Here is a 393,904-nt window from a genome sequence, read left to right on the forward strand (position 1 = left end):
TTTGATCAAATATGCGATTCCTACGGCCACCATTCCCGATCTGCTGATGGCCGTGCTGCGCCACCGCCCGCCGGTGCTGGTGCCCTTGACAACGCTGAGCCTGACGATTTCGATGGTGGGGATGCTACGGGGCATTCCTCAGGCTCAATCCGTGGGAGTGGGGCAACTGTTTTGGCAGAGCCTATGGGGAACCCTATACATGTTCCATTGGTTGCCAGTGGTGAGTACGACCACCTTGCGTATGGCCCTACGGGCAAAACGTCTGCGCTGGGTGAAAACGGTGCACCATGGCACCTAGGGAAAAATCTGCTGCCTAAGGATCTCAGGAGCAACCACTTTAAGCTAGTCTAGGGGCAGATTTTTACGGGTTCTGCCATGTCTCGGAATAGTAACCTGCTTCCCTTGCTCCTCTCCCTTATCTTCACCTGTGGCCTGCTGGGGGTGGGGGCAGTGCTTGTCCTGCGGCTCCTAGGCCATCAAAATCCCCTAGAACAAGTCACTGGCGGGTTGTCCACTTCACCGGCAGAAAAAACACCAGAGAGGTCGGGCGCCAATTTCAGTGATGTCAGGAATGTGCCCAGCGGGACATTTCAGTACGGAGGCAGTACGACGTGGGCGCCAATTCGCCGCGATGTCGATCCTTTAATTCAAGTGGTTTGGCCAAATTTTCGTCTGCGCTACACGGATCCACCAACCGGTACACCGGGGTCGGGCAGTGGTATTCGCATGCTACTGAACAATCAAATTGCCTTTGCCCAATCCTCACGCCCTTTGAATGAACAGGAGCGGCAGCAGGCGCAGAGTCAGGGTATCAAACTCGTTGAATTGCCAGTGGCGATCGATGGGCTCGCGATCGCCGTCAATCCAACCCTCCAGATCCCCGGCTTAACAGTCCAGCAGGTGGTTGATATTTACACCGGTAAACTTAGGAACTGGAGTCAAGTGGGGGGGCCCAATCTGGCCATTACCCCCTTTTCACGACGCTTGGAAGATGGGGGTACCGTGGAATTTTTTGTCCAAGAGGTCTTAGGGGGGCAGCAATTTGGCACTAATGTCGTGATGGTACGAGATACGACGGATGGGCTGCGGCGCTTGGGGGCGACTGCGGGCGGAATTTACTACGCATCGACACCGGAAATTGTTGGTCAGTGCAGTGTGCGACCGTTGCCCTTGGGGCGTCAGCCGAATCAGTACGTTCCTCCTTACCAAGAACCCTACGTTGATTCTTCCCAGTGTCCCCAGCGCCGCAACACCCTGAACTATCGAGCCTTTCAGGACGGCAGCTATCCCATTACCCGTCGCTTATTTGTCATTGCTAAGGATGACAATAGCCCAGATGCCCAAGCGGGTCGTGCCTATGCGGCTCTGCTGTTGACCGACCAAGGACAGGCAATCATTGAAAAAGCGGGGTATGTCCGCCTGCGTTAGGGGAGTGCTCTCTTGAATAAGCCCTTCAATCGCACCTATGAGCGGATGATGGTAGCGATCGCCAGCCTCAACCTGGCGTTGGTGCTCTTTGATCTCACCTATATTCCGCTGCGGGACTTTTGGCTGTTGGGAAAAGTCGGCATCCCCCTAATTCAGCGGGTGATTTATCTACCCCAACCGTTGCCGATTACCCGCCTCTATGACCCCATTAAAGGGATTCAACCCCACCGAGTAACGCAGCAGTACATCACCACCGTCAACCAACTACGGCACACCATTACCACTGAAGGCGTGGATGCCCCAGCAACACAAGCGCTTTTGACGCAGTTGCGGCAGCAGAGTAAAACCATGGTGGACACCAACCCCTTTGCTCTGGCCAATAAGAGCGGCACCCTTGAGCAGATTAAGAATCGCATGCGGCAGCGGGTCTTTGGCAGTCGGGATGCCTCCTCCAAAGAGGCCTTTGAGCGCTTTTGGAGTCCGGAGTACATCAATGAACGGGACTGGCGGAGCAACCTGAATTGGTTTGAGAAGCACATTATTCCCCTAATCGCGACCAACTATTGGCGCGCCTATGGCGAGGATGGGAATTTTCTAAATCGGTTTGGCGTTCTGGATCTTCCTTTTAATCTCCTCTTCTTTGTTGAGTTCTTGGGTCGCACGTTTTGGCTGAGTCGGCAGTATGGCGGTTGTGGCTGGCGAGATGCCATGCTGTGGCGCTGGTACGATGGGCTGCTCTTTTTTCCCTTTTGGTGGTTGGCACCGACGTGGGCATGGCTGCGGGTGATTCCCGTCATGATTCGCCTCGATCAAGCGGGTCTCATCTGCCTGGATACCCTGGAGCGGCAGCTATCTCAAGGCTTGGTGGGGGCGATCGCCACCGACATTTCAGAGGTGGTTGTCCTGCAAGTGCTGACGCAGCTGCAAAAGGCCATTCGCCGCGGTCAGTTTAGCCACTGGCTTCCCCGTGCCTCTAGCTTACAGGTCAATAGCGTCAATAGCAGGGTGAATGACATTGATGAATTGGGGGAACTGGCCGCCTTGGTGGTTCAAGTGATCCTCTACCGTGTTGTGCCTCAACTGCGGCCAGAAGTGGAAGCATTAGTGGCCTACAGTGTGGATCAAGTCCTACGGCAAGCCCCCCCCTATCGCCGATTGCTAGAGAGCCCGACCCTAGCCGCCTTACCCCTGCAGTGGCGCCAATCCCTTGCCAAAGAGATTAGCGATCGCCTCTTTCTGCTGTTGGAGCAGGCCAGCAAAAACCAAGGCAATCCACCCCGTGAAGGCACCTTGCTAGTGAGTCAACTGGCGCAAAAATTTGGCCAAACCCTGAGTGCTGAACTCCAAGAGGAACAGGTGGGCAAGGTGATCCAAGACCTCTTGGTGGTATGGCTAGAGGAACTGAAAATTAACTTTGTGCGCCAGACCCACCTGGAAGGCATTGAAACCGTTCTAGAGGAAACTCGCACCCTTCAGGAACGTTTGGCGCAGAACCGGCTTAAACCCTAGGCTATTCAAGGGGTTGCAGCAGCCACAGGGCAGTGTAGGTCGTGTCCCTGGGCGTGGGCTGAATGAGTAGAAAGTGCAAGCCTTGGCTTTTTTGCAGGCGATCGCGAAACACGTCTCCCGCTTGGGCAATTTCCGAATCCTGAAACGTTAAAAACACCCAGCGATCGCGCAGGCCACTGTGCAGGAGAACGCCACAGGGCTGCCCCGGTACAAACTCTAGACGATAGGGCACCTGCTCTTGGAACCAGCGAGCCAGCTTCAAGGATTTGCGACCCCCATAGAGAATAATTCCCGGAATCAGGGTGTCTGCCGCCAAGCCTAGGGACTCCGGCAGCATCTCCATTTCCAAGGCCAGAATCCGTAAAGGGTACTGCATCAGTTGCTGCAAATCAGGAGGCGCAATCGCTGCAAACTGCCAAGATTCTCCCCAAATATCATCCGGCAAGGGCAGGGGCGGGGGCTGCTCAATAGCCAAGGGATCGTAGGCTTCACCCGTGTAGGTTTTCAGGCTTGGGTATTCCTGAGCGCGTTGACACAGGTAGTGCTTCAGAGCAGCAGTGCGGCGGGTGGGCTCTAGGGGGATGTTGAGCTGTTGGCAGGCTCCTTCCACCAGCCCTAAACTCTGGGGGCGAAAGACCTGTACCCGCTCTGGCAAGGGCTGACCGCAACTGTTGAATTCTGTGGCAACCCAGGCACTGCTCACCAGCGGTTCGGGACAAAAAGTCGTGTAGTAAAAATGGTCTTCAGGATCACAAATCACCAGTTCCCACAGATCAAGACCACTGGGGGTACGCAAAGGCCGACGGTAAAGGTCAACTTGCCAACGGGACATCGACGGAATGGATAGGCAAAAGAGGGGATAGCCTTTCTCTTCAGACTGAATTAGGGGCTATATTTATTCTCCTGCTTTTTCTCTGATTTGTTAGAGCTATTCCAATAAAGAATGAGACATGATCTAGGACAATCATTGCCAATCAGCGCATCAATAGAACCGTTGGACCCTACATCCATCTGCTGTTGCCCTTCCTCAGGGCGTTCTTGGTAACGCACCTATTTTTTCGGGTCATGCCCAGCCAGGCAAGGGCAGCACTCATTGTGGAAATTTGTATGCCAAATTGCTGGACACGGTCGATTAAAGAGTCATCTAAAGGGTCAGCGGGACGCGCAGCAACCTCTGGCTCCAGGGCCTGCCAATCCAGTTTCCATTGACACAGATCTGGCTTGCGATCGCGCCCCCGATGTTTTGCAAACTCAGAGCTGAGATTAGCGTAAGGATCAACTGCTCAAAACAATCGTTATCGCGTTGGTGGGGACTGTCTTGAAGTAATTGATTGCCTTTAGTGTCAAAACACCCCTTGATTTACTGTATTTCGCTACCCCAATTCTGAGGATTGCCATCAGCCCATCGTTGATGTAGTTGATCTACTGTGTCAGTTCCGCAGCCCCTACCGAGGGACCTGAGGTTTGCAACACAGTTGTCTTTCTAGGGGGTGTGAATCTGTGCTAATAGGGCACTCACCTGCTCAGTAGTGAGGGGTCGGGAGAAATAATAGCCTTGGACATAGTCACAGCCAAGTTCCCGCAGTCGCGTCACTTGATAGGGATGCTCCACCCCTTCAGCAACCACTTCCAATGCCAATCCCTTGGCAAGGCTAACAATGGCATCAATCACCAGGGGTCTTTGCTCGGTTTCGGTGATGAGCTTTACAAAGCTGCGATCGACTTTGAGAATGTCGATGGGCAGATGGGTCAAATAGCGCAGAGAAGAATAGCCAGTGCCAAAGTCATCAAGACTCAGCTTGATTCCCTGTGCCTTCAGTTTGCATAATGTCTCCCGCACCTGATCTGGCTGATCAATCCCCACACTTTCGGTCATTTCCAGGTGCAGGCAATGGGGAGGAATCTGGGTCTGTTCCAAAGCAGCCAACACTTGCTCGGGCAAGGCAGGGTGCATCAGTTGCCGATTGGATAAATTCACGTTCACGGACAACTGACACTGGGGAAATTGCTCGTGCCAGTACTGGAGATCACGACAGGCGCGCCAGATGACCCAGTCCCCAATAGGCAGAATCAATCCCGTTTCCTCCGCCAGGGGAATGAAACGATCAGGCAGGAGGAAGCCTTGAGTGGGATGCTGCCAGCGAATCAGAGCTTCAAAGCCGTAGAGGGCATTGTCCCTAAGGCGGTAAATGGGCTGATAAAGGAGGGTAAATTCGTCCCGCTCAATGGCTTGGCGCAGCCCGATTTCTAGGGAGAGGCGATCGCGGGCCATCAAATGCATGTCTTCGCTAAAGACTTGATAGCGATTTCCCCCCGCCAGCTTGGCACGATACATGGCAATATCGGCATTGCGCAAATAGTTTTCTGCCTTCTCAATGTGGGCCGATCGCAGGGCCACGCCAATACTCACCCTGAGCGCGATCGGTTGATCATTCACTACAAAGGGTTTATCCAATTCACTGTGGATGCGATCGCAAACAGCCAAAGCGTCGTTGTTGTCACTAATATCATCCAGCAAAATCACAAACTCATCGCCCCCAATACGAGCCACCGTGTCATCGGCGCGGACAATGCGGGTGAGACGATTGGCCAATTCGATCAAAATCAAGTCCCCAGAACTGTGGCCAAGGCTGTCGTTAATGACCTTAAAGCGATCAATGTCAATAAACAAAATTGCAAGCTTGTAGTCAGGACGCCGCCGACCGTGGCGAGCCGCCTGCTCTATGCGATCAAAGAGAAGTGTGCGATTGGCTAACCCCGTCAGCCAGTCATGGAGGCCATCATGGAGTAACTGTGCCTCCCCAAGACGATGTTCTGTCAAATCGGTCAGAGAACCCGCAACCCGTGTGGCATTGCCATGGACATCCCGCAGCACCAGCCCCCGTGCTAAGACCCAACGATAGGCACCATTGCGATGCTGAATGCGAAACTCTTGGTGGAAATGGGGGGTTTGACCGCGGATATGGAGCATTAAATTCAACTTTACGCGGTCCCCATCTTGGGGGTGAATGCGCTTGAGCCAATCGTCAATGTGGTTGCCAATTTCGTCATCCTGATAGCCGAGAATGCTTTTCCAGCGCGAGGAATAAAACGTCTCATTGGTCGTCAGGTTCCAGTCCCAAATACCGTCATTGATGCTACGGGTCAGCAGTGCATAGCGATCGCTCGTTTCCAGGAGCGCCGCCTGAGTTAACTTCATATCAGTAATGTTGTAGCCGCAGATTAAACCTTCCCCATTGGGAAAGCGCACAAAAGCCCAAATCATCTCTAAAACTTGACCATCGGCACCATGGACAGGTACCTCCTGCCAACCGTTGGGGGGATGAATCATCCAATAACGCATCTGCCGCTGGGTTTCTGGATCAGGAAAGCACTGACTCAAAAAATCCCCTGAGATCAAGTCCCCTGTATCCCAGCCCAACTGGGTCGTCACCTCTTGGTTAAGGGAATGAATGTGTCCCTCATTGTCATAGAAAAGAATGAGTAGAGGTAAACGGGCACAAACATCCCGCAGTAAGTCATAGGGATCAATACCTAGCGGAAAATCAAATCCATGGCCTGTTTGACCATTCACCATTGGCCACCTGAATTGCAAAAATGAAGGTGAGTCATCCTGCTCCATGAAAATATCCTAGCTTAAGTGCTCAACAAGCCAGAAACTGGCTCTCCTAGACCATAAGACTCCTAGGTCCCTTTAAAAATCTTGATGCGCAGACAGAAAAATTTTTATCTTCTGCTGGCTAGCCAGTCATAGATACTGATCCCACGGGGGGTAGCACATATTTTAATCCCAAAATCCAAAAAATTTGCTGGCTAATTGCGTCATATTGCTCAGTGGAGAGTAGGTCTTTTTTCTGGTGCAAAAGAATCAGTCTGCCCAACTGTTCCGTGACTGTAGCTAACTCCTGCGTATCGGGATAGAGACTCTCAAGTACAGCATGGAGATCAGCCTCAGCATTAGCCACTAGCCCTGCTCCTTCATGGATGACGGGCTTAAGAAACGGCTCATACTGCCGCAACAACCGCCGCAGGTAGTAGACACTAGAGATCGACAGTGTAGGAACCATAAGCCACTTCCTCAGATTCAGTAGAAGAGATTCAATGGAAGAAGTTAAAACTGCACACTAATCATTGAGCCATTAAGGATTAAATACCATGGAAAAAGGGACACAGTTGTTATCCAAATTACAATCCGCCCCCATTCACTTCAAGTTTTTACCTCCCAAGATTGCACTCAGAAGGGTAATTTTTGGATTAAGCTTGATAGCTTGCCAATGCCCATAGTTTAGGCAATTTCCCTAATTTGCGTCAATTGAGTTTTGGTATCGATGAATACTTACCCCCCTGTTTTTACAAGATTTAAGTTTTAATTAATTTTTTTATCAGTGATTTAATTCATATTAGTCATCCTGTTGATGCCGCAATCATTCATTGAGTAATCAATCTTGAAGTATTGAGTCCTATCTTTAAATTGAGGATTATTCATTAGTTTCCTCTACGTAAAGCTTGATTTTTGACAATCCATCGAACAAGCCAGGTCAGGCTAGAAGAGCATTCTTGCTTCAGAGATTGTCTATAATATAAATCATCCTAAAACTTGGATTGCTGATTCTTTAGAACTTCGTAATCCTTTTTTAATGGAATAATTAAGAATTATTTAAGATTCTCAGGATTTTTTAATAATTCCTGTCCCGACACAATGACTCCGCCCCAGGGAGATTTTGGTGCAGGAGCTCTTCGACAGCGCAGGAGACTGAGCGATTTATCTTATTTTAATTTTCAATGAGAAAATTTTTTGGCTTTTATGCTGTATCTATCACAAGTGATCTTGTTTTTTTAAGGAATCCTAGTGTACAAAAAAGCCCACGATCACCAGGGGGATAAAGAGACTCAGGGCAACAATGAGCAGTAAATTTTCGGGTTCGACGTTAATGATCGTGGGTTGATTGCGTTTTTTTTGGGGGGTTGGATTGGTCATGGCAGGATACCCAAGGGATACCCTTAGCCTAGCAAACCCTGTCGCAGCCCTGGCAAAGGTTAATGAGTCGAAAGAATCGGCTATGATACTCTACAGGTGCCTGAATCAGTGGGATCCCTATGCAGTGTCCCTATTGCCACCATACAGATAGTCGTGTTCTAGAGTCTCGATCGGCAGAAGGGGGGCAAAGTATTCGGCGGCGGCGCGAGTGTCTAGCCTGCGGTCGTCGTTTCACCACCTATGAGCGGATTGAGTTTGTGCCCATTACGGTCATTAAGCGCAACGGCGATCGCGAGTCCTTTGATCGCTCGAAATTACTGCGGGGGATTATGACCGCCTGTGGTAAAACCAACATTCCCCAACAAAAAATTGAAGCCCTTGTGGATGATATTGAGGCGGATTTGCAGTTGCGATCGCGCCGCGAAGTCACCAGCGCCGAATTGGGGGAAGCGGCCCTACAACGACTGCGCCACCTGAGTGAAGTGGCCTATGTCCGCTTTGCCTCGGTCTATCGCCAATTCCAGGGCATCAGTGATTTTGTTGCTGAACTTGCCCATCTCCAAGAGACCCCTGCCTCCCCAGAGTTGCTGACGATCTCCCAGTCCTAGAGGGACTTCATGGGTAAATCAGCATTAATTGTATCAATGAGTCTTTGCTCTTCGTCATTGATCTGGTCAATGTAGTGGTCAAAAATTTCCGCTAAACGTGGTTCATAGAAACGGTGCAGGCTGTAGTTGGGCGTCGCTGGAAAGCCCCGCCGTTTTTTATGACGTCCACCGGCGCCGGGATCAAAGCGCTGAATGCCGTGGGCGATCGCCCACTCAATGGGTTCGTAGTAGCAGGCACTAAAGTGCAGACAATCAATTTCACGGGCACAGCCCCAATAGCGACCGTAGAGATTGGTTCCCTTGGTAATGCAAAAGGACATGGCAATGGGACGCTGACCGCCGCTGTTGGGATAGGCGGCAAAAAGAACCACTCGATGGCGATAGCGATCGCTCAGGGCTTCAAAAAACTGCCGCGTCAGATACTTGCTGCCCCACCAGCCAAATTTGTCGCAGGTATCAGCATAGAAATCGTGCATCCGTTGCAACAGGCTACGGCTGACCTCATCCCCCTGATGAACCCGAAACGTCAGACCCGCTTGAGCCACAGCCTTGCGTTCTCGCTTGATGTTGCGGCGTTGATTGGCATTGAAGTCCGCTAGGTAGTCGTCGAAGGTCTGATAGTTGCGATTTTGCCAGATGTAACTGTGGTGGAGCCAAGCCCGATAACCGTAGGCCTCGGCAGCGGGTTGCCATTGGGGATCGACGTAGAGAAAGTGGCAACTGGAAAAGCGGTGGCGCTGACAAAGGCGATCAATTTCATGGAGCATCACCTTGGTCATCATGGCCACATCTACTCCCTCTACCATGAGAAAGCGATAGCCCACCGCCGGTGTAAAGGGCGCCATCCCCAGGAGCTTTGGATAATAGCGAATACCCAACCGCGCGGCTAAATCGGCCCACTGGTGATCAAAGACAAATTCCCCTTGACTGTGACCTTTGACATACAGAGGCGCTGCGGCCACCAGTTCCCGCTGACCCTGGCGATCGCGCCAAACTAGCAAATGATGGGGGAGCCAACCTGTTTGGGGCGTTGCACTGCCGGAGGCTTCAATTTGATGCAGCCATTCCCATTCAAAGAAGGGAGTTTCTAGGGGCAAAGCCAGGGCATCCCACTGGTTTTGGGGAACGCTGGCGATCGCATTCACCCACTGAATGGTTAGCTCTGGTGCCAGTGCCGCTGCAAATTCTGCCATGCTTTTCAGGAAAACTGCTTCTCTGTTGTACTATAGCAAGCCCCCTAGAGAAAGAGACTGCCATCGGGCATCAGTGCCTGCTCCAAGCAAGCCTCCAGCAATAGAGCACTACTGAGATCAGCACGCATCAGGTTGGCTTGGCGTAAATTGGCACCCTTGAGATTCGTGCGGGCGAGGTAGGCATCAATCAGGCGAGCTTCCTGCAAATCGGCCCCCGTCAAATCCGTACGCCGCAAATCCGCTTTGTTCAAAACCGCTTCCCGCAAATTGACCCCTTGGGCTTGGGCATCATCGAGCCGCGCCTCTGAGAGAATTGCTCCCCGCAAATCCGCTTGATTGAGAATTGCTCCCCGCAAATCCGCTTGGACAAGCCGTGACTGCCGCAAATTGCTCCCCACCAGATTTGCCTCGCAGAGAGTGGCACGGGTGAGAATTGCCCCTTGAAGATTGGTATTTTCCAAGTTTGCTTGAACAAGTTTGGCGGCATTCAGGTTGGCTTCCTTGAGATTGGCCCCCTGGAGGTTTACCCGTGAGAGATCTGCCCCTGACAAATTCGTTCCTTGGAGATCGACGTGGTGCAGATCCGCCCCCACCAGACTTGCCCCCTCCTGATATTTCTCTTTGCGAAAGTTGGTACTGCGCAAACAGGAGCCCGCCAAAACCGCATGGCTTAGGCTGACCTGTCGCAAATCACTACTAAGGAAGTTACAGTCGCAAAAAGCCGCTAGCGTGAGATCTGCTCCCTGAAAATTGGCGCGATCGAACACGCAACCATGACATTGAGCATCGCGAAAATGACTGTCATTAAAAATCGCTTGGGTAAAATTGCATCCCTCCAACTGTGCACCTGTGAACAGGGCATCGCTAAAGTCGGCACGGCCAAAATGGCAAAACTGAAAATATACCCCCTGTAAACTGGCACCGCGCAGATCGATGCCAATTAAATCGGCGCCCACAACACTAATACCCGCCAAATTGACACCTTGAAAATGGGTTTGGCCCTCGGCATAGCGAGCGAGAAACTCTTCAGCTTGCATTGTCAATCCATCGTAGGGAGCATCACTTCGTTTCTAAAATACCGATCGCTAACATTGCCAGCCACCGTGCTGATGGCCGTAGTGCTCCAGAATCTCCTCATATCGTGCTTGAGTACTGGGGTCAAGGGTGGGGGGCACAGCCACGGCAATGCCTTCAATTTGACTCAATTCGTAGTCAAAGTGGGCACAGGTTTGGGGCAACAGCCGCACAGCAACCCCATCGAGTAACTGCAAGTGGGCAGCTAGCTCACGATAGACGGCTAGGGGCATGCGGGGGTTGTAGTAGACACGTTCACTCATGGGGCTGGGTAGGGGGGGTGGGCAGAGCACAACAGTTGACATCATTCAAGCAAACTTTACCCCACGCCAAAGCCCAGCGCACAAGTGCCACCCGATTCTCTGATTTTGTTTTCATCAGAATATTACTAATGTGGTTATCTACGGTGCGCTTGCTGATGTCTAGTTTGGCAGCAATATCTTGGTTGGTTAGCCCCGCAGCCACAAGCTCCAACACCTGTAGCTCACGCTCCGACAGCAGTGAATATTCCAACCGATCGTCTTGCGGTATAGACATCCCTAAATCCGTATAATTACTTAGAAGCTTAATATTAATTGTAGTTGACGACTTCTCTCCTTGCTGCTCTTTTAGCCCAAAACCACAGAATTCCCTTACACACGCCCGGTCATCAACGGGGTCGGGGCATGGAGCCCCTGTTGCGTGCCCTTTGGGGAACCGCCTTAGAACAAGACCTGAGTGAGTTGCCCGGCCTTGATAATTTGGCTCAACCCACAGGGGTGCTGGCAGAGGCACAGGCGGTAGTGGCAGCGACAGTGGGGAGCGATCGCGCCTGGTTTCTCGTCAATGGTGCCACTGGTGGCCTTTTGGCCGCCCTTTTGGCAACCGTTGGTCCTGGCGATCGCGTTCTCGTCGGTCGCAATGTCCACCGCTCAGTGATTGCGGGGCTGGTGTTAGCGGGGGCAAAGCCTGTTTATTTGGGAGTTGGGGTGGATCCGCAGTGGGGGCTGCCATGGCCAGTCACTCGTGATGTGGTTGCCGCTGGCTTGGCCGCCTATCCCGATACTAAGGCAGTGGTGCTTGTCAGTCCCACCTATGAAGGCCTCTGCTCCCCCTTGCTAGAGATTGCCCAGTGTGTCCATAACCACGGTGTGCCGCTCATTGTTGATGAAGCCCACGGCAGCCATTTTGCCTATCATCCCGCCTTTCCTGTTACCGCTTTGGCCGCAGGCGCGGATGTGGTGGTGCAGTCGTGGCACAAAACCCTCGGAACGTTAACCCAAACGGCAGTGCTGCATCTCAAGGGGGAGCGGGTGTCTGCTGAACGCTTGAGTCAGGCCCTAAACCTTGTGCAAACCAGCAGTCCTAACTACTGGTTGCTGGCAGCCCTTGAGGGAGCAGGCGTTCAGATGGCGCAGCAGGGAGAGCAAATCTACGGGCGACTTCTCCAGTGGGTCAAGACCTTTGAATGGCCTCTGCCGCGATGGCAGCCCCCGGGCATCCCTCAGGATCCGTTGCGATTGACCCTAGGGACTTGGCCGATAGGTCTGACGGGGTTTGCCCTCGATGAGCTTCTGCAACCGCAGATCATTGCTGAGTTTCCCAGTGGGCGATCGCTAACCTTTTGCCTTGGCCTCGGTACCACACAAACAATGCTAGAAACCTTGGCCGATCGCCTGAAAAGTGTTTACACTGAATACTGCCACAATGCCCCGCTGCCGCCCCTGGCCATCCCATCAATCCCCAGTTGCCAAGAACCGGCACTCTCACCACGGGAGGCCTACTTTTGCCCACAGCGATCAATTCCCCTGAGGGCGGCCCTCAATGAGATTAGTGCCGAAACGATCGCCCCCTACCCGCCCGGGATTCCCACTGTCATTGCTGGCGAACGATTCACTGAATCAGTGATTGCAACGTTGCAAACCCTCCAAGAACTAGGGGCAGAGATGGTGGGGGCCAGCGATCCAACGCTGCAAACCCTAAGAATTTGCAAAGTCTAGTCCTCCCAGTCCTCCTCCTCCAGCAAATGGGTCACCAAATGCTGCTCCAAGAGGGGTTGCAGGTGTTGAAACTCGTGGGGAGAAAGCAGTTGAGGCTCCTGACCGGGGACCAGGCGAGCCACATAAAGGGTGGGACTCAGGGGCGTGTAAACACTGTATTCCCGCGCTTCATAAAAGAAGCTACTACCGAGGGGTTGATACTCCTCGATGCCATCATCGGCTTCCACTTCAACCGTGAGAATTTCATCTTCATCTAGGTCCGGCAGTTCGCCCGCTACGGTGAGGGTGAGTGCGGTGCGCTTGAGGGTGAGGTTTTGTTCTTCGAGGATGGCACGGGCTGTATCAAAGACCTGATCAATTTCCTCTTCCTCTAGAGGCACCAAGGTTTCTTCCTCATCGTTTTCAGCCACGACCGCAAAAATTTCTACGGGGTAGTCCACAGGGCGCAGCAGCGCATAGGTTTCCCCTTGCACATTCAGACGAAACTCAACGTAGCAGTCGAGGAAGCGACCCTCATCATCGTAGAGGCGGAGTTGCTCCATTTCCTCTGCGAAGTCTTCCTCTTCCCAAGGCTGCTCATCACTGTTTTGCTGGTTCTGATAGTTTGAGCCCATGCTGCTTCGCTAAAAAGATGCCTATGGCATTGGAGCATACCATGCAGCGGGTCGTCGTGGGTCACTCCCTGTGGCAACCTTAGCTATTTCTTCTCCAAGAAATTAAAATCAAGGGGAATCCAAAGCCGCAAATAGCGCTGCAACCACCTGTGCTGCCTTCTGATCGAGCTTGTGCCAGTCCACTTCCCCGGCAGGATCAAAAAGACTGAGATCAGCTTGCACCTCCCCCACCTGAAAGTCATGGATACCGCTGTAGTCGAGTTCTGGGGTGTACTGCTGAAAACAAATTTGGTAGCAAAGCTCCCACAGATTCACCCGCTGCTGGCGATCGCCCTGACGTAGATGCAGCCAATAGAGAATTTGCGGTTCGGCCTCACCACAGGGAATCTCGACAGTTTCATAGGTGCCCTGCCAAGGGGAAGTTGCTAGCGATCGCCGCAGATGATCAAGGAGTCGAATCAGTGCCGGTTGCATCAGTTGAGCCGCTGCATACCAAGGGTGGTCAGTGGGTTGGGTCATGGCATCAGGCCAAGGGTTTTTTGACATTGTACTCTTCATGGGAGAGGACACTGCGGGGTTCGATGCGATCGCCGGTGTCATAGCAAATAAGGCGATAGTCATAACTCAGGGGAATGCTAATCACCCGCCGATCGTGATTGAGACGCTTCCCCTTAAATTGACGGTAGTCAGCTCCTGCAAGGAGTTGTGCAATCACTTGGCGCGCTTTAAGGACAATCCCCTTGGGCAATCCCCTTAGCTCCACCACATCGCTCGCAAAGGAGGCCTGCCATTCCTGCCGCGCTAGGCGAGCCTGTTCCCGTTGGGCTGCCTCTAGAGCTTTGGCTTCCGCTAACTGGGCGCAGCGATGACACACTTGACCATACCCCTGATGGCCGCAGGGAAATTGTTTCCGACGACGTGGCATAGGGCGTTCTCACAAAAGTAAAACAGGGCAGAGAGTTATAATCCCCACCCTGAGCATCTGTGGATATTGTCCGTCTAAAGGCGTACCCCTGGCAACTTAGCCAAGCAGGGCATTGGCCTTGGCCACCACATTGTCCACAGTGAAGCCAAACTTCTCCATAAGGACGTTGCCGGGAGCGGAGGCCCCAAAGCGTTCGATCGCGACCGTTGCATCGGCATAGCGGCACCAACCAAAACTAGCAGCCGCCTCCACCGCAAGGCGTTTTACCCCCGCCGGCAGCACACTGGCTTTGTACTCAGGGGATTGCTCCTCAAAGAGTTCCCAAGAGGGCATGGATACCACCCGCACCTTCTTGCCATTGGCGGTCAGGGTTTCAGCGGCCTTGACACAGAGGGCGACTTCTGAACCTGTCCCAATCAGGATCAAGTCGGGGGTACCTTCACAATCCACAAGGGTATAGGCACCTTTGGCGACATTTGCCGCAGAGCTACCGGCCAAGTTGGGCACATTTTGGCGGGTCAGGGCCAGTAGGGTGGGTTGTTTGCGCCGTTGGACAGCAACTTGATAGGCCCCCGAGGTTTCATTGCCATCGGCCGGCCGGATCACTAGTAGGTTGGGAATGGCACGCAACGAAGCCAAGGTTTCCACCGGCTGGTGAGTGGGGCCATCTTCCCCAAGGGCAATGGAGTCGTGAGTCATCACATAGATGACACCCGCTTGGGAGAGGGCTGAGAGGCGCAGGGCAGGCCGCAGGTAATCAGCAAAGACCAAGAAGGTGGCGCAGTAGGGAATCAAGCCGGAATTGTGGAGTGCAATGCCATTGCAGATCGCAGCCATGCCGTGTTCGCGCACGCCAAAGCGAATGTTGCGGTTTTGGTACTGACCTTTTTGGAAGTCACCGGAACACTTCAGCTCGGTGAGGTTGGAGTGGGTCAGGTCCGCAGAACCGCCAATGAGTTCTGGCAGGTTAGGGGCGATCGCGTTCAGGCAAATTTCCGAATGTTTGCGGGTAGCCACGGCCTTATCCTCAGGGGTGTAACTGGGAAGATTGGCATCCCAGTTGGCGGGCAATTCACCCCGCAGCAGCCGTTCAAATTCGGCGGCCTCCTCAGGATACTTCTGGCGGTAGGTGGCAAGGGTTTGGTTCCACTGCGCCTCATAGCTGGCACCGCGCTCAATGGCTTTGCGGAAGTGGTTGAGAACCTCCTCGGGGACGACAAAGGGCTCATAGTTCCAGCCAAGGTTTTCACGGGTCAGCTTGACCTCCTCAGGGCCAAGAGGGGCACCGTGCACACCGGCAGTGTTGGCTTTGTTGGGGGAACCGTAGCCAATGGTCGTGGTGACTTTAATGAGTGACGGCTTATCGGTTACGGCTTTAGCAGCTTCAATGGCCTTGGCAATGCCTGCAAGATCCGTATTGCCATCGGCAACGTGCTGCACGTGCCAACCGTAGGCTTCAAAACGCTTGCAGACATCCTCTGTAAAGGCGATGTCGGTGGAGCCGTCAATGGAAATGTGGTTATCGTCGTAGAGGGCAATGAGTTTACCCAACCCCCAGTGACCAGCAAGGGAGCAGGCTTCTCCGGAGACACCCTCCATATTGCAGCCATCCCCAAGGATGACATAGGTGTAGTGATCTACCAGTTTGATATCGGGCTTGTTGAAGCGGGCGGCCAGATGGGCTTCAGCCACCGCTAAGCCAACGGCGTTACAAATCCCTTGACCGAGGGGACCGGTGGTCACCTCTACACCGGGGGTTTCAAAGTTTTCGGGGTGACCAGGGGTGTGCGACCCCCACTGGCGGAACTGTTTAATATCCTCAATGGTAACGCTGTCATAGCCTGTGAGGTAGAGCAGGGCATACTGCAACATACAGCCATGACCCGCCGACAGGACAAAGCGATCGCGATTGAACCACTGCGGATTTTTGGGGTTAAACCGCATGAACTGGTTCCAGAGCACGTAGGCCATGGGAGCCGCCCCCATAGGCAGACCGGGGTGCCCAGAGTTGGCCTTTTGTACCGCATCGATCGCTAGGAAACGGATCGCATTAATACAGAGTTCATCAAGGGATTGAGTAACCGCAGGCATTGCTTTCTCTCTCTAATTTAGGTTTGCAGCAGACAGTTAAAGGTCGGGAGTAAACTTGCGGAAGGCCAACGTGACGTTGTGCCCACCAAAGCCAAAGGAGTTGGACAAAGCCACCGTCACCGGACAGGCCCGGCTCTGATGGGGAACATAGTCCAGATCGCAGGCGGGATCCGGTTGCTCCAAGTTAATTGTAGGGGGGATGCGATCGTGGGCTATGGCCATTACCGTCGCGATCGCCTCGATCCCCCCTGATCCCCCCAGCAGGTGTCCTGTCATGGATTTTGTCGAACTCACGGGAACGCGACGCGCATTTTCTTCGCCAAGGGCACGTTTAATGGCGGCAGTTTCCGTACTGTCGTTGGCGGGGGTACTGGTACCGTGGGCGTTGATATAGCTCACCTGATCCGGAGCAATCTGCGCATCCTTGAGGCAGGCTTCAATGGCACGGGCCGCCCCTTCTCCCCCCGGTGAGGGAGCAGTCATGTGGTAGGCATCACAGGTCAAGCCGTAGCCCACCATTTCCGCATAGATGCGTGCTCCCCGGGCAAGGGCAAACTCCAATTCTTCCAGGATCAAGATGCCTGCCCCTTCCCCAAGGACAAAGCCATCGCGGTTGAGGTCAAAGGGACGGCTGGCATGGTGGGGGTCATCATTGCGGGTGGAAAGGGCACGAGCTGCCGCAAAACCAGCCACCGATAGGGGAGTAATCGCCGCCTCTGTCCCACCACAGATCATCGCCTTGGCGTAACCGTGTTGCACCATGCGGAAGGCATCGCCAATGGCATTGGAACCTGCTGCACAGGCGGTTACCGAACAGGAATTGGGGCCCTTGGCACCGGTGTGAATGGCGGTGAGTCCTGCGGCCATATTGGCAATCATCATTGGGATCATAAAAGGACTACAGCGATCGGGCCCCCTAGTGAGATAGACCTCCTGCTGATCCTCCATCACCTTTAGACCCCCCACACCAGTCCCAATAATGATGCCAATGTCAGTGGCATTGCCCTCGTCAATGGTCAATTGGGCATCCGCAAGGGCTTGCTTACTGGCGGCCACGGCAAATTGAGCAAAGCGATCCATGCGCTTGGCATCTTTGCGATCCATGTAGAGGGTGGGATCAAAGCCACGCACCTCAGCCGCAATGCGGCAGTCATGACGACTGGCATCAAAAGCCGTGATGTAATCAATGCCGTTGCGACCGGCCATTAATCCTTCCCAATACTCCGCAAGGGTGTTGCCGAGGGGGGTAATCGCCCCCATCCCGGTGACAACGACCCGTTTTTGATGCGCCTTTGCCATGGATCTATGCAGCTACCTTATTGTTGATAAAGTCAAGGACATCTTGGACGGTTTTGAGTTTTTCTGCCTCTTCATCGGGAATTTCCACGCCAAACTCTTCCTCAAGGGCCATGATCAACTCCACGGAGTCAAGGGAGTCAGCGTTGAGGTCTTCGGCAAAACTGGCTTCGGGTACAACTTTTTCTGGATCAACACTGAGTTGATCGGCAACAATGGCTTTTACTTTTTCGAGAATTTCAGATTGATTCATAGATGCCTTAACTGGATGGACAACGATTGAGAACAGTCATTCATACGGGCGATCGCCATTCCTCAAATCTAGGATGTTTTGTGCCCAGAATCAACGCGCCCTAATTATAGGGCAGATTGGGGATCCCCTAAGAGACTCCTGCAACTGTGATAAGCTACAGTTTGGATACTTGAGACCAACAACGCCACATCCACCGTTGCCCTCTCTTTACCGAGTTGCCGATGCATTTTACGATTGCTAGTCTACTTGCCAACTTTAGCGAAGATAAATTTGTTGCCCCCAAAGTTCTCGAAAAAAAACTCGGCTGTGACGATCCTGAGAGCCAGCGAGAGCTGGAAATTGCCCTTGATGCCCTAGAACGCATTGGCCTGCTCATCAAAGAACGGGGCAAGTATCGCCGTGCCAGTGATGAGGGGTTGATTGAAGCGCGGTTGCGCTGCTCGAGCAAGGGCTTTTGCTTTGCCATCCAAGATGCCGAGGGTGCAGAAGATATCTTTGTACGTGAGCATCAACTCAGTACTGCCTGGAATGGCGATCGCGTGCTGGTGCGGGTCACCCGTGAAGGCCGCCGCAAGAAATCGCCAGAGGGGGAAGTGAAACTCATCCTTGAGCGGGGCAATCCCTCGGTGATTGCTCGAGTGAAACAGACAGAAGATGGGTTTCGGGCGACGCCCCTCGACGATCGCCTGCTCTTTGAAATTGCCCTTGAGCCCAATGACCTTGTGCCCGACCTATCGACGGTGGTGGATCAACTGGTGCATGTTCACATTCGCCGCTATCCTTTGGGGGGCTACCTGCCCACGGGGGAAATTGGCCAGATCCTAGGGAGTGATGCCCAATCGGCCCCAATCCTTGACTTGATTTGCTGCAAACACAACCTTGTTCGCCAATTTAATCCGGCCCTGCGCACCGCCGCTGCCACCTTGAATGCCCAGTTGGAAACCTTGGACTTCAGCGATCGCCAAGACTTGCGGGAACTGGTCACCATTACCTTAGTTGCCCCTGGCCAAGAGCCCCAAGTGGCCTTTTCCCTCGATGGGCTTGGGCCAGATCTCTGGCAGTTGGGGATTCACATTAGCGATGTGGGGGGATTACTTCCCCGGGATGAACTGCTGGATCGCACAGCTCGCCGTCAGGGCATGAGCCTCGCGACCCCCGAACTTAGTTTGCCCCTATTGCCGCAGGAATTAGAGACGCTGCGCTTGCTGCCGGGGGGCGATCGCGCTGCCATTTCGCTGCTGATTGTGCTCAACACTGCCGGCGAAGTTCAGTCCTACAGGATTTACCGCAGTTGTATCCGCGTCGATGCCTGTGTCACCAGTGAACAAGTGGCGGCTACCCTAGCCCTAGGGGACAGTTCTGGGGATTGGTTGCGGGCTTTAATTCACCTTGCCAATGCCGTGAGTCAGCGGCGCCAGGCACGGGGGAGTATTGAAGTTACCCCAGCGGAGGCCCTGAGGCTTGCCTATGCCGATGAGGGCCTCGCCCCCGCCATTTTCCTACCAAAGGTGACCCCTTGGACCAGCTTGGTTATTCTTGCCAATGAACTCCTGGGCCGTCATTTGGCGAAGTTGGGCGTACCGGCTCTCTATCGCACGCAGCCCGTACCCGAACTCTATGGGGTGCAGGATTTTCTCAAGCTGTGCCAAAATCTGAACTTGCCCTTGAGTCTCGATCATCCCTCCCAGGTGACGCCCCGCGACTATCAGCGGTTTATGGCGCAATTGGCCACCTCGGATCTGGCAGCCCTGTTGCAGGAACTCTTGCTCGATAAACTGAAGCCCGCCAGCGATTCCCCTGTGGTGCTGACCCACTTTGGTTTGGCCACTGCGGAGGGCTATGGTCATTTCTGCTCGCCGCTACAACGCTACACCGATATTGTCAATCAGCGGATTTTACACCTTCTCCTGACAGAAGGGCGCGATCGCCGCGGGCCACGGGCAAAAGAGCGCGTCAATCTTGGCGATTCCAGTTGCTTGGAGCAGGTGAATTGGACCGTTTTCACCACCGACATTCAGCGGGAGGTGGACACTCTCGTTAAGGAATTAGCCCCCCACCTCCAAGAGCGGGAGCGGCAAACCTACACTGCTTGGAAGGATCTAGTGGGGCTGCAACGGGTGCGCCAGGTCCAAGCCTGTATTGGCGAAGTGCGTCCCGGCATTATTACGGGCGTACAGTCCTATGGCTTCTTTGTCGAACTGCTGGATTTTAATGTGGAGGGTCTAGTCCACGTCAGTTCCCTCAAGGATGACTGGTATGAATACCGCGCCCATGCCCAAACGTTGACGGGTCGGCGTAATCGCTTGCGTTACCGCTTGGGCGATCGCGTTGAAGTGCTGATTAAAAATGTGGATTCCTATCGCCAGCAGGTGGACTTAGGGGTCATGAGTGGTGGCTCGCAAGCGACGGAAGAAGACCTCAACGGCAGCAGTGACAGCGGCGAACCCCTCACCCCTCCTGAGGATGACACTGCTGAGACGCTGTAAACCAAGAGTGGATGTTTCGCAGGGGGGGCAGCGGTTGAACATTGTCTATTTTGGCACACCGGAGTTTGCCCTTGCGCCCCTCCAACGGCTGTTGCAAACAGAGACCTATCAGGTACTGGGGGTGGTCACCCAACCCGATCGGCGGCGGGGACGGGGCAACCAATTATCCCCTTCTCCCGTCAAGGCCTTCGCCCTTCGCCACGGGTTACCCATTTGGCAACCCCCACGTCTGCGTCAAGATCCACAGCTGCCTGAGGTCTTGCGATCGCTGGCCGCTGATGTCTTTGTCGTTGTTGCCTACGGTCAAATCCTGCCCCAGTCCATCCTTGACATCCCCCGTTACGGCTGCATCAATATCCATGGCTCACTGCTGCCGAGGTACCGCGGTGCAGCTCCAATTCAGTGGGCACTCTACCACGGCGAAGAGGAAACCGGGGTAACGACGATGCTCATGGATGCCGGTCTGGACACAGGCCCAATGCTCCTGAAGCGAAAGGTCAGGATTCATTTAGAGGATAACGCCACTACCCTCAGCGCCAAGCTGAGCGAGACGGGTGCCGACCTGCTGCTAGACACCTTGCAGCAACTGCCACAGCTTCAAGCCGAACCCCAAAACGACGCTGAGGCCACCTACGCGCCGCTCATTCAAAAAAGCGACTATGCCATTGATTGGGGGCGATCGGCCCTTGCCCTCCACAACCAGGTGCGCGCCTTCTATCCCTATGCCTATACCCAGTGGCAAGGGACAGCCTTGAAAATTTTGCAAACGTGGCCATTGATTCCCGAAGTGGCGGCCAAGTTACCCGAACCCCTACAGTCATATGTCCGTGAGCCTGAAGCCGCCGCCCCCCCCGGTACGGTGCTCGCTCTCATTAAGGGCTGGGGGCCAGTGGTACAGACAGGCAAGGGTCCCCTACTCCTGAGTCAAGTGCAGTTGAGTGGTCGCAAAGCGCAATCGGGGTGGGATTTTGTCAATGGGGTTCGGCTGGCGATCGCCACTCAATTCGCTATTGTGCCCTCAGCTCTGTAACTGAGTTTTAAGCACCGCAGCTTAATGTAACTAAATGTTACGATTTTGCCGTTTTGCCAGCATTTCACCTTGACACCCCTGGGACTAGCTCACTACACTGGCACACATACCTAGGTACGTCTCTAACCCCTATGGAAGATAAGCAAAAGGTTACGTTGTATCTCTCCCCCGATGTGCACCGCCAGCTAAAGATTGCCGCTGTGGTCGAGCAGGAAACAATGTCCACCCTTGCTGAGCGTGCTATTGAATTTCTGCTGGCTCACCCAGAAGTACTGGCGGAATATGCCGAGCAAAAGCACGGCAATGTCCATCGGGTTTATCACTGCCCAGAGTGCGCCAGTGCCCTTGTCCTGCGGGGGGATGAGCTAACGGCCTTGGTCAATCAGCCCACTGTGATTGATGACAACAGCCTCAGTGTTCCTTCCCTCTCCGTCGAGTTGGTGTCTGCCCGCTAGGCCAGTGGCGGGGATGCTGGGTCAGCCTTGATCAGCCTTGAAAAAAGGAGGTGATTGCTGTGCAAGAAGAATTGAGTGTCCTAATCCAAGCGCAATATCCCTTAATCTACCTCCTGACCTCTGAAGAAGAGCGGGCTGAGCAGGCGATCGCCACCATTGCCCAAAGTCAAGTTGGACCCCAGGGGCGCTCTCCCCGCAAACTCTACATCTGGACAGTCACCCATGGCATGGTGGAGTATGGCCATCCCCGCAATAATAGTCACCACAACACTGTCTCACCGGAAGCTGCCATTCAATGGGTCGTTCACCAACGGGAACCGGGCATCTACGTCTTCAAGGATTTGCACCCCTTCATTGATTCGCCCCCGGTGACGCGTTCTTTACGGGACGCGATCGCCAGCTTCAAGAGCAGCCACAAAACCATTATCCTCATGTCCCCTGAAGCGGCGCAGCGAATTCCCGTTGAACTGGAAAAAGAAATCGTTGTTGTTGACTACCCCCTGCCCAGTATTAACGAACTGGATGAGGTTCTCGGGCAGCAGTTAGATCCCCGCGATCGCCGAGTCCTCACCCCCGAAGCACGGGAAAAGCTTGTCAAAGCCACCCTTGGCCTGACGCGGGATGAAGCCGAAAAAGTCTTTCGCAAGGCCAAAGTCACCGCTGGGCGGCTCACCGAAGCCGAAGTGGACATCATCCTCTCCGAGAAAAAGCAACTCATCCGCCGCAACGGCATCCTCGAATACATGGAAGTGGATGAAACCATTGATTCTGTGGGTGGTCTAGAGGAGCTCAAGGTATGGTTGCGCCAACGGGCCAACGCCTTCAGTGAAAAGGCTCGTGAATACGGCTTACCACAACCGAAGGGGATGTTAATTCTGGGTGTCCCCGGCTGTGGGAAGTCCCTCATTGCCAAAACCACCTCCCGCCTTTGGGGCTTGCCGCTGCTGCGCCTTGATATGGGTCGGGTCTACGACGGTTCAATGGTGGGGCGATCGGAAGCAAATTTGCGCAATGCGCTGAAAACCGCTGAATCTATTTCCCCGGCCATTCTCTTTATTGACGAGATGGACAAGGCCTTCGCTGGCGGGGCAGGCTCCTCAGACTCCGATGGCGGTACCTCCAGCCGCATCTTTGCCTCGTTCCTCACTTGGATGCAGGAGAAAAAGTCTCCCGTCTTTGTCTTGGCAACAGCCAACCGCGTTGAACGGCTCCCCGGTGAATTCTTGCGCAAAGGCCGCTTTGATGAAATTTTCTTTGTTGATTTGCCCAATGCCGAGGAGCGCAAGGAAATCTTTCGCATTCACCTCACTAAGCGCCGTCGTGAGATTGATCGCTTTGACCTAGAGCAACTAGCCAACATTTGCGATGGTTTTTCTGGCGCCGAAATTGAGCAGGCCATCATTGCTGCGATGTACGAAGCCTTTGCTCAAGGGCGGGAGTTTACCCAGTTAGACATTATTGCCGCTAGCCGTGCCACTCAACCCCTTTCCAAGACGATGCAAGAGCAGGTCACGGCACTTCGGGATTGGGCACGCCAACGGGCGCGTCCGGCGGCGGCTTCAGTGGCTGAGTACCAGCGACTGGAGTTCTGACAAGCTTCCTTCTGTCTGCCCAGCGCAGATGGGAGAAAGACCCGACCACAGGGGTTTGGTTCGCCATAAATTGTGGTTCATTCAGTCCAATGTTTCTGTCTCAATCTGGAGGAAATCCACATGTCTCACTTCAGCACCCTGCGTACGAAAGTGACCGATGCTGAAATCTTGAAAGCATCCCTGCGGGATCTGGGCATTACGGTGAAAACCAATGCCGATGTGCGTGGCTACAACGGCCAACGCGTTCGCGCTGACATCGTCGCTGTCCTCGATGGCGAGTATGATCTGGGCTGGTCTCGCAATGCTGATGGCACCTTTGATCTAATTGCTGACCTCTGGGGTGTGGCCAAAAAACACAACCAAACCGAGCTGATCAACTCGATCAACCAAAAATATGCCATCAACAAAACCTTGGCTGAGGTGAAGCGTCCTGGCCTTCAGAACGCCAACGTCAAGCTTGTGGTGCATAGCTAATCCTGTTGCCAAGTGCTTTGTACTGTCTAGCGCGCGTTCCCAAGTAATCCGCTGGCTGACTCCCTAGGGGTCGGCCTCTTTTTTATCTCAGGATTCAGACTATGCTATTTTAGCCATGAAGGTCACGATTGCTTGTATTGATTGAGTTCTCGCCAACCCATCCAAGAACACTTTTCTCCAGAGGCTAGGCTAGTGATGGCCAGCGGGGATATTTGTGAGGTGGTTCGTCAGGTGCCGGATGAGGCGATGACGCTCATCTTTACGTCGCCACCCTACAACCTCGGCAAGGCCTACGAAACGCCGGTGGCGATCGAGGACTATCTCCAAAGCCAAAGCGCAGTGATTGCTGAGCTGTATCGAGTGCTGCGACCAGAGGGAAGTCTGTGCTGGCAAGTGGGGAATTTTGTTCAAAGGGGAGAGGTTTATCCCTTGGATATTTTGTTTTATCCCCTCTTCAAGCGATTGGGTTTGAAGCTGCGCAATCGCATCATTTGGAAATTTGGCCATGGTCTCCATGCCACAAAGCGCTTTTCTGGCCGCTATGAAACGATCCTCTGGTTCACCAAGTCAGATGAGTACATCTTTAATTTGGATGCGGTGCGCATTCCAGCCAAATATCCGGGGAAACGTCACTTCAAAGGCCCGAATAAGGGCAAACCCTCGGGTAATCCCTTGGGCAAAAATCCATCGGATGTCTGGGAAGTGGTTGTTCAGGATTGGCAAGAACTGGTGTGGGATATTCCCAATGTCAAGTCCAATCATCCCGAAAAAACGCTGCATCCCTGCCAATTTCCCATTGAGTTGGTGGAGCGGTGCGTTCTTGCCCTCAGCCATGAGGGGGATTGGGTGTTTGACCCCTATATGGGGGTGGGATCATCGCTCTTGGCTGCCCTAATGCACAATCGGCGAGCGATGGGCTGTGAGAAGGAACCCGCTTATGTCAACATTGCTCGCCAACGGATTCAGGCCTATGAAAATGGCACCCTGCCTTACCGTCCCCTTGGCAGACCGGTGTACAGCCCCACCGGACAGGAGAAAATAGTGCAAATTCCTGAAGAGTGGCAACAGTGAATTGGCGATCGCTCGATGAGCTGGTACGCATTCAATCCAAGTGGGTGACCTTGATTGCCGAAAAGTGGCTGACGGACACGGGTGAAACCCTAGAATACTGGCGGGTAGAAAAGGCGGACTCTGTAATTGTCCTGCCACTGCAAGGGGACGATTTAATCTGCCTGCCGCCAACTTTTCGCGTGGGCGTGCAGCGAGCTACGGTGGATTTTCCTGGTGGGCGAGTGCTCCCCAATCAAACCCCTAGGGCAATGGTGCCGCAAATTTTGAGGCGGGAATTGGGGATTACCTCCGATGCGATTCAAGCCATCACCCCCATCTGTGAGCAGCCTTGGCTGGTCAATAGTGCCTTCTCTAATCAAAAAGTGTGGGGCTTCGTGGCTGAACTCGCCCTAGGAGCAAGGGTACCTCAAGCTGGGGGCAAGTTTCGGCTAGGGAGTCCGGACATCTCACGGCTTCTTGGGCAGTTGGAGTGCTTGCAATGTCGTGCTGTTCTCTTAGAATGGCTGTATCAGTGCCGACCGGTCTAGGCGATCGCTCGCTTCAGATGATTTTCCAAGGTTTTAGTGGGCAGGCCACTCTGGAGATGCTGCCACGGTAAGACCGTCTCCTCTGGCCAATTGGCATTAACATAGGCTTCAAAGTCGGGCAACTGTCCCTGCCGTTCCTTAAAAGCACGGCGATAACTGCCTAAGGAGGTGCCATAGTGGCGCACCTGCTCTAAAAGGGGAGCAAGCCGGCGATCGCCCCGCGAAATCAAGGCTTGAATCAACGAGTCATTATAGGATTCAGGGCGAAACTCAATCCCCAATTTGGCCAATTCTTTTTTCAAAAACTTGAGGCGTTTTTCGGCCACCGGTTGTACGCCCCACCACTGAAAGGGGGTGTGGGCTTTGGGAACAAAGGTACTACAGCCAAGGGTGAGCCGCAGTCGCGGCGCTGTTTTTTTCAATTGGCAAAAGAGATCCACTGTGGCTGCCACATCGGCATCGGTTTCTGTGGGCAGTCCCACCATGCCATAAAACTTCAGCCCCTTGAGGCCACCGGCTTGGGCATGGCTCGCAGCAGCCAGGATCTCCTCAGTCTCAAGCTTTTTGTTGATCACTTGCCGCAGGCGCTCAGACCCCGTTTCGATGGCGATCGTTAGGGATTGACTACCCCGTTGACTCAACAGTTGGGCAAGGGATTCGGTCACCGTATTGGTGCGCACCGAAGCTAAACTCACCCGCACATGATCAAATTGCGGCTGACCTAGATGCTCAATCAAGGCAGGAAATTCGGGGTGTTGGGTAATCGAGGCCCCTAAAAGCCCTAGGCGATCAGTAACGGCCAGCCCCCGCTCAATGGCAGGAATCAGCGTTTCTAGGCTCGGTGTGCGAAAAGGCAATGTCAAATAACTGGCCAAGCAAAAGCGGCATAGCTCGGGGCAACTGCGCACCACCTCCACCATGTAGATGTTTTCCCAAGCGGCGAGGGGGGTAACCACCGTGGAGGCCGCAAGGGTATGACCGCGGTGGACTTGTTTAGTGACTGTCGGCGGTACACTGGCCTTGATGGGTTCAATTCTTTGAATTGGACCGGTGGGATGGCTGTAGCTGACGTGGTACAGACTAGGAACATAAATACCAGGCACGTGGGCAAGGGCTTCCAACCGTTGCGATCGCGCAGCAGTGCGCACCTGCGCCATTGTCGTTAGAAAGGGATCTAAGAGAGGTTCGGCGTCCCCCAACAAAATCACATCGAAAAAATCGGCAAAGGGCTCGGGATTTGCCGTCAGCACCGGGCCACCGCCAAAGACCAAGGGATGGCAATCGTGGCGATCGCGCTGCCAAATGGGAATGCCCAACTGCTCCAAGAGGACCAGTAAATTGCCGTAGTCCAACTCCCACGAGAAGGAAAAACCCACCAACTCTGGATCCCGAGGCAGTGGCTCCTGCACATCGGTAAAGAGGCGACTCACCGCCACATCGGCACGGCTGGCCAGTTGTGCCCACACCAGTTGATACCCCAAGCTGGTAATGCCAACGCTGTAGGTATTGGGAAAGCCATAGATAACCCGCAGCGCCTCTGGCCGGGGGCGCGATCGCTCAAAGAGAAGGGTTTCAGCAGCAAAGGGGGAGTTCACCTAGGTTTCCGTTGACTTACGGCGGCTAGTGTTTGCGGTCTGGGTGGCCGTCTTTTTACTGGTTCTTTTGATTGTCGATTTGGGTTTTGGGGCAGTGGCCGTTGCGCTGCGGCGGGTTTTCTTGGGTGCTTTTTCCGCCAACAGGAGCAGGGCTTGCTCAAGGGTCATTGTCTCTGGTGTCACCCCCTCCGGCAGGGAGGCATTTACCTTACCGTGGTTGACATAGGGGCCATAGGGGCCGTCGAAGATCTGTACCAGTTTTCCATCCTCGGGGTGAGTCCCTACCACCGCAAGCACCTGTTTTTTGGCCCGAGCGCGACTCGATTTCGGTGTTGCCAGCAGCTCTAGGGCACGCTCTAGGGTAATCGTATACACATCATCCTCCCCCTTGAGGGAACGATAGTCTTTTTCACCCTCGGGATCGTGGACAATGTAGGGGCCAAAGCGACCTTGATTGGCTTGAATCAGTTTGCCAGTTTCGGGATGCACCCCCAATGTCCGCGGCAGTGATAACAGAGTAATCGCCAAGTCTAGGGTGACTTCATCGGGACTCACTCCCTTGGGTAGGGACGCTCGTTTGGGTTTTGGATTGGCCTCTGTGGCTTCCCCCAACTGCACATAGGGACCAAAGCGCCCCGTCAGCAGAAAAATCGGTTCTCCCGTTTCAGGATGGACCCCCAGCTTGTCAGGACCCTCCAGTTTTTGGCGAATTAATTGCTCCACCTGTTCACGGGTGAGACTACCTGGGGTGGCGTCCTGGGGCAAGGAGGCCTTAATGGGCTCACTACCATTGCCATTTTGATAGACTACAAAGGGACCAAAGCGACCCACCACCACTTCAGCGTTCAGTTCTGGCAAAGCGATCGCCCGTGCTTCAGTTGCCTCAATTGTCCGCTCCCGCTCTTTGACCTGCTGCTCAAGGCCATTTTCACCCAGATAGAAGGATTCAAGGTAAGGCTGCCACTGCACCTCCCCTGTGGAAATATCATCCAGGGTTTGCTCCATCCGCGCCGTAAAGTTAATATCCACCAAGTCGGGGAAGTATTTCTCTAGCAGCGCCGTAACCGCAAAGGCAGTAAACGTAGGTTCAAGGGCATTGCCTCGCCGAATGGCATACTCGCGGTCTTGGATCGTGCTAATGATTGTGGCATAGGTGCTGGGGCGCCCAATACCGGCTTGCTCAAGGGCTTTAACAAGGCTGGCTTCGGTGTAGCGCGGCGGCGGCTGGGTTTCGTGACGCACACTTTCAAGGGCTTGGCAGCGGAGAATATCCCCCACTTGCATCACCGGCAGCATCACCTCTTGGCTTTCGAGGGCGGCATCGGGATCATCGGAACCTTCCACATAGGCACGGAAAAACCCTGGAAAATCAATGCGTTTACCGTGGGCACGGAAGAGGGCATCCCCAGCCGTAATCGACACCGTTAGTAGAGTTACACGGGCATCAGCCATCTGGGAGGCCACCGTACGCTTCCAGATCAGTTCGTAGAGTTCCAGTTCCCGATCCCTAAGGCCGGTTTCTTGGGGGGTGCGAAACTGGCTACCCGCAGGGCGAATCGCTTCGTGGGCTTCTTGGGCCCCCTTGGTTTTGGTGGTGTACTGACGCGGCTGGGGTGACAAAAAGGCTTTGCCATACATGGCTTCCACACAACTGCGGGCGGCAGCGATCGCCTGATCCGACAGATGGACCGAGTCCGTACGCATATAGGTGATGTAGCCCTCTTCGTAGAGCTTTTGGGCAATGCGCATCGTCTCCTGGGCCGAGAGGTGCAGTTTGCGGTTAGCCTCCTGTTGCAGGGTCGAGGTGGTAAAGGGGGGAGCGGGTTTGCGGGTTTGTTGGCGCTCCTCTTGTTCGGTGACCGTCCAGGTTTCCGTTAGCAGGCGATCGCGCAGGGCGTTGGCGGCTGCCTCATCCAAGAGCAAGACAGCATCAGGATTACGTAGCTGTCCTGTAGTGGGATCAAAATCATTGCCTGTGGCCAAGCGCTGACCACCCACACTCACCAAACGCGCTGGAAAGAGGGTTCCCCTTTGATCTAAGGTGGCCTTGAGATCCCAAAATTGCCCCTTACGGAAGGCCAACCGCTCTCGCTCCCGTTGAACCAATAGGCGCACTGCAACCGACTGCACCCGCCCCGCTGACAGATGGGGGGCAATTTTCCGCCACAGCAGGGGGGACAGGGTATAGCCCACCAGGCGATCGAGGATACGCCGCGTTTCTTGAGCACGCACCAATTGTTGATTGACATCGCGGCAATTGTGCAGCGCCTCTTGGATGGCTTCCTCAGTAATTTCATGGAAGACCATCCGCCGCACCGGCACCTTTGGCTCCAACAGTTGCAGCAAGTGCCAACTAATGCTTTCCCCTTCCCGGTCTTCATCGGTCGCGAGCAGGAGTTCATCGGCGGTTTTGAGGGCAGCTTTCAATTCTTTGATAACTTTTTGCTTCTCTTTAGGAACAATGTAGAGGGGTTCAAAGCCAGCAGCGACATTCACCCCTAGGGTTGCCCACTCTTCCCCCCTGAATTCGGGGGGCACATCAGCGGCACTGCGGGGCAGATCACGGACATGCCCCATCGAGGCTTCAACGCGATAGTCCGGCGGCAGAAATTTGCGAATGGTACGGGCTTTTGCTGGGGATTCGACGATGACAAGGGTGGACATAGCGGATGCTGCGGGATGGGTTTTTCGGCACTCTCAAGTTTAGCGATCGATCATCGAATTGTGTTCTCCCACCGTATCATGGGCACCAAGGAGAAACTTCCTTTATTGATAACCCTAACCTAACCAATGGGCGATGGGGAGAGTTTGTTTAGTCAGCATAACGGTTTTTAGGAAGCAGCGATGCCTGAGCGGGGGGCAGCCCCAGAAATGGTGATCCCAACACGCTACCTCAACAAATATTTTGGCGATCGCCAGATCCACTTCACCGTTGCTCGGCAAGAGGTGGTCCCCTGATTGGCCCCAGTGGCTCTAGCAAAACACCTTGCTCAGCGGCTTGAATGGGTGAGAGACGTACCCATCGGGGGAGATTCTCATGCTCAGCCATTACTTGCCACTAGTGCCGACCCGGCAACAACTGCGGGTGATTCGTCGAGATGTCGGCATATCCCCACAGGACGGTGTTGCAAAACATTAATTGAAGCGCCGATCCTTGTGCGTAAACTCCCCCGCTGCCTGGCTATCGAAATGGCTGCAAGTTTATTTATTAGCGAAAGCGGGATGGCTGGATAAACGGGATGCTTACCCAACCTCACTCTCTGGTGGTCAACAACAACGGGTGGCGATCGCCCGCGCCTTGGCCATGCAACCGGAGATTCTTTTTTTTGACCAACCCACCTTCGTCCTTGGTCCGGAACTGGTGGGGGATGTCCTAGCCGTGATGCGACCATTGGCCGCAGAGGCAATGACTATGGCGGTGCTCACCCACGAAGTGCAATTTGCCCGCGAAGCGTCCTGCCGCGTGGTCTTTCTCGCCGATGGTCAAATTATTGAGGAAGGATCGCCCCAGGAACTGTGTTATGGTCTGCAACAGGAGCGAACCCGCCTCTTTTTAGAGCCTGTGCTAGTCAGGCCCTAACCCTTGTAGGCCTTGATGCATTTTTCGACAAGGGGCTGCACGGCATCCACATCCTGCCAGCCAAGAATTTCAGTGACTTTCTTTTGCAGATTCTTGTAGGTGCGGAAGAACTCAGCAATTTCTTCGAGACGGTGGGGAGCAATGTCCTTGAGGGATTTCACCTCAGCATAGCGAGGATCATCAACAGGCACGCAGAGAATTTTTTCGTCGCGATCGCCACTGTCAATCATCTCCAGCATGCCAATGGGACGGGCAGGAATGACACACCCCGGAAATGTTGGCTCATCCATCATCACTAGGCCGTCCAGGGGATCGCCATCATCGGCCAAAGTATTGGGAATAAAGCCATAATCATAAGGGTAGACCACCGCCGAATAGAGGACGCGATCGAGGGCAAAGACCTTCATTTCCTTGTCAAACTCATATTTATTGCGGCTGCCCCCGGCAATTTCCACCAAGACATTGACAACACCTGGCTTGGGTTGGGCAGGAATGCGGCTCAGGTCAATACTCATAGCAGGATGTCCAAAGCAACAAGTCTCCATTTAATCGAGATTGGGACATGGAAGCAAGCACCCAGCCCGAAAGCAGTGACAGCTATAGAGACAGCGTGCTTTTACTAGAAGAATTTACCAGAAGCAGTGGCCACAGACCCCAAAGGTCAAAGAAAAGGAACATAAGGCCATAGCGATGCAGTAGCAGACTGAAGTCTAACTGACTTTTGAGAATACTCATCAGAAGAATACCACACACCATGGGAAAGGCTTGAACAATAGCACAGTAGAGTATGCAGGAGGGGAGTAAATGTGACTTGGAAACCTTAAAGAGGTGAAGTGAAAGTAAAACAGATGCAAGTAGTGTCAAAAGAATAATTCCAGTACTGGCAAATGGGATAGAAGTATTAATTTCACTCAGTTTATTACCAGCAAAAAAAGGGGGAAATTCGTTTGGTAAAACGAGATAAAATGGCATCACAATAGATATTAAGGTCAGTACAGAAAGAGATAAGTAAGTCAAAGCTACTCGTTTCCCAGAAGAGCGCCAAAAAAGAACAAAGAGTAGCGGTAGCAGCGTCAGAAAATTGCTTCGCGAAGCCAAGGTAATGCCTGTGAAAATACTAGTACTAAATTTTGCGATAAACGAATTAGAGGATAGAGCTTTCGTTTGTAAAAAAATCGCTGTTAGAATATAGATACTGTTTGCAATTAGATCACCTCCTGAAATATACTCATATTGAAATGCAGGTGATAAAACTGCTAGGAACATCAACATAAGAATAGCTGAAATATGACTTTTTAGATATACTGACGTTAAAAGAAGAAATATCGCTAGCCAAAATAGATTTTGATAGGCACTGTTTCCCAACAGGATAAACGGTGAAGCGAGTAGAATACTCCCAGGGAGTGGCGTTATCTTTCCTCCGAGGTGAGTCACTGCAAAATAGGGGTACCGTCCCTGTACGAATTCCCAGAAAGCAATGTTTAATGCTTCATCGCGATCGCTGCCACGGCCTAGAACGCCTGACGTTTCTAGGGGGTAGACAAACGCAAAACAGGCAATACCAAAAATAATAATAAAAGCAAGTATGGTTAAATAAAATTTAGAAACAAAAGAAAAAATCTTGGCTCTAAACTTTAGCAGTAATCGCACAACTAAAGTAACAATGAGCATGTAGATTAAAATCCCCATTAAGCTAAAGAATTTTTGAATCAGTGCCATTGATGGCAAGGAAAAAAGCAATATAAAACCAAACCGGTATACCAATTTGGAGTAATTTCCAATCATAAAGCTCAACTCAAGACTAGTTACTTTATAAAGCTGTTAAAACATAAACCTTAAGCTTGATTTTACTTTTCATGAGGTCGCGTCATGGTGCTGCTCCTGCCGCCCACTCTACATAGTCACGAACATCTTCCAGGCAGCAACTTCCCTGGGGATTGTTCACCTCGCACCCACAGCGCCCCGCCTGGATGTGGGCAGTAATGGCAGCGATCGCTAAAGGCTGCTCCTGCTGGCCCAGATGTTGCTGTAGGCGCTGCCGTGTCCAGCCAAAACAGTAACAAACTGGAACCTCTTCACGTGGATTTTTTTGAAATACGGGCACTTTAAGATCGTCAGTTGTAAAGGTGTCTTCCGCTGTTGCAAAATAGACGATCGGGCAATCAGGACTGCTGCAAAATCGATAGGACGCCTGAGAATTGAGCCGCTCTAATGCTTGGGGGATTAAGAGGCTCTTCAAAGTAATCAGCTTGACAGGCTTGCCCTGGCTTTGATCCTGGGGACAGTGCTGGGGAGGGCGATCGCGCGGCATCTCCATAGGAGAATCGCCTTCAGTCGGTTCAGGGTAACCACAGCAATCCATAAATGTTCTTCCTAATAAGGCTGTCAATGGGGCCTAGAAGAATGCCCCATAGATCATTCCTGAAATCGTCGCCATTACGACTACCAGTGACACAAACACTACGGTCTTTTTCGTTCCCATAATCGTGCGAATTACCAACATATTTGGCAATGATAAGGCTGGCCCTGCTAGTAATAGGGCTAACGCAGGCCCCTGCCCCATGCCACTGCCAATTAAGCCTTGCAGAATCGGAACTTCGGTTAGCGTGGCAAAGTACATAAATGCACCCGCAAATGCCGCCACAAAGTTTGATAACAACGAGTTACCGCCCACGGTGCGTGTGACCCATTCTGAGGGGATTAAGGCTTCATGCCCTGGACGACCGAGCAACGCGCCTGCAACAATCACCCCTAACAGCAACAGGGGCAAAATTTGTTTGGCAAAATCCCAGGAGGACTCAAACCATTCCCCGGCTTCACCCTTATGGGTACTGGTCAGCCAGGATAGCCCGATCACACCTGCTCCAAAGGCCACCATTGGCTGATTGGAAAACTGGAACGCCAGAACGGCAGTCACCACCGCGATTAAAATGACCTTGCCTGCATTCAGTTCAAACCAGGCAACGAGAATGGCTGCCAGGGCGATCCCTAATAATCCCGTAATCCACCACTTAAGTGCATAGATTCCCGCCCAGATGCCTACCATTTCAGCGGGTTTGGCCCAGTTTGCAAAGACCAGAATTCCTACCATCACGGCAAAAAATAGGGCATTTTGCCACAGCGGACGGGTAACTTCAGGTTCTGGGAAACTCGCCTGGGCTTCAATTTTTTCCAGTTCTTCTTTCCGGAAAATAAATGCCATCAGCAACCCAATAATCACGCTAAAGGCGATCGCACCCACGGCCCTAGCAACGCCCAACTGCAAGCCCAGAATCCGCGCTGTCATGATAATCGCCAGCACATTAATCGCCGGACCGGAATAGAGAAAGGCGGTGGCAGGTCCCAAGCCTGCGCCCATGCGATAGATGCCGGCAAATAGCGGTAGAACCGTACAGGAACAGACGGCGAGAATCGTCCCGGAGACGGAAGCCACGCCATAGGCCAAAACCTTGTTAGCTTTGGCTCCCAGGTATTTCATCACCGCATCCTGGGAAATGAAAACGGCGATCGCTCCGGCAATAAAGAAAGCCGGAATCAGGCAAAGCAAAACGTGTTCCTGAGCGTACCAACGCACTAGATACAGCGATTCAAAAAAAGCATTTCTCAGCCGTTCTGAGTTTTGAATCAGTTCTACCGGGAGGTAAAAGCACAGGAGAAAACCCGCCACAATCCACAGTAGGGGTTTCCATTCCGATTTCCAAAAGTGCATCAGCGACCCTCCTATCCGAACTATCGGGGAGTTGTAAAGTAAATAAAATTGATTCTTGCTGAATGAGCGATCGCTAAGCCGGTAAAAGTGGCTCAATGTCCTTTGCTTCTAGCACTTTGCCCTGGCTCAGCACCTTGCCATCAACAACCAATGCAGGCGTTTTCATGACACCGCGCTTCACAATTTCCATTGTGTCAGTAATGTGGACCACCTCAGCTTGTAGCTGGCGATTTGCGATCGCTTCCTTGGCATTGGCCTCTAACTGCTGACATTTCTTACAACCTGTTCCCAAAATCTCAACTTTGAGTGTCATGGTTGAGTTCCTCCTGATGAAGTGATGGGTGATGGAATAGCTCTGCCGGCGTTGCCAATGGGTGTTGTTGAAACACCACACACTGTTGCCCTGTCTGGGGTTGTTCTAAACCGCGCTGACATTGATTTAGAAGTGGTGTAAGCTGCGCTCTTAGGGTTTGCAGTTTGCTGATGGTCTCGTCGATGTGCTGAATCTTCTTGAGGAGGCGATCGTACACCTCTTGGCAAGAAAGCCGCTGCCGATCTTGCAACATCAGCAATTCCTTAATGTCATCTAGACTGAGCCCCAGCGCCTTGGCTTGGGTAATGAAAGATAACCGCTCCAGATCGGGTTGCCCGTAGAGACGATAGCCTGCTGGGCTGCGCCTGGGACTGGGCATCAATCCAATCCGCTCATAGAAATAGAGGGTTTGGGGATTGAGTCCCAAACGACGCGCGACTTCACCGACCTGAAACATTGTGCTGGCTCCGTTACGCTCTCGTGTCTCCATGCTACAGCTTATACCTAGGTATAAGGTCAAGGGGTGAGGACAGAGGATAGAGGACTACGAGGACGATCTGGAAGTCTTAACAGGAAAGGCCGGGGAGGTTTTTACCCTCCTCTTTCTCCTTCCACCTCTGCGCTCAATGTTGTTGCTCAAGGTTGCTTCACTGCTTAATATTGGCTTGGGCATTGAGATTGCCCTGGGCATTGCGCCGCTCCATGGCCGGTTTAATCCGCCGTAGGGCCGATGCGGGTAACCGCCGCTCCCATTCAGCCTCCGAGAGGGTGGCCAATTCAGTCAAGGGGGGGGCTATGTGCCACGGGTAGGGCTGGACGTTCACCACAAGCGACTGTATCGCAATGGTTTGTGCAATCGGCAAGATTCTCACAGCGACCGCAGGGCAGCCTGATGTTGCTGACACGAGGTGGCGTCAGTGCTTTAAGCCACTCCTCTAAGCCATTTATTAAAGCAAGTAAAGTCAGGAATTGCCGTGTTCGCCTTTAGCGTCTCCACGATGCCCCTCCCATGCCAATCCTCTAGCAAAAGCCGTGGGCTTAGTGTTCTAGTCTCACCAAACTCCCTAGATTGATCCGTCGGGTCACTTTCCGCTAAGGTTTTGGGAAGTCCCTTGTCAGCTTTGCCCTATGTCTTTCAAGCGGTTGGTGCTTGCCGCCCTCAGTGTCGTGGTGGCTGCCCTAATTACGTTGTCTTTACTGGGTAGCTATTGGGAGCCTCAAACCCAAGGGCAAATCAACCTGTTTCAAACTAATTTGTCGCTGCAAGCCCGCGAATGGCAGGGGCTAGGGGATGCTGACATCCGCGATCGCTTCCTTGGCGATCTGCAAGGGGCGATCAAAGCCTATGAAAGGGTGCTGAAGACCCCCACACCGCAAAACCAACTGCTGCGTCTACACTTGGGAGTGCTCTATGCTGAAGCTGGGCAGGGCGATCGCGCCCTGAAAACATGGCAATTCCTGATCCAAGAGGCTCAAGGGGCAACCCGCAGTACAGCAGAAGTCCTCCTCGGTCTGTGGTCAGAGCCACCGCAACTGCTCCCAGAGGCAGAACCATTGATTAAACAGACTCTCCAAGGCTGGTTTCGCGATCGCGCCCTCGAACGCCTCTATGAACTGCAACAGCGCTCCGATGCCCTGATGGCCTTGGCCAGGGCAGCACAAAACCGCGCCCAAGGGGCCTTCTATCGTCTTGCCCTCCTTGGCACCACTCCGCTGCTAGGCAGTTTGATTGGGATTGTTCTCTGGATTGTCTGGATCTATCAACACCTGCGCCGCCGCCACCAAGGGAATCCTCTCCCCTCCCCCACCCCGGTGATCTGGGGCTGGGAAACCCTCTGGGAAGGCATGGTAATCTGGTTTGCCCTCTTTTTTGCCATTAGCCTGCTGCTGATGCCCTTGGTGCGCGCCCTGATCAGTTGGGGGCTGCCGCTGCGTTCCGCTATGGCTCAAACCCTCTATGCATTGGCCAGCTACAGCCTCATCATGGGAGCAGGCTTGGGCTGGCTCTGGTATTTTCTGCGTCCCTTTGGCAAGCGCCCTTGGCAGTGGTTATGCTGGCAGGGAGGGTTAAGAGGGGCGCTGCGTTGGGGGGTAGGTGGCTATTTTGCGGCGCTTCCCCTAGTGCTGTTGAGTTCATTGGCCAGTCAAGCCCTCCTCAAAAATCAAGGGGGGGGAAACCCGTTGCTGGAGATTATTTTGCAGAGCCGTGACTATCCAACCTTTGCTCTGCTCTATGTCATGGTGGCACTGATGGCACCCTTCTTTGAGGAGATTCTTTTTCGGGGCTTTTTCTTTCGTTCTGTGCAATCCTATCTCCCCCTCGGCTCAGCCATGGGTCTCACTGGCGTGTTGTTTGCGACTGCCCACCTCAACTTAGCCGACCTCTTGCCCCTGACGGTTTTGGGAACAGTGCTCAGCTACATCTACTGGCAATCGCAAAACATTGGTGCGGCAATGATTCTCCACAGTCTCTGGAACAGTGGCTCCTTTTTGGGCTTGCTCCTATTGAGCGGGGGGGCGAAAGCGGGGTTCTAACTGCTGCACCAACCACTGGCGGGGCACTAACCGCCCGGCAAGGGCAAGGAAGCGATTGGCGGGCTGACCGGGAATGACCGTTGCCACATCGGTTTGCAAGGCAGCAAGGGTTTCGGCAACGACCTGTTCCGGCGTATCCTGCTGGGCAATGAGAGCAGGGTTGCGGGTCATATCGGCGCGCTCAAAGAAGTTGGTGGCAGTGGGTCCGGGACAGACGGCCAAGACGCGAATCCCCAAGGGTTTGACTTCTGCCCAGAGGGCTTCGCTAAAGTGGCGGACAAAGGCTTTACTGGCAGCATAGACAGCAAGGTAGGGAAGGGGCTGAAAGGCGGCAATGGAGCTGACATTAATGATGGTTCCTTGACGGCGGGGGCGCATTTCCTGGAGCACGAGATGGGTGAGCTCCACTAAGGCGGTGATATTTACTTGGAGCATGGCCGTCAATTGCTGGCGATCGCGATCGCCAAAGGCCCCATAATCGCCAAAGCCAGCATTATTGACCAGCACATCCACCGCTAATCCCAAGGATTGAATCTGTTCATAGAGGCGGCCGGCTGCACCGGGTTCACTCAGATCTTGGGGAAGACACACCACCGATACCTTTTGGCTGAGGCGCGTCTTCAGTGCCTCTAGGGTGTCGAGGGAACGTCCCGTCAGGATCAAATGGTGCTGGCGATCGGCAAAGGCTTGGGCAAAGGCCTGCCCCAATCCCCCCGTTGCCCCCGTAATCAGTACCGTTGTCATAATTGTTACGAAAGGTAAAGATCGCTATCTTAAGAGTAATACACCTTGCAGGAAGGGACTGGGCAAAATGACCTCGACGCTCTCAGCCACGGCAGCTTTTCCCACCGCAGACTGGACTTGGCGCGGCCATCGCATTCGCTACAGCGTCAATGGCAGTGGTGCCCCAGTAGTCTTGGTTCATGGATTTGGTGCCTCCATTGGTCACTGGCGCAAAAATATCCCCGCCCTTACTGCCGCAGGCTACCGTGTCTATGCCCTTGATTTACTGGGCTTTGGTGCATCGGCAAAGCCAGATTTAGCCTACAGCTTGGATCTGTGGGCAGAGCTACTGGCGGATTTTGGGCAAGCCCATGTTGGGGAACCGGTGGTTTGGGTAGGCAACTCCATTGGGGGTCTGTTGTGTTTGATGATGGCCGCGCGCTATGGCCACACCTGCCGTGGGGTCAGTGTTCTCAACTGTGCCGGCGGACTCAACCACCGTCCCAATGAACTCAACTGGACACAGAGTCTATTTACAGCGATTTTTCGGGCGTTGGTGGCCTCCCCGATCATTGGTCATCTCATTTTCCATCAGATTCGACAGCCAGAGCGCATCCGCAAAACCCTAACCCAAGTCTATGCCAATCCCGAAGCCATTACCGATGAATTGGTGGAGCTGCTGCATCGACCGGCGATGGATGCGGGTGCGAAGGAGGTCTTTGCCCGCGTCATTTCGGCACCCCCTGGACCCAAAATTGTTGATTTGCTGCCCCACATTCAAGTGCCAATTCTAGTGCTGTGGGGGGAAGTGGATCCTTGGACACCAGTGTCGGGAACAAAGCACTTTGAGGCTCACCAGGAACGTTTACCCATTCGCATTGAACGGCTCCCCCATACCGGCCACTGTCCCCATGATGATCGCCCCGAACTTGTCAACCCGATCTTAATTGAGTGGCTGCAACAGTTAACTCAAGGCTAGCTCAGTCACTTCAACAAAGCCCCAAGCGCATTCAGACCGGCTGATAGGTGCGGCAGCAGGAGGCGATCGCCCACCATGGCAGCACACAGCAGCATCATATAGAGGATCGAGAATTTAAAGAGACGGCGGGCGCGTTCCCTTTCCGCTGGGGCTTGGGTCAACTGCCAAGCGCGGTAAATAAACCAACTGCCAAGGGCGATCGCCACCACACCATAGCCCCAACTCACCACACCACAGGGATAAACTAACAGCAGACTGGTGGGCACCAGTGCCAAGGTGTAGAGGAAAATTTGCTGTGCCGTCACGCGATCGCCACCCACCACAGGCAACATGGGCACCTGCACACGGGCATAGTCCTCTTGAATCAACATCGCCAGCGGCCAAAAATGGGGCGGTGTCCAGACAAAGATCATGCCAAAGAGCACCCAGGCCGCCCAACTCAGTTCCCCCGTCACCGCTGCCCAACCCACCAAGGGGGGAATTGCCCCGGCCGCACCGCCAATCACGATATTTTGCGGCGAAGAGCGCTTCAGCCAGTGGGTATAGACCCCCACATAAACCGCAATTCCAGCCATGGCAAGGCAAGCACTCAGGAGATTGGCAAATGCTGCCAAAAGGCTAAAGGCGGTGATTGCCAGCAGTACCGCCAGAAACACCGCTTCCCAAGGGGCCACCCGACCTGCCGGCAACGGCCGATGGCGCGTTCGCTCCATAACCGCATCAATATCACGGTCATAGAGACAGTTGATGGTATTAGCTGCCGCCGCCGCACAGGTACCGCTCCCAAGGGTGATGAGTAGCAATTGGGGAGACACCCGACCTTGGCCGGCCACCTCCATTGCTGCTGCAGTGGTAATCAAAAAGAGCAGGATTAACCGTGGTTTTGTGAGCTGGACATAGTCCACCAATTTTGTCGAGAGATCCCCCGTTGAGGAGGAAAGCCTAGCGAGAAATGTCATGCAGACCTCAAAGATGTTGAAGATTCCTGTTTCAGGGAATGGGGTGAGCGATCGCGCCACGCCAAGGCTGAAATAGCCACCAACACGCCCAAGAGGGTGGCGCCAATCATTTGATGGGCAACGGTGAGTGCCGGCACCTGTAGCTTGAGTTGTAGCGTGCTCCACCCCAAGGCCACTTGCAGCGCCACCAACGGCAGGAGCGAGAAACTTAATTGCCGCAACAGGGGAGTCAAGGCTGGGCTGCGCCAGGCCCCGATGACGACTACCAGAACACTCAAGGTGGCTGGGACAACCCCCATCAGATGACTATGGAGCACCCCACACAGGCGATCGCCATAGAGGCACTGATGAACCGCCCACTGCGAAGACACCAAGCCTCCCAACAAACTCTGGCTATAGATACAGAGCAGGGCGACCGGTCCTGCAATCCGCAACCAACGGGGGCTACCCCCACCGCTAACGGGAGCCAAGCCAACGGTGATGGTCGCCAAAAGGCCAAAAAAGAGTAGTCCTGTGCCCAAGTGAGCCGTGACAATTTCAAAGCGCAGCAATTCCGTCACCGTCAACCCCCCCAAAATCCCCTGCACAATCACAAGGCACAGTGCCGCCGCCGCAGCATAGGGAACCCAAGGCGGCAGGGCTGACCGCCAAGCCACGCTCAAGCCAACAAAGGCGATCGCTAGCAGCCCTAAACTGGTGGCGAGCAGGCGGTGAAACCACTCTAGAAAAATCTGCAAGTTCATTTGCGGCACCAGCGTGCCAAAGCACAAGGGCCAATCGGGACAGGCTAAACCGGCATCCATCACCCGTGTGGCACTGCCCACCGCCATCAAAAAGAGGGTAAAGACCGTCATCAGCAACACAAGGCGAAAAATCCACTGGCGACGGACACTTGGATCACTGCCTAGGGTCAAGGGTGAGACATCAAAGGGACCCAGCACGGATTTTTCCTCGACAGCAACAACTCCTTCATGGTAAAGAAGCTAAGGGGGGGATCACGGCAGCCGTGAAAATCTATAGCTTTTCTTTAAGTTTTCGCTAGAGTATAAATGTTTCTTGCATTTTGTTGCCTAATTTTGCGGAGGGCCTAAAGGGACTGCTCCCCAGGACTGGGTTGTTGTTGCAAGAAGTGGAGAAAATCCAAGAGTTCTTCATCGCTCAATTGCTGGCGCGATCGCTTGCCATAGCGTTGCAGTAAATAGGCACGACCTTGGGCTTCGGTCCATCCCAAACGCTTCATTTCCACGGTGGTTTGGGCAATTTCATCCGCCAGATCCACGGGGTCGCGCTTGCTGGGGGGCTTCTCACTGGCCGGTTTGACGGCGGGGTGGCTGGGGTGAGGATTGGCAGGAGTCGTGGGTTCTAGAATCAGATCAGTATTGCGGGCCTCTGACCAAGGAGCTGCCTCTAGGGCTGCCGGGACACGGGGAATCAGTTCCGCTTCCGTTTGCACAGGGAGGTGAATACCCAAGAGTCGCAGGGCACGCTGGCGGGCACTATCTTCCGCCTGTTCAAGGGTCGGTGCCGCAGCCATCCCTGTCGCCAGAATGGTCTCCCCCACTAGGAGAGTCGTTTTGACAATAAAGAGGCCGTCATGAATTTGCAATAAATCACTGACAATGCTGCCGGTGGGATAGCGGCGGTGAAATTCGCTCATGGGAGTGCCGCACCAAAACGACGCATCGAGTTGATCTTATTCTATCCTTGGCGGGGGGTTGGCCTAGAGGAGATTCAACACTGCCCTGTGAACGCCAGCCGACTGCAGGTAGCCTTGATAGTCGGGAACGGGAGCGCAGAAGGTGTGTTGCCATTGGTGAATCAAGGCCGTGGGGTCAGGGGGCAAGGCTTCCAGTTCAACCCCAGCCATACCCGTATCCGCCATGAGGTAACGGACCTTAGGATCGTAGCTGAGGGCAAAACAGCGACAGCCAACACTGGCGGCCATAATCAGCGCATGGAGACGCATGGCGATCGCTCCCGCCGTTGCCGCCAAAATGCCCTTCATCTCGCGGGGATCCTCACAGGAGATCAGTTGGGTCTGATCAGGCAGGAGGGCCCCATAGAGCTCCTCAGCCAAGGGCAAATCCTGTTGCAGCTGAAAGGGTAATAGCAAAAGCGGCACACCCATCTCTTCCTGCCACCGCCGCAAGGCCATTTTCAGACGCTGCCAGCGATCGCTCGTGAGGTGGCGATGGGGACGCAAACACACCGCAATGGGCGCCTTAGCCTTGGGGGGCAACCCAGGACGCGCCGACATCAGCCATACGGGATCGGCTCCCTGTTGATGGGGAATTCCCCACTGTCGCAGAAGGGCCGCCGACCCGGAATCTCGCACTGTAACGGCCAGACAACGGCGGAGCAGTTTCCGAGTCCACCAGCGATAGAGGGGCGATCGCAGCGGTCCAATTCCCTGGGCCCAAGCAATCGTGCGGCAGCCAAACCGCTGCGCAAGGGTCATCAAGCCAAGGTAATAGAGGGGACTGCGCCAACTCGTCACATCCTGAATCAGACTTCCCCCACCCCAAATAAAGGCCTGGCTCTGTTGCAGAGTACGCAGCACTTTTTGCCACTGCCGGCGATCGCAGGCGGCAACACCATAGCGGTCTGCCGTGGCCCTAGCATTACCGCTAAGAACGACCGGTGCAACGTGGGGGGGCAACTGTTCGAGGAGCGTTGCCAACAGCGCCTCATCGCCGGTATTTCCATAGCCGTAGTAGCCACAGAGAAAGACTTGACTCATACCACAGGCTCCACGAGCGGCACTGCCTGAAGAATCTGTTGCAGCACGTTGATGAAGGAGGAGGTGGGTTGAATGGCCGGCACCAAAGAAACGGAGTGGCGGGGATACCTGACCTGCAGCAGGGCGAGTTGGCTGTGCACCTGATCAAGGGTTTTGCCACCAAAAAGAAAGTAGCCATAAATTTTGCTACTGGTATACCCCTGAGCCATCCGCGCCTCAATGGCATGGTTTAAACTTCCCGTTTGCGTCAGCAGGGCTGGACGCACACCACAGGTCTGACACAGTTCCTCAAACCAAGGGAGGACTTCAGGCCGACGGCTGCCATGGCCCAGGAGAATATGGGCACCTTCATCGGCGATCGCCCGTTTTAACCATGCTTGAAAGAGCGGCTGTCCGCCCAAGAAGGGGAGTAATTGAATGGGAAGCACCGACTCGGCGGCGGCGATCGCCAGCGGTAGATCCACGACCACATGGTTGCCTGGCAATAAAAAGAGGGGTAGGATCACCATCCCCTCAGCCCCCTGAGAGTGTGCCTCCTGACTAAATTGGCAAATCTGCTTAGGCAGTGGTGCCCCTTCAAGGGTTCCCCAGCTGAGGATGCCAAGAGGGGTGAGTTGCTGGCACAGGAATGCCATCGCTTGCTGCGGTTCCGGGGCAGGGCTGCCGTGGCTAATGAGAAAGTAAGCCATCATGGGGGGTAAGGAAGCGCGATCGCCAGTTTTCACTCAAGAGTTCCTGTTGCGGTACCAAAACCTGCTCTCCGGAAGCTAACCACTTCACTTGGACGGTACCATCCGTCGCTTCACTCTCGCCAATGACCAGACACACGGTGGCACCAACGCGATCGGCGCGTTTCACCTGCTTGCCAAAGGCACTACCGCTGAGATCCACGTCTACGGTATACCCTTGATGCCGCAGTTGCTGTGCCAAGATCAGGCCTTGACGTTCAGCAGCTGCGCCGCGGGTCACCATATAGAGGTAGGGCTGATTGCGCGCTGGGAGGGGGCGATCGCGCAAAAGTAAAATCAGCCGCTCCAGTCCCATCGCCCAACCAATTGCCGGGGTTGGTGGGCCACCCAGTTCCTCCACAAGGTGATCGTAGCGACCACCGCCACAGACAGTTCCCTCATTCCCTAAACTCATATCCTGAAATTCAAAGGCGGTGTGGGTGTAGTAATCGAGACCCCGCACAAGGGCAGGGTTAATTTGGTAGGCAATGCCCAGAGCCTGCAGGAGGGATTGGACTTGCTCAAAATGGGCGCGCGATCGCGCACTCAAATAATCCAAAAGCCGCGGCGCTTCCTTGACAATGGCTTGGGTGCGGGGATCTTTGCTATCCAGAATTCTGAGGGGATTGCGGTGGAGGCGTTCTTGGGAATCGGGGTCTAAGTCTGCTTTGTAGGGGGTGAGGTAATCCACCAAGGCTTGGCGATAGGCACTGCGATCCTCGCGATCGCCCACGGAGTTGAGCATCAGGGTTAACTGCTTTAGTCCCAGAGCCTGCAAAATATCTAAGGCCACGGCAATGACTTCAGCATCGGCACGGGGATCAGCACTCCCTAAAACTTCCACCCCCAACTGGTGAAACTGGCGGTAGCGACCGGATTGCGGCCGCTCATAGCGAAACATTGGCCCTAGGTACCACAGACGTTGCACGCCCCCTTGGCTGTGGAGGCCATGCTCAATATAGGCGCGAACCACCCCCGCGGTGCCCTCTGGCCGCAGTGTCAGCGACCGTTGAGCGCGATCGCGAAAGGTGTACATCTCCTTACTGACAATATCAGTGGCTTCACCAATGCCCCGCTCAAACAGAGGGGTTTGCTCAAAAATGGGAGTGCAAATTTCACGGTAGGCAGCGCGATCTAAAATCTGACGGGCAATGGTTTCTAAATACTGCCAATAGACCCGCTCAGCGGGCAAAATATCGCGAGTTCCCCGTGGTGCTTGCAAACCCATGTGTGGTCAATGCGCAAATGAAACAGACGTATTATACCTGCTTATACCTGACTCGCTTCCCCTTCCCAGTCACTTCTCCACCCGCTCTAAAACCTCGCGAATGTGCTTGAGTTCCCCAAGAATGTCCTTGAGGAGATCGTCGGTGGGATTGGGGGGGATTGTTTTTAATTCCCCTTGGAGGGTAGTCATCCCCATCACATCACGGGCAAAGCGAGCCACTTCATTTCACCGCCAGAGGCAGTCTCCCCCAGGGGTTGCAGGGGTTGGCCGGGGTTGGCACTCCAAAGAAAGGTAATCTCGTCACTGCCGCTACTACTGGCTTCTGTGGTTGTCAACTGCACTGTAAAGCGGGCTTGGGGAAGTCCAAGGGGACCAAGGTGGGCCAGGAGGTCTTGCTGGAGGCGTTCTGCTGCCCCTTGCCGCAATTGATGGAGTTGCTCACTTGCTTGCTCAAAAACTTGCCGCCGTTGGGCAACTTCTGCCTCTAGGCACTCTTGGCTAGTAGTAGCATCCTTGAGGGCAGCTAATTCTGCTTGGATGCGATCGCGATAGGCAATGACGCTGGCCAAATCGGGGCCATACTTGCGACAGAGGCGTTGTAATTGGTGAATACGGTGACTTTCCTGCCCCTGTTTCCCCAGTGAGGACATTGAACCCCCCCTGAAAGGTCACCTCTAGCTCCGCAATGAGGGCAAAGTTCTGAATCCGCAGTGTTTGTAGCATTGTGGCTCTACGAGAGCAACAGTTCTAGGGCAATCCTTGAGAAAAGGGCAGTGACCCACTTTGGGGATCGTGCGACTTGATTTTGTACCGCCGATTAGCCTACATAGTAGAAGGTAATATTTTGCAACAATGTGAGGAGCGACCGCGCGGATGATCACGGAGGCAGCGATTCCGGCCACGGTTCCTAAGGAATTTTTAGGTCCCCCGGTGGGCTTTAATCCCACCTTAGTGATGTTTTTTGCCGCATTTGCGATCGCCATTCTATCCACTTGGGGCTACGTTCAAGGTCACTGGCCGGGCGGGCTCTCATTTGTGGCCAATATGTTAGCCTTGCACCTCATGGGCACAGTAATTCACGATGCCTCCCACAATGTTGCCCACCGTCATCCCATCATGAATGCCATCATGGGTCATGGCAGTGCCCTGATGTTGGGCTTCGTTTTCCCTGTCTTTACCCGGGTGCACATGCAGCACCATGCCCATGTCAATGATCCCGAAAACGATCCCGACCATTACGTTTCCAAGGGGGGGCCGCTGTGGTTAATCGCCCCCCGCTTTTTCTACCACGAGATTTTCTTTTTTAAGCGGCGGCTTTGGCGCAAGTACGAACTCCTAGAGTGGTTTCTCAGTCGCCTGACGCTGGTGGGGATTGTGACCTTTGCGGCGCTCAATGGCTATTTAGACTACATTTTGAACTATTGGTTTTTACCGGCTGGGGTTGTGGGTTTGATGCTGGGGCTGTTTTTTGACTATTTTCCCCATCGTCCCCACACCGAGCGCGATCGCTGGCACAATGCGCGGGTCTATCCCAGTCGTCTCCTCAACATCCTTATTTTTGGCCAAAACTACCACCTGATCCATCACCTCTGGCCGAATATCCCTTGGTACAAGGTGCAGCCCGCCTACTACGCCGTCAAACCTCTCCTCGATGCTCACGGCTGCAAACAAACCCTTGGTATATTGGAACCAGGGAATTTCCTGCCCTTTCTCTACGATGCGTTAGTGGGTTTGCATTTTCACCGTCCCCGTTCCTCCTGAGGTGCCTTCCCGCCATGGTGATTAGCGCTGACGGCGATCGCCCCCCTGTGGTGGCGGTTGAGAACCTCCAAAAATCCTACCGCACTGGTTTCTGGCTGCAGACGGTCCTCACCCCCCTCAAGTCCATCTCGCTGCAAGTCCAGCCAGGGGAAACCTTTGGCCTGTTGGGGCCCAATGGAGCGGGCAAGACCACCCTTTTAAAAATTCTCTTGGGGCTGGTGCGACCCAGTGCTGGCTCCGGTACCCTTTTGGGATACCCGTTGGGCGATCGCGCTGTGCGGCAGCGGATTGGCTACCTACCGGAAAATCCCTACTTCTACGACTATTTGACCGCTTGGGAGTTCCTAGAGTTTACGGCAGGACTCTTTGGCCTCAGTGCCGCCACCTGCAAAGAACGCATTCCCCTGCTATTGGAAATGGTCGGCCTCAATCTCAAGGATGCCCGCAAAAAGCAAATGCGCCGCTATTCAAAGGGCATGGTGCAGCGGGTGGGATTGGCACAAGCCCTAATTAACGATCCCGAAGTGGTCTTTTTGGACGAACCCATGTCGGGCCTCGACCCCCTTGGCCGCTACCAAATTCGCGAGATCATTCTTTCCTTAAAACAGCAGGGCAAAACAATTTTCTTCAATAGCCATGTGCTGGCGGATGTGGAAGCCATTTGCGATCGCGTTGGCATTTTGGCACAGGGGGAACTGATTTGTGCAGGTACCGTTGATGAACTCCTCGGCAGCAGTCAAGCCTACCATGTGGTGGGCAAAGGGGGTCATGTGGACGGCCTTCAGGAATGGCTCTATTCCCTAGAAATTCAGGGCGATCGCTGGCAAGGTGTGATCAAAATTCCCCTACAACGCTTCCTCGCTCTCGTTGAAGAAATGGGGGGCAAAATCCTGCAACTGCGCCTGGCTCGCCCCACCCTAGAGGAGTTTTTTGTGGAACAACTGCGCCAAAAAGGAATTCAAGTCACCCATTAAGGAAGTCATCCGTCTAAAGTTCTGGTTGCAAAAGGTGATCATCCATGCTGAACTGGCGCCGCTTTCTCTGGTTGAGCTGCCTAGCCGCTCTTTTAGTGGTTGCCTGTGGTACCTCTTCCTCTTCTGTGGCCACCGATGCCCTCAGCCAGAAAATTGAGCAGTTGCGACAGGCGCCCCTTACCGTTGTCGTTGAGAATGCCCAAGGCCGTCCGATTCCCAATGCCCGCCTCCAACTGGCGCAGCAAAGCCACGCCTTCCCCTTTGGCGTTGCCCTCGATACAGAGATGTTTCGTCCCAGCCCCCCTGCGGCTGCTCCTTGGTACAAGCAGACGGCCCAGGAAAACTTCAACGCTGCGGTCCATGAAAATGCCCTCAAGTGGTACCAGTTGGAGCCAGAACAGGGGCAGCTGGACTTTACCATGGCTGATACGATTCTTAACTGGGTGCAGGCTCAAGGCTGGCCAATGCGGGGGCATACCCTCTTTTGGGAAGTGGAGGAGTTTAATCCCCCTTGGCTAAAAACACTGCCGCCCGCCCAACTGCGAGCAGCGGTTAAAAACCATGCCATGACTGTCTGTCACCACTATCGCGGCCGCATTAACGAGTTTGATGTCAATAATGAAATGCTCCATGGCAACTTTTTCCGCAGTCGCCTTGGTGAGGACATTGTCAAGGAGATGTTTGAATGGTGCCGTGAGGGCAATCCCGAGGCCGTTCTCTATGTCAACGACTACGGCATTATTGAGGGCGATCGCCTAAAGGACTATGTTGAGCAGATTCGCGATCTCTTGGCGCAAGGGGTGCCCATTGGCGGTATTGGTATTCAAGCCCATCTGGAATCTCCCTTGGATGAGGCCAAAATGCAGCGGGCCCTCGATACCCTCGCTCAGTTCAATCTGCCCTTAAAAATTACCGAAGTGAGTGTGAGTTTGGCGGACGAGCAACAGCAGGCCCAGACCCTGCGCCAGATTTACCGCATTGGTTTTGCCCACCCCGCAGTCAAGGAAATTTTGCTTTGGGGCTTTTGGGCGGGGAACCATTGGCGTCCCCAAGCGGGACTCTATCGCCAAGACTTTGCTCCTAAGCCAGCGGCGATCGCCTACCGCAAGCTACTCTTTGAGGACTGGTGGACTAGGGTGAGTGGTCGAACCAATGCCCAAGGCCAATGGCAGGGCCGCGGCTACCTCGGTCGCTATCGCTTAACCGTTGCTGCCCAAGGCCAAACCCAGACCCGCGAGTTTGAACTCTCCCAAGGGGGGACCACTGTAACCGTGCGGCTATGAGCCTAGCCCCGCAGAGCCGCCGTCAAAAGGGAGAGCCAAGCCAAGGGATTGCCGCCAGCGTAAATGTCTATGACCGCCTGAGCCAGTTGAGGGAGGGTGCGATGGCCATAGAACCAAGGGGGTGTCACCGGTAACTGGAAGGGAACACGAACCACGGCTTTTTCGGGATAGTCGAAAAGGAAGCTATTGTGAACAACGCCTACCCCAGAACCAATGGCCGCTGGCCTATGGCCAGGAAAGGCGCCCCAGGGGGTACACCCCAGCCCATAGGCTAAGGAGACCCACGCATTAATGGCAATGGCACCGTAGCGCAGTTGGGCGATCGCCCGCTCCAGCGCCTCTGCATGACTGGCCTCAGTCCGTGGATCAATGATGAGACTACAGCCAAGGGTGCCCCAGAGCCGCTCATTAACAAAGGTCACCGCAGTGGCGAGGTAGGCAGGGACATCATTGACGGGCAGTTGCACCTCTGCCAACAGACCACAAAAAACCTCTTCTTGGAAAATACGAGGATTCGCCGTCGGGGTGAGGCCTTCAATCAGGGTCCAAGGAATTGTCCCTTCCCCAGAGGGACTCAGAACCGTGGCTTGGGGATAGTCCGCCAAAAACGATTCATAGCGGGCGATCGCCCCCGGATAGTAGGCAGGACGCGACGGAATCCCTTGCAGTTGTGCCTTGAGGGCGTTGAGGAATGCCTCTCGCTGGGGCCACCCCGCAGCCGTGACGAGGATTTGCGCCCCAATGCAGTTGAAGCTGGCATTATGGACAAGGGCACTGGCCACTTGGCGGGCTTGATAGGCCAGCTCAGACTCTGTCCACTCCCCAGGAACCATCAGCAAGGGCGTGACATTTCCCAATTCCGCCGTCACCGGTTTGGTTAACTTCGGTTGTTGGCGGGCTTTGCGAAGGGCCTGCTCCGCCGCCGTTTCTCCCCAAACAAGACGATTGTAGGTGTGGTGGGATCCCGTAATGTGAATGTGCTGCGTCAAGGGATGGTGGCAGAGGACTTCCCCCAGGGCAGCATCTCCTTCAACAATCTCCAGGAAACCCGCCTCAATCAGAGGGGCACAAACCTTACGAAAACAATCCGTCAAGGGGGCCAAGAGGGGATTCATCTTCAGGAGTGCTACTCGATTGGCCACCACGAGTTGATAGAGGGCATCCGCCAAGCACAAGGACGTGATATTGCCCGCCCCCAGGACCACAGCGACCCCCGGCGGGGGTGGGTTACGGTAGGCACTGCCTTGAGTTGGGGGGTGATTGGGTTGGAGCCAAACTTCCGCTTTCACCCCAAACCAGAGTAAGCGCTCTTGCCAATTGCGAGGCACAATCTCAGCGATCGCCTGACCGGTGGGGGCGGTTCGCCAGCGGCGTACAGGGGGAGTTGCCTCATGACGCAGGGCGTAGAGATAGTGATCCAGCTTGAGAATCAGTCCCAGGGGGCCGGTTGTCCACTCTTCCCCTGCCCAGAGGCCTTGGGGATCAATCCCCTTAATTTCACAGGCCAGGGTAACCCACTCTGTGGCATGGCGGCGAGCCAGAACCTTAACCGCTTGCAGATAGGGAATCCGCTGCCGCGGCGAGAGTCGCTGCCACTGACTAGCCTGTTGCTGGAGGCGTTCCAGCTCGGGAAGCGGGACGGTTGCAACTGTCATAGAAGTCCGGATCTTCACTCCTAGGGGAACGGTTCTCAGCAGTGCGGGGTGCTGTTTTTCTCAATCCTTCTGTACCAAGAAACTCAATCGCGATCGCCCGCCCGCTGCGCTACATTAAAAAATTATGAACGATGCAGGGGAGGTAAGGTGTGATTCGTCCCGACAGCGAAGTCATTTTAGAAGTTAGAGAGTTAACAGCCAGTGTGGAGGACACCCCCATTCTCAAAGGCCTGAACTTGACCATTCGCGCGGGAGAAATTCATGCCATCATGGGACCCAATGGCTCCGGCAAAAGCACCTTCTCCAAAATTCTCGCGGGTCATCCAGACTACACTGTAACGGGTGGTGAAGTACTCTACAAAGGCAAAAATCTCCTGGACTTGCCCCCTGAAGAGCGTGCCCGCGAAGGCGTCTTTTTGGCCTTTCAATACCCCCTGGAAATTCCGGGGGTGAGCAACCTCGACTTTTTGCGGGTAGCCTACAATGCCAAGCGTAAGCACCAAGGCCTCGAGGAACTGGATGCCTTTGATTTTGATGATTTGGTGCGGCAGAAAATTGAACTGGTGAAGCTAGAGGAAGGCTTCCTGCAGCGGGGGGTGAATGAGGGCTTCTCTGGCGGTGAGAAAAAGCGCAATGAAATTTTGCAAATGGCCCTGCTGGAACCCACCCTTGCCATCCTTGATGAAACGGACTCCGGGCTTGATATTGATGCCCTGCGCATTGTTGCCAACGGTGTCAACCAACTCACTCGCCCCGATAACTGCATTCTGCTCATTACCCACTATCAGCGGCTGCTGGACTACATCGTGCCTGACTACGTCCATGTCATGGAGGGAGGGCGCATTGTCCTCACGGGGCCGAAGGAACTGGCACTAGAACTGGAGGCACGGGGCTATGACTGGGTTCGCGAAGAGGAGGTGGCTGCGTCATGACAATTACAGTCAAGGCCAATTCCGATCAAGCGGATCTGCCCCAGGCCAGTGGTGCCAATGAGCTCAATGACCTATTGAACTTCGCCCCGCCCCTGCACCACCCTGAGCTGGCAGTGCTACGGCAGACGGCCCGCGATCGCCTCCACGAGCAAACCTTGCCGACCCCCCGTGATGAGGATTGGCGCTTTACGGATTTATCGGTTTTACGGACGCGCACCTTTCAGCCGCCCATTGCCCCCCTTAACCCTGAAATTGTTGCTGAGGTGCAACATTTACTGTGCGAACGCAGTTTTCCAACCGTTGCCCAGATTGTCCTGATTGATGGCTATTTTTGCGGGGAACTCTCCCGTGTGGATGCCGCGGGGGTTGAGTTATTGCCCCCCTCCCTGCCGGCGATCGCCCCCCCGGAGGTCTTCAGTGACCTCAATGCCGCAATGCTGGCAGAGCGGTTGTGTCTGCGCCTGTCGGGACATTTCAGGGAGCCAGTGGAGGTTTTCTTTGTCAGTAGCCGGCAGCAGCAGAGCGTGGTCTCACCCCGCCTTACCGTTGAAGTAGCTGCCCACGGTCAAGTTACCCTGATTGAACGTTTTTTGTCCCTCACCGGTGACCAACAGTTCACCAACACTGTGACGGAAATTTCCCTAGGGGCTGCCGCTGGCTTGCACCATGTGCGCATTCAACACCAATCGCCGACAGCAATTCACATTGGCTCTACAGCAGTGTGCCAAGCTCAAGACAGTGCCTACGAGGGGCACGCCATTGATTTGGGGGGATGTTTGAGTCGCCACCATTGGCAGGTGCAGATCCAAGGCAGTGGTAGCCAGACAATCCTGAAGGGACTCGCGATCGCTATGGATGAGCAGATCGTAGACACCCACTCGGCAGTGCTCTTCCATGCTCCCCACAGCAGGAGTGAACAGATTCACAAGTGCATTCTTGGCGATCGCGCCCATGGCATCTTCAATGGCCGAGTGGTCGTGCCCCAGGTGGCGCAACTCACCGATGCAAGCCAGCTCAATCGCACACTACTGCTTTCCGACAAAGCCCGTGTGGATACCAAGCCGCAACTGGAAATTGTTGCTGATAACGTCAAGTGCTCCCACGGTGCCACCGTCAGTCAACTGGCTGCGGAGGACATCTTTTACCTGCGTAGTCGGGGCCTTGATCAGCACCAAGCACGGGATTTATTGGTGAAGGCCTTTGCCCTTGAGCAGCTCAGCGACATTACGCCCGAGCCACTACGGGAGGAAATTGAGGAAGCACTGCTTGCCAAATTAGGCGGATCGCTGCCGTAACATCCGCCAGCCACTCAAAAACATCAGGAGCAGAGCAGCACTGAGTAGCAAAATATAGAAGGGTTTTAGGGCTGCACCTAGATAAGCCCCCTCGTGGATCTGCAACAAAATAGCCACCTTTTCTTTGGGCAACCGCAGCCAATAGCGACTTAAATGATAACTCACTCCTGTAGTGGCACTGACCAGCAGTGGTAGGAAGAGCAACAAGGCACCATATTGATGGATGAGCCTCACCTTCACATTTGCCTTTACAGAGGAGAAGCGACGCTTTAAAAGCCAGGGATTAATTAACCTAAAGCCGCTAGCAACCAATAGAACCACAGTCAGACTCAGCAAGAACATGTAGAGCACACTAAACCATTCCCCCAAAAAGGCACCCGTGTGGATTGCCATCATGGCTTTACCAAAGTCCTTTGATAGATTTAGCCAACTACGACCTAGGCGATAAGCCAACCCCGTACAATTTGTTAACCCTAAAGGTAAAAACAGAGCGATCGCTAGCTGACGATGTAGGCGACGGACATTCATCTTAAAAGTCTCCCTATGGTTCACTCAAAGCAACGCACTGAATTAAATTTCAGCCCATTTCCGCAGCAAGTTAGAGTACACCTTGCACAAGAGATCAAAATCTACCGTCTTTCCCTGCTTTTCAAAAAGGCTGCGGCGAACAGTATCTAACTCAAAAAGAAGTTCCCGCTCTAGGGGATCACGGATTAAACTTTGCACCCAAGCCACTGCAACAAGACGCACACCCTTGCTCACTGTCTCCACCCGATGAAGAAAGATGGAAGGATAAACAATCATTGATCCCGCAGGCAGCTTAAAATACTGCTCTCCTAGGCTAGTATCGAGCACTAAGGCACCCCCTTCATAGGCGAAAGGATCATTTAGAAAAATTGTCAAGGACACATCAGAGCGTCTTAGTTGATCGCCACTTCCCATAAGGGCATTATCTGTATGGGTACCGTAGGCCATCCCTACTTCATAGCGGCTAAACAGAAGTGGGCCAATGATCTTGGGTTGGACATAGGCTTGAAAGAGCTGATTTCTGCTTAAGGCAGAGAGTACAATTTCTGAGGCAACTCGGTACTCCTCCCCCTCCTGCACCAGTTGTTGATTGTCCTTAACCGTTTTGGCATAGATGCCGGCAGTCCATTTGCCGTCCTCAAAGACCCCTGCTTGCAGGAGGGTATTGAGCTGGTTCAGTTCCTCAGTGGTCAGTACTCGATCAATTTGCAGCAGCATAACATGCTTTTCTTTCTTTTCTTTATAGGTGTGCACAGGATAGCAATAGGCGTCTTGAAGGGCAGAGTAACTACCCTGCCCTGCTGTGGCTGTACCTCAACTCAAGTGATGGAGCTTGAGTCACAAAAACAAGGCACCCTATGACTGCCAATATCGATAACGACCCCGTTCACCGCGTTCACCGTATTCACCCCGCTCACCGTATTCACCCCGTTCACCGCGCTCAGCCATCAGGTAAATACTAGAGCCTCTGGTTGAACTGCTGGTAACGGCAGTGGCAGAGGTACCCGGTAGAGATGAAGGCCGATAGGAGGTTCCTCCCTCCTCGCCGCCAGCATTGGAACCTTGGCAACTGGCTAAGGTTGTCACTAGCCCTAGGGAAAGAAACAGACGGACAGCCTGTGAAGAATTCATCGAAGACCACTCCTTAAAAAGTGCAATTCTGTTTTTCTCCCCAACCTTACCAAGAGAAAGTAAAAATCTCGGAAAAGCTTCCCTCCTATACCGCAGGGAGCTTGACGACAAATGTTGTTCCCCTATGCTGCTGACTGTAGACGTTCACAGTCCCCCCATAGTGATTGACCAGTGTCTTAACCACTGCCAAACCCAGTCCTGAGCCTTCGGCGTAATGCAGTCTTGCTTCACTAGATCGCCAAAATCGATCAAAAATACGGGGGAGGTCTTGAGACGCAATTCCAATGCCAGTATCCTGAATTTCAACGACGGCAAAAGCTCCCTGTTTTCTAAGGCAAACAGTTATCGCTCCACGATCGGGGGTGTACTGAAGCGCGTTATCTAAAAGATTGCTAAAAATTTCATAAATTTGTTGAGAATTGCCGCGGATATGGGTAATATTTTGGCATTGATAGCTCAGATCAATCTCTTTTTTTTCAGCGCGATCGCGATGTAGTTCAATCAGTGAATCTAATAACTCATCTAGGTCAAACTCGACCCATTGACTCTGATCAAGTTTTTCATTATCTATGCGGGCTAAGATCAAGAGCTTATTAATCAAAGTACTCATCTGCTGACAAGCCGATGAGATAATTTTAATCTTATTTAAACAGGAAGGATCAAAGTTATTCAAGTAAACTTCTAAGAGTGAAACAGAGGCCTGGATTGCGGTTAGGGGATGGCGCAACTGATGGGAAGCATCGGCAGTAAACTGCTTAATTTGATTCAGTGAAAGAACGACTGGCCTCAGGTTTTGATGAGTTAACCAAGATGCTGCAAAAAGTGTCAGGGTGCTATTAAACAAAATATTTAATAGAAAAATATATTTCAAGTAATTAATCTCTTTTTCTAATTCAGCAGTAGATTCTACTACACAGACATAGCCAATAATTTTACCCTGCTGTCCTGATTGAATCGGAGTTGCATGTACTGGTAAAAGAAAACGGTGATACTGATCTGCCTCGATAATTATTCCAGAGGTAGGAAGATCATTCGGAAAGCTGACTTTATGGAACCTTTTCCCTTCGTATATGATTAAGTTTCTATCTTTATCGTACCACTGAATTCCTTGGGAGAGGTTAATAAGAGGGCTCTCTATAACTTCATAGACAGAACTAAAGTAATACTTTCCCATCAATTGAGAAACAGTTATTGGCTGTAAAACTCCCGATTCATCCATAGGAACATATTTTTTATATTCTGGTTGCTTCTTTAACTCTTGATACTCATGCTCAAGAATAGAAAAAACATTAGCAGACCAAGTTCCTACTTCCCTCAAGTTAGTATTTAGTTGATCATAGCGCTGAGCAACAATTAGGGAGTAAATAGCCAATGAAGAAATGGATAAGATGCCGTTAATCAGTAGAAAGTATATGAGAAATAGGCGATTTCGCAGATGACTAAGTTGCCGATTGAAAGTTTGGATTAAGCCGATAGCCAAAACCATAGACAGTCTCAATCAAATTGGCGGGAGCGCCTACTGCTTTCAACTTATGACGCAGGCTTCTTAAGTGTACTTTAACCGTTTCCTCGCCTGGCATCTCATCCAGTGGCCAAGCATAATCCATAATGGCTGAGCGGCTCAGAATACGGCTGCCATGGCGCAAGAGCACCTCTAAGATGGCATACTCTTTGGGTGTAAGATGCAGCTCTTGATGGTTATAGGTCACTTTAGCCCTATCGGGATCAAGAATGAGGGCACCCCAGTGGAGAATAGGGGCAAAGGGCAGTGGCTTGCGCCTCAATAGGGCACGAACTCGGGCCAATAGCTCAGGGAGATCAAAGGGCTTGACCATGTAATCATCGGCCCCAGCATCAAGGCCCATCACTTTGTCGCTGCTAGTGTCTCGAGCAGTCAGAATCAGAATAGGAAGCGAGTGACCTCTTTGGCGAATTGTTTGGCAAAAGCTGAGACCGTCCATGCCAGGTAAGCCGAGGTCTAAGATAAGGAGGTCAAAAGCGGTGGCTTCTAAATAGTCCAGTCCTGTCTCGGCATCATAGGCAATTTCAACAATATACTGCTGATGTGCTAGAGATTCAGCAACTAAGCCCGCAATTGTCCTATCATCTTCGATAACTAAAACTTTCACTGGTGCCGACTCAATAGCTTTAGCGAGTCTTTTGGGGGGCGATGGATGGCGATCGCCGACGGCAGGTTGCAAGCGATCGCCAGCTCTTGCTAAGGAGAGACAGCTAAGTGGTGTATTCAGCGTTAATTTTCACGTAATCATAGCTGAGATCGCAGCCCCAAGCCACACCCCGACCACTGCCAGAGCCAATACTCACCTCAATCACCACAGGATGGTCAATGGATTGCTGACCACTGGCATCCGTACTGGCAGCGGCTTGCTGAACCAAATAGGCATGGGCAGCAGCGGGATCAAAGGGTAGGGGCTGACCGTGGCGCATCATGGGGATACCCCCCAGGGCAATGGCCAGGTTACTAGCATCAAAGGGTACCCCCGCACGACCTGCCGCCGCAGCAATGCGTCCCCAGTTGGGATCCCGTCCGTAAATTGCCGACTTCACCAGCATTGAACTTGCAATGGTTCTGGCCACTTGACGGGCAGCGGTATCATCGCTGGCACCGCTCACTTGGACTTCAATGAGGCAAGTTGCCCCCTCCCCATCGCGGGCGATCGCCTTCGCTAAATGTACACAAACAGCCGTCAGCATTTCTTCAAGGCGGGTGGCGGCTGCGCCCGGCTCCGCGATCGCAGGAGTACGTGATTGTCCATTAGCCAAAGCAATGACACTGTCATTGGTGCTGGTGTCGCCATCCACAGTAATTTGATTGAAGGAGCGATCGCAGGCGCGCTGTAGCATTTCCTGCCACAGATGGGGGGAGACAGCGGCATCACAAGTAATAAAGGCCAGCATCGTTGCCATCTTCGGGTGAATCATTCCCGACCCCTTGGCCATACCACCAATGCGAATGGTTTGCCCCTCCCACTCGGCTTCAAGAGCAATTTGCTTAGGCACTAAATCTGTTGTCATAATTGCCCGAGCAGCAGCCTCTCCACCACCATCACTCAAGTTTGCCGTTAGCGTTGGCAGCGCTTGGCGCATTTTTTCAAGGGGAATGGGTTGACCAATGACCCCAGTGGAGGCCACCAGCACCATCTCTGGACTGAACCCCAAGGCCGTTGCCACCATATCCGCTTGGGCCAAAACCGCCTGCCAGCCCTGTTCTCCCGTGGCAGCATTGGCCTGACCCGAATTACACAAAATGGCTTGCGCCGTTCCCTTGGTTTGTAATCGCTGCCGACAGTAGCGGACGGGTGCGGCACACATATGGTTCGTCGTAAATACCCCAGCGGCGATCGCGGGCACATCGGAAACAATCAATGCCAAATCCGGTGCGCCTGAAGCTTTGAGTCCTGCCGTTATTCCCGCAGCCCGATACCCCTTGGCCGCAGTCACACCACCTGTAATTTGTTGCCAGTGGCTCATAGTGTCGTCAACAAGAGAATCGTTGCGATTATATCAAGGGTCTTTCCCAAAAGAGCAACTGTTAAGGTTTCTGCAGAAGTTTAGGGAAAGATGACGACTCAAGGAGCGAAGTCCTTGGGTAATCGGCAGGGTCATCGCTGCGGTTGCCAGCACAATGGGGCAATTCGCTAATTAAACGTTGTCGTTGTAATTTGTTGTTGTTATTTGCTCAGGTTCACTGTAGGCTTTAAGGGTTCGATCCACCAATTGAATAAAGCCAATAGGGGGGCATTGATGCCGCGGCACCGAGCAGCAATTTCAAGGTGCGATCGTAAGATTGTCAACAAGGTTAATATCTAGCTCAAGTTCACTGTAACTGAAATGACAACCAGTGGTTAACAGTGCAGGGTTGCCCTCTCACCAAACATTGGCATTCAGTCCAGCAGCAGTTGGGTGATACAGGTTTCGTGGGCTGTCCCCTAGCAGCCATCTTGATCAGGGCCCCGGCACAAGTTCAATAGGGTCATCTTTCGCCCAAAAGCCTAGCTCAAAGTCCTCAACGCTAACTTGCAGCAACTGCCGCGATAGGGTTAATGTGCGGGTCGTCGGGTCCATGATTCACCCTCGCCGTTGCTTAGCCTGTATTGCGCATCCCCGCTGCTATGCCATTGATGGTCAAGAGTGCCCCCCGCAGCAATTCACCCCGACCATAGCGGGAGCGCAAAATTGCCCCAGAGGTGGTTTGGCTATTGTGCTGGCGCAGCCGTTTCAAAAGAGATACTTGCAGGAAGCCCAAAGGAACAATGGTGCGATTGCGCAGTTGCACCGATCGCTGAAGCGCCGGATCCCCATCGAGTAGCCGCTCATGGCCAGTAATCGTGAGGACTAATTCCGTGGTCAGGCGATATTCCTGAGCAATCTGATCGTAGAGGCGGCAGAAGGCTTCACGGTTTTGGGGTTGGCTGAGTTCTTGGACATAGTAGCGGGCAATCTCTAGATCAACCTTGGCAAGGGTCATCTCAACCTTAGAGATCACCATGCGGAAGAAAGGCCACTTATAGTAGAAGTAGCGCAAGAGGGAGAGATGCTCAGCGGGTTTTTCCTCAAGGAATTCCTTCAGGGCAGTACCCACGCCATACCAAGCCGGCAGCAGGAAACGGGTTTGCGTCCAACTAAAGACCCAAGGAATTGCCCGCAGGCTCTCAAGGGTTTTCTTGCCCCCCCGCCGTGTTGGCCGTGAGCTAATTTGCAGTTGGCTAATCTCTTGGATTGGGGTGACTTCGTTAAAGAATTCAATGAATTCTGGCTGCTCATAGATGAGATGGCGATAGCACTGGCGCGATCGCGTAGCCAACTCCTCCATAATCTCGTGCCAAGGCTCAATCTCATCAATACTACTGCGGAGCAAACTAGCTTGGATGACCGCTGTGGCCACTGTTTCGAGGTTAAAGAGCGCGAGTTCCGGCAACGAGTATTTGGAAGCCAGCACCTCCCCCTGCTCAGTAATCTTGATTCGTCCCTTAATCGTTTGTGCTGGCTGTGCCAAAATCGCCGCATAGGCAGGTCCACCACCCCGACCCACTGAACCACCCCGACCGTGGAAAATGCGCAGTTGGAAGCCAAAACTCTCAGCAATTTTCTGCAGCTGTTGTTGTGCCTTATAAATTTCCCAGTTGCTACTGAGGAAGCCCGAATCCTTATTGCTGTCGGAATAGCCCAGCATGACCTCCTGCAGAAAGGGGGTACTGTTGCTTCCAAGATAGCTCCGGCAAAAGGGGAGAGAGAATAGTTGGGTCAGCACCGCTGGGGCGTGCTTGAGATCCTCCACCGTTTCAAACAGGGGAATGGCTTGCAGGGTACTAGCGCCAGTGGCTGGATCAAAAAGGCCTGCCTCCTTAGCAAAGAGGAGTACCTCCAACAGATCGCTGACCTCATGGCTCATGCTGATGATGTAGGTATTGCACAAATCGGTGCCAAATTCCTGCTGGAGTTGCCGCACCATGCGGAATGTTTCAATGATTTCATTGGTGCGATCGCTAAAGGGGAGTTCCCCTGGAATCAAGGGGCGACGGGTCGAGAGTTCACTGAGGAGCCAGCGGGTGCGTTCGGCTTCTGAGAGTTCTGTATAGGGACAGGGGAGAATACCCAAATAGGCGGTAATTTCATTGAGGGCCTCAGCGTGACAGGTACTTTCTTGGCGAATATCCAAGGCTGCTAGATTAAAGCCAAAGACCTCCACCTGGCAAATCAAATCATCCAATTCGCGGCAGGCCAATCCCGTTTCCTTGAGGTTACGCTGAATGAGCAGCAGTTCTGCCAAGAATTCTTCACCGTGGCGGTAAAACTGTCCATTATTTAACTCTTCCGCCTCATTGCGGCGAATGCAATAGGTTTGCAGCGCCCGGTTGCGATCGCGGGTATTTTGCAGCCGTTTGAGCACATAGGCCAGTTTCAGGCGGTAGGGTTCCTGCCGATAGCGCACCGCATACTGCTCATAGATACTCGGGAGTTGCCGTTGATCCTGCTCAAGGGAATCTAGCAAATCCGGCAGCACATCGCACCAGTGCAGGGACAGGCTGAGCAAATTGATTAAGCGCTCAACGGACTTAATATACTCCTCAAGAACTAAGTTGCGTTGATAGCAGGCCGTTTGCCACGTTACTTCTGGTTTGACATAGGGATTGCCATCGCGATCGCCCCCCACCCAAGAGCCAAAGCGGCAGAAACGGTGACGGGGGGGCTGAAGCGCGGGAAAGGTTTCATGTAATGACTGCTCCAGACGGCGATAGAGCTTGGGAATGACAGCAAAAATTACCTCCTTGAAGTAGTGGAGGGTGTATTCCACCTCATCGAGCACCTCCGGCTTAAATTGGTGCAACTCATCGGTGCGCCACCAGAGGCGAATTTCCTCCATCAGTTGTGCCCGTAAAGTTTGGGCGTTCCAATCCGTGAGGTGTGGAGAAGCCCCCTCCAGCACATCCAGTTGCTCGAGTAATCGGGCAACCCGCCGCTGCTTATCACGAATCGTTTGCCGCACAATCTCCGTCGGGTGGGCAGTGAACACCAACTTAATGTCCAGTTGATCCAAAAGCTTTTGAATATGGCGCGGCGGCACATTCAACATCTGCAGCCGAGGAAAGAGCCAAGCAAAGGAACCATACTGCTGAGTAGCGGGAATGGCTTCGTAGAGACTATGCTCTAGGCGTTCACTCGGCCCACTGCGCACATCCGTTGCGTTGGCAGCAGTATGAGGCAGCGGAAAGCCTTCACCACTGACACCGGAAATTGGTTCACTCATGACACTGCGGCGGCGCAATCCCTCTTGGGCAGCGCGTTCACGGTTGTATTGTTGTTCATAGTGCTGCTCAACGATGTTGATAATTTGAAAGTAGAGGTTAAAAGCCCGGGCCGCTCTAATGGCCTCATTGAGTTCGAGGGATTCAATAACCTTCAGCAATTCCCCTTCTGGGGCATGGAGCACATGACCTTCCGGCGAAGAGAGAGCCCCCAAGCGCCGCAATAGATCAACCAATTCTTGACCCGATTCTGCCGCCAAGACATCGACCAAGACCTCTTCCACCAGTCGCAACCGTTCCTGTAGGGTACGGGCTGCCAAACTTTCACTTTCAATTAAGCGATCGCGATTGGTCACATCGAGGACTGATGTCATATTTACCCCAGCCTGCAAAGATAATACTCCTTACTTTACCCAATCCTGAACCAGGGCGGTACAACAATTGATAACAGGCGTATTAAGGATTTGTTAACAGTTCTAAGCTGTTTTGCTGCTCAGAATCAGTTCCAGGTGTTGCAGGCGATCGCGAACGCCATAATTCACCAAAGTAATGCTTTGCAGACGTTCCAACCAGCCGGCAGTGATGCCATTGAGGTATTGAAGTAAGGGCCAACGCTGGCTCAAGGGGGCAAATAGCTGCGGCCAACGGGCATAAACCAGCCCCTGAATCCCTTGTCGCTGTCGCAGCAGGCTCTCTGGCAACCAAGAGACTTTTTTGTTCTGATTCTGGGAAAATACCGATAGGGAAGATGCCAGTATCAGGCGATCGCCCCGCTGCTCGTAGGCGGCGGCCACATCAGAGACCAAGCCTTCACTCGTCTGCGGGTCAAGCATCAATTTCACCCAAGCGGTTACGGGTTCTTTGTTCAAGACCAAGCGATTGACCTCATAGCCATTGGCACGGGCAAGATCATCCAGTTGTTGCAGCACAGTTGCCACCTCTGGGGTATTGGGGCTCTGCCACCACCATTGCCACTGTCCATCGGCTGCGGTCCAAAGGGCCAGGCTAAAGCGATCGCTGGCCAAGGGAAAAATCTGGCTACTCAAGTCCACCGGTATATCCGCCGTTAAGTCCTGCAGCAGTTGGCTGACAATATCATCCCCTTGGGGAGTTTTGCCAAAGCGGTAATCGGCCAAAGCGGCGGTGAGTTGGCCATAGCCCTCTGGCAAGTGGGAACCTGCAACCACCAGTGCCGGCGGCGGTTCTTGGGAACGGAGAAACGCCAGGTCAAGGGGATCAGAGGTTAGTGGGGCATCACTGGTGCGGTGCAGCAGCATTTGCAGCTGGAGCTGGTTGTTTTGTGCCTTCACCGCTAAGAGCAGGCGATCGTAGGTGGGTGCCAGTGCACGACCCTCAGAACTCAGGGATTGGAGGTTAGCATAGTAGAGGGCCGTAGGTTGAGCGTCTAATTGAGGCCGCGCCACTTGATAAAAGGTCAAACCCGCAAGATTGCCATCCCCGGTCACCGCTGCCCCCAAGCTAGCAATCATGGTCTCCACATCCGAAGCAAGGAGCAGCCGATTGCCCAGCCGTGCTGTGACCAAGTCCTTGCCCACCTGAAGGGGGATATTTTGATAGACTTGCGACTCAAAGGGATGCCTCTGCCAGTAGGTCTCCAAAAAAGTCGTTGCTGCTTCTAGGCGCTTCAGGGGCAAAATCCACAACTGACGTGGGGATGAACACGCCTCCGGGCAGGGGAATTGGGCAAACGTCACCCCCTCTCCCACCCAACCATTGATGTCAGACCACGACCAGCCCCAATGAGCAAGTTGGGATGTCCAAAAATGCTCCGCTAAAAAATGTAGGGGATCGCTACTGGGAAGTTGATTGAGCTTGAGGACACTCTGGGCCTGGCGGGGGACAAAGATCAGGTCATCGCTATCGGCAGCAAAAGCCGGCTGGCCACACATTAGAAACAACCAGCAGAGGATAAAGACCAAAAGGGATGACCATAGCGATCGATGGTGCGGTTGCATGAGTGCCCTCAATGTGGCAAGCCCAATTAGCGGTTGGTGACAGTGGCCGCGTCCCGCGAGGTCAAGCGCTCATAGGTAGCCCGCATTTTCAGCCCCGTTAGCACTTGGAATAGACCCGATCCATTATCGGAACCCGGATAGTCACGGTGCTTCAGCAGGAGTTCCGTCACTTCGCCGTAGTGCTTGGTGGAGGTATTACTCAGGTGGCTTTCAATGTAGATGAGTTCATCGAGTTTTTCAAAGCGACCGTCCACTTCTAAGACCGAAACGGGGTGACCATAGTATTCATCAGGTCCGTAGCTGAGGCGGATGCCCGGATAGGAGCAGGTGAGCTTACGACCGCAGGGAATCCAAGTAATCGTTGAGCCTTCATCAAAGAGATAGACTGGCTCAAAGCCGGGGATGCCTTCCCGTTGCAGCATCCGTACCCGCAGGATATTGCCGACTTTTTCCTCTTTGGCCAACTGGCTTGGCAGAATTTGCAAAACCACGTCAGCGTACTGCTTTTGGGGATCGATATAGGCCATAAAGTCAGGGCGACGGGCGTTGATGGAGGCAATGACGTCTTCATAGCTATGGCCCCGCTCAGCCATGTCGCGCTTGATCTTCCAAGCAATTTTTACATCGTCACTGATGTCGAGATAAACACTGAAATCAATGAGCGATCGCACCCGTTCATCATAGAGGGGATGCAGGCCTTCAATCACAATCACGTGGTTGGGATCCACCTTCTCCGGCGGATCAATCGTCCCCGTTTCGTGGTTGTAGATGGGTTTCATGATTGATTCGCCATTTTTGAGAGCCTTGATCTGCTCGTACATCAGATCAAAGTTGTTGGCGCGGGGATCAAGCGCTGTAATCCCCATTTCTTTCCGCTGCTTGCGATCCAGACTGTGATAGTCATCCAAACAAATCACAGTCATAAAGTCTTCGCCAAACAGATCGGCCAGTCGGCGCAAAAACGTTGATTTACCACAGCCGGAGTCTCCAGCAACGCCGATGAGAACCACACGGTCTGGCTTACTGCTCATAGCTGACGATTCCCTTTGCTCGTAGAAGTGGACATCCCCTGATGGGGTGGTTCAGTATTCCCTTACTGATATTACAAGGGTGGTGTCCCTCTAGGATAGTTTTTTGGGCAAAAAGAGGAACCTTGCCATCCCCAGGGGGGGTGGGTGGTTGTTCTAGGGAAGAGTTTGGGATACATTAATAGATTGCGAAAGTTCATCCTAGGGATCATCATGGCCTGCCCCAAAAAGAAAACCTCAAAGTCCAAGCGCAGTATGCGCCGTGCTGCCTGGAAGCGCCAAGCTGCCCTTCAAGCACAACGCGCCCTTTCGATCGGCAAGTCTATTTTGACTGAACGTGCCCAAGGGTTCTACTTCCCTGAAGCCGAAGAAGAGAACGAAGACGAGCAGGAGTAATCATGGCCACCCCTACAGAGCCGAGCCGCACCCCTAAATTGGAAACCCCCAAGTACGGCTTTAATACCTTTGCTGAGCGGATCAATGGCCGTGCTGCCATGGTGGGTCTGGTGGCTCTTTTGCTATGGGAATATTGGACAGGAGAGGGCCTGCTCCACTGGTTGGGTTGGCTCTAGGGGACGCCTTTAGCACTGTGTTGCATGATTCCCTACAACCTCAGTGACCCCCGCCTCTTTGGCATTATGGTTGGGGTGATGTTTTTGATGGTCGTCAGCCGCCTATTGCTAGTGGCTGGCTTTTTTTCGCTGGTGTATGTCGTGGCTTCCTGGACGCCCCTGAGGAAACGACGGGTAAATTTGCGGCCTTACCAGCGAGGACAGTTTTGGCAGGAGTTTGGCTGGTCATTGGTGACAGCGGCTATTTTTGCGCTGGCGGGGGCGATCGCCGCCGTGATGTGGCAGCGGGGCTGGACAGCGGTTTATCTGGAGTTAAATTCCCCTTGGGACTATATGTACTTTCCCGTGAGCATTGGCCTTGTGCTGCTGCTCCACGAAACCTATTACTATTGGCTCCATCGCTGGATGCACCAACCAAAAATTTATCGCCGTGTCCATCGGGTACATCACCATAGCATTGTTGCCTCCCCCTGGACTGCCTTTTCGTTTCATCCCTGGGAGGCCTGCTTACAGGCGATTTTTCTGCCGCTGATTATTGTGCTTGTGCCGCTGCACCCCTACGCCATCGTCATCCAGCTCAGCCTCATGACGCTCTCCAGTGTGATTAACCATCTGAATTTAGAGATTTACCCCCGTGGCTTTGCGGAACATTGGCTGGGGCAGTGGTTGATTGGGGCCACCCACCACAGTTTGCACCACAGTCAATTTCGTTGTAACTATGGCCTCTATTTCACCTTTTGGGATCGCTGGTTGGGAACAGAAAGTCGTGATTACCTGCCTCTGTTTCGCGATCGCACCCAAGGCTGAACTCAGGATGAATTCTGCATAGGCCCATTGGCAAAGGCGTAGGACAGTCTGTCTGGTTCAGTGGCAGTGAGATGGTCAAGGCACTTTCCTTTCCGATGATGGCGGAGCGACAACATCCGCTGATCCAACCGTTACTTACCCTTTCCGATGCAGAATTGATCCAGGCCTTTCAGAATCAGCGCGATCGCGGCTGCTACTTCGTGGCTCTCTATTGCCGCTACGGCCCCCTGGTGTACAGTGTTCTGCAACACCACGGGCGATCGCCCGTACAGGTGGACTATCTTTTTGCCAAGGTGTGGCATGGGCTATTTTTCAGCTTTGACCTTGTGGAATTTACCCCTGAGGGTGTGAAAGTGGGTGACGAGGAAGCGCGTTCCCTGCGCAATTGGATTGTCAACCGCACCGCCACCCTCATTCAAGAAGATCTGCCCGGCATTGAGCACATTACCTATGTCCTTCAGGATGCACCACCGCCCCTTTGGTGCTACTTGGAAGCGAGCCTTGCCTACCTGAGTCCCCTGAGCCGTCTCGTGCTGGTAACAACCCAAACCTTTCACTGGAGCCTTGAGCGCCTGCGCGCTTATCTAGACCTTCAAGGGGAAACCTACAGCCTTGAGGAACTCCACCAGCATTTAGAGGAAGGCCTAGCACGCATCGTGGAGTATCTGCCACCGGATATTCGCCAAATTTACTTAATGCCCAATCGGATGTCGGAGGACTCCCCCGCTGTTCAACCAACCCTTGAAGAACTCTTTCCCAATAGGGTTGAGGAGGTGGGTGCCCATCTTGATAGCCCGCCGGGAGCAAGCGTCGGCGAGGCGACTGAGACGACGGACAGTATTGATAACCTACTGGCAGAGTGGGAGCGGATTCTCTCCGGTTGAGATGATGATTTTCTTAAAGGAATCCCAGAGGGCTTTGGGCTAACCCCAAGACCGTGCCTTGTATGCTAGACTCAATTTATTGAGAAAAATTTCTAACAAAATCTTACTTCTATGGGTCTAGGTGTGGTTAATTTGCCGACATTTTGCCTTGAGGGCACGGTTGAAGAGATCTTTTACAAGAAAGGACGGCCCAAGGTCGTGATTTTGAAAACCCCCACGGGAAGAGTCTGGATCAAGCTGGAAAAGTCGCTACGGCGCGAATTAGCACAAGTTCCCAAGGTGGGCGATCGCCTGCGGCTAGAAGGTACTGTCAAGGAGAAGTACGATGGCTGGGTCAAGCAATACCAGGCAAGCCATTTAGAATTTTTAGCAACGGCTCAAGCCACAGCAGCAAGGGGTTCTCAGCCCTGTAGGGTGCTCATTTGTCAAAAATCCTCTTGCTGTCGCCGGGGCGCTAAGGAACTCTGGCAAGAACTAGAAGCCCAACAGCTCCCCATTACCCTGAAAGCGACAGGCTGTATGGGGGAATGCAAACGGGGACCAGCGGTGGTTATCCTGCCCCAGAAAAAGCGGCTCACCCGTGCCAATGCCCAACAGATTCGCGAGCTAGTTTGCTCGACTGAGGCTTAGGGAATTTAGAACAACGATAATGGAACTGAAGGCCATGCCAGCGGCCGCAAGCCCGGGCGTGAGACTGAGTCCCCACAGGGGTAATCCGACACCGGCTGCAATAGGTAAAGCGACGATATTGTAGGCCACGGCCCACAGAAGATTCTGCTGAATTTTGCGGAAGGTGGCACGGCTGAGGGCTAGGACGGCGAGCACATCCTCCAGATGATTGCGGGTGAGGATAATATCTGCTGCTTCAATGGCCACCTCTGTACCACTGCCAAGACTAATCCCCACCTGAGCTGCTGTCAGAGCGGGGGCATCATTCATGCCATCCCCAACCATTGCCACTGTTTTGCCCTTAGTTTGCCACTCCTCAATGAGGGCCAGCTTTTGCTGTGGTTGCAGATCTGGGTGGATATTGACTGGGAGGAGGCCGAGGGGTTCTAGGAGTTGTTGTGCCGCTTTGGCGGTGTCGCCCGTGAGGACATGAATCTCATAGCCTTGGGCTTGCAGGGCTTGAATGGTGCTCACTGCCTCTGGGCGCAGGCGATCGCGAAAGGTGACCACCGCCATCAACTGGCGATCGCGGGCCAAGGCCACATGGGTTTCTACCGCTAGGGGAGGGGAGTCAATGCCCTGATCACGCAGCCAACTGAGACGTCCCGCTTGATAGTAATGCCCCTCAATCCAACCGCTGATCCCCAGTCCAAGGACAGTTTCCAGCTCAGTCACCGTTGCTAGTTCTGTTGTCTGGTTGGTCGCAGCCCATGCCTTCTGAATCGCTACCGCAAGGGGATGGCGACTCTTGTGCTCTAGGCTGGCCAGTAGGTACAGGACGGTTTCTAAGGAGAGGTCCCCGTACAGGTGAATCTCTGCTACTTCGAGTTCACCCGTCGTCAGTGTGCCCGTCTTGTCAAAGACAATCGTGTCCAACTGTTGACTGTGCTGGAGAACATCGCCGCCGCGAATAATTAAGCCTTTGGCAGCGGCACGACTGATGCCCACAAGAAGGGCGATCGGGGTGGCAAGGCCAAGGGCACAGGGACAGGCAATCACCAACACACTTAAGGCCAGCTTTAGGGGCAATAGGGGCGTGTTATTGGTGATTTCTGGGAAAAAATGGGGGGCGATCGCCCCCCAAAAAAGCGCCGTGCCTGCTGCTAAGAGCAACACGCCATAGCCAAAATAGCCCGCCACCACATCTGCCATTTGCTGCACCGGTGCTTTGCGATTTTGTGCCTGCACCACAAGGTCTAAAATCTGCCCGAGAAAGGAGGCTCGACCACAGCGTTCTACCCGTAGGGTGACCGCCGCACCCACATTGCGACTGCCCGCTAGAACAAATGCCCCTACCCCTTTGGCCACCGGTAGAGACTCCCCCGTGAGCATGGATTCATCCACCAAGGTCTCCCCGGTTACAATCGTGCCATCGGCGGGAAAGGGTTCCCCAGCATCCACCCACAGCCAGTCTCCCACCTGGATACGACTGACGGGAATGGGCCAGCGATCGCTAGCGGTCAAACTCGGTTGCCATAGTGCCTGTTTTGGCTGCAGGGCGAGGAGCGATCGCAAGTCCCGTTGTGCCTGTTGGCGGACTCGTTGCTCCAGCGATCGCCCCAGCAAAATAAACCCAAGGATCATCACTGGTTCATCAAAGAAACACTGCCACCCCAAGGCCGGCCACAGCCACGCCACCGTACTGGTGAGGTAAGCCCCCAAGGCGCCAAGAGCCACCAGCGTATTCATATTTGGGCGCCCTTGGCTCAAGCCAGCTATTCCCTCCCGCAAAATCTCCCACCCCGGTAGGACAAGGGCAATCGTCGCTAGCCCCCAGTGCCAGATCATCGCTTCTAACATGGGCCAGTGTCCCGGCAGCAGATTAATCCCGTGGCCGACACTGGAGAGAATCAGGAGCACAAGGGCGATCGCCAACCTTGGCAAAGAGGTTTCCTCGGCGGTCGTGGGCAGTTCCAAAAGGACATTGGCTTCTGCAAGGGTGGCCTGAAAGCGGCCTTGGTTGAGGCTCTCGACAATGGCGGTGGGGGTTGTTTCATTGGGGGAATAGGTGACGACGGCGGTTCCCGTCACCAGATTCACGGCCGCAGCATTGACGCCCGGCTGCTCTTTTAACTGATTTTCCAGCGATCGCACACAGCCAGCACAACGCAGGCCGCTCACCCGCAGAATTGCTACCTCAGGGGCCTGGGAATCAAGACTTGAACTTAGGGACACGTCGCACCTTCTCCAAAAAGAACGACCTCCAATCTCCTAACTGCGTCCCCACCACCTATTGTGGCACGTTGGTTCTGAGAGTCAGGGAACGGGAGGAGTAAGGTTTTCACTCGCAATGCCAACAATAGTAGGTGCCAAGGAGACCGGCGATCGCTATTTCATGCCAGAAGAATATTTTGCGCGGGCAAAGCAGCAGTTGCAAAGGCATGAGTTGATTGATGGCCGTATCTATACCCATTGTCGCAGACCCATTGTCGCAGGACTCTCGAGCGCAACCGAAGCCACCGATCGTCGCAAATCGCGATAAAAAATTAGCTCTTACCATCGCACCTCAACCCTGTGGATGATGGGCTGGCTAGCTTAGGGGAAATGGTGGTCGACATCTACAAAGAATCTATAAAGATAAAGAAATAACCTGGGGGATTGGCTGCGGCACTGCTACTGCGGGGGGCGATCGCGTCGAATTGAGAAGTCCCATTGAGAAGCATTGATTCAGGGTGCCCATTGAGCAGTTTTACGACCATGCTGACCTATCGGCCGATATGAGCCGCTTTTCCTGCGGACCCTGAGGCTATGGAAAAAGCAAAATTGGGTATTCTTTGAGAGGAGAGTAAATTCAAGGGGTACCAGAGATGTTACCGTTAACGCTGAGTCGCCTCTGGACAATTAGCCGGAATGTTTTCAATGAAACACTGCGGGAGCGGGTTCTTTACGTCACTGCTGTTTTTGCCATTGGCCTAGCCTTAGCGATTGTGATTTTGGGACAGGTGTCAGCAGGAACCCAAGACAAAATTAGCCTTGATGTGGGGATGGCAGGAATTTCCCTCTTTGGCTTGCTGATTGCCGCCTTTGTCGGGGGGGGGTTGCTCAATAAAGAGATAGAAAAACGCACGATTTTGGTGATGTTGGCGAAACCCATCAGCCGTGCCGAATTTATTGTTGGCAAACATTTGGGCTTATCGGCGGTTCTGCTGGTACTGGTGGCACTGATGACGCTGATTCTGTTTATTCTCATGAGCCTGAATCAGTTTGCCTATCCCGCTGGTCCTTTGATGGTGACCTCTTTCTACATTGCGCTGCAACTAGCCCTCTTAACGGCAGCCGCTTTGCTTTTTGGTAGTTTCACCAGTTCATTGATTGCGACGCTCCTAACGGTGGCACTGTACTTTATGGGGCACTTTAGCCAAAACTTGGTTATTCTCAGCCAAAAGATGGAGAGTGACACCGTACGGCAACTGATGCAGTTTCTCTATCTGATTTTTCCCGATTTATCCCGCTTGGATTTTAAGAATACGGCGGTCTATGGAATGTTGCCGTCTGTACCGGAACTGGTGGCCAATGCCTTTTATGGCGTGGTTTATACGGTGGCCCTGCTGGCGATCGCTACCTGGATTTTCTCTCGTCGCAACTTTTAGCAAAAACTCGTAGCCAATTTGTTCAATTGTTCCCTCAATGGGCTATGATAAAGCTCTGGGAACCTTTGCCCGTGTAGCTCAGTGGTAGAGCACACCCTTGGTAAGGGTGAGGTCACGAGTTCAATCCTCGTCACGGGCTTGATTTAAAGCTGTTGCAGCCAATAGCTGATCGCCAACAGGACAGCCAAAAGCACGACCGTCCAGCGCAACAGCCTGGGGTCGACTGCACCGGCAAATTTACCGCCTAGAAGTCCGCCAACAAGGGTGGCGATCGCCATCCCCCAAGCCACCGGCCATACCACCTCCCCAGACAGGGCGAAAAATGCAGCAGCAGCCAGATTAATCCCAAAGGCTAAAATTTGCTTCAAGCCATTGAGGCGCCTCAAGCTTTCCTGGAGAACAAGGCCCAGCACGGCTAGCAAAATCACACTCAAGCCCGCACCAAAATAGCCACCATAGACCGCCGCGATAAATACCAGGGGAATAGCTCCCACTTCAGACCTATCTGGCGCACTGATCCGCCCCAGTAACCAGGCCCGCACCTGCTCCTGAACCCCCAAGAGAACAGCGGCCAAAAGCAGCAAATAGGGAATTAAGGCATTGAACAGTGCCTCGTTGGTGTGCAGCAGTAAGATTGCTCCTGTGATCCCCCCCGCCACTGCAGTGGGAAAGAGCCAACCAAGGCGCCGTTGCTGACCCTTGAGCTCTTGGTATTGGGCCACTGTCGCTCCCAAGTAACCGGGAACCAAGGCAACTGTGCTGGTGAGATTGGCAACCACTGGCGGCAAGCCGATCGCCACCAAAGCTGGAAAACTAATCAGTGTTCCCCCACCGGCAATGGCATTGACAAAGCCCGCCGCCAGACCTGCAACGGTCAGGACTCCGATCTCAGTAATCATACCCCTGGCTGGCTCAAGCCTAGGAAAGGTAGCGTTGGAGGGTCTCGCGGTACTGACTCTTGGGTTTCATACCGACAATCACCTCTAGGAGTTCCTTATTTTTGAAAAGTTGAATGGTAGGGGTACTGGTAACCCCCGCTTGCTCGGCGATCGCGCTATCCTCAGTGATGTCAATTTCAATGAGCTGCACTTTGCCGTCGAATTCCTCCACCAGTCGATCCAAAATGGGCTTGAGCGTATGGCAGGGACCACAGGTGGGGGAGACATATTTCACCAGCAGAAGGCGATCGCTTTCGTGGAAGAGTTTGCGCAAGGCATAGCTGCCCCGATGTTTAATGGCATTGGGATCAAACTCCTGTTGTGGAGAGGCGGTGGGTTTCGCCGTTGCTGCGGGCTGGGTCTCCGTTGCCCTTTGGTGAAACTCCTGAATGAGCCCCCGCGCTGAAAGCCAACGTTCTGCATCAAGGGCTGCCATACAACCACTGCCTGCTGCGGTTACAGCTTGGCGGTATTCATGGTCTTGAACATCCCCAGCAGCAAAGACTCCCTCTACATTTGTTTGTGTCCCATGGCGAGTGACAATATAACCAACGCTATCCAATTCCAGAAAATCCTTGAAGAGTTGGGTATTGGGCGTGTGGCCAATGGCATAGAATAAACCCCGCACCGGCAAGAGGGATTCTTCCCCTGTGGCTTTATTGATAATCCGCAGACCCGTCATTAAGTTGCCATCGCCAAGAATTTCCCGTGCTTCGGTTTGCCAGTGAACTGTAATTTTAGGATTGGCAAACACACGATCCTGCATGGCCTTACTGGCTCGCATTTTGTCACTACGCACCAGGAGATGCACGTGGGAGCCATACTTGGTGAGATAAACAGCTTCCTCTGCCGCACTATCGCCGCCGCCAATCACCGCTAACTCCACATCCTTGAAAATGGGTGTTGCGCCATCACAAATGGCACAGGCGGACACGCCCTTGGTCCAATACTGCTCTTCACCGGGCAAATGGAGTCGTTTGGCTGTGGCACCCGTACAGATAATCACGCTGTGGGCATAGACTTGCCGCTCCGCTGAGCTGATGAGAAAGGGGCGTTGGCTAAAATCCACCTGAATCACATCTTCAGTCACCATTTCCGTGCCCCAGCGCTCCGCTTGCGCCTTCATCCGTGCCATCAGTTGTGGCCCTTGAATGCCTTCGGGAAAGCCGGGAAAGTTTTCCACTTCCGTCGTGGTCATGAGTTGGCCCCCGGGCAGCCCCCCAATTTGATAGCCCTCAAACATCAACGGTTTCAGGTTGGCACGGGCGGCATAGATAGCTGCTGTGTAGCCCGCAGGGCCAGACCCAATAATGACAACGTTTTCAATCCGTGGCGGTGTCATGGCTAAAATAAACTCGAAACGACTATGAGTTATTTGATTTTAGCTTGATTTTCCGTGGCAAACAAGGGGAGCATCTTTGGGGATAATGAAACGGTTAGGCACGCTCCTTGGCTGTGTACATCAAGCGGTTAGAGCTCACGAATTTTAAGTCCTTTGGCGGCACCACTGTGATTCCGCTGCTGCCGGGGTTTACGGTCATTTCAGGTCCCAATGGCTCAGGGAAGTCGAACCTCCTGGATGCGTTGCTCTTTGCCCTCGGCCTTGCCGGGTCCAAAGGGATGCGGGCAGAACGATTGCCAGATTTGGTGAACCATAGCCAAACGCGGCGCGGCCATAGTGTTGTGGAAACGCGAGTCACGGTGACATTTGCACTGGATGCCGAAACGGAATGGCGGGTAACGCGGCGACTGCGGGTCACTAAGCAGGGCAGCTATACCTCAACCTACGCGGTCAATGATCAGCCCTGCACACTGAATGAACTGCACGATCAGTTACAGGCGTTTTGTATCTATCCCCAGGGCTATAACGTGGTCTTGCAAGGGGACGTCACTAGTATGATCTCGATGAATGCCAAAGCACGGCGGGAAATCATTGACGAACTGGCGGGAGTGGCGGATTTTGACCGCAAGATTGCCCAAGCTCGCGAAAAATTAGATACGGTCAAGGAACGCGAAGAACGCTTTCGCATTGTTGAGCGGGAATTGATTCAACAGCGCGATCGCCTGCAACGGGAGCGGCTGCACGCCGAAAAATATCAAGCCCTGCGATTGGAACTGCAGGAGCGAGAGCAATGGCTACTCGTGCGCCAATGGCAGGCCCACGAAGAGCAAAAGGTGCAACTACAAGCACAGATTCAGACCCTACAACAGGAGCAAACCCAGCGCCAAGAGCAACTGCAACAAAAGGCACAGGAGATGGCAGCGGCAGCCGTTACCCTAGAACAGCTCAATCGACAGGTGAAAGCCCTCGGCGAAGAAGAGTATCTCCGTCTCCAAGCAACGTTAGCGGATCTCCATGCCCAGCAGCGTCAATGTCAACGGCAGCAAGCCGCCAACCAACAGCAACAGGAACAGTTGGCAGAACAACTCCAGCAAGGGCAAGCCCAGTACCACCGTCAACAGGCGCAGCACCGGCAACTTGCTGAAGAGTTAGCACAGCAACGGGGCGATCGCACCCCCTTAATGACAGCGGTTGCTAACAGCCAAGCGACCCTCGAGGCCCTACGGCAGCAAGTTCAGGAGTTGAGTACAGCCGCCCAAACTTGGTTTCAGGAACACAGTCAGCGGCGGCAGCGGATTGATGCTTTGATCCACGAACTGGAACCCAGTCGCACTGAATTGTCTCGCCTTCAGGAGCGATCGCAACAATTGCGGCAGCGGCAGGGGGAATTGCACCAAGCGGCCACCGCCTTAGAAGGACAACAATTGGAATTGCAAGACGCGCTAACAACAGCTGCAGCAGCCATCAAACAACAGGAGCAGCAACTGCAAACCTTAGCCCAACAACTGGCGACAGCACAGCAACAATTGAGCCGAACAGAAGAAACCTATCAACGCCTTGAGCGAGAACAGCGCCAAAAGCAGCGGGAGCTCGATCAGTTGGAAGCACGGCAACAGGCGGTTCAGGAAACCCAAGGGGGTTTTGCAGCGCGGCTCATTTTAAGTGCTGATCTCCCCGGCGTATTGGGGCTGGTGGCACAGCTTGGCCAAGTGGAACCCCGCTATCAACTGGCCTTGGAAATTGCGGCTGGCGCACGCTTAGGCAATATTGTTGTGGCGGATGACAGTGTAGCAGCGGCAGCGATCGCCCTCCTCAAGCGAGAACAGGCCGGTAGAGCCACATTTTTGCCCCTGAATAAGATGGCGCGTCCCAAGCCCCTTTCTCCCATTGCCTTGGCGGGTTGTATTGACTATGCGTTAAATCTTGTGACCTTTGAGCCGCAGTATGCCCCCATTTTTGCCTATGTGTTTGGCAGTACGCTGGTGTTTGAGAGCCTTGAGGCGGCGCGAGAATACCTAGGGCAATATCGGATGGTCACGCTCGAGGGAGAGTTGCTGGAACCCTCAGGGGCAATGACTGGGGGCAGCCAGCGTCGCCCCAATACCCTCCGTTTTGCTCAGGGCGTTCCCCCCCAAGAGTCGGCAGAAGTCCAACAGGTGCGCGATCGCCTGGGGGAATTGGAACGCCTGTTAGATCGCCTCCTGCAGGAACGCACTCACCAACAAGGGAGAGTGAATGCGCTGAGCCAAGCCCTGAGTGAAGCCCACCAAAGCCATCGCGATCGCCAGCGGCAATGGGAGCAACTGCAGCAACAACAGCAGCAGCTCAACCGCCAGCAAGCAGAGTTAGAGCGCCAGCAGCAGTACCTCAGCCAAGAGTTAACCGCAGCCGAAACTGAACTCACTCACCTGGAGGCTCGCCTGCCTGAACTAGAAGCAGAACTTGCCGCAGAGCGCCTTGCCCTCAATGCCCTTGAAGCGAGTCCCAGCCATCAGCAGTGGCAGCAGGTTCAGGCACAGCTTCAGGCACAGGAAAAGATCCATGCAAGCCAGGTGGCTGCCCTGCAAGCCGTGGATCAGGCCTTGGGCGATCGCCACCGTCAACTGGAGCAACTGGAACGAGACCTCAAACAAACAGAGCAGGAGATTCAGCGACTGTGCCAAGCCCAACGGGAGATGCGCTGTCAGCAGCAAGCCCTCGATCAAACCCTTGGGGACTTAGCAACGCAAATTGAAAGGACGCAAGCTGCCCTAAGGGAGTTGGACAGCCGCCTTGGCCACCTCAAAGGCGATCGCGATCGCCACGAGTACCAACTGCGGCAGCAGCAAAAGAACTATCAGCAACTGGAATGGCAATACCAAAAAGCCAGCGAAACCCTGACCACTCTGCAAGCACAACTGCAGGAATTGAGTACCATCGAGCCACCTCCCTTGCCGCAGCCATTGCCGGAAGTACCCGCTGAGCTCTCCCTTAGGGACATTCAACAGCAGTGCCAAGCCCTAGAACAACGGCTCCGCGCCATGGAACCAGTCAATATGCTGGCAATTCAGGAGTTTGAGGAGACACAAGCACGGCTCAAGGAGCTACAGGAGAAACTCGCCGTTCTGGCAGCGGAGCGCACGGAGATTTTGCTGCGGATTGAGAACTTCACCACACTGCGTCACCAGTCCTTCCGTGAAGCCTTTGATGCTATCAATGCCAACTTCCAAACGATTTTTGCCACCCTCTCCGATGGCGATGGCTATCTGCAACTCGAAAGTCCTGAAGATCCCTTTGCTGGTGGACTGAATCTGGTGGCGCATCCCAAGGGTAAACCCGTCCAACGCTTGGCCTCAATGTCCGGAGGTGAAAAATCCCTAACGGCTCTCAGTTTTATCTTTGCCCTCCAACGCTATCGCCCTTCCCCGTTTTATGCCTTCGATGAAGTGGATATGTTTCTCGATGGTGCCAATGTCGAGCGCCTGGCCAAAATGATTCAGCAGCAGAGCCAACAGGCGCAGTTTATTGTTGTCAGTCTGCGGCGACCCATGATTGAAGCCGCTCAGCGCACCATTGGTGTCACCCAAGCGCGGGGTCAACATACCCAAGTGATTGGCCTTGATTTAACGGCTTACCCTTGATGCCCGAAAAATAATGCCTAGAATTTTGATAGTTCATCGGCGTGGATCGTAGTGGAACAGTAGGCTCGATTGAGTTGTCAAAATCTCCAAGTGTTGCTGAGGAGTGTCCCTATGAAATACTGGCAAAAACTTGGCCTGAGCTTATTGACAGTGGCCTGTTTGGGAACAATTGCCCCCCGGCCAGCCCAAGCCAATATGTTTACGCAAACGGAAGTGGATCAAAGCCGCTATGTGGTGATGGCTGTGCCCCTGGCCCGCGGTGGCTATCGCCTACTGGTGGTGGAGCAAATCAAGGATACTCGCCCCTGCTGGAGCGAATCGGGCAGTAACCCTGTGGTGATCGATCCGCTGTTGACGACGTTTGACTTTACGGGCATTTGTGGTCGGGCTACGGATAGCAATGGCTACTCGATTCGGGTGGCGCAACAGGATTTAGGGTTGCAGTATAGTCTGCGCATTGAACGGAGGGATGGGGAATTGCTCCTTGTTGGCCGTAGCAATCGCGGTGGTCCGCGGATGGTGATTGGCCGCACCCACGGTATGCAGGAAGGGCAATTTCTCAAATTTCATCTGGAACCCACCTGGCGGCTCACGCGGCGCACCTACGAAGGCCAAGTGCTGGGGCATGTTTATTTCACGAATGACACTTGGGAAACAGCCACAGGCAGCGCTCCTACCCCTGTCAGTCCCGTCGGCACTGAAACCAACCTCCCCCCTGCAACCCCACCGCAAAGCTAGGCTTAGCGCTGCTTCATTGCCCGCTCCATTTCCCGCTTGTCCTGCCGCTGCTTGAGGTCTTGGCGCTTGTCGTGGAGTTTCTTACCACGGGCAAGGCCGAGGGAGACCTTGACCCGACCATTTTTTAGGTAGAGCTTTAGGGGCACAAGGGTCAGCCCCTTTTGTTCAACTTTGCCCACCAGCTTACGGATCTCCTGCTTGTGGAGAAGGAGCTTGCGATCGCGCAAGGGGTCATGGTTATAGGATGGGTTGGTACTTTCGTGGGGCGAAATGTGGACATTCATCAACCACGCTTCACCATTGCGGATGCGGGCAAAACCATCCCGTAAATTGACCTTGCCAGCGCGAATAGACTTCACCTCAGTGCCCAGCAACACAAGACCACATTCATAGGTTTCCAGAATTTCATATTGGAAGCGCGCTTGGCGATTCTCACTCAGGACTTTGATGCTATCACCCATCAAAAACTCCGCAAGGGCATTGCCAATATATCGTAGTTTAGGGGTAGGGGGAGTTTTCATCTTATCACTGCCTTCCCACCCCTTTGCTCCATGGTTGAGAGGCCATGCCCAAGCTGCAGCAGTTAGAGTTTTTGCAAGGCCTACCCTTGATTGCAGTGGTGCGTGCTGCTACTCCTACTGCCGCGATCGCCCGTGCTCAGGTCTATCTGCAAGCCGGTTTTACCTCTTTGGAGGTCACTTGGACCATTCCAGATGCCCCCTCAGTGTTGCAACAACTGCGTCAGGACTATCCCCACTGCACCATCGGCGCAGCTAGCCTGCAAAACCCCCAGATGCTCAAGGAGGCGATCGCGGCGGGGGCCCAATTTTTAGTGACTCCCCATACAGCCATCGAGGTGGTGTCCGTTGCAAAGGATGCCAACTGTCCTCTGATTTTGGGGGCGTTGACACCCACGGAAGTGCTCCATGCTTGGCAATCTGGGGCAACGGCAGTGAAGGTTTTTCCAATCATGGCAGTGGGGGGTGCAAGCTATCTACAGGCCTTGCGACCCTTGTTTGCTGAGATTCCCTTAATCCCCTGTGGGGGCATTGGTTGGGAAGATCTGGTGCCCCTCTGGCGTGCCGGAGCGATCGCCATCGCTATGGGCAGCCAACTGGGTACCGATCTGACGAAACTCAAGCAGCAGGTGGCTCAGGCTCATCAGGCCTATCAGGCGCTGGGGCAGGAGTAAGGGTGCGCACCCGCTCAGCATGGAAGCGTTTGCGTCGCCAGCGTTTGCCCAGGTCCAGACCAATGGTTTTGTGGAAGTCGTCTTGGACTTTTGCCGTTAGGCGGTAGGAGACTTGGCGGACAATTTGAGCTAAGACGCGGTTACCTGTCCCCTGAATCAGACCATGGGGCAGACGGTAGATAAACCGCGGAAAGTACATTTCCACCCGCAAATCCAATTCCCAATTCACCCGAGTGTACTCAAGGATATTCAATGCTAACAGGTCCCTATCGGTTTCAGGCGTCGCTCGCATCGGTACCAAGGCCATTGCCGCTTGAAAATCCACCTTGTAGTTCAAAAACGGCTGCTCGGGCACAGGAATTGTTTCAATGCGATAGACCCCCTGCTCTTGGGGCAGCAGGTGCAGTCCAATTTTAGGTTCCACTTCATAGCCATAGGAACCGTAGCGACCAATGGTGAGAATGTAGCCATGCTTGCCCACAGGCTCTGCTTTCATGGGGTGGGCACAACGATGAAACCAGTCTTGATGGTTGTTGAGGTAGGTTTCATAGCGTAACACTGGTGCATAGATGTCAAGACCCGTGACATTATCTACCCTTGAAACGAAGAGGTCTGGTCGCTCAGTTTGCCACCATCGCAGTTTCTCAATGGGAGTCATGTGGCCCAAAACGCGTTGGGGAATGCGGTGATTGTACGCCCAAAGGTATCGCGTGAGCGTCTCTTGCAAGTCGGCTGCCGAGACAAAGCGTTCAGCGCGCAGAATCTCCGCAATGCGGCCGTTGAAGCGTTCCACCATCCCGTTGGTTTGCGGATGGCGGGGTTGGATGAGCCGATGGGTGATGCGCTTTTCACGACAGAGCTGATCAAACGGATGGTGTCCCGTGGGTTGGCGTTCGCCTGCGGAGGAGAAACGGTCGGTAAACTCCTTGCCGTTATCAGTCAGCACCGTACGCACCACGAAAGGAGCGTTGGCAAGGACATTTGCAAGAAAGCGCGTTGCCGATTCTGCGCTCTTCTCCTCGTGGATTGCCAAATAGACCCAGCGCGTTGCCCGATCAATCGCGACAAAGAGGTAGCGGCGCTGCTCCTCATCCGGCATTTGTGGCAGGTATTTGACGTCGATGTGGATGAACCCAGGTGCGTACGCTTTGAACTGCCGCGTGGTGCTTTTGGGACTGCCTTCGAGGCTTTCGCGTTCCTTTTGCAGTATCCTGAGGTTCGAGACTCCGTGGCGACGCAGGCAGCGATCCAGCGCTGAGCGGCTCAGATTGGGGTTGAGGAACGTCCGGGCAAGAACGAGAAGGTCATCAAGAGGCAGCAAAAGGAGCTTACGCACCTCAACGATCACAAGCTCTTGCGCTTCCGTAAGCGTCGTTTGCAGGCGGTGCGGGCGGGTGCTTTTGTCTTCAACGGTTGCGCGCTTACGCCATTTCGCTACCGTGTGCCGGTGGATCCCGTAACGTCTGGCAAGCTCGCGATGACTGATCGAAGCCGGTGCTTGTTGGATTTCACGGCGAATTCGGGGTGTCGTTCGGGCGTTGGCATGAATACGTGGCATGGTGATACTCCATCGTTGAACGCTTTCCGACCTTGGAACAAGCACTCAAGGAGCCGGTACGCTTCGAAGAGTTTAGCACGACTTCTGGGAATATAATGATGCGGGACCTGACACATAGACTTCCATCCAGCCGTGGAATTGGTTGTGAAAAATAAAAGGGGGTAGGTTTGTCCCGTCTTGGCCGTCTGTCATAGCATTAGATGAGCATTTGGTGATTTTGATCCTGACATACGCGGGGGGCGATCGCGACGGCGGGGAACCTTGGAACTGTCATCTCTGTCCAACGACTCGTTTACATTTCGTTACATTACTCTTCAGTTGATTGAGGCTCCACCGATGCCCCCTGTCACACCTTGGCTGGCCATTGAACACCTAGACAAGCCGTGGATTTTTTGGCCCTTGTTCTTGATGGTGGTCCTCAGCAGCGTTGTTTTGCGCTGGGGAAACGTGCAGCAGCAGTGGGCACGGGCCATTGTTGTTGGCAGTCTAATGGCCTTAATGCTGCATTACCTACTGTGGCGAGCGATCGCCACCCTCAACCTGCGCACTCCCCTAGAGGCTGCCCTTAGTCTACTCCTACTGGGCATTGAAGGGTTTATGATGGCGGGCTATGGCCTGCAACTGTACCTTCTTCTCCACATCAAAAATCGTCGGCCTGAAGCCGACGCCGCTGCCCTTGCGGTCAAAAGTGGCCACTATCAGCCTTGGGTGGATATTTTTATTCCCACCTACAACGAACCGCTGCCGATCCTACGGCGCACAATTGTTGGCTGCCAAGCCCTAGACTACCCCCACAAGCGCATCTATGTCCTTGACGATACCCGTCGGCCGGCGCTGCGGGAACTGGCCTGCGAATTGGGCTGTGAATACCTAAGTCGAGCAGACAATCGCCATGCCAAAGCGGGCAATCTCAACCATGCCCTTGCCCAAACCCAGGGAGAACTCATTGCAGTCTTTGATGCTGATTTTGTTCCCACCCGCAACTTTCTCACCCGCACGGTGGGGTTTTTTCAGGCTCCCGATATTGGGCTGGTGCAAACCTACCAGAGCTTTTACAATCCTGACCCCATTGCCCGCAATCTTGGCCTAGATAGTGCCGTCACGAGTTTATGAGATACTGAGCGTGTGTCTGGACTGTATTATAGGACCGTGCCATGAGGACACCTGACTACCGTCGCCACGATATTTCCGACCGGGTTTGGGAGCGGTTGGAACCGCATCTACCTGGACGCCGAGGGAGCTGGGGGGGTGTGGCGAAAGACAACCGGCAGTTCATCAATGCGGTGTTCTGGATACTGCGCACCGGCGCCCCTTGGCGGGATTTACCCCCGGAGTACGGAGATTGGAAGAACGTGCATCGAAGGTTCTGCCGCTGGCGAGACAAAGGCGTGTGGGAAAAGGTCCTTGAGCAGTTGATCGACGAGCCCGATTACGAATGGTTGATCATCGATGCTACTCATGTCAAAGTCCACCCTCATGCCACAGGGGCCAAAGGCGGCAACCAAGACATGGGCCGTACAAAAGGGGGCTCAATACCAAGATACATCTGGCCGTGGATGCGCATGGTATGCCGCTGCGAATGGTTATCACAGCAGGTACCACTGCGGATTGTCGCCAAGCTGCAACCTTGATCGAAGGAATCGATGCAAAGTACCTGTTGGCGGACAAAGGCTACGACAGTGATGCCCTCATCGCCCAAGCCAAAGAGCATGGGATGCAGCCTGTCATCCCTTCGCGCAGACATCGCAGACAGCGACGTGAATGCGACAAGCAGTTGTATCGGCTTCGTCATCTGGTTGAGAATGCTTTTTTGCATCTCAAGCGTTGGCGAGGTATTGCCACGCGATACGCCAAAAATACGGCTTCTTTCCTTGCTGCTGTGCACATCCGTTGTATCGCCATTTGGGCATCAATCTCGTGACGACAGTATCTAGAGGAGCAGTTGCCCCAAGAGGTGGAAATCTTTTCGCGTCACTATCAAGTGCTGCGGGATGGCATCGAAACGGCACTGTGCTACGGCAGTTCCTTTGTGGTGCGGCGATCGGCTCTAGAGGCCATTGGCGGCTTTGTCACTGCATCCCTGAGTGAGGACTACTACACCGGCATCCAATTGGCAGCAAACGGTTATCGGCTGATTTACTTGAATGAAAGCCTGAGTGCGGGGCTGTGTGCGGAGGATATGGCGGCTCACATTCGTCAACGCCAACGCTGGGCACGGGGGACGCTTCAGGGGTTTTTTATTGCTGCAAATCCGCTGCGGGTAGCCAATCTCACCTGGCTTCAGCGCCTTGCCCACCTAGAGGGTATGACCCAGTGGTTTCACAGTCCCCTGCGTTTGTTCTTGCTCCTGTTGCCCTTAATGGCTGCCTTTTGGGGGATCGTGCCCCTGGAAACAACGCTGCGGCAGTGGCTTTACTATTTTGTGCCCTACTACTGGCTGCTACTCAGTACCTTCCGCTGGCTCAATGGTCAAAGTCGTTCGGCTGTGGTCTCAGATCTCTATGCCGTTGTCCAATGTGTGCCCCTGACATTGACCGTGATTCAGACGCTGTTGCGTCCCTTTGGTCACCGTTTTTGGGTCACACCGAAGGGGAGGGATGGCGATCGCTACCATTTTCAGTGGCATCTAGGGGCACCGCTATTCGTACTTTTTGGGCTCTCGGTTGTTGCGGCTGTATTCAATTGGCAGGCATTACACACCAAGGGACTACTCCTGGCTTGGGTCTGGAACCTTTACAATTTGCTGATTCTTGCCCTTGCCCTCTACAGTCTCATCGAACGCCCCCGCCCCGATCCCTACGATTGGCTCAATGTACAGCAAACCGTTGAACTCCATCTGGGTTGGGATCAAGCCACTGCCCTCTGGGGCACGACGAGTCGCCTTTCTGAAGGGGGAGCTCTCGTTCATCTGCATCAACCCCTCCCCCCCTCCGCAATCGGTGTGCCCCTCACCTGTCGGCTGTTGGAGGCCGGCATTGACCTCAGGGGCCAAATTGTGAGCATGCCCCATCCAACGACGCTCAAGATTGGCTTCGATCCCCTGAGTCCGGCTCAATATCGGCAATTGATCACGTTCCTTTTCTGTGAACCCAACCGCTGGCAATGGCAACAAACCCCCGGTGAATTGCAGACCCTGTGGCTGCTCCTGCGGACGCTCGTGTCTCCTCCCCTGAGGCGCCAGCGGCAGCACCTACACCCTGCCCCTCAGGCTCAGCAACATCAGGGCATTGCACCTGTTGCTATTGCCAAACGAAACTATGGACGAAACAACCATTAGATTTAATAATATAGTTAAATAGTTAAAATAGAGCATGATTCGGAGACCCATCGGCGATCGCCCGCAGAGCTAGCAATGAGCACTCCCGATTCACAACTACCTCCCCTCACGGAAACCACCCTGTGGCAAATTCTCAATGAGGAACTGGATGATGCCACGGTCAATCGGCTGCTGTGGCAGTGCTTGGGCTATCGGTATGACGCCCAAAGCCAAACTTGGCGCAGCGATCGCGTACCTCTAGAATGGCAGCAAGAGTATCCTCAACCCCCAGACTTCATTGGCAGCCGCCCCGCCATTGTCAAGCTCACCCGCTCTATCCCCCCTGCCCACAAACAACTTCTCAAGGAACAGTTGGGCTTTGCGGGTTATGAAATTAAGGAACTCAACCCCCGCCGTACCCGCCGTGCCACGGCTGTCAACTGGCTCCTCAGCTACATGGCCACTCAAGAGGAAGCTCAGGCAAAGTAACCCTCGGCCACCTCGATCGCCACTTGGCGGATAGCACGATAGACGGTGGCTAGTTCCGCATCACTAATGCAGTAGGGGGGCAAGATATATAGGGTATTGCCCAAGGGTCGCAAAAGCACCCCCAGCTCAATAAAGCGGCGGCGCAGTTGGGGCACAAGGTCGCTAAAGTAGGAGGCTTCTGTTTCTAATTCCATGGCCGCGATCGTGCCACAGGTGCGAAATTGTTTGAGATGACTAACATCCGCAAGATACCGTTGTTGACACTGCCAATGGCGCGCCTCTAGGCCTTGGTAAGCTTCAGGGTGCGCAAGCAGCAATTGGAATGAAGCGACACTCACGGCACAGGCCAAGGGATTCCCCGTATAGGAATGACTGTGGAAGAAGGCACGGGCGGGGTCATCGGCATAAAAGGCTTGGTAAATTTCCTCCGTGGTCAATGTAACGGCAATGGGCAAACACCCTCCCGATAGCCCTTTGGACAAACAGAGTAGATCCGGTTGTGTCCCTGCTTTTTCACAGGCAAAGAGGGCGCCGGTGCGGCCAAACCCGGTCATCACCTCGTCATAGACGACTAAAACACCATAGGCTTTGGCCACCTCAGAAACTGCTCGCAAAAACTGGGGACGACACATGCGCATGCCGCCAGCCCCCTGCACCAGGGGCTCAATAAAGAGCGCTGCATAGGCATCGGGATCTGTTTTGAGGGTCGTCTCTAGTTGAGCGATCGCCTGCGCTTCCTTGGTGTCCACCTCTGGGTCCTCTGGATAGGTGGCGGGGTAGGGCAGAATTGTCAAAGGGGGCAGCAGCGGCTGAAAGGGCTGCCACCAAGGGGAACTTTGGCCGACAGTCATTGCCCCAAGGGTATCGCCATGGTACCCCCCGGCAAAGCCAATGAAGCGCGATCGCTGGGGTTGATCGCGCCGCTGCCAATACTGGTAGGCCATCTTCAGGGCAACTTCTACAGCCGTTGAGCCATTGTCAGAAAAAAAGACCCGTTGTAACCCCCCTGGGGTGTGGGCACACAGGAGCTGAGCAAGCTGCTCTGCTGGCTCGTGGGTAAAGCCCGCAAAAATCACGTGCTCAAGGGTTTGTGCCTGACCATAGAGCGCCTTAGCCAGCACCGGATGGCTATGGCCATGGAGCGTCACCCACCAACTGGAAATGGCATCAATGATCTGGCGGCCGTCGCTGAGTTCAAGGCAAGCCCCCTGGGCACGCACCACCTTAAGGGGTGGATCTGCGGTTTTCATTTGTGTAAAGGGTTGCCAAATGGGGGAGTCAGTCATGGTTGCGATGGACATCTAGGCGAGCGGCAAGAGTCGTAAAAATCTCTTCTGGAATGGGACAGCGGAGCGATCGCGCCAAGCGTTTTTTCTGCTTAGCCACCCTAAGACACTCAGCCGTGGGACACAGATAGGCCGATCGCCCCATCCCCCGATCCAACTGCACCTTTTGATCGGGCCAGCAGCGCACAATTCGCCAAAACTCCGAGCGATCGGCCACGCGGCCACAGGACACACAGCGGCGCTGGGGAACACTCATCATCCCTAACTGGCAACCTGTTCTTCGAGAGCAGCCATGGCCAAGCGATCCTCCTCTTCGTAGTTGTACTGAGAACTATCGCGCACCTCAATTTTCCAGCCCGTGAGGCGGGTTGCTAAGCGCACATTTTGACCTTCTTTACCAATGGCTTGGGAGACCTTATCCGGTGCCACAAGGACATGGGCGATGCGGGCTTCGGGGTTGATGAGCCGCACCTCCTCCACCGGTGCCGGACTCAGGGAATTGGCAATATAGGTGGCTGGATCCGGCGACCAGCGGATCACATCAATTTTTTCGCCCCGCAGTTCATTCACCACCGCTTGAATGCGGGATCCCCGTGCCCCAATACAGGCGCCCACAGGATCGACATCCCGTTCTAAGGTATCCACCGCAATTTTGGTACGCGGTCCCACTTTATGATTCGGGGGATTGGCTTCGCGGGCAATGGCAACAATCCGCACCACTTCATCCTCAATTTCTGGCACTTCATTGGCAAAGAGATAGACCACCAAGCCAGCATCGGCACGGGAAACCTCCAATTGGGGGCCGCGTTGGGGGCCTTCTTTGACGCGCTTAAGATAGACCTTGAATGTCGAGTTGGCGCGGTAGTTGTCGTTGGGCAGTTGTTCCCATTTCGGCAGTTCGGCCTCCACTTCCGGTTGGCTAGCATCACTGCGCACAGCCATAATTACCGATTGCCGCTCAAAACGGAGGACGCGGCCCAGGAGTACGGTGCCCTCAAGCTCTTTGAATTCCTCTTGGATGAGGCGACGCTGTTGATCCCGCAATTTTTGTGCCAACACCTGCTTGGTTTGCATCGCAGCCATGCGGCCAAATTCTTGATGGTCGGGGGTGACATCCAGCAGCACCGTATCGCCGACGCGGGCATCCTGCACCACCTCAATCACATCGGCAAGCGCAATCTCGCGATCGGGGTTCTCTACTGTTTCTTTAATGGTTTTGGTGGCCAAAATCCGAAAGCCCTCCTGCTCCGTATCTAGTTCCACTTCAAAGTTGGCAAAGTGATCCTCCTCAAAGTGACTATGATCCGAGCGCAAACTGCGGCGATAGCGTTCGTATCCCTTAAGCAGTGCTTCCTTGAGGGCTTGATGCACTGCGTGCTTGGGCAAATTCCGCTCTTGGCTGATTTCATTGATCATGGCCCGTAGGCCGGGTAAGCGATAGATGGTCATCGTCTGTTACAACCTCGTTCTTGATGAAGATCAACTTCTACTAAGGCTCACTGCTGGGGGTGTACAGTTGGACACTGGCAATGAGGGAGCGCGGAATCGCCAGCGATCGCCCCCGCTGATTGAGATAGACATTCACCTCGTCACGGCGAATCAAGTTGCCTTCCCAAAGGGTTTTACCCCGATGGGGTGCGGTGGTCGTGACCCGTACGGGAAAACCACGAAAGGCATCAAAGTCGCGATCGCTACTCAGGTAATCCGACAGGCCGGGACTCGACACCTCGAGAACGTAGGCAAACTCGAACTCTGGCAGCTCATCCAAAGCCATCTCCAGGGCCCGACTCAGCCGCTCGCAATCCTCTAAGCTGGTGTCGTTCTCAGGATGGCGCACCTCCACCCGCAAAATGGGTGGCGATTGATGGGTCAGCCACTGCACACTCACCAGATCAAGGTGTTCTTGGTCGGCAACCTGCTGGGCAAGGGTTTGCACCAGAGGCAAAAGCATCTGTATCTGCATAGGAAATAAAAAAGGCGGGACATTGCCCACCACACCCAAACAATCTCAAAAAGCGGAGAACCCCTTTCCCTATGGGAAGGAGGCTTAGGAATCGTTCACAATAGAACGTTTCTGGGTGCTGCCAATACACCACTGTTCATAGCAGATAGTATAGCACCTAACAGTGGGCGATCGCCACCCTGGTCAATAGCCCCTCGGTGCGCCTAGCGATCGCTAAAATCGCCATTCGTCAGCTCATCACCGTCGTAGTGCTCTTCCTCTGGCTCCAAATCCTCCAGGACGGGATTCAAGAGCACTGCCATCTCAGCCTCATGGTGGGTGAGCCACTGGCCTTGGGTACGGAACCAGCGGGGCGGGTTAATGTAGCGAGCATAGTACCACGGCGGGGCAGTGGGCTGGGTAATTTCCGCCTGTACTCGAATTTTCTCACCCGGATAGTAGGCATCTTCGGGTTCCACTTCTAACCACACTTTTTGGCCGATGATTTCTTGGGGGAGCATCATAATGGCAATTCCTCGGGGAACCTCTCCTACAGCCCTTTTCTGACAGTAGGACCCTGTCTCTCACAGGCTTTTACCGCGTTGAGGATACCTCATCCTTGCGAAAAGAACTGTACCTTAATTCTATTCAGTTGTAGCCGATCTGGGGAACTGTTGCCCCTATTCGCCATCGCCCACCGCCAAGGAGGGGTAGGGCTGCTGCCGTTTCGGATCCTCGAGCTTCAGGGAAATGAGTCCAGCACAGAGGACAAACACCATTGAAACCCACAGACAGCCGACAATGCCCCAAATTTGATAAATAAAGCCGGAGAGGACAGTTCCTGCTAGTCGTCCCCCAGAGTTGGCCATGTAGTAAAAGCCAACATTCAAGGCCACTTTTTCATCGTCAGTGTAGGCCAGCACCAAGTAGGAGTGGACTGCCGAATTGATGGCAAAAATCAAACCAAAGAGGAGCAACCCACCAATAATGACGGCATTGGCATCCCAGTTGCTCAGCGGTACGGAATTTCCCGGAGCATTCGAGAACAATCTCGACTCCCCGTTGTTGCCAAGGTGCCTCTGCCGGGGTTTTCGCTTCCGAAAAGCTAATGATCTGATCGTTGATGGCGATCGCCCCCTCCTTGGCTTGGATGGTCTGGGGCCAACGGCCATGAACCGAATCAAACTCCAGTAAATGGGCAGCCGCGCTCGTGCCTCCCTTAATCTCGTTGATGTGGCGAAAATCCAGTTCAGGCCAACCCCACGCCGCACGCAAGACCAAGCGCCCAATGCGGCCAAAGCCATTAATGCCGATGCCAACGCCCATCGTTGCTGCTTTAGCGGCACACCCCCACGTTATTTCAAGTCATCTTGGATTGTCAATCGGCAAAAGTGCTTCCCTAAGCGAATGGACCTAAACGTAAGGGCAGGGGGTTTGACTCGGATCCTGCCAACAGGGGAGCAGCGGCGGCTGAGGAATCGGCTGGGCAGGGGTACCAAAGACCATTTCGCAACTGTAGTCCTTAAAGTTCGGCGTCATCGTCAAAGGAATGCCGAGTCGCTGTCGAAAAAATTGCTCGGTGGGTTTTTTGCACAGGTTCATACACAACGCCATACATTGGGATTCAGCCAAGTAGCGGCATTTTTGGATGCGCACACCACTGTGTTGCCATTGGGGGAGTTGATTTGGGGGAATAACCTCGACCCAGTAGCGATCGCTGGCACCCACTAACCAGCCTGTGAGGCGGGTAGCAAACCAGGCATTCCACTCACAGACCCAGCGGCTGGGCCGAAAGAGTTTGCGTATCAATGTACTCATCATTGGTGGGATGAGGCGATCAAAGACCGTGGCCACAATGGCCTGTTGCTGCGCGGGCGATCGCCCCCGTTGCAGTTGTCGGGTGATCTCAATAAAGCCAACATAGTCCCACCGCTGTGGTGCAACCCCAATGGCACTGGCGATCGCTCGGATCAGCCGCGCCAAGCACCACCGCTCTAGCCAGCTCAGGGACTCAGGAGGCATCATCAAGGTGATCAAGCACCTCAAGGGCAGCACGACGAACCACTGCATCCCTTTCCTGTCCCAGTAGCAGATATAGCGCTTCCTGCACCTGGCGACGCTCTGCCCCCTCAGGGAGGCGAGCTAATTGGCGAATGGCCACTAGCCGATGCAGGGGCTGCGGATGGGTCAGATCAGTCAACCACTGGGACACCTGTTGGGTCTGCTGCTGCTGTTGCAGTTGACCGCTGATTGTGCCGAGAAGGGCAATGACACCCATCAGGAGGATGCCAAGGAGGACAAGGGCGACCACCAACCAGGGATCTGCTGTCTGCTGACCGATATGCAACAGGGTATAGGTACCTAAACAGGCCAGCAGACCCGCCACCACCGTAGACGCCAAGGGATGATGTAGCCATTGGTACATCCGTTGGCGAAGGTTTTGCCATAGGGTCAAAAGTCGGCGTTGCCAGCGACTGAGGAGAAAAATCGTACCCACACCACTCAGGGTTGCCAGCAGTAGGGGGCCGTCCGTTTGCCACAGGAGCTGGCCTGCCCCCAGGGCACCAATGAGTAGCAAAAGACGCTCCGACAGTAGATTAAAAACAAAAGATTTCCAGCGCAGCCGTTGCGATCGCCTTTGGCGCAGCGGAGTTGAGCGCCGGTGAGGTCGCGGCAAGGACCATTTCGCCCAAGAGGTAACCATAGGGTGGGTGTACTGCCAATTTGATGCCTTATTCTACCGTAATTCTACCGCCCCTCAGTTGGTCTGAATTGGCTGCTTGAGCCTTTCCAGCGTAGGATCACGACTTCTTCTCGCAGTTGCTCCTTAGTGGCACTGGCAAACCGTGTTCGGAAGAGATCCGTGCGCACAAACTCATAGCCCAGCGCCTGAGCAATGTCAGCCAATAACTGACCCGTAGGAATCATCACCCGCAAGTAGGAGGCTTGATCACCAACCACATAGGCGAGTTGCGCATTGGGGCGCAGCAGCGATCGCAGGGCAGCCAAGTGACGGGCCATGCCACCAAAATAGAGTTTGGTGACTCTGCTGTAGAGTTTCTCAAAGCCAGAGGTCTTACCCAGTTGAATTCTGCGGCGCTCAATTGCATCCGCAATTGCCTGAATTTTAGGGTGATCTTGAATCCAGCGATCGTCATCATCCCCTTTATACACATTGCGAGTGTTAGAACGGATGAGACCCTTCTTAAGGGTTTGTAAATCAGCCTTGGTTTTAATGAAGCCTAAGATCACCGACTCAAGGCGGGTTGTTCTGGTGTAGTCCTTTTCGTTGGGGTAAGGGGGTGAGGTGATCACCGCATCAATCGACTGCGGGGGCAAGACCCTGTCAGGACCTCTTGCATCAGCCAGATAGACCTGGGCAGGGGTATCCTCTTGATCTTGCACCCGCCGCAAGTCCTCCACCATTTCACCAATCTTGGCCAGCCAAGCCCGAATCACTGGCGCATCAACCTTGGCTTTCGCAACACCCACTTCAGGCCCAAAACGTAAATTACTGACGGCAAAAACAAGGGTGTGGGCGATCGCCAGCAACTGATGTCGATAGACCTTTTCTATTCTGTATTTCTCTAAGCAGTCAAGGAGTAACAATACCTTATGTAAGGGCACTGGGCTGATCGACCCCGCAAGGATGAGCTGATTTTGCTCTGGAGATAGTTGGCGTAGCGGTAGGTCAGCAATATCCGCTGCAAAAGGCACTGAGTCCTCTATTCCTTGCTGCCGCAGGATGTCAAGGGCAAGTTCTGCCACCTCCCAGGAGTGACTGTACAGTAAATCAGGATCAACCCTCCAATCGGTCTTTACGGATGTTGCAAAATGGGCGAAGGGATTGGCTTCCATACCCAACGATGGAATGCCTTGGCGCTTCGACTCAACCAACGTTGTCCCTGTGCCACAAAAGGGGTCTAGGATGACACTCCCTTCATTCAAGCCAAAGTCTTCTATGTAACCCCTCACAAGATGGGGTGGATAGGACAGCACAAACCGATACCAGTCATGGAAGGCGCGGTCTTGCTCATCGATCTTGTTGAGATTGCTGTTGTTCCTAGGGATTTTTGTGTGCTTAGAATTTTGAGGCAACTCAACTCCTGTGGCAATTTGCTCATCATGCTCTCAGTATATTTCTCTAAGTCTATGAAAAAATTGACTGCTTTGGCAGGGGGTTATTTCCCTGTGCAAAAAGCGTACAATCTCTAGACCGGTTTGCGGCATTTTTGATCCGATTGAGGCCGTTTAGGGGAGAGGTTGAATCTCAGCGCGAAAGCCATTGACCTCCATAAAAGCCCGCATTTGGGTGGCATTGGCCTCATTTTGGAAACTGCCTACTTGCAGGACACGGCGCTGGCCAAGGGTAATGGGGATAACTTCGGGAACAAGGGATCGCAGGCGTTCTTGATTGGCCACATCCTCCTCCCGTAAATCTAAAACAATCACCCGAAACCGCGTTCTGGGGGCTACCGGCGCTAGGGTTGCTAACTCGGCATCAGACATCTCTGGTGGGGGGGGCAATTGATTCATGGCGCGATCGCTCCCCACAAATCCCATTGGAATCGGCACACGGGGCACCGGCAATCGTTCCAGGGAGCTCTCCAGCGGCGGCGGTGGGGGGGGAATTGGCGCAGTACTCACCTCTGGGGCAGGCACGGGAATGGGGATGACGGTATTCACCTCTGGCGGTGGCACGGGGATAGGAATCGGTTCTGCCGCCCATACGGGCGTCCCCCAACCCATTAGGATCAAACATAGATGACTCAACCACGGCTGGGAGTGAATGCTGAAACGGCTCATCAAAGACTTCATTGCCCTATCAACAATGGCGATGAACGGTGAACAGAACTGTGTTGATTCTTTTCTGTGGGGATCGGACGTGCTATGCAAAATTTAGCTCCCGCCTCTGAGGGGCAACGCCTCCGGCGGATTCTGGATGCCAATCTTGACCGTGCCCGCGAAGGTCTGCGGGTGATTGAGGAATGGTGCCGCTTTGGCCGCGAAGATGCTGCCCTCAGTGCAGAATGTAAAGATTTGCGCCAAACCCTAGGTCGCTACCATACTGAGGAGTTGCGGGCGGCACGGCAGACGGATCAGGATCCGGGGACGGCCCTGAGTCATCCCCAGGAGCGCGATCGCCCGACCCTCAACGCAGTGCTTACCGCCAACTTTGCCCGTGTCCAAGAAGCCCTACGGGTGATTGAGGAGTATGGGAAATTAACGGATACTGAGCTGAGTGAAACCGCTAAAGCCCTACGCTATCGCGTTTACATTCTGGAGCAGGCACTGACCCTCAATCCGCTGCAAGCTCGACTGCGACAACTGCAAGGGGCGAAGCTTTATCTGGTGACCGCCCCCAGCGATCGCCTACTGGAAATTGTTGAAGCTGCCCTAAAGGGGGGATTGCCCCTGGTACAATACCGGGATAAAACCAGCGATGATCATACCCGCCTGACAACGGCTCGCCAGTTGCAAGCCCTCTGCCAACGCTACGGCGCCCTGTTCCTGGTCAACGATCGCGTGGATATTGCCCTTGGCGCCAACGCCGATGGCGTGCACCTCGGACAGATGGATATTCCCATGGAATTGGCGCGCCAAATTCTAGGGCGCGATCGCCTGGTGGGACGGTCTACCACCAATGCGCAAGAACTGGAGCGGGCCATTGCTGAAGGTGCCGATTATGTGGGTGTTGGACCGATTTTTGCTACCCCCACCAAACCTGGTAAAGCGGCTGTGGGTTTTGACTATCTGCAATACGCCCGCAAACATGCCCCGATGCCCCAGTTTGCCATTGGCGGCATTGATCTGAGCAACATTGAGGAGGTCATCAAGGCAGGGGCCACTCAGGTAGCCGTTGTCCGCGCCATTATGGCTGCGGCGGATCCCGAGGCAACCACCCGAGAATTATTACGACGCTTATCTCAAGGGGAACCATCATGACCTCAGCGGCTGAGATTACTGCTGCTGTGCGGCAACTGTACAATACCTATCCTTTTCCCCCGGAACCGCTCCTTGATGAGCCCCCACCGGGGTACAACTGGCGCTGGTCTTGGCCGGCAGCCTATAGCTTTTGCACAGGGCGTTATCCTTCCCAATTGGATGTTGCCATTCTCGATGCCGGCTGTGGCACCGGTGTGGGGACTGAATATCTCGCCCATTTGAATCCGCAGGCAAAGATTACTGCTTTGGATCTCAGTGAGGCTGCTTTGGCGATTGCCTGCGAACGCTGCCGGCGATCGGGCGCCACCAATGTCCAATTTCACCACCTGAGCCTAGAGGAGGTGGCGCAACTGGGGCAAACGTTCCAGATGATTAACTGTGTCGGGGTGCTGCACCACCTGCCGGAGCCGCAGCGGGGGATTCAAGCCCTTGCCGATGTCCTTGCCCCCGGCGGCATTGTTCATATCTTTGTCTATGGTGAATACGGTCGCTGGGAAATTAAGCTGATGCAGCAGGCCATTGCCCTTCTTCAGGGGAGCGATCGCCACAACTATCGCGAGGGAGTGGCCATTGGACGACAACTCTTTGCGGCATTGCCGGAGAACAATCGCCTGAAAAAGCGGGAGCAGGAGCGCTGGAGTCTTGAGAATCAGCGGGATGAATGCTTTGCCGATATGTATGTGCATCCCCAGGAAATTGACTACACGATCGCCAGCCTATTTGAGCTCATTCGTGCCTCAGGCCTAGAATTTATCGGCTTTTCCAACCCCCAAGTTTGGCAGCTCGAGCGGCTATTGGGCAGCCAACCCGAACTGTTGCAACGGGCACAGCAGCTCGACCCCATCCAGCAATATCAACTCATTGAGTGCCTTGACCCAGAGGCCATGACCCACTTTGAATTCTTTTTGGCTAAGCCGCCACTGCCGCGTCACGATTGGGCAGCAGATCGGGAACTCTTGGCAGCAATTCCCTGGCGCCACCCTTGCATTGACGGTTGGCCAGGGGCCTGTGTCTTTAACTGCCACTATGAGGTGATTCATCTCAACCAGGCCGAACAGGAGTTCTTGAACGCCGCTAGCGGTAAGGCAACCGTGGCTGAGTTATTGGCACAACAGCCAGACTTTAACCTTGCGGAGGTGCGCTCTCTCCTTGCGCGGCACTTACTTCTTTTGGGAGTCAAAGAATGACAGATCTACTGGAAACAGTCTCTACCAGTGGTGCGGTCTACGATTGCAGTCATTGGGGGCGGCTGCGCCTCACGGGGGGCGATCGCCTGCAGTTTTTGCACAATCAAAGCTCAAATAACTGCCTGGTTCTGCAAGCCGGTCAAGGGGCTGACACCGTTTTCCTGACCTCGACGGCCCGCACCCTTGATCTTGTCACGCTCCTGGTCCATCAGGAGTGGGTGGATCTACTGGTATCACCGCAGCGCCGCGAGTTTCTCCTCAAGTGGCTTGAGAAGTACATTTTCTTTGGCGATGATGTCCAACTCAGCGATCGCACCCCTGAGAGCTACTGCTATCGAGTTTTTGGGAGCGTTGCTGCAAAGATAACTGCCCAGTTTGGCCTAGACCCCCTGGCCAATCCCTACGATCATGTCACTATCCCCCATGCAGATGCCCCCCTAACCCTTGCTGCCACCAGTGGCTTAGCCATTCCCGGTTTAACCCTTTGGAGCGATCGCCCCCTCAGGGATCTCCTGAGCCCCTATCCCCAACTCAGTGACGCCGACTGGGAGCACCTGCGCATCCGCCAAGGCCGACCCGCTGCCGATGCCGAACTCACCGAAGAGTACAACCCCCTAGAAGCACGGTTAGGGCATACCATTTCCTTTAATAAGGGCTGCTATATCGGCCAAGAGACAATCGCTCGTCTGAACACCTACCAAGGGGTCAAACAACACCTCTGGGGACTGGAATTAACTGCCACAGTGACACCACCCACACCCTTAATCTTAGAGGGTGAAAAAGTGGGTCTTGTTACCAGTTGCACTCCCCTAGGGAAGGGTGCCTTCGGCCTTGGGTATGTGCGCACAAAAGTGGGTGGGCCTGGCTTAACGTTGCACACCCCAGAGGGCGTCATGGCCCAAGTGGTTGAGGTACCCTTCTTAGGAACCGTTGTCTAAAAATACTCTCATTAGAGAATGTTATAATCCAATCGGCTCGTGCAGACATTTACTGACCGAAGGAAGGAAGCCTATGGCCACGGCACAGGTATTAGCGTTCATGCAAAAGACCGCTGAAGACGCCCAACTGCGGGATGAATTAGAAAAACTGCTGGGGGTCGGAGATGGCAACATTAGTGAGGCTGCTGAACTAGATGCCGAGGAGCTGGCGGCGCTGCGGGGGGAAATGGCGCCGAAAGTCGTGGATTTTGCCAGTCAGCATGGGTTTGAATTTTCCACCGCTGAGCTCATTCAGGTGGTTGATTCCTTTGCCCAGCACCAAGCAGGGGAAATGAGTGATGAGGAGTTTTCAGGCATTTTAGGTGTTCCAGTGAACAGGGATCACACTGACCACAAAACTAGAGTAGCCAATCCGCTCCAGCGCCTCGCCCGTTATCTGAGCAAAACCTATCTGGGTATTGGTGCGGATGAGGAGAGCGAATAAGGCTCAACAGCTCTCAGCAAAGCTACGGCCGGCCCGTCGGAACATTCGTCTGTGGTCCCAATGGCTGCTCCCAGGGTTACTGGTAAAGCGATGGCTGCTCATTAGTGCAGTCGGGGTTCTGCTTGCGAGTCTCGGCTTTGCCATTAGCATCAATCTCACCCCTATTTATTACTTCTTGCAATTTCTGGAGCAGTTCCTCCAGAGTGTGGCGCGTTTTGTACCCAGTTACATCAGTGGCCCTTTGCTGCTCCTTGGGGGGTTGGCACTGATTGCTTGGGGGTATGCACGCACCCTGGGTTCCATTACAGAAGTGCTGTTGCCAGAAGACGATAAAGCCCTGGTGGAGCGACTCCTCACCTATCGGCGCCTGGGGCGAGGACCGAAGATTGTTGCCATTGGGGGTGGGACGGGGCTGTCAACCCTCCTGCGGGGACTGAAGCTCTATAGTTCCAATATCACCGCCATTGTGACGATGGCCGATGATGGTGGCTCATCCGGGCGCCTGCGCCGGGAAATCGGGGTGCTGCCACCGGGGGATATTCGCAACTGCTTGGCGGCTTTGGCGGATGAGGAAAAAATTGTTACCGAACTGTTTCAGTACCGCTTTGAGGCGGGCGATGGCTTGGCGGGACATAGTTTTGGCAATTTGTTTCTGACGGCAATGACCAATATCACCGGGGATCTGGAGCGGGCGATCGCCACCAGTTCAGCCGTCCTGGCCATTCGCGGTCAAGTGTTGCCAGCCACCCTAACAGATATGACCCTTTGGGCACGTCTTGCCGATGGTCGCCTGGTTCATGGAGAATCCAACATCACAGCTGCCCGAGGCAAAATTATCGAAATTGGCTGCTCGCCCCCAGCCCCCAAAGCCCTGCCCCGCGCCATTCAAGCCCTCCGTGACGCCGACTACATTATTCTTGGCCCCGGCAGTCTCTACACCAGTATCATTCCCAATCTCTTGGTGCCTGAGATTGCCCAAGCCCTCGCAGAACGCCAGTGCCCCTGTGTGTATGTCTGCAACATTATGACGCAGCCGGGGGAAACCGATGGCTACACCGTTGGTGACCATGTGCGTGCTCTTGACGCCGTTACGGGCGATCGCCTGTTCGATGCCGTGCTGGTGCAAAAATATCCCCCCAGTGCCGCTCACCTTGAACGCTATGGGCAGCAGGGCAGTACCGTTGTGGCCATTGATCGGGAAGAACTCGCTCGCCAAAACTGCCGGCTGATCCTTGCGGATGTCATGGATGAATCCACACCCACCGTGCGCCATCATTCGCAAAAGTTAGCGGCGATTCTGATGCGCTGGTATCAGCGGGTGCGATCGCTCTAGCCTTGTGCCCTGGGAAGGTGATCCCTAATAATAGAACCGTTGCCCTTGGGTCTGTGGCCTGCCATGTCCTTGGAACTGCTGCGATCGCTGGTGTGGATGGATTACCGCCTTGCGGTGCTCTTTACCGTGGTTATTCCCTTGATCTTGCTGCTGTGGTCAACGATTCAAAACGTGCCAGCCATTACCCAACTCCTGATTATCTACTGGCGAGTCTCTAGTCTGTTGGCAATTACCGTGTATCTGATGATGCCACAGTGGCCAGTGGCCTACGTCACAGGATGGATGGCCTTGGTGTTGATTCCCATTAGTCTCTGGTTTTGGGTGGATCTCAATGAAGAAATTAGCGATCGCCAAGATTTGATTGGTCAGGTCTTTAGTAGCTGGCGCTGGGGGGTAACCCTCTACTGTGTTCTTGCCGCCATTGCTCAGGCCTTTTATCTGCGCTGTGGGTTTGTTGCTGGCGCCGTTCAGACTCCCAGCTGCCAAGTCTGGCTCGAGCCCCCTCTGATGTTCAAAGAGATTTTCCATGCCCAAGCCCGCGCTGGTACCCTTGGCTTCTTTGCGGCAGTTGCCCTGATCATCTATATGCTCTATCTCAGCTACTTTGTGTTTGTGCGCTTACCTAAGCAGGGGCGATCGGCCACGGGGCTATAGCCTATGCCGCTGCCACGCATTCTTGAACCCGAGGTCATGGAGACGCCAGAAACCGCCGCTGCCTATGATGCGATGGATTTTACTGCCGTTAATACTGCCTTCTGTGACGATTTAGCCGCAGTCTTACCCAGAGTTGACCAACCTCTCAAGGTTTTGGATGTGGGGACGGGCAACGGCCGAATTCTACAACTGCTGCACCAACGCTACCCCCATTGGCAACTGACAGGGATTGACCTCAGTCCAGCCATGCTGGCGATCGCCCGCCACCACAGTCCACAACTGAACTTTATTGAAGGGGATGCCAAAACTTTGCCCTTTGCCGCCGCCAGCTTTGATGTGGTCATCAGCAATAGCCTTGTCCACCACCTCGCCGATCCTCAACCTGCCCTAGGGGAAATGCTGCGGGTGCTCCGTCCCCAGGGCACCCTATTTATTCGCGATCTCTGTCGTCCGCAAACGCTGGCAGAACTGCGAGCCTTGGTTGAGCAATATGCTGGCCAAGACACCCCTCAACAGCAAAAACTTTTTGCTGACTCCCTCCATGCGGCACTGACCCTAAGGGAAATGCGGCATCTCTTGAGAACATTGCCGCAGTCGCCGCAGCGGTGGCAAGCCATCCTCACCTCCGATCGCCATTGGACGGTCGTGGCGCAGCGCTAATGAACCAACGGCAATACTTTATGGCTTTGTTGCCCAATGCTAAAATTCAGGCTGACGTGACCTGCCTCAAGCAGTATTGTTGCGATCGCTACCAAACCCAAGCAGCACTGCGCTCTCCCCCCCATGTTACCCTCTATCCCCCCTTTTGGTGGCCGGATGCGGCAGTCGCAGATCTGGAGCAAGCCCTAGAAACCTTTTCCTGCCAAGCCGCTCCAGTGGAATTAATCTTCGATGGCTTTGCTGCCTTTGCACCGCGAGTCATTTATATTCACGTGGCACCCACCCCAGCGCTAAAAGACCTCCAAGCACAGCTCATCAAAGCAGTAGTGAAGCCCCTAAAGCTTCCCCCTACGCAACGCCATCCCTTTACCCCCCACATGACGATTGCCTTTCGCGATTTAACCAAGGAGAACTTTCGCCACGCCTGGGCGGAATTTCAGAAGAAACCCTTTGCTGCCCGTTGTTGGGTATCCCACCTCACACTGCTAGTGCACAATGGCCGACGCTGGCAGGTCTATCGTGAATTTTTGTTAAGAAATCTTGCCTCTGATGCCCCTTGAAATCAATTGGCAACAGGCCAATGACTTGATTTTTGCCAACTACAGAATTATGATGCAAGGAACACTTTTCTCTCAAACTTCCTAAAATCAGAAGTAGAGCCCTTGGCCCAAGGTTGGCCCACGCTCAAAACCGTGAAAGCCGATGGGGGAGAGGATTGTTTCTCCTACTATTTTAGAACTATTTTAGAAAAGGGTTGTAAGACAATGGCTTGTCAGACAATATTCGAACCTTGGTAGCGATAAATACTTACTTAGTTTAGTTACTTTCATGCTATGGGACCTGAGGAAAGTGCTGATATGGGGGGGATACTTGTGTTTCCTGTCCTTGGGAACAACAGAGTTGAATTCAGCCCCTTCTATGATCTGAGGAATTTTGCAAAGTCAACGCATCAGCAGTAGCCCATTGCTGAGGACAAGGTTATGAAACTGGAAGATATCTACACCTTTTTCCGACAGCCACCGCCCGTTTACCTAAGTAAGGAAGTTGCCGTGTGTTATGTGCTCTATACCCTTGTGGAAAAAGGGGACTCCTATGGCACAGCACTGATTCAAGCCATTGAAAATGAATATCCCCTCTACCGCCTATCCGATACCGTTCTCTACAGCGCCCTCAAATTCCTAGAAGATGAGGGGATTATTGATGGCTATTGGAAAAAGGTCGAAGGTCGCGGGCGGCCTCGGCGAATGTACCACATTGTTGGCGAAAAGGAACAACAGGCGCGGGAACTTTCGGCGCTTTGGCTGCGCTATTTGCAGGAACATCCCCACCGTCAGGAATCATCTTAGGAGTCGAGCTGGCGCAAGCGATCGCGCACGGCTTGGATATCCTGCCACGTCAACCATTTGGGGCTGCCCGGCTCCCGCGAGTTATTGCGCAATAGATAGGCTGGATGAAAAATGGGCATACACCAGCGTCCCTGCCATTCAATCCACTGGCCACGAATTTTTGTAATTCCACGATGATCTTTCAACAATCCAGACACAGCCGTTGCCCCCGCCAGCAGAATAATGCGGGGATTGACCAAGCGAATCTGCTCTAATAAGTAGGGTATGCAGGCCGCTGCTTCAATGGGTGTTGGGACACGGTTGCCAGGGGGACGGCACTTCACAATGTTGCAGATATAGGCATCCCGCTCGCTGTCGAGATTGACCGAAGCCAGGATTTTATCGAGGAGTTGCCCCGCTTTACCGACAAAGGGGCGGCCACTTTCATCCTCTGCTTGGCCTGGCCCTTCCCCAATAATCATCAGCTTGGCAGCAGGATTACCGCGGCTGACCACCACATGGGTACGGGTGGCCGCTAAACCACAGCGTTGACACTGCTGACAATGTACCGCAAGGGCCTCCAAGTTGCGGTAGGTGCCGGCGGGAATGGGCACCTCAGCCCGTAGCGGAATTTGATCGTAGGTGGCAGGATCCAGGGGCGTCGCTGGTGCAGGTTCAGCTTCTGTGGGGCTGTCAAATAAGCTAAATTGCAACGGCTCACTCATACAAATCGTAACTTCCTGAGAACAATGTTAAAGAAACTTCACAAAAATTAGGAAAAACTTAGGACAAACTAGACCAATTTTATGGCGATCGCTAGAAGCTTAATTTATCTCACAAAAGTATTTTACAAATTAATAACTACGGCGAAACAGGTTTCCCACCGCATTGTATAAGAAATACCTGAAGGGTTTAACAACACGGCTGTTGTTTCCCAGGCCCCTCTGCGGAACAAGCCATCAGCAATCGTTAGGCCTTTCCGGCACGCCAAGAGCGTTGCACGTTTCTTAAAAGACACACCAAGGATCAGCTTGGTCGCTCTCGGGTTGCTTGGCACAGCCTTTAGGGAGTTGCTGATTAGCCTCCCTAAAAATCCTGCCTTATCTCTGTGGGTAGGAATGTCAAGAAGGTCTCACTTCTTTAATAACCTTTAAGGAGAATTGATCCATGCTAGATGCATTTGCCAAAGTTGTTGCTCAGGCCGATGCCCGGGGTGAATTCCTCACCAACGCCCAGTTCGATGCCCTGTCCAACTTGGTGAAAGAAGGCAACAAGCGTCTGGATGCTGTCAACCGCATCACCAGCAATGCCTCCACGATCGTTGCTAACGCTGCTCGTGCCCTCTTTGCAGAGCAACCCCAACTGATCCAACCCGGTGGGAATGCTTACACCAACCGTCGTATGGCTGCCTGCCTGCGCGACATGGAAATTATCTTGCGCTATGTGACCTACGCCATTTTGGCCGGTGACTCCAGCGTGCTCGATGATCGCTGCTTAAATGGTCTGCGGGAAACCTACCAAGCCCTGGGTACCCCCGGCTCCTCTGTGGCTGTGGCCATTCAGAAGATGAAGGATGCCGCGATCGCGATCGCCAATGATCCCAATGGCATCACCCCTGGCGATTGCAGCGCCCTGATGTCCGAAATCGCCGGCTACTTTGATCGTGCCGCTGCCGCTGTTGCCTAAGACACCTTAGACATTCCTTAACTTTGACCGTTCTGAACACGCACATTTTTTAGGGAGATACTTTATCCATGAAAACGCCGATTACTGAAGCTATTGCCGCCGCCGATACCCAAGGTCGTTTCCTGAGCAACACCGAACTGCAAGCGGTGGATGGTCGCTTCAAGCGCGCTGTGGCCAGCATGGAAGCTGCTCGCGCCCTGACCAACAACGCCCAGAGCTTGATTGACGGCGCAGCCCAAGCGGTGTATCAAAAATTCCCCTACACCACGACCATGCAAGGCTCTCAGTATGCCTCGACCCCCGAAGGCAAAGCCAAGTGCGCCCGTGACATCGGCTACTACCTGCGGATGGTGACCTACTGCCTCGTGGCGGGGGGCACCGGTCCGATGGACGAGTACCTGATTGCCGGCTTGTCCGAAATCAACAGCACCTTTGATCTATCGCCAAGCTGGTATATCGAAGCTCTGAAATACATCAAAGCCAACCATGGCTTGACCGGTCAAGCTGCGGTGGAAGCCAACGCCTACATCGACTACGCCATTAACGCCCTCAGCTAATAGGCGTTTCCCTTCGTTGCCCGGTGAGGTAAGCAGATGTTGTCGGCGTTGGGCTGACCCTTTGTTTACAACACCGGGCTTGTTTGTACCCTCGATATTTAGGAGTTTGTACCGTGGCTATTACTGCTGCTGCTTCGCGCTTGGGTACCTCCGCCTTCAGTGATGCTCCGCCGGTGGAGCTGCGTGCCAACTGGAGCGAGGAAGATCTGGAGACTGTCATCCGTGCCGTTTACCGCCAGGTCTTGGGCAATGACTATGTCATGGCATCGGAGCGTTTGGTGAGTGCGGAGTCACTGTTGCGCAATGGCAAAATTACCGTGCGGGAGTTTGTGCGCGCAGTGGCCAAGTCGGAACTATACAAAGAGAAGTTTCTCTACGGCAACTTTCAAACCCGTGTCATTGAACTGAACTATAAACATTTGTTGGGGCGGGCACCCTACGACGAGTCGGAAGTGATCTTCCACTTGGATCTCTACGAAAATGAGGGTTTTGATGCCGACATCGACTCCTACATTGATTCCCCTGAATATACTAATAGCTTTGGGGATTGGGTGGTGCCCTACTATCGCGGGTTTAATACCCAGCCGGGTCAGAAAACCGTCGGCTTTAACCGCATCTTCCGCCTCTATCGCGGCTATGCCAATAGCGATCGCGCCCAAGCGGAAGGCAGCATGTCCCGTTTAGCGCGGGACTTGGCCACCAACCGTGCCAATACGGTGGTGCCACCTTCCAATAGTGATACGGCCTTTGCCTACTACACCCCCAGTGCCGATGTCCCGCCACGGGCTTGCTTAGGTGGTTCCTTTGGTGAAAGTGGCCGCGTCTATCGCATTGAAGTGGCGGGGATTCGCCAGCCGGGCTATCCGGGGGTGCGCCGCAGTAGTACTGCCTTCTTGGTGCCCTATGAGCAACTGTCAGCGAAAATGCAGCAGCTGCAGCGGACGGGGGCTCGCATTATCAGTGTCAATCCTGCCTAGGAATACTTAGCGTCCTTTTGAGATTGGGAGTCAGGTGTCATGTTTGGTCAAACTGCGTCTGGAAGTGCTGCCCTTAGCCCCTCCGGCGCGCGCGTTTTCCGCTACGAGGTTGTGGGTCTGCGTCAAAACGAAGAAACCGACAGAATGGAGTTTCCAATTCGGCGCAGCGGCAGCACCTTTATTACGGTGCCCTATAACCGCATGAATGAGGAAATGCAGCGCATTACCCGCATGGGGGGCAAAATCGTTTCTATTACTCCAGTGGTTGCCTCCTAGGTAGTTGATGTCAGGAGAGGGAATGACGGCGGTCTCTGAACCGGTACAGCTTACGGTTCCCCAAATGCTGGCGCAGCTTCAGGGGACGGATACCAGTCTCCGCTACTATGCGGCGTGGTGGCTGGGGAAGTTTGGCCTAGAAACAGCAACGGCAGCGGAGCGGCAGGCGATTGTCAGCGCTTTGATTGCGGCTTTGGCCGATGAAGCTGATCGCACAGAATTGGGGGGCTACCCCCTACGGCGAAATGCAGCCCGTGCATTGGGTAAGCTCGGCGATCGCCAAGCGGTGCCGGCGTTGATTGAGTGCTTGCGCTGTGAGGATTTTTATGTCCGGGAGGCGGCAGCCATTGCCCTTGGTCAATTGGGAGATCCGCGGGCGATCGCTCCCCTACAATCGCTCCTAGAAGGCGGTGTGGCAATGGCGCGGCTTGTCCCCGGTCGCCCGCATCTGGTGCAACCAGTGGAAGCCGTCATTGAAAGCCTAGGTCACCTTGGCGCCACCGAAGCCATTGCCCTCATTGAGCCCTTCTTAGCCCATGAAATGCCGCGAGTACAATTTGCCGCTGCGCGGGCACTCTTTCAGCTGACGGGGGACGCAGTGTATGGCGATCGCCTCCTAGCTGCCCTCAACAGCGAAGATGTGCAACTGCGGCGGACAGCACTTCTGGATTTGGGAGCGATGGGGTATCTGCCGGCAGCGGAAGCTATTTTGCAGGCGGGTGTGGAGGCCAGCTTCAAGCTCATTGCCCTCCACGGCATCCTAGGACAGCAACTGCGGCAGGCTGCCCCAGCCGAACAGACCCTCTCCCTCTTTCAAGGATTGGATCAACTGCTGTGAGTGATCTCGGTGCCTATATCCATGCCGTTGAGACCGCCAGCTCTGCCTCAGCGTTGCGGGAGGCTGTGATTCAACTGGCCCAGCAAAACAGCACCGCTGCCATTCCAACGCTGATTGCCGTTTTGGGCTACAACAACCCCGCCGCTGCCCAAGCTGCTGTGGAAGGCTTGATTGCTCTTGGGGATGCTGTAGTAGAGCCGCTGTTGGCCCAGTTGGATGGGTATAACTACGGTGCCCGTGCCTATGGGGTGCGGGTTTTGGGGAGTATTGGTCATCCCGCTGCCCTGCAGGTCCTATTGGCTGCTGCGCAGTCGGATTTTGCCCCCAGTGTTCGCCGCGCCGCCACAAAGGCCTTGGGAACGCTCCGCTGGCAGTTAATCCCTGAGGAGACAGTAAGAGAGGCCCAGTTAAAGGAAGCCCTGGCGGTTCTCCAGCGCAACAGTAAAGCAGCGGATTGGGCGGTTCGCTATGCCGTGGGCGTTGCCCTTGATTATCTGCATCAGCAGGCGGCGGCCCGTGGGATTCGGGAAGCTGTGCGTTCACTCCTGAATCATTTGAGCGATCGCGACCCCGATATTGTTGTGCGTTCCCGTTGTCAACTTGCCCTCCAGAGGGACTCTCTGTCCATGCACACCTAAAAGGATTGGAAAGTTATGTCGTTACCCTTGCTGGCTGTGAAGCCTAGAACCCTTGACCAGCGGGTGGTCAGTTATGAAGTCCCCGCCGAGGATGATCCCGTCATCTACCGCCTCACCGATGCCACCGATGCCGCAGCCGTGGATGCCCTGATTTGGGCAGCCTATCGCCAGATTTTTAGCGAGCACTTAATTTTGGCCTCCTACCGTCAGCCCTTCCTAGAATCTCAACTCCGCAATCGGGCCATTTCCGTACGGGATTTTATCCGTGGCTTGGGTAAGTCGGAGGTCTATCGCGAGCAAGTGGCAGCCGTCAACTCCAATTACCGCCTTGTGGATATTTCCTTCAAGCGATTCCTTGGCCGCCCCACCTATGGCCAGCAGGAGCAAATTGCTTGGTCGATTATCCTTGCGACCCGCGGCCTAGAAGGGTTTATTGATGCCCTAGTGGACAGTGACGAGTACCAGCAAAACTTTGGTGCCGATATTGTCCCCTACCAACGGCGGCGGCGCATGGCCCGTCCTTTTAACCTCGTTAATCCCCGCTACAGCGACTACTGGCGCAACAAGGAAATCTCCCTGAGTGGCCGTTCTTACTATCAGGCGCGCTACTACGCCTCAGGGCCCCTCGACAAGCAAATTGTCCGAGGCGCAATTCCAGCTAACTTCCTTTCTATGGCGCGCTCAATTGTGGTGCCCACCCTCGATACTCAACGCCATGTGGCACGGGCAACCTCAAGTTTGGTGAAGGTTCCCAATACTGCCCAAGAACGGGATCTGCCGCCCACCCCTGTCAAACCGGTGCCTGTTGCCTTGCCCTACCGTTATTTGCCCTCTCAACCAAAGGTGTAAGCCATGACGATTCCCTTGCTGAGCTATGCCCCCAGTTCCCAAAATCAGCGGGTAGCGGGCTATGAAGTGCCCAATGAAGAAACCCCTTGGCGCTACTCCCTTGAGGATGCAGTGGATCAGTCGGATATTGATGAACTGATTTGGGCGGCCTATCGCCAAGTATTTAGTGAACACGTGGTCCTCAAGAGTACCCGCCAGCCCCATTTAGAATCACAATTGGCCAATCGCGCCATTTCGGTACGGGATTTTATTCGCGGCTTGGCCAAGTCAGAGACATTCCGCCGCTTGGTGGTGGAGACGAACTCCAACTATCGCTTGGTGGAAATTGCTCTGAAGCGGCTCCTTGGGCGCGCTCCCTACAACAAACAGGAAGAACTGGCGTGGTCTATTCGCATTGCCACCGATGGTTGGCAGAAATTTGTGGATACCCTTGTGGACAGTGATGAATACACACAAAACTTTGGCGATAACACCGTGCCCTATCAGCGTCGTCGCTACAAAGATCGCCCCTTTAATCTGGTTACTCCTCGCTATAGTGACTACTGGCGCGATAAGTTAGAGAACAGTCGCTACAAGTGGGGCGACATCCGCAACTTCCTGGAGATGGCACGATCGGTCAAGGTGACGCCCGTGCAATTCAAGCCGGTCTCCACGGCCAATGTGCAAATCCCCGATACCACGCGGCGCGATCGCCCGACTGTACCGGCCTCGATCAACCCAACGGCGAGCTTTCCGCTGCGCTAGCTATTGTTTCACTCTTTGACTTGGGAGAGATCCATGGACTTACCTCTACTCGCCTACAAGCCCACGACTCAAAACCACCGCGTCGCTAGCTTTGGCATTGCCGATCAAAACGAAGATACCCCCTATATCTATCGTCTTGAGGATGCGGCCTCCTACTCGGAAATCCGTGAGGTGATCTGGGCCTGCTATCGGCAGGTGTTTAGTGAGCATGCCACCTTGGCTTTTAACCGTCAAATCACTTTGGAATCCCAATTAGTGAACCGAGTGATTACAGTGCGGGACTTTATTCGCGGTCTGGCCAAATCAGAGCGCTTCTACAATACGGTGGTGGCCGTAAACGACAACTACCGCTTGGTGGATGTTTGCCTGCGGCGGTTCTTGGGGCGCAGTGCCTACAACGAAGAGGAAAAAATTGCTTGGTCAATTAAAATCGGCACCCTTGGCTTCTATGGCTTTGTCGATGCCCTACTCGACAGTGAGGAATACACCAATGCCTTTGGTGACTTTACGGTGCCCTACCAGCGCAAGCGGATGGAGGGACGTCCCTTTAACCTTGTGACACCGCGCTATGGTTTTGAATATCGCGACAAGGTGGGCACCACCAAGACAGATTGGCGGTTTACGCTGGAGAAATTCTACGATCGCAAGTTCCAGGAGCGGCGGCTACCGGAGGGCGACCCCCGCAAATACCGCGATTTGGCAGCAGCGATCGCGCCCAAAACTCGCTATGCCCAACAGTTGCGTGCCGCTGATATTGACTACCTTGCTAAAGTGCCCCGCCGCCGTTAAAGTGCATTGATCATTTTCCAAATGTCCTCTAGCGGTCTAGCCGTCGGTCGTCCTACTGGCGGCTTTTTCCATGGTTTTCCTTTTGAAAGCCAATCTATGGGTGTCTAGCATGGAGGTCAGTTATCCTTAACGATGGGCCATCACCTTCTCCCGTGGCTGGTAAGTGCCATTGTCACTGCCACCGTTGTGCCCGCCAGTCATCAAGTGACGACTCCACTTACAGTCAGCGTCAGTCCGGATCGCCCCGTTTTAGGAGATACGCTGGCTATTGTGATCAACGCTGCCGAAGAACCTGCGGTCGAAGTCGCGGGCAAAGCCCTGCCGGTGTTCGCCATTGGCCCACAACAATGGCGTGCTTTTGTGGCAACAACACCGCTCCAGAGACCCGGCCAACGTTCCTTAGTGGTTCGGGCAGGCAATCAAACCCGCAATCTGCTCCTTTGGGTGGGCGATCGCGCCTTTCCTGTGCAACGCATTTGGCTACCAGCGGGCAAGGACTCCCCAGGAACAGATTTTGAATTTGATCGCGTGGATGCCTTTAAGGCACTGGTCAGCCCCCAACGCCTCTGGCAAGGTGCCTTTCGCCGCCCCAATAGCGGCCCTATAACCACCCCCTACGGTGTGCGGCGGTATTACAACGGCGTTTTTGCCAAGGACTATTTCCATCGCGGTTTGGACTATGCAGGCCCCAAGGGATCAGCGGTCGTGGCTGCTCAGCGGGGACGGGTTGCTCTTGTGGGGCGAGAATCTCAAGGGTTTTTGATCCATGGCAACACCGTCGGTATTGATCATGGGCAGGGGGTGCTGACGATTTACCTGCACCTTGATCAAATCCGTGTTCAAGAGGGACAAATGGTTGAGGCAGGGGAAGTCATTGGCACTGTTGGCAATACGGGTGCTGCCACAGGCCCCCATCTCCACTGGGGACTCTATGTCAATGGCGAATGCGTCGATCCGCGATCGTGGCTGACTCAGGGGTGGCAGTAGTTGTTAGAGGAACTCAACTCCCTGCCTAGTTTAGGATCAAGAAATGGGGGATAATGCTACTTCAGAGGTAGTCACTGACTACCGTTGCCGCTGATAAGATTTGGGAGTTAGCAACAATGACCATTTTGTTTCAACTGGCCTTGGCTGCCCTCGTCATCCTGTCTTTTGTGATGGTGATTGGTGTGCCCGTGGCCTATGCCTCTCCCCAGGATTGGGATCGCTCAAAGCAGTTAATTTTCCTCGGCTCCGGGCTATGGATTGCCCTAGTGCTGGTGGTGGGCGTTCTCAACTTTTTTGTGGTTTAGTCCCGCCAGCGTTGGCGATAGACTTCATACAAGAGTACCGCCGTGGCGATCGCCACATTGAGGGATTCAACATTTGGCTCCTGAGGAATCCGCAGTGCAGTAAAGCTGGCATCCTGGTAGGCCGGGGGTAATCCTTGGCCTTCATTTCCCATGACCAGCAAAGTGGGTTGACAAAAATCCGCTTGCCAGTAAATCAGTGGCGCAGTCGGTCGTGTAACAACAATTTGCCATCCTTGGGCTTGATAGGTCTTGAGGGTTGCCAAACCATCGGTAACCGTTTGCATGGGTAGGCGAAACCATTGACCGGCACTAGCGCGCAACACTTTTGGATGGGTCATGTCGACGCAATCGGCACTCAGCAATAGACCCTCAACCCCCACTGCGGCAGCGGTGCGAATAATCGTTCCCAAATTGCCCGGATCCTGAAGTGTCACTAAACACAGGCCCAAAGACTGGAGTGGCAAGGTCGGCAGGGGGGTATAGTCGGCAACGGCGACGACGCCATCGGGGGTGGTTGTTGTACAAAGGGCAGCGAGGACCTCTTCGCTAACTTCAACGGCGCGATCGCTCCTGTGGAGAAGCCGCTGCCAAAATGTTGGCGATTGTTTTGCTTGCCAAGCGCTGGTATAGCAAACCACAGATAAGTGATAACCACTTGCCAGGGCCTCTTGGATCAAATGCGTCCCCTCTAAAAGCAAGTGCCCTTGGCGATATTTGCGGTGGTGCAGCTTACGAATGGAGCGCACCAATTGATTCTGGCGACTGGTAATGATCACTGCTGAATCCAGCGCTCAAGAAAACGTTCCAGATAGGGAGCCAAGAGTGCTGTTTGGGCCGCTTGAGCCTGAATTTCTGTGGCCGATTGAATGTAGCGATCGGGAACCAGCTCGTGCTGACAGTGGTGAATCAACTCCCCAAGACTGGCAGGCGTTACTTCTAGGTGAAACTGAAAACCAACAACGCGATCGCCCCACAGGAATCCCTGCTGCGGACAGGCGGCACTTTTGGCAAGGGGAATCGCGCCTGGAGGTAGGCTAAACATATCCCCATGCCAATGGAGCACCGTCAGTTGGGATGGCCAATCCTGAAACCAAGGATGGGCTTGGGCGGCGGCTGTGAGTTCAATGGGAAACCAGCCGATTTCCTTCATGGGGGCTGCGGTAACCGTTGCCCCTAAAACCTCTGCCAACAGTTGAGCACCAAGGCAAATCCCTAAAATGGGTAACCCGTTGGCGATCGCCTGCCGCAAAAAGGCTTTTTCAGCCCCTAACCACCGATAGAGCGCCTCATCGTGTACCCCCATGGGGCCACCCATGACGATCAGAGCATCCACCTCCGTCAATGCGGGTAGCGGCTCGCCCGCATAGAGATGACTGCCTTGCCAATCAAAACCACGGGCAATTGCCCACTGCGCAATATGTGCGGGGGTCTCAAAGGGCACATGTTGGAGGTAGTGGAGCCGCATGCATCCCCTTAAGAAGAACGACCGCCTTCATTGCCAAAGATACGGGATTTATACTCGTTCACCTTTTGACCCAATTCACGGCGACCCGATTCAAAGAGGACATAGCGATAGAGAAACCAACAGGTGTAGCCAAAGCCCACGAGTTCACAGGTCGGTCCCAGTAGGGGAATGGCATCCACCACTTCCAAAATGGCAACTGCTAGTGCCACAAAAGGAACAGTGGCGAGCATGATTAGCAGCGTGCGCAGAGGCTGCCGATACTCACCAACAAAGGTGCTGACCTGATCGGGGAAGACGGTGAGGAGCCAATAGAGTGTTTCGCGAGCCCGTTGCCACTGCTCATCCGTGAGACCGCCCACCTTCGGCGGTGCTGACTGAGGCTCGACTTCCGCTAGGGGTGCTGGGGCTGGCGTTGGTTCAAAAATAGGCTTTTCTGTATGGGTGGTTTCTGTGGTTGGGGATGTCTCAAATTCATTCATGCGCTTAAATTCCTTCAGTACCTCAGCAAGTTTAGGTTAAGTTCGCCGATCAGCGTTGGCCAATAGCTAATAATTGTTTAACATAGGCGGTGCCTTACCGCTAGCATCCCCTGTTCGCAAAAGCGGGCGCTACTGGTTGAGCACCCAAGTATCCTTGCTCCCTCCCCCTTGGGATGAATTCACCACCAATGAGCCGCGCTTCATCGCCACCCGCGTCAGGCCACCGGGATGGACGTAAATTTGCTTGCCGTACAGAATATAAGGGCGTAAGTCCACATGGCAGCCAACAATTTCATCCCCCAGAAGGGTGGGTACGCGCGACAGGGACAGGGTGGGCTGAGCAATGTAGTTGCGGGGATTGGCTTTGATGCGTTCTGCAAATTCTGCCCGCTGTTCAGCCGTGGCTTGACAACCAATGAGCATGCCATAGCCGCCGGACTCGTTGGCAGATTTCACCACGAGGGAATCGAGGTTCTTAAGCACATGATCCAACTGTTGCGGTTCCCAGCACAGGTAGGTGGGTACATTGGGCAGTAGGGGCTCCTCACCGAGGTAATAGCGAATCATTTGCGGCACATAGGCATAAATTACTTTGTCATCGGCCACCCCTGTGCCGAGGGCATTGGCGATCGCGACCCGCCCTTGGCGATAAACCTCCATCAGCCCCCTGACCCCTAGCAGCGAATCCGGACGAAATACCGCCGGATCAATAAAGTCATCATCAATGCGGCGATAGACCACATCCACCCGCTCAAGCCCCTTGGTTGTGCGCATTTGAAGGTAACCATCGGCGACTACCAGATCCCGCCCTTCCACGAGCGTTACCCCCATTTGCTGCGCAAGGAAAGAATGCTCAAAATAAGCGGAGTTGTAGATTCCTGGCGTCAGTACCACCACTGTCGCATCCGGTAGGCCGGGGGACGCAAGGTTCAACAGGGTTTCCAGTAGATGGCTGGGGTACTCGTCCACAGGTTGAATGTGCAGTTCTTTGAAAAGAAGGGGAAACGTGCTTTTCATCACTCGCCAGTTTTCCAGCACATAGGAAATCCCCGAAGGACAGCGTAAGTTATCCTCTAGGACATAGAATGTGCCATCGCGATCGCGCACTAAATCGGTACCCGTAATATGGCACCAAATCCCCCCCGGGGGCTTCAGGTCATGGCAGGGACGCAAATAGCCCTTGGCTGACTCAATCAACTCCCGGGGAATGACCCCATCCTCAATAATTTTTTGATCGCCATAGACATCAGCAATAAATGTATTGAGTGCTACAATTCGCTGCTTTAGACCCCGTTCAAGGGCTTGCCACTCTTGGGCTGGAATGACCCGCGGCAGAATATCAAAGGGCATGATCCGCTCGGTGCCCTCAGCAGCACCATAGACGGTGAAGGTGGCGCCAATATTAAACATGACCTGTTGGGCTGTTTTTTGGCGCTGTTGGAGCTGTCCCGCTGGCAGCGATCGCACCCGTTGTAGGAGGGGTTCAATAAAGGGTCGTGGCTGTTCCTTAGCCAGAAACCACTCGTCGTAAAAGTCTCCCGGATCGTAGCTGTCAAATTCTTGCATTGATATTCCTTTGTAGCCATTTCCCTCAAGGGTCTTGCTCTAGAGGCGTGGGCAAATCAGAAACCGCCACTAGATGAAACCCCATTTGACAACGAAAGTGTTGGCATCCCACGGCAGCGGTACTCCCTAAGGGCGCCCCACAACGGAGCTGCCCCCCCTGCCAGCGGGGTTGACCTTGGCGATCCGCAAACAAGCAGGATGGACACACAGACTGTGACGGCAAAATCTGATTTTGGGTGAGGATCACCAGCATCGGACACCTCCCATGGATTAGAGCCTTCAATAGAGAGTCTTTATAGAACCTTGCCGAAAAAAGACTCCAACCCTAGTCCTTTCATTTTATCGTGTTATCGTGAAAGCCTAGCGGATACGATTGACGGCAACTGCTAACTTTGCTACAAATTGCAGTTCACAGCCCCTTGCTGCAATCGGAAGCAAAGACGGTATGGGGAAGACGGTTTGCTAGGATAGATACTCTAAGACTCAATAGAATGATTGTCGCCCCTTGAGCTGTAATCCATGTTTGACGCCCTTGCCGAACGCCTTGAATCTGCTTGGAAAACCCTACGGGGTCAAGACAAAATTACGGAAAACAATATCCAAGAAGCTCTTAGGGAGGTGCGCCGCGCCCTATTAGAGGCCGATGTCAATCTACAGGTCGCCAAAGACTTTATTGAAAACGTCCGTCAGCGGGCGATCGGTGCCGAGGTCATTGCCGGGGTTCGCCCCGATCAGCAATTTATCAAAATTGTTTACGATGCCCTGGTGGAGGTCATGGGGGAATCCCACAGTCCCCTTGCTCACGTGGAACCACCGCCCACGATCATTCTCATGGCGGGTTTACAGGGAACGGGGAAAACGACCGCCACCGCAAAGTTAGCTCTGCACCTGCGCAAAGAAGGCCGCAGTACGCTCTTGGTGGCTACCGATGTCTATCGTCCCGCCGCCATTGACCAGTTGATGACCCTTGGCAAACAAATTGGTGTGCCCGTGTTTGAAATGGGTACAGAGGTTAGCCCTGTGGAAATTGCTCGCCAAGGGGTGGCCAAAGCCAAGGAACTCGGTGTGGATACCGTGATTATTGACACAGCGGGGCGCCTACAAATTGATGCCGAGATGATGGCAGAACTGGCGGCCATTAAGGAAGGGGTACAACCCCACGAAACCCTCTTGGTGGTGGATGCCATGACCGGGCAAGAGGCAGCCAACCTCACCCGTGCTTTCCATGAGCAGGTGGGGATTACGGGGGCCATTCTCACCAAGCTAGATGGCGATACCCGGGGCGGCGCAGCTCTCTCGGTGCGTCAGGTCTCTGGACAGCCGATTAAGTTTATTGGCGTGGGTGAAAAAGTCGAAGCTCTCCAGCCGTTCTATCCCGATCGCTTGGCTTCCCGCATCTTGGGGATGGGGGATGTCCTCACCCTTGTGGAAAAAGCCCAAGAGGAAGTGGACTTGGCTGACGCCGAAAAAATGTCCCGCAAAATCCTTGAAGCCCAGTTTGACTTTGATGACTTCCTCAAGCAACTGCGCCTGCTAAAAAATATGGGTTCCCTTGCGGGAATTATCAAGCTCATCCCCGGCATGAATAAAATTTCAACGGAGCAACTCCAGCAGGGGGAACAGCAACTCAAACGGGCAGAAGCAATGATTAACTCCATGACCCGCGAAGAGCGCCGCAATCCTGAACTTCTTGCCAGTTCCCCCAGTCGCCGTGAGCGGGTGGCCAAAGGTTCCGGTTATCAAGTGGCCGATGTGACAAAGTTGGTCAGCGATTTCCAACGGATGCGATCGCTGATGCAGCAGATGGGTCAAGGGGGCTTTCCGGGAATGGGTATGCCGGGTATGAACGCCATGGGTCGGCGGGGACATCCTCAGACTGCCAAAAAGCCCAAGAAGCAAAAGAAACGCAAAGGCTTTGGCGTTCTCTAAGGACTGCCCTGGCTACAGGGGGCGATAGACCCGATAGTTAATGTGGGGGAAGATATTGTCAATGGCTTCCACCTTTTCCAGCCAGCCGGCATCAATTTTTTGTGACTTGATGTCATCGTAGAGCTTGTGGAAGCGCATCAGGTGGCTACGGGTGCGGCGAACCGCATAGGGCACCATTGTTCCCGTCCGCATAATAAAGGCCCAGTCTGAGGATTGGGCAAGGAGCAATTCCCGTGCCGCTTGGTTGAGGGCGCGCCAACTCAGCTCATCCCACGGCTCCCCCTTGGCCAGTTCGATCATCCGTTCAGCAGCCTTATGGAGGTGAGGGTAAATCCAAGCATTGGTGTCATTCAGCCAATATTCATGAAAGCCCTTGTACCCCCAACTGGACTGGGAAGGACGGCACACCTGCTGGGTGGGATGGGCGCGCAGATAGTCTGCCAAGTGGGTCATGGCAAAGGTGTCTTGGTCAAACCAGACCTTGCGGAAGAGAAAGTCAAGGAACCAAGGCCCTTCATACCACCAGTGGCCATAGAGTTCAGCATCGTAGGGAGAGACGACAATCGGCGGACGCTGCATCAGGTGGTGGAGGTAGCGAATTTGGTTTTCGCGGTTAAACATGAAATTGGCAGCGTGTTCGGCAGCTTTTTCCCGTGCCCAGTAGGGGTCATAGAGTTGCTTATCCCCTAGACCAAGGCCACGCCCCGTAATTTTGTGGTACTTAATTCCGGTATTTTTGCGTTGGCCATTGGGCATGATATAGGGCTTGATGTATTCGTAGTCCGCTTCCCAACCCAAGTCCTTGTAAAACTCACGGTATTCCGGTGCCCCGGGATAGCCCACTTCCGATGACCACACCTGCTGGGAGGATTCGTGATCACGGCCAAAGGCAGCCACCCCAGTTTCGGTAAAAACGGGCGCATAGGTGCCAAAGCGAGGGCGGGGACGAGCATAGAGAATACCGTGGCCATCGGTAATGAAATAGCGCAAACCCGCATCGGCTAGCATTCGCTCTAGGCCTTCGTAGTAGGCGCACTCTGGCAGCCAGATGCCCTTGGGTGGACGCCCAAAGGTTTGCTCATAGTGCTCACAGGCCACCTGTAGTTGTGCCCACACCGCTTGGGGATACATTTTCATGAGGGGCAGGTAGCCGTGGGTGGCACCACAGGTAATGATTTCCAGGTTATTGGTGTCTTGAAACTGCTTAAAGGCCTTGACGAGGTCGCGATCGTAGTTTTCCCATGTCTGCCGGACGCGGTTGAATTCTTGGGCGTAGTGCTCGGCTAGATAGCGGATATGGCCATTGTAGGTATTGTGCTCTACCTCTAGTTCCGCCAGTTCCTCTAGTTTTGCCAAGTGCTGATCGTAGCGTTCCTGCAACAGCGGATCCCGCAGCATTGAAATTAATGGCGGCGTCATACTCATGGTGATTTTGAAGTCGACGCCGTCACGCTTTAGCCCCTCAAACATTTGGATGAGGGGCACATAGGTTTCGGTAATCGCCTCAAAGAGCCACTCTTCTTCTAAAACGTAGTCACTCTCGGGGTGGCGAACGAAGGGGAGGTGAGCATGCAAAACCAGGGCTAAATAACCAATTGCCATAGGAAGTTTCCCTATTGATGTATTGGGGACAACGGCAGGGGATCAATGAGATCAGTTGAGTTTCCCCCATCTTAGGCGAAATAGCCCAATCTGCAACGGGTCATTTTTATCTTTTCTTCAGATTTATCCTTCGTCTGACATTTTTGCCATGGAGGGTCCGACGTAGGGCCGCCAACCCACGCCGTGGAATTTCGGTTCTGGACAGGGGTGGAGAATCTCAACCAGAATTTCTAGGGAATCCACTAGGCGAGGACCCGGACGGTTGAAATAGGCATTGCCATCTAGAATGTACAATTGACCGGTTTGCAGGGCACGCAATTGCTGCCACTGGGGGTAGGTTTGCAATGCTTGGTCAAGCTCTTGCCGGGTGCGTTCCAGGTCAAAACCACAGGGCATGACAAGGATCACTTCGGGGTCGATCGCCAGCAGGGTTGACCACTCAATGTAGGGGGAATGCTTTCCGGCGGTACCCAGCATATTTTCACCGCCCGCCAGTGCAATTAATTCTGGGATCCAGTTGCCACTGGCCATGGGGGGATCAATCCATTCAATGGCTACCACCTGGCGGCGGGGGCGATCGCTCACCCGGCGTTGACAGGCGCGCATCCTCTCTTTGAGGACAGTCAGCAGGGGGTCTGGAGCAACCCCAAGGGTCAGACCCACCCGTCGGATATCTTCCCAGATATCCTCAAGGCAATGGGGTTGGAGAGAAATTAACTGCGGTGGCGGCTCCAGAAGGTCGGCGATCGCCCGCTGGACATCTGGCAAGGTAACCGCACACACATCGCATTGATCTTGGGTAATAATGTGGGTGGGTTTTAGCGCTTGCAGAGTCGCCAGTTCTAAGTCATAGATGCCCAAGGCCGCTCGCAACAGCTCCTGAACCACTCGATCAATGGCTAAACTCGACTGTTGGGCATTTAACCTAGCCCGGGTACAGACAGGCAATGCCTTGACTTCGGGCGGATAGTCACACTCATGGCTGCGACCCACAAGAAAGGGCAGCAATCCTAGGGCAGCAATTATTTCTGTGGCACTGGGCAGGAGTGAAACAAGGCGCATCTTAGGGCTAATGCCAGGAGCCAGAATTGAACTGGCGACACGAGGATTTTCAGTCCTCTGCTCTACCAACTGAGCTATCCCGGCTTGAAAGTGCTTTATGATTGTAGCAAGCGTCTAGGTGCCATGACAAGTCTCTTAGGGCATCATTTCTGGGAATGCCACCCTACCTCGCCTGAACTGTCTACCCGTCTGCTGGATCGCTGCAACACCCCAGAAGACCCCTGTGCCGAACATCTGTTAGAGCATCCACGCCTTGACATTATTGGTCTGAATCATCTGTGCTGTCCTCTGGGGTGCAAGGACGTGGGTCAACATAGAGGAGTTATTGTGGGGCACTCCTACGAGGCAGGCGGATTCCCCTGGTCAGTACTTGGGAGCAGCACTGGGTGCCCCCTCCGGTAAAAAAGGCTGAAAAGTCCAATGCAATTTCCTCCCTTCCCCACCTGCTGGAGATTTTAGACCGACACGGGGGTTGGTGCCGTGGGGATGCAAAGGCAGATTGGCCAGCGGAGGATTCAGGGAGTGAGCCTCAAGGGCAACTAACCTCATCTGTATTCGGTTTCAGGACAAGCAGCGCCTAGGGAGCGGCGCTGCGACTTGAGGAGGATGCTGCTCAGATTCACAAAAACCATGTGCCTAAACGCTTTGGGTTGATTGTGGCTAAGCCCGAATCTCCTCCCTCAGGACACCCTTGTAGGGGGGCGGCAAGGCAAAGGTTTGAGGGTAGGGGAGGAGGATGACTATCCCGCTCCTTGTTGGTGCCTGCCTCTGGGGCTTGACCACAATTCTCGAGCCGACTAAGCTGCCCTTATAGTGACAGTCCCCTTGTGGAGTCTCCTAATGGGTATTCAAGTTATTGCCACCACTCCCTTCAAGGATCAAAAACCCGGTACCTCTGGCTTACGTAAGCCAGTACCTGTTTTTCAGCAGCCCCACTACCTGGAGAACTTTATTCAAGCAATTTTTGACACCATTGAGGCACCGCAGGGGCAGACCCTTGTCCTTGGGGGTGATGGTCGCTACTTCAATGCCGAAGCTATTCAAGTCATCCTCAAAATGGCGGCAGCCAAGGGCTTTGCACGGGTTAAGGTGGGGCAAAATGGCATTCTTTCAACCCCAGCCGCCTCCTGCGTGATCCGCAAGTATGGGGCAGTGGGGGGCATTATTCTCTCAGCCAGTCACAACCCCGCAGGGCCCCAGGGGGATTTTGGCGTTAAGTTCAACATTGCCAATGGGGGGCCTGCTCCCGAAAAAGTCACTAATGCGATCTATGAGCGCAGCCTTGCCCTCACCCACTACAGCATCTACACCGCACCCGATGTGAATCTGCACACCCTTGGGGAGTTTCCCTTGGGTGAAATGATTGTTGAAGTCATTGATCCTGTGGCGGATTATCAAGCGCTCCTGGAGACCCTTTTTGACTTTGACCGCATTGCCGAGGTGATTCGTACAGGCAAGTTGCGGCTTGTCTTTGATGCGATGCACGCAGTTACAGGACCCTACGCCCAGCAAATTCTGGAAAAGTGCTTGGGAGCACCCCCAGGCACGGTTCAAAATGGTGTGCCCCTACCGGACTTTGGTGGTGGTCATCCCGACCCCAATTTGGTTTATGCCCATGACTTGGTGCAGCAACTGTTTGGTGAGCAGCCGCCGGATTTTGGGGCTGCCTCCGATGGCGATGGCGATCGCAACATGATTTTGGGGGCAAACTGTTTTGTAACCCCCAGTGATAGCCTAGCTATTCTGGCGGCCAACGCCCAACTGGTCCCCGGCTACAGGGATGGATTAGCGGGGATTGCCCGTTCGATGCCCACCAGCCAAGCGGCCGATCGCGTTGCTGCCAAACTTGGCATTGACTGTTACGAAACCCCCACGGGCTGGAAGTTCTTTGGTAACCTCCTCGATGCCGGTAAAGTGACCCTCTGCGGTGAGGAGAGTTTTGGCACTGGCTCCAACCACGTACGCGAAAAAGATGGCCTCTGGGCTGTGCTCTTTTGGTTGAATATCTTGGCCGTCCGCCAAACTCCCGTGGCTGAAATTGTCAAAGACCACTGGCGCACCTATGGCCGCAACTACTATTCGCGCCATGACTATGAGGGCATTGAGGGCGATCGCGCCCACACGCTGATGAGCCAACTAGAGCAAAAACTTCCCAGCTTAGTGGGTCAGACCTTGGGTGCCTACACAGTGGCCACTGCTGATAACTTTAGCTACAGCGATCCAGTGGATCACAGCGTCAGCCAAAACCAAGGCATTCGGCTCATTTTTGAAGATGGCAGCCGCATTGTCTATCGCCTGTCAGGAACAGGAACCCAGGGGGCAACGCTGCGGGTCTATTTGGAGCGCTTTGAACCCCATCCTTCCCAGCAACACCTCGATGCCCAAGTGGCACTCGCCGATTTGATTCAACTGGCCAATGACGTGGCGAATATTCAAAGCTTAACGGGTCGCGATCGCCCCACAGTCATCACCTGATGGCCATGAAAATTCTCCATGTGTCTGATATCCACCTTGGCAGTGGCCTCAGTCATGGCCACATCAACCCTGCCACGGGCTTGAATACGCGCCTTGAGGATTTTATTACTGCTTTGGCCACCTGTATTGACCGTGCTCTCAGGGAACCCGTTGATTTGGTGCTTTTTGGGGGTGATGCCTTTCCGGATGCGACGCCACCCCCCCTCGTCCATGAAGCCTTTGCCAGCCAATTTCGCCGCTTGGCGGATGCCCGCATTCCCACGGTTTTGCTGGTGGGCAACCACGATCAACACGCCCAAGGACAGGGGGGCGCCAGCCTCAGTCTCTATCGCACCCTGGGGGTGCCCGGCTTTATTGTTGGCGATCGCTTGGCCACCCATCGCATTGAAACTCGCCAGGGCAGTGTTCAAGTCATAACCCTCCCTTGGTTAACGCGATCGACACTCCTCACGCGACCGGAAACCAGTGGCCTTTCCCTTGCGGAGGTGCATCAACTGCTCCTAGAGCGGCTCCGCCTTGCCCTTGAGGGGGAAATTCGCCAACTCGATCCTGCCTTACCTACCGTCTTACTTGCCCATGCCATGGTGGACACCGCCCAGTACGGCTCTGAACGCTATTTGAGTGCGGGCAAAGGCTTTACAATTCCCCTGAGTTTCTTGGCACGCCCCTGTTTTGATTACGTTGCCCTTGGTCATGTTCATCGCCATCAAGTCCTATGTCACGATCCACCGGTGGTCTATCCCGGCAGTATTGAGCGGGTGGATTTTGGCGAAGAGGGGGAAGAAAAGGGCTATGTCTTAGTGAACCTCGTTAAAGGGAAAACAGCATTTCAGTTTTGTCCCCTACCCACCCGCCCCTTCCGCACAATTCGTGTCGACTTGACCGCGGTGGAACTCGATCCCCAAGCTGCCCTGTTGGCAGCGATCGCCAGCGTGGACATCACCGAAGCTGTGGTGCGGGTCATCTATCAACTGCGCCCCGATCAAATTCCCCTAATTAACCTCCATGAATTGCAAAAGGCTCTTGAAAGCGCCCATAGCGTCAGCCTCCTGCCCCAACTGGCCAATAGTGAGCCCATTGCCCGCCTGCCAGAAGTTGCCCTCGAACAATGCCTTGACCCCAGCCATGCGCTGCAACTGTATCTAGATCATCGCCCTGATCTTGAACCCCTGCGGCAGGATCTGCTAGCGGCCCTCCAAACCCTTGAGGGCAATCCTGAACAGGAGAGTCAAGACACGCCCCAGAGACCGCGATCGCCCGAACCTGTGATTCAGCAACTGAAATTGCTCTCCTAGGGGACTCCTAGGCTAAAGTCAACCCCTAAGGGCTCCCCTCAGCTTTAGCAACCTTTCCAATGGCTTGGCATCCGACGGCAGAAGAGTACTCGGGAGACGGGGCAAACTTTTTCTTCGAGCTTGTTGACATTTTTTCTCATTTGACTTAGGCTAAGTCTTAGTGTTCTCCTCTCTGAGGAATCGGCAGGCGGGGTCAGTCATTGCGACGACCCCTTTTTTCTTGATGAGGACTGTTGATGCTGAGAAAGCCCCAAAACTCACCGCTCTAGGGGCCGTTAACTATTGCCAAAGATTTGCAAATTCTTGGTAAGGAATATGGCGGCTACCGTACCACAGCACGGTATAGGGAGCCATCAAGTAAGGTTCCTCTTGGGCCTTGAGGACAGCAATTTTTTGGCAAACCCACGGGATGACTGTGGTTGAGATGTAGGGGGTTAGGGGCTGCTGCAATTCATCGAGAGCTGTTAGGCCATAGTAGAAGCCGAGAATATCTTGGGTTTCCTGTGCTTTGAGCACCAGCGATCGCAGGGTCGTGAATACAAGGGGATGCTCAGGGGCAATTCGGTGAAGGGCACGCACGGCCGCCATCAATGTTTCCAGATCGTAGGCCTGCTGCTCAATGATTAACTCAAGGGTATGAACGGCTTGGGGATGATTGGGACTGACAATGCCAAGGGCGCCGGCAAGGGCAATCTGGTGGGACTGCACCGTGGCTAAGCCCAAATACCGCTGTAGCCGATCAACAACCTCCCCCTGACCCACCCCTGCTTGGTGTAAACAGCGGCTGGCAAGGATGACATCCTCAAGGTATGAAGAGTCGTGAAAAATCTCTAGGGCAACCTTGCTACCTTCAACGGCCCAGTGACCTTTGGCAGTGATGAGAACAGCAGCGATCGCCAGTTTTAGGTGGTTAGACTGTTGGGGATAATGGAGCAGCCGCTGTAAAAACTGGTGTAGGTACTCCCCAGTAGTGCTGTTGCAAACGCTGCCCACAAGGTTGGCATCCAGCTCCCTAAGACATTGCTGACACTCCGCTAATAGCGCTTCGCGCACTTGGGGGTTGGTTGTCTGCCGTAAGACTTCCTCTAAAATTTGAAATGCTCTACTGAGGTGGCTAACACTGGGATATTGCTGAGCAATCAAAAAAGCGGCACGGCTGCGGGGGAGCCCCCGCTGCTCAACAACTAGGGATTCAAGGTAAGGCAGTAGCTCTCGACTAGAAACCCGGGGCAAAACTTGGCGAGCCTCCGCCCGCAGGGCAGGAAAGAAAAAGGCCAGCTCCGCTTGCTGAGGAAAGCCGCCGATAGTTTGTTGTAAACCACAGGCCCAATGGCTAATATTGGCAAGGGCGTGGGGGTAGTTTTGCTGGGACATGGGGTGATTGATCCCCTTGGGCAGAGCTGTTACCCAGCGACCGGGATCGTCTTGTAGCACTTGGGGTCTCAGTTGTGCCAGTTTCAGTTGCCAGCGACACCAGTAGAGGAAGTTGGGAAATTCAGAAACTCTTGACGAGGGGCGATCGCCCACAGAGACCGTCGCAGGACTAGTGTCAGATCGCCGCAGATGGTGCCAGTGTAGGCAGCGGGCTTGGGGATGGCGGCAAATTAAGGGCAGCGCTGACGTGCCTGGCAAGTGATCATCACAACGACTCAGTTCGCGCAATTGCGATCGCGCTTGCGCCACAGCAGCATAGAGATCTGCACCGCCCTGAAAGTTCTGTAAAAAGTACTTCAAAAACAACTCAGCGGCAATATTGGGAACCGCTTCCCGCATCACGATCGCGTGGGGCAAACCCAACTGAATTAAAAACTGTCCTAGGGGAATACTGTCGCAGGAATTAAAGATCGCCAGTTGCAGCCCCTGTTTGACTGCGGTTTTAAGGGTCTCATAAAGCCTGTAAATTTCTAATGGTGGCTCTTCATTGTTGATCGTAATGCCCTTCCCCTGACTGTGGCCGGCAAAAAAGAGAATATCCCAAGGCTGAGACCACAGGGAATACAGTTCACTTAATTGGGGCGATCGCAAACAGTGGAGTTCGCCATCGGGTAACGCCCTGAGGGCCTCAAGATCCCCCTCCAGATCGAGGTTGCCACTGGCCCCGAAAATCGCCAGAATCCGCACCCGCTCATGCTGTGCCGCTGGAGACTTCAGGGATTGATACACCATTGGTGAAAACACCACATCCAGATTGCTGTGTTGGCGAATCGGTGTCCAGTCGTGCCATGGATAGCGCCACAGTTGGACAAAGTCTGTCTGCACCGAAATGCGGTGAATCTCGCTTATCGGTGGTGGCAAAATGAAGTTGCCTAGGCCAAAAAATGAAGCCTGCTCCCTGGAAAATGCAGACTGCTCATTGAGCTGTGCCTCGCTGAGAAAATTGATGCGCGTCCTATTCAACCATGTGCCGAGGCTGATCACTAGGTTTTCGTAGGTGTGCCGCACTTCTTTCAGGAGATTGGGTTGCTGAGTACCAATGTTCGTAATTTGGTTACCGCTAGCCCCCAGACGAGTATGCTTCGCATAGCTGTGATAGGCAGAGCGCCACTGCTCATACTGGCGAGGAAGCTGAGGCATTGCTGGAAACTCCACAGGGTACACCCCATAGGCATCGAGTTGGCTCTCTGTCCCCAGCAGTAGGCGCCCCCTGAGGGAATGGTGCTCAAGGCAGCCCCCGGAGATTTCGAGGCAGACGTGTTTCATGACAGCGGCAGCTCAACAGAGCCAATGCAGCTAGACAACAAAAGTTTCCGTGATCTTAGCATCCCGATAGGCGAGTGTAATGCCAAAAGTTTCACCCATTTGTCCCCAAAACTTGTACTGCACCGCTTGATCCTGCTGCCGACTGGTGACTTGGGCAAAGGTATTGCCATTGGCCTCAGTAATCATCAAAACTAAGTCTGGGGGCAACGTTTCACCCACCTTGAGGGCGGTGACACGCACCAGAATATTGGCAGACATCGCATCTCGTGGCAGTACAGCCATCACCAAGGCCAAGGACTGTCCCCCCAGGGCCAGACCCAAGTCCACGGTACGAGTTTTCCAGACCCCTGCTTCTGGGGCAGTGGCATCTTTAGCGTGGAGATATTCCGCTGCCATCCAGCGCAATCCTTCATCGGCAGTGGTGGCAATCAGATTTTTGAGCAGGGCAAGCGCTTGGCAACAATCTTCGGTTTCCAAGGCTTGGCGTAATTGAGCTTGAGCTTGCATGGCTTCTAGGGTGTCATTGGAGCGCAGTGCCCACGCTGGGGATGTCCAGCCCAGTTGCCAACTGAGATAGGGATTGATCAGGGGGACCTCTTCAAGTCGCTCCTGTAGGTCTTGCCACCCTTGACCCAACAGGTTGCCAATCCCCTTGGTTTTGGCGTAAAGCCATAGACTCAGCCGCTGCGGATGACAAGCCAAAAAGAGATCAAGGCGATGGCAGGGTTGGCCAATGATTTGCAGCCATTCTTCTAGGGGCAATACCAAACGGGGCAAGAGAATCTCGCCACTAGCAATTTTCTGAAGCGTGGCTGTGGGAATGGCAGTTGCAGCAGAGGATGGCACAGGAATGGGAGGGCATTCCAGCAAGGCGGTAAGGAGGGGCACATCTTCAATCATGTCCTCGCGATCGAGGCTATAGGTACGGCTCACGGCATCAAGGGCGGCAGGATTCACACTGCTACTCGGTGCATAGCCCCAGAGCCTGATCTGGGCCGTTTCGGTAAAGACTTGCACCCCCAAGATGTAATTAGGTTTCCAAGGGGCAATGTGCAACCATTCCTGAGGAATGCGGCATTCGTCAAGCTCTATAGCCGTATCAGGCACAATCAACACCTTGCCGATCGCTGTTTGCAGCAGCGTGCCGTTCACAAATTCCCAAAAGATCGGTAGTTCGACTATTGGCAGGAAGGGCTCTGCCCCCATGCCCATCTCGGCAAACCAGTGGCGCACGGCTGTATAGGCCATGGCATTGATTTGAACGCTGCTGCGACGATAGGGGCGAGCTGCCGCTGTGATCTGCGCAATCCACTGGCGATCGCCCCCATCTGCTAAATCAATGTGAACGTGTTCAGTGTGCGCCATCGGTGGCGCATCTATGGCAGTGAGAAACGAAAAGGATAGCGATGTCATAATTCCTTACCTACCTTACCTAAGTCCAACAACTCCCAAAAGTTCATACCCTTTGCAAAACCGTCAAGAGGCTCCCCCATAACGACCGTGTTATGCCCTAGCCACCGGACTACACCGCTGACAACCTGCTGCTAACACTTGATAGCCCTCGTTTAACCACAGATTAATAGCCAGCGTGAGCTCCCGGAGGCGTTGAGGATGCGTGGGTTGGTCAAGGGCTGCGAGTACCGCTTTCGCCAAATGACTACGAATCCGCTCCAGTGCGCGAGACACTTTATATTGTTTTTCAAAGCCCAAATCCTGGGCAATTTGTTGTTGGCTGAGTTGCTCGCAATAGTATAGACAAAACACCTGACGACTTGCGTCATCCAGCGTCTCAACCGCATTTTTCAAAATTTCAAATACCCGTTTGAGGGTTTCCTGTTCTTCCTGCTTCAGGATGGCTTCCCAAGGCATATTTTCCCTTCCTTCTAGGATGTCCCAAAACCTTTCCTCAGCGGTATTGACCACCTGTGGTTGGCCATGGGCTCGCAAGGCGGAGATCGCTGTACGCAGCAGGGTGCCAACTTCCCTAGAAGTCACACAGGGGAGATCAGGACGACATTGATGATAGATTTTAACCACCTGCTCCAGAAGTGCCTGATCGGGAGCAGTGGGTTGATCTGCCAACTCTTGCCAGAGATGAACCAGCTGTTGGATGTGAACGATTTTGTCTTCGCTGTATCCTTGATTCTTTAAGGCGGAGGAAAGACGACGGCGACCGGTGTCTCTGAGTAAGCCCCAATCAGATTGCCGGACCCCCACCAGCGCAGCATACACCTGGTCATAGATGCGGCGATAGGCATAGGTGGACAGCCGCGTACCTCGCTGGGGATCAAAGCCCTGCAATAGTCTGAGGGGATCATTACTCAGACAGCAGGCCTGCTGAAAGCAGTCAGTAACCTGATGGCCCCGAACTTTCTCCCGCAGGGCTATGGCTACAAACCAATTCGTTTCTTGGAGATAGCAAAACAGACCCCGTCGCCAGTAGTCGGCATCAGGATGGTTCGGCTGACTCTGTAATTGTTGGAGGAGGAGGTTAGCCGTCCAATCGGGCTCCTCGAGATTGTAGCCCGCTGCTGTGAAGTAGCCCTGTAGTTGGCGATCGCAAGACCAGCGGGGGCGATCGGAATCGTCAAATTGGAGCAAAGCAATCAATTTATCGCAGCGTTGGCGTGTCATCAATGGCTCCCACTCAATATCAAAGCGCAACTGTACGGAGAAACGTGACCGCCTGCTTTATTCACTGGGCATGTTCATTCATCCTCCCGACACAATCCTCCATTCATTTATCCAGTGATGTTTTTGCAAATATGCACTCGGGAGATTTTAGAAAAGATTTTTTGCCAAGCTTGGGGGCACCTAGGCCCTCCTCTATCAACTCCTAGGGTCACAGCAGGAGGATGATCCATATCACAAGTCAAGCGTGTTTTCTGTGGCACACTACGATCAACAAGATTTGCAATAGGCCCATGTTTAACCCACTTACCATTCGGTTTTGGGGCGTGCGCGGCAGTATTCCCTGTCCTGGTTCCCACACGGTTCGCTATGGCGGTAACACTCCCTGCGTGGAAATTCAAGCCAATGGTCAACGGATCATCCTTGATGGCGGTACAGGTTTGCGGGTTCTTGGGGAGCACTTAATGGGTCAACAGCCGGTGACGGCACACTTATTCTTTACCCATACCCACTGGGACCATATTCAGGGGTTTCCCTTCTTTCAACCCGCCTTTGTACCGGGAAATCAGTTCCATATCTACGCAGTGCCGGGGAAAAATGGTCAGGGCATTGAACGACGACTGAATGATCAAATGCTGCACCCCAACTTTCCCGTTCCGTTGCAGATTATGGGGGGAGATTTACGTTTTTATGACTTGGAGGTGGGCGAGCGAGTGCACCTAGGCGATGGGGTGGTGGTGAGTAATGAGGCTCTGAATCATCCGGGCGGGGGGGTGGGCTACCGCGTCAGTTGGCAGGGCATTCATGTGGCCTATATTACAGACACGGAGCATTTGCCGGATCGGTTACATCCGGGGGCGTTTGCTTTGGCGGATCACGCTGATGTGATGATTTACGATGCCACCTATACCGATGAAGAATACTATCATCCGCAGCAGAGCAAGGTGGGGTGGGGACATTCCACATGGCAGGAGGCGGTTAAGCTTGCCCAAGCAGCCCAGGTCAAGCAACTGATTTTGTTTCACCACGATCCCAGCCATGATGATGACTGTTTAGATCGCATTGGCGAGTTGGCACGGGCACAATTTCCCCAGACGCTGCTCGCTCGCGAGGGACTGATTATTTCCGTCTATCCAAATGTGATACACTTCCCGGCAACGCCTCAAGCAAGTTAGCGCCTGTGTTGCCTGTCGTTGTTTTACCGGGATATTTAGCGGCTGCCCCTGACTACTACCCATTGCGGGATTATCTGCGGCAGTTGGGGTTTGTGGTGGAGGTGGTCCCCCTCAGGGTACGCTCGTGGTTTCCCACATTGGGAGGGCGATCGGTGGCGCCAATTCTCGAGGCTCTGGATACCACCATTCAGAGTGTTCTCAATGAAACAGGGGCCTCTGCCGTGCATCTCATTGGTCATTCAGCGGGGGGCTGGATTAGCCGCATTTACCTAGGGGATCAACCCTATGATGGCCAAGTTTGGGCGGGGCACCAATGGGTGCAGACGCTAATTACGTTGGGTACTCCCCATCGGAGTCAGGAGCGTTGGACGCGCCGCAATCTGGACTTTGTTAACACGACGTACCCTGGTGCCTATTACGGCCAAATTCGCTATGTGTGTCTTGCGGGCAAAGCCATCTATGGCACATCACGGGGCTCGTTTGCCAATTGGTTTACGTATCAAAGCTATAAACTCACCTGTGGCGAGGGTGCCTGTTGGGGGGATGGGGTGACACCAGTGGCAGCAGCCCACCTCGAAGGGGCAGAGAATCTGGTCTATGAAGATGTACTCCATGCGCCTCGCAGCCGCTTGCGCGATCGCCCCGATGCCCCTTGGTACGGCTCCCCAGAGATTGTTGCTCATTGGCAGCAGTATCTCAAGGCCAGTTAGACAGCACACCGCTCAAATTGCCAGCGGTAAACGGCCAATCCTTTATTGAGGACACATTTTTCCCGTTCCGTCGCGACGGGCCAAGGACTCTGGGGTAACCAATCTGTACAGGTGGAGCGGAAGGCGCCATGGGCACGAAACTGTTGCACCATTGATTCAGCCACTTCAAAAACATCTGACTGAAGGACAACACGTCCACCAGCGGGCAGGAGTTCAGCAAGAGTGGCCACCAGTTCAGGGGTGACAACGCGGCGTTTATGGTGACGGCGCTTGAACCACGGATCTGGAAACTGGATCGTGACGGTGTGCAGGGGGAGGCCACCGAGAATTTTGCTCAAGTGGACATTGGCATTGCCCCAAAGATAGTGGAGGTTCCGCAGTTGCTGGCGATCGCGCCGCTCATTGGCCGCAACAACTAACGGGTAGCGAATTTCCAGACCCAGAAAATTTTGCTCTGGGTAAAGTGCTGCCATTTCTAGCAAGAATGTCCCCCTTGCACAGCCAATATCCAGATGTAAAGGCTGCGAGGGTTGCTCGTAAATCCTTGACCAATCGGGAACAGGAATGTCTTGCTGGAATTTTTGACTGAGAGGGTTAACGTGTTGTCGCACCCGTACGACCATGGCGCGATCGCTCATCCAAAACTCCCTAATGTACTGCTGCTATAGGGTAGCTTATCTCAAGCCACCGACACCCCTGGTCACTGGGGTGGCTTTCATGCTTGCTGCTCATGAGTCCAGTGAGATCACTGGCGCAGAAATCAATTGTGACGGCGGTCTTCTGGCAGCACCCGCAGGGATCCCCTGCCAGTCGATTGCGCGCCACTCTGTTGATGGTCAAAACCGGAGATTAAAAAAAACTGCCCTCAAACACTGAGGACAGTAAAAACCACCTAGGGCAATGGGATCGTCCAGCGGCGGGGTACGACCCCAAACTTATTGGCGGGCGAGTTACTCCTTCAAGAAACCGCTGTAGGCTTCCATGCCATGCTCGCCGATGTCCAAGCCCTTGATTTCCTCTTCTTCGGAAACACGAATGCCAAGGGTTTGTTTTAAGGCCAGCCAAAAGATACTTGTGAGCAGTACAGTAAAGCCACCGATGGTCAAGATACCGATGATCTGGGCAATCAATTGAGTCACCCCGTAGCCGCTGAACAAGCCTAACTCTTTGTCAAACAAGCCAACGGCTAAGGTACCCCAAGTGCCACAGACTAAGTGGACAGAGGTGGCACCGACAGGGTCATCAATTTTGATGCGGTCAAAGAAGAGAACTGAATAGACGACAATCACGCCGCCAATGGTACCAATAATCACGGCACTCCAGTAGGACACACCTGCACAGCCTGCTGTAATGGACACCAGGCCCGCCAGAATACCGTTGATAATCATGGAGAGGTCAGGTTTACCAATGGCTAGCCAAGCGGTAATTGTTGCCGCAACACCACCCGCTGCTGCTGCCAGGTTTGTTGTCACTGCGATGTAGGGTACAGCTTCATCCGCGGCCAGTTGAGAACCAGGGTTAAAACCAAACCAGCCGATCCACAGGATCAAACAGCCCAGCATGGCAAAGCCCATGTTATGACCGGGCAAGGCTTGGGGAGTACCGTCAGCAGCATACTTACCTATCCGTGGCCCCAGGAAAGCAGCTCCCATCAGAGCTGACCAACCGCCCACTGCGTGCACCACCGTTGAACCAGCAAAATCCTTAAAGGCAACATTTTCACCAAGGAAACCAATGCTGCTGAGGAGACCACCCCCCCAAACCCAGTGACCCGTAATCGGGTAAGAGATACCAGTGAGCAGCAGGCTGAAAATCAAAAAGTCAACAAACTTGATCCGCTCGGCCACTGCCCCAGAAACAATGGTGGCTGCCGTTCCTGCAAAGGCAGCTTGGAACAGAAATGCGACAGAGATGGGTAAACCCTTCGGAAAGGGATTAAGGCCGTAGGTTGCAGGGTCTTCACTACTGAGGAAAAAGCCCCCCCAGCCGATAAAAGCATTACCCTCAGTACCAAACATGAAGGAGTACCCGATCGCCCAGTAGGCAAGGGTGGCCAAGGCAAAAACAATTAAGTTTTTAGCAAGAATGTTGACAGCATTTTTCTGGCGGCAGAAGCCAGTTTCCAACATGCCAAAGCCGGCATTCATGAAAATCACGAGAATTGCTGCCACCAATACCCAAATCGTATTGAGCACGCCTTGAACATCTTCAGGGGTGAGGGGTTTATCCTGGGCCTGAGCAGCCACTCCCCAAACAGCCACAATGATTAAAGCTAGGGGAATGCAGGCGACAAGAGCAGGCGATCGCCAACGGAAATTGGGCTGCCAGTCGAGGTTGAGTAACGGGCGCTTTTGCCGTCTAGCACGTTTCAGTTTTAACTTGGACATCGCTTTCATTCTCAACGGTTATAACGGTTATGGACTAGAGTTGCGCATGAGTTCAGCGGAGGAGAAATCGCAGTTGGGGCACCATTGCGCCAGAACGTCATCTGGCTGCTGTTGGGCTTGAGCTAAGGGAAGCATTGACCCACGGTTAGTTTTTGATTGCACCAGTTCTCAGATTGGAAAATCTGTATCACGTTATACATTTACCTTGATGACCAAAACCGCCTATCCTTAGGAAAGGCAAATCCCACGAAGTTTGCAGCTAACGTTCCTGATAGGTGTGAATGGATACGATCTGGGAGTTGGATTTTTATTCCCGTCCCCTTGTGGATGAAAACAACAAGAAAATCTGGGAGCTGCTGGTTTGCGATCGCCAGCAACAATTTCAGTTCAGCAAAACCTGTGCAGGCGCTGAAGCCAATGCCCGCTGGTTAGCGGCGGCGCTTGAGGAAGCCATGGATCAATGGCGACAGCAACTGGGCCTGGCAGAGGGGGTTCAACCCCAGCGAGTGCGTTTTTTTCGCCGAGCCATGAGCAGCATTATTACGCGGGGGGGAGAAGCCGCAGGATTAGTGATGGTGCCGAGTCGGCGCACGTTTGCCCTCTATGATTGGCTGCGCGATCGTGCCACAAACTTCTATCCAACCCTACCCAACTACCAAGCCGATCTGGCAACGCCACCGCAGTTACCTCCCCCTGCACCTCAGCCTTTACCACCGGCTCTGCAGGGCGATCGCTGGCAATTGAGTGGTCTCCCTCTTGGGGAAATTAAAACCGCTGCTGAATGGGAACTGCCCTTTGGTGAGGTACCACCACTGCCCTTTTTGACCCTCAACGACGATACGCTTCTGCCGGGGTTAATTATCTATTCGCAGCGGGCACTGCCCTTGGCGGGTTGGCTATCGGGGCTAGAGCCCGCCTCTCTCAGTTTTGAGGAGACACCGCAGCCCTTGCTGATTTTGGAAACGGGGGCCAGCGATCGCTGGATTCTCATTAGAGGCCGCAATCCTCAGATTCAGAAGGAACTGGCGGCCTTTAAGGACGCCTGCACCCAAAGCCAAGGGCTGCACTTTATCGCAGTGAAGGAACAACCGACACAGGAGACCCTGCAGGGCTTTTGGTTGCTGCAGCAAACCCCTGAACTTTGACTAGAGGAGCTTCTCGAGGCCATAGATCAAACGTTTGAGTTGCCTGACCTTGCGAATGGCAAGCAGTACCCCCGGCATATAGCACTGGCGATCGCTCGTGTCATGGCGTAGGGTATAAATTTGCCCCGGTGCCCCAAAAATCACCTCCTGATGGGCAATTAATCCCGGCAGGCGAACACTGTGGATGCGAATCTCAGCCGCAGCAAAGGCGCCCCGCGCCCCCCTAAGATGTTCCGATTCCTGCACTTGGGGCGGGTTAAAGGTTTTGCCCAATTCAGCTAAACGCTGTGCGGTTTGCAGGGCAGTACCACTGGGGGCATCGGCTTTTTGATTGTGGTGGAGTTCAATGATCTCGACATGGTCAAAGTATTGGCTGGCGCGGATGGCCGCCTCCTGAAGCAGCACCATGCCAATGGAAAAGTTGGGAGCAATCACAGCTCCCATATCGGCTTTATCGGCAAACTCGGCCAGTTCCTCAATTTGTTCAGGACTCAGACCGGTTGTGCCCACCACCGGATACACCCCGTAGGCGATCGCCATGCGCACATTCTCATACACTGCTTGGGGATGGGTGAAGTCCACCATGACCACGGGTTGTTTTTCTTGGGCAGCCGCCACACACACCTCTTGCAAGCTGCCACTAATGGGAATTTCTAATGTCCCTAGCCCCAAAGCTTCGCCAATATCTTCTCCCACCTGCTTGCGATCAACGGCGGCATAAAGCGCTGTGTCGGGTGCCTGGTGTACAGCCTTAACGACTTCACGCCCCATCTTACCGAGGGCACCAACAACAATCACTGAGATAGGTGTACTCATGCACAACTCCGACACAGACCACAGGCTAGGATAGCGCGATCGCTTAGCGATACAATAACCCAGAGGTGAAGATTTGTCCTGAAAAGCCAATGTTAGTTTTTTCTTTTCCTGAGTTGGTTGAGCGCTGTCAAACTTGGACACCCAAGCGGCCTGGCTATGCCGTTTGTCCCTTGGATCACCATAACCCTGAACTGGCCTCTAGCCTCTACCGTATCGAACCAGGACAAGCCAATTATCCCCACTATCACCATCGGGGCGATGATATTTTCCTGATTGTCTCGGGTGTGGGTGAGCTCATTACCTGCCCCATGACGCCGCCTGCTAACTCGGTGGCTGCAACAGCGCTAAGACGCACTCCCGTAGAAACTGGCTCCTATGTCCATGTGGATGCCCAATGTCTGCATTGGCTGCGGAATTTATCCCCTGATCAGCCCTTGTATTACCTAAACATTGCACCACTGTCCCACGAGAGCGATCGTGTCGATGTAACCATTGAGGGCTGGAACGAAAAAAGTACTTAGGTCGTGGTACTCACGAGTGCTTATTCCTTCCTAAACTTACTGGCTGCTTCCTCAAAGGCTTTGCTCAACTCCCCCCGCGCGCTCTGAAACCCTGCTTTGATGGACTCCCAGGCATCATCTACCGTTGCTTTGAGGGCAGCCAATGGTTGAGTGACGTCATCGCCTCTGGCCTTCAGGGCTTGAATTTTGGCTTCAATATCTGCCTTGATATCTTCACCAGCTTAATCTGTCCTTGCCTTGAGTTGGTCAAGCGATCGAACATACAACTATCCTGCCGTTTTCAAGATAAATACCTATCATTGCCCAAGAATTGCCAGATGAATGACAATCCAAGGAGGTCATATTTCGTAGAATGGGGTCAAGGGAATGGAGAGATTTTGTAAAAGTTGCTTTCATTTCTACACAAAAATAAACTAAAAATCGAAGTAATAATTAAGAAACATATCCAATCATTTTATTGTGTTTAGTGTGTCCAGGGATACAGTCAAAGAACTAAAGAGAAATCTATATTTTTGATTGGAGATTCAGGGGGATAGTCTGTATGAACAGCCCGTTTCTACCCTAGAGGGTTATCAGTGAGCCAGTTTCACACTTCCTGGCTTCATTAACAGCTTTGACTCCCGTATTGAAGTAATGCGAAATAGGGTATACGTGAGCCAGGATTTCAGGAGTGTGGCGTGGGGAAAAGTATTTTAAGTATCTAAGGCAGAGCCCTAGGTCAGCAGCACTTGTATTTTTCAGGGGGGAATCTTTAATCATTTCTGAAATTCTGAGCTTTTTGGGGATTTTTTTTGTTAGCTTGTAGGAGCAAGCGCCTGACTGAATTCTCATCAATAAATCAAATGATCAGTCAATTCACCTGATCTACTCACTCAATTCATTCAGTGGTCATTCAGTCTTTCGAGGTAAAGAAGATGACAATTGAGCCAATCAATTTTATGGCAACAATGGTACGACGAGTCCAGTTGACCGATGAAGACAAATCGCTGTTAGCTGAAGCCGCCCCTTGGGGGAAAGAAATTGCTCCGCAAATGGCGGATACTTTTTATGACTATCTAGGCCGTGATGAAGAAATGAACGCTATCCTCAATGCCACGGAGGGGCGAATCCATCGTCTGCATCAAACCTTTGTCGACTGGTTTTATGAAATGTTCACAGGAATGGATAGTTGGGGCAAAGCCTATGCTGAGCGACGCTGGAAAATTGGTCTTGTCCATGTGCGCATTGGAATTGGCCCGCAGCACGTCGTGCCTGCAATGGCAGTTGTCGTGAATGCCGTACGCCAAAAATTAAGGGAAGCCAACAAATCCGAAGCCCTCAGTGACGCCCTTGGCAAAATTTGCATGATTGATCTTGCCTTTATTGAGCAGGCCTACTTTGAAGTTTCTTCCCAAGCAGTCCTCAAAGAAACCGGTTGGACACAGGCACTGTTTCAGCGTCTGATTGCCACGGGTGCTGCTGCTATGTAGGTCTCCCATCAAGGGGAGCTAAGTGTTCAAAAGTCTGCACGAGTATTTAAAGAATTTAAAGAGGATTCAACCATGCCGATTAACGCTGCAAAACTGGAAGCCACACTGCAACACTTTGTTGCCAATGCCAGTAATGTCCAAGGGGCAGCCCTTGTATCTCCTGATGGTCTGACGCTGGCCGCAACTCTGCCGGGGGGAATGGACGATGAACGGGTGGCTGCAATGTCAGCCGCAATGCTGTCCTTAGGGGAGCGGATTGGCCGAGAACTGAGTCGTGGCCAAGTGGAACGAATTTTGGTTGAGGGAAGCAATGGCTATGGCATTCTCACTAGTTGTACTGAAGATGCAGTCTTTCTGGTGCTAGCGGATGCCTCTGCCAAGTTAGGAATTATCAACCTTGAAATTAAAAATGTGTTGGCCGACCTGCAAAGCCAACTCACCGGTGTGAGTCAGCCCCTAAATGTTTAACCCCTAAAGATTCCCTAAACTCAGGTGCTCACCCATGGAAATTATGCGTATTGTCATCACAGGACCAGTGGGAGCAGGGAAATCTACCTTCATCCGCACCATTAGCGAAATTGAACCAGTGGATACGGACCGCAAGGCAACGGATGAAACTGCTGCTTTCAAAGAAAGGACAACGGTGGCGATGGATTTTGGGCGGCTTCAGTTTGGCCCCAATGTTGCCCTGCATCTGTATGGCACCCCCGGCCAAGAACGCTTTGACTTTATGTGGGATATTCTCATTCGCAAAGCCCATGCTTTCATCCTGCTGGTGAGTTCTCACCGCCCTCAAGATTTTCGAGCAGCACGGCGGATTTTGGCCTTTATGCGCCATCGCACAAAGATTCCCATGCTAGTGGGTCTGAGCCATGCGGATAACCCGAATGCTTGGCCTGCTGAAGAGATCGCGATCGCCCTTGGCTACCTAAGTCCCCACGGTCGCCCACCGATGCTGCCGGTCAACGCCTTGGATCGGTCTTCCGTTGCTGCTGCCATGATGGCACTCATTCAAGCCTATGCCAGTGCCCAGTCCTCGCAATCAAACCACAGGGCACTTACCACTTAGAAAATCACTCATTAGGGGGAATGTATGAAAATTACAGGTTATCTATCGGAATTTTCCTTGGGGGAAATTTTCCGTTTTCTGGAGCAAGGGCAAAAAACAGGCTGCCTCTCGATTAAGCCAGTGGAAATGGCAGGGATGATGCCACTCATCCCCCTGGCGCAGGAGTACTATATTTTCTTTCGCTTAGGTCAGATTGTGGCAGCAACAACAAGCTTAGATCATCAAGGACTGCAACGGCTGATTGAGCAGCGGGGATGGCTCCGCCCCACCACGATCCAACGCCTCCTGCCCTTTTGCTCCCTCACGGGTTCCCTTGGCCTCTGCCTAAAAACACAGGGTGCCCTTGACCCCGAACAGCTTCAATTATTGTTTAAGCAGCAGGTCCTGACACCAATTCCTCACCTCTTTAGTCTCAATGAGGGCTGGTTCAAGTTTGATGCCAACCATCCGCTGCCCTTTCACGAAATGACGGGACTCAGTGCCTCACCGATGGACATTTCCTTAGCGGGTCTACGACTCCTGCGGGATTGGACAGCCTTGATGGACAAGCTGCCCTTGCCCAGTTCAGCGATCGCCAGCACAATTGAGGGTCAGCCCCCCTACCGTCTAAATCGCCATGAGTGGCAAGTGTGGGAGTACGCCAATGGCACAATGACACTTCAGGAAATTAGCGATGCTTTGAGCTTGCCAATTCTGGAGATCCAGAAAATCTGCTTCCGCTTGATGGTGGTGGGCATTGCCGAGGAGATTGCGGGCATTAGTGTCCCTTCTGCTAGTGCTACTGAGCCTGAACCCATTGAAACAGCAGAAATCAGCACCTCCTTTTTGGAGGGACTCTTTACATTCCTAAAAACGAAAACCCAAGCGAACGCTTCCTAGGGAGGCAAAGGGAATGCTACAGCGCTTTGAATGGACGGATCGCCTGAGTACTGGCGTGCCGATGGTTGACATTCAGCACAAGGAGCTAGTGACCGCAATTAATGATCTTGCCGATGCCATTGAACAGGGGCGGGGTGCTTCTCGTATTAAACAGCTCATTGTGTTTATGAAATACTACGCTGAGTGGCACTTTGAGAACGAGGAAAGCTGTGCCAACAAATATCGGTGTCCTCTCGCAGAGGTCAACCATCGTGCCCATCAACAATTCATCCAGCTTTTTGAGGAGCTTCAGCAGCAGTATCGCCACAGTCAAGCGGATGAGTCGGTTGCCGTGATGATCCATGGTAAATTAGCGGATTGGTTGGTCAACCACATCATGAAAATCGATAAGGAGATTGGCCAGCACATTTGTGCCCACCGCTAGTCCAAGAATCAATGGGTAAAAAGCACGTCATTGTCAAACCCAATGCACGGCAGGCTTCTGTCTCTATCACCCCTGCAGGTCAACTTCTGGTTACAGTCCGTGCCCCTGCCAGTGATGGTCAAGCCAATCAGGAACTTATTGCTCTCTTGGCAGCGTATTTTGGGGTACCCAAGTCGCGTATTCAGTTGGTTAAGGGTCACACGAGTCGCCATAAGGTGATTGAACTGCTGGATTAAGGCCATCTAGACTAATAACAACCTGTGATCCAATGGTTGTTTTATGCCGTCTGATGTCACTCCTGCAAAATCCTTTGTTCTCAGGGGTGCCCGCCCCCATTACAGTCCCGATCGCCCCGGACAGGTGGAACACATTTTTCTGGATTTGACGCTGGATTTAGAGGCTCAAACCTGCTGGGGACAGTGCCATATTCACCTGCGCCCGCTGCACTCCCAACTGCGACACTTGCGTCTCAATGCGGTCGGGCAACAGATCAAGGGCGTGACCGTGCAGCACCAAGCGCAACCCTTCCACTACGACGGCGAATTCCTTGAGATTTCCCTCGATGAGAGCCTAGGGATTAGCCCAGAGCAGGTGCTGCTGATTGCCATTGACTATCGCCTTGACAAGCCTCAGCGAGGGTTATACTTTGTCTCCACCCACCCACCCCAAGCCTGGACCCAAGGAGAAGATGAGGACTCCCGCTATTGGTTTCCCTGTTTTGACTATCCCGGTCAACTGGCGACGTCAGAGATCAGAGCCCGAGTGCGCCAGCCCCTCCAGGCCATTTCCAATGGTGAATTGCGTGCCTGTTATAGCGAGGGAGAGTGGCAAGTCTTTCACTGGCACCAGCCCCAAGTTCACCCCACCTACCTGATGACCTTGGCTGTGGGGGATTTTGCCGTTTTTGATGATCAGTGGCAGGGCAAGCCCGTCACCTACTACGTTGCTAAAGATCGGGCGGCCGATGCCCTACGCACCTTGGGCAAAACGCCAAAGATGATTGACTTTTTTAGCCGCATCTATGGCTATCCCTACCCCTACCCAAAATATGCCCAGGTGTGTGTGGCCGATTTTATTTTTGGTGGCATGGAAAACACCTCGACAACGCTGCTCACCGATCGCTGTCTTTTGGATGAGCGGGCGGCGACGGAAGATTTTCGCAGTGAAAGTCTTGTGGCCCATGAGCTGGCACACCAGTGGTTTGGGGATCTGGTGGTGATCAAGCACTGGTCCCATGCCTGGATTAAGGAGGGCATGGCCTCCTATGCCGAGGTGTTGTGGTTTGAAGAGGAATATGGCGCTGATTTTGCCGCCTACTACCGTCTTGGGGAGTTGCGCAGCTACCTCAGTGAGGATAGCGATCGCTACCGCCGCCCGATTGTCACCCACGTCTATCGCGACGCCATTGAACTCTACGATCGCCACCTCTACGAAAAAGGCGCCTGTGTCTATCACATGATCCGCCAAGAACTCGGCGAAGAACTCTTCTGGAAAGCCATTCAAACCTTTGTCCAGACCTACGCCCATCAAACCGTTGAAACGGTGGATCTCCTGCGGGCCATTGAAAGTGCCACCGGACGCAACTTGCTTCCCCTCTTTGACCAATACGTGTTTCGCGGCGGGCATCCCGACTTCCATGTCAGCTATCGCTGGGAGGCTACCGAGCAATTAGCTGTGATTACCGTCAAGCAACAGCAGGTAACCGAAGGCGTTACCCCCCTAGAGCGCAATCTTTTTGACCTGCGGATTCCCATTGGTATCGGTACCGTAGATGAACAGGGCCAGGTTTCAGTGAAGATCATGCCGCTGCGCATTCATGAACCAGAGCACACCTTCTATCTACCGCTGCCAAAGCAACCCAGGTTTGTGAGTTTTGATGCCGGCAACCATACGCTCAAAACCGTTACCCTAGAGTACCCGCTGCCGGAGCTCAAGGCGCAGCTTCAGTACGATCCCGACGTACTTGGACGCATTCAAGCCGCCATTGCCCTTGGCAAGAAAGGCAACCTAGAGGTGGTTCAAACCCTGGCAGAGGCATTCAAAGGCGAACCCTTCTGGGGGGTACGGCGCGAAATTGCCAAAGTCCTAGGCACAATTCAACTGGATCAAAGTTTAGATGCCCTGAAACTGGCGCTTGCGGATCACCATCCCCATGTGCGCGCAGCAGCAGTGGAGGCCATTGCCGGGTTTAAGTCCGCGAAAGCCTACGAACTCCTCAAGCCCATTGCCAAGCATGGCGACCCCAGTTATAGCGTTGAAGCAGCTGCCCTGAAGGGAATTGGTGTCATTGCCGCTGCCAAACCACAACCGAAACCCAAGCCCGAAAAAGTGCTAAAACGGCTGCGCAAAGCCTTGGAAACGCGGCAGGGTTGGAATGAGGTGGTGCGCTGTGGGGCGATCGCCGGCGTGGGCCAACTCAAGGATCTGCCAGAGGCGGTGAATTTGGTTCTCGACTATACTGCGATGGATGTCCCGCAACCCCTGCGTTTGGCAGCCATTCGTACCCTTGGCACCATTGGCGATCGCCACCATCCCCAACTGTCGCAAATTCTGGAACGGCTAGAGCAACTGAGCCACGAGACCTTTTTCTTTACCCAGATGGCCGTTGTCCAAGCCCTGAGTCAAATTGACCATCCACGGGTTTTGGGCCTCCTGCAACAGGTGGGCGATCGCACCACCGATGGCCGCATCAAGCGATTCGTGGATGAAAGCATTGCCAAAGTGCAAAAAGCCATTGGCAGTGATGACCGTCTCAAGACTCTAGAGACCACCCTCAGCGAGTTGCAAAAGGAAAACCAAACCCTGAAAAGCCGCCTTGAAGAATTGGCGGCACGCACTCAGGCGACCAATCAGGAATCAGCCCCCAGTTAGGGCTGTAGCATAGATAGAGCAGCAACTAAAGGAGGTTTGGGTGACCAAAAAACGGGTGCTTTCGGGAGTACAGCCCACAGGTAGCCTGCATTTAGGCAATTACCTCGGCGCCATTCGCAACTGGGTGGCCGGTCAAGCAGAGTATGAAAACTACTTCTGCGTGGTGGATTTACACGCGATTACGGTACCCCACGATCCAGCGGAACTCGCTGCCAATACCTACACAGTGGCTGCTCTGTATTTGGCCTGTGGTATTGATCCTGCCCACGCCACTATTTTTGTGCAATCCCACGTCAGCGCCCATGCCGAACTCACCTGGTTACTCAACTGCATTACCCCCCTCAACTGGCTGGAGGACATGATCCAATTCAAGGAAAAAGCCGTCAAGCAAGGGGAAAATGTGGCAGCAGGACTGCTGGACTATCCTGTGCTCATGGCAGCAGATATTTTGCTCTATGATGCCGATCTCGTGCCCGTGGGCGAAGATCAAAAACAGCACTTGGAGCTGACCCGCGATATTGCTGCCCGTGTGAATTACCTCTTTGCCCGCAATCAGCCGCCAATTTTGAAGCTGCCGGAACCCTTGATTCCTAAGGCAGGGGCACGGGTGATGAGTCTCACCGACGGCACAAAAAAAATGTCGAAGTCCGATCCATCGGAGTTGAGTCGGATTAACCTTTTGGACTCCCCTGATGAGATTCGCAAAAAGATCAAGCGCTGCAAAACAGATCCGATTCGTGGCTTGGCATTTGACGATCCCGATCGCCCCGAAGCCAATAACCTGCTGAGCCTCTATCAAGTGCTCACGGGAAAAACTAAGGAGGCAGTGGCGGCAGAGTGTGCCGATATGGGCTGGGGACAGTTTAAGCCCCTGCTCACGGATGCGGTGATTGCTACCCTTGAACCCATTCAGCAGCGCTACAACGAGATTATGGCAGATCCAAGCTACCTGAAGGATTTGCTCAAAAAAGGCCAAGAGCAGGCAGCGACTGTGGCAAATGCCACGTTAGAGCGGGTGAAACTTGCCTTTGGGTTTACACTCCCATGAGCATAGGCCACAAGCTCAGACAGACTTGGGGGGTATTTTGGCGGCGATCGCGCCTTGTCAATGGCGAGCCCCTCAACTGGGTCAGTCTCACTGTCATTATATTGGTGGATATTTTTATCCTCATTAATGTCTTTAGCGGTCTCAGCGAAATTGGGAATTGGCCCTTAAGTCCCACTGCAGCTCAGCCCTGCTATGAGCCTTGGCAAAGCTATCGTCAGGATAGAGGGAGCGATCGCGCGATTCGTTTTCTCAAGCAGCAGATTACCTTAGAGCCATCGCCCCAGGGCTACCTAGAGCAGCTAGAAGAGAGCACCAAAGGAAAACTGGGGCCCCTCTCATCCATTTGCTTGACCTACGCAAAATATCAGGACGCTGTCAACCGTCCCCCAAATCAGGCCCGACTCAGGCAACAACAGGAAAAACAGGCGCAAATCCAAGCCCTCGAGGCCACCAATGCCCGCATTCGCCAAGAGTATGGCTCAACGCTATTGGAGCAGCTTGCGGGACAACCCCCGGAGCAATCGATCAACTTCGTAGAAGCTGCCAAGGCCAAAGCCACTCTTGAAGCCAACAATCGCCAGATTGCCGCTCTCAAAAATGAGATTGCTGCCCTTGAACAGGCGATTCTCCAGGAACCCAGTAGCCAAGCGTTCCTGAACTTTTTAGAGGACACCACCCAATTTGCCCAGCTTGAGGGCGAGTATCGGCGCTCTCAATTTTGGTACCCCAGCCGGCAATTGCTCCTCCAGGTTCTCTTTTTATTGCCACTGATGGGCATTGCCCTCTGGCTGTATCGCTTTGGCGATCGCCACCACTATGACCTCCTTGCCCTCATGAGCTGGCACCTCCTGGTGATCCTGTTGATTCCCTTGGTGCTGAAGATTCTGGAGTGGTTGCAAATCGGCACCCTCTTTACATGGCTGGCCAATGGGATTGTTGCCCTCTTTGGTGGCCTGCTCTTTTTGGTGAGATATGTCTATATCCTCCTGGTGCCGGCGATTGGGTTGGGTATGATTAAAGTTGCCCAAGTCCTTTTCCTGAACCCGCAGCGACAGGCGGCAGGGCGCATTCAAAAACAACGCTGTGTGCGCTGTGGCAAACGATTGCGGGATTTGGATCAACACTGTCCCCACTGTGGTTATTTGCAGTGGATGCCCTGTCCCAGTTGTGGGCAGCCCACCTACCGCCACTTGCCCTATTGCCGCCACTGTGGTGCCTTGATACCCCCCAAGAGTTAGTCGTCCCTGCAACGGTGGAGCCAGTCGGCACACTGCCGCTATAACCCCTGCAGTATCATATTGGGTCAGCCCTCAGCAGCAAAGGCCTCGGCTTCAATGGGAATCTCTTCAGGGTCATGGCCACTCTTGCGGTAGAGAACCGCCACGATACCGGCGCTGACGCGGATGCCCACGGGCACGCGGGAAGCCAACTCCCCTTGGGCGGCACATCAGGTCTGCACAACATGTCAGTTCTTGGGGCGCAGCGTTTCGCGAAAAATCCGCCAATGGGCAAGGCCATAGGGACGCATCACTGAGCGATCGCGACTCAAACTATAGGAGCCATAGTTATCCTCTTGGCGCTGAGGAATATCGATGGTTGTGCCAGTCTGCAAAATTGTACGCAGCAACTCATAGGCTTCCCGCTCAGCACTGTTTTGTAGCCGAAAAGGGGCAAGATCGCGGTACGGATAATCAACGAGATCAAACAGAGGCTGAATATCCTCGCCAGAACCAGCCATGGGGATCAAATCCCGCTGTGACAGACTGACGGATGGCGAAATCAAAAGGGCGATCGCCAGGGTCAATGTAGATAAAGCAGTGCGACGCGAAAGCTAGCCAGATGATTGTCCCACTAGCCCAACAAGCTAGAACGGGACCGGTTGTTCCCCCAACCGTAGCCTAAGGAGGCATGCGTGACTGGTAACGGTCAGGTATGAAGCCCTCCCGACAATGAAGCCCGAACCGGAAGGTTGGAGCCGAATCCGTGAGGAGGAAGCAACTTCACCAGCGTCAGGTGATAGGGAGCTAGGCTTGAGGGTATGGTGAACGCAAGTGAAGTGACGCTAGAAGCCTCGTTACTCCAAGCAGGCCAAAGATGCTGATAGGCCTGAGCCAAAATGGCAAAGCGGATTGGATTCACTGCTTGCTTTTCAGTGAACGGGGACAGCAACTCCGCCGGGGTATAGTCACCACCTAACCCCTCGTGTCATCTGGTTGGAACGCGGTAAGCCCGTATCTTCGCCTTGAACATTCAAGGCAGGCAAACCGTAAGGAATGCTGATGGGGGTGCGGGTAGAGGAGGTGGGAAAAAGCGAATGCTAGCCTGTAATGGGCTAGATAGGGATTGAGAATGCTGGCAGGACATTCAACATCATCCCACTCGAAAGAGGGCAGACTTCCCGCCGGTCCCCCCTTACGAGAAAGTCTATAGAACCTTCCTAATGGTGACAATGCAAATGGCGGTGATCTTGAGTCACTGGTGCGGTCACCAACCTGCTCAAAAGGTAGAGAGGCTGTAGATGAGTATCGTAAAGGTTGCATGCACAACCGGTTCCTCTTAAATGAGGGGTCCTGGGGGGCTCGAGCCGGATGCGGGGAAACTTGCACGTCCGGTTCCTAGGGGGCTAGGGGGCAGCGATGCCCCCCTGCTACCCGACACCCGAAACCAGGTTCGAATTTGTTTTTTTTAACACAACGATCAGACCCCTACCTTGGGGCAATGCTGCTTCTAAACGAGCAATTTCGATAGCAGTCTAAACGTGTTCTCTATCGCGATTTCGCAGCGATCCCCACCCCTTTTCAAAAGGATGGGATCACAGTCAGAAAACCCCCAAAGCAGCTCCTTGGGAACATGAAGCACCACCGCTGCCCCAGTAGTTTAGAAAAGGTGTGTATAATGAATTTAGAAAAAGCAATAAATAACATTATTTGATAAACTTTTGTAAAGCCTGTTATTTTGAATGTCTTAGGCAATGCTTCACCAATGATTGAGAAACTCCTTGTTTTGTCCGCTGTTGATGACTGCCCTTCAGAATCCCTATCGCCCCTTGAAGTAGTCACAGAAGAGTCTGTGCCAAAATATCCTCAAAAAAAATGCTTATCCCCACTTACCAACCTATTAGTGATCGAAAACATCCCCCAATCGGGTGAAATTTTATATCCACATCTTGCAGAGATTGATTACATTCGCTATCAAGTTCACACCTGTCTGTATTCCCATTTAACCCCCGGTGTCGTTGCTCAGGCTAAACCCAATCTCCTTGTCCTCATTGCCCAGGGGGATGACGTTCTTAAAGCAGTGCAAACCCTCCAGCAACGCTATCCACACTTGCCCCTAATTGTGATTGATCCTAGCGATCGCCCTGATCTAGCTACCCAAGTCCTCCACAGTGGCGCTCAGGATTATTTAACTATTGAAGAACTCACTCCTAACCTGCTGGCGCGCAGCATTCGTCATGCCATCGATCGCCATCAGGTGGAGCAGCAACTGCTGCGGCAAGCCCAATACGATCGGCTACTGGTGCAAATTACTCAGCACATTCACCAATCCCTTGAGCTTTCGACGATTCTCGAAACCACGGTCAAGGATGTGCGAGAACTCCTAGGGTGCGATCGCGTGCTCATTTATCGTTTCCTTGATGATTGGCGCGGCATCATGGATGTTGAAGCGGTCGTTCCTCCTTGGTTGTCGGCTCTTGGGGATGTCGTGGGAGATTCCTGCTTTACGGAACAGTATGTGGAAGCCTACAAGCGAGGTCGCATCCATGTAGTGAACAGCCTAGAGAAAGCCTCAGTTGCCCCCTGCTATCGCGATTTGCTAGCCCACTATCAGGTCAAAGCCAATTTGGTGGTACCCATCGTAGTAGAAGGACGGCTCTGGGGGTTACTCATCTGTCATCAATGTGCCCATCCCCGCAATTGGCAAGACAGTGAAATTGAACTGATTAAGCAAATTTCAACCCAGTTGGCGATCGCCATCCTGCAAGCGGAACTCTATCAAAAAGCTCAAAGGGAAATTCAAGAGCGCAAAGAAGTTGAAGCCCAGCTCCTTTACCAAGCCCGCCACGACCACCTTACCCATTTACCCAATCGCTGGCTCTTTGAGGATCAGGTACGTCTCAGCCTCAACCATGCCGCCGCGCACTCCGACTTTCACTACGCCGTTCTTTGTTTGGATCTGGACCGCTTCAAGACCCTCAATGATAGCCTAGGGCACGCCATTGGCGATTTGTTGTTGCAAGCATTTGCCAAGCGCCTAACTCGTTGTGTCAGTCCTCAAGATGTCGTAGCCCGCTTAGGCAGCGATGAATTTGCCGTGTTGCTCAACGACATTCAGGGCATAGAACAGGCTCAAGCTATTGCCCAAAGACTGCGGGAGCGCCTCAATCACCCCTTTGAAATAGATCACTACACCCTCTACACCACTGTCAGTATTGGCCTAGTGATGGGGGATGCCCACTACAAGAGCACTGAAGAACTGCTGCGGGATGCCGATATGGCCATGTACTACGCCAAAAGCAAAGGGCACAATCGCATTGATATCTTTGACCCCATGATGCTGCAACAGGTGCGCGATCGCCTGCATTTGGAAGTGGAACTGCGGCAAGCCATTGACCAGGGTGACTTTGCCCTATACTACCAGCCGATTATCAATCTCCGTAGCCAATCCCCTAGAGGTTTTGAAGCACTGGTCCGCTGGCAAAAGGAGGATACCCTCATTTCTCCCACAGTGTTTATTCCTGTTGCCGAAGAAACTGGTCTCATTTTTGAACTCTCCCGCTGGGTGCTGCGCAGTGCCTGTGAACAGTTACAACAGTGGCAGAAGCGCTACCCTAAACTGCGCTCCCTTGGCTTTACGGTCAGCATTAATCTATCAGCTAATCAATTTTCTTTGCCTACTCTTGTGGCTGAGATTGAGCAAGCCCTTGAGCACCACCATTTAGCTGGCCAATTTCTAAAGATTGAAATTACTGAGAGTACATTGATGCACCACTTGGACTCGGCCTGCGAAATTCTCACCAAGCTGAAGGCCATGGGGGTGCGTATTAACATTGATGACTTTGGCACTGGCTATTCCTCCCTGAGCTATTTGCGCAATCTTCCCCTCGATGGCATTAAAATTGATCGCTCTTTCATTTCCCAAATGGATCGCAGCCAAGAGGACCTTGAACTGGTGCGCACGATTTTGGTGTTGGCTCGCAATCTCCACCTCGACTGCATTGCCGAAGGCATTGAAAGCACAACTCAACTGCAACTCCTGCGATCGCTGCGCTGTCCCTTTGGGCAAGGCTACCTTTTTGCGCCGCCGCTGACGGCGGACAAAGCCGAGGTGTACCTCCAAAAGCACATCCTCTAAAGTGCTGCCAATCAAACCCCAGCCTACAGATTGGCAACAAATTCACTTGCCATTATTCCCAACACCCCTTAATCAAGTGGGCAAATGATGCCCATAGAGAGGCTTAATTACATTAGCTCAGGTTATAACTTTAATAAAAAACATTGTCTCAGTTTATAGTATAGACCCGTATCTTTTTGATGGGCTGTGATGATAGATTGTTTGCAATCCAAATTTCGGTCTTTCATCACCGCTAATTGGAAAACCTGTCCCAACCTGTCGGTTTGGGGATCCCTTTTTTTGTCAACTATTTACTGTTCTCGATATAGGTCACACTATGTCTCAATTGTCGCGTCGTCGCTTTTTAATGACCGCTACTGCTACCGCTGTGGGGGCGATCGCCCTCAAGGGATGTGCTCCCGCAGAAACTCCCCAAGGACAACAGCAGGGAGGGACAACAACAGGTGGACTAGAAACAGACACAATCAAATTAGGGTTTATTCCCATTGTGGAATCCGCTCCCCTGATTATTGCCAAAGAAAAAGGCTTCTTTGCCAAGCATGGCCTCACCAATGCTGAACTGTCGAAACAGGCCAACTGGGCCAGTGCCCGGGACAATGTGGTGATTGGTTCTGCAGGCGGTGGCATTGATGGCGGTCAGTGGCAGATGCCCATGCCCTACCTGATCAGCGAAGGCATCATCACCCTCAACAATCAAAAATTGCCAATGTACGTTTTGGCACAGTTAAATACCCAAGGGAACGGCATTGCCATTTCCGGTGCCAACAAGGGCAAAGGCTTACACCTAAAAATCGCCGACCCCGATTACATTAAAGGCTTTGCCGCTAAGAATGGCCGCAAGTTCAAAGCCGCTCACACCTTTCCCCACGTCAACCAAGACCTATGGATTCGCTACTGGTTTGCCGCCAATGGCATTGATCCCGATCGCGATATTGAACTCTTAGCCGTTCCCCCCGCTGAAACCGTTGCCGGGATGCGCAATGGCACAATGGATGCCTTTAGTACCGGTGATCCTTGGCCATTCCGCATTGTCAGCGATGATATTGGCTATATGGCCACATTGACCGCCCAGATATGGCCCTACCACCCTGAAGAGTACCTAGCCGTGCGAGCTGACTGGGTCGACAAACACCCCAAAGCCACTAAAGCACTTCTGAAAGCAGTCATGGAAGCTCAGCAGTGGTGCGATGACAAAGCCAACCGCCCGGAACTCATTCAAATTTGTAGTCGCCGCGAGTATTTCAACATTCCCGGCAATATTCTCACTCCCCCCTACGAAGGCACCTACACCATGGGGGATGGTCAACCCAATTTCAACGACTTTAACATCGGACCCCTCTACTGGCGGGATCCCAATGGCAATAGCATTTCCTACCCCTACAAGAGCCATGACCTCTGGTTCCTGACCGAAAACCTGCGCTGGGGCTTCAACGCTGATAAACTCAAGGATTTCGACAACATCAAGCAAATGATTGGTCGCGTCAACCGCAGCGATCTCTGGCAAGAGGCCGCCAAGGAGTTAGGGATACCGGCGGCTGAAATTCCCACCACCGAATCGCGAGGTGTTGAAACCTTCTTTGACGGCATCAAGTTTGATCCTGATAACCCCCAAGCCTATCTGGACAGCCTCAAAATCAAGGTCAAGTCCTAGTCGTTTTGTTGCTACTCAAGGTTGTGTTGCTACTCAAGAGGAGACTTCCATGGCTATTGCATCTGCGCGCCGTAATGGCAATGCCAATCCCCTCATCAAGTTTCTGCGCCAGCAGGGGGCGGATTTTTACCTACCGATTATGGGTGTGATTGGGTTTCTAGTGGTTTGGCAGATTCTCTCTTCAACTAAAATTCTCTCGCTTCCTGGCCCAATTCAGGTGTTTGCTGATGAGCGCAGTCGCTATCTTATCCTCCATCCCTTTTACTACAGGAGCCCACTGGATCAGGGGTTGGCACGGCAGACGCTGATTAGTTTGACCCGTGTTGCCCAAGGCTATGGGCTAGCCGCCGTTGTTGGAATTACGCTGGGGATTTTGGTGGGCACCAGTAAAACACTCAACAAAGCTCTCGACCCCATCTTTCAATTTCTGCGCATGGTGGCTCCCTTGGCGTGGGTCCCCATCTCCCTTGCGGCGTTGCGCCAAAATGAACCCGCCGCAATTTTTGTAATCTTCATTACCTCCATTTGGCCGATTCTCATCAATACTGCTGTGGGCGTGCGGGAAATCCCCCAAGACTATAAAAATGTGTCGCGGGTACTGCGACTTTCCAAGCAAACCTTCTTTTTGAAAATTCTCCTGCCCTCGGCGCTGCCCTATATTTTCACTGGCCTACGGATTGCCATTGGTTTGGCATGGCTGGCGATTATTGCTGCTGAAATTGTGATGTCGGGGGTAGCGGGCATTGGCTTCTTTATTTGGGATGCCTACCAGCAAAACTACGTCACGGAAATTATTGTGGCGGTGGTCTATATCGGTGCCATTGGCCTGATTTTGGATCGCTTGGTGGGCTTCCTGCAAAGCAAAATTGCACCAGCAAATCACTAGGAGGGAATCATGGGCGTTTTTGTGGCCGTGGAACAGGTGGAGAAGGTCTTTGACCTCACCAATGGGGGGCAGTATCTTGCCCTGAAGGGAATTGATCTGACCATTCAAAAGGGGGAGTTTGTCTCCCTAATTGGTCACTCCGGCTGTGGCAAGTCCACGTTACTGAATATGATCGCCGGTTTAGACCTGCCCACTTCAGGGATTGTGACACTGGAAGGACAGCGGGTGCGCCAACCGGGTCCGGATCGCATGGTAGTCTTTCAAAACTACTCGCTGTTGCCGTGGCTTTCGGTACGCGAGAACATTGCCCTAGCAGTGGATGAAGTGCTTGCTCACCTGACTCCGGCGCAACGGCGGCAAATTGTCGAGTCCCATATTGACCTGGTGGGGCTGCGTCCCCATGCCCACAAGTCACCGACAATGCTCTCGGGGGGTCAAAAACAACGGGTGGCGATCGCCCGCGCCCTTGCAATTCAGCCGAAGCTACTGCTGTTGGACGAACCCTTTGGTGCCTTGGATGCCCTGACACGGGGCAATTTGCAGGAACAATTGATGAAGATCTGCGAAGCCCAGCAGGTAACGGCGGTGATGGTGACCCACGATGTCGATGAGGCGGTGCTCCTCTCAGATCGGATTGTCATGCTCACCAATGGTCCCGGCTCCAAAATTGGCGGCATTCTTGAGGTAGATATTCCCCGTCCGCGGCAACGGATGGCCGTTGTCGAACACCCTAGTTACTACAGTCTGCGCAGTGAGATCATCTATTTCCTCAACCAGCAAAAACGGATAAAACAGTTGCAGGCACGTCGCAAACCGGCGATCGCCCGCCATGGTCTCGAAAAAACAAATTTGGAAATTGGCTTTGTGCCCCTGACCGCCTGTGCTCCAATCGCCATTGCCTATGAAAAGGGGTTCTTTGCCCACCATGGCCTTGAGGAAGTGTCCCTTGTACGCGAGAGCAGTTGGCGGGGCATTGTGGATGGAATTGCCGCAGGCTACCTCGATGCCGCTCAGATGCCAGCGGGGATGCCCGTGTGGTTTACCTGTGGTGGGCATGAAGAGCAGCCGCTGCCTGTGGTCAGCGCCCTCACCCTTAGCCGCAATGGCAACGGCATCACCCTGAAAAAGGAATTTGCCGAGCAGGGGGTTCGTACCCTGAGTGACTTTCACCGCTACTTGCTGCAGACGCGCGATCGCCCCCACCGTTTGGGAATGGTGCATCCCTCTTCAATGCACAATCTCCTATTGCGCTATTGGCTAGCAGCAGGGGGCATTCACCCCGATCACGATGTCCACCTGCAAACAATTCCACCGGCGCAAATGGTGGCGGATCTGCGCTCCGGCAGTATTGATGGCTATTGTGTAGGCGATCCTTGGAACCTACGGGCAGCGAAAGAGGGGCTAGGCTTTACCATTGCCAGTGACATAGACATTTGGGCTGGGCATCCAGGGAAAGTACTGGGGGTGCGGGAAGATTGGGCGATGACCTACCCCAATACCCACATTGCCTTGGTCAAGGCCCTCCTGGATGCCTGTCGCTACTGTGCCGATCCTGCCCACAGTGAGGAGATTAAGCAAATCCTGAGCCGCAAAGCCTATGTGGCCACCAACCCCGAGTATTTGGAGCTAGGGCTAAATGAACAAGGTGGGCCAGTGCACCATCTCTTTTTTGGCGATGGTGTCAATCGTCCCAGTCGCACCGAACACCTGTGGATGATGACGCAGATGGCTCGCTGGGGCACGATTCCCTTCCCGCGCAATTGGGTAGAGATTCTGGAACGGGTATGTCGCGTGAGTGTCTTTAGTACAGCCGCTCGCGAGTTGGGACTCTTGGATATTAAATATCGCACCGGGCCTATCCAACTGTTTGATGGCACCACCTTCAATGCCGATGACCCCATTAGCTACCTCAATAGCCTCACCATCAAACATGAGATCTATATGGCCGAGATTCCCCTGAATTTACCTGTGGCACGGGCAGCCTAAGTCCACAATCCACCCTGATGTCAGACCCCCTGGAGTTATTGGAGTTATCCATGATTAGCAACGGCAACCAAACCACGACTACCGCTGTGGCCGTAGGCTCTACGGAATCCTTTTTGCGCCTAGAACAGGTGAGCAAAGTCTATCCCACCCGTAATGGACCGTTCACTGTGCTCACGGATATTACCCTCGACGTTCAGGCGGGGGAGTTTATCTGCGTCATTGGCCACTCTGGCTGCGGCAAAACCACCTTACTCAATATGATCTCGGGCTTTGTGCGTCCCACAACGGGGGAAGTACGCCTCAAGGGTCAGCCAATCAAGGAACCGGGGCCCGATCGCATGGTGGTGTTTCAAAACTATGCCCTCTTGCCGTGGTTAACTGCGGCTGAGAATGTCTATCTGGCAGTGGATGCTGTCTGGCCAGAAAAATCCCGTCCACAAAAAATGGCGATCGTCCGCGAACACTTGGCAATGGTGGGCTTGGCGGAAGCAGCTAACAAATATCCGGCTCAATTGTCAGGAGGAATGAAACAACGGGTGGCGATCGCCCGTGCCCTTGCGATTCGGCCAGAAATCCTCATTCTCGATGAACCCTTCGGTGCCCTCGATGCCATCACCAAAGAGGAACTGCAAGAGGAGTTGTTGAATATTTGGCAAGAACACCGCTGCACCGTGCTAATGATTACTCACGATATTGACGAGGCCCTCTTTTTGGCGGATCGCATCCTGATGATGACCAATGGCCCCGCTGCCAAAATTGGCGAGATCATGACCATTCCCTTTCCACGTCCGCGCGATCGCGAGCGCATCCTTGAAGATCCCACCTACTATCAACTGCGCAACGATGCCCTTGACTTTCTCTATCGTCGTTATCATCTCAACGAAGATGGAGAGTAGCTGGTTCATCCTTTTTTCCACCTACATGGCACAAAATTAACATTTCTGCCCTGGGGCTCGGGCAATCCCTAAGCTGCCACAGCCACACAGGTAACGTCTAACCCCCCAGGAGATAACAACTGCCTTTGACATCCTCCCCCCGCTAAAGCAGGGGGATTCCCAAAATCACTTTTGAGACTTTCTGCTTCTTCGCAGTTGCCCTCCAGACGTATGTCTATCAGGTCTTACACCCGCTCCACAGACTGTAACCGTGTGTCCCACGGCCAAAATGTTTTGAGCGGCATTCACATCCCGGTCATGGTGCGCCCCACACTTAGGACAGTCCCATTCTCGGACGCTCAATGGCAGCCGCTCAACAATGTGACCACACTGTCCACAGCGTTTAGAACTGGGAAACCATTGGTCAATCTTCACCAGTGTCCGACCATACCACTGGGCTTTGTATTCCAATTGCCGTACCAGTTCGCCCCATCCAGCATCACTGATGGATCGGGCAAGCTGACGGTTCTTGACCATGTTTTTCACAGCCAACGACTCGATTATGATCGTTTGGTTTTCACGTATCAATCGAGTCGTCAACTGGTGCAAATGGTCTTTTCTGGAATCAGAGATTTTCTGGTGAATCTTGGCAACTTTCAACCGCGCCTTATCCCAATTGCGAGAGCCTTTTTGTTTGCGACTCAAAGACCGCTGCGCCTTACGGAGTCGTTTGTAGTAGCGGTTAAAGTGCTTGGGGTTGGCAATCTTTTCCCCTGTACTCAGGGTAATGAGGCTGCTCATCCCTACGTCCAAACCAACCGACGGGTCGACGGGCTGCAGTGTCAAATCTCTGGGGTCATCAAACCTCAGACTGATGTACCACTGTCCAGCAGGGTTAAGCCTGATGGTCACGGTGGATGGTTCAACACCATCTGGAAGCCGTCTCGACCAGAGAATATTCGGCGGTTCGTTGCACTTTGCCAAGAATACTTTTCCGTCTTTCCACCTAAAAGCAGACTTGGTGAATTCTGCGCTACCGCCATTGCGTTTCTTTTTGAAGTTGGGATATTTCGCCCGACCTGCAAAGAAGTTACTGAAAGCAGATTGCAGATGTCTCAATGCCTGCTGCAAGGGGACAGAGCTAACCTCATTCAAAAACTGAAGGTCATCTTGCTTCTTCCACTTAGTAAGCAAGGCAGAGGTTTGAACGTAGTCAAGTCTCTCTTTTCGTTCATACCAGGCTTCTGTTCTGGCTGCCAGTGCTCGGTTATAAACCAACCGAACACAGCCCAATGTTCTCCGAAGCAGGGATTCCTGCTCGGTCGTTGGGTAGAAGCGGTAACTGAAAGCCTTTTCCATGCCTATATTATATTTGTTATTTTGTAAGTAGCACAACTATACTTGGCAGTCATAGACTGCCGCTCCTATCCCTCCCCTCCCTAAAGGAAGGGGTCTCTCGGAGGTAAAGATGATGGCCAGCCTATTTGACCAAAACTTTCGCTATACCGATCGCGCCCGCGCCATCTTCGAAGAACTGCAACGCAATCTCCACCCTATCTATAGGGAGCTATTGGAAGAAGGGTTCTCTCCTCGAGAAATTACCGCCCTCGTCACCAGTGCTGCTGCCCAAACCGAAAATGCCGCTATTGCTGAATGGGAAGAGGCAAGGGGGAGCTCCCAAAACAGGACAGAATCACAGACCACGGCCTAGGGGATGAGTTGTCAAGCTCGCATTTTGGAAATTGAGTCCCTAAGTGTCCGCTACGGTGGCATTTATGCTCTGCGAGGGGTGAGTCTGTCTATTGCAGCCGGGGAGTGCATTACCCTTGTGGGTGCCAATGGTGCTGGCAAAACCACCCTCCTGCGTGCCATCTCTAAACTCGTTCCCAGTAAGGGTATCATTCGCTTTGCTGGTCAATCGATTGCAGGGCGATCGCCCCATGAATTAGTGAGGTTGGGCATTGCCCATTGTCCAGAGGGGCGGCAGGTTCTAGCACGCCAAACCGTACGGGACAATCTCCTTCTCGGTGCCTACTGCCGTCGAGATGAAGCGCAGATTGCCCAAGACCTCGAAGAGCAACTCAAGCGGTTTCCCAGACTACGGGAGCGGCAACACCAACTAGCAGGGACCCTCAGTGGGGGTGAACAGCAAATGCTGGCGATCGCCCGTGCCCTGATGAGTCGTCCTCGCTTACTGCTCCTGGATGAACCCAGTTTGGGCTTAGCACCGAATTTAGTGCGGGAAATTTTTGCCATTTTGGCGCAACTGCGGCAACAGGGGATGACCATGCTCCTGGTGGAGCAAAATGCTCACTTGGCCTTGCAGTTGGGCGATCGCGGCTATGTCCTGGAGGCAGGCCAAATGACCCTTAGTGGTCAGGCCTCAGATCTCTTGAATGATCCAAGGGTTCAGCAAGCTTACCTGGGTTAATGCTATGATCAGAGAGCTGGACGTGTGGCTCAGTGGATTAGAGCATCGGATTCCGGTTCCGAGGGTCGGGGGTTCGAATCCCTCCACGTCCGTTAGTGAAGTGTCAGAATCATGACTGAACCCGCTACCCGTTCCGAATTGAGCCAAGTCTTGGATGCCATCCAAGGGATGCAAGGGAATTTGCAGGCAATGGAGGCTGCCCTCCAAGCCATAGACAAAAAGCTGGATATTCACATTGCCACGAGCAACGAGAAATTCCAAAGGCTTGAAGACAAAATTGATGCCGTAGAGGCCAAGCTCGAGCAGCGTATCAACACCATCGAAGCCAAACTACAACAAAGATTAATGCTGTGGAGGCCAAGCTCGAGCAGCGTATCAACACCATCGAAGCCAAACTACAACAACAGATTAATGCTGTGGAGGCCAAGCTCGAGCAGCGTATCAATGCCGTCGAAGTCAAACTGCAACAACAGATTAATGCTGTGGAAGCCAAGCTCGAGCAGCGTATCAATGCTGTCGAAGCCAAACTGGAACAACAGATTAATGCTGTGGAGGCCAAGTTAGGGCAGCGGATTGATACGTTAGAATCTACGTTAGAGGATATTTCTAAACGACAAGCAGGCACGGATGCGCGCTTATGGGGATTCCTAGTGACCCTGTTAGTTGCTACTGTTGGATTACTGACAAAAGTGCTGTTCTTTGATTTACCTCGCCCCTAGATTCCTTAGCTTAAAACCGGACTCATTCTTCTTAACCAGTATGTTTCTCAACCTCAAAGATATTATTTTGCTGTTGCATCCCATCCTGGCCTGCACATTTGTTTTTCCCGTGATTGGCATGACGACGTTCTTTGCCCTGCAAACGCGGCAGCGTCGCCTCAAAAACACCCCCTCAATTCCTGCCACAGTCGGCAGTTTGCACGTGAAATTGGGCAATCTCCTAGCCGCTGGCGTCATTGGTATCACATTGGTGGCCTTGGCCTATTCAGTCGTGTTTGGATTTCAGGGCTTCCTGATGCAGGCGGAGAAGAACACGCTGCAGCCCCTCTCTGTTGTCCTTGTGGCACTAATGTTTATTGTCACTATTGCGGCAACAGTACTCCTGTATCACGCTCAATCGAAGCTATGGCGTGCTGTCTTTGCCACGCTCTCAGGAATGGGGGTGATCATCCTAGCCTTTCAGCCGGGGGTCTTTCGCCGCGATGACGAGTGGTGGGTTTCCCACTTTTACTTTGGTCTGGCGGCGGTGATGCTGATGATTTTTTCTGTGGCCATTGTGAAAGAAATTTACCAAGATCGATCGCTCACGTGGCGACGGATTCACATTGGCTTAAATTCCCTTGCTTTGATTCTCTTTTTATTGCAGGGAATTACAGGTACCCGTGACCTCTTGGAAATTCCCTTGAGTTGGCAAGCCCCCGTGGTCTATCAGTGCAACTTTGATCCGCGATCGCCCCAGTTCAAGACCTGTCCCTAAAAACGAGTCAGGATATATAGCAATGTGAAGAGGATAATCCAGATCACATCCACAAAGTGCCAGTAGATCTCTGCCATAGCCACTCCCGTATGCTTTTGGGCGTTGTAATGCCCAGGGCGGCGCGATCGCCAGATCACCCCCAAAATTAACAAAATGCCAATGAAGACATGGAGACCGTGGAAGCCCGTCATCACATAGAAGCAGTTGGCAAAGACATTCGTGCGCAGACCATAGCCGAGGGTGAGGTACTCATACACTTGCCCCCCAAGGAACACCGCCCCCATCGCCGCCGTGATCCAATACCATTTGCGCATGCCGCGAACATCATCCTTTTTGATGGCAACATCGCCGTAGTGGATAACAAAGCTACTGGAGATGAGAATGAGGGTGTTGATGGTGGGCACAAGAAGTTCCACTTCGGTACCTTCCGGTGGCCATTGCTCATGCATGCCCCGCAGGAGTAAATAGGCCGCAAAGAGGCCACCAAACATCAGGGATTCAGAAATGAGAAAGACCAGCAACCCTAAAACCCGAAAATCAGGGTGCTCATGGGCATGATCAACCGCTATGGCCGTCCCTTGAGACTCAACAGTACCTTGCATAGCTTGCTCCTAAAGTGTCCTACTCTTCACTCTTCCTCGTCATGATCCTCATCAGTGCTTTCCTGGCGCCGCTCAATGCCATAGTCGTAGGGACCCTTGGTAACCACGGGCAGCACTTCCCAGTTTTCAATCAGGGGCGGTGAACTGGTCGTCCACTCTAGGGTGAGACCGCCCCAAGGGTTATCGCCAGCAATTTTGCCCTTATTCCAGCTCCAAATGATGTTAATCAGGAAGGGAATTATCGAGAAGGCCAAGACAAAAGCACCTATCGTACAAATCAGGTTAACTGGCTCAAATTGGGGATCGTACATAGCAACGCGGCGGGGCATCCCCTTTAGCCCCAACTCATGCATGGGTAAAAAGGTCAAGTTCGTGCCAATCAACGTCAGCACAAAGTGGAGAATCCCTAGGCGCTCATCAAGAAGCCGTCCGGTCATTTTGGGGAACCAGTGGTAAATGCCTGCATAGAGACCAAACACCGAACCGCCAAAAAGCACATAGTGGAAGTGTGCCACCACATAGTAGGTATCATGGACGTGAATATCCACGGGGGCAGTCCCCAAGGTCACACCGCTGAGACCACCCAGGACAAACATTGACATTAGGCCAATGGCAAAGAGCATGGCACTGTTGAGACGAATTTTACCGCCCCAGAGGGTGGCCACCCAGCTGAAGATTTTCACCCCCGTCGGCACCGCCACAATCAGGGTTGAAATCGTAAAGAACATCCGCATCCAAGGGGGCGTACCGCTGGTGAACATGTGGTGCACCCAGACAAAGAGACCCACACAGCAGATGGCCAAACTCGAGTAGGCGATCGCCTGATAGCCAAAGATGGGCTTACGGGCATGCACGGGAATTACCTCGGACATAATGCCAAAGATCGGCAAAATCATCAGGTACACCGCTGGATGAGAGTAAAACCAGAAGAGGTGCTGGTAAATCACCACATTGCCACCGGCATCCGGTTTGTAAAACGAGGTGCCAAAGTTAATATCAAACAGCAGCAAAATCAGTCCTGCTGCCAGCACAGGGGTTGAGACTAGAGCCAGCAGAGAGGTCGCTAGCATTGCCCAGCAAAAGAGGGGCAATTGATTCCAGCGCATACTGGGCACTTTCATTTTCCAGATGGTGACAATGAAATTCACCGATCCCAGAATCGAAGAGGTGCCCACAAGGATGATCGCCAGAATCCACATACTCTGGGCAGTGGTGGCTGTCATCGTACTCAAGGGCGGATAGGAGGTCCAGCCCGCTTGGGCACCCCCAAACAGGAAACTGGCTAACAGTAGGGCCCCCGCCGGCGGGTTCAGCCAAAAGGCCAGGGCATTCAAACGGGGGAAGGCCATATCCCGTGCCCCAATCATCAAGGGCACCAAGTAGTTGCCAAAGCCCCCGATCGCCGCCGGCACCACCCACAGGAAAATCATGATCGTGCCGTGGTTGGTGAGAAAGGCGTTGTACAGATTGGGATCGAGGAAGTCGGAATCTGCCGTAGCCAGCTCCGTGCGCATAGCCACCGCCATCAGGCCGCCAATCAGGTAAAAGATAAAGGCGGTAACCAAGTATTGAATGCCAATCACCTTGTGATCAACATTGAAGGTGAAATAGTCGTACCACTTCCATGCCTTAGGATGCTCAGGGAGGGACAAGGGGGTATCTAGGGGCAGTTGTGCTTGCGCCATAACGCTCTCAAAGAATGCAACAGTTAGGAAGACAGCTAAAGCTTTTCGGGAGAAGGGTCGTGGGCGATTGCTTCTACTTGCGCCACCAATTCCGCGGTTACGCCCATCTCATGGATATGGCGATCCCTCAGAGAAGGGATCACTGGTGCCGTTGCTATCCCTTGGTTTTGCCTGCGCCACGTTTCAAAATCCTCTGGGGTATGCACGATCACCTGGGTGCGCATGGCACCGTGGTAGCCACCACACAGCTCCGCACAGACCACAGGGTATGTCCCAACTTTAGTGGCCTTAAAGCGCAGCTCAGTGGGCACACCGGGAATCGCATCCTGCTTCAAGCGGAACTGGGGCACCCAAAAGGAATGGATGACATCCCGCGCCGAGAGATTTAACTGCACATCCTTGCCAACTGGGATATGCAATTCGCCGGAGACAATGCCACTGTCGGGGTAGGTGAAAATCCACGCATACTGCATACCCGCCACATCCACCACTAGGTCTGGGGCTTTGCCTTGAACATCAGGGCTAGCCCCAATGCCAATTTCCGGGGGTTGCGCCGCTGCTAAGAGGGCAGTTGCATCACTGGTGGTTTTCGAGGGGGCTTGGGCAACAACCGCCATCCCTGACTTGGGTGCATGCATCGAGTGCATGGCATGATCCCCCGGATTCAGTCCCCCCATGCGCTGGAAAATATCGACGCTGTAAATACCAAGGAAGATCACAATCAAAGCCGGAATCGCTGTCCAGAAGGCCTCTAGGGGTAGGTTGCCCTCCACGGGTAGTCCATCACCTTCCTCACCGGCACGGCGGCGATAGCGAATCACAAAAAGGATGATGGCACCCTGTACCACCAGAAAGAGGGCGGTACCAATGGTGAGCATAATGTCAAAGAAGTTATCCACCAAGGGAGCTTGCTCAGAGGCCTGCTCCGGCAAGAGGCCATGGTGATGCCCTACCCAAAAACTAATCAGGGTCACCACAACACCAGCGGTCAGTGTCCAAATTGAAGCGGGTATTTGTTCCATGGTGCCAAAGCGTCCAGAAAATCCCACCCTGATCCTAGGCAGATTCCCCAAGGATGTGGGTTAAAAGAACCTAAAGATTTATGTTGATTGATTGATGATGCTTGAGGCAGACTGGGCACAGATTAAGACCTTCCCGATGTCATTGAGGACTAGAAGACTCAAGCAATTGTTTAGCGGAGGATGACGAATGCTCAGTGTCTTTCCCTTAGCTGGGATGTCTTTGGCAAGCCTCCACTACTCGACCCATAGAGTGGATCAAACGCAGGTGTATATGGTGGCTGCGCCGATGGCGGACTATCGGGTGGTCATGACAGAACCGGCAGCCAGTGGCCAAGATACCTATTTAGAAACAACAGCAGCTTTTGCGCGGCGTACAGGCGCTGTGGCAGCCATGAATACCAATTTTTTCCGCTGGCTAAATGCTCAATCCCTGCGTTCTTTTCAGGACTATCAAAAATGGATCATGGGGGAGTCCAATCCTGAGGGCATTAGTTACCGAGCCCTGCGGCAAACCTGCTTGAGCGGTCGAGGTACGATTCCAGCGGGGGTTGCCGGAGCTTACATTGTCAATGGTCGGGTTGTGCGTCCCTATGAGGGGGGCTATTCAGGAATTGTCAATTTTCCTGCCCAAGGAGGCATTGAGTTTTATCGCGGCAGGTTGCCAGAGCAGCCTTTTAATGTGGTCAGTGGCTCGCAGCAGCTTTTAGACGGTGGCAGAAAGCTACCCGTTGATGGTAGCGATCGCACCTCCCCAAAGGCAATTCTTGGCAGACGCGGGAACGAGTATGTCTTTGTTGTCAGCGATGGGCGAGGGAATGGTGGCTCACCAGGGCTTTCTTTTTTGCAACTTCAAGACTTCCTACTGCAGCAGGGAGTAACGGAGGCAACGGCAATGGATGGGGGTGAGTCGGCCACCTTGGTCGTGGAGGGGCAGGTGAAAAATCATCCCCGCGATCGCTATTGTGAACTGGCGCGTTGGCTACCCGCTCCTGCGCTGACGTTGATTAATCTTGAGGAAGAGGCGCAGGAAACAGCGATGGCCATGGGGCGATCCCTCAGACCTGTTGGCGCCAACATTGGCTTAGTACCGCGACATCGTCCCCCAGCCTTCCTTTCCTTTGCGTTTTGGGAGTTCTTGCAGCAACGACTACTTGCCCGACTACGGGCTTGGCGAGACGCCGTCTAATTCCTGAAAACCAAGGCCAGATTTTGTTAAAATCCTAGTGTTCACTTTGACCGGCACACGCAAAGCTATGATTCAGTCTGCATCCTCCCTCCTGTTGACCATTACCCCTTCCCTGAAAGGTTTCTTTATTGGCCTATTGTCCGGCGCCGTGGTTTTGGGTTTAACCTTTGCGGTTCTGATCGCCATTAGTCAGATTGATAAGGTACAGCGTTCTTTATAGTCAGCAGACCTGGTAGTGGGCTTTGCAATCTCCCTAAAATAGGGTCATGGCCATAAAGCCGTGACTCTCGTTCTCTATTTTGCCCCTTTAGTCAATGGGTTAAATGACTTATCTTTCCTTCTCCCCTCTCCTTGGTCAAATTGTTAATGTTGGGCTTGGGCCTGCTGGTCTTTTGGGGATTGGCCTCGCGGTTGCTGGGGCCCTCCTCTATTTCCTGCGCTCGATTCAGCCGGAGTTAGCGCGAGATCATGATATTTTCTTTGCCGCAGTGGCACTCCTATGTGGTGGGATTCTCTTTTTCCAAGGATGGCGCCTCGACCCCATTTTGCTGTTTGGCCAGTTTCTGCTGACGGGCACCGCTGCCTTTTTTGCCTACGAAAGTATTCGTTTGCGGCGAGTGGCCACAGAGCAGGCGCGGCGGAATACCCCCATTGTGGATGAGGAGCGGCCCGTCAGCCGCAGCTACACCTACCGGGCCGAAATAGAGGAGCTGGAGCCCTATGACGATGAGGAGGAAGAGGAGGAGTACCCACCCTTACGGCGAATTCGGGGTAGCCGCGATGTGTCGCGATCGCGCTACGAAGACGAGGAGGTAGAGGATACCCCGCCGGTAGGACGTTTACCCTCGCGGCGCAGTAGCCCGCCTCGTCCTGACCCCCCCAGCCGTTCCAGCGTACGTCGTCCCCCTTCACGGCGTCCTCGACCGACAGCACCACCCTCAGATGAGATTGTGGATGAACCCTATCGTCCACTGACGCCAACGCGCCAGCCCACCCGCCGTCCCCCGCCACCTACCACAGAAACAGCAACAGTGGGCGATCGCCCCACGCGCCGCCGCCCTCCCCGTCCCCGTCCTGAAGTCACGACCGATGGCAGTGAGTATGTGCCCTATCAACCCCTGGATCGTCCTCCCAGTGATGAGCAGGATAACTCCGCCAATTTTGACGATGAATAAACCCTAGGAGCAAAGGCGGTTGACCATGCGTCACTATTTTTTAGTTTCAGTGCTTGGCTTGGCAGCAATTTGTGGGGGTGTTTCAGGACGGACTTGGGCAGCTCCCCCAGGGCCAGTCACTTCGGCGTCCCTGCCGCAATCGGTGCAAGCGGTGGTGAATGGCTTGGATGCCGCCGCCAGTCAAAAGAATTTAGACAGCGTCTTGGCTTTCTATGACCCTGAGTTCAAAACAGGGGATGGTCTCACCCTGGAGATGTTGCGCAAACAACTGCCCACCTTTTGGCAACCCTATCGCGATATCCGCTACCGTACCACAGTCAATCGTTGGCAACAGCAGGGCAGTGACTGGATTCTAGACATCAGTACCACCATTGAAGGCACGGGCGGCACCAGCGATCGCCCCCAAACCCTGCTGGGAACTCTCCAAGCCACCCAAGTTATCCGCAACGGCAAAATTATTCACCAAGACATTACCAACGAGAAAACCACCATCACCGTTGGTGCAACACCGCCCACGGTTCAATTTTCGCTCCCCCAAACAGTGCGTACGGGCGAGGAATTTAGCCTTGATGCCATTGTCCAAGAACCCATTGGCAATGGGATTCTCCTTGGCGCGGCCAGCGATCAGCCCATCAATGCCCAAACCTACGCCAATCCCAGCCCGGTGAAATTGGAGCTTCTCTCTGCCGGCGGCATTTTTAAGGTGGGACGTGCCCCCCAAGAACCCGGTAGCCGTTGGGTCTCTGTGGCCTTAATTCGGGATACGGGCATGGTCTTGATTACACAGCGACTGCGGGTGGAAAAACCATGAGTGAGGCGGAGTCAACCCCTGTAGAGGAACCGGTCGTAGAAAGCACTGAAGGCAGCGAGGCGATTCCAGAGGTTGAGCAAAGTACACCGCTGGTCAGTGGCCTGACGTTAGAACACTGTGGAGGACGCTACCGACTCACGTTGCCTAGCGATTTAGACTGGATTGATCTGTGGCCACAATTGCAACTATACCTTGTCGGTCAAGAACACCTCTGGTCAGAGACCTTACCAGTTGATTGTGCCTGTGGGCAGCGGCTCTTAGATCAGTCACAGCTGCAACAGTTGGCCGAGGCCCTCAGCGAGCATCAGTTGCGACTGGACAGAATTATTACGGGACGCCGCCAGACGGCGATCGCCGCTGCGACCCTTGGCTACAGTGTTCAACAGGAGGAACTGCCCCCCCTACTGGTTAAGGAGGCCGATGGCCCCTCACAAGCCACTGCCAATCCCCTCTATTTGAAAACAACCCTGCGATCAGGAATAGAAATTCACCATGATGCCAGTGTGATCATTGTTGGTGATGTGAATGCCGGTGCCAGCATTATTGCCGCCGGCGATATTATCGTTTGGGGCCGCTTACGGGGCGTTGCCCACGCCGGCGCTAAGGGTAATCTAGGGGCACGGATTATGACCCTCGAAATGGCAGCAACACAGTTACGGATTGCCGATCTATTGGCCCGCACACCGGACCCCCCTCGTCCTCCCTATCCAGAGGTGGCCTACGCCACAGACCAAGGGATTCAGATTGCCCCCGCCTATACTTGGGGGCGAGTCTTCGCCGTATCCGCAGCACCTTGAGCTAATCTATTCTAGTAAGCCAATTCCTAGGGAGTTCAATGGGGCGCACGATTGTCATTACCTCGGGCAAAGGAGGTGTAGGGAAAACAACCGCTAGTGCCAATATTGGTGTTGCTTTGGCCAAATTGGGGCGATCGGTGGTGCTCATTGATGCAGACTTCGGCTTGCGCAACCTCGACCTACTGCTCGGTTTGGAAAATCGGATAGTTTACACCGCCATTGATGTGCTGACGGGGCAGTGTCGCCTAGATCAAGCCCTTGTGCGCGATAAGCGCCTCAATAAATTGGTCTTGCTGCCCGCCGCCCAAAGCCGCAATAAGGATGCCATTACCCCAGAGCAAATGCGACAGTTGGCATCCGCCCTAAGCAAGCACTATGACTACGTGCTCATTGATTGTCCAGCAGGGATTGAGGCGGGATTTCGGAATGCCATTGCCCCCGCCCAGGAAGCCTTGGTGGTGACCACCCCAGAAATCGCCGCCGTACGGGATGCTGATCGCGTGATTGGCCTGCTGGAGGCCTACCGCATTCGCAATAGCCATCTCATTTTGAATCGGTTGCGCCCGGCAATGGTGGCAGCCAACGATATGATGTCCGTTGAAGATGTCCAAGAAATTCTTTCTATTCCCCTGATTGGCATTGTTCCTGAGGATGAGAAGGTGATTGTTTCCACCAATAAGGGGGAACCTTTGGTCTTGGCAGAGTCGCCGTCGCTGGCGGGACAGGCTTTTATGAATATTGCCCGCCGCCTGGAGGGGGAAAAAGTTGAGTTTCTCGATCTCGAGGCGGCAAGCGGGGGATTATTTAGTCGGATTCGACGCTTGTTTGGGGCAAAGGGATGATTAGTGAACTTCTGGAGCGGCTGTTTACCCGCACTCCCCCCAGTCGCACCACCGCTAAAGAGCGCCTGAAGCTGGTGTTGGCCCACGATCGCACGGCGCTGACGCCGGAAATTCTAGACAATCTGCGGCGAGATATTCTAGAGGTTGTCTCGCGGTATGTGGAGCTAGAAACAGAGGGGCTAGCGGTTTCCCTAGAGTCGGATCAGCGGACAACGGCTCTGATTGCCAATTTACCCATTAAACGGCTGAAGCTGTCCCCAGAGGATGCCCCGCTGCCAGAGAATTTCCCACCAGAAAACGAGGCAAAAGAGCGTTGAGTACTGTTGCAGTTGGACTAGCAGCGATCGCCAGTGGCGCGATCGTGGCACAGGCACCTTGGGCAGCTGTTTTAATCGCCCGTTTAGGGTCGGGTTGGCGACGCCCTTCCCCCTTAACCCCTCAGCCTTCTCGCCCAGAAAACTTGGCCAAGGTGTCAATTATTGTACCGACCCTCAATGAGGCGCAGCGATTGCAACCCTGTTTGGCGGGTCTCATGCGCCAGGGCTACGAAGTGCGGGAAATTCTCATTGTCGATAGTCATTCCCAAGATGGCACAGTTGAGATTGTACAGGCGGCGCAACACGGGGATCCCCGTCTGCGAGTGGAGTTTGATCCTCCCCTACCGCCGGGGTGGGTGGGACGGCCCTGGGCGTTGCATACGGGCTTTTGTCGTGCCCATCCTGACAGCGAATGGATTTTGGGGATTGATGCGGATACGCAACCACAGCCCGGCCTTGTGGCCAGTCTTTTGGAAACCGCACAGCGGGAGCAATTAGATCTCATTTCCCTCTCCCCCTGCTTTATCCTCAAGAGGGGGGGTGAATGGTGGCTGCAACCGGCATTGCTGTTAACCTTGATCTATCGCTTTGGTGCAGCTCCGCCTGTGGCAAGGCAACCGGAGCGGCTTTTGGCCAATGGTCAGTGCCTGTTGGTGCGGCGATCCTGCCTTGAAGCGATCGGGGGGTACCAGGTTGCCGCTTCCTCCTTTTGTGATGATGTGACGTTGGTGCGAGCCATAGCAGCTACGGGGGCGCGGGTGGCCTTTCGCGATGGATCAAGGGTACTCAAGGTGCGCATGTATGAAGGAATGGCAGAAACTTGGCGAGAATGGGGGCGATCGCTGGACCTGAAGGATGCCACCCCAGTTGCCCAAGTGTGGGGCGATGCCTATTTCCTCTGGGCAGTCCAGGGATTACCGTTGCCCCTGTTCGTTTTGGGGTTAGTTGCCCTGGCAGTGACGACTCCCACCCTGCCTCTTGAGATGGCGACATTGCTCAATGGCCTACTGGTGCTGATTCGCTGGGGCATGACTCTGGCGATCGCTCCTGTCTATGATTGGCAGACGGGTCAAGGGCGCTGGCTCTTTTGGCTATCACCGCTTGCGGATCCCCTAGCGGCACTGCGGATTACCCTCTCCTCTTGGCAACGCCCCAAGCAGTGGCGAGGACGAACCTACAGTTCGCAAACTTAGAGCTTTTTGTTGATCAGTTAACCGGAGCGATGACATTCACGAGAACATCACTCTTAACTGCTGCCCAAGGGGCACTTGTAACCAGATTTGCGGAAATTGATGGCCGCGTCAAGAAAAATTTAGATCGAGTTCTGGCAGCCTTTCGTCAGCACCGACTGGGGGTACACCACTTCAGTAGCATGACCGGCTATGGCCACGGCGATTTGGGGCGAGAGGTGCTGGATCGGGTGTTTGCCCAGGTGATGGGAGCTGAGGCGGCTTTAGTGCGGGTGCAATTTGTCTCTGGTACCCACGCGATCGCCACCGCCCTCTTTGGGGTGTTACGTCCTGGGGATGAGCTCATTTCCCTTGCCGGTCCTCCCTACGACACCCTAGAAGAGGTGATTGGCCTGCGGGGTCAAGGACAGGGCTCCCTCAAGGATTTTGGTATTCACTATCGCGAGCTTCCTCTGCTGGCCAGTGGTGAGCCGGATTGGGGCGCGATCGCCACCTGTGTTCAACCCCAAACCCGCATGGTGCTCATTCAACGGTCCTGCGGCTACACATGGCGCCCTAGCCTCAGCCTCGAAGACATCGGCAAAATGATTCAGCTGATCAAGAGTCAGAATCCCGATGTGGTCTGTTTTGTGGATAACTGCTACGGTGAATTTGTCGAGACCCAAGAACCGCCCCATGTCGGTGCCGATTTGATTGCTGGCTCGCTGATTAAAAACCCTGGGGGTACCATCGCCACAGCGGGGGGCTATTTAGCAGGACGCGCTGATCTCATTGAGCAGGCCAGTTATCGCCTCACGGCACCGGGAATTGGCCACGAAGGGGGTGCCACGTTTGATCAACATCGCCTGCTCTTTCAAGGGCTCTTCTTAGCACCACAAATGGTCGGTGAAGCCCTTAAGTGTGCCCACCTATTGGCCTATGTCTTTGATGAACTGGGCTATCCAGTCAACCCTGCCCCCCTGTCTCGCCGCCGCGATGTCATTCAAGCTGTCCAATTGGGCAGTCCTGAAAAGCTGATTGCCTTTTGCCGCATCCTACAACGCTACTCTCCCGTGGGTTCCTACTTGGATCCGGTACCGGCACCAATGCCCGGCTACGCCGATGATCTGGTCATGGCTGGTGGTACGTTTATTGATGGCAGCACCTCGGAACTGTCTGCCGATGGCCCTTTGCGTCCGCCCTATATTGTCTTTTGTCAGGGAGGGACCCACCACACCCACATGGCTTTGATTTTAGAAGCCCTCCTAGAGGCTCAAGTTTTTTGAGGCCAGCCGTAGGCTTGGGCAACTGCTTCCCATTGGCACAAAATACTCTGCTCAAAGGCTTCCCGCCAGGTGGGGCAGGTTGCTTGGGTAATCTGGTGTGCCTGTGCCCCCATCCGCTGGCGATAGTGGGTATCGTCTAACAGCGGGGCAATGGCGGCTGCCCAATCTTGGGGGTCGCGACTGTAAACCACTACTCCATCCTCCCCTGAAGCTTGGACATATTTGCGTCCACCATCAAAACCAGAAATAACGACCGGTAATCCCGCTGCCCTTGCTTCCACCACCACATTGGGTCCCGTTTCTGACTCTGAAGGAAAGACGAATAGATCGCTACTGGCATAAATTGCCCCCAGTTTTTCTTGGGGTATCTTGCCGGTGAGGGTGACGCGATCGCCCAAGAGGTCTTTGACCAGGACAGCCTGCGCCCCTTCGCCCACAATCAACACATGGAACACCTTTCCTTGGTTAGCTAATCTTTGAGCTGCCCGCGCTAACAGGAGCACATTTTTACTGGCATCCACCCGACCGACAAAAAGGATGATCGGCCCCTCTGGCAGGTGATACTCCTCCCGTAGCCATTGGGGATTGCGCAATCGCGGATGAAAGCGATCGCGATCAATGCCCCGCTGAAACCACGCCACCCGCTCAGGGGGCAAAAACGTGAGCAGCCAGTCGGCATCCTGCTGCCGCGAGACCAGTACGCGATCGCTGGCACGCATAAAGCCCGCTAGTTTGCGTTTGGCTTGGCAACCAAACCACTGATCCACCTGTAGTTGCTTCAGCCATAGCCACCGCCAAAATTTCTGCCCCCTACTGCGGCCACTCAAACGCCAAATAATTTCCCGGGAATAGGTGCGGGTCAGTAACGGCAAATCCGTGTGAATCGAACTGAGCAGAGGACGACGCTGCTGGCGGCAAAAGCGGCGCACTGTTTGCGCAAAGCTAAAGGTATCTGTAATGTGAAACACCTGATGTTGGGGTAAATAACGGCGCAATGCCCAGTGAAAGGGAGCGACATCGGTCATACCTGCCCCTTGGCGCATGATTTCTAGTGAGTGCGTGCTGAACTGGGGCGGCAACAATTGGTAGCGAACATTGGCCGCCACCTCCAGGGTTTGGTGTTTTGCACCAAGGAAATAGATCGTCAAGTCGATCCGCTCTGGGTAGTGGCTGGCAGCTTCAGCAAAACGTTCCCAGCATTTGACGTGTCCACCGGCATGGGGTTGCCATTCTAAACAAATGAAGACGGCAACAGATAGTGGTTGTGGCACTCTAGGCTTCTCAAGGTTGCATTTTGTTAAAGATTCACTGAATATCACATTATGAGTATCGCATTATCACATTATGAATATCGCATTGTAGAATCATTCACAGTGAGTAATGATGGGCTACCGTAATCGCGCGATCGCTATTCTCTTAGCATTAGTTGGCATCTTTCTTCCGGGACTTCATAAGTTTTATTTGCGCCAACCCCTATGGGGAGGAATTTATCTGATGCTGGGGCTACTCTTTTCGACAGAGCCCCAGGGTTCTCTAGGGAGCATTGCCCGTATTGCCTGTGTCATTGAGGCCGTGTGGTATTTGTTTCAGGGGGCTGATGCCTTTGATGCCACCTTTAACCCCAACATTAGTGCGGTGGTTCCAAAGCTGCCGGCCCCTCCTCTTGAGAAATCAACCTAGTACCGCCAATAGCGACGACCTTGCCAGAAAATCCCCACGGCTGTGCCAATCAGGAACACGTCAGTGACAGGGAAAAATAGGGGCCGCAATCCCAAGGTACTGCCAAAAAAGCTGAAAAACAGACTGCCCACTAGGACACACAGAAATAACGCCCAAAGGGTGCCGCTATAGATAGGGGCTGGGTTAAACCACACCTCTAAGGAGATCACTGCCACCATCCCAAGGCCAATGCTCACACCCAGGCGGAGTAACAGAACCAAGGGAGGTTGAAGCAGGATGATCAGTGCCTCGCGCACCGCTGTAACGGCACCCGCAATATAGTAAAGCCCTGTATCAAGCAGCGCTGCCAGCAAGGCAACCAGAAGACCTGTGGGCACTAGCGATCGCCACGGTAGTGCCTTAAACTGTTGCCAAGGATCGGACACAAGCAAGACTCACATTAAGAATGTTGGCAGGACCTAGGGCATCGGTAGATCGCCGAGGCTCATTTCCAGCTCCATGCGCTGTTCCATCTGGCGCAGAAAATACCCCGTCATCATCGCTGAGGCCAATAACCCCGCCAGGTTATCGCGATCGGTGGCAATTTGGACATTAAAATCCTCGGAGGGAAGGCCGCCCACGAGACCTTGGACGTTTTGGCTGATAATTTGGCGAATTTCTGGACTGACGGAACGGGCAATACGGGTCAAAACTTCTGGCGATTGGCTTTGCAGGTACTTTAGGAGCAGATTGGGCTGCCCATCGTCCGTAGAAGACTGGTAGAAATTAGCGTTTCCGGGATCAAAAACCATAGGCAGTGCTCGTTAGTGATGTTAAGTATATGTTACCAAAACGAAATACTCTCCTAAAGTCAAGGCTCCCATGCTCCCTACTCTAACTGTAGAATAGACCTCAGCAGTTGGTGAGATTGAATACACAAGGATTCTTGCATGACCGCCCTCGATCGGCTTCAGCCTGCCAACCCTCGGGAAGTCAATATCTTTGCCCCCTATATGCGTGCTGAGAAGCGTCCGTTACTTCCCTTGGGCATCGCCCTCTACCGTCTGGGTAGGTTGGAGGGACAACGGGGAATTGAAGGCGGTAACAATGTTGATTTTGTTGCCACATGGACGATCGCCAACTTGCCGGCGGATTTATCCCGCTGTACGGTGACCTTTGATAACTCTCCTGATCTGCAGTACGAAATGTCTATCACCACGTTTGAGCTAGTGGATTATCTCATTGATGTCATTATTAACTATAAAAAATATCGGATTGCTGATTTTTCCAAAGCGTTTTATCGTAAGCTGTTACGGCTTGAGTAAGGCTTGGGTGTTCAGTAGGGTTGGGGTCGCGGCAGGAGTAACTCAACGGTGGGAAAGCATTTATTGATTGGTTCAATTGTTCCCTATAGCGGCAAGTCTGCAACGATTATAGGCTTGGCCAAGCTCTGTCGCGATCGCCATCTGCGCATTGCCTATGGTAAGCCCCTGGGCACATACCAACCCACCACCGATAGCGAAGAAACCGAAGCTGATGTCAGCTTTTTACAGAAAACCCTCAACCTAGAGAATGTGCGGCCCACTTTGCTCACCCTGACCCCAGAAGCCATCAAGGCGCGACTGACGGGCACAGATCAGCAGGATTATCGCCAAGCCCTAGCGGCCTATCACAGCATTAACAGCGAAGACTTGGTGCTTCTCGAAGGGCCAGCAACATTGGCAGAGGGGCGACTGTTTGATTTGGACTTGGCTCAGATGGCAGCGGTGTTGGAGGCACCGATTTTACTGGTGGTGCGCTATGAATCTCCCTTGGTGGTGGAATCGCTCCTTTTGGCCAAGTCGGAATTGGGCGATCGCCTATTGGGGGTGATCATCAACGATATTCCCGAAAGCGAGACCCAACCCTTGCCTGCTATTCGCCAATATCTCGAGGCCCGCCAAATTCCAGTTTTTGGTATGTTGCCCCGCAGTCAGTTGCTGCGCAGTGTCAGTGTCAAAGAATTGGTACGCCAGTTAAATGCCGAAGTTTTGTGTCGTCCCGATCGCTTGGATTTGCTGGTAGAAGAACTCACCATTGGCGCAATGAATGTCAGTGCTGCCCTGAAGTATTTCCGTAAAGCGAACAATATGGCGGTAATTACCGGGGGGGATCGCACCGATATCCAATGGGCAGCCCTGGAGACCTCCACCCACTGTCTGATTCTCACCGGGCATTTGCCGCCTTCCCCTGCTATTCTCGCCCGTGCCGAAGAGTTGGAAATTCCCATTCTCTCTGTGGATCTGGATACGCTGACGGCGGTGGAAATTGTGGATCGCGCCTTTGGTCAAGTCCGTCTCCATGAAATTGCTAAGGTGCAGTGTGTCCAGCAAATGATGCAGGAGCACGTGGATGGCGATCGCCTGTTGCACCAGTTGGGGCTCCTGACGGTTGAGGCTTAGTGTTGGGTGCGCAGGGCAAAAATCAGTACTTGAGTCGGCGTTTTGCCATCAAAGTTGTTATCGCCAATGATATAGAGCGATCGCGCCCCATCAGCCAAGGGGGGGCCAAAACTCATCCCCTCCAAATTGGTCAGGGGAATTCCTAGGGTCTTGAAATCCAAAATCAGACGTTTCTGCACAGGGCGGATGGTGCCCAGATCAACCGGCAGGGTCGCCATGCCAAGGGTATCGGTCGCTCCTGCTAGGGATACTTCAAAGAGTTTGATGCCATGCCCCACTCCCGGACTGTAGGTGCGCTCCAAGCTGAGAAAATGGCCACCATTGTCAAGGGCAAGTAGTTCCACAAGGCCATTAAACACCGCCTCGGAGGGATCCAATGGATAGAGATGCTCCGCCAGCAACACAGGGGCAACATCCCCCCGCAGGTAATGGAGTAGGCGGCAGTAAATCGGGATATTGGGGCGGACATCTTGGGCAAGGGCAGATTCAACACCGACAAAGAGGCGATCGCCCGTCGGGGAAAGCGTCAGCGCCTCAAAGCCAAGATTATTGCGAATCCCTTGCGGACCATTGGGCAGATAGTATTTGGGAATGGGTAGGGCTCTAATGGTTCGTCCAGGGTTGCGCTCAAACTCCTTGATCCAGGGCGCGCTAGCTGTGGCTGTTACCCCTTCACTGCTAATCAGCAGGTGTCCCTCGGGCGTCAGCGCAATTCCCTCAGTGTCGGCGGTGTTGGGAGGAGACACCTCACCATTTGTCTGCTGGAGAAAGGTGACGCCCTTGGGGGTAATGGTTTTGGGAGTGATTTCGAGGGTGTAAAACCGAGGTTGCTGGCGATCGTCACTAATGGCATAGAACTGCTGTTGACGCCAATCGTAAGTCAAACCCGACAGCCCTCCCACCTCAGTATTTTGCCACTGGCTGCCGGCGGCTAATTGGACTTCGCCGCGAAATTCCACCCCCACATTCAGAAACAGGCGCTCCTCCGCTCGCACTTGGGGCAGGGCACAGCCCCACAGTAGGCAAAGGAACAGAATCCCCATTAGCAGGCGTGGCCCATGCATCAGCCTATCTTAGCGGTTGCGATTTGTACCTTGACCGCCCCCCTGTTGATTTGGGCGTTGGGGAGAAGCGGGTTGATTCGCTTGGTTTGGGCGCTGGGCATTATTGCCACCGCTCTGTTGCAGGGCAAACTGAATCGCCTCAGGGGTTTGTACCAGTTGAATTTGACCCGCCACGGGATCGTTGGTGCTTAGCATGGTTGCCACCAAATTATCCAGCATGACAACGCGGATACCCGTATCCTTCACCAGTTCCGGTCGCTGCTGACGGGCTTGATCCACTTCCCGTTGGAGTTGCATTTTATCAAAGTAAAAGGGAATAAACCGCTGCGTGCGGGTCTGGCCGTTTTCGCGCACTTGTGCTTCTACGGCAATGGGGTTGCCTGTTTTGCTATCCGCTAGGAAAAAGAGGGGAGTACCGCCTCTGAACGGTTTGCCCTCCTTGGTCAGAATTTTGCCATCGCGCTCGACCAAATCACCACTTTGTTTGAGCAGATTGACTGCCGCTTCCAGTTGGGGTTTTGAGGGGATAATGTCCACGCCAACAACAGGATTTTTTCGGCTTTCGAGGGCAATTTTCACCGCACCACTGAGGGCAGCCGCAGAAATCCGCGCCACACCACCAATCTCGGGCCGCTGCGTTTTGATGGCATTGAGGGCGCCTTCAGCATCTTTCTGACTAATAAAGAAGGTAAACACTTGGGTTTTCTTATTTTGATCTTGGGGGTTAGGGATTTCAAATGTCAGCGGCTCCCCTTTGTCGTTGGTGATCATAAAAACGGGCACATTGTTGAGAATCTGCAGCACCTGTTCTTCCGGCAAGGCGGTGGCAGTCCCGTAGCGGCCAATAGCGGGGGCGAGCCACAGGCTACTCACTAAACCGGCCAAAACACCCAAGTGTGCCAATCTTTTCATACAGTCTCCTAAATAAATGCTCTATTGCAGTAGGTGAACTTTCCAAATTCAGTCCCTTAGTTGTGGAGAGGGGTAGCGATCGCAATGTGTAGTACCTAACTCACACCGAAACTTATGCACCAAACCAGTGGGTATTTTTACATATGACGTACTCTCTTTGCTTTTCCACCCTAAGCCAATTTGACGCAGTGGACAAGGGGCAAGTTTCTAGGGTCTTCGCCGAACTAGCGCTCAGGGTCTAGGGATTGCAAACGGGTAGCACTTTTGAACCAGCCCTTGCGCCAGAAAAAGAAAAATAAACTGCCCGCGATGTGAGCATGAGGACCCAGCGGGCCGGATAGCCCCAATACCACCCCAATTCCGGCATATTCCAGTGAGAGGCATCGGGATCAACGTTCATGCCATAGATAGCGATAATAAACGTTAGTGGTATGAAAATCATCGAAAATGATCGTCAGAATTTTCATCATTTCGTTCATTTGATTGCCAACGGAGGAAAGATACACCTCCATCAAACTGGCCGCCAGTTCACGGTAGGTTTCCCCCCTATCTGGCATCTGAATTGCATGGTCATAACGGTCCCGCCGATAGATAGGCACTTCCTGCGAGAGGAGGGCGCTGGGATCTCGAATCATGGCATTGATAGCATCCCGTTGCGGCCAAATGGCACGGCGCAGTGCCAGTAATTCGCGGCGCACTTGGTGGACTTCTTCGAGAATGGCGGGACTGGGATGGGTAACAACAGCATCCTCTAGCGCCTCAATACGCTTGCCATAGTCCTCCCGCACCGGATAAAAGCCATCAATAATTGCATCAAGGAGGGCATCGGCCAGATCATCAGGGCCGTAGCGGCGAATAATGCCACGACTTGTCCGAATCCGCTGCCGCACCATCTCAAAACAGGCCCGTTCGGGTTCTTCTTGAACGGTGAGCAAGACCTGTTGCCCCAAGACAAAGCTCACCTGTTCGGTATAAAAGCCCTGTTCATTTTCGTTCATTTTCTTTGGGGGTGACCATGCGGGTCATCAGAAGCATGTAATCGTCATGGTGTTCTACTTTGGGGCACTGCGGAACGTTGACCAATGAAATGGGATACAAGCCCCGTCCTTTTAGGACGGCTTTTTTTGATTTCTCATGTATTCCTTAAGCACCTCTAACAGTGCTCCTCCAACAGATGCCGCAAAATAACTAGGGCTCCAAAGTGATTCTTCATGGGGTTTTGGTAGTGCAGCTTTTCCATATCGACGACTAGATACACCTTTAAGCGCATTTACAATCTGCGAAACAGAAAGTTTAGGAGGGTACTCAATTAGCGCATGGACATGGTCTTCCTCGCCGTTAAATTCAAGAATCTGGAAATCCATCTTCATGGCAACTTCTCGAAACGATTTCTCGATCAGCTCTAATCCCTCAGCGCTAAGGACTGGCCGACGATACTTAGTCACGCATACCAAATGAATCTTTAGGTCCGTAACGCTTTGCCTTCCTTTACGAAGATGACTTGACATTGCCTGCAGACCAACCTATAATCTAGCTACAGACCAATTATAGCACAACCAATGAAAGCTAGATATAGATATCGTTTCTATCCCACAGACCAACAAAGACAACGCCTAGCTCAGTTGTTTGGGTGTGTCCGTGTGGTATGGAACGATGCACTGGAAATCTGCAAGAAATCTGATAAATTGCCAAAAACTAGTGAATTGCAAAAGCTAGTAATTACCCAAGCAAAGAAAACACCAGAGCGGCAATGGTTGTCTGATGTTTCTAATGTCCCGTTACAGCAGTCTGTTGCCGATTTAGGAGTTGCCTATAAAAACTTCTTCGATTCAATTAAAGGTCGGCGAAAAGGCAAAAAGGTCAACCCTCCTAGATTTAAAAAGAAGACAGAAAGACAATCCGCCAGATTTACTACCTGTGGATTTTCAATTAAAGGCGAAGAAGTTTATCTGGCGAAGATTGGTAACATCAGACCAATTTGGTCAAGAAAGCTTCCTTCTAAACCAAGCTCAGTTACGGTGATTAAAGATGCTGCAAATCGATATTTTCTCAGTTTTGTGGTCGAGATCGATCCAGTTGATCAACCTGCAACTAACCCTTCTATCGGCATTGATTTGGGAATTAAAGCGTTTGCTACTTTAAGTACAGGCGAAAAGATTGATGGCCCTGATTATTCGAAGCTAGACAAAAAGATCAGGCGAAAACAACGCAAACTTGCCCGTCAAGTTAAAGGAAGCAAACGACGCGAGAAAACAAGACTGCAAATCGCTAAGCTTCATAGTCGGATTTCAGATATTCGCAGGGATTTCTTGCATAAATTGTCTACCCGCGTGGTTATCGAGAGCCAAGTGATCACGCTGGAAGACTTGAATGTCTCTGGAATGGTGAAGAACCGCAAACTCGCTAGAGCAATTAGCTTGCAAGGTTGGCGAGAATTCAGGGTTTTAGTTGAGGCTAAGTGCAAAAAACTAAACCGTGAGTTCATTGTCATTGATCGATGGGAGCCAACCAGTCAGACTTGCTCAAAATGCGGTTTTAAATGGGGCAAAATCGATCTATCCGTTCGCTCTGTTGTATGCATAAACTGCGGCGCAGAGCATGATAGAGACGAAAATGCCGCAAGAAACATAGAGAAAGTCGGGATAGGGCATTGCCACGACTATAAATGGACGCAGAGGGGGAGTAAGACTACTTCGGTAGCATCACCCAGTGAAGCGTCAAGAATCATCGCACTTTAGGGCGGTGAGTATGTCAACGTTTCCAGCTTGATCAGCTCTCCTGAAAAAGACTGCGGGTGGCTCCCTCCTCTGTTGCTCCGTTACCCTAAAACCTAGGAAAGAATTCTTGAGAAATTGGGCAATGACCAGCACTCCCTTCCGTATTCACGCTCCCTTTGAACCCACGGGGGATCAACCCCAAGCCATTCAAAAACTGGTTGCCGGAGTACAGGCAGGACATCGCTTCCAAACGCTGCTAGGAGCAACGGGTACAGGCAAAACCCACACGATCGCCCGCGTTATCGAGGCCCTTGGCCGCCCCACCCTTGTTTTGGCCCACAACAAAACCTTGGCGGCGCAACTGTGCAATGAACTGCGCTCATTCTTTCCCGAAAATGCCGTTGAGTACTTTATCTCCTACTACGACTACTATCAACCGGAGGCCTACATTCCCGTTACCGATACCTACATCGAAAAAAGTGCCTCTATCAATGAGGAAATTGATATGCTGCGCCACTCCGCCACCCGTTCCCTCTTTGAACGGCGGGATGTGATTGTGGTGGCCTCGATTAGCTGCATCTACGGTTTGGGAATTCCCGCAGAGTACCTAAAAGCCGCGATTCCCCTAGAGGTGGGCAGAGAAACGGAGCTGCGGCAACTGCTGCGGCAGCTCGCCACGATTCAATACACTCGCAACGATGTCGAACTGGGGCGGGGTCGCTTCCGCGTAAGGGGGGATGTGCTTGAGATTGGTCCTGCCTATGAGGATCGCATCATTCGCGTAGAGTTTTTTGGGGATGAAATTGAAGCGATTCGCTATGTCGATCCCCTGACGGGGGAAACCTTGCAAAGTGTGGAGCGCCTGAATATTTATCCGGCGAAGCACTTTGTCACCCCTGCGGAACGCCTGGAAGCGGCCTGCGTGGCCATTGAAGCGGAACTCCAAGCCCAGGTGGCTAACTTGGAAGCCCAAAATAAACTCCTTGAGGCACAACGTCTGAGTCAACGTACCCGCTATGACTTGGAAATGCTGCGGCAGGTGGGCTACTGCAACGGTGTGGAAAACTACTCCCGCCATCTCGCAGGGCGGGCAGCGGGGGAACCGCCAGAGTGTTTAATTGATTATTTTCCTGAGAATTGGCTCTTGGTGGTGGATGAGTCCCATGTAACGGTGCCACAGATTCGCGGCATGTACAATGGCGACCAAGCCCGCAAAAAAGTGCTGATCGATCACGGCTTTCGCTTGCCCAGTGCGGCGGATAATCGCCCCCTGAAGCCGGAGGAATTTTGGCAGAAGGTGCAGCAGTGCATCTTTGTTTCAGCCACGCCTGGGGATTGGGAATTGGCGGTGTCCACACAGGTAGTGGAGCAAATTATCCGTCCCACGGGGGTTGTGGATCCAGAAATTTTTGTCCGCCCCACCCAAGGGCAAGTGGATGATCTGTATGGGGAGATTCGCCTGCGGTGCGATCGCCAAGAGCGGGTGCTGGTGACCACCCTCACGAAGCGGATGGCGGAGGATTTAACTGAGTACTTCCAGGAGCGGGGGGTACGGGTGCGCTATCTGCACTCGGAAATCAACGCCATTGAGCGCATTGAGATTCTCGAAGCCCTACGCCAAGGGGACTTTGATGTCCTGATTGGGGTCAACCTGCTGCGGGAGGGATTAGATTTGCCGGAGGTGTCCCTCGTGGCGATTCTGGATGCGGATAAAGAAGGCTTCCTGCGGGCGGAGCGATCGCTCATTCAAACCATTGGCCGTGCTGCGCGGCACGTACGTGGACAGGCTATTCTCTATGCGGATACCCTCACAGAGAGTATGCAAAAAGCCATCCAAGAAACGGAGCGCCGCCGCGCCATTCAACTGGCCTACAACCAAGCCCATGGCATTATCCCCCAGCCCATTGTCAAGAAAACCAGTAACGCCATCTTGGCCTTTTTGGATGTGTCTCGCCGCCTCAACGCCGAGTCAGTGCCTGTCTTATCTTCCCAAACCCTACAGGACCTGAGCCTAGAGGACATCCCTCCACTGATCCAAGACCTTGAAGCGAAAATGAAGGCAGCTGCTCAAGAATTGGCCTTTGAGGAAGCCGCCCGCTACCGCGATCAAATTAAGCGTTTGCGCGATCGCCTTGTGGGGCACCCCTAAAATTATGAACTTTTGTAATACTTCGCAACAGTCCGTAAACGGGAGCGCAGGCGGGGAAACCCTAGCGTGGTAAGCTAAGTACGATTTTAGATCCGCACCATTTCGGCTGGCGTTCGGGTTGACGCTAGTTTTAGCAATTCTAGGAGTAAAAAAACCTATGCGTGATGCCGTCACCACACTAATTAAAAACTATGACTCCACCGGTCGCTACCTCGATCGCGATGCTGTTGACAGGTTGCGCTCCTACTTTAATTCCGGTGCGGCACGGGTGAAGGCGGCAGCAGTGATCAATGCCAATGCCGCAGCCATCGTTAAGGAAGCGGCTTCTGCCCTCTTCACCGAGCAGCCGGAACTGATTCAACCCGGCGGCAATGCCTACACCACACGCCGCTACGCCACCTGCCTACGGGATATGGACTACTACCTGCGCTATGCCAGCTATGCCATTGTGGCCGGGGATGTGGATGTCCTCAACGAGCGTGTCCTCGAAGGTTTGCGAGAAACCTACAACTCCCTTGGCGTACCCATTGGACCAACGGTGCGCGGCATTCAAATCATGAAAGAGATTGTGCGCGATCGCGTGGCCGCTGCTGGCATTGAAGACACTGGCATTGTCGAGCAGCCCTTTGACTACATGTGCCGCCAACTCAGTGAAGTGAATATCTGAAGATCCTAGGTTGGCCAAGGTAGAAGACTCTGTAACAATAGAGGGCGGTGGCGCCGGCGATCGCCCCTTTCTATTTCCTATGCAGCAGTGATGAAGATCCGCATTGGCAATGGTTATGACATTCACCGGCTGGTTCCGGAGCGGCCCTTGATTTTAGGCGGCATCAGGCTAGAGCACGCCTGTGGACTCTTGGGACACAGCGATGCCGATGTCCTCACCCACGCAATTATGGATGCCCTCTTGGGGGCCCTCAGTCTTGGGGATATTGGTCATTACTTTCCCCCCAGTGATCCGCAGTGGGCAGGAGCAGATAGTCAAGTGCTGCTGGCAAAAGTGGCCGCACTCATCGCCGAGCGGGGCTGGCGGGTGGGCAATATCGATGCTGTCGTGGTGGCGGAGCGTCCAAAGTTGAAACCTTACCTCGATCCGATGCGCGATCGCCTAGCAACCACCCTAGGGATTGATCGCGATCAAATTAGTATTAAAGCCACCACCAATGAAAAACTAGGCCCTGTGGGACGGGAAGAGGGCATTGCTGCCTATGCGGTGGCGCTCCTCCAGTCAGGGATGTAGGATAACCCCTAGGTAACATACAGGCTGTAGTGAAAGTCCGTTTGCTCACACTGGCTTTGCTGAAGATTGGCATGGCGAAAATTTGCCCAGCGACAGGTGGCATGACTGAGGTTGGCCCGGACAAAAAGGGCGTGGGAAAAATACCCCCGCGTCAGCCCCGCAGCGGCTAAGTTGGCGGCATAGAAGTTGCAGCGATAGGCCTGAACCCCCTCAAGGGAAGCCTGCACCAATTGTGCAAACCGCAGCGTTGCTTCATTGAGGCTAGCACCCATCAGCAGGGCAAAGGAAAAGTTGCTAGCTGCCGCACGGGCATGGCTAAGATCCGCTTCGCACCAATTGCTGTGGCGACAATCCGCCTGCTCAAGGGTGGCCCAAGAGAAATCGGCATAGGTAAAACGGGCGTACTGCAAGTTAGCCAGTTGAAAATTGGCCCGCTGGGCAGTGGCGCGATCGCCCACAGTTTTTAAGAACAACGCCCCTCGGCAATCCGCATCATCGAAGTTAGCCGCCGTCAGATCCGCCCCATACAAATTGGCAAAGCGTAAATCCCCCTGGGCAAGGTTCACCTCCCGCAAACAGGCACGGCTGAGATTACAGCCCCGCAGGTCATAGCCCCGCAAATCCATACCCGTAAGATTCATTTCGCTGAAATCTACAGTAAGCTGAGGATAAATTCGCCGCCATTCGTTCCAGAGGTGTTTTCCCCCCCGCAGGCGATCGCTCACTACCGGATTGGAGTGCCCTTTGATCATCATTCTTGCCCTGAGATTCCTCACATTTCGTTATCGTCGCCCGAAATTTGATAGAATTTCGTCTATGTAGCCCTATCGCTGACGAAAGGAGAATGGGTTTGAAACAAGCAACCCTACATCAGCTTAAGGTTTTTGAGGTCACTGCTCGCCACGGAAGTTTTACCCGCGCTGCCGAGGAACTCTTTCTGACGCAGCCCACCGTGTCGATTCAAATGAAGCAGTTGACCCGGGTCGTTGGTATGCCCCTCTTTGAGCAAGTGGGCAAACGGCTCTATCTCACAGAAGCTGGCAAGGAACTGCTGGCCACCTGCCAAGATATCTTTGAACGCCTTGAGCGCTTTGAAATGGCCATTGCCAATCTCAAGGGTCTCAAGCAGGGACACCTGCGGCTGTGTGTCATTACCACGGCCAAATACGTGATTCCGCGGCTGCTGGGACCCTTTTGCCAGCGCTATCCAGGGATTGATGTGGCGTTGACCGTCACCAACCACGAGCAGGTGGTGGAGCGTATCCGAGGCAATATGGACGATCTCTATATCCCCAGTTACCCGCCAGACAATGTGGATGTGGAGTGCCACCGCTTTTTGGATAATCCCTTAGTGGTGGTTGCCCCCAGTCACCATCGCCTCAGTGGCCGCACTAAAATCCCGATCCAAGAGCTGGCGGGAGAACCCTTTATTATGCGGGAGCAGGGATCGGGCACCCGCCAAGCGGTGGAGAAGCTCTTTGCGGAGCACGGTGTGTCAATTAATATCCGCCTTGAACTGGGGAGTAACGAGTCCATTAAGCAGGCGATCGCTGGTGGCTTGGGAATTTCTGTCCTGTCTCACCACTGCTTAGCCCTTGACCGCGAATCCAGCCAGTTGACGATTCTCGATGTCGAACATTTCCCGATTCAGCGGCACTGGCATCTGGTCTATCCCGCTGGCAAACAACTGTCGGTGGTGGCCCAGGCTTTCTTTGACTATGTGCGTACCGAGGGGCGGGAGATGATTGAATCGAGTCTTACCTATCCGGCAGCACCGGCCAAGGAACTCAACCCCGTCTAGCATGGCAACCCTAGAATTTCTGACCTTTCCCGATCCAGCGATCGCGGCAGATCACACCCTCCTGTTGCTCCACGGTTGGGGGGCCAATGCCGCAGACCTGATTTCCCTTGGCCCCTTGCTGGCTCCCCACGCCCAGATCTACGCAGCGGAAGCCCCCTTTCCCCATCCCTATGTGGCTCAAGGGCGGATGTGGTATGACCTGAATCAGCACAATGCCCTCAGTGGCTCATTACTGCTTGATGAGCAAGCCACGGATCTAGCCACCAGTGAAGCGGCACTGCGGGAGTGGATTGCCAGCTTGCCCATTGACCTCAGGCGCACAATTTTAGGGGGATTCTCCCAAGGGGGAGCCCTGACATTGGCGGTGGGCTTAAGGTTGCCCTTGGCGGGGTTATTAGTCTTTAGCGGCTATTTAGTCCGGCCACCAGTAGTGACAGCCACCTCACCACCGGTGCTGATGATCCATGGCACAGCGGATCCTGTGGTGCCCTTTGCCAGTGCCCAAGCCAGTTGGCAGGCTCTGCAAACCGCCGGAGTGAAGGGAGTATTTCATGCCCTACCGATGGCCCATGAAATTAACGGGGAGGCGATCGCCATCGCTCGCCAGTTTATCGAGCAGACCCTGCCTAAAATCAACTCAGATTGAGTAACCCATAGGCAAGCAAAGCGCTACCGATCGGAACAGTCAGATTATCCATCCCTCGCCAAGCAATCAGTTCCAACAGGGTTGCACCCACACCCACGAAAGGGGCAATCCAGAGGGACTCCAAAGCGGCAATGGGCGTGAGGGAAAGCGCTGCGACCAGAGTACTCACCCAAAACATTGTCAGAGTTCCTTCCCAGCTTTTACTGGTTCCCGGCAAGGGATGGCGTCCCCAGTGAATGCCCACAAGGGCGGCCAAGCCATCTCCCCAAGCCATCACTAAAATTCCCAGCACCGCCAGTTCCGGCAGCGTCTTCCAAAAGAGAGCCATTAATATGCCAATACTCACCGCATAAAAAAAGGTGCCCCAGCTTTGTCGCCCCACGCCACTAATACTGGGAAAGATCGATACGCGGTACGACAGCAGTGTGACCATACCAGCGATCGCTGCGGCTATAATTCCCCAACGCGTGGGTACGCCGAGGGCGTAGGCAATCAGGATGACTTGACCTGCACCAATGTGAACCACTTTCCGTGACCATTCCTTGGCGTTGGGAAACCAAGCGTGGATCAGTTCTGCAATTAACAGCACCAAGCCTAGCCAACCTGTGACCCAAATTCCTGCCCAGAACATTGTGATTGCTATCCTCAGTGAACAGTCGCTCCTTCCTTTGTCTGCTGGGTCTGCTGGCCAAAAAACTGGGTCACAATCTCAAGGATGCGATCGCTAGCATGACCATCGCCAAAGGGATTAATGGCTGTTGCCATGCGGTTGTAGGCCACTGGATCCGTCAGCAGTTCAATTGCTGCGGCTGCAATCCTATCCGCAAAGGTACCCACTAGTTTAGCGGTGCCAGCGGTGACCGCTTCCGGCCGTTCAGTGGTTTCCCGCAACACCAGTACGGGTTTGCCGAGGCTAGGGGCCTCCTCTTGTAGGCCACCGGAATCCGTCAGTAGGAGGGTTGATCCCTTAATCGCTGCCACCAGGGCAGGATAGTCCAGTGGCTCCGTAAGAAAAACGCGGGGATGGTGTCCCAAATAGGCTTTGAGGGGTTCACGCACCGTGGGATTGCGGTGTAGGGGCAAGAGTAAGGCAGTATCGGGAAGGGTATTTAAGATCTTCAGGAAGCCATTGGCAATGTCTTCTAGGGGAGCACCCCAGTTTTCCCGACGGTGAACAGTGGCAAGGAGGACACGGTACTGTTGCCAGTCAAGGCCGGGGACAGGGCACACCGGCTGGCGATCGGCCACTTGCAACAGAGCATCAATGACAGTATTGCCCGTCAAGTGAATGGTACCGGTGACCCCGGCGGCCTGAAGATTCTTGACAGCTTGTTCCGTAGGGGCAAAATGCAACTGCGCCAATTGGGAAATGAGACGGCGGTTTGCTTCTTCGGGATAGGGATTATAGAGATCGTTGGTGCGCAAGCCCGCTTCCACATGACCAACAGGAATTTGCTGATAAAAGGCGGCAAGGGTAGCGGCAAAAGCCGTTGTCGTATCCCCCTGGACTAAGACCAGACGGGGCAGGAGTTCTTGGTAGAGTTGCTCAAGACCTTGGAGAGCACGGCAGGTAATTTCGGTAAGGGTTTGCTTTGGCTGCATAATGGCCAAGTCCCGATCTGCCCGCAGGTCAAACAGCGCCATCACTTGATCCACCATCTCGCGGTGCTGTCCAGTGAGGACAATGCAGGGGGCAAACAGGGGCGATCGCTGCAAGACCTGAATCACCGGTGCCAATTTGATTGCCTCCGGGCGCGTACCCAACGTAATGCAGATCGGGATCGGGGAAGCAATCATAGCCGGCTCAATACCAAAAATAGTACTTTTAGTGTACCGAGAAGCGAGCGTCAAACAGTCAAAACAAAAAGTCAAAAAGTGTCTCGTTGCCACTGCTCATGGACAGTTGTCTGTCAGCCTTTTGCCAATAGGGGGAGTCTTGGGTTGCTCCTCCATCACTGCTTCCGTAGGGAGTCTGGTGGGGGTGTGCCATCTTTGTGAGAAGGACGGTATGTTAATAATAGAAGGGAATGCACCGCCATTGCGCTCGCTGAGGTGGCCATGATTGAAATGACTGTTGCTGGGATTGCCCTCGATGCCACTAACCGCCGCACACCAATTGTGTTGCTCAAAGACGGTGCTGGACGGCGAGCACTCCCCATCTGGATTGGTGATCATGAGGCGCGGGCAATTTTAATGGCCTTGGAAAATCAACGGGCACCGCGACCGATGACCCATGATCTGATGGTAAATATTCTCAACGAATGGAATATGACCCTAGAGCGAGTGGTTATCCACTCCCTCGAAGACAACACCTACTATGCGGTGCTGACGCTGCGCCAAGGAGAAACGCGTAAAGACATTGATGCTCGTCCTAGTGATGCCATCGCCTTGGCCCTGCGCTGTCATTGCCCGATTTGGGTAATGGAAGCGGTTGTTGCCGATGCCTCGATTCCCGTGGATCGCGATGCCGACGAGGAAGAACGCCAAGCCTTTCGCCGCTTTTTAGATTCGATTCGACCTGAAGATTTTATTCAGCAGGCACGGGGCATGGAGGAGGATTCCTCCGCAGGCTAGGATGCGTTACCGCCGTTTTGGTCGCACGGGGCTAGACCTCTCGGTGTTTTCCCTGGGAACGATGCGTGCCTTGGGCAGCCCAGAGGTGATGCAGGCGGTCATTGAGGGGGCGATCGCCCACGGCATTAACCACATTGAAACCGCCGCCGCCTACGGCGCCAGTGAAGCCTACATTGGCCGTGCCCTCAAGGCCTTGGGCCAGCCCCCTGTCTATATCACCACCAAACTATTGCCCCAAGGGGATGCGGCTCACGTCCAGCGACAAATTGAGCAATCCCTGGAGCGTCTCCAAGTCCCACGCTTAGACGGTGTCGCCCTCCACGGAGTGAATACCCCTGAGCATCTGGCCTGGCTGAGCAGTGAAGGGATGGCCATGCTGCAGCAATTGCAGGCAAAGGGGGTGATTGGCGCTTTGGGTTTTTCCAGTCATGGATCGTTGTCGGTGATTTTGGAAGCGATCGCCAGCGATCAATTTGACTTTGTGAATCTGCATTACACCTACTTTCAGCAACGCAATGCCCCAGCGATCGCAGCTGCCGCTGAGCGGAATCTCGGCATTTTCATCATTTCCCCAGCCGACAAAGGGGGCAAGCTCTACCAGCCTTCCCAACGGCTCCAGGAGCTCTGTGGGCCTTTTCACCCGCTCCATTGGAGCTACCGCTGGTTGCTGAGCCAGCCTGCCATCACCACCTTGAGCATTGGGCCTGCCACCGTTGCCGAGTTGGCCTTTCCCTTGGCAGTGGCCGATCAGGTCGATCCCCTGAGTCCCGAAGAGCAAGCTGTGGGCGATCGCCTACAAGCCGTCATGCAGGAAACCCTAGGCAGAGATTTGTGTCAACAATGTTATGCCTGTCTGCCCTGTCCGCAGGAGATTCACATCCCCGAAGTGTTGCGGCTCCACAACTTGGCCGTCGCCTACGACATGACGGAATTTGGCAAATATCGCTATGGGATGTTTGGCCGCGCCGGGCATTGGTTTGCGGGACAACCCGCCAACCGCTGTACTGAATGTGGCGACTGTTTGCCCCGCTGTCCCAGTCGGTTGGAGATTCCGCGGCTGTTGCGGGAAACCCATGAGCAGTTGCAAGGCAGCTCGCGATCGCGCCTTTGGCAGACGATTTAGGCCCATAGGATTTAGGCCCATAGGGTGATTAGGCTGCTGCAACCGCCTTTTCCATCACTGCTAATAATTCTCGCCATAGCTGTTGGGTCACAGGTCCCGGACAGGCCGGAAAGATCACCTCATTCACTTGCCGAATCGGCATTAGAAGGCGCACCGAGGAACTGAGAAACCCCTCACTGGCTTCTGCGAGATCCTGGGGGGTGAGAATCACTTCCCGATGGGGAATACCCAAGTCTGCAACGATCTGCAACAGCGTCCCGCGCGTAATTCCGTGGAGCATGCCAACGGTGGTGGGGGGTGTCTCGACCACACCCCCACGAACAATCCAGAAGTTGCTGGTCGTGGCCTCGGTAATCTGTCCTTGGGCATTGAGAAGCAGGGCGTCCTCAAAACCCGCCTGCTGTGCCTCCAATAGGGCCAAGATGTTGTTGAGGTAATTGCCCGTTTTGGCCGCCGGATCAAGGGCAGCAGTGCTGGTGCGTTGCCGCTTAGGAATGGCAAGGCGAATTCCCTGTTCACTCAACGTTGGTTCGGGGGGGATCCCCATCAACACAATCAATAACCGCGGTTGGGTGGTCGGTTCTGGCAATAGGCCAATGCGGCGATCGCCCCCACGGGTCACCACAATCCGAATGTAATATTCTCCGGCTGGGGCAGCCGCTAAGGTGCGTTGCACTTCTTGGGTAATGTACTCATCGGACCAGGGCAGACGCATGTAGAGATAGGCGGCTGAGGCGCGCAATCGTGCTAGGTGCTCTGGCAGGGCAAAGGGAATCCCCCGGTACGTACGAATCACCTCATAAACACTGTCACCGTAGAGAAACCCCCGATCCAAAACAGAAATGGAGGCCTCTGGCGTAATTACCCCATCCAAGTTGCACAGCAGCACCCGCCCTCTCCCCTAGGGTTGGCGTTCCACTTCGGCTTTCATGCGCTCAAGGGTTTGATGCATTTGATCAAACATGGTTTGGGGAGACATGCCAAACTGGCTCAGTTGAGTTTCCAGTTGTTTGATTGTCATCTGCGCCATAAAGTCATCGGACAACTCAAACCGCTTCATAAAAATGCGGTAGCGGTCCATGAGTTCTTCCATTTTCTCGATATAAATTTTCTTACCTTCACGGTCAAATTTGCCGTACTCGGAGCCAAGCTGCATCAACTGCTGGTAGTCCTGAAACAGACGCTGTGCTTCCTGTTGAACAATTTCTGAATCAAAGAATCCCATACGACCCTGCCCGATACAGCAACAACCAAAATGGCAACGCTTGACCCTTGGGTTTGTGATCTAGTTGCATTCTATCAAAGGCACTTTAGGCGAGGGTGAGAGGGAAAACCGATCCTTTGCTCAACGTCTGTGCCCAAGCGATCGCCGCCAGAAAACTCTGTGGATCTGCTACCCCTGTACCCGCGATATCAAAGGCTGTACCGTGATCGGGAGACGTGCGAATAAAAGGCAAGCCAATCGTTGTATTCACCGCTTCCCGAAAGGCAAGCATCTTCACGGGAATCAATCCCTGATCATGGTAAAGAGCGAGGTAGGCATCGTAGGCGGTGGCTGGGGCCGGACGTCCCCACCATGCATCGGCAGCCCCAATCCAAAGAGTATCGGGGGGCACAGGGCCAATCAGTTCAACTTCGGGATACTGCTGCTGGGCTGCTGCGAGCCATGGAATCAGCCAAGTCACTTCCTCTTGGCCTAAGTGTCCCTGCTCACCACTGTGGGGATTCAAGCCAGCAATGGCAATGCGAGGCCGCTCTAGGTGTCGCCGCTCCCTCAGAAACTGGATCAGCAGCGCCAGCTTTTCATTGAGGCCTTCGGGGGTCAGGGCCCTAGGCACCGCTTGCAACGGGATGTGGGTAGTCGCGAGTAAAGTCGTCAGCACCCAGTGAGTCACCGGCGATCGCCCCAAGAACAACATGCCCACATGGGCGGTTCCTGTCAAGTGGGCCAGCACTTCAGTTTGACCGGGAAAGGAATAACCGGCCGCCTGCCAACAGGCCTTAGAAATCGGTGCCGTTACAATTCCTGCCACCTCGCCGGCGATCGCCCGCTGAATGGCGGTTTTGAGGTAGGCAAAGCTGGCAGTCCCACTGGCAACACTGGGACGCCCCGGCACAATCACCTCGTCGAGGGGATGCTCCCAGAGCTGAAGCTGCGCAGGATCAATGGCCACCTGTCCCTGTTGACAGAGGCGAGCATAGGTTTCCTCTAATACTTGGCCTGTACCCGCAATAAAAAACTGCCCTAACAGTTCTGAGGGCAGGTGAGCTAGGGCTTTCAGGAGAATTTCTGGGCCAATACCCGCTGGATCCCCCAGGGTGAGGGCAAGGGACATCCTAGGCTTCTTGAAGAATCGGCGCCGGCGAATCGTCTTCAGTGGCTTCGGGAATGTCTTCCATCCCTTCCTCAGGGGTCTCTCCTGCTGCCTGCTGCTGTTGTTGCAGGAGTTGCTGACGATAGCGCTCTGCCATCTCTTCAGCTTTTTCGTAGACCAACTGGGGATTTTTCACCATATCACCGGGTTCTGGCTCCAGTTGCTTCGTGGAAAGGGAAATCCGACCCCGCTCGGCATCCAGGTCAATAATCATCACCTTGACCTGGTCATTGACATTGAAAACACTGTGGGGGGTATCAATGTGATCGTGGGAAATCTCAGAAATGTGCAGCAGACCACTGACACCACCAATGTCAATGAAGGCACCGTAGGGCTTAATCCCACGTACCGTGCCAACCACCACTTCGCCCACCTCCAGTTTGTTCATTTTGCGCTCGACAAGGGCGCGGCGGTGGCTGAGTACGAGGCGGTTGCGCTCTTCATCCACCTCTAAAAACTTCAGGGGGAGTTCTTCACCCACCAACTCTTCTTTGTTGACACGGGTGCTGATGTGGGAGCCGGGGATAAAGCCCCGCAGCCCTTCAATGCGGACTAGGGCACCCCCACGATTGGTGGCAAAGACCTGGGAGCGAACGGTGGCATCTTCGGCTTGGAGTTGGCGAACGCGCTCCCAAGCCCGCATATACTCAATGCGACGAATTGAGAGGGTGAGCTGCCCTTCCTCGTTTTCATCCGCCAGGATAAAGAACTCGCGGGTTTCGTTCGGTTGCAGCACCTCTTCCGGGCTCTCAATCCGGTTGATAGACATTTCTTGAATCGGGATATAGGCAGCGGTTTTCGCACCGATGTCAATCAGGGCACCTTTTGGTTCGATGCTAAAGACGGTGCCAGCAACAATGTCGCCGGGGTTGAAGTGGTAATCGTACCGGTCTAGTAAGGCTGCAAAATCAGCATGCGTAAAGCCCACGTCTAACGTTTTTTCCTGATTGACCATGCGAGTGTTTTCCTAGCTCCTTTACGAAAATGGGGGTGTATAGTGAGTTATCAAGCGGGCAGAAGTGGGTGCCATACGCAATCATACCAGCGATCGCTCGAACACTTTCTGACTGGATCTACAATATTAGCCTAGAGTTTGCCCGTTGGCTAGGGGAACCGATAAAATTTTGGTCATTGATGAAGATGAATGTTAATTAATGTTAATTTTTGTGTACTACTGAGGAGTGGGCATGGCGCGACTAAACCGCCGACAGGTCAAGCAATTTTGGCAGGAGTTCCGCGAATTTGCCCTAAAGGGGAATGTCATTGATCTGGCGATCGCTGTCGTGGTCGGCGGTGCCTTTAGCCGAATTGTCACTTCCGTGGTTGAAGACTTGATCATGCCCCTGGTCAATCCTCTGATTCCTGGGGGCGACTGGCGCGAACTCACACTCGGGTCAGGGATGAGAATTGGCAAGTTTTTGGGCAGTTTACTTGACTTTGGGGTGATTGCCCTGAGCTTGTTTATTCTCCTGAAGCTGATTTTGCCCTTCTTACCCAACAGACCCCCTGCACCCGAACAACGGCAGTGTCCCTACTGCTTAGAGTCCGTGCCCCTCAAGGCTAGTCGCTGCCGTGCTTGCACGTCTGAATTGCCACCGCTTTAGGGTCTTGGCAATGCAACGCTGGCAACGCTGGTTCTCTGGGCTATTGGTGGGGCTATGGCTAGCTATTCTAACCAGTTGCGCAACAGCGCCCCCTCCCCAAGGCACCCAGATTGAATTCTGGACAATGCAACTGCAACCGAAATTTACGGATTACTTCAATCGCCTGATTGCGGAATTTGAAGCCCAACATCCCAATGTCCACGTCCGCTGGGTGGATATTCCTTGGACGGCCATGCAGACCAAAATTCTCATGGCGGTGTTAGCGGGCACAGCTCCCGATGTAGTCAACCTCAATCCCGACTTTGCGGCCTTGTTGGCAGGACGCAATGCTTGGCTAAATCTCAACGACTATGTACCCCCAGCCGTCCGGGAGCGTTATCTGCCGAATATCTGGCAGGCCACGACGTTAGAGGGCAAGAGCTTTGCCGTGCCGTGGTACCTCACCTCACGGGTAACGATTTATAACAAGGCGATTCTTGCCGCCGCTGGGGTCGATCGCCCCCCCCAAACCTTTGCAGAACTGGCCAGTGTTGCTAAAGCTGTGAAGGAAAAAACAGGCAAATATGCCTTCTTTATCACGATGGTGCCCGAGGACTCTGCCGAACTAATGCAGACCATGGTGCAGATGGGGGTGAGCTTAGTCGATGATCAAGGCCGTGCTGCCTTTAATTCCCCCGCGGGCAAAGCGGTTTTCCAGTATTGGCTGGATCTTTATCGTCAGGGACTCTTGCCGCCACAGGTGCTCACTGAAGGCCATCGCCAAGGCATTGAACTGTATCAATCGGGACAAACGGCTCTATTGATGACCAGTCCGGAATTTTTGAACGCGATCGCCACCAATGCCCCCAGTATTGCAGCCGTTTCAGCCGCCGCTCCCCAGTTGACCGGCGAGACAGGCAAAAAAAATGTAGCTGTGATGAATTTACTGGTGCCCCGCCAGAGTCGCCATCCTGAACTGGCCGTACAATTTGCCCTCTTTGTCACCAATCATGAAAACCAACTCGCCTTTGCCAAGGAAGCGAACGTTCTGCCTTCTACACAAGCCGCCTTGGCGGATGCCTACTTTCGCACCATCGGCGAAAATGCCACCCCTGTGGACATTGCCCGCTGCATCAGCGCTGCTCAAATAAACCAAGCAGAGGTGCTCATTCCCCCCCTGCGGGATATTAAGGAGCTCCAACGACTCCTCTACGAGAATTTGCAGGCCGTTCTCTTAGGACAAAAGACAATTGATCGGGCCCTCAAGGATGCAGAAACTGCATGGAATGGCCGTTTGGGATAAATTTCCCCACGTATCAAATCTCTACCTGTATGCCAAGTTCCACCACCTGTTCAGAGGGCAGACGGAAGTAGCTCGTGGCATCCTCAGCGTTGCGGTATAGCCAAGCAAATACAACCTTTTGCCAGTAGGTCATGCCGCGGGCGTGGGTGGGGATGATTGTCCGACGGCCTAAGAAAAAACTCATGGGTTGGCCGTTGAGGGGGAGATTGAGGGCCTGTTGGCACGTTTCAAGGGCGAGTCGCAGATCCGGGCGATCGCGAAACCCCGAGGTAAGGATGATTTCATAAATACCGACATCTGTGACCCTATAGGTCAATTGTTCTGACAAGGGCACATGGGGTAAATTCGCAGTTGCTAAATGGATAAAGATGGTCTGCTGATGCAAGACATGGTTGTGCTGAAGGTTTTGAATAAAGCTCAGGGGAATCATGTCGGGAAGGGGTGAGAAGAAAACAGCAATCCCCGGCACACGTGCAACCCCTTGACTGAGCAGCTCCTTGAGGGAGAAGCGAGCATTCGCTTGCAGGAGTTGCTGACGCAGCAGAACTTGCCCTTGTCGCCACGTCCCTAAGAGCATATAGACAACCCCACCGAAAGCGAGGGGATACCAGCCACCGTAGGGAATCTTGAGAGCGTTGCCGATTAGGAAAGCAATTTCAATCACTAAAATACTGACCCAAACAAGGCTAATTTGCACAATAGACCACCGCCAGAGGTGCCGTGCCACCAGAATCAAGCAGAGGGTTGTAACCACCATGGTTAAGTTAACCGCCAAACCATAGGCACCTGCGAGTTCCGATGACTTTCTAAAGGTCATGACCAACAGCAGAACCGTGACCAGTAGCAACCAGTTGATCACAGGAATATAAATCTGACCACGGTGATAGTCATCCGTAACATCAATGCGCAGGCGCGGCAGATAGCCCAACTTTATGGCCGCAGCCGTCATTGAAAAAGCGCCTGAAATCACTGCTTGAGACGCAATGACTGTGGCCAATGTACTGAGGATGACTAGGGGCAATACGCTCCACTCAGGTGCCAGTTGGAAAAAGAGATGATGGGTGGCTGTTGGGTGCTTGAGAATGAAAGCACCCTGCCCCAGATAATTCAAGGCAAGGGCGGGAAAGACCAGACGATACCACGCCAAGCGAATTGGCTGAATGCCAAAGTGTCCCATATCGGCATACATGGCCTCGGCACCCGTCAGTGCCAAAATCACCACTCCCAAGAGGAAAAACACTTGGGCAGGCTGGCTGTAAAACAGTTGTACGCCCCACCAAGGATTGAGGGCATTCAGAATCGTGGGCTGTTCGAAGATGTGGATTGTCCCAAGGAGGCCTAGGGTCATAAACCAGAGAAACATGATAGGGCCAAAGACCTGCCCCACTTGGGTGGTACCCCGATGTTGAAACCAAAACAACCCCACTAAAATAACCACCGTTAGCGGAACTGTCCAAGACCCAAGCTGAGGACTGAGTACTTCTAACCCCTCAATTGCAGAGAGGACGCTAATGGCAGGGGTAATCGTGCTATCTCCATAAAACATGGCCGCGCCCACCAGACCGAAAATGATCACCCGGCGCCGCCAGTGGGAGCTGAGGCGAATTCGCGAGAGGACAAGGGCCATCAGGGGAAAAATGCCACCCTCACCATCGTTGTCAGCTCGCAGGGCAAAGGTTGCGTATTTCAGGGTCGGAATGAGGACAAGCCCCCAGAGGATCAAGGACAGAATGCCGTAGATATTGGCAGGGGTAACCGCTAGGACGTGCAAGGGATTAAAGGTTTCCTCAAAGGCATAGAGGGGGCTTGTCCCTAAATCGCCATAGACGACGCCAAGGGCACCTAGCATAAGAAGCCTTGAGGGCGGGTGGCCAGCATTGGCTTTAGTCATGGCTGGATGGCGTGAGTGAGTGACTTAAGCTATCGAAGCGGATATTCGCTTGAGCCATGCGTTTAAGGGCTTCACCTAGGCGATCGCAATCGGCAATGAGACTGATCCGCACGTAGCCTTCACCGCCTTCGCCAAAGGCATTGCCGGGAGTCACAACAATACCCGTTTCCTGAAGCAGCTTGAGGGCAAAATCTGTCGAACTCATGCCCAGGGGGACGGGCACCCAGAGATACATGGTTGCTTGGGTTGGGGTCAGTTGCCAGCCAAGTTCATTCAAGCCTTGAATTAGAAAGTCCCGCCGCTGGCGATAGCGATCGCACACAGAGGCAATGTAGCTATCGGGCAGGCTCAGGGCTACCTCTGCGGCTTTCTGTAACACTGAAAAAACCCCATAGTCCAAGTTGGTTTTCAGGGTACGCAAGCCCTGAATAATGTGGCGGTTGCCCACGACAAACCCAACCCGCCAACCCGCCATGTTATAGGTTTTTGAGAGGGTATGGAACTCAACGCCGATCTCCTTGGCACCGGGGATTTCCAGTAAGCTGGTGGGTTGATAGCCATCAAAGGCCAGTTCGGCGTAACAAAGGTCATGCACTAAAAGGATTTGATATTCGCGGGCAAAGGCAACCACTTCTTCAAAAAAAGAGCGGGGGGCGATCGCCGCCGTGGGGTTGCTGGGATAGTTGAAGTACAAAACCTTGGCTTGGCGGGCAATGTCACTGGGAATCTCACTGAGATCAATGAGCCAACCCTTTTCCCGTTTGAGAATGAGGGGATAGATGTTGGCACCCGCGATCGCCGGCCCCCGAAAATGGGCAGGATAGGCGGGGCTAGGCACAAGAACGACATCCCCCGGATTCACGTAGGCAAGGGCAAGGTGCGTCAGTCCCTCTTTTGAGCCCAACAGGGGTAAAGCTTCACCCTCAGGATCAAGGGAGACATTGTAGCGGCGCTGATACCAACGGGTAATGGCCTGACGGAAAACGGCTGTCCCTTCAAAGGGGGGATAACCATGGTAGCTGGGTTCCTCAAAGGCAGCAATAGCGGCTTCAATCACTGGCCGCGGTGCTGAGCCATCGGGATTACCCATGCCCAAGTCAATGAGGTCAAGTCCCTGCTGCCGGGCTTTCAGCTTCAGTTCATCAAGGCGAGCAAAGACATAGGGCGGCAATGCCCCAAGGCGATCGGCCGGCTGAATCCACTCTAACCCCATCTAGCGAGCACTCCCATCCAAGACTTTGTCCCTGTAGCCGACCACGGTGGACACCATTGCCTCGAGCACCAGATCGGGTGTGACCGGAAAGGGCAGATAGTGAATATCGGAGTTGGGCCCACAGGCAACCGTAGCAGCGTGTTGGAGTTGCGCCAAGCTAGCCTCTTGCAAGCCCAAATCCTCTAAACTCAGGGGCAGACCCACCTGTTCATAAAACTGGCAAAGCTGATGGCGAGCACTCGTGGCCAGTTGACTGCCTTGGACCATCTCTTCCAAACGGAGTTGAACAAGAATACCGTAGGCCACTTTTTCACCGTGGAGTGTGCCCTTACTTTGGGGCAGTTGGGTCAGACCGTTGTGAATAGCATGGGCTGCTACCGTGCGGCATTGGGCCCCCCCCAATCCACCGATGATTCCTGCCATCAGCACACTGGCATCAACCACATTTTCCCAGGCGGGACTGCCCACATTGGCTAAGGCTTCGGCAGACTGCTGTAGGAGAATATCGCGCAATACACGAGCTTGCTGTACAGCAGCGACAATCAGGGTTTCTTGGCGGTGGCCACTACTGACCGACGCCTCATACCACTTGGCCAGGGCATCCCCAATGCCGGCAAGCAGGGTTCGCTTCGGCGCTGTTTGAATCAGGGCGTAGTCCAACAACAGCAGATTCGGACACTGGCGGAGTGCCACATCATAGGCAAAAGCACCGGCCTCTGTATAGATATTGGCGAGGGCGGTCCAAGCGGCACAGGTGGCTGCTGAGGTGGGGATGGTCACCACGGGCAAGTGAAGCTGGTGCCCCAAGAGCTTAGCGGTATCTAGCGCTTTGCCACCGCCAATGCCGATGATGAGATCGCTGCCTTGGGCCTCTTGGCGGAGTTGGGCAAGGGTGGACTCACTGCACTCACCATGGAATGTCCCTACGGTGAAGCTAAGGTCATGGGAGCGGGCGATCGCCTGCCACTCCTGCTCAAGCTGCTGATACCGCTGTGGTGAAACCACTAAAAGGGGATGATGCCCCAATTGCGCAATGGCTTCCCCTGCTTGGGAGAGAATTGACCAACCGCGATAGACGTGGGCAGGGGCGATGCAAAGGGATGAAAAAGCAGCAGTCACAGGTACAAACAAACTGAAGGAAGTTCTCACAGCATAGAGCGGTTTTCGCTCTTACCATAGAGATCTTCCACTATCTTAACTACTTTTCTGCTGACTTTCCGTTTGCACGTACAGAATAATCAAAAACACACTTGGCACCAGCACAAACAGGGCAGTTGCAATCAAGCCGAGTTGGTTGACTTCCATGGTATCTGTCCCACAACGCTGAGTTTTATTTTATCAATGCTGTGTGCCCCTTGGGGCGATCGCCCTCAGCCAAGGCAGTGATGACAGAGGCGGCAATTTTTTGGGCGGTTACGGGGGCCAGTAAAATACCGTTGCGGTAATGACCAGTGGCGAGCCAAGTGTGGTCATCCATTCTTTCGATGATGGGTGCTGGGCGATCGCTCGGACGCGGTCGCACTCCCTGCCACTGTTGCGTTAAGGGAGCTGTTTCCAACACCCGCCAAAGCTCGCTGGCTCGTCTACGGAGTTGATCAAGGGTTTGTGGATTCCCAATTAAAGCGTTGAACTCCACAGTGGCACCCACCCACACCCGCCCCCAAGGCAAAGGAACAAAATGAATCCCGTCAGCGGTCATCACCGGTGTATTCCCATCAACCTGACAGGCAAACTCTAGGGCTTGTCCTAAAACCGGTTCCAGAGTAACAGGGCGATCCAGAGCTTCCGTGAGGGGTGTTGTCCCCAGTCCTGCCGCTAAGATAAGGTATTCGGTCTCCAGTGAAGTTTGATCCAATTCCAGAATCCATCCCCGCGATCGCTGGAGCTGTCGCACCGGGGTTTGATAGAAGAACTGTACCCCCCGTTGACGAGCGGCTTGGCGCAGGGCTTGAGTCAAGGGTTTAGGGGTAACTTGGCGATCGCCCGTTGCCCAAAGGGCCCCGTGAATATGGTGCAGCTCAAGAAGGGGACAGTGATCTTGAACTTCCGCGGGAGAGAGCCACCGCACACCTGAGGGGGTTTGTTCCTGCAACCATGCTTGGGCAGCGATCGCTGCCGCTTCTGTGGTACAAATTTCAACAATCCCTTGACGCTGGTAGGGAATCTTGATCCCAGTTTGCGCCTCCAGTTCTGGAATCAGGGTTTCGTAGCGTGCCAAACTGGCCTGGCGCAGTTGAAAGTTGCGTCCGCGCCGCCGCCGACTGAGATGGACAATGAGAACCCCTAGGGCAGCGCCGGTCGCTTGCCAATCTTCCTCCCTTTGCGCCTCAAGGACAAGAATCGGTGTTGCCGCTGCATCCAGAACACGACTCAGTTCATAGGCGATTGCCGAGCCCACCACTCCGGCGCCGACAATTGTTACCGTTGCATTTGCTGGCAGCACCGTCACAGTGTTGCAACCGTATTCACTAATTCCCAGTTTTCATTTTCGACGATGGCGCGACTCACACGGTCAAACCATTCAAAGCAGTGATTATTTTTCTTGAGGGTCAGTTCCTTGTTCTTGAGCACCAGATCAAACTTGGTGACATCCTTTTGGGTTGTGGTTTTGTCAATCAGGACTTCCACTGTGACCAGTTGGGACATTGAAATAGTATCGAGGGTGCTCTCCCGTGCCACCACGTAATCATCCCCCACATGGGTCACTGTCAAATCGCAGGCCTCTAGGGTTTGCACCAGCTCTTCCTTTAGCCGTGCCCGAGGGAGTGCAATCGTAACAACACGCGCATATCGAGCCATAACCGCCAAGTGGTAAACTAATAATTCGCGAACAATGGTTCTAGTCTAATCATGGGCAAAGGGGGGACTGTCGCTGTTAGGGTGCCTAGGCAATCACAGGCAATAAAACATTACCCCCATTTTAGGGTTCCTTGCAGTGTACCGGCAGCATGCCGCGATTATATCAAACCTTTTTTTGAATTGCTGGATTCATGCATTCTGCTACCCATCCCTACGCCGGTTTATTTATTGTCCTAGAAGGGGGAGAGGGCGCCGGTAAAACCACCCAAATGGGAGCGATCGCCACATGGCTAGAGAACAGTGGTTGGCTGGCAAAATTGCGATCCTGCCATGTTGATCCACCCCTACTCCTTACCCGGGAACCGGGGGGGACCCCCCTTGGCCAAGGTCTACGGCAATTGCTGCTCCATAGTGATTTAGCGATTGATCCCCTAGCGGAGCTGCTCCTCTATGCCGCCGATCGCGCCCAACATGTGGCCATGGGCATTCGTCCGCAACTGCAACGGGGGGGCATTGTCCTGTGCGATCGCTATACGGCTTCTACTGTTGCCTACCAAGGCTATGGGCGAGGCCTGGACTTGCAGATCATTCAGCACATCAACCAGATGGCCACGGGGGGTCTAGGAGCGGATTTAGTTCTCTGGTTAGATCTTCCCGTTGCTGTTGGTCTTGCCCGTACCCAACAGCGGGGCAGAGGGGATCGCCTTGAGCAGAATGCGGTGGCCTTTCATGAGCGGGTTCGCCAGGGATTTCTGGCCTTGGCTCAGCAAGGGAGCGATCGCTGGCAGCGCATTGATGCCGACCAACCCCCAGATCAGGTCACTCAAGCGATTCAAGAGTGCCTAGCCGCTCATCTGCACCGCTGGTTTGAGACCTTGAAGCAGCGCCTGACGGGGGGCGATCGCGACTTGCCATAGCTCTAGTCCTTCCTGAAAAATTTGCTCAATGGGCAGCATCTGGCCCCTGGTGGTCATAAAGCGGTGATCCGGTGTTGCACAAATGGTTGAGCCATCCTCCAACTGATACTCATACACAGGACGGAAGCCCTGAAAATGCCACTGGGCGATGGGCTGCGTATAAAGATGACCTTGGCCATCAAGACTATACACGTGACAGCTCAACCGCTCCTGCACCAAGCGCCGAATGGGAACCGCGCCATATTCCACGGTCATCACCGCCGTCTCACCACTCAGACAGTATTCAGCGAAATCCAGCATCTGCTTAAAAAGTTCTTGGGCGATGGCACTGGGCACACCATTTTTAGCTGCTCCCTCGATGAAGAGGGCTTCGTGTTTTTCCATTTCCTCTTTTTTCTTTTTGCCCATCGCGCGGCGGAGGAGATCCGCTTGACCTAGGGAATAGCCCGCCAAGTCCTGTGCCATTCGCATGATCTGCTCCTGATAACACAGGACGCCGTAGGTTTCGCTTAAAATCGGCTTCAAAAGCTCATGTTGATATTGAATCGGTTCCCGTCCATGCTTGCGGTTAATGAACTTCGGAATCAGCCCAGCATCTAAAGGTCCCGGTCGATAGAGCGCCAGCACCGACGAAATGTCCTCCAGATTCGAGGGCTTCAGTTCACGGACAATTTGGTGCATCCCCGAGGATTCCAGTTGAAAAATTCCCTCCAGTTTACCTTCCGCTAACAGTTGATAGGTTTTGGCATCATCGAGGGGTAAAGCATCAAGGTCAATCCGCTGGCCATGGTTTTTCTCGATCAGCTCTTGGGTTTTCTGGAGCATGGTCAGATTTTTCAGACCCAGAAAGTCCATCTTCAGAAGGCCGAGGGATTCTAAATCCTCCATGAAGTACTGAGTAATCACTGCGCCATCGTTGTTGCGCTGCAGCGGCACCAGTTGATCCAAGGGTTCTGAGGCAATGACGACACCGGCCGCATGGACACCATAGGTTTTGTTGGTGCCCTCAATGCGCATTGCCATATCAATCCAGCGGCGCACCACGGGATCGCTGTCGTACTTTTCCTTAAATTCCGGTGAGGGGGTTTCCTCGGAGATCATGACTGCCAATTTGACGGGTTTGCCCCGCACCACGGGAATCAGTTTTGCCATTTGATCCGCTTGGCTGTAGGGAATATCCAGCACCCGTGCCACATCCTTGAGCACCGCCTTGGAGGTCATACGGTTGAAGGTGATGATCTGGGCGACGCGATCGCTGCCGTATTTTTGAGTCACGTACTGGATGACTTCCTCGCGGCGGTCAATACAAAAGTCCGTATCAATGTCGGGCATGGACTTGCGCTCAGGATTCAAAAAGCGCTCAAAGAGCAAGCCATGGTGAACCGGATCAATGTTAGTAATGCGCAGGGCATAGGCCACAAGGGAACCCGCTGCCGATCCCCGCCCTGGACCCACGGGGATGTTGTGGTCGCGGGCATATTTGATGTAGTCCCAAACCACTAGGAAATAGTTGGAGAACCCCATCTGCTGGAGCATTTTGAGTTCGTATTCCAAACGCTGCCGATAGGTGGCCTCCAACTGCTGGCGATCGCTGAGCTGAAATCGCTCCAACAATCCTTGCCATGCCACTTGCTCTAGGTAGGTATCCGCTGTATGGCCAGGCGGCACTGGAAACTCTGGACTTTGGGGTTCACGAAAGATGTTATAGGCTTCAATCTTGTCGGCCACTTCGAGGGTATTCGCCAAGGCCTCTTGAATGACCTCATCGGGCAAATGATCCCGAAACAGCCGAGCCATTTCAGCGGCGGATTTGAGGTACTCTGTACCGCTATAGCGCAGTCGCTTCTCATCGCTGAGCAGCTTGTTGGTTTGGATACACAGCAGGGCGTCGTGAGCTTCAACGTCATGGCAGGAAATAAAGTGGGAGTCATTGGTGGCAATAATTTTGATCCCCAACTCACGGCCAATGCGCACCAGTTCAACGTTGACCACCCGATCCTCTTGACTGCCGTGGTCTTGGATCTCAAGGTAAAAGTCCTCACCAAAGGTCTGTTGATACCAAGCAGCAACACTGCGTGCCAACTCGGGTTTGCCCTGCAAAATGGCTTGGGGAATTTCACCGCCGAGGCAAGCACTGGTGACAATCAGCCCCTCGCGGTATTGGGCCAACAGTTCTTTGTTGATGCAGGGGCGAGCAAAAATTCCCTTGCCTTGGAACCCCTGAAGATGGGAGATAGTGGTGAGTTTGCAGAGGTTGTGGTAGCCCTGTTTATTTTTGGCCAGCACCACTTGGTGAAAGCGGGGTTTGCGCTCCTGCTTGGTGATGTCGCCATTGATGACGTACATCTCATTGCCAATAATTGGCTTTAGGGGCTTGCCGCGACAGAGCTTTAGCAGTTCTATGGCACCATACATTACCCCGTGGTCCGTGAGGGCGATCGCGGGCATCCCCAATTCCATTGCCCGTGCCACTAGGTCGGGAAGCTGGCTGGCACCATCAAGAAGACTGTAATCACTGTGAATATGCAGACCGACAAAGGACATGGGCAACGGCTATCCACTTAGGACAAAGGCAGGAGACTAGGACAACTCAGGCAAGCTGTTGAGATAGGCCTTGAAATCCGCTTCAGCCTCGCGGAAGCCCTCCTGAGCTACGGTGACACTATCGAGATCTGCCCCCTGATCAATTTTCAGGAAGTCATCGGTTAGGGCCCGGGTCAAGGCCGTGGGGGTGGGTTGATCCTTTGCCAAAAGGTTGCGGTTGAGGGCTCGCATATCCATCAACATTTCACCGAGGGGACCGCGCATAATGTTGCGGGCCTCCTGCCAATCGCCTTTGGCTACGCTGACCTCTAAATCAGCAAAGCGTTCGGCATTTTTCTCAATGTCCCTCAGGTAGTCTTGAATGCGAGTAATTTGCAACTCACTATAGGTGGGTGGGGGTGGAGTGGTGGCACTGGGGCCGCCACAGCCGACTAAAATAAGGGCAACAACGCTTAATAGGATTGAAATTAAGGACTTTCGATTTAGGCGCAGCATAGAACCTCAGCAGTCATAGAGTGTCTTAAAAAACACGGTTCTATTCTGCCATGATCCCGTCGCGATCGCCCGCGGTGCAGCGAAGCGGTTTGCCCCCTGAGGGTATCTCTGTAGGGCAATCCCTGACACTGAGGGGATGCCCCCACACCACGGTTGCCTGATCGTAGATGACCATCCCCGGATTAGCGCCCTTCGGTTTCTGCACATACTTGCGCCGGGTGTAGACCACGGGCACTTGGGCACTGGCTCGCGCCTGACTATGGTAGGCCGCCAAATCCGCCACGTATTGAATATCTTTGTCACTGGGCACATCCCCCGCCTCAAGGCGGAGAATGACATGGCTGCCGGGAATCTCTTGGGTGTGAAACCACCAATCGTAGGGACTGGCAACGCGAAAGGTGAGATCGTCGTTCTGACGGTTGTTGCGCCCCACAAGAACCGTGAAGCCACTGGGTGTTGTATAGCGTAGGTAGGGACTAGGGGTGGTTGGCGGACGATAGTAATCGGGGGCGATCAGGTATCCCTGTTGAATCAGTTCAGCCCGAATCTCCTCAAGGACATCTAAGGATGTGGCCGTAGCCAGGGTGGCCGCCACCTGATCCAAATAGGCCAGTTCCCCTTCAGCAGCCGTAAGCAGTGGGGTAATGTGCTGCTGGGCACGTTTCAGTTTTTGGTGTTGCCGGTATAGCTCCTGAGCCGTTTGGATGGCGCTTTTTTCTGGGGAGAGGGCAATGGTGAGGGGTTCTTGGGTGGTAAAGTCCGTCACGATCAGTTCGGTCATGCCGGGTTGCCACAGGTGGGCATGGGCCATGAGTAAATCTGCGAGGTACCGTTGGCGATCGCCCCCGGCAGCGGCGGCTAATCGTTCTCGAAAGCCCTCAATTTTGGCGATGAGTTTTTGCCGTTGTGCCTCTAGGCTCTGGTGTAACTGTTGCTGAAGTTGCTGTGTTTGCTGCTGCTGCAGTTGGTTTTGGTAATAGGTGGCCAGGATTTCGTGAATGCTAAGGGTTGAGGGGGCCTGCGCGCCAAGGGGGGGAATGACGCGATAGCCCGTTGCTGTGAATTGAGGCCCAAAATGCCCCCTCTCTAAACACTCTAGCCAGTGCTGCCAATGGTCAAACAGCCGCCGCCACTCTTCAGCGCTGAGATCGGTAGTGCAACACTCGGGAGGCAAAGCGGCATCGGCAAGGAGTTGCTGTACCAGCGCAGGACTTAAGCCCCGATAGGCCTTCAGGAGTTGCTGCCGCAGCCGTCCAGGGATTACACTCACCTGTTGTTGCCATTGCTCAAAGGGAATCTCGCCACTGGGCAGGGCTGCCGTCAGGGGGGGTGGGGGTACATAGGGCTGACCGGTGAGAATGGGCCGCAGGCGGGACTGCTGGGGGCTGACTTGGTGGGCGGCGGTAACAATTTCTCCTGCAGCGTTCACCAGGATCACGTTGCTGTACTTACCCATGATCTCGGCATAGAGACGCCACTGCGTTGCTTCCTGCGGCCGGGGTGCAAATTCCAAAACCACAACGCGCTCCCAAGGGTTGATGAGACCAACCCGCACAAGGGCAAGGCGATTGAGTTGGGCATGAAGCTGCTGACTAAAGGTAAAGGTGTCTGGCTGGCGGGGGGGCGGCGGTTCAAGGGCAATGCGTGCCGCTTGGGGATGCCAACTCAGGGTCAGCCAAGCCTGTTTTTTCAGCGTGCGTACAGCCAAGGCAATCGTGTGGCGATCGCGCTGGTAAACCGTTTCAAGCCGTGCTGGGAGCCAATGTTGGAGATCGGCACAAACAGCACGCAGAGTAGTTAAATCAACGGGTTGCACCGTCCAAACTCCGCAGAATTTTTTGAGGGAATCGGCATCAAGCTATACTAGTCTAGCCACTCTCTGGCCCTTTGCCACCCTGTGCTTCCTATGGCACTTTCCCGTCAATATCCACCCCCCTTACCCCTGGCTCAGCCTTGGCGACGGGCGATCGCCACCAGCATTGACTTTATCTTGATCTGGCTGACGAGCGTTGTCGGTATCACAGCGGGAGCAACGATTCAGTGGGGGCAACTGTTTGTCTTTGCCATTGTTTGGTGGTTACTGCGGGTGGCGATGGTCAACCGCAATAGGGGTCAAAGCCCTGGCCATTGGTTGATGAATGTGCGACTGTTGGATCAACGACAGCGGACACCGGATCTGCTCTCCCTCAGCAAGCGAGAACTGGTGATTGGCATCGGGGCACTCCTGACACTGGTGGGCTGGGAATCCTATGGCCCTAGTATGGCCCTCATCATTTTGGCACTGCCCCTCGCTGTTGACTGCAGTCTGGCGTGGATTGATGAAGAACACCGCACGCTCCACGATCGCCTAGGCGGCACCAAGGTGTATCGTTGTCGGCGGGGCTTTGCCCTCGATCGCAAGCTGATCGAATGGGTCAGCAAAATCCGCAAAGATCTGCGATAATTAGAGATCCGCTCACTGGATAGATAGGCAAAACCATGGCTAAAGCAAAAGGCGCCAGAATCATTATCACCCTAGAGTGCACAGAGTGCCGCACCAATCCGGCACAGCGATCGCCCGGTGTCTCTCGCTACACCACCACCAAAAATCGTCGCACCACCACAGGGCGGTTGGAACTGAAGAAATTTTGCCGCTACTGCAACAAGCACACCATTCACAGAGAAATCAAGTAATTAGAGGACAGCTATGGCATTTTATCGGCGACGTATTTCCCCCATTCCCCCTGGCCAACCCATTGACTACAAAGACGTCGATTTACTGCGACGCTTTATCACTGAGCGGGGAAAAATTTTGCCTCGGCGGGTGACCGGTCTCACTGCCAAGCAACAGCGGCAATTGGCGGTAGCGATTAAGCGGGCACGGATCATGGCACTGTTGCCCTTCTTGAATCTCGAAGGCTAGGAACTCCCGATTGCCAATTGGTTTTTGGGAAGGGGTAGGTTGAGGCTTACCCCTTTATTTTTGCTTGCTCTCCCTGCCTGGCTGTGTAAATATGAGAATGATTATCATTCATCTGTTTCTCTATGGCTATTCAAGCACACCTTAAACGCTGGGGGCTGCTGCTAATTCTGGGGGTATTTTTGGGCAGCTGTGCCCCCCAAGCCCAGTCGCCTCAGGAACAGGAGACCTCCCAGACAGAAGCACAATTCACGATTGTGACAACTTTTTTACCCATCACTGCCTTTACAAAAGCGGTCGCGGGCGATCGCGCCACTGTCGAGCAACTGTTGCCCCCTAATCTTGATCCCCACGACTTCCAAGCCCGTCCTGAGGAGGTGCGGCTTTTAGGGACGGCAAGGGTCTTGGTCAAAAACGGTCTTGGGTTCGAAACGTTTCTTGAGCCCTTAATCAAGAATGCCGCCAATCCAGACCTTAAAATCATTGACACCAGTGCTGGAGTCACCCCAATTGCCGACACAAAGGCTGATCACGACCACGCCCATGAGGACCACGACCATAGCCACAGTCAGAGCCATGGTGAATTCAATCCCCACATTTGGCTGGATCCCCAGCGGGCTGTCCAGCAGGTGAAAAATATTCGTGATGGCCTGATTGCCGTGGATCCTGAAGGGGCTGCCATCTATGAAAAGAATAGTGCTGCCTTTATTCAAAAGTTAGAAGCCCTTGATGCCCTGGCACGGGAAAAGCTCACTGCTTTTGCCGGCAAAACCTTTGTGGTCTATCACGATGTGGCCCCCTATTTTGCCGAGCGGTATAACCTGAAGGCGATCTATCTCGTGGGTATTCCCTCCGTTAACCCCTCACCAGCAGATGTGCAACGGGTGATGCAGGCGGTGCAACAAAGTGACCTGAAAACCCTCTTGACTGAACCGGGGCAAGAACAGGTCTTTGAAAGTTTAGCGCAGGATTTGGGGGCAAAAGTGAGTGTGTTTGATCCCCTAGAGCGTGCCCCCTCTGCGGCAGATCTCAGCCCTGCCTATTTCCTGAGCAAGATGGAACAGAACATTCTCAACCTTGCTGAGGCGTTTGGGGGGCAACGGCAGGCCCATCGTTTCCTTGATTCCTTTGTGGTCTTGGAGGTGGCGTGGATACCCCTGTGAAGGAATATCTACTGGAGGTGGAAAACCTCTCCGTGCGGCGGGGCGATCGCTGGGTGGTGGAAAATGTCTCCTTTACCCTCGCAGCCAATACAAATATGGCCATTATTGGTCCCAATGGGGCGGGCAAAAGTAGCTTGATTCAAGCCATTTTGGGAATTATTCCCTACCAGCAGGGACGGGTGACGCTCCTAGGGTATGGCATGTCCTGTCGCCGCACACTCCCCTATGTCCGCCAACAAGTGGCCTATTTGCCACAAAACTTTCAGTGCGATCCCCGCATTCCGATCACAGTGGCTGAATTTGTGGGTTTAGGCTGGGGACAACCGAGATGGCAGTGGCCTTGGCAGTACCAACGGCAGCGCGATCGCGCCATCTGGGAGAGTCTCCAACGCCTGAACTTAGAGCATCTTGCGGCACAACCCATGAGTTCCCTTTCCGGGGGCGAAACAAAACGCGTCCTCTTGGCCTATTGCTTGGTGCAGCCCCGTCGTCTCCTGATTTTGGATGAAGCTGCCGCTGGCTTAGATTGCCAAGGTGAGCAACAGTTTTATGATCTCCTGCAGATCCTCAAAGTGAGTGAAGGCTGGGGGATTTTACAAATTTCCCATCACTTGGAGCGGGTAAGAGCAACCTGCGATCAGGTGCTGTATCTCGATCGCTCTGTCCAAGGACTAGGAACCCCCGAATGGGTGCTGCAACAATTTGCGGCCTAAAGGGTTGATTCTTTCCTGAATTGCGCAAAGAAATCAAGCAGAATCCGCTGGTGGATGGCTCCTAAGGGGCGATCTTCCCCAAGGGTTTGGGCATAGTGAACTCCAGCCACCACAGAAGCGTAGGGGACCAAGTCCATCCCCTGTCCTTCGTTGAGTACCAAGGTGCGCAATTCACAGGTTAAAGGGCCTGTGAAAATATAGCGATGTACTTGGGGATCGCCGTACTCGCCAAAAAAGGTGAGGTGCGGTGGGCAGTAGCCAATCTCCTCATAGACTTCCCGCCGGACGCCCTCAAGCGGTACTTCTTCAGGTTCAAGGTGGCCGCCAAAAAGTCCCCAGTGCCCGGGATACAAGATATGGGGATAGTCATCTCGCAGTTGCATAAGAACGCGATCGCCTTGGTAAAGAATGGCAAGGGCAACGGGAACCATCGTAGTTGCTGACATTGTCTTGCAAAATGTGTCCTTAGGGCTAGGTTACCCTAGAAACCGGAATCTTAAAGTAAAATAAAAAGCATAGCCCTTAAGGGAATGGTAGGCTGCCAGTGTAGCGACAATCAACGCAGCAATCAACGGTGGGCTAGACAGCAAGGTACGCGTTGAGACCGTATTGCCATTTCATCCAAGCAACACCAAAACTGCTTCTGCCTATAGCAAATTTTAGATGCTTACACCTTTTTCATAAGATTTTACAAATTGGTACATGGTGGCCCGTTCTTAAGATTGTTTTAATATTTCTCTTGGGGGTTGTGCGATTCATTTATTCATTTTCTGGAGTTAATTGTCCTATGTTTTACCGCTTAGCCGAACAACACCGCCAGTTTATTCGCGACTTGGTGCTGAACCTGCAAGCCCTGGCGATCGCCCTAGAAAATCGAGGCTACATGGCCTCCTGCTACACCTGTGGCAGTGAACTCAACAGTGCCTCCTTCATGGTCAGCTTGGCCGATAACCACCTGATTCGCTTCTTGGTCTCTGATTATGGAATTACTTGGACTGAAATGCGCGACGACCGCGAACTGATGAAACTAGAAGGGGCAGAGGCCATCAACCAACTGCAAGAACTGGCCAATCTCCTCAAGGAAGTCCGTGTCCCCACTGCGGTTTAACCCTGTGGGCCTACCCTGGCATCTTTGTCAGTGCTAGCTTAAAAGTAGCTGGATTTCCCTTCTACGTTTATCCTCACCCTCAATGACTGCAGTTTCCCTTAGTTGGCAACACCAGTACCTCAGTGTTAACCAAGTGCGCCTACACTACGTCACCCAAGGCAGTGGTGATCTGGTGATTTTGCTGCATGGCTTTCCGGAGTTTTGGTACTCTTGGCGATTTCAAATTCCCGTACTGGCTCGTCATTTCAAGGTCGTAGTGCCAGATCTGCGGGGCTACAATGACTCCGAGAAGCCTGCCCACGGCTATGATCTCGATACCCTCAGCCAAGATGTAACGGCGCTCATTCAAGAACTGGGCTATGAACGAGCACACCTTGTTGGCCATGATTGCGGTGGCCTGATAGCTTGGCATGTGGCGGCACGTTTTCCCCAGAGGGTGCAGCATTTAGCGGTCTTGAATCCGCCGCACCTCTACCCTGTGGGACTGGAACTCTGGCAGCAGTTGGAGCATTTTTGGCGCAATTGGCCGCTATTGGCCTGCCACATCCCCGGCCTGGCGGAATACTGGCTAGGGCACAATCTGCGGAGTTTTTTGCAGGATCTCTTTCAGCGCTACTCCATCCGCAAGGCGGCCTTTTCAGCAGAAACCGTGGAACTTTATCAAGCGGCTCTCGAAAAAGCGGGGGCGATCGCTGCCGTCCTCAAAAGTTATCGCCATCTTTTTTCACCCCAACAGTGGTGGCACCTACTGCAACAGCACACGGCAGCCATTACCACCCCCACCCTGATCCTTTGGGGCGCCGATGATCCCCTCGCCCAGCCCCGCCTTGCCAAGGGTATTGAAGCGTTGATCCATGCACCGTGGCGGCTGAAATACCTGCCTGAGTGTGGCCATTGGGCACAACAGGAAGTGCCGGGGCTCGTCAATCGCGAACTCCTTGCCTTTTTGCGGCCATAAAAATCCCCCCACCCCTTAGGCAGAGGGAAAGATATTTACTGAGCCCAATCAACTCCCTTAGGCAAGCCACTCCAGTACCGCTTCTTCCTTGGTATTGGTGCGGCGTTCGGGGGTTTCGCGCGTGAACTTCATGTGAATGGCGCGGTTTTGTTCCCCATCTGCCGCCACTGCCAAGATCGGGAAGTCGATAAGGCCATCTTGGAAAGACATTTGGAAGCGGAACGTGCCATCGGGATTGAGTTTGATGGGGCGCCCACCAATGGTGACGGTGGCATCTGGCTCCGTAGCCCCATAGACAATGAGTTCAGCATCCGCCACCAACCAGAATTTGCGCGGACGAATGGGAGCCGCCGAAGCTGAGAAGCCAACCCCCGACATCGTCAGACCCGAAACCGTCGGCACCGCCCATAGCCCAACCCCAGAGGGGAAGACATAGGAACTGATGGCCATTGCTGGCAACTGGGAGATGGAGCCGGGGACTTGGTGCATGGAACCAAAGAGGGAACCTGCCACCCGCTGTGCTTCTGCCCCTTCGGCCATGGCAAAGATGCCTTCATAGATGGGATTGGGTTCGGCAGTGCCTGCCAGGGGTGCCCCCAGATCAAAGAGGGTTTTGCCCCGCAGATCCATATCCCAATCCACGGTGATGAATTGATCCCAAACCCAATCTGAGGGGTAGGCGGGGGGAATATGAATGGGAGCAGAACGAGCTAGAACTAACCAGCGGCCATCGGCACAGCGATAACCAATTTCCACGACATAGTCGCGATCGCTCACGGGGATGGGCAGATACCACTCCCGCGCCAACTCGTCGCAGGGGTATTCCTGAACACTGTGGGGAATTTGGCTATCGAGGTTGATATTCGTGGCATCGTACAGGCGTAGAGCCAGTTGCTGCCCCCCTTGCCGCCGCAATTCTTCGCGGTGCTCGTTCGGTACATCCCAATAGGCGTAGGCCCACTGGGGATCACGGGGCATTAGGACAATGCGGCTTTCACCATAGCCACCCGGCAAATCCCCAAGGCCCTCATCTACGGAGGCCAAGAGAATATCCTCTTGGGCGGGACCGAGGTCAAACTTGGCTGCTTCCACTTTTTCTTGCGACTCCAGACTAGGGGGGACAGGTTGGATAGAAAGGGTGGTGGTGGATCCGTTGGCCTGCGCCTGCTTTTCACGGATGGCAGCGAGGAGCTGATCTTTGCGCATACGGCTATAGCGGGGCACTTGCAGTTCACTGGCAACACGCCGCAACTGCCGCAATGTCATTTCTTCTAAAGGGGGGCGATCTTTTGGCATGGGTGCCTCCTTCCTAGGTTGATAGACGGAGCTATCTTTTGCCCTTGATCTTTGGCAAAAAAGTTGTGGGGCGTCAAGGGAATCGCAGAATACCCCTAGGGATTTATACGCAGTTTATCCCTTTGGCGGGATCAAATGTTAGAGTTTCATAACAATTCCACCGCATGGGGATCAAGGGAGGAGCTAGCATTCCCTCCCTAGGCGGCATTCTCTAGGGGGCAAGGGAGTATAGTTAAAGATGTATGCCTGCAATCTCCCTAGGAGTTGCATCACCTAACCAAGGTTATTCCACGTGCTATGACGATCGCCCCGAGCCGCTCCCTCGCTGACCTTTGCCGAGCTGATTTTCCGATTTTGGCGCGACAGGTACACGATCGCCCCTTGATTTACTTTGACAATGCGGCCACCTCCCAGAAACCCTTGGCAGTTCTCAATACCCTTGAGGACTACTATCGGCGCTACAACGCTAATGTCCATCGCGGAGTACACACCCTCAGTGCTGAGGCCACGACTGCCTACGAAGGGGCACGGGAAAAGGTAGCGCGTTTTATCAATGCTGCCCATGCCGAGGAAATTATCTATACTCGCAATGCCAGTGAGGCGATTAACCTCGTGGCCTACAGTTGGGGCATGAATACGCTGCGGGACGGAGATGAAATAATCCTGACGGTGATGGAGCACCACAGTAATTTGATTCCGTGGCAGTTTGTTGCCCAGAAAACCGGTGCTCGCCTCAAGTTTGTCGAACTGACGCCAGAGCAAACCTTTGACCTCAACCACTACGAAAGCCTTTTGAGCGATCGCACGCGGTTAGTGGCTGTGGCCCATGTGTCCAACACGCTGGGGTGCCTCAACCCGATTCCCGAGATTGTCCGTCTTGCCCATGCCAAGGGGGCGCGGGTATTGGTGGATGCCTGCCAAAGTGTGCCTCACCTCCCCATTGATGTACAGCAGTTGGGTTGCGATTGGCTGGTGGCTTCGGGCCATAAAATGTGTGCTCCCACGGGCATCGGCTTCCTCTGGGGACGGGCGGAACTCCTGCGGCAAATGTCCCCCTTCTTGGGCGGTGGTGAAATGATTGCCGATGTCTTTCTTGACCATGCCACCTACGCTGATATTCCCCATAAGTTTGAAGCTGGAACACCGGCGATTGCAGAGGCGATCGCCCTTGGGGCCGCGGTAGATTACCTGAGTCAGTGGGGGATGGAACACATCCATGCCTACGAGCAGGAACTCACGGCCTACCTCTTTAAACGCCTCCAGGAGCTTCCCGCTGTCACGGTCTATGGCCCTAAATCAGGCGATCGCGCTGCCTTGGCCAGCTTTACCGTTGGTGAGGTGCACCCCCACGATCTCTCGACCATCCTAGATCAGTCGGGAATTGCGATTCGAGCAGGACACCACTGCACCCAGCCTTTGCACCGCTATTTAGGGGTTCAATCCACGGCACGGGCCAGCCTTTACTTCTACAACACCCGCGCTGAAATTGATCAGTTTATTGCTGCCCTGGGGGAAGCGATTGCCTTCTTTAGCGATGTCTTTACCTAGAGCTGGAGGCTCAGCAGTTCACTGGCGTGGGCCTGAAAACCGGCGCTGGTGAGGGCATGGCGGGCGCGATCGGCATCCTCAACGCGAAACTGTGGCCCTAGACGTACGTACTGGGCATGGTAGCCATCGGTTACTTTGACCACCACCGGCACCTTGGGCATTTCTCCCGCCTGTTGCTTGAGCACTTCCGAAAGGCGACTTTGGGCCTGGATATCCCCCGCCTGCTCTACGGGCAGATCCACAAGCACCAGTTTCACCTCCTCAAGGGGTTCGGCATCTTCAATCAGCAGTTGGGGGCGATCGTCGCGCATCTCTAGGGTGCCCCACAGCAGTAGGCGGTGATCAAGCTGCAATTGCCCATGAATTCGCTCGTAGGCCTTGGGAAAAACCACCGCTTCCGCCTGACCTGTGAGGTCTTCCAACTGGACAATGGCCATTCGCTCGCCGCGCTTGGTGGTAATGGACTTGAGTCCCGTCAGCAGGGCAATCACACTCACCACCCCTTGACCCGTGTGCTGTTCAAGATTGGCCAAGCTAATGGGGGCAATCATGGCTGCTGGCCGGTGAATGTCCTTGAGGGGATGGTTCGATACATAAAATCCCAGCAGGTCTTTTTCTTGGCGGAGCTTTTCGGTATCGGGTAAATCATCAACTGGGGGTGCACTGGGGGCTGGGTCATAGCTGCCCTTGGATTCATTGCTGGAGTCCCCGGCCAGCATATCAAAGAGATTCACTTGCCCCACCGCCCGATCTTTGGCGCGCGCCAGGGCCCACTCCAGCACGAGGGGGAGATCCTGCATCAGTTGGTTGCGGTTGCGCTGCGGATGGAGACTATCCATGGCGCCACAGGCAATCAGGGATTCAAGGGCACGACGGTTGAGAATGCGGCTATCGCCCCCTGCACGGGGAACCCGTTCGCAAAAATCCGCCAAACTTTGAAAGGCACCCCCTTCTGCCCGTGCCTGCAAAATGGCCTCAATCACCCCCTGCCCAACATTGCGCACTGCGGACAAGCCAAAAAGAATTTTGTTGCCCACTGGGGTAAAGTCAATATCTGAGCGATTCACATCGGGGGGCAATACCTCAATCCCCATGCTCAAGCAGGTGGCAATATAGCGCTGTACCTTGTCTTGGTCGCCACTATTGGCCGTGAGTAAGGCTGCCATATACTCGACGGGAAAGTTGGCCTTGAGAAATGCCGTTTGGTAGGTAACGTAGCCGTAGGCCGTGGAGTGGGACTTGTTGAAACAATTGGCAGCGATCGCCCCATTGGCCAGAACAAAATTGTGATCCGCCGCTAAACCAATGTCATAAACCGCCTGCCAACCCATCAACCGCCGGCCAACAATCTTCACGCTTCACCTTTGAAATGCTGCGCTCTCTATTCTAATCGTCGCACTGTGTCGCGGTCTGGAATTCGCAGATCCCGCAGGGGCATTGCTCTTAAACACTGGTAATGGGCAGTGAACCAGTCGGGGGTTTGCACACCAATACTGGCTAGGGCGGCCACGGTGGGAAAAGGCCACAGCCGATCAAAGACGACTTCCCCTGACCAGCCAAATTGCAAAAAATAGCAGCCCACGGGTGCCTGCAAGTGGTCTAGGAGTCGTCGCCCGAGGCCATAGAGGGTTTGGCGCTGGCGATCGCTCGCATGGATGGGTAACTGCCATGTCCCTTCAATGCAGCCAATAATTTCGCCAAAGAGCGTCCCCTTTGCCGTTTGGGCCAGTGGCAACTGGTAGAGCCCCCCGCTGCCGGTGCCTATTCCCCACTGGGAAACCAAGGCACTCAAAGCTTGACACTGCTGCCAAAGGTGGGAGGATGCCCAATGGGTAAGGCTATAGTCCAGTACCGCTGCTTCAGGAGCGATCGCGATCGGGGCATCGAGGGGACAAACCACAATCTCGGCACTGCTGTGACATTGTTGCAGCACGGGTACCACTTTTTTGACTACTTGATCCGCAGACAGTTCGGCCTCCCTTGGCTGTGCCGCACACCAGATCCGTATTTTCAATCCTCCAATCCTCCTGCTGTCAGGTCAGCTCACCAGCGCTCCATGAGCATCGCCTGCGGTGCTAAGAAAATCACATCCGCCAAAGTTTCATTGTAGGTGTGGGCGCTCAGTTGCGGTCCTCTGCCCTTTGCAGTGCTAAGGGGCCTGCCGCTGGGGTGAGTAGGCAGTTCCTGCAAAGCTGCCCGTGCTCGCTCATCCTTCCCTAAACCAATCTACTCAATTCTGGCTGCATCACTGCTGATCAAAAGTTGGCGGACACTTCTGACCAATCCACGCCATCTGCTGCCTCGATCAAGTTAGACATCATCTAGGTGCTGCCGCAACTCACCTAAAAGCCCCACGGTCAGCCGAGCCGAATAGATAGACCTTAACGGGAAACGCTGCTAAACGTCTTCTAGGATGTTTTTGAGTTCCCGCGGATGTCACCTTTGATTCCTGCTCACCTCGGTATCTAAGTATTAAAGCTGGGAATCAGGCCAATCCGCGCAGGTTGTAATGAGGCTAAGCCCTGCTGCTGTTGCTGGCGGACTTGGGCAGCCAAGAGGGTTTGCAGATTGCGCAATTCGGCACGCAGTTGACTGTTTTCTTTTTCCAGGCTTTCAATCTTCAGTTTCACTTGACTGAGTCGCTCGCTAAATTTTTGCCGATAGACTTCGGGCATTTCTTGGATGACGCGCTCTAGCATCTCATTGCGATCGCTCAATGCCATCACTTGCGCCTTCAGGTTGTTCATTTCCGCCTCGCGGTTTTGTGCCTGCTGTTGATAGGCAAGAATCTGCTCTTGATAGGCTGCGATTTGCGCCTCCACCTGTTGCACCTGTGCCTGCAACAACCTCAGGGCTTCGGCATTGGCGGCTTCGGCTTTGCGGGCTTGGTAAAAGCGCGCAAATAACTCAGGATGCTGCACCATGAGTTGATAGAGTTCCTCTGAGAGTTGTTGTACGAGTTGATCCCGTACCAGCAGTTCATCGGCTAAGTTGAGGGGAGTATCATTCACGGCGGCGGCTCTCCAAGGGACTGTGCTGTGGCAAATTTTACGCTGCTTCTGATCCGCTCATGCAAGATTTGGAATTTTCCACTTACCATCAACCGGTGCTAGCACCTGCGGTGCTTGAGGCACTCCAGCCCAAGGCCGGAGGGCTATACTTGGATGCAACGGTAGGGGGTGGTGGCCACACGGCGCTGCTCCTACGGCGTGAACCCACTTGTCGGGTACTGGCGATCGATCAAGACCCGATGGCTTTGGCAGCGGCTCAGGAGTTCCTTGCCCCTTTTGGCGATCGCGTCCAGTTTTGGCATGGCAACTTTGCGGATCTGCCGGTGGCTGAGCCGATGTTTGATGGCATTCTCGCCGATTTAGGTGTGAGTTCTGCCCAGTTGGATCGCCCAGAGCGAGGGTTTAGTTTTCGCTTTGATGCACCCCTCGATATGCGCATGAATCCCGCTAACCCTTTGACAGCGGCAACGGTCATCAATCACTACAGCGAGCAAGAACTGGCGGATATTTTCTATGAATATGGGGAAGAACGCTTTGCCCGCCGCATTGCCCGCCAAATTGTGGCCCGTCGCCCCCTCAACCGCACCCAAGAACTGGCGCAGTTGGTTGCCCATTGCCTCAAGGCGTCCCCCCGACAACGGATTCATCCAGCCACACGGGTTTTTCAGGCCCTGCGTATCTATGTCAACCAAGAGCTAGCAGTGCTTGACCAATTTTTGGCGCGATCGCCCCACTGGTTAAAGCCCACAGGGCGCATTGCCGTCATTAGTTTCCATAGCTTGGAAGATCGCCGGGTAAAGCAGGCGTGGCGTGCCAATCCCCTCTTGGAAGTTGTGACTCGTAAACCCATTGTGGCGGATGCAGTGGAAGTGAGCCTGAACCCGCGATCGCGATCGGCGAAGCTACGAATTGCGGTGCGTACTTCTGCATGAATGGCCGAAATAATAGTTTATTCATGGGTATCTTTACAGTGCCTCATAATCCTTTAGGGTAATCAATTGCCGAGGAGTGCTGGAGTTTATGGTTGCTGCCCCTAAATTCAAATCCCGATTTATTTCCCAATCCTCGCCAAGGCTGACGGAAATTCGGCCACTGCCCAAGCCGCAAGTACCCCTTTGGCAAAAAACTTTGCTCGGGATGCAATGGGTTTCTGGGGTAGCGGCCGCCGCTGCCCTCGTAGCGGTGTTGCCTCTCTACGGTTGGTCAGCCCTCTCTCAGCAGCAGTGGAGTCGAGCATACGACCGCTTGGAAACCCTAAAACGCCAGGAGCGGGAGCTACTGGTGAGCAATGAAACCCTCCGTTATCGGGTGACACAGCAAGTGCAACGGGCGCCCCAAGGCCTCGTGCCCCAAACGCCACAGAACGTTCTTTTTGTGCCCAATGAAGGCAAGATTGCTACCAAAACTCATTTTGAAGGGCTCCCCGTGACGCCACCGCCTCAGCGCACTGTCAATTACTGACCGGTACCATGACAACTGCCCGCTTCCCAAATCAATCCCTACCTCCCCTGCGCATCGGTCTGATCTTTGGCTTTTTACTCATGGTGATGGGGGGGGTGGTTGCCCGTCTCATTTATTTGCAAGTGGTTCAGGGGGAAACCCTAGCGGCACGGGCACAGCAACAACAACGGCGCTATACCCCGCCAGCCTTGGCACGCTACCCAATTACCGATCGCCGAGAGACGGTTGTCGCCCTAGATCGACCGGTGTTTACCCTCTTTGCCCATCCGATTCAGTTCAAAGTGGCGCGGCCAGCGATCGCCCGCGATCTAGCGCCTTTACTCCGGCAATCCCCAGAGCAACTGGTGGCCAAATTTAGCACCTATCCCACAGGCGTCCCCCTTGCCTACGACATTGATGAAGACACCGCCGCCAAAATTCGCGCCCTCAACTACGATGGCCTAGAACTCAACCAAGCCTGGCAGCGCATTTATCCGCAGCAGGAACTCATGGCGGGCATTGTTGGCTATGTGGATCGCGACCACCAGGGTCAGGCAGGGATTGAGTTTAGCCAGAATCAATTTTTACAGGTTCCCCATAGCCGCCAACTCCTCTCGATAAATGCCCTAGGGGAGTGGCTGCCAGCCCTTGCCCCTGCGGATCCGCGGGCCTTGAGTCACGGCTACCATGTGCGCCTCACGATTGATAGTCGTCTGCAACAAACGGCACGCCAAGCCCTGCAACGGCAGTTACGCAAATTCAATGCTAAACGGGGCACGGTCATTGTCCTAGACGTGAAAACCGGGGCGCTGCGAGCCCTGGTCTCAGAACCCTCCTACGATCCCAATCATTACTACCGCGCTGATCCAGCCCTTTTTCGCAACTGGGCGGTGTCGGACCTCTATGAACCAGGATCAACCTTTAAGCCAATCAATACGGCCATTGCCCTCGAACTCAATGCCATTACTCCTGATACGGTGCTGCCCGATGAGGGGCGGATTTTTGTGGGCGGTTGGCCCATTCAAAATAGTGACTATAGTCAACGCGGCGGCCGCGGTGCCCTTCGAATTGCCGAAGTTCTCGCCTACTCTAGCAATGTGGCCATGGTGCACATGATGAGCCGCATTCCAGCCCGCCACTACTATCGCTATCTCCATCGCTTGGGACTCACAGAGACAGTGGGCAGTGATCTCCCCTTTGAAACCGCCGCCCAGTTAAAACCCCCGGAGCAATTTATTAACTATCCGATTGAACCGGCAACGGCGGCCTTTGGCCAAGGCTTTTCCCTGACGCCGCTCCATTTGGCTCAACTATTGGCGGCGATCGCTAACGGTGGGAAGATGGTCACTCCCCATGTCATTGACGGCCTCTACGATGAAAATGGCCAACTGCAAAAACGCCTTGAGCACCCCCCCCCTCGACGGGTCTTTTCCCAGCGCACCAGTCAAGCGGTGATCAAAATGCTAGGAGAAGTTGTGCGCTTTGGCACAGGGAAACCCGCCCATATTCCCGGCTATCGTTTGGGGGGCAAAACCGGCACGGCGCAAAAGGCGATTGGCGGTACCTATAGCAATCTGCGTATTACCAGCTTTTTTGCTGTCTTTCCCCTAGAACAGCCCCAATATGTGATTTTGGCGGTGGTGGATGAACCCAAGGGAGATGATGCCTATGGCTCAACGGTGGCCATTCCAATTGTGCGAGCGGTTACGGAGTCCCTGATTACGATTGAGGGCATTCCTCCCTCCCATCCACAGGAATTGCGGCGCCCCGCTGCACCAGCTTCAGTGTCACAATAGGGAAGAACAGCGCAAAGGGACGGTATGCTTCAACGGTTTTTTGCCACAGCGTTGGCTATTTTCGTGGTGTTGCTGGGAGGCTGTTCGGCCACCAGTGGGTTACAGGCCTATGTCGATAGCTATGATGGCTATGAATTTCTCTACCCGCGTGGCTGGGTGCAGGTACAAGTTGAAGACCCAGTGGATGTGGTCTTTCACGATATTATTGAGACGACAGAAAATGTCAGTGTGGTGGTGAATACAGTTGCCAGCACCAAGTCTCTTGAGGAATTGGGGTCGCCCGAGGAGGTGGGCGATCGCCTGCTGCGTAATATCATTGCTCCCAGTGAAAGTGGCCGCAGTTCTGCCTTAATTGCCGCCACCTCCCAAAAGGCTGATGATAAGACCTACTACATTCTGGAGTATGCGGTCACTCTACCGGGGGATGGCAACACTGCGCAGCAGCGGCACAATTTGTCGAGTATTGCCGTGAGTCGCGGTAAGGTCTATACGCTCAGTGTGTCAGCGCCTGAAGAGCGCTGGCCAAAAGTGGAAGACCAATTTAAGACCATTGTGTCCTCGTTTACTGTATATTAAAGAAAGAATTGGGGAGTTAGCTCAGTTGGTAGAGCGTCGCGATCGCACCGCGAAGGTCAGGGATTCGAGTTCCCTACTCTCCATGGTACTGCCCTATCCTTGATCAACCTGCTGCCGTAGTCTGCTAAAGACGGGGGGCGATCGCCCCCCAATTTCCTAGATACGCTTTGCTTCAATCCTCAATCGCCCTTCACTGCGACTGCCACTGAGCCGCTGAAGGTACTGCCGAATTGCCTCTAGGAGCCATTTACCCGGTGTCAGTGATAACCCTGGGCAACACCGTGCACACCATCACACCGTGCACAACGGTCCGGGGTGAGGACAAGATATCTGCGCTTTGATCTTAACGAAGTCCTTGAGCTGGGAACATAACGGGAATATTGGGATTGACCCATACTTGACAATTGAGTTCGCTACTGGGTGGGAAAAAAGGAATCGGGTTGCCTGCGGCATCGGTGACTTCCGGCAGGTATTCAACGGTTAGGGCATCGAATTGACAGGTGTAGGCACCATAAAGGACTCGTCGGCGATCCCGTAGGAGCAACTGATAGCCGAAGCTCCGACTGGCATTTCCCAGTTGATAGATCAGTGCAAAACGCCGTAGATAGGACAACCGTCCCCAAGCGGAGGGGGAGACAAAGGCTTCAACTCTGCCCCCTGGTGCTCCGATGGCTGGAAAGGCTTGCCAGCGTTGAATGACCTCGTCACCAAACTGCTGCACGGCCCACCATAGGCTGGGTACCGTTAAGCCCACTGCTGAGGGCTGCTCGCTAACCACAACTTGCTGTTGATTGACCGGCAGCGCGATCGCCGCCGCCACCGCCGGTGGTAAGTCTTCTGTCAAGGTATTAGCCGCTGTTCTGAGGGGATGTAATCCCAATAGAGCGATCGCTGCCACGGCACTCAACCATCGGCCCCGGGCCTTAGGAGGGGATAGGGTTCTCATTTGCCTTGAGCTAAGAAGGAACTTACCCCTATGTTACGAATGCAGCCATGCCTTCAAGAGATCGAGGAGGCTATTGCCGCCCCAAGCAAGGGCAATCAAAATTGATGTCGTGACTGCTAGGCCAATCAAGGAGATAACCACCCCTGCCAGACTAATCAAACCATCGTCATCCAAAAGACCAAAGCCGATCGTAAAAATGCCCATCGCTGGAATGGTGTTGGTGCCGGGAATGGGCAAAATCATCGAGATCGCCATCAGTGATACAGCCACTCCCAAGCCCAAACGTCCGCTTCGGGTAGTGCAAATGGAGCGCAGGCGCGGACGGGAGATCAATTCAATCCGTCGCAGCCAAGGTAAAGCTGTGCGCACAATCTTCTGAATCTGGGATCGCGGCATCGTGCGCTTGAGCAGTTGCGGCGGCAACCAAGGGGTTGAGGCACCCACAAGCAATTGCCAGCCCAACAGTAACAGCACAATGCCAAAGGGAGTGGCGTAACCAGGGGCTGGAATGGGCAGCGCCGATGGCAATGAAAGAACAGCCAGCAAAAAGCCAAAGGTTCGCTCTCCCGCCAACTGAAGAATATCCGCCAAGGACACCAGTTGCTGCGTTAGGACCTCTTCATCGCTGGGACTGGGCACAGGACTCAAAAAGGTACGTTCGAGGTCAGTGGACAGTTTTGCCATAAAATTGCCATAAAAAATGACGGGAGGTGGAAATGTTGGCACTACTAGGATAGGATAAGTTGATCATTAGTTGATGCCCAACACAGTTGACGGCGATTCCAAAGCCGCGATCAACCGGAATCCATGGCAACCCCATCTGACTTACCGACAGAGTTGCACCTGATTCATCCCCGGCGATCGCTGGGGCATGTCTATCTCGACTGGACACCCCAACCCGGTTGCCATGTGGATCACGAAGGGGAAACCTATACAGTGTTAGAACGCCGCCATCGCTACCGGTTTCGTGGTGGACGCTATCAACTGGAAAAAATTGCCCTCTATGTGCAGCCCAGTGACACCCCTAGCGATCGCCATCTCGTTAATGGACAGTGGGTGATTGGCGATCCCTCCTGCCGCTGGAATGCCCTTTCACCCCTGTTGCGCTGTGCTGTGAACCCTCAAGGCTCCTGCCAAGTGTGTCGAGATTACCAGCCTCGAGAACCTTAGCATTTTCTTTCTCAGCTCAAAAATTCCCGCCAGGGCGAGGGAGGGTCTGGGTTGTGTGAATTGAACTTCCCGACTGTCCAGCTACTGCCCTGGGGAGGTCATGTAGGCGGTTGCCGGTAGGACAATTTTCACCGGTTGAACGTGCCAGATGTCTTGGCAGTACTCGCGAATGGCGCGATCGCTAGAAAATTTGCCCATCCGTGCCACATTGAGAATCGACATTTTTGCCCATTGGGCTTGATCTTGATAGACCTGAAGCACCCGTTGGTAACAATCTACATAGCTTTGGTAGTCTGCCAAGAGGCAATAGCGATCGTCTTGCCAGAGGTGCTCAACCAGGGGTCGAAAGAGTTCCGTATCCCCATGGGAAAAGTAACCAGAGCTGATGAGGTCAAGGACCCGCTTTAGCATTGGATGACCATTGGCAAACTCCCACGGACGGTAGCCGTTGCACCGTAATTCCTGCAACTGCTCTACTGTATGGCCAAAGAGGAAGAAGTTTTCCGCCCCCACCGCTTCGCGAATCTCCACGTTGGCACCATCGAGGGTGCCAATCGTTAGCGCCCCATTGAGGGCAAATTTCATATTCCCTGTGCCTGAGGCTTCGTAGCCGGCTGTTGAAATTTGCTGGGAAAGATCCGCTGCTGGATAGACCCGCTGCCCCAGCGTTACGTTGTAGTTGGGCAAAAAGACGACCCTCAGGCGATCGCGCACCACTGGATCACGATTGATCACATCCGCCACTGAGTTAATAAACTTGATGATCAACTTGGCCATATAGTAGCCCGGGGCTGCCTTACCACCAAAAATAAATGTTTGCGGCACCATCTCCAGGTGCGGCTGATCCCTCAACATCTGATAAAGCGTGATGACCTTGAGAACACACAGGTGCTGCCGTTTGTATTCGTGGATGCGCTTCACCAAGATGGAGAAAAGGGAATGGGGATCCACCGTTACCCCGATGCGATCGCGAATGTATTGCGCAAGGCGTTCCTTGTTCCCATGCTTGACCGATCGCCACTGGGCTGCAAACTCGGCATCCGCTGCCAAGGGTTCCAATTGCCGCAGTTGATCTAAGTGCTTCACCCAATCTTCGCCAATGCGTTCAGTGATCAGGCGGGTCAATCCTGGATTGCTGAGCACCATCCACCGCCGAGGGGTGACGCCATTGGTTTTATTGGAGAATTTCTCTGGTGTCAGTTCGTAGAAATCCCTGAGTACTGTTTGTTTCAAGAGTTCTGAGTGCAGCACCGCCACCCCGTTGATGGCATGACTGCCCACCGCTGCCAAGTGGGCCATGCGGACATAGCGACAGCCACTTTCATCAATAATCGACAGCCGCCGCAGGCGATCGTTGTCCCCCGGGTATTGCAGGCGCACCTCATCTAGGAAACGGCGGTTGATTTCATAGATAATTTGCAAGTGGCGGGGCAAGAGTGAGCCAAAGAGATCTAGGGGCCATTTTTCGAGCGCCTCGGGCAGGAGGGTGTGATTGGTGTAGGCAAAGGTTTGGCGGGTAATGTCCCATGCCTGCTCCCAAGGCATGAGATGCTCATCGACCAACAGGCGCATGAGTTCTGCGACCGAGATTGCAGGGTGAGTATCGTTCAACTGCACAGTGAACTTTTCATGGAAGCGACTCAGATCCTGTTTGCCCGATTGCTTGTAGAGGCGGATCATATCCTGAAGGGCACAGGAACAAAAGAAATATTCCTGCATCAGCCGCAGTTCTTTGCCCTGCAATTGCTCGTCATTGGGATAGAGGACCTTAGTGATGTTTTCTGAAGCAATTTTTTGGTTAACAGCACCGTAGTAATCGCCCGTGTTAAAGGCTTGAAAGTCAAAGGACTCCACCGCCTCTGCCCGCCATAGACGCAGAAGATTGGCTGTATTCACCTTGTAGCCCAAGATGGGGGTGTCATAAGCAACCCCCTGAACCACTTGATGGGGTTCCCAAATGACCCGGTAGCGGCCCTGATCATCGGTGTAGCTATAGGTATGGCCGCCAAACTTCACTGGCAAAATTAACTCTGGTCGCGGAATTTCCCAAGGGTTGCCATAGCGTAACCACTTATCCGTAATCTCGACTTGCCAACCATCGCGAATCTCCTGGTCAAAGATACCGTACTCATAGCGAATGCCATAGCCAATGGCGGGAATTTCCAGTGTGGCGAGAGAATCCATGTAGCAGGCTGCCAAGCGACCCAAGCCGCCATTACCCAAGCCCGGCTCTTCCTCCTGATCGAGGAGTTCTTTGAGGTTTAAACCCGTTTGCCGCATGGCTTCTTCAACGGCCTCATAGAGTCCGAGGTTAATCAGGTTATTGCCAAGGTGTGGCCCTAGCAAAAATTCGGCGGAGAGATAGCAAACGGTGCGGCTTTCTTGATCTCGATAGGTTTTTGCCGAATTGAGCCAGCGCAACAGCAGGCGATCGCGCACGGTGTAGGCCAAGGCCAAGTAGTAATCATTTTTCGTCGCCACTTCGGGGAATCGCCCTTGGATAAAGAAAAGATTATCCATAAAGGCGCGGCGCAGGGTTTCAATACTGGTGCCGGTGCGATCGTCTTCCGTGAGGACTGTAGGACAACCGGGCGGAATCAGACTGGTCATTGTGGGAATCCTCGCAAAATGAACGCGATTAGTAGTCAGCCCTTCCCTTTTGTTCTATCGCGATCGCCCAGGATTCCCCCCTAAGTACAGAATCTCTTTAGTTGCAAGGGGGCAAGTCCTGCCCTAGGGTTCATTGCCTGGGGGAAACACTTGGCAGGTCAGTTCTCCATCGGAGGGGTCAGGGGGGGGACTGCCGACGGTAGCCTCTGGGGGTTGGGTGTGTTGATAGCGTTGATAGAGCGTACGCAGAAGTTTGATCAAGCGATCGCCCCCACTGGCATAGAGAGGATCCTGGGGCAAACGCGCCAAAGCAGCAGCCATCTGCGTTTGCAAAATCTCTAAATCACCATAGCGGCGGGTCAGCCGTTGCAGCAAATCAATGAGGGTAAACCGCTCCAGGCCTTGGGCATGCACCGGTTTAGTGGTCAACAGAGCGGCCACAAGCAGCTTCATATGCAGGGGGCTACAGTAGCGGGTGACTTCCAATCGCAAATCGTAGAGATCTGCAGTGCTGAGGGTTGGCGCTTCGAGGGTCGGTGTAGCCGTTGCAGCTTGGCTGTAAAGGGGCAGCAAAATTTCCAAGAGTACCGCTGAAAGGGCCTGATAAGCCTGGGCTTTGTTGAGACTATTGACAATGGCAGTGAGGCACTGTCCCAAGAGGGTGGGGGTTTTCAGCCGTTCAAGGATTTCGATGATGACCTGTTGCACGTCGCTCACCGTCCAGGGCGGTGCTTGGCTTGACCACTGATTTTGCTGCAGGGCATACAGTAGCTTAAAAAGGCGGCCGTGCTGCGGGTGCTGGGCGATTTCTTGGGCAGCGGTGGCAATTCTAGCAGTCGTTGGGGTCACAGGTTTGCCAAAAGTCTCTCAGTACCGCATTGTAGCGAATTTTCCTAGACAGTCATTGAATCCTGCTCCTGGTCAAGGGAGGGTGAGTGCTTCTGCTAGGATTGGGAGAGTTGAGGGGTGACCGAACAACGGTGAGAGCGCTTTTCCATCGTTTGCAGCAGCGTCTCAATGAGATTGTGGTTGGTCAAGGGGCGATCGCCCAAGGATTAATTGTCGCGCTCCTCGCCGAAGGCCATGTCATCCTTGAGGGGGTGCCAGGAACTGCCAAAACCCTGCTGGTCAAGCTCCTCGCTCGCCTGATTGCAGCGGAATTTCGCCGTATCCAACTCACCCCCGATGTTCTCCCCGCTGATATTCTCGGTACGAGCCTTTTTGACTTCAACAGTCGCACCTTTCGCCTGCGCAAGGGGCCAATTTTTACCCAAGTCCTGCTGGCGGATGAAATTAACCGCACACCACCGAAAACCCAAGCGGCTCTTCTAGAAGCCATGGAAGAACGGCAGGTGACCCTCGACGGCACTACCCTCCCCCTCCCGGGTTTATTTTGGACAGTGGCCACCCAAAACCCCTTGGAATTTGAGGGAACCTATCCCTTGCCCGAAGCCCAACTGGATCGCTTCCTTTTGAAGCTGGTGGTGTCCTACCCAGAGCCAAGCGCTGAACGGCAAATGCTGGAAAATGCCCTTGCAGGCTTTGAAGCCCGGGATCTCGATCAGCTCAACTTGGAGCCCTTGATTACGGTTGAGCAAGTTTTGGCAGCACGGCAGCAGGTGCGGCAAGTCCATGTGGAGCCTGTGGTGCTAGATTATCTTTTGGCTTTGGTGCAGGCCAGCCGTCAACATCCCGAACTCCTGTTAGGGGCTTCCCCACGGGCCGCAGTGGGCTGGTTACGTGCTACCCAAGCCCAGGCCTGGCTAGCGGATCGCGCCTACGTCACGCCTGAGGATGTGAAGGCGATCGCCCTCCCGCTGCTGCAACACCGTTTGGTCCTCAAGCCCGAAGCCCAGTTAGATGGCACCACGCTGCCCCAAGTGATCCAAGGTATTCTCGCTAAAGTTGCTGTTCCCCGATGAAGGCACCTGCCAGTTACCAGTTTGGTCGCCATCGCCCCCGCTGGGTGCCCACGGTCCGCTTCTATGGCCTCTTGCTCCTGGGGGGCATCTTGCCCGTGCTGACGAACTTCCTACCGTCGGAGCTATGGCCGATCGCCGATGGGGTTCCCCAAGGAAAGCTGCAGGAAGCCTTGCGCGACTGGCCTCTGGGGCTGGGGCTAGTCTTGATGGGGCTGTACGATCTGGTGATTTTCGGCCTGTCCCTGTGGGACTACATCCGCATCGGTCGCTGGCAACTGACCCTGGATCGCGTCTGTGAGTCACGGTTATCCATTGGTCGGCAAAACCCGATTCGCCTCAAGGTACACCTCCGTGGTGAGGTCCCCCTGAGTGAGCAGATCTGGGTTGAACTCTACGACTATGTGCCTGCTGAGTTTGGGGGGGAAACCCCCTCTTTTGCCATTACAGCGCCAGTCCAGAGCAGCGTGGAATTGCTGTACCATGTGTTTCCACCGCGACGGGGTGCCTTTCAATGGCCCGGCTGTGATGTGCGTTTGCGCAGTTCTTGGGGCTTGGCGTGGCGACGCTGGTTTGCACCGCTTGTCACGGAGGTTGAGGTCTATCCTGATTTGATGGCCTTGCGATCGCTCTCAATTCGCCTCAGTTTAGAGTCCAGTGGTAGCCTGCGGCGGCGACGCTACGCCCTGGGAGGCACCGAGTTTGCGGAATTGCGGGAATACCATCTGGGGGATGATCTGCGCCTCATGGATTGGAAAGCGAGTGCTCGCCGGGGACGGCCCCTTGTGCGAGCCATGGAGCCAGAACGGGATCAACCCCTGATCATTCTGCTGGATCGGGGACGCTTGATGACCGCTACTGTGGCGGGTTTGCAACGCTTTGACTGGGGCTTAAACGCGGCATTGGCCTTGGCTCTGACGGGGTTGCGGCGGGGTGACAAGGTGGGCTTAGGCATTTTTGATCGGCAATTGCACACCTGGATTGCGCCCCAAGGGGGGGATTCCCATCTCGGGCGGATGCTCACTCAGGTGTATCGCTGTGAACCGGTTTTTGAAGAATCGGATTATGTCGGCACAGTGAGCGCCATTTTGGGACACTATACCCGTCGTGCCCTTGTGGTGGTTCTCACAGAAGTGATTGATGAGGTGGCTTCCCAAGAACTCCTCGCGGCTATGGCGCGCCTGACGCCCCGTTTTCTACCCTTCTGTGTTGCTTTGCGCGATCGCCACATTGAAACCCTTGCCCACCGCCCTTTAATGCCACAGCCCTTGGCTCCCGTGGATCAGGTTGCCACCCTCTATGAACAGGCGGTTGCTCTGGAGCTGCTGCAGCAGCGACAGCGTGCCTTTGCCCATTTGGAGCAAAAAGGGGTTCTCGTGCTTGACGCCCCTGCGGATCAAGTGAGTGAGCAACTGGTGGATCGCTATCTGCTGCTGAAAGCCCGTGGCCGACTCTAGGGTTGTTGGCTAGCCTCGATCACAGGGGTATTCCCTGGCTCCTGCAATGGCCATCGGGGTGGGCGATCGCCCGTTGGTGTCACTTGGGGAAGGGGTGTCGAGGTCTGTGTCAGCCCACAAGTTGCCCGCAAACGCGCTTGCAGGAGTTGACTCACTACCTGACGTCGAATAAATTCTTGCCCAATTGCTGGTGCGACTGAAGGTTGCAGTTCCATAGGTTGCCTCGAATTCACCGTTGCTCAGGGCGACACCGGCTTCCGTGCGCTTCCTACACCCACAGATCATAGGCCTCAATTTGATCTTAGCGACCATCGTCCGCGATGGTAAAAACAACAACCAAAATGTAGGGGGCTTGGGGAGATTTGCTGACCCTATTGCGAAGAGGATACATTCCCAGACCGGAGCGACTGGCCTTGGTGTTTGCAGAACTCGTAGATCACCTTACTGCCGTGAATAACACCATAGAGCGTCACGCCACTGAGGACAAAAGGCATGAGCTGCTCCAGCCAAGGAAGGTGGCAACCGAGGCGCGTGAGAACAACGGCAAGGGCATCATCCAAGAGGCTCATCAGCAAAGGTAGCAACTGCCGCAGCAGAACAAGAATCTCTGATAAATAGCCATCACTATCCATAAATATCTTCTCAGATAATTTGATGCAGAGAATAATTTTAAGCACAGCTTAAATACAGTTTGTTTTGCAGGCATAGAACACGCCTCAATGAGTCATTATTTACAAGCTTGTGCAAAAGGTTGAAGCCCGAATCAATACTGTATAAATCAATTATTATTCTCCGATGAAGCCTATATCCTAATGTTTAGCAATTTTCAAAAATAAGCTGTAGCCTGGGATGGCTGATAGTGGGGCACCATCAAGCTGAGGGATTTTTGGAAACTTTTAACAACCGTAACACTTCTATTATAAACAACTGCCATGCGCTAGGGAGGATAGCCTTTCTCTAAAGTCGAGAGTACATCAATAGGCTGTCATCCTCTCATAAAGCGGTTTTGACTTTTCCAAGCAGGATACATCCTCGTGAACAGAGCTGTAACTGTAATTAATTGTTACATCAGCATCATTTCAAGGGTCACTATCTAGGATGGAAGGAGCAACAGCGGCAGGTGCCCTATGAAACAGTTGTTGAGCCATCGGTGCTGTTTTGCGATTCTGTTGGCGATCGCTACGGCCACAGGGGTTGATTTCCCGGGATTTGCGCAAAATGAAGCCCAACAGTTGCGCGATATTATGCAGCGGTTGGATGCCCTCCAACAGCGCTATAGTGCCGCTGTCAGTGAACTAGAGGCGATTCGTAAAACCTCCTTTGGCGGCGATACTCATAATGTCATTGCCCTTACAAATCAAATTGAGCAGTTCCAAAAACAGGGGAATTATGGCGCAGCGGTAACACCCTCGCGGGACTTGGTGGCGATCGCCGAGCGGGTTTTAGGGCCTCATCACCCCACTCTTGCCGCAGCCTTGAACAACCTTGCCGTTACCTACAAGGAACTCGGCAACTTTAGTGAGGCCATTCCCCTTTACCAGCGCAGCTTGGCCATCCGTGAAAAAGCCCTTGGCGCAAATCATCCCGATGTTGCCACCAGCCTCAATAACCTCGCCAATCTCTACACCGATCAAGGTAACTACGGCGAGGCATTGCCCCTCTACCAGCGCGCTCTTAGGATCCGGGAACAAGCCCTTGGCAAGAACCATCCCGATGTGGGCTTGAGTGTCCACAACTTGGCAGTGATGTACCATTTGCAGGGCAGCTTAACCACCGCCTTGCCCCTGTACCAGGGCAGTCTCGGCCTCCTTGAACCCGCCTTAGGGGCAGAACATCCCCTGGTGGCAACCGTGTTGAATAACCTTGCCGAACTCTATCGTGCTCAGGGCAATTATGGCGCAGCGCTTCCCCTCTACCAACGCAGTTTGACGAACCGTGAAAAGGTGCTGGGGACAGATCACCCCGATGTTGCTACGAGTCTTAACAACTTGGCTGAACTCTATCGGGTACAGGGGAATTACGGGGCAGCCCTTCCCCTCTATGAGCGCAGTATTGCTCTGCGGCAGCGGACCCTCGGTGGCGACCATCCCTACTTGGCTCTGAGCCTTGCCAGCCTAGCAAAAGCCTACTGGGCCCAGGGGAAGATTAGTGAAGCCTTAACGGCTCTCAACCGGGCCCTTGAGATTGAAGAGGTCAACCTCAGCCGTAACCTAGTGGTTGGTTCCGAGGAATATAAACGCAACTATCTGGCCACATTTCAAGACTCCACCAATACCGCCATTTCCTTCCATTTGCAGGGGAATCCCCAGAATCCAGCGGTGGCCAACCTCGCACTGACAACCATTTTGCGCCGTAAAGGTCGACTGTTGGATGTTTTAGCGGCAACGATAAGCCGCCTGCGCAATCAACTGGATGCGTCGGCCCAGCAGCAACTGGATGAATTAATTCGTGTGCGAACACAGATTGCCAGCCTCACGTTTGTGCGCGATCGCCCACCCCCAGCCAGCCAAATGAGCCAACTGCAACAGCGTGCTAACCAACTGGAAGCGCAACTGGTGAGCCAAAATGCCAACTTCCGTTTAGAACTCACCCCCGTCACCCTCGGTGTTGTGCAGCAAGCCATTCCCGCCAATGCCGTGCTGCTGGAGTTTATTGAATATGTGCCCTACAACCCCAAAACCAACCGTTGGGAAGCTCCCCGCTACGCCGTCTATGCGCTGAAGAATAGCGGTGCCCCCCAATGGCGAGACTTGGGTACGGTGGCTGAGCTGAATACGATCATTCAGGCGGCGCGACAGCGGATGGCGGATCCAAGATTGCCAGCTACGGTAACGAAGCCCTCTTTGAAGGCGGCCTATGGGCGCCTCTTGGCTCCTCTGGAACCCTTCCTAGAGGGCAGTACCCATCTGCTAGTGGCTCCCGATGGTCAGTTGAACACCCTGTCCTTTGAGGCCTTGGTGGATCGGCAGGATCGCTACCTGGTGCAGTCCTACACGATCACACTGCTCACCTCAGGCCGCGACTTGCTGCGGCTGCAACAGCGAGGGAAACCCGCAAATCCCCCCTTGGTGGTGGGTAATCCCACCTTTAGTCAAGGGAGTGGTCGTGCCCTGGCAGGGAGTCAGCGGGGGGTCAACCCGCGATCGCTCGATTTGCGCAGCCTGACATTTACAGAATTGCCGGGGACAGCCACCGAGGTAAAAACCCTGAGCACCCTCTTGCCCCAAGCTCAAGTGCTCACGGGCAGGGATGCCACCGAAACGGCGATCAAACAAACCCACCGCCCCCGTGTGCTTCACTTGGCCACCCATGGATTTTTCTTGGAAAGGCCCTCTGTGTCTCCCCAAGTCCTGCAAAATACCCGTGGTCTGAATGCCTATGCCCCCTTTGGCGGTGAAAATCCCCTCTTGCGCTCTGGCCTGGCGCTGGCGGGCTTCAATCAACGGCAGAGTGGGGTGGATGATGGGGTGTTAACGGCTTTTGAAGTCAGCGGTCTCAACCTCGATGGCACCGAGTTAGTGGTGATGTCCGCCTGTGATACGGGACGCGGCGATATTCTCAATGGCGATGGTGTCTATGGATTGCGGCGGGCCTTTACCTTGGCGGGAGCCCGCACCCAAGTGGGTTCCCTCTGGAAGGTGGATGACACCACGACCCAACGACTGATGGTTGCCTTTTATCAAAATCTCGCCGCAGGTAAGGGACGTAGCGAAGCCCTACGGCAAGCGCAGTTGCAGTTCATGAATGACCCCAGTAAGCAAATTCCCTATTTTTGGGCTGCCTTTGTCAGCAGTGGTGACTGGCGCCCGCTTCCCTAGGGCAGGGGGGAGCTGATAGGGGTTTGTAATTGGATGCCCAGGGGGCGATCGCGATCAATCCAAAGAACTAACCCTTGCCGCCGCGAGGGGGGCTCTCCCCAGAGCACGGTGACACTGCCGGGGGGCAACGGTTCAGGGCTAGGCCATTGACTGGTGAGCCAGATAAGGGAATCAAGGGGATACTCAGCATCAGTGTCGCAGGGGGCGATCGCCGCCAGTGCCCGCAGGACCCTTGGTTGACCGTGGAGCATCCCCGTAGCAGGACTCCAAAACTGGACGGGAATTTGCTGTTGCAAACTGTAAAGGTAGAGACTGGCCGCCGCAATAACTGCCTGCTCAAAGTCTTCTTCGCTCCAGCGGGAACGGGTATCAAGGGCAATAGTTACGGCATTGCCACCGCTAAAGGTATCAAACTCGCGTACCCGCAGTTCTCCATAACGGGCACTGGTGCGCCAGTGCACTAGCCGCAAAGGGTCTCCCCAGCGGTAGGGACGTAAGGCACGGGTGATGCCCTCTTGGGCAACGTGAAGATGATGCTGGCGATCGCGCCACTCTTGGGAAATCTCTTGCCCCAATTGATCCAGTAAAGGACACTGTTGCAGTTGCAGAACCTGCGGATAAACCACCACCTGTTGCGGTACAGGAAATGAGCGCTGACACCAAAAGAGGCCGAGGGGGGCGGCAGTGCGCAGTCGAAGCTGTTGCCACTCATAAATGCCCCGCCGCGGTGGAATAAGCCCATACTGCCAAGGAACAGTTTGCTGCGGGGGCAGTTGCTCGATCGCCTGTTGGGGAAATTCCCGCTGGGTGGCTGACCAGAGGCCACGGGGAACCGGGTCAATCACCTGCAGATTGTGGCGAGGCGTTTGGGTGGCATTGGTGAGCAAGGCCGTGAGCCGTAGGCGATCGCCCGCATGAACTGGATCCACCTTTACTCGCTCTAGGACCAGTCCCCGCAAATAGCGCGGCGGTAAAATCGCTGCCACCAGCAGGAGACCAAAAATGATCCCCGTAATGACGTAGAGCCAACCGGCCATCGAATTAATGGCTGCCGCAAAAAGAAACAGATTCATTCCCAACAGCAGCAGTCCCCCATAGGCGGGGGTTACCCAGCGTTCCTCTAAAAACTGACTGAACCGATGCAGCTTGATCATCTTTACCTCCGAGAGATCCCCTCCTTTAGGGAGGGGAGGGATAGGAGCGATAGTCTGTGACTGCCAAGTATAGTTGTGCTACTCACAGAATAATCGCTATAAGGTGAGGCGTGGAGTGCCACACGAAGCCGCTTAAGCTGACTGTCCCACTAGCCCAACAAGCTAGAATGGGACCGGTTGTTCCCCCAGCTGTAGCCTAGGGAGGGATGCGTGACTGGCAACGGTCAGGTATGAAGCCCTCCCGACAACGTAGCCCGAACCGTAAGGTTGGAGCTGAATCCGTGAGGAGGAAGCAACTTCACCAGCGTCAGGTGGTAGGGAGCTAGGCTTAAGGGTATGGTGAACGCAAGTGAAGTGACGTTAGAAGACCCGTTATCACATACAGGCCAAAGACGCTGACAGGCCTGAGCCAAAACGGCAAGCGGACAAGATACAACGCTTCCACGTCGGTGTACGGGGATGTTGATCCGTCGGGGCATAGTCACCACCTAACCCCTCGTGTCAACTAAGCGGAACGTGGTAAGCCCGTATCTTCGCCTTGAACATTCAAGGCAGGCAAACCGCAAGGAAAGCTGATGAGGGTGCGGGTAGAGGAGGCGGGAAAAAGCGAATGCTAGCCTGTAATGGGCTAGATAGGGATTGAGAATGTTGGCAGGACATTCAACATCATCCGACTCGAAAGAGGGCAGACTTCCCGCTGGTCCCCGATTACGGGAAAACCTACAGAACCTCCCTAATGGTGACAAAGCAAATGGCGGTGACCTTGAGTCACTGGTGCGGTCACCAACCTTCCACCAAACCTTCCACCAAAGGTAGAGAGGCTGTAGATGAGTATCGTAAAGGTTGTACATACAACCGGTTCCTCCTAAAAGAGGAGTCTTGGGGGGCTCGAGCCGGATGCAGGGAAACTTGCACGTCCGGTTCCTAGGGGGCTAGGGGGCAGCGATGCCCCCCTGCTACCCGACTAAATGCTGCTCGGAATATTTTGGCCGTGGGACACACGGTTACAGTCTGTGGAGCGGGTGTAAGACCTGATAGACATACGTCTAGAGGGCAACTGCGAAGAAGCAGAAAGTCCCAAAAGTGATTTTGGGAATCTCCCTGCTTTAGCGGGGGGAGGATGTCAACCTAAAATTCTGGTCTTACGACCGGTGGGACTCAGCGGGCAATAGGCTAGGAAACGAGTGGGCCAGCAGTTGCTGCAAGGCTTGACGAAAGTCCCCCTGAACAAGGGCAGGATCAAACCGCTGCACCAATTCCCCGCGATCGAAAAAAAGAACGGTTGGCAAGCTCCTCAATTGAAAGTGCCGACTGAGGGCAAAGTTTTCATCGGCATTGATCCTCAGAACTTGCAACTGTTGGGGCAGCGACTGCTCCAGTTGATCCAGCAGGGGATCAATGAGGCGGCACAGGCCACACCAAGGGGCCCAAAAATGAACAATGACAGGCACGGGGGCACTGCGAATTTGCCGCTGGAATCCTTCTATATTCGATTGCTGAATGCCCTTCACGTTGTTATCTCGTTTTGTCTTGGGATCATCCTAGCAGTCAGCGGTGGGTTTGCAGCAGCCCTGGGGGGCGATCGCATGCCGTAGGATCAAAAATAGTGCATAGGATTGCGATTAACCTTTCCAATGACCCCCACTCCTTCCCCCAAGTCTACCCTTTGGCAAAACCTTTTCCTCCTGCTGTTACGGGAGGCGATCGCCACGCTTCAGGGGATCATTCACCTCCTCAGCAAGGCCATGGAGCAACTTCAGGGGATGGCCACACAACAGGGGATCACCCCAGAACAGCTCAATCCCGAACGTTCATGGGTCAATCGAGGGGCAGCCCTATGGTGGCAGGGAATGGGCTGGGTACAGCAACGGCTGCCGGCTCATCTACAGCAGCGTTATAACCGTACGACATTAACGGGGATCGCGATCGCTCTCCTTTTCATTGTGCTTTGGTTGCATCCCCTCAGTTGGTTTCAAGCTCCCGCTCCGCCAGCGGCGAAAGCAACCCAGCATCCCCAAGCCAGTGTGCTGGTGCCACCTCGCCCCGCACCCACGCCAACGGCGGCAACACCACCCCCCCTGCCCCCCCCGATGCCAAAGCCAACACCGATACCCACGCCGTCAGCAGTGGCGATCGCGCCTGCCTCCGCTGTCAGTGACAGCCTCACCGTCCGCCAGCAATTGCTGGCCATTTGCGATCGCTACAGCAACGCCCTTGATCCCACCCTAACCCTCACCCCCAGCGAGCAGCGCTTGGAACTGATGCTGGCCAACGGTTGGTATGATCTCAGTCCTGCAAAGCAAGATCAACTGGCGCAAAGCCTTTGGCAAACCGCCCATGACTTGGGGTATCAGACCGTAATGATCATGGATACCGAAGGTCACCTGCTTGTGCGTGATCCTGTGGTGGGTGACAATGCTATTGTTGTCCGTCGCAAGCTGATCTAACCCGCCCCCTTGGCGATCCGTTTCACCAATCCGCTAACTTAGAAAGGTGCCAACTTCTGCAACCTCACTATGAGTGACACCACCCTTTCCCTCCTTTCCCCCGAAAAGCGCAAAGCCCTTGAGTTTGCCATCTCCCAAATTGAACGCAGCTTTGGTAAGGGCAGCATTATGCGCCTTGGAGATGCCACCAGCATGAAGGTGGAGACGATTTCCAGTGGCGCCCTCACCCTTGACCTTGCTTTGGGCGGTGGACTACCGAAGGGGCGGATCATTGAAATTTATGGGCCTGAAAGTTCAGGGAAAACCACCTTAGCCCTCCATGCCATCGCTGAAGTGCAAAAGGCAGGGGGTGTGGCGGCTTTTGTGGATGCTGAACATGCCCTTGATCCCACCTATGCCGCTGCCCTACGGGTAGATATTCAAAACTTACTGGTTGCCCAGCCAGACACTGGGGAAGCGGCTCTAGAAATTGTTGATCAACTGGTGCGCTCAACCGCTGTGGATATTATAGTGGTGGACTCCGTGGCCGCCTTAGTACCCCGTGCCGAAATTGAGGGTGACATGGGAGAGAGCCATGTGGGGCTGCAAGCCCGCCTCATGAGCCAAGCCCTGCGCAAAATTAACGGCAATATCAGTAAAACAGGTTGTACGGTGATTTTCCTGAACCAATTGCGGCAAAAAATTGGCCTCACCTACGGTAACCCGGAAACAACGACGGGGGGAGTAGCCCTCAAGTTCTATGCCTCGGTGCGCCTAGATATTCGACGGGTGCAAACCCTGAAGAAGGGAACAGAGGAATTTGGTATTCGCGCCAAAGTCAAGGTGGCCAAAAATAAAGTGGCGCCTCCCTTTCGCATTGCGGAGTTTGACATTATTTTTGGTAAGGGTATTGCCAATCTCGGCTGTATCCTCGACATGGCTGAGGAAGTTGGTGTGATTACCCGCAAGGGGGCTTGGTATTCCTACAACGGCGAAAATCTTGCCCAAGGCCGCGACAACACAATTAACTACATGGAGGAGAACCCCAGCTTTGCCCAAGAGATTGAACAGCAGGTGCGGCAAAGGTTTGACCAGCGGGTAGCCCTCTCCGCCAATACAGCGGCTTATACTGAGGAGGAAATTGGCGAAGGGGAATAGGGGCGATCGCTCGCCAGGGACTTTCGCAGGAGCAATTTCCGCTCTCCCCAAAACGTGAAGCCCTCCTCAACCACTTCAAAGCCACAGCGGGCATATAACTGCTGCGCCGCCTGATTTTGGGCAAGGACGTGAAGATAGAGATTGGAATAGGTGGAGCAAAGGTGGGTCTCAACAGTCTCTAATAGCCGCCGGCCAATGCCCCGCCGCCGGTAATCGGGATGCACCGCCAAATTGGAGAGATAGGGAGAGGGTTGCCCCCTAAGCTCACGGAGCTGCACTTCAACACTCCCCACACAGAGAGCAGAGCCTCCCGTGCGTAGGACGGCTAACCAACAGTGGTAGTGGGGCCGCTCCCGCTGCCAGCGATCGCGCAAATCCTGCTCAATCCCTAACTGAATGAAACTGCGCCAAAGGGCTTGCCAACCGCTGCCGGGATGAAAACTCAGCGCCACCAGCTGAGCGACACTGGGAAGGTCAGTGATCTCTGCCGCCCGAATCTCAATCATCCTAGGGCTGAGGAAGGGCAGATTGCTCAGGTTGGAGTTGGCTCATCAGTGCCCGCAGCGGGGGCTTGGCCAATAGGATTTGCGTATCCGCCACTAAGCGATCGCCCCAGAGGTTTTCCCGTTGAAACTCCACGGTGCCATAGCGGCTATCAAGGCGCAGGGCCTCCTCTGCCAGTTGCAGTGCTCTTGCTTCATTCCCCAGTTGCAACAGGGCTGTTGCTAGGGCTAGTTTCGGTTCACTCGCCTTGGGGTCAATGTCTGCGGCCTGTTCCCAGTTCTTAACTGCTTGGCGGATATGGCCCTGTTCATAGAGGACGAGGCCAATGTTGGTATAGGCTGGCCAAAACCGTCGATCCAAGCGCAATGAGCGGCGGTATTGCTCGATCGCCCGATCCTTCTGCCCCAATTTGAGATAGGCATTGCCCAGATTAAACCATTCCTCGGTGGCATTGGGCTTGAGTGCCAATCCCTGCTCGATCGCCCGTGCTGCGGCGTCGTAGCGCCCTAGGCGAAAATGGGCAGAGCCTAAGTTGAAATAAGCTCCTGGATTTTTGTCATTGAGTTTCAAAGACTGCTCTAGGGCTGGCACCGCATCCTTGGGTTGATTAACTGTCAGGTAGAGTCCCCCCAGTAATGCCCAAATTTCGTGGGCTCGGGGTGCCAACTGCACTGCCAGCTTTGCCCGCACCAAAGCATCTTCAAATTGCTGGAACTGCGCCAGTTGCAGGGCTTCTTGTGCCACGACAAAACCATTTTGTTCCATCTCCTTAGCATTGAGTTCAAGGGTGCGCGGCAGCACCACTTGTGCCGTGGCTACACTGCTACTCAGGAGGACTAGACTAAGACCAAGGAGAAAGCGGGCAGTTGTTTTAAGCACGATGGGCGTCTCGGTGTGAACTGAGCAGGGTAGATTCTTCTTTAGTTTGCCACAACCTCTCAGCATTTGGTGTTTGCTGCCGCCACCTTTGCGCCAAGATGCTTGCTTTCTGACAAATGATGGATTAATTTAGACCTTGGTTGGGCTCTCAATTTGTATGTTTCTTCACATTTTCTAAACAAAATTAAACATGTTTTTAGGGAAGCTTAAATGTCAAACAGTTCAGATCAAAACATCCCCAACTATCTTGTTCCAGCAATTCTTTCAACAATTTGTTGTTGTTTACCTTTTGGCGTTGTCGCTATTATTTTTGCTTCCCAAGTCAATTCAAGGTTAGCGGCCGGCGATCGCGCCGGGGCATTAGATGCCTCAAACAAAGCAAAGCTATTCACTTGGCTTGCCGTCATTTCAGGACTGGTGGGCAGTGCCATTTATATCATTCTGATCGTTATAGCTCAGCAAATCGGCCAATAACTGGCAATCGCTCGTAGTGGTGGGGAGAGCGCCAGCGCAGGAGATGACTCACGGGTTGCCCGACTAACTCCGTCCTCAGGCCAACGGCACGGCGGGGGTTCAGCGTTGCCAAGGCAAGAGCCGCCTCAAAGTCACACACCCCCCAATCCACCAAGCGCCCCACCATTGCCAAGAGGGGAACCGTTGTGCCACAGAGGGTACCATCCTCAAGGCGAGCGGTGCCATTTTTGACTTCAATGTGCCGTTGATCCCACGGGTAGATGCCATCCCCTAAACCCAGGGGGGCCAAGGCATCACTGACCAAAAAGAGGCGATCGCCCGCGCACTGCCACAGCAGCTTCAGCATTTGCGGATGAACATGAACCCCATCGCCAATGACCCCACACCAGACCCGTTGGTCCGTCAAAGCTGCCGCCAACAACCCCGGCTCGCGGTGATGTAGGGGGGGCATGGCATTAAAGGCATGGGTAATCATTGTTGCACCCGCATCAAAAGCCGCCTGAGCTTCCTCCACCGTGGCCAAAGAGTGACCTAAACTCACCGTGATCCCCAACTGCCGCAGATAGGGCAGCACCTCACCACTGGCATCTAATTCGGGGGCGAGGGTGAGAATCTCAATGGAATCACTGAACTCCCCTAGGACGGTTTGCACCCTTTCTAGGGTCAAGGGCTGAAGATGAGACGGGGGATGGGCACCGCGCTTCTGAGGATTGAGGAAAGGCCCCTCCAAATGCACACCCAAAATCTTGGCCTCAGATGCTTGCCCATTGGGCGCATACTCGTGGATTACCCCTAGGGCAGTGTGAATTTCAGCGAGGGGAGCGGTCACGATGGTGGGGGCATAGGCGTCAATCCCCTGTTGCCAAAGGTAGTGGCTAATGGTTGGCAGCGGCTCGGCTGTTTTTAACCAGGGAAAGGGAAGGCCCAAGGCACCATTAATTTGTAGATCTACGCCCCCAAGGGAGAGATAATCACCGGCAAAATCCAGAACCTCAACCGTTTCTGGTGGAATTAAGTTGGCACCAATGGCGGCCACCTTGCCATCGGCAATTTGCACCTGTTGCAGGCGATCGCTCCCCAAAAGCCGCACGCGATCCAGCCATTGCAGCACCCTCATGCGGGCGTTGCCTGCAGATCAGGACGTTCTTCAGGGACAATGGCCCCCTCCACAGGACACACTTGCAGACAAATGCCGCAGTCAATACAGGTGGCAAAATCAATCCAGAACCAATCGGTCCCCTTGGCATTTTTGCCCGGCCCCGGATGAATACAGGCCACGGGACAGGCCTCAACACAATCGGCAACCCCTTCGCAGGTATTCGTGACAATGGTGTGCGCCACAGTGTTCTCCTCACTGAGAGTTGAAGGACATCTCGTTAGATTCAGATCTCAATTTTAAGGCTGTCGGCTAAATCCCTAGATCAGACTTCGCCGCTTGGGCTGCCTCCAATAGCAGGGGGGTTGGTAGCTCCTCCCAGTCGCGATCGCCCATCTCCCCATAAAAATGTTCATCATAGCTACGGGTTTGGATGACCACCGGCATGGGCACAGCGTGACCGAGCACAAGCGCCTGTTGTTTGGAATCCAGCTTGGCTAACACCGATCGCAACTGCTGCGAACCCGCGACGCCAGTAAAAATGGCCTCAATGTCCTTTTCATCGTTGAGGAGGGCGGTGATGCGCGTGCCAATTTGGGACATGATCTCGCTATCAATGCCCGAAGGCCGTTGATCAACAACCAGGAGCGTGACAAAGTACTTGCGCATCTCGCGGGCAATCGTGCCAAAAATCGTCTGTTTCACCGTCGCTGGCTCCAAGAAGCGGTGAGCCTCTTCAATGGTGATCACCAGTTGACGGGGGCGATCGCTGGGATTTTTTGTTTGCAGAAACACCTCCGACTGCTGTACGTAGGCTTGGTGAATGCGGCGGGCAATGATATTCGTTGCCAGCATATAGGAGAGCATATTCGCTTGGGAGCCAAACTCAATCACCACATGTTGACCTGCAGCTAGGGTCTCCAAAATTTGGCCAATGTAGTTCTTGCTACAGGTGTTGCGTAGGTACTTCAGTTGTTCCAGCCGCGTGAGTTTCCGTTGCAGGGCCATGATGGAAGCCTTGCTGCCCATTTTCGTTTCACAAAACTCCTGAATCTCCTGATTGGTCATCATCAGCAGGCGAGTGATCCAGCCCTTGCCAAACTCATTGCGCAGAATCATTGCATTTTCCAGGCTGGCTTCCGAGAGGTTGAGTTCTGTCTGCACCAGCGCCAAGTCCTCGACCTCGATTTGATCAAAACCAATGTAGAGTTCCTGGGCATCGCGCACACCCCGCCGTTGGGTGGATTCAGGATCAAGGGTATAGATCTTTACTTGGCGTGGAAACAGTTGCCGCAATCCCTTCACGGTACTCAGTTGCTTGCCTTCACGGGTGGCCTCCCAGCCATACTCCGAGTGCATATCAAAAATCAGGTTCACCGCCGCCTGTTTGCGGATAATCCCCGACAACAACAGCCGCGTCAAAAAGGACTTGCCCGTTCCCGACTTGCCAAATATGCCATTGCTGCGCTCGACAAAGCGATCTAAATCCAAACAAATGGGCACCGCCATATCCAAGGGGGTGCCAATGGCAAAGTTGCGCCGCTGCGGATCGTCCTCCCAGCCAAAGACGGCGCGAAAGTCCCGTTCACTAGCCTCGTAGACGGGACTGAAATGGGCAGGAATGGTTTTCACAGGGCGTAATTCCTGCTCATCGTCGAGAATCATCAGCATTGGCGCCACACTCAAGGTGGCAAAGGTGCCACTACCCGCCAGCACCTCCTGCAAAAAGCTATCTTCAAGGGCGGGGGGATTGAGGAGAATGCGGGGATTGGCAGTGCCGAGAGTAACATCCGTCAGTAGGCAAAAGAAGCGCGATCGCCGGCCTTGCACCACTAAAAATTGCCCAACCCGCAGTTCCTCCACTGAAACCTGACCACTGAGTCGCACTTCAAGGCCTTGAGTGAGGGATCCTTGGACAACGATTCCCAGTTGTTGAGCCGTCATCTTTATTGCACTGTCACAACTTGGATGCGTTGGGGATCGCCAAAGCGGGGAGCACCTGCTGGGCTGTGGAATTCCGCCCCCGGTAGTTGACTCGGTTGCAGGGTTTGACTGAGGTGCTGCACATAACGATCCTGTGCCCGCCGAAAGCCCTCTAGGTTGCTGCCACCATTCAAGAGGGCAAAACAGACAGTGCCGTATTGAGCCGTAGGTAAGACCCCCACTAGGGCACTCACATTCCAAAGGGAACCGGTTTTCACTAGCGTCCCCGCAGGCAATTGACGATGCTCTACCGTACCGCCATCGCGTCCCGCCATGGGTAGCACATCTGCCAAACTGTGGTTGTTCGCGGCTAACTCCTGCTGGAGGGCAAAGAGCATACCACAGGCCGCCCGCGGAGAAATTCGATTCTCCTCCCCTAGCCCTGAACCATTGATCAGTTGAATTTCAGCGGCGGGAACATTGGCTTTACGGGCAGCCACCTGAGCCACAGTTGCAGCACCTCCTGCCATTTCTGCCAACAGTTCTGCAATCCCATTGTTGCTGTAGATATTCATTTGCCGCACAATTTCCCCTAGGGGCAGGGAGCGGTGCTCTAGGCGAATTGTGACATTGGCAGGGATCGTGCTTTGGAGGCGTGTTCCACCGGCAATACTCACTTGGGGGCGCGGTTGTTCCTTGAGGGGCTGCCCATAGGCCGCTGCAATTTCGGGGGTCCAACGGCGATGATCTAGGGCAAGTTTGAAGAGCTCTGCGCTGATCTGGGGCTCAGGGTAAAAGTTCATCATAAAGGGAGGAACGATGACTAAGTTCCCTTGCACTTGGCGAATGCCCAAGCGATTGAGGGCATTGCCGAGGGCGATCGCTTCCTCCCAAACAAAGAGGGGATCACTGCCGCCAATCAAGACTAAATCGCCCCTGAGGACACCGTTTTGTAGCCTGCCCGTCGTGCCAATGCGAGTGAGGAACTGATGGTCAAAGGGGTATTTGTCGAGAACAGCGAGGCTGGTGGCAATTTTGGTGACCGATGCCGCGGCAAGGGGGCGATCGCCCTGGTGGTTCACGAGTAACTGCTGGGCACTTTGAATCCAAATCCCCTGTTGGCTGGGGGGGAAGCCCTCCTGAGCCAGCGTCTGCAGGTAGCGATCGCGATACTGATGCAGCGCCGCATGATAGGGAAAGATCACCGCTTTAAGAGCCTCCAAGGGCGGCGGTCCCCAGTACCCTGCTACTGCTGCCAATAACTCCAACATCAGCCCTCTAGTTCACCGTCAATTCCCACCAGCCGAAGCTGGGGCCGATAAAACGCACTGTTAACCAAATCACCACCAGTAGGCCAATCCCCAGCCACGTTCCTCGCGTCACCCATTTCTGAATCAGCAGCAGTTGCTCCTTGTTTAGCCAGCTCCGCTTTTGTTGGCCGTAGGCCTCACCGAGGGTTTCCTTGCGCCGTTTTGCCTCACCCATAGTTGCTGCAAGAACAGTTACAGTCCTTATCCTAGAGCTTTTGGGGAGTAATGGTTAGCAATCTTGACAAGTCTCTGGGGCAACCGCAGCCAAGGGCTTACCTTGAGGACTCTAGGACAAAGTTCACCAACTTGCCCGGCACAACAATGATTTTTTTAATGGTTTTACCCGCGAGATAGCGTTGGCCAATCTCTGAGTGCTGGGCAGCTTCCTCCAGTTCGGCTTGGCTGGCAGTGGCTGGCACTTGGATCGCGCCACGGGTTTTACCCATGACCTGAATGACAAGGGTGATTTCATCGGCAACCAGGGCAGTGGGGTCTGCTTTTGGCCAGGGCTGGCGGTGAATTGAATCAGTGCCCCCCAGTTGATGCCAGAGTTCTTCGCTGATGTGGGGGGCAAAGGGGGCAAGGAGGGTGAGTAGGGTTTGGATGCCTTCGCTATAGACCCCAGAGGTGTAGCAGTCGGCACTGCTGAGGGCGTTACTGAGTTTCATGAGTTCAGCAACGGCCGTATTCAGTTGATAGTCACCTTCAATGTCTTCGCTGATTTCTTTAATGGCTGTGTGAATGGCCCGGCGCAGATCTTTTTCGGCTTTAGTGAGGGTTGCGGGCAGCGGTTGTCCCAGCCGACCCCCCTTGGCTTTGAACGTTTGTACCAGTCGCCAGACGCGGTTGAGGAAGCGAAACTGCCCTTCAACATCAGCATCGTCCCATTCCAGGTCTTTTTCGGGGGGCGCTTTGAAGAGAATAAACATCCGCGCGGTGTCGGCACCGTACTGTTGGATGACATCGCCGGGGGCAACGCCGTTGTATTTCGACTTGGACATTTTCTCATAGACCACCTCTAGGGCTTCCCCTGTGTCGGGGTCAGTGGGTTGGTTGAGATCGGCAATGCGACTGGGAATGACGTATTTACCAGTGCGTGGATTTTTGTAGGTGCGCCCTTGAACCATGCCTTGGGTGAGCAGGCGCTGAAAGGGTTCACTCACATGCACGAGCTGGCGATCGCGCAAGACTTTGGTAAAAAAGCGCGAGTAGAGCAAATGAAGAATGGCGTGCTCAATTCCCCCCACGTACTGATCCACCGGTAACCAGTCCTTGATGGCTGCCGGGTCAAAGGGGGCTTCACTGTTGCGGGCATCAGCGTAGCGGAAGTAGTACCAAGAGGAGTCAATGAACGTATCCATAGTATCTGTTTCCCGCTGAGCTGGCCCACCACACTTCGGGCAGGGGACATCGCGCCATGCAGCCAGCTTTGCCAAGGGAGAAGGCCCACGACCGGTAAACTCCACCTCTTCAGGGAGGAGCACCGGTAACTCTGAGCGCGGCACCGGCACTGGCCCACACTGTGGACAGTGAATGATGGGAATGGGGACTCCCCAATAGCGTTGGCGGGAAATGAGCCAATCCCGTAGGCGATACTGCACGTGCTCCCGTCCCCAACCTTGAGCCGTTGCGTATTCGGTAATGGCTACTTTAGCTGCAGTGGAGTCCATCCCATCAAATTGGCCACTATTGATCAGTTTCCCCGGCTCCGTATAGGCGGCCCTGAGGCGGGTACTGGCTTTGCCGTCTGGGGGGATGATCACTTGGCGGATGGGGAGCCTGTGGGCTTTGGCAAATTGAAAATCCCGCTCATCGTGGGCAGGTACACCCATCACGGCACCCGTCCCGTATTCGTAGAGGACATAATTAGCAATCCAAATCGGGATTTCTTCGCCGGTAAAGGGGTTCAGGGCTTTGCCGCCGGTGGCCACCCCCCGTTTGGGGCGATCGCCCGCCGTACGTTCCAGTTCACTTTCCTGTTGCACACTGGCAATAAAGGCTTCAACAGTTTTGCGGCGGCGGCTCGTGGTCACCTTCAGCGTCAGGGGATGTTCTGGGGCCAGCACCACGTATGTGACGCCATAGACCGTATCGGGACGGGTGGTAAAAACGCCAATTTTCTCATCACTGCCAACAATTGGGAATTCCAAATAGGCACCCCTGGACTGACCGATCCAGTTGGCCTGCATTAATTTCACCCGCTCTGGCCAGCCCGTCAGTTGTTCCAAGTCATTCAACAGTTCCTCGGCATAGGCGGTAATTTTCAGGAACCATTGCTTAAGCAGTCGCCGTTCCACTAGGGCCCCCGATCGCCAGGACCGTCCCTCACTGTCCACCTGCTCATTGGCCAAAACGGTTTGATCCACAGGATCCCAGTTCACTGCGGCCTCTTTCTGGTAGGCCAAGCCCGCCTCAAAGAATTCCAAAAACAGCCATTGTGTCCAGCGGTAGTAGTCAGGGTGACAGGTGGTCACCTCCCGTTCCCAATCGTAGGAGAGGCCAAGACGTTGCAGTTCTTGGCGCATTTGGCCAATATTCTGTTGTGTCCAGACGCGGGGATGAATTCCCCGTTCAATGGCAGCATTTTCCGCCGGCAGGCCAAAGGCATCCCAGCCCATGGGGTGGAGAACGCGATAGCCCTGCATCCGCCGACAGCGGGCAATGACATCGGTAATCGTATAGTTGCGGACGTGCCCCATGTGCAGATTCCCTGAGGGGTAGGGGAACATTGAGAGGGCATAGAATTTGGGTTTTTGCGGATCAGTGTCGGTGCGATCCAGTTGGCGTGCAGCCCATTCCTGTTGCCACTTGGCCTCAATCACTTGGGGGTCGTAGCGATCGTCCACAACAGTTTTCCCAAAAGCACAGCTTATCTATTCTATCTGGTGTATCTGACCCCTCACCCTCCAAGATGCCGCAACGGTGGCCTTAGCTTTCAGGTGTAGCAACCGGACGTAGGCGATAGCCTTGACCATAGACCGTTTGAATCAGGGAGGGCTCATCCCGATGCTCAATTTTGCGGCGTAGGAGCCGAATCTGGGCTGCCAATAGGTTGCGATTGACACAGGACTGATCCGGCCACAGTTGACTGGCAATCAATTCATGGCTGAGAAGTTCCGTCGGGTGTTTGAGGAAGAGCGCCAAAAGCGCCGTTTCCTTTTCCGAGAGGCAGATGCACTGTTGTCCCCGGTAGAGCAAACGACCTTCAACATCTAAACGCAAATCCTGCCAGCAAAGAACGGGGGCTGTACACCCCATCGTATGCCGCCGTCGCAGCAGTGCCCGTACCCGTGCCAGCAATTCCCGTAGTTCAAAAGGCTTCACTAAATAATCATCGGCCCCGGCATCCAGACCGCATACCCGGTCATCCACGGTATCTCGAGCAGTGAGAAAGAGAACGGGGGTCTCATCACCGGCTTGGCGCCATCGTTGACAGAGTTCTAGCCCCGTGGGTGGTGGGACCATCCAATCCAAAATCAATAGGTGGTAGGGGCGCTGCGTTTGCCAGTAGGTTTGAGCTGCTTCACCATCATAGGCCACGTCAACGTGGTAGCCCTCTTGACGTAGGATGTGACCCAAGGGGTCGGCTAATTCCGTTTCGTCCTCTAATAGCAGAATGTGCTCCACAATTCAACTGATGGCCGACGGACACCAAAATTTTAGCGAGGTCTTCTTGAGCTACGCCGCTGCTGGTAGCAATTGAGGGGGAACAGGAATTCCCGCTGCCATCGCCTCTGCTGGGAGCGTGGGTAAAAGGCGATAGCAGTAGAAAATAAATTGCTCTAACCACATTTGTAACAGATCTTGCTGCTCCTCGTTGAGGTAGCGATCGGGAGCAGACACTTGCTCATTGTAAAAGGTCTCAACCCGAATGGTGCGCAGCCAAGGAGTGTTGGGGCGGGTAATCAACCAGTAGTTACGCACCAGGTCGCGGCCGAGATGATTCTGGACGATCTGACTTGCCTGCCTAAACCATGGCAGATAGTTTTGCAGCCTCTGTAGGACCGGCGGCGTCAACAAAGGGTGTCCTGTGGATGTTAGGCCAAGGAGGTTAAGGATTTCACCCTCCAGTGCCAAGAGGTAGGCCAAGTTGATGGGCAAAGACGCCTTAGTCTGGGAGTAGGACATCAGCAGTGTGACTAGAGTGTCACGGGTTGCCTCTGGGAGTCTCTCAATCAGGAGAAGAAGTTCACTTTCGGTTCCCACGGCCCTCTCAGAGAGCATTGAGGCTTGGCGTTGATAGATTTCTTGGAGCGTACTCAGCAGTAGAGGAGGTAGGAACATGGTTAAGGGGGTGAGTTGAACTCATGCCAAAAAAGTTTAATAATTTCTTTATAGTTACCCTCGCAGATTTTGTAAGTTAGTGCTGCTACATTTAGTCTGAGCCAAATCATTAAAATAATCTATTATTTCAATAGTATTTACCCATGGCATTGTTTCTAGAACATAGGATATCTAAAGGGATAAAATCCTCTTCACTTGGAGCTTTTGCCGTTTTGAGCGCGTTCTACGCCCAAAAAAGGGTTGTAAATCCGCTAGCGATGCTTGCCAAGCCCTTAGCAATACGCTATACTAAACAAGCTGAAGCAACGCGGGGTAGAGCAGTCTGGTAGCTCGTCGGGCTCATAACCCGAAGGTCCATGGTTCAAATCCATGCCCCGCCATTTCAATTCTCAAATCAATCCTAGAGTCTCCTAATTCCCTAGCCCTCTGTGTCCCTGGGGTGATGTGTTGGTCTCGGCCTTGATTTGGTGCACGGCAGCAAAAAGACGCTGGCGATCGCCCGCTAGAGCTTGATCCAGTTCTGGCAAAAAGTAGTTGTCTGGCCATAGCGGTGCAAACAGGGTGACCATGGGCAAGTTGTCAATGGCAATGAAAAAGTCTGTGGGTTGAGGGCCATCAATGTGGCGGCTATTCACGCCAAAACCGGCGCGGGTATAGGTTATGGCAACGGCAGGTGCCGCAGAACGAAGCCAATCAAGGGGAGTTGGCTGACCGGTCATGGAGCGCACCAGTTGTTCCAGTTGTTCTGGGCTACCGGACCAAATGGAGGCCAAGAGGTCACGGCGGTTGTTGGGGGCATCCCACGCCTTGAGAAAGACTTCCAGTGTTGCGGGAGCTTTTAGTGTGGTCCCCCCGGGGTTGGCTAAGGGTCGCAGCCATACAGCGAGGGGGTCGGCTGCCGAGGGCAATTCCCCTTGCCACCAGTGCAGTAGGGTTGACACTTGACGCACATAGTGTCCGGCGGGGCGATCGCTGGGAATCGCCTGCTCGAGCTGACGATAGCGCTCTGTGACTGCCTTCAAAACTGGTTGATAAAAGGGTGCTAAAGGCGCCCCTCGCCAAGCCGGACTGGTGATGAAGATAGGATGGCGCAGCACCTCAAGGGTGAGGGCTTCGGTGGCAAGTTGCGGTTGATCAGCACCAATGAGGGCTAGGCCCAGTCCCAGGAAATTTCCCCGTTTAGCGGGTACTAATTGAGCCGCTTTCACAAAGGCAGGAATTGCTGCTGCAAAATTGCCACTGCGCCAGTAAAGCCATGCCAAGTTGCTATACCCAAACTCCAGGTGGGGAGAGAGGGCAATGCCTTTCTCAAACTCGACAATGGCAGTACGCAAAAGGCTCCTCTGGGCTGCGGCCTCATCGGTCATGATGGCTCGTTGACCATAGTTCCATCCCAGTTGCAGGGGATAGTAGGGTTCCCAAGGGGCAAGTTCCTGGGCATGGAAGAGCTTTTCGGTAAATTGATTCCAGTCGGGGGGGCGCGTCAAAAGGGCTAGGAAGCCTTCGCTGCTGCTGCTCCAAGCGCGATGGATGGGGGTGAGCCAAGCCGCCATTGCCACGGTGATCCCCAGACCAGCAGCCACCAGGGAGAGTGCCCAGCGGGTTCGTAACCGTTTGGGAGGGATTTGACCTTGACCGCTGCGAATCAGGGTGGTGAGGAGTGTTAGTTCAATCAGAAGGAGACCACCAATACCGACGTTATCGAGTTGAAAATCTGTGAGACTGAGAACCCCATAGCCCCAAAGGGCGAGGTAGAGGGCGATCGCCAGCCGTTGTTCCCGCTCTTCTAAGTTTGGCCACCAGCGACGGTAGCGGCTGGCCCAATAGACGAGGAGCCCTACCCCTAAAGCCAAGGCGGCTATCCCACCGATCCCCAGCTCTGCCCACAGTTGCACAGGAGTACTGTGGAGCTGATAAATCCACTCCGCTTCGCCGCCAGCCCAGCTCGGACGATAGTGCTGATACCAGAGGGGCACACTGCCTAAACCATTGCCCCTCAGAGGGTGGGCAGCTCCCATGCGCCAGCCAACAATACTGGTAATCCAGCGGTAGGTCAGTTCGCTCCCTGGTCCTCCCTGAAAAAGAGCTGCTAAGCTGCGTCGTAGGCGATCGTTGGCCAGAGCAACCACCCCTAAGCCCACCAAAGCCAAGAATCCCCACCAAGAGCGACGCTGGCGGCGACAGTACCGAATCCAACCGATGCCAAGGGGAATCACCATTGCCAGCAAGCCGAGGCCGCCCCCCCGTGAAAATGTGGTGTAGAGGGTTACTAGACCCAAAAGCAGCACGGCAATCCAAAATGGGCGCGATCGCCACCACGGTTCACTGGCTTCTGCTTCAATGGCCAAGAGTCCCACCAAAGGTAACCCTAGCAGCAGATAGCCCGCCACATAATTTTGGTGGCCAAAGGGTGCCCAGTTGCGGAGTTCCAAAGTGTCCCCATTGAGGTGGGGGGTGAGTCCTTGGGGGGTATCGAAAACTGCCGTGGCGATCGTTGTGCCCAACCAAAGGCTTAAACTGACAAGGATCACGAGGGCAGTGAGATAGCCTTGAAAGTGCACGATTTGCCAGCGTCGGTCTGGAGTGCGCAACCAAGCCCCTAGGGGATAAAGGACAGCGATTCCCCCCAACAGTGCCCAGCCATACCAGCGAGCCTGATTGGGAAAGGCACTCAAGGTTCCGGAAATCCCCAATGCCAACAGGAGTAACAGCACCACGCCATCAAAGCCATTTCCCAAGGGCTGCACCCGCCGTTGATAGGCCAACACCTGCAAAAACCAAAGGAGGGGAACCCCCACTGTCGCTTGCCACAGGAGTACCCAAGGCCAAGCCACCATGAGACTGTGACTGTCCGGCAGCAGAGTAAAAAGGGCATAGCCGGTTGCGCTGAGGAGCCCCAGCAATATCCCTTCTTGCCTAGCGGCTTTTTCCTGCCAGCTTTCCCCCTGGCTCATCCAGTTTCCTCAAGCAAAGGCCGTCACGACACGGTCCATGGCCTCAACCACGTTCTCGCGGCTATTGAAGGCTGAAAGACGCAAATAGCCCTCACCCGCTGCCCCAAAGCCAGCACCGGGGGTGCCCACCACAAAGCAGGTGTGCAGCAATTTATCGAAGAAGTCCCAACTACCCATACCGGCAGGTGTCTTCAGCCAAACGTAGGGGGCATTGACACCACCATAGACCTCAAAGCCTGCTTGGGTAAGTTTTTCGCGGATCAGACGGGCATTTTCCATATAAAAGGTCACCAATTCCCGTACTTGCGCTTGACCGGCTTCAGAATAGACGGCTTCGGCACCCCGCTGCACAATGTAGGACACCCCATTAAACTTCGTGGATTGCCGCCGTTGCCACAGCGACCAGAGTTCGACCGCGTCACCACTGGGGGTTTGCCCCTTGAGACCCTTGGGCACCACGGTAAAGGCACAGCGCGTTCCCGTAAAGCCGGCATTTTTGGAGAAGGAACGGAATTCAATGGCGCACTCGCGGGCACCGGGGATTTCATAGATCGAGTGGGGAATCGCTGGATCGGTAATAAAGGCTTCGTAGGCCGCATCGAAGAAGAGGATTGCTTTGTGGGCACGGGCATAGTCTACCCAGGCCTGCAAATGCTCCCGCGAGGCCACTGCCCCCGTGGGATTGTTGGGAAAGCAGAGGTAGATTAAGTCCACCGGTTCACTGGGCAGCGTGGCGGTGAAGTGGTTTTCAGCGGTAATGGGCAAATAGACCAGTCCAGCATACTCGCCGCGTTCGTTAGCTTCACCCGTATGGCCGGCCATGACATTGGTATCCACATAGACGGGATAGACGGGGTCTGTAACGGCAATGCGGTTGCTGTCGCCAAAAATATCCAGAATATTCCCTGTATCGCACTTGGAGCCATCGGAGATAAAAATTTCACTGGCATCAATGTCACAGCCCCGCGCTTGGAAGTCGTGAGCAGCAATTTTTTCCCGCAGCCAAGGATATCCCTGCTCAGGGCCATAGCCTTTGAAGGTGGCGCGATCGCCCATTTCTTCGACGGCTTTGATCATCGCTTCCCGGCAGGCCGCCGGCAGCGGTTCAGTGACATCACCAATCCCCAGTCGGATGAGGGGGGCGTCGGGATGGGCTTGCAAAAATTGATTGACGCGGCGGGCAATTTCTGGAAAGAGATACCCTGCCTTGAGTTTGAGGTAGTTTGCGTTAACAAAGGCCATAGTGCGCTTGAGTGAGAACAGAAGGTCAATATATCAGGATTCGAGAATCTCTTTCAGGCGAGAGTGCGCCAATTCCAGCGCCTCGGCCAATTTTGCCGGTTGAGATCCCCCCGCTTGGGCAAAGTTGGGACGCCCCCCGCCGCGCCCGCCACAGACTTGGGCGAGTGCCGCCACGAGTTGACCGGCATGCACACCCCGCTGCACAACATCCTGACTGGCAGCGACTAGGAGGTTCACTTTGTCAGCAGCCGGTTGGGTAGCCAAGACCACAGCACCACTACCTAATTTATTCAGCAGCCATTCGGCGGCGGTTTTTAGCCCTTGGGGATCGACCCCTGCTAAGGAGGCAATGAGAACGTGGCTATTCCCAACGGGTTTGGCCTGTTCTAGGAGGGCCTGAGTTTTGGCAAGGGCCAGTTCCGCCTTTAGGTGCTCCAGCGCCTTTTGCTGGGCTTTGAGATCTGCTTGTAGTTGGCTAATGCGATCCAGAATCTCTTCCGGTTTGGCTTTGAAGCGATCGCACAGCTCGCGGACAATGCTATCGCGCTGCTGCAAATAGTCCCGCACCGCCGCTCCAGCAATGGCTTCAATGCGACGAATTCCAGCGGCCACTCCACTTTCACTAATAATCTTAAAGAGGCCAATTTCAGCGGTGTTGTGCACATGGGTGCCACCACAGAGTTCCATAGACACCCCCGGAATATCAAGAACCCGCACCTGCTCACCATATTTTTCGCCAAACATGGCGATCGCCCCCTTGGCCTTGGCTTCGCTGAGGGCCATGATATAGGTGTGGGTGGTGTGGCTTTCGCTGATCCAAGCGTTAATTTGATCTTCGATCTGCTGCAGTTCCTCACGGGTCAGGGGACGGGGACAGTTAAAGTCAAAGCGCAGCCGATCAAAGGCCACCAATGACCCTGCTTGGGAAATGTTCTCGTCAATCAGCTTTTTCAAGGCTGCCTGCAGGAGGTGCGTTGCCGTGTGGTGCGCCTGTACCCGCCGCCGACAACTGAGATCAATTTGTGCGCTCACGCGATCCCCCACCTTTAGGCTGCCGCGCTCCACTTTGCCGTAGTGAACAAACAATTCCTTTTGCTTTTGTACATCGTGAATGTGCACCAGGGCATCACTGCTGGCTAAGTACCCGCGATCGCCAATTTGACCGCCCGATTCAGCATAAAAGGGGGTTGCCTCAAGGATCACCTGCACTTCCGTTCCTGCCGTTGCCGTTGTGGCCGGATGACCCGCCACCAAAATCGCCGTTACCGTCGTTGTCAAACTCAACTCCTCATAGCCACGAAACTGCGTAGGATGCAGTTGATCCCCTAGGGAATCAATCCCCTCCTGAACGGTCACATCAATAGTTTCGTGGGCTGCTTGGGAACGTTGTCGCTGCTCGGCCATACAGGCTTCAAACTCAGCCACATCCACACCAATACCTTGCTCTGCAGCAATCTCTTGGGTCAACTCCAAGGGGAAGCCGTAGGTATCAAACAGCACAAAGGCATCGCGCCCTGCCAGTTGCGGTTGACTGCGTTTTTTGCCCTTAGCCTTCTTCAGGGGAGACAGCATCTCCGCCAAGAGCTTCTCACCCCGATCCAAGGTTTTGAGAAACTGTTCCTCCTCCCGCTGCAGCTCGCTGAGAATAACTGCCTGCCGCTCGCGGACATTGGGATAGACATTGGCAGCCAGATCGATTGCCACTTGAGCAAGATCAGGGGTGACCAGCCCATTGATCCCCAACAGCCGGCTATGGCGCACAATGCGCCGAATCAACCGCCGCAGGACATAGCCACGCCCCACATTACTGGCGGTGACACCATCGGCAATGAGATGAACCACTGCCCGGGTGTGATCGCCAATCACCTTGAGGGAGGTTTGGGTGCTGGCATTGGCTTTCTGGTACTGAATCCCAGCTCGCTGCGCGGCTGCCTCAATAATTGGAAAAATTAAGTCCGTTTCGTAGTTGTTGGGCACCCCTTGGAGAACCTGTGCCATCCGCTCCAAGCCCATACCGGTATCAATGTTTTTCGCCTTGAGGGGGGTACGGTGACCTTGGTCGTCTTGGTTCAACTCCATGAACACTAGGTTGTAGAGTTCGATGAAGCGGCCATCGTCATCGAGATCAACGTTAGCTAGCCCCTTTTCTGGATAGAAGTCGTAGTAAATCTCAGAACAAGGACCACAGGGACCCGTCGGCCCCGCCGTCCAAAAGTTGCTCTCCTCGCCCATGCGCTGGATGCGCTCCTTGGGCAAGCCCACCTGGCGATGCCAAATGTCATAGGCCTCATCGTCATTTTCAAAGACGCTCACCAAGAGCCGTTCCGGGGGTAAACCATAAACCGTGGTCATCAGCTCCCATGCCCAAGCAATGGCCTCCCCCTTGAAGTAGTCGCCAAAGCTAAAGTTGCCCAGCATTTCAAAGAACGTGTGGTGGCGAGCGGTGCGGCCCACATTTTCAATGTCATTGGTGCGCAGACATTTTTGAGCGGTGGTGGCGCGGGGCACCTTCGGCGCTTCTTGACCGAGGAAAATCGGCTTGAAAGGGAGCATGCCAGCGATCGTCAGCAGCACCGTTGGATCATCAGGAATCAGGGACGCACTGGGTAAGATGGTGTGTCCTTTGGCGGCATAGAAATCGAGGAATTTCTGGCGAATTTGATCACCGGTGAGAGCAGTCATTGCCGACGCAGAGGGGGATGAGGTCATTGGAGCAAAGTCTCAACGGAGCGTAACAAACGGCAAAAATACTATTCCATCATACTGGATTGTCTTAGATGTGAAATCCGTGGGCGATCGCCCGCTTGCAGTCCCTACATCCCTGGCATCAGCCTAGGTGTCAAGACCCGTGACATTATCTACCCTTGAAACGAAGAGGTCTGGTCGCTCAGTTTGCCACCATCGCAGTTTCTCAATGGGAGTCATGTGGCCCAAAACGCGTTGGGGAATGCGGTGATTGTACGCCCAAAGGTATCGCGTGAGCGTCTCTTGCAAGTCGGCTGCCGAGACAAAGCGTTCAGCGCGCAGAATCTGGGCAATGCGGCCGTTGAAGCGTTCCACCATCCCGTTGGTTTGCGGATGGCGGGGTTGGATGAGCCGATGGGCGATGCGCTTTTCACGACAGAGCTGATCAAACGGATGACGTCCCGTGGGTTGGCGTTCGCCTGCGGAGGAGAAACGGTCGGTAAACTCCTTGCCGTTATCGGTCAGCACCGTACGCACCACGAAAGGAGCGTTGGCAAGGACATTTGCAAGAAAGCGCGTTGCCGATTCTGCGCTCTTATTCTCGTGGATTGCCAAATAGACCCAGCGCGTTGCCCGATCAATCGCGACAAAGAGGTAGCGGCGCTGCTCCTCATCCGGCATTTGTGGCAGGTATTTGACGTCGATGGGGATGAACCCGGGTGCGTACGCTTTGAACTGCCGCGTGGTGCTTTTGGGACTGCCTCCGAGGCTTTCGCGTTCCTGTTTAGTTACGCTCCATTGTTCAATGCTTTCCGGCCTTGGAACAAGCACTCAAGGAGCCGGTACGCTTCGAGGAGTTTAGCACGGCTTCTGGGAATATAATGATGCGGGACCTGACAACTAGCAACAATGGTAGTGAATTTACCCGCTGCACCGGGGATTCTGGCACTGAAGCCCAATGGGCAACTCCAACCCGGCCAAGACGACCGCTGGACCTTTACCCTGCGGTGTGGTGCTGATGCCGATGATCCCTCCGCGTTTATCTCTGTCAGTGGGGCGATCTCCCGGGTGCAGCCCGCTACGAATTTAGCAAAGAAACTTGGGAGCGATCGCCTGCAGGCAGCGGTTGAGGCGGGCCTTTGGTACGACACCTTGGCGATTTTGTCTGAGCTGCAGGGGAATGAAGCCACAGCAAACCTAGCCCGCAGCGAATGGGTCGCTCTATTATCCGCCGTTGGTCTCGGGAGTATTGCCCAAGCGCCCCTAGTACAATAAAACGTACAATAAAACTGAATGAGTTAGCGTGGTGGTTGCGGGAGTCTGCCACTCCTGAGGAAAGTCCGGGCTTCCGAAAGACCAAGCTTGCTGGGTAACGCCCAGTGCGGGTGACCGCGAGGAAAGTGCCACAGAAATAAACCGCCGATGGAGGGAAACCTCACAGGCAAGGGTGCAACGGTGCGGTAAGAGCGCACCAGCAACATCGAGAGATGTTGGCTCGGTAAACCCCGGCTGGAAGCAAGGTGTGCTAGCGCTAAGGAACCAGGGTTGGTCTTTTCCCCAGTTCTTTGCTAGCCAGAGCCGCTAGAGGCACTTGGTAACAAGTGTCCCAGATAGATAACCACCCTTTGAACAGAACCCGGCTTACGTCTAACTCATTCATTGATTCTTTCAACTCGGATCTTGAGAATTCCCTTGTGAGGATGCGCCCTTGAGTCTTTGCCCCTCTGGTCTCGATCATCTATGGTGAGGCTGGGTTATCTTGGCCCAGTGGGCACCTATAGTGAAGAAGCGGCTCAAAGCTACGCCCAATGGCACCGGGGAGAAGCCCTAACATTAGTTCCCGTGACGACGATCGCTGGCTGTCTTGAGGCCTTGGCGGCGGGCGAGCTCGATTTAGCCCTGGTGCCCAGCGAAAACTCTGTGGAGGGCAGCGTCAACATTACCTTGGATTCCCTGTGGCGATTGGATACACTCCACATTCAGTATGCCTTCATCCGCCCCATTGTCCATGCCTTCATTGCCCAAACCACAGATTTAGCCGAAATTGAAGCGGTCTATTCCCATCCCCAAGCCCTAGGGCAGTGCCAGGGCTGGTTGCAAGCCTATCTTCCCCAGGCTCGCCAGTGTCCCGTGACCTCCACCGCCGAAGGGCTGCAATATGTGGCACAGTCGGATCGGGTGGGGGCGATCGCCAGCGTGCGGGCAGCCCAACTCCATCACTTGCCCATTATCGCCACCGAAATCCAGGACATTCCCGACAACTGCACGCGGTTTTGGGTGGTGAGTCGCCAACAGGGGGAGGGTTGGCCCCAGCCGGGGGATACCCACACCTCCATTGCCTTTAGCCTCAAGGCCAATGCCCCCGGTGCCCTGCTCAAGGTGCTGCAACTCTTTAGCGATCGCCAGATTAACCTCAGCCGCATTGAATCGCGTCCCAGCAAACGGGCGTTGGGGGATTATCTTTTCTTTGTTGACCTGGAGGTGAATGGTCGCCCCGATGTCGTGGCCGATTGTCTGGTGGCACTCAAGGAAGCGACAGATGTCTTGAAAGTCTTTGGTAGTTATCAATTTCTAGACCTCGGAGAATAGATTGGCCATGCGCATTGGTGTCCCTAAGGAAATTAAGGATCAAGAATTCCGCGTCGGTCTAACGCCAGCAGGCGTGCAAAGTCTGCGGGAGCGCGGCCATGAAGTTCTCATTGAAAGTGGCGCCGGAGTGGGGTCAGGCTTCCTCGATGAGGCCTATGTTGCCGCAGGTGCCCAAATTGTGCCTACGGCTCAAGCCGCTTGGGATGCCCAACTGGTGGTCAAGGTCAAGGAACCCTTGCCCTCGGAGTATCGCTATTTGCGTTCTGGCCAATTCCTCTTTACCTACTTGCACCTTGCCGCCAGTCGCGAGCTAACGGTGGCGCTTCTGGAATCGGGGACAACCGCGATCGCCTACGAAAGTGTGGAAGAAACGCACCATGACCAACGCAGCTTCCCGCTGCTAACCCCCATGAGCATGATTGCCGGTCGCTTGGCGGTGCAGTTTGGTGCTCGCTTCCTAGAGCGTACCCAAGGGGGGCGGGGGGTCCTCCTCAGTGGTGTTCCGGGGGTGCGGCCGGGGCGAGTGGTCATTTTGGGGGGCGGTGTCGTCGGCACAGAAGCTGCCCGCATGGCGGTAGGCTTGGGAGCACAGGTGAGCATTCTCGATATCAATATCGAGCGCCTCAAATACCTAGAAACCCTCTTTGGCGCACGGGTAGAGTACCTCTACAGCAGCTCTCACGTGATTGCTGAGCGGTTGCCCGAAGCGGACTTAGTGATTGGTGCCGTTCTGGTGCCGGGTCGGCGTCCTCCCTGTTTGGTACCCAAGTCCCTTGTGCAAAGGATGCAGCCCGGAGCCGTCATTATTGATGTGGCAGTGGATCAGGGGGGCTGTGTGGAAACACTGCGACCCACCACCCATTCCAACCCCACCTATACCGCCTTTGGTGTCGTGCACTATGGCGTGCCCAATATGCCGGGGGCGGTGCCTTGGACAGCGACCCAAGCCCTGACAAATAGCACCTTGCCCTATATCCTTTGCCTCGCCGATCATGGCGATCGCGCCCTCGAGATCTCCCCTGCCCTTGCCAAGGGCTTAGTGGTCAAGCAGCACCATTTAGTCCATCCCGATGTGCGGGTTGTCTTTCCTGATCTGTAGGAAGGGGATCAAGCACCTCTACCTCTGGATTCAAATCTGGATTCAAATATTCTCCTAGCTCAAGAATTTTCCCTAATCCAGACACCATCAGCCTTAGAAGCATTTCTATCAGATTTGGAGGTGCTTGAATTTTCTGGAAACCCACTCCTAGAGAGAGATTGCGCCCCTAGGCAGCCGCAGATCTAAAAATTTTACAAAAATAAAATAATGATCAGGACTAGATGCTTGAAAATAGGTTGTGCTATAGTCGCTCCAGAGCACCTCCTGAGGGGGGTCAATGCTGGGAGTCTCTCACAGCCGAATCAATGGAAACGTGATATGCACAAAAGGGGGCTCGAGGGGCCCCCTGTGCTATGAGTCTGTCCCAGGTGAATTAATCCAAACCGGTTCGAGTGGCGAAGATAGGCAAGAGCAGCGTTACAAAATAAAAGACCAAGGGTGCTGTGAATACGTAGCTATCGGCGCGGTCTAAAATGCCGCCATGGCCCGGAATCAACTGCCCAGAATCTTTGACGCCGGCATCCCGTTTCATCATTGACTCGGTTAAATCGCCCAAGAGGCTGGCAATCCCAATCATCAGACCAAACAGGGCTCCCGCAAACCAAGGGAGCGGCCAGGTGAGGGAATAGGCCCCCCAAAGGGCGATGCCTAAACTTGCCAAGACGCCAAACACCGCTCCTTCGACGGTTTTCTTGGGACTGATGTGAGAGAGGCGGGTGCGGCCAAAGAGCTTCCCAACCGCATAGGCACCAATATCTGCCGCCCAAATACAGGCAAAGGCCAACAGCGTCACCTGCAATCCCAAGGGAAAGTCGCTCAGTTGCAGCCGTTCTGGCCAGAAGCCCCCCAAGGGCAGAGTTGACTGCTGTTCTAGTCCCCGCAGCCGCACCCAATAGCTGGGCAAATAGCCGCCATAAAACAAGCCCATAATGGAGGTGGAAATATCGGCGATCGAGGCCAGCTTAGGTTGAAACAGCAGGTAAAAACAAATAAAGGTACCCGCAACCGGAAAGACAGCATCCGCAAGGTCAGGCCGCAGGAGGGAAGTGATCAGCAGCACTTGACTGACGACGAGGGTTGTTTTAGCAGCCGGTGCACTCCCTTTCGCGCGGGCTAGTTCAAAATATTCCAGTTGCCCCAGATAAATCAGCGCCCCAATCCCCAGACAAAAATACCAACCGCCCAGGAAGGTCATTAGCAGCGCGAGGGCGATCGCGACAAGTCCACTAGCAATGCGGATCCAGAGCATAGGGGTCAGGGGCGGTGATAAAGGGTTACATTGAGCCGCGCGTTGGGTGTTGGTGTAGCGCGTCCAAAGAGCGATCGCCGCTACAGTAAAGCCGCTACAGTAAAGAGTTTAATCTAAATTCACTAACGTTAAGGAAACATTAACAGACTCCTCGCGAAAACAGAACCGATGGAAATGTCCTTGGCAAGCTATAACGGATCAAGGAACATCCTAGGGGCAAGGGCGTCATGAAAAGCAATTGGTCTGAGGTCGATTGTATCCATGACATCCAGTCTTCCCCTTGCTTGGACACGCGGTGAGGAGACCAGTGCGCGGGTGACGGTGCCACTGACAAAACTGACAGCCCAAGAGTTGGTTGCGCGCTGTCAAGCCGGCAGAACCCCAGATCGGGCTGCCTTTACTGAATTGTTGCGGCGATACCAATCCCATGTGGAGCGAATGATCTATCACCTTGCGCCCGACTGGGACGATCGCGCCGACCTGGTGCAAGAAGTCTGGATTCGAGTCTATCGCAACATTCACAAATTGCAAGACACCAGCAAATTTCAGGGTTGGCTCAGTCGCATTGCCACGAACTTGTTTTACGATGAGTTGCGTAAACGTAAACGCCATCACCCCCCCCTTTCACTGGATGCGCCCCTGAAAACCCAAGAGGGTGAAATGAACTGGGAACTTGCCACCAGTGAGGCCAGTCCCGATGACCGGTTGCGTACCGATGAATTCTACGATCAATTACGGCGAGCGATCGCCAACCTACCGGAAACCTTTCGGACAACGATTGTCCTCCGGGAAATTGAAGGCCTCTCCTACGAGGAAATTGCCCAAATCACCGGGGCTTCCCTCGGAACTGTAAAGTCGCGAATTGCCCGGGCCCGACAGCGACTCCAACTCGAACTCCAACCGTACTTGGACCTCCCTTGAACCGAAGGCGAATCACCCCTACCCTTTTCCTGCAAGGACAGACCTCTATGATGGACGAACTTGATCACTGCAAACGCGATACCTTTGAACGCCTGAGCGCCTACCTTGATGGTGAAGTGACCGCTGCAGAACGGCAACAGGTGGAAGCATGGCTGGCTACCGATTCTGAAGCACAACGCCTCTATCAGCGACTCCTGAACCTCAGGCAGCAGATGCAGGAATTGCCCGTGCCCTTGACCCCCTGCCCGGCGGATCAGTTAGCCGCCCAAGTCATTGCTCAGGCCAATCGCCGCCGTCGCATTTGGGTCCTAGGGAGTGCCGGAGCAACCCTAGCGGCATCCTTCGTGGCAATGCTGAGCGGCCTCATTCCCAATCCCTTTTCCAGTCTGCCGGTGGCTATCACCAGTCCTGCCCGCCTTGAGCCAGAGGTCTCTCCTCCACCGGTTGAGCCAACGGCAGTCGGTTTGATGCTCCGTCTTGACCGTCCCCCCGTGCCCATCCCCGTCAGCGAAACCGCGCCTGCTGCCTTAGGGGAACCCAGCTCAGAACCGACGCCGAAAACTATTGTCCAGGAATAACCTCAGGCTTGAAGGGACGCTCTAAAAGACAATGGAGGGCAGCCTGAGGCGTGAGAGAGCCACACAGGACCGCATTCACCATTGCAGTAATCGGAATATCTAATTGATGCTGCTGAGCATAGGTGCACAGCACCCGAGCAGTGTTCACCCCTTCAGCAGTGCCCTTGGTTAAGGCTAGGGCTTGGGAGAGGGACTTACCCTGGGCAAGATGCCACCCCACTTGATAATTGCGACTGAGGGCGCTCGTACAGGTGGCAAGCAGATCCCCTAATCCTGAAAGGCCGTAGAAGGTTTCCACTTGTCCGCCCCAGTGGGTACCTACCCGCACCATTTCCACGAGTCCTCGGGTAATCAGGGCAGAGCGGGCATTAACGCCAAGACCGAGGCCATCATTGACGCCACAGGCGATCGCAATCACATTTTTGAAGATGCCCCCCATTTCAACACCCCGCCGGTCCTCATTACTATAGAGGCGAAACGTGGGACTGCCCAAACAATCCTGAACCTGCTTGGTGGCTGCCAGATTGCCCCCCACCACCGCTGCTGCCGGCAATCCCTGCTGGATTTCACTGGCTAGGTTGGGTCCCGAAAGCACCACCAGATCGTGATGGGGACAGTAAGTTTGCCAAATATCCGCCGCTGTGGCAAAGGTTTCCGATTCTAGGCCCTTTGTGGCACTCACAAGAATGATTCCTAAGGGGGGGTGAAGGCGGGTGACTTGGGCAGCCACTTCGCGCACCGCTTTGATAGGGAGAGCCGAAACCAGTAAATGAATGTCTTGGAAAAGAGCAGCCGAGAGTGCCCCCTGCGATCGCCCCCAGGAGGAAACTGTGCAACCCCGTTGCTCAAATAGGTATGCCAGTGTTTGTCCCCAATGACCTAAGCCCAAAATCAATACCCTTGGGGACATCGCAGCCCCGTCCTAGGGCGTCAGCGTTAGATTTTGGAATTGTTGCTGCTGCCGTTTGCGAAAGGCCTCCGCTTCAGCAGTGAGATTTTCCATTTGATCGGTCACCACTTCGTTGGGGTCACGACCATCCATCAAACGCAGCCGATTCATGAGTCCGGGCAGGGAAAAGTTGCCATTCTGAGGATTAAGAAGGGTGCCTAGATCGTTAGCACTGCCGTTTTGTTGCCAGCCCTCCATTGGATTGCTCGTGTTTGCCGTCTGGGCAAAGGCCATACTCCCAAGATTGAGAGTGAGGGCAGCAAGGGCAAGACTGGTGAGATGGCGAGGTCTCATGGATCACTCCTCAAAAATGCGCTAGGAATGCAGACGATGGGAGGGCTCAATCGGTGCCGCAACAGAAGAGACTGTACAGGAATTATACCAAGTCTTTGTCTTTGCCTAGGGATTGCAGAAGTAGCATTGACTGGGATCGGCAACGGTTTCAGGGACAGGTACTGTGAGCTCGTACAAACAGTGTTGACAGAGGTAACGGCTCGCTTTGATTGCACCTGTGGGTGCCCCACACAATTCACAGGGTAGCCCCGGCAGGTGCTCACAAGCCACAAACCCCGGCCAACCACACTGGGGACAGCCCTGGGCCATTGCTTGAACCAGCTCGGCTGCCGCTTGAGCAATCACCCGCATGCGCGTGGGGTTCATGTGGGCACGCATATCGGTTTCAAGGTGAAGGGTGGCATGATTGGTCTGCAGGGTGGCGATCGCCCTTTGCAACTGTTCTTCGCTTTGAATGCCTTTGAAAATAGGCGTATTGGGCAGAGGATCAGCCTGGGCCATCGCAATTAAACCATGGGATGGAAAGCCTACCCGTGCTCCAAAGGCCAAAGCCTCTTCAAGATGACTGACGGTGGCATGGCTAAAGTTAGTGTCTAGGGAGAGGACCTCCCCCCGCAATACCAGATCATGGCGGCGATCTACAAGAAGGATGAGTTCGCGATCGCTCGGGAGCATCGGAAATTGAGGATGGGGGCCAAAGCTCCCCTCACTGGCAATGACTAGGTCGGCACCCGTTTGCGCCAGCACCGCTTCTGCCTTGGCAAGAGCCGCCTCCTCTTGGGTGCCACAGCGGGGAATTTCACGGCTAAAGGTACCAAAGCGATCGCTATCAAAGTCACTGGCAACCACAACCGTCACCCCGAGACGGGCAAGGGCAGGGGCAATCACCTGTTCTTTACCGTGCTTCGTGGCCAGAATGGCCATTCGGCCTTGGAAATAGGACTCTGTTGACTTAAACATCAGCGCCAAGATAGGCCTCAATCACCTTAGGATCATTTTTCACCGTCAGAGGATCGCCGAGGGCAATGAGTTGACCAAAGTCCAATACGGCCAAGCGATCGCACAAACTCATCACCAGGGGCACATGATGCTCAATGAGAATGACCGTCAGTTCAAAGGTTGCCTTGAGGCGGCGAATCAACTCACAGAGCTCTTGCTTTTCCTTGGGATTCATGCCCGCAGCCGGTTCATCCAACAAGAGCAGGCGGGGTTGCAGTGCCAAGGCACGCGCCAGTTCAAGGCGGCGTTGTTCCCCATAGGGTAAGTTGCCTGCTCGCTCGTGGCGCCGCTCGTAGAGATTGACCCAGTAGAGGAGTTCCTTGGCGCGATTCTCCAAGCGCTCCTGAGCATAACGTACGGAGGGCGCCCCCCAAAGGTTCGCCCAAAAACTGGCAGGGGCATGGAGATGCTGTCCCAGGCGAACATTCTCCCAAACACTCATCTCTGGAAAGAGGCGAATATTTTGAAACGTGCGGGCAATCCCCAAAGCAGCAATCTGGTGAGGCTTCAGCCGGTGCAAAGGCTGCTGCTGAAAGAGAATTTTCCCTGCAGTCAGAGGAATTAACCCCGTCAGTAGGTTAAAAAGGGTGGTTTTACCGGCACCATTCGGGCCAATAATGCCAAAGATCTCCCCCGCTTCAACGCTAAAGGAGACCCGCTCAACGGCCTTAAGACCGCCAAAGTAGCGGCACACATTCTCTAGTGTCAGGAGTGGCTGCACCATCTAAGGCTAAGGCGGCGAAAGTTTCTCAAAGGCCTGGTAAACCATCCGCGAGACCTGGCGAATGAGTTCACTCCCTCGGGGATCATTGTAGGGGCGTTTCACCATCATGGCGGCTACATAGCGTTGGCCATTGGGCATATCTACCATGCCAGCATCACCGACCACAATACCAATATCTCCCGTTTTGTGGGCAATGGTGGCCCCTTTGCCAAGACCGGCGGGCAAGAGGGTATTAGTAACCGTGCGCCGCATGATGTCCAGCAGGCGATCGCGACTACGGGGCGAGAGAATTTCTCCCTGACCAATTTTGAGCATCAGCGTTGCCAAATCCCGGGGACTGGTGGTGTTGGTGCCCTTCATATCCGGCAGCGGATTGTTAATCACCGTATTTTCTAAGCCCCATTCCTGAAACTGTTGGTTCAGCTCAGCGGCGCCCCCAAGGCGATCGATGATCATATTCGTTGCCGTGTTGTCGCTAATTGTAATCATTAACTCTGCCACCTCAAGGGCGGCGTACTGGGAGTTGGGCTTTTGGTATTGCAATGTGCCAGCCTCAGGGGCTATGAGATCAGGGCGCATGGTGAGGCGTTCCTGGAGCGTGACTCGTCCCTCATCCACCGCCTTGAAAAAGGCAACAAGAATGGGAAACTTAATCGTAGAGGCGGCAGGAAAAACCTGATCGCCGCCGACATTGAGGGAAGCACCGGAATCTAAATTAAAAAAGTACAGCCCCGCCGTCAGATTGGGTTGGCGGCTAACCAGTTGTTGAATTTGCTGTTGCAGGTTGGTTAGGGGACGTTCGGGGGGTAAGGTTGACGTTGGTGCCTCAGGAGCGGGAGCGATCGCCTGCACCGCTGTGTTCTTTAGGGACAAATCCTGAGGGTGCACCACAGAGAGGAGTGTGCCCACCATCGCAGCAAGGGCCACCCCACTGACGCCACAGCGAAAAGTAATTAAGAACAAATTGGGACGGGGTGGCGGCGGAGGTGTTGCTGGACGAGGGAGTGAGGAAAGACCGGAGGACTGAACCATTGAACGAGACTGAGCAACCATGCCATCTACTTTAGAGGAAAGGTCTCTGAAGAAATCATGGCTGCGTGCTGAATCGCCCACTCCACCTGACGAACCATACCCCGCAATAGGGCCACTTCGGCCTCCGTGGGGTAGGCGCGCCCGAGGAGCGATCGCACCTTGGCCATACGACTGGCAGCGGTATGGGGATACAAAAAACCAATCTGGAGCAGCACCTGCTCTAAATGGTCATAAAAGCCCTGCAACCGCTCAAAGGGGACGGCATCCCCTTGGGGAAAAGTTTCCCCACTGTCGCAGGCCGTCAACCACAACTCATAGCAGCATACGGCAACAGCTTGCGCCAGATTCAAAGATGGGTAGGTATTGGCCGTAGGAATTTTCACCAAACCATGGGCACACTCCAATTCTGCATTCGTGAGCCCCCGATCCTCGCGACCAAACACCAGTGCCGACTGCACTACAGCCAATAGTTGCGGTGCTGCCTGACGGGGTGTCCAACAGGGTAAGGCCAAATCCGCCACATCTCGCCCCACGGTGGCAAAAACCCGCTGACAATCCGCTAGCGCTGCCTCAAGGGAATCGGTCACGTTTGCTTGCTGGAGCACATCCTCTGCATGAACTGCCCAGCGCTGGGCTAGCTCTCCCTTCGGATCACAGCGGGGACTGACCATCCACAACTGCTGTAACCCCATATTTTTCATGACGCGGGCAACGCTGCCGATATTGATCTCCCCTTGGGGTTCAACGAGGACAATCCGCACTGCAGGAAGGGTATCCACGCTTGCTAGCTGAGCCAAAATAAAAAACCATTAAGATTTTTTAGATAATTTTAGAAGACTTCCTTAATCTTTCTCAAGTCCTTGCAAATTCAGGACTTTGACCCATATTTAATAAATTTAAATTTAACAACTGTAACACTCTCCGTCGGCTTCTTAGGGCAATCAGTAAAATTGAGAATAACTTTTTAGGTGTGACCCCTCCTCCCATGCCCATTTGCCGCACCTAGGGAGTTCTCAAGGGATTTCCTAGGTACAGTGTTTTAAAAGGTGGGCTAACCAAAGGGGAGGTGCTTCACTCCTCTAGAGACTTTCACGACCTCGACTGTGTTCCATCCCTGGGAAAAGGGCGGGGGTTTGAGTTGGCAGCAGGGGTCTGGATGGATTGTAGTCTGGTTCTGCAAATGAGGAGTCAACCCATGTGGCGTTTTATAAGCTTGCATTGGCCAAAACTCAGTACTGTTTGCCTCTTGTACTGTGGTCTAGCTGCTGGCTTAGGTTATCTTACGAACCTGCAACTGGATGCCATGCAACGTCAAGCACAAAATCAGCTCGTTCCCGTGGAATTCTCCTATGGGCTGAGTGCTCTCAATCCCTGAGTCAAGAGGCTTTGGCTTCGAGGGGAAGATCCTCTGTCAGACCAATTTCCCGTTTCAGCAGTTCCACCGACTGTGGGTCAATATAGCTTTCGCAGCAAATGAGACGGGGAATGCGAATCAACTCATGGCGAGCCGCCGCAATGGCTGCTTTGACCCGTTCGCCACTGGCGCGATCGCTAATGATCGTATGGGCGCGGTGGACAACGGCATTGAGCTTATAGCTATCGTTGGCCTGGGCGGTCACTAAGAGGAGCTCATCTCCTCGCAGGCTGTGGATCATGACCTCTGCGACACCAAGGGTACCGGAACTGAGACTGACCAGGCCCAAGCAGGAGCCTTTTGGCAATTGCCGTACCACTTCCAGTTCCCGCTGGTAGTTGTAAATATCGATGAAAAATACCCGGACGTCCCTATTGCGGGTGACGGCCTCTGTCATGCTGGCAAAATAGCGCACCGTAACCACGGTTGCCGAGGTGTCACCATCGAGAACTGCTGCCAAATCCTCAAGAAAAACCAGTTCCACAGGAATCGGCAGAAGTTGTTGCAATTCCTGAACAATCAGCTCACCAGCCCCTTGATCGTGGCGGGGCACTGTCACCAAAACCCTTACCCCAGCTTTCTGGCGGGCATCAATCTCAGCAAGGAATAACTCACGAATTTGACTTAGGGAATAGCCCATTTCCAGGAGGGTGTCCACACTGTCTTGAACAATGCGGTGTACAGGCACAACGGCAGGCCGGCGTTGGCGGGGACGGGTTTCCTCTTGACCAAGGGCACGGACATAGATACCAGACCCCACTTGGGGCACGACTAAACCAGCGGCTTCAAGGCGTTCGTAAACTTTGCTGATCGTGTTGCGGTGCAACCCGGTTTGCATGGCGAGCTGCCGCGTACTGGGCAAACGATAGCCTGGGGGAAATTGCCGTGCAGCGATCGCAAAACTAATTTGATTAAAGAGCTGAGTTGAAGCAGGAATTTCGCTATCTGGTTGGATGTGGAACTGAACCATACTTTTTCCGCCAATCAGGTACTGTCTTAATACGCCTTCCTTGGTGGGGCTATGCCAGATGCAAAACCTACCCCCAATCGCTGCATAAACGGTCACAGTTGGTAAGTAATTTTACCGCACCTGCTGCCTATCGTCCTTTTCAGCGCAACTGAACCAGGTTACAGGGTCACCACTAGGTTGTCACGGTGGACAATTGTATCGGCACCGGCATAGCCGAGGATGTTGGCCAATTCCGTAGATTGTTGCCCTTGGACACGACGAATTTCTTCACTGTTGTAGTTGACAAGGCCACGGGCAATTTCGGCTCCTGTGGGGTCACAGAGCTTCACAGCATCTTGAGCCTGAAACTCCCCTTCCACACGGGTAATGCCTGCTGCTAAGAGGGACTTGCCACCCACGGTGATTGCCTTAACGGCACCCTCATCTAGCCATAACTCGCCTTTGGGAATGAGGGCACGGGCAATCCAGCGTTTACGGGCATTGATGGTTTTGGGACGAGGTTCAAAGTGGGTGCCCAAGGCTTCACCCCCAAGGATTTTCAGGAGGTTGGTGGGCGATCGCCCATCGGTAATGACGGTGCGCACGCCGGCTTCTGTGGCAATTTCCGCAGCCCGAATTTTGGTGGCCATGCCGCCGGTGCCCCAAGGGGAGCCAGCAGACCCAACTTGAATGGTTTGTGCTAACTCGGCCAAGGAGACGACCCGCTCAATGGGAACAGCGGTCTTATCAATGCGTGGATCGGCTGAATAGAGGCGATCGACATCTGTGAGCAAAAATAACCAATCGGCTTCGACAAGACTTGCCACAAGGGCTGAGAGGGTATCATTGTCACCAAACTTGAGTTCATCCACCGCCACTGTATCGTTCTCATTGACAATGGGGATGACCCCCAATTCAAACAGTGCTTGGAACGTGTTGTAGATATTCAAGTAGCTCTGGCGATCGACAAAATTTTGCCGTGTCACCAGGATTTGGGCAATGGGCTGACGCAGGACCGCAAAGAGATCATCGTACATCCGCATCAGGTGTCCTTGACCCACTGCTGCCACTGCTTGTTTTTGGGCTAATTGTTGGGGACGTTCTGTCAGGCCCAAGCGCATAGCACCCACGCCCACCGCCCCAGAGGAGACGAGCACCACGCGATCGCCCCGCCGTTGACAGTGACACAGCACCTCCACCAGTTGGGCAATGGTGGCCAAGGCTAGGTTTCCTTCTTTGCCCCCCGCTAAGCTCGATGTGCCAATTTTGACGACCAGTGTTTGTGCCATGGGGAGTCAGGACGAAGATGGCCAAGTGGGTATAGGATCAGACGTGCTCATTGTATCGTGGTGGGAGACAGCCAATGAACTCAGGGTTTTGGTCTGAGGTGCTGGAGACCTGTCAACAGATTCAACAGGTGGTTGCCCCCCGTTTGCTGGAGTGGGCAGGGCAGTCCCCCAGCGATCGCAAAGCCGATGGCAGCCTTGTTACCCGCGCCGACCTTTGGGCCGATCAGAAAATCACTGCGATGCTGCAACAGCAGTTTCCCCACCATGGCTGTTTGAGCGAAGAGGGAAACCATACCTACGGTGGTGAACAGTGGTGTTGGATTATTGATCCCATTGATGGCACGACCAACTATAGCCATGGTCTGCCCATTTGGTGTATTGCCCTCAGTTTGCTCTACCAAGGCACACCCGTATTTGGCTATGTGCACGTTCCCGGCTTGCAGCAAACGTTTCATGGCTTCTATCAAGCGCCTGACCATGCCAACGGTGCCTATTTGAATGGAAAGCCGATTCACGTTAAGGCCAGTGAGCCAAATTTGCAGACGTTTTTTAGCCTTTGTGCCCGCAGTACCGATGTGCTCAAGCGTTCCTTTCCTTGCAAAATTCGCATGTTGGGATCCGCCAGTTACAATTTGCTGACCGTGGCCGCTGGTTATACCCTCGGGGCCGTTGAGCGCACACCTCGCATTTGGGATGTTGCCCCCGCTTGGCCGATTGTCCATGCGGCCGGTAGTCATTGGCAATGGTTGGACTCACCAGAAGCGTGGCAAAGCATGTTTCCCCTGCAGCCGGGACACGAGGCCGGGAGCCGTACCTTTCATACACTGGTGAGTGCCAGTCCCAGTTTGGGGCAATTTTTTGCAGCCTACATTGTTTGATGCGCCAATAAATGTGATCAAAAATAAATGTGATAAATTCAAATTCAAACAAATACAAAATAAATAAATTCATATAATAAAAAATCATGCAAAGAAATTTCTATGAAACCGATTTTTCCACCTGGACACTCCCGTGGGCGCAAAGGCAGGAGACTTTGGCCACCTTGATATTGCCCACTTCGTTGAGGAAATTAAAACCTTGGCACGGCAGAAGCATCGAGAGCTAGAGAATTGCCTAGGAGAATTGCCTAGGAGTCTGGATTGGGCATCTCCTAAAGGGGGACTACCAGCCTGAAAAACGCCGTAAAAGCTGGCGAGCAACTATTGGCGAACAACGGCAGCCGTGGAGAAATTGATCCATCCAAACCCAAGCCTTCAGACCTACCGGGCGCAGGCGATCGCTAAGGCCTATAAGTCTGGCCAAGATTTAGGGGTTCGTGAAACTCCCTTGGACTACCCAGATCTCCCCGAAACCTGCCCCTACACCTTGGAGAAAGTCTTAGATAGCCAGTTTCCTTGCCCACAGAGACAAACTTCAGCCTCATCTAAGGGGAGGCTATACTGGCAGTGACAACGTGGAGTCGCAGTCATGGACACCGCCCAAATTAAAGCTTTAGTGGAAAAAGCCCTAGAAGATAAAATTCTTACCCTCGAAGAACATGGCCAAATTATTGACGCCGTGCTTTCCGATGGCCAAATTTCTGAGGAGGAGGAAAAAATTCTACAGGAACTCCTCGAACGGGTTGCCTCTGGGGAAATTGATTCCCAATACTAGGGGGGTTCAATCTGCACTCGCCCTTGGCGCAGGATGTGCCACTGCCCCGATTGCCATTGCACCACGGTTGAGGGTTGCGGGGGGCTAGGGGGTAACTGCCAAGGGTGGAGCGTTAAAACTTGGGGAAATTCGCGGGCGATCGCCCCCAATTCAATGAGTGGCGGCTGACCTGAGCGGTTAATACTGGTGGTGGCCAACGGTCCTGTTTGTTGGAGGAGGGCTTGGGCAGGCGGCCAGTCAGGAACTCGTAAGCCAATTGTGCCTGTACCTAGGGGGTTCAAACCCGGCGGCAGTTCAGCAGCGGGCAAGACTAAGGTCACTGCCCCCGGCCAATAACGTGCCGCCATTGCAGACCACTGCTCCCATTCAGCAGCACTGCCGCGCACAAAGGGCCAGAGTTGCTCAGGATTGGCGCCCATGAGGATCAAGGGCTTATCCGGTTGACGTTCCTTGGCAGTATAGATCAATTCCCCGCGATCGCAACGACTGGCCAGGGCGGGCACTGTATCTGTGGGAAAACTAATCAACCAATTGCCTGTACGCACTGCGGCCACCAAGGCGGCCATGCTGACCTGTGCCATCGTCCTCACCTACCAACACAATGGCGGCAGCACCTTCCCCTCGAGGATCGGCTGCCCCTTCCAATTCTCCATGATTTAAGGGGCAAATTCAGCTGGTGTTGCCCCCTGCCTTTGCTGCTGTGGGTTGAGCTGCTGTACTATTCCCCGCTGGCTCCTCCTTGAAGCTGGGGCGGGTGGGAAAACGTGTAACCACGAGGGCGATCGCTCCCAGTGCTTGAACTTCCCTAGGGTACATTCTTGCCCCACGCTTGATGGGCTGAAAACTGCTGCGGAACCCCAGCCTGTAAAATACACGAAGAGAGCATTATTGCAAACGTCCTCAACCCCTAAGGTTCATTTTTGCCATGCCAAATTCACTGTTAGAAACCAGTTGGTGGGTACCCTGTTATGGTTTAGTGGGAGCAGCCCTGACCTTGCCTTGGGCGACAGGTTATGTGCGGCGCACAGGGCCTCGACCCGCAGCCTATTTCAACCTGCTAATGACGGTTGTTGCCTTTGGGCATGGTTTTTTCCTATTGCAACAAACTCGCAGTGGTGCCACCGCAACGATTGTTTGGCATTGGCTACAGGCGCCGGGACTCGATCTCTCGTTTTCATTACTCATCAACAGTGTCACCACCGGTGCCATGGAATTGGTCACAGGCCTGAGTATCCTCGCCCAGATTTTTGCCTTGGGTTATCTCGAAAAGGATTGGGGCATGGCCCGCTTCTTTGCCTTAATGGGCTTTTTTGAGGCGGCTCTCAGTGGCATTGCGATTAGTGACTCGCTGCTTCTGAGCTATGGCCTGTTGGAGATGCTGACCCTCTCTACTTATTTACTGATTGGCTTCTGGTATGCCCAGCCCCTGGTGGTCAAAGCAGCAAGGGATGCCTTTCTCACCAAACGGGTGGGGGATATTCTGCTGCTGATGGGGGTGGTGGCGCTTGGCAGCCTGGCGGGGAGTTATGATTTTCCCCATCTCTATGAATGGGCAGAGCAGGCCAATTTGCCAGACGGTTGGGGCTTTTTACTGGGCCTGGCCTTGATTGCAGGGCCCACCGGTAAATGTGCTCAAGTGCCTTTGCATCTGTGGCTCGATGAAGCCATGGAGGGACCCAACCCCGCCTCCATTATGCGCAACTCGGTAGTGGTGGCTGCGGGAGCATATATTCTCATTAAGCTCCAACCGATTCTGGTAGCCTGCCCAGGGGCCAATATTGCTTTGATTGCGATCGGGACAGTCACCGCCATCAGTGAATCGCTGGTCTCGATCGCCCAAATTGACATTAAACGGGCACTGTCCCACTCAACGAGTGTCTATCTAGGACTGGTGTTTATTGGTGTTGGCACGAATTGGACAGATTTCGCCCTGTTTGTATTGCTCACCCATGCCATCGCGAAGGCACTGCTGTTTATGAGTATTGGCAGTGTGATTATGACCACCAACTCTCAGGATTTGACGGAATTGGGAGGGTTAGGCGAACGGATGCCGGCCACGAGTTCGGCCTTTGTTATCGGCGGTCTATCCCTCATTGGCTGTCTGCCCTTGGGGGCCTTTTGGTCGTTTTATCGCGGTATTAGCTACTACTGGCAAACAATGCCTTGGTTGGTGGGTTTGATTTTAGTCGTCAATCTGCTGACGGCTGTGAATCTCACCCGGGTCTTTCGCCTGGTCTTCCTAGGGCCTGCTCAACCTAAAACCCGCCGGGCCCCTGAAGTGACCTGGCCTCTGGCAGTGCCGATGGTGACTTTGAGTATTTTGAATATGCTGGTGCCTTTTATCTTGCAGCGGGTGCAGTTGTTACCAGAGACCATCGATTGGACCATTGTGGCTCTGCTTGTGGTCTCGGGATTGGCGGGTATTCTTTTGGGGGGCTTTGTTACCCTCAAACGCAGTTGGACACGCCCCATCAAGGTACCGTTGCGCTTTGTGCAGGATCTGCTGGCCTACGATTTTTACATTGAGGAGCTGTATCGCTATACGGTTGTCTGGGCCGTGCGATCGCTCTCCCAGTTGAGCGCTTGGGTGGATCGCCACATTGTGGATCGGATTGTGAATACAACGGGGGCGGCCTCCCTCGTTGGGGGTGAATTGCTGAAGTACAGTGCCAGCGGTCAGTCCCAAGCCTACCTACTGCTGGTGTTTATTGGTGTGGCGATTCTTGGGGGGGCGATCGCGTGGCTACTGCTGTAATGCCGCTGTTGAGTTTTCTCCTTTGGGTGCCGCTGTTGGGTGCCCTTGGCCTCAGCCTGTTGCCCGCTGGGAGTTTAGGGCGCACGTACCGCAGTTTAGCCGCTGTGGTGATGGCGATCGCCCTGGTGGTCAGTCTCGCGATCGCCCGTCTATTCGATCCCGGCAACGCAGCCCCACAACTAACCGAGGTGATTCCTTGGCTAGAGCCATTGGGCTTGAGCTATCGCCTGAGCGTGGATGGCCTGTCGCTGCCGCTATTGGTCTTAAATAATTTCCTGACGCTGATTGCCCTATTGGCCACTTCTGTCAACTTGCCCCGTCCTCGGTTGTATTACCCACTGGTACTGCTGTTGAATGCGGGTGTCAGTGGCGCCTTTTTAGCCGACAATTTGCTGCTGTTTTTCCTCTTCTATGAATTAGAGTTGATTCCCCTCTATCTTTTGATTGCCATTTGGGGTGGGTCGCGGCGAAGTTATGCGGCCACCAAGTTTCTAATTTACACAGCGATTTCGGGGGTTCTGCTGTTGGCGGGGTTTCTAGGACTAGTGTGGTTAGCCGATGCCCCCTCCTTTGACTTTGACCCCCAATTATCCACCCTCTTACCCTTAAGCTCACAACTGGTTCTGCTGGGGCTGATTTTGGTGGGCTTTGGCATCAAGATTCCCCTAGTGCCCTTCCATACTTGGCTACCGGATGCCCACGTCGAAGCCTCCACTCCCATTTCGGTGCTGCTGGCAGGGGTGCTCCTGAAACTAGGTACCTATGGGTTAGTGCGCTTTGGGGTGCAATTATTCCCGCAGGCATGGCAGGTCTTGGCGCCCGGGTTGGCCACTTGGGCGGTGATCAGTGTTCTCTACGGTTCTCTGATGGCGATCGCCCAAACGGATATGAAAAAAATGGTGGCCTACAGTTCCATTGGCCACATGGGGTTTGTCCTCTTAGCCACTGCCACGGCCACACCGCTGAGTATTTTGGCTGCTATTGCCCAAATGATGAGCCACGGGTTAATTTCTGCCCTTCTCTTTTTGCTGGTGGGGGTTGTCTATGAAAAAACTGGCAGCCGCAACATTGAGGTACTGCGGGGATTGCTCAACCCTGAGCGGGGGCTGCCCCTCATTGGCAGTCTGATGATTGTTGGGGTCATGGCCAGTGGCGGTATCCCCGGCATGGTGGGCTTTGTGGCGGAGTTCCTGATCTTCCGCAGTAGTTTTCCCACATTCCCAGTGCAAACGCTCCTCTGTATGGTGGGTACGGGCTTAACGTCAGTGTATTTTCTCCTGCTGGTGAACCGCGTCTTTTTTGGTCGTCTGCCCAATGAGTTGATAGATTTGCCGCCCGTTGCTTGGGGCGATCGCCTCCCCAGCCTCCTATTAGCCACGCTAATCTTGATCTTAGGGATTGTTCCCAACTGGCTGATCCATTGGAGTCACACCACGGTTAGCCTTCTTGTTACTGCTGTTGCGACGCTGCCCCCACCATGACCCTGACTACCGCTACCCCAAGCTCCCTACATCAAGAACTGCGTACCACCATCCTAGAGCGGTTGCTCCACGGTCAAGCCCTGTTACCGGACACGCCAACCCATGTGATGGAAGTGGTGGGTATCCTCAAAAGCTATGGGGTCGTGCTCAAGGCCTATGCAGAAAATCTTTGCGACATTAGTGAGCGGCAGTTTCTTGTTCTTTTTCCCTTTTTCAAGTACTTCAACGGCGAGATTACCATTCCCAAGCTGCTGCGCCACTGGTGGCACGATCGCATGAACTATGAATATGCTGAATACTGTATGCGTGCCATGATGTGGCATGGGGGTGGCGGTCTTGATGCCTTCCTAGATTCAGCAGAATTTCGCCAATTGGCCGGCAAGGCGATCGCTGCCAAACTGTGGGGCAACCCCTTGATGCAACTGCTAAACCGGCTTTTTCCGGAGTTTTTGCTGGAAACAGTGCGGATGCTCTGCTACTACAGTGGCTTGGGGCAGTTTTGGTCGGTAATGTATCCCATCTTTTTGACGTTGAGCGATCGCTACGATGGGGGTGATATCCGCAGCATTCCCGATGTCGTAGATCACATTCGTGCGGGTTTGATTGCCGCCGCCGATCGCCCCATTACCTACAGCGTCACCATCCGCGGCCAAACCTACGCAATTCTCCCCGCCAGTGCTGGCCTCACCTTCTTGCCAGACACGGCAATTCCCTATGTCGAAGCAGTCTTCCTGCGGGGCACCCCCTTCTTTGGCTTGGTTTCCTTCAATGCCCAAGCCCAACAAATTTCCCGCGATCAAGCGGAGTTTCGCTATGGTGCCCTCTTCGCCGATCCCATTCCCACGGGCGCAGCTGGTATTCCCCCGACACTGCTCATGCAGGATATGCGCCACTATCTCCCCCCCTATCTTTTGGAGTTCTATCGTCGCCAAGGCCGAGGTGAAGACGATCTGCGAGTAAAAATTTGCCAGACCTTCCAAAAATCAATGTTTTGCGTCACTACGGCGGCAATCACTGCCCTGGCTCCCTATCCTTGGACAACCACAGACCCCCAAGAGCAGGCGGCCAATCGTGCCTTTTACGAAACATGGCTTGACCGCTTAGAAACCTCTCGCCTCTGGAATGTTCAACTTAGCTAGGGGACTCTTTTAGCCCTTGAGGAGAACCAGCAATCCCCCCACTGGAAAACTATCTGCGTGCCCTAAAGAGGAATCAAAGGTCTGACCGCGATAAGATAGTAAGGCAGTTCATCTTCCTTCACCCTGACAATACAATGACCCATATTGATTGGCTTGTGCAAACGGATCCGTTGGTCGCTGAAATGGTACAGCGGGAAGTCCAGCGGCAGCAGCAACACCTCGAACTGATTGCCAGTGAAAACTTTACTTCCCCTGCGGTGATGGCCGCTCAAGGGACAGTTCTCACCAATAAATACGCCGAGGGATTGCCGGGCAAACGCTACTACGGTGGCTGCGAGTTTGTGGATGAAGTGGAGCAACTGGCCATCGATCGCGCCAAGGAACTCTTTGGTGCTGCCCACGCCAACGTTCAGCCTCACTCCGGTGCCCAAGCCAATTTTGCCGTCTTTTTGGCCCTCCTCAATCCCGGGGACACGATTATGGGGATGGATTTGTCCCACGGTGGCCATCTAACCCACGGTTCCCCCGTCAACGTTTCCGGTAAATGGTTTAACGTCGTTCACTATGGTGTTCATCCTGAAACGGAACGCCTCGATATGGATCAGGTGCGGGATTTAGCACGGCAGCACCGTCCCAAGCTAATTATCTGTGGCTATTCCGCCTATCCTCGCGTCATTCCCTTTGCTGAGTTTCGCCAAATTGCCGATGAAGTGGGTGCCTATCTCATGGCTGATATTGCCCACATTGCCGGTTTAGTCGCCAGTGGTTACCATCCCAATCCCGTCCCCCTCTGCGATGTCGTGACAACCACCACCCATAAAACCCTGCGCGGTCCTCGCGGCGGCCTGATTCTGACCCGTGATGAAGACTTAGGCAAAAAGTTGGATAAAGCGGTTTTTCCCGGTACCCAAGGGGGGCCACTGGAGCATGTGATTGCCGCTAAGGCCGTGGCCTTTGGTGAGGCTCTCAAACCAGAATTCAAAGCCTATTGTGGGCAAGTGATTCGCAACGCCCAAGCCCTCGCTGCGGGGCTGCAAGCGCGGCAACTGCGCCTTGTTTCAGGAGGCACCGATAACCATTTGATGCTCATTGACCTGCGATCGGTGAATCTAACGGGCAAAGAGGCCGATCGCCTTATGGGGGAAATCCATATCACCACCAATAAAAACACCATTCCCTTTGACCCCGCCTCCCCTTTTGTTACCAGTGGTCTGCGTTTGGGAACGCCAGCCTTGACAACCCGTGGCTTCACAGAAGTCGAGTTTGCAGAAGTAGCTGAAATCATTAGCGATCGCCTGCATGCCCCAGAGGATGAAGCCATCAAAAATCGCTGCCGCGAGCGGGTGGCTGCCCTCTGCGCTCAATTTCCCCTCTATCCCCACTTGCAATTCCCGCAACCAGTGCTAGCCTAAAAGGGGATCCTGCCAATACCCTGAGCAGATGCTGTACCACCTGATTGCCTTCCTTGCTGCCATTGCCGTTGTCCTGTTGGTCACCCCCATTGTCAATGACCTTGGACATAAAGCAGGGTTTGTGGATCAGCCCAATGAACGCAAGATTCATACCCGTCCCATGGTGCGCTTGGGGGGCGTCTCTATTTTTTTGGGCAATCTGGTGGGGCTACTGATTGTTTGGAATGCGGGGGGCTTTGGTGTTCTGCCTCAGCCGGCGGAGTATGAAATTTGGGGGGTCACCTTAGGAGGGGTGGCCTTTTTTCTCATTGGCCTCGCTGATGATCTATTGACTTTGCCAGCACTCCTGCGCCTTGTCCTGCAATTTCTAGTGGCGGCAATTGTTTGGGCCGTGGGCGTCAAAATTCGCATTATCACTGTGCCCTTTGGCGGCACCGTAGACTTAGGGTGGCTAAGTTTGCCCCTCACCACTGTCTGGCTTGTCGGCATTGCCAATGCCATTAACTTTATTGATGGTGTGGATGGCCTAGCCGCAGGGGTATCCGGCATTGCTGCCTTGGCCATGTTTTTTGTGTGTATGCTCATGGGGGAGCCAGAGGCGGGACTATTGGCTGCAGCCCTGGCAGGGGGTGCCTTAGGATTTCTGCGCTATAACTTCAATCCAGCCCAAATTTTCATGGGCGATGGCGGTGCCTACTTCATGGGCTTTACCCTGGCTGGCTTGGGGATCATTGGCCTGGTTAAGGCCTACACAGCAGTGGCGATTCTCCTGCCCCTATTGATTCTAGCGGTGCCCATTGTGGATACCTCAACGGTGATTTTTAGCCGGCTGCGGCGGGGGCAATCTCCCTTTGCAGCGGATAAGAGACACTTGCACCATCGCCTTCTCAAGGCGGGGCTGTCGCAGCGGGTGACGGTACTCTTTATCTATTGCTTAACCCTGTGGGTGGGCAGTCTTGCTTTAGCTTTGGCGGGTTTACCGGGAGGATGGGGCTATGCCGTGGCAGCGTCTCTGCTGATGGGCTTTGCCGCGTGGTATGTCTGGCAACGGGTGCGCAGCAGCGAAAATGACTGAAACAATGAGTGCAGAAATTATTTGCGTAGGAACAGAATTGCTGCTGGGGGAGATTCTCAACAGTAATGCCCAATTTTTGGCCCAGCAACTAGCCAGCTTGGGGATTCCCCACTACTACCAAACAGTGGTCGGCGACAATCCGACTCGCATTAAAAAGGTGGTGGCCATTGCCTGCGATCGCGCCCGCCTCCTCATCTTTACCGGTGGCCTTGGCCCCACCCCCGATGATCTCACCACCGAGACCCTAGCGGATTTCTTTGCAACCCCCCTCGAAGAACGTCCCGAAATTCTTGCCGATTTAGAGCGCAAATATGCCCATCGGGGCGGCTTTAGTCCTAGTAACCGCAAGCAGGCTCTCCTGCCTGTGGGTGCCCAAATTCTCCCGAACCCCTTGGGGACTGCCCCCGGCATGATCTGGCAGCCGCGCACTGGCTTAACGATTCTCACCTTTCCCGGTGTCCCCGCTGAAATGAAGCAGATGTGGCACGAAACTGCCGTGCCTTTTTTGTGTTCCCAAGGGTGGGGCAAGGAAGTCATTTACAGCCGTGTACTGCGTTTCTGGGGCATTCCAGAATCCATGCTTGCAGAAAAAGTGGCCGCCCAAATTGCCCGCGAGCATCCCACTGTGGCTCCCTATGCCAGCAATGGCGAAGCCCGTCTGCGCATTACCGTACGTGCCAAGGATGAAGCAGAAGCCCAACAATTGATTCAACCCGTTGAAGCAGAAATTCGCCAAATTATTGGTTTAGATTGCTACGGTGCCGATGAGGATACCCTTGCTGGTGTAGTGGCACGACTGCTGCAAGAACGACAGCAAACAGTGGCGGTGGCAGAGTCCTGTACGGGTGGTGGCCTTGGGGAAATGCTGACACGACTGCCGGGGAGTTCCCTCTATTTCAAAGGGGGCGTCATTGCCTACGCCAACGAGATCAAGGTGACTCTTTTGGGGGTCAACCCCGAGGAGCTGGAGCGAGAGGGGGCGGTGAGTGCTGCGGTGGCTGCCCAAATGGCCCTGGGGGTCAAGACGCGCTTGGCCAGTGATTGGGGTGTGAGCATTACGGGGATTGCTGGTCCCGGCGGCGCAACCCTCAGGAAGCCAGTGGGACTGGTGTATATTGGGGTGGCCTTGCCCAATGGCGAGGTTATCAGCCGTGAGTTTCGCTTCAGTGGTCAGCGGGGACGCGATTGGGTACGCTATCTGAGCACGATGAATGCCCTAGATCTCCTGCGGCGACAGTTGTTGGTAAATCCATGAATCACGGTCTGCTCTGGTTACCCCTATTGGCAGTTTTTATTGTGCTGGTAGGGTTGGGTTGGGTTGAGTACCGCAAGCTGGAACACTACCGCCAGTGGGCACAGCAATTTGAAGCCAGTAAGTATGATATTGCTGCTGTTGTTGGTCAGCAGGGCGATCGCCTGACGTGGGGAAAACCAACACCCAAGGGCATTGTTCATCTGCAAACCTGTAACTTATCAAAAGTTCAGAGCATTTGGGTCGAGAGGGGTAACCAGCGGCTTGAGACAGAAGCAACACCTGCCAAAGGCAGAGTTTATCTTGTGCTGCAAACCTACACAGGGGAGCACTATCCCATTCCCTTTACGGAACTGCCCCTGGCCTTGGCGTGGCGCGATCGCCTGCAACCACAACTGACCAATACAACTGAAGGCGAGTCTACATAAGTTCTAAAGCTCAGTCAACCTGTGCCTAATCTGGGCAACGGCTACATAACCTTATTACACATACACATAAAAGCTAGCTAATATAAAAAATTAAAAATTGATACCATTGTAAATCAATTATGCTACCCTATTGCAAGGCCCATAGAGCTGATTGGCAAAAAGCTAGTCTTTCTAAAAAACCTTCAGTCGTTCCAAAGAACGGTGGCTCGACGGTTCATCACCAGGGCTTTATAGCGCCGATAGCTGACCATCTTGACTAAATCACGTTTGAGAGGCTTGACCATCATGATATCAAAAAGACTACTTCCCCTTTCCGCTCTTTTAGTGACCACAGCGGTGCAGGTCATTGTGGATGGCCGCCCAGCCCTGTCTCAAAAAACTACTCGAGACTGTGGAAATCCAAGCGGTTCTTTCTTCGCTTCTACTGGTGGTACAGTGGACGATAATTTAATTTGTGGCTCTCAAAATAATCTTCTTACCAGCTTGACACAGTCTATTGCCGTCGGCATTCAGAACACGGTAACTGCCAACAATGCCACCGCTGTGGGCTTCTTGAACCAAGCGACTAACGCTAACGCCACCGCTGTGGGCCAAGGTAACTTCGCTCAAGGCGACGACAGCACCGCCATGGGCTCAAATAACCAAGCGACGAACACCAACGCCACCGCTGTGGGCTTCCAGAACAACACTCAAGGCCTCGACAGCACCACCATGGGCTGAGGGAACCAAGCTTTGGGGGCTCGGAGTATTGCAGTTGGCCACCAAAGTGTTGCCAATCCAGCGGATAGTGTTGCCATTGGCCAGAGTGCTCAAGTGGCTGCCGGTGCTAATGATGGCGTAGCTATTGGCAAAAATGCTTTGGCCAACCAACCCAACAGTGTGGCTATTGGGGCGAATTCTGTGACAACAGCGCCAAATGCCGTATCTGTTGGTAACGTTGGTGCTGAACGCAAAATTGTCAATGTTGCTCCCGGACTCATTGCACCAACCAGTACAGATGCCATTAATGGAAGTCAGCTCTCCGCTCTCATCAACCAACTATTTGCCACAGGGATTTGTTCGATCACTGGCGCAACAGTCACCTGTGGCAATATTGCCCTAGGAAGTGCTGCAACTCCCACAGGTGCTAACAGCATTGCTATTGGTAACAACTCAATTGCAAATGCTCCCAATGCCATTGCTTTTGGACCAGGAGCACAGGCAATCCATCCCAACAGTGTGGCTATTGGGGCGGGTTCTGTGACAACGGCTCCCAACACCGTTTCTGTGGGCGCTCCAGGCGCAGAACGTCGTATTACCAATGTCGCTACCCCAATCAACCCGACGGATGCTGTGAATAAAGCCTATGTTGATGGTATAGGCGCGGCGGCATTAGGAGCAGCCAATGCCTACACCGACTCTCAAATCAATCAGTTACGGGGAGAGGCCTTTGCAGGTATCGCCTCAGTTTCAGCGTTACTGCCAGTTGTGCCCGCACGTTCTGGCCAAGCTACATTTAATGTGGGATTTGCAACCTACGGCGGATATAGTGCGGCAGGGATAGCAATGGCCTACCAAATAGGAGCTGTAGTTATTAATGGAGGGGCGAGTTTTTCTAGTGCAGGTTATCCCCTTGGGCGCATTGGTATCGGCATCCGTTTCTAGAAAACAGCAGAGAGCCAGGGGGGTCATCCGCTAACTTCACGGAGGCTGCTCCTACCTGTGGTCAAGATGCCACGGAGTAGCCTCATCCTTAGAACTGATGGGAAACCTAGACAGCGCTCGAAATTGTTGTGAGGTCAGCCTAGAGGAGTTCACTTTGTTCTTCTCTGCTGCCCCAAGGTGTAGAGCGCTCTTAACCCCGCTAGGGAGAATGCCCCCATGGAGGGACCTCAAGCGACATCCTTCTGGAGTTGCCGTGTGCCGTTGCATCCAGTGTCTTTTAGTCTCCTACGCCCAGTCATTGCTAGGAGCATTGCCCCGGTTTCTTGGCAGAAAGGGAGAACAAGACCCTTAAGACAACACCGGCAAGCCAAAGGCAGCACCAGGCAACCAGAGGCGAACACAAGCCTTAGGATGGATTCAGGGCTTGCTCCTGTGGGAGGTTGTTGATGAAAAATATCGTGGCACTGGTACCCGGCGGCATTGGTGATCAAATCTTATTTTTTCCCACCCTTGATGATCTCAAAGCCCATTTTCCAGAGGCGCAGTTGGATGTGGTGGTTGAACCCCGGGCCATGGCTGCCTACCAACTCAGTGGCAGCGTTCACCAAGTCATTCCCTTTGACTTCAAAGACCGCAATGCCCTGGCGGATTGGGCAAACCTGATTGGCAGGCTGCGGGAGGGGGAGTACGACGCCATTCTTTCCCTAGGGCGGAGTAAAGCGGTGCGCTTTCTACTGTGGCTGACGGGGATTCCCAAGCGAGTCGGCTTTGCCAAACTCAATCCCTTGGGATTTCTCACCGATGCCATCCCTGTCAACCTTGAGCAGTACAGTGCCGCCACCTACCACGATTTACTCAAAGCCTTTGGGATCACTAGCCCCTGTCCCTTGCCCAAGGCAGTGATTACCGCTGAAGATCGGCAGTGGGCAACTGCGGAGCAGCAACGCTTAGGCCTTTCCAGTGGGTATCGCCTCTTGCACGGCGGCTCTAGTCAAATGGCTCTCAGCAAGGGGATTAACAAAATTTACCCCCCCACCCGTTGGGTTGAGGTTATCCAGACACTGGCACAGGAGGAGCCGCATCTGCCCTTTATTGTGGTCTGTGGGCCTGAGGATCAAGCATGGGTGAGGGCGCTGACGCAGGCGCTACCCGACATTAAAATTAGCTATCCTCCAGATTTGCGCAAACTGGCGGCGCTGATGCAACAGGCACAACAGATGCTCTGTACCGACAGTGGCCCAATGCATATTGGGGTAGCCGTGGGGACTCCCCTTGTGGCGCTTTTTGGCCCTACGGATCCCGCCAAGCTCCTGCCAGCGGATCCGCGCTTTCGCGCTGTCAAATCCCCTACTGGGAATATCGGTGATATTCCTGTGTCCGCTGTGATTGAGGTGGCTCGCCATGCCTAGACCGGCTGTCTTTCTTGATCGCGATGGTGTGCTGAACCAAGAGGTGGGCTATATTCACCGCCTTGAGGACTTGCAGTTAATTCCCGGTGTTGCCCAGGCAGTACGGCGGCTCAATGATGCGGGGTGGTTTTGCTGCTTAGCTTCTAATCAGTCGGGTCCGGCGCGGGATTATTACAGCATCGATCACGTCCATGCTCTGCACCACAGACTTCAGGAGTTGCTAGCCGCAAGTGCCGGTGCGGTGTTAGATGCGGTTTATTTTTGTCCTGATCTCAGCCGTCCCGAAGGGGGAGTAGTTGCCGACTATGCGGGCTGGACAACCTGGCGCAAACCCAATACGGGAATGCTGGTGGCGGCGGCTTGGGATCATGATTTAGATCTCAGCCGCAGTGTGATGGTGGGCGACAAAGCCACTGATATTGATCTGGCGCGGAATGCCGGCTGCTATGGCATTTTGGTACAAACAGGGTTTGGCGATCGCGTCCTTGAGGGCAGTTATCAGCACGCCAGTCAACCCGATTACATTGCAGAGGACTTAGCCGCTGCCGTAGAGTGGATTTGTACTCACCTTGCTCCCCGTTAGGAATGACTTCATCGCCAGACTATACTAAATTTCCCCTTGCCCTACTGTTGCTAGTGGTTCTAGGCTACGTACTTGTGGGCTGGTATTTGTCTGCCTACCCTTGGATGTGGTCGGCCTATGCTTCTTTTTTTGCAGCTATTCTAACAGTGTTTCTCGTGGGTGGCACCTCTAGCCTCTTGCGATCGCGCCAGAGCAACCCTAGAAATATCTTTAGCAGCTTAATGATGCGCGTGGGCACCCCCAGTCTCTTTACAGTGCTGGTGCTGAGTACCGCTGTGACCCTTGCCATTATTGCCTTTCGGGTCTTTAGCGTGATTGCTATTCTCATTGGTACGGAAATTCTCGTGCGGATTGAAATGAAAGCCGCTGGCTACAAGAACTGGCAAATTATGCTAGGGCTGATTCAAATGGCGATTTTAGGGGTGTTCATTGGCTGGAGTATTGGGCACTACCTACCATCCTCTCCAGAGCAATCATTATCCTTGCTAGTCCTAAATCCTTGCTAGTCCTAAAGGAGTAAGTTTTCTAGGGCCCGCAAATTAGTAATGCACAAGCAGTCTTGAGTGCGGCGAATAATCCCCTTGCGCTCCAGTTTCCCCAGCACCCGTGTCACCGTTTCCCGCGCCATGCCACTGAGACTACTTAATTCACGGTGGGGCAGATTGGGAATTTCTAAGCCATCGGCTCCCTGTCGCCCTTGACCATCTGCCAAAAACAGCAGAATATCCGCCACCCGTGACGTACTATCGGATTCCCGCAGCCGCAGCCGCCGATTCACTTGCCGTAGCCGTCGTGCCATTAACTTGGCGAGGCGTATTCCTGCCTGGGGTTCAGTATTGACGAGATTGACAAAATCCGTCGCGGGCATGTTGGCGACAACGGCTGGTGTTAGGGTAATCACATCCGTTGAACGGGGCACTTCCTCTAGGGGGGCCATTTCGCCAAAGAGTTCCCCAGGGCCAAGGATATTCAGGGTGACCTCTTTGCCATCCATGTTGTAGGTGCGAATTTTGACCCAGCCACTGAGAATAAAGTAAACCGATGTGCCCCAGTCATTCTCCAGCAGGATCACTCGGTTGGCAGGATGCTGACGTGTCACCACATGGGCCAGGGCTTTCTCTACCACTGCCTGCGGTAAATCCCGAAAAAAGGGCGTATTTTGCAACGATAATTCAGGTGCAGGAGAACTACGCCGTTGTTGCATAGGTGTCAAGACCCGTGACATTATCTACCCTTGAAACGAAGAGGTCTGGTCGCTCAGTTTGCCACCATCGCAGTTTCTCAATGGGAGTCATGTGGCCCAAAACGCGTTGGGGAATGCGGTGATTGTACGCCCAAAGGTATCGCGTGAGCGTCTCTTGCAAGTCGGCTGCCGAGACAAAGCGTTCAGCGCGCAGAATCTCCGCAATGCGGCCGTTGAAGCGTTCCACCATCCCGTTGGTTTGCGGATGGCGGGGTTGGATGAGCCGATGGGTGATGCGCTTTTCACGACAGAGCTGATCAAACGGATGGTGTCCCGTGGGTTGGCGTTCGCCTGCGGAGGAGAAACGGTCGGTAAACTCCTTGCCGTTATCAGTCAGCACCGTACGCACCACGAAAGGAGCGTTGGCAAGGACATTTGCAAGAAAGCGCGTTGCCGATTCTGCGCTCTTCTCCTCGTGGATTGCCAAATAGACCCAGCGCGTTGCCCGATCAATCGCGACAAAGAGGTAGCGGCGCTGCTCCTCATCCGGCATTTGTGGCAGGTATTTGACGTCGATGTGGATGAACCCAGGTGCGTACGCTTTGAACTGCCGCGTGGTGCTTTTGGGACTGCCTTCGAGGCTTTCGCGTTCCTTTTGCAGTATCCTGAGGTTCGAGACTCCGTGGCGACGCAGGCAGCGATCCAGCGCTGAGCGGCTCAGATTGGGGTTGAGGAACGTCCGGGCAAGAACGAGAAGGTCATCAAGAGGCAGCAAAAGGAGCTTACGCACCTCAACGATCACAAGCTCTTGCGCTTCCGTAAGCGTCGTTTGCAGGCGGTGCGGGCGGGTGCTTTTGTCTTCAACGGTTGCGCGCTTACGCCATTTCGCTACCGTGTGCCGGTGGATCCCGTAACGTCTGGCAAGCTCGCGATGACTGATCGAAGCCGGTGCTTGTTGGATTTCACGGCGAATTCGGGGTGTCGTTCGGGCGTTGGCATGAATACGTGGCATGGTGATACTCCATCGTTGAACGCTTTCCGACCTTGGAACAAGCACTCAAGGAGCCGGTACGCTTCGAAGAGTTTAGCACGACTTCTGGGAATATAATGATGCGGGACCTGACACATAGGTCAAGGCCGAAAGGACGAGATCAGGGGTTTAGCAGACAGGTCGTCAGATATTGCTGGAAATGAATACCTGTAATCTTAGCACTGCTATCTATAATCACAGTAAATGTATCTGTAACGTTAGAAAACGCTACCTTGGTCCAATACCGACGACTGTTGATCTGAACTGTGGGAACACGCTGCCCCTCCCTACCCTCCAAGCCACCTGTACATATCTCTTATTAATCCCTGAGGCAGAGAAAGCTCTATAGATTGCCCTATATATCTGTTTTTCTCAAGGTCTTAGGGAAACGACTGCGGAATGTAAAGTTTATTAAAGACCTTGACTCCTTTGGTTAGCCTTCGTCACAATGAGTTCCATAGGTTAGGATTTGAATTTTATCCTTGTCAGCGGTTTGTCATAACTGCGAGTGAGTAGGTTGTGCCAATGCTAGAAACCCTTGAATTTGTTATTTATCCCGATGGCCGCGTCGTTGAAACGGTGACGGGAATTTCTGGGGCATCCTGTGCTGAGGTGACTGCTGCCATTGAAGCACAACTCGGATGTGTCATTAGCCAACAGCCCACCGCAGAATATTACGCTTCCCAAGAGGAAGCAAATCAATTGGTTGTTCAATCTGTCCCCTCCCAGTGGTAATCGTTGAGGATTGGTGATCCATGTCGCACTTCAGCCAAATCAAAACCCAAATTCGGAGTTTACCTGCTCTGCAAGCTGCCCTAACGGACTTGGGCTTACCGTGGCAATCTGGCTCTCAAGAAGTGCGCGGGTTTCGCGGTCAAACCCAAACCGCTCAAGTGGTTGTTCCCCAAGAGAATGGCTATGACATTGGCTTTCGCTGGAATGGCACTGAGTACGAGCTAGTGGCAGATTTGGAGTTCTGGCAGCAGGCATGGTCAGTGGATCGCTTTTTGAATAAAGTTACCCAACGCTATGCCTACCATGCGGTGTTGCAATCGGCAACGGAACAGGGCTTTCAAGTGCAGACCACAGAACAGCAGGCCGATGGTAGTGTCAAAGTCGTGCTCCAACGCTGGCGTTCCTAGCCTCTCACGCAAATGGATAAGCAGATGGGTCAGCCCCTTGGTTTAGAACCAGAGCTTGGGGGTCAGCTGCGCCAAAGTGAAGCTCGCAGTGGCTATGAACCTGAGCTAGGGGGAGCCCATCGCCAACGCGGTGTCTATGTCGATGAAATTACCTGTATTGGCTGCAAACACTGTGCCCATGTGGCGCGAAATACATTTTATATAGAGCCTAACTACGGGCGATCGCGGGTCGTGCGCCAGGATGGTGACCCCCTTGAACTGATTCAAGAAGCCATTGATACTTGTCCTGTCGATTGTATCCACTGGGTAGACTACACGGAATTAAAACGGCTGGAAAAAGAGCGTCTCGACCAGGTTGTTCCCCTGGCCGGTCTTCCCGTTGATCCAGCCACCACACGCCGTAGAAAACGACGATCGCCCCCTAGGGCCGAATAGCATCTTCAGGCATCACAATGAGCGTTGTTCCCTGACGGTCAATGACAATCACCCGCCGATGTTCAGGAATGGTCAAGTGGGGATCGCCACAGCGCGCCTGCCAAGAAGTCCCTTCGTAGAGGACTCGCCCCGTCTCGCCAGCGGGAATTGTCGTAATTGTTTCGGCCTCGGCGGCTTCCTTGAGCACTGGCGGAACTTGCTTCGGTTGATAGCGCCGCAGGAGAAAGACCACAACGATCGAGAACACTATCCAAAGGAAAATTTGTAGTGAAAAGCTGGGAATCAGAAACGAGAGAAATGCAACCATCAGGGCACCGAGGCCGAAGGTGGCTTCCATAAAAGCCGTCGGCAAAACCAGCTCCATCACAAAAAAGGTGAGGGCAACAATTAACCAAATCCAAAAGGGAGACAGCGGCATTGCTCTTATCACCCAAGGTGGCTACTTCAACGATAGCTTAAACTTCGCTGCTCCAGCGAGGGGATTTCACTGGTTTGAATGCTTCAATGCTTGCCAAAAGAGTGCTACTGGAACTTACAAGAGTGACCCTGCGTCAGGGGAGCTAGCACTCAAAAAAGACTCCTCCAATTCCGTACAGTGATGAATTCAATGAGGCAAACAACCATGATAGATCTATTTATCCCGCTGCTGGTGGGACTCTTCACCCTTGGACTGTTGACCAGTTGGCTATGGCAACCGACAGGAACGCCGATTTCCCATGCTGAGCAGGCCAATACTCCTAATTTTGTTGCCGATGCCCCACCGCCGGATGATGAAGGTACACCCCCACGCCGTGAATAGGCTAGGATTTCCCTAGGAGATTCTAGAACTGGCTCATTGAGTATCAAGCAGCTTTGGTCAGCAGGACAGCAGTTTCAGGCGGGTTTCTTTGCCTTTGGTCGTGGTCTTTTTTTTATAGCCCGTTATCATCTTTGGGCCTATGTACTGTTACCTGCCTTCTTGAGCCTCGTTCTGGGGGTAACGCTCATCACTGCTGCTTTCTGGGCTGTTCAAGTGGCTGGCGATTATTGGTTTGTTCCTGAAGAATGGCAGTGGCTCTACCAAGGGTTCATTGATATTTTGGCAACCCTGATGGCTGTCTTTTTAGCCCTGATTGGCTATCAAACCCTGATTCCCCTTGTGGTAATTCCTTTCCTTGGCCCTCTGCTTAACCGTGTTGAAAAAATTACCACGGGACAAACAATAGAGGTGGGATGGCGGCGTGATGTGTTGAATGCTATGGTCGGTGGCTGGTTTGCGCTGCGGGATGCGGTGGTGCAAGTGATCCTGCTGCTGCTTTCATGGCTAACGGGGCCACTACAACCTATCGTGATGGCGATCGTCAACAGTTTCTTCCTAGGGCGAGGCAGTTTTGATTACCTCCTTGAAAAACACAGCACTTCTTTCGGGGAGCGCAAACTTTTGACCCGTGCCTATAGACCCCAGATCTATGGCCTTGGTTTAGCACAGTTTTTGGGGCTGTTGATCCCCTTAGTTGGTTTGGTGCTGGTACCGGCAGTGGGGGTGGTGGCGGCGGCTTTGCTCATTCAAGATTATCCACCGCAACAACAGTTGATGGCAGCGAATGCGGTTTCTCGGCGTTGATCTGGCTTGGCAAGGAGGGGCATCAGGGTACTGCTGTTTGCAGTGGCAAGGGCAAGATTTGGTGGTGGTTGCCCTCGATCGCGCCTGTGATACACAGGAACTCTTGGCATGGATTGATCGCGATGCCCCCTCTGCCCAAGCAGCAATGGTGGCGGTGGATGCGCCCCTAATTATTCCCAATTTCAGGGGAATGCGCTCCTGCGATCGCCAGTCCCATCAAGTCCTGGGGCGGTACCATGCTGGCTGTTATCCTGCGAATCAGCAGTCGCCCTTTGCAAGCCACACCACGGGTTTTAGTCAAGCCCTCAGCCAACGGGGCTTTCACCATGCCCCTACCATCCGGCCGCAGCAATCGGGACGGTTTCAAATTGAAGTCTTCCCCCATGCCACGGCGATCGCCCTCTTTCAGCTTGATCAAATCATCAAGTACAAAAAAGGCCGTCTTACAGAGCGACGCCGGGGGTTAGCTCGTCTTCGAGAGTTAATGACAACCCACCTTTGCCACTGTGAGCCGCCCCTAAGGTTGCAGTTCCCGGAAGCACTGCCCACCACTGGGCGCGATCTCAAAGTGCTGGAAGATCAACTGGATGCCATTCTCTGTGCCTATACCGGCGCTTCCTGGTGGTACTGGGGGAGCGATCGCCACTGGGTGTTAGGCAGCGAGTCATTTTCACCAGCGCCAGCAACCACCGATGCCTACCTTAAAACGGGATATATCGTTGTTCCCCGTCGCTAACTTTCACGATTGCGGTAGCGTTGCAGTTCCGTGCGTAGGGCCGCAATTTCAGCGCGCAAATCATCAATCAGAGCTTGCCAATCGACGCGTTGGCTCCCCCGCGGCACCACCATTTCAGCTTCTTGGCGGGCACGAGTCTGTACCTCTTCCATGAATTCATGGAGGCGCTGCCGCTGTTCGGCATCAAATCGGCCCACTTGGCTCAGGAATTCGACAAACAGATGCTGCGCCTGATCACGCAGGAGCGTTGCGGTCGCTCGACCAAGGAAAAAGGCCTCCAGCGGAGATTGACTCATAGGAGTGTCGTTCCTCATAGGTTGCATCTCTCAATCCCTGAGTGTAACAAAATTTTACAGTGCACAGGCCTTGCCTTGTCCCCATTCTCCCGCTTTTTTCTATAGCAGAGATAAGAAACTCTTTGGGATTGTACTAGACGAGTTGTTCCCAGAAAAGCATAGAATTAATTCAATTGAATCTTCTCTTATCATAGCTATAAGCAAGGCATAAGGGGACTCCCTCAGGGCGAGGGGTTCCCCCCAATCAGGCTCTAGCTATGAAACCCTTTCTAAAATTCGCCAAAAGGGGCAGAAATGTTAAGCAATTTAGTTAATCGAGTTCACTTTCGCTATTGGCGTGGCGATCTCTTTGGGGGGCTAACTGCCGCCATTGTCGCCTTGCCAATGGCCTTGGCCTTTGGGGTCACCTCTGGGGCTGGCGCCACGGCGGGACTTTACTGCGTCATCTTTCTTGGCTTTTTTGCGGCTCTTTTTGGGGGCACGCCAACACTCATTTCCAATCCCACAGGACCGATGACCGTCGTGATTACAGCAGTGATCACCCGACTGACCAGTGAATACCCCGAACAGGGGTTATACATGGCCTTTACGGTGGTGATGCTGGCGGGCTGTTTTCAAATCCTCTTTGGCCTGTTGCGGTTGGGCAAATACATCACCCTCATGCCCTACACCGTGATTTCTGGTTTTATGTCGGGGATTGGCCTGATCATGATCCTGCTGCAAATTGGCCCACTGTTGGGGCACAGCAGTAAAGGGGGAGTCTTGGGGGCAGTGCAAAACTTGCCAGAGTGGATTCAAACATTGAACCCAGCTGCCCTTACTTTGGGCTTATTCACCCTCGGACTCATCTATTTCACACCCCAGAACATTCGTCGGCTTGTGCCACCCCAGCTCCTCGCCTTGGTTTTGGGCACGATTCTGTCAATGGTCTTTTTTGCGGATGCCGGTTTGGCACGCATTGGCACGATTCCCACTGGCCTGCCAGAGTTTGTGCCGCCGACCTTTACACTGCCCGCTCTGAAAACGATGATTGTGGACGGGGCAATGCTGGGGATGCTCGGCTGTATTGATTCGCTCCTTACTTCGGTGATTGCCGATAGCATTACCCGTACCCAGCACGATTCCAATAAGGAACTGATTGGCCAAGGTATTGGTAACCTGCTGTCCGGCTTGTTTGGTGGTCTGCCCGGTGCCGGTGCCACGATGGGCACAGTGGTCAATATTCAAGCGGGGGGACGCACCTGCTTATCGGGTATGATCCACGCCGTGATTCTGCTGATGGTGGTGCTGTGGGCTGCACCGCTGACGGAACCGATTCCCAATGCCGTCTTGGCGGGGATTCTCATCAAGGTGGGGATTGACATCATTGACTGGAATTTTCTCAAACGCGCCCATCTCCTGTCGCTGCGGGCAGCGTTCATTATGTATGGCGTGATGCTGCTGACTGTCTTTGTGGATTTGATTGTGGCTGTGGGGGTTGGCGTCTTTATTGCCAATATGCTGACGATCAAGCGCTTGGCGGATCTGCAATCGGAGGAGGTAAAGGCGATTACCCACGCCGATGATCAAACGCCCCTGACCCCTGAGGAAAAAGAACTCTTCGGCGAAGCCAAGGGTCAACTGTTGCTCCTGCACCTTGGGGGCCCGATGAGTTTTGGCTCTGCTTGGGCAATTTCCCAGCGGCAGGCGATCATGGCGGACTATAGGGTGCTGATTCTGGATGTCAGCAGTGTGCCGCTGTTGGGGGTGACAGCAACGTTGGCCATTGAGTCACTTATTCAAGAGGCGCAAAAGCATGGTTTAGGGATTTTTCTGGTGAATGGTTCGGCAGATAAGGTGCAACAGCGGCTCCAACGCTTCCGCATTTTGGATCGGTTGCCCGCTGAGCATGTGGTGAGCGATCGCCGCCAAGCCCTCGAAAAGGCTATCCAGTTGCTTCGCCAACCCAAGGAATCCCTGGAGCTGACAACGGGTAGCTAGCAATAGCGGGAGACGGCAGGGTTTCCCTGCACATACCACCGCCACGGAATCTCCTGCCCCTGAGCAATGCCAATGCGGGTGGTCTGCACCACAGGGTCTGTCAGGGGCTGGGGTGGTCTTTCTAACCAGAGACCGCTCTCTTTCCCTAGCATCAGACCCGAAAGCCGGCGATCGATCCCCAGGACGCGGCACAGTTTTCCCGGACCAGCGGCGCTAGAGGGCGGCAAGGGCGGGCTGAGCATCTCTAGGGCACGAATGAGAACAGCACTGGCAAAATTTGGGCGATCGCTAGCGATATTCAAACAGTGGTGAATGCCATAGATTTGATAGACATAGATGGTGCCCGGTGCCGCAAACATGGGAGCATTGCGAGCAGTTTGGCGACGGTAGCCATGGCAAGCGGGATCCCCTGCCATATACGCCTCGGTTTCGACAATGCGGCCACGGTAGAGCTGACCATTGGCCTGTTGGCGCACGAGAATACACCCCAGCAATTCTTCAGCGACCACTGGGGCAGGACGAGCAAACCAATCAAGGGGCAGACACTGATCTTGCTCAATGGAAGCCCTGTTCAAACCACAAATCCTCCATCAAGGCATGGCGTAGCGGCCCATTCAAGCCAGAGACGGTGTAGAGCATTGCTTCGCGATAGAGACGCTGGACCGTGTGACTCAGCATTAAGGCACTGCCACCCGTCGTAATCAGGGCAGCTTGAGCCGCTTGGACAGCAAGGTGAATGGCGGCGGCGCGCAATTGGGCATGGTAGGGGGGATTGACCTCCTCTAGCTCCCTTTGAATCTGGTCGTAAAGGCGGTGCCAGCGATCGCTCAAGGCGTGATAGAGGTCTTTGGCGTCGACACTCTCGGCTAGAATCTGCAAGCTAGCGCGGGCACAGCCCATGGGAGCGGCACTGCCCCGCAGTAACTGCTGGCGATCGCGAACAGCCAGCCAATCTGCCCCAGCGATACCCACCACATCTGCCGGCGGCACAAACCAATCCACCAGCTCTGCCTGCACCGTTTGAGTTGAGGGTACAGTCGCTAGAGGTAGGGGCAACGAGAGGTGCAAAATGCCGCCGCTGGCCTGTTGGGCATTGATAAAGGGCATGAGGGCAAAGAGAATACGCTGATCTGGTAGGGGAGCGGCGGCAACAAACATCCTCATGTGCTGAAAGCCACTGAGCCAAGGCAATGTTCCCCGCAGGAGATAGCCCCCACTGGTGGGTTGAGCTTGCAGAGCCACTGGGTTGCAGCGCAGATGGGAAAAGCTGATGCCCACCAACACCTGCCCCTTCATTAAGTCCGCCAAGTAGGCTTGGGCAACGCTCCCTTCAGGGTGTTCGAGAATGATTCCCAAGGCGGATTGATGTTGTGCCACCAAAAAGGCAAGGGCACCGGAGGTTTGTGCCAGTTGTAAGCTCAAATGCCACAGCGTACGGCGATCGCACGCCAAGCCCCCTACTGCCTTGGGTACCCCCAATCGAAAAATGCCCAAGTTCCCTAAGGTTTGCAGGCTCTCCGATAAAAGGGAGCTTTGCTGATCAATGCGGTTGGCAATGGGGGCAACAACGCGAGTGAGGTATGTCTGAATGTCCTTTAGAAGGGGCTGCGCGGCCAAATCAGCAAAAGCTAGAGCATCCATCGCTTAGGAGTACGCCAGATGGGCACGGGGGTTATAGGACTCAATGGCCTGAAGCTGCCGGTAGAGATCCCGTTCGGCATCGCTCAGTTGGGGCGGCAGCGTAATGACAATTTCCACCAGTTGGTCACCGCGATCGCCATCGGGGCGGGGATAGCCTTTGCCCGCCAGTCGCAAACGTTGGCCTGTCCGTACCCCTGCTGGAACCATCATTTTTACCCAACCATCGAGGGTGGGAGCTTCAATTTGCCCCCCAAGGGCAGCCTCACTGGGGGTCACGGGCAGTTCACAGACAATGTCATAGTCCTCCAGGCGAAAGAGGGGATGGGGAGTGACTTGAATTTTTAGATAAAGATCACCGCCGCCAGTGCCTTGACCCCGCAGCCGAATCCGCTGACCCGTAACCATCCCCGGTGGCAGCGTCACTTCTAGGGAGCGCCCATCCCCAAGGCGAATTCGCTCCCGTCCTCCTTCGTAGGCTTTTTCGAGGGGGATTTCTAGGGTGGCTTCAGCGTCGCGACGACTCACAGCGGTGTAGGCGGTTTTGACGGTGCCGGGGCGAAAGTAGTCTGTCTCTATGGTAGGCGAGCGACGGGGGGGATCCACAGAAACCGTAGACGTGCGGGGCGATCGCCGACCCAACAGTTGATCCAAAAACTCTTGAAAATTATCTTCACTGAGGTCGGGTTCTTCCCTAACACTCGTACCATTGCGACGAGCCATCGGGGTGCGTTGGGAAGGGCGAGTGCGGAAGCCGGGCTGTGACCAATATTCACCGTAGCGATCGTATTGCTCACGGCGCGCCGGATCGCTGAGGACTTGGTAGGCTTCACTAATATCTTTGAATGTCTCTTCAGCGGCGCGATCGCCGGGATTGAGATCGGGATGATACCGCCGAGCCAGCCGGCGATAGGCGCGCTTAATCTCCTCAAGGCTGGCACCGCGATCCACGCCCAAAAGCTGGTAGTAATCTCGAAAATTACGCATCGACAGTCCTAATCTACACTCACAGTTGCCGCAAAGAATGCCAAAAAGCCCTACCAGTCGTCGTCCCAATCGTCCCACGGGGCTGAATCAGCGCGCTGGGAGTAGCTGCGGGAACGCCGTGTCCGGGGCGGCTCAGCCCACTCATCCTCATCATCATCGCGCCGCCGCTCTCGACCCCGCACCACATCCAGACCTTTATTCACCGCTTCCCGCAGGTTGGGCAGCTTAAAGACCTCTTCATCGTCTTCCGCCTCCTCTTCCCGCAGGCGCAGTTGACGGATAAAGTCGTAGAGCCGCTCTTCAAGGGCAGCATAGGTGAGGTCAATCTGGCGATCGTCCTCATTGCGAATGGCCTCCTGCAATTGCCGCACTAGGGCCTCAATACCACGGCGCTGCTCAGCGGCAAACTGATAGCCAAATTCCTGAGCCGCTTCCCGCAATTGGCGTTCGGCTCGGTTAATCAAATCCTGGGAACGGTTGCGCTTCTCAATGCGTGCCCGCCGCTGGCGATCGCCCGCTGCATTGGATTCAGCATCCAAGAGCATCTGCTGAATTTCCTCTTCACTCAGGGTTGATGCCCCCTGAATGACCACACTTTGCTCACGACCGCTAAAGCGATCCAAGGCCACCACTTGGAGCAGGCCATTGGCATCCAAGTCAAAGGACACTTGAATCTGGGGCACCCCCCGAGGCGCGGGCGGAATTCCCGTTAACTTAAAGCGTCCCAAGGATTTATTGTGTGCTGCCAGTTCCCGCTCCCCCTGAACCACGTGGATTTCCACTTGGCTTTGGTTATTTTCTGAGGTTGAGAAAATATCGGAGCGACGCACCGGAATCGTTGTATTGCGGGGAATCAGCACCTTAGTCACGCCGCCAATGGTTTCCACCCCTAAGGAAAGGGGCGTTACATCCAAAAGCAGGATATCTTTCACATCCCCTGCGAGAATCCCCGCTTGAATCGCGGCACCGACGGCCACCACTTCATCTGGGTTGACATTTTGTTTGGGCTCACGGCCAATCATCTGCCGCACGAGATCCTGCACCATGGGCATCCGCGTCGCACCCCCCACCAGAACCACGGCATCAATTTGACTGGGGGTTAAATGGGCGTCCATGAGGGCCTGCTCGACCGGATAGCGCAGCCGTTGCAGTAGGCCTTGGCTAAGGTCTTCAAATTGACGACGACTGAGGGTGGTTTCAATGTGTTTTGGCCCCTCTGCCGTGGCGGTGACAAAGGGCAGATCGATATTGGTTTCCAGGAGGCCAGAAAGTTCAATTTTGGCTTTTTCGGCAGCATCAGTAAGCCGCTGCAGCGACTGGCGATCGCGCCGTAAATCAATGCCCTCCTTAGCGAGGAAATCTTCGGCTAGCCAATCGACAATCAACTTATCAAAGTCATTGCCCCCCAGTTGGGTATCGCCGCTGGTGGCCTTCACTTCAAAGACGCCATCACCGACCTCGAGAATGGAAACATCAAAGGTACCACCGCCCAGGTCAAAAACAAGAATCGTCTGTTCCTGCTGGCGATCGAGACCATAGGCTAGGGCGGCCGCGGTGGGTTCATTGATAATCCGCCGCACATTGAGACCCGCAATACGTCCAGCATCACGGGTGGCTTGCCGCTGCGAGTCATTAAAGTAGGCGGGGACAGTAATCACCGCATCAGTGACGGGTTCCCCTAGGTAGCGGCTGGCATCCTCCACCAGCTTGCGCAAGACCATGGCTGAAATTTCTTCGGGGGCAAATTCCCGTTGCAGCCGTGGGCACTTGATACGCACTTTTCCCGATTCATCGCGGCGAATCGTATAGGGTACCCGCTTGGATTCAGCCGTAAGTTCACTATACTCACGGCCAATAAAGCGCTTCACGGCATAGAACGTGTTTTGGGGATTGAGCACCGCCTGTCGCCGTGCCAACTGCCCCACAAGGCGCTCGCCATCTTTGCCAAAGGCCACCACAGAGGGGGTGGTGCGGGAGCCTTCTGCATTGGCAATCACAACGGGTTTTCCCCCTTCCAACACAGCAATGACGGAATTGGTTGTCCCCAGATCAATGCCAACAATTTTGCCCATGCCGTTTGAACGACTCCGCACTGGTTAGAATAAATGAATAGCGTTATAGTAACGGATTATTTACCCTTTGTTACGCTTATTCGATTGTACGAGATCTGCCCCAGACCGTCAGAATCCCTCTTTCCCCTGTGCTGCGCGATCGCTACACCGAGATGGACACCCTCAGTCCCCCCGCCTCACCTTTACCGCTGCTCATCTCGTGGATTCTAGCGGTAAGATGACAGGCAAGAGGTTGCAGCACAGCTTATTAACTGTTGCTACGCCCAATTCCGAGAAGGAGACCGCTCTATGTTACACCGCAAGCTTTATCAACTCTATACCGACGGCCAAGAAGTCTGGATTTACTTGCGGGATCAACAACGCCTGATTGACCGAGCACGCATTGTGGACATCGAAGGGAATGTGGTTACCATCCGCTACGAAACGGAGGAAGACGACGAAGTGTGTGCTTGGGAAGAGATCGTCAATATCGAAAGTATTGGCTCCATTTCACGGCGGCTCGCAGCAGTTCCCCGAGGCTATGCAGAGCTAGCCATTGCCGATGAATGTCCAGAGGCGGAGCAACTGCCGAAGCATTCCTCGGAAACCGAACACGAACGTTAATTCTTGCTGATGCGCTCAGCCCCCGTTGTGGAGGAAATAGCCACGATTGATGCCCAGTATATGGGGCGCTGCCTTGAGTTAGCGGCTCGGGCCAAAGGCCGTACGGCTCCGAATCCCCTCGTCGGCTGTGTGATTGTGGCGGAGGGACGGGTCATTGGGGAGGGATTTCATCCCAAGGCGGGGGAACCCCATGCCGAGGTCTTTGCCCTGCGCAGTGTCAGCGAGAGCGATCGCCCCCTCCTGAGCAAGGCCACCCTCTACGTCAACCTTGAGCCCTGCAACCACTATGGCCGCACTCCCCCCTGCACTGAGGCAATTCTTGCCGCGGGTATTCCCAAGGTGGTGGTGGGCATGATTGATCCGAATCCCCAAGTGGCCGGAGCAGGGGTAGAGCGGCTGCGCTCAGCGGGCATAGAAGTCACTGTTGGCGTGCGGGAAGCAGACTGTCAACGCCTGAACGAAGCGTTTGTCCATCGGGTGCGCTACCAGCGTCCCTTTGGCATTTTGAAGTACGCCATGACCCTCGACGGCAAAATTGCCTCCAGGGCGGGTCATAGTCTCTGGGTGAGTGGCGAAGCCGCACGCGCCATGGTGCATCAACTGCGCTCTGAATGCGATGCTGTCATTGTGGGGGGCAATACCGTGCGTCTAGATAATCCCCTCTTGACCTCACGCCATGGGCACAATCCCCTACGGGTGGTCATGAGCCGTACCCTTGATCTGCCACCGGATGCCTCTTTGTGGGACACAACCGCAGCGGCGACCTTGGTGGTTACTTCCGCTTCGCCCCAGCATCCCCTCATTCCCCAATTGCAGGCACGGGGTGTGGAGGTGGTCCACCGCGAGCCCCTAACACCGACTGCCGTTATGGCACTGCTTCATCAACGGGGCATCATGACAGCGCTTTGGGAGTGTGGCGGTTCCCTCGCAGCGGCAGCGATCGCCGAAGGCATGGTACAGAAGGTGTGGGCATTTATTGCGCCAAAAATTATCGGTGGCTTCGATGCCCCCACCCCAGTGGCCGATTTAGGCTTGACCAAGATGCATGAGGCCTTGTACCTAGAGGACGTGACTTGGCAAACCGTGGGCGAGGACATTCTCGCAGTGGGCTACCTACCCGCTAAGCCTCCGGTGCTGTCACTTCAATAATGGTGCAGCCTGTTTCTGTGGGGGGCGTGTCCGCCTGCCCATAGAGCACATCAATCCACAGGGACTCTGGATAAGGCCTACGGCTTGAGACATAAAAAAGCCAATGCTGGCTGACATTGAGGGACTCGCGCCGCAGCTTGGCCATTGCAGGGGTTGTAATCAGCCGTAAGGCGGCGTTGGCATTGCGCCACTGCTCAATAATTCCAGCGGCGACCCGCAGGGTTTCCCCCTGGCTATTTTCTAATTCCAAAATGGCATCAATGTGGATACTCTCCCACCAGTGCCGTGGATCCCTGAGATCTAATCCTTGGCCATCCATATAGTCAATGAGGTTGGGGAGATATTCGCGAATGAACTTTTGGACAACACTAAATGGAGGAAAAGGGCGCAAGACTTTGAGGTGGCTCGCTGTTTGTTGAAACCACAGCTTGTGGTAAGTCATGGGGACAAAGCTCCATCAGAAGGGCGATCGCCAAAAATCGTTACAAACTCGTTTATTTTACCAAGCAAGCTTGCTTTGATTGTCCCTAGGAGTAAAGATGAATATGTGCCACTTTTACCTCAATTTGGCACAAGTGTTATAGGACAATTTTGATGGGACGACCAACGATAAGTAAGGATATCAACTGACTTAATTGATTAAAAAAAATTATACATACTGATTAGCTAACTTTGCTTTACTTATTCATTTATTGGCAATAAGGATTTTTCTTTCGCGGGCATTAATCCAGCTCAAGTCGTGATAAATTCAGGCTTTTTGATTATTAGCCAGCAGGTAGGAAATTCATATTTTTGTTTTACAGCAGATAATTCATCCCCCAGAGATAGCAAAGCAAGGTGGGGAGGAAGGCTTGTCATTTGGTTGGGGATTGGGTAAAGTCACCTAGAAGTTTCGTCGTGGTGCCAAAACACCCTTTGCATCAACAACAGATTGGGACAGTTTTAGGCATAGATGCGGCGAGTGGCCTCCGGCTACCTTGAAGGATTGCTCATGATGTGTGTTCTCAGTTCACCGCTTTGTCGAATCACTGTAGATTTTGTGTGCGAGGAGGATTACCTTGAGCAACGATAGTTTTACCCCTACCGCCTCTCAGGATGCACCTCTTGGGTCTGCTGCTATGCTTGGTCCTTCGCTGCGCTCCCTTTGTTCCTATCTGCCCCTGCTAGGTACCTTTGTTCTGATTCAGCCTACCCACGCCCTTGATCTGACTACTCTTGCGAACGATCTGGGTTCAAAGGACGTTCGCCCCGAATCTCTCAGCAGGCCCTCTCTTTTTAGCACCGAAAGCCAAGACTCCCCTGCTGAATTTGAAAATCTTTTATCCGCCGACAAAACCGACGTCCTCTTGGGGGTTAGCCAAGGGGCATGGCAACGCGCTATCCAGCCGCAGATGAGTTTTGCGCCCCTCCCCCTGAGCAGACCAGCGCTGACCCTCTCTACCGCTGCTGCCTTTGACCGCCTCAGTCGCCCATTGGAACCCACCTTCAAAGTGGTGGATCGTCGGGTTCGCACCAATAGCTTGGCAGATTTGGTGACTCAAGCCACCACCTCTGTTGTTGCTTCCTTGGCCATTGATACCCCCTTTGGGATAGGGGGCTCTTTGGAACAAACGACGGCCAACGTTGAACCACAATTCGCCGAGGGGGAAACCACGCAACTCTCCGAGCGGGTGGCATTTGTCAACCCCTCAGCAGCACCTGCTGCCACTTCAACCCTAGGGTCTGTCCCCTTTGGGCGTGCTTCTGAGCGGCAGCGTCGCACCAATCCTGCTCTGCTTGCCATCCAGCAAACCCCTGCTCGCCCAGCTCTACCCCAGCCCAGCGTTGTGAGGCGCCCGCAAATAACAACGGTAACGGCACCCCCCCCTGCCGCTGTACAACCCATTGCGCCCCCTGTGCCCGTCAAGGTGGCACGCTCAATTATCAGTCCACCGTTACCTAGTTCTCTTGACTTACCCCCTCTACCCAACGCCGATCGCTTCCTGCCAAGCCTAACTACGAACTTTATTTGGCCGGCGCGGGGGGTGTTGACCTCTGGCTTTGGCCCCCGCTGGGGACGGATGCACCGGGGGATTGATATTGCAGCTCCCATTGGCACGCCCATTTATGCTGCTGCCGCCGGTGTGGTCACCTACTCCCAGTGGAACTCTGGTGGCTACGGCAATCTTGTGGAAATTCGCCACGCCGATGGGACGCTGACGCTCTACGCCCACAACCATCGCAACTTGGTACGTGTGGGTCAATACGTTGAGCAGGGGCAGCAGATTGCTGAAATGGGCAGTACTGGCCGCAGCACAGGCCCCCACGTCCACTTTGAAGTGCATCCCCAAGGGCAGGGTGCTGTTAACCCAATGATCTTCCTGCAACGCAGCCAAGGGTAGTCATTGACGGTCTATTTTGTGGGTGCGGGGTTAGGTACCCCTAGCTCTCTCACACTCGAAGCATGGACCTGCCTACAGCAAGCGCAGGTGGTTCTTTATGATGCCCTGCTCTCCCCTAGCCTTCTTGAACTCACCCCCGCTGATTGCTTACGGGTGGCGGTGGGCAAACGCGCAGGAGCTGAGGCCATTCCCCAATTGGAAATCAACCGCCTTTTAGTGGCCTACGGCCAGCAGTATCAGCGGGTTGTTCGCCTCAAAAGTGGCGATCCGGGGCTGTTTGGCCGTTTGCATCAGGAACTTGAGGCTGTCTTGGGGGCAGGTTTAGAGGCGGTGGTGATTGCAGGGGTGTCTTCAGCGCTGGCGGCACCTTTATTGGCTGGTATCTGTGTGACAGCAAAGGACGTGAGTCAGTCCGTAGCTATTCTGTCGGGGCATGCGCCAGAGACACTTCCTTGGCCAGCGATCGCCCGAATGGAGACGCTGATTTTTTTGATGGCCACCCGTTCCCTGCGATATATTGCCGAGGCATTGCTGCGGCAGGGGCGATCGCCCACGGAGGGATTGGCGATTCTGCAGTGGGCTGGGCAACCCCAGCAACAATTCTGGTTTGGCACCCTAGAGAGCTATCTGCAGTCGCCGCAGTTTCCAGACATGGCTCCTGCAGTCGTTGTCATTGGGGCGATCGCCCGAAAACGCTACCCTTTGGCTAGTCTAGATCTGGTCTTCCCTGAATTTTTAAGGATTTCCCCATCATCGATGTCTGCACTCCACGGCAAAACCATTCTCGTCACTCGTGCGGCAGCCCAAGCAAGTGATTTTACTCAACAACTGACAGCCGCCGGTGCCACCGTTTTAGAAATGCCGACACTGGAAATCGTGCCTCCCAGTTCTTGGCAGCCCCTCGATCAGGCCCTGGCACAACTCGATACCTTTGACTGGCTAATTCTGACTTCCCACAATGCCGTTACGTTTTTTATGAAACGGTTACACAGTCATGGCAAGGATAGCCGTGCCCTCGCAGGCCTGAAGATTGCTGTCGTCGGTGAAAAAACTGCCCAAACCCTTAACCGTTACGGCCTAGTGGCTGACTTCACCCCCAGGGAATTTGTCGCCGATGCCCTCGTAGTAGAATTCCCAGAGCCCGTTGCAGGGTTGCGTTTTCTTTTTCCACGGGTTGAAAAGGGCGGACGACCCGTTCTAGGGGAGGCCTTCACGGCGGCTGGGGCTGAGGTTGTTGAGGTGCCCGCCTACAATTCACGCTGCCCCCAAACTGTTGATGCCCCAGTCTTAGCAGCGCTGCAAGCGGGTCAAGTGGATATAGTCACGTTTACCAGTTCTAAGACGGTGAAACACTTTTGCCAATTAGTGGGCCCTCAGGCGGCAGAGTTACTTCAGAATGTGCAGATTGCTAGTATCGGGCCGCAAACCTCCCAAACGTGCCGTGAACTCTTGGGACGAGTGGACACTGAAGCAACAGAGCATACCCTGGAGGGACTCCTTCAGGCATTATTGCGGATAACTTAGGGCCTGGGGATGAAGAAGGTCCCGCAATCCGTTAGTGTGAAAAAAGAACTGTTGTAAGGCACCTGTGGAGCATGACACACGCAACCGATGTGTTGACTCTTGGCCGTTGGATGGCGGCGGATTTTAGTAACCAAGCGCAAGCCTTTGAGAATCCTCCCTTCTATGCCCATATTCGGGTCTGTATGCGCCCCCTTCCCAGGGGTGTTCTGGAGGGTATTGCCCTTTATGTGGAACAGGCCTATGACTATCTCCTCAGCGTTCCCTACCGTACACGGGTTTTGGAACTAATGCCCGCTAATGATCACATTGTCATTAAAAATTATGTGCTCAAGGATGAAAAACGCTTCTTTGGGGCAGCTCGCGATCGCCAGCGGCTTCAGGCCATGACAGCCGATGATCTTGAACTCCTCTGTGGCTGCAATATGCTCACCTACTGGACAGGACATAGTTTTCGCGGTGAAGTGGAGCCGGGAAAAGCCTGTAAAGTCGTGCGTAAGGGACGGGAAACCTATCTCGATAGCACCTTTGAAATTGATGGCGATCGCTTCATTAGCCACGATCGCGGACGAGATCCAGAAACCGACGAGCACGTTTGGGGCTCCGTAGCCGGCCCCTTTCACTTTGTACGCTGGCAAAGCTTTGCCGATGAAGTTATGGCCTAGGGGGTTTGCCAATCTGGTAAGGGCTTGCCTTGGTAATACAGGCGAAAGAGTCCCCAAGATCCCAGGGCGATCGCGACCAAACTAACCACTTGGGCAATTCGCAGGGGGCCTAACATCAGACTATCCATGCGTAGCCCCTCAATCCAAAAGCGCCCCAAGCTGTAGGCAATGGCATAGACCATCAAGAGGGTCCCCGGTTTTTGATAGCGAGGTTGACGAAAGAGCCACAACAGGAGAAGAAAAACCCCAACATTCCAAAGGGACTCATAGAGAAACGTGGGGTGGTAATAGGCTGTGTTAATTAGCTCAGGGGGACGCTGCGGCACAGGAATATAGAGTTTCCAGGGCAAATCCGTGGGGGCACCAAACGCCTCAGAGTTGAAAAAATTACCCCAGCGACCAATGGCCTGTCCCAAAATCAATGAAGGGGCAACAACATCCGCCACTTGCCAAAAGGAAAGCCGCTGCACATAGGTAAAGATAGCCATCGCCACTATGCCACCTAGGATGGCACCGTGAATCGCAATGCCCCCTTTCCAAATTTGAACCACTTGATCTAGGTGTTTTTGATAAAAGCCCCAGTTAAAGGCGACATAATAGAGCCGTGCAGCGGGAATAGCCGCAACCACAAGCCAAATGGATAGATCCGCAATCTGCTCAGGATCAATCTGCCGCTGGCGTGCTAGACGTTGGCTTAGCCAAATGCCAATAAAAACGGCGACAGCAATCAACAACCCGTACCACCGCAGGGTAATAAACCCTAACTCAAGGGTGGCACCGGGGGATTGAAAAGCGGCGATCATGCCTAGAGCGGGTTCTAAAGGGCGCGAGCCGTCTGAATGACAGTGGCAAAGGCAGGGGCATCCAGCACCGCCAATTGAGCCAGCATTTTACGATTCAGTTGAATATCTGCTTTTTTCAGGGCCCCCATGAGTTGACTGTAGCTCATGCCATATTGACGCGCAGCAGCGTTAATGCGGGCAATCCAGAGCCGCCGAAAATCCCGTTTGCGCCGCCGGCGATCGCGATAGGCATTGCACAGGGCCTTCATGACGACTTGATTAGCCGTGCGGAAGAGCTTCGAGTGCCCTGCCCGATAGCCCTTGGCGAGCTTGAGAATTTTTTTACGCCGTTTGCGGGCAACGTTACCCCGCTTAACCCTTGCCATAGTTCAACTTCACCCTTGAAAAAACTGAGAATTTATTAATTAAGCATAGGGAAGCATCAGCGATACTCGCTCAACATCCCGTGGATCAACCAGGGCTTTATGGGAAAGACGATTCTTGCGATCGCTCCCCTTATGTTCGAGTAAGTGATTTTTGTTGGCCTTGCGGCGGACAAACTTACCACTGCCCGTTGTCCGAAATCGTTTGGCAGCAGCGCGACGTGTTTTTAGCTTTGGCATAGCCTTGCCCTATTTTAGACACAGCTAACTAGTGTACTATTTTGAAGAGAGTCTTGGCAAGCTGCATGGAACTGGAGTTTATTCCTGTCGAAGAGTTTTATTTTGCCCTGACATTGGCCATGCGCACCCTAGAAGATTTAGGCGATGCGGCATTGGTGGAGCGGGTGCGATCGCGCTTGTATGAGCGGTTTGGGCAAGCCTCGACGGTTGCGGCTGCCAAGCAGAACACATTTAACTATGTCTTTCGAGTCAAGGGGGTTGACAATAGTCCAGCACCGCGGTTAATCCTTTCGATTGCCGACTGGCAGGGGAAAATCCGCCTCAGCAGTGACTACGGCTGGACCTTGGATGCACAGCGCAAAACCATCCGCACTGAGAAATTTGGCGATCGCCCCCAATTTTGCCAACAGGTGAAAGCCCACTTGGCTCAGTGGCTGGAACTGCCGGAATTTCTTGAGGCCTAAATGGTTGACCTAGAGACCGCCCTTGACACAGCCATTAAAACTTGGTCGGTGGTGCACACCCTCTTTTTGCCCCCGGATCGGGTGGTGGAGGCACTGGGCGTCCTTGAGCAACGAGCCGATGTCCATGGCCTGGCCTGGGGAGGTTATCCTCAAGCAGAACGCTGTCGGTTGGCGATCGCCCCCGTCGAACTTCCCCTTGAGGGGCAACAGCCCCCCCTTGCCTTAGGGCGAATCACAGGCAACTTTCTCTTCGATCCAGCCACCTACAGTGATTTTGAGGGCGCGATCGCCAGTGTCGGTCTCGATGAAGGGGATTATGGGGATGTGATTCTCTTGGGAGAACGGGGGGCACAGGTTATTCTCATCCCTGAGAAAGTCTCCACCCTACAAAAAGAGTTAAAGCAAGTGCGCACAGTACCAGTGACCGTTGATCTCTGTGACTGGTCAGAACTGGCCGTAGCGCCTCCCCAACGGAAATCCCTCAGTACCGTCGAAGCATCATTGCGCTTGGATGCGGTAGCCTCAGCCGGCTTCGGGGTTTCCCGCAGTAAAATGAGCGAGTGGATTAGCCAAGGACTGGTACGAGTCAACTGGCAGGTGGTGCAGCAACCGCGGTATCTCCTTAAGGTCAACGACCTCATTGCCATCCGCGGCAAAGGACAACTGCGGATTCAAGAAATTCAACTCACCAAGAAAGAACGCTACCGCATTCAGATGGAGCGCACTCGCTAAGGGAATGGATCTACTGCTATCGAAATTGCTGCCACCCCTGCTGTATCCATTGCCTTTGGCCTGTTGGGCGCTAGTTTTTGCCATTGTGCGCTTTTGGCGTGCCCCAAAACAGGCGGCGATCGCCCTGGTGATTGCCCTAACTATTTTGCTCCTGAGTGGGAATGACTATGTAGCCGCAACCCTGATTGCTTCCCTAGAGCGGCAGTATTTACCCCCTCATCCGATGCCCAAAGCGGCTGCGATCGTTGTTCTCGGTGGGGCTGTGGTCCCACAAACGGCGCCGCGACCTTGGGTAGAAGTCACGGAAGGGGGCGATCGCATTCTCTACGGTGCTCACCTCTTCCGTCAGGGCTCTGACCCCTACCTAATCCTCAGTGGGGGGCGTATTAACTGGCTCGGCGAAACCTTTCAGCAAGCAGAAGCCGTGGATATGGCAGAAATTGCGACCACCTGTGGCGTGCCAAGGGACAAGATCCTGCTGGAGACCAGCTCCCTGAATACCTACCAAAATGCTGTGAACGTCAAAGCGCTTCTTGAGAAGCATCAAATGCAGGGGAAGTTGCTCCTGGTGACATCCGCCTACCACATGCCCCGCGCCGTCGCCATTTTTCGCCGCTTAGGGATGGATGTGATCCCGGCGCCAACGGACTATCGGTACCCGACGATCGCGCGATCGCCCACCTGGCAAAACCTGCTCCTTAGCCTGATCCCCAATCCCTACAACGTGGACATCACCACCATTGCCCTGCGGGAATATCAAGGTCTTCTCATCTATAGGCTGCGCGGTTGGCTTTAGAGAGCTTGGGCACACAGAAAGGCCTGACACGCCTCCACAAAGGCAGGGGTTGACTCATAGGGCAGGACATTGCGCCCCGGAATGACCTCCCCTTGCACATTGGGAAATGTCTTGGCGTAAAACTCTAGGCGTTCTTCAGGCGATTCAGCCCCACCATCGCGACTGATACTAGAGGCTTGATCCCCCATCACCACAAGCACTGGTTGACGAATATCCCGCATTTTCTGACGGTAATCCCGCCGCCAAAACCCCGAGAGGAAAGAGTACACGGCATGGCGACTCTCAAGATCAGCAGCACCCGCCGCCAGCATTCCCAGCCATTCCTCATCCACATCCTCCCCCTTCGCAAACAGTTGATTGATTGAAAACCGACGCAGAAAACTTTTCTGACGCGCATAGAGATAGAAGGCGCGACCCAACGGCGAGTCAAAAAGATTCCAGCGCACCTTCTGCCACCTCGGCTCAGTATTTTCAGACACCAAAGCAGGCGCAGGTGGGCCACTGAGGATCAGTGCTCTTACTAGTTGGGGATCAAAATGTACCAGCTCCATCGCTACGGGAAACAATGCCCCTTGAACAACGAGGATCACTGGTTGCCGGATCTCAGATGTGACCAGGAAATGTAACTGAGCTGCCCAATCTTCCGGATAATAGGCGCAATGGGGCAAGTCACTCTGGCCGCAGCCCAGTAAATCAGGAATGTAAAATGAATAAGTTGCCCCTTGAGATTGCCAATAGCTGACACAGCGGTCCCAAAACTGCCCAGAGAGCCCCACGCCCACGGGATGGATAAAGAGAATGGGGGAGCGTCCTGTTTGAGAACTGAAGCGATAGGCACAGGAAAAGCCCTGCCACTGATAGATTTTAGAGATGAATGACGGCATTGCAAACAATCCTTAGAATGTCTCCCTCGCCCAGATTGAAGGTCTAAACTGAACCCAGCAGATAAGTGATCTTGCGGGCACAAAGGGTTGATCCCCAACATGCAAGAGCATTTTAAACAAACTTTTACCTTCTCTTAACTTCATCCCCTAAGTCTTTTGACTATGCTGGCAATGGGGATATTGCAGCGGCTTACCCCTTGGAAACCTGTGGGTAACCGCCACCCCGAAACTACTCTACACCGTAAAGCGTTGTTTACTCCGCTAGGAAACATTACCATGTTGACATCTGCAAAACGCTATGCCCCTCTGGGGGTCCTTGCCGCTGTGGCGGCTTTTTCCGCTAGCCTGATACCCGCTGCCTTGTCTCAGGGAACTCCCACGATTCGTATTGATGGCTCTAGCACGGTCTATCCCCTTACTGAAGCGGCTGCCGAAGCTTTTCAAAAAGCTGAAGGGGGCAAAATCCGTGTTACCGTAGGTATTTCCGGTACCGGTGGTGGCTTCAAGAAGTTCTGCCGCGGGGAAACCGATATCTCCAACGCTTCCCGGCCCATTTTGGCAAAAGAGATGGCAGCCTGTAAAGCAGCTGGCATCCAGTATATCGAGCTGCCCGTTGCCTATGATGCGCTCACTGTGGTGGTGAACCCCCAAAATACATGGGCTAAAAGTCTGACTGTTGCTGAATTGAAAAGGATTTGGGAGCCAAACTCTAAAATCAACAACTGGAGCCAAGTGCGCCAAGGCTTTCCGAATATCCCCTTGAAACTCTTTGGTGCAGGGGCGGATTCCGGTACCTTTGACTACTTCACCGAGGCCATCAACGGCAAGTCCAAAGTTAGTCGTAAGGATTACACTGCCAGTGAGGATGATAATGTCCTCGTCCAAGGGGTATCCCGTGAACGGGGAGCCCTGGGCTACTTCGGCTATGCCTACTATGCGGAAAACAAAAATAAGCTTAAAGCCGTGAGCATTGACAATGGCAAAGGTCCGGTGGCGCCCTCTGAGAAAACAGTGATTGATGGTACCTATCAACCCCTCTCCCGGCCCATCTTTATCTATGTCAACGCCAAAGCTGCACAACGTCCTGAGGTGAAAAAATTTATCACCTACTACCTGAACAATGGCGTTGCAATGGCAAAGAAAGTTAAGTATGTTCCTCTTCCCACTAGTGCCTACAAGACGATTCTGGCCAACTTCAACAGGAATCGCATTGGCACAGTTTTTGGCGGTCAAGAGGCAGTGGGTCTCACCATCAAGCAGTTGCTGAGTCGAGAGGCCAAGGAGTAGTCTAAGATCAGGGGAAGAAAAAAAGACTTGCGCTTTCTTCCCCGTTTGCCGTTTCAAAATTCCACCTATGGCTGATCAACCTTTAGCTCCACGCATTGAACTGCCTATTCCGGCAAAGGCTAGGCAAAAGCGCATCTGGGTAGAGCGAATTATCGGCAGTCTCCTCTTTGTGGCGGCCTTCTCTTCCGTAGCGATCACTACCGTTATCATCTACATCCTCTTTAGCGAGACGGCAGTCTTCTTCGAAAAAGTGATCGAGATTCATCACGAATCTCTAGTAGCTGCCCTTGCAGAATTTTTAACAACTACAGAGTGGTCCCCCTTAATTGAGCCGGTTACTATTGGTGTTTGGGCACTGCTATCGGCAACTATTACGACCTGCGTTATTGCTAGCCTTGTTGCAATTCCCTTCGGGACAATTGGTGCCATCTATCTCAGTGAGTTTGCCCCTGCCAAGGTGCGAGAAATTCTAAAGCCGATTTTGGAACTACTGGCGGCGGTGCCGACAGTGGTCTATGGCTATTTTGCCCTCCTATTTGTTACACCCCTGCTACAAAAAATCATTCTGGCTGTGCAGAAATGGTATGAACCGGGGAAAGAACCATGGGAATACTACGAGCTCCCCGGATTTAATATGCTGGGGGCGGGCATTGTGGTTGGTTTGATGGTCATTCCCTACGTTATGAGTATGGCTGAGGATGCCCTACAAGCGATTCCTAGCCATTTACGGGAAGGCTCCTACGCCATGGGGGCAACTCGCCTACAAACAGCCCTGCGAGTACTATTGCCTGCGGCAACCTCAGGCTTGATTGCAGCCTACATCTTGGGTTTGGCACGGGCTGTTGGTGAAACAATGATTGTTGCTGTGGCTGCTGGTTTGCAACCCAAATTTACCTTCAATCCCCTTGAAGGCGCTGCAACCACAACGGCTTTTATCGTCTCGGCGAGTCTTGGAGACTTGCCCCATGGTTCCTTGGAGTACCAGTCTATTTTTGCAGCGGGAATCATGCTCTTTTTTGTGACATTCCTCATGAATGTGGCCGGTTACTTTATTAGCCGCCGCTATCGGGAGGTGTACTAAATGATTGACATGCTGCGGAACCCTTTGGCGATTCGAGCCTCTGTAAAGGCAAGGACGCGCTGGGAAAAGTTTTTTATTTTCCTTGGCCTTTTTTCTATCGCCATTGCGCTGCTGACACTGGTACTGCTGGTAGGAGATTTGCTCCTGCGGGGGGCTCCTATACTGAACTGGAAGTTTTTCACGTCACCTCCCAGTGGAGATCCTGCTGAAGCAGGGATTTTAACCGCATGGGTAGGTAGCTTACTGGTTATTCTGGTTACAATTGTTGTTGCTGTACCATTAGGAGTGGCAGCGGGCATCTACCTTGAGGAGTATGCGCCGAAGAATTGGCTGCTTGATTTCATTGAAATCAACATCACCAATTTGGCTGGTGTTCCCTCCATCATTTATGGCCTGTTGGCCCTGGGGTTCTTTGTCTATATCCTCAAGTGGGGTGAAAGTATTCTGACCGCTGGCTGCACCCTAGCCTTGTTGATTTTACCGGTGATCATTGTCGCCACACGGGAAGCGATTCGCGCGATTCCCCAAGGTATTCGTGAGGGTGCCTATGCTGTGGGGGCCACCCGTTGGCAAACCATCGCCGATCACATCTTGCCCTACTCCATGGGTGGGATTCTCACTGGTGTGATCGTGGGGGTGTCGCGGGCCTTGGGAGAAACGGCGCCACTTGTCACTATCGGTGCGTTGACTTTTATCACTTTTTTGCCTGACGCGCCACTAAAGGGGGAGTTTCCCTACGTTTCGTTCAAATGGCTCTGGTCACCCTTTACGGTGTTACCCATTCAAATGTTTAACTGGGTATCACGCCCCCAGGAAGAGTTTCAGGTGAATGCAGCTGCAGCAGGGATTGTCTTGCTTGTGCTGACTTTGGGCGTCAATGCGATGGCCATTTACCTTCGTTATCGTTTTAGGAAGAGCATCAAATGGTAAAACAAACCGATCAAGGACAGGGAGCTTCGCCAACAAAACAGCCTTTAAAAAAGCTGGCTGAAGTGCGCGACTTAAATTTTTACTACGGCGGTAACAAAGCCCTGAAGAATATTAATCTACCGGTTTATGAAAAGCAAGTCACAGCTTTGATCGGCCCTTCAGGTTGTGGCAAGACCACATTGCTGCGCTGCTTTAACCGCATGCACGATCTGTATCCTGGCAATCGCTACGAGGGGGAAATCTGGTTAGGGGATGAAAACCCGCGTAACCTTTTGCAGATGGATCCCATTGAAGTGCGCATGCAGATCGGCATGGTCTTCCAAAAACCAAACCCTTTCCCTAAGTCGATTTACGAGAATGTTGCCTACGGCCTGCGCATCCGTGGCATCACTAACCGTGCCGTTCTTGATGAGGTGGTGGAGCGATCGCTCCGCAATGCAGCTCTCTGGGATGAAGTGAAGGATCGCCTCAAAGACCCGGGCACCTCTCTTTCGGGGGGCCAGCAGCAGCGGCTCTGTATTGCCCGTGCCCTTGCCACTAACCCAGAGCTCATCTTGTTTGATGAACCTACCTCTGCTTTGGATCCAATTGCAACGGTCAGTATTGAGAACCTGATTACAGAGCTGAAGGATCAAGTCACGATTTTGATTGTGACCCACAGTATGCAGCAGGCCATTCGCATTTCCCAGTTCACTGCCTTTATGTACCTTGGCGAGCTGGTGGAGTACAACGACACCATGTCTATTTTTACGAAGCCTGTGCAGCAGAAGACTGCCGATTACGTCAATGGTCGTTTCGGCTGATTGCCTGGACCACTGCCAGTCCGCTTGAGAATGTGGCCTAAGGGGGGTGCGGGATTGCCCATAGGTTGCCCCCCTGGTGCTAGTAATTATTCCTTCTCGCTCTAGGAGCGCAGGGATGTTGGCATCGCTGGAGTCAAAAGTGGCTTTCATCGTCGGCGATCGCCCCCTTAGAAAGCATCCCCAGCACCACTTTCGTTGTCCCCCTTGCCCCGATCATGCAGCGACAATATAGCCGCAGAATGCAACAACTCCGATAAAGGCAGCAGGAGAATCCCCAACAGCCTGCCATGACAATTCCATACCCCGCGCAACTGCCCCCCTTGGAAAAGAGCGATCGCCAGACACGAGCCGAGTTTGAGCGGCCCTATGGGGCTTTACCCCAAAAAACCAGAACTGACTCAGGGAATTATTACGTAGCCTCTCCCGTTCACGTCAGCCACAACCAGCCCCATACCGCGATCATGGTTGGCTGGGCTTTGACAAAGCAGTTACACTGGGTGTGCCTCCTACGATTTGTGGGAGTAATGAACCGTAGACCCATACCATTCTCCGCCTCGGGGGTGACTGCCGCACGAGCGAGGAGGGTTATATCGAGGGCGCACCGCAACTGGTGGTTGAAATTGCCGCTAGCAGTGCTGCCTTCAACCTCCCTGATCAGCTCAGGGTGGACTGCCGCAATGGCGTTCAGGAATACTTCCTTTAGTTTATCTACGATCGCCAGATTCACTGGTTTTAGACACAGGGCAGTACCAGCCACTCACTGCTGACACCGAAGGGATTGTCCGCAGTCGCCAATTCCCCGAACGTTGGTTGGCCGCCCATTACGGACCGATGATCGGGGTACTGTCTTACAGGGACTATAACAGGGAATTGCCACTCCTGAACATGAAGCATTTTTGCAAATCTTGATCGAAACTTAAACATTTTCTTTAATCTGGCATTATGCTGTATAGAATCCCCGTGTCAACAGTGGGGTATTGGCATTCACCTTGGCAAATACATCAATTCTTGCTGCCGATTGAACGTTTCATTCACCGTAACCCTATGTTGCAATTAGACCCCATTTCCAAAACGACCCATCAACATTCTGGTCACAAAGGTTTAGTGATGGCGATCGGGGGAGCGGAGGACAAAGTACGTGGGCGACAAATTCTCACCACCTTTTGCCAACGCGCTGGCGGTCTAGATGCCGTCATTGGCGTTATTCCCTCTGCTTCCCGTGAACCCGATGCCATGGGGCGGCTCTACCACGATATTTTCCGCGACATTGGCGTGCGGGAAGTGGACATTCTATTGGTCGGCGATCGCGCCGATGCCGAACAGGAAGAGATGCTGGCTCGTTTGAGTCGCTGTACTGGAATCTTTATGTCTGGGGGCGATCAACTGCGTTTATCGGCGCTGCTGGATGAAACCCCCCTCCTCTACCAATTGCGCCATCAAGTCTGGGAAGGCAAATCCATCCTTGGGGGTACCAGTGCCGGTGCCGCTGTCCTGGGTGAGTGCATGATTGCCAGTGGGGGCAGCAATGAAGCCCCAAACCGCTCCCTAGTAGATTTGGCCACAGGCTTGGGTATTCTTCCCGATGTTTTAGTGGATCAGCACTTCCACAACCGCAATCGTTTGGCGCGCCTGATTAGTGCCATTTCTGCTCATCCCGACAAGCTAGGTGTTGGCATTGATGAAGATACTTGTGCCATGTTTGAAGCCGATGGTACGCTGCGGGTTCTGGGTCGGGGCTCTGTTACTATTGTTGATCCTCGGGATGTCAGCTACACGAACTATGCCCATGTGGATGTCAACGAACCTTTGAGTATCTACAACTTGCGCCTACATATCCTCAGTGATGGTGACTGCTACAATCTCCGCACCCATCAAGTGCAGCATAAGTGCATTTTGCCTCCCCTCAATTAAGTTTTCAGGAAAGTGTTGCTTAAGATACAGTTTATTGCGTCACTCCCCTCAAAACTAAAAATGGTAGGTTGTCCTTAAAAAAGCCACTCTTCTATGAAGATTCTCAAATTACAAACGCTGCGGGGTCCCAATTACTGGAGCATTCGGCGTCATAAGCTGATTGTCATGCGTTTAGATCTAGAAGAGGTGGCCAACACCCCCTCCAATCAGATTTCTGGGTTTGTGGATGGGTTGGTGCGGGTTTTGCCGAGTCTTTACAATCATTTTTGTTCTCTCGGACACGAAGGGGGCTTTCTCACCCGCCTCCGAGAAGGTACGTATCTTGGTCATGTGGTTGAACATGTTGCCCTCGAGCTCCAAGAACTGGCAGGGATGCCCGTTGGCTTTGGCCGCACGCGGGAGACCTCAACGCCGGGGGTGTATCAAGTGGTCTATGAATACCAAGTGGAAGAAGCGGGCCGCTATGCCGGCCGAGCAGCAGTGCGACTGTGCCAAAGTATTATTGATACGGGTACCTATCCCCAGCAAGAACTGGATCAGGATCTCGCCGATCTCCGGGAGTTGAAAGCAAAAGCCTCCCTTGGCCCGAGTACGGAAGCGATTGTCCGCGAAGCCGAAGCCCGCAACATCCCTTGGTTTGAGTTGAGCAGTCGCTCGATTATTCAATTGGGCTATGGCGCCCGCAGTCATCGGATGCAAGCCACATTGAGCGATCGCAGTAGCATCTTGGCAGTTGAACTCGCCAGTGACAAAGAAGGGGCAAAGCGACTGCTTCAGGATGCGGGAATTCCCGTGCCTAAGGGAACCGTCATCCGCTATATTGAAGACCTCCCCGAGGCCATTGAGGAGATCGGTGGCTATCCCATTGTCATTAAGCCCCTCAACGGCAACCACGGTCGCGGGATTACGATTGACATCAACAGCCTAGAAGCAGCCGAAGAAGCCTTTGAAATTGCCAGCAGCATCTCCAAATCCGTCATTGTGGAACGCTATCATGCCGGTCGCGACTTCCGCGTTCTAGTGGTCAATGGCAAAGTGGTTGCTGTTGCTGAACGGGTGCCGGCCCATGTGATTGGCGATGGCCACTCCACCATCGAAGAACTCATTGAGAAAACGAACCAAGACCCGCAACGGGGAGACGGTCACGATAATATCCTCACCCGCATTGAAGTCAACCACGACACTTGGACACTCCTGGAAAAACAGGGCTATACCCTGAATACGGTCTTGCAACCGGGGGAAATTTGTTATCTACGGGCCACGGCGAACCTAAGTACTGGTGGCATTGCCATCGATCGCACTGATGAAATTCACCCGGAAAATGTTTGGATTTGCCAGCGGGCTGCTCGGATCATTGGCCTCGATATTGCTGGTATTGACGTTGTCAGCCCCGATATTAGTCAGCCCCTGTCTAAAGTTGGCGGTGTGATTGTCGAGGTCAATGCCGCTCCTGGCTTTCGCATGCACACCAACCCCAGCCAAGGGATTGCCCGCAATGTTGCCGAACCGGTGTTGAATATGCTCTTTCCACCGGGAACACCTTGCCGCATCCCGATCTTTGCCATTACGGGGACCAATGGCAAAACCACCACCACCCGTCTCATTGCCCATATCTGCAAACAAACGGGGCAAACCGTTGGCTACACCACCACAGACGGCATCTATATTGGCGATTATCTGGTGGAAAAAGGAGACACCACCGGCCCCCAAAGTGCCCAACTGATCCTGCAGGACCCCACCGTTGAGATCGCCGTTCTCGAAACGGCGCGAGGTGGGATTCTCCGCTCCGGCTTGGGCTTTGACCATTGTGATGTCGGGGTGGTGCTCAATGTGCAGGCTGATCACCTTGGCCTTGGCGATATTGACACCGTTGAGCAGTTGGCGGACTTAAAGGCAGTGGTGGTGGAATCTGCTTGGCCAAATGGCTACGCTGTGTTGAATGCCGATGATCCCCTAGTGGCGGCAATGGCACGCCAAGTCAAAGCTCAAGTGGCCTATTTCTCGATGGATCCCCACAATCCCATCATTCGGCAGCACATCCAGCAGGGGGGACTCGCCGCTGTTTATGAAAATGGCTACCTCTCAATTTTGAAAGGGGACTGGACACTGCGCATTGAGCAGGCAGAAAATGTGCCCATTACCCTTGGCGCTCGAGCAAGCTTTATGATTGCCAATGCCCTCGCTGCCAGTCTAGCGGCCTTTGCCCAAGGCATCAGTATTGAGCATATTCGCGCCGCCTTGACCACCTTCCGAACCTCGGTGGAGCAAACCCCCGGTCGGATGAACCTCTTTGATTTGGGGCAATTTAGTGTCTTGGTGGACTATGCCCACAATCCAGCAGGGTATGAAGCCATTGGTGAATTTGTCCAGAAATGGCCAGGGCAGCGCATTGGTGTCGTTGGCGGACCAGGCGATCGCCGCGATCAAGACTTGGAGCAACTGGGGGAACTCTCGGCGAAAATTTTTGATTGGATCATCATTAAGGAAGATGATGATACCCGTGGCCGGCCTCGGGGCGATGCCGCCTATTGGATTGAGCGGGGGGTACATCACCACAGTGTCCAGCGGCAATACGACATCATCCATGACGAGGTGGCAGCGATTCAATTTGCCCTCGATCGCGCTCCCAAAGGATCCTTAGTGGTGATCTTTCCAGCGGAAGTCAGCCGCACGATTCAACTGATTCGCCAGCATCACCAACGACTCCAAGGGGAAACGATCAATGGCTTTCACAGTGAGGGAAGGCCCACCAGTGGTGATCTCAACCCCTCCATCTTTCATTAGGGAGTTTCTCTGCGGCTGGCAGCGCTGATAGTATCACCCTCAATGAGCACTCATCAGGTCCAAGGTAAATGGCAATTTTGGATCGATCGCGGTGGCACGTTTACGGATATCGTCGCCCGCCGCCCTGATGGCCACATAGTGGTCCACAAGCTGCTCTCGGAAAATCCAGAACAGTATCGCGATGCGGCGGTAGCGGGCATTCGTACCCTCATGGGGTTGGCAGCGGATGCACCGATTCCCAGTGAAGCCGTTGAAATCGTAAAACTGGGGACAACGGTGGCCACCAATGCTCTTTTGGAGCGCAAAGGGGAGCCAACGGTTCTACTCATTACCCAAGGGTTCGGGGATGCGCTAGCCATTGGCTACCAAAACCGCCCCGATCTCTTTGCCCTTGCCATTGAGCAACCGCCGCCTCTTTACACCAAGGTCATTGAAGTCAAAGAGCGGGTCAGTGCCCAAGGGGAAATTCTCGTCCCCCTTGATTTGGCGGCGCTGAAACCGCAACTGGCGGCGGTCTATGACCAAGGTATCCGCAGTTGTGCCATTGTCTTCGTCCATGGCTACCGTTACCCCGAGCATGAGCAACAGGTGGCAGCCTTGGCAAGGGAAATGGGCTTTACCCAAGTGTCCGCTTCCCATAAGGTGAGTGGCCTCATTAAGCTGGTGAGCCGCGGTGATACGACGGTTGTCGATGCCTATTTGTCGCCGGTACTGGATCGCTATCTTCAGGGGGTGCAGGCGGAGCTGGGGGAGATTCCCCTTTACTGTATGCAGTCCAATGGCGGTGTGGTGGCGGCTTCTTGCTTTCGCGGTAAGGATAGTCTGCTTTCAGGACCGGCGGGGGGGATGGTGGGGGTGGTGCGTACCGCTTTAGCGGCAGGGATTGAGCGGCTAATTGGTTTAGATATGGGGGGGACCTCCACCGATGTCTGCCACTATCGTCACAATTCTGATGCCCCTTGGCCAGAGTATGAGCGGTGGCAGGAAACCACGATTGCGGGTGTGCGGTTGCGATCGCCCCTCTTGGCAGTGCATACGGTGGCAGCCGGTGGGGGCTCCATTTTGCGGTTTGATCAGGGTTGCTACCAAGTGGGGCCAGAGTCTGCGGGCGCTAATCCCGGACCGGCGGCCTATCGTCGTGGTGGCCCCCTGACAATTACCGATGCCAATCTCCTGTTGGGGAAAATTCAGCCTGCCTATTTCCCTGCTGTTTTTGGGGCCGATGGTCAACAGCCCTTGGATCGCGACAGCGTCGAACAGCAATTTGCTCAACTGCGCCAAGAAATCTACAGGAGCACGGGGGATACCCGCAGTGTTGCCGATGTGGCCGCTGGTTTTATTGAGGTGGCCGTGAATAGGATGGCACAGGCAATTAAGAAAATTTCCCTGGCGCAGGGGCATGATGTGCGCGAGTACACCCTCTGCTGTTTCGGCGGTGCCGGGGGGCAACATGCCTGTTTAATTGCTGAAGCCCTGGGCATGCCGCAAGTGTATATTCACCCCTACGCGGGGGTGCTCTCAGCCTACGGCATCGGTCAGGCGGAGTTGCGGGTGCTCAAGGAGCAGACGATTGAACAACCCTTGATCTCCGATGGGCTGGCTGAACTCCAGGAACAAATTGAGCACCTCAAGTCTCAGGCGGTGGCTGAACTGGTTGCCCAAGGGGTTGATCCCTCGCAAATTCAAAGTCAAGTGCGCATTGGCCTAGGCTATATCGGCACCGATACCACCCTGTGGGTGCCTTGGTCAGATCAAGACACGATGGTAGCGTCCTTTGCCCAAGCTCATCGCGATCGCTATGGGTTCAATTTACGGGGGCGATCGCTGCGGGTGGGTCAAATTGCTGTTGAGGCTGTTGCCTTTCAAGCAATGCCAACCGTCACCGTACCTGCAAGGACCGGCGAACTCATTCCCCTTGACCATGTACCGGTTTACAGCAAAGGCCAGTGGCACCAAGCACCAGTCTATGAGCGCGATCGCCTGCCGGCCCATCAGGTCATTGCCGGGGTGGCCCTGATCTTAGATCCTACGGGCACCAATGTGGTTGAGGCGGGCTGGCAGGCCAACGTGGATGAGCAAGGGGGGCTGTGGCTGCGTCCACTCCAGACCTTAGAAGCAACACCCAAGCCGATTGCTCCTACGGTTGCCGATCCCGTACAGTTGGCCATTTTTCAGCAGCTGTTTGGGGCCATTGCTGAGCAAATGGGGGTCACACTCCAGCAGACCAGTGCCTCGGTGAATATCAAAGAACGGTTGGATTTTTCCTGTGCTCTCTTTGACGGCGCCGGCAACCTTGTGGCCAATGCGCCCCATATCCCGGTGCATCTGGGGTCAATGAGCGAAAGTGTCAAGGCACTCCTGGCAGAGAAAAACAACGCCCTCCGTCCGGGTCAAGTTTTTGCCACAAATAATCCCTATCGCGGTGGTACCCATCTACCGGACATTACCGTGATTACGCCCGTCTTTCTTCAAGGGGAGGCGCAACCTGCCTTCTTTGTCGCTTCACGGGGGCACCATGCTGACATTGGGGGCATTAGTCCCGGATCAATGCCTGCCAATAGTACCGATGTCCGCCAAGAGGGGATTCTCTTTGACAATGTGCTGCTGGTAGATGGCGGGGAGTTTCAAGGGGAGGCCATTTATCAGCTATTAACCCAAGGGCCTTGGCCAGCCCGCTATCCCGAACAGAATATCGCCGATTTGCAAGCGCAAATTGCCGCTAACCAGCGAGGGGCCCAAGAACTGATTGCCTTGTGCGATCGCTATGGTCGCGAGGTAGTCGCTGCCTACATGGAATTTAGCCAGGCCAATGCCGCCGAATGTGTGCGCCAATGCCTGCGATCGCTCCCAGGGGGCCGCTTTTGCGTTGCCATGGACAACGGCAGCCAAATTCAGGTGCAAATCACGATTGATACCCCTCAAGGTACAGCTTGCCTCGATTTTGAGGGAACCTCTCAGCAAACCCCCGATAACTTCAATGCCCCCCTCGCCATTACCAAGGCGGCAGTCCTGTACGTCCTGCGGACACTGGTGCAGGAGGATATTCCCCTCAATGCTGGCTGTCTGCGGCCCATTGAGCTGCGGGTGCCGGAAGGCTGCCTGTTAAACCCAACGTTTCCGGCGGCGGTGGTGGCTGGGAATGTGGAAACTTCGCAAACTCTGGCCAATGCCCTCTACGGTGCCCTCGGTATTATGGCGGCGGCTCAGGGAACGATGAACAACCTCAGCTTTGGTAGCGATCGCTATCAATACTACGAAACCCTCTGTGGTGGCGCTGGGGCAGGAGCCACATTTGCCGGAGCCAGTGCTGTGCAAACCCACATGACCAACTCTCGGCTCACTGATGTCGAAGTGCTAGAAAGCCGCTACCCCGTGATTGTTTGGGAGTTTTGCCGTCGCCGAGGCAGTGGTGGCAAAGGGCAGCAGCCGGGGGGAGATGGGGTCATTCGTGTCCTTGAGTTTCGTGAACCCATGACCGTCAGCCTGCTCAGCCAATCGCGGAAAATCCCCCCTTTTGGACTGGCGGGTGGTGAGTGCGGTGCAGTTGGTGAAAATCAATGGCTGAAACTTGGCCAAATTCCCCATCCCTTGCCAGGAACCGCCACCATCAATGTCCAAGCGGGCGATCGCCTGCGCATTTGTACCCCTGGTGGTGGTGGCTTTGGCGTACCGAATACCTCAGATTAGATATGTCGTTAGGCATGTCCTCACATCACTCGTCATCATCTATGGGCTGACCATTCCTGCTGACTTGTTTTAAGTGAATGTGCTTACGGCCAAGGGTAATTTCAAATTCATCCCCCGGTTTGAGATTCATTTGCTTAGTATAGGCTGAACCAATGAGCAAATTGCCATTGGCTTGTACCGTAATTCGATAACTGGCACTGCGCCCCCCCCGCTTACCACCGCGACCTGACTTACTGTCAAGATTGACGCCTAAGGCTTCAAGAAGCGCCTTATTAAACTTCAATTTGCTGATCCGCTCCTTGCCGGTTTTGGTCACGGTGTAGTAGCCACAGGCCTTTGCTTTTTCTTCGTGGCTGAGATGTTCCAGTTGTTTGTACTTCTCTAATAAAGCAGCACCTGTCAAGGGTTCTACTGGTTTGCGTCCCATTTTAACCTACCTTTTCAATGATCAAGTACCGTCTATTCATTGGCGATTCAATCAAAGATTGCCAAAGCCTGACAGCAAACTTGTAATGAATGAGTGTCTATCTTTAGCAAACCATAATTTTTTTCAGAATTCAAGTTGCGATCGCCCTTGAGTCGAGGTTTTACATTTCCTTTGGAGGAGTTACATTGACAGACGATTTCACAGCGACGGCAGAGGCTCAAAAAATACGAGGGCTACTGTAGGAAAGTACTCTACCTCTTTTACAGCCCGTTTGACAGGTGTAGTAGAGGCTCAAGAGGACAAAAGCCACGATGGAATCTTCTTCTATCACCGCTTATAAATCCCATAGTAAGACAAGAGTGATCCATGCTCCATCCTTCAGAACATGACCCTCATAAAACTGACGGCGCTTTTGGCAAGAGTTGAATATGCTCACAACAGTCGCTTCAGTGGAAGGTGCAAAAGCCCTCAGCGGACTTTAGGCCAGACAGTGCTAAAGGAAAGGCAAGCCTAAATTGGCTGAAAAACGCAAACGACCAGACAGAAAGTAAGGGGAACCCGCAGGGTATACTTGTGGAACTGACTAGAGGCGGTTACAGGTTTGGTCATGGACTGCTTCAGCAGCCTATGACTTGAATCCCACAGGCGTCAAAGCCTAGGGGGTCCGCTGATTATTTGAAGGACTTGGGAAGACGGCAGCAAACTCAAGGACTTGTTCGGAGAGCTGCGGCAATTGCCCAAGGCCATTGGTCGGAAGACTTCTTTTGCTGAGATAGCTAAACTGGCTCGATGTAATTTTAGCAGGTTCACTATAGACTTCCAGCGGGCGATCGCTGACCTTGAACAGCCAGCCATAGGGAACCTTGGCTGCAGCATAACGAGATAGTTTCATCTGCGATTGTGCTTTAGGGATGACTCTGCCACCGCCATCACAAAAAGTGTGTCCGCAGGAGAGGCCAAGGCATAGTCATCTTCCCGATGCTTGACCATCGCCCCATCCAGTTCTCGCTCACAAGCAGAAGCAATAGTATATAGTTGACTGGCACTGAAGTGTAGCAGAATCCCCCACAACCTTCGGTAAAATTCGCAACAATCGCCGCCGACAGCTTTCGTGAACTCTCTTCATTGGCCGCCATTCCAACCAGCTCCCCCCGAAAGCTCAATGGGGTCATCTGCACTCAGCAACCCAAGTTCTAGGAAACGGTGATGGTCCTGGGCTGTCAATTGCAGCGGTTGGAGGGTTAGAGTGGGTTGGAAAGTGGTTGTGACCCTGATCTTGTTAATTTTAGGCACACGCTCACGGGTAGCCCATTCTTCCCCATAGAATGCCCTAAACTGTGTCAAGGGTGTGGTGCCCTATGATTCCACGTCAACTAGTATTGCGCAACTTCCTCAGCTATCGCCAAGCAACTCTTCCCTTTGCGGGGTTACATCTGGCCTGTATTTGTGGTGCCAATGGGGCGGGCAAGTCCTCGCTCCTTGAGGCGATCGCTTGGGCACTCTGGGGGCAAAGCCGCGCTAGCCGTGAGGATGATGTGATCTACTACGGCGAAATGGAAGCCCAGGTAACCTTTGAGTTTAGCGTCCAAGGGCAGACCTATCGGGTAGTACGGTTGCGGCGACGGGAACAACATACGGTTTTGGAGTTGCAGATTCAGACGGCTGTGGGCTATACCTCGCTAACGGGGCGATCGCTACGAGCAACACAGGAAAAAATCATTCAAATTCTTGGCCTTGACTACGCCACCTTCGTCAACAGCGCCTATTTGCGCCAAGGCCGCGCCGATGAATTTATGGCCAAACGCGCCAGTGAGCGCAAGCAACTGCTGGCCACCCTTCTGGGTTTGGATCAATACGAGACCCTAGCGGAAGCGGCCCGCGATCGCGCCCGTGACTACAAAGCCCAAATCAGTGTTCTGGAACAGCGGCTGCAGACCCTCGCCAATCAATTGGCCCAAGAGCCCCACCTGCGTACCCAACAGGCAGCGGTAAGCCAGCAGATTCAACAGCAACGGCAGCAGGTACAGCAGTGCCAACAACGACTCCAAGCGCAACAGGCCGCCTACCAGATCCATCAACTCCAACAGCGGGACTATGAACACTTGCAACAGCAGCGCGATACCCTTGCGGCAACGATCGCCCATCTGGAGCACCAGCGCCAGACCCTGCGCCAAGAACAGGCCGCTATTGCGGATTTGGAAGCCCGTGCCCCCCTCTTGGCAGCCGCCGTCAGCCAATGGCAGAGCCTGAAAACGGCGGAAGCTCAATTGCAGCAGTGTTTTGCTAACTATCAACAGCTGCGCCAAGAGCGCGATCGCCACCAGCAGAGCCTTGACCAACAGCGCCAAGACCTTCTGCGCACCCTCCATGGGTTGGAGAGCCAGCAGCAATTTCTTCTGGAACAATGCCAGCAGTTGGAAAAGCTCCTCAAGCAAGAAAATCAGATTGTCGCTGCTTTTGAACAGTTACAGCGAGCCCGCGCTCATCTCCAAGCCCAAGAAGCGCTGCAACAAAAAGTCTTTCCCCTCCTGCAAGCCAAACAGCGCCTCGAACTGGAACGGCAACAGCAGGAACAACGCCTCCGCAGCCGGCGCGATGAATTGCAGCAGTTGTGGCAGCATCTCCATCAACAGATAGAGCGGCAACCCGCTCTCCAAGAGGCAGTGACCCTGATTACAGCGCAGATTGCCACCCTTGAAAAACAGCGTATCTATCAAGACCATGTGCGGGAAAAGGGACTGGAGCGCCGCCGCTTCCTCGAACAACTGCAAACTCGCCAGCGGGAGTATGAGCGGCAAATTCATCAACTGGAGCAGCGCTTAGAACTGCTGAATCAACCGGGAGCCATTTGCCCCCTGTGTCAACGTCCCCTCGATCGCGAGCACTACCAGGCTGTCCGGCAACGCCATATCGCCGAAAAAGAGGAACTGCTGAATCAGGTGTGGGTCATCCGCGAGCAACTGGCAGTGACCGAGCGCGAAATTCAAGTTTTACGGCGGGAATATCTAACGGTGGGCTATGAGATCTCGCAACTGACGCAACTGTTTGAGCAGCGGGGGCAACTCCAGCAGCAACTCCAGAGCACCCAAGAGTTAGAACCGCAACTGGATCGCCTAGCCAGGGAAATTCAGCAGATTGAGGGACAGCTCAGGAACGGCCATCAGGAAAGCCTAGGGGAACTGCAAGCGATTGAGGCGGAACTGGCACGCCTCAACTATGACGAGAAAACGCTGGCGATCGCCCGCGGCCAAGTGGAAAAGTGGCGTTGGGCCGAAGCCAAGGAACAGGAACTCCGCCAAGCCCAACGGCAATACCAGCAAATTCAGCAACACCTGCCCAACTTGATCGCCCAACAGGAGGCACTGCAACGGCAGCTCAACGCCCTTGAAACCACTTCCCCCCTCGCCCAGACCTTGGCCAGGATTGACCAGCAATTGGCCGCCTTAGCCTACGATCCAGACCGCCATGCCCAAATTCAGGCCCAACTGGCTGCACTGGCAGCGGACTATGAGGCCTATGAGACCCTGCAACGGGGGCGATCGCGCCAACCCCAACTCCGCCAAGATCTCGAGCACCTAGAGGAAACGCTGCAGCAACAACAGGCCCAACTGCAACGCATCACTGAGAAACTCGCCACCCTTGAAGAAACTGCTCGCGCCGCCAGCCGCCTTGCCGCCGATCTCCATCAACAGCAACAACACCTCCTTAAGCAACAGCAGACCCTCGAGGCCACCCTTGCCCACCATGGCAAACTCAGCGCCGAATTAGAGCAACTCCACCGCCTAAGACAAGAATACGAACAGGGACAGCAAACCCTCGCCCACCTCCGTCATCAATACCGCCTCTACTGCGAGCTAGCCCAAGCCTTAGGCAAAAATGGCATTCCCGCCCTGCTCATTGAAACCGTCTTGCCCCATCTAGAGGCAGAAACCAATCATATCCTGGGTCGCCTCAGCAACCACCAACTCCATGTGCAGTTCATTACCCAGCGCAGCCGCCGTCGCAGTGGAGCCGACACCAAGCCCATTGAAACCCTTGATATTCTCATTGCCGATTGCCAAGGGACTCGTCCCTACGAAAGCTATTCCGGGGGGGAAGCCTTTCGCATCAATTTTGCTTTGCGCTTAGCCTTAGCACGACTATTGGCCCAGCGATCGGGGAGTGATGTCCAGTTTCTCATTATTGATGAGGGGTTCGGTACCCAAGATGCCCAGGGTTGTGAACGGCTGATTGCCGCCTTGAACGCGATCGCCCCCGAATTTCACTGCATTCTCGCCATTACCCACGTTCCTGCCCTCAAGGAAGCCTTTCAAACCCGCATTGAGGTCACCAAAGTAGCCGGAGCCTCCCAACTGAGCATCATCACTTAAGCCCGTCGTTGGTCTTTTCGCCAAAATGGTAGAGTAGGCTCAAAAAGAACCACTTTACAACGATGACAGTTGAACTCATTGCCAAGCTCAGCGATCCCATTGTCAGTGCCGGACAAGGGGCACAGCGCCAACTAGAGCTGACCCTAAGGGCACAGCGGCAACAACAGCGCGCTCCGCTAAATCTCTGCTTGATTTTGGATCACAGTGGGTCAATGGCATGGCAGCCATTGGCAATGGTAAAACAGGCAGCGGCGTCCCTAGTGGATCGGTTATTGCCGAGCGATCGCCTGAGTGTCATTGCCTTTGATCACAAAGCGAAGGTTCTGGTGCCCAACCAGACGGTCTGGGACAAGGAGGCCATTAAAGCCCAGATTGCCACCCTCGAACCGGGGGGTGGAACCGCCATTGATGAAGGGATGAAACTAGGCTTGAAGGAGATTGCCGCGGGCAAGCAGGGTACGATTTCCCAAATCTTTCTGCTCACAGACGGTGAAAATGAACACGGTGACAACCAGCGTTGCCTTGAGTTGGCTAAGCTAGCTGCGGAGTATAACATTACTTTGAATGCCCTAGGATTTGGCGTCCACTGGAACCAAGATGTCCTCGAACAAATTGCCGATGCCGCTGGCGGACGGCTCGTGTTTATTGAATATGCTGAGCAGGCGATCGCCTGTTTTCAATCCCTCTTTAGCCACATCAGCAGTGTGGACTACACCAATGCCCATGTCCTACTCACCTTGAGTGAAGTCGCTCAACTGGGGAACTTCAAACCCGTGCACCAAGTTGCGCCCGACACGATTGAACTCACCTACGAAAACCCCCATCCCCACGAGTATGTGATTCGCGTGGGTGATGTCTCAGCAACCATCAGACGGACACTCCTCATTACCCTAACGACCCAGCCCTTGCCACCGGGACCTCACCCCATTGGCTTTGTCCAAGTCCGCTACGATGACCCAGTGCAACAGTCCACAGGCCTTTTCTCTGAGAGGGTTCCCCTGACGCTCACCGCAGAACCAGAGCACCTGCCCCAAGTCGATCCAGAGGTCCAACCAAGCATTCTCATCCTCGAAAAATACCGCAAAACCAAGCTGGCGGAAACGAAGCTGCAATCGGGGGACACCGCTGGCGCTGCTACCTTTCTTCAAAGTGCGGCCAAAACTGCTCTCCAACTGGGGGATACGGAAGCAGCCAAAGTCCTTGAAGCCTCTGCCCAAGAGCTACAGCAACAATCGACCCTCAGTGCATCTGCCCTGAAGCGCACGCGCATTGCCTCCAAAACAGTCCTGAGCAATGCCCCCTCAAACTAGCCACAGGGCATCGCCATTCTGGCAGCCTAGGAGGGAGTGGGCACTGCCACCATTCACCGCTAGCTCAATAAACCCATGACTACCTACCAAGGCAATCAGATGTTGAGGTGGGGCATCGCCATAGGTGTGGACGAGGGAAATCTGCTGCCCCTGAATGCGGATCTGGTGATAGCCCTTAGCCAACAAATGCCCAGGGAGCGTCGTAATCACATTACCAAAGTGATCAATGGCTTGAATCCAGCCTTGGACGCCTTGGGGGGTCATCTCATAGGTGAGATGGGGCAAGCGCACCAAACTGTCTGGGTCAATGGCACAACCAAGGAGAGTAAAATCCGTTCCTGCGGCTAAATGGGCAGCCACGGGGGCAAAGATGTCCCGCCCATGGAAGGTCAAACTGGGACTGGCGGTGCGCCAAAATTGCGGTTGGGTGAGCTCAATGACGCGCCGGGGAGGATAGCGATCGCACACTTGGCTAAAGACCCCATTATCTGGACCAATGCAGTAGCCAACCTCCAAATCGAGGGCGATCGCCCGCCGACTTGTGCCCACCCCTGGATCCACCACCACGATGTGCACCGTTTCAGGGGGAAAATAGGGCACCGCTTGCAGCAGTTGAAAACTGGCGGTGCGGCAATCCTGGGGTGGAATTTCATGGCATAGGTCAATCACCTGAGCTTGGGGGCAAATACTGACAATGACCCCCTTCATCACCCCCCCATAGACATCCCGGTAACCAAAATCCGTCAGCAATGTAATGCAGCCAGCCATCGGCAGTTCACAGAGACAGTCGCTTAAATAACGGTTCAGGAATCCAACGAATCACTGCCATAATCCAGCGCCAAGGGGGTCGCACATAGATGACGTCCTTCTTTTTTTCTATAGCTGTGAAGATGGCCTTGGCCACTTCCTTTGGCTCTGCCGTGAGTTGGGGGGGCAATTTCATCCCTTCGGTCATCCGCGTCTTCACATAGCCGGGCAAAACCGTTAAGACCTGTACTCCCGATTTGGCAAGGCGATGCCGCAATCCCGACAAAAATGCTGTGAAGCCAGCTTTCGCAGATCCATAGAAGTAATTACTTGCCCGCCCCCGTTCCCCGGCTACAGAGGAAATCCCCACTAATGTCCCCCAGCCCCGCTGCTCAAACAGATTGGCAAAGAGACTTAAAATAACCGCTGGGCCTTCATAATTGGTGCGCATCACTTCAAGGGCAAGGGATAAATCTTGCTCACATGCTTTTTGGTCTGGCATGAAACCAACAACGCAGATCACCATCGCCGGTTGCTCTGGAAGTTGCTGGATAAAGGCTGCATGGGTCTCCACGGCCAAGACATCGAATTCATGGATACTGACGGCCACACCATAGCGTATTTCCAAATCGGCTTTATCTGGCTCTAGGCGGCTCACCTGCCGTGCAGCCAATTGAATTGGATAGCCCTGAGCCGCAAACTGATGGGCGATCGCCCGCCCAATATCGGAAGTGGCCCCCAAAATCAGGACAGGAGCCGTCATCTTTACCTCCGAGAGACCCCTTCCTTTAGGGAGGGGAGGGATAGGAGCGGCAGTCTGTGACTGCCAAGTATAGTTGTGTTACTCACAGAATAATCGCTATAATTTAAAGCATGCAAAAGGCTTTCAGTTACCGCTTCTACCCAACGACCGAGCAGGAATCCCTGCTTCGGAGAACATTGGGCTGTGTTCGGTTGGTTTATAATCGAGCACTGGCAGCCAGAACAGAAGCCTGGTATGAACGAAAAGAGAGACTTGACTACGTTCAAACCTCTGCCTTGCTTACTAAGTGGAAGAAGCAAGATGACCTCCAGTTTTTGAATGAGGTTAGCTCTGTCCCCTTGCAGCAGGCATTGAGACATCTGCAATCTGCTTTCACTAACTTTTTTGCAGGTCGGGCGAAATATCCCAACTTCAAAAAGAAACGTAATGGCGGTAGCGCAGAATTCACCAAGTCTGCTTTTAGGTGGAAAGACGGAAAAGTATTCTTGGCAAAGTGCAACGAACCGCTGAATATTCGCTGGTCGAGACGGCTTCCAGATGGTGTTGAACCATCCACCGTGACCATCAGGCTTAACCCTGCTGGACAGTGGTACATCAGTCTGAGGTTTGATGACCCCAGAGATTTGACACTGCAGCCCGTCGACCCGTCGGTTGGTTTGGACGTAGGGATGAGCAGTCTCATTACCCTGAGTACAGGGGAAAAGATTGCCAACCCCAAGCACTTTAACCGCTACTACAAACGACTCCGTAAGGCGCAGCGGTCTTTGAGTCGCAAACAAAAAGGCTCTCGCAATTGGGATAAGGCGCGGTTGAAAGTTGCCAAGATTCACCAGAAAATCTCTGATTCCAGAAAAGACCATTTGCACCAGTTGACGACTCGATTGATACGTGAAAACCAAACGATCGTAATCGAGTCGTTGGCTGTGAAAAACATGGTCAAGAACCGTCAGCTTGCTCGATCCATCAGTGATGCTGGATGGGGTGAACTGGTACGGCAATTGGAATACAAGGCCCAGTGGTATGGTCGGACACTGGTGAAGATTGACCGATGGTTTCCCAGTTCTAAACGCTGTGGACAGTGTGGTCACATTGTTGAGCGGTTGCCATTGAGCGTCCGAGAATGGGACTGTCCTAAGTGTGGGGCGCACCATGATCGGGATATAAATGCCGCTGGGAATATTTTGGCCGTGGGACACACGGTTACAGTCTGTGGAGCGGGTGTAAGACCTGATAGGCATACGTCTAGAGGGCAACTGCGAAGAAGCAGAAAGTCTCAAAAGTGATTTTGGGAATCCCCCTGCTTTAGCGGGGGGAGGATGTCAAAGATGTAACCTCCTCGACTGTTCCGAAGCAAAGTGCACCGTCCAGTGGTGGGCATCCCTGACTTTTAGAAACGTTTCTACCCGACAATCGGACCGGCGCAGGCGCATCGGAGTAAGATGGCTATCCTTGGCGAGGTAAAAGCGACCCCCATACTCTAGGGTGATCTCCTCCAGTTGATCCAAAACCTTGAGGGTGCCTTGGGACATTGGAAAGTCCAAGGCCAGGGTATAACCCGCCATCGGAAATGAAAAATACCCCTGTTGATCTCCCAACTTCTTCAAAACACCGAGAAATGACCCCGCTCCTGCGGCTGACGTGCAATGCAGTAACGCCGATAAACCTGCGCGGGCAGTGCTCAGGGGCAAGACGCATTGGAACTGGACAAAACCACGCCGCCCATAGATGCGATTCCATCCCAAGAGACTATCAAGAGGATAGAAAAAAGTCTCCCAATCCACGAAGGACTGGCCAGCTTTGCCTTGACTATTGAGGAAATACAGTTGATTAAAGGCACGCACAGTTAATGAATTCAAGGCACCATTGGGAAAATCCACGGGAATCGAGAACTGGTGTCGTCGTGGCGTCCGCAATGGGCTGTGCCGATATTGGCTTGGCAGCTCTTCCCGTGTCGCGTGTTCCCCTAGCATCACCACAGAGCGCCCCAACTCAGAACCAGCCGCTAAACAATCAATCCAAGCCACGGCGTAGGTCACCTCCTGCGCAGCCTCAAAGAGATCAACCGCCTCAGCTAAATTCCTGGCAATATGGGTGGTTTGGCGAATCCAAGCAGTGTCAATAGGGCGCAATCGAAAGGCTGCCCTGAGGATCACCCCCGTCAAGCCCATTCCCCCCACCGTCCAGTAAAACAAATCTCGATGTTCTGAAGGGGAGCAGCGATAAATTTGCCCCCCGCTCGTTAGGAGATCCAGCCAGTCTAAACTCTGAACAAAACTGCCCTCCTTGTGGTGGTTTTTTCCATGAACATCGGCGGCAATCATGCCCCCCACCGTAACGAACTTTGTACCAGGGGTAATCAAGGGAAACCAACCGCGAGGCACAAAAATCTCTAGAATCTCTGCCAGCAGAACCCCTGCCTCAGCAATCAATTGACCGGTTTGCGGATTAAACCCCAATAGGCGATTGAAGTGGCTCATTTGCAGTGTTGCTTCGCTATTGAGGGCGCTATCGCCGTAGGCACGGCCATTTCCACGGGCAATGAGCGGCAAACCACTGTTGAGAAGCTGGATAATCTCGGATTCTGAGCGCGGGCAATAAACAGAACAGGTCTGCACAGGATACCGTCCCCAGCCGCAGAGCCTTTTGAGAGAACTTCTAGGCGTCATTGGAGAAGACATATCGTTTATCCAACTGATATTTGACCCCGTAGCCAATGGCTAAACCAATCATGGCGCCAATTTCCCGCATGAAATGGCTTTGCCAAATCAACCAAAATACGGTTTCAAATCCCCAAAAAATGACGGTTGTAAAAATTCCCATCGCAGCATACAGACCAAATTGACGGCTATAGTGATGCACGCCCTTTTTATGATCAAAGAAAATCCATCGCTTATCCAGATGGTATTTCACGACCAAACCCACGAGCGTACCCACTGCTACTGCAGTCACAAAATAAGGGAAGCTATTATCAATAATTAATATTAAACTCTGACAAAATAAATTGATAAATGTAGCAATCACTGCAAAGGCGGTGTAGCGAATAATTAGGGTTTGTAAAGTCATCTTTACCTCCGAGAGACCCCTTCCTTTAGGGAGGGGAGGGATAGGAGCGGCAGTATGTAACTTCTAAGTACAGTTGCGCTATTTACAGAATAACGAGTATAATTTAAAGTATGCAAAAGGCTTTCAGTTACCGCTTCTACCCAACGACCGAGCAGGAATCCCTGCTTCGGAGAACATTGGGCTGTGTTCGGTTGGTTTATAATCGAGCACTGGCAGCGAGAACAGAAGCCTGGTATGAACGAAAAGAGAGACTTGACTACGTTCAAACCTCTGCCTTGCTTACTCAGTGGAAGAAGCAAGATGACCTTCAGTTTTTGAATGAGGTTAGCTGTGTTCCCTTGCAGCAGGCATTGAGACATCTGCAATCTGCTTTCACTAACTTTTTTGCAGGTCGGGCAAAATATCCCAACTTCAAAAAGAAACGCAATGGCGGTAGCGCAGAATTCACCAAGTCTGCTTTTAGGTGGAAAGACGGAAAAGTATTCTTGGCAAAGTGCAACGAACCGCCGAATATTCTCTGGTCGAGACGGCTTCCAGATGGTGTTGAACCATCCACGGTGACCATCAGGCTTAACCCTGCTGGACAGTGGTACATCAGTCTGAGGTTTGATGACCCCAGAGATTTGACACTGCAGCCCGTCGACCCGTCGGTTGGTTTGGACGTAGGGATGAGCAGTCTCATTACCCTGAGTACAGGGGAAAAGATTGCCAACCCCAAGCACTTTAACCGCTACTACAAACGACTCCGTAAGGTGCAGCGGTCTTTGAGTCGCAAACAAAAAGGCTCTCGCAATTGGGATAAGGCGCGGTTGAAAGTTGCCAAGATTCACCAGAAAATCTCTGATTCCAGAAAAGACCATTTGCACCAGTTGACGACTCGATTGATACGTGAAAACCAAACGATCGTAATCGAGTCGTTGGCTGTGAAAAACATGGTCAAGAACCGTCAGCTTGCTCGATCCATCAGTGATGCTGGATGGGGTGAACTGGTACGGCAATTGGAATACAAGGCCCAGTGGTATGGTCGGACACTGGTGAAGATTGACCGATGGTTTCCCAGTTCTAAACGCTGTGGACAGTGTGGTCACATTGTTGAGCGGTTGCCATTGAGCGTCCGAGAATGGGACTGTCCTAAGTGTGGGGCGCACCATGACCGGGATATAAATGCCGCTGGGAATATTTTGGCCGTGGGACACACGGTTACAGTCTGTGGAGCGGGTGTAAGACCTGATAGACATACGTCTGGAGGGCAACTGCGAAGAAGCAGAAAGTCTCAAAAGTGATTTTGGGAATCCCCCTGCTTTAGCGGGGGGAGGATGTCAAAAAACTCCACCTAAGATAAAGCAAACCAGACAGATTAAGAAACAGATTTGACTTTGTCGATCTTTAATTGCATAAACAATTGGATCATAGGGCATCAAGCCGCGGTGGGTCAGCATGATGGTTCGGGTAATCCAGTATAGAAGCACACAGCAAATGCCCCAGAGTACTTGTGGTTTTGTGTAAAGACGCTGCACTTGGGGAGAGTTAATATAGAGCGCCAGCACCAAAATTGAGACATAACCCGCCCCAATGGCCATCATGCTAATAATCGGCAAATCGTCCACGTGGTAGCCTCGACCACTGGCCTTGAGTTGTTTGCGGTGATAGTGATCCACCAGTTCTGCCTGCCGCTTGACGGTTGCTAGACAAAAGAAGAAAAAGATGGAGAAAGCTAAAAGCCACACACTGAGGGCAATCCCTGTGGCAACTGCACCTGCCAAGATGCGAATTGTGTAAAGGCCAGCAAGGATGCAAATATCAATAATCATCCGCCGCTTTAGGTAGAAGGAGTAGGCAGTTGTGAGACCATAATAGGCGAGGAGAATGCCCAGAAATGACGAACTAATGGTGGTGGCGATCGCCATGCCAGCGCTAAGGAGGATCAAAATCAGCCCTATCCCGTGGGAGAGGGGAATATCTCCAGCCGCCAAGGGACGATGACGCTTGCGGGGATGGGCGCGATCGGCCTGCAAATCTAAAAGATCATTTAAGACATAGACACTGGACGCCGTCAGACTAAAAGCAATCGCTGCCACCAGCGAAATCCAAAAAGTGGGCAAATTAAACTGATGCCCTGCAAGCATCGGCACAAAGACCAAAACATTTTTCACCCACTGATGAGGCCGAATTTCTTTCAAGTAGGGTTGAATGCTTCGTTTTGCGCTCCCTAGATGTTCGCCATTCGGATTGATTTGCTCGACCTTTTGGCGTAGCTGAGGAGAGGCATTGACGGTGATTGCCTTGGCTGCAACTGCCCACACAGGTAAATCCGCCTCAGAATCCCCCATGTAGATAAAATTTTTCTCACCAAAACGCTCTCGGATAAACCTTGCCTTGTTTTCTCCCTTCAAATTAAGCTGGCCATCAGAACCATAAACCTCATCAAAGAGTCCCAAATGGGCAGCAATCCTTTCAGCAATGAGTTGATCAGTGGCGGCGATGAGAACCACCTTACCCCCTTTGGCTTTCCAGTCTTGGATATACTGAATAACTTCCGGGTTATAGGGTAATGTGGCAATGTCTAGATCGGCACAGGTAGCTAATTTTCTTTTGATCTGAGCACAATTGAAGCTTCTTGTTGTGAAGAGTTGAATTAGAAGCTCACTCAAAGACAAACAGATTAATTCTAGAAAAATTTCCGTTCTCAGTAGCGTGTTATCTAGATCAATCAGAAGATAAACCATTTTTTACAGTTTAAGGTTTTCCTGTGTTCCTCATTTACTGAAAAGGGTTGTATTATACAGTAACCAGCAAGCCGCTCCTAGGGGAATAGGTAACAGATTATGAATTCTCTGCTGCTGAGCATAACATTCAAGGTACAAGTTACTAGAGTAGTAGTGAACTGGTTTGGGAACGGAAACGATGGGTCAACTCTTGGGTCTGTTGTCTCTTCTACTGGGGTTTGGGGTCTGGTATAGTGCTAGCGCTATACGGGTTGTCAATCAGGGTAATATGGCTCTGGTGGAGCGGCTCGGCAGATATAACCGCCGCTTAGGACCAGGGTTCAGTCTTATATGGCCGGTCTTTGAGCGGGTGGTCTTTGAGGAAACGATTCGGGAAAAGGTCTTAGATATTCCGCCACAGCAGTGTATCACCCGTGACAATGTGACGATTACCGTGGATGCCGTGGTTTATTGGCGCATTGTGGATATGGAACGCGCCTACTATCGGGTGGAAAACCTGAAAATGGCGATGGTGAATTTGGTGCAAACGCAGATTCGGGCAGAAATGGGGAAGTTGGAACTGGATGAAACCTTTACAGCCCGTACCCAAGTGAACGAGACCCTGCTACGGGATCTTGATATTGCCACGGATCCTTGGGGCGTCAAGGTGACCCGTGTGGAGCTGCGGGATATTGCCCCTTCGCAGGCGGTTCAAGACTCGATGGAACTGCAAATGTCTGCGGAGCGCAAAAAACGTGCTGCTATTCTTACCTCTGAAGGGGAACGGGAAGCAGCCATCAACTCTGCTCGGGGTAAAGCGGAAGCCCAGGTTTTAGCGGCGGAGGCAGAACAAAAGGCCGCCATTCTGTCAGCGGAAGCGGAACAAAAAGTAGTAGTGTTGCGTGCCCAAGCCGAGCGTCAAAATCAGATTTTGCGTGCCCAAGGAACCGCAGAAGCGATGAAGATTATTGCGGCAGCACTGCACGAAGATCCAAAGGCGAAGGAAGCGCTCCAGTTTCTCCTCGCCCAGAGCTATTTGGATATGGGACGCACCATTGGCCACAGTGATAGCAGTAAAGTACTATTTATGGATCCCAGCAGTATCCCAGCGACGATCGAGGGTGTGAAGTCCCTAATCGAGCAGTCCCCCCGCGAGGTATAGTCCATGGCACAATTTCAGGCACAGGTGTTTGTGACGCTGCGACCATCAGTGTTAGATCCCGCAGGGGTTGCAGTACAGGCGGGGATTCATCATCTAGGCTATACAAATGTGCAATCGGTGCGCATTGGTAAACTAGTGGAACTCACCCTAGAGGCTGGCGATCGCGCCACTGCCGAGGCACAACTGGGCCACATTGCCGATCAACTGTTAGCCAATCCCGTGATTGAAACCTTTCGCATTGAATTGCAGGAGCTGGCCACTGCCGCAGAGTAGGCACGATGTTCAACTGGTGGGATGATCTATTAGCCAGTATCGAGGCGGGCATCAAGGCTGGCATTGAATCGGGATTACAGTCCTTGGCGCAGACCCTTGCCCCTTTGCTTCAAATACCGGAGGCCACAGCCCCCTTCCAACGCATTGCCCTCTTTCGGGCGGGGGTGGATCAACCGATCGCTGGCTCTGGCATTAGGGTCGAAGGTGCCGCTTGGTGTCTGGAATCCCACTGGCCGCAGACAATTCCCCTCTTTGAACTTCCGGAAGCCCATCTGTGGCTGGAAGTGCCCTCTGCCCAAAGGGGAGATCAGCTGCTCCTGTGCCGTGCTTTAGTCAAAACCGGCAGATTGCCCGAGGGGGCCCAACTGTTCCTCAGTCGCAGTCAACCCTTGGGTTGGACATTTTCGCGCACGGTTTCCCTCGTGGGCGATCGCGACTGGCATCTGCGCGAAGTGCCTTTTCACCTCAAACCAGACCCCCAGAGCCCCGGCTTGATTAAAATTGGGGTGGAATTCCTGGGACGCGGTGTGGTCTGGCTACGGGATATTGAGCTGCTCCAGGCCCCCGCCAAGTTAAAGCCGATTACTGATGTGATGGATGAATTGCTGTGAGTGAGGGCCTAAACGTAGGGATTGTTGTTTTTCCCGGATCGAATTGCGATCGCGATGTTGCCTACGTCACCAGGGAAATTCTCCAATGGCCGACGCAACTGTTGTGGCACGAGGAGACCGATCTGGGGGATTACGATTTGATTGTGCTGCCGGGGGGCTTTAGTTTTGGCGATTATTTGCGCTGTGGGGCGATCGCCCGCTTCTCACCCATCATGGCCGCCGTCAAAGACCATGCCGCCGCTGGCAAATGGGTGCTCGGCATTTGTAATGGCTTTCAAATCCTAACTGAGGCAAAACTGCTCCCGGGGGCCCTAGTGCGCAATCGGGACCTGCACTTTATTTGCGATCGCGTCCATTTGCGCTTAGAAGCCAAAGAGCGGCCATGGCTACGGGCCTATGGCGATAAAACCGTCATCCGCTTGCCCATTGCCCATGGTGAGGGCTGCTACTATGCCGATGCCACGACCCTTGCCGAACTGGAAGCCAACCGCCAAGTCCTCTTTCGCTATGCTGATGCCCAAGGGAATGTCACCCCCGAAAGTAATCCCAATGGCTCCTTGAACAATATCGCCGGTATTTGCAATGCCGCCGGCAATGTTTTAGGAATGATGCCTCACCCTGAGCGGGCAGCTGATCCTGCCCTGAGCCACTCCCCCAGTGAGCACACCTTGGATGGGTTACAGTTATTTCAGTCGTTGCTGCTAGCCTCTGCTTTTGCCTAAATCCTGGCGGGAATTCGCCCCATCCCCATGCAGCCCCTGTTGACGTTTCTCCTGGGCACAATCGCGGCTCTATTTCCCATTACCGATCCCATTGCCGCCATTCCTGTGTTCTATGCCCTGACGGCCAAGCAATCCCGTCGGCAGCGGCTCAAGCAGGCTAGGCAAGTAGCAATCAATGTGGCCGCTGTACTTACAGTTTTCTTCTTTATGGGGAAGTTGATCCTAGCCTTCTTTGGTATTTCTCTGCCCGTTGTCCGCATTGCCGGTGGCTTAATCGTTGGGCATACGGCTTGGCAGATGGTGACTTCTCAGGATCGCTTAACGCAACAGGAGCACATAGAAGCGGCAGATAAGGTGGATATTTCCTTAACGCCAATGGCCATTCCCCTCATTAGTGGGCCGGGGGCGATCGCCATGACCATTAGCCTCTCTACTCGCTGCCATACTTGGCTAGAATATTTGGGAGCATGGCTGGGGATTTTGTTGCTGAGTGCCATGGTTTACTTGTTCCTGATCTTAGGGGAACCCCTCAGTCGAGCTTGGGGAATTACCGATCGCGGCGCCTTGACAAGACTGTTGGGCTTTTTAATTCTGGCGATCGCCGTCCAGTTCATTGCCGATGGCAGTCTGGCGCTTCTGCAGACCCTGTTGAGTTAGCCTCGTCAATCAATTACTCAATCAATTCATCATCAGTTAATCAACATTCATTGACTCCCTGAGATGTCTATTTTCACAACCAAGGGTGGCCAAGTGTATCAACTGCACCAACTCACGGCAACGGTGAACCTCTACGATGCGCCAACGGGCGATCGCTTGGCAACCCAAGGGGCAGCAGGACGGTTTCTCTGGGTCTCTGCTTTGGAGTCTGAACGTACCTATGTACAACTGGCGGAGGATGACTACTGGGGCTGGTTGGATCAAGGGGATTACCGCCATCTCACGCCCGCTACTGAGCCCTATCAACCCATTGCCCGCGATCGCGCCTACATCGAGGCGGTCCTTGAAGACGTTATTGCCTTTTGCTTAGCGGCACAGGAGGCGCCCCATGAGTATCTCTGGGGAGGAACCGTCGCCCCCAACTACGACTGTTCTGGCTTGATGCAGGCCAGTTTCGCCAGTCAAGGCATTTGGCTACCGCGGGATGCTTATCAGCAAGAGGCCTTTGCCACCCCCCTAGGGAGCAACTCGATTGCGGAAACCCTACCCCAGCTGCAGCGGGGCGATCTGGTCTTTTTCGGCAGCCGCGAAAAGGCGACCCATGTGGGCCTCTATCTGGGGCAGGGGCAGTATATCCATAGCTCTGGCAAGGAATATGGCCGCAATGGCATTGGCATTGATACCCTCTTCCCCAGTGAGGATCCCGTGAGCATTGCCTATCAGCGGCAGTTTCGCGGTGGTGGCCGCATTGAGTATAGCTATCTGCCGCTAACGCCCCATCCCTAGTTTTTGCGCTTTTTGATAGACCTTACCTTCCGTGAGGAGGGAAGGCGCAATGACGATCTCCACTTGCTGCATCTCCCGCAGATCCTTGGCCCCAAGGGTGCCCATACTGGTTTGCAACGCCCCAAGGAAGTTGTGGGTCCCATCGTCCAACTGGGCGGGTCCCCGCAGAATCTGCTCAAGGGTACCTGTGGTGCCCACATGAATGCGCGTCCCCCGCGGCAGGACAGGACTAGGCGTGGCCATACCCCAGTGATAACCACGACCAGGGGCTTCTTTGGCACGGGCAAAGGGCGACCCCATCATCACTGCATCTGCGCCGCAGGCAATACATTTGCAGACATCGCCACCGGTGACAAGGCCGCCATCGGCAATCACGGGCACATAGCGTTGCGTTTCTTCAAAATAGGCGTCCCGTGCCGCTGCACAGTCAGCGATCGCCGTCACTTGAGGCACCCCCACCCCAAGCACCCCACGGGAGGTACAGGCCGCCCCTGGACCAATCCCCACCAGAATTGCCGCTGCGCCACAGTGCATGAGACTGAGAGCCACCTCATAGGTGACACAGTTCCCCAAAATAACGGGCATGGGCATCCGCTCACAAAAGGCAGCCAAGTCTAGGGGGTCTGTTCCCTCAGGCGCAAGGTGGGCCGGTGAGACAACGGTTGCTTGCACAAAGAGCAAATCGGCCCCTGCCGCTGCTACAACCTCACCAAAACGACTGGCCCCCGCTGGGGTTAAACTGACGGCAGCAATTCCCCCTTGGGATTTGATTTCTTGAATGCGTTTTTCAATGAGGTGGGGTTGAATCGGCTGCGCATACAACTGCTGCATCAGGGGCACAAATTCATCCACACTGACGCTGGCAATGCGTTCGAGAATGGGTGCGGGATCTTCGTAGCGGGTTTGAATCCCCTCAAGATTGAGAACGCCCAGTGCCCCCATCTGGCTGAGTTTGACCGCCATTGTGACATCCACGACCCCATCCATGGCACTGGCAATAATCGGAATTTCCCGTTCAATGGCACCAATGCGCCAGCGGGTATCCACCAATTGAGGATCAAGGGTGCGATTGCCGGGGACAAGGGCAATTTCATCAATACCGTAGGCGCGGCGGGCGGTGCGATGTCCCCCTAGTTGAATTGTCATGGTGTTCCTCGCAGTTGGTAGGCTAAAGGATCAAGTACCGTGTCTAAGTTGTTGTGGGCAGTGGAACAAATTTACAAAAATTTACAACACCTTGACAAGCCATGGCTTGGCGCTAGTTCAATGGTGGGTTGGGCGATCGCCGAACCGGGCGAAAGGAAGTGGGACGCGGCGATGGGGGCGATGAACCACGGCGCTGAGGACGGCCTAGCTGTGCCTTGGCCTTGGCTTTCTTGGCCTTCTTCTTGATTTTGCGCGGGGGCAAAATACCCACCGTGGTTGCCTCCTGGACCACTAAACTGGTTCCCTGCCGCTGCACCTGAAAGTCCCAAAAGTAGCCTGGCGATTTCATGGGTACGGTTCCTGTGAGTTTTAGTTTGAAGGCTTTGGGTTTTTCGCCCCGCCGACGCGGCAACTGCTGGATTTTAACGACGACAAAGTTCTTTTCTTGGGAGTTGAAGATCACTTCTCCCCGTACAGAAAAGTAACCGTCATTGACGCCAGGATCCGCGGCTGTGGCCTTGCCCTGTTGCAGGCGCTCCGGTTCCCATACGCCCACAATTTGCAGGTGCAGCTTCACTGCTTCCTTGTCTTTGTCAGCATTACGGGTGCGAGGGTAGACTACCCAGAGGTGGGGTTCATTCAAGTCGAGATATTTTTTAATCAGGTTCATCACCTGCCCCAGGAGGACGGTTTCAATTTCCACACCATCCTCGGTTATCATTACCCCTCGGTTGAACTCCTGCTCCGAAGCGGGGACATAGCGACCTCGGACAACGCCGATCGCCCGATATTGCATCCGTTCACTGGGGGGTGGAATGGGTTGAGGGTGGGAAGGCGGATCGGGTTGGCTAGGAATGGGTTCTTCAGGAACAGCATTATCCTTGGGCAGTGAGCTACCCGCTGCAGTAACACCGAGAATTTCTGGGCGAGGCTTGGTTGCTAAATCAGAGGAAGGCGTTGGCGGAGTCGCTGGGGTCTTCTTGGCGCGGGGGCGCTTGGCCGGGGGTTCAGCAGTCATGGCAATTCTCGCAAACAGTCTAAACACCAATTGAGTAACTGTTCAGATGAACAGGCCACGGCAATTCTCAATTGGGGTACTCTCAATTATGCGTTGCCGCTGTGAGCTAAGCAACACTTTTATGCCTGCCCAAATTCCTGCCAAACATTTGAGAACTAGGGGGCTGATGGACTGCTCTCGGTTTGGACGATCGCCCCAAAATCGCCAATAATTGCCGCACAGTTGCGCAACAGACCAAGGAGTGCTAGACGATTGGCACGCACCGTTGCATCCTCTGCCATCACCAGCACACTTTCTTCCCCATCGAAGAAGCGACTGACAATCGGGGCAAGGGAGACTAAAGCATCCACAATTGCGCCGTAGGCACGCTGCCCCTGGGCCTGTTGCACCGTTGGCAAGATGTCCTTGAGGGCGGCATAGAATTCCTTTTCAATGGGGGTTTCCAGGTGCTTAGCCTTGACTGCGCGGATATTGAGGCAGTCTGTCCCCAGGGTGCCTTGGCGGGCCAAGCGAGCAGCGCGGTTCACCGTGGGGTAAATAGCCATGAGTTCACCCGATTGGCGCAGTTTTTGCAAAAATTGGGCGCGATCGCGGGCATCAACCACATCCCTGAGGGCACGAATCTGCAACTCCGGCTGATCCTCTGGAATCACAGCATTCACCAAGTCATACTCAATGCCTAAGTCTTCTTGAAGAAGTGTCCGCAGGCGCTGGCTAAAAAACTGCCGCAGTTGCTGCTCTAAGTCAGCGGCACTGAGCTTAGCGGCAAATTGGCGACAAAAGGCTTGGGCGTACTCCTGTAGCAGAGCGAGGAGATTCAGATGGTGTTCCCCCTGCCAGAGGATGGTGATTACCCCATTGGCTGCCCGCCGTAGGGCAAAAGGATCCGAAGAACCCGTAGGACACAGGCCGAGGCCAAAGAGGGAGACTAGGGTATCCAAGCGATCCGCCAATCCCACCACCTGACCCGTGAGACTCTGGGGCTGGCGATCGCCCGCAAAACGAGGCAGATAATGTTCAAAAATTCCCGTGGCCACTGCTGGAGCTTCCCCAGAGACCGTGGCATAGACTTGGCCCATGTAGCCCTGAAGTTCAGGAAATTCCCCCACCATCTGCGTCACTAGATCCGCTTTGCACAGGGAAGCGGTGCGTTCAATGGCAGCAACCTCTGCAGCCGTACAGTTTAAGGCGGTTGCAATTTGGCGAGCCAGCGCCGTTAACCGCTCCACTTTGTCCGCCATGGATCCCAATTCATCTTGGAAGGTGACCGTGGCTAGTTTCCCGCAGTAGTGCTCTAGGGGCTGTGCTGTATCTGCTTTGTAGAAGAACTCAGCATCCGCTAGGCGGGCACGAATCACCCGCTCATTCCCCCCACGAATCAACGGAGTTGCCGCCGGAGCACCATTGCTAATGGTGATGAACACCGGCAGCAGGGCTTGGCGAGTCGCATCGGTGTACACGGGAAAATACCGCTGATGGGACACCAATACGGTGGTAATCACCTCAAGGGGCAAGGCAAGAAACCGCGCTTCAAAACTCCCCAAGACCGCTGTTGGCCATTCCACGAGGTGGGTGACTTCCTCTAAAAGGGGCACCTCTAAATCCGTCCAGCCGCCCGCCTCCGCAGCAAGGGCAGCAATTTGCTCACGAATCCGTTGCTGGCGGACTTCTGGATCCACCAAGACCCCCGCCTTTTCAAGGGCAGTGGCGTAGTCTTGGGCATGGCTGAGAACAATGGCACCTTGGGAAAGGACCCGATGGCCATAGGTGGTGCGATCGCTAGCAATGGCCACAGAATGGCTTTCCAAGACCAAGGGCAGCACCCGCTCATCCCACAGCAACACCAACCAGCGAATAGGACGCGAAAAGCGCAGATCTCCATCGCCCCAGCGCATGAAGCGAGGACCCTCAAGGGCAGCAATCCACTGTTGCGCCAGCTCACTCAAGAGTTGGGGGGTTGGTTGGCCAGGGCGAACCTGTTTGAGATAGACGACCTCCCCCTTTGCCGTGGGGCGGATTTCAATGTCCTCGAGACTGCCTTGGCGCGATCGCAGGAAGCCCAAGAGAGCCGGTGTGGGTTCCCCCTCCCGAAAGGCCACGGTGGCCGCTGGCCCTTTGATCTCAACGACTTGATCCGGCTGCTGGGGCGGTAACCCCTCAATCAGGACTGCTAAGCGGCGCGGGGTTGCCCAGACGTTGACTTCTCCCGTGAGTCCCCGCTCCTTAAGGGTTTGGGGGATCAGGGTGCGCCACTGCCGCAGGGCACTACTGACAAAGCGGGCAGGGAGATCCTCGGTTCCCACCTCCAAGAGGAAGGTATGCAGTGATGAGTGGGGCATGGTGACCATGGGCTAGACAACGGAGTTACTGCGGGCGGCTTCGGCCTCGTCGGGATGAATGCCAAGGCGGGTGAGGTTAATGCGGCCTTTGCTGTCCACCTCACGGATTTTGACGACAATTTCATCGCCAATTTTCACTTCGTCCTCGACCTTACCAACGCGATACTCCGCCAACTGGGAAATGTGGATCATCCCCTCTTTGCCCGGGAGAAGCTCAACAAAAGCACCGATGGGAATAATCCGTGTCACCCTGCCCAGATAGACATCACCGGCATTGAGCTTTCGCGTTAGACCCTCAATGGCAGCCCGTGCTTGCTTCGCATTGGTTTCATTGGGGGCAGTAATGGTGACGAGCCCTTCTTCGCTGATGTCCACCTTGACGTTGTATTGCTCAGAGATACCGCGCACCGTTTTGCCCCCTGGACCAATAACCAGCCCAATCATATCCGGAGGAATCTGCAACGTCAGCAGCCGTGGCGCACTGGGGGGCAGTTGGGGACGGGGTTTATCGAGCACTGCCAGCATTTTCTCAAGGATATGCAGCCGCGCCGGCCGCGCCTGTTCAATCGCCTGCTGAATCACGGCAACGGGCAAGCCGGTAATTTTCATATCCATTTGCAGGGCAGTGATGCCGCTATCGGTGCCGGCAACTTTGAAGTCCATGTCACCAAGGAAGTCTTCAATTCCCTGAATGTCGGTGAGGATGCGCACCTCGTTGCCCTCCTTGATCAATCCCATAGCTGCACCACTGACAGGCTTGCGGATGGGTACCCCGGCATCCATCAGCGAGAGGGTGGACCCACAAACGGATCCCATGGAGGTCGAGCCATCGGAAGAGAGCACCTCCGACACCACTCGGATCACGTAGGGAAACTCCTCCTTGGGGGGAAGGACGGGTTCAAGGGCACGCTCAGCAAGGGCACCATGGCCAATTTCTCGCCGCCCCGGCGATCGCAGGGGTTTGACTTCACCGACGGAGTAGGGGGGAAAGTTGTAGTGGTGCAGATAACGTTTGCTGTCCTCGGGATGCAAATCATCCAGGGCTTGGGCATCGGCAGGAGAACCGAGGGTGGTCACGGACATCACCTGCGTCAAGCCACGATTAAAGAGGGCACTGCCATGAACCCGCTCTGGGAGAACCCCCACCTCACACCAAATGGGACGCACTTCATCGAGACGGCGGCCATCCACTCGCACCCCTTCTTCAATAATTTGCTGCCGCATGAGTTTTTTCGTGACGGCCTTAAAGAGGGTGGGTAGGGCTTTGGGGTTTTCCGCCGCCGCCACAGCCACTGGGTCATCCTCGGGCAAGGCAGCAATTTCTTGGGCGATCGCCCCTTGCACCTCATCGAGGGCTGCATCGCGGACATTTTTGTCCTTTTCAAAGCGTTTGAGAATGGCTTTGACCGGTTCAGCGGCGCGATCGTAGATAAAGTTTTCTAAGGTGGGGTCGATCGCCGGTGGCTCAGCGCGGACAATGTCAATGCCCAATTCCTTGAGGAGATCCCGCTGCGCTTGAATCAGGTCTCGGATCACCTCATAGGCAAAGTCAATGGCCTCAATCATGTCGGCTTCTGGCAGTTCATTGGCACCAGCCTCCACCATCACCACCCCATCGGGAGAGCCGGCGACGACCAGATCCAAGCCACCGCGCTCAATTTCTTTGTAGGTGGGGTTGATAACAAACTCATCCCCCACAAGGCCCACCCGCACCGCGGCCATCGGGCCATTAAAGGGAATTTGTGCCAACAGAACAGCGATCGAGGCTCCCGTTACCGCCAACACATCGGGGGGAGCATTTTCATCCAGCGAAACCGTCGTTGCCACCACTTGGAGATCATCGCGCAACCATTGGGGAAAGAGAGGGCGCAGCGGCCGGTCAATCAGACGACCAATGAGAATGGCTTTTTCGGGGGGGCGACCCTCACGCCGTAAAAAACCGCCGGGAATCCGGCCAGCCGCATAGAGGCGCTCTTCGTAATCAACAACAAGGGGCAAAAAATCAATGCCTTCGCGCGCAGCAGCACGATTGGCTGTTACCAGTACAGCCGTTTCTCCCGAACTAATGAGAATGGAACCGGCAGCTTGGGGGGCAAATTTTTGCAATACTACCTTAATATCCCGTCCATCTAGGGGGATAATCTTTTCTAGACCCTTCATTGGCGTTCTATTGTGTCCTTACTTCCTATTTCTTTCTCTCTACTAGGATAGCCGCTTCTGCCACTCATCCGCTAAAGTTCAAGGATTAACCGTGTGCCCCCAAGAACCGCCAGACTGGGGGTGGCACTCCAACTTTGGGTTAATAAAATTTGTATCAGTTCCGCCGATCGCTGGCTGCTGGGGCTACCCTGTAACCCCAAATAGAAACTAGCAGAGTGGTGGCTATCTTGACCGAGAACCTTCAGTAGATCATCAGCGTAGTGAATCGCTTTTTCCATCTGGGTTTGCAAGCTGGTCCATAAATCCACATTGCGGAGATTGCTCAGGGTTTCGGCCACCACGTCTTGACGGTGTTGAATTAAGATGGTTCGCGGCTGGAGCTCTGGGGGTAAATCCGCAAAGAAAATGGCGGGGCCATAGCCAATGAGATGAACGGTCTCCATCCATTTCGTTTGCGGCAGCAGGAATTGACGGACAATGTGACAGGCAAGGGCAGTGATAATCAACCCTTGGCTATGGGCAACAAGATACAATTCGGCCCCCGCTTGTAATCCCTTGACAATTTCATAGGCCAACCGCAGGGTGGGACGTGGTGCCCCGGCTGGAAAGGCACCGTAGAGATACTGGGCAAAATCCCACCAGCCCAATTTTTGTAGAAAGGATAGGTCGAGGAGTTTCGTGAGGTCAGCGGCACTATTGATATCGAGGGGGCGCTGTTGGATTTGGCTGGGTTGGGCGATCGCTAGAATATCGGCATCGTCGGCAAGATCTTTGCTCACCAGTGGGCCAAGGAGTTTGGCATACTCATGGCGGCGATCTTTGCTGGCATCTGGAGCTGCAGTCTCGGACCAAAAATGGTAGAGTTCTGCCTTAGCGAGGAAACTTTCCAAGAGATCCGCTTGGAAGCCATGGGTTTGATTGTGAATGCCACGAATTTCTAAGGGATAAGTCGCCGTGAGTTCGGCAAGGCGGTTCAAATCCCGCAGTTGCTTGGCAGCATCGCTACCTATCCCATTCACATGGAGTAAACGCCGTCGCACAGGAGCACTCAGGGGTTTCTGGGGCAAAAGAATCGTGCCGTCGAGGGTAGAGGTCATAGGAGATTCAGAAATTCAAATGAGAGACTTTGGCGAAACGCAATCAAAGGCGGCTAAGTTGTGATCATCGTCACAGTCATTCTATCGGGGGATAGGTCATACTAGATAGTGACTCAGTACTATCCGAGTCATCAACAGGGAACACACAACGAGCCGACAGACTGTAGGTCAGTTTGTCGGTTTTTTTTAGATAATTTCAGGCAGGCGCCACAAAAAGATCACGGTTCGTTGAGATGCCGGACTCTATGGCCAACCTCAATGCTGGCAGGGGCAGCAGGGATGCGGTTCCCGAAGTGAGGCAATTCGTCGGATGTTGCAACAATTCCTGCAGCCGACGGAGATGACCTGTCCAACGGTTTGACAACGCCTGAGTGCCCTAGAACAGCAAGTGGCGGCTCTTGAACGCCAACTGTGCCCCCTCAACCCACTATCGAAACCCTGACGATCGCTGAGCTAGAGCGGCTAAACCGCCCACCACTGGTGGCGCTAGCCCAGGATTTGGGCATCTATAGCTATAAGCTGAATAGTCCAGCCTGGCGGCAGGCGATTTGGGCGGCAAAACAAGCGATCTATGGGCAGGGGCAGCAATGATATGCTGACCAAGGTGACTCAACGTTAAGGGAGATGACGAGTTCCTCAGAATCGATAGATCGCTCGCGTTTATGGTGGGCGGCGATTAAACTTCCCCTGTACAGCGTCGCGGTGATGCCCATTTGGTTGGGCACGGCGGTGGCGATCGCCAAGACCGGCAGAGGGCACTGGTGGCCTTTTGGTTTGTTTCTAACGGCGGCCGTGCTGATTTTGGCCTGGCTGAATCTGAGCAATGATGTCTTTGATGCCGAAACGGGGATCGATCGCCACAAGTACCATTCCGTGGTCAATCTTACAGGCAAAAAGCAACTGATCTTTTGGCTGAGCAACCTCTGCCTACTCTTGGGGCTACTGGGGATTGCGGCCATTAGTTGGCTGCAACAGGATGGAACGGTTTTAGGGTTGGTATTGCTCTGCTGTGCCCTAGGCTATAGCTACCAGGGGCCACCCTTTCGTCTGGGGTATTTGGGTTTGGGGGAGCCGATTTGTTTTATCTGCTTTGGTCCCTTGGCGATCGCTGCCGCCTACTATAGCCAAGTGCAAACCTTTAGCGCCAGTATTTGGCCTGTAGCCATCCTCAATGGCCTGACAACAACGCTGATTCTCTTTTGCTCCCACTTTCACCAAGTGGCCGATGATCTGGCCGCCGGCAAACGTTCCCCAGTCGTGCGCCTAGGGACGGCTCGCAGTGCGCAACTGGTCTATGGTGCCTGTGGTCTCTTTTATGGGGTGTTGGTGGCCAGTGTCCTCTGGGGACTGCTGCCGTGGCCAACACTGCTGGCTTTGAGTTCACTGCCCTGGGCAATTTATTTGTGCCAGCGGATGGCACAATTTCACAGTGTGCCTGAGCAGATCAAGAACTCGAAATTTATTGCTGTGCAACTGCATTTTTGGAGTAGCTTGCTCTTGGGATTGGGCTATTTGCTTTGAGCTGGGGGGCGATCGCGATTCAGTGACCACTGGTATTCGACACTGCCGCCGGCTGATTGCCATTCCTCCTCAAACTGCTTTTGCAGCCGCAGGGCTTTGCGCAGATGAATGACAGCACTGTGGAGCTGTTGATAGCCACTGGAGTTGGGGGGGAGGGCGGCTAAGGAAGCCCGTTCCAAAATTTGCAGCACTAGCTCGTAATGAATGTGGGCAGGAACGGGAACCTTATCTGAGGAAGCAGAATAACGAGTCACTAGGGGCAACACCTCCAAGAACTATAACTATCTAGCCTGCTAGCGGCGGCGGGGACGGCGATAGGTCAGCCGCTCGGAGCGATCGCGCTCGTAGGCAATCAGTCGGCCATAGATTTCATCCTTGGTTAAGTTTAACGAAAAAAAGACATGTTGCCGCGGATGACCAAAGCCCTTAGGGGTAAAAAACTTCACTGCCGCGGTATTCGCAGGGTCAGTATCCACCAGCATAAACCGTGCCCCCTCTTCAATCATGGGTTCGATGAGCTTATCCACAAGCTTGTCGGCAATGCCCCGCCGTTGATACTGCGGATGAATCCCTAGCCAGTTCATGTAACCATAGACCCACGGGGCTTTGCTAATCATCTTTACCTCCGAGAGACCCCTTCCTTTAGGGAGGGGAGGGATAGGAGCGATAGTCTGTGACTGCCAAGTATAGTTGTGTTACTCACAGAATAATCGCTATAATTTAAAGCATGCAAAAGGCTTTCAGTTACCGCTTCTACCCAACGACCGAGCAGGAATCCCTGCTTCGGAGAACATTGGGCTGTGTTCGGTTGGTTTATAATCGAGCACTGGCAGCGAGAACAGAAGCCTGGTATGAACGAAAAGAGAGACTTGACTACGTTCAAACCTCTGCCTTGCTTACTCAGTGGAAGAAGCAAGATGACCTTCAGTTTTTGAATGAGGTTAGCTGTGTTCCCTTGCAGCAGGCATTGAGACATCTGCAATCTGCTTTCACTAACTTTTTTGCAGGTCGGGCAAAATATCCCAACTTCAAAAAGAAACGCAATGGCGGTAGCGCAGAATTCACCAAGTCTGCTTTTAGGTGGAAAGACGGAAAAGTATTCTTGGCAAAGTGCAACGAACCGCCGAATATTCTCTGGTCGAGACGGCTTCCAGATGGTGTTGAACCATCCACGGTGACCATCAGGCTTAACCCTGCTGGACAGTGGTACATCAGTCTGAGGTTTGATGACCCCAGAGATTTGACACTGCAGCCCGTCGACCCGTCGGTTGGTTTGGACGTAGGGATGAGCAGTCTCATTACCCTGAGTACAGGGGAAAAGATTGCCAACCCCAAGCACTTTAACCGCTACTACAAACGACTCCGTAAGGCGCAGCGGTCTTTGAGTCGCAAACAAAAAGGCTCTCGCAATTGGGATAAGGCGCGGTTGAAAGTTGCCAAGATTCACCAGAAAATCTCTGATTCCAGAAAAGACCATTTGCACCAGTTGACGACTCGATTGATACGTGAAAACCAAACGATCATAATCGAGTCGTTGGCTGTGAAGAATATGGTCAAGAACCGTCAGCTTGCCCGATCCATCAGTGATGCTGGATGGGGTGAACTGGTACGGCAATTGGAATACAAGGCCCAGTGGTATGGTCGGACACTGGTGAAGATTGACCGATGGTTTCCCAGTTCTAAACGCTGTGGACAGTGTGGTCACATTGTTGAGCGGTTGCCATTGAGCGTCCGAGAATGGGACTGTCCTAAGTGTGGGGCGCACCATGATCGGGATATAAATGCCGCTGGGAATATTTTGGCCGTGGGACACACGGTTACAGTCTGTGGAGCGGGTGTAAGACCTGATAGGCATACGTCTAGAGGGCAACTGCGAAGAAGCAGAAAGTCTCAAAAGTGATTTTGGGAATCCCCCTGCTTTAGCGGGGGGAGGATGTCAATGTGCCCAAGATAAACCCGACCACCTGCGAATCGGCTTCGGCAACCAGACAGTATTCTGGTTCGGTGTTATAGAAACCAATAACCGCCCATTCATCCCAGATGCGATAGAGGGAAGGATACAAATCACTTGTAAAAAGTTCTTCGCCAAAGTGAAACACTGGGGCAAGGTCATCAATCCCCATCTCGCGAATAAAAATGCTAGTGGGTTCAGAGCGCTCTTCTTCTTGGGTGGGAACGATTTCTAAATCAACTAAATTGTGCTCGATGGGATCATCAGCGTGCAAAGACATACAAAGCGGTTATACCGAGTTATTTCTCGCTTAGCCTCTGTTCATTGGCATTAAGGGGACAATTCTAACGCACTTCCACAACGGCCTCTAGGGGATAGCGCACCTTAGGCAAAGTTGCATACTGGTCATCAGCGGCCCGATAGCCAGCTGCACACACAACTACGGCATGGTAGCCTTGGGCAGGGAGGTCGAGAAGGCGGTCGTACTCTTGGGGCAAGAACCCCTCCATAGGACAGGTGTCAATTCCAAGCAGCGCCGCCGTCACCATGAACTGCCCCAAGGCAATATAAACTTGGCGGGCTGACCATTCATCAACATTGAGAGGATACGGGGGCGAGTGCAAGAAGCCCTTGACCAAATCTCCATACCTTTGCAAGTCTTCCATTGAGGTTTGGCGGACTTCCGCTTGCCGTGCAAGGTAGCGATCGACGTCGGCAGCATTCAAATGACTTTTAATGGCAAAGACCACTAAGTGAGAGGCATCCACCACCTGCCGTTGATTCCAAGTGTGCGGCAGCAGGGCTTGGCGCAGTTCTGGGGTTTCAATGACGTAAAACTTCCACGGTTGCAGACCAAAGGAGGAAGGAGCCAGGACTAGGCTTTGTAGAAGTGTTTGCCACAGATGCGCAGGAATTTTGCGATTGGGATCAAACTTTTTCGTCGCATAGCGCCATTGCAGTTGCTGCAAAATCGTTGTTGCTAAAACAGGCGTCTCCGTCATGGGTTACCACCTTTTCCTAAGGGACATCCTCAAGCACAAGCATAGAACAGGCTGAAAACGGCGGCGCTATTAAACAGCCATCTCTCAAGGGCCCAAAGGGTTGACGGCCTAGGGCGAGGACGTCTGCGATAGGCAACAGCCTCCAACCGTGATGGCTCCTTTGGGCTGCTCGGACACTGCCGCTCCTTTTCTCTTCTTTTTGGCATCATAACAAGGGGCTAACTCCAATCAATGTCACCATGGATGGCAGCCATTGCTGATGTCAGTTTTGCGATGAGGTGCTCCAGAGCAAAAGTGCCGACATCTCCCGCCGCACGGGTGCGGATACTCACGGTCTCATGTTCAACTTCCTTAGCACCAATGATACCCATTACAGGAATTTTTTGAGTTTCAGCATTGCGGATTTGTTTACCCAAGCGATCGCCACTGCGATCCACACTGACGCGCACCCCTCGCTCTCGCAGTTGCGCCGCTACCCGTTCGGCATAGGGACGTTGCTCATCCCCCACAGGCAACAGGCGCACTTGCTCCGGTGCGAGCCAAAAGGGAAAATCCCCTGCATACTCCTCAATGAGAATGCCAATGAGCCGCTCCAAGGAGCCAAAGGGGGCACGGTGAATCATCACCGGTCGGCGGCGGGTATTGTCCTCAGCAACATATTCCAAATCGAAGCGCTCAGGCAAATTGTAGTCTACCTGAACCGTTCCCAACTGCCACTCGCGACCGAGGGCATCCTCAAAGATAAAGTCCAGTTTTGGCCCATAGAAGGCGGCTTCACCAATGCCTAAAAAGTGCTCCATACCCAACTGTTCTACGGCTCGCTGAATCGCTGCTTCGGCCTTTGACCACGCCTCATCGGAGCCAATGTATTTATCGGATTTAGGATCGCGAAAGCTCAAGCGGGCCTTGAATTTATTCAGACGCAGACAGCGGAAGACCGTAAGGATGAGGTCAACGACATTCAAAAACTCGGCATCCAACTGCTCTGGGGTGACAAAGAGATGGGAGTCATCCACCGTAAAGCCGCGTACCCGTGTCAGACCCCCCAATTCTCCCGATTGCTCATAGCGATAGACAGTGCCAAATTCCGCCAGCCGCAGCGGTAAGTCGCGATAGGAGCGCAGCTCACTTTTATAGATTTGAATGTGGAAAGGGCAGTTCATCGGCTTGAGGACAAACCCCTGCTCGTGGGCGGCAGCCTCAGCATCTTCGGCCATCAGAGGGAACATATCCTCTTTGTACTTCTGCCAGTGGCCAGAGGTCTTAAACAAATCCACACGGGCAATGTGGGGCGTGACCACCGGTAGATATCCCCGCTTCAGTTGCTCTTTTTTGAGAAAGTCCTCAAGGGTGGAGCGGAGCACCGTTCCTCTGGGGGTCCATAGGGGCAAACCTGGTCCAACGGGATCGGCAAAGATAAACAGGCCTAGTTCTTTACCCACCTTGCGGTGATCGCGGCGGAGCGCTTCTTCTTTGCGACGTTTATACTCCGCCAGTTGTTCGGGGGTTTCCCATGCGGTGCCGTAGATGCGCTGAAGTTGGGCTTTGGTTTCATCACCTCGCCAGTAGGCACCGGCAACACTTTCAAGGGCGATCGCCTTGGGATCAATCTCGCCCGTATTTTCAACGTGGGGCCCTGCACAGAGATCCCACCACTCATCCCCCAAGTGGTAAATCGTAATTGGTTCTTCGAGGTCTTGGAGAATTTCTAGCTTGTAGGGTTCCCCCAGTGCGCGGATGCGACGCTCGGCTTCCTCACGGGTTACTTCCTCACGGATCACCGGCAGCTTGCGCTTAATGATCTTGACCATCTCCTTCTCAATGAGCCTGAGGTCTTTTTCACTGAAGGGCTCTGGGTGGTCAAAATCGTAGTAAAACCCGTTTTCAATCCAAGGGCCAATCGTCACTTGAGCCTTGGGAAACAGCTTCTGCACGGCCATTGCCAAAATATGGGAGGTGGTGTGGCGAATACGCTTTAGCCGCTCTGACTCACTGGTTTTGGGGAGGTGAATAGGGGCAGCAGCAGATTCTGGCATAGGGGGTGATCTATTTAACAAATCTTGAATGAGGGTGAGACTTCTATTGTGACATTGTGCTGCCCTCAAGGGAGGCGATTGGCAGCGAATTTTTTCGGGGCGGGCGGGGGGCGATCGCCGGTGGTCAACTGGAAAAGACAGGGCTATGCTAAGGTTGAAATCACGTGGTGATCATGCCACTGCCGCCCTCTATTCACCATATCTTGTATAGAAATCTCGCGTAGGAATGGAGTGTTTCCGTGAGTAGCCGTAAAGTCGTTGTCATTGATGACAGTAAAGTCATCCGGATGCGCGTCCGTGAAATGTTGCCAGAGGGCGACTATGAGATTCTGGAGGCCAAGGATGGGCGTGAGGGCTTGCAACTGATTGAGCAGTCTGATCCCACCCTGATCATGCTGGATTTTCTGCTGCCGAAGGTGAGCGGCTGGGAAGTCTATCAAGAATTGGAGAAAAATGACCTCCTAGGGGCGATTCCCTTAGTGATTATGTCGGGGCGCAAGGAAGAGGTCACGGAGAAGCTCCAGGAGCCCTTTGAGTGGTTTGAGTTCATTGAGAAGCCCTTTGAAAAAGAACAACTGGAAGCAGCGATTCAAGAGGCCTTTCGCAAAGCCCGTAAGCCCAGACCCGTCAAAGCGGCAGCACCTGCTGAAGGGGCTGCTCCAGTCGCCGTGGATCTCACCCCTGTCTATGACAAATTGGCCGCCCTTGAAGGCGCCATTCAAACCTTGCAGGCACACTCTGTCAATCCCCATGACTTTGCTCAACTCCAAGCAACGGTTGCTCAACTGCAACAGCAACCGGCGGCAACAGGCAGTGGCGGGGAGGAAAATCGCCTCGCCGCTTTGGAAGCTGAAAACCAGCGGTTACACCAGGAGGTGGAGCAACTGAAGCGAGCTGTTCACCAAATTGTGACGGCATTGCGGCGGTTGCAGGGGGGACACTAACTACTGCCACTCAATCTCGCGGCGGCCAGCGAGGGCACGGGCAAGGGTCATTTCATCGGCATAGTCGAGATCACCACCCACGGGTAGGCCAAAGGCAATGCGGGTTACTTTGACAAAGGGACGCAGCAGCTGTCCCACATAGAGCGTGGTGGTTTCCCCTTCGATACTGGGGTTGATGGCCAGGATCACTTCTTCCACCTGCGGTTGGCTGGCGCGCTGAATGAGCGGTTGAATGTGCAGGTGTTCGGGAGTAATGCCCTCTAGGGGTGAAATGAGTCCGCCCAAAACATGGTACTTGCCGTGGTACTCGCGGGTTTTTTCAATGGCAATGACATCGCGGGAATCCGCAACCACGCAAATCGTGTGATTGTCTCGCTGGGGCGAGGCACAGATTTCACACACCGGCTCTGCAGAGAGATGAAAACACACTGAACAAAGTCCCACCTGCTGTTTGGCCTCAAGAAGAGCCTGAGCTAGGGCTTGGATATCCGCTTCAGGACGTTTGATGAGGTGGAGAGCGAGCCGTTGGGCAGTCTTTGGGCCAATCCCCGGCAAGCGCTGCAACTGCTCAATGAGGCGAGCAAGGGGACGGGTATAAACACTACTCATGGGGCAGCTAGGCAGGCACCGCAGCGGCAAGGGGGGCGATCGCGCTCAGGCGTAGTTTTGGATGATCTGCCATTGTTTGTTGCAGATTCCACTCGTTCTTAAACAGTAGAACTGGCCGTCCCCAACTGTCCTTGACGGTAGCGGCATTAAAAATGCGGCCAACCGCTTCAAGGGCTTCCCAACCATCGAGGACCCAACGCGCAACGGTGTAGGGCAGGGGGTCAAGGCGGGTCTCGACACCGTATTCATGCAGCAGGCGAAACTGCACCACTTCAAATTGCAGTTGCCCAACAGCGGCAAGGATGGGTTCTCGTTTCGATTCGTCAGTGGAGTACATAATTTGCACCGCGCCCTCTTCCCGCAGTTCATTCACCCCTTTTTGGAAGGATTTGAACTTGGAGGGATTGGGGTTGCGCAGGTAGGCAAAGAGTTCTGGCGAGAAGCAGGGAATGCCCTCATACTCCAATTTCGAGCCGACATACAGGGTGTCGCCAATGGCAAACATCCCCGGATTATTGAGGCCAATCACATCGCCAGCATAGGCCGTTTCCAGGGATTCGCGACCTTGGGCAAAGAGTTTTTGGGGGCGGGAGAGGCGGATCGTTTTGCCGGTGCGGGCATGGCTTACGGTCATGTCTTTCTCAAATTTGCCGCTACAGACCCGCACAAAGGCCACGCGATCGCGATGTTTCGGATCCATATTGGCCTGCAGCTTAAACACAAAGCCCGTGAACTGCTCTTGGGTGGGATCAATGGGTCCGCGATCGCTCTTATAGGCCATCGGCGGCAGCGCATAGGTCAAAAAGTGCTCCAGAAACAGACGCACACCAAAGTTGGTCATGGCACTGCCAAAAAAGATGGGGGTCATTTTCCCCTGATGCACCAAATTGAGGTCGAGCTTGGCACCGACGCCCTCGAGGAGTTCCAGTTCGTCTTTGAGTTGGTTGTATTCCAGCCGATAGGGCTCGATGTAGGGGTCAATGGCGGGATCCCCAAGGGCAATGACCGTTTCCGCTGCAGCACGGCTACCGTGGGTCGTGCGCTCAAAAAAGTGAAAATTCTGCCGCAGGCGATCGTACACCCCCCGAAAGCGATCGCCCATTCCCAACGGCCAGTTCACCGGATAGGGAATCAGCCCCAGCTCCTGTTCAATTTCGTCAATGAGTTCCAGCGGCTCGCGCCCCGGTCGATCCAGCTTGTTGATGAAGGTAAAAATCGGTAAGCCCCGCAGCTGGCACACTTGAAAGAGCTTGCGGGTTTGGGGCTCTAGACCCTTCGCAGCGTCCACGAGCATCACTGCATTATCAGCCGCCGCAAGGGTGCGATAGGTATCTTCACTGAAGTCCTGGTGACCGGGGGTATCTAGGAGGTTAATCTGATAGCCTTGATATTCAAACTGCAGAACCGTGGAGGTAATCGAAATGCCCCGCTGTTGCTCCATAGCCATCCAGTCGGAGGTAGCTTGTCGCTGAGCTCGCCGTGCTTTGACGGCTCCCGCCTCGTGAATGGCGCCACCGTAGAGCAGTAACTTTTCTGTGAGCGTCGTTTTCCCGGCATCGGGGTGGGAAATAATGGCAAAATTACGACGTCGTTTCACCTCTTGGGTGATTTCATGGTGCAAGTCACTGGTCATGGCAAAATCGGTAGCGATTCTTCTAGTGTAACAGATAGGCTTTGATGACAATCAATAATGATAATAATTTGCCGCTGATTCTGGTTACAGGGGGCGCGGGCTATATCGGTAGTCATACCGTTTTGGCACTACAGCAGGCCGGCTTTCAAGTGCTTATTTTAGATACGCTGGAGCGGGGACACCGCGACTTGGTGGAGTCGGTGCTCAAAACAGAGCTCATTGTTGGTGATATTGGCGATCGCCCCCTCTTAGACTGGCTTTTTCAAACCTATCCTGTGACGGCAGTGATGCATTTTGCTGCCTATATTGAGGTGGGCGAGTCTATCCACTCTCCCGATCGCTTTTATCAAAATAATGTCCATGGAGCCCTGACCCTGTTACAGGCAATGGTGGCGGCCAAGATTCCCTATTTTATCTTTTCTTCCACAGCCGCTGTCTATGGCGTGCCCCCAGAGATACCGATTAGCGAAACCTGTCCCTGTGCCCCCATTAATCCCTATGGTCGCTCTAAGTGGATGGTGGAGCAAATGGTTGCCGATATGGGCACTGCCTACGGCCTCAAGTCAGTGATTTTCCGTTATTTCAATGCAGCGGGTGCCGATCCGCACTCTCGTCTGGGGGAAGATCACCGTCCAGAAACCCACCTGATTCCACTGGTGTTGCAGGCAGCCATGGGACGACGCCCCCACATTGCCATTTATGGCACAGACTATCCCACCCCCGATGGCACCTGCATTCGTGACTACATTCATGTAGTGGACTTAGCTCAAGCCCATGTGCGGGGCTTAAAGTACCTCTTGAGCGGCGGCAACTCGCAAATTTTTAACTTGGGGAATGCCCAAGGGTTTTCAGTGCGGCAAATTATTGAAACAGCTCAGCGGGTCACAGGTTGTTCGATTCCAGTCATTGAGGGCGATCGCCGGGCAGGAGACCCCGCCATCCTCGTTGCCAATAGCGATCGCGCCCGTTGTCTCTTAGGCTGGCAGCCCCAGTACCCCGACATTGAGCAGATCATTCACCACGCTTGGCAATGGCACCAGCGTCGCCACCGAGGCAATCACATTATAATGTCATAGACGCTTACACAAATCAAAAAATCTTAAAAAATTCCCATGGCCTCGGCTCTCATCCGCCACGGCAAGCATCGCCTTGCCCGCAATTATCACCAAGCCTTGAATGCGATCACTGCCTACAACACTGAGATTGAGAAGTGCTGGTTTCAGGAAATTGCTCAACTGCCGCAAAATAACCCTCATGCCCTTTTTCGGGACATCTACTTTCAGGTCGTTGGCCTATTTGCGGTGGGGCGCTATGCAGAAGCCCTAATCTTGGCCATGGGTTTGTACGAAAATTTATTGCGATACTTTGTTCAAGAAAAGGTTGGTCTTAGCTAATATCTGAGTTGGGAAACGTATTTCTCAAGAGGGTTTCAAGGACATTTTGCACATGTTTCTCTCTGAAATCGCTGCCAAGCTGTGAATGGGCGCTACTGTAGAAATTGCGGCATAGATCAAGAATTTTCTCTAGCTCTAGGGATTCTTCCTGGGGGCGATCTAAACCAACGTTGTTGTATTACTTGGGGCGATCGCCCTTTGGAGTTGCTGACTCAGTAGAGCTTGCTGATTCTCACGAATGGAAAACCAAGCCGCACTTAGACTTCCCACTTAGACTCATTGAGAGGCCTCCCGTAGCTACAGGCATTTTGCCATAGGCAACGCCGACCGCCGCGCAGCCCAAGCCAAATAAAACTGCCAGATCAGCCCACAGGCATTTGGTCAAGTCCCCTAGGAGGGGGAAAACTTTTTCTTGTAGTATAGGTTAAATAGACAATTTTTGGTTAAATCATCATAGGTCTGCACCTAGGAGGAAGATATCAACCATAAGTTATGATTAATTCACGCCATTAAAGACTTGAAGGAAAAAGCCCACCCCGAAAGGCAGGCTGACCCATTCCATGAATTTTTTGTTCTCTCTAGCGGCGCAAGGGCTGCTGAAGAACCGATATGCCTAAGAGCGCAACAACAACCTAGAGGCTATTCAAAAAGCCAATCAGACCGTGACCGGTAATCACTTCCAACGCTAATAGGGAGATAAACCCAATCATGGCCAGCCGACCATTAAAGAGTTCTGCGTAGGGAGTAAAGCCAGCTTGCGGCTCACTCATCACGTACATTTTGGGTTCGATGGCAAAGTTGTTCATTTTGCCTTGATCATCAATAATGCTGCCACTTTTCATTTTGATACCCCTTTTGTTACGAATTATTTCTTGTTCTTAATATAAGTTAACACTTCTACGGGGGAATGGCAAGGGCTAACGGATTTTCTTAAGATTTGCAGTCTCTTCAGTTGTGCTTGGCTGTCAAAGCGCCGTTTCAACACGCCAGTGTGCTAAAGATTGGGATGGGAATCGCCCCTGGTATTCATGAGCCGCTTCTTTTTCCCCGGTTTTCACCGCTCCAAACGCCAATTACCTCCAGATCACTCGGGCGTCGCCAAGTTTTTGTTGCAACCGCCGCAGTGGTTACGTCTGGCTCTGCGCCTGCGGGGCTCCGTCATTCCTGCCATTCTTTCGGAAGTGCTCTTTTGCGGTGTCTTTGGCATCTTGGTGACGGCGATCGATCTTTACGTGATCAATCTCCACTGGCCAGTTCTGGGCAGTCTTATTCCGCCGATTGTGCTGGGGTTGCTCCTGGTCTTTCGCACCAACACTGCCTATGAGCGCTTCTGGGAAGGCCGCCGCCAATGGGGCAACATTGTTAATAGTTCCCGCAGCCTAACCCGCTTGATGTGGACCGCAATTGACGAAAATAGTCCCGAGGATCGCCAAGCTAAAATTGATGCTGTTCATTTAGTGGGGATATTTGCGATCGCCACCAAGCAACACCTGCGGGGGGAGCCCTTTGCCGAACTGGAACCCCTGCTCAAGCCCCACCAATACAAAGAACTGCAAACCGTACAAAATGTCCCCCTGCGCATTGCCCTTTGGCTTGAGGACTATCTGCACCACCAACACCGCCGAGGGCACCTGTCCTTATACCAACTCACCTACATGGATGAACTCCTGGTGCAGCTGGTGGATGCGATGGGTGCCTGTGAGCGCATTCTAAAAACGCCAATGCCCCTTGCCTACGCCATTCACCTCAAGCAGTTACTATTTCTCTATTGCTTACTGCTGCCCTTTCAACTGGTGGATAACCTGGTGTGGTGGACGGGTCCAATGGTGGGACTCATTGCCTTTACCCTCTTTGGTGTCGAAGAAATCGGCATCGAAATTGAAAATCCCTTTGGCCGTGACCTCAATGATCTGCCCTTGGATGCCATTTGCCTAACCATGCAGCAAAATATCAATGACTTGATTAGTGCGCCGACTCATCGCCATCGCTCGGCCCAGCCCTTTTCCTAAGGAGTTCCTAGGGGTAATTGACCATGACTGCAACGACGTTTTCCCCGCCGCCAGCAAAGGTTTATTACGAAGTGGTGCATCACTTACCGGGGCGAGTGCGGTTACGGATTCCACGGCTGCAATATGACGATCGCTATGGGCGGCAACTGCAAGCTCTGTTTGTGCAAGAAGAGAGTGTGCAACAGATTCGCCTCAACTTGGCTGCCGCTAGTCTGATTATTCGGTACCACCCTGAAGCGCATCATCCCCTTCACCGCTTTGGCCAATTGATTCAGGCCGCCGCCGATGAGCATCTACCGCCACTGGCGGGGATGCTACCCATTGATAAGTTGGTGTACTCCCCCTGGAACGCCAGCGACTTTATCGAGAAAATGGCGCTACCGACCTTGGCGCTGGCGATCGTGGCGCTGCTGCCGGTACAAACGCCCTTTTACCCTGCCATTGTTGCCACTGTCATTGTGGCGGTGGCACTACCCACATTCCAAGAAGCCCTAGAAAACCTCGAACACCGCCATCTCAATGTCACCCAACTGGAATCCCTCTGGACGATTCTGCATACACTGCAAGGGGAATACCTGGCGCCGGTGTTAGCCGCTTTTATGAATCGACTAGGGGAGGCGCTGCGGGATATGACAGCTCAAGGGGGGGAAAAGCAAGTTTTTGACCCCCTCGATCAACAGCGCACCTATTGGGTAGAGCGAGGCGGCACTCGCCAAAATGTCTCTGTGGGTGAGCTCCAGGTGGGCGATCGCGTGATTGTAGCTGCCGGATCTGCTGTGCCTGTGGATGGTACCGTCCTCTGGGGGTCTGCTGTGATTCAGCGGCAGTTCCTCACAGGAGAGTCGGATCTACTGCCCTGTGAGCCTGGGCAAACGGTGCTTGCTTCTTCCCTTGTGGTGCGCGGACAAATTTGCGTGGTCGCCCAAGCTGTCGGTGAGGAGACTCAGGTGGGCAAAACACTGCAACTGGCTCGCCAAGCACCCCAACTGGATACCCGCATTCAAAATTACGCTGAGGAAATCTCTAATCAGGCAATTTTACCTGCTATGGGCGTTGCTGCCATTGTCTATGGTGCTACCCTAGATGCCCATCGAGCGATCGCCCCCCTGCAATTGGACTTTGGCTCAGGGATTGGCATTGCCATTCCCACTGCGATTTTGGCCGCCCTCACCCATGCTCCCCATGTCGGGGTTTATTTTCGCAATGGCCGCGCCCTTGAACTCCTCTCGCGGGTCAATGTCATTGTTTTTGATAAAACTGGCACGTTGACAGAGGTGAAGGGAACCATTGTGGGGGTCAATCTCCTCAAGCCCGGCCTGAGTGAGCAAACGCTGCTCTATTGGCTTGCCACCGTGGAACAGTCCATCAATCACCCCTTTGCCCTTGCCATCCTTGAGTATGCGGCTGAACGTGGGATTGAGGGGGGCACCTATAGTGACTGGGTCTATGAGCCAGGTAAAGGCGTTGCAGCAACCGTAGAGGGACAGGACATTTTGGTGGGCACACCCCAACTGATGCGCGATCGCCAAGTGCCCATTGATCTCGATGAACTGCGCACCCATGAAGGCGTACTCTGGAATCGTTCCCTTGTGTGTGTTGCCTGTAACCGTGAACTGGTGGCCCTGGTGTTCTACAGCAACCCCGTACGCTCTGAAGCCGCTAGTGTGATTGCCGCTCTTCAACAGCGGCACATTGAGTGCTATATGGTCACGGGCGATCACCACGAAGTCGCCAATGCGGTGGGCTATGCCACTGGCTTTCGCCCCGGTCAAATCTATACGAATATGCTGCCAGAGGACAAAGTCGCACTCCTAGAGAAGTTCAAAAATGGCGGCGAAAAAGTAGTGGCCTACGTGGGGGAAGGCTTCAACGATACGGCAGCCATGGCCTACGCTGATATTTCCATCACCCTTTCTGACGGCAGTGATGCGGCGCGGCAAACCGCAGATCTTATCTTGATGAACAATCGCCTGGAAGGACTGGTGCAGGCGATCGCCCTCAGTCAAGAGGTGATGCACATTATCAATCAAAATATTGCCCTTGTGGTCATTCCCAATGTCAGCGTCGTTTTAGCGGGGGTCTTTTTGAGCCTGCACCCCGTCATTGCGGTTTTGATAAGCAATGGGGCAACCCTTTTGGCCGAACTGAATAGCCTGCGCATCCTCACGGACTATCGCCCCGTCAAAATTGAGCGCAAGTGCAGTCGTAGCCGCTCCCAAGCGGGGGTTCTGGATATTCCTTGGAAAAAACGCCCTCGCCGCAGTTTTGATCATTTCGGCAGCCAGTTGAGTTCACAGTCCCTGAGCAATAGCCACCTCCCCTCAGAACCTTGACCACCAACTTCGGCAGGTCAATCAACGCCTCAAACTGGCGCAGTTGGGTTTGCCAATGGAACAACACAGCCAGCCTCTCAGCCTACGGGGTACCCTGCCGCCACGGCCGCGCAGCCATCGCCTCCGCCCCCACCAACAGGGTTTAAGTCTAGGGTTAGCCGCCACCCCCAGCGGTCTTAAAGCCACAGGGAAGGAAGCCAAAATTATTGCCGCCAAATTACTCGAAAACCCCTTTCGCTGGCAGGACTATGAACGGGTCAAGGGGCTAGGGCCTCTTGGGGAGTTATCCTTGGGGGAGCAAATTGCCGCCTTTGAAACTCCATGGTTAGCTCAGGGGAATCTCAGTTGTACGACCAGGGAAACCGCCTATGCCCCTTATCTACGGCGGTTGCTCAAAGCCGCGGCTGCCCATCCCGACTATGCGTGAGCAGAACTGATCTATGGCCTGTTGCAACAAATCCCTGCTGATAGGCGATAGCGACAGGGGGCCTGTACCGCCTTTCAAGGGTTTTGTCGGTTCCTAGGGGTGGCGTTACCGATTCCCCTTGCTCAGTTTTGGGGCACCTATTGACGGCGATCGCCCCAGTTGCCAAGGATCAATACCGATTTAAGCAAAACCACACCGCAGCGCATTGGTCAACGGGTCAATCAACAATTGTGCCGCTACGGCCTGCCCTTTCGTCCCGATGACTTGCGCCATGCTTGGGCAGGGCACACAATTCACTATGGCTTGCCCGATACCGTTGCCGCCCGGATAATGGGACACAGTGTGGTGATTCATACCCAAACCTATCACCGCTGGCTAACCCTACGGGATCAACGGCAGGCAGTGGCTCGTGTCCTTACTCAATACGGATACTCTTGAAGTCACTGGGGGGAGGCGGGGGTGGACTGGGGGGCTGATAGTCGCCATACTGCTTGAGCCAATCACTCACTGGCTTTTGATCAAGGCTTAACCCCAACAATCCAGAGACAAAGCCCCCCATAAAGGCAACGGGTTTTTGGCTCAACTCTTTCACAAGGGGCGCTAACTCGCTCAAGAACATAAACTATCTGGCAATATCCGCACAGGTTTTCTCATTGATTGTAGCTTAGGTACAGAGGAACGCACCTAAAATTTGCCACGGACAACCAATTCATAATCGCCCCCTGGCTCCAATTGATAGTCTTGGGCTTCCAGGAATCGCCCCAAGGGTTCTTTGATCAGGGCACGTCCAAGGGCTGGGGAGATTTGCAGTTTTTTCGCCTTAAAGTGCCAACAAAATTCCCATTGGTACTCGCTAGCGCAGACGTGGCCACGAATGTGACCCTCTTGCCAACTTTGGGCAATGATGCGGACATAGGCAGTGGTTTGGGGTAGGGGGTGGCTAGCCACAATTCAAGTTGGTCAACGCAATTGGGTGACGATTTGATTATTGATGAGACGCTCTTGGGTGAGCAAGTCATCAACGGTGACCCGCAGTTGGCGATCGCCATCCACTTGAAAGAGGACACGAATGCGATCGCTCCCCGGATACCCAGGGGGATCCAGTCTTGCGAGGGTTTTGCCCTGGGGGGTGTCGTTGAGAGGCTGCACTGTCCGTTCACCCACACTGCGGGTAATCAGGCGATCGCCATCAAAAAAGATTTCCACACCCCCTTGCTCCTCCCCCAGTTCACCAATCACCAGTTCAATACTAGGCTGGCCCTCCGTCGAGGCACCTAAAATCAATTCCACGGGTTCAGCCATGGGGTAGGGTTGGCCCCGCTGAATAATTGGGTGCCAGCCGTGACGGTTGAGCTTGGCATCCCAAAAGCGAATACCGTAGCTGTGGTAGAGGAAATCCTTGAGCTCTAGCCCTTGGGTCACCGCTAGGGCACCCATAGCCACTGCCGTAAAGGGATGCTGACCACTGATCTTTGCCCGGTCAAAATACTCGGCAACCCATTTTTGCACCGCTGGCATTTGCGTGGTTCCCCCCACCAAGAGAACAGCCTCGATCGCGTCGGGGGTAATGCCTTGGCGGCGGGCCTGTTGTAGCACTTGAGTGAGGGCAGCATCGAGGCGTTGAAAAAATTGCTGTTGGCGGAGAATCTCCTCCAGTTCAGACCGTTCAAGGCCTAGCTCAAGGGTGGTGAATGTTTCGCTGTCAAAGTACACCTCTTGGGCATAGGGCTGCTGTGAGAGTTGAATTTTTAAGCGTTCAGCAAGGCGCAGCAGCAGGCTATTGGCACTCATCCCCCGCTTCACCCACTCATCAACAATCCAGTGGTCAATATCGGTGCCCCCTAAATTCAATCCTGCCTTAGCAATCACCCGTGCGGTGCGGGGACGTTGGTTGTCGCTAGCGGCCCACTGGCGATCGCCCCACTTGAGAATCAATCCCAAGGGATGACTTTGCCGTTGATTGGTCTTGAGTTCCACCAGGGAGAGATCGAGGGTCCCCCCGCCAAAATCAATCACTAAAATTAGCGGGCGATCGGCCACCCCATAGCCCAAAGCCGCAGCCGTGGGTTCATCCAAGAGGCGAATTTGCTGAATCTCAAATCCTGTACACACCTGCAGTAGCCAACTGCGATAGGTCTCAAAACTATCCACAGGCACCGTGAAAATCAGCCCCTGCGCGAGATCGCCGCCGCTTGTGTGTTTCAGTTCCTTCAACAGGGCTTGCAAAAACCACCGGCCAATGGTTTCAAAGCTCAAAGAACAGCCATCCAGCTCTGGTAAATAGCCCTGGACCGTGGCACCAATACCGCGCTTAAACCGCGAAAAAAATCGGCGATCGCCCACCCCATCAAACCCGCGATCGCGCACCTGCTGCCCCACCACCACCAGAGGCACACTGGCATCCTCCACATAGACCAAGCTGGGGACAAGGGCAGGCACCTCACCAAAGCCCACCGAGTGTCCAGGGAGCAGGACCGCTTCGGCAGCTTGAGTGGCATAATTCCAGCGCGCTACCAAGGTATTACTGGTTCCAAAATCAATTGCGTAGGTCACCGTTTAAACACATCAACAGCCTTCTTGTATCCTTACCTTAGCGAGATTTTCTCCCCCTGAGATCCTGAGAGTATGTCACAATAAGAAAGCGATCGCGAAAAGATTTAGGTGATTTTGGGAATGGCGAGCCAAACAGGTGTACTACTTCTCAATTTAGGGGGGCCCGATCGCCCCGAGGATGTGCGCCCCTTTTTGTACAACCTGTTCTCCGATCCCGAAATCATTCGCCTGCCCTTTCGTTGGCTACAAAAGCCCCTGGCTTGGTTTATTTCCACCAGTCGGGCCCGGCGCTCTCAGGCAAACTATGCCCAAATTGGTGGCGGCTCTCCCCTGCGGCGCATTACCGAACAGCAAGCCCGTGCCCTGAAAGACGCCCTAGAAGGCATTGGCATTGAGGCTAACTTGTACATTGGTATGCGCTACTGGCACCCCTTTACGGAGGAGGCGATCGCCCAAATCAAAGCAGATCAAATTCGCGAGCTAGTGATCTTGCCCCTTTATCCTCAATTTTCCATTAGCACAAGTGGTTCCAGTTTTCGCCTCCTAGAGAGCCTATGGAATCAAGACCCTGAATTGCAAAAAATTCGCTATACGCTGATCCCCTCTTGGTACAACCACCCCGGTTATGTGGCCGCCATGGCGGACTTGATTCGTCAAGAATTGGACCGGTGTCCTAACCCCGATGAGGCAGTCATTTTCTTTAGTGCCCACGGCGTTCCCAAAAGCTATGTCACCGAAGCCGGCGATCCCTACCAAGAGGAAATCGAAGCCTGTGTCCGGCTGATCATGGCTGCCCTCAATCGCCCCAATGCCCATGTGCTAGCCTACCAAAGTCGGGTGGGGCCAGTGGAGTGGCTGCAACCCTACACCGAAGATGTCATTCTCGAATTGGCAGCCCAAGGGGTGAAAACCCTTGTTGTTGTGCCCATTAGCTTTGTTTCAGAGCACATTGAAACGCTCCAAGAAATTGACATCGAGTACCGTGAGATTGCTGCAGAGGCCGGCATTGAAGTGTTTCGGCGAGTGCCTGCCCTCAACGATCACAATGGTTTTATTAGCGCCCTTGCCCAACTGGTGAAGGAGGCCCTAGCAGCACCACCGCGTACCTTTGCTGAGGTGAATCAGTCCCGCAAGCGGGTGAAGCTTTATCCCCAGGAGCGCTGGGAATGGGGCATGACCTCCGCCGCCGAACGCTGGAATGGTCGCTTGGCCATGTTGGGTTTTCTGGCGTTGATGATTGAACTCATCAGTGGTCAAGGCCCTTTACATATGCTGGGGCTATTGTGAGAAATGTCGCCTGCCTGGGAGTGGGAATCTGAAAATTTTCGATACACTAGACCTAGTGCTATTGAAAAGAGCTATCGTTGTGTCCGAATCCCCCAAGCCAGAATTTGACAAACAAAAGTTCCTATTCCCCATCAGTGCCTACCACGGCCCATTTACACCCCAAAATTTGGCCTTTAATGCCAATTTGCAGGAATTTGCCCAGCGGGTAAGCTATATCTGTGGCTTGGAAACGGGTGGCAAAATCACTAGCGATGAGGCCTACAATCAAATCAAGGCCCTCTGGAAGCAACTGAAGAAATCCCGAGAGTTGCTCTTTGCCAATCTTCCTCCTGAGGAGGAGAATAGTTCAGATATTGATTGATGAGTTCCGATGGCGCCCTTGACACCGGCAACACTACTGTTAAGCTTGATGACCATTCCCTTTCTGGTGGCTTTGTGCCTAGGACAGGGATTATGGCAGATGGGGTTATTCCTGAGTGCAGCCAGTACAGAGCTCCTACGGGGCGATCGCCTGCCCTTGGTTGAACCGGATGAAACTTGAGGCTTAGGGATAAAAAGCAACCTGCGGTAAGCCCATCGTCTCTGGCCAACCCATCATCAAATTCAAGCACTGCACCGCTTGGGACGCTTGGCCCTTCATAAGGTTATCAATGGCAGACATGACAATAACGCGGCCGGTGCGCTCATCCACCTCAATGCCAATAAAGCAGGCATTGGTGCCCCAGGCCCATTTGGTTTGGGGATAGAGGCCGGGGGGCAGGATATTGACCCAGGGGGAATGGCGATAAAAGGCTTGGTAGATGGTGATCAAATCTTCACGTACCAGACCCGGATCCCGCAGTGTGGCATAGACAGTGGCCAAGATCCCCCGCGGCATGGGGACGAGGTGGGGTGTAAACTGCACAAGAACACTTTGGCCAGCCAAATCACTACAAATGGCTTCAATTTCTGGGGTGTGGCGGTGACGGGCAACATTGTAAGGGGCCAGGGAGTTGTCAGCTTCTGCAAGGAGGAGATTAATTTTGCCCTGACGCCCGCCGCCAGAGGTACCGGACTTGGCATCAATAATTGCCGTATTGGGTTCAATCAGGCCTTGCTTCATTAAAGGCGCCAGTGCTAGCAAACTAGCGGTGGGGTAACACCCCGGACAGCCAATGAGGGCACTTTGGCGAATGCGATCGCGATAGAGTTCTGGCAAGCCATAGACCGCCTTTTGTGCCGTAGCCTGATCTTCCCTGGGTTCACCGTACCACTGGGTATAGGTTTGCAAATCCTGAAAGCGATAGTCTGCCGATAGATCCAGCACCTTACAGCCCTGCTCAAGAAGTTGCGGGGCAAGCTGACAGGCAATGCCATTGGGCAGGGAGAGAAACACCACTTGGGCGCGATCGCGAATGACCTCCACGGATACGGGCTCCACTGTGAGATTCACCCGCCCCTGCAAGTGGGGATATAACTCCGTGTAGGGACGACCAGCACTGCCTTCACCACCGAGATAAACAATATCCACCTTGGGATGCTCAAGGAGTAAGCGCACCAGTTGGACGCCCCCATAGCCTGAGGCACCCACAATCCCCACCGTCACGCGATCGCCCATAGTTCCTCGCCTTTGCTGCGGCTGTTTCCTGAATCACTGCGATAGTGCCATCGAATCCCTAACTTCGCCAAGGGGTAAACTGCGCTAGGAAAGTTAAGAATTATTACAAAGCTACCCCTATGCTTCTTTGCTCAACCCTTGAATTGCCTTGGCTAGTACAGGCTACAATAACGACGAGTCAGCTGTGGGGAATTGGGAACCGATGACATCGCCAATTGACTGGGACTATTTGGCTACCCTTTCGGGGGGCGATCGCGAGTTTGAGTTGGAACTGCTACAAACCTTTGTCGAGGATGCCCAGGAACGCCTAGGGGCCTTGGTGAAAGCTGTGAACGAAGGGAACGTGGATCAAATCAAGCGAGATGCCCATCACCTCAAGGGAGCCAGTGGCAATGTCGGCATTAGGACCATGCAAGCAGTAGCGGCCCAACTAGAAGATTCCACTACCCCAGAGACCCTAGGGCAGGCCAAAGCGCTCACAGAGGAGCTACAGCGCCTCCTTAACACCGTGGTCAGTGAAGTCTCTGCCTAGCCGCCATGGCCATTTTGCCGCCCGATAGCCTGGAGACGGCCCTGAGTCAAGCCCAGCAGGCCACCCAAGCCGCCCTGCAGGCGGGTAAGAATCGGCTGCAAATTGAGATTCTGCTCCCTGATCTCAATCCCATGGGCTTAGCGGCGGGCTACCTACCCCTGTTTGCGGAACTGGGCAGTGATCTCAAGGTCTTTTTTGCCGATGCTGGCTCTGCTGCTCTTGCCCGTCGTGAATGGGGTGAAACCGCCTATAGTGTGCGGGGGGTCAATGAACGTCTGACACCGATTGAAGCGAGCGATCGCGCCATTGTTATTGTTGCCCCCACCCCTGTGGAGGTCACGGCAATTGAGCAGATGTGTCTCACTGCGGGCGATCGCCCCTTTATTCTCTTGAACCCAAGGCTACAGGATGTGGCCGTCGTGGGCATTGGCTACGCCGGTCGGCAGTTGCGGGAACGATTTTTGAACACTCTTGAACCCTGCTACTACCTTCGTCCCCTCGCCGAAACCGTTATTCTCTGGCGCTGTTATCCTCAGGCATGGCAAATTTGGCAATACCGTGAAACAGCCCCCACCTGCTTAGCAGAATTTGAGCAACGCCCCACTAGCGAAGACATTGAGCGTGCCCTAAGTGCCTTAGGGAAACCCCGTGCCCAGAGCTTCCTTAGCCGCTTGAGTGCTCTTTTGCGAGCACTTCAGAGTTAGTTTGGTTTCCCAGCATGGGACCAGCCTAGGAAATCCCCTGGGATGGCCATTTAGAGCTGGGTCTTAGGGCAATTGAAATATGTTTCAGCACCGGCTCGTGAAGACTGGGGATGCTGGACAACGGCACTCAACTGCGTTTCTCTTGTCTCAACTGTTGAAGCCTATCTTGCGAACAGTGGGGATGCCAGGCCACAGCACAGCACACCGAAACGCCCTCATCTTAGCTGAATCTTTCCAGCACATGTGGGGGACATTGGACATGCTTGCCAGGACTGGTCTGTGCTCAACTACTCTAGAACTTCAGGTGGACACTGGGGCGGCTCTGCAGCCTTAGGCTGCATTTCCCTGTCCTTGTCTTCGCTCAACTGCCGGAGGACTTTGGGTGAACCTTGGAGATTTTGAGCCACCCCATGGAGCACGTCCCAAAACAGGGAGGATGCTAATTGCCAAAATTCTTGAATCGTTCAATAGGGCTGGCCTATCTTTGGCAGCTGTTGACTTTGGCTCGGGTTGGTTATTTTACTCTTGACTGTAGAAAAATTTATGTCTCCCCAGGGAGAATAACACAGTTAATCTTATCCCTGCCTACCTCATTCTGTTATATTTCCGGCTTTAAGGCGTCGCTGGTTCACTGCTACTGGGTGGTGGAGTCGGCTGTGGGGGTGGGGTCGGCGGTTCACTGGTTGGTTGACTGTTAGTGGGCGGAGGGGGTGTTTCGGCAGCGGGCGAAGGGGGCGGTGTCGGCACAGGAGATTCAACAGGTGCGGGCGGTGGCGAGGACTGGCTCACCCCTGGCTCTGGGGATGGTGTTGCGTTAGAAGGCTCCGAAGAGGAAGGGGGCGGCGTTGGCTGCGGGGGCGAGGCTTCCTGAGGCGCTGGACTGGGGGTGGCAGGTTCTGTGGATTCTGGGCTAGGCGTGGGTTCCGGCGCTGGATTGGGTGTTGGCTCAGGGGAGGGTGTCACCTCTACAGGTGGAACTACCCTAGGCAGTGTGGGTGGAAATTCCTGTTCCTGAGGGCGTGGGGGAGGAGGGGTCACGGTGTCCACAGGTTGATTGCGCAAAAATAGCCCTAGGCCAATGCCCGCTAGGCTGCCAAAGACTGCCGTTCCCAACAGCCACAGCCATGGTGAAAAATTGCGTTGTCTAGGGGAAGCCACCACTGCTGTCCCCTCTGGTTGAGTGCTTGCAAAAACAGTGGATCGGTGCTGGGGCATCACCGCCACCGTTGCTGTGGTTTGACGTGCCACAGACTGCCCCATAAGCAGTTGCAACCAGGCCCGCACCGTTTGGGGACGCTCACGAACATCCAAAGCCATGCCCGCTTCAATGGCATCAATGGTGCGCTGGCTGAGATTGGGCTGAAACTGGCGTAAATCCTCGAGGGGCACGCGATCGCGCAGGATCGAGGCCACGGGCGGGCGTCCAGCCAAAAGGGCATAGAGGGTTGCCGCAAGCGCATAGACATCCGTGGCGGGCGTCCATTGGTGGCGGGGTAAATACTGCTCCACCGGCGCATACCCTGCTGAAACCAGCCCTGTATTTGTTTCCGTCACTCCAGTGGTGTATTCACGGGCAATGCCAAAGTCAATCAGCACCACCTGATCGGTGCCCTCCCGCAGCATAATGTTATCGGGTTTAACATCGCGGTGCAGCAGGCCATGCTCATGCACCAATTCCAGGGCACTGGCCACTTGGCGGATATAGTGGAGCGCCGTTTTTTCCGGCAGCGGGCCTTCCTCCTGAATCACCTGCGCCAATGTTCGGCCGGGGATATAGTCCATGACAATGAAGGGACGCCCCCCCTCAATAAAGCAATCACTGACACGCACAATGTGGGGATGATTAAACTGGGCAAGACGTTGGGCTTCCTGAATAAACCGCTCCCCCAGATCATGAATCCGCTTTGGGGGTTCCTGCTGCAAGTTCAATGTTTTGAGCACCACCGGCTGATGGAGCAGGGTGTGGGTTGCGCGATAGGTGACGCCAAAGCCCCCCTGGCTCAAAAGGGCATCGAGGTGATATTTGCCCCCTTGGAGGGTTGTGCCCACACTAAGCAAACCGAGGGAGGACATAGACACCTTAGGGACGCAATGGAGCAGACGGAGCAGGGGTTGACAGGGGGGCTGACCGTTGACTGAGAATCACCAAGCGATAGCCCAAATATGCAGGTAAGGTTGCCATCATCATCAAGAGTATCACGGACAACAAAGATTCCCATTCAAACCGCGGACCGTAGTAACTACGGTAAGGGTCATATTTAGGAGTGGGCTTAATTTTTTCCCTGAGTGCCATGGGTCGCTTAAAGCGCAGGCGGCGATCGTCTAGCTTTTCAAATAAAATCCAGCCTCCCTGGGCTTCCTCTTGGCAGACTTTGCGCAGGACATCGGGATGATGAAATTGGTTGCGGCGCGATCGCAGGATTTTGAATTCCCAACCCCCTAACTTGGGGGAGGCTTGCTGGTGTTCTTCTTTGGAGGGGTAGGTGGTCAACTGTTCCTCTTCTTCATGCCATTGTTGACTGAGTTGCTTTTGCCAGCCCCACCAGTGATAGTAAAGTAGTGCTGACACACCGAGGCTACCACTCATCAGGGATAATAGCAGCACTTCAGCCATGGGGAACAGGGGCAAGAGTCTGTTGGGGGATCATACGGGAATCATACTTAGAGGGTAAACGGTTGTCTTCCCCTCAGGCGCGATCGTCTGCGTTGCCGCGGCGGACAAAGTGGCAAATCCCCCGTTGTGAGGCACTGATAAAATCGCAAAACTCTTGAATGAGAGGATGCACAAACTGTTCCCGCAGGTGCTGAAGGGCTTGGGAGGTGGTTAATTGGGAGCGGTAGAGAATATCTAAGGCTTTTTTGAGGAGCTGTCGGTCTTGGGCAGAAAAGCCGGCTCGCCGTAAGCCCACCACATTTAAACCCATGATCGTGTTGGTGCTGAGGCTACGGGTCATACAAAAGGGGGGCACATCTTTTTGAATGGCAGTGCCGCCAGAGAGCATGGCCAAGCGACCAATGCGGGTAAATTGATGCACAAGGCAGTTGCCGCTGATAAAGGCGCGATCGCCCACCTGGGCATAGCCAGCAATCAACGTATTGTTGGCGATCGTCACATGATTTCCCACATAAACATTGTGACCCAAGTGGCTATGGGCCATCAGCAAGCAGTCATGCCCCACATGGGTGACTGTTTCTGGCTGGGTTCCCCGATGAATCGTCACTCCCTCCCGCAACGTACAGCGATCGCCAATGTGGACATAGCTAATTCCCCCTTGGTAAGCCACATCTTGGGGCAGATCGCCAATCACCGCCCCACTATGTACTTTGCAGTTCTCACCAAGGCGGGTATATCCCAATAGGGTCACATGGGGAGCCAACTGCGTACCGCGTCCAATCTCCACCGTGGCCGCCACATAGCAAAAAGGACCAATTTCCACCTCTTCTCCAATGCGGGCACCCGCCTCAATCACTGCCGTGGGATGAACCGCCATGACATTCCTGCACAATTGGCTAAAGATTCTTAACATAAAAGAGATTAAGCGATTTTGATCCCGGATGACGAAGGACCTGCGGCACTATCTCCAGCTTTTAGAACAGCGGCAACAACTGCGACGCATCACCGTACCCGTTGATCCTGATCTGGAAATGGCCGAGATTTGCAATCGGCTATTGGCCGCAGGCGGGCCGGCCTTGCTCTTTGAAAACGTCATTGGTTCCCCCTATCCCGTGGCGATTAATCTTTTGGGAACCCTAGAGCGGGTCTGCTGGGCAATGAACATGGACGACCCTTTAGAGCTAGAGACCCTCGGTGAAAAGCTAGGGAAGCTTCAGCAGCCTAAGCCGCCGAAAACCCTGAGTCAGGCCCTTGATTTTGGCAAAATTCTCTTTGATGTTGTCCGGGCCAAGCCGAGCCGTGATTTGCTGCCCCCCTGTCAGCAGGTGGTGATCACAGCTCCCGATTTGGATTTACGGCAACTACCACTGATTCGCCCCTACCCTAAGGATGCGGGCAAAATTATGACCCTTGGTCTGGTGATTACCAAAGACTGTGAGACCGGCATTCCCAATGTGGGCATTTACCGCTTGCAACTGCAATCCCCAACCACCATGACTGTCCATTGGCTCTCAGTGCGAGGAGGGGCGCGCCATCTGCGCAAGGCGGCGGCCCAGGGCAAGAAACTAGAGGTGGCGGTGGCCGTGGGGGTGCATCCTTTGATCATCATGGCCGCGGCAACGCCCATTCCCGTGGATTTATCCGAATGGCTCTTTGCGGGTCTCTATGGTGGGGGGGGCATTCATTTGGCCAAGTGCAAAACCCTTGATCTAGAGGTACCTGCGCAGTCGGAATTTGTGCTTGAGGGCACGATTACCCCTGGTGAAGTCTTGCCCGATGGCCCCTGTGGCGATCACATGGGGTACTACGGTGGTGTGGAAGATTCGCCAGTCATTCATTTCCACTGCCTCACCCATCGCCGCAATCCCATTTACTTGACGACATTTAGTGGTCGCCCTCCCAAGGAGGAGGCAATGATTGCCTTAGCCCTCAACCGCATTTACACACCAATTTTGCGGCAGCAGGTACCGGAAATTGTGGACTTCTTTTTGCCCATGGAAGCCCTCAGTTATAAGGCGGCGATTATTTCCATTGACAAAGCTTATCCTGGCCAAGCCCGCCGCGCCGCCCTTGCCTTTTGGAGTGCCCTCCCCCAATTTACCTACACCAAGTTTGTGATTGTGGTGGACAAAGAGATCAATATCCGTGATCCGCGGCAAGTGGTGTGGGCCATTAGCTCCAAGGTGGATCCCAGCCGTGATGTCTTTATTTTGGGAGAGACTCCCTTTGATTCCCTTGATTTTGCCAGCGAAAAAATCGGCCTTGGGGGACGCATGGGCATTGATGCCACCACCAAAATTCCCCCAGAAACCGACCATCCTTGGGGCGATCCCCTCACGTCGGATCCGGAGGTGGCACGACGAGTCACAGAACGCTGGCAGGAATATGGTCTTGGCGATATTGACTTAACAGCTGTAGATGCAACACGGTTTGGCTATGAGCTAGACCCAGCCTTTCGTTGGCGATAATGGGAGAAATGTCGCTAGCCCAATAAAGAATGGGAGACTCTCCAGACAATAATTGGGAATTACTTTATCAAAATTATTTATTTTTTGGGTAATGCCCATCTGTTTGAGGAGGTTAACTGCTCCGTTCAGCGGGGGACAGCGCAGCGGACTGTTTACTGGAACCAGTTGTTGACGCACTTCTTAGGCGATCGCCCATTCCGCAGAGAAAAGCTCCGCTTGCTCCAGCACCGTCTGTGTTGCCTTCTCTTGCTTGTCAGGCGGATAGCCAAACTTGCGCAGCGTGCGCTTGACGAGCACGCGCAGTTGGGCGCGCACATTCTCGCGCAAGGTCCAGTCGATGGTGGCGTTGTTACGGAGGGTGGTGACCAGCTCGCGGGCGATGGCGCGCAAGGTGTCGTCGCCGAGCACCTTCACCGCGCTGTCGTTGGTTTCGAGCGCGTCGTAGAAGGCAAGCTCGTCCTCCGTAAGGCCCATGACTTCCCCGCGGGCATTGGCCTCGCGCATCTCCTTGGCCAGCGCGATCAGCTCCTCGATCACCTGGGCCGTCTCAGTGGCCCGGTTCTGGTAGCGGCGGATCACCTGTTCGAGTCTGTCCAGTGCCGACGTGTGCCGAGGGCTGGGCCCATTGGTTCTTCAGTCGCTCCTTACGCTCGACCTCCTCAACTTCTATTTCGTCGGCGAAGTGAACCCGTCCAGCAGACTCGACAATAGCTCATCACTCCCATTAATCGGCCGCCCCTGTCTAAGGTAGTTCTGAAAGTCCGAGCTCTTTTAGAAACTCATTATGCCGATCGCGAGCCTGTTCTATCTTACGAGTCAACTCAGCAAGCTCTTGATGAACTTGTTGCAGATCTATTTCCGGCTCTGATTTAGCTGTGCTTACGTAGCGGGTGATGTTGAGATTGAAGTCGTTTTTCTCGATCTCCTCCATGCTCACCCGGCGGGAGACGAACAGGGCGCCGTTGTCGAGTTCTTCCTTCACCTCGCGGCGGAACTGGTAGGTCTCGACGATCTTGTCGATGTGTTCGGGCAGCAGCTGGTTCTGGCGTTTGCCCTTCTCATAGAGCTCGGCAGCATTGATGAAGAGCACGTCGTCGAACTTCTTGCACTTCTTGAGCACCAAGATGCACACCGGGATGCCGGTGGAGTAGAAAAGATTGGGCGCCAGCCCGATCACCGTGTCGATGTTGCCGTCGAGCAGCAGCTTCTTGCGGATCTTCTCCTCCACGTTGCCGCGAAACAGCACCCCATGCGGCAGGATGATGGCCATCGTGCCCTCCTTGTGCAGGAAGTGAAACCCGTGCAGCAGGAAGGCGAAGTCGGCGGCGGATTTCGGGGCCAGGCCGTAGTCCTTGAAGCGGAAATCCTCGGCCAGCTCCTCGCCGGGCTCCCAGCGCAGGCTGAAAGGCGGATTGGCCACCACCGCATCGAACTCGATCTTTTTCGCCGGGTTTTCCTCGCGCAGGAGCAGCCACTCGTTGAGCAGCGAGTCGCCGTGGAAGATTTCGAACTCGGTGTCCTTCAAACCGTGCAGTAGCATGTTCATGCGCGCCAGGTTGTAGGTGGTGATGTTCTTCTCCTGGCCGTAGAGCTTGCCGACGCCGTACCTGCCCATCCGGCGCCCGACGTTCAAAAGCAACGACCCCGAACCGCAGGCAAAATCATACACCTTGCCCAGCTTTTCCCGTTTGCCGTTGGCCGGATCCTGGGCATCCAGCGAGACGATGGCCGAGAGGATGCTGGAGATGGGCTGCGGGGTGTAGAACTCGCCAGCTTTCTTGCCGCTTCCGGCGGCGAATTGGCCGATCAGGTACTCGTAGGCATCGCCCAAGAGATCGCGCTCTTGGGGAAACTCCGCCAAGCCTTCGGCGATCCGCCCGATAATGGTACACAGCCGCTCATTGCGCTGCTTGTAGGTCTTGCCGAGCTTGTCCGAATCCAGATTGATCTCCGAGAACAACCCCTGGAAGCTGCTGGAGAAGGATTCGTTCTCGATGAACTTGAACCCCTTTTGCAGGGTGTGGAGCAGTTCGGCATCCTGGGTGCGGGCCATCTCGGCGATGCTGCTCCAGAGGTATTCGGGCTTAACCACGTAGTGCACCTTGCGGCGCATCATGTTCTCGAACGGCTCGATGTCGTCCGGGTTCTCCTCGTACCACACCGCCAGCGGCGAACGGCGGTCATCTTCCCGCAACTGGGGCCAGTCGCTTCCCAATTCCCGTTTGGCGGCTTCCTCGTAGTTGTCCGAGAGATAGCGCAAAAAGAGGAAGGCCAGCATGTAGTCGCGGAAGTCGTCGGCGTTCATCGCGCCGCGCAAGGTGTCGGCGATGGCCCAGAGTGTCTTGCCTAGACGGATTTGATCCTGATTGTTCATAGGTCAATCTCCTGCGGGAAAAGTTGTTGCATCAGGCCCTTCTTGTGGGCTTTGAGGGCCTCGAGCTTCTTCGCCTGAAGCTCGATTAGCTCATCCAGCGATGACAGGCAGTCGGCGATTTTTTGTTGTTCGGGTAAGGTTGGAAGCGGGACCCGAACGTCTGCGAGGTTTTGCCGGCTGATTCGCGTCCGGGTGGATCCCGCAGACCTTGCTGCCACCTCCTTGAAGTACTGATCCGTCTGGCAATATGAAAGACAGAAGTACGGGTGCGCTTGCTTCAGATCAAACCGAACAATAGTGCAATCCACGGCCGTTATCATTCTTTTCCCAATGTTAGGGATCAGGCAGCAACGACCAGCTGGATCTGGGAGCCTAGAAATCAAAAGATCACCCGGAAAGACTTCCGAGCAACTCAAGCGTTCAAAGGTTTCTTCGGATATAAACCGCGCCTTCTCAGTGTTGTCGATAAACTTACCGAGGCCAATGTTTCCTGTTTGGATCAATCGAATGCCATCCGGGGACTGATCTTTGGATTCGATCCAGTCCCCGTCCGAAAACTCGCATGCCACTTCCCCCAGCCGCTTCACCTCCCACGGCCCGGCGTCGCGGAACTCGGGAAAGCGCAGGCGGGGGGTGGTCTCGCCCTCGCGGGGGAAGAGCTGCTGCATCAGGCCCTTCTTGTGGGCTTTGAGGGCCTCGAGCTTCTTCGCCTGAAGCTCGATCAGCTCATCCAGCGACGACAGGCAGTCGGCGATTTTTTGTTGTTCGGGGAGTGCTGGAAATGGGATACTGACGGAATTCAGTGAAGCGACGGAAAGGCCAGGTTGGGCTTGACCCGTTGCGAGCCGGGACAATTCCCCCCGAATGAGCAGGAAGAAAAGAAAGTCGATGTTTGTTGATTGCTTTGGCGTTACAACAACTGCGTGCTCTGTAGCGTGGAATCTTCCTTGGGCCAACTGCACGTTTCCCGAATAGGCGCCTTGGCGACCGATAAGCGGAAATCGACCGATATGGGTAAAAGACTTCGTATATCCACGCAGGCCATTACCTCCATAGCAAGGGTTCAGACCGGCTTCCGGAACGAGACGGATCTCACTCGCCTTTATGAAGCTTCCGGCTTGCATGTCACACATGTCCCCCAGTCGCTTCACCTCCCACGGTCCGGCGTTGCGGAACTCGGGGAAGCGCAGGCGGGGGACAACAGCTTTCTTCTGCTCAGGCATGGTCATACACCTCCAATCCTGAAATCTCCTTGCCCTGGGCGAGCTTCCTTAGAAGCGGCGTCAGGTCCTCCATCAATGCCAGCTCCTTTTTAGCCCGCACCTTCCAGCCCAGGCCGAGCGGTTTCAGCAGCTCGGTGAGGGCGTCGGAGTTGAAGATCATGCGGTGCAGGATACCATCGATGAAGCCCTGCAGCGCCTCAGGCGCTAGGTTGTGCCGGGCGGCGATCTCGGCCACGGCTCGCGCGTATTTCTCGGCCTTGAAGCGCTCATATCCGGCGCGGATCTGCTGCTCGCTGAGGCCCTCGCCCTCCTTCAGGGTGTTCACGTATTCGATGATCTCCTCCCGCTCGTCGAGGAATTTGGCGTTGCTGCGCAGGATCCCCACCAGCTGCTCGCGGGTCATCTTCTGCTTCTTCGGCCCCTTTTCGCTGAAGCGGGCGATGAGCTTCATGATGTAGTCGTAGTCGATGAGGGCCGAGTCGAAGAGCACGAACTCGAAGTCGAGCTGTTCGACGGGGTTGTTCGGGTCGGCGCTCTTGCCCTGGCGGGCCTTGAGGTCCTGGGCGAGATCCAGGTACACGCCGCGGAAGGCACGCAAGGTGTCTTCGGGCAGGGCCTGCTCGATGGCCTCACGCGTAGCGGGGTCGAGATCGGTGTACTGGTCGAGCTGGGTGCGCAGCCGCTGCACCTCCTTGAAGCGCTCGATGAAGGCGGCGCGGGCCTCGTCGCCCTTGAGGTTGGCCACCTCCTCGGGTTTGCATTCGAGCCCCTGCGACTGCATGAAGGCTTCAAGCGCCTGAACCGCCTTGGCAAACCGGTCGGCCACGACCGGAGCAGGATCGACCAGCCAAATCTCGCGAGCGCGCTCCCCGGCCTCGCCGGAGAAAAGCGTGATCGCCTCGTCCACGGCGGCTCTCTGGGCGCGAAAGTCGAGGATGTTGCCGTAGGGCTTGGTGTCGTTGAGCACCCGATTGGTGCGGGAAAAGGCCTGAATCAAACCGTGGTGCTTGAGATTCTTGTCGACATAAAGCGTGTTGAGGTATTGCGAATCGAAGCCAGTGAGCAGCATGTCCACGACGATGGTGAGGTCGATTTTCTTTTCGTGCGGCAGGTCCCTGTTCGGGTATTTGTGATCCTTTATGCGCTGCTGGATGTCCTGGTAGTAGCCATCGAAGGTGGCCAGGTCGAAGTTGGTGCCGTAGCGGGCGTTGTAGTCGGCGATGATGGCCGCAAGCGCCTCCTTCTTCTTGTTGGGCTCCTTGCGGTTGTCAGCGAGCTCCTGGGGCAGGTCTTCCTGAAGCTGGGCGATGTCGCGGTTGCCGTCGGCGGGCGGGGAGAACACGCAAGCGACATTGAGCGGCTGGAAGTTTTCGTCTTCAGCCTGGCGCTTGGCCTGGATTTCCTTGAACAGGTGGTAGTACTCGATGGCGTCGTCGATGCTGGCGGTGGCAAAAAGCGCGTTGAACCGGCGCTGATTGGTGGCCTGGTCGTGCTTCTCGAGGATCGCCTCCACGACCTTCTGCTTGGCCAGCGTCTCGCCAGGCTTCACTGGCGCGCCCTCGGGCTTGTAGTACTCGACATGAAAGCGCAGCACGTTTTTGTCGTCGATGGCGTGGGTGATGGTGTAGGCGTGAAGCTGTTTGCCGAACACATCGGCGGTAGTGACCATGCGGGCCTCTTGCCCCTCGATGGTGCGGTACGTAGCGTTCTGCTCAAAGATCGGCGTGCCGGTGAAACCGAAGAGTTGCGCTCTCGGAAAGAACTCGCGAATCGCCTTGTGGTTCTCACCGAACTGAGAGCGGTGGCATTCGTCGAAAATGAACACGATGCGCTTGTCGCGCAACGCCTCCAACTGCTTGCGGTATTCCTTGCGGTGGTTGGCATCCAGCGCCAGGCCAAGCTTCTGGATGGTGGTGACGATCACCTTGTCGGCGTAGTCGTCGGAGAGCAGGCGCCGGACGAGCGTTTCGGTGTTGGTGTTCTCCTCAACGCATCCCGGCTGGAAGCGGTTGAATTCCTGCCGGGTCTGGCGATCGAGGTCCTTGCGATCGACGACGAACAGCACCTTGGCGATGTCGGGGTTGTCCTTGAGCAGGGTCGAGGCCTTGAACGAGGTCAGTGTCTTGCCGCTGCCGGTAGTATGCCAGATGTAGCCGTTGCCGCGGTTTTCGTGGATGCAATCGACGATGGCCTTGACCGCGTAGATCTGATAGGGGCGCATCATCATCAGCTTGCGCTCCGTCTGGATCAGTACCATGTAGCGGCTGATCATCTCCACCAAGGTGCACTTGGTGAGGAACGCCTCAGCAAAGTCATCGAGGTGTGCGACCTTCTCGTTGCCCGGTGTGGCCCACTGGTAGATGGGCAGGAAGCGTTCGTCGGCATCAAAGCGGAAGTGCTCGGCATTGTTGTTGGCGAAATACCAGGTCAGGCTGCGGTTGCTGACGATGAAGAGCTGCATGAAGCACAGCAGCGTCTTGGCATAGCCGTTGCCCGGGTCCTGCTTGTATTCGATGATCTGCTGCATCGCCCGGCGCGGGCTCACGGGCAGGGCCTTCAACTCAATCTGGACGAGGGGCAGGCCATTGACAAGGAGGATCACGTCATAGCGGTGAAAGCTGGAGCGCGTGTTGATGCGCAACTGGTTGACCAACTCGAACTCGTTCTTGCACCAGTCCTTGAGGTTGACGAGCTGGTAATGCAGCGGCGTGCCGTCCTCCCGCTCGAAGGTGTTGCGGTGGCGCAAGCGCTCGGAGCAGGCAAACACGTCGGGCGAGACAATCTGATCGAGCAGGCGGGCGAACTCCGTGTCGGTGAGCTTGACGTGATTGAGGGCCTCGAATTTTGCGCGAAAATTGCGCTCCAGCGCCTCGCGGTCGCGGATGTCGGGGCGGTAGGTGTACCCCAGACACTGGAGCTTTTCAATGAGTAGCTCTTCGATTTGTTGTTCTGTGGTCTTGCTCATGATCTTTCCTCAGTCCAAATTTAGGGTTAGAGACTATGATTGGCGTTGAGCACTCAGTAATGCCTCCATCTGATGCGGATTGAGATCCGCGCCGGCGAAAAGCGGACGACCGCTATCAGTAACATTGCTAAGCTTTACTTCCCGCCACTCACCCGCCATGGCTTTGCTCCTCAAGTTTGGTTATCAAACGTTTCACAGCCTGCTTGAGAAGAGGTAGATCTCTGGTGGCGGCCTCCCAGACGATTTCGGTATCTATCTCAAAGTACCCATGGACCAGGATGTTGCGCATGCCAATGATCTTGTGCCAGGGGATGTCGGGAGCAAGGGCTCGGATGGAGTCGGGCAGCGCCCGGGCTGCCTCGCCGATGATTTCGAGGTTGCGGACAAACCAGGCTTGCAAAAGTTCGTCTCCTTCGAAGGACACCTTGCCTCGGGGTACGTAGCGCTCAATGGCTTCGATGGCGGTCAGGATATCTTGCAGGCGTTCTTTCGGATCTCTCATAACAGCATAGCTTCTTGGAGAACGCGATCGCGAATGCGAGCCTTGAGTCCTCTCTCGGTGACCACATCCACTCGGCAGCCCAGCAGCTGCTCGAGTTCGTACTGAAGGCCCCCCAGGTCGAAAAGCGTCCGGCCGGGCTCTAGTTCAACTAGAAAGTCAATATCGCTTTCCGCATCGGCTTCTCCCCGCGCCACAGAGCCGAACACGCGCACATTACGGGCGCCGTGCTTGGCCGCGACACGCAAAACTTCCTGGCGCTTCGCCTGCAAACGCTCTTCAACCGTCATAGCCCAGCTCCTTAAGGCTCTTCCAGATCGCCTCATCCAACCTGGCAGCCTCGGTCTGTTGCTCGCGCAGCTTGGCCACCAGCCGCTGCATCTTCTCCGCGAACGGTTCGTCGTCCTCCTCCTGCACTTCAGCGCCCACGTAGCGGCCGGGCGTGAGCACGTAGCCGTGATGGCGAATCTCCTCCAGCGATGCACTCTTGCAGAAGCCGGGGATATCTTCGTACTTCCCCGCGTCCTGTTCGCCGCGCCAGGCGTGATAGGTTTCAAACATGGCTAATCGCGTGTACACTGGTTTCCCCTCTAGTGAGGTAGGGTCGATGCCCTACGCAGTAAGGGTTCTAGCTTCGATCTTGCCCCGCAGTCCAATTGGAACCGCTGTATGTCGCCAGTGATGAGATGGAACCTTACCTGCGGACCCCCCGACGCCCAAGCCCTTGACCAACTGTGAGATGGGGTAAGGCTCCAACACTCCGGCGATCGCCCGGAGAAAGCGATGTAGCCTGGATTCGCCCTTCAATCCTTATTCCATCACATCTGAACTCACCCCCCTGCAACGAAGCATCGGCATCCTCAATGACCAGCCCCCCAGGGATTCCCTATCCAATCACAAAGCCTTTACTACGACTAGCAATATAACGAAAAAGTTACCAGCGCGCAGTCAAAAGACCCACGATACCGCAGAAAGCTATCACGAGTCTCATCGAGCAGTTGATTCGGCATTATCCACGCCGCACCTAAAAATTAACCCACATTTTCTGCTTTCTGAAGCAAAAGTCACAGGCTTGGGTACGCAGCGGTGCCTTGGCCTCCCTGACTGGATGAGTAAGGAACATTGACAAGTAAAGGCGATCGCCCTGTTGAATCTAGAAGTGACAGACAGAAAACCTTAAAATGATCTCACTCCTTCCGCAGATCATCACCGATTTACCCCTGGAGAATCTGCACCGCAGTAATGCCCAATTGTCTGGATACTTGGGATGGGTCGCACCTACCGTACCATTGGCATTAACCTCAAGGCCATGCCCTTGGGGGAAAGCGATCGCCTCCTCAGTGTCTTTAGTCGCGATCGCGGGCTGCTGAAGTTAGTTGCTCCCCATAGCCGTGGCTCCCGCTCAAGATTGGGGGGACGGGTGGATTTGTTTGTTGTCAATGACCTCTTTATTAGCCCCGGCCGCAATCTAGACCGCATTCTTCAAGCAGAGACAGTAGCCACATACCAAGGCCTCCATCACCAGTTGACCACGCTGACCGCTGCCCAATATCTCGGTGAGGTGGTGCTCTACCAAATTCATCCCCAGCAACCCCAGCCGGAGCTCTTCGATTGGTTCTGTGCCACGCTGGATCAGCTTCAGGGGGCTTCGAGTCGCGCTGCCCTAGCGATACTGGTGCGCGGCCTGTGCGGCATCCTGCGATTGGGGGGCATTGCCCCGGAATGGTACCAGTGCCACGAAAGTGGCTGCAAAATCGCCGTCCCTACAGCGGATACCGACTGGCGATTAGGTTTTAGTTTTGCGGGTGGCGGCGTTTTTAGGATCAGGGCGGATCATCCAGTGGGGAATGAGTCTGTTGCCGGTGCGGGGGGCGATCGCCAGCTGACAGCCAGTGAAGTTCGTTTAGGGCAATGGCTCGCGATGCCCACCACGCAATTCTTAGCACGGGATGAATTCCTCACCCAAGCCGAGGCCTATCCCCTCAGTGTTTGGCTCTCCCTAGAGCGGGTGTTGCGCCAGTACCTGCAATTTCATCTGGAGCAACCGTTGCGGGTGCCCCCCCTGCTTGATAGTTGTTTTTCGCCTGTTGCGGTGTCCCAGCCATGAGCATTGAGCAGCAAGACATTCCCTTGGATCTGCCCCTACCCCCGGTGCCGCCCCTCTGGCAAAACCGCAATTTTATTGCTCTTTGGCTGGCACAGGTCTGCTCGCAGCTGGCCGACAAAATTTACCTTGTATTTGTCATTGCCCTGACTACGGAGTTTTTCCAAGCGGCAAACCAGAGCATCAGTGGCTGGGTATCGGCGATCATGATTGCCTTTACAATTCCAGCCATTCTCCTTGGATCCGTGGCGGGGGTGCTGGTGGATCGCTGGTCAAAAAAACAGGTGCTCATTGTTACGAATCTCTACCGTGCCCTCCTCGTTTTAGGAATTCCGATCACGATTCTCCTTGGCGCCGGGCAGTGGTTTGGCTTTATGGCGCTGTTGCTGATCACGTTTACAATTTCCTGCTTAACCCAGTTTTTTGCCCCGGCCGAACAGGCCGCCATTCCTCTGCTTGTGGATAAGTCCCATCTGATGTCCGCCAACTCCCTCTACACGCTGACGATGATGGCGGCTCTCGTTGTCGGGTTTGCGGCGGGTGAGCCGCTTTTGCATCTGGCGAGCCACTGGCATGCCCGGTGGGGTGGGGCCATGTTTGTGAGTGGCTGCTATGGGGGGGCCGCCCTTCTATTGATGCTGCTGCGGCCACCGGATCAGTGTCATCTGCCCCCGAGTCGCCCTCGGCAAGTGTGGCAAGAACTCCGCCAAGGCCTTCAGCTTTTGCGCGAATATCCTGCCCTGCGTTTTGCGCTGCTGCAACTTATTTTGCTCTTTGCCATTGTGGCCGCCATGTCTGTTTTGGTGGTGCGCCTTGCGGAAATCTTACCTAGCCTCGATACGGCTCAATTTGGTTTTCTCTTGGCCGCTGCCGCCGGCGGACTCGGGCTAGGGGCACTGCTGTTGAATACCGTGGGTAAGCGCTTTGCCTATGGCTGGTCAAGTTTGCTAGGCTGTTGGGGGATGGGAGGGATGTTCCTTGGCCTATCCCTGAGTCTAGACTCCTTGGCTTGGAGCATTGCCTACATCGTGGGGTTAGGCTTTTTTGCCGCCTTTGTGGCTATTCCCCTGCAAACCCTCATCCAACTGATGACACCACCAGAACAGCGGGGCACTATCTTTGGCCTGCAAAATAACCTGGTCAATATTGCCCTCAGTGTGCCCTTGGCTGTGGCTGGTTTAGCGGAGACGTGGTGGGGGCTGCAACCGCTACTCATCGGCTTGGGAGGGGCGATCGCCCTAGGTGGGACGTTGATGACCCTCAGCCATCGCAACGGCATCGTCAGTGGCAACCTGCTCTAAAAGTTTCATAAAAAATCTTAAATCCTTTCATCTTGACGTTTTTTGCGCTACGCTGTACAGTCAACTGACGCTTTTGCTGGCGTAACTGACCATGTCACCTGCCTTGCCCTCATCCTCTACGACCTCTTCTAGCCCGGTGATCGCCCTCAAGGAAATGGTGTCGCGGTTACAGCGGGAAAACAGCAAAATTCAGGAGCTATTGGCATCCCTGAGCTTTGCCCTGCGGAGTTTCAATAATCTCAATCAATTTTTTGAACTGATCCCGCTGATCACCTGTCGGGTAACGGAGGCGGAGGCCGCTGCATTGGTCCTATTTCGCGCCGATGGCCAAGCCCGTCTTGAACAGCTCCATTGTCACGCCAGCGATCAGTGCCCCAATATTCGTGCTGCCCTAGAAACCGCCACCCGTACCCTTGCCAATAGCGTTGGTATGGCGGCAATCGATGCCGGGAGCGATCGCCCTCAACTTGAGCAGCTTTTAGATCAGCAACTGCGGGAACGTCTCCCCCAAGGCATTCAATTCTACGCCACCGCCATTCTCGTCAAGGATTCCAGACTCACAGAGCGGGGACGGTTATACGTTTTTAGCCAGCAACCGGCCTATGAGTGGAATGAAACGCGACAGCAACTGTTGCAGGTGATTGCGGATCAAACGGCGGTGGCCATTGCCAATGATGAATTGGCCTTAAAGTTGCGCGATCGCCAGCGCTTGGATCGGGAACTGGAAATTGGTGCTGAAATTCAACGGCGACTTTTGCCCCACCGCTGTCCCAAAATCCACGGCCTAGAGCTAGCCGCCGAGTGTCGCACCGCCAGTTGGGTTGGAGGAGACTACTACGACTTTATTCCCATTACCTATGGCCTCAGCGATCAACAAGAGATTGAACAAGGCCGTTGGGGGATTGCCATTGGCGATGTCATGGGTAAAGGGGTCCCCGCCGGACTGATCATGACCATGACCCGTGGCATGCTGCGGGCAGAAGCCCTGAATGGTCACCGTCCCAGCCGCATTTTGCAGCACCTCAACCGGGCGATGCAGCCGGATTTAGAAAGCTCCCACCGCTTTGTGACCCTCTTTTACTCTGAGTACAACCCACAAACCCGGATTCTCGCCTACAGTAATGCTGCCCACCTGCCCCCCCTCCTATGGCGGGCTGAAACCGGAATGATCCATCGGCTGGACACCTACGGTATGCTCATTGGCCTGGATCCCCGCAGTCAATACCAAGAAGCCGAAGTACGCCTCCAACCGGGGGACACCGTGATTTACTACACCGATGGCATTACAGAAGCCGATAATCCCAAGGGCAAACGCTTTGAGGAAGAAGGGCTAGCAGCAGTTGTCAAAGAGGGGTGCACCAAAGGTTTAGGGGCACAGGCACTATTGGACTATATCTTTGATGCCGTTGATACCTTTACCCATACCAAGGGCCGGCGCAGCGACGATATGACGTTGGTGATTCTGCGGGTAATTGACCAATGAAATGGGATACAAGCTCCATCCTTTTAGGACGGCTTTTTTTGATTTCTAATATATTCCTTAAGCACCTCTAACGGTGCTCCTCCAACAGATGCCGCAAAATAACTAGGGCTCCAAAGTGATTCTTCATGGGGTTTTGGTAGTGCAGCTTTTCCATATCGACGACTAGATACACCTTTAAGCGCATTTACAATCTGCGAAACAGAAAGTTTAGGAGGGTACTCAATTAGCGCATGGACATGGTCTTCTTCGCCGTTAAATTCAAGAATCTGGAAATCCATCTTCTTAGCGACTTCTCGAAACGATTTCTCGATCAGCTCTAATCCCTCAGCGCTAAGGACTGGCCGGCGATACTTAGTCACGCATACCAAATGAATCTTTAGGTCCGTAACACTGTGTCTCCCTTTACGAAGATGACTTGACATTGCCTGTAGACCAACCTATAATCTAGCTACAGACCAATTATAGCACAACCAATGAAAGCTAGATATAGATATCGTTTCTATCCCACAGACCAACAACGACAACGCCTAGCTCAGTTGTTTGGCTGTGTCCGTGTGGTATGGAACGACGCACTGGCAATTTGTAAACAATCTGATTCATTGCCAAAAACTAGTGAATTGCAAAAGCTAGTAATTACCCAAGGGAAGAAAACACCAGAGCGGCAATGGTTGTCTGATGTTTCTAATGTCCCGTTACAGCAGTCCGTTGCCGATTTAGGAGTTGCCTATAAAAACTTCTTCGATTCAATTAAAGGTCGGCGAAAAGGCAAGAAGATCAACCCTCCTAGATTTAAAAAGAAGACAGAAAGACAATCCGCCAGATTTACTACCTATGGTTTTTCAATTAAAGGCGAAGAAGTTTATCTAGCGAAGATTGGTAATGTCAGACCAATTTGGTCAAGAAAGCTTCCTTCTAAACCAAGCTCAGTTACGGTGATTAAAGATGCTGCAAATCGATATTTTCTCAGTTTTGTCGTCGAGATCGACCCAGTTCATCAACCTGCAAGTAATCCTTCTATCGGCATTGATTTGGGAATTAAAGCGTTTGCTACTTTAAGTACGGGCGAAAAGATTGATGGCCCTGATTATTCCAAGTTAGACAAAAAGATCAGGCGAAAACAACGCAAACTGGCCCGTCAAGTTAAAGGAAGCCAACGGCGGGAGAAAACAAGACTGCAAATCGCTAAGCTTCATAGTCGGATTTCAGACATTCGCAGGGATTTCTTGCATAAAGTGTCTACCCGCGTGGTTATCGAGAACCAAGTGATCACACTGGAAGACTTGAATGTCTCTGGAATGGTGAAGAACCGCAAACTCGCTAGAGCAATTAGCTTGCAAGGTTGGCGAGAATTCAGGGTTTTAGTTGAGGCTAAGTGCACGAAACTAAACCGTGAGTTCATTGTTATCGACCGATGGGAGCCAACCAGTCGGACTTGCTCAACATGCGGTTTTAAATGGGGCAAAGTCGATCTATCTGTCCGCTCTGTTGTATGCATAAACTGCGGCGCAGAGCACGATAGAGACGAAAATGCCGCAAGAAACATAGAGAAAGTCGGGATAGGGCATTGCCACGACTATAAATGGACGCAGAGGGGGAGTAAGACTACTTCGGTAGCATCACCCGATGAAGCGTCAAGAATCATCGCACTTTAGGGCGGTGAGTATGTCAAAATCCAATCAATAAAAGCGGTTAAGATAACCGCAGGTATGTACGAGGTGGCGATGCGCTACTTTGTTGAGGTCAGCTTCCGTTGTGATGGTGATGCCATTTGGGACACCCTCAGCCGTTACCTCGGCTTTGTGGTTGCGGAAACCCTTGACCAGGCTATGGCCCTGCATCATTTTTTTGAGATGCATCCACTGGTGTCTGGCGTGGAAACCTTTGTCCAATCCAGTGAAAGCCAACCCTATCTGCTGCTGACCACCTATCCAGAGCGCATCAGCAAGGCCAATGTTCAACGCAGTCGTTTTCAGGAGGCGCTGGCAATTCTTGGCGAACACAGTTCTGGGCTGGCGGAATGGCTCTTTATGGAGACGACAGGGGATGAGTATTAAGCGCTCTACGCCACGATAGGGAAAACTATAAAATATAAAGTTCCCCTGGAGCACACCACAGGAAGTTGTGACGTTGCTATGTCCAACGATCGCCCGCTGACCCATTCTGAGGCTGAATCCTCTGCCTTGCGCTTAGGACGTAACCCTGGTTTACAGGTGCGCCACGATGAGGTGGAGCGATCGCTCTTGACACCGATGCTTCAGCACTATGCTGAACTCAAGGACGCCTATCCCCACGCTTTGCTGCTCTATCGGGTGGGGGATTTCTACGAAACCTTTTTTCAGGATGCCTGCACAGTTGCCCGCGAATTGGAACTGGTGCTCACCGGCAAAGAGGGAGGCAAGGAAGTGGGACGGGTGGCCATGGCCGGCATTCCCCACCATGCCCTTGAACGCTATTGCCGCACCCTCATTGAAAAGGGTTATGCCATTGCCATCTGCGATCAAGTGGAAGACCCCGCCCAAGCCCAAGGATTGGTGAAGCGGGAAGTGACCCAAGTCTTTACACCGGGAACGGTCTTAGATACGGAGCTGCTTCAACCGCGCCGCAATAATTTTTTAGCTGCTGTTGTGCTTTCTGGCAACCATTGGGGGTTGGCCTATGCCGATGTCTCCACGGGGGAGTTTTGTACCACCCAAGGGAGCGATCGCGCCGATCTAGTGGCAGAACTCAACCGCTTGCAACCGGCAGAAATCCTCCTGCCTACTGAAGCGCCGGACATTAATCGCGTCTTGCGCCCCGGCGAAGGTAAGGATCAATTGCCCCCAGAATTGCCACCCCAGTGGTGCTACACGCTGCGATCGCCCGAAGATTTTCAGGCAGCAGCAGCGCGGCAACGCCTGTGTCAACGTTTTCAGGTGAAATCCCTAGAAGGCTTTGGCTGTGAACATCTGCCCCTTGCCCTGCGCGCCGCTGGGGGACTGGTGGCCTATTTGGATGAAACCCACCGCCAGCAGCCTGTCCCCCTGCAAAACCTCAGCACCTATTCCCTGCAACAGTATCTGTTTCTCGATCCGCAAACTCGCCGCAATCTCGAACTCACCCAAACCGTGCGCGACGGCAGTTTTCAAGGCTCACTCCTGTGGGCGATTGATCGCACGGCAACTGCGATGGGGGGACGCCTGCTCCGCCGTTGGCTGCTGCAACCCCTCCTTGATATTGAGGAGATCACGGCTCGCCAGGATGCCATTGCTGAGTTGATGGCCAATAGTAGCCTGCGCCAGAGTCTGCATCGCCATCTTCAGGAAATTTATGACCTTGAACGCCTGGCCGGTCGGGCGGGGTCAGGGACTGCCAACGCGCGGGATTTAGCAGCGCTGCGGGACTCCTTTCGCACCTTAGTCTCTTTGGCAGCAGTGGTTGCGAACACGAGCTCTCCCTATCTGCAAGCGCTGGCTCAACTGCCACCGGTGATTGAGCAATTGGCGGACACCCTCAGTGCGGCGCTGGTAGATCAACCCCCCACTAGTCTCAGCGAAGGGGGGATTCTACGCCCCGGTGCCTATCCCGAACTGGATCAGCAGCGCCAGCAAATCGAGCAGGATCAACAGTGGATTCTCAATCTCGAAGCCCAAGAGCGACAGCGTACGGGCATTAGTACGCTGAAAGTGGGCTACACCAAAGTCTTTGGCTATTACCTCAGTGTCTCCCGCGCCAAGCTGAACCAAGTGCCCGATGACTACATCCGCAAGCAAACCCTCACCAATGAGGAACGCTTTATTACGGCTGAGCTCAAGGAACGGGAAGCACGGCTATTGGCGGCTCAAAGCCATCTTTTTGAACTGGAGTACCAATACTTTGTCCAGTTGCGGGAGCAGGTGGCTGCTCAGGCCTCAACGATTCGCGAGATTGCGGCCGCAGTAGCAGCGGTGGATGCCCTTTTGGGGTTAGCTGAGGTGGCGCTGTATCAGGGCTATTGCCGACCCCAACTGACCCGCGATCGCCAGCTTTGCATTCGCGGTGGCCGTCACCCCGTTGTCGAGCAAACGTTACCGGCTGGCTTTTTTGTTCCCAATGATACGCAACTGGGGACAGGGGCAGATTTGATGGTGCTGACGGGGCCCAATGCCAGCGGCAAAAGTTGCTATCTACGGCAGGTGGGTCTGATTCAACTGCTGGCGCAAATGGGCAGTTATGTGCCCGCCACCAGTGCCACCTTGGGAATCTGCGATCGCATTTTTACTCGCGTGGGGGCCGTTGATGATCTCGCCACTGGCCAATCCACCTTTATGGTGGAGATGAATGAAACGGCGAACATCCTCAACCATGCGGGCGATCGCTCCCTTGTGCTCTTGGATGAAATTGGCCGCGGCACCGCCACCTTTGATGGCCTCGCGATCGCGTGGTCCGTAGCAGAATATCTGGCCACCATCCTCAAATCCCGCACCATTTTTGCCACCCATTACCACGAACTCAATCAACTGGCAACGCTCCTGCCCAACGTGGCCAACTATCAAGTGGTCGTCAAAGAACTCCCCAACGAAATTATTTTTCTTCACCAAGTGAAGCCCGGTGGTGCCGATCGCTCCTACGGCATTGAAGCCGGGCGCCTTGCCGGCTTGCCTGCGGTCGTGATTCAACGTGCCCGCGAAGTAATGTGCCAAATCGAGAAGCACAGCAGAATTACCGTCGGACTGCGCAAGAGCTCAATGGGTGACCCCCCCACCGCCCCTGAGATCAATCAGGGGGAGCTGCCTTTTTAATTCCTTGGCTAGAATAGAGACTGTAACGTTTTGTTAACAAGGGGAATTTGTGGTTGTCCTGTTAAAACTCGCCCCACCCCTACGACAAACGCTCCTCCGGCTGATCTTGGCAGGTCTGTTGTTTTGGTCCAGCATTGCTGCAATGTTGCCCACCTTACCCCTTTACATCGCCCAGAAGGGGAGCACGCCCCATCAGGTGGGGTTTGTCATGGGTGCCTTTGCCGTGGGGCTGCTGGGTTCTCGCTCTTGGTTAGGGCCCCTAGCCGATCGCCGGGGACGCAAAATTACCCTGCTCATTGGCCTCGCTGTGGCGGCGATCGCCCCCCTGTTTTACATCCTCAGCCACAACCTACCGCTCCTGATAGCCGTGCGCCTGCTCCATGGCGTGAGCATTGCCGGCTTTACCACCGGTTACATGGCGCTGGTGACGGATATTGCCCCACCCCAACATCGCGGCGAAATCATTGGCTACACTAGCCTTGTCCATCCCATTGGTGTCGCCCTTGGGCCCAGTTTGGGCAGTTGGCTGCAAATGCACTACGGCCATGACTGGGTCTTTATAGTTGCCAGCACACTGGCTGCCCTTGGCTGCATGGCTGCCGCAGGGGTGCGGGCGGTGAATAGGGCGCAGGAGTCGGGAGAGCTGCCTGCAGAGACAACCCTCTTTTGGCGGTTATTGCTTTCAGAACGGCTGCGGATTCCTAGCTTAGTGATGTTGAGTGTCGGCTTGACCTTTGGCACGATCGCCACATTTATTCCCCTCTTTATGGCCGCCGAGCAGTTGGGGGTATCCCCAGGTCTGTTTTACTCCGTCGCAGCGATCGCCAGCTTTATCGGTCGTGTCCTTACGGGCGCTGCCTCCGATCGCTGGGGACGGGGGATCTTCATCTCCGCCAGCCTTGCCGCCTATGTCGTCTCAATGGTGCTCCTCGCCCAAGCCCAGACCCCCTTGGATGTCCTCTGGGCAGCGATTCTTGAAGGTCTTGCCGGCGGTGTCCTGATTCCCATGGTGGCTGCCCTCATGGCCGATCGCTCCACCCCCCAGGAGCGCGGACGGGTTCTCAGCCTCAGTTTAGGCGGTTTTGATCTGGGAATGGCCCTCGCAGGTCCCCTACTGGGGGGATTGGTTGAGCATTGGGGCTATCGCGTCATCTTTCGCATGGGGGCGGTCTTTAGCCTCTTAGGGTTGGCCTTCTTTTTAACCGCCAGTAGTAAAAGTCTGCCTGATTCCCTGCGCTTTGCCCTCGGCATGGGGCGCGATCGCTATGCCCTGTAGCCTTTTTAGGATCACCCCCTGCGGTGGCATAAACCGCAAAAGCCTTTTTAAGAGAAGATTGCATGGCGCTGATGTCTCCCCTGTTCAAAAAAAGGGCGGTATCCCTAGGGATTCGTTACAATTTTTTGAGATTACCCACTAGGGAAAAACGCGTGTCCACACCAGCTTCGGCCAGTTTGACCCCCACCGGCAAATCCTACCGTTGGAATCGCGAGCGTTACTCGAAAACGCGGCGCTTCTTTGATATTTGGTTTTTTGTCTGGCGATTTCTCTTTGGCCGCTGGCTCCTCACCCAATCTTGGAGCTACTGGGGCGGTATGACGGATGCCAAACGGGCGGCGCGACGCCGGGCCCAAGCCATTTGGATTCGCGAAACCTTCCTTGATCTTGGCCCTACCTTCATCAAACTGGGGCAACTGTTTTCCACCCGCGCCGATCTCTTTCCCAGCGAATACGTCGAAGAACTCAGCAAACTGCAAGACCGCGTCCCCGCCTTTAGTTACGAGCTCGTTACAAAAATCATCTACGAGGACTTTGGCCGCCCTATTCCTGAACTGTTTCGCAGTTTTGACCCCATCCCCATGGCCGCCGCCAGTCTTGGCCAGGTTCACAAAGCCCAACTGCTTTCTGGGGAAGAGGTGGTTGTCAAAGTTCAACGCCCCGGCCTACGGCAGCTCTTTGACATCGATCTTGCTATTCTCAAGGGCATTGCCCAGTATTTTCAGAACCATCCCAAATGGGGTCAAGGGCGCGATTGGATGGGCATCTACGATGAGTGTTGTCGCATTCTCTACGAAGAAATTGACTACCTCAACGAGGGACGCAATGCCGACACGTTCCGCCGCAATTTTCGCGATCGCGAGTGGGCCTGTGTCCCCCGCGTCTATTGGCGCTACACCTCACGGCGCGTCCTCACCCTTGAGTACCTACCGGGGATTAAAATCAGCCACTACGAAGCCCTCGAAGCCGCTGGCCTAGACCGCAAACGCTTGGCAGAACTGGGTGCCAAGGCCTACCTCTACCAAGTTCTCAACGATGGCTTTTTCCACGCTGACCCCCATCCGGGCAACATTGCCGTTAGCCCCAATGGCCAACTCATTTTCTACGACTTTGGCATGATGGGGCGCATTCAACCCGTCACCCGCGATAAGCTGCTGAAAACATTTTTAAGCATTGCTCAGCGGGATGCTGAACAGGTGGTACAGTGCCTTGTAGAGCTAGGGGCGTTGGTACCCACAGGGGATCTAGGGCCCGTGCGGCGCTCGATTCAGTATCTCCTCGACAATTTCATGAACCAGTCCTTTGAAACCCAATCGGTGGCTCAAATCAGCGATGACCTTTACGAAATTGCCTATGACCAACCCTTTCGGTTTCCTGCCACATTTACCTTTGTGATGCGCGCCTTTTCCACCCTCGAGGGCGTGGGCAAGGGACTGGATAAAGACTTTAACTTCATGCAAGTTGCCCAACCATTTGCGACCGAACTTATGACCAACGGAAACCTTCCCGATCCCAGTAATGGCAGTCTTTTCTCAGAACTGAGTCGGCAAGCCGCTCAAGTGGGCAGCAGTGCCATTGGTTTGCCCCGTCGCCTTGAAGAGGTACTCGATAAACTTGAAAACGGTGACCTGCGCTTGCGCGTCCGTTCCAGTGAGAGCGATCGCATTCTGCGGCGCTTGAGTAACATTAACTTAGGGCTAAATTATGTCGTGCTCATTGGCAGTTTTTCCCTGGCGGCGACAATTTTATTCGTTAACCAGTATCTTCTCCTTGCAGGTGTGGCAGCCGCCTTAGCGGTATGGTTTGGTATCCTCTATTGGCGGCTAATGCTTAAACTCGATAAGTATGAAAAGATGTTTTAGCAAGAAACCCAGGACAGGGGGGTCATGGACGTTGCTGGCTTAACTGACTGTGGTCTGATTCGCAAAAGCAATCAGGATGCTTTTTATATTGATGAAAAGCATCAGCGCTTTTTTATTGTTGCAGATGGCATGGGGGGACACGCCGGCGGCGAGGAAGCCAGTCGTTTAGCCGTCGATCACATTCGGCAGTATTTGGAAACCCACCTTGAAGACCTGCAGCACGACCCCGTCACTCTACTCCGCCAAGCCTTTCTTGCAGCCAATCATGCTATTGTTGAGCAGCAGCGCCAAAACAGTGCCCGTGCCGATATGGGTACGACGGCTGTGGTGATTCTACTTGATGAAAAGGGCGATCGCGCTTGGTGTGCCCATGTGGGCGACTCCCGCATCTACCGCTGGCGCAAAGATCAACTCCAGCAGATTACCAGCGACCACACGTGGATTGCTCAAGCCGTGCAACTGGGTAGCTTGACCATTGAGCAGGCGCGGCAGCATCCGTGGCGCCATGTGCTCTCCCAGTGTTTAGGACGCGAGGACCTCAGCCAAATTGATATTCAGCCCATCGACCTAGAGCCGGGCGATCGCCTGCTGCTGTGCAGTGATGGCCTGACCGAAGAACTCACAGATGACGTCATCAGTATCTACCTCAGTGAACCCAATGTTCAAAAAGCTGCTGCTGCCCTTGTGGATGCAGCCAAAACCCATGGCGGGCGTGACAATGTCACCGTCGTTGTCATCAGTGTTTAAGCCTGTTTAAAGTCTATGGAAACGGAATTTATCCGTCTCACCCTACCACGACACAACCTTTCCCAGCCTTTCCATGATGCCATCGAACAGGCCCTGCAAGCCCATGGTCAGCCCCTCCGCTGGGCAATTACTGGCACCACCCCCACTGATTTAACAGTTGAAGCCGTTGTTCTCAAAACCCCACCCCCCTCTTGATACAATCCCTCTAGGTTCTTTTATTTACCCTCCTATGACCCGTGCAGGTATTGGCATTCAAACCGCTCAAATTCGACCCGGACGAGTGAGCGGCCAACTCCATGTCTATGACGGTGCCGGTAAAGGAAAATCTCAAGCCGCTCTTGGTGTTGTTCTGCGCTCCATTGGCCTGGGTATTGCCTCTGCATGGCCCACTCGCGTACTGCTGTTGCGCTTTCTCAAAGGACCCGGTCGTGCCTACGCCGAAGATGCCGCCATTGAAGCTCTGCAACGGGGGTTTCCTCACTTAATTGATCAAGTGCGGACAGGACGAGCCGAATACTTCACTGCTGAGCAAATTACCAAATTCGATCGCCAAGAGGCACAGCGGGGCTGGGATATTGCTAAGGGGGCGATCGCCTCTGGTCTCTATTCCGTCATTGTTTTAGATGAACTCAACCCTGTCTTAGATTTAGGCCTTTTGCCCGTTGATGAAGTCGTCAACACCCTCCGCCGCAAGCCCGAACATCTAGAGATTATTGCCACTGGCCGCGGCGCCCCTGCCCAGCTTCTGCAAATTGCTGACCTCCACTCCGAGATGCGTCCCCTTGTTCATCCCACTGCCCAAGAGCAGGGCATTGAGGGGATTGAAATCTATACGGGTGACGGTAAAGGTAAGTCCACCAGTGCCCTCGGCAAAGCCCTGCAAGCGATCGGCAAAGGAATTAGCCGCGACCAATCCCACCGTGTCCTGATTCTCCAATGGCTCAAGGGAGGGCAAGGCTATACCGAAGATGCCGCGATCGCTGCCCTCAAGGAAAGCTATCCCCATTTAGTGGATCACCACCGCTGTGGTCGGGATGCCATTGTCTGGCGCGGTCAACAGCAGGAAATTGACTACATTGAAGCCGAACGCGGCTGGGAAATTGCCCAAGCTGCCATTGCCTCCGGGCTTTACAAAACAATTATTCTCGACGAACTCAACCCCACCGTTGACCTTGAACTTTTGCCCGTCGAACCCATTGTGCAAACACTCCTACGCAAGCCACGCACCACTGAAATTATCATTACCGGTCGCTGCAAATATCCCCCCGCCTACTTTGAACTCGCCAGCGTTCACTCGGAGATGATCTGCCACAAGCACTATGCTGAGAAGGGCGTTGATCTCAAGCGCGGCGTTGATTTCTAAGAACAGACACAAGCCGGCACTATCTCCCCCACTGTAAACTGCTGCAAATAGGCGATGACAGTTGCAAATTGGGGCCGATCTAAGCGGTCATAAACCCACCGCCCCTGTTGGCGCGACAGCACGAGATTGACTTGCCGCAGTGCCCACAGATGAAACGAGAGCTTTGAGGGCCGCAGGTGCAGGCGATCGCACAGATCACAGACACACAGTTCCTCCCGATGAGGATCTCAATGACTTTCAAGGGCAAGGGCTCCCCAAGGGCATGGAGGGCCAACTGAATCTCAGCGGGATATTCCTGATAAATCCCTGAAGCAACCATCACTGCACCGGAGAGGGAACACTCAGGAGCTGGCGAAACTGCTCCCCTCTTTGAGCCGTATTGACGGGTTGAGGCGCTTGACTCCGATCAATGGCTTGGCGCAATTAACCAATCCTGCTTGGTACAGGGGATCATCAATGTCACCCCCCTATCCAAAACCAGTCATCCCTTAGACGTTTCTTAAAAGTCAAGACCCCACCCAGAGAACCTAGATGGGGTAGCTTAAATATTTTGCCTAGCACCGAGCTATTTTTGCAGGAGGCGACCCTCCTACTATCTTCACCGCTGCGACGTTTCACCTCTGAGTTCGGGATGGATCAGCGTGGTTCCGCCGCGCTATAGGCACTAGGCAAAGTCTTAATTTTCAGTTGAGAACCTAGACTAAGGAGTTGCTAGATAAGTTCAACGAAAATAACCTTTCAACTAAATAGCAATTGTCAGTACAGTTAATTCACTCAGACACCTGTTGATTGATGAGGTCAAGCCCTCGGTCTATTAGTACTCCTAGACTTCATCCATTACTGGACTTCCATCGGGAGCCTATTAACGGGTGTTCTACCCGTGACCTTACTGGCTTATGCCATGGGAGCACTCATCTTGAGGTGGGCTTCCCACTTAGATGCTTTCAGCGGTTATCCACTCCGCACATGGCTACCCTGCGTTTACCGTTGGCACGATAACAGGTACACCAGAGGTGCGTTCCTCCCGGTCCTCTCGTACTAAGGAGGACTCCTCTCAATGCTCCTACGCCTGCACCGGATATGGACCGAACTGTCTCACGCATGTTGATCTCGTATCACTACGAGCATGGACTATATCTTCATCCTGACTCTCGCCATTGACGAATCAGGAGCCGACATTTGATGTCTCTGACAAGCTCAGAGCATCTCAGCTTACGCTTGATGGCTAACTCAAGCCTAGGCTTCAGTCTCTACGGGATCAAGAGTTGTCGTGATCTCAAGAACTGCTCCACTTGGTCAGAAGGAATAGAACGCTTTCTAGAAGCATTCAGTTCACCAAAGCGGTCCACTTTTTGAGCAAGTTTCAGGAACTGCTCAGGCGTTAATCGCCTTGAGTGAACCACCTCCTGTAGAACAGTAATTGCTAAATCACATTGTGGCTTCTTTATCTTCAGGTAACTGCGTAGAGTCACCAGCACGTCTAAAACAGATGGTGTATCAACGATGGCATATTCACTCACGCCATCTTTTCGATCCCTCACGAATCCTACTTGGAAGATTGATTTTAACCACTCCAAGAAGGAACGATGAGAAGAAGGCTGAAAAAAGGTGATACTAGCACGAATTTGATAGCCAAGGACATAGTCCTTGCGTCGCACTAGTTGCAGATTGATACAACCATCAGCATCCAGAAAGCCAGCAATGTAACTCAGCGTTAAGTTGTCCGTCACGAGACCCTTGCTTACCCTCGGTATTGTCTCAACCAGCCGTTCGGTCACTGATTAAGATTCTACCGATTTTAGTCGGTTTGCTGCTCCACATTACTGTGGAGTGACGCAATGATTTACGTTCTGAACCCAGCTCACGTACCGCTTTAATGGGCGAACAGCCCAACCCTTGGGACGTACTACCGCCCCAGGTTGCGATGAGCCGACATCGAGGTGCCAAACCTCCCCGTCGATGTGAACTCTTGGGGGAGATCAGCCTGTTATCCCTAGAGTAACTTTTATCCGTTGAGCGACGGCCCTTCCACGCGGAACCGTCGGATCACTAAGGCCGACTTTCGTCTCTGCTCGACTTGTAGGTCTTGCAGTCAAGCTCCCTTATGCCTTTGCACTCTACGGCTGATTTCCGACCAGCCTGAGGGAACCTTTGCGCGCCTCCGTTACCATTTAGGAGGCGACCGCCCCAGTCAAACTGCCCACCTGAAACTGTTCCTTCGCTGGCTAACAGCAGAAGGTTAGAATTCTAGCCTTGCCAGAGTGGTATCTCACTGGCGACTCCATATCCCCCGCAAGGGATACTTCAACGTCTCCCACCTATCCTGCGCAAGCAAAGCCCGAACCCAATTCCAGGCTACAGTAAAGCTTCATAGGGTCTTTCTGTCCGGGTGCAGGTAGTCCGCATCTTCACAGACACTTCTATTTCGCCGAGCCTCTCTCCGAGACAGCGCCCAGATCGTTACGCCTTTCGTGCGGGTCGGAACTTACCCGACAAGGAATTTCGCTACCTTAGGACCGTTATAGTTACGGCCGCCGTTCACCGGGGCTTCGGTCGCCAGCTTCGCTTGCGCTGACCGGCTTCCTTAACCTTCCGGCACTGGGCAGGCGTCAGCCCCCATACATCGTCTTACGACTTAGCGGAGACCTGTGTTTTTGGTAAACAGTCGCCTGGGCCTCTTCACTGCGACCACCTCTCGGTGGCACCCCTTCTCCCGAAGTTACGGGGCCATTTTGCCGAGTTCCTTAGAGAGAGTTATCTCGCGCCCCTTGGTATACTCTACCCCCCCACCTGTGTCGGTTTCGGGTACGGGTATCTTGGCTTAACGTGCTTAGAGCTTTTCTTGGAAGCATGACATCAATCACTTCCCCACCGTAGTGGGTCGTACTCCTGCCTCAGCTCAGAGCGTTTTCACCGCTCCTCAACACCTCGGACAGTTGAACCGGTAACCAACATCCGGCTGATCTAGCCTTCTTCGTCCCTCTGCACAAACCAAGATGAGTACTGGAATATTGACCAGTTGTCCATCGACTACGCCTTTCGGCCTCGCCTTAGGTCCCGACTAACCCTTCGCGGACGAGCCTTCCGAAGGAACCCTTGGGGTTTCGGGGCATTGGATTCTCACCAATGTTTTCGCTACTCAAGCCGGCATTCTCACTTCTGCTTCGTCCACACCTGCTTACGCTAGTGCTTCAAACTAGTGCAGAACGCTCCCCTACCACTTACGTAGTAAGTCCACAGCTTCGGTACATCACTTAGTCCCGTTCATTTTCGGCGCAGGAACGCTTGACCAGTGAGCTATTACGCACTCTTTTAAGGATGGCTGCTTCTAGGCAAACCTCCTGGTTGTCTGAGCATCCCCACCTCCTTTGCCACTTAGTGATGATTTGGGGACCTTAGCTGGTGGTCTGGGCTGTTTCCCTCTCGACGATGAAGCTTATCCCCCACCGTCTGACTGGCTGTGTGTACACAGGGTATTCAGAGTTTGACTCGATTTGGTACCGCTCTCGCAGCCCGCACCGAATCAGTGCTTTACCCCCCTGCTATAATCACAACCGCTATGCCTCAACATATTTCGGGGAGAACCAGCTAGCTCCGGGTTCGATTGGCATTTCACCCCTAACCACAGCTCATCCGCCGATTTTTCAACATCGGTCGGTGCGAACCTCCACTTGGTGTTACCCAAGCTTCATTCTGGCCATGGTTAGATCACCCGGGTTCGGGTCTATAAGTACTGACAAACGCCCTATTCAGACTCGCTTTCGCTATGGCTTCGGCATTTTTGCCTTAACCTGCCAGTACCTATAAGTCGCCGGCTCATTCTTCAACAGGCACGCCGTCACTCGTTAAATCGAGCTTCGACTGCTTGTAAGCCTACGGTTTCATGCTCTATTTCACTCCCCTTCCGGGGTTCTTTTCACCTTTCCCTCGCGGTACTATGCGCTATCGGTCACACAGGAGTATTTAGCCTTACGAGGTGGTCCTCGCAGATTCATCCGGAATTCCACGTGCTCCGGACTACTCGGGATACAGCTAGGATTGTTAAGCTTTCGACTACAGGACTTTCACCTTCTCTGGTGTAGCATTCCACTACTTCGTCTAGCCGCCCAATTCCATGTTGCTGTCCCACGACCCCAACGGGCAAGCCCGTTGGTTTAGGCTGTTCCCCTTTCGCTCGCCGCTACTAAGGGAATCGAGTTTTCTTTCTTTTCCTCTGGCTACTAAGATGTTTCAGTTCGCCAGGTTCGCCCTCTAACGTTATGGATTGGCGTTAGAGTTACTGGGTTGCCCCATTCGGAGACCTCCGGATCAAAGCTTGTTTCCAGCTCCCCGAAGCGTATCGTCGGTATCCACGTCCTTCATCGCCTCTGTGTGCCTAGGTATCCACCGTAGGCTCTTTGTAGCTTGACCACAGTCAACATTGGTGTCTGTGTTTCTAGATAGAACAAATGATCGTTCTACCTAAGATAACTACCTGACTAATCGCTATTTAGTTTTCAAGGTTCTGTTACTAGCGTTTCGCTGAGCAGACACGTCATCCCATCAATGGTTTGACGTGGAGGTAAGCGGACTCGAACCGCTGACCCCC

Annotated in this window: 384 protein-coding genes, 6 tRNA genes, 2 rRNA genes, 1 other RNA gene and 14 pseudogenes (2 of these 407 running past the window's edge); 209 read left to right on the forward strand and 198 right to left on the reverse strand. The window is 53.9% G+C overall.

Annotated elements, in window-relative coordinates; genetic code table 11:
* The 3 genes from TLL_RS09405 to TLL_RS09415 all read left to right on the forward strand — a co-directional run.
* Window positions 1-298, forward strand: partial view of a glycosyltransferase gene (locus tag TLL_RS09405; protein ID WP_011057691.1) — the 3' end only. Its footprint begins 1,067 nt before the window's first position; 298 of the gene's 1,365 nt are visible here — the last part of the coding sequence; its start codon lies beyond the left edge, outside the window; it ends in the stop codon at window positions 296-298.
* A gap of 77 nt (window positions 299-375) precedes the next feature.
* A complete protein-coding gene (locus TLL_RS09410; RefSeq protein ID WP_011057692.1) occupies window positions 376-1,428 on the forward strand; it encodes a PstS family phosphate ABC transporter substrate-binding protein in 1,053 nt (350 codons plus the stop codon).
* A gap of 12 nt (window positions 1,429-1,440) precedes the next feature.
* Window positions 1,441-2,937 (forward strand): hypothetical protein, encoded by a 1,497-nt coding sequence (locus TLL_RS09415; protein ID WP_193329014.1) that lies wholly within the window; start codon window positions 1,441-1,443, stop codon window positions 2,935-2,937.
* A 1-nt stretch (window position 2,938) separates the two neighbouring features.
* On the opposite strand, the gene TLL_RS09420 is transcribed toward TLL_RS09415, so the two are convergent.
* From TLL_RS09420 to TLL_RS13075, 5 genes are all read right to left on the reverse strand, one after another.
* The gene (locus tag TLL_RS09420; protein WP_011057694.1) at window positions 2,939-3,769 is read right to left on the reverse strand and encodes a Tab2/Atab2 family RNA-binding protein; all 831 of its coding nucleotides are present in this window, start codon (window positions 3,767-3,769) and stop codon (window positions 2,939-2,941) included.
* 169 nt (window positions 3,770-3,938) lie between these two features.
* Window positions 3,939-4,151, reverse strand: coding sequence for an IS630 transposase-related protein (locus TLL_RS13555; RefSeq protein ID WP_164921195.1), 213 nt, complete (start codon window positions 4,149-4,151; stop codon window positions 3,939-3,941).
* A gap of 269 nt (window positions 4,152-4,420) precedes the next feature.
* Window positions 4,421-6,559, reverse strand: coding sequence for a putative bifunctional diguanylate cyclase/phosphodiesterase (locus TLL_RS09430; RefSeq protein ID WP_011057696.1), 2,139 nt, complete (start codon window positions 6,557-6,559; stop codon window positions 4,421-4,423).
* A gap of 118 nt (window positions 6,560-6,677) precedes the next feature.
* Window positions 6,678-7,004, reverse strand: coding sequence for a hypothetical protein (locus tag TLL_RS09435; RefSeq protein WP_011057697.1), 327 nt, complete (start codon window positions 7,002-7,004; stop codon window positions 6,678-6,680).
* A 779-nt stretch (window positions 7,005-7,783) separates the two neighbouring features.
* On the reverse strand, window positions 7,784-7,915 hold the full coding sequence (locus TLL_RS13075; RefSeq protein ID WP_269441363.1) for a hypothetical protein: 132 nt from the start codon (window positions 7,913-7,915) through the stop codon (window positions 7,784-7,786).
* Window positions 7,916-8,034: 119 nt separating this feature from the next.
* Here TLL_RS13075 and nrdR point away from each other — a divergent pair, with 119 nt between their 5' ends.
* Window positions 8,035-8,523 carry a transcriptional regulator NrdR gene (nrdR, locus tag TLL_RS09440; RefSeq protein WP_011057698.1) on the forward strand — a complete coding sequence of 163 codons (489 nt, stop codon included), beginning with the start codon at window positions 8,035-8,037 and terminating at the stop codon, window positions 8,521-8,523.
* Here nrdR and TLL_RS09445 read toward each other — a convergent pair.
* From TLL_RS09445 to TLL_RS09460, 4 genes are read right to left on the reverse strand one after another with little or no spacing between them, the layout of a single operon-like run.
* Entirely contained in the window at window positions 8,520-9,716 is a 1,197-nt protein-coding gene (locus tag TLL_RS09445) for a GNAT family N-acetyltransferase (RefSeq protein ID WP_011057699.1), read from the reverse strand. The genes nrdR and TLL_RS09445 overlap by 4 nt on opposite strands.
* A 44-nt stretch (window positions 9,717-9,760) precedes the next feature.
* Entirely contained in the window at window positions 9,761-10,753 is a 993-nt protein-coding gene (locus TLL_RS09450) for a pentapeptide repeat-containing protein (RefSeq protein ID WP_011057700.1), read from the reverse strand.
* Window positions 10,754-10,801: 48 nt separating this feature from the next.
* On the reverse strand, window positions 10,802-11,053 hold the full coding sequence (locus tag TLL_RS09455) for a hypothetical protein (protein WP_164920941.1): 252 nt from the start codon (window positions 11,051-11,053) through the stop codon (window positions 10,802-10,804).
* A complete protein-coding gene (locus tag TLL_RS09460; RefSeq protein WP_011057702.1) occupies window positions 11,046-11,327 on the reverse strand; it encodes a helix-turn-helix domain-containing protein in 282 nt (93 codons plus the stop codon). Before TLL_RS09460 ends, TLL_RS09455 begins: the two co-directional genes overlap by 8 nt.
* A gap of 44 nt (window positions 11,328-11,371) precedes the next feature.
* On the opposite strand from TLL_RS09460, the gene TLL_RS09465 reads away from it, so the two are divergent.
* Window positions 11,372-12,769, forward strand: a complete 1,398-nt coding sequence (locus tag TLL_RS09465) for an aminotransferase class I/II-fold pyridoxal phosphate-dependent enzyme (protein ID WP_164920942.1) — start codon at window positions 11,372-11,374, stop codon at window positions 12,767-12,769.
* Here the strand turns inward: TLL_RS09465 and TLL_RS09470 are convergent.
* From TLL_RS09470 to acpP, 6 genes are all read right to left on the reverse strand, one after another.
* A complete protein-coding gene (locus tag TLL_RS09470; protein ID WP_011057704.1) occupies window positions 12,766-13,383 on the reverse strand; it encodes a DUF3727 domain-containing protein in 618 nt (205 codons plus the stop codon). The two genes, TLL_RS09465 and TLL_RS09470, sit on opposite strands and share 4 nt — an antisense overlap.
* Window positions 13,384-13,491: 108 nt before the next feature.
* Window positions 13,492-13,929, reverse strand: a complete 438-nt coding sequence (locus TLL_RS09475; protein ID WP_231833763.1) for a hypothetical protein — start codon at window positions 13,927-13,929, stop codon at window positions 13,492-13,494.
* Window positions 13,907-14,308 carry a DUF7682 family zinc-binding protein gene (locus TLL_RS09480; protein WP_011057706.1) on the reverse strand — a complete coding sequence of 134 codons (402 nt, stop codon included), beginning with the start codon at window positions 14,306-14,308 and terminating at the stop codon, window positions 13,907-13,909. The genes TLL_RS09475 and TLL_RS09480 overlap by 23 nt, the downstream gene beginning before the upstream one ends.
* Before the next feature lie 96 nt (window positions 14,309-14,404).
* Entirely contained in the window at window positions 14,405-16,399 is a 1,995-nt protein-coding gene (tkt, locus tag TLL_RS09485; RefSeq protein ID WP_011057707.1) for a transketolase, read from the reverse strand.
* 36 nt (window positions 16,400-16,435) lie between these two features.
* Window positions 16,436-17,698: a beta-ketoacyl-ACP synthase II gene (gene fabF / locus TLL_RS09490; RefSeq protein ID WP_011057708.1), complete on the reverse strand. Its 1,263-nt coding sequence runs from the start codon at window positions 17,696-17,698 to the stop codon at window positions 16,436-16,438.
* Between the two features lie 4 nt (window positions 17,699-17,702).
* Window positions 17,703-17,948 (reverse strand): acyl carrier protein, encoded by a 246-nt coding sequence (gene acpP, locus TLL_RS09495; RefSeq protein ID WP_011057709.1) that lies wholly within the window; start codon window positions 17,946-17,948, stop codon window positions 17,703-17,705.
* A 221-nt stretch (window positions 17,949-18,169) separates the two neighbouring features.
* Here acpP and TLL_RS09500 point away from each other — a divergent pair, with 221 nt between their 5' ends.
* The 7 genes from TLL_RS09500 (at window position 18,170) to TLL_RS09530 (ending at window position 25,583) form a co-directional block, all read left to right on the forward strand.
* On the forward strand, window positions 18,170-20,434 hold the full coding sequence (locus TLL_RS09500) for a ribonuclease R family protein (protein ID WP_011057710.1): 2,265 nt from the start codon (window positions 18,170-18,172) through the stop codon (window positions 20,432-20,434).
* A gap of 34 nt (window positions 20,435-20,468) precedes the next feature.
* Window positions 20,469-21,464 carry a methionyl-tRNA formyltransferase gene (gene fmt, locus TLL_RS09505; RefSeq protein ID WP_164921198.1) on the forward strand — a complete coding sequence of 332 codons (996 nt, stop codon included), beginning with the start codon at window positions 20,469-20,471 and terminating at the stop codon, window positions 21,462-21,464.
* A gap of 131 nt (window positions 21,465-21,595) precedes the next feature.
* Window positions 21,596-21,919, forward strand: a complete 324-nt coding sequence (locus tag TLL_RS09510; RefSeq protein WP_011057712.1) for a ribbon-helix-helix domain-containing protein — start codon at window positions 21,596-21,598, stop codon at window positions 21,917-21,919.
* Between the two features lie 59 nt (window positions 21,920-21,978).
* A complete protein-coding gene (locus TLL_RS09515; RefSeq protein WP_164921199.1) occupies window positions 21,979-23,511 on the forward strand; it encodes an AAA family ATPase in 1,533 nt (510 codons plus the stop codon).
* 120 nt (window positions 23,512-23,631) lie between these two features.
* Entirely contained in the window at window positions 23,632-23,985 is a 354-nt protein-coding gene (locus TLL_RS09520) for a DUF1257 domain-containing protein (RefSeq protein ID WP_024124912.1), read from the forward strand.
* Between the two features lie 195 nt (window positions 23,986-24,180).
* The gene (locus TLL_RS09525) at window positions 24,181-25,056 is read left to right on the forward strand and encodes a DNA-methyltransferase (protein WP_164921200.1); all 876 of its coding nucleotides are present in this window, start codon (window positions 24,181-24,183) and stop codon (window positions 25,054-25,056) included.
* Window positions 25,044-25,583 carry an NUDIX hydrolase gene (locus TLL_RS09530; protein ID WP_011057716.1) on the forward strand — a complete coding sequence of 180 codons (540 nt, stop codon included), beginning with the start codon at window positions 25,044-25,046 and terminating at the stop codon, window positions 25,581-25,583. The genes TLL_RS09525 and TLL_RS09530 overlap by 13 nt, the downstream gene beginning before the upstream one ends.
* Here the strand turns inward: TLL_RS09530 and TLL_RS09535 are convergent.
* Window positions 25,580-27,178, reverse strand: coding sequence for a B12-binding domain-containing radical SAM protein (locus TLL_RS09535; protein ID WP_011057717.1), 1,599 nt, complete (start codon window positions 27,176-27,178; stop codon window positions 25,580-25,582). The genes TLL_RS09530 and TLL_RS09535 overlap by 4 nt on opposite strands.
* Window positions 27,179-29,842 (reverse strand): type I DNA topoisomerase, encoded by a 2,664-nt coding sequence (gene topA, locus TLL_RS09540; RefSeq protein WP_011057718.1) that lies wholly within the window; start codon window positions 29,840-29,842, stop codon window positions 27,179-27,181.
* Between the two features lie 475 nt (window positions 29,843-30,317).
* Here topA and TLL_RS09545 point away from each other — a divergent pair, with 475 nt between their 5' ends.
* Complete coding sequence (locus tag TLL_RS09545; RefSeq protein ID WP_197524105.1) at window positions 30,318-30,758, forward strand: ATP-binding cassette domain-containing protein; 441 nt, start codon at window positions 30,318-30,320, stop codon at window positions 30,756-30,758.
* Here TLL_RS09545 and TLL_RS09550 read toward each other — a convergent pair.
* The 7 genes from TLL_RS09550 to TLL_RS09580 form a co-directional block, all read right to left on the reverse strand.
* Window positions 30,755-31,267 (reverse strand): inorganic diphosphatase, encoded by a 513-nt coding sequence (locus tag TLL_RS09550; RefSeq protein WP_164921201.1) that lies wholly within the window; start codon window positions 31,265-31,267, stop codon window positions 30,755-30,757. The two genes, TLL_RS09545 and TLL_RS09550, sit on opposite strands and share 4 nt — an antisense overlap.
* 88 nt (window positions 31,268-31,355) lie before the next feature.
* Window positions 31,356-32,477 (reverse strand): hypothetical protein, encoded by a 1,122-nt coding sequence (locus tag TLL_RS09555; RefSeq protein WP_164920943.1) that lies wholly within the window; start codon window positions 32,475-32,477, stop codon window positions 31,356-31,358.
* Between the two features lie 148 nt (window positions 32,478-32,625).
* Window positions 32,626-33,120, reverse strand: coding sequence for a putative iron-sulfur cluster-binding metallochaperone (locus TLL_RS09560; RefSeq protein ID WP_011057722.1), 495 nt, complete (start codon window positions 33,118-33,120; stop codon window positions 32,626-32,628).
* 33 nt (window positions 33,121-33,153) lie between these two features.
* Complete coding sequence (locus TLL_RS09565) at window positions 33,154-34,467, reverse strand: permease (protein ID WP_011057723.1); 1,314 nt, start codon at window positions 34,465-34,467, stop codon at window positions 33,154-33,156.
* 73 nt (window positions 34,468-34,540) lie between these two features.
* Window positions 34,541-34,780, reverse strand: a complete 240-nt coding sequence (locus TLL_RS09570) for a thioredoxin family protein (RefSeq protein WP_011057724.1) — start codon at window positions 34,778-34,780, stop codon at window positions 34,541-34,543.
* Entirely contained in the window at window positions 34,764-35,237 is a 474-nt protein-coding gene (locus tag TLL_RS09575) for a heavy metal-responsive transcriptional regulator (protein ID WP_164920944.1), read from the reverse strand. Before TLL_RS09575 ends, TLL_RS09570 begins: the two co-directional genes overlap by 17 nt.
* A 190-nt stretch (window positions 35,238-35,427) precedes the next feature.
* Window positions 35,428-35,643: a hypothetical protein gene (locus TLL_RS09580; RefSeq protein ID WP_197524106.1), complete on the reverse strand. Its 216-nt coding sequence runs from the start codon at window positions 35,641-35,643 to the stop codon at window positions 35,428-35,430.
* Window positions 35,644-35,908: 265 nt separating this feature from the next.
* Between TLL_RS09580 and TLL_RS09585 the strand changes: the two genes are divergently transcribed.
* A complete protein-coding gene (locus tag TLL_RS09585; protein ID WP_011057727.1) occupies window positions 35,909-37,315 on the forward strand; it encodes a type II CAAX endopeptidase family protein in 1,407 nt (468 codons plus the stop codon).
* On the opposite strand, the gene TLL_RS09590 is transcribed toward TLL_RS09585, so the two are convergent.
* Window positions 37,283-38,059, reverse strand: a complete 777-nt coding sequence (locus tag TLL_RS09590; protein ID WP_011057728.1) for an SDR family NAD(P)-dependent oxidoreductase — start codon at window positions 38,057-38,059, stop codon at window positions 37,283-37,285. The two genes, TLL_RS09585 and TLL_RS09590, sit on opposite strands and share 33 nt — an antisense overlap.
* A 67-nt stretch (window positions 38,060-38,126) precedes the next feature.
* Here TLL_RS09590 and TLL_RS09595 point away from each other — a divergent pair, with 67 nt between their 5' ends.
* Entirely contained in the window at window positions 38,127-39,017 is an 891-nt protein-coding gene (locus TLL_RS09595; RefSeq protein WP_011057729.1) for an alpha/beta fold hydrolase, read from the forward strand.
* A 5-nt stretch (window positions 39,018-39,022) separates the two neighbouring features.
* Here the strand turns inward: TLL_RS09595 and TLL_RS09600 are convergent, their stop codons facing one another.
* The 9 genes and pseudogenes from TLL_RS09600 to TLL_RS13560 form a co-directional block, all read right to left on the reverse strand.
* Window positions 39,023-39,976, reverse strand: coding sequence for a heme o synthase (locus TLL_RS09600; RefSeq protein ID WP_164920945.1), 954 nt, complete (start codon window positions 39,974-39,976; stop codon window positions 39,023-39,025).
* Window positions 39,973-40,917 (reverse strand): COX15/CtaA family protein, encoded by a 945-nt coding sequence (locus tag TLL_RS09605; protein WP_011057731.1) that lies wholly within the window; start codon window positions 40,915-40,917, stop codon window positions 39,973-39,975. Before TLL_RS09605 ends, TLL_RS09600 begins: the two co-directional genes overlap by 4 nt.
* A 146-nt stretch (window positions 40,918-41,063) precedes the next feature.
* Window positions 41,064-41,633 (reverse strand): hypothetical protein, encoded by a 570-nt coding sequence (locus TLL_RS09610; protein ID WP_011057732.1) that lies wholly within the window; start codon window positions 41,631-41,633, stop codon window positions 41,064-41,066.
* 63 nt (window positions 41,634-41,696) lie between these two features.
* Window positions 41,697-42,716 (reverse strand): polysaccharide pyruvyl transferase CsaB, encoded by a 1,020-nt coding sequence (csaB, locus tag TLL_RS09615; protein WP_011057733.1) that lies wholly within the window; start codon window positions 42,714-42,716, stop codon window positions 41,697-41,699.
* Window positions 42,713-43,441, reverse strand: a complete 729-nt coding sequence (locus TLL_RS09620; RefSeq protein ID WP_011057734.1) for a sirohydrochlorin chelatase — start codon at window positions 43,439-43,441, stop codon at window positions 42,713-42,715. The genes csaB and TLL_RS09620 overlap by 4 nt, the downstream gene beginning before the upstream one ends.
* Window positions 43,386-44,672 carry a histidine--tRNA ligase gene (gene hisS / locus TLL_RS09625; RefSeq protein ID WP_011057735.1) on the reverse strand — a complete coding sequence of 429 codons (1,287 nt, stop codon included), beginning with the start codon at window positions 44,670-44,672 and terminating at the stop codon, window positions 43,386-43,388. Before hisS ends, TLL_RS09620 begins: the two co-directional genes overlap by 56 nt.
* Window positions 44,673-44,741: 69 nt before the next feature.
* Complete coding sequence (locus tag TLL_RS09630; protein ID WP_164920946.1) at window positions 44,742-44,891, reverse strand: hypothetical protein; 150 nt, start codon at window positions 44,889-44,891, stop codon at window positions 44,742-44,744.
* A complete protein-coding gene (locus TLL_RS09635) occupies window positions 44,867-45,322 on the reverse strand; it encodes a DNA repair protein RecN (RefSeq protein WP_011057736.1) in 456 nt (151 codons plus the stop codon). The genes TLL_RS09630 and TLL_RS09635 overlap by 25 nt, the downstream gene beginning before the upstream one ends.
* Window positions 45,288-45,395 (reverse strand): annotated as a pseudogene (locus TLL_RS13560) (AAA family ATPase); the annotation flags it as partial. The gene TLL_RS09635 and the pseudogene TLL_RS13560, both read right to left, overlap by 35 nt.
* A 153-nt stretch (window positions 45,396-45,548) precedes the next feature.
* Between TLL_RS13560 and crtR the strand changes: the two are divergent.
* Genes crtR through TLL_RS09655 form a run of 3 tightly spaced genes read left to right on the forward strand, consistent with a single transcriptional unit; the run spans window position 45,549 to window position 48,690 of the window.
* Window positions 45,549-46,433, forward strand: coding sequence for a beta-carotene hydroxylase (gene crtR, locus TLL_RS09645; RefSeq protein WP_407635182.1), 885 nt, complete (start codon window positions 45,549-45,551; stop codon window positions 46,431-46,433).
* A gap of 14 nt (window positions 46,434-46,447) precedes the next feature.
* Complete coding sequence (locus TLL_RS09650; protein WP_011057738.1) at window positions 46,448-47,407, forward strand: ABC transporter ATP-binding protein; 960 nt, start codon at window positions 46,448-46,450, stop codon at window positions 47,405-47,407.
* 44 nt (window positions 47,408-47,451) lie between these two features.
* Window positions 47,452-48,690 (forward strand): endo-1,4-beta-xylanase, encoded by a 1,239-nt coding sequence (locus TLL_RS09655; RefSeq protein ID WP_164920949.1) that lies wholly within the window; start codon window positions 47,452-47,454, stop codon window positions 48,688-48,690.
* A gap of 2 nt (window positions 48,691-48,692) precedes the next feature.
* Here TLL_RS09655 and TLL_RS09660 read toward each other — a convergent pair whose 3' ends face one another.
* A complete protein-coding gene (locus tag TLL_RS09660) occupies window positions 48,693-50,345 on the reverse strand; it encodes an aldehyde dehydrogenase family protein (RefSeq protein ID WP_164920950.1) in 1,653 nt (550 codons plus the stop codon).
* 149 nt (window positions 50,346-50,494) lie between these two features.
* On the opposite strand from TLL_RS09660, the gene sufC reads away from it, so the two are divergent.
* Both sufC and sufD read left to right on the forward strand, forming a co-directional pair.
* Window positions 50,495-51,277 carry a Fe-S cluster assembly ATPase SufC gene (gene sufC / locus TLL_RS09665; protein WP_011057741.1) on the forward strand — a complete coding sequence of 261 codons (783 nt, stop codon included), beginning with the start codon at window positions 50,495-50,497 and terminating at the stop codon, window positions 51,275-51,277.
* Window positions 51,274-52,572, forward strand: coding sequence for a Fe-S cluster assembly protein SufD (sufD, locus tag TLL_RS09670; protein ID WP_011057742.1), 1,299 nt, complete (start codon window positions 51,274-51,276; stop codon window positions 52,570-52,572). The genes sufC and sufD overlap by 4 nt, the downstream gene beginning before the upstream one ends.
* Here the strand turns inward: sufD and TLL_RS09675 are convergent.
* From TLL_RS09675 to TLL_RS09715, 9 genes are all read right to left on the reverse strand, one after another.
* Window positions 52,552-53,100, reverse strand: a complete 549-nt coding sequence (locus TLL_RS09675; RefSeq protein ID WP_164920951.1) for a PepSY domain-containing protein — start codon at window positions 53,098-53,100, stop codon at window positions 52,552-52,554. The genes sufD and TLL_RS09675 overlap by 21 nt on opposite strands.
* A gap of 42 nt (window positions 53,101-53,142) precedes the next feature.
* Complete coding sequence (locus TLL_RS09680) at window positions 53,143-53,817, reverse strand: Fe2+-dependent dioxygenase (RefSeq protein ID WP_011057744.1); 675 nt, start codon at window positions 53,815-53,817, stop codon at window positions 53,143-53,145.
* A gap of 138 nt (window positions 53,818-53,955) precedes the next feature.
* Entirely contained in the window at window positions 53,956-54,231 is a 276-nt protein-coding gene (locus TLL_RS09685; protein WP_011057745.1) for a hypothetical protein, read from the reverse strand.
* Window positions 54,232-54,316: 85 nt separating this feature from the next.
* Window positions 54,317-55,717 (reverse strand): sensor histidine kinase, encoded by a 1,401-nt coding sequence (locus TLL_RS09690; RefSeq protein ID WP_011057746.1) that lies wholly within the window; start codon window positions 55,715-55,717, stop codon window positions 54,317-54,319.
* Window positions 55,671-56,360, reverse strand: coding sequence for a response regulator transcription factor (locus tag TLL_RS09695; protein ID WP_011057747.1), 690 nt, complete (start codon window positions 56,358-56,360; stop codon window positions 55,671-55,673). Before TLL_RS09695 ends, TLL_RS09690 begins: the two co-directional genes overlap by 47 nt.
* Window positions 56,361-56,463: 103 nt before the next feature.
* Entirely contained in the window at window positions 56,464-57,723 is a 1,260-nt protein-coding gene (gene argJ / locus TLL_RS09700) for a bifunctional glutamate N-acetyltransferase/amino-acid acetyltransferase ArgJ (RefSeq protein ID WP_011057748.1), read from the reverse strand.
* 613 nt (window positions 57,724-58,336) lie between these two features.
* Window positions 58,337-61,372, reverse strand: a complete 3,036-nt coding sequence (gene ppc, locus TLL_RS09705) for a phosphoenolpyruvate carboxylase (protein ID WP_011057749.1) — start codon at window positions 61,370-61,372, stop codon at window positions 58,337-58,339.
* Window positions 61,373-61,474: 102 nt separating this feature from the next.
* Window positions 61,475-62,974 carry a DUF3352 domain-containing protein gene (locus TLL_RS09710; protein WP_011057750.1) on the reverse strand — a complete coding sequence of 500 codons (1,500 nt, stop codon included), beginning with the start codon at window positions 62,972-62,974 and terminating at the stop codon, window positions 61,475-61,477.
* Between the two features lie 26 nt (window positions 62,975-63,000).
* On the reverse strand, window positions 63,001-64,005 hold the full coding sequence (locus TLL_RS09715) for a phosphoribulokinase (protein ID WP_011057751.1): 1,005 nt from the start codon (window positions 64,003-64,005) through the stop codon (window positions 63,001-63,003).
* Window positions 64,006-64,215: 210 nt separating this feature from the next.
* Between TLL_RS09715 and TLL_RS09720 the strand changes: the two genes are divergently transcribed.
* The 5 genes from TLL_RS09720 to TLL_RS09735 all read left to right on the forward strand — a co-directional run bounded on the left by TLL_RS09720 (window position 64,216) and on the right by TLL_RS09735 (window position 66,895).
* A complete protein-coding gene (locus TLL_RS09720; RefSeq protein ID WP_011057752.1) occupies window positions 64,216-64,398 on the forward strand; it encodes a 50S ribosomal protein L32 in 183 nt (60 codons plus the stop codon).
* Between the two features lie 2 nt (window positions 64,399-64,400).
* Window positions 64,401-64,574 (forward strand): hypothetical protein, encoded by a 174-nt coding sequence (locus TLL_RS12660; protein WP_011057753.1) that lies wholly within the window; start codon window positions 64,401-64,403, stop codon window positions 64,572-64,574.
* Between the two features lie 24 nt (window positions 64,575-64,598).
* Window positions 64,599-65,381 carry a 2,2'-beta-hydroxylase CrtG gene (gene crtG, locus TLL_RS09725; RefSeq protein WP_011057754.1) on the forward strand — a complete coding sequence of 261 codons (783 nt, stop codon included), beginning with the start codon at window positions 64,599-64,601 and terminating at the stop codon, window positions 65,379-65,381.
* 71 nt (window positions 65,382-65,452) lie between these two features.
* On the forward strand, window positions 65,453-66,265 hold the full coding sequence (locus TLL_RS09730; RefSeq protein ID WP_011057755.1) for a hypothetical protein: 813 nt from the start codon (window positions 65,453-65,455) through the stop codon (window positions 66,263-66,265).
* Window positions 66,266-66,388: 123 nt separating this feature from the next.
* Entirely contained in the window at window positions 66,389-66,895 is a 507-nt protein-coding gene (locus tag TLL_RS09735) for a (2Fe-2S) ferredoxin domain-containing protein (RefSeq protein ID WP_126986939.1), read from the forward strand.
* On the opposite strand, the gene TLL_RS09740 is transcribed toward TLL_RS09735, so the two are convergent.
* Window positions 66,872-69,109 carry a heavy metal translocating P-type ATPase gene (locus TLL_RS09740; protein WP_011057757.1) on the reverse strand — a complete coding sequence of 746 codons (2,238 nt, stop codon included), beginning with the start codon at window positions 69,107-69,109 and terminating at the stop codon, window positions 66,872-66,874. The two genes, TLL_RS09735 and TLL_RS09740, sit on opposite strands and share 24 nt — an antisense overlap.
* Before the next feature lie 115 nt (window positions 69,110-69,224).
* Here TLL_RS09740 and TLL_RS12775 point away from each other — a divergent pair, with 115 nt between their 5' ends.
* From TLL_RS12775 to TLL_RS09755, 3 genes are all read left to right on the forward strand, one after another.
* The gene (locus tag TLL_RS12775) at window positions 69,225-69,416 is read left to right on the forward strand and encodes a hypothetical protein (RefSeq protein ID WP_011057758.1); all 192 of its coding nucleotides are present in this window, start codon (window positions 69,225-69,227) and stop codon (window positions 69,414-69,416) included.
* A gap of 325 nt (window positions 69,417-69,741) precedes the next feature.
* A complete protein-coding gene (locus TLL_RS09750; RefSeq protein ID WP_011057759.1) occupies window positions 69,742-70,524 on the forward strand; it encodes an ABC transporter permease in 783 nt (260 codons plus the stop codon).
* Between the two features lie 67 nt (window positions 70,525-70,591).
* A tRNA-Thr gene (locus TLL_RS09755) sits at window positions 70,592-70,663 on the forward strand.
* A 4-nt stretch (window positions 70,664-70,667) separates the two neighbouring features.
* On the opposite strand, the gene TLL_RS09760 is transcribed toward TLL_RS09755, so the two are convergent.
* Entirely contained in the window at window positions 70,668-71,423 is a 756-nt protein-coding gene (locus TLL_RS09760; protein WP_011057760.1) for a sulfite exporter TauE/SafE family protein, read from the reverse strand.
* 19 nt (window positions 71,424-71,442) lie between these two features.
* Window positions 71,443-72,804 carry a thioredoxin-disulfide reductase gene (gene trxB / locus TLL_RS09765; RefSeq protein WP_011057761.1) on the reverse strand — a complete coding sequence of 454 codons (1,362 nt, stop codon included), beginning with the start codon at window positions 72,802-72,804 and terminating at the stop codon, window positions 71,443-71,445.
* 113 nt (window positions 72,805-72,917) lie between these two features.
* Between trxB and smc the strand changes: the two genes are divergently transcribed.
* Window positions 72,918-76,424, forward strand: a complete 3,507-nt coding sequence (gene smc, locus TLL_RS09770) for a chromosome segregation protein SMC (RefSeq protein WP_011057762.1) — start codon at window positions 72,918-72,920, stop codon at window positions 76,422-76,424.
* A gap of 111 nt (window positions 76,425-76,535) precedes the next feature.
* Window positions 76,536-77,162, forward strand: coding sequence for a DUF3747 domain-containing protein (locus tag TLL_RS09775; RefSeq protein ID WP_164920952.1), 627 nt, complete (start codon window positions 76,536-76,538; stop codon window positions 77,160-77,162).
* A gap of 2 nt (window positions 77,163-77,164) precedes the next feature.
* Here TLL_RS09775 and smpB read toward each other — a convergent pair whose 3' ends face one another.
* Entirely contained in the window at window positions 77,165-77,623 is a 459-nt protein-coding gene (gene smpB, locus TLL_RS09780; protein ID WP_011057764.1) for an SsrA-binding protein SmpB, read from the reverse strand.
* A gap of 104 nt (window positions 77,624-77,727) precedes the next feature.
* Between smpB and TLL_RS09785 the strand changes: the two genes are divergently transcribed.
* The gene (locus TLL_RS09785; RefSeq protein ID WP_011057765.1) at window positions 77,728-78,354 is read left to right on the forward strand and encodes a bifunctional 4-hydroxy-2-oxoglutarate aldolase/2-dehydro-3-deoxy-phosphogluconate aldolase; all 627 of its coding nucleotides are present in this window, start codon (window positions 77,728-77,730) and stop codon (window positions 78,352-78,354) included.
* On the opposite strand, the gene TLL_RS12955 is transcribed toward TLL_RS09785, so the two are convergent.
* Window positions 78,299-78,913, reverse strand: a complete 615-nt coding sequence (locus TLL_RS12955) for a DUF1997 domain-containing protein (protein WP_269441379.1) — start codon at window positions 78,911-78,913, stop codon at window positions 78,299-78,301. The genes TLL_RS09785 and TLL_RS12955 overlap by 56 nt on opposite strands.
* Window positions 78,914-78,925: 12 nt before the next feature.
* Window positions 78,926-79,912, reverse strand: a pseudogene (locus tag TLL_RS12780) (IS481-like element ISTel1 family transposase); the annotation flags it as partial.
* A gap of 336 nt (window positions 79,913-80,248) precedes the next feature.
* Here TLL_RS12780 and TLL_RS13380 point away from each other — a divergent pair.
* From TLL_RS13380 to TLL_RS09810, 4 genes are all read left to right on the forward strand, one after another.
* Complete coding sequence (locus TLL_RS13380) at window positions 80,249-81,025, forward strand: glycosyltransferase (protein WP_011057767.1); 777 nt, start codon at window positions 80,249-80,251, stop codon at window positions 81,023-81,025.
* 41 nt (window positions 81,026-81,066) lie between these two features.
* Window positions 81,067-81,833 (forward strand): IS5-like element ISTel4 family transposase gene (locus TLL_RS13565; RefSeq protein WP_315862510.1). Its coding sequence is split into 2 segments (ribosomal slippage): window positions 81,067-81,418 and window positions 81,418-81,833, totalling 768 coding nucleotides; the frame shifts between segments, so codons are not numbered across the junction.
* Between the two features lie 33 nt (window positions 81,834-81,866).
* Window positions 81,867-83,189: a glycosyltransferase family 2 protein gene (locus TLL_RS09805; RefSeq protein WP_011057768.1), complete on the forward strand. Its 1,323-nt coding sequence runs from the start codon at window positions 81,867-81,869 to the stop codon at window positions 83,187-83,189.
* A 75-nt stretch (window positions 83,190-83,264) separates the two neighbouring features.
* The gene (locus TLL_RS09810; protein WP_011057769.1) at window positions 83,265-83,657 is read left to right on the forward strand and encodes a DUF1823 family protein; all 393 of its coding nucleotides are present in this window, start codon (window positions 83,265-83,267) and stop codon (window positions 83,655-83,657) included.
* On the opposite strand, the gene bioA is transcribed toward TLL_RS09810, so the two are convergent.
* From bioA to TLL_RS09865, 11 genes and pseudogenes are all read right to left on the reverse strand, one after another.
* Window positions 83,645-84,958 carry an adenosylmethionine--8-amino-7-oxononanoate transaminase gene (gene bioA, locus TLL_RS09815; RefSeq protein WP_011057770.1) on the reverse strand — a complete coding sequence of 438 codons (1,314 nt, stop codon included), beginning with the start codon at window positions 84,956-84,958 and terminating at the stop codon, window positions 83,645-83,647. The two genes, TLL_RS09810 and bioA, sit on opposite strands and share 13 nt — an antisense overlap.
* On the reverse strand, window positions 84,936-85,199 hold the full coding sequence (locus TLL_RS09820) for a YlxR family protein (protein WP_164921206.1): 264 nt from the start codon (window positions 85,197-85,199) through the stop codon (window positions 84,936-84,938). Before TLL_RS09820 ends, bioA begins: the two co-directional genes overlap by 23 nt.
* A gap of 5 nt (window positions 85,200-85,204) precedes the next feature.
* Entirely contained in the window at window positions 85,205-86,392 is a 1,188-nt protein-coding gene (gene nusA, locus TLL_RS09825; RefSeq protein ID WP_011057772.1) for a transcription termination factor NusA, read from the reverse strand.
* 40 nt (window positions 86,393-86,432) lie between these two features.
* The gene (gene rimP, locus TLL_RS09830) at window positions 86,433-86,894 is read right to left on the reverse strand and encodes a ribosome maturation factor RimP (RefSeq protein ID WP_164920953.1); all 462 of its coding nucleotides are present in this window, start codon (window positions 86,892-86,894) and stop codon (window positions 86,433-86,435) included.
* A gap of 215 nt (window positions 86,895-87,109) precedes the next feature.
* Complete coding sequence (locus TLL_RS09835; protein WP_011057774.1) at window positions 87,110-87,409, reverse strand: hypothetical protein; 300 nt, start codon at window positions 87,407-87,409, stop codon at window positions 87,110-87,112.
* A 156-nt stretch (window positions 87,410-87,565) separates the two neighbouring features.
* Window positions 87,566-87,886 (reverse strand): annotated as a pseudogene (locus tag TLL_RS09840) (MFS transporter); the annotation flags it as partial.
* Between the two features lie 4 nt (window positions 87,887-87,890).
* Window positions 87,891-88,211: pseudogene (locus TLL_RS09845) on the reverse strand (glyceraldehyde 3-phosphate dehydrogenase NAD-binding domain-containing protein); the annotation flags it as partial.
* A gap of 87 nt (window positions 88,212-88,298) precedes the next feature.
* The gene (locus TLL_RS09850; protein WP_164920954.1) at window positions 88,299-88,910 is read right to left on the reverse strand and encodes a DUF4033 domain-containing protein; all 612 of its coding nucleotides are present in this window, start codon (window positions 88,908-88,910) and stop codon (window positions 88,299-88,301) included.
* Entirely contained in the window at window positions 88,897-89,589 is a 693-nt protein-coding gene (locus TLL_RS09855; protein ID WP_011057778.1) for a hypothetical protein, read from the reverse strand. Before TLL_RS09855 ends, TLL_RS09850 begins: the two co-directional genes overlap by 14 nt.
* A gap of 44 nt (window positions 89,590-89,633) precedes the next feature.
* Entirely contained in the window at window positions 89,634-90,884 is a 1,251-nt protein-coding gene (locus TLL_RS09860) for a DNA methyltransferase (protein WP_011057779.1), read from the reverse strand.
* A gap of 252 nt (window positions 90,885-91,136) precedes the next feature.
* Window positions 91,137-91,691, reverse strand: coding sequence for an SPOR domain-containing protein (locus TLL_RS09865; RefSeq protein WP_164920955.1), 555 nt, complete (start codon window positions 91,689-91,691; stop codon window positions 91,137-91,139).
* Window positions 91,692-91,775: 84 nt separating this feature from the next.
* Between TLL_RS09865 and TLL_RS09870 the strand changes: the two genes are divergently transcribed.
* The 9 genes from TLL_RS09870 to TLL_RS09910 all read left to right on the forward strand — a co-directional run bounded on the left by TLL_RS09870 (window position 91,776) and on the right by TLL_RS09910 (window position 99,433).
* Window positions 91,776-92,831 carry a thiamine phosphate synthase gene (locus TLL_RS09870; protein WP_164920956.1) on the forward strand — a complete coding sequence of 352 codons (1,056 nt, stop codon included), beginning with the start codon at window positions 91,776-91,778 and terminating at the stop codon, window positions 92,829-92,831.
* On the forward strand, window positions 92,828-94,018 hold the full coding sequence (locus tag TLL_RS09875) for a class I SAM-dependent methyltransferase (RefSeq protein WP_011057783.1): 1,191 nt from the start codon (window positions 92,828-92,830) through the stop codon (window positions 94,016-94,018). Before TLL_RS09870 ends, TLL_RS09875 begins: the two co-directional genes overlap by 4 nt.
* Window positions 94,015-94,956: a YgfZ/GcvT domain-containing protein gene (locus TLL_RS09880; RefSeq protein ID WP_011057784.1), complete on the forward strand. Its 942-nt coding sequence runs from the start codon at window positions 94,015-94,017 to the stop codon at window positions 94,954-94,956. Before TLL_RS09875 ends, TLL_RS09880 begins: the two co-directional genes overlap by 4 nt.
* A 73-nt stretch (window positions 94,957-95,029) precedes the next feature.
* Window positions 95,030-95,440: a hypothetical protein gene (locus TLL_RS09885; protein ID WP_011057785.1), complete on the forward strand. Its 411-nt coding sequence runs from the start codon at window positions 95,030-95,032 to the stop codon at window positions 95,438-95,440.
* A complete protein-coding gene (locus TLL_RS09890; RefSeq protein ID WP_164920957.1) occupies window positions 95,424-96,773 on the forward strand; it encodes a gluconeogenesis factor YvcK family protein in 1,350 nt (449 codons plus the stop codon). The genes TLL_RS09885 and TLL_RS09890 overlap by 17 nt, the downstream gene beginning before the upstream one ends.
* A 63-nt stretch (window positions 96,774-96,836) precedes the next feature.
* Entirely contained in the window at window positions 96,837-97,427 is a 591-nt protein-coding gene (locus tag TLL_RS09895; RefSeq protein WP_011057787.1) for a DUF3177 family protein, read from the forward strand.
* A gap of 3 nt (window positions 97,428-97,430) precedes the next feature.
* Window positions 97,431-98,087, forward strand: coding sequence for a class I SAM-dependent methyltransferase (locus tag TLL_RS09900; RefSeq protein WP_011057788.1), 657 nt, complete (start codon window positions 97,431-97,433; stop codon window positions 98,085-98,087).
* Window positions 98,087-98,647 carry a 2'-5' RNA ligase family protein gene (locus TLL_RS09905; RefSeq protein WP_164920958.1) on the forward strand — a complete coding sequence of 187 codons (561 nt, stop codon included), beginning with the start codon at window positions 98,087-98,089 and terminating at the stop codon, window positions 98,645-98,647. The genes TLL_RS09900 and TLL_RS09905 overlap by 1 nt, the downstream gene beginning before the upstream one ends.
* A gap of 420 nt (window positions 98,648-99,067) precedes the next feature.
* The gene (locus TLL_RS09910) at window positions 99,068-99,433 is read left to right on the forward strand and encodes a PadR family transcriptional regulator (protein ID WP_011057790.1); all 366 of its coding nucleotides are present in this window, start codon (window positions 99,068-99,070) and stop codon (window positions 99,431-99,433) included.
* Here the strand turns inward: TLL_RS09910 and TLL_RS09915 are convergent.
* On the reverse strand, window positions 99,430-100,137 hold the full coding sequence (locus TLL_RS09915) for a uracil-DNA glycosylase (RefSeq protein ID WP_011057791.1): 708 nt from the start codon (window positions 100,135-100,137) through the stop codon (window positions 99,430-99,432). The genes TLL_RS09910 and TLL_RS09915 overlap by 4 nt on opposite strands.
* 442 nt (window positions 100,138-100,579) lie before the next feature.
* On the opposite strand from TLL_RS09915, the gene TLL_RS09920 reads away from it, so the two are divergent.
* The 11 genes from TLL_RS09920 (at window position 100,580) to psbZ (ending at window position 108,058) form a co-directional block, all read left to right on the forward strand.
* The gene (locus TLL_RS09920; protein ID WP_011057792.1) at window positions 100,580-101,098 is read left to right on the forward strand and encodes a phycocyanin subunit beta; all 519 of its coding nucleotides are present in this window, start codon (window positions 100,580-100,582) and stop codon (window positions 101,096-101,098) included.
* Between the two features lie 68 nt (window positions 101,099-101,166).
* Complete coding sequence (gene cpcA / locus TLL_RS09925; protein WP_011057793.1) at window positions 101,167-101,655, forward strand: phycocyanin subunit alpha; 489 nt, start codon at window positions 101,167-101,169, stop codon at window positions 101,653-101,655.
* Window positions 101,656-101,768: 113 nt separating this feature from the next.
* Window positions 101,769-102,632 carry a phycobilisome linker polypeptide gene (locus TLL_RS09930; RefSeq protein ID WP_011057794.1) on the forward strand — a complete coding sequence of 288 codons (864 nt, stop codon included), beginning with the start codon at window positions 101,769-101,771 and terminating at the stop codon, window positions 102,630-102,632.
* 39 nt (window positions 102,633-102,671) lie between these two features.
* Window positions 102,672-102,908, forward strand: coding sequence for a phycobilisome linker polypeptide (locus TLL_RS13080; RefSeq protein ID WP_011057795.1), 237 nt, complete (start codon window positions 102,672-102,674; stop codon window positions 102,906-102,908).
* 7 nt (window positions 102,909-102,915) lie between these two features.
* Complete coding sequence (locus TLL_RS09940) at window positions 102,916-103,746, forward strand: HEAT repeat domain-containing protein (protein ID WP_011057796.1); 831 nt, start codon at window positions 102,916-102,918, stop codon at window positions 103,744-103,746.
* Window positions 103,743-104,384 carry a HEAT repeat domain-containing protein gene (locus TLL_RS09945; RefSeq protein WP_011057797.1) on the forward strand — a complete coding sequence of 214 codons (642 nt, stop codon included), beginning with the start codon at window positions 103,743-103,745 and terminating at the stop codon, window positions 104,382-104,384. Before TLL_RS09940 ends, TLL_RS09945 begins: the two co-directional genes overlap by 4 nt.
* 15 nt (window positions 104,385-104,399) lie before the next feature.
* The gene (locus tag TLL_RS09950; RefSeq protein WP_011057798.1) at window positions 104,400-105,233 is read left to right on the forward strand and encodes a phycobilisome rod-core linker polypeptide; all 834 of its coding nucleotides are present in this window, start codon (window positions 104,400-104,402) and stop codon (window positions 105,231-105,233) included.
* A 3-nt stretch (window positions 105,234-105,236) separates the two neighbouring features.
* Window positions 105,237-105,977: a phycobilisome rod-core linker polypeptide gene (locus TLL_RS09955; RefSeq protein ID WP_011057799.1), complete on the forward strand. Its 741-nt coding sequence runs from the start codon at window positions 105,237-105,239 to the stop codon at window positions 105,975-105,977.
* Between the two features lie 33 nt (window positions 105,978-106,010).
* Window positions 106,011-106,766 carry a phycobilisome rod-core linker polypeptide gene (locus tag TLL_RS09960; RefSeq protein WP_011057800.1) on the forward strand — a complete coding sequence of 252 codons (756 nt, stop codon included), beginning with the start codon at window positions 106,011-106,013 and terminating at the stop codon, window positions 106,764-106,766.
* Window positions 106,767-106,898: 132 nt separating this feature from the next.
* A complete protein-coding gene (locus TLL_RS09965; RefSeq protein WP_011057801.1) occupies window positions 106,899-107,753 on the forward strand; it encodes a M23 family metallopeptidase in 855 nt (284 codons plus the stop codon).
* Window positions 107,754-107,869: 116 nt separating this feature from the next.
* Complete coding sequence (gene psbZ, locus TLL_RS09970; protein ID WP_011057802.1) at window positions 107,870-108,058, forward strand: photosystem II reaction center protein PsbZ; 189 nt, start codon at window positions 107,870-107,872, stop codon at window positions 108,056-108,058.
* Here psbZ and TLL_RS09975 read toward each other — a convergent pair.
* The 5 genes from TLL_RS09975 to TLL_RS09995 all read right to left on the reverse strand — a co-directional run bounded on the left by TLL_RS09975 (window position 108,055) and on the right by TLL_RS09995 (window position 111,821).
* Window positions 108,055-108,831, reverse strand: a complete 777-nt coding sequence (locus TLL_RS09975) for a TrmH family RNA methyltransferase (protein WP_164921210.1) — start codon at window positions 108,829-108,831, stop codon at window positions 108,055-108,057. The two genes, psbZ and TLL_RS09975, sit on opposite strands and share 4 nt — an antisense overlap.
* Window positions 108,831-109,523 (reverse strand): type 1 glutamine amidotransferase, encoded by a 693-nt coding sequence (locus TLL_RS09980; protein ID WP_011057804.1) that lies wholly within the window; start codon window positions 109,521-109,523, stop codon window positions 108,831-108,833. Before TLL_RS09980 ends, TLL_RS09975 begins: the two co-directional genes overlap by 1 nt.
* An 8-nt stretch (window positions 109,524-109,531) precedes the next feature.
* Entirely contained in the window at window positions 109,532-110,002 is a 471-nt protein-coding gene (locus TLL_RS09985; protein WP_011057805.1) for a CAAD domain-containing protein, read from the reverse strand.
* Between the two features lie 129 nt (window positions 110,003-110,131).
* Complete coding sequence (locus tag TLL_RS09990; RefSeq protein WP_011057806.1) at window positions 110,132-111,568, reverse strand: circularly permuted type 2 ATP-grasp protein; 1,437 nt, start codon at window positions 111,566-111,568, stop codon at window positions 110,132-110,134.
* 25 nt (window positions 111,569-111,593) lie between these two features.
* Entirely contained in the window at window positions 111,594-111,821 is a 228-nt protein-coding gene (locus TLL_RS09995; RefSeq protein ID WP_011057807.1) for a hypothetical protein, read from the reverse strand.
* 266 nt (window positions 111,822-112,087) lie between these two features.
* Here TLL_RS09995 and ffh point away from each other — a divergent pair, with 266 nt between their 5' ends.
* Entirely contained in the window at window positions 112,088-113,497 is a 1,410-nt protein-coding gene (ffh, locus tag TLL_RS10000; RefSeq protein WP_011057808.1) for a signal recognition particle protein, read from the forward strand.
* Between the two features lie 12 nt (window positions 113,498-113,509).
* On the opposite strand, the gene TLL_RS10005 is transcribed toward ffh, so the two are convergent.
* The 3 genes from TLL_RS10005 to TLL_RS10015 form a co-directional block, all read right to left on the reverse strand.
* Complete coding sequence (locus TLL_RS10005; RefSeq protein WP_011057809.1) at window positions 113,510-115,099, reverse strand: glycoside hydrolase family 57 protein; 1,590 nt, start codon at window positions 115,097-115,099, stop codon at window positions 113,510-113,512.
* A 123-nt stretch (window positions 115,100-115,222) separates the two neighbouring features.
* The gene (locus tag TLL_RS10010) at window positions 115,223-116,161 is read right to left on the reverse strand and encodes a cobalamin-binding protein (RefSeq protein WP_011057810.1); all 939 of its coding nucleotides are present in this window, start codon (window positions 116,159-116,161) and stop codon (window positions 115,223-115,225) included.
* Window positions 116,162-116,172: 11 nt separating this feature from the next.
* A tRNA-Phe gene (locus TLL_RS10015) sits at window positions 116,173-116,245 on the reverse strand.
* A 756-nt stretch (window positions 116,246-117,001) separates the two neighbouring features.
* Between TLL_RS10015 and TLL_RS10020 the strand changes: the two genes are divergently transcribed.
* A complete protein-coding gene (locus TLL_RS10020) occupies window positions 117,002-118,636 on the forward strand; it encodes an alpha-D-glucose phosphate-specific phosphoglucomutase (protein ID WP_011057811.1) in 1,635 nt (544 codons plus the stop codon).
* Window positions 118,636-119,931 carry an exonuclease subunit SbcD gene (sbcD, locus tag TLL_RS10025; RefSeq protein WP_011057812.1) on the forward strand — a complete coding sequence of 432 codons (1,296 nt, stop codon included), beginning with the start codon at window positions 118,636-118,638 and terminating at the stop codon, window positions 119,929-119,931. The genes TLL_RS10020 and sbcD overlap by 1 nt, the downstream gene beginning before the upstream one ends.
* 279 nt (window positions 119,932-120,210) lie before the next feature.
* Here sbcD and TLL_RS10030 read toward each other — a convergent pair whose 3' ends face one another.
* The 3 genes from TLL_RS10030 to TLL_RS10040 form a co-directional block, all read right to left on the reverse strand.
* Window positions 120,211-122,631 (reverse strand): CHAT domain-containing protein, encoded by a 2,421-nt coding sequence (locus tag TLL_RS10030; protein ID WP_011057813.1) that lies wholly within the window; start codon window positions 122,629-122,631, stop codon window positions 120,211-120,213.
* 30 nt (window positions 122,632-122,661) lie between these two features.
* Window positions 122,662-124,044, reverse strand: a complete 1,383-nt coding sequence (locus tag TLL_RS10035; protein WP_011057814.1) for a DUF1822 family protein — start codon at window positions 124,042-124,044, stop codon at window positions 122,662-122,664.
* A gap of 90 nt (window positions 124,045-124,134) precedes the next feature.
* Window positions 124,135-125,265 (reverse strand): sigma-70 family RNA polymerase sigma factor, encoded by a 1,131-nt coding sequence (locus tag TLL_RS10040; RefSeq protein ID WP_011057815.1) that lies wholly within the window; start codon window positions 125,263-125,265, stop codon window positions 124,135-124,137.
* 290 nt (window positions 125,266-125,555) lie between these two features.
* Here TLL_RS10040 and TLL_RS10045 point away from each other — a divergent pair, with 290 nt between their 5' ends.
* Together TLL_RS10045 and TLL_RS10050 are read left to right on the forward strand one after the other, a co-directional pair.
* Window positions 125,556-126,437 (forward strand): MBL fold metallo-hydrolase, encoded by an 882-nt coding sequence (locus tag TLL_RS10045; RefSeq protein ID WP_164920959.1) that lies wholly within the window; start codon window positions 125,556-125,558, stop codon window positions 126,435-126,437.
* 5 nt (window positions 126,438-126,442) lie between these two features.
* Window positions 126,443-127,147 carry an esterase/lipase family protein gene (locus TLL_RS10050; protein WP_011057817.1) on the forward strand — a complete coding sequence of 235 codons (705 nt, stop codon included), beginning with the start codon at window positions 126,443-126,445 and terminating at the stop codon, window positions 127,145-127,147.
* On the opposite strand, the gene trmB is transcribed toward TLL_RS10050, so the two are convergent.
* Both trmB and TLL_RS10060 read right to left on the reverse strand, forming a co-directional pair.
* On the reverse strand, window positions 127,144-127,785 hold the full coding sequence (gene trmB, locus TLL_RS10055; protein WP_011057818.1) for a tRNA (guanosine(46)-N7)-methyltransferase TrmB: 642 nt from the start codon (window positions 127,783-127,785) through the stop codon (window positions 127,144-127,146). The genes TLL_RS10050 and trmB overlap by 4 nt on opposite strands.
* A gap of 312 nt (window positions 127,786-128,097) precedes the next feature.
* Window positions 128,098-129,519 (reverse strand): ammonium transporter, encoded by a 1,422-nt coding sequence (locus TLL_RS10060; RefSeq protein WP_407635183.1) that lies wholly within the window; start codon window positions 129,517-129,519, stop codon window positions 128,098-128,100.
* A 296-nt stretch (window positions 129,520-129,815) separates the two neighbouring features.
* Between TLL_RS10060 and TLL_RS10065 the strand changes: the two genes are divergently transcribed.
* Complete coding sequence (locus tag TLL_RS10065; RefSeq protein ID WP_011057821.1) at window positions 129,816-130,679, forward strand: Tab2/Atab2 family RNA-binding protein; 864 nt, start codon at window positions 129,816-129,818, stop codon at window positions 130,677-130,679.
* Here TLL_RS10065 and dapB read toward each other — a convergent pair whose 3' ends face one another.
* Window positions 130,680-131,495, reverse strand: coding sequence for a 4-hydroxy-tetrahydrodipicolinate reductase (dapB, locus tag TLL_RS10070; protein WP_164920961.1), 816 nt, complete (start codon window positions 131,493-131,495; stop codon window positions 130,680-130,682). It lies immediately after the preceding gene.
* An 89-nt stretch (window positions 131,496-131,584) separates the two neighbouring features.
* Here dapB and TLL_RS10075 point away from each other — a divergent pair, with 89 nt between their 5' ends.
* The 10 genes from TLL_RS10075 to TLL_RS10120 all read left to right on the forward strand — a co-directional run bounded on the left by TLL_RS10075 (window position 131,585) and on the right by TLL_RS10120 (window position 141,014).
* On the forward strand, window positions 131,585-132,016 hold the full coding sequence (locus TLL_RS10075; protein ID WP_164920962.1) for a cupin domain-containing protein: 432 nt from the start codon (window positions 131,585-131,587) through the stop codon (window positions 132,014-132,016).
* 914 nt (window positions 132,017-132,930) lie between these two features.
* Complete coding sequence (locus tag TLL_RS10080; protein WP_164920963.1) at window positions 132,931-133,485, forward strand: protoglobin domain-containing protein; 555 nt, start codon at window positions 132,931-132,933, stop codon at window positions 133,483-133,485.
* Between the two features lie 72 nt (window positions 133,486-133,557).
* Window positions 133,558-133,953 (forward strand): roadblock/LC7 domain-containing protein, encoded by a 396-nt coding sequence (locus tag TLL_RS10085; RefSeq protein ID WP_011057825.1) that lies wholly within the window; start codon window positions 133,558-133,560, stop codon window positions 133,951-133,953.
* Between the two features lie 34 nt (window positions 133,954-133,987).
* Window positions 133,988-134,554, forward strand: a complete 567-nt coding sequence (locus TLL_RS10090; protein WP_011057826.1) for a GTP-binding protein — start codon at window positions 133,988-133,990, stop codon at window positions 134,552-134,554.
* 24 nt (window positions 134,555-134,578) lie between these two features.
* A complete protein-coding gene (locus TLL_RS10095) occupies window positions 134,579-135,433 on the forward strand; it encodes a DUF4388 domain-containing protein (protein WP_011057827.1) in 855 nt (284 codons plus the stop codon).
* Window positions 135,434-135,446: 13 nt separating this feature from the next.
* Window positions 135,447-135,857, forward strand: coding sequence for a hemerythrin family protein (locus TLL_RS10100; protein ID WP_011057828.1), 411 nt, complete (start codon window positions 135,447-135,449; stop codon window positions 135,855-135,857).
* Window positions 135,858-135,868: 11 nt separating this feature from the next.
* On the forward strand, window positions 135,869-136,093 hold the full coding sequence (locus TLL_RS10105) for a DUF167 domain-containing protein (protein WP_011057829.1): 225 nt from the start codon (window positions 135,869-135,871) through the stop codon (window positions 136,091-136,093).
* 43 nt (window positions 136,094-136,136) lie between these two features.
* The gene (locus TLL_RS10110) at window positions 136,137-138,728 is read left to right on the forward strand and encodes a M1 family metallopeptidase (protein WP_011057830.1); all 2,592 of its coding nucleotides are present in this window, start codon (window positions 136,137-136,139) and stop codon (window positions 138,726-138,728) included.
* Window positions 138,729-138,768: 40 nt separating this feature from the next.
* On the forward strand, window positions 138,769-139,776 hold the full coding sequence (gene trpS, locus TLL_RS10115) for a tryptophan--tRNA ligase (RefSeq protein ID WP_011057831.1): 1,008 nt from the start codon (window positions 138,769-138,771) through the stop codon (window positions 139,774-139,776).
* Window positions 139,773-141,014 (forward strand): zinc ribbon domain-containing protein, encoded by a 1,242-nt coding sequence (locus tag TLL_RS10120; RefSeq protein WP_011057832.1) that lies wholly within the window; start codon window positions 139,773-139,775, stop codon window positions 141,012-141,014. The genes trpS and TLL_RS10120 overlap by 4 nt, the downstream gene beginning before the upstream one ends.
* A 65-nt stretch (window positions 141,015-141,079) precedes the next feature.
* On the opposite strand, the gene TLL_RS13085 is transcribed toward TLL_RS10120, so the two are convergent.
* Window positions 141,080-141,205 (reverse strand): hypothetical protein, encoded by a 126-nt coding sequence (locus tag TLL_RS13085; protein WP_269441364.1) that lies wholly within the window; start codon window positions 141,203-141,205, stop codon window positions 141,080-141,082.
* 36 nt (window positions 141,206-141,241) lie between these two features.
* Entirely contained in the window at window positions 141,242-141,514 is a 273-nt protein-coding gene (locus tag TLL_RS10125) for a hypothetical protein (protein ID WP_011057833.1), read from the reverse strand.
* A 1,382-nt stretch (window positions 141,515-142,896) separates the two neighbouring features.
* Here TLL_RS10125 and TLL_RS10130 point away from each other — a divergent pair.
* The 5 genes from TLL_RS10130 to TLL_RS10150 all read left to right on the forward strand — a co-directional run bounded on the left by TLL_RS10130 (window position 142,897) and on the right by TLL_RS10150 (window position 150,550).
* Window positions 142,897-145,131: a putative bifunctional diguanylate cyclase/phosphodiesterase gene (locus TLL_RS10130; protein ID WP_164920964.1), complete on the forward strand. Its 2,235-nt coding sequence runs from the start codon at window positions 142,897-142,899 to the stop codon at window positions 145,129-145,131.
* A 316-nt stretch (window positions 145,132-145,447) separates the two neighbouring features.
* The gene (locus tag TLL_RS10135; protein WP_011057835.1) at window positions 145,448-146,782 is read left to right on the forward strand and encodes a CmpA/NrtA family ABC transporter substrate-binding protein; all 1,335 of its coding nucleotides are present in this window, start codon (window positions 145,448-145,450) and stop codon (window positions 146,780-146,782) included.
* Between the two features lie 49 nt (window positions 146,783-146,831).
* A complete protein-coding gene (ntrB, locus tag TLL_RS10140) occupies window positions 146,832-147,668 on the forward strand; it encodes a nitrate ABC transporter permease (RefSeq protein WP_164920965.1) in 837 nt (278 codons plus the stop codon).
* Between the two features lie 9 nt (window positions 147,669-147,677).
* Complete coding sequence (locus TLL_RS10145; protein WP_011057837.1) at window positions 147,678-149,654, forward strand: nitrate ABC transporter ATP-binding protein; 1,977 nt, start codon at window positions 147,678-147,680, stop codon at window positions 149,652-149,654.
* 50 nt (window positions 149,655-149,704) lie between these two features.
* Entirely contained in the window at window positions 149,705-150,550 is an 846-nt protein-coding gene (locus TLL_RS10150) for a nitrate ABC transporter ATP-binding protein (RefSeq protein WP_164920966.1), read from the forward strand.
* A 165-nt stretch (window positions 150,551-150,715) separates the two neighbouring features.
* On the opposite strand, the gene TLL_RS10155 is transcribed toward TLL_RS10150, so the two are convergent.
* Complete coding sequence (locus TLL_RS10155) at window positions 150,716-151,888, reverse strand: RNA-guided endonuclease InsQ/TnpB family protein (RefSeq protein ID WP_011057839.1); 1,173 nt, start codon at window positions 151,886-151,888, stop codon at window positions 150,716-150,718.
* A gap of 109 nt (window positions 151,889-151,997) precedes the next feature.
* Here TLL_RS10155 and TLL_RS10160 point away from each other — a divergent pair, with 109 nt between their 5' ends.
* The 5 genes from TLL_RS10160 to TLL_RS10180 all read left to right on the forward strand — a co-directional run bounded on the left by TLL_RS10160 (window position 151,998) and on the right by TLL_RS10180 (window position 154,436).
* On the forward strand, window positions 151,998-152,240 hold the full coding sequence (locus tag TLL_RS10160) for a hypothetical protein (RefSeq protein WP_011057840.1): 243 nt from the start codon (window positions 151,998-152,000) through the stop codon (window positions 152,238-152,240).
* A 3-nt stretch (window positions 152,241-152,243) separates the two neighbouring features.
* Window positions 152,244-152,960, forward strand: a complete 717-nt coding sequence (locus tag TLL_RS10165; protein WP_011057841.1) for an ABC transporter ATP-binding protein — start codon at window positions 152,244-152,246, stop codon at window positions 152,958-152,960.
* 18 nt (window positions 152,961-152,978) lie between these two features.
* A tRNA-Arg gene (locus tag TLL_RS10170) sits at window positions 152,979-153,052 on the forward strand.
* Window positions 153,053-153,310: 258 nt separating this feature from the next.
* Entirely contained in the window at window positions 153,311-153,679 is a 369-nt protein-coding gene (locus TLL_RS10175; RefSeq protein ID WP_011057842.1) for a hypothetical protein, read from the forward strand.
* A 40-nt stretch (window positions 153,680-153,719) separates the two neighbouring features.
* Window positions 153,720-154,436, forward strand: coding sequence for a DUF4079 domain-containing protein (locus TLL_RS10180; RefSeq protein WP_011057843.1), 717 nt, complete (start codon window positions 153,720-153,722; stop codon window positions 154,434-154,436).
* On the opposite strand, the gene TLL_RS10185 is transcribed toward TLL_RS10180, so the two are convergent.
* From TLL_RS10185 to TLL_RS10195, 3 genes are read right to left on the reverse strand one after another with little or no spacing between them, the layout of a single operon-like run.
* Window positions 154,433-155,038, reverse strand: a complete 606-nt coding sequence (locus TLL_RS10185) for a cytochrome c oxidase subunit 3 (RefSeq protein WP_011057844.1) — start codon at window positions 155,036-155,038, stop codon at window positions 154,433-154,435. The two genes, TLL_RS10180 and TLL_RS10185, sit on opposite strands and share 4 nt — an antisense overlap.
* A gap of 26 nt (window positions 155,039-155,064) precedes the next feature.
* Window positions 155,065-156,723: a cytochrome c oxidase subunit I gene (ctaD, locus tag TLL_RS10190; protein WP_011057845.1), complete on the reverse strand. Its 1,659-nt coding sequence runs from the start codon at window positions 156,721-156,723 to the stop codon at window positions 155,065-155,067.
* A gap of 35 nt (window positions 156,724-156,758) precedes the next feature.
* Window positions 156,759-157,745, reverse strand: coding sequence for a cytochrome c oxidase subunit II (locus TLL_RS10195; RefSeq protein WP_164921213.1), 987 nt, complete (start codon window positions 157,743-157,745; stop codon window positions 156,759-156,761).
* Window positions 157,746-157,932: 187 nt separating this feature from the next.
* Here TLL_RS10195 and TLL_RS10200 point away from each other — a divergent pair, with 187 nt between their 5' ends.
* From TLL_RS10200 to TLL_RS10240, 9 genes are all read left to right on the forward strand, one after another.
* Entirely contained in the window at window positions 157,933-158,931 is a 999-nt protein-coding gene (locus TLL_RS10200) for a phosphodiester glycosidase family protein (protein ID WP_011057847.1), read from the forward strand.
* Between the two features lie 67 nt (window positions 158,932-158,998).
* On the forward strand, window positions 158,999-159,151 hold the full coding sequence (locus tag TLL_RS10205) for a photosystem II reaction center X protein (RefSeq protein ID WP_011057848.1): 153 nt from the start codon (window positions 158,999-159,001) through the stop codon (window positions 159,149-159,151).
* A gap of 103 nt (window positions 159,152-159,254) precedes the next feature.
* Entirely contained in the window at window positions 159,255-160,106 is an 852-nt protein-coding gene (locus tag TLL_RS10210) for a Ycf66 family protein (RefSeq protein WP_011057849.1), read from the forward strand.
* Between the two features lie 25 nt (window positions 160,107-160,131).
* Window positions 160,132-160,917, forward strand: a complete 786-nt coding sequence (locus tag TLL_RS10215; RefSeq protein ID WP_011057850.1) for a hypothetical protein — start codon at window positions 160,132-160,134, stop codon at window positions 160,915-160,917.
* Window positions 160,914-161,714, forward strand: a complete 801-nt coding sequence (minC, locus tag TLL_RS10220) for a septum site-determining protein MinC (protein ID WP_011057851.1) — start codon at window positions 160,914-160,916, stop codon at window positions 161,712-161,714. The genes TLL_RS10215 and minC overlap by 4 nt, the downstream gene beginning before the upstream one ends.
* A 38-nt stretch (window positions 161,715-161,752) precedes the next feature.
* On the forward strand, window positions 161,753-162,556 hold the full coding sequence (gene minD / locus TLL_RS10225) for a septum site-determining protein MinD (RefSeq protein WP_011057852.1): 804 nt from the start codon (window positions 161,753-161,755) through the stop codon (window positions 162,554-162,556).
* The gene (gene minE, locus TLL_RS10230) at window positions 162,553-162,873 is read left to right on the forward strand and encodes a cell division topological specificity factor MinE (RefSeq protein ID WP_011057853.1); all 321 of its coding nucleotides are present in this window, start codon (window positions 162,553-162,555) and stop codon (window positions 162,871-162,873) included. The genes minD and minE overlap by 4 nt, the downstream gene beginning before the upstream one ends.
* The gene (gene cruG, locus TLL_RS10235) at window positions 162,870-164,066 is read left to right on the forward strand and encodes a 2'-O-glycosyltransferase CruG (RefSeq protein ID WP_164920967.1); all 1,197 of its coding nucleotides are present in this window, start codon (window positions 162,870-162,872) and stop codon (window positions 164,064-164,066) included. Before minE ends, cruG begins: the two co-directional genes overlap by 4 nt.
* A 29-nt stretch (window positions 164,067-164,095) precedes the next feature.
* Window positions 164,096-165,328: an aminotransferase class I/II-fold pyridoxal phosphate-dependent enzyme gene (locus TLL_RS10240; protein WP_164920968.1), complete on the forward strand. Its 1,233-nt coding sequence runs from the start codon at window positions 164,096-164,098 to the stop codon at window positions 165,326-165,328.
* Here the strand turns inward: TLL_RS10240 and TLL_RS10245 are convergent.
* Window positions 165,316-166,599 (reverse strand): glycosyltransferase, encoded by a 1,284-nt coding sequence (locus tag TLL_RS10245; RefSeq protein WP_231833769.1) that lies wholly within the window; start codon window positions 166,597-166,599, stop codon window positions 165,316-165,318. The two genes, TLL_RS10240 and TLL_RS10245, sit on opposite strands and share 13 nt — an antisense overlap.
* 109 nt (window positions 166,600-166,708) lie before the next feature.
* Between TLL_RS10245 and TLL_RS10250 the strand changes: the two genes are divergently transcribed.
* A complete protein-coding gene (locus tag TLL_RS10250; protein WP_011057857.1) occupies window positions 166,709-167,008 on the forward strand; it encodes a TM2 domain-containing protein in 300 nt (99 codons plus the stop codon).
* Here TLL_RS10250 and TLL_RS10255 read toward each other — a convergent pair.
* On the reverse strand, window positions 167,005-167,433 hold the full coding sequence (locus tag TLL_RS10255) for a hypothetical protein (protein WP_011057858.1): 429 nt from the start codon (window positions 167,431-167,433) through the stop codon (window positions 167,005-167,007). The two genes, TLL_RS10250 and TLL_RS10255, sit on opposite strands and share 4 nt — an antisense overlap.
* A 33-nt stretch (window positions 167,434-167,466) precedes the next feature.
* Complete coding sequence (locus TLL_RS10260) at window positions 167,467-167,799, reverse strand: DUF760 domain-containing protein (RefSeq protein WP_011057859.1); 333 nt, start codon at window positions 167,797-167,799, stop codon at window positions 167,467-167,469.
* A gap of 138 nt (window positions 167,800-167,937) precedes the next feature.
* On the opposite strand from TLL_RS10260, the gene ebsA reads away from it, so the two are divergent.
* Window positions 167,938-168,312 (forward strand): type IV pilus biogenesis protein EbsA, encoded by a 375-nt coding sequence (ebsA, locus tag TLL_RS10265; protein ID WP_011057860.1) that lies wholly within the window; start codon window positions 167,938-167,940, stop codon window positions 168,310-168,312.
* A gap of 48 nt (window positions 168,313-168,360) precedes the next feature.
* The gene (locus tag TLL_RS10270; protein ID WP_011057861.1) at window positions 168,361-169,428 is read left to right on the forward strand and encodes a phosphotransacetylase family protein; all 1,068 of its coding nucleotides are present in this window, start codon (window positions 168,361-168,363) and stop codon (window positions 169,426-169,428) included.
* On the opposite strand, the gene TLL_RS10275 is transcribed toward TLL_RS10270, so the two are convergent.
* The 5 genes from TLL_RS10275 to tnpA (TLL_RS10290) form a co-directional block, all read right to left on the reverse strand.
* Window positions 169,425-170,492 carry an esterase-like activity of phytase family protein gene (locus tag TLL_RS10275; RefSeq protein ID WP_011057862.1) on the reverse strand — a complete coding sequence of 356 codons (1,068 nt, stop codon included), beginning with the start codon at window positions 170,490-170,492 and terminating at the stop codon, window positions 169,425-169,427. The genes TLL_RS10270 and TLL_RS10275 overlap by 4 nt on opposite strands.
* A gap of 9 nt (window positions 170,493-170,501) precedes the next feature.
* Window positions 170,502-171,404, reverse strand: a complete 903-nt coding sequence (locus TLL_RS10280; protein WP_011057863.1) for a Tic22 family protein — start codon at window positions 171,402-171,404, stop codon at window positions 170,502-170,504.
* Window positions 171,405-171,642: 238 nt separating this feature from the next.
* Window positions 171,643-171,846, reverse strand: coding sequence for a CorA family divalent cation transporter (locus TLL_RS13570; protein ID WP_315862511.1), 204 nt, complete (start codon window positions 171,844-171,846; stop codon window positions 171,643-171,645).
* Window positions 171,794-172,402: a CorA family divalent cation transporter gene (locus tag TLL_RS10285; protein ID WP_011057865.1), complete on the reverse strand. Its 609-nt coding sequence runs from the start codon at window positions 172,400-172,402 to the stop codon at window positions 171,794-171,796. Before TLL_RS10285 ends, TLL_RS13570 begins: the two co-directional genes overlap by 53 nt.
* Before the next feature lie 111 nt (window positions 172,403-172,513).
* Window positions 172,514-172,912 (reverse strand): IS200/IS605 family transposase, encoded by a 399-nt coding sequence (tnpA, locus tag TLL_RS10290; protein ID WP_011057866.1) that lies wholly within the window; start codon window positions 172,910-172,912, stop codon window positions 172,514-172,516.
* 51 nt (window positions 172,913-172,963) lie between these two features.
* Here tnpA (TLL_RS10290) and TLL_RS10295 point away from each other — a divergent pair, with 51 nt between their 5' ends.
* The 4 genes from TLL_RS10295 (at window position 172,964) to ispF (ending at window position 177,510) form a co-directional block, all read left to right on the forward strand.
* On the forward strand, window positions 172,964-174,142 hold the full coding sequence (locus TLL_RS10295; protein ID WP_011057867.1) for an RNA-guided endonuclease InsQ/TnpB family protein: 1,179 nt from the start codon (window positions 172,964-172,966) through the stop codon (window positions 174,140-174,142).
* 121 nt (window positions 174,143-174,263) lie between these two features.
* Window positions 174,264-176,270, forward strand: coding sequence for an excinuclease ABC subunit UvrB (gene uvrB, locus TLL_RS10300; protein ID WP_011057868.1), 2,007 nt, complete (start codon window positions 174,264-174,266; stop codon window positions 176,268-176,270).
* 157 nt (window positions 176,271-176,427) lie between these two features.
* Window positions 176,428-176,937: an allophycocyanin subunit beta gene (gene apcB / locus TLL_RS10305; RefSeq protein WP_011057869.1), complete on the forward strand. Its 510-nt coding sequence runs from the start codon at window positions 176,428-176,430 to the stop codon at window positions 176,935-176,937.
* 90 nt (window positions 176,938-177,027) lie between these two features.
* On the forward strand, window positions 177,028-177,510 hold the full coding sequence (ispF, locus tag TLL_RS10310) for a 2-C-methyl-D-erythritol 2,4-cyclodiphosphate synthase (RefSeq protein WP_164920969.1): 483 nt from the start codon (window positions 177,028-177,030) through the stop codon (window positions 177,508-177,510).
* 8 nt (window positions 177,511-177,518) lie between these two features.
* Here the strand turns inward: ispF and TLL_RS10315 are convergent, their stop codons facing one another.
* Window positions 177,519-178,265 (reverse strand): pentapeptide repeat-containing protein, encoded by a 747-nt coding sequence (locus TLL_RS10315; RefSeq protein ID WP_164920970.1) that lies wholly within the window; start codon window positions 178,263-178,265, stop codon window positions 177,519-177,521.
* 95 nt (window positions 178,266-178,360) lie between these two features.
* Here TLL_RS10315 and TLL_RS10320 point away from each other — a divergent pair, with 95 nt between their 5' ends.
* Complete coding sequence (locus TLL_RS10320) at window positions 178,361-179,311, forward strand: LysR family transcriptional regulator (RefSeq protein WP_164920971.1); 951 nt, start codon at window positions 178,361-178,363, stop codon at window positions 179,309-179,311.
* Window position 179,312: 1 nt separating this feature from the next.
* Window positions 179,313-179,957, forward strand: coding sequence for an alpha/beta hydrolase (locus TLL_RS10325; RefSeq protein ID WP_011057873.1), 645 nt, complete (start codon window positions 179,313-179,315; stop codon window positions 179,955-179,957).
* Here TLL_RS10325 and TLL_RS10330 read toward each other — a convergent pair.
* Entirely contained in the window at window positions 179,944-180,588 is a 645-nt protein-coding gene (locus tag TLL_RS10330) for a diacylglycerol/polyprenol kinase family protein (RefSeq protein ID WP_011057874.1), read from the reverse strand. The two genes, TLL_RS10325 and TLL_RS10330, sit on opposite strands and share 14 nt — an antisense overlap.
* A 14-nt stretch (window positions 180,589-180,602) precedes the next feature.
* On the reverse strand, window positions 180,603-181,754 hold the full coding sequence (wecB, locus tag TLL_RS10335) for a non-hydrolyzing UDP-N-acetylglucosamine 2-epimerase (protein WP_011057875.1): 1,152 nt from the start codon (window positions 181,752-181,754) through the stop codon (window positions 180,603-180,605).
* Window positions 181,755-182,015: 261 nt separating this feature from the next.
* Here wecB and TLL_RS10340 point away from each other — a divergent pair, with 261 nt between their 5' ends.
* Both TLL_RS10340 and TLL_RS10345 read left to right on the forward strand, forming a co-directional pair.
* Window positions 182,016-182,531, forward strand: a complete 516-nt coding sequence (locus TLL_RS10340) for a bifunctional nuclease family protein (protein ID WP_164920972.1) — start codon at window positions 182,016-182,018, stop codon at window positions 182,529-182,531.
* A 1-nt stretch (window position 182,532) separates the two neighbouring features.
* Window positions 182,533-183,654, forward strand: coding sequence for an aldo/keto reductase (locus TLL_RS10345; RefSeq protein ID WP_011057877.1), 1,122 nt, complete (start codon window positions 182,533-182,535; stop codon window positions 183,652-183,654).
* 28 nt (window positions 183,655-183,682) lie between these two features.
* On the opposite strand, the gene TLL_RS10350 is transcribed toward TLL_RS10345, so the two are convergent.
* The 4 genes from TLL_RS10350 to TLL_RS10365 form a co-directional block, all read right to left on the reverse strand.
* On the reverse strand, window positions 183,683-184,543 hold the full coding sequence (locus TLL_RS10350) for a D-amino acid aminotransferase (RefSeq protein ID WP_011057878.1): 861 nt from the start codon (window positions 184,541-184,543) through the stop codon (window positions 183,683-183,685).
* Between the two features lie 12 nt (window positions 184,544-184,555).
* A complete protein-coding gene (locus TLL_RS10355) occupies window positions 184,556-184,879 on the reverse strand; it encodes a DUF1825 family protein (RefSeq protein ID WP_011057879.1) in 324 nt (107 codons plus the stop codon).
* 85 nt (window positions 184,880-184,964) lie between these two features.
* Window positions 184,965-185,990: a 4-hydroxythreonine-4-phosphate dehydrogenase PdxA gene (gene pdxA, locus TLL_RS10360; protein ID WP_011057880.1), complete on the reverse strand. Its 1,026-nt coding sequence runs from the start codon at window positions 185,988-185,990 to the stop codon at window positions 184,965-184,967.
* A 1-nt stretch (window position 185,991) separates the two neighbouring features.
* On the reverse strand, window positions 185,992-186,984 hold the full coding sequence (locus TLL_RS10365; RefSeq protein ID WP_011057881.1) for a 30S ribosomal protein S1: 993 nt from the start codon (window positions 186,982-186,984) through the stop codon (window positions 185,992-185,994).
* A 232-nt stretch (window positions 186,985-187,216) separates the two neighbouring features.
* Between TLL_RS10365 and mscL the strand changes: the two genes are divergently transcribed.
* Together mscL and TLL_RS10375 are read left to right on the forward strand one after the other, a co-directional pair.
* On the forward strand, window positions 187,217-187,633 hold the full coding sequence (gene mscL, locus TLL_RS10370) for a large conductance mechanosensitive channel protein MscL (protein WP_164920973.1): 417 nt from the start codon (window positions 187,217-187,219) through the stop codon (window positions 187,631-187,633).
* Window positions 187,634-187,643: 10 nt separating this feature from the next.
* Complete coding sequence (locus TLL_RS10375) at window positions 187,644-188,915, forward strand: ABC transporter substrate-binding protein (RefSeq protein ID WP_164920974.1); 1,272 nt, start codon at window positions 187,644-187,646, stop codon at window positions 188,913-188,915.
* 13 nt (window positions 188,916-188,928) lie between these two features.
* Here TLL_RS10375 and TLL_RS10380 read toward each other — a convergent pair whose 3' ends face one another.
* From TLL_RS10380 to TLL_RS10405, 6 genes are all read right to left on the reverse strand, one after another.
* Window positions 188,929-190,764, reverse strand: a complete 1,836-nt coding sequence (locus tag TLL_RS10380; RefSeq protein WP_231833770.1) for a potassium transporter Kup — start codon at window positions 190,762-190,764, stop codon at window positions 188,929-188,931.
* 34 nt (window positions 190,765-190,798) lie between these two features.
* Window positions 190,799-192,019: an aspartate aminotransferase gene (locus tag TLL_RS10385; RefSeq protein ID WP_011057885.1), complete on the reverse strand. Its 1,221-nt coding sequence runs from the start codon at window positions 192,017-192,019 to the stop codon at window positions 190,799-190,801.
* The gene (locus tag TLL_RS10390) at window positions 192,020-193,138 is read right to left on the reverse strand and encodes an iron-containing alcohol dehydrogenase family protein (protein WP_197524107.1); all 1,119 of its coding nucleotides are present in this window, start codon (window positions 193,136-193,138) and stop codon (window positions 192,020-192,022) included. It abuts the gene before it with no gap.
* A 75-nt stretch (window positions 193,139-193,213) separates the two neighbouring features.
* Entirely contained in the window at window positions 193,214-193,324 is a 111-nt protein-coding gene (gene psbM / locus TLL_RS10395; protein ID WP_011057887.1) for a photosystem II reaction center protein PsbM, read from the reverse strand.
* A gap of 25 nt (window positions 193,325-193,349) precedes the next feature.
* Window positions 193,350-194,462, reverse strand: a complete 1,113-nt coding sequence (locus TLL_RS10400; protein ID WP_164920975.1) for an NAD(P)/FAD-dependent oxidoreductase — start codon at window positions 194,460-194,462, stop codon at window positions 193,350-193,352.
* Window positions 194,463-194,464: 2 nt separating this feature from the next.
* On the reverse strand, window positions 194,465-194,818 hold the full coding sequence (locus TLL_RS10405; protein ID WP_011057889.1) for a hypothetical protein: 354 nt from the start codon (window positions 194,816-194,818) through the stop codon (window positions 194,465-194,467).
* A gap of 191 nt (window positions 194,819-195,009) precedes the next feature.
* Here TLL_RS10405 and tmk point away from each other — a divergent pair, with 191 nt between their 5' ends.
* Entirely contained in the window at window positions 195,010-195,735 is a 726-nt protein-coding gene (tmk, locus tag TLL_RS10410) for a dTMP kinase (RefSeq protein ID WP_011057890.1), read from the forward strand.
* On the opposite strand, the gene TLL_RS10415 is transcribed toward tmk, so the two are convergent.
* Genes TLL_RS10415 through TLL_RS10425 form a run of 3 tightly spaced genes read right to left on the reverse strand, consistent with a single transcriptional unit; the run spans window position 195,661 to window position 200,590 of the window.
* Window positions 195,661-198,279: a trans-splicing intein-formed DNA polymerase III subunit alpha N-terminal partner DnaE-N gene (locus tag TLL_RS10415; protein ID WP_011057891.1), complete on the reverse strand. Its 2,619-nt coding sequence runs from the start codon at window positions 198,277-198,279 to the stop codon at window positions 195,661-195,663. The genes tmk and TLL_RS10415 overlap by 75 nt on opposite strands.
* Window positions 198,280-198,315: 36 nt before the next feature.
* Window positions 198,316-198,774, reverse strand: a complete 459-nt coding sequence (gene psbQ / locus TLL_RS10420) for a photosystem II protein PsbQ (protein ID WP_011057892.1) — start codon at window positions 198,772-198,774, stop codon at window positions 198,316-198,318.
* A 40-nt stretch (window positions 198,775-198,814) separates the two neighbouring features.
* Window positions 198,815-200,590 carry an Rqc2 family fibronectin-binding protein gene (locus tag TLL_RS10425; RefSeq protein WP_011057893.1) on the reverse strand — a complete coding sequence of 592 codons (1,776 nt, stop codon included), beginning with the start codon at window positions 200,588-200,590 and terminating at the stop codon, window positions 198,815-198,817.
* Between the two features lie 90 nt (window positions 200,591-200,680).
* Between TLL_RS10425 and TLL_RS10430 the strand changes: the two genes are divergently transcribed.
* The 5 genes from TLL_RS10430 (at window position 200,681) to TLL_RS10450 (ending at window position 203,549) form a co-directional block, all read left to right on the forward strand.
* Window positions 200,681-201,217 (forward strand): RDD family protein, encoded by a 537-nt coding sequence (locus TLL_RS10430; RefSeq protein WP_164920976.1) that lies wholly within the window; start codon window positions 200,681-200,683, stop codon window positions 201,215-201,217.
* A 35-nt stretch (window positions 201,218-201,252) separates the two neighbouring features.
* Complete coding sequence (gene rpmG / locus TLL_RS10435) at window positions 201,253-201,447, forward strand: 50S ribosomal protein L33 (protein ID WP_011057895.1); 195 nt, start codon at window positions 201,253-201,255, stop codon at window positions 201,445-201,447.
* A 13-nt stretch (window positions 201,448-201,460) separates the two neighbouring features.
* Window positions 201,461-201,676, forward strand: coding sequence for a 30S ribosomal protein S18 (gene rpsR / locus TLL_RS10440; protein ID WP_011057896.1), 216 nt, complete (start codon window positions 201,461-201,463; stop codon window positions 201,674-201,676).
* Between the two features lie 122 nt (window positions 201,677-201,798).
* Window positions 201,799-202,836, forward strand: a complete 1,038-nt coding sequence (locus tag TLL_RS10445; RefSeq protein WP_011057897.1) for a metal ABC transporter substrate-binding protein — start codon at window positions 201,799-201,801, stop codon at window positions 202,834-202,836.
* Window positions 202,821-203,549 carry a metal ABC transporter ATP-binding protein gene (locus TLL_RS10450; RefSeq protein ID WP_011057898.1) on the forward strand — a complete coding sequence of 243 codons (729 nt, stop codon included), beginning with the start codon at window positions 202,821-202,823 and terminating at the stop codon, window positions 203,547-203,549. Before TLL_RS10445 ends, TLL_RS10450 begins: the two co-directional genes overlap by 16 nt.
* On the opposite strand, the gene TLL_RS10455 is transcribed toward TLL_RS10450, so the two are convergent.
* Window positions 203,546-203,995 (reverse strand): NUDIX hydrolase, encoded by a 450-nt coding sequence (locus tag TLL_RS10455; RefSeq protein ID WP_011057899.1) that lies wholly within the window; start codon window positions 203,993-203,995, stop codon window positions 203,546-203,548. The genes TLL_RS10450 and TLL_RS10455 overlap by 4 nt on opposite strands.
* A gap of 341 nt (window positions 203,996-204,336) precedes the next feature.
* Here TLL_RS10455 and TLL_RS10460 point away from each other — a divergent pair, with 341 nt between their 5' ends.
* Both TLL_RS10460 and TLL_RS10465 read left to right on the forward strand, forming a co-directional pair.
* A complete protein-coding gene (locus tag TLL_RS10460) occupies window positions 204,337-204,657 on the forward strand; it encodes a DUF1815 family protein (protein ID WP_126987665.1) in 321 nt (106 codons plus the stop codon).
* Window positions 204,658-204,739: 82 nt separating this feature from the next.
* Window positions 204,740-205,615 carry an alpha/beta fold hydrolase gene (locus TLL_RS10465; protein ID WP_011057901.1) on the forward strand — a complete coding sequence of 292 codons (876 nt, stop codon included), beginning with the start codon at window positions 204,740-204,742 and terminating at the stop codon, window positions 205,613-205,615.
* 57 nt (window positions 205,616-205,672) lie between these two features.
* Here TLL_RS10465 and TLL_RS10470 read toward each other — a convergent pair whose 3' ends face one another.
* On the reverse strand, window positions 205,673-206,911 hold the full coding sequence (locus tag TLL_RS10470; RefSeq protein ID WP_011057902.1) for a DUF4912 domain-containing protein: 1,239 nt from the start codon (window positions 206,909-206,911) through the stop codon (window positions 205,673-205,675).
* Window positions 206,912-207,208: 297 nt separating this feature from the next.
* On the opposite strand from TLL_RS10470, the gene TLL_RS10475 reads away from it, so the two are divergent.
* Window positions 207,209-208,459: a SufS family cysteine desulfurase gene (locus TLL_RS10475; RefSeq protein WP_011057903.1), complete on the forward strand. Its 1,251-nt coding sequence runs from the start codon at window positions 207,209-207,211 to the stop codon at window positions 208,457-208,459.
* Here the strand turns inward: TLL_RS10475 and TLL_RS10480 are convergent.
* The 3 genes from TLL_RS10480 to TLL_RS10490 all read right to left on the reverse strand — a co-directional run bounded on the left by TLL_RS10480 (window position 208,456) and on the right by TLL_RS10490 (window position 211,470).
* On the reverse strand, window positions 208,456-209,814 hold the full coding sequence (locus TLL_RS10480) for a trans-splicing intein-formed DNA polymerase III subunit alpha C-terminal partner DnaE-C (RefSeq protein WP_011057904.1): 1,359 nt from the start codon (window positions 209,812-209,814) through the stop codon (window positions 208,456-208,458). The two genes, TLL_RS10475 and TLL_RS10480, sit on opposite strands and share 4 nt — an antisense overlap.
* Before the next feature lie 26 nt (window positions 209,815-209,840).
* Window positions 209,841-210,473 carry a hypothetical protein gene (locus tag TLL_RS10485; RefSeq protein ID WP_164920977.1) on the reverse strand — a complete coding sequence of 211 codons (633 nt, stop codon included), beginning with the start codon at window positions 210,471-210,473 and terminating at the stop codon, window positions 209,841-209,843.
* Window positions 210,474-210,924: 451 nt separating this feature from the next.
* Window positions 210,925-211,470 carry an Npun_F5560 family protein gene (locus TLL_RS10490; protein WP_011057906.1) on the reverse strand — a complete coding sequence of 182 codons (546 nt, stop codon included), beginning with the start codon at window positions 211,468-211,470 and terminating at the stop codon, window positions 210,925-210,927.
* 59 nt (window positions 211,471-211,529) lie between these two features.
* On the opposite strand from TLL_RS10490, the gene rsmH reads away from it, so the two are divergent.
* The 5 genes from rsmH (at window position 211,530) to TLL_RS10515 (ending at window position 215,365) form a co-directional block, all read left to right on the forward strand.
* Window positions 211,530-212,402, forward strand: coding sequence for a 16S rRNA (cytosine(1402)-N(4))-methyltransferase RsmH (gene rsmH / locus TLL_RS10495; RefSeq protein WP_011057907.1), 873 nt, complete (start codon window positions 211,530-211,532; stop codon window positions 212,400-212,402).
* 88 nt (window positions 212,403-212,490) lie between these two features.
* On the forward strand, window positions 212,491-212,931 hold the full coding sequence (locus TLL_RS10500; RefSeq protein WP_164920978.1) for a hypothetical protein: 441 nt from the start codon (window positions 212,491-212,493) through the stop codon (window positions 212,929-212,931).
* Between the two features lie 8 nt (window positions 212,932-212,939).
* Window positions 212,940-214,706: a peptidoglycan D,D-transpeptidase FtsI family protein gene (locus tag TLL_RS10505; protein ID WP_011057909.1), complete on the forward strand. Its 1,767-nt coding sequence runs from the start codon at window positions 212,940-212,942 to the stop codon at window positions 214,704-214,706.
* 24 nt (window positions 214,707-214,730) lie between these two features.
* Window positions 214,731-215,282 carry a photosystem II reaction center PsbP gene (gene psbP / locus TLL_RS10510; protein ID WP_011057910.1) on the forward strand — a complete coding sequence of 184 codons (552 nt, stop codon included), beginning with the start codon at window positions 214,731-214,733 and terminating at the stop codon, window positions 215,280-215,282.
* A gap of 10 nt (window positions 215,283-215,292) precedes the next feature.
* A tRNA-Ala gene (locus tag TLL_RS10515) sits at window positions 215,293-215,365 on the forward strand.
* Between the two features lie 260 nt (window positions 215,366-215,625).
* On the opposite strand, the gene TLL_RS10520 is transcribed toward TLL_RS10515, so the two are convergent.
* Both TLL_RS10520 and TLL_RS10525 read right to left on the reverse strand, forming a co-directional pair.
* The gene (locus tag TLL_RS10520) at window positions 215,626-216,228 is read right to left on the reverse strand and encodes a hypothetical protein (RefSeq protein ID WP_011057911.1); all 603 of its coding nucleotides are present in this window, start codon (window positions 216,226-216,228) and stop codon (window positions 215,626-215,628) included.
* A gap of 33 nt (window positions 216,229-216,261) precedes the next feature.
* Window positions 216,262-216,912 (reverse strand): exopolysaccharide biosynthesis protein, encoded by a 651-nt coding sequence (locus TLL_RS10525; protein ID WP_164920979.1) that lies wholly within the window; start codon window positions 216,910-216,912, stop codon window positions 216,262-216,264.
* A gap of 123 nt (window positions 216,913-217,035) precedes the next feature.
* Here TLL_RS10525 and TLL_RS10530 point away from each other — a divergent pair, with 123 nt between their 5' ends.
* Window positions 217,036-217,398 carry a DUF6464 family protein gene (locus TLL_RS10530; protein WP_011057913.1) on the forward strand — a complete coding sequence of 121 codons (363 nt, stop codon included), beginning with the start codon at window positions 217,036-217,038 and terminating at the stop codon, window positions 217,396-217,398.
* A gap of 81 nt (window positions 217,399-217,479) precedes the next feature.
* Here the strand turns inward: TLL_RS10530 and TLL_RS10535 are convergent, their stop codons facing one another.
* Complete coding sequence (locus TLL_RS10535; protein ID WP_011057914.1) at window positions 217,480-220,008, reverse strand: glycogen/starch/alpha-glucan phosphorylase; 2,529 nt, start codon at window positions 220,006-220,008, stop codon at window positions 217,480-217,482.
* Between the two features lie 123 nt (window positions 220,009-220,131).
* Window positions 220,132-220,857, reverse strand: a complete 726-nt coding sequence (locus tag TLL_RS10540; protein WP_011057915.1) for a hypothetical protein — start codon at window positions 220,855-220,857, stop codon at window positions 220,132-220,134.
* A gap of 131 nt (window positions 220,858-220,988) precedes the next feature.
* Here TLL_RS10540 and TLL_RS10545 point away from each other — a divergent pair, with 131 nt between their 5' ends.
* Together TLL_RS10545 and TLL_RS10550 are read left to right on the forward strand one after the other, a co-directional pair.
* Window positions 220,989-221,930, forward strand: a complete 942-nt coding sequence (locus TLL_RS10545; protein WP_164920980.1) for an AAA family ATPase — start codon at window positions 220,989-220,991, stop codon at window positions 221,928-221,930.
* A complete protein-coding gene (locus tag TLL_RS10550) occupies window positions 221,927-223,384 on the forward strand; it encodes a DUF58 domain-containing protein (protein ID WP_011057917.1) in 1,458 nt (485 codons plus the stop codon). Before TLL_RS10545 ends, TLL_RS10550 begins: the two co-directional genes overlap by 4 nt.
* Here TLL_RS10550 and TLL_RS10555 read toward each other — a convergent pair.
* Both TLL_RS10555 and TLL_RS10560 read right to left on the reverse strand, forming a co-directional pair.
* Entirely contained in the window at window positions 223,381-223,599 is a 219-nt protein-coding gene (locus TLL_RS10555) for a hypothetical protein (RefSeq protein WP_164920981.1), read from the reverse strand. The genes TLL_RS10550 and TLL_RS10555 overlap by 4 nt on opposite strands.
* Before the next feature lie 156 nt (window positions 223,600-223,755).
* Window positions 223,756-224,016: a hypothetical protein gene (locus TLL_RS10560; protein WP_126987707.1), complete on the reverse strand. Its 261-nt coding sequence runs from the start codon at window positions 224,014-224,016 to the stop codon at window positions 223,756-223,758.
* A 495-nt stretch (window positions 224,017-224,511) separates the two neighbouring features.
* Between TLL_RS10560 and TLL_RS10565 the strand changes: the two genes are divergently transcribed.
* On the forward strand, window positions 224,512-227,202 hold the full coding sequence (locus TLL_RS10565) for a CHAT domain-containing tetratricopeptide repeat protein (protein ID WP_011057920.1): 2,691 nt from the start codon (window positions 224,512-224,514) through the stop codon (window positions 227,200-227,202).
* Here the strand turns inward: TLL_RS10565 and TLL_RS10570 are convergent.
* Window positions 227,199-228,356, reverse strand: coding sequence for a DUF58 domain-containing protein (locus TLL_RS10570; protein ID WP_011057921.1), 1,158 nt, complete (start codon window positions 228,354-228,356; stop codon window positions 227,199-227,201). The genes TLL_RS10565 and TLL_RS10570 overlap by 4 nt on opposite strands.
* A 964-nt stretch (window positions 228,357-229,320) precedes the next feature.
* On the opposite strand from TLL_RS10570, the pseudogene TLL_RS13180 reads away from it, so the two are divergent.
* Window positions 229,321-229,443, forward strand: a pseudogene (locus tag TLL_RS13180) (RNA-guided endonuclease TnpB family protein); the annotation flags it as partial.
* Window positions 229,444-229,498: 55 nt separating this feature from the next.
* On the opposite strand, the gene TLL_RS10575 reads toward TLL_RS13180, so the two are convergent.
* The gene (locus tag TLL_RS10575; RefSeq protein WP_011057922.1) at window positions 229,499-229,867 is read right to left on the reverse strand and encodes a thioredoxin family protein; all 369 of its coding nucleotides are present in this window, start codon (window positions 229,865-229,867) and stop codon (window positions 229,499-229,501) included.
* 123 nt (window positions 229,868-229,990) lie between these two features.
* On the opposite strand from TLL_RS10575, the gene TLL_RS10580 reads away from it, so the two are divergent.
* Window positions 229,991-230,803 (forward strand): hypothetical protein, encoded by an 813-nt coding sequence (locus TLL_RS10580; RefSeq protein ID WP_011057923.1) that lies wholly within the window; start codon window positions 229,991-229,993, stop codon window positions 230,801-230,803.
* A 69-nt stretch (window positions 230,804-230,872) separates the two neighbouring features.
* Entirely contained in the window at window positions 230,873-231,940 is a 1,068-nt protein-coding gene (recA, locus tag TLL_RS10585) for a recombinase RecA (protein WP_011057924.1), read from the forward strand.
* Here the strand turns inward: recA and TLL_RS10590 are convergent.
* A complete protein-coding gene (locus TLL_RS10590) occupies window positions 231,907-232,446 on the reverse strand; it encodes a GNAT family N-acetyltransferase (protein ID WP_011057925.1) in 540 nt (179 codons plus the stop codon). The genes recA and TLL_RS10590 overlap by 34 nt on opposite strands.
* Window position 232,447: 1 nt before the next feature.
* A complete protein-coding gene (locus tag TLL_RS10595) occupies window positions 232,448-233,323 on the reverse strand; it encodes a tetratricopeptide repeat protein (RefSeq protein ID WP_231833771.1) in 876 nt (291 codons plus the stop codon).
* A 210-nt stretch (window positions 233,324-233,533) separates the two neighbouring features.
* Between TLL_RS10595 and TLL_RS10600 the strand changes: the two genes are divergently transcribed.
* The gene (locus tag TLL_RS10600; protein WP_011057927.1) at window positions 233,534-233,797 is read left to right on the forward strand and encodes a CD225/dispanin family protein; all 264 of its coding nucleotides are present in this window, start codon (window positions 233,534-233,536) and stop codon (window positions 233,795-233,797) included.
* Here TLL_RS10600 and nagA read toward each other — a convergent pair.
* From nagA to TLL_RS10640, 8 genes are all read right to left on the reverse strand, one after another.
* Window positions 233,772-234,914, reverse strand: coding sequence for an N-acetylglucosamine-6-phosphate deacetylase (nagA, locus tag TLL_RS10605; protein ID WP_011057928.1), 1,143 nt, complete (start codon window positions 234,912-234,914; stop codon window positions 233,772-233,774). The genes TLL_RS10600 and nagA overlap by 26 nt on opposite strands.
* Window positions 234,911-235,138 carry an indolepyruvate ferredoxin oxidoreductase subunit alpha gene (locus TLL_RS10610; RefSeq protein WP_011057929.1) on the reverse strand — a complete coding sequence of 76 codons (228 nt, stop codon included), beginning with the start codon at window positions 235,136-235,138 and terminating at the stop codon, window positions 234,911-234,913. The genes nagA and TLL_RS10610 overlap by 4 nt, the downstream gene beginning before the upstream one ends.
* 67 nt (window positions 235,139-235,205) lie before the next feature.
* Window positions 235,206-236,837, reverse strand: a complete 1,632-nt coding sequence (locus TLL_RS10615; protein WP_011057930.1) for a helicase HerA domain-containing protein — start codon at window positions 236,835-236,837, stop codon at window positions 235,206-235,208.
* 2 nt (window positions 236,838-236,839) lie between these two features.
* Window positions 236,840-238,087: a D-alanyl-D-alanine carboxypeptidase gene (locus tag TLL_RS10620; protein WP_011057931.1), complete on the reverse strand. Its 1,248-nt coding sequence runs from the start codon at window positions 238,085-238,087 to the stop codon at window positions 236,840-236,842.
* 7 nt (window positions 238,088-238,094) lie between these two features.
* Complete coding sequence (locus TLL_RS10625) at window positions 238,095-238,301, reverse strand: DUF2839 domain-containing protein (RefSeq protein WP_011057932.1); 207 nt, start codon at window positions 238,299-238,301, stop codon at window positions 238,095-238,097.
* Between the two features lie 97 nt (window positions 238,302-238,398).
* Window positions 238,399-240,972 (reverse strand): leucine--tRNA ligase, encoded by a 2,574-nt coding sequence (gene leuS / locus TLL_RS10630; protein WP_011057933.1) that lies wholly within the window; start codon window positions 240,970-240,972, stop codon window positions 238,399-238,401.
* A gap of 82 nt (window positions 240,973-241,054) precedes the next feature.
* Window positions 241,055-241,753 (reverse strand): response regulator transcription factor, encoded by a 699-nt coding sequence (locus TLL_RS10635; RefSeq protein WP_011057934.1) that lies wholly within the window; start codon window positions 241,751-241,753, stop codon window positions 241,055-241,057.
* Between the two features lie 51 nt (window positions 241,754-241,804).
* Window positions 241,805-242,410 carry a hypothetical protein gene (locus TLL_RS10640; protein ID WP_011057935.1) on the reverse strand — a complete coding sequence of 202 codons (606 nt, stop codon included), beginning with the start codon at window positions 242,408-242,410 and terminating at the stop codon, window positions 241,805-241,807.
* Between the two features lie 306 nt (window positions 242,411-242,716).
* Here TLL_RS10640 and TLL_RS10645 point away from each other — a divergent pair.
* Window positions 242,717-242,790: transfer RNA gene (locus TLL_RS10645), tRNA-Met, on the forward strand.
* A gap of 30 nt (window positions 242,791-242,820) precedes the next feature.
* Here TLL_RS10645 and TLL_RS10650 read toward each other — a convergent pair.
* The 4 genes and pseudogenes from TLL_RS10650 to TLL_RS10665 all read right to left on the reverse strand — a co-directional run.
* On the reverse strand, window positions 242,821-245,364 hold the full coding sequence (locus TLL_RS10650; RefSeq protein WP_011057936.1) for an O-antigen ligase family protein: 2,544 nt from the start codon (window positions 245,362-245,364) through the stop codon (window positions 242,821-242,823).
* A 9-nt stretch (window positions 245,365-245,373) separates the two neighbouring features.
* Window positions 245,374-246,606: an LL-diaminopimelate aminotransferase gene (locus TLL_RS10655; RefSeq protein WP_011057937.1), complete on the reverse strand. Its 1,233-nt coding sequence runs from the start codon at window positions 246,604-246,606 to the stop codon at window positions 245,374-245,376.
* Between the two features lie 33 nt (window positions 246,607-246,639).
* Complete coding sequence (gene alaS / locus TLL_RS10660) at window positions 246,640-249,315, reverse strand: alanine--tRNA ligase (protein ID WP_011057938.1); 2,676 nt, start codon at window positions 249,313-249,315, stop codon at window positions 246,640-246,642.
* Between the two features lie 123 nt (window positions 249,316-249,438).
* Window positions 249,439-250,074: pseudogene (locus tag TLL_RS10665) on the reverse strand (DDE-type integrase/transposase/recombinase); the annotation flags it as partial.
* 126 nt (window positions 250,075-250,200) lie between these two features.
* On the opposite strand from TLL_RS10665, the gene TLL_RS10670 reads away from it, so the two are divergent.
* The 4 genes from TLL_RS10670 to ald all read left to right on the forward strand — a co-directional run bounded on the left by TLL_RS10670 (window position 250,201) and on the right by ald (window position 252,979).
* The gene (locus TLL_RS10670; RefSeq protein ID WP_011057939.1) at window positions 250,201-250,566 is read left to right on the forward strand and encodes a DUF928 domain-containing protein; all 366 of its coding nucleotides are present in this window, start codon (window positions 250,201-250,203) and stop codon (window positions 250,564-250,566) included.
* A 19-nt stretch (window positions 250,567-250,585) separates the two neighbouring features.
* An RNA gene (rnpB, locus tag TLL_RS10675) (RNase P RNA component class A) lies at window positions 250,586-250,950 on the forward strand.
* Window positions 250,951-251,031: 81 nt separating this feature from the next.
* A complete protein-coding gene (pheA, locus tag TLL_RS10680; RefSeq protein ID WP_011057940.1) occupies window positions 251,032-251,880 on the forward strand; it encodes a prephenate dehydratase in 849 nt (282 codons plus the stop codon).
* 7 nt (window positions 251,881-251,887) lie between these two features.
* Entirely contained in the window at window positions 251,888-252,979 is a 1,092-nt protein-coding gene (gene ald, locus TLL_RS10685) for an alanine dehydrogenase (protein ID WP_011057941.1), read from the forward strand.
* A 373-nt stretch (window positions 252,980-253,352) separates the two neighbouring features.
* On the opposite strand, the gene TLL_RS10690 is transcribed toward ald, so the two are convergent.
* Window positions 253,353-254,228, reverse strand: a complete 876-nt coding sequence (locus tag TLL_RS10690) for a phosphatidate cytidylyltransferase (RefSeq protein WP_011057942.1) — start codon at window positions 254,226-254,228, stop codon at window positions 253,353-253,355.
* A 261-nt stretch (window positions 254,229-254,489) separates the two neighbouring features.
* Between TLL_RS10690 and TLL_RS10695 the strand changes: the two genes are divergently transcribed.
* Both TLL_RS10695 and TLL_RS10700 read left to right on the forward strand, forming a co-directional pair.
* The gene (locus tag TLL_RS10695) at window positions 254,490-255,149 is read left to right on the forward strand and encodes a sigma-70 family RNA polymerase sigma factor (protein ID WP_011057943.1); all 660 of its coding nucleotides are present in this window, start codon (window positions 254,490-254,492) and stop codon (window positions 255,147-255,149) included.
* A 47-nt stretch (window positions 255,150-255,196) separates the two neighbouring features.
* Window positions 255,197-255,727 carry an anti-sigma factor family protein gene (locus tag TLL_RS10700; protein WP_011057944.1) on the forward strand — a complete coding sequence of 177 codons (531 nt, stop codon included), beginning with the start codon at window positions 255,197-255,199 and terminating at the stop codon, window positions 255,725-255,727.
* Here the strand turns inward: TLL_RS10700 and TLL_RS10705 are convergent.
* From TLL_RS10705 to TLL_RS10730, 6 genes are all read right to left on the reverse strand, one after another.
* Window positions 255,711-256,637 (reverse strand): NAD(P)H-dependent glycerol-3-phosphate dehydrogenase, encoded by a 927-nt coding sequence (locus TLL_RS10705; RefSeq protein WP_011057945.1) that lies wholly within the window; start codon window positions 256,635-256,637, stop codon window positions 255,711-255,713. The genes TLL_RS10700 and TLL_RS10705 overlap by 17 nt on opposite strands.
* Before the next feature lie 12 nt (window positions 256,638-256,649).
* Window positions 256,650-256,970 carry a hypothetical protein gene (locus TLL_RS10710; protein WP_011057946.1) on the reverse strand — a complete coding sequence of 107 codons (321 nt, stop codon included), beginning with the start codon at window positions 256,968-256,970 and terminating at the stop codon, window positions 256,650-256,652.
* A gap of 105 nt (window positions 256,971-257,075) precedes the next feature.
* Window positions 257,076-257,930, reverse strand: coding sequence for a DUF6671 family protein (locus TLL_RS10715; protein ID WP_011057947.1), 855 nt, complete (start codon window positions 257,928-257,930; stop codon window positions 257,076-257,078).
* Entirely contained in the window at window positions 257,923-258,693 is a 771-nt protein-coding gene (locus TLL_RS10720) for an ABC transporter ATP-binding protein (protein WP_011057948.1), read from the reverse strand. Before TLL_RS10720 ends, TLL_RS10715 begins: the two co-directional genes overlap by 8 nt.
* Window positions 258,694-258,699: 6 nt before the next feature.
* On the reverse strand, window positions 258,700-259,746 hold the full coding sequence (locus tag TLL_RS10725; RefSeq protein ID WP_164920982.1) for a serine hydrolase: 1,047 nt from the start codon (window positions 259,744-259,746) through the stop codon (window positions 258,700-258,702).
* Between the two features lie 5 nt (window positions 259,747-259,751).
* On the reverse strand, window positions 259,752-260,504 hold the full coding sequence (locus tag TLL_RS10730; protein ID WP_011057950.1) for an RNA methyltransferase: 753 nt from the start codon (window positions 260,502-260,504) through the stop codon (window positions 259,752-259,754).
* Window positions 260,505-260,920: 416 nt separating this feature from the next.
* Between TLL_RS10730 and TLL_RS10735 the strand changes: the two genes are divergently transcribed.
* Window positions 260,921-261,100, forward strand: coding sequence for a hypothetical protein (locus tag TLL_RS10735; RefSeq protein WP_126987245.1), 180 nt, complete (start codon window positions 260,921-260,923; stop codon window positions 261,098-261,100).
* A 1-nt stretch (window position 261,101) separates the two neighbouring features.
* Here TLL_RS10735 and TLL_RS10740 read toward each other — a convergent pair whose 3' ends face one another.
* Window positions 261,102-262,109, reverse strand: a complete 1,008-nt coding sequence (locus TLL_RS10740; protein ID WP_164920983.1) for a GntR family transcriptional regulator — start codon at window positions 262,107-262,109, stop codon at window positions 261,102-261,104.
* Between the two features lie 158 nt (window positions 262,110-262,267).
* The gene (gene proB / locus TLL_RS10745; RefSeq protein WP_011057952.1) at window positions 262,268-263,377 is read right to left on the reverse strand and encodes a glutamate 5-kinase; all 1,110 of its coding nucleotides are present in this window, start codon (window positions 263,375-263,377) and stop codon (window positions 262,268-262,270) included.
* Window positions 263,378-263,451: 74 nt separating this feature from the next.
* On the opposite strand from proB, the gene TLL_RS10750 reads away from it, so the two are divergent.
* From TLL_RS10750 to TLL_RS10760, 4 genes and pseudogenes are all read left to right on the forward strand, one after another.
* The gene (locus tag TLL_RS10750) at window positions 263,452-264,255 is read left to right on the forward strand and encodes an inositol monophosphatase family protein (protein ID WP_011057953.1); all 804 of its coding nucleotides are present in this window, start codon (window positions 263,452-263,454) and stop codon (window positions 264,253-264,255) included.
* A gap of 133 nt (window positions 264,256-264,388) precedes the next feature.
* Complete coding sequence (locus tag TLL_RS13575) at window positions 264,389-264,550, forward strand: DUF29 family protein (RefSeq protein ID WP_011057954.1); 162 nt, start codon at window positions 264,389-264,391, stop codon at window positions 264,548-264,550.
* Window positions 264,516-264,826: pseudogene (locus TLL_RS13580) on the forward strand (DUF29 domain-containing protein). Before TLL_RS13575 ends, TLL_RS13580 begins: the two are co-directional and overlap by 35 nt.
* Window positions 264,827-264,844: 18 nt before the next feature.
* Window positions 264,845-265,030, forward strand: coding sequence for a hypothetical protein (locus TLL_RS10760; protein ID WP_011057956.1), 186 nt, complete (start codon window positions 264,845-264,847; stop codon window positions 265,028-265,030).
* Here TLL_RS10760 and TLL_RS10765 read toward each other — a convergent pair.
* Window positions 265,027-265,611, reverse strand: a complete 585-nt coding sequence (locus tag TLL_RS10765; protein WP_164920984.1) for an L-threonylcarbamoyladenylate synthase — start codon at window positions 265,609-265,611, stop codon at window positions 265,027-265,029. The genes TLL_RS10760 and TLL_RS10765 overlap by 4 nt on opposite strands.
* A gap of 88 nt (window positions 265,612-265,699) precedes the next feature.
* Window positions 265,700-265,846 (reverse strand): hypothetical protein, encoded by a 147-nt coding sequence (locus tag TLL_RS10770; RefSeq protein WP_164920985.1) that lies wholly within the window; start codon window positions 265,844-265,846, stop codon window positions 265,700-265,702.
* A 109-nt stretch (window positions 265,847-265,955) separates the two neighbouring features.
* Here TLL_RS10770 and TLL_RS10775 point away from each other — a divergent pair, with 109 nt between their 5' ends.
* The 13 genes and pseudogenes from TLL_RS10775 to TLL_RS10830 all read left to right on the forward strand — a co-directional run bounded on the left by TLL_RS10775 (window position 265,956) and on the right by TLL_RS10830 (window position 278,714).
* On the forward strand, window positions 265,956-267,785 hold the full coding sequence (locus TLL_RS10775; RefSeq protein ID WP_011057958.1) for an NAD(P)H-quinone oxidoreductase subunit F: 1,830 nt from the start codon (window positions 265,956-265,958) through the stop codon (window positions 267,783-267,785).
* Between the two features lie 5 nt (window positions 267,786-267,790).
* Window positions 267,791-269,266: an NADH-quinone oxidoreductase subunit M gene (locus tag TLL_RS10780; protein WP_164921221.1), complete on the forward strand. Its 1,476-nt coding sequence runs from the start codon at window positions 267,791-267,793 to the stop codon at window positions 269,264-269,266.
* On the forward strand, window positions 269,263-270,405 hold the full coding sequence (locus TLL_RS10785; RefSeq protein WP_011057960.1) for a CO2 hydration protein: 1,143 nt from the start codon (window positions 269,263-269,265) through the stop codon (window positions 270,403-270,405). Before TLL_RS10780 ends, TLL_RS10785 begins: the two co-directional genes overlap by 4 nt.
* Before the next feature lie 134 nt (window positions 270,406-270,539).
* Window positions 270,540-271,817 carry a serine hydroxymethyltransferase gene (gene glyA / locus TLL_RS10790; protein WP_011057961.1) on the forward strand — a complete coding sequence of 426 codons (1,278 nt, stop codon included), beginning with the start codon at window positions 270,540-270,542 and terminating at the stop codon, window positions 271,815-271,817.
* 28 nt (window positions 271,818-271,845) lie between these two features.
* Complete coding sequence (locus TLL_RS10795) at window positions 271,846-272,892, forward strand: glycosyltransferase family 4 protein (RefSeq protein WP_011057962.1); 1,047 nt, start codon at window positions 271,846-271,848, stop codon at window positions 272,890-272,892.
* 4 nt (window positions 272,893-272,896) lie between these two features.
* Window positions 272,897-274,147 (forward strand): competence/damage-inducible protein A, encoded by a 1,251-nt coding sequence (locus TLL_RS10800; protein WP_164921222.1) that lies wholly within the window; start codon window positions 272,897-272,899, stop codon window positions 274,145-274,147.
* Window positions 274,144-274,572: a hypothetical protein gene (locus tag TLL_RS10805; RefSeq protein ID WP_011057964.1), complete on the forward strand. Its 429-nt coding sequence runs from the start codon at window positions 274,144-274,146 to the stop codon at window positions 274,570-274,572. The genes TLL_RS10800 and TLL_RS10805 overlap by 4 nt, the downstream gene beginning before the upstream one ends.
* Before the next feature lie 483 nt (window positions 274,573-275,055).
* The gene (locus tag TLL_RS10810; protein WP_164920986.1) at window positions 275,056-275,292 is read left to right on the forward strand and encodes a hypothetical protein; all 237 of its coding nucleotides are present in this window, start codon (window positions 275,056-275,058) and stop codon (window positions 275,290-275,292) included.
* A gap of 12 nt (window positions 275,293-275,304) precedes the next feature.
* Window positions 275,305-275,370, forward strand: a pseudogene (locus tag TLL_RS13585) (hypothetical protein); the annotation flags it as partial.
* A gap of 15 nt (window positions 275,371-275,385) precedes the next feature.
* Entirely contained in the window at window positions 275,386-276,216 is an 831-nt protein-coding gene (locus TLL_RS10815) for a YadA family autotransporter adhesin (RefSeq protein WP_011057966.1), read from the forward strand.
* A 446-nt stretch (window positions 276,217-276,662) separates the two neighbouring features.
* On the forward strand, window positions 276,663-277,625 hold the full coding sequence (locus TLL_RS10820; RefSeq protein ID WP_011057967.1) for a glycosyltransferase family 9 protein: 963 nt from the start codon (window positions 276,663-276,665) through the stop codon (window positions 277,623-277,625).
* Window positions 277,618-278,208 carry a D-glycero-alpha-D-manno-heptose-1,7-bisphosphate 7-phosphatase gene (locus TLL_RS10825; RefSeq protein WP_011057968.1) on the forward strand — a complete coding sequence of 197 codons (591 nt, stop codon included), beginning with the start codon at window positions 277,618-277,620 and terminating at the stop codon, window positions 278,206-278,208. The genes TLL_RS10820 and TLL_RS10825 overlap by 8 nt, the downstream gene beginning before the upstream one ends.
* Before the next feature lie 2 nt (window positions 278,209-278,210).
* The gene (locus TLL_RS10830; RefSeq protein ID WP_164920988.1) at window positions 278,211-278,714 is read left to right on the forward strand and encodes a hypothetical protein; all 504 of its coding nucleotides are present in this window, start codon (window positions 278,211-278,213) and stop codon (window positions 278,712-278,714) included.
* Window positions 278,715-278,716: 2 nt separating this feature from the next.
* Here TLL_RS10830 and TLL_RS10835 read toward each other — a convergent pair whose 3' ends face one another.
* On the reverse strand, window positions 278,717-279,412 hold the full coding sequence (locus TLL_RS10835) for a Crp/Fnr family transcriptional regulator (RefSeq protein WP_126987297.1): 696 nt from the start codon (window positions 279,410-279,412) through the stop codon (window positions 278,717-278,719).
* Window positions 279,396-280,403, reverse strand: coding sequence for an IS481-like element ISTel1 family transposase (locus TLL_RS10840; RefSeq protein WP_165442188.1), 1,008 nt, complete (start codon window positions 280,401-280,403; stop codon window positions 279,396-279,398). The genes TLL_RS10835 and TLL_RS10840 overlap by 17 nt, the downstream gene beginning before the upstream one ends.
* A 543-nt stretch (window positions 280,404-280,946) precedes the next feature.
* Here TLL_RS10840 and TLL_RS10845 point away from each other — a divergent pair.
* The 3 genes from TLL_RS10845 to TLL_RS10855 are packed head-to-tail and all read left to right on the forward strand — an operon-like array spanning window position 280,947 to window position 281,998.
* The gene (locus tag TLL_RS10845) at window positions 280,947-281,156 is read left to right on the forward strand and encodes a DUF2997 domain-containing protein (protein ID WP_126987300.1); all 210 of its coding nucleotides are present in this window, start codon (window positions 280,947-280,949) and stop codon (window positions 281,154-281,156) included.
* Window positions 281,157-281,176: 20 nt separating this feature from the next.
* The gene (locus TLL_RS10850; RefSeq protein ID WP_011057973.1) at window positions 281,177-281,563 is read left to right on the forward strand and encodes a DUF1257 domain-containing protein; all 387 of its coding nucleotides are present in this window, start codon (window positions 281,177-281,179) and stop codon (window positions 281,561-281,563) included.
* Between the two features lie 24 nt (window positions 281,564-281,587).
* Complete coding sequence (locus TLL_RS10855) at window positions 281,588-281,998, forward strand: ferredoxin (RefSeq protein WP_231833773.1); 411 nt, start codon at window positions 281,588-281,590, stop codon at window positions 281,996-281,998.
* Here the strand turns inward: TLL_RS10855 and TLL_RS10860 are convergent.
* Entirely contained in the window at window positions 281,985-282,416 is a 432-nt protein-coding gene (locus tag TLL_RS10860; protein ID WP_164920989.1) for an NfeD family protein, read from the reverse strand. The genes TLL_RS10855 and TLL_RS10860 overlap by 14 nt on opposite strands.
* Before the next feature lie 204 nt (window positions 282,417-282,620).
* Here TLL_RS10860 and TLL_RS10865 point away from each other — a divergent pair, with 204 nt between their 5' ends.
* Genes TLL_RS10865 through TLL_RS10875 form a run of 3 tightly spaced genes read left to right on the forward strand, consistent with a single transcriptional unit; the run spans window position 282,621 to window position 284,337 of the window.
* A complete protein-coding gene (locus TLL_RS10865; RefSeq protein ID WP_164920990.1) occupies window positions 282,621-282,797 on the forward strand; it encodes a hypothetical protein in 177 nt (58 codons plus the stop codon).
* A 36-nt stretch (window positions 282,798-282,833) separates the two neighbouring features.
* Complete coding sequence (locus TLL_RS10870; RefSeq protein WP_164920991.1) at window positions 282,834-283,601, forward strand: EI24 domain-containing protein; 768 nt, start codon at window positions 282,834-282,836, stop codon at window positions 283,599-283,601.
* Window positions 283,582-284,337: a DUF429 domain-containing protein gene (locus TLL_RS10875; protein WP_011057978.1), complete on the forward strand. Its 756-nt coding sequence runs from the start codon at window positions 283,582-283,584 to the stop codon at window positions 284,335-284,337. Before TLL_RS10870 ends, TLL_RS10875 begins: the two co-directional genes overlap by 20 nt.
* Here TLL_RS10875 and TLL_RS10880 read toward each other — a convergent pair.
* Window positions 284,334-284,633, reverse strand: a complete 300-nt coding sequence (locus tag TLL_RS10880) for a DUF6825 family protein (protein WP_024125157.1) — start codon at window positions 284,631-284,633, stop codon at window positions 284,334-284,336. The genes TLL_RS10875 and TLL_RS10880 overlap by 4 nt on opposite strands.
* Window positions 284,634-284,927: 294 nt before the next feature.
* On the opposite strand from TLL_RS10880, the gene TLL_RS10885 reads away from it, so the two are divergent.
* Window positions 284,928-286,613 (forward strand): SulP family inorganic anion transporter, encoded by a 1,686-nt coding sequence (locus TLL_RS10885; protein ID WP_011057980.1) that lies wholly within the window; start codon window positions 284,928-284,930, stop codon window positions 286,611-286,613.
* Here TLL_RS10885 and TLL_RS10890 read toward each other — a convergent pair.
* Genes TLL_RS10890 through dnaK form a run of 4 tightly spaced genes read right to left on the reverse strand, consistent with a single transcriptional unit; the run spans window position 286,610 to window position 291,310 of the window.
* Complete coding sequence (locus TLL_RS10890) at window positions 286,610-287,188, reverse strand: DNA-3-methyladenine glycosylase (protein WP_231833774.1); 579 nt, start codon at window positions 287,186-287,188, stop codon at window positions 286,610-286,612. The genes TLL_RS10885 and TLL_RS10890 overlap by 4 nt on opposite strands.
* Window positions 287,169-288,254, reverse strand: a complete 1,086-nt coding sequence (locus TLL_RS10895; protein WP_011057982.1) for an acyl-CoA dehydrogenase family protein — start codon at window positions 288,252-288,254, stop codon at window positions 287,169-287,171. Before TLL_RS10895 ends, TLL_RS10890 begins: the two co-directional genes overlap by 20 nt.
* Before the next feature lie 3 nt (window positions 288,255-288,257).
* The gene (locus TLL_RS10900; RefSeq protein WP_011057983.1) at window positions 288,258-289,238 is read right to left on the reverse strand and encodes a DnaJ C-terminal domain-containing protein; all 981 of its coding nucleotides are present in this window, start codon (window positions 289,236-289,238) and stop codon (window positions 288,258-288,260) included.
* 50 nt (window positions 289,239-289,288) lie between these two features.
* Window positions 289,289-291,310, reverse strand: a complete 2,022-nt coding sequence (dnaK, locus tag TLL_RS10905) for a molecular chaperone DnaK (RefSeq protein WP_164920992.1) — start codon at window positions 291,308-291,310, stop codon at window positions 289,289-289,291.
* Window positions 291,311-291,598: 288 nt separating this feature from the next.
* On the opposite strand from dnaK, the gene TLL_RS10910 reads away from it, so the two are divergent.
* Window positions 291,599-291,913, forward strand: a complete 315-nt coding sequence (locus TLL_RS10910; protein WP_011057985.1) for a DUF6679 family protein — start codon at window positions 291,599-291,601, stop codon at window positions 291,911-291,913.
* A 9-nt stretch (window positions 291,914-291,922) separates the two neighbouring features.
* On the forward strand, window positions 291,923-293,062 hold the full coding sequence (ribD, locus tag TLL_RS10915; RefSeq protein WP_011057986.1) for a bifunctional diaminohydroxyphosphoribosylaminopyrimidine deaminase/5-amino-6-(5-phosphoribosylamino)uracil reductase RibD: 1,140 nt from the start codon (window positions 291,923-291,925) through the stop codon (window positions 293,060-293,062).
* Here ribD and TLL_RS10920 read toward each other — a convergent pair.
* Window positions 293,034-293,504 (reverse strand): hypothetical protein, encoded by a 471-nt coding sequence (locus TLL_RS10920; RefSeq protein WP_011057987.1) that lies wholly within the window; start codon window positions 293,502-293,504, stop codon window positions 293,034-293,036. The genes ribD and TLL_RS10920 overlap by 29 nt on opposite strands.
* A gap of 1,501 nt (window positions 293,505-295,005) precedes the next feature.
* On the opposite strand from TLL_RS10920, the pseudogene TLL_RS13590 reads away from it, so the two are divergent.
* From TLL_RS13590 to TLL_RS10935, 3 genes and pseudogenes are all read left to right on the forward strand, one after another.
* A pseudogene (locus TLL_RS13590) lies at window positions 295,006-295,443 on the forward strand (M23 family metallopeptidase); the annotation flags it as partial.
* A gap of 3 nt (window positions 295,444-295,446) precedes the next feature.
* On the forward strand, window positions 295,447-296,967 hold the full coding sequence (gene cobA, locus TLL_RS10930) for a uroporphyrinogen-III C-methyltransferase (RefSeq protein WP_164920993.1): 1,521 nt from the start codon (window positions 295,447-295,449) through the stop codon (window positions 296,965-296,967).
* A 71-nt stretch (window positions 296,968-297,038) separates the two neighbouring features.
* Complete coding sequence (locus tag TLL_RS10935; RefSeq protein WP_011057990.1) at window positions 297,039-297,629, forward strand: chromophore lyase CpcT/CpeT; 591 nt, start codon at window positions 297,039-297,041, stop codon at window positions 297,627-297,629.
* On the opposite strand, the gene lgt is transcribed toward TLL_RS10935, so the two are convergent.
* Genes lgt through rpmI form a run of 3 tightly spaced genes read right to left on the reverse strand, consistent with a single transcriptional unit; the run spans window position 297,626 to window position 299,034 of the window.
* Window positions 297,626-298,432, reverse strand: a complete 807-nt coding sequence (gene lgt / locus TLL_RS10940; protein ID WP_011057991.1) for a prolipoprotein diacylglyceryl transferase — start codon at window positions 298,430-298,432, stop codon at window positions 297,626-297,628. The two genes, TLL_RS10935 and lgt, sit on opposite strands and share 4 nt — an antisense overlap.
* Window positions 298,433-298,446: 14 nt before the next feature.
* The gene (gene rplT / locus TLL_RS10945) at window positions 298,447-298,797 is read right to left on the reverse strand and encodes a 50S ribosomal protein L20 (RefSeq protein WP_011057992.1); all 351 of its coding nucleotides are present in this window, start codon (window positions 298,795-298,797) and stop codon (window positions 298,447-298,449) included.
* A gap of 39 nt (window positions 298,798-298,836) precedes the next feature.
* Entirely contained in the window at window positions 298,837-299,034 is a 198-nt protein-coding gene (gene rpmI / locus TLL_RS10950) for a 50S ribosomal protein L35 (protein ID WP_011057993.1), read from the reverse strand.
* Window positions 299,035-299,099: 65 nt separating this feature from the next.
* Here rpmI and TLL_RS10955 point away from each other — a divergent pair, with 65 nt between their 5' ends.
* Genes TLL_RS10955 through TLL_RS10965 form a run of 3 tightly spaced genes read left to right on the forward strand, consistent with a single transcriptional unit; the run spans window position 299,100 to window position 301,026 of the window.
* Window positions 299,100-299,498, forward strand: a complete 399-nt coding sequence (locus tag TLL_RS10955) for a hypothetical protein (protein ID WP_011057994.1) — start codon at window positions 299,100-299,102, stop codon at window positions 299,496-299,498.
* Window positions 299,499-300,230 (forward strand): photosystem II S4 domain protein, encoded by a 732-nt coding sequence (locus TLL_RS10960; protein WP_011057995.1) that lies wholly within the window; start codon window positions 299,499-299,501, stop codon window positions 300,228-300,230.
* A gap of 4 nt (window positions 300,231-300,234) precedes the next feature.
* On the forward strand, window positions 300,235-301,026 hold the full coding sequence (locus TLL_RS10965) for a YdcF family protein (protein WP_011057996.1): 792 nt from the start codon (window positions 300,235-300,237) through the stop codon (window positions 301,024-301,026).
* Here the strand turns inward: TLL_RS10965 and TLL_RS10970 are convergent.
* The gene (locus TLL_RS10970) at window positions 301,023-301,910 is read right to left on the reverse strand and encodes an alpha/beta fold hydrolase (protein WP_011057997.1); all 888 of its coding nucleotides are present in this window, start codon (window positions 301,908-301,910) and stop codon (window positions 301,023-301,025) included. The genes TLL_RS10965 and TLL_RS10970 overlap by 4 nt on opposite strands.
* Before the next feature lie 276 nt (window positions 301,911-302,186).
* On the opposite strand from TLL_RS10970, the gene TLL_RS10975 reads away from it, so the two are divergent.
* The 4 genes from TLL_RS10975 (at window position 302,187) to pstB (ending at window position 306,011) form a co-directional block, all read left to right on the forward strand.
* Window positions 302,187-303,197 (forward strand): PstS family phosphate ABC transporter substrate-binding protein, encoded by a 1,011-nt coding sequence (locus TLL_RS10975; RefSeq protein WP_164920994.1) that lies wholly within the window; start codon window positions 302,187-302,189, stop codon window positions 303,195-303,197.
* Window positions 303,198-303,264: 67 nt separating this feature from the next.
* Window positions 303,265-304,278 (forward strand): phosphate ABC transporter permease subunit PstC, encoded by a 1,014-nt coding sequence (gene pstC / locus TLL_RS10980; protein WP_011057999.1) that lies wholly within the window; start codon window positions 303,265-303,267, stop codon window positions 304,276-304,278.
* A complete protein-coding gene (gene pstA, locus TLL_RS10985; RefSeq protein WP_011058000.1) occupies window positions 304,279-305,208 on the forward strand; it encodes a phosphate ABC transporter permease PstA in 930 nt (309 codons plus the stop codon). It begins immediately after the preceding gene.
* Window positions 305,202-306,011 carry a phosphate ABC transporter ATP-binding protein PstB gene (gene pstB / locus TLL_RS10990; protein WP_011058001.1) on the forward strand — a complete coding sequence of 270 codons (810 nt, stop codon included), beginning with the start codon at window positions 305,202-305,204 and terminating at the stop codon, window positions 306,009-306,011. The genes pstA and pstB overlap by 7 nt, the downstream gene beginning before the upstream one ends.
* A 427-nt stretch (window positions 306,012-306,438) precedes the next feature.
* Here the strand turns inward: pstB and TLL_RS13200 are convergent, their stop codons facing one another.
* Window positions 306,439-306,768 carry a hypothetical protein gene (locus TLL_RS13200; protein WP_011058002.1) on the reverse strand — a complete coding sequence of 110 codons (330 nt, stop codon included), beginning with the start codon at window positions 306,766-306,768 and terminating at the stop codon, window positions 306,439-306,441.
* 185 nt (window positions 306,769-306,953) lie between these two features.
* Between TLL_RS13200 and TLL_RS11000 the strand changes: the two genes are divergently transcribed.
* From TLL_RS11000 to TLL_RS11010, 3 genes are all read left to right on the forward strand, one after another.
* A complete protein-coding gene (locus TLL_RS11000; protein ID WP_011058003.1) occupies window positions 306,954-307,922 on the forward strand; it encodes a cyanophycinase in 969 nt (322 codons plus the stop codon).
* Window positions 307,923-308,015: 93 nt separating this feature from the next.
* Window positions 308,016-310,706 carry a cyanophycin synthetase gene (gene cphA / locus TLL_RS11005; RefSeq protein ID WP_011058004.1) on the forward strand — a complete coding sequence of 897 codons (2,691 nt, stop codon included), beginning with the start codon at window positions 308,016-308,018 and terminating at the stop codon, window positions 310,704-310,706.
* Between the two features lie 42 nt (window positions 310,707-310,748).
* Window positions 310,749-314,393, forward strand: coding sequence for a hydantoinase B/oxoprolinase family protein (locus TLL_RS11010; protein WP_011058005.1), 3,645 nt, complete (start codon window positions 310,749-310,751; stop codon window positions 314,391-314,393).
* Between the two features lie 25 nt (window positions 314,394-314,418).
* Here the strand turns inward: TLL_RS11010 and TLL_RS11015 are convergent, their stop codons facing one another.
* Entirely contained in the window at window positions 314,419-314,820 is a 402-nt protein-coding gene (locus TLL_RS11015; RefSeq protein ID WP_011058006.1) for an AbrB family transcriptional regulator, read from the reverse strand.
* Between the two features lie 655 nt (window positions 314,821-315,475).
* Window positions 315,476-315,712, reverse strand: coding sequence for a Uma2 family endonuclease (locus TLL_RS11020; RefSeq protein ID WP_011058007.1), 237 nt, complete (start codon window positions 315,710-315,712; stop codon window positions 315,476-315,478).
* 466 nt (window positions 315,713-316,178) lie between these two features.
* On the opposite strand from TLL_RS11020, the gene TLL_RS11025 reads away from it, so the two are divergent.
* Both TLL_RS11025 and TLL_RS11030 read left to right on the forward strand, forming a co-directional pair.
* Window positions 316,179-319,190, forward strand: a complete 3,012-nt coding sequence (locus tag TLL_RS11025) for an AAA family ATPase (RefSeq protein ID WP_011058009.1) — start codon at window positions 316,179-316,181, stop codon at window positions 319,188-319,190.
* Window positions 319,191-319,252: 62 nt separating this feature from the next.
* Window positions 319,253-320,500, forward strand: a complete 1,248-nt coding sequence (locus TLL_RS11030; RefSeq protein WP_011058010.1) for a vWA domain-containing protein — start codon at window positions 319,253-319,255, stop codon at window positions 320,498-320,500.
* On the opposite strand, the gene TLL_RS11035 is transcribed toward TLL_RS11030, so the two are convergent.
* Window positions 320,492-321,268 carry an SAM hydrolase/SAM-dependent halogenase family protein gene (locus TLL_RS11035; RefSeq protein ID WP_011058011.1) on the reverse strand — a complete coding sequence of 259 codons (777 nt, stop codon included), beginning with the start codon at window positions 321,266-321,268 and terminating at the stop codon, window positions 320,492-320,494. The genes TLL_RS11030 and TLL_RS11035 overlap by 9 nt on opposite strands.
* A gap of 7 nt (window positions 321,269-321,275) precedes the next feature.
* Window positions 321,276-322,010, reverse strand: coding sequence for an SDR family oxidoreductase (locus TLL_RS11040; RefSeq protein WP_011058012.1), 735 nt, complete (start codon window positions 322,008-322,010; stop codon window positions 321,276-321,278).
* 110 nt (window positions 322,011-322,120) lie between these two features.
* On the opposite strand from TLL_RS11040, the gene TLL_RS11045 reads away from it, so the two are divergent.
* Window positions 322,121-323,293 (forward strand): RNA-guided endonuclease InsQ/TnpB family protein, encoded by a 1,173-nt coding sequence (locus TLL_RS11045; RefSeq protein WP_011058013.1) that lies wholly within the window; start codon window positions 322,121-322,123, stop codon window positions 323,291-323,293.
* A gap of 36 nt (window positions 323,294-323,329) precedes the next feature.
* Here the strand turns inward: TLL_RS11045 and TLL_RS11050 are convergent, their stop codons facing one another.
* Both TLL_RS11050 and TLL_RS11055 read right to left on the reverse strand, forming a co-directional pair.
* Window positions 323,330-324,625, reverse strand: coding sequence for an FAD-binding oxidoreductase (locus TLL_RS11050; RefSeq protein ID WP_197524110.1), 1,296 nt, complete (start codon window positions 324,623-324,625; stop codon window positions 323,330-323,332).
* A gap of 40 nt (window positions 324,626-324,665) precedes the next feature.
* Complete coding sequence (locus TLL_RS11055; RefSeq protein ID WP_011058015.1) at window positions 324,666-325,073, reverse strand: GtrA family protein; 408 nt, start codon at window positions 325,071-325,073, stop codon at window positions 324,666-324,668.
* A 110-nt stretch (window positions 325,074-325,183) separates the two neighbouring features.
* Here TLL_RS11055 and TLL_RS11060 point away from each other — a divergent pair, with 110 nt between their 5' ends.
* Window positions 325,184-326,356: an RNA-guided endonuclease InsQ/TnpB family protein gene (locus TLL_RS11060; RefSeq protein ID WP_011058016.1), complete on the forward strand. Its 1,173-nt coding sequence runs from the start codon at window positions 325,184-325,186 to the stop codon at window positions 326,354-326,356.
* 36 nt (window positions 326,357-326,392) lie between these two features.
* Here the strand turns inward: TLL_RS11060 and TLL_RS11065 are convergent, their stop codons facing one another.
* The gene (locus TLL_RS11065; protein ID WP_011058017.1) at window positions 326,393-327,799 is read right to left on the reverse strand and encodes a UbiA family prenyltransferase; all 1,407 of its coding nucleotides are present in this window, start codon (window positions 327,797-327,799) and stop codon (window positions 326,393-326,395) included.
* A gap of 178 nt (window positions 327,800-327,977) precedes the next feature.
* Between TLL_RS11065 and TLL_RS11070 the strand changes: the two genes are divergently transcribed.
* From TLL_RS11070 to TLL_RS11095, 6 genes are all read left to right on the forward strand, one after another.
* A complete protein-coding gene (locus TLL_RS11070) occupies window positions 327,978-328,940 on the forward strand; it encodes an SPFH domain-containing protein (protein ID WP_011058018.1) in 963 nt (320 codons plus the stop codon).
* A gap of 3 nt (window positions 328,941-328,943) precedes the next feature.
* On the forward strand, window positions 328,944-329,213 hold the full coding sequence (gene purS / locus TLL_RS11075; RefSeq protein WP_011058019.1) for a phosphoribosylformylglycinamidine synthase subunit PurS: 270 nt from the start codon (window positions 328,944-328,946) through the stop codon (window positions 329,211-329,213).
* A gap of 5 nt (window positions 329,214-329,218) precedes the next feature.
* Entirely contained in the window at window positions 329,219-329,824 is a 606-nt protein-coding gene (locus TLL_RS11080) for a hypothetical protein (RefSeq protein ID WP_011058020.1), read from the forward strand.
* On the forward strand, window positions 329,821-330,546 hold the full coding sequence (gene purQ / locus TLL_RS11085; protein ID WP_011058021.1) for a phosphoribosylformylglycinamidine synthase subunit PurQ: 726 nt from the start codon (window positions 329,821-329,823) through the stop codon (window positions 330,544-330,546). The genes TLL_RS11080 and purQ overlap by 4 nt, the downstream gene beginning before the upstream one ends.
* Before the next feature lie 39 nt (window positions 330,547-330,585).
* A complete protein-coding gene (locus TLL_RS11090; RefSeq protein ID WP_231833775.1) occupies window positions 330,586-331,203 on the forward strand; it encodes a MarC family protein in 618 nt (205 codons plus the stop codon).
* Window positions 331,204-331,266: 63 nt separating this feature from the next.
* Window positions 331,267-331,989, forward strand: coding sequence for a C40 family peptidase (locus TLL_RS11095; RefSeq protein ID WP_011058023.1), 723 nt, complete (start codon window positions 331,267-331,269; stop codon window positions 331,987-331,989).
* Here TLL_RS11095 and TLL_RS11100 read toward each other — a convergent pair.
* From TLL_RS11100 to TLL_RS11120, 5 genes are all read right to left on the reverse strand, one after another.
* Window positions 331,972-333,135: a GuaB3 family IMP dehydrogenase-related protein gene (locus TLL_RS11100; protein ID WP_011058024.1), complete on the reverse strand. Its 1,164-nt coding sequence runs from the start codon at window positions 333,133-333,135 to the stop codon at window positions 331,972-331,974. The genes TLL_RS11095 and TLL_RS11100 overlap by 18 nt on opposite strands.
* Window positions 333,136-333,247: 112 nt before the next feature.
* Window positions 333,248-334,153, reverse strand: coding sequence for a hypothetical protein (locus TLL_RS11105; RefSeq protein ID WP_164920996.1), 906 nt, complete (start codon window positions 334,151-334,153; stop codon window positions 333,248-333,250).
* 155 nt (window positions 334,154-334,308) lie between these two features.
* A complete protein-coding gene (glyS, locus tag TLL_RS11110) occupies window positions 334,309-336,492 on the reverse strand; it encodes a glycine--tRNA ligase subunit beta (RefSeq protein ID WP_011058026.1) in 2,184 nt (727 codons plus the stop codon).
* Window positions 336,493-336,504: 12 nt separating this feature from the next.
* Complete coding sequence (locus tag TLL_RS11115; RefSeq protein ID WP_011058027.1) at window positions 336,505-338,652, reverse strand: polyribonucleotide nucleotidyltransferase; 2,148 nt, start codon at window positions 338,650-338,652, stop codon at window positions 336,505-336,507.
* Window positions 338,653-338,723: 71 nt separating this feature from the next.
* Window positions 338,724-339,749 (reverse strand): hypothetical protein, encoded by a 1,026-nt coding sequence (locus TLL_RS11120; protein ID WP_011058028.1) that lies wholly within the window; start codon window positions 339,747-339,749, stop codon window positions 338,724-338,726.
* A 411-nt stretch (window positions 339,750-340,160) separates the two neighbouring features.
* Between TLL_RS11120 and TLL_RS11125 the strand changes: the two genes are divergently transcribed.
* On the forward strand, window positions 340,161-340,340 hold the full coding sequence (locus TLL_RS11125) for a hypothetical protein (RefSeq protein ID WP_011058029.1): 180 nt from the start codon (window positions 340,161-340,163) through the stop codon (window positions 340,338-340,340).
* A 33-nt stretch (window positions 340,341-340,373) separates the two neighbouring features.
* Complete coding sequence (gene menA / locus TLL_RS11130; RefSeq protein ID WP_011058030.1) at window positions 340,374-341,270, forward strand: 2-carboxy-1,4-naphthoquinone phytyltransferase; 897 nt, start codon at window positions 340,374-340,376, stop codon at window positions 341,268-341,270.
* Here menA and TLL_RS11135 read toward each other — a convergent pair.
* Together TLL_RS11135 and TLL_RS11140 are read right to left on the reverse strand one after the other, a co-directional pair.
* On the reverse strand, window positions 341,258-341,524 hold the full coding sequence (locus tag TLL_RS11135) for a DUF5340 domain-containing protein (protein WP_011058031.1): 267 nt from the start codon (window positions 341,522-341,524) through the stop codon (window positions 341,258-341,260). The genes menA and TLL_RS11135 overlap by 13 nt on opposite strands.
* Window positions 341,525-341,563: 39 nt before the next feature.
* Window positions 341,564-341,887: pseudogene (locus tag TLL_RS11140) on the reverse strand (GNAT family N-acetyltransferase); the annotation flags it as partial.
* A gap of 110 nt (window positions 341,888-341,997) precedes the next feature.
* On the opposite strand from TLL_RS11140, the gene TLL_RS11145 reads away from it, so the two are divergent.
* Entirely contained in the window at window positions 341,998-343,170 is a 1,173-nt protein-coding gene (locus TLL_RS11145) for an RNA-guided endonuclease InsQ/TnpB family protein (RefSeq protein ID WP_011058033.1), read from the forward strand.
* A 37-nt stretch (window positions 343,171-343,207) separates the two neighbouring features.
* On the opposite strand, the pseudogene TLL_RS13595 reads toward TLL_RS11145, so the two are convergent.
* From TLL_RS13595 to thrS, 3 genes and pseudogenes are all read right to left on the reverse strand, one after another.
* Window positions 343,208-343,393 (reverse strand): annotated as a pseudogene (locus tag TLL_RS13595) (GNAT family N-acetyltransferase); the annotation flags it as partial.
* 172 nt (window positions 343,394-343,565) lie between these two features.
* A complete protein-coding gene (locus TLL_RS11155; protein WP_011058035.1) occupies window positions 343,566-344,222 on the reverse strand; it encodes an NAD(P)H-dependent oxidoreductase in 657 nt (218 codons plus the stop codon).
* A gap of 218 nt (window positions 344,223-344,440) precedes the next feature.
* On the reverse strand, window positions 344,441-346,258 hold the full coding sequence (gene thrS / locus TLL_RS11160) for a threonine--tRNA ligase (protein ID WP_011058036.1): 1,818 nt from the start codon (window positions 346,256-346,258) through the stop codon (window positions 344,441-344,443).
* A gap of 239 nt (window positions 346,259-346,497) precedes the next feature.
* Here thrS and TLL_RS11165 point away from each other — a divergent pair, with 239 nt between their 5' ends.
* A complete protein-coding gene (locus TLL_RS11165) occupies window positions 346,498-347,202 on the forward strand; it encodes a response regulator (protein ID WP_011058037.1) in 705 nt (234 codons plus the stop codon).
* Here TLL_RS11165 and recR read toward each other — a convergent pair whose 3' ends face one another.
* Together recR and TLL_RS11175 are read right to left on the reverse strand one after the other, a co-directional pair.
* The gene (gene recR, locus TLL_RS11170; RefSeq protein WP_011058038.1) at window positions 347,203-347,811 is read right to left on the reverse strand and encodes a recombination mediator RecR; all 609 of its coding nucleotides are present in this window, start codon (window positions 347,809-347,811) and stop codon (window positions 347,203-347,205) included.
* A gap of 7 nt (window positions 347,812-347,818) precedes the next feature.
* Entirely contained in the window at window positions 347,819-349,444 is a 1,626-nt protein-coding gene (locus TLL_RS11175) for a peptide chain release factor 3 (protein ID WP_011058039.1), read from the reverse strand.
* Window positions 349,445-349,488: 44 nt separating this feature from the next.
* On the opposite strand from TLL_RS11175, the gene galE reads away from it, so the two are divergent.
* Together galE and TLL_RS11185 are read left to right on the forward strand one after the other, a co-directional pair.
* Window positions 349,489-350,520 (forward strand): UDP-glucose 4-epimerase GalE, encoded by a 1,032-nt coding sequence (galE, locus tag TLL_RS11180; RefSeq protein ID WP_164920997.1) that lies wholly within the window; start codon window positions 349,489-349,491, stop codon window positions 350,518-350,520.
* A gap of 36 nt (window positions 350,521-350,556) precedes the next feature.
* Window positions 350,557-350,838 (forward strand): hypothetical protein, encoded by a 282-nt coding sequence (locus TLL_RS11185; RefSeq protein WP_011058041.1) that lies wholly within the window; start codon window positions 350,557-350,559, stop codon window positions 350,836-350,838.
* Between the two features lie 632 nt (window positions 350,839-351,470).
* Here TLL_RS11185 and TLL_RS11190 read toward each other — a convergent pair.
* Window positions 351,471-351,680, reverse strand: coding sequence for a chlorophyll a/b-binding protein (locus TLL_RS11190; protein ID WP_011058042.1), 210 nt, complete (start codon window positions 351,678-351,680; stop codon window positions 351,471-351,473).
* 186 nt (window positions 351,681-351,866) lie between these two features.
* Here TLL_RS11190 and TLL_RS11195 point away from each other — a divergent pair, with 186 nt between their 5' ends.
* From TLL_RS11195 to TLL_RS12970, 4 genes and pseudogenes are all read left to right on the forward strand, one after another.
* Window positions 351,867-352,847 carry a bestrophin family protein gene (locus TLL_RS11195; protein ID WP_011058043.1) on the forward strand — a complete coding sequence of 327 codons (981 nt, stop codon included), beginning with the start codon at window positions 351,867-351,869 and terminating at the stop codon, window positions 352,845-352,847.
* 23 nt (window positions 352,848-352,870) lie between these two features.
* Window positions 352,871-355,180: a heavy metal translocating P-type ATPase gene (locus TLL_RS11200; RefSeq protein ID WP_011058044.1), complete on the forward strand. Its 2,310-nt coding sequence runs from the start codon at window positions 352,871-352,873 to the stop codon at window positions 355,178-355,180.
* Between the two features lie 55 nt (window positions 355,181-355,235).
* Window positions 355,236-355,607 carry a recombinase-like protein gene (locus tag TLL_RS12965; RefSeq protein WP_011058045.1) on the forward strand — a complete coding sequence of 124 codons (372 nt, stop codon included), beginning with the start codon at window positions 355,236-355,238 and terminating at the stop codon, window positions 355,605-355,607.
* Window positions 355,608-355,763: 156 nt separating this feature from the next.
* Window positions 355,764-356,045, forward strand: a pseudogene (locus TLL_RS12970) (tyrosine-type recombinase/integrase); the annotation flags it as partial.
* Here TLL_RS12970 and TLL_RS11210 read toward each other — a convergent pair.
* The 3 genes from TLL_RS11210 to TLL_RS11220 all read right to left on the reverse strand — a co-directional run bounded on the left by TLL_RS11210 (window position 356,023) and on the right by TLL_RS11220 (window position 358,160).
* Complete coding sequence (locus TLL_RS11210; protein ID WP_011058047.1) at window positions 356,023-356,226, reverse strand: hypothetical protein; 204 nt, start codon at window positions 356,224-356,226, stop codon at window positions 356,023-356,025. The pseudogene TLL_RS12970 and the gene TLL_RS11210 overlap by 23 nt on opposite strands.
* A gap of 65 nt (window positions 356,227-356,291) precedes the next feature.
* Window positions 356,292-356,555, reverse strand: coding sequence for a DUF3146 family protein (locus TLL_RS11215; protein ID WP_011058048.1), 264 nt, complete (start codon window positions 356,553-356,555; stop codon window positions 356,292-356,294).
* 12 nt (window positions 356,556-356,567) lie between these two features.
* On the reverse strand, window positions 356,568-358,160 hold the full coding sequence (locus TLL_RS11220; RefSeq protein WP_011058049.1) for an Hsp70 family protein: 1,593 nt from the start codon (window positions 358,158-358,160) through the stop codon (window positions 356,568-356,570).
* A 120-nt stretch (window positions 358,161-358,280) separates the two neighbouring features.
* On the opposite strand from TLL_RS11220, the gene hemH reads away from it, so the two are divergent.
* The 3 genes from hemH to TLL_RS12665 all read left to right on the forward strand — a co-directional run bounded on the left by hemH (window position 358,281) and on the right by TLL_RS12665 (window position 359,988).
* Window positions 358,281-359,447, forward strand: coding sequence for a ferrochelatase (gene hemH, locus TLL_RS11225; RefSeq protein WP_164920998.1), 1,167 nt, complete (start codon window positions 358,281-358,283; stop codon window positions 359,445-359,447).
* A gap of 79 nt (window positions 359,448-359,526) precedes the next feature.
* A complete protein-coding gene (locus TLL_RS11230) occupies window positions 359,527-359,808 on the forward strand; it encodes a DUF7219 family protein (protein WP_164920999.1) in 282 nt (93 codons plus the stop codon).
* A 9-nt stretch (window positions 359,809-359,817) separates the two neighbouring features.
* Window positions 359,818-359,988, forward strand: coding sequence for a hypothetical protein (locus TLL_RS12665; protein ID WP_011058052.1), 171 nt, complete (start codon window positions 359,818-359,820; stop codon window positions 359,986-359,988).
* Between the two features lie 3 nt (window positions 359,989-359,991).
* Here the strand turns inward: TLL_RS12665 and argC are convergent, their stop codons facing one another.
* A complete protein-coding gene (argC, locus tag TLL_RS11235) occupies window positions 359,992-361,044 on the reverse strand; it encodes an N-acetyl-gamma-glutamyl-phosphate reductase (protein WP_011058053.1) in 1,053 nt (350 codons plus the stop codon).
* Window positions 361,045-361,246: 202 nt separating this feature from the next.
* On the opposite strand from argC, the gene TLL_RS11240 reads away from it, so the two are divergent.
* Both TLL_RS11240 and TLL_RS11245 read left to right on the forward strand, forming a co-directional pair.
* Window positions 361,247-361,576 (forward strand): Hpt domain-containing protein, encoded by a 330-nt coding sequence (locus tag TLL_RS11240; protein ID WP_164921000.1) that lies wholly within the window; start codon window positions 361,247-361,249, stop codon window positions 361,574-361,576.
* A 5-nt stretch (window positions 361,577-361,581) separates the two neighbouring features.
* Entirely contained in the window at window positions 361,582-362,280 is a 699-nt protein-coding gene (locus TLL_RS11245; RefSeq protein WP_011058055.1) for a DUF1995 family protein, read from the forward strand.
* Window positions 362,281-362,892: 612 nt separating this feature from the next.
* Here the strand turns inward: TLL_RS11245 and TLL_RS11250 are convergent.
* The 3 genes from TLL_RS11250 to lpxA all read right to left on the reverse strand — a co-directional run bounded on the left by TLL_RS11250 (window position 362,893) and on the right by lpxA (window position 365,771).
* Window positions 362,893-364,353, reverse strand: a complete 1,461-nt coding sequence (locus TLL_RS11250; RefSeq protein WP_197524111.1) for a serine/threonine-protein kinase — start codon at window positions 364,351-364,353, stop codon at window positions 362,893-362,895.
* Between the two features lie 7 nt (window positions 364,354-364,360).
* Window positions 364,361-364,849 (reverse strand): hypothetical protein, encoded by a 489-nt coding sequence (locus tag TLL_RS11255; RefSeq protein WP_164921001.1) that lies wholly within the window; start codon window positions 364,847-364,849, stop codon window positions 364,361-364,363.
* A 118-nt stretch (window positions 364,850-364,967) separates the two neighbouring features.
* Window positions 364,968-365,771 carry an acyl-ACP--UDP-N-acetylglucosamine O-acyltransferase gene (gene lpxA, locus TLL_RS11260; protein ID WP_164921002.1) on the reverse strand — a complete coding sequence of 268 codons (804 nt, stop codon included), beginning with the start codon at window positions 365,769-365,771 and terminating at the stop codon, window positions 364,968-364,970.
* 64 nt (window positions 365,772-365,835) lie between these two features.
* On the opposite strand from lpxA, the gene TLL_RS11265 reads away from it, so the two are divergent.
* Window positions 365,836-367,362 carry a UbiD family decarboxylase gene (locus TLL_RS11265; protein ID WP_011058059.1) on the forward strand — a complete coding sequence of 509 codons (1,527 nt, stop codon included), beginning with the start codon at window positions 365,836-365,838 and terminating at the stop codon, window positions 367,360-367,362.
* Window positions 367,363-367,542: 180 nt separating this feature from the next.
* Here the strand turns inward: TLL_RS11265 and TLL_RS11270 are convergent.
* The 7 genes and pseudogenes from TLL_RS11270 to TLL_RS11300 form a co-directional block, all read right to left on the reverse strand.
* A pseudogene (locus TLL_RS11270) lies at window positions 367,543-367,950 on the reverse strand (type I restriction enzyme endonuclease domain-containing protein); the annotation flags it as partial.
* A 154-nt stretch (window positions 367,951-368,104) separates the two neighbouring features.
* On the reverse strand, window positions 368,105-369,736 hold the full coding sequence (locus TLL_RS11275) for a type I restriction-modification system subunit M (protein WP_011058062.1): 1,632 nt from the start codon (window positions 369,734-369,736) through the stop codon (window positions 368,105-368,107).
* Entirely contained in the window at window positions 369,733-370,965 is a 1,233-nt protein-coding gene (locus tag TLL_RS11280) for a restriction endonuclease subunit S (protein ID WP_011058063.1), read from the reverse strand. Before TLL_RS11280 ends, TLL_RS11275 begins: the two co-directional genes overlap by 4 nt.
* Window positions 370,952-373,924: a type I restriction endonuclease subunit R gene (locus TLL_RS11285; protein WP_011058064.1), complete on the reverse strand. Its 2,973-nt coding sequence runs from the start codon at window positions 373,922-373,924 to the stop codon at window positions 370,952-370,954. The genes TLL_RS11280 and TLL_RS11285 overlap by 14 nt, the downstream gene beginning before the upstream one ends.
* A 148-nt stretch (window positions 373,925-374,072) precedes the next feature.
* On the reverse strand, window positions 374,073-374,426 hold the full coding sequence (locus tag TLL_RS11290; protein ID WP_011058065.1) for a DUF86 domain-containing protein: 354 nt from the start codon (window positions 374,424-374,426) through the stop codon (window positions 374,073-374,075).
* Window positions 374,423-374,713 carry a nucleotidyltransferase family protein gene (locus TLL_RS11295; RefSeq protein WP_164921003.1) on the reverse strand — a complete coding sequence of 97 codons (291 nt, stop codon included), beginning with the start codon at window positions 374,711-374,713 and terminating at the stop codon, window positions 374,423-374,425. Before TLL_RS11295 ends, TLL_RS11290 begins: the two co-directional genes overlap by 4 nt.
* Window positions 374,703-374,975, reverse strand: a pseudogene (locus TLL_RS11300) (N-6 DNA methylase); the annotation flags it as partial. The pseudogene TLL_RS11300 and the gene TLL_RS11295, both read right to left, overlap by 11 nt.
* A gap of 715 nt (window positions 374,976-375,690) precedes the next feature.
* On the opposite strand from TLL_RS11300, the gene recO reads away from it, so the two are divergent.
* The 3 genes from recO to TLL_RS11315 all read left to right on the forward strand — a co-directional run bounded on the left by recO (window position 375,691) and on the right by TLL_RS11315 (window position 379,311).
* Window positions 375,691-376,530, forward strand: a complete 840-nt coding sequence (recO, locus tag TLL_RS11305) for a DNA repair protein RecO (RefSeq protein ID WP_011058068.1) — start codon at window positions 375,691-375,693, stop codon at window positions 376,528-376,530.
* On the forward strand, window positions 376,527-377,828 hold the full coding sequence (locus TLL_RS11310; RefSeq protein ID WP_011058069.1) for an MFS transporter: 1,302 nt from the start codon (window positions 376,527-376,529) through the stop codon (window positions 377,826-377,828). The genes recO and TLL_RS11310 overlap by 4 nt, the downstream gene beginning before the upstream one ends.
* A 91-nt stretch (window positions 377,829-377,919) precedes the next feature.
* Window positions 377,920-379,311, forward strand: a complete 1,392-nt coding sequence (locus TLL_RS11315; protein WP_011058070.1) for a PP2C family protein-serine/threonine phosphatase — start codon at window positions 377,920-377,922, stop codon at window positions 379,309-379,311.
* Between the two features lie 23 nt (window positions 379,312-379,334).
* Here TLL_RS11315 and tnpA (TLL_RS11320) read toward each other — a convergent pair whose 3' ends face one another.
* Window positions 379,335-379,733 carry an IS200/IS605 family transposase gene (gene tnpA, locus TLL_RS11320; protein ID WP_011057219.1) on the reverse strand — a complete coding sequence of 133 codons (399 nt, stop codon included), beginning with the start codon at window positions 379,731-379,733 and terminating at the stop codon, window positions 379,335-379,337.
* A gap of 51 nt (window positions 379,734-379,784) precedes the next feature.
* Between tnpA (TLL_RS11320) and TLL_RS11325 the strand changes: the two genes are divergently transcribed.
* From TLL_RS11325 to TLL_RS11360, 8 genes are all read left to right on the forward strand, one after another.
* Window positions 379,785-380,963, forward strand: a complete 1,179-nt coding sequence (locus TLL_RS11325) for an RNA-guided endonuclease InsQ/TnpB family protein (RefSeq protein WP_011058071.1) — start codon at window positions 379,785-379,787, stop codon at window positions 380,961-380,963.
* 54 nt (window positions 380,964-381,017) lie between these two features.
* Window positions 381,018-381,365, forward strand: coding sequence for a hypothetical protein (locus TLL_RS11330; RefSeq protein WP_011058072.1), 348 nt, complete (start codon window positions 381,018-381,020; stop codon window positions 381,363-381,365).
* 78 nt (window positions 381,366-381,443) lie between these two features.
* Complete coding sequence (gene mutS, locus TLL_RS11335) at window positions 381,444-384,068, forward strand: DNA mismatch repair protein MutS (protein WP_011058073.1); 2,625 nt, start codon at window positions 381,444-381,446, stop codon at window positions 384,066-384,068.
* Window positions 384,069-384,117: 49 nt separating this feature from the next.
* The gene (locus tag TLL_RS11340; protein WP_011058074.1) at window positions 384,118-385,344 is read left to right on the forward strand and encodes an MFS transporter; all 1,227 of its coding nucleotides are present in this window, start codon (window positions 384,118-384,120) and stop codon (window positions 385,342-385,344) included.
* Window positions 385,345-385,406: 62 nt separating this feature from the next.
* Entirely contained in the window at window positions 385,407-387,206 is a 1,800-nt protein-coding gene (locus TLL_RS11345) for an ABC1 kinase family protein (RefSeq protein ID WP_011058075.1), read from the forward strand.
* 24 nt (window positions 387,207-387,230) lie between these two features.
* Complete coding sequence (locus TLL_RS11350; protein ID WP_011058076.1) at window positions 387,231-387,953, forward strand: Stp1/IreP family PP2C-type Ser/Thr phosphatase; 723 nt, start codon at window positions 387,231-387,233, stop codon at window positions 387,951-387,953.
* 15 nt (window positions 387,954-387,968) lie between these two features.
* Window positions 387,969-388,148, forward strand: a complete 180-nt coding sequence (locus tag TLL_RS11355; RefSeq protein WP_011058077.1) for a hypothetical protein — start codon at window positions 387,969-387,971, stop codon at window positions 388,146-388,148.
* Window positions 388,149-388,182: 34 nt separating this feature from the next.
* Complete coding sequence (locus tag TLL_RS11360; RefSeq protein WP_011058078.1) at window positions 388,183-389,316, forward strand: cob(I)yrinic acid a,c-diamide adenosyltransferase; 1,134 nt, start codon at window positions 388,183-388,185, stop codon at window positions 389,314-389,316.
* Here TLL_RS11360 and TLL_RS13600 read toward each other — a convergent pair.
* From TLL_RS13600 to TLL_RS11385, 5 genes are all read right to left on the reverse strand, one after another.
* Window positions 389,313-389,525, reverse strand: coding sequence for an ArsR/SmtB family transcription factor (locus tag TLL_RS13600; RefSeq protein WP_315862520.1), 213 nt, complete (start codon window positions 389,523-389,525; stop codon window positions 389,313-389,315). The genes TLL_RS11360 and TLL_RS13600 overlap by 4 nt on opposite strands.
* A 343-nt stretch (window positions 389,526-389,868) precedes the next feature.
* A 5S ribosomal RNA gene (rrf, locus tag TLL_RS11370) occupies window positions 389,869-389,985 on the reverse strand.
* A 581-nt stretch (window positions 389,986-390,566) separates the two neighbouring features.
* On the reverse strand, window positions 390,567-391,094 hold the full coding sequence (locus TLL_RS13620) for an LAGLIDADG family homing endonuclease (RefSeq protein WP_011058080.1): 528 nt from the start codon (window positions 391,092-391,094) through the stop codon (window positions 390,567-390,569).
* Window positions 391,094-393,726 (reverse strand): 23S ribosomal RNA (locus TLL_RS11375). Before TLL_RS11375 ends, TLL_RS13620 begins: the two co-directional genes overlap by 1 nt.
* 146 nt (window positions 393,727-393,872) lie before the next feature.
* Window positions 393,873-393,904, reverse strand: a tRNA-Ala gene (locus TLL_RS11385) (it continues 41 nt past the right edge of the window).

Origin of the sequence: Thermosynechococcus vestitus BP-1 (assembly GCF_000011345.1) — a bacterium.
Lineage (GTDB): Bacteria > Cyanobacteriota > Cyanobacteriia > Thermosynechococcales > Thermosynechococcaceae > Thermosynechococcus > Thermosynechococcus vestitus.

What these genes read in the sequence shown, in the direction of transcription:
- TLL_RS09410 (WP_011057692.1), top strand. Translation starts at nt 376, where the DNA reads ATGTCTCGGAATAGTAACCTGCTTCCCTTGCTCCTCTCCCTTATCTTC.
- TLL_RS09420 (WP_011057694.1), bottom strand. Translation starts at nt 3,769, where the DNA reads ATGTCCCGTTGGCAAGTTGACCTTTACCGTCGGCCTTTGCGTACCCCC.
- TLL_RS09430 (WP_011057696.1), bottom strand. Translation starts at nt 6,559, where the DNA reads ATGGAGCAGGATGACTCACCTTCATTTTTGCAATTCAGGTGGCCAATG.
- TLL_RS09435 (WP_011057697.1), bottom strand. Translation starts at nt 7,004, where the DNA reads ATGGTTCCTACACTGTCGATCTCTAGTGTCTACTACCTGCGGCGGTTG.
- TLL_RS13075 (WP_269441363.1), bottom strand. Translation starts at nt 7,915, where the DNA reads ATGACCAATCCAACCCCCCAAAAAAAACGCAATCAACCCACGATCATT.
- nrdR (WP_011057698.1), top strand. Translation starts at nt 8,035, where the DNA reads ATGCAGTGTCCCTATTGCCACCATACAGATAGTCGTGTTCTAGAGTCT.
- TLL_RS09445 (WP_011057699.1), bottom strand. Translation starts at nt 9,716, where the DNA reads ATGGCAGAATTTGCAGCGGCACTGGCACCAGAGCTAACCATTCAGTGG.
- TLL_RS09450 (WP_011057700.1), bottom strand. Translation starts at nt 10,753, where the DNA reads ATGCAAGCTGAAGAGTTTCTCGCTCGCTATGCCGAGGGCCAAACCCAT.
- TLL_RS09455 (WP_164920941.1), bottom strand. Translation starts at nt 11,053, where the DNA reads ATGAGTGAACGTGTCTACTACAACCCCCGCATGCCCCTAGCCGTCTAT.
- TLL_RS09460 (WP_011057702.1), bottom strand. Translation starts at nt 11,327, where the DNA reads ATGTCTATACCGCAAGACGATCGGTTGGAATATTCACTGCTGTCGGAG.
- TLL_RS09470 (WP_011057704.1), bottom strand. Translation starts at nt 13,383, where the DNA reads ATGGGCTCAAACTATCAGAACCAGCAAAACAGTGATGAGCAGCCTTGG.
- TLL_RS09475 (WP_231833763.1), bottom strand. Translation starts at nt 13,929, where the DNA reads ATGTCAAAAAACCCTTGGCCTGATGCCATGACCCAACCCACTGACCAC.
- TLL_RS09480 (WP_011057706.1), bottom strand. Translation starts at nt 14,308, where the DNA reads ATGCCACGTCGTCGGAAACAATTTCCCTGCGGCCATCAGGGGTATGGT.
- tkt (WP_011057707.1), bottom strand. Translation starts at nt 16,399, where the DNA reads ATGCCTGCGGTTACTCAATCCCTTGATGAACTCTGTATTAATGCGATC.
- fabF (WP_011057708.1), bottom strand. Translation starts at nt 17,698, where the DNA reads ATGGCAAAGGCGCATCAAAAACGGGTCGTTGTCACCGGGATGGGGGCG.
- acpP (WP_011057709.1), bottom strand. Translation starts at nt 17,948, where the DNA reads ATGAATCAATCTGAAATTCTCGAAAAAGTAAAAGCCATTGTTGCCGAT.
- TLL_RS09500 (WP_011057710.1), top strand. Translation starts at nt 18,170, where the DNA reads ATGCATTTTACGATTGCTAGTCTACTTGCCAACTTTAGCGAAGATAAA.
- TLL_RS09510 (WP_011057712.1), top strand. Translation starts at nt 21,596, where the DNA reads ATGGAAGATAAGCAAAAGGTTACGTTGTATCTCTCCCCCGATGTGCAC.
- TLL_RS09520 (WP_024124912.1), top strand. Translation starts at nt 23,632, where the DNA reads ATGTCTCACTTCAGCACCCTGCGTACGAAAGTGACCGATGCTGAAATC.
- TLL_RS09525 (WP_164921200.1), top strand. Translation starts at nt 24,181, where the DNA reads ATGGCCAGCGGGGATATTTGTGAGGTGGTTCGTCAGGTGCCGGATGAG.
- topA (WP_011057718.1), bottom strand. Translation starts at nt 29,842, where the DNA reads ATGTCCACCCTTGTCATCGTCGAATCCCCAGCAAAAGCCCGTACCATT.
- TLL_RS09555 (WP_164920943.1), bottom strand. Translation starts at nt 32,477, where the DNA reads ATGGCACTGATTCAAAAATTCTTTAGCTTAATGGGGATTTTAATCTAC.
- TLL_RS09560 (WP_011057722.1), bottom strand. Translation starts at nt 33,120, where the DNA reads ATGGATTGCTGTGGTTACCCTGAACCGACTGAAGGCGATTCTCCTATG.
- TLL_RS09565 (WP_011057723.1), bottom strand. Translation starts at nt 34,467, where the DNA reads ATGCACTTTTGGAAATCGGAATGGAAACCCCTACTGTGGATTGTGGCG.
- TLL_RS09570 (WP_011057724.1), bottom strand. Translation starts at nt 34,780, where the DNA reads ATGACACTCAAAGTTGAGATTTTGGGAACAGGTTGTAAGAAATGTCAG.
- TLL_RS09575 (WP_164920944.1), bottom strand. Translation starts at nt 35,237, where the DNA reads ATGTTTCAGGTCGGTGAAGTCGCGCGTCGTTTGGGACTCAATCCCCAA.
- TLL_RS09585 (WP_011057727.1), top strand. Translation starts at nt 35,909, where the DNA reads ATGTCTTTCAAGCGGTTGGTGCTTGCCGCCCTCAGTGTCGTGGTGGCT.
- TLL_RS09590 (WP_011057728.1), bottom strand. Translation starts at nt 38,059, where the DNA reads ATGACAACGGTACTGATTACGGGGGCAACGGGGGGATTGGGGCAGGCC.
- TLL_RS09595 (WP_011057729.1), top strand. Translation starts at nt 38,127, where the DNA reads ATGACCTCGACGCTCTCAGCCACGGCAGCTTTTCCCACCGCAGACTGG.
- TLL_RS09600 (WP_164920945.1), bottom strand. Translation starts at nt 39,976, where the DNA reads ATGACATTTCTCGCTAGGCTTTCCTCCTCAACGGGGGATCTCTCGACA.
- TLL_RS09610 (WP_011057732.1), bottom strand. Translation starts at nt 41,633, where the DNA reads ATGAGCGAATTTCACCGCCGCTATCCCACCGGCAGCATTGTCAGTGAT.
- csaB (WP_011057733.1), bottom strand. Translation starts at nt 42,716, where the DNA reads ATGAGTCAAGTCTTTCTCTGTGGCTACTACGGCTATGGAAATACCGGC.
- hisS (WP_011057735.1), bottom strand. Translation starts at nt 44,672, where the DNA reads ATGGGTTTGCAAGCACCACGGGGAACTCGCGATATTTTGCCCGCTGAG.
- TLL_RS09635 (WP_011057736.1), bottom strand. Translation starts at nt 45,322, where the DNA reads ATGTCCTCACTGGGGAAACAGGGGCAGGAAAGTCACCGTATTCACCAA.
- TLL_RS09650 (WP_011057738.1), top strand. Translation starts at nt 46,448, where the DNA reads ATGGTGATTAGCGCTGACGGCGATCGCCCCCCTGTGGTGGCGGTTGAG.
- TLL_RS09655 (WP_164920949.1), top strand. Translation starts at nt 47,452, where the DNA reads ATGCTGAACTGGCGCCGCTTTCTCTGGTTGAGCTGCCTAGCCGCTCTT.
- TLL_RS09660 (WP_164920950.1), bottom strand. Translation starts at nt 50,345, where the DNA reads ATGACAGTTGCAACCGTCCCGCTTCCCGAGCTGGAACGCCTCCAGCAA.
- sufD (WP_011057742.1), top strand. Translation starts at nt 51,274, where the DNA reads ATGACAATTACAGTCAAGGCCAATTCCGATCAAGCGGATCTGCCCCAG.
- TLL_RS09675 (WP_164920951.1), bottom strand. Translation starts at nt 53,100, where the DNA reads ATGAATGTCCGTCGCCTACATCGTCAGCTAGCGATCGCTCTGTTTTTA.
- TLL_RS09680 (WP_011057744.1), bottom strand. Translation starts at nt 53,817, where the DNA reads ATGCTGCTGCAAATTGATCGAGTACTGACCACTGAGGAACTGAACCAG.
- TLL_RS09685 (WP_011057745.1), bottom strand. Translation starts at nt 54,231, where the DNA reads ATGAATTCTTCACAGGCTGTCCGTCTGTTTCTTTCCCTAGGGCTAGTG.
- TLL_RS09690 (WP_011057746.1), bottom strand. Translation starts at nt 55,717, where the DNA reads ATGGTTTTGGCTATCGGCTTAATCCAAACTTTCAATCGGCAACTTAGT.
- argJ (WP_011057748.1), bottom strand. Translation starts at nt 57,723, where the DNA reads ATGAGCCACTGGCAACAAATTACAGGTGGTGTGACTGCGGCCAAGGGG.
- ppc (WP_011057749.1), bottom strand. Translation starts at nt 61,372, where the DNA reads ATGACATCAGTCCTCGATGTGACCAATCGCGATCGCTTAATTGAAAGT.
- TLL_RS09710 (WP_011057750.1), bottom strand. Translation starts at nt 62,974, where the DNA reads ATGCAACCGCACCATCGATCGCTATGGTCATCCCTTTTGGTCTTTATC.
- TLL_RS09715 (WP_011057751.1), bottom strand. Translation starts at nt 64,005, where the DNA reads ATGAGCAGTAAGCCAGACCGTGTGGTTCTCATCGGCGTTGCTGGAGAC.
- TLL_RS09720 (WP_011057752.1), top strand. Translation starts at nt 64,216, where the DNA reads ATGGCCTGCCCCAAAAAGAAAACCTCAAAGTCCAAGCGCAGTATGCGC.
- TLL_RS12660 (WP_011057753.1), top strand. Translation starts at nt 64,401, where the DNA reads ATGGCCACCCCTACAGAGCCGAGCCGCACCCCTAAATTGGAAACCCCC.
- crtG (WP_011057754.1), top strand. Translation starts at nt 64,599, where the DNA reads ATGATTCCCTACAACCTCAGTGACCCCCGCCTCTTTGGCATTATGGTT.
- TLL_RS09730 (WP_011057755.1), top strand. Translation starts at nt 65,453, where the DNA reads ATGGTCAAGGCACTTTCCTTTCCGATGATGGCGGAGCGACAACATCCG.
- TLL_RS12775 (WP_011057758.1), top strand. Translation starts at nt 69,225, where the DNA reads ATGCCAACAATAGTAGGTGCCAAGGAGACCGGCGATCGCTATTTCATG.
- TLL_RS09750 (WP_011057759.1), top strand. Translation starts at nt 69,742, where the DNA reads ATGTTACCGTTAACGCTGAGTCGCCTCTGGACAATTAGCCGGAATGTT.
- TLL_RS09760 (WP_011057760.1), bottom strand. Translation starts at nt 71,423, where the DNA reads ATGATTACTGAGATCGGAGTCCTGACCGTTGCAGGTCTGGCGGCGGGC.
- trxB (WP_011057761.1), bottom strand. Translation starts at nt 72,804, where the DNA reads ATGACACCGCCACGGATTGAAAACGTTGTCATTATTGGGTCTGGCCCT.
- TLL_RS09775 (WP_164920952.1), top strand. Translation starts at nt 76,536, where the DNA reads ATGAAATACTGGCAAAAACTTGGCCTGAGCTTATTGACAGTGGCCTGT.
- smpB (WP_011057764.1), bottom strand. Translation starts at nt 77,623, where the DNA reads ATGGGTGATAGCATCAAAGTCCTGAGTGAGAATCGCCAAGCGCGCTTC.
- TLL_RS09785 (WP_011057765.1), top strand. Translation starts at nt 77,728, where the DNA reads ATGCCCAAGCTGCAGCAGTTAGAGTTTTTGCAAGGCCTACCCTTGATT.
- TLL_RS13380 (WP_011057767.1), top strand. Translation starts at nt 80,249, where the DNA reads ATGCCCCCTGTCACACCTTGGCTGGCCATTGAACACCTAGACAAGCCG.
- TLL_RS09810 (WP_011057769.1), top strand. Translation starts at nt 83,265, where the DNA reads ATGAGCACTCCCGATTCACAACTACCTCCCCTCACGGAAACCACCCTG.
- bioA (WP_011057770.1), bottom strand. Translation starts at nt 84,958, where the DNA reads ATGTCCATCGCAACCATGACTGACTCCCCCATTTGGCAACCCTTTACA.
- TLL_RS09820 (WP_164921206.1), bottom strand. Translation starts at nt 85,199, where the DNA reads ATGAGTGTTCCCCAGCGCCGCTGTGTGTCCTGTGGCCGCGTGGCCGAT.
- nusA (WP_011057772.1), bottom strand. Translation starts at nt 86,392, where the DNA reads ATGACCATCTATCGCTTACCCGGCCTACGGGCCATGATCAATGAAATC.
- rimP (WP_164920953.1), bottom strand. Translation starts at nt 86,894, where the DNA reads ATGCTTTTGCCTCTGGTGCAAACCCTTGCCCAGCAGGTTGCCGACCAA.
- TLL_RS09835 (WP_011057774.1), bottom strand. Translation starts at nt 87,409, where the DNA reads ATGATGCTCCCCCAAGAAATCATCGGCCAAAAAGTGTGGTTAGAAGTG.
- TLL_RS09850 (WP_164920954.1), bottom strand. Translation starts at nt 88,910, where the DNA reads ATGATGCCTCCTGAGTCCCTGAGCTGGCTAGAGCGGTGGTGCTTGGCG.
- TLL_RS09855 (WP_011057778.1), bottom strand. Translation starts at nt 89,589, where the DNA reads ATGGTTACCTCTTGGGCGAAATGGTCCTTGCCGCGACCTCACCGGCGC.
- TLL_RS09865 (WP_164920955.1), bottom strand. Translation starts at nt 91,691, where the DNA reads ATGAGCCGTTTCAGCATTCACTCCCAGCCGTGGTTGAGTCATCTATGT.
- TLL_RS09870 (WP_164920956.1), top strand. Translation starts at nt 91,776, where the DNA reads ATGCAAAATTTAGCTCCCGCCTCTGAGGGGCAACGCCTCCGGCGGATT.
- TLL_RS09875 (WP_011057783.1), top strand. Translation starts at nt 92,828, where the DNA reads ATGACCTCAGCGGCTGAGATTACTGCTGCTGTGCGGCAACTGTACAAT.
- TLL_RS09880 (WP_011057784.1), top strand. Translation starts at nt 94,015, where the DNA reads ATGACAGATCTACTGGAAACAGTCTCTACCAGTGGTGCGGTCTACGAT.
- TLL_RS09885 (WP_011057785.1), top strand. Translation starts at nt 95,030, where the DNA reads ATGGCCACGGCACAGGTATTAGCGTTCATGCAAAAGACCGCTGAAGAC.
- TLL_RS09890 (WP_164920957.1), top strand. Translation starts at nt 95,424, where the DNA reads ATGAGGAGAGCGAATAAGGCTCAACAGCTCTCAGCAAAGCTACGGCCG.
- TLL_RS09895 (WP_011057787.1), top strand. Translation starts at nt 96,837, where the DNA reads ATGTCCTTGGAACTGCTGCGATCGCTGGTGTGGATGGATTACCGCCTT.
- TLL_RS09900 (WP_011057788.1), top strand. Translation starts at nt 97,431, where the DNA reads ATGCCGCTGCCACGCATTCTTGAACCCGAGGTCATGGAGACGCCAGAA.
- TLL_RS09905 (WP_164920958.1), top strand. Translation starts at nt 98,087, where the DNA reads ATGAACCAACGGCAATACTTTATGGCTTTGTTGCCCAATGCTAAAATT.
- TLL_RS09910 (WP_011057790.1), top strand. Translation starts at nt 99,068, where the DNA reads ATGAAACTGGAAGATATCTACACCTTTTTCCGACAGCCACCGCCCGTT.
- TLL_RS09915 (WP_011057791.1), bottom strand. Translation starts at nt 100,137, where the DNA reads ATGAGTGAGCCGTTGCAATTTAGCTTATTTGACAGCCCCACAGAAGCT.
- TLL_RS09920 (WP_011057792.1), top strand. Translation starts at nt 100,580, where the DNA reads ATGCTAGATGCATTTGCCAAAGTTGTTGCTCAGGCCGATGCCCGGGGT.
- cpcA (WP_011057793.1), top strand. Translation starts at nt 101,167, where the DNA reads ATGAAAACGCCGATTACTGAAGCTATTGCCGCCGCCGATACCCAAGGT.
- TLL_RS13080 (WP_011057795.1), top strand. Translation starts at nt 102,672, where the DNA reads ATGTTTGGTCAAACTGCGTCTGGAAGTGCTGCCCTTAGCCCCTCCGGC.
- TLL_RS09940 (WP_011057796.1), top strand. Translation starts at nt 102,916, where the DNA reads ATGTCAGGAGAGGGAATGACGGCGGTCTCTGAACCGGTACAGCTTACG.
- TLL_RS09950 (WP_011057798.1), top strand. Translation starts at nt 104,400, where the DNA reads ATGTCGTTACCCTTGCTGGCTGTGAAGCCTAGAACCCTTGACCAGCGG.
- TLL_RS09955 (WP_011057799.1), top strand. Translation starts at nt 105,237, where the DNA reads ATGACGATTCCCTTGCTGAGCTATGCCCCCAGTTCCCAAAATCAGCGG.
- TLL_RS09960 (WP_011057800.1), top strand. Translation starts at nt 106,011, where the DNA reads ATGGACTTACCTCTACTCGCCTACAAGCCCACGACTCAAAACCACCGC.
- TLL_RS09965 (WP_011057801.1), top strand. Translation starts at nt 106,899, where the DNA reads ATGGGCCATCACCTTCTCCCGTGGCTGGTAAGTGCCATTGTCACTGCC.
- psbZ (WP_011057802.1), top strand. Translation starts at nt 107,870, where the DNA reads ATGACCATTTTGTTTCAACTGGCCTTGGCTGCCCTCGTCATCCTGTCT.
- TLL_RS09980 (WP_011057804.1), bottom strand. Translation starts at nt 109,523, where the DNA reads ATGCGGCTCCACTACCTCCAACATGTGCCCTTTGAGACCCCCGCACAT.
- TLL_RS09985 (WP_011057805.1), bottom strand. Translation starts at nt 110,002, where the DNA reads ATGAATGAATTTGAGACATCCCCAACCACAGAAACCACCCATACAGAA.
- TLL_RS09990 (WP_011057806.1), bottom strand. Translation starts at nt 111,568, where the DNA reads ATGCAAGAATTTGACAGCTACGATCCGGGAGACTTTTACGACGAGTGG.
- TLL_RS09995 (WP_011057807.1), bottom strand. Translation starts at nt 111,821, where the DNA reads ATGCTGGTGATCCTCACCCAAAATCAGATTTTGCCGTCACAGTCTGTG.
- ffh (WP_011057808.1), top strand. Translation starts at nt 112,088, where the DNA reads ATGTTTGACGCCCTTGCCGAACGCCTTGAATCTGCTTGGAAAACCCTA.
- TLL_RS10005 (WP_011057809.1), bottom strand. Translation starts at nt 115,099, where the DNA reads ATGGCAATTGGTTATTTAGCCCTGGTTTTGCATGCTCACCTCCCCTTC.
- TLL_RS10010 (WP_011057810.1), bottom strand. Translation starts at nt 116,161, where the DNA reads ATGCGCCTTGTTTCACTCCTGCCCAGTGCCACAGAAATAATTGCTGCC.
- TLL_RS10020 (WP_011057811.1), top strand. Translation starts at nt 117,002, where the DNA reads ATGGGTATTCAAGTTATTGCCACCACTCCCTTCAAGGATCAAAAACCC.
- sbcD (WP_011057812.1), top strand. Translation starts at nt 118,636, where the DNA reads ATGGCCATGAAAATTCTCCATGTGTCTGATATCCACCTTGGCAGTGGC.
- TLL_RS10030 (WP_011057813.1), bottom strand. Translation starts at nt 122,631, where the DNA reads ATGAAACACGTCTGCCTCGAAATCTCCGGGGGCTGCCTTGAGCACCAT.
- TLL_RS10035 (WP_011057814.1), bottom strand. Translation starts at nt 124,044, where the DNA reads ATGACATCGCTATCCTTTTCGTTTCTCACTGCCATAGATGCGCCACCG.
- TLL_RS10040 (WP_011057815.1), bottom strand. Translation starts at nt 125,265, where the DNA reads ATGACACGCCAACGCTGCGATAAATTGATTGCTTTGCTCCAATTTGAC.
- TLL_RS10045 (WP_164920959.1), top strand. Translation starts at nt 125,556, where the DNA reads ATGTTTAACCCACTTACCATTCGGTTTTGGGGCGTGCGCGGCAGTATT.
- trmB (WP_011057818.1), bottom strand. Translation starts at nt 127,785, where the DNA reads ATGAGCGATCGCGCCATGGTCGTACGGGTGCGACAACACGTTAACCCT.
- TLL_RS10065 (WP_011057821.1), top strand. Translation starts at nt 129,816, where the DNA reads ATGGATACGATCTGGGAGTTGGATTTTTATTCCCGTCCCCTTGTGGAT.
- dapB (WP_164920961.1), bottom strand. Translation starts at nt 131,495, where the DNA reads ATGAGTACACCTATCTCAGTGATTGTTGTTGGTGCCCTCGGTAAGATG.
- TLL_RS10075 (WP_164920962.1), top strand. Translation starts at nt 131,585, where the DNA reads ATGTTAGTTTTTTCTTTTCCTGAGTTGGTTGAGCGCTGTCAAACTTGG.
- TLL_RS10080 (WP_164920963.1), top strand. Translation starts at nt 132,931, where the DNA reads ATGACAATTGAGCCAATCAATTTTATGGCAACAATGGTACGACGAGTC.
- TLL_RS10085 (WP_011057825.1), top strand. Translation starts at nt 133,558, where the DNA reads ATGCCGATTAACGCTGCAAAACTGGAAGCCACACTGCAACACTTTGTT.
- TLL_RS10090 (WP_011057826.1), top strand. Translation starts at nt 133,988, where the DNA reads ATGGAAATTATGCGTATTGTCATCACAGGACCAGTGGGAGCAGGGAAA.
- TLL_RS10095 (WP_011057827.1), top strand. Translation starts at nt 134,579, where the DNA reads ATGAAAATTACAGGTTATCTATCGGAATTTTCCTTGGGGGAAATTTTC.
- TLL_RS10100 (WP_011057828.1), top strand. Translation starts at nt 135,447, where the DNA reads ATGCTACAGCGCTTTGAATGGACGGATCGCCTGAGTACTGGCGTGCCG.
- TLL_RS10105 (WP_011057829.1), top strand. Translation starts at nt 135,869, where the DNA reads ATGGGTAAAAAGCACGTCATTGTCAAACCCAATGCACGGCAGGCTTCT.
- TLL_RS10110 (WP_011057830.1), top strand. Translation starts at nt 136,137, where the DNA reads ATGCCGTCTGATGTCACTCCTGCAAAATCCTTTGTTCTCAGGGGTGCC.
- TLL_RS10120 (WP_011057832.1), top strand. Translation starts at nt 139,773, where the DNA reads ATGAGCATAGGCCACAAGCTCAGACAGACTTGGGGGGTATTTTGGCGG.
- TLL_RS10125 (WP_011057833.1), bottom strand. Translation starts at nt 141,514, where the DNA reads ATGGCTGGTTCTGGCGAGGATATTCAGCCTCTGTTTGATCTCGTTGAT.
- TLL_RS10135 (WP_011057835.1), top strand. Translation starts at nt 145,448, where the DNA reads ATGTCTCAATTGTCGCGTCGTCGCTTTTTAATGACCGCTACTGCTACC.
- ntrB (WP_164920965.1), top strand. Translation starts at nt 146,832, where the DNA reads ATGGCTATTGCATCTGCGCGCCGTAATGGCAATGCCAATCCCCTCATC.
- TLL_RS10145 (WP_011057837.1), top strand. Translation starts at nt 147,678, where the DNA reads ATGGGCGTTTTTGTGGCCGTGGAACAGGTGGAGAAGGTCTTTGACCTC.
- TLL_RS10150 (WP_164920966.1), top strand. Translation starts at nt 149,705, where the DNA reads ATGATTAGCAACGGCAACCAAACCACGACTACCGCTGTGGCCGTAGGC.
- TLL_RS10155 (WP_011057839.1), bottom strand. Translation starts at nt 151,888, where the DNA reads ATGGAAAAGGCTTTCAGTTACCGCTTCTACCCAACGACCGAGCAGGAA.
- TLL_RS10160 (WP_011057840.1), top strand. Translation starts at nt 151,998, where the DNA reads ATGATGGCCAGCCTATTTGACCAAAACTTTCGCTATACCGATCGCGCC.
- TLL_RS10165 (WP_011057841.1), top strand. Translation starts at nt 152,244, where the DNA reads ATGAGTTGTCAAGCTCGCATTTTGGAAATTGAGTCCCTAAGTGTCCGC.
- TLL_RS10180 (WP_011057843.1), top strand. Translation starts at nt 153,720, where the DNA reads ATGTTTCTCAACCTCAAAGATATTATTTTGCTGTTGCATCCCATCCTG.
- TLL_RS10185 (WP_011057844.1), bottom strand. Translation starts at nt 155,038, where the DNA reads ATGCAAGGTACTGTTGAGTCTCAAGGGACGGCCATAGCGGTTGATCAT.
- ctaD (WP_011057845.1), bottom strand. Translation starts at nt 156,723, where the DNA reads ATGGCGCAAGCACAACTGCCCCTAGATACCCCCTTGTCCCTCCCTGAG.
- TLL_RS10195 (WP_164921213.1), bottom strand. Translation starts at nt 157,745, where the DNA reads ATGGAACAAATACCCGCTTCAATTTGGACACTGACCGCTGGTGTTGTG.
- TLL_RS10200 (WP_011057847.1), top strand. Translation starts at nt 157,933, where the DNA reads ATGCTCAGTGTCTTTCCCTTAGCTGGGATGTCTTTGGCAAGCCTCCAC.
- TLL_RS10205 (WP_011057848.1), top strand. Translation starts at nt 158,999, where the DNA reads ATGATTCAGTCTGCATCCTCCCTCCTGTTGACCATTACCCCTTCCCTG.
- TLL_RS10210 (WP_011057849.1), top strand. Translation starts at nt 159,255, where the DNA reads ATGACTTATCTTTCCTTCTCCCCTCTCCTTGGTCAAATTGTTAATGTT.
- TLL_RS10215 (WP_011057850.1), top strand. Translation starts at nt 160,132, where the DNA reads ATGCGTCACTATTTTTTAGTTTCAGTGCTTGGCTTGGCAGCAATTTGT.
- minC (WP_011057851.1), top strand. Translation starts at nt 160,914, where the DNA reads ATGAGTGAGGCGGAGTCAACCCCTGTAGAGGAACCGGTCGTAGAAAGC.
- minD (WP_011057852.1), top strand. Translation starts at nt 161,753, where the DNA reads ATGGGGCGCACGATTGTCATTACCTCGGGCAAAGGAGGTGTAGGGAAA.
- minE (WP_011057853.1), top strand. Translation starts at nt 162,553, where the DNA reads ATGATTAGTGAACTTCTGGAGCGGCTGTTTACCCGCACTCCCCCCAGT.
- TLL_RS10240 (WP_164920968.1), top strand. Translation starts at nt 164,096, where the DNA reads ATGACATTCACGAGAACATCACTCTTAACTGCTGCCCAAGGGGCACTT.
- TLL_RS10250 (WP_011057857.1), top strand. Translation starts at nt 166,709, where the DNA reads ATGATGGGCTACCGTAATCGCGCGATCGCTATTCTCTTAGCATTAGTT.
- TLL_RS10260 (WP_011057859.1), bottom strand. Translation starts at nt 167,799, where the DNA reads ATGGTTTTTGATCCCGGAAACGCTAATTTCTACCAGTCTTCTACGGAC.
- ebsA (WP_011057860.1), top strand. Translation starts at nt 167,938, where the DNA reads ATGACCGCCCTCGATCGGCTTCAGCCTGCCAACCCTCGGGAAGTCAAT.
- TLL_RS10275 (WP_011057862.1), bottom strand. Translation starts at nt 170,492, where the DNA reads ATGCATGGGCCACGCCTGCTAATGGGGATTCTGTTCCTTTGCCTACTG.
- TLL_RS10280 (WP_011057863.1), bottom strand. Translation starts at nt 171,404, where the DNA reads ATGAAAAGATTGGCACACTTGGGTGTTTTGGCCGGTTTAGTGAGTAGC.
- TLL_RS13570 (WP_315862511.1), bottom strand. Translation starts at nt 171,846, where the DNA reads ATGATTTTCATACCACTAACGTTTATTATCGCTATCTATGGCATGAAC.
- TLL_RS10285 (WP_011057865.1), bottom strand. Translation starts at nt 172,402, where the DNA reads ATGAACGAAAATGAACAGGGCTTTTATACCGAACAGGTGAGCTTTGTC.
- tnpA (WP_011057866.1), bottom strand. Translation starts at nt 172,912, where the DNA reads ATGTCAAGTCATCTTCGTAAAGGAAGGCAAAGCGTTACGGACCTAAAG.
- TLL_RS10295 (WP_011057867.1), top strand. Translation starts at nt 172,964, where the DNA reads ATGAAAGCTAGATATAGATATCGTTTCTATCCCACAGACCAACAAAGA.
- uvrB (WP_011057868.1), top strand. Translation starts at nt 174,264, where the DNA reads ATGACCAGCACTCCCTTCCGTATTCACGCTCCCTTTGAACCCACGGGG.
- apcB (WP_011057869.1), top strand. Translation starts at nt 176,428, where the DNA reads ATGCGTGATGCCGTCACCACACTAATTAAAAACTATGACTCCACCGGT.
- ispF (WP_164920969.1), top strand. Translation starts at nt 177,028, where the DNA reads ATGAAGATCCGCATTGGCAATGGTTATGACATTCACCGGCTGGTTCCG.
- TLL_RS10315 (WP_164920970.1), bottom strand. Translation starts at nt 178,265, where the DNA reads ATGATGATCAAAGGGCACTCCAATCCGGTAGTGAGCGATCGCCTGCGG.
- TLL_RS10325 (WP_011057873.1), top strand. Translation starts at nt 179,313, where the DNA reads ATGGCAACCCTAGAATTTCTGACCTTTCCCGATCCAGCGATCGCGGCA.
- TLL_RS10330 (WP_011057874.1), bottom strand. Translation starts at nt 180,588, where the DNA reads ATGTTCTGGGCAGGAATTTGGGTCACAGGTTGGCTAGGCTTGGTGCTG.
- wecB (WP_011057875.1), bottom strand. Translation starts at nt 181,754, where the DNA reads ATGATTGCTTCCCCGATCCCGATCTGCATTACGTTGGGTACGCGCCCG.
- TLL_RS10340 (WP_164920972.1), top strand. Translation starts at nt 182,016, where the DNA reads ATGATTGAAATGACTGTTGCTGGGATTGCCCTCGATGCCACTAACCGC.
- TLL_RS10345 (WP_011057877.1), top strand. Translation starts at nt 182,533, where the DNA reads ATGCGTTACCGCCGTTTTGGTCGCACGGGGCTAGACCTCTCGGTGTTT.
- TLL_RS10355 (WP_011057879.1), bottom strand. Translation starts at nt 184,879, where the DNA reads ATGGGATTCTTTGATTCAGAAATTGTTCAACAGGAAGCACAGCGTCTG.
- pdxA (WP_011057880.1), bottom strand. Translation starts at nt 185,990, where the DNA reads ATGTCCCTTGCCCTCACCCTGGGGGATCCAGCGGGTATTGGCCCAGAA.
- TLL_RS10365 (WP_011057881.1), bottom strand. Translation starts at nt 186,984, where the DNA reads ATGGTCAATCAGGAAAAAACGTTAGACGTGGGCTTTACGCATGCTGAT.
- mscL (WP_164920973.1), top strand. Translation starts at nt 187,217, where the DNA reads ATGGCGCGACTAAACCGCCGACAGGTCAAGCAATTTTGGCAGGAGTTC.
- TLL_RS10375 (WP_164920974.1), top strand. Translation starts at nt 187,644, where the DNA reads ATGCAACGCTGGCAACGCTGGTTCTCTGGGCTATTGGTGGGGCTATGG.
- TLL_RS10380 (WP_231833770.1), bottom strand. Translation starts at nt 190,764, where the DNA reads ATGCTAGGTGCCCTTGGCGTCGTCTATGGCGATTTAGGGACAAGCCCC.
- TLL_RS10385 (WP_011057885.1), bottom strand. Translation starts at nt 192,019, where the DNA reads ATGGGGTTAGAGTGGATTCAGCCGGCCGATCGCCTTGGGGCATTGCCG.
- psbM (WP_011057887.1), bottom strand. Translation starts at nt 193,324, where the DNA reads ATGGAAGTCAACCAACTCGGCTTGATTGCAACTGCCCTGTTTGTGCTG.
- TLL_RS10405 (WP_011057889.1), bottom strand. Translation starts at nt 194,818, where the DNA reads ATGGCTCGATATGCGCGTGTTGTTACGATTGCACTCCCTCGGGCACGG.
- tmk (WP_011057890.1), top strand. Translation starts at nt 195,010, where the DNA reads ATGCATTCTGCTACCCATCCCTACGCCGGTTTATTTATTGTCCTAGAA.
- TLL_RS10415 (WP_011057891.1), bottom strand. Translation starts at nt 198,279, where the DNA reads ATGTCCTTTGTCGGTCTGCATATTCACAGTGATTACAGTCTTCTTGAT.
- psbQ (WP_011057892.1), bottom strand. Translation starts at nt 198,774, where the DNA reads ATGCTGCGCCTAAATCGAAAGTCCTTAATTTCAATCCTATTAAGCGTT.
- TLL_RS10430 (WP_164920976.1), top strand. Translation starts at nt 200,681, where the DNA reads ATGGCACTTTCCCGTCAATATCCACCCCCCTTACCCCTGGCTCAGCCT.
- rpmG (WP_011057895.1), top strand. Translation starts at nt 201,253, where the DNA reads ATGGCTAAAGCAAAAGGCGCCAGAATCATTATCACCCTAGAGTGCACA.
- rpsR (WP_011057896.1), top strand. Translation starts at nt 201,461, where the DNA reads ATGGCATTTTATCGGCGACGTATTTCCCCCATTCCCCCTGGCCAACCC.
- TLL_RS10445 (WP_011057897.1), top strand. Translation starts at nt 201,799, where the DNA reads ATGGCTATTCAAGCACACCTTAAACGCTGGGGGCTGCTGCTAATTCTG.
- TLL_RS10455 (WP_011057899.1), bottom strand. Translation starts at nt 203,995, where the DNA reads ATGTCAGCAACTACGATGGTTCCCGTTGCCCTTGCCATTCTTTACCAA.
- TLL_RS10460 (WP_126987665.1), top strand. Translation starts at nt 204,337, where the DNA reads ATGTTTTACCGCTTAGCCGAACAACACCGCCAGTTTATTCGCGACTTG.
- TLL_RS10465 (WP_011057901.1), top strand. Translation starts at nt 204,740, where the DNA reads ATGACTGCAGTTTCCCTTAGTTGGCAACACCAGTACCTCAGTGTTAAC.
- TLL_RS10470 (WP_011057902.1), bottom strand. Translation starts at nt 206,911, where the DNA reads ATGCCAAAAGATCGCCCCCCTTTAGAAGAAATGACATTGCGGCAGTTG.
- TLL_RS10475 (WP_011057903.1), top strand. Translation starts at nt 207,209, where the DNA reads ATGACGATCGCCCCGAGCCGCTCCCTCGCTGACCTTTGCCGAGCTGAT.
- rsmH (WP_011057907.1), top strand. Translation starts at nt 211,530, where the DNA reads ATGCAAGATTTGGAATTTTCCACTTACCATCAACCGGTGCTAGCACCT.
- TLL_RS10500 (WP_164920978.1), top strand. Translation starts at nt 212,491, where the DNA reads ATGGTTGCTGCCCCTAAATTCAAATCCCGATTTATTTCCCAATCCTCG.
- TLL_RS10505 (WP_011057909.1), top strand. Translation starts at nt 212,940, where the DNA reads ATGACAACTGCCCGCTTCCCAAATCAATCCCTACCTCCCCTGCGCATC.
- psbP (WP_011057910.1), top strand. Translation starts at nt 214,731, where the DNA reads ATGCTTCAACGGTTTTTTGCCACAGCGTTGGCTATTTTCGTGGTGTTG.
- TLL_RS10520 (WP_011057911.1), bottom strand. Translation starts at nt 216,228, where the DNA reads ATGAGAACCCTATCCCCTCCTAAGGCCCGGGGCCGATGGTTGAGTGCC.
- TLL_RS10525 (WP_164920979.1), bottom strand. Translation starts at nt 216,912, where the DNA reads ATGGCAAAACTGTCCACTGACCTCGAACGTACCTTTTTGAGTCCTGTG.
- TLL_RS10530 (WP_011057913.1), top strand. Translation starts at nt 217,036, where the DNA reads ATGGCAACCCCATCTGACTTACCGACAGAGTTGCACCTGATTCATCCC.
- TLL_RS10535 (WP_011057914.1), bottom strand. Translation starts at nt 220,008, where the DNA reads ATGACCAGTCTGATTCCGCCCGGTTGTCCTACAGTCCTCACGGAAGAC.
- TLL_RS10550 (WP_011057917.1), top strand. Translation starts at nt 221,927, where the DNA reads ATGAAGGCACCTGCCAGTTACCAGTTTGGTCGCCATCGCCCCCGCTGG.
- TLL_RS10555 (WP_164920981.1), bottom strand. Translation starts at nt 223,599, where the DNA reads ATGGAACTGCAACCTTCAGTCGCACCAGCAATTGGGCAAGAATTTATT.
- TLL_RS10560 (WP_126987707.1), bottom strand. Translation starts at nt 224,016, where the DNA reads ATGGATAGTGATGGCTATTTATCAGAGATTCTTGTTCTGCTGCGGCAG.
- TLL_RS10565 (WP_011057920.1), top strand. Translation starts at nt 224,512, where the DNA reads ATGAAACAGTTGTTGAGCCATCGGTGCTGTTTTGCGATTCTGTTGGCG.
- TLL_RS10570 (WP_011057921.1), bottom strand. Translation starts at nt 228,356, where the DNA reads ATGATCAAGCTGCATCGGTTCAGTCAGTTTTTAGAGGAACGCTGGGTA.
- TLL_RS10580 (WP_011057923.1), top strand. Translation starts at nt 229,991, where the DNA reads ATGACCCCCACTCCTTCCCCCAAGTCTACCCTTTGGCAAAACCTTTTC.
- recA (WP_011057924.1), top strand. Translation starts at nt 230,873, where the DNA reads ATGAGTGACACCACCCTTTCCCTCCTTTCCCCCGAAAAGCGCAAAGCC.
- TLL_RS10590 (WP_011057925.1), bottom strand. Translation starts at nt 232,446, where the DNA reads ATGATTGAGATTCGGGCGGCAGAGATCACTGACCTTCCCAGTGTCGCT.
- TLL_RS10600 (WP_011057927.1), top strand. Translation starts at nt 233,534, where the DNA reads ATGTCAAACAGTTCAGATCAAAACATCCCCAACTATCTTGTTCCAGCA.
- nagA (WP_011057928.1), bottom strand. Translation starts at nt 234,914, where the DNA reads ATGAGGGTGCTGCAATGGCTGGATCGCGTGCGGCTTTTGGGGAGCGAT.
- TLL_RS10615 (WP_011057930.1), bottom strand. Translation starts at nt 236,837, where the DNA reads ATGACGGCTCAACAACTGGGAATCGTTGTCCAAGGATCCCTCACTCAA.
- TLL_RS10620 (WP_011057931.1), bottom strand. Translation starts at nt 238,087, where the DNA reads ATGTTGGAGTTATTGGCAGCAGTAGCAGGGTACTGGGGACCGCCGCCC.
- TLL_RS10625 (WP_011057932.1), bottom strand. Translation starts at nt 238,301, where the DNA reads ATGGGTGAGGCAAAACGGCGCAAGGAAACCCTCGGTGAGGCCTACGGC.
- TLL_RS10640 (WP_011057935.1), bottom strand. Translation starts at nt 242,410, where the DNA reads ATGTTCCTACCTCCTCTACTGCTGAGTACGCTCCAAGAAATCTATCAA.
- TLL_RS10650 (WP_011057936.1), bottom strand. Translation starts at nt 245,364, where the DNA reads ATGAGCCAGGGGGAAAGCTGGCAGGAAAAAGCCGCTAGGCAAGAAGGG.
- TLL_RS10655 (WP_011057937.1), bottom strand. Translation starts at nt 246,606, where the DNA reads ATGGCCTTTGTTAACGCAAACTACCTCAAACTCAAGGCAGGGTATCTC.
- alaS (WP_011057938.1), bottom strand. Translation starts at nt 249,315, where the DNA reads ATGACCTCATCCCCCTCTGCGTCGGCAATGACTGCTCTCACCGGTGAT.
- TLL_RS10670 (WP_011057939.1), top strand. Translation starts at nt 250,201, where the DNA reads ATGGTAGTGAATTTACCCGCTGCACCGGGGATTCTGGCACTGAAGCCC.
- pheA (WP_011057940.1), top strand. Translation starts at nt 251,032, where the DNA reads ATGGTGAGGCTGGGTTATCTTGGCCCAGTGGGCACCTATAGTGAAGAA.
- ald (WP_011057941.1), top strand. Translation starts at nt 251,888, where the DNA reads ATGCGCATTGGTGTCCCTAAGGAAATTAAGGATCAAGAATTCCGCGTC.
- TLL_RS10690 (WP_011057942.1), bottom strand. Translation starts at nt 254,228, where the DNA reads ATGCTCTGGATCCGCATTGCTAGTGGACTTGTCGCGATCGCCCTCGCG.
- TLL_RS10695 (WP_011057943.1), top strand. Translation starts at nt 254,490, where the DNA reads ATGACATCCAGTCTTCCCCTTGCTTGGACACGCGGTGAGGAGACCAGT.
- TLL_RS10700 (WP_011057944.1), top strand. Translation starts at nt 255,197, where the DNA reads ATGATGGACGAACTTGATCACTGCAAACGCGATACCTTTGAACGCCTG.
- TLL_RS10705 (WP_011057945.1), bottom strand. Translation starts at nt 256,637, where the DNA reads ATGTCCCCAAGGGTATTGATTTTGGGCTTAGGTCATTGGGGACAAACA.
- TLL_RS10710 (WP_011057946.1), bottom strand. Translation starts at nt 256,970, where the DNA reads ATGAGACCTCGCCATCTCACCAGTCTTGCCCTTGCTGCCCTCACTCTC.
- TLL_RS10715 (WP_011057947.1), bottom strand. Translation starts at nt 257,930, where the DNA reads ATGTTTAAGTCAACAGAGTCCTATTTCCAAGGCCGAATGGCCATTCTG.
- TLL_RS10720 (WP_011057948.1), bottom strand. Translation starts at nt 258,693, where the DNA reads ATGGTGCAGCCACTCCTGACACTAGAGAATGTGTGCCGCTACTTTGGC.
- TLL_RS10725 (WP_164920982.1), bottom strand. Translation starts at nt 259,746, where the DNA reads ATGGTTGCTCAGTCTCGTTCAATGGTTCAGTCCTCCGGTCTTTCCTCA.
- TLL_RS10735 (WP_126987245.1), top strand. Translation starts at nt 260,921, where the DNA reads ATGTGGCGTTTTATAAGCTTGCATTGGCCAAAACTCAGTACTGTTTGC.
- TLL_RS10740 (WP_164920983.1), bottom strand. Translation starts at nt 262,109, where the DNA reads ATGGTTCAGTTCCACATCCAACCAGATAGCGAAATTCCTGCTTCAACT.
- proB (WP_011057952.1), bottom strand. Translation starts at nt 263,377, where the DNA reads ATGGCACAAACACTGGTCGTCAAAATTGGCACATCGAGCTTAGCGGGG.
- TLL_RS10750 (WP_011057953.1), top strand. Translation starts at nt 263,452, where the DNA reads ATGAACTCAGGGTTTTGGTCTGAGGTGCTGGAGACCTGTCAACAGATT.
- TLL_RS10760 (WP_011057956.1), top strand. Translation starts at nt 264,845, where the DNA reads ATGGACACCGCCCAAATTAAAGCTTTAGTGGAAAAAGCCCTAGAAGAT.
- TLL_RS10765 (WP_164920984.1), bottom strand. Translation starts at nt 265,611, where the DNA reads ATGGCACAGGTCAGCATGGCCGCCTTGGTGGCCGCAGTGCGTACAGGC.
- TLL_RS10770 (WP_164920985.1), bottom strand. Translation starts at nt 265,846, where the DNA reads ATGTACCCTAGGGAAGTTCAAGCACTGGGAGCGATCGCCCTCGTGGTT.
- TLL_RS10775 (WP_011057958.1), top strand. Translation starts at nt 265,956, where the DNA reads ATGCCAAATTCACTGTTAGAAACCAGTTGGTGGGTACCCTGTTATGGT.
- TLL_RS10785 (WP_011057960.1), top strand. Translation starts at nt 269,263, where the DNA reads ATGACCCTGACTACCGCTACCCCAAGCTCCCTACATCAAGAACTGCGT.
- glyA (WP_011057961.1), top strand. Translation starts at nt 270,540, where the DNA reads ATGACCCATATTGATTGGCTTGTGCAAACGGATCCGTTGGTCGCTGAA.
- TLL_RS10795 (WP_011057962.1), top strand. Translation starts at nt 271,846, where the DNA reads ATGCTGTACCACCTGATTGCCTTCCTTGCTGCCATTGCCGTTGTCCTG.
- TLL_RS10800 (WP_164921222.1), top strand. Translation starts at nt 272,897, where the DNA reads ATGAGTGCAGAAATTATTTGCGTAGGAACAGAATTGCTGCTGGGGGAG.
- TLL_RS10805 (WP_011057964.1), top strand. Translation starts at nt 274,144, where the DNA reads ATGAATCACGGTCTGCTCTGGTTACCCCTATTGGCAGTTTTTATTGTG.
- TLL_RS10820 (WP_011057967.1), top strand. Translation starts at nt 276,663, where the DNA reads ATGAAAAATATCGTGGCACTGGTACCCGGCGGCATTGGTGATCAAATC.
- TLL_RS10825 (WP_011057968.1), top strand. Translation starts at nt 277,618, where the DNA reads ATGCCTAGACCGGCTGTCTTTCTTGATCGCGATGGTGTGCTGAACCAA.
- TLL_RS10830 (WP_164920988.1), top strand. Translation starts at nt 278,211, where the DNA reads ATGACTTCATCGCCAGACTATACTAAATTTCCCCTTGCCCTACTGTTG.
- TLL_RS10835 (WP_126987297.1), bottom strand. Translation starts at nt 279,412, where the DNA reads ATGCAACAACGGCGTAGTTCTCCTGCACCTGAATTATCGTTGCAAAAT.
- TLL_RS10840 (WP_165442188.1), bottom strand. Translation starts at nt 280,403, where the DNA reads ATGCCACGTATTCATGCCAACGCCCGAACGACACCCCGAATTCGCCGT.
- TLL_RS10845 (WP_126987300.1), top strand. Translation starts at nt 280,947, where the DNA reads ATGCTAGAAACCCTTGAATTTGTTATTTATCCCGATGGCCGCGTCGTT.
- TLL_RS10850 (WP_011057973.1), top strand. Translation starts at nt 281,177, where the DNA reads ATGTCGCACTTCAGCCAAATCAAAACCCAAATTCGGAGTTTACCTGCT.
- TLL_RS10855 (WP_231833773.1), top strand. Translation starts at nt 281,588, where the DNA reads ATGGGTCAGCCCCTTGGTTTAGAACCAGAGCTTGGGGGTCAGCTGCGC.
- TLL_RS10860 (WP_164920989.1), bottom strand. Translation starts at nt 282,416, where the DNA reads ATGCCGCTGTCTCCCTTTTGGATTTGGTTAATTGTTGCCCTCACCTTT.
- TLL_RS10865 (WP_164920990.1), top strand. Translation starts at nt 282,621, where the DNA reads ATGATAGATCTATTTATCCCGCTGCTGGTGGGACTCTTCACCCTTGGA.
- TLL_RS10875 (WP_011057978.1), top strand. Translation starts at nt 283,582, where the DNA reads ATGCGGTTTCTCGGCGTTGATCTGGCTTGGCAAGGAGGGGCATCAGGG.
- TLL_RS10880 (WP_024125157.1), bottom strand. Translation starts at nt 284,633, where the DNA reads ATGAGTCAATCTCCGCTGGAGGCCTTTTTCCTTGGTCGAGCGACCGCA.
- TLL_RS10885 (WP_011057980.1), top strand. Translation starts at nt 284,928, where the DNA reads ATGTTAAGCAATTTAGTTAATCGAGTTCACTTTCGCTATTGGCGTGGC.
- TLL_RS10895 (WP_011057982.1), bottom strand. Translation starts at nt 288,254, where the DNA reads ATGGATGCTCTAGCTTTTGCTGATTTGGCCGCGCAGCCCCTTCTAAAG.
- TLL_RS10900 (WP_011057983.1), bottom strand. Translation starts at nt 289,238, where the DNA reads ATGCGTAATTTTCGAGATTACTACCAGCTTTTGGGCGTGGATCGCGGT.
- dnaK (WP_164920992.1), bottom strand. Translation starts at nt 291,310, where the DNA reads ATGGGCAAAATTGTTGGCATTGATCTGGGGACAACCAATTCCGTCATT.
- TLL_RS10910 (WP_011057985.1), top strand. Translation starts at nt 291,599, where the DNA reads ATGTTACACCGCAAGCTTTATCAACTCTATACCGACGGCCAAGAAGTC.
- ribD (WP_011057986.1), top strand. Translation starts at nt 291,923, where the DNA reads ATGCGCTCAGCCCCCGTTGTGGAGGAAATAGCCACGATTGATGCCCAG.
- TLL_RS10920 (WP_011057987.1), bottom strand. Translation starts at nt 293,504, where the DNA reads ATGACTTACCACAAGCTGTGGTTTCAACAAACAGCGAGCCACCTCAAA.
- TLL_RS10935 (WP_011057990.1), top strand. Translation starts at nt 297,039, where the DNA reads ATGACACACGCAACCGATGTGTTGACTCTTGGCCGTTGGATGGCGGCG.
- lgt (WP_011057991.1), bottom strand. Translation starts at nt 298,432, where the DNA reads ATGATCGCCGCTTTTCAATCCCCCGGTGCCACCCTTGAGTTAGGGTTT.
- rplT (WP_011057992.1), bottom strand. Translation starts at nt 298,797, where the DNA reads ATGGCAAGGGTTAAGCGGGGTAACGTTGCCCGCAAACGGCGTAAAAAA.
- rpmI (WP_011057993.1), bottom strand. Translation starts at nt 299,034, where the DNA reads ATGCCAAAGCTAAAAACACGTCGCGCTGCTGCCAAACGATTTCGGACA.
- TLL_RS10955 (WP_011057994.1), top strand. Translation starts at nt 299,100, where the DNA reads ATGGAACTGGAGTTTATTCCTGTCGAAGAGTTTTATTTTGCCCTGACA.
- TLL_RS10960 (WP_011057995.1), top strand. Translation starts at nt 299,499, where the DNA reads ATGGTTGACCTAGAGACCGCCCTTGACACAGCCATTAAAACTTGGTCG.
- TLL_RS10965 (WP_011057996.1), top strand. Translation starts at nt 300,235, where the DNA reads ATGGATCTACTGCTATCGAAATTGCTGCCACCCCTGCTGTATCCATTG.
- TLL_RS10970 (WP_011057997.1), bottom strand. Translation starts at nt 301,910, where the DNA reads ATGCCGTCATTCATCTCTAAAATCTATCAGTGGCAGGGCTTTTCCTGT.
- TLL_RS10975 (WP_164920994.1), top strand. Translation starts at nt 302,187, where the DNA reads ATGTTGACATCTGCAAAACGCTATGCCCCTCTGGGGGTCCTTGCCGCT.
- pstC (WP_011057999.1), top strand. Translation starts at nt 303,265, where the DNA reads ATGGCTGATCAACCTTTAGCTCCACGCATTGAACTGCCTATTCCGGCA.
- pstA (WP_011058000.1), top strand. Translation starts at nt 304,279, where the DNA reads ATGATTGACATGCTGCGGAACCCTTTGGCGATTCGAGCCTCTGTAAAG.
- pstB (WP_011058001.1), top strand. Translation starts at nt 305,202, where the DNA reads ATGGTAAAACAAACCGATCAAGGACAGGGAGCTTCGCCAACAAAACAG.
- TLL_RS11000 (WP_011058003.1), top strand. Translation starts at nt 306,954, where the DNA reads ATGCTGTATAGAATCCCCGTGTCAACAGTGGGGTATTGGCATTCACCT.
- cphA (WP_011058004.1), top strand. Translation starts at nt 308,016, where the DNA reads ATGAAGATTCTCAAATTACAAACGCTGCGGGGTCCCAATTACTGGAGC.
- TLL_RS11010 (WP_011058005.1), top strand. Translation starts at nt 310,749, where the DNA reads ATGAGCACTCATCAGGTCCAAGGTAAATGGCAATTTTGGATCGATCGC.
- TLL_RS11015 (WP_011058006.1), bottom strand. Translation starts at nt 314,820, where the DNA reads ATGGGACGCAAACCAGTAGAACCCTTGACAGGTGCTGCTTTATTAGAG.
- TLL_RS11020 (WP_011058007.1), bottom strand. Translation starts at nt 315,712, where the DNA reads ATGAAACTATCTCGTTATGCTGCAGCCAAGGTTCCCTATGGCTGGCTG.
- TLL_RS11025 (WP_011058009.1), top strand. Translation starts at nt 316,179, where the DNA reads ATGATTCCACGTCAACTAGTATTGCGCAACTTCCTCAGCTATCGCCAA.
- TLL_RS11030 (WP_011058010.1), top strand. Translation starts at nt 319,253, where the DNA reads ATGACAGTTGAACTCATTGCCAAGCTCAGCGATCCCATTGTCAGTGCC.
- TLL_RS11035 (WP_011058011.1), bottom strand. Translation starts at nt 321,268, where the DNA reads ATGGCTGGCTGCATTACATTGCTGACGGATTTTGGTTACCGGGATGTC.
- TLL_RS11040 (WP_011058012.1), bottom strand. Translation starts at nt 322,010, where the DNA reads ATGACGGCTCCTGTCCTGATTTTGGGGGCCACTTCCGATATTGGGCGG.
- TLL_RS11045 (WP_011058013.1), top strand. Translation starts at nt 322,121, where the DNA reads ATGCAAAAGGCTTTCAGTTACCGCTTCTACCCAACGACCGAGCAGGAA.
- TLL_RS11055 (WP_011058015.1), bottom strand. Translation starts at nt 325,073, where the DNA reads ATGACTTTACAAACCCTAATTATTCGCTACACCGCCTTTGCAGTGATT.
- TLL_RS11060 (WP_011058016.1), top strand. Translation starts at nt 325,184, where the DNA reads ATGCAAAAGGCTTTCAGTTACCGCTTCTACCCAACGACCGAGCAGGAA.
- TLL_RS11065 (WP_011058017.1), bottom strand. Translation starts at nt 327,799, where the DNA reads ATGGTTTATCTTCTGATTGATCTAGATAACACGCTACTGAGAACGGAA.
- TLL_RS11070 (WP_011058018.1), top strand. Translation starts at nt 327,978, where the DNA reads ATGGGTCAACTCTTGGGTCTGTTGTCTCTTCTACTGGGGTTTGGGGTC.
- purS (WP_011058019.1), top strand. Translation starts at nt 328,944, where the DNA reads ATGGCACAATTTCAGGCACAGGTGTTTGTGACGCTGCGACCATCAGTG.
- TLL_RS11080 (WP_011058020.1), top strand. Translation starts at nt 329,219, where the DNA reads ATGTTCAACTGGTGGGATGATCTATTAGCCAGTATCGAGGCGGGCATC.
- TLL_RS11095 (WP_011058023.1), top strand. Translation starts at nt 331,267, where the DNA reads ATGTCTATTTTCACAACCAAGGGTGGCCAAGTGTATCAACTGCACCAA.
- TLL_RS11100 (WP_011058024.1), bottom strand. Translation starts at nt 333,135, where the DNA reads ATGACAATTCAACTAGGGGGACATCGCACCGCCCGCCGCGCCTACGGT.
- TLL_RS11105 (WP_164920996.1), bottom strand. Translation starts at nt 334,153, where the DNA reads ATGACTGCTGAACCCCCGGCCAAGCGCCCCCGCGCCAAGAAGACCCCA.
- glyS (WP_011058026.1), bottom strand. Translation starts at nt 336,492, where the DNA reads ATGCCCCACTCATCACTGCATACCTTCCTCTTGGAGGTGGGAACCGAG.
- TLL_RS11115 (WP_011058027.1), bottom strand. Translation starts at nt 338,652, where the DNA reads ATGAAGGGTCTAGAAAAGATTATCCCCCTAGATGGACGGGATATTAAG.
- TLL_RS11120 (WP_011058028.1), bottom strand. Translation starts at nt 339,749, where the DNA reads ATGACCTCTACCCTCGACGGCACGATTCTTTTGCCCCAGAAACCCCTG.
- menA (WP_011058030.1), top strand. Translation starts at nt 340,374, where the DNA reads ATGACGAGTTCCTCAGAATCGATAGATCGCTCGCGTTTATGGTGGGCG.
- TLL_RS11145 (WP_011058033.1), top strand. Translation starts at nt 341,998, where the DNA reads ATGCAAAAGGCTTTCAGTTACCGCTTCTACCCAACGACCGAGCAGGAA.
- TLL_RS11155 (WP_011058035.1), bottom strand. Translation starts at nt 344,222, where the DNA reads ATGACGGAGACGCCTGTTTTAGCAACAACGATTTTGCAGCAACTGCAA.
- thrS (WP_011058036.1), bottom strand. Translation starts at nt 346,258, where the DNA reads ATGCCAGAATCTGCTGCTGCCCCTATTCACCTCCCCAAAACCAGTGAG.
- recR (WP_011058038.1), bottom strand. Translation starts at nt 347,811, where the DNA reads ATGAGTAGTGTTTATACCCGTCCCCTTGCTCGCCTCATTGAGCAGTTG.
- TLL_RS11175 (WP_011058039.1), bottom strand. Translation starts at nt 349,444, where the DNA reads ATGACCAGTGACTTGCACCATGAAATCACCCAAGAGGTGAAACGACGT.
- galE (WP_164920997.1), top strand. Translation starts at nt 349,489, where the DNA reads ATGACAATCAATAATGATAATAATTTGCCGCTGATTCTGGTTACAGGG.
- TLL_RS11185 (WP_011058041.1), top strand. Translation starts at nt 350,557, where the DNA reads ATGGCCTCGGCTCTCATCCGCCACGGCAAGCATCGCCTTGCCCGCAAT.
- TLL_RS11190 (WP_011058042.1), bottom strand. Translation starts at nt 351,680, where the DNA reads ATGAAAAGTGGCAGCATTATTGATGATCAAGGCAAAATGAACAACTTT.
- TLL_RS11195 (WP_011058043.1), top strand. Translation starts at nt 351,867, where the DNA reads ATGAGCCGCTTCTTTTTCCCCGGTTTTCACCGCTCCAAACGCCAATTA.
- TLL_RS11200 (WP_011058044.1), top strand. Translation starts at nt 352,871, where the DNA reads ATGACTGCAACGACGTTTTCCCCGCCGCCAGCAAAGGTTTATTACGAA.
- TLL_RS12965 (WP_011058045.1), top strand. Translation starts at nt 355,236, where the DNA reads ATGGAACAACACAGCCAGCCTCTCAGCCTACGGGGTACCCTGCCGCCA.
- TLL_RS11210 (WP_011058047.1), bottom strand. Translation starts at nt 356,226, where the DNA reads ATGTTCTTGAGCGAGTTAGCGCCCCTTGTGAAAGAGTTGAGCCAAAAA.
- hemH (WP_164920998.1), top strand. Translation starts at nt 358,281, where the DNA reads ATGGCGAGCCAAACAGGTGTACTACTTCTCAATTTAGGGGGGCCCGAT.
- TLL_RS12665 (WP_011058052.1), top strand. Translation starts at nt 359,818, where the DNA reads ATGGCGCCCTTGACACCGGCAACACTACTGTTAAGCTTGATGACCATT.
- argC (WP_011058053.1), bottom strand. Translation starts at nt 361,044, where the DNA reads ATGGGCGATCGCGTGACGGTGGGGATTGTGGGTGCCTCAGGCTATGGG.
- TLL_RS11240 (WP_164921000.1), top strand. Translation starts at nt 361,247, where the DNA reads ATGACATCGCCAATTGACTGGGACTATTTGGCTACCCTTTCGGGGGGC.
- TLL_RS11245 (WP_011058055.1), top strand. Translation starts at nt 361,582, where the DNA reads ATGGCCATTTTGCCGCCCGATAGCCTGGAGACGGCCCTGAGTCAAGCC.
- TLL_RS11250 (WP_197524111.1), bottom strand. Translation starts at nt 364,353, where the DNA reads ATGTCCTCCCTCGGTTTGCTTAGTGTGGGCACAACCCTCCAAGGGGGC.
- lpxA (WP_164921002.1), bottom strand. Translation starts at nt 365,771, where the DNA reads ATGGCGGTTCATCCCACGGCAGTGATTGAGGCGGGTGCCCGCATTGGA.
- TLL_RS11265 (WP_011058059.1), top strand. Translation starts at nt 365,836, where the DNA reads ATGACGAAGGACCTGCGGCACTATCTCCAGCTTTTAGAACAGCGGCAA.
- TLL_RS11275 (WP_011058062.1), bottom strand. Translation starts at nt 369,736, where the DNA reads ATGAACAATCAGGATCAAATCCGTCTAGGCAAGACACTCTGGGCCATC.
- TLL_RS11280 (WP_011058063.1), bottom strand. Translation starts at nt 370,965, where the DNA reads ATGACCATGCCTGAGCAGAAGAAAGCTGTTGTCCCCCGCCTGCGCTTC.
- TLL_RS11285 (WP_011058064.1), bottom strand. Translation starts at nt 373,924, where the DNA reads ATGAGCAAGACCACAGAACAACAAATCGAAGAGCTACTCATTGAAAAG.
- TLL_RS11290 (WP_011058065.1), bottom strand. Translation starts at nt 374,426, where the DNA reads ATGAGAGATCCGAAAGAACGCCTGCAAGATATCCTGACCGCCATCGAA.
- TLL_RS11295 (WP_164921003.1), bottom strand. Translation starts at nt 374,713, where the DNA reads ATGACGGTTGAAGAGCGTTTGCAGGCGAAGCGCCAGGAAGTTTTGCGT.
- recO (WP_011058068.1), top strand. Translation starts at nt 375,691, where the DNA reads ATGGGTCGCACCTACCGTACCATTGGCATTAACCTCAAGGCCATGCCC.
- TLL_RS11310 (WP_011058069.1), top strand. Translation starts at nt 376,527, where the DNA reads ATGAGCATTGAGCAGCAAGACATTCCCTTGGATCTGCCCCTACCCCCG.
- TLL_RS11315 (WP_011058070.1), top strand. Translation starts at nt 377,920, where the DNA reads ATGTCACCTGCCTTGCCCTCATCCTCTACGACCTCTTCTAGCCCGGTG.
- tnpA (WP_011057219.1), bottom strand. Translation starts at nt 379,733, where the DNA reads ATGTCAAGTCATCTTCGTAAAGGGAGACACAGTGTTACGGACCTAAAG.
- TLL_RS11325 (WP_011058071.1), top strand. Translation starts at nt 379,785, where the DNA reads ATGAAAGCTAGATATAGATATCGTTTCTATCCCACAGACCAACAACGA.
- TLL_RS11330 (WP_011058072.1), top strand. Translation starts at nt 381,018, where the DNA reads ATGTACGAGGTGGCGATGCGCTACTTTGTTGAGGTCAGCTTCCGTTGT.
- mutS (WP_011058073.1), top strand. Translation starts at nt 381,444, where the DNA reads ATGTCCAACGATCGCCCGCTGACCCATTCTGAGGCTGAATCCTCTGCC.
- TLL_RS11345 (WP_011058075.1), top strand. Translation starts at nt 385,407, where the DNA reads ATGGCGCTGATGTCTCCCCTGTTCAAAAAAAGGGCGGTATCCCTAGGG.
- TLL_RS11350 (WP_011058076.1), top strand. Translation starts at nt 387,231, where the DNA reads ATGGACGTTGCTGGCTTAACTGACTGTGGTCTGATTCGCAAAAGCAAT.
- TLL_RS11355 (WP_011058077.1), top strand. Translation starts at nt 387,969, where the DNA reads ATGGAAACGGAATTTATCCGTCTCACCCTACCACGACACAACCTTTCC.
- TLL_RS11360 (WP_011058078.1), top strand. Translation starts at nt 388,183, where the DNA reads ATGACCCGTGCAGGTATTGGCATTCAAACCGCTCAAATTCGACCCGGA.